A 461,373-nucleotide genomic window follows, 5' to 3' on the forward strand; every position below is an offset into this window, starting at 1 on the left:
GCTTGAAGAAATTCGAAGCACCATTGAGGGGTCGGATATGGTTTTTGTTACTTGTGGATTAGGAGGTGGAACCGGAACTGGTGCAGCTCCTGTTATTGCAGAGCTCGCCCGAGAGATGGGTATTCTTACAGTAGGAGTGGTAACAAGACCATTTGGGTTTGAGGGGGCACAGCGACGTCAAAAGTCGCTTGAAGGATTAAAGCAGTTGGAGGAAAAAGTGGATACGCTCATTACTATTCCAAACGATCGTATTCTCTCTGTTATTGATAAAAAAACACCACTCATGGATGCTTTTATTATTGTTGATGATATCTTACGTCAGGGTATTCAGGGGATTTCTGATCTCATTACGAATCACGGACTTATTAATGTGGACTTTGCCGACGTCAAATCTATTATGCAAAATGCCGGTTCAGCACTCATGGGAATTGGATACGGAAGCGGAGAAAATCGTGCGGCAGAGGCGGCACGAGCGGCTGTTGACTCTCCACTTCTCGAACTTTCTATTGATGGAGCAAAAGGAATTCTCTTCAATATTACCGGAGGACACGACCTCTCTATGTTTGAGGTAGATGAGGCGGCGCGTATTATTACCGAAGCCGCCGATCCGGAAGCAAATATTATTTTTGGTTCCGTGGTGAATGAGGCGTTTACCGGAGAAGTAAAGGTGACGGTTATTGCCACTGGTTTCGAACGAAGTTCGAGTAACGACCAGCAGAAAACCGAAGGAATGGGGGTTCGCCGTTTGGGACGAACAAATTTTCAAGGTATTGCTCCAGAAAAAGGGAGTTTTCCTGGAGTGAAACGTGAAGCGGAAGATTTGGAAGTTCCGGCATTTATGCGAAAATCACTCAATAAATAAATTTTCTCTCTATAAGAATTTTGTAAAAACAAGGAATCATGGATTCCTTGTTTTTTTGTAGGTGACTTTCATCCTTTCTTGCTGTTTCTTCGTATGAACTATTTCTCACTTGAAAAATTCACGGCATCACGAGATACTGGATTCACATGAAAAAAGGCGAAGAGCTCCTCGAGATACGGCGGAAAATCCTTCATCTTCTCATTGGTGTCTCGGTTGCCGCTTTGTTGTGGCTCAATATTGTTGATGGCGTTTTTTTGCTTGCCATTTCATTTTTAATACTCACCTTTTTTTTGTTGTTTCGAGAACACAAGTCTTCGCTCCCAATATTTCATCGCTTAGTATCTCTTTTTGAACGAAAGAAGCATCTCGATAATGTTCCTGGAACATCGGCAATTTGGTTCTTTTTTGGATGTGCCGTTACAGCACTTTTTTTTTCTCGTTCTATTGCGGTGGCGAGTATTATTATTCTTGCTTTTGGTGATACTTTTAGTAATTTGGTGGGGCATCATTGGGGGCGTATAGCAACAATTTTCCATCCGAAAAAGAAAATCGAAGGTCCCATTGCCGCTATTTTCCTTTCTACCATTGTGGCAGGTCTTTTTGTTGATTTTCGTGCAGCTTTTTTAGCGAGTACTGTTGCCATGATTCTTGAGTTTCCGAATTGGACTTTTTTTGGGCGACGCATTGATGACAATCTTATTATTCCTTTTTCTGCGGCGCTTACCCTTTTGTTCTGTGAGCGAGTACTCGGAATGACTCTGTAAAGAAATTATCGACGAAAAGAATGGTAGATTTTCTTTTAAAAATTTACTGATGAAAAACCATTCTGTTTTTTCTATGGATGGGTTACTGTTCCAGAATTTTTGTCGCTAAAAAACTGGTGCTAAAAGCAACAGCGGTTTCTCCTCGCCGAGAAAGGGCAATAACGCCACTTTGAGCATTATAGTCTTTGTATAATTCCTCAATTGCTTTTTGAGTTGATAATTGCAAATTTTGATTTTCCTTATAATAAAGCCACACTTTGAGTGCTAACATCATTTGTAATATTTTATCTCCTTCTCCAGTGCAGGTAACAGCAACATCTTTGTTACAAAAAATGCCAGCACCAAAAATGGCGGTATCTCCCACTCGACCAGGATAACCAAAGGCAAGCCCTCCCGTTGAGCTGACGGCAGTGAGCCTTCCATCTGCGAGGGCTACAGCCCCCACTGTTCCGAGTTTTTTTTCATTAAGAGCTTTTTGATTAGTCGCTAAATTTCGATAGAGGGGGTCAGGAATGAGTTTTCGTTTTTCTGTATACTGTTGCCAACGAGATTCTGTTATAACATTTGCAAGTTCCAGTCCTTCTTCAAGCGCAAATGCTTGAGCGCCTTTTCCAGAGAGAATACTATGATATCCGTACTGTAAAAGTCTTTTTGCCACGAGAGCAGGATTTTTTATGTTTTCAATTTGTAGTATGCCGGCATACCCTCTTTCGGAATCGGCTATTGCTGAGTCCATTCGACAACAGCCGTCAATTTGCAAAATACTCCCTGTTCCAGCATCGAGTTCGGGGGCATTTTCAAGAAAAGAAACGGCTTTGACCGTCATTTCTTCTGTGTTCTCTTCCTTCATTCCTTCTATCGCGGCATTTTCAGCAAGAATTTTTTCTGTATTTTGAACATCTCCCTCTTTTGTGTTCCATGCTCCAACGTGTGTAATAATAATTTTTTTCATTATTCTTAAAAAACAGAGTCATTATAGGAGTTGTTTCTAGGAAATTCTAATTCCTTTTTCTGAGAGATTTTCTAGCATTTTTTCATACTGCTCTCTTGTTCTTGCGACAATAGAAACCTTTACAACGGGGTCTAAAATCTCTCCTCTTGATCGAAAAGCAGTAGGAATAACTCCTTCATGTTTTGAGCCTTCTCCTTGGTAGAGAAGGTCTCCCAAAGTTCTTTTAAATTCCATAAAATCCACTGGATATGGAAAAGTGAGGTTTGTATTTAGTGCATATATTGGTTGATCGAGTTCTTTTTGAAGTTTGTGAACCTGTCGAAGAAATGGTGTGCTCGCATTTGGGCGTCCGTTAAAATCAAAAATGATTGCAGTAATGCTCCCATCTTCTTTTTCCAAAACCATAATATCTCCTCCGCAATATCCCCGATACCCCGATTCCTGCATCCCTTTACATGTTTTCAAAAATGTCTTTTCCGCCATAACTCTGTGCAGTTCTTCTTCTCTTGTGAGAGGAAGCTCATTTCCAAGATAATTTCCATTTTCTGATGTGCGTTGAGCAGAGGTGTCGATTATTTCAATATCATCATCAGATATAAAAGCCTGTACGTTGAAATTGGCAATAGTTCGTTCTGTATCAGGGAGCGTATTTAAATCTGCCTCCACAACAATAGGAAGAATAGAAAGTATTTTTTCCAGTTTCTTTTTTCTTCCTTTGTCGTTTTCAGAAAAGAATTTTAATTTTTCTCCTATAGAAATGAGTTGTTGGATGATTCCTAAGAACGATGAAGTGCTATTTTCTTCTTTTTGGATTTCAAGGGGAATAACACCGTCTCCTCCAGAAAGAGAATCATACTTTATCCAAAGTTTCATTTTCCGGCTCTCTTCTCGTGGGCTTTCTGGTACATGTTTCTTAAAATCTTCCAGAAGTTTTTGAACAAAATCTTTAATATTTTCTAGATCTTTTGGTTCAGTAAGAGAGAAGCCTGTTGGAACAGCGTATGAATATTGATCTGCCTGTTCTCTAAGAAATGTTTTGGAGTTCGCTTTCCGTGAAATTTCTCTCGCATCCGCTTGTTGCGTGCGAGCAATATTGTTGAGCGGAAGACCTGTGATATTTGCAATTTTTATAGATGTTTCCGTAACAAAGCTCATAAGAAGCCCATCTATGCCTTGCATTTGTTTTTTTATTTTTTCGTGAAGGGGATGGGCGCTATTCTCTAGTATTTTCAGAAGCATTTCTTCAGGAGATCCCCCAGGGAATTCCTCTTGAGTTGCCTTTCCAACATCAATTTCATCTCCATTCCAAAAGCCATTTTTTTTCAAATATTCGGTAAATTTTGGATCGGGGGAAAAGATAATAGCGCTTCCCCCAAGATGCCCTGCAAGAATATTAAGGTAATGGTCGCCATGAGGCTCTGGTGTTCCAAAAGGAGGCTCGCCATTCACAAAATTTACGCAGAAAGCATTTCTCAAGAGGTTATCAGGATTTTTAAGGTGTTTGTGAGACATAGTCTTTTGAAAATACTTTTACAAAGACGAATATGACATAGAGTTCATATGCACTCAACCAATTTTTCGTGCTTTCTGAAAGCTATTTTGATAGAATCCAGAGAATAAAATTCCTTTGAAGAAGCCTTTCTCAAAAAAGAAGCAGCGGCGCTGTTCATTTGCGTTTTGGCAACAAATTGTTTCCATTATCTGCTCTATTATACTTCTTGCTCCGCTTCTCATAAATCCTCTCGGAACGTATGCCGCACCAGGAGAGGAAGAGCGAAGACTTGTTGTGCTTTTCGTAGAATCTTCCCTTTTTCAGGGGAACCCTGATGATGAAACGAATCTCTCTGGAAAAATCTATCGTTATGCAAAGGATGTACAGAGCTCACTTCCACAAACGAGAGTACTTGTGCTTCCCATTTTAAAAACAGAATCTCAGGGGAATCTTTTTGCACTTCTCGAAAAATTCTATTTTACCGGTCATCGTCGAGAGAATATACTCTTTCGTCTTTCGGGAGTAGTGCTTATTGGACAGGTGCCACTTCCCACTATTCGAAGCCGTGTTTCCGATGTAGCTTCGGTATTTCCCTATACCGATTTTGAAGATCCGGCATTTCTCTGGAGCAACGCCACTCAGGTGTTTCAAGAAAATCCAGACAATCGAGAAATGAAAGCAGAGGTATTTCATGGGCTTATTCGTGCGCCGAAAAATGACAAAAAAACGGAAGAAGAGTGGCTCTCAGAATATTTCGACAAAAATCATGCGTATCATACAGGCGATATTCCTCCCTCTAAACAAGCCCTCTTTTTTGCTGATTTTCCAGAAGAAAGTCGTTCACGATCTCCGCTCTTTTCTGCTATGTACGAGGCGGCGGAAGGTATCTTTGCGTCGGATCTCGCATTTTACCGCTATAACAAAAGATTTCTCGATGATGTTGTTGCGCTTTTCAATAGTACTTCCGATGCAACGCTCAACACCAAGGATCTTCCAGAGGAATTTCAAAAAAAATATGAGGAAATGAGAAAGAGTCTTTCAGACTTTCCTTTTCCCGATTCTTTGGCGCGAGAACAAATTCTTCAGTATCTTCCGAAATATGCCGAGGTTACGTCTGGATACTTGAGTGAAGCGGAATCGGAAATTCGTGGAAGCGGTCGTTGGATGCTTGAGGAAGAAACAGCGGATGCTATTCCGCTTCTTATGAGCCGTATGGATGTACTTTCACGCGATTTTTTGCGTGATTTTTCTGTCCATTTTGAAGAAGAAATTACGCGGTATATTGAAGAAAAATGGCAAAAACCATTTTCCGTTGTTTCGAAAGAGGTTGTGGTGAAGTGGAAACGCACAGAAGATCTTCTTGGAAATACAAAAGCTGAGTCAGATTACGATTTTCTTCCAAATTATTTTCATGGACAAAAAGGAGAAGATATTACTCGTGCCGAAGAGTGTGCTTTGGTGCGAGGGACATTTCCAAAGTGTCTTTCTCCTGATGATCTCTCAGAAAAAGAGCGCGCCGAACAGTGTTCTCCACGAGAAGAAGGAGATGTAGAAGAACGGTATCGAACGTTTGGTGACACCTCTCAGCGAACAGAAATGAATCATCTCTGGAATCTTCTTCCAGATGATCCAGATGTTGTGTATGAAAAACAGTGTGCTATGTACGGAAAATGTTGCATTATGTATTCCTTTGATCCAAAACAATGTCACCCCGAGGCGGCGACATGGAATGTGTTTGACGAACAGGGCGGAAAAACACTTCCTGAAGGAAAGAGTGATTCTTTTGTCGATTGCAGTACGCTAAATTTTCTTCCTTCAGAGAAGCGTATTCTTCTTCAAAATCCAAAAACACCACTTTTCCTTTCAGGAACTCCTTTTCATGAATATGATGAAAAAGGAGTGGTGGGTATAGAAGATTGGGGAACAATTGAAAGAAATATCACGGATCTCCTCGCTGCCGGAAGTGGAAATGGTAATTCAACGTCACTAGAGTTTTCACCGTATAAAAAGGGGTTTCCTTTTTTTCCTCTTCAAAAAATATCGAGTGTTGTAGTGCACAATGAACCACGTCCAGAGACTATTTCTCGTGCCGTGAAAGATATTCTCTCGGGCGCTATTCCTGCAGATGATGATCGACGTGTAGATTTTCAGGGACCAGCAGGAAATCGTATTAATATCTTTTTTCCTGATGTTTTTGAAATTGATCTTGCAGACGTAAAGTACGATGATGTCGCCCTGAAAAAAAAGGTTGTTTCTGTCTTCCTTGAATTTGAAAAGGAGATGCGGGCGAGAATACTCTTCTCAAATTTCGAGAGTTATCTCGCGTATGTTCGCGCTGAAACGCATGGTCTTGAGAAAAAGGAAGGGCAACTAATTCCTTTTTGGGAAGATGTCAATCTTTCCGATTGGTTGCTCACTTTTCTTGAGCGTGCTGAACCACTCTTACAATCTGCATTTCCTACTGCGAACGGACGTTCGGAACTTTGGAACCATTTTTCCGATGAGGCAGACGAAGTGCTAAAAACAAAAATTTTTACACTTCTCGAAAGTATCCCTCCTTCTGAGGAAGGTGCTTCTTCTGGGAATACTCCGCTTTCATTCCCTGAATTTATTGCAAATGGTGGTGCTGTTTTTGTGTATCATCCGTATGACGATTACCTCATACAAAATCTTCTATGGGATCCGCAAGAGGGTCTTTCTCCGCGCTCTTCTTATCCATGGCGTGCAGTAGATCGAATTTCTGGATTTCTCGACAACATGGATCTTCGGGAAACACTTGTCTTTCCTGTTGTTGCGGTTCCCGAAAGTGGATTTCTCTTTGGAGAAGGGGGAGGCGAAATCAGTTGGCATGGTGATCCACTTCTTTCTGAATTCCTTCGCTGGCGGAATCTTTCTGCAGATGAGAAACACCAAGAGGTAATCCGTATTTTTTTCGGAGAAAATCCACCAGAAACTCTGAACGGAAAGATACCTGGATATGAAATGGGATATTTTCGTGCAGATGGAGACACAAATGCTTTGTGGTGGGGCGGAGAAGAAGAACTTTTATTGCCAGGGGATGATCCCGAATGGGAAGACGCAAATGAAGAAGCACAAGGGAATTCTCATAATAATGGCAATGAGAAAAACGATATTGATAAGTGTACAGGAAAGCCGTTTTCTGAGGGGGTTTCTGTTCTTGAATGGTTTCCGGCATTTCTCTGTTGGCTCAAAGAAACTCTCAAAACTCCCGTTAAAGTAAGAATGGTGAATGCTTGTTCGCTTTCTTCTACACTGAAGTTTAATGATCATAAAACCTTCGATGATCTCTTACGTATCGATCCAGTTATTTCTCAGGGGAGTCATATTCAAATTCTCGCTTCCTCTGGAAACCAAATTGTTACTCCTTGGGAGGGGGTTGTCACCATTCGTTTTCTTGATAATCAAGAATATCCGCTTTCGGGCAGAATTCCATTTTCCATTCTTCCTCAATCGGGAATCACACTTTTAAATACCTCTGGAAAAACCGATTCTTCTGGAGTTTTTTCTGACACCGCGGTTTCTGGTCAATATCTTCTTCGTCTTCGTGTCTCTTCCAATTCCGCCAGTTTTGTTGTGAGTTCTTCTGGATTTCCAGAAAAATCCTTTTCCTTTTCGGTTATTCAAAATGGAACAGTAAAAATAACTCCACTTGCGGCAAGTCCAGGAGACAGCAGTGCATTTCATCGATTTACGATTTCTGTAAATGATGCGAGTGAAACGCTTCTTTCTTCCTTTTCTGGAACTGCTGGTGTCTCAGTTTCAAATCCTCTGCTCGCAACAGTGCTTACATCTACTGTTCCTCTTCAAAATGGAAAAGGGGAGGGGCAACTTCTTTTAACTCATGGTGAAACAGATGTTATTGCAACAGTTCAGGGATTCTCTCCGGCTCATATCACTCTCTATGCTGATGCCGAAACGGAAGATATTGATATGCATCTTTCTCCATCGCTTCCCAATGCACTCAATCTTCATGAATCTGTGGAAGTACAGGTACTCGATTCTGCCGAAGCTCCTATTTCTGCCGCAACACTTATTGCTACAGAAAAAACAGCACATCTTGCGGATATTGCTTCACTTGGAAATGGGATATTTCGCATTACTGCGCTGAATACCGCCGGAACTATTCGTCTGATTATCCGTGCGGATGGAAAACGAACTCTTCCGGTTTCTCTCCGTATTGTGGCAAAAATAACAACGGAAGATATGCGAAATCTAAAGCCCAATGCACCGATTTCTGCACTATTCGGATCCAATTTTTCTGATTTTTCGGGGAATGGTGATCCTATTGCCAATGCGGTTCTTTTTTCTGGACGTTCGCAATCGGTGCTTTCTTCTCTTTTTTCTAATCACGTTCCAAATGTTCGGGCGAGCGTGTATGGAAACGGAAGTGTTTCTCTTGTTGATACTGCACTTTCAGTGGTTCCACTTGATCTTTCTACTCTTCGTTTTGGCATTGGCGAGAAATCGAAAAGTCTTCTTACGAGGTATCGCATTGTTCTTCCTAAATCGGGAAAAGTATTTGACACTCCTTTTCTTTCACAATCAACACTCCCCACACCGGGGATGTATCTCGATTTTTTGGCATCCTCTGATGCTATGACCCTCCATGAAGAGAAGGATCATTTTGTTCTCACTCGGAATGGACAAGATGCCATTTCGTTCAAAACAGATGGTGTGGACATACGCGATACTCAATTTTCCGCCATATTTGAGTCGAACGGAAGCCTTCCTGAGATTCTCATTCGTTTTAAGGGAGTTGATGTGTTTCGGGTAACAATCGTCGGAGCGAATCTCGCCCCTGAACAATTTCCAGAAACACACTTCTTTTTGGCACCTCTTCCTGAGAATACCAATGGAGAACTCGGCTTTTCTCTTACCGAAGAAAATTCCTCAACGGTTCTTTTTTCTGGTGGGCGTGCTCTCGAAAATGCAGATACACTTTTTGCCGCTGGTTTTCATGAAGATGATCACTTTGCGCTTCAGATTGCCTCTGGCGTTCCTGTAGGAGAAGCGGCGCGTGGATCATTTGGTCCATCGGGAGTCCTTCTTGGTGATCCTTCGTTGGCACTTGGAAACGATAAAGTCATGATTGACGGTTTTGATCGTGCAGTAGGGGATGAACTCTTTCGGAGCGATATTTCTCGAATTGTTTCTTCTTCTGTGGCAGATGGAGACGGAGATAATGATCTTGATATTTTTCTTGCCGATAATCGCGGACAAGTACGCATGCTTCGAAATGATGGTAATCTTGAATTTCACGATGTTGGATTTGTTGCAAAAAACCCAGAAGGAATTCGTGTGATCGCCACTCCCGATTTAGAGAAAGATGGATTTGCTGATGTTGTTGCCGTAGATGACAAAAAAACGCTCCAAACTTTTTCGAATCAGGGAGAGCGTTTTACGCGAGAAAAAACTTCCTCTCTGCCAGACGTTTCGTTGGCAGATGTTGATACTGGTGATTTTGATGTTGATGGATTTCCCGATATTTTGGCACGAGCAAGCTCTGGAGACCTACTTATTTTTTGGGGATCTGCGAACGGATTCTCGGCGGATCACTCTACGAAACTTGGAAACTTTGGGCTCTCTCTCGATGAAACGGATCTTGCACTCGACAATACGCTGATAAGTGCCCCAGATATTGCCGAAAGAACAGAAAAACTCTACCCGCTCTTTTTAGGGAAAGCTTCTGGAAAAAGTGAGGGGATCCTTACACTTGCCGATCTCTTTCCCGATGTAGAAGCAGGGACGAGTGATGCATTCACTGAGTCTCAGTGGGAGGGGCTATTTGGTGTTCAGAGATCGTATCCAGAATCATTTTCGGAAATGACGATTCCTGAAGAAGCTCCTTCAGATTCAAGAAGGATTGGTGTCTTTACAAAAATTGATGAATATCCTGATATTTCGGTTTCGCTTTTTGCTCATGATATAAATGGAGGAGATGTAGAAGAAGATGATGAAATTTCTTTTACACTTCAGATTCAAAATGGTTCTGCTGAGAGTCGACATTTTTCACTTGCACATGTTCTCAACCCTGCTTTTTCTGTTCATGAAGATTCTCTTCAGGTTCCAAAATCGTGGTCAAGTGACCGTCCTGTTCCGCACTTAGAATATTTGGGCGATCAAGGAATTCGCATACTGAATATATTGCTCTCTGCCGGAGAATCAGCAGAATTCTCCTTTACCGCAACAATGGTGGGAGATACTGATATCCGCTTCCTCATTCGTGATGATCTCGATTTCCCCCCGAAATTTCCTGCAGATGGTCTCCCAGATATTTCCGTTATTATTCCGGGACTGAATGGAATGATCCATTTTCTTTCTCAAGGGAATCGGCAATACGCAGAATATTTTGAGGAACATCCCGAAGAGCAAATTCCGGGTATTTTTCAAGATCCAGTTGATGCAGATGGCGATGGAAACCCCGATAGTCTCACCGGAGATGCAGATGGTGATGGACTGCCCGATTCTAGTAAACCTGTCGCCGATCCGTACCGAAATGACACCGATGGTGATGGTATTCCTGATGCATGGGATGAAACACTCGGAAACAAAGACGAAACCGGTTGGAATGGAGAAAGTCGTCTCCGAAAAGTGGGAAGCTTTGCTCAAGAACTCATGTCTTACAGTCGGTGTGATGGCGGATGTCTCAACATTCCCGTTAACTACGCATTTCTCGTTCCTGGTCCACTCAATCTCTTTGAAAAACTCGTGAGTTCTTTTCGGGGGAATACAAAAGTCAGTGCCGATGTTCCGCAGTTTTCTCCTGCTATCACTGATGCACTTTCGGGTATCACCAATACCATCTCAAGTGCAACGAGCGCACTAAATGATATGTTTAAAGATATTCAAACAGGACTTGGCATTCCGTCGGGAGGCGTTTCGGGCTGGCCTATTTTTGGGATTCTTCCCAATTTTCCGTTTGTGTGTCATGGACTCTCGTGTTATCCAGATTCTGTCTATCGATTTTACGTTTCACCAACACTTACTGCTGGAATAGGCATTGCCTTCTGTACTGGTGTGGCAGCAGCAACCGGTCTTGGTGGGGCATGCATGGCATTTGCTCCAGCAAAGCTCAATATAGGTACACTCTGTGATGAATATAAGGGAAAACAGCCTCGTGTTGATGACACCGACGATGGCAATTCTTGCCAAATCGTCACAACAACAAATACGGGACAATATGGTATCCGCCGCCGTTCTATGCCAGGGCTCCGCGGACTTCTTTTTTCCTCTGGATCACTCGGAACATTTTCATATTCTTTTGGAAACGCTTCCAACCGAAATGCACGAGTAACACAATTCCCTTGGGGATGGGTGACAGCGCAGGTTCAGGAATTTCATGCAATGTTCCAACTTCCAAGCATTACGGTCTACTATCCCGATTTCAGTGCGTTTTCTCCTGAGCGGTTTCAAGAGAAGTTTTCTGAGGCGAAAAATACTGCTTCTTCTGCCGGAAATCAGCTTATTGAAGGTGTCGAAGAAGGAGCAAGTGGCGCTCTTAGTGGAGTGAAGGAAACAATAAATGCGTTCGAAGAGACTCCAAAAGTAGTACACACCGATCGAAAAGAAATGGAACAAAAAGCGCGGCAAACCATTGCGGAAGAAAAGGGATTTCAGAATTCCGTTAACCAAAAAATTGAGAGTATGGAAGATCTTTATGATGCACTCAATAACTTTCCTCTCGTTAATATTCGTCCGATTGATGTTCCTATCAAGGTTCCTCACCTTTCTCGAGGTCAAATTTTTGCACTTCAGGCAGATCTTTTGCTCTGGAACGAAAATGCAAAAAAAGAAATTCAGCGTGCAAAAAAAGAGTGGGCGCATTGTCCAGAGGGAAAAACGCTATTAGAGTGTTCTGCATGGGAGGCGGTTCGAGATAAAATTCTCGTCAATGCTGATCATCTCGTTTCTACGGTTCAACAAAATCTCCGAACGCTCGAAAATTTCCTCAATCAGCCATTTGATATTGCCAATATCGATGCCATGGTAGCGCAGTGGATGAATCAAATTCTTTGCTTTTTAGATTTTACTATTCTTGATATCGCAACGTGGTTCAAGAAAAACCAGCGTCGGCTTGAAGATTGGATTCAACTCTATTATGTGCTCAAGGAAATTACGAAATCATGGGAGGCAATTAAAGATGTTTTCCTCGATTATGAGCGCTATTGCCACCTCTGCAAAACCGATCGTGGGGAAAATGTTGTGAGCATGTTCCAGCTCTTTTTCAATGTTATTGCGAGTCCTCCTATTATTACGTTTCCTCGTCTCCCAAATATTGTCCTTGATCTCTCAAAAATAAAAGGTGGCATTAATATTCCCTTGCCAAAGCCACGATTGCAGTTTGTTGCCATTACTTTTCCAAAACTTCCGCAACTCGATCTTTCTGGTCCTCCGCGAATTAATATCGTTCTCCCTGGTATTCCGCTTCTCCCCGATCTCACCATCAATATTGATGCTATGCTTCCGCCGTTTCCCGATATTCCGCGCATTACTCTGCCCGATTTGCCACCGGCGCCACGGTTGCCAGACTTTCCGGGGGTTATTTCGAGTCTTCTCTCTGTTATTCGTCCGTACCTTCAAATCCTCTGTCTCTTTAAGCGAAGTGCATTTCCTATACAGGAGGAAACGTTGAAATCTGTTATTGAAGGGCTTACAGCTCGTCCTCTTATTTCTATGCTTCGATTCGATTTTACAGCGGCACTTGCTCCAGATATTCGTGTTCCTTCCATTCGTGAGATTCGAATTGATGTCGAAACAAATCTTGATTTTTCTGTGGGGAACAGCCTCACAGATGTATTCCGAAGTATTTTTGATCCTTGGAATAAAGCAATCACCAATATGGCAGGAGCCGCACGAAAAGCACAAAATGAGATGATGCAAGATATAAAAAGATCAGTTCCAGTCCTTAGTAAACATTCTTCCAAGGAAGAGCTTTTTGCGGAATTGAGTGCGGAACTTTTGGCAGAATCCGTCCGAGCGAAAGACGCGCTCTTTACAAATACCTATTCTGTACAAGAACTTTCTGGACGTCTTGGACTTGCGCCTGTTTCTCTTCCTGAAACGCTTCCGGCAGTTGATCGTCTTTCGGAAATTCGAAGAGAAGTTGCTTCCCTCGAACAATCATCGCGCGATCGTCATACGGCGCTTCTTGCTGGAGCTGATCCTTTTGATCTTTCGGGAGATGTTTTCCCTGATTCACTTTTGAGTTCTGAAGTTACCCTATTCTCGAGTGATGATGAACTTCTTCCTGCGCCTTCGGCGGAACCAATACCCCTCTCTTCTCCTTCATCTGATTTCAATAGTCAAAATATTATTCCGAACGGAGATCCCGCAGGCGGAGAAAATTCATCGGATGGAGGGCGATTTCTTCCTCCAGAAGAAGAGCCAGTTGTTCGTGATGGTGTGTTTGCCGAGTGTGGAGAAAATGGAGAAAGAATCCTCTTAAATGACGATCTTGTGAGTATTCTCGAAAAAATTCGTCTTCTCGATTTTGATGGAGATGGTGATAAAGATATGCTCCTCATTACGAGTCGTGGTGTGTACCTGAAAGAAAATATGCTGAAACATACTCTTCCCGTTTTTGAGACATCACTTCCAGAAATTGGAGATACTATGAATCTTCCTTTTGTGACTGAGGCGGTAAAAAATATTTCTGTTACAGCAGGTGAAAAATCTGCACAGATTCGCTTTGCTTCTCGTTTTGATGATGATCTTCTTGGCATTCGTATTGTTATTGCGAACCGTCGGAATTTCTTCACATTTCCTCGAGAAGATGACGAAGTGTATGAAGCGCTTCTCCTCGCTTCCCGATTTGTTCCCAAGGAGAGCGACTCCAATCACTTTCTCCCTTCAGAAGTAACAGTAGAAGGGCATAAATTTTCTGGAAACCTTCTCGTGCGTGAGTTTACCAGTCAATCGGTTCATATTCCGCTTCCCCCAAACAAGGCGTTTTTTATTCGCGTTTTCGAAATTCGTCCGAGCGGATTTTCTACTGATTCTGAAACTCATTTTGTGATGCCACTTTCAAAAGACTCTTCCAGTAGAGAATGGAATCTTGGTCCAGATACGATTCGTACCGAAAAAATTCTTTTTGAAGATTTGTATCCAGAAGTTATTGAACCAAAAGAAGATTTGGAATCATCTTCTCCTCTCTCTTTCCTGCGAGAGCTTCTTATTCCTCATGCGTTTGCAGATGAATCTCTTTCATCAGAGGAGGGTAATCAATTTCTTCCTAGCTCGCTTGAATCCTACCTTGCTCCTAGAAATTCAGATCAGTCAGATACCGAAGAACACACCGAAATTGATGCGCTTTTGCATGCACCAGAAGTTCCGGGAATATATCGGGAAATTCTTCAAAATCAAGACGGAACAAAACAATCCGTAGAAATTTCGGTACGTGTTCCCGAAATATTTCTCTCTTCTTTCTCAAAAGACGGAGTGCTTTCTGGTTCTATTTTTCCCAAAGCTTCTCGTATTCCTCTTCACCTTTTTCGAAAACATGGAGGATGGGAAATTCCTGTCGAAACATCTTCTGCAAATGAAAATGGTGCCTATTTTACTAATGAAAATGGAGAATTTTCGGTGAGCGATTTTTCACTGGCTTCTGGTATGGAACTCATTCGAGAAAATACTCAGGAAATACAAGCAATTGTTCATGGCGAAACAGGGCGCGTTACGTCTTTTTCAGAAGCAGTGACCTTGCAACCAACAGAGTTTGGAGGAGTGGTGGCAGTGGAAACTGAGACAGGGGAAACACTTTTTTCTGTTCGTATCGCTTCGTCTGGAAATTCTGATGTTCGAATGTTGCCAGAGCCAGCGTTTCTCGAAGGATACCCTGAAGGTGTTTATCTCCTCGATAGGGATCGTACTGATAATGTGGAGGCAGAAGAGATTCCTGAAGATGCACCCACATTTTCTGGTGGCATGAAAATTCTCTCGCAAGGGAAGCCCATTCTTTTCGTTTCTCCTCGAGGAACAGCACGCGTGCTCGATGCTCACTTTTCTCTTAATATTTCTTCGGAAAAAAATGCCAATGCTTTTATTCTCACTGTTCAAGATGCTTCTCATACTCCTCTTTTTGATATTCTGCTCCATTCCGATTCACATCATTTTATGGTTGCCGATAAGTATCTTGTGCCAGAAATTCCTTTTTCGCAGTTGGATGATTCTCATTTTACCGTTGATGAAGGTTTGCCACTCGAACCTGGAGTAACACTTTTTTCTGGTCTTCGAGGAAATGTTGTGTATCGTCTAAAAGAATCTGCTGATATTTTTTCGGGAGATGAAGTATATGCCGCTATTATTTCTCCTGATCGTCGTGCGCTTTATGCGAAAAGCAACACGATCCCTGTTCCAAATACTCTTTTTGAAGCGCGATGAAAATTCGATATTTTCTTTTTGTTGGCATTTTCCTCTTTCCTTCTCCTCTTTTTGCAGAACTTTTATGCGAGGAAAACGATGCCATTTGTCAGTGTGAGGAGGCGTGGAGTGACGCATTTGATGCAGTCACAAAACATCTTTCTGAAAACGATCTCACGGAATTTCTTTCACAAAATAATGTTGCTTCTGCCGATCTCTGGAGTGGATATCGAGCACTCTCGCTTCGAAATCGTTGTTTTCTCGAATCGGTCTGTGATCTCGTGTTGAATCCTCAGGAGGAACAAGAGGAAGAATCCTCATCGCTTTCACCCGAAACTGCTCTTGGTGGTTCTTCGCCAGGAGAACGAACAGGATGCGCTTTGGGACTTTCTCCTTCAAAAACACTTTCGGAAATTTCTGGATTTTCTGAAATAGAAAAACGCATTCGATCTTCTTGCGGATTGCAAGCAGAAGGCAAAGATTCTCTCATTGAATCGCGAAAACGGGTTCTTGGTATGCACGAGCTCTGTCGTGAACACCAATCGGTTTCTATTGCTATTTTTGATACCACTGTACGAAATCTTATTCATATTGATGAAAACCGAAAAACGCTTGGGTATCTTGGGAAGAAAATTTCTGCCATTCTTCAAGAACTTCACGATCTTGTGGAAAAAGCGAATACCATGATTTCAAATATTAACTCTTCGTTTGATCAGCTCTGCACTATTTCTCATCCAGATCAGAAATGAAAAAAAAGTTCATTCTTTTGGCATTCTTCTTTGTCCCTATGAGCATTTTTGTTTCGGCAGTTTCTTTGCGTGCAGATTTTTTTGGCTTCTGGTCGGATTCACAGGAATCTTCTCCCTCTCCTTTGGCAACGTCAACATCAGAAAACATTCTCGATAATCCTGAAAAATGGGATTGCGAAAAAATAAATGGAGAGAATAACGATCAAAATACCTATCTCACCGAAGCACTTCAAGAAAACGGTGATGAAGAAAAAGGACGATATGTTCCAGAAAAATCAATTGCCCTCTTTCAAAAAAATATGGATACGGCTTTTTCTGAGCACATTAAGCGTTTTGAAGATGAAGATGTTGGATGTGATCTGTCCGATCCTGAAGGAGAATCCTCTTTGGAAGATCACCATATTCCGCTTCCAGAAGATTTTGCAACCACTCAGTATCTTGAATTTCGAAAGCTCGATTGTGCATTTGAGGCAATGAAAGCATCAAATCGTATTCTTTGTGATAAAGAGGAAACCATGAGTTCCGGAGAAATTTTTCAGTGTGATGCCGATGTTCGAGAAGGAACACTTCCTCGTGAACGAGACCTTCTTAAGCGTTCTCTCGATATTGCTCTTCGGCACACAAGTGAACTTTCTATCGCTTGGCCACTTCATAAACGCATGCAGTGTGTAAATGAGTCTCTTGCGCGCGAACGAGAGCTTCTTGTAGAAATCATTGAGATGCTCGCAAAAATTCAAAAAGCCATTCCTAATCTTGCCCAATCTCGATGAGAATTTTCCGTTTTATTTTCTTTGCCGTGCTGTTCTTTTTTCCTCTTTTTGCGCATGCAGATGATGGACTTTTTACGAAAATCTACAAAGATCTTAAAATTGGTGCAGATGAAGACGCAACAACGCGAGTTTCTGCCATGCTTAACACAGAGCCAAAAACTATTGATACCTTCCGAAAAACAGGGATTATTGCCGAGGGGGAAACGCGACTTCTTAATGCATGTCGGCTCCTTTCTGAAGAGACAATTTCTGAAGATTCTTCCCTGAGTTCTGCCGAAGACCAACATCGTTGCTTAGAACAGGTTCAATCGCTTTGGGATCAAGAACATTCATACGCGATTCGTGAACGAGAAGAATATGAGAAAGCGAATGCTTTTGAACGATATTGGGATGGAGAAGTTTCGGGAAAAGGGGATTTTGATATTCAGTCTGAAATGCACACCACTGATCGACAAATTCAAGGAAGCGAAGCGTCTCCTTCGGATGTTCCAAAATCGAACGCTTCTTTGCAAGACCTCTTTCGACTGAAGGTGACGCACTATCGTTTACCAAAAGAAGGAGGATTGCCATTTTCTGCAAGTGGTGGATGTGGAAGTGGTGAATCTTCCTTTTTTGGCGGTATTTTATGTCTCCCCTCATTTTGTTCCGATTTTGTTTGTGTAAAGGTTCGAACCATTTCTGGAAGTCAGTCGACCTCAAACTCTGGGAAAAAGAGAAGTGGTACACAAAGTCTTATCAGCCAATCAGCTTCAAGCTTTGGAAAAAAGGAGAGTAGTGCACAAAATCTCATTACTGCCGGAGAAGAGATTACAAATAAGATGCACGATACCGAACAGAAAACGCCAACTCGCAATACAAATCAGGCGAATTTTTTTACTCCTCTTTTTAATTGGGATCAAATAATTGGAGGGGAAAAAGTCCATCTTGTTGCAAAAACTCCTCCACTCTTTGAGGCTTTTTCTCAGCCCAATGGAAGTGAGAGAACGAAACAAACCACTCATTATGCTCTTTCTGATGATGGGCTTTTTGTGAAAAGCTCTTCTTCTGTTCCTCCAGAAGCTCCTCCCGAAGGAGTTGATGGTGTTCGAAAGGAAATGCGTGAAGTGGTTCAGAAAGAACTTCAACGTGTGCGTTCGCAAGATTTTCGTCTTTGCCAACAGGGAAGTGCAGAATGCAAGAGCGCAGATATTCTCCAATCACTTCTGGAAGAGTGTGATTCATATACGAGTCGTAGTGAAGAAGGGGATACTTCTGAGAGTGTTCTCAAGTGTATTCGCGATGGGGAAGAGAATGCCATTCGTAAGGGTGCTGAGTCGGAGCTCCTCAATATACAACAAGTTCGAAAGGATTTTTATAACGATGCTCCTCAGCAGTTCGATATGCTTTGGGGAGAAATGATTGCACTGAACACACAGCTTAAAAGTATTAATCTCTGTGCTTTACGCCAGTCAAAATTCCGTTGTGGTATGCCGAAACTCGATTGTAGTTTTGAAAATACTCTATGAAAAAAATACTCCCTGTTCTTTTGACACTTTTTTGTTTCCTTCCGTTATCTGCGTATGCGGCATATTCTGATGGAGTAAATACTCTTTTAAATTGGGCAGATACAGAAATCTCTGAAATTTCTGCGGAATTTTCTACTATTTCTCAGGAATCAGAAAATCCAGCAAAGGATGAAATATGTGTTCTGGAAACCGATTGGGAAATTTCTTTTACTGCTCGATTGCAACTTGGTGCTTCCGATTTTTTTCGTTCGGTGAATATGTTTCGCGCGAAAAATAATTGTCTTGTTGAAGATGTTCACGAAATTGAAAACCGTATTTGGCGGCTCTATAAAACATCTACCTATTTGAAACTCAAATGTCGTTCGCCAGAGCTTAGTGAACGTCTTTCAAAAGTTTCTGGTCGTGCGGAATTGCTCATGCAACAACTCTTCTTTTTTCGAGATGCGGTACAAGATTATGGTGGTTTAGAAAAAGAAGAAGAGCAACGCGCTCATCTTATGGAACAATTTCGCAAAAAGTTTCAAAAGATTCCAGAAGGACTTCCTGAAACACTTACTTTTTCTTCTGAAGAATATAAAAATCAGCAAACATGCCCAGAGCCAAAGAGTTATTTTAGCTTTCACCAAACAAAGGAAAAATTTGCGAAGATAATGGAGAAAATAAAAAATCTCATGAACGTGGCAAACGGAAGCGAAAAACTCAGTAGCCTCTTTTTCTCCGGAGCCCCTTCTACTTCATGGAACAACATGCGTGCTCGTGCAGAGCAGCGGGGAAAACAGGCGGCAAATCGTTGGTTTCAGCGAAATATTTCTAGCCCTGTTCATCAGGCAGAACGAGGACTCTTCAAAGAGGGGTCAATAACGCAAGAGGAGAATCGAATGAGTTTTGACGAGACAAAACAAACAAAGGCTATTTCTGATGCGCCACCAGCACCAAAAACCATTGAAGAGGAAGTAAGGGAGAATCCCATAACAGAAAAAGCCATTCTGGCAACCGAATCTTCTGAAAAAAATCGAAAAAATTCTCAAGCGTTTCTCGAAGAGGCGCATCGGCAAATGACAAGAATTGGAAGTTTTGATCACTCTGTTTCCGATACTCTTGATAAAAGCCCTGTTGCGGCGATTGTCAGTATTCGTGAAACGAATGAGCATCTCGAAAAAGTGGTACAAGCACTGAATGATTTTTGTGGATCACTTCCAACATGTCAGTAGAATTTACAGAAAAAGATGGGTCATTGTTTCTCGCATTCCTTTTTGGTACAATAGATACTGATTTCTTTCTCTCTTCTCTCGTGTCTCGATATTTCGTGCTCTTTTTTCTCTTTTTCTCTTTTTCCTCAATTGCTTTTGCAGATGATGGATGGAATGGAGATTGCACTGCTGATCTTCCGGCTTCTTTTCCTGATGATCGGGATTGGAGAGATGCATATATTCTGAAAGACCAAGAAGATAATTCCGCATGGCAACGTGCTATTTTGGCGCAACCAACCGATTCTATTTCTCTGAAAGAGTTCGAGAGCTATGAAATTACGGGAACAGCACGAGCAAATTCTCCTGTTCAACTCTATCTCTATGAATCAGTTCCCAATGAAAGTGGAACCGGAATTCATAAACCTTCCCAAGGAGTATGTCTTCGTGAGGAAGCGGACGAAAAGGGGTATTTTGTTTTCAAGGTTACCACCAGAACGTTGTGGGGAAACACGGGGAAAGATCTCGTTATTGATCCGTATTATCGAATGGAAGAGAGTTGGGATCAGGCAGTTCCTCAGGACACGAATCAGGATTTTTATATTGGAACAGGAGTCTCGCTCCGAACGATTCGTGTAGAACTTCCACCACAAACTACCACAGCTCCTAGCATGGGGTGTTCGTCATTTGGTCCACTGGAACTTGCTATCGATCTTGATCCGGCGGATATTAATACAAACAAAATTAGTAATGTTTTTGGTTCCGTTGATGATGAAGCGGTTCGTATTGCTCGTGTTTCGGGGTTTCATACGTTTTATGCAGGAACGAAAACCGATAAAGCTTATTCTGCTACCGATCTTGCAGAAATATCTATGCGCTCGGTGGTAATGGAAACAATAAAGCGTTACCTTCTTGGAAATACTAATGTTGCGAGTTCGATTACAGAATCGCTTCCTGAAGTGAGTGTTGTACAACTCGAAACATTTGCCGACAAAACGGGAGGTGTCGCCGATATGGTTAAATATATTCAAGAAGCAATGACGACCGATGGAGATGATCGTAATGTCGCGTTGGGGCGTATTCAGCAAAAGATTATTGCAGAGCGAAATGCTCGTTGTCTGAACTGCTCTGGGTATCCTATTGATGCTCTTATCGAAAATATTGATTTTTGGAAAAGCCTTTTTGTTAGTGAAAGTGATGATGATTCTTGGGCAAGTGATTTTATAGAACTTTTGAATTTTTGGACGGGTGGAACGAATCAAACCGATTCCCTGATACAAGATGATAGTGTGTTGGGTTGGAACTATCTTGCAAGATACAGTGGCTATGCCAGTGAGTTAGAGTGTGAATCTTGGAAAATGATCTATACTCAGGGGGTTTCTCCTCGCCTTCTCCTTCGTACGACAGAGCCCGTTGCTCTCTCTCCAAAGTTTACTGACATCATTCTTAACTCAAGCAGTCTCACGTTTGATGAGAACGAAACTTGGAACATGCCGGCAGGAGAGAAAAAAGAGCTCTCATACGAATACCAAACAACTCGTCCGTTTGAAGTGGAATCCGTTGCTAATGTGTGTATGAATGAAAATACACTTTCTTCTCTTCGGAGTGATCTCTCTCAATCTTTCGGGCTTTCTTCACAGGAACTTGATCTCGTAGAAACAGAGCTTTTCGGAAGAATTCCTAGTGAGGAAGACGTGTTTCTTCCTTTTGCTATCGCTAATCCCAGCGACATTGCAAAACGAATCTTGTGGGATGGAAATGGAGAGCAACTCAATATTTCTCAGCTCTTTTTCAGAAGAGAAGAGGGAACGTGCCCTGGATATGCGTTTGTGCCAGCTTTTTCTCTTGATTCATTTGATTCGAATCGAGATGGATTTGAGGTGGGAATGGTGGAATAAAGAATGTCTACAGAGAGACATTTCAAGAGGAATGTCTCTCTGTTTTTGGCTTCCAAATTTCAAGAACATCACTGTTTCCGAGTGGTGTTTTTTGAGTCATAGAAAATCCATACTGCTGAAGAGAAATAGCGAACGAAACTCCATTTGCTGAGAGAACTTTTTTTGATTTCATCAGATGAAATTCATCAAGCAGTTTTGCCTCAAAAAAAGTGCGGAGTGTTGCCGCTCCTCCTTCCACAAGAACACTCGATATTCCTCTCTGAAAAAGTGACTGCGCAATATCCTTTGGGGGGATGATTTTTGTCGGGAAAACAATAATATTTTCTGGTGATATATTTTTTTTGAGAAGCTTCTCCTTTCCGTATTCTGAAGAAAAAATAAGAAAATGCGAATCATGAAGTATCTGCGCATTTTCTGCGCATTTTCCGGAGGTGTCGAGAAGAATACGAAGCGGATTTTTTCCAAGAATACTGTGCCGAACGGTAAGCTTGGGATCATCCGACAGCGCAGTGTTGATTCCCACGAGTATGGCATCACATCGTGCGCGAAGCGTGTGACCGTATTTAAGCGCTTTTTCTTCAGAGATTATTGTTTTTTCTCCGAGGGGATTTGCGATCAGTCCATTATGAGAAATAGCGATTTTCCCGAGAAAAAAAGGACGATGATTTTCCCAGAAATGAAAAAAGAATTGATTTTGTTCTCGAGCTTTCTCTTCCAAAACTCCAGAAACAACTTCTATTCCTGCTTTTTGGAGAATTCCAGCACCCCCCCTTGCAAGAGGATTTGGATCGGATGCCGCAAACACAACGCGTGCGATCTTTTTTTCTCTTATCAAATTGGTGCAAGGAGGCGTTTTTCCAGAGTGAGAGCACGGTTCGAGCGTCACAAAAAGTGTTGCATCAGAAACAGGATGACCATTTTTTTCTGCATTTTGTATGGCGTTTACCTCTGCATGAGGTCCACCGTAGTATTCGTGAAACCCTTCTCCTATTTTTTCTCCATTTTTCGTAATTACTGCACCAACGAGCGGATTTGGTGAAACAGAGCCATTTCCTTTTTTTGCATGCACAAGTGCGTGGTTCATCCACTTTTTATCTTCCTGATGGGAAATAATGTTTTTCAAAATTATATTTTAACAGAAAAAAGCTTTGAGTTTTTCTGGAAAAAACTTTATAATGCTCAGATTATTCCTGAAAAACAATATTTGAAAAATACAAAATATCAGGAAATCAACACAAAATTTTTCTCTACACATGAAGAAAAAAGCTCTTCTTCTCCTTTCTTTAGGAGCGCTCACTGCCCTTTTCTCTCTTCCCTTTTTGCTTTCGGAAACGAGAGAAGATTTGGGTGCGTCCCTTTTTCTCCGAGAAGGGGTAACACATGAAGCCTTTCCAAATGGACTTCTGGAACCTTCTTTTAATAATTATACTGACGGCATTCCTGATCCGGAGAGCTCCGATGAGCGAAGCTTTTTTCGTATTCGAAATCTCTCTGCAGAGAAGCGAGCAAAAGAAGAGGCTCCTTCTCCCGAATCATCAGACGAACAAAAATCTGAAGAGAAACCCCAGTATCCTTATAAAAATGAAACCAAAGTTGAACAAGGAGATCTGCTTTTAGTTGCTTCTCTTGTTCACAACAACGGAAATCCAAGTCTTCCAAAGACTGATGCCCTTGGAACAAAACTCCGAATGGATGGATTTCAAAAAGAAGGGGATTTTTTCGAAACCGATTCCGCGAAAGAAATAATCCTTCAGGAGTTTCTGACTGCAGAAAATACAGCTCCTTCTGAAATTTCTGATACAGTTACTATTTCTTCCTCTACTAATGATGATTTTCGTCTTCGCTCTCTCGGAAAAATAACGCTTGCCCCTCTCTCGGGAAATACCGAGGACTATACTTCTCTCGATCCGGAACTCTTTTTTGGAGAGGGGGACTTTTTACAAAATCCAGGAGAAGAGAAGGGGGTAGTACAGGGAGGAGAAAAAAACTCTCTTTATGTTTTTGCATACTTTCAAGTAAAGAACGCAAATGGAGGCTCTGGCTATCAAACAAATGCCGCTGGAACATCAGTAATGACAGTGGTAAGCGATACAAGTAATATCATTACAGAAACAGGGGCGAGTGCGGTTTATCCTTGGGTTACGAGTACTTGGGCAAATATTCCAGGGGTGAAGTGGATTGCAAAAACATACTTGGTAGATGATCCCATTAATGAAACCTCTTTTGGCATGAGAAAGAATTTTGTTATTCCGGGAGATGTCGTTTCTGCCAATTTAGAAATTTCGTGTGATAACTCCTGTACTGTTCAAATTAACAGAGAATCATTCTTTTTTCCATACTCTACTTTTGATAAGGAGATAAATGGTACTACATATGGTGGAAGTGTGGCTATCACAAAGAGTATCAATACTGCTTTGCAGAAGGGGGAAAATACGTTTTCTGCAACAGTTGTAAATCTTGCGCAAGCAACGGGGACTGTGAATTCAAATCCAACGGGAATTATTTACAAACTTACCATTGAGTATGGTTCTCCTGGAGTTTGTGGCTCCGCCAATGGAGGAAATTTTCCTGTTACCCCTACAGAAAATCTCTGTTCAGCAGGAACACTCTCTTGGTTAGATCAGAGCGCTACTGATGGAACATATAATTGGAAATGTGCTGGATCAAGCACGGCTGTTTCTTGTGAAGCAAAAAAACCAACCATGCCACCGCCACCTCCTCCCAAAACCTGTTCTTCTGGAAACAGAGAACTGAAAACTATCGACTTTACTGGAACTGCACTCAGCCAATGGAAACATGAAATAAGCTATTGTGACTGTGATCTCAGTGATGTTCAAATTTCTACTGCTCGTCTTGCTGGAATTAATGGGCATATGCCGGTGGCGGTAGTTGTAAAGCACAACATTAATTTCAATTCCATTGCCGAAGGACAATGTGATCGAAAAGAAGCCTTCAGTGGAACATTTGCAACCGGAGGCGCATACACTACTTACCTCAATTATTGTAAAGTTGGAGGAAAACTCCAAATCAAACACGATGTTCCTCAATCTGCTGACCCAACCTCACAACAAATACACGGAACTTTGGACATGACGTGTAGCGCCAGCTCTAATTCTTGCACCATTACATCTACAAACATTGGCAATGGAAAGTATCGATTAGATTATTCTATTAGCTGGGGATCATGGTACAGCAGAAGCGACGCTCGTACTGCGGGAATCACTCCTGGAAATTTTTCTTTTGCAAAAACTTCTCCAATACAAACCGGTTCCGTAACTGTCACCCCAACATCTTCTACAACATATACTCTTAAAGCACCGAATGGGGCAGTCGCTAGTCCATCTCCTCCTAATATTACCTGCTCTGTTAGTATCCCCATATATTCAGCCCCTTCTTGTGGCTCCGCCAATGGAGGAAATTTTCCTGTTACCCCTACAGAAAATCTCTGTTCAGCAGGAACACTCTCTTGGTTAGATCAGAGCGCTACTGATGGAACATATAATTGGAAATGTGCTGGATCAAGCACGGCTGTTTCTTGTGAAGCAAAAAAACCAACCATGCCACCGCCACCTCCTCCCAAAACCTGTTCTTCTGGAAACAGAGAACTGAAAACTATCGACTTTACTGGAACTGCACTCAGCCAATGGAAACATGAAATAAGCTATTGTGACTGTGATCTCAGTGATGTTCAAATTTCTACTGCTCGTCTTGCTGGAATTAATGGGCATATGCCGGTGGCGGTAGTTGTAAAGCACAACATTAATTTCAATTCCATTGCCGAAGGACAATGTGATCGAAAAGAAGCCTTCAGTGGAACATTTGCAACCGGAGGCGCATACACTACTTACCTCAATTATTGTAAAGTTGGAGGAAAACTCCAAATCAAACACGATGTTCCTCAATCTGCTGACCCAACCTCACAACAAATACACGGAACTTTGGACATGACGTGTAGCGCCAGCTCTAATTCTTGCACCATTACATCTACAAACATTGGCAATGGAAAGTATCGATTAGATTATTCTATTAGCTGGGGATCATGGTACAGCAGAAGCGACGCTCGTACTGCGGGAATCACTCCTGGAAATTTTTCTTTTGCAAAAACTTCTCCAATACAAACCGGTTCCGTAACTGTCACCCCAACATCTTCTACAACATATACTCTTAAAGCACCGAATGGGGCAGTCGCTAGTCCATCTCCTCCTAATATTACCTGCTCTGTTAGTATCCCCATATATTCAGCCCCTTCTTGTGGCTCCGCCAATGGAGGAAATTTTCCTGTTACCCCTACAGAAAATCTCTGTTCAGCAGGAACACTCTCTTGGTTAGATCAGAGCGCTACTGATGGAACATATAATTGGAAATGTGCTGGATCAAGCACGGCTGTTTCTTGTGAAGCAAAAAAACCAACCATGCCACCGCCACCTCCTCCCAAAACCTGTTCTTCTGGAAACAGAGAACTGAAAACTATCGACTTTACTGGAACTGCACTCAGCCAATGGAAACATGAAATAAGCTATTGTGACTGTGATCTCAGTGATGTTCAAATTTCTACTGCTCGTCTTGCTGGAATTAATGGGCATATGCCGGTGGCGGTAGTTGTAAAGCACAACATTAATTTCAATTCCATTGCCGAAGGACAATGTGATCGAAAAGAAGCCTTCAGTGGAACATTTGCAACCGGAGGCGCATACACTACTTACCTCGATTATTGTAAAGTTGGAGGAAAACTCCAAATTAAACACGATGTTCCTGCAGCAGATAACGACATACAAACACACGGAACGGTGGAGATTGGATCAGGATTGACCTGTGGTGCCCTGCCTGATTTTACCGTGGATAAACGTGTTTGGAATGGGTCTTCTTGGGCAGAAAATGTTGTTCTTTCTGATAGTCGTACCGCCTACTATCGTGTTGCGGTTCAAAATATTGGAGGAGTAGCTGGAACGATTTCTTTGAAAGATGCTCTCGGATCGCCAAATAATGGTGGTTTCCTTGGATCTGTTTCTGCAGAAAGCGTAACATGTCCTGCTGGAGCAACATGCACGGGAACACTTGCCGGTGGAAACCTTACTATCGCCAATTTCTCTGCGAATGCATGGTTTGTGATTGACTATCAACGTGTTTCTGATAATGCGAGCGTTCCTGATGGAGAGACTTCCACCATTTCTGACACTGCCTCCCTTTCAAGTGGAAAAACGAATACAGCAAGTGTAACACTTCGTGGAAAGGGAAAAACCCCTCTTTTTGTAGTTCAGAAAACCGTTTCCTCCGAGCGAAACGGAACATACAGTGAGAGTATTTCTCGAAATGCTGGCGAAAAGGCTTATTTCCGCATCGCCATTCAAAATATGGGAAATGCTTCAGGAGATACAACGCTCACCGATATTCTCACGCCTGCTACTAATGGTGGTTCCTTTGGTGCTTTACAGGATTTTTCTGTCGATTGTTCAAGTTCTGCAACCTGCACTGGAACAAATGTTTCTTCTTTTACTATTTCTGGTCTTGCTCCTCAAGAAACGGTATATATTTGGTATTCTCGGGTTGCACTTGCTAATGGAATTCCGGCAGGAGAAAATTCTATTATTACGAATACTGCCACTCTTTCAACTGGTGGATCTGATACGGCGAGTGTTACGATTCGCGCCGAATCTGTGAGCTCTCTCTTTACCATTGATAAACAAGTGGCGAATAGTGATCGGGCTTATGGAGAAAATGTTATTCTTGAAAATGGTGATACCGCATATTATCGCATTACCCTAAAAAATCGTGGTTCTGGATCTGGTTCAGTTGTTCTTTCTGATGCTGCTTCCGAAGGGACAAATGGAGGATCTCTTGGCGCGATTACCAATGAATCCATTACCTGCGATCCTTCTGCTCAATGCAACGGATCTCTTGCGAGCGGATCACTTTCTGTTGCTAATCTTCAGTCAGGAGGAACGGTAACTATCACTTATGAGCGTACGGTTTCTAATAATGGCATTCCTCAAGGGCAAGGATCGACTATCGTCAATACTGCGCTTCTTTCTGATGAAAATGGGGCTTCTCTTGGTTCCAACGAAGCAAGTATTACCATTCTCAATGAATGTGCCGCTTGTCTTTCGGTAAACAAGGAGGTTTCCCTTGATGGAACTCATTTTCAAGAAACGGTTCGAGTAGGAGACAGTGAAACCGTTCTTTTCCGTGTTGTTGTGACCAACAGAGGGACACAAAAAGCTTCTGGAACACTTGCCGATGCCATCACTTCCGTGACAAATGGAGGATCTCTTGGCGCGATTACCAATGAATCCATTACCTGTGATCCTTCTGCTCAATGCAACGGATCTCTCACGAGTGGAAACGGAATTACTATAAAAGATCTTGCTCCCAACAAAAGCATTACTGTTACCTATGAGAGAGTTGCGAGTCGTTTTGATATTCCTCCTGGTGGTGAATCTCTTATCACCAATACTGCAAGTCTTTCTTCAGGAGTTTCTGATCGAGCAAGTGTTATTGTCACCGGTATTGCCGGAGAGCCGGTTTGTTCAAACTTCCTCTCTATTCCAACAACCGTTGACCCAAACACCCCCTTCTCTCTTACTTGGAACGCTATTAATCAACAATCCTTCAGTATTGAATCAAGTTCTGGAGAAATTTATGAAGAAGATGGACAACAAACTCTCATATCTCTTGATAAGGGTATCACGAGTCCAACGACGTATACTCTCACTGTTTTTAATGAGCCGAATCAGCTTGGACTTTCTGTTACCTGTCCTGATCTCGTTGTTCCTCTTAATACTCCAAGTTATGAGATTACGAAATTTGTTTCTGAAGATGGAATTGATTTCTCTGAAGATGGAATTACGATTGGCGATGAAGACACCGCTTATTATGCCATTGTTGTGCAGAATACTGGTTCCTACCGTGGTGCCATTGGTATTCTCGATACACAGAAAGATCCAACAAATGGAGGGCAGTTAACACTTGATGGATACCCTCTCGTCACTCCTCCTGGTGTATGTACCAAAGGAAGTATTTTTAATAAAGAGTCTCCACTCGTATGTACGCTTCTTCCAAATGCAACTGTGACGATTTCGTATTCCAAAACGGCTCATGCCGAATCTATCCCCGCTGGACAAACTTCTGATTTTGAAAATACTGCGAAAATCATATACGCAGATATTTCTGACAGCGCTACAGTTACTGTTCGTGGAGCTCGTGCAGAGGCGGATCTTGCTACTGAAATTTATGCAGAAGATTATAGTGCCGCGCCTTCTCTTCCTAATGATCCGACCACAATTACTCTCTATGCGAATTGGCAAAACCTTGGAAACATTGAGATGAATAACGCTTCCCTCTCTGTTTCGTGTGATGCTTCTGGAGTAACAAATCTTCAGAGTGATGAAACGAATGCGGAGATTAGTGGAAACACTATTACGTTTACCGATTTCGATACGAGTCCTGGAGACAACGGTGGATTTACCTTTACCGCTGATCTTAAAGAAGGATTTGGTGACCCGACAAAAGAAGTTCTTTCATGTATTTCTCATGTTGAGAGTGCTGATTTTCTCCCGATTACAGAAAAGGAAGTAGACAGCAAAAATAATAATGATTCTCTTGAAATCTGGGTTGATCCCCTCAGTCGTGCAAAGGAATCGAAACGCGTTACAAATCTTCGCACAGGTATTACCGGAACGTCTGTAGAGGCAAATCCTGGTGATAAGCTCCGCTATACTCTTCGGTATCGTGCGGGCAGCAGCGATGCAAACAATTATGTCTTTTCCGATGCTATCGGTGACATTCTTCAATACGCCGATGTTACCGATGACGGAGGCGCAAAACTGAGCGGGAACACCATCACATGGTCTCCTGTGAATATTCCTGCCTATGAAATTGAAGAGGTTTCCTTTATAGTGAAAATCAAAGATCCGCTTCCTGCAAACGGAGATTTCCGAATGACAAATATATTTGGTGATACAACAGAAGTTCTGCTTCCAAAAATTACCGAATCAAAAGCTGTTCAGGTGAATAACGGTCCAAAAACAACAAAAACAAATGCTCGTTCAGGAGACATTCTCACCTATACGCTTACCGCAAAAAATGCTGGAAAAACAACCGCGGTAGATTATGTTATTGAAGAAGATGCTTCTGACATTCTCGAAATCGCTAGTATCATTACTCTCGGAGGAGGAACACTCAATGAAGACACTGGATTTATCTCTTGGCCATCGGTCACTATTCCAGCAGGAGAATCTGCGGAAAAAGTTTTCCAGGTAGAAATCCTTCCAACCGATAGTAACAGCGACCTTCTCCTCACGAACATCTTTGGAAATACAACAGAAGTGAATGTTCCAGAAATTCTTCTCTCAAAAGAAGTAAAAAATGTGAGAACAAAAGAGTCTGGCATTGCCGTTAATGCTGAACCGGGAGATCGTCTTATTTACACTCTTACTGCTTCTGAAGAAGCCGGAAAAAGTGACGCGGATAACTTTGTCTTTCGTGATAATATTTCCGATCTTATAGAATATGCCACTTTTGTGAGTGCGAGTGATGGAGGAGAGTTTGATGAAGGCACGGCAACTATTTCTTGGGACGCAACTACCATTAACGCCGGAACTTCTGAAAGTCGAACCTTTACGATTGAAGTACTCCCCGAAAACGAATGGCCCGCTCAAAGCGACTTTGAAATGCGCAATGAATATGGAAACGTAACAACAGTGACACTCGGAAAAATTGTTGTGGACACTGTTATCACAAAAGAAATTGTTCATTCAGATTCGGGAACACCAATTTCTGAGGTCGCCCCTGGCATGAACGTTCGCTTTCTTTTGGATGTTCGAAACGACGGAGATCGTAGTGCCACCAATGTGATTATTGAAGATGATATTGATGAGACAAGAATGACAATTACTACGAGCACGCTTCCATTAAACTGTGAACTGATCGATCTTAATGACAGTACAAAACAAAATGGAGGACCACTCGGCATTCGTTGTCTGATTGGCGATCTCGCTCCTGAATCAGATTCTGTTACGATTGCGTATGATGCCACCGTTCTCAGCGATGCAGAAGGCATACTTCGAAACACAGCAGAAGTCACCCAAGACCAAATTGATGAAGATCTTGGAAACAACACCGATTCAACGAGTACTCCCATTAACACGGGTGGACTTGTTCTCACGAAATCGGCCTCTCCTTCAAGCATTTCAAATGGACAACGCTCTACCTATACTGTTCGTGTAGTCAACACAAGCCCAACCCCAAAAACCTTTCAACTCACAGATAGCCTCTCGAGTGGAAACAATAAGGGAGAACTCAAGTTTGACACGACGAGTTTCTCCTCTCTCTTCACTCCTCTTGGCTCTGGAACCTCCTCTGGAACCTTTAAGGATGGCGGACCCGTACAAGTGACTAATCTTGCTCCAGGAGCAACCCTTACTCTTACTTACCAGCGAGAAGGTACAGATGCCGATATTCCTTTCAACCAAAGCTCACGCTTTACCGATACTGTTACCATTACAGAAAGTGGGCTTTCTGCCACAGCAGATGTTTTCGTTCTCGGACCAACACGAGGCGGTGGTGGTGGAGGCGGTGGAGGTGGCGGAGGAAGTCGACGTGTTGTTGATTCTGTTAATCTTCATCTTCAAAAAGAGGTAAAAGATCGTGACGGAAAATGGAAGGATGCCGATACAGCAGATGTTTCCGCAATTATTGGAAACGAACCCATTCAAGATGTTGAGTATCGTATTGTAGTGACGAACGAGGGCAATACCGGAGCAGAAAATATCCAAATCGAGGATATCTTCACAAGCTCTACTCTCAAGCGAACAGCCATTAAAAATGTCGAGGGCGCAAAGTGGAGCACTAAAGATCAGGCATTTACTATTGCTTCTCTTGGTTCTGCAAAAACAACAACCATCCGATACACTGCAACACTCGAAAAATTCAAAACTCCAAAAGAAATGGCGCAAGGAGAAAATCTCGCAAAGATTTTGAGCGCAAATATCGCAAGTCCAAGTATTCTCGTTAAAACAACACGAGCGAGTATCCATGGAATTGGAGAGAGTGATACCGCAAATGTGAAAACAGAAATTAACGAAGGAAAAGATCATATTTCGCTCACAAAGACGGTTGATAAAAAAGAGGTCAAACCCGGAGAAGAAGCAACATTCCGTATTGTTGTTCACAATCGTGGACAGGTTACTTACAAAAATCTTGTAGTAACCGATAATTTTCCATTCGCCTTTGCCGATCTTCTTGGTGCAAATAGCCTCCGTACAATTGACAAAGACAAGCAAATTATCACCTTCACGAAAAATTCTCTTAAGCCTGGAGAGATTTGGATTATTACGCTCAAGACAAAGGCAAAAGAAGGAGTTCCTGCTAATACACGTGTTCGAAATGCCGTCACTATTACAGCGGAAAATGTTAATCTCAACGGACTCTATGCCTTTGCCGAGTATATTATCACCTCCACTCCGGCTCCTCCTGCTCTCATACAAACCGGAGCACTTTCTGCTTCACTTGCTCTCATGCTTCTCGGTGCATACGCACTTCTCGTTGCGCGAAGAAAGCAAAAGCAAGAGGTGTAAAGAAAAAACTCCATTGGTTTTTAAAGAAAGAAAAAGAACCTCCAAAATTATTTTTTGGGGGTTCTTTTGATGAGATAGATGTGCAAAATTTGATTTGAAAAAACTTCACTATTATAGAAAACGACTGAACGAGCAAAAAGGGGAGAAAAAGAAAAAAAACTTTTGACAAGAAAAATTTAAAAATACAAAATGCCGCACCTTTTTGAACTTCGTAAAAAATGACTTCAGAAGGAGTACGTTTTTCTTTTTCATTTTTCCATTATGTTAGAATATTTGCGACTTGAAGGAGAGGAAGATGATTTTCTGCGCGTTACAAAAAAAGAGTCAGCAGAATGTCCACCAGCAAAAGAACAGATCATAAAAATGATTACGGATATGGTGGGAGTTGGAAGATGTTCTGGCAAGAAAATCCAAGAAGCAATACAGCGTGCTAAAAACGACGGTGAAGATGTGGGTGATTCAGAAAAGATATTAAAAAAGTGCTGTCATATAATGCTTACTAGCGCGCGAGTTTATCTTAACGCTATGTTGAGAATACTGGAGACTGATATTAAAATCGGTTTTCCTTATGAGGATTTGGTCAATGGTGTTGGAGAGGTAAGAAGAGCTATGGTAGCTTTTTCTGAGAATCCATTTGTAACGGAAGAGGAGGTGTCTTTATACCAAGAAAGGTTTTCTGATTGCATAAAGTTAATCAGAAAAATGGGACAGGAAGAGGGATCTTCGCTCCAAGAATGAAGGATGAAACGGAAATAGGGTATCTTATTCTGTTTTGTGTGCTATGGAAGTTGACACTTGAACGGCTTTTCGAGATACTTTCCTTCGACCTTGGGGCGTTAGCTCAGCTGGCTAGAGCGCTTGCATGGCATGCAAGAGGTCACCGGTTCAAGTCCGGTACGCTCCACCATATTGCAAATTCGAGCTAGAAAGAGCTTTTTCCATTCTTGGGAAGGCTTTTTTGAGCGGTTCTTCAGCGTCTGGCTTGTGGTTCAACACGAGCTTTTCGCCTTGTAGCCGATAATTGGCTAATACCAGATTCTCAAACTCGGGAACGGCCTGTGTAAGCAGTTTTTTACCGTCTAGCTGGCAGTTCAAGAATAAGAAGTTCAATATGCGTCTTTTGATCACAGGGTTGAAGTTTTTGTAGAGGTACGGAACAATATTGAAACCATCGATGATCTTTACGGTTAAATTCCATAGGGCGTTTTCTTTGCCTTCCTCCGCTTCGGCCAATTCTTGTATCAGGATGTGCTTTTGCTCTATGATCGTGTTCTTCTCTGCAATGCCCTCCTGTGCGTCGAAAAACCCCTCAATTACGGCGTTATTTAACTTCTGGAGCCTTGCATCAAGTGCGACCAATTTCATGTTAAGCGCCTTTCTCTTTTCTTGATTATCCTCGCGAATATTCCCCGATAATTCTTTTATGGCAATTTTGGCATATTCAATGAATTCCTCCTGTAGTGAAAATCTGCTCAAATTCATTATGATCTGGTCTTCCAGTTGATCCTCTCTGATAGAAGTGAATTCGCACTCTTCATTGTGGCATTCGAGGTAGATACTTTCCTTATGCATGCCAGAAATCAAATAATGGCCGCACGTACACTTAATTAATTTTGAGTAGGTGTAGTTATGCTTGGTTTTGTTTTTTTGACTTCTTCCTTCAATAACCGCCTGAACTTCGTCAAACAGTTTTTTTGTTATGAGTGGCTCATGATTTCCTTCATAGTAAACGACTTCATTGGAAGCTTTTTTAGTCCATTCCATTAGCCCATGATAAAAGGGATTCTTGAGCATTCGTTCAAAAATCCCCTTGCGAAGAAGTCCTCCGTTTGAATTCGTCATACCCCTGCTTCGCATATACTCACATAAAGTGCGTAATGAGTAATTCCCTGAGGCAAATGCCGTGAAAGCTTCTTTTACAAAAGGCGCAAGCGTTGGATCAGGATATTTCTTTTTATGATCATCATCTTGCCCTTTGATGCCGATTCTATATCCGATTGGGGCATGTGTCGGATAGTACCCTTTTCTCAAGACCTCTCCCATTTTTGTGGTTACCTCCTCGGACAGGTTTTCAGAGTACCAAACCGCCATGTTGCAGAAATTGCGAAAACCGAGACGGCCTGCGGATCGACTGGTATCGAATTCACCTTCAATGACGGCTATTTTTTTGCCTTCCTTGGTAATAAGACGATCCAATAGGGAGAAATCACCAACGTTTCGGGAACTACGATCTAATTTATGAAAAATAACCCCTTCAATTGAGGGGTCTTTGAGATGTTCGAGCATTTTGTGAAACTGCGTTCGCTTACCTTTGAATCCTGACTTAGCCTCACTGTACCATTCCACGATCTCATACTGCTTCTTTTGCGCATAGTCTGTAATGATTCTCTTTTGTGCTGGGAGAGAGTTATCCATGTCGGCTTGCGCCTTCGTGGATACGCGACAATAAGCTAAATATTTTGCCATATCTGAGGGGTGTTACTTTTAGGAAGGAGTTTTTTCGATTCTAAGTCAACATTCACTTCCTGAAGAATCGGAATCAATCCCATAAAAAATTGGATAATTTCTTCCTCTTGTGGAGTCCATGCTGGTTTTGGGAAATTATCTTTGATCATCTGTTTTCTCATTAAATTATTTATTGTCTTTCTTTTTTACCACCTCATAGAGCTGGAAAAGTTTATCTTTCTCGTCTTTTTCAAGCTCAAGAATTTTTAAAATAAGCTGATGCTCCTCGTGGTCTTTTTTCATGATCTCCTCGATTATTTTCCCTGCATCGCCGTTTACATTTACGTTATTGCCATTGCCTCCAACCGTTACATTCTTTTCTCCTCCGTTGCTATTTACGCTACTGTTTGAAATTCCTCCTAAAATTCCGCTCTCCTTAATAAGATCCATCAACGCGTCGAATTTTTTTGCCTTTTCTGCAAATTGTGTTAATTCGGGATTATCTTCGCCATAGAAATAGGATAAGGGCTTTTTTGTGGTTTCTGCTATTTGAGGAAGATACTTTTCAGGGTTTTTAATGAACCCGCTTTCAATCTTCTGAATCGTGTTAGAGGCTTGATTCATCTGCCGAGAAAGCTCCGCCTGTGACCATCCCAAGTCCTCTCGGACAGCTTTAATTCGAGCGATAATTTTTTGATGAGAGGCCATGTTAGAAGGGTTAAAATTTAAAATCTATACTGTTTTCGGTTCAAAGCTTATTCCATGTAGGGTTTAATGTCAAGACAAATTACTCTTTTTCTTAATTATCTATACTAAATTTTCTTGACTTCCTATGCCAAACCAATATAATGGTCAGTGAAAATACGGGATAACCCGTCAATTAAGCCCTAGGGCGAAAAAATTTTACCTCTAATTATTCCAAAATGGTATCACTAACGAGTAATAAAACAGGCAGACCGTACAGCACGCCAGAAAAAACTCGACAGGAAATGCGGGAGCTTTGGCTCAAGGGATACACGTATATGGAGCTTGCAGATAGGTACCAAATGTATCGCCAGAAGACCCGCACGATCATTCTTGGATTCGCTCCTGCTTTAGAGGATTTCAAAAAACATGATGAGAATCGAAGGATTCGCGAAGCGGCGCAAAAACTTAACTCTTCACTCTAATAATGAAAAATGCCTCAAGAAACAACGGAAATATTAACGGCGGAAGAGCGAGAAGTGGTGGATTTTTTCAAGGGTCTGATCCCTATTTTAAAAGATGCGTTCGCAGACCTAAAAAGAAGGAACCTCCTTGACGAGGACTTCCTCGGTACTAAAAAAAACTCTTAATTTTAATCCTTTATATGCAAACTGCCCAAATTTTCACAGACGAATGGTGCTTCCAGCTGGTGGTAGTAATGATCTACACCAGTGGATTTTGCTTCGCGCTCTGTGCGATGGAGTTCGCGGTTTGCATGTACGCGGAGATCCGAGGAGAACCAACCGATCTTCCGACTCAAAAGGATATTCACCGAATGTTCCTTTGGTTCAGACGGAAAAGAATACGGAGACAGTACCTGCACAAAGGTGTTTCAAATATTTATCAATCATTTAATCCAAATTGCCATGAGCAAAAACATTACAGCCTTAAAGGCGACCAAGGCAATGTCGGTCGCATCTCCACAGATGATTTGGCAAGAGCAAAACGCCCTTGCTGAAATCAAGAACATCTATGGAAAAGACCTGACCGAGGGAGAGTTCACAACACTCTGCCAAATCGGACAGGCAACGGGACTAAATCCGTTTCTCCGCGAAATATGGGCGGTGAAATACGGAGGGAATCCCGCCAGCATTTTTATCGGACGCGACGGCTACCGCAAAGCCGCTCAAAGAGATCCTGAGTATGACTACCATTTACTGGATGCGGTGTACCAAAACGACGACTTCAAAATCGAGGACGGCCAAGTTAAGCATGCCTACTCGGTAAAAGATCGTGGCAACCTGATCGGAGCGTATTGCACGGTCAAACGACGAAGCGCCACGAAACCGATCTTCACCTTCATTGATTTCAATGAATATTATCAGGGAAACAAGGATGGTGACGGCAAAATCAAAAAGAGATTCGACCGCTTCAAAAAACAATACGTCGATATGGGGGAAACTTTATGGGATTCCAAGCCCGCCACTATGGTCAAAAAAGTGGCTGAGGCTCAAGGACTTCGTATGGCTTTCCAATCCATGTTTGCGGGTACATATGCCGAGGATGAACGCTGGGAAAACGAAGAGGTTCTTCATGGAGCGGAAATCAATGCAGAATCAGCGGAAACGGTAAAACTTCCTGATCCGAAAATGGAGCAGAAGATCCAGCAGAAATCAGGAGAAGAACTTCTCAAAGTTTGGAATGAACTTTGGAATCTTTACATGGAGAAATGCGCAGATGAAACAACTGAAAACGGCGAACTCAAATACACGCCTGAAAAATCAGAAGCAACTCGCAAATTGACCATGCAAAAACTTTGCGGAAAGAAAAGCTCCACTGACCTCACCGAAAAAGAGGGCAAGGAGTTTATTAAGCGATGCAAAGCCAAAATCAAGGAACTAAAAGAGCTTCCCCTCCCTGAAGAAGTCGAGGAAGCTCCAGAATCACAGGCAATGCCTGCAATGGCCAGATAATTTTTAACTTACCCAACCATGAACCATTCTATCGAAAATCATCGAGTTTTCAACCCCGAGGATTATGAAAAACTCAAAACCAAAGGCTACGGCAATGCTGAAATTGAGGAGATTTGGGATAAAGATCTAAGACAGAGAACCGTTTCCGATCTCCTTTGGCAGGCCGCTAAACATCCTCAAACTGCTGAGGATATCGTCGCAGAGTTTTACAGACTCAAAGACGACAACCCTTTTACTCCTAACTCCATCAACCATGCTTAAAACATCTGAATTTGTATCACCAATGCATCCCGATAAAATGTGCGATCGCATATCGGATGCCATTCTTGATGCCTATCTCAAGGAAGACGGGGGCTCAAGATGCGCGATTGAAGTGATGGGCGGACACGAGCTCATCCAAATTATGGGCGAGGTCACATCAACCGCAAAGCCTGATATTCGAGAGATTGTCCGCAGGATTGCTGGCAATCTTGAATGCAATATCCACATCGTCACGCAGTCTCCTGAGATCGCCAAAGGAGTCGATGAAGGTGGTGCTGGTGACCAAGGAATCATGATCGGATACGCCTGCAATGAAAACGAGGCGCTCATTCCGCATGAACTCTATCTCGCTAAAAGCCTCTGTAAATTTCTGTACGAAAAAAGCCCGCAGGATGGCAAAACGCAAATTACGCTTCGTGACGGTGAACTTTCTACTATCATCGCCAGCTGGGCAAATACTGACAAACAATCCCTCCGCGAATTGATTCACGAATGGCTTTCGATACAGATTGATGAAGGAAATCTGCCAAACGAAAAACACGGAATATTCCCCGATATTTATGCGAATCCTGCGGGAGACTGGAACACATCAGGATTTGCGGCCGACACGGGGCTGACTGGGCGGAAAATCATTATGGACGCTTACGGAACGCGTGTCCCTGTGGGTGGTGGAGCCTTTTCTGGCAAAGATGCCACGAAAGTCGACCGTTCGGGGGCTTATAAAGCCCGAAGTCTGGCGGTGCGATTGCTCAAAGAGCGAAATGCAAATGAAGTATTTGTGACGCTCGCTTATGCCATCGGACAGCCCTATCCCGTGCAAGCCACGGCGACAATTGATGGTGCGGAAATCATTCTGGATGAAAGCTGGAATGAATTCACGCCCCAAGGAATCATCAAGGAGTTTGAACTTGATCAGCCCATCTATGAGCAAACCGCCGAATGGGGACATTTCGGCAACGGCTTCCGATGGGATTCATAAATTTATTCATTTTTTAATTTATCACTATGAAAACATTACTTACAAAACCGCAAATAGCGGACTTCCCCGTAAAGCACCTCTCGATCTCGGCGATCAGAAACTACCTTACCGACCGACAATCCTTTTTCAAACGTTATGTCAGGCTGGAATTTGATAAAAAAGAAAGCCCCGCACTTGTTGAAGGAAAAGGAGTGCATGCTGTACTGGAAGCGTACTGGAACGCTCGCAAAAACGGAAAAGAGTTCAACTGGGATGAAACCATAGATGCTCAGGAACGTATTATCTCGGCTATGGATCGTGAGGGGCGTATCGACTGGGGAAAATCGGGAGATCTGGAAAAATCACAGAAAAATCTCCGTCAGGCGGTCGAGTTTTACCGTGACGCTCCCCCTGCCTACAAAGAAATAGTCTCCATTGAAGATGAGTTTATTTCCAACTTTGAAGATTTGGATGGCAATGCCATACCAATCCCACTAAAGGGATTCTGTGACCTGATTGTGAAAGACGGCGAGGATTATGTGATCGTGGATCATAAAACCGTCGCCTTGGTAAAACAACAGGACGAAGCCGCTCCCGCCTTTGAGTTGCAAGCGGCCGCCTACTGGTTCTTGGTCAGAAAAGAGTACGGACTCAACCCGAAACGCATGATTTTTGATCAGATTAAAAAGACTAAGAATCGCGACGGAAGCCCGCAAATCATTCCGTATGTGATTGAGTACACGCCTGAAATACTGCTCCGTTTCCTTGAGCTTTATACCCGCATAATCAAAGAACTGGCTGGTATCCCGCTTGTGGACTCTGAAACTGGTGTGATGCAATTCTTACCAAACCCGTTCGCAATGTTCGATTGGGAAGAATCTTGGCAGGACTTCTGCGAGGAGGTACAGAGCGGAAAGGAATGGAATCTGAGCGAAATCAAAGTCATTCAGGAAAATCGCTACTCTACCGAGGGTGCGGAAGCTTTAGACATCTAAAATTTAATTTAACCATGGCAAGACCCCAAAAGAACAATGCCGACTACTTCCCGCATGACAATGGAATGTGGAGTGACAGGAAGATTGTGGCATTGCGCAACAGATTCGGCCTTACAGGATATGCCGTTTGGAATCTCCTGCTCGAAACGCTCTGTGAGAGTGAGAGCTTTGAGATTGCTTTTGACGACTCCGAGGTTGAACTGCTGGCGAATTTTTGGGGGCTGGAGACTGTAAAACTTAAGGAAATTATCTCGTTTATGGAGCGGTTGAAGCTTGTCAGAATTGATAATGGAGTTCTCTGGTCGGACAAACTCAAAGAACGTTTAAAACCTGTTCTGGATGAACGCGAACGTAAAAGGAAGTGGTCGCGTAAACGATGGCAAAAAGACGGAGATTGTGAGGAATCAGACGGCGAGAATGAAGTTTTAGACGTCGATAATCCGTCGCATAGCGAGGAGCAGTCCGCGTCTTCCATCCTAAAGGAAAGTAAAGGAAATAAGAGTAAAGAAAAAGAAAGTAAATTAAATGAAAGTAAAGAAGATAAGGGAGAGAGAATTTCTGATGAAATTCTTACCCCTTCTCAAAAAGCCAGAAAATTTTTTAAAGAAATTGAGGAAACAAAACTTACAGACAGCGATGAACGGCAAAAGTTTTACAACTACTGGACGGAAAAAAATAAATCGGGAACCAAAGAACGCTGGGAGCTGGAAAAAACTTTTGATGTCGACCGCCGCTTTCAAACTTGGCAGACAAATGCCCAAAAATTTAATAACTCTAACTATGGAAAAAATCAGTCCAGCCGTATTCGCTCAGGACACGTCAGCACCGAAGGTCATGCCGACTTGGTCGTGTAGCGATTGCCGTGACGCTGGTTTTACTGGCGGATCGATCAGCTATCAAGCCTACGGCGTGAGCGAAAAATGCTTTTGCACCGAATGTGCGAAAGGCAAACGAATGTTTGAGGAATGGACTCGGGAATCCAGCCAGCAAGAGTATTTTCGCAAATGGAAAGAAGAGAAAATTACTCGAGCGATGAGGCTTTCAGGCGTGGGGAACCATTTCAAAGACAAAAAAATTGATGATCTCAAAGTCAACGAGAGACTTTACCAAGAGTGCGTGCGCTACGTTCAGGATTGGAAGGAAATGAAAAGCAAAGGTTTCGGATTCTTCTTTTGGGGAAACGTAGGTGCTGGAAAAACACATTCGGCCGCGGCTCTCGCCAATGAGCTGATGCAGGAAAAATTGGTCGAAGTTTTATTTCTCAGTATGCCTGCGACCGTAACGCGAGTAAAAAAAACTTTTGATTCCCCCGTGAAAAATGATGACACCAAGCTTTTTGATCGCATGAAGGAGGTGGAACTCCTGATTATCGACGATCTTGGCGTGGAAAAACTCTCTGACTGGCTTTCTGATCAGATTTACCAAATTATCGATCATCGTTGGCAGAACCAAAAACCAATGATAATCACTTCCAACCAGTCTCTTGAGGATCTTGGCGCATCCTACAAACCGCAGGTTATCTCCCGAATATGGGGATGTTGCAAATCCATCAAATTTACGGAAGAAGATCGCAGAAAACAAACTAAACTTTTCTAATTATCTATGGCATTCATACGACTACATGGCGGCAGTAAATTCGGGAATCGACCCGTGGAAATCGATGGTATCCGCTTTGACAGCGGGAAAGAAGCCCGAAGGTACAACGAACTTAAGCTCCTTGAGCGTGCGGGACAGATTAAAAACCTTGAATTACAGCCCCGATTCATCCTACAGGAGTCGTTCAAACGTAACGGGGAAACCCACCGAAAAATCGAGTATGTAGCCGACTTCCGCTACATAGAGGACGAAAAGCAAGTCGTAGAGGATGTGAAATCCGTTATTACCAAAAAACACCCCGTCTATGCCCTCAAAAAGAAACTTCTCTTTAAAAAATATCCCGACATCACTTTTTTAGAAACTTAACCAATCGCTTATGACCAATGAAGACAACCGCCTCCAAGAGGCCAAGGCAAAAACGCTCGAGATAAGCCAATTACTGGCGGAACTCAACTCCTTCGTGCAATCGGCTGAGGGAATCAGTCCTCTCATGCAACGACTGATGGAGGAAAAGGTCGATGAAATACTGATCAAAACCGTGCAACTTTTACGCATCACTAAATCAAAATAATGGAAAAACCAAAGACACTTCGCGGCAATTACATTCTCTTTCGATACGTTATCGAGGAAAGCATTCCTGTGATCGAACTTAAAGATCGGAACGGGAAGTTTTGGTATTGCCGACTGACAGATGGAGTGTTCAAGGTAACCAGCGTGACATCCAAGTCACTCTTTGATGAACTGCCGCCCGAGCTTGAAAACCCCTAGCTTTAGGCTACAATAAAAGCACATATCGAACCCACAGAGTCTTAAAGACCATATCACTTCGTCCCGAACGGACGAATCCTGAATGGTCTATTTTTTAATCTAACACCCCATGAAAATCGAATACGTACCCATCTCTGATCTGCAATTCGCAGAATACAATCCCAGATCCGCTACCAAAAAAGAAGCGGCCGAACTGAAAAAATCACTGGAGCGGTTTGGCTTCGTTGAGCCAGTCGTGGTCAACTCCGACCCGAAAAGAAAAAATGTCATTATCGGCGGACACTTTCGCGTGCGGACTGCCAAAGACCTCGGTCTCAAGGAAGTGCCAGTCCACTACATTAAAATTTCCGATGAAAAGAAGGAACGCGAACTGAATCTGCGTCTGAATAAAAACCTTGGGCATTGGAATGCGGAACTGCTCGTGGAGTTTGACGAGAACATGCTTCTGGATGTCGGTTTTGAATCCGACGAGCTGGATAAAATGTTTGCAGATTTAAAAATGGATGATCCCGATTCCGACAAGGATGATGAAGTTCCTGAGCTGGGAGAAGATTCCAAAACACAAATTGGAGATGTTTGGAAACTGGGACGGCATCGTATTATGTGCGGAGATGCGACCAATACCGAACATGTAAAAACACTCATGGAGGCTCAGCAGGCTGACGTCGTCTTTACCGACCCGCCTTACAACGTGAACTACAAAGGTCGCGGGCAAAAAACCAGCAACACGATCGCCAACGACAATATGGAAGGCTCGGCGTTCGGTCAGTTTCTCGAGAAGGTATTTAAAAACTATCGGGAGGTCGTTAAAGCAGGTGCGGGACTGTATGTGTTTCACAGTTCCTCCTCTCAAGCCCAGTTTGAATATGCCATTGAAAAAGCTGGCATGGAGGTAAAAAACCAGTTGATTTGGAATAAACCTGCGGCCGCTCTCGGCTGGGGTGATTACCGTTGGAAGCACGAACCGTTCTTTTACTGTGCGATCAAAGGCAAAAAAGTGCAATTTTATGGAGACCGCAAACACTCTACCATCTGGGATTTTCAAAAGACTGATGCCCAGCTGTTTGCATGGGCGCAGAAGATGAAGCGTGCCGAGGAACAGGGCAAAACTACCATCTGGAGTATGTCGCGCGATAAAGTCGGAGAATACGTCCATCCAACGCAAAAACCAGTGGAATTGATCGTTTATGCACTCAGAAACAGCAGTAAATCAGGTGACTTGGTGCTGGACTTTTTCTTGGGTTCAGGGTCAACACTCATCGCCGCCGAGAAGATAGAACGCTCCTGTTTCGGGCTTGAACTCGACCCGAAATACATTGATGTGGTCATTAAACGCTGGGAAGACTACACGGGAGAAAAGGCGGAAAAACTGACCTAAGTTCTCACACTTCTCACACGGGAAGCACCTCACTCCTGTTGCACTTGTTACACGGACGAGGCTCATAAATTAAACAATCTTATGCAAGGTAAAAAAGGCACAAAACGGGATAAAAAAAAATTTCTGGAGGCACTCAAACGTCGCCATGGGATTGTCACACTTGCCTGTAAAGATGTGGACATTTCCAGCATGACCTTTTACCGCTGGCAAAAGACTGATCCTGAGTTTCTCCAAGAGTCCGAAGAAGTGCGCGACATTGAAATTGGAATCATTGCCGAAGACCGACTCGCCGAAGCCATCATCGTAAACAAGGACATGGCGATGGTGCGTTTTTACTTGCAATCACGCTCCGCCAGATACACGCCAAAACTTCAAACCGAAGTGTCCGACCCGACCCATGAACTTGCCAAATTATTATCTCTCGATGCTGATGGAAATTAATCTTAATAAAACATTTCGGCTACTGGATGCCTTTGGGCAGAACTACTTCAAGCGACCGTTTGCGGATTATCAAAGAGAAATCGCTCACGAAATTATCCGCACGATTTTTACAAAAGGCGGAGTGGAAGTCTTTATCGAGGTGTCCCGACAAGCTGGTAAAACCACTGCCGTAGTTGATACGCTGGCGTTTGTGATGACATTCGCTCATTACTTTTTCTCGACTCCGCTTTCGGTTGGGATTTTCGCACCGCAGAAAGAGCAAGCCAAGACGGACTTTGACCGCCTCAAGGAAAACCTGCGGATATTGCAGGAGTTGTATCATCTGGGCTTTGAGGAGTCCAACGGCACAACGCTAAAGCTCTCAAACGGCAATACGATCTACTGTTTTTCGCTCTCTCCGACCTCGCATCTTGAAAGTAAAACGCTTCATCTTGCGATCATTGAAGAGGCACAGAAAATTGACGATGAAAAAGCAAAGAATGAAGTGTTCCCGATGCTCGCTTCGACCAACGGGAGCAAAATCTTCATCGGATCAGGCGGTTATCAGCTCTGCGACTTTTATCGTGGAATTGAAAACGGCAAAAACGTGTTCCGCTACGACTATCAGCAAGTCATTACCGATAAAGAAAAGCTGTACCAAATTACCAAAAACCCGCTCCTCAAAAAGTACAAGGAGTTCGTGGAGGGAGAAAAGGAACGCTACCGCGAGGACAGCGACTACTTTGAGACGCAGTACGCGCTCAACTGGAAAATCGGGCGTGGCATGCTGATTACCAAGGCGGAGCTTTATAAACTGCGTTGCGAGTATGAACTACCAACCGTGTACGAAAAGCCCGTGTACGCAGGCTGGGACGTCGCCAAGGAGCAGGATGAAAGCGTGCTGACGGTTGTGGGATGGGATGAGGAGCTGAAGAAATTCCGCATCCTTTCGTGGCTCTCGATGAGGGGTGATGACTACACTGATCAAGTAGAGATCGTACAAAAGGAACTTTCCAAATTCAAGCGTGTGATGAAGGTCTGCATTGATGCTACGGGCGTAGGTGACCCCGTTGTGGACAACTTTAAACGCTCAACAAGGCTTCGTACCGAAGGGGTCAAGTTCTCGATGCAAACCAAGGACAATCTCTACAAAAACCTCATCAAAATCCTGCGGGATGAGGAAGTGCAGTACCCATTAAGGCATGTGTTCACTCCTAAATTTGAGATGCAGATGATGGAGATGATCAAAGAGTACAAGGGCGAGTTCTTATCCTGCCATCATCCTGAAAAATCAGGAGCACATGATGACTTTCCTGATTCATTGGCACTGGCTCTTTTCCATGCCCGCAAAATCACCGATGTAAACCTGAGCCGAGAAGATCTTGGCCTTTAATATTTTTTTAATCTTTTTCCCATGCAAACTCAATTCCCAACCAATGAAGACTTCGCTCGTGTTGCCAAACTGAACAATTTTTACAACGTGTTCAAAGGACTGCACAGCAAAGTGTTCAAACTTAAAAGCTATTTTGAGGAAGACCAAAAGAAACGCACGCTCCTCTATCTTGCCTACAATGTCGGGCAAATTGTGTCACTGACAGCGGCGGATTTTCTTTTCGGTGAGCAACTCAAAATCCAAACCAACGAGAACGATGCCAATAAGCCACTTGAGGGCAAAATCAACAATATCGTTCAGGAGAACTATCTCGATGAAAAGCTTTATCAAAGCTCAGTGATCCAAGATGTTGCAGGCTTTACGATCTTTACCGTTCGGCAAAAAGATAATGTCGCAATTATCGAGGAGGTTCCATACGACAACTACTTCCCAGACTTTTCCAGTGTCAGGCTCGGCGAAGAGCCTCAAACAGTCGTGATTGCTTCGTATGTGGATATCGTGAACCCAAAGAATAACAAAAAGGAAACGTTCCTGTACAAGCAAATCCATACCATCGGGAAAATTGCCCATGAATTGTGGACGACCACAACCGATATGAAGCAGTCCGAGAAAACGGAACTGGCAATTTACAGCACTGAACTGCCTGAGGATGAATCCACCGAATTGGATTACATTCCTGTTTTTCAAATCGATAACTTCAAGACGGTTAAAGAACGCTTCGGCATCTCCGCCTACGAAAGCGTCATGAACCTCTTTGAAGAACTCAACGACCGCATCACGCAGATCTCCGTACAACTTATCAAACACCTCAACGCCAAAGTGGCTGTCGGTGAAGGGATTTTGACCAAGAAGGGAGAGATCGATAGTGATCAGGAACTGTTTCTCGTGGAGAAGGGTGACATCGTTCCCACATACATCACCAATTCCAACGGTCTCATTGAGGAGGGCTTCAAACAGATTGAGGGAATCCTTAGACAGATCTGCACTGTTACGCAAACACCGACTTCTTTTCTTGGGCTGGATGATCAGGGCGGAGCAGAAAAAGTTGAGACCGTCAAAATCCGCATGGCTGCGTTCTTAAAAAAGATCAAACGCAAACAAAGAAGCTATGAAGCCAAGCTCGTGGATATTCTCAAGACCGCTTTATTTTTTGAGGGAACTAAAAAGATTCCCGATGGCGTGGATATCAAGTTCGGCTGGGATTTGGGACTCCCTCGTGATCACTTTACCGAGGCACAGACGCATCAAATCCTTGTGGAAAGTGGCATTGAAAGCGTAGAGACCGCAATCCGAGAGATCAAAGATCTTGATGGCGATGCACTTGCGCAGGAGCTGGAACGAATCAAAACCCAGTTCGCTGAGAAACAAAATTCACTGCAGATCGGACTATAACCTTTTAACTTTTAAATTATGAACAGCTACAACACCCATCCCAACCCGTACAAAACACACCTCTCGTCTGAGGAAGTATTGGAAAAACGGCTCGCAAATCTCGATCAAAACCTATTTTACTACACCAAGTTTTTTCTGATTCTGCTGACCGCCCTGCTTATCTTTTTATTTACAGTCATCGTGACTTGTCGTTTTGCATTTTTAATCTTCTAAATTTATGCCTGTATTAACTCCACCACCATCAACAACAAGACTCCTGAGCTCTTATCGCAAAGCGGCTAAAGAACTGAATCAAACCATTCTCCAAGCCGATCCTAAAAAGCCTGTTGTTTTCTTGCGGCGCGTGGTGCTGGTGGATATCGAAGGCATCACCAAGGAACTCGAGAAAGAGACTCGCGTTTGGCTGGAAGCAGAAGTACCGAAACAGTACAAGGAAGGCAGTTTTCAAGCGATCAGCGACAGTAAAGCACAGGAACTCATTCTGAAACGAACGGAGTTCGGTCAGATTCACAAAGAGGCCGTGGAAGCATTGGTGGAAGATGCCTATCTTGATTTTGCAGGCGGTATTGAGGGCGTGAAGCGTGCGGGACGAGAGTTTATCAGCGATCTTATCAAGCTCAAGATCAACGAACGGATCGTGGTCGGCTCAATCAAGGGTGAAGGCGTGTACAAAATCAAACGAGAGGTCAAAAAGCTGGTGGAAGACCGTGGGTTTACCGCCCTGATCGATCGTGGAAGTAAGCGTTGGAAAATCGACACCTATGCCGAGATGCTCGTACGAACGCATATCATCAAGGCAAACAATTCGGGTTTTGTGAACCGTCTTCTTGAAAACGGGCTAGAGCTGGTAGAAATGTCGTCCCACGGCTCATCCTGTCCGATATGCCAGCAGTATGAGGGAAAGATTTTCAGTCTGACGGGTAACGATAAAAAGCATGGAAAAGCTCCAGATTTGCCGATCCATCCGAATTGTAGGCATAGTTACTTGCCGTACATCGAAAATTAAGGAGCGATTTTTGTACTGAATGATAACTTCTCTTTTTGAGGAGTTTTTTGTCTTGAAAAAGAAGTTCAAATCAGTAAACTAATGGTGATGTTCTTTTGTGAATATTTAATTGCAAGCATTCTATGGAAGAAAAACCCAAAAAGCCGATAACAATTGGCCAAAAAATAAGGATTTGGAGGAAAAAGAAGGGCTTAACTCAAGAAGGTTTGGCAAGAAAAGCTGATATTCCCTATACGACGCTCGCGAAAATCGAAAGCGATAGCAGTCAGAATCCAACCTTGGATACTATCACCAAGATCGCCAATGGTCTGGAGATAACTTTGAATGAATTAACTTCTTAAAAATATGAATAACGACCTAACCTTTATCACCAACGAAGATGGTAAAAACCTAAAAGACAGGTTTGCAACGCTTATTAAAGATACTCGTTTTTTCGATGTTCTCGTTGGGTATTTTTATACCAGTGGTTTTTACGCAATTTATCCATCCTTAGAAAAAACTGAAAAAATCAGAATTTTAATTGGTATCAGTACCAATCGCCAGACGTATGATCTCATCCAAAGAATACAGTCTCATAAAGAGATTGGTGAAAATTTTGGAGAAGCAGTCAAAGAAGAAATGGAGGCGAGCGAAAATAATTTTAGCGTTGAGGAAGGTGTGCAAAAATTTCTTGATTGGCTTAAAAGTGGAAAATTGGAAATCCGAGCCTACCCTGAAGAAAAAATACATTCGAAGCTCTATATCATGACCTTTAATGAAGGAGATAGAGATACTGGGAGAGTCATTACGGGATCAAGCAATCTCACACAGAATGGACTTGTCGACAATTTGGAGTTCAATGTGGAGCTTAAAAACCCATCTGATCATCTCTTTGCAAAAAATAAATTTGAGGAACTTTGGCTAAAAGGCATTGATGTTAGTGAACAGTATATTGAAACCATTCAGAAAGACACATGGCTACGCGAGGATATAACCCCGTATGAGCTCTATTTGAAATTTTTGTACGAATATTTTAAGGAGGAAATTAATGAAGATGAGGCGCTTGAACACAGCTTTAGACCAGATAACTTTAAAGAGCTCAAATATCAAGATCATGCCGTCATAAATGCGAGAAAAATCGTTGAAGAGTATGGTGGAGTTTTTCTCTCTGATGTAGTGGGTCTGGGAAAAACCTTTATGGGAACGATGCTTTGCCAAGAACTAAAAGGCAGAACCCTTGTACTTGCGCCACCACATCTTGTGGATGAACATAATCAAGGAAGCTGGGAAAATGCATTCCGTAACTTTGGATTTCGGGCTCGCGATTATAAGTGTCGATCTATAGGCATACTTGATCAAATTATTGAGCGAGATGAACACAAAGATTTTGACACTGTACTTATTGATGAAGCACATCGATTTAGAACTGAAGAAACTGAAACCTATACGAAACTTGCTCAAATTTGTCGTGGAAAAAAAGTTATTTTAGTAACTGCGACTCCCTATAACAATTCTCCGCGAGATTTACTTGCACAGATCAAACTCTTTCAACGTATTAGACAAAGCACCATTCCAAATCTCCCTGATCTTGAAGGCTTTTTTAAGAATCTTGAAAAGAAGCTTCAAGGACTAGATCGACAGAAAGATAAAACAGAATATCTAAACATTACTAAGGAAAATGCACAACTTATTCGTGAGAGAGTCTTGAAGTATCTGATGGTAAGACGTACTCGAAAAGAGATCGTTCAATATTACGGTGAAGACCTAAAAAAGCAGGGCATGAAGTTTCCTGAGGTAGCAAACCCAGTACCAATTTTTTATGAATTTAGCGAAGAGGAAAATGATGTGTTTTTCAGCACAATCAAAATGATTACTGGCAATTTCAAATATGCGCGATATACACCAATGTTGTATTTCAAGGGTGTATCTGCCATGGAAAAACAGAGCCAGCAAAACATGATGAAGTTTATGAAAATGCTTCTTATTAAGCGATTGGAAAGTAGTTTTTATGCATTCCGAAAATCTATCGATAGGTTTATCGCTTCGTATGAGCGTTTCATAGAGGAGCTGGAGAAAAATCAAACGGTGTATGTCAGCAAAAAACATGCACAGAAAATTTTTGATTACCTTGAGCGTGGCGATTTGGAGGGCGTAGATAGGCTTATTGATGATGGCAAAGCGGAAAAACTTTCGAGCGGTGATTTTGCAGAAAACTTCCAAGAAGATCTTTTGCACGACTTAGAGATTTTAAGAGAGATACGAGAGATGTGGAAGACTATCAAGCGTGACCCTAAAATCCTTGCGTTTAAAAATAAATTGGCAAAAGAAAGTGTTGTGCGTGACAGTAAGCTAATCATATTTACAGAATCTCAAGAAACGGCGAGTTACCTCAAAGAAGGTTTGCAGGATGTTTTCCCAAATCAAATCGTTTCATTTTCTGGTGGGAATTCAGCAGAAGATAGAGAGGAAGTTATGGCAAATTTTGATGCCAATGCGAGAATCCCAAAAGATAACTACAAAATACTCATAACGACAGATGTACTTGCGGAAGGTTCGAACTTGCATCGCGCGAATGTTGTAATCAACTACGATATCCCATGGAATCCAACCAGAATCATGCAAAGAGTCGGGCGTATCAACCGTGTTGATACCAAATTCGATAAAATTTATACCTATACTTTCTTCCCAACCGATCAATCCAACGAAGAAATCAAACTTCGAGAATGTGCAGAGGCTAAAATTCAGGCTTTTATCTCACTTCTTGGTGCGGATGCCAAACTTCTCACTGAAGATGAAATAGTCGAGGGACATAGCCTCTTTAGTCGATTGATTTCCAAGGAAACTATTGAGGGGGAAACCGAAGTCGAAAGTGATCTTGGATATCTTCAGGAAATAAGAAAGATCAGGGATGAAAATCCTTCGTTGTTTGAAAAAATTAAAAAACTACCTAAGAAAGCCCGATCAGCAAGAAAATCACAAACAGAAAACTCAAGATTGCTGACTTACTTCCGAAAAGGCAAATTACAAAAGTTTTTCCTTGTAGAAAATGATGGTGTTTTAATCCCACAGGAGATCGACTTCCTTCAATCAGCAAAGTTTCTTTCGGCAAAAGAGCAGGAAGTAAGAAGTAAATTAGATCGTGATTTTTACACACTACTTGAAAAGAATGCAGAGATGCTTGGAAAGGTTACCGATATTGAGGAAGAAGAATTTTCTTCAAAAAGAGGAAGCAGAGATAATGCCGCACGTCTCGCGAAGATGCTTAAATCCAAGGAAGTAAGAAATTTCAGTGGATTTACCGAGGATGATGAGGCCTACATTGAACGCGTTATTGAGGAGCTTGATGCAGGTGGAATCCCGAAAAGGTTATCGCAAAAGATCTACGCGAAGATTCAGGATACTCCTGAGATAATCGTAAATCCGATCAAACTGTTGGGGATATTAAAACTCACGCTTTCAAATGACTTTCTCGAGCCAACCCATGCGGAGATGAAAATTGGGATTTCTTCCCGAAAAGAGATCATTCTGTCCGAATATTTTAACTCACAACCGCAATGAAAAAGACTGATGCAATTGAAATAGTTCAAAAGGCGTTTGGCGGAGTGTTTAATGAACAATCCTTTCAAGTTTTTATTGCTAATCTGCTTAAGAACTATGAAACTTTAGATAAAGTTCGTGAAGGACAGTACATTCGCGAGGCATTTCGCCAGTTTATTTCGAAGTATCAGATCATCGGAGCATTTAAAGATAACGAAGGTAATTATGTAGATATTTTGCAGGTTTTTCTTTGCAAAGGTACTTCTCTTGAACGGGCTCGTACAGCTCAGAGAAACTTTGTAGCCGATTACCTCAAAAATAACTTAAAGGTAGCGGCACTGGTGGCATTTATTGCCCCAGATGAGCAGGATTGGCGGTTCTCACTTGTGAAAATGGAATACTCGCTTGATGTAAAGGAAGGAAAACTTAAAACAAGCGAAGAAATTACTCCTGCAAAAAGATGGTCGTTTTTGGTGGGACTTAATGAGGGAAGCCATACGGCTCAAAGTCGTTTTGTAACACTTCTTGAAAGTAACAAATCACCAAATCTAAAAGAGCTTGAGGAGGCCTTTAATATAGAAAAAGTAACGAATGAGTTTTTTGAAAAATACTGTGATCTATTCCTTCGAATGAAGGAATCACTTGATGGACTTCTCGAAAAAGATCCTCAACTCAAAATAGATTTTGAATCCAAAGAAATCACGACGGTGGATTTCGCCAAAAAGACACTGGGGCAAATGGCCTTCCTGTATTTTTTACAAAAAAAAGGTTGGTTTGGTGTTGCTCCAAGTAAGGAATGGGGGTCTGGTGCAAAGAACTTTTTACGAGCTCTTTTTAACGCTCGAGGAAAATATGGAGAAAATTTCTTTGATGATGTGCTGGAGCCTTTATTCTATGAAGCATTGGCGCAGGATCGTGGTCGAGATGCTATCTATCCAAGATTGAATAACTGTCGTATGCCATTCCTCAATGGTGGTCTTTTTGAGCCAATGAACGGATACTCATGGGAAACGACACACATTTCTCTTCCTGATGAGCTTTTTTCCAATTCGAATAAAACAAAGGAAGGAGACACGGGCGATGGAATCCTCGATGTCTTTGATCGTTACAACTTTACCGTCAATGAAAATGAACCGCTCGAAAAGGAAGTGGCGGTTGATCCTGAAATGCTTGGAAAGGTATTTGAAAACCTGCTTGAAATTCGCGACAGAAAAAGTAAGGGAGCCTTTTACACCCCTCGTGAGATCGTGCATTATATGTGCCAAGAAAGTTTGATCAATTATTTACAATCGGAAACTGGAGAGACTATCTCGCGTGAAGATCTTGAGCTCTTTATTCAAAAAGGAGTTCAGATTATCCAAAACGATAAGATTGTCTTGGAAAGAAATAAGAAAATTGATAGCACCTACAAATTCCTACTTCCTGAAAGTATTCGTGCGTCTGCTGGGAAACTAGATTTGCTTCTTGCCAATATCAAAGTCTGTGACCCCGCCGTTGGGTCAGGAGCGTTCCCTCTGGGAATGCTGAATGAAATCGTGCGGGCAAGGCAGGTTTTGGGGGTGCATTCTGGTAGTGCGCTTTCACCTTACGATCTCAAGCTTCACACCATTTCACACTCCATTTACGGTGTGGATATTGATTCGGGTGCGGTTGAGATTGCCAAGCTTCGTATGTGGCTTGCACTTGTGGTGGAAGAGAAAGACCCACATCCACTTCCTAACCTTGAGCACAAGATCATGCAGGGAAACAGCCTATTGTCGGAGTATGAAGGGATCAAGCTTTTTGATGACTCTTTTTTGACTGACACTGGTTCTGCTGAAAAGGAAAAAGCTGAGATTAATGAGAAACTGACTATCCTTCAACGAGAATATTTTGATCTTCATAGCAAGAACCAGCTAGATCCTGTGAAGAAGTTGCAAATTGAACGAGATACAAAACAACTACAGAAGAGACTCAATGAATTTTCAAAGAAGCCTGATAATGGCGATTATATAAACTCCATTGGCCTTTTTGATGCCCCAGCGAAACAGCAGATAGCACAGGAGAAAACCGAGAAGCTCCAAAGGAAAATTGAACAGTTTATTTCTGAATCACGTAAAACCCAGAAACAGGATTTGAAAGAAGAAATTGATAATCTCAAATGGGAACTTATCGAAGCTACTTTGGAAGAACAAGGCAGGATGGATAAGCTCGCTGATGTTCGGAGTCTTCGCAAAAAAAACATTCGTCCGTTCTTCATCTGGAAATTAGAGTTTAGCGATGTTTTTAGAGAGAATGGTGGCTTTGATATAGTAATCGGAAATCCTCCATATGGCGCAAATATAGATAGTTTAGTAGATACATATCGAACTATCTATCCAGAAGTCATCCAAAATTATGCCGATATTTATAAAATATTTTTTGATCTTGGATTTAGGATCTTAAAAAAACATGGTACCGAAACATATATAACTCCAAATACCTACCTTGCTCAGCCGAGATATAAAGATTTGAGAGCCTTTATTCTAAAAAAGCATATTTTCCACATAATTAATTTGGGAGAAAAGGTATTTGAAGGCGTTGTTGTTCCAGTATGCATCTCCATAATAAAAAATGAACCACTCTTAAATAATTACTTTTTTAGTGACTTAAGTGTTAATGGGCAATATCTAGGAAGTTTTAGCCATCTTACTTCAATAAATGTATCAACAGAGCAAGTCTTTTCTACGGTAGATTTGAGTCTTATGCAAAATTTCACTCTGAAAGATGATGAATTATTTGCAAATACCATTTTGGAAATAAGGGATGCAGGGATTCAGTATCATAGGTCGGGAATCGGATTAAAGAACAAAGGAGGAAATGACCTTTATGAAAGATTATTTACAGATTCGCCAGAGAGATTCCCCAATACAAATTCTATTTGGTATGGCAAAAAAATTGACAGATATTTTATTACCGAAAAAACGGATGAATATTTTAATCTAGATTATAAGCAAGTTTTAAATTCAAATGAATCTGTTAGTTTTACTAAAGACGCGTTTCAAAGAAAGACGAAATTACTCTGGAGACAGACAGCGTCAACCTTAATTGCAACAATAGATGCTCAAGGGAAATGGTTTAGAAATACCATTCAGTGCGGATGGGTTAAAGATGAATATTCTAGTTCATTTGATTTAAAATATATTTTAAGCCTCTTTAATTCATCGTATTTTAAATATTTATATCAAAAAATTGTTAATGAGACGGCAGGTAGAGCCTTCCCACAGGTAAAGATTACTTATATCAGAAAGTTACCAATTAAAAAAATATCTCTCGAAGATCAGAAACCATTTATTGATGCTGTAGATCAAATCCTCGCTATTACCTCCTCTCCCGATTACGACCCAAAGAAACCGCCTATCAGACAAAGGGAGCTAGAAGGAAAAATCGATGAGATGGTGTTTGATCTGTATGAACTCGCTTCTGAGGAACGAGAGATTATTCTGAAATCTTAAATTTAATTTTTATGAATATGCAGGATATAAAATGTCCACATTGCGGAAAAGTCTTCAAAGTCGATGAAGCTGGATTTGCAGACATACTCAAACAAGTCCGTGATCATCAGTTTGAAAAAGAATTGCACGAGCGACTAGAATTGGCAGAGAAAGAAAAAGCCAGTGCTGTTCAACTCGCCGAATCAAAATTCCAAAATACATTGCAAGGAGAGTTGGCGAAAAAAGATAAAGAATTAGCAGAATTAAAAGCTGAAAAAGATCGTAACTTGGGGGAACAGTTGGCGAAGAAAGAATCTGAACTGGCTGAGATGAAATCGAAACTTGATAAAGCAGAGGTGGAGCAAAAACTTTCTGTTACTGAAGCGGTTAAAACAATCGAAAAAGAACGTGACAACCTAGCAAATGAGCTAAAAAACAAAGAAACAGAAAAACAATTACTCGAAAAATCTTTACAAGAAAAGTTTACTTCTGACCTCAGAACAAAAGATGACATCATCAAAATGAAAGATGAAGCGATTGAACGTTATAAAGATATGAAGCTGAAACTTTCTACTAAAATGGTCGGCGAAACTCTGGAGCAGCACTGCGAAACAGAATTTAACAAACTGCGTGCAACCGCCTTTCAAAACTCCTATTTTGAAAAAGATAATGATGCAAAATCAGGAAGTAAGGGTGATTATATTTACCGCGAAACCGATGAAGCAGGAAATGAAATCATTTCCATCATGTTTGAAATGAAGAATGAGGGAGATGAAACCGCCACCAAAAAACGAAATGAAGATTTTTTACGAGAGCTTGATAAAGATCGCACTGAAAAAAAGTGCGAATATGCAGTACTTGTTTCTCTTCTGGAAGGAGAAAGCGAACTTTACAATACTGGGATTGTAGATGTCTCTCATAAACATCCCAAAATGTATGTGATTAGACCACAATTTTTTATACCGATCATCACGCTTCTCCGAAATGCCGCCATGAATTCTCTCAAATATAAAGCAGAGCTTGCATTAATGCGAACGCAGAATATTGATGTTACTAATTTTGAAGGCCAATTAAATGATTTTCGCGATTCATTTGGCAGAAACTTCAGATTGGCGTCCGAAAAGTTTAAAACTGCGATTGATAGTATTGATAAATCAATTGAGCAGCTTCAAAAGACAAAAGAGAATCTATTGCGATCTGAAGATAATCTTCGTCTTGCCAATAACAAAGCGGAAGATTTAACCATCAAAAAATTAACTAGAGGAAATCCTACTATGACAGCTAAATTTGATGAGCTTTCAGGTGGTGGAAATTCTAAACAGGATGAATCCTAATATTGATTTTAAATTTTTTATATTTATGAGTCATATAGATCAAAATAAGCGCGGCTCTCAGTGGAGAAAATGGGATTTGCATGTACATACCCCTTTTACGAAGATGTCTGATGAATTTAAACTTATAGATTCGGATGATTTAAAATCAACTACAGAAGATGATAAAAAGTGGGAGAAGTTTTTTAAAGTATTATCTGAAAAAGAAACTTCTGTAGTAGGCATTACCGATTATTTCTCGATTAATAATTATCGAACTGTTCTTGAAAAGAAAGGTTCTTTTGATTCTACTGTAAAATTTTTTCCTAATATTGAATTTAGAATTGCTCAAAAAAATAAAGATTCTGAATTTATTCAAATTCATGTCATATTTTCAGATTCTATTGATGTAAAACGCATAGGAAACTTTCTAACAAGGCTTCCATTAATTTCTACGGATGATCAAACTCTAAAAAATAAATTTTGCACTGACTCAGATCTTTCAGAAGTTACATATGAAAGAGCCATGGTAAATCATGAAAAATTAAAAGAATGTCTTGAAGAAAATTTTACTAAAATTGATGAATATTTGATAGTTGGAGTAGCTCGAGGATACGGCTGTATAAGACCAGCAAGTGACGATGATGGACGAGGTGGTGAATATGCAAAAGAAATTGACAAAATCTGCCACATTTTTTATGGGAATGCAGATGATGTCGATTTTTATCTTAATAAAATAGAAGGAAGATCTCAATATTCCCTATCTCAAAAATCAGTTTTTCTTTCCTCAGACGCACATTGCTATAACGATATTGGTGAAAAATTTACTTGGGTTAAAGCAAATCCTACTTTTGAGGGATTAAAACAGGTAGTTTATGAACCAGAAGATAGGGTTGAAATTCAAAAATCAGAGCCAGAGGAAAAAACAGGATATCAGGTTATTGATAGAGTCGAAATTAATCATAATCATGTTTTTAACAAGAAATTAGAACTAAACTTTAATCTAAATTCTATTATTGGAGGAAGGTCTACAGGAAAGTCTATTTTATTAGCAGCTATTGCGAAAAAACTAAAAATAGAAAACCTTCCAGAATTTCATGATAAAGAATATGAGAATTATATTAATGAAATTTCAGTAAATTTGAAGGTTTTTTGGAAAGATGGGAAAGAAGACAATGGAAGAGAGGTCGAATATTTCAAACAAGGTTATATGTATGATCTTGCGAGAAATGAGTCCAAATTAAGCAGTCTTATCCAAAATATTTTAAGAAAAAAAGGAAAGGATATAATATTGGATAATTATTTTTCAATAATTAATGAAAATAAGAAGAAAATATCTAGCTCGGTTGATGATTTTTTTCAAATTTTAGAAGAAATTAAATTAAAAGAGGATAGTATTTCAGATAAAGGAGACAAAAAAGGTGTTGAAGATGAAATATCTAAATTGGCTGGAGAACTCAAAATATTTAATACAGAAGAAATCACTGAAGAAGAAATAAAGGAGTATGAAAAAAATAAATTAATTATAGAAAAAGGAAATGAAACAATAATAATCTTACAAAGAGATGTCCTAAATATTGAGAAATTAAAAGGTATAAATTTAATACAAGATAGTCTTGAATATGAATTAACTTCGGTTTCAGACGCAAATAAAGATATTATTATTGATAAATTCAAAAACTTAAAAGAAGTATTTCAGAAAGGATGGCTTAAGGAGATAGAAGATTTAAAACAAAAAATAACAAAAGAAGAGAAAGACAATGAAAAAAAGATTAAAGAGGCTACAGAAAATACAACCTATGCAAAAGTAGTAAAAATATTTAGCCAATCTGAACACCTAAAAGAGATAGAAGGTAAAATTAAAAAAGAGAAAGACAAGCTACTTGTAATTACAACACTATTAGATGAAGTAAAGAAACTAAAAGATCAGAAAGAAAAACTGAAGAAATCAATTAAAGCTCTACACGAAAATTATTTACTTGAAATCAACAAATTAATACCACTTTTATCTAGTTCTGCTGAAGGGCTAGAAATTAAGGCAAAGAAAATTTTTAAAGAAAAAGAGTGTGGTGAGTTTTTAGAATCTGGTATGAATAAAACTTTTTCTACAAATCATAAATATCTTTATTTATCAGGTACATTAGAAGGAAAAATGATTGAGATATTTAATGATTTAACTGAAAGTAAATTAGAATTAAAAGCTGGATACACTAACAAAACATTAGCTAATAGACTGCTGAGTGAAAATTTTTATAAAATAGAATATGACTTAATTTATGAAAATGATGATTTTCACAAAATGTCAGATGGTAAAAAATCTTTTGTAGTTCTTAAACTATTATTGGATTTTAGTGATAAAGATTGTCCAATTTTAATCGATCAACCAGAAGATGATTTAGATAATAGGTCAATTTATTCAGATTTAGTTTCTTATTTAAAAAAGAAGAAAAAGTTAAGGCAAATAATTGTAGCTACACATAATCCTAACTTAGTTGTTGGTGCAGATGCAGAATGTGTCATTGTTGCAAATCAGCATGGAGAAAAAAGTAAAAATCATGATGATAAGAAATTTGAATATATACAAGGAGCATTAGAAAATACATTTTTAAGTGAAGATTCCGACTACGTTTTAGAAAAAAGAGGCATACAAGAGCATGTCTGTGATATTCTTGAGGGTGGAAGAATCGCTTTTGAACAAAGGAAGAAAAAATATAGTCTATAAAATCTATTTGCTTTCTTCTTATTCTTTGATACCATTTTAGTACAAGGCAACCAATAGCTGGTTGTCGTGCAGAGTCTTAAAGACCAACTCGTTCGCGAAAAATCGCGGACAAGGAGCGGGTCTTTTTTTGTGTTCCGCTCAAAATACCCATTAATTTTTAATCTTTATTCCTATGACCGCTCAAGCAAATCCCGCCAATCAGGACGGCGTAAAAACTCCTGCCGACAATACCGATGGGAAAGTCGATAAAACTCCCGCTCCGTCTGGTCAGGACGCAAACAAGACCCCGTCAGGTGCTGACGATAAAACACAGGAGCAAATGATCCCGATGAGTCGTTTCCGCGAGGTGATTGAGGAAAAGAACAAGTACAAGGAGGACTTGGATAAACGCCAAAAAGCCGAAGAGAAACAAAAGCAAAAAGAGCTTGAGGAGCAAGGAAAATACCAAGAACTGCTGGCTCAAAAAGACAAAGAGCTGGAAGTGGCTGGCAAATCCAAAGATCAACTCACACAGTATGAAGAAACTCTCGGAGAAATTTTGACCTCGGAATTGGAAAAGATTCCCGAGGAAAAGAAGTCTTTGATCCCCGATGAACTGCCCGTGGTGGCGAAACTCAAATACATCGCCAAAAACCGTGCGCTTCTGATGGGAGAAAAAAGCTCTACTGGTGCTCCTATTCCGCCCAATTCCAAAAATCTATCCGACTTTGAATCCAAAAAACAACGCTACGATGAGCTGATGACTCGCCAATCTAAGGGCGAATTCCTCACCGAAAGCGAGCGTCGGGAGATCATGAAGCTGGGTCAGGAAATCGTGGTTCTCAGAGCCCAACAGCAATAATTCTTAACATTTAATTTTTTATTACCATGCCAATCATAAATGGAAAATACTCGACCTATGACAGTCCTTTTCTCGATGAACTCGTAAAAGGTATTGCCATACAGATCGATCCCAAGCTCACGACTTCGCTGGATTTATTTCCCGAGTTTGAGCCAATTAATACCACTAAAATCAAATGGTACGATGCCAAAACCTACGCACTCGAAGGCCAAGTCGGGACTGGGGGCTGGACTGATGGTGCAATCACCACGTCTCTGCCAATCAGTGCCCTTTTCGCCTCACTCGTAAACGTAGGAGACGTGCTTCGTATCGAAAACGAGTATGTCGTTGTGAAATCTGTTAACCGTACAGGCTTCACCGTTGATGTGTATGCTCGTGGTCACGGCGGAACGACTGGTGCGGCTCATACCGCTACCACTACCGTTTACATTCTGGGAAATGCACAAGTGGAAGGCACTGTCGATGGCGACAACCTGCTAGAAGACACTATCGAGCAGATCAACTTCACTCAGATTGTGGAGGAACCCATTGAACTTTCGCTTACCGCTCAAAAACAGAAATACCTTGATGTGACCGACAAACTCAACGAGGAACGTACCAAAGCGATGACTCGTGCTTTGAAGAAACTCAATCAGGCGGTGCTTTTCGGGAAACCTTCTGCGGGAAGTAAAACCACTCCCCGATCTTTTGGAGGACTCAAACATTTTATCGAAAACACTTCGAGCTCGTTCAACTACAACGTGGGCGGAGCATTTACCGAAACACACCTTAAGAATGTGCTTTTGGAAATGGCTCGTCGCGGTGGAAGTCCGAACACGATTCTTTGCTCGCCTGACATAAAGAGCGCCATTAACACCTTTAACGCTTCAAATACCCGCTACGGCCGTGATGAACGCATCGCAGGGAACTTTGTGGATCGTTATGAAGGTGAAGGCGTTGGCGTGCTGGATATCGTGGCTGATCCGTTCCTCAGGAACTCATTTGGTGAAATGTATGTCATCAACACTCGCAAACTCGGAAAAACATGGTTCGTCGACGACAAACTTCGTTTTGCACCTGAACCTTCCAACTCTCGAACGCTGAAAGAGACTCTGCAAGGTCAATTGACTGTTCGTATCAAAGACGTGGTGACTGACTGCGCTCGTATGTACGGCATCAGCTAAACCCAAGGGGGGTGACATTTTGTCCCCCTCCTTTCTCTTACTTTTTAATATTTATTTCCCATGAAATTTAACATCAAAACTTCGGCGATCGGCTTATCCGACAAGAAGTTCGCCCCACACGGCGAATACGAAACCGAGGATAAACAAGAAATCGATCGCTTGCGGGAGATTGCCAAAAAATTCCCCGAGGATATCGAGGAAGTGAAAGGCAAAGCACAAACCCCTGCGAAAAAAGATGAGGACGAAACGCCTGACGATCCTCAAGGAACCGAGAATCAAGTGCCTAAAGAAGACCCAAAAAAGACTGAAGGCAAACCTGCCAATAATTCTAAAAGATAATTTTTCACCCCATGGAAATTTCAGAAATCATCAAGCTTTTACAGGACTATGGCGTGAGCCTCACTCTCCTTGCGATCGTGCTTTTCTTTGCTTTTGCTTTCGGTCAAACGGGGCTGAAATATCTGCAGGAAAAGCTTAAACCCAATGAGGTGACCAATCCTCGCAGTCATGCGTTCTTTTCCACTTCGGAACAGCTGATGAACTATCACATTCCCCGCATGAAGATATCCAATGATCCTGCCCGTAACACTCTGTTTCGGGACATGCTGATGAAAAAAATTACTGTTTGGCGAAAAAACATGCTGGATTTTGTGGCTCGGGATTTTTCGCAACTCAAAACCTATGAGATCAAAGAATTGTTTGCAAGAACACTCCAAGAGATCATTTCTGGATACGAGTCGAACTGGAAAGTGGCGGAAGTGCCAGCTCCCGTTATTGCGAAATTCGCCTTATGGCACTCACCTCGGGTTGAAGGATTAAGCAGTTCTGCAACCAGCGTGTTTGATGGAAAATCATTCACAACTCCCAATGAAATGCTTAATGCCATTTTGTGCCTGCAAAACGCTCTGCTCGTAGAAACCATCATCGATGCGGAGCGGACGCTTGGAGAACTCAATGGAGAGCTTTCTGGACTTACTTATCAAGGTTTAACGCTTCAATAACCATGTCGACTTACATCACACCAGCACAGGTAAAAGAAAGATCCCGCGTAGCGGATATTTCCGCTGAGTCTGATGAGAACCTTGAAAAACTGATTCTTGAAGCGGAACCCATGATCGACGCATACTGCGGATTTTGGGAAAAAGCCAACGCAGAACAGGTGCGGTTATTCCCACGACGGGGAGAGGAAGTAATCCCGCAGGAAATCACGAATGCGACGCTGGTGGTGGTTGAACAACTCTTTTTGCAAGGAGCACCAACGCTGGAAGGCGAAGTTACCGAGGAAAGTATTGGAGGTTACAGCTACAAAAAGACCTCTGTCGCAACTGAATTGATCCCTGAAAAAGTAAAACTCCTGCTTCGCGGGTTCCGTAAGCTGACAGGAAAAGTAAATCTTATCACCGAATAATTATGGCTTTCCAAGGCTTACTGACACAAACGGCAACGATCAAAGAATGCACCGAAAGCAATGTCGGAGGCGTGGTCAAAAAAGTATGGACGGATAAGTATTCCAATCTGCTTGCTCGACTCTCAGCCAATCGCGGGACGGTAAAAGTTGGAACGGAAAACATCGAAAAATATGTGCGCGGAGAATTTACGCTCTACCTCGAGCAAGGCTCAGAGATAACCGAAAAGATGAGGGCAGTTATTGACGGCAAGGAATATGAAATCGCTTTTGTCGCCGAAGTAAACGGTAAAGACAGCGTGCATCACCTCGAATTACAACTTAACCACACCGAATAATGTCGATCCAAGTCACAGGAATAAATCGGGTTCTCACGGCACTTGCCAGCGGTGTGGAAAAGTATGTGAAACGCACTGAACAAGCGACGATGAAAGCGGGACTCAAAGCGGAATACTTCGCCAAAAAGAATACGCCTGTGGATACGGGAAATCTCCGTTCCAGCATCAACACCCAACTGTATGCCAAAAAAACAGACCGTGTGGAAGCCGTTGTCGGGACGAACGTTGAATATGCACCCTTCGTGGAATTCGGCACTCGCAGGATGAAGCCCCGATCAATGTTCCGCAAAACGATTGATGAAAACGGCAAAGACATCTGGCAAACCTTTAACCAAGCACTCCAATGAACCTAAAAACTGCTATCTACGAACAACTGAAGAATGATCCTGCTATCGAGGAAATCCTTGCTGGACGGATTTACCGCTCATTTGCACCGCAGGGTGCGGAGTTTCCGTTTCTTACCTATCAGCGAATCACAGGTACAAACAAAAACGATATCGACTTTACCACTGAACGTTTTCAGCTTGATCTCGTCGGAAAGCTTGAAGAGGAAGACCAACTGGAAACACTCAAGGAAGCTGTTATCAACTGCCTGAATCGTTTCAAGGGAGACCTTGGAGATACGGGCTTTCAGGTGAAATCAGTGTGGCTCGAGATTGTGGCCGATGACTTCAATGAAGACAACTCGGCGCGTCGGATTGTCTTGGATTTCAAATTTGCCTACTTACGCACCTAATTTTATTAATTTTTAATTTTTGCACTATGTCACAAACGAATCTACAAAAAACAGGAGCACTGAGATATGGCTCCGTTACGCTCTACATCGGCGATGACTTCGGTTCGCTCATCAATATCGGGGCGATTCGCAATATGTCTTTTGAACACAAAGCGGAAAACATCGAAGTAAGTTTCGATAATGTTCCCTCCATCAAGAAATTCAAAAACGGACGGAAAGCTTCGTTTGTTTTTGATCTCGCGGAAATTGATATCACCACTTTCGCCACAACAGATGCGGGACTCGTGGTCAAAACCGATATTGCTGGCACCGCCGTCAATGTGGTGGATGAATCCGCGATTCTTTCAGGGGTTACAGGAAAAGCTCTCGCGAAAAAGAATGGGAATGGCTCGATTGCTACCAATATCGTGGTGACCAATACGGCAGGCACGACTACCTATGTCAAAAATACCCATTACACCGTGCAACTCGGCGCTGACGGATTTACCCGTATCGCTCGAACTGACACCAGTACCATTACGGATGGGCAGACTGTCCTCATTGATTACACCTACACGCCGAATGTCAGCAAGAAAATGACCTTCAACACGGGCGGAACGAAAACCTACAAAGTGGCTCGCATTATCAACGTGAGCAATGAGGGCAAAGAGTTCCGCATTGATCTTGAAAATGTCACCAATATCAAACCGCTCACTACGCCTTTTCAGGCTGATGACTCCGACAATATCATGGTCTGTTCCATGGAGTTGGAAGGATCAGTCAAAGAGATCGTCGATGAGCAAAGCATTTTATAATTTTTTAACTTTTTCCTATGAGCAGAATATTTGATGCGGATTCAGACGCGCTTCTCAATTCCAAAGATGTCTTCAAGATGGGAGGCAAAGAATACCGCGTTCCTGATATCAAAATGAAAACCATGCTGGAGTTTGAAAAGCTTGAGCGAAGTAACGAAAGCAAATTTGCCACCATCGTGGATCAGATTTTTCTCGTGCTCAAGGATGAGAACGATATCAGTAAAAAAGAGATTGAGGGCTGGGGTTTCAAGACCTGTCTTGCTTTTATCATGTGGCTTTTTGAGCCGTTGCAGGAGATGGGTTTAAAAAAAACGGCCGAGTCGCTCAAGGAAAAAGCCCAACCAAAGTCCGATTAGGAGAGATGTTCGCCCAGATGATCAGGTATTACAACGGCGGATTTGATCACTGGAAACTGCTTCGTCTGTCGTACCGCCAATTTCTCATGTACTACTCCTGCCTCATCAACATGCTGGAAGCCGAAAAAGGCAAAGCTCCGAAAGAAAAAAAGGAGCCGCAGAGTGTGATGCAGGATATTAAAAAAACTTTTAACCCGTAAAGACTCATGGCATTTGGAATGACCAACATCATCGGAGAACTGGGAATCAAGATCACGGGCTACACCAGTGAACTTTCTTCCTCTCTCAAAAGTGCGACGACTGAACTCAAAGGGTTCGGTCAGAATGCCGAACTGGTTTCCAAAGTTTCGCATGTGGCTTTTTTGGGTATTGCGGCCGCGGCTACCGCAATGGCGGCTGGACTGGCTATTTCCGTGAAGAACGCTGTTGAGTTTGAGAAAGGAATGACCAATATTGCAACCATCGTCGATACGAATACGGAAAGCATGCAAAACATGGGTAATGCGGTCTTGGATATTGCGAAACGCACGCCTGTGCAAATCTCCGATCTTACGGGCGCTCTTTATGAAGTTCGCAGTGCGGGTATTTCCGCTGGTGATGCTTTGACAGTTCTTGAGAAATCCGCTCAACTTGGCATGGCAGGACTGGGAACAACGGCTGAAACGGTCGATATCGTGACCTCCTCCATCAATGCTTTCAAGCTCAAAGGCGAGGAAGCACAAAACGTATACGGTTATCTTTTTGAAGCCACCAAGGTTGGTAAAACGACAATTTCGGATCTTGCACAGGGATTTGGTGCTGTTGCGGGGACTGTGGCGAACGCCAATATTGAACTTCCTGAGTATTTGAGTGCGGTTGCCGCGCTGACGACAACAGGTCTGCCCGCATCACAGGCTCACCATCAATTAAAGGCCGCTATTGCAGGCGTAACTCGTGAAAGTGCGGAATTGACCGCTGTACTGAATCAGCTCGGTGCAAAGTCCTTTAAAGACCTAATCGATAAGAAAGGAGGCATGGTGAATGCGTTCAAAGCAATCACTGAGGCTGTAAAAGGCAATGATGCGGCGATCCTGCAGATATTCGGCTCTACGGAAGCCTATAACGCTGTAATTCAACTTTCGGGGAACCTGAATGGTGCGTATTTGGAAACCTTGAACGGGATGAAAAACGGTACTGAAGATGTAACAACGGCTTTTGAAAAACAGAAAAATACTGTTTCCGCTCAATGGCAAACGATGAAAAACAATCTGGATGTTTTAAGCATTCAAGTCGGGAGTGCCTTGCTTCCAGCTTTGAATCAAGCTTTGCAGGCGGTTACGGCCTTTATCGATAAGATTCCTGAGATCGTTGCTCAACTCAAAGATTGGGTATCGAATAACGACTGGGTTCAAGGTGCGCTTATCGCTCTCGGAGCTATCCTTACGGGGCTGGCAATCGCGGTGATTCCTTCTTTGATCGCTTCATTGTGGGCTCTGATCGCTACGGTTGCGACTGCGGCCGCTCCTTTTGTGGCGGTGGGTCTGCTTATTACGGCAATTTATGTCGCTATCAAAAACTGGGATCAAATCACGGCTTTCGTTCAGGATGTCTGGAATAAGGTCGTGGATTACACTATGAAAGCGTGGGAATGGATGAAGCCTTATGTTGAAACCGCTCTTCGAGTTGTCATCGGCATCATGACGGGAGGTTTGAGTGAATTGGTCATCTACGTCATACAAAACTGGGATCAAATCAAAGCAACAGTCATCAGTTTTTGGGATTGGATAAAACCGTATTTGGAAATAGCGGTACGAGCCGCATTTGCAGTGATCACCTTTGGGATGAGCGAGCTGGTTATTTATACCGTTCAAAATTGGGATGAAATCAGAGCAAAAACGATCGCCACTTGGGAAGCGGTCAAAGCTTTTTCCGAAACTATCTGGAACGCAATAGTCGCATTTTTCGACGGCATATGGACGTCTATAAAAAAGACTTTCAATGCGGGGCTGGATGCGGTCGATAAAGCGTGGACGACAACATGGAATGCCGTTAAGGATTTCACGAATAACACATGGTCGTCCATTAAAGACCTTGTGACGGGAGGCATTGATGCGGTAGCCAATATCTTTTATGGTGGTATCAGCATTATCGGCAACGCATGGCGTTCGATTTGGGATAATGTGGTGAATATCGTGACGGGTGTTTTCAATACGATTCAAAACACGGTGAACAACATCATATCGTGGGTTCAGCGTGCTCTTGATAAAATCAATATTTTCAAAAGTGAGCAGGCTTCAGTCGGGGCTGGTGGAAGCTGGTCGGTTGGAGGATTCACTTTTGGAAATAAACAGCAGGTTGCTGGTGTGGTGCATGGAGGTGAATGGGTCGCTCCTGCGTGGATGGTCGACAAATACGCAGGTGTGATTTCCCAGCTTGAATCCGTCAGAACCCGAGGCTACAGCGAAGGAGGGATGGTCGGCGGGGCTACGACTCATAACAATCAACGAACTGTTCATCAAACCATCACTCAAAACATTCGGGATGGTGTGGACTTTTCTATTGCGGCTCGTGAGTTGGCTTGGCGTGCTCGTTTTTCTTAAATCTAAAAATTATGCTCGGAATTATTTATCACTATAACGGCATTTCTCTCAGCGATCACACTCGTGATGCGCTTTCGGGTGAGCTTTTTACGAGCGAAGCCGATAGGTCTTGCGGAGCTTTAGTAAGCCTTGTGGAAACTCCGAGCGGATTTCATTCACCTGAACTCAGGCACTCGGAAGAATCCCGCCAAGGCACGCACGGGATTCTCGACTACGACACTTTTGTGGGAAAACGAGCGATTGTATTCACGGGACAATTGATCGCTCCTGATCGAGCAAAAATGGTACAACTGGTGGATAAATTTCAAAAAGCATTTACTACGAGCGCGATTCCGAGCAAAGACGATGGATACCGCGAGCTTTTGTTTACCGAAGAAGACGGCATTGCTAAAAAAGTCTTTGCCAAAGTGGAGACTATGCCCGAATACGCCGAGGAGCTGGGTTTTCCTTATGTTCGGCATTTCATGGTGGCGCTCAAATGCAAAGAACCGCGCAAGCTCTCGCAGGAAGTAAACACAGCACCCGAAGTTAAAGCCGATGTACTTGGAGCGCAGATTAAGCTCCCGACGAAGCTACCGCTCAATACGGGCTGGGATTATGTGTACAAAAAGACGTTGGTGAATGCGGGTAACTTTGCGGCCTCACCGAAAATCACCGTTCATGCCCCCTGTATTAATCCAAAGATTTTCAATCGCACCTACGACGTTTTTATGCAGTTTATCTGCGTGCTCTCGGATACAGATATTTTGGAAATCGATGTTCTTTCTGGAACGGCTACGGTGACGCGAGAAAATGGATCAACCGAGGACGCTCTTCTCGTGCTTACGAACAACAGTGAGTTTTTCTATCTGCTTTCAGGCGAAAACGAAGTGGTTTTTCTGGAAGAAAGCGGGGTTCCTCCCGTCGATAATCCGTCGTATTGCCGTCTGGAATGGTCTGACACTTGGCTTTAATTTTACAAAACTATGTACTCAATCAACATTTTAAATCGCGAAAACACGGCGTTCAGTAAAATACTTGATCCTCAGGATTTGAATTTCAAGATCACGCTGGGCGGTCGAGATACGGCTAAGTTTCGTTTACCGCTCTCTCATCCCCGTGCTGAAAAAGAGAATTTCCAAAAACATAACCGTGTCGAAATATATCGTGTAAACCCACGAGATCGATCCGATATTCGCAAGGTTTGGGTCGGTTACATTGAAGCGGTGCGGGTGGTGGATGAAAACCATCTGGAAGTCGGATGCAATGGGTTGTTGCAACTCTTTGAAAAACGTTCCGTTTCTCGCAGTTTCACGAACTGGCAGGGAGGCTTAGCAGTTTTCGAGCTTTTGGAGAGCAAAGTAAATGCCGATTTTGACACGTTTATTTCCGCAGGGATTACCGATGTTACGAATATTTTTTCTCAGGATTTTGCGGATATGGATTCGCTTGGTGCTTGGGGAAAGATTGCGGAAGCCACTGGCGGAGAGTTGCAGGTGGATACGGATTTTCGGTTGAACTTTAAAACCCAAATCGGCGAAGACCGTACAGCAAATGTCATCTTTCGCTTCGTTCAGAATCTTCAAAATGCCAATTCAATCGACAATTTTACTCTCGTCGAAGAAGGCAAAGAGCTATTTAACCGTGTTATCTGTTACGGGAAAAACCGAATCATTTCGTCGGTTTTGGAAGATACCGTCTCCATCTCCAAGTTCGGACTACTGGAAAAAGTGCGGCATTTTACCCAAATAGAAGATCAAGCCACGCTGGATCGAATGGCACAGGAATTGCTGGATTTTCATAAACCCGAAAAAGTGATTCCGACGATTGAACCGAAAAAGGAAAAAATTGATCTTTTTGATTACGGTATTGGCGACCGCGTTCGGGTCATTATCAAACACGCCCTTCTCGACTTTGACCAAGTTCATCGCATTTTGGAGATCACCGTTTCGGTCGGTCGCAATAACGAGGAAAAAATACAAATCAAGATCGCCGAAGTAGGCACGAAAGCGGTCAAAAGCGATGAAGAACGGCTCGCGGAACTAGCGGGTCGTGTGGACGATTTAGAATCTTAACTTTTTTACTATGGCAAATAGAGTTTCCTATCTCAATTCAAAAAACACCTTTTGGCAGGACATCGATCTCAAGAATGTTGAACGTGATTTTTTCACGGATGGCATTGTTGATTCCAATAATGACGCTCCCTCTCCTTCGGCAGTGGGATCGGATTTGCGAGTGTCGGCTCAAGTTACTCCCGATAAAACAGTCAAAATCAAAACAGGCGTGGCGTATTTTCGTGCGGAAAGAGCTAACGACACAGACGGTGACACGATAAACGATGCCCTGATTTTGCGATTTCATAATTTATCGGACGCAAATCTCACCATTCCAAACAACACTTCGGGGTCGGATAAAACCTATGAGATCTGCTGTTCAATTCCTGCTGGAAACATGGACGCAGAAACCATTAACGCCACAGCATCAAATATCGGCGAACTGATCGTGCAGGAAGCTGGTGCAGGGCTTACCAATAAACTTCTGCTCGCAACCGTTACCGTCGAGAACGGTTTTACTTCCGTGACACCCGAGAAGATAACCGATCATCGCATGCGTGTGGCTTTCAAGGCTGTGCCAAAAGGACTGACCGCAACCATCTCCGAGATCAATCTCGCACTTGATGGCATTCTCGCCTCCAGTTTTGACCTCAATATTTTGGAAGACACAACCGTTACCAAGGAGGATTTTAATCGGGCTTTGACGGGTGTTGAAGTGACTGCCGCTGAACTTAATCTGCTTCATGATGTGGCAGGATTGACCAAAGCCGATCTGCAAAAGCTCGCGAACATTGACGCGACAGCCGATGAGATTGATCAGGCATTGGATGGAATTTCTCCCGAGGTTTCCGCGACCAATCTGAATATTCTCATGGGAGGCGGATTTACGAACCTACATAAACATGCGGCCGATCCGCTTTTGAGCGGTATTACTGAAAGCCCTGAGTATTTTTATCTGCCTTCGGGTGATGTTGAAGCGGTCGCAGAAAAAGGGATCATGACGCGATTTACCTATGAGGAGGATATTGTTCAGGAAGATTCGCAAAATATCGAGGTAGTAAACGACAACTTTCAAGGATACGAAGCCAATTATTCAGTCGTTACCAATTTTGATGGCGAAGTTGGTGAAACATACACGGGTGGCGTTTTTGATACTTCAGAATTCAAACAAGGCACGCAGGCCAGAAAACTTATACTTTCTACTGATAGTACAGCCACTTTACTGATTGATATTCCAGCTAAAAACCTTTCCGCATTTATCAGTTCGGACAAAGTGGAGTTTTGGGTGTATGTCAGTGTTTTGGCTAATGCTGATATGGCTACAATCCAGCTTGGGTCTACTACTCCATCAACTAATTATTTTCAAAACAATTTTCTTTCACAGCTTACTCAAAGTGGTTGGAATCGTATTTCGATACCTGTGAGCAGTTTTACTCAGAACGGTTCTGCAAACTGGAATAACATTGTCAGGGTCAGAATTGAATTTTCAACCAATACTAACGGAGCCTGCGACTTTGTGGCAGATAGTTTGCGATTAGTTAAAGCTGGAAACACTACAAACGGATTCTGGTCGAATACGATTGGCTATTGGGAAATCCATCAGGTTGGTGCCGTGAAACGTTATGTAAAAACGGATGAGGCTTCAGGAGACAAAGACAGCATACTTTCTCTCGGAAATCAGAGTCGAAATTATCTGAATGGTATTTTTACTGTGCGAATAAGACGCTTGCAGGGGTCTTTAAATACGGGTATTAAGTGGAGATATACATCACCGTCAAGCTGTTACCATGCCTACTTTACTGGTGCAGAGCTGAAATTTGCAAAAAATGCTGGCACTGTCCTGCAAAGCATTCCGTTTACGTTGAGCACAAATCTCGATTACTGGTTAAGGGTGGCTTTTAATGGCGATACTATCACAGTCTCTACATCTCTTGATGGTACTACATTCACAACACAGATCAGTACAACCGATTCAAGCATTCCAAGTGCAGGCCAAGTAGCAATTTTCGATAACGGGAACATTTCGGCATTTGACCAAGTGATCCTGCAACAAACCTCAATTACTTATGAAAGAGAGGCTTCCGACAGGCTTGTAAAAATTGAAGAAAACACTGGTGAAGGAGATAAATTTGATGGATTTGGTTCATTTTTTAATCGCATTGCTACATTCGAAGTCGATGAGAACGTGTTCATTGGTGGAATAGCTGATACTACAAACTTTAAAACTGGTACTCAGGGATGGAAGCTCCGTACAAACAGCGAAGTGGCTTGCGATAACACGTTGCATCTTGATTTGACGAGATTTGAAGACGGCATCAGTTCGACAAATACTGATGTAATTGCATTCTGGGTCTATTTTGGAATCGAAGTTCCAACAACAATTCATCTTGAACTTGCTGAAACTCAAAATGTTAAAGAAGCGGAAATCATTATTAGTTCAGGATTTTCACTTGGGTGGAATTACATCGAGGTGGCAAAATCTGCCTTTACAATTTTGGGAGGTTTTGACTGGAAGCTTGTGAAGCAAGTGCGTTTTTGGTATACGCACGGCAACAGTAATCCTCAGGTTTCCTTCGACTCAATTCAGCTCGTGAAAAGCACAGGGATTGTTACGGGTAAGTATGACACTGTAAACGGTAAGTGGCTTATAGAAAAAGATATTGAAAACAGCAATCAATACTTGGTGCAAACAGAGGAAGTGTCTGGTGAGAAAATTCTCGTACTTAAAACTGATGGATTGAAAAATCTGTATCAGAATTTCACATTCCGCAGTTCATTCAATGCTCGGCGTGGAAATGCATGTGGGTTGATTTTTAAATATCAGAACGGCTCTAACTATCTCAGATTACAATGCAAAAACGGTAGGATTTCCTTCGTAAAAAGAGTTGCTGGTGTCGATACTGTACTTGGTGAAGAGATGGCGTTCATACCGAATGTGGTTGATTTTTATCATCTCAAAGTTGAGTGCGACAGTAATAACTTCAAGTATTACTACTCTGAAGATGGAGCCATCTGGATTTTAATTGATGAAGTAACGACGTCGGATTTTACGGAAGGGCAAATTGGAGTGTTTTCAGAAGGAATGCTTCTGCGCATCAATGAGCTTTTTGTGTACGAACATAATCAAGGCGGAGATACCTTTTACGAACTTTTCTATGACGATGATGGCAACGTTTCTTCGATCATTAAAAAGCCGACTATTTCTTTATAATTTTTTAACTTAAAAACTATGGCAAATATTACGATTGGTGGTGGAAGCGGATCAGCGTTTAAAGACGCTATTCCATCAGCACTGCAATTCTCAAGCTGGGATAACTATAAATGGTTTCAGCAAGGTGGGCAGGGTCTGAATATCAATTATCAGAATTTTCAGTACAACCCTGTGTATTTTCACCATGTGCAGGATGTGGATAATAAAAAGTTCTTCATTCTGCCCCAAGGAAAAGGCAATAACGCGAGCTATAAATTATCCGATCAAAAGCCTATCGGTTGCTACAAGTACGATCATCAAACGAATCAAAGTACTTTTATCGAATTTAACAGGGATGATATGTACGCACTTCGTAATAAGATCACCCAAAATAGCTACACAAACCTTCTTTATGATGAGACTACCAATAGGCTCTTTTTCTTGAATTTTTCAACGAAAGAAATGTGGGAAATCAATCAAACGACTGGCGTATTTACGAAAAAGACCACTTGCACGATTGCAGGAGCAATTTGCAGTTCGGTATGCACCAACGGAGACATTTACGTTATTGATACCAGTAAAAACTTTGTGAAATTCAATATTACCAGCGGGGTGTGGAGCGCTTTAAATACAATGGGTGGTTCTGCGAGTATGTCTCAAAGTTACTGTCGTTTACTTACGGATGGAACTTGGATTGTTTTCGTTCCTTACCAAAGTATGGCGACTGCTGGTACAGAACTCCAAAAATTCACTATTTCAAGTGGCTTATGGGCAACGGCCGCCGTCGCCAATGCACCTGCAAACACTAACTATTATATTTCTGAAATATTTAATGGCTTTGTTTATGTCCAATATTTGGCTAATACAAACAATTACAGCACCATTTGGAAGTACAGCCTTTCAGGAAATACGTGGACTGCCTCAGCTTTAAATTTACAGTCAAAAGGAATGACTGGCGGGGGTGCTTGGGGGATGTTCAGAGCCAATAACAAGCTTTGCTGGTACGGGAGTAAACAATACCAAGACACCAATAGCGGTCGTATGATGCAAAAGGCGGCAATTTGGGAGATGGATACGGCTGAAAACTTTACCGAAACTACGAAACATGTGCCTGTCGAATTTGGGAACTGGTGCTATGAAATCAATAGTGGATACGAAAATGACATGATGCAGGTGCAGAAGTCTTGCGGCCGTTATCAAATCTGTAATTCATTTCATGCCAATTCTCTCGGGTTTCGCTATTTTCCATATGTTGATCCAACTCTCAAAACGGTGGAGTGGATTAAAGTTCCAACAGAAGCCAATAAGGAAAAAGATTGGCAAGGCTGGGGGGCTGTAGTGAAAAATGGAAAACTTTACATGATAGATGCAAAAACCTGTGATCTTTTTGTCTGCACGATTGGAGTCTGGACATGGACTAAACTTGATAACCTTTTTAGCCGCCTTGGCAACAAGATTCCTTTCAGTTACAACGGAAATGCATTTTATTATGGAAGTTCCCCAAATTCAACCAATGGAGCAACCCCATGGCAAGGACTCTCAGGTCTTTTTACTGTAAAAGAAGATGGTGAGGACATTTTCCTGATATGTCCGAGGTACTCTTCGGATACTTACTGTTATGTGTACAAATATGACGTTTCTGCAGATCAATGGTCGATTTTGAATGCAAACGGCGATATGCCGAATGCATATTGGGGGCAATCAGTGCATCCAACTTATCAAGCATACAAAGATCACCTTGTTGTTTCTAATCAAAACAGCTCTTGGTTTCTTTTCTTGTGCCATTGTTTTGACGCTGGGAATTCTCAGCGTTATACGCAGTATTATTACGCTTTCAACCCTTTGGATGGAACATTTGAAGCTATGGCTGGGCAAAATATCACTGCATGGTATGGAATCTATGGATTTACTCTTGAAGGAAAACCTCTCTGGCATACAAGTAACTCCTATTCAAAAATGAGTTACAACGACATGGAGACCATGGCGTATGACATCACTGGCAAGCTTCTTGAGCAAGTGCTGAACAATCAGGATCAATATATTTACATGAACTCCAAAACCACACAGCATTTTGTATTTAATGTTGATTCTGACAATTTTGAAAAATGCTTCGCTATTTCAGCAAACTCGAGTGATACCGATGGCGGAATTTATCAAGAATGGGGTTTTGATGAGCAGATCAACGCTCCGAAGGGTGGATATCTGCTTGGATGGACTAGAAATGTCTCTCTCGGCACACCAAGTCGTTATGGGCGAATAATAATTGATAATGATGGTGTTCGCTCCTCAATTGTTAATGATGCCTTGCCTGATTCGGTAGTGGACTCTGCGACAGTTTTTACGACCAAAGTCAAAAAGAATTTTAAGCTTTACTTGGAACAATGGTGCTCAAGTAATGGGCTTGTGACTTTTTTTGCACCTACAAATTAATTTTTAACTTTTCTACCATGAAATTCTATAAAACCAAAAACGCCGAAGTTGGCGAAGGAGTTGAGGCTACTGTGCTTTATCACAAAGATAATGGTGATGAGCTGATCTGTGTTCGTTCAGATTGGGATTCTTTTGAGAAGCTTAATCCAAAAGCCAAAGAATGCACTATTGAGGAATCTGACAAACTTATTCAGAAAGCCAAAATTACACTTACCATTCCTAGAAGAAAAGAACTTCGAAAGACCCAAAAGCTCACAGATGAAGATATTTTGAAGGAAATTGATAATGATAAGACCCCTACGGTTAACATTATCAAATCTGATAACGATGATGGGCAGTCTCTGATTTATGTGGAAGAGATCGAAATCAAATCGACCGAGGATTTTCTACAGGCTCAAATCGCTCAATCTGCTGAACTTGAGCCTGTTGTGGTCGAGGAAAAACCTCAAGAAACCGTTATTTAATCACTTTTTAAACTTTTACTATGCCAAAATTATACTTAATCGCTGGTCACACTCAGGGAAAAGACGAAGGAGCTCAAAACCTGAAAACCAAAGAAACCGAGAACTTGATTGCTCGAGATCTGCTTTTGCAGGTTTTCCCGCAAGTCCGAGACGCTGTATTTACAGACATTTGCCCTTTTGATCTCACACTTGAGGAGCAGACCAGCTGGGTAAATAAGCGGGCAGGATCTGATGATGTTGTCCTGTGTTGTCACTTGAATTCGTCCCCAAATAGGACAGAAACAGGAGCCATGTGTTTCTATTATGGTGGAAGTCAAAAGAGCAAAGAAATGGCAGAAAAGATACTCGATGCTTATTGTCGAGCTACGGGACTTAAAAATGCTGGCGTTCATCCTGACACCTCGAGCCGATTCGGCCGCTTGGGAATTGTGAGAGATACCCGAGGGTGGGCGTTTCTGATCGAACTTGGTTCAGTCAACAATGATCTTGAGGTCGTTAAAACCAAGAGTGTCGCAGGACTCCTTGCTGGAATACAGGCAATTTTAGGAAAAGCCGAGGATAAACCGTTTGCTGACGTGGATCGCACTCATCCATACTTCTCAGCAGTGGATTGGGCGAAAAAACGCGGTGTCGCAGAAGGATATGGAGATGGTCGCCTAGGAGTTGATGAAACGTTGACTGTTGGCAGATTTCTTGGCTTTTTGAGGAAGTATGACGATATTCAAAAAATGGGATAGATATATTCTTTTTCCTGACACATAATGTTGGTACATTATTTTTTAATTTTGTAAATATGACCAACAATGACCCAAAGGACGGTCAAGAGCCGATCGAGGAAGATATCAAGGAGATCATGGAAAATCAGGGGGTAGATGCTGATCAGGCAGAAAGAGTTCGGGATGTGATGGAAGAATACGGACTTGATGAGGACGAGGCGGTGGAAGTTGAGGAGCTGATTTAATTAAACAGAAACTGAAACATCCTTGTGAAAATCCTCCACTTTGGATACACTCATGGATGAGAGGTAGTCCTTTAATTCGCTTAGAACCTTGTCCAAGATTGGGTCGCACCGTCTGGCAATCGGTTCAAAGTTTGTCTTGGCACTCCCACCATTGGTTTGTATGGTTTGCCTTGGCAAGACTGCGAAAAAGCCTAAATAAGCCTCGGACTTACGCAGGTACAGCGACTCTTTCATAAACGCTTCTTCCGTTACCCTCGTAATTATCGTACAAGTGGCGATAGGCTTCATCACATTTTGCTTCATAAACTTTTACCTCGTAAGAACGAGGAAGCTCCTTATCAAGGGTGTCTCGAACAGTTATCATCACAGAAGCCCTGCGTTGTTGGGTTTTCTTCCAATCCATAACCAGTTTTTCCCACTTTAGACTTTGGAGTAATGCCTTTGCCGCTTTTTTCACCTGTTTCACTTCTTTGTCTGTTAAGTTCGGTTTCCTTAAAATGTCGAATAGAGCCAATTCTTCATCAGTCAGATTTTCTTCCATGTGACGCTGTTCTTCTTTGTTTAACTCCTTTGTAAATGCGACAAGTTTATCGAAAAACGCTTCGGTAGTCATTGCTCCTGAGTTGTATTCATCGAGTAATGCTTGGAATTTCTCCATAAACTTCATTCGGGCAGGATTGATTTTTATCATTTTTTTGAGTTTATCTCCTATCTTTGTTTTCAATGCCTCATTGATAATGTTCTTCTGGTCTTTTTCAAACTGCTCTCTGAGTTTTTCAAAATCAATCTGGCTTAAATCAACCGTTGCAAGCGAGCGGATATTGTAACCCTCGGTTTCAATAGACTCATCAAGCAATTTTTCAATGTCTCTGCCGATTTCATCTATGTCGGTTGGTGGCAAAAGAGCTATTATTCTCGCCTGAATCACTTTCAGGACTGAAACTTGAGGTAGGTATCTTGTGGCGTGTTTATCCGGCAAAATGGCTCGGAAAAGCCTCGAAACAGTACTTGTAAGGGTAAGATAGTGTTTCTTTTTATCTTCGGTCGCCAAAATACTGTTTACAGCGTCGGAAATGAGTTTTAGTTTTTCAAGCTCGGGAGCTTTGAGAATTGATTCAATATTGATGGAAAGGTCATCACAAAATTGTTTTGATTCTGCGAGTGCTTCCTCAAGCTGTTCAACCAATTCTTCTTTGGAGTGAATAGGTGAATTCTCATCGGTTAAATCTCCGCCTCTGTCAGCGGCGTAAATAGACAACGCTTTTTGCAAACTTCTGAATACTCCGACATAATCCACTATCAAGCCATTATTCTTGTTTTCAAAAACTCGATTTGCTCTGGCAATTGCCTGCATAAGCGAATGATTTTTCATTGGCTTATCAAGGTAGATTGTGGAAAGTGAAGGCACGTCAAAGCCTGTAAGCCACATGTTGCAGACAAAAACTAAACGGAACGGGTCATTTTCGTCCTTAAATTTCTTTTCCAAGTCCTCGTTTACCATTCGCCTTCGGTGATGTTCAATTTCCAAACCTTTTTCATGGAAGTTTTCAATTTCATTCTGCTCAGAACTTACAATCACCGCCATATCCAAGGCTTTGGCTTCTTTGAGTTTAGATACGATTTCGTCCCACTCCTCATCTTTTGCTCCCTTTAACTTGTCCTCGAGATTTTCAATGTACTTTGCCAGATACTTTTTCACTTTATCGTACATCTTCACCGTCGTTGCCTTGTCAATCGAGACAACCATTGCTTTGCCGTTATCCCCACGACCGAAGAAATGATTAACAATGTCCTCAGCAACCTTTTCAAGCCTGTCCTCACGGGTAATAAGGTGGTACTGCCTTGCGAATTCCCGTTCCAGTTTCTTTTCCTGAGCTTCGTCGAGTTCCGCTTCTTCAATAAGTTGTTCCAAATCATCTCCTAAATCTTCATTTTTGAGTTGAAGTTCGGGAATACGATTTTCGTAATACAAAGGTACGGTGGCTTTGTCGTCAATTGATTGTTTGAAGTTGTACACGCTGACATATCCACCGAAAACATCTTTTGTTTTTTCTGATTCACCGGCAATAAGCGGTGTGCCTGTAAACCCGATAAACTGTGCTTTTGGTAAAGCGTTTCTCATGTTTAAGGCAAAGACCTCATACTGGCTACGATGGGCTTCGTCTGTCATTACGATAATGTCATTGCGATTGGAAAGTTCAGGGTATTTCTTGCCTTTATCGGTTCTAAATTTTTGAATGAGAGTGAAAATAAGCCGATGGTCTTCCTGTAAAAGTTCTTGAAGGTGATTACCGCTTTCCGCCTGTACCTGTTTTTCGGTTACAGCTCCCACATCTTGAAATTGTTTGTAAATTTGGTCATCAAGTTCCCGACGGTCTGTAACGACAAGGAAAGTGTAGTTTCCCTCAAACTTACGGAGAATCTTTTGGGCAAAGAAAACCATCGAAAGACTCTTTCCGCTCCCTTGTGTGTGCCAAAAGACTCCGATTTTTCCGCCATTGTTCTTGGCTTTTTTGAATGATTCGATTGAGCCATTAACTCCCAAGTACTGATGATTACGAGCTACAATTTTTGCCATTTTCCCACGGGAATCGTCAAATAAAACAAAGTTTTCCAGCAGGTCGAGGAAAATACTCTTGTTACAAGTTCCTTTAATGATTGTTTCCATTGAGACAATCCCTTTTTCACCCTCTTTGTTGATTCGCTTCCATTCATTAAAATGCTCCCACTGCGATGTAATTGTTCCGATTTTACTGTCTATGCCGTTGCTGAGCATAATAAAAGCGTTGTACCAAAAAAGCTGAGGTATGGTGTTTTTGTAGTCCCTGAGATTATCGTCAAAAGCATTTTTTAGATTCTTATGTGAAGATTTCAACTCCACGAAAATCATTGGAAGACCGTTTACATAGCCCACAAGGTCAGCACGCCTCTTGTACATATCACCGGCAACCCAGAGCTGAGAAGCCAAATGAAAATGATTGTTTTCAGGATTATCAAAATCAATAACAATCACTCGTTCAATTTCTCGGTCTCCGTTTTCTCCCGTAATTTCCACTTTAACGCCGTTTTTTATGAAGTCATAAACTTCTTTGTTGGCTTGGACTAAGTCCAAATTAGCCCGAGACTTTGTAAGTTCTTCGATTGCCAGCTCGATTGCTTCGACGGAAACATTTGAATTGAGTTTTGTGAGAGCTTCTCTGAGCTGTTTTATCAGCACAACGTCATTGATTTCGTTTCGCTCTTCCTCGTTGCCGAACTTCTCCTGAAAGTGATTCTGATATTCAAAACCCAGCTCCTGAAAGAGTTTGATTGCTGGTTGTTCAACGAGGCTGTCTTCTGTGAATTGTTTCATAGGTTATTTGTTATTTAGACGTAAAGACTCTGGAAGAAACCTATCGATTTCTTCATCAGACCAAGTGTATTCTTCACCTTTTACTACACCTTTCTTATTTAGTTTCTCTTGAGCTTTATCATAATCTTTTTGGCATGTTTGTGGAGCTAGGTCGCTTATTTGCTGATACTCTGTTTGAAAAGCATCTCTTTTAGCTTTTAGCTCTGCTTTTGATATCTCCTCGTCCATAATATCTGCGATAAAATTTTTGTATCTATCTCTTAATCCAAGATACTTGATAGCTGCGTTCTTATGCGAAACTTCCTTTGCTTCATAACTAAAGGTTAGTTGAATTATCAAGAAAATTATCTCAGCTATCGTTAAGCCAATACCTATTGAGGAAAAAATTGGCTGTTCTAGATACGCAAGTTGTAAAGACAGGGAAAGAAGAACCAATGCTACCATTAGGATATTTACAAATTTTACCCAAAATACATATTCATGCGTACGTTCTGCTGCTGACTCCTGCACTTTGTGAGTAAAAACTGTATTGGCAAATGAATGCCTTACAACTTCTAAATTTGAATTTTTCATAGATAATTACATTATGTTAACTAAAAATTTGCCACTTCTGGCAATACAAGCTCCATTTTGTACAACGTAGCATTCAATCCAATGCTTGCCTGTGTATTGTGTTTGTTCCCAGCGAACTTGATAACCTTGAAAAATATCTCCCCTGAGACCATCTGAGCTTCTAGCATGTTCACCTGTGTTAACTACTTGCCAGTAATACTGAAAATCTCCTCTAGCATTGGTGTTAGCTACAAACTTAATCCACCAAAGTTGATTTGGTAATGTTCTTCCATCAGAATTAACCCCTCCTGACTTTGTTTTTTTATCAGGACGATACAAATAAGCATCAATACTTACTCGATGTGATCTTTGTTCATTCCACCTTAATGGCTCACAATGACTGTAATCACCAAGTGCCAATAAGCCAGCAAATGCACTTTTTGAAGTACTGTAACTTGGAAAGCTGTCACCAAAAACCTTTCTCCATTCCTCTGTGGCTTTTTCAAATTTTTCGTTTTCTTCATATTCTATGGCTTTTGTTGCTCTATCCTTCGCAGTTTGCACAAAACTCTTATTGTTGCCATCAACACAGTCGTGTAGATACTCAAAAAAATCTTTGACAACTTGTGAATAAGGCGAATCTACATCTTCATAACCTTCGAGAAAATCAATAACAAAGTCTTCAATCTCAAAGGACTTAATACTCAGAGAACTAACTTCCTGTTTCCATCTCTTAATCATTCTTGAAAGCTCAGCAGTTAATCTATTTGACTCGCTATTTGAGTCATTAAATCTTTTAAGTTCACTTCTTGGGTCAAAGGTTTCCCATTCTCCTCCATTTTCTGTATTTGGAATAAGAAAAGTCTTATCGTCCTGTTCAAAAGCTGGCAGTAGTTCAATGTTATGAGTACCATCAGATGTTTTTATTAAAATTACTTTACCCCAAGCCTTAGGCTTGTCCCCAAGTGCATATTTTGAGTCCATTAAAACTTTTCGCACCAATGAGAGTAGTGCAGACTGACCATTATCTTGATTATCAAATTTCGCAAAATCATCTTCTGGCATCTTGAAAAGCACATCAACATCTTGGTCGTCTGTAAATGGTCTTATTGCTGTATTTTTTTTGTATGAGCCAAACAAAAACTTAGTGTTTCCGTCATATTCGGTATCATAAAAGTAATCATGCAGCTTTTTGCATACGCCATTGTACTTTTTCTTGGCATCTTCTCTTTGAGAGCTTGTCAGCCGAATGTTTTCGCCGAATTTTATGAATTGCTCCTGCATAATTTAAGTAAGTTGAATGCTTAACCTAGAAACGTCTTCGTCACCGCTTACCAATTTTGGCAAAAGTAAATCACGAGTATTTCTTAGCTTCCTATTTAGTCTTTGGAGTAGCAAAATTTCATCAAAAATTGATTTAATCATATTGTCATATTGCATAAGAATCTTTTCATGTGGCTGTAAGATTGGAATTTTTTTAATTACTTGCTGGCTTATGTTTTGTTGAGCTGCCCCCATGCCGAGTGCAATTATGCTTTTTATGTTGAATTTCAAGAACTGGAATAAGTAGTAACTAGAAAAATAAGTGTTACCAGCCAAAAAAGCACAACATGCTTGATTCGTTGTTGCTTCCATAGATAAAATACCTAATTTTCCAATTGTCGCTCCATACATTGCCAACAAAACAGTTAATGGTGGAAATGCTTTTGCTGATGATTTTTCTATTGCTAGCTCAGTAATTTTTTCTTCTGTTTCTAGAATAAAACCATCATTAAGTTCTTTTGTCTTTACCCATTCAATTGTCCCATTCTGATAAAATTCCTCCTCTCTTTTTCTACTTGGTGTACCACCAGATGATGTAATACAAATATCTCCAATTTCCTTCACCTCCCACCCCTCAGGAATCTCACCAAACTCCGTACCACTATCAACCATCTTCACTTTTTCATGCCCGGGAAACTTAAAATCAACAAACCACTCCTTGTAAATAAGCTGGGCGGTGTTTTCCAGTATTTTGATTCGTTTCGTGTTGTTTTCTATGAGGTCATCGAAAGCAGAGAGGATTGAGGCGATTTTTTGCTGGGTAGGTAATGGAGGTAACAAGAATTGAATCTCTTTCAAATCTTTAATCGGTAATTGTGGTTGAGCTGAGCCAGAAGCGTAATTCTGAAATTTTTCTTGAGCGGTTGGTGAAGTGAATAAGTAATAAAAGAATCTACTACTAATCTCAGTTTCATTAGCTCGTAAAATCAACATTTGAGCGTTAATAAACCCCGTTTCGTATTGACAGTCAAAATAAGCAAAATTGCCAACACTTCCTCTTGTAGTCATCATTATGTCATGCTTTTGAAGTTTTCCTTTTCTTAGAGAATCAAACTTTTCTTTTGTAATAAACCTTAAATCATTAAGGATTAACTGATTATCTTGAATGTTGGGCGTACTAAAAAAAGGAATACCAAATGATTGAAACTCATCTCTTTTTGGATAGTTTGAAGACCTATCACCATCGATAATTTCGAAAGGCAAATCTTTTAATTTTTTAATCTGCCACCCTTGTTTTACTTGAGTACTTGTCATTTTAGTAATTCCGTTAAATTGTGGTTAATCTTGCCTTCCAGCTCGTGAGCTTCTTCCGTCAGGCTCTTTAATTCTTCGTGATACTCCGAAAGTCTTTGCTTAAAGTCATAATCTTCCTCTGCTTTATCCTCTACGCCCACATACCGACCGGCATTTAGAGAATAGCCCTGAGCCGCAACTTCTTCGATGGTTGCTAATTTGCATAGTCCTTTAATGTCTTTGTAAGGTTTTGAGCCTTCTTCGCCTCGATAACTCCTTACAATCTCAGCTAACTGCTGAATTTGTTCGTCGCTCCATTCTCTATGCGCACGGTCTATTTGAGTAAAGATATTTCTGGCGTCTATGAAGAGGATTTTATCTTTGCGGTCTGTTTGGACTTTTCCTTTATCGAAAAACCAAAGAGTTACCGGCAAGGTGACCGTGTAGAAGAAATTGCTGGAAACAGAGACCATTACATCAACTACGCCTTCCTCGATAATCTTTTGTCTTATGTCTTTTTCCTGATTTCCTGCGTCTGAGGCTGAATTTGCCATAACAAAACCGGCTCTGCCTTTGCTGTTTAAGCAGTTCAAAAAAATCTGAATCCAAAGGTAATTGGCATTATTAGCATTGGCTATGCCGTATTTGTAGCGGGGGTCATCTTTTATCTTCTCCTTGTTGACATCTTTCACATTAAATGGCGGATTAGCCATTGAAAAATCATATCTACCGACACAATCGTGCAAATCCTCATAAAAAGTATTACCAATCTTTATTTGTCCTTCTAATCCATGTACTGCTAGATTCATTTTGCATAATCGCATGGTTTCATCTACTTTTTCTTGACCGTAACAAGTGATTTCTTTGTTTGGATTAGCTTTGTGCGCTTTTATGAAATTAGCGCTTTGTACAAACATACCGCCACTTCCACAGGCGGGGTCTAAGATTCTACCGTGAAACGGCTCTATGATTTCTACTATGAGTTTTACAATTGAAGTGGGAGTAAAATACTCACCACCTTTTTGACCTTCGGTCATGGCAAAATGTCCAAGAAAATACTCGTAAATCTTCCCGAAATGGTCGCCCTCTTCTCCTAATGGGATTTGAGAGAACGATTTCAAGAGGGTAAAGAGAATGTTATTTTCCAGTCGGTTGTAGGTTTTAGGCAAAACTCCTTCAAGTTCCTTATTGAACTTTTCAATTAGCTTCATGGCTTCGTTGATAGCTTTGCCGATGTCCGCACTCTCCGGAAGATTGAGCAAATAGGAATATCTGGCTTCTTCGGGTAAGTACATGACTCCTTCTGCCTGAAAATGTTCTGGCATTAACGCACCACCGCTTCGAGAGCCTGCATATCTTTCTTTTAGCTCCTTTTCTACTTTGGTGAACTTGCTATCCACGAAACGTAAGAAAATCAGACCCAGGACCGGAACTGAGTATTCATGTGATTTGAGCTTAGAATTAGCTCTGAGATTATCTGCCGCTTGCCAGAGTTTTTTCTCTAGCTCTCCGTTATTTTTATTCATTGAATTGATAGTTAGACTTAGAAATGTTTTCGATTTACTGCTTTTTCTTTGGCTTAGCCTCTTTAGGCTTTGCTTCGAGAAAAGCAATGACGTCCTTTTTATGGTAACGCCTTGGCTGTGTTTGACTGGCTCGAAAAGCAGTCAAAATGCCTGTTCTGTCCCATCTTCGCAAGGTTTGGGTTGATACGTTTAGTATCTTAGCTACTTCTTGAATGGTCAAAACGTTGTTTTCATTCTCAAGCATCGCTTAAATGTTAAGATGGTTAAAGTTGTACAAGTCTGTACATTGGTATCTTATCAAATAGAATGAAAAAATCAATAAAAGGCTGAATTATTTTCCAGCCTGCTGTGTACGTAAAAGAAATGTTTGTTGGACTTCGTTTTACTTGTTTTCAGTTGTTCTGCGTCTATAAAATTATTTGTGATTTCCGATAGGTGTTAATTATTTGGTGTCTAAAAATAAGGTTTTATATTCTTGTAGACTGACTTAAAAATCATTCGCTAAAAAAGAAAATAAAAGAGCTGGAAATTGAAATTTTGAAAAAAAGTATTTGAAAATTTATTCTTCGCCAGAGCAGGTGTCTGCGGAATGTTTCTGGTGTGGAGCAGAACCTGTTCCGAAATGTTTCCTTTTTTTCGTCCTTGCCAGAGTCTCCTGAAAAGGGACTGCACCAAGCAGATTCCATTAAAAATACTCTTCTAGATATCATTTAGAAAAATCTCCATTTCCTCTTTTTCTTGAAGGAGTTCTTCAAGTTCTTTGTAGGAAACGTTTATTTTTTTTATAAGCTCTGAAATTTCTTCTCCATATTGTCGCATGCGAATATGATCATTTTCGAGGGAAACTTCTTGAAGAAGCTTTGTTGATTCTTCATTTTTTGCTTCGAGCTTTTCAATTCCTTTTTCCAGTTTGGCAATATCTTTTTCTGTCTTTTGAAGGCGTTTTCGAACTTCTTTTCGATCTTCTCTTGTTCCGTTTCCGGTATTTTTTTTGAGTATTTGTATTTCTTGTTCTTCTGTTTTCCACCTAATTTCTTCAAGAAACGTCGAGTATGGGAGTTCGTACGAGCGAACCCCACTGTCAAAAACAACGAGTTTATTCGCAAGACGATGGAGAATGTCTTCATCGTGTGAAACAAATACAAGCGCGCCACCAAATTCTTGAAGGGCGTTGCAGAGCGCATTGCACGATTCCATATCTAAATGGTTTGTTGGCTCATCTAAAAACAGAAGATGCACTGACGAAAGCAATATTTTTCCCAAACTCACTCTGCTTTTTTCTCCTCCCGAGAGGACAGAAATGGTCTTATGAACATCATTTCCACGAAAGAGAAGTGAAGCACAAAGATCTCGAATTTCCTGTTCTGTTGTTTTTTCTTTGCTCTCGATAAGTTCTTCAAGAATTGTTTTTTGTGGATTAAGTGAGAGAGTATTGCTTTGTGAGAAGTATCCATATTCAATATTCGACTTCATTTTTATCGTTCCAGAGTTTGCTGAGAGTTCGTTTGCCAGTAAACGGAGAAGCGTTGTTTTTCCGGCACCGTTTTTTCCAATGATACCAATTTTATCTCCGGGAGAAACTGTGAGATTTAGTTTTTCTATAAGAAGTGGTTTTTCTGCATCGTATCCAAAACAGAGGCTAGTAGCAGAAAGCATATTTCCCGAATGAAATGGCTTTGTATGGAAACGGAACGCAATTTCTGGTATTTTTTCTAGTTCTTGTTGGGTTTCGAGTTTCGAGAGCATTTTAATACGAGATTGCACGAGTCCTGCCGAGCGAGCACCAGAGCGGAATTCACGGATAAACGTTTCCGATTTTGCCTTCTTCTTTTCCGTGGCAATGCGAGTTTGTTCGTACACTTTTTCTTCGTGAAAAATCTGACGATATATTTGCTGTGTGCCACCCTTCATTTTTTTAATCTTTTGGCGGTGAATTGCCATAGTATGAGTAGTTACTTCATCCATAAACGATCTATTATGTGTGACGAGCAAAAATTCTCCATTCCATTTTTGCAAGAATCGCGAAAGCCAACGCAGAGAAACAATATCGAGATAATTTGTCGGCTCATCGAGCAAAAGCATATCTGGTTCAGAGAGGAGCATTTTTGCGAGATTGATCCGCATTTGGTATCCGCCAGAAAATTCTTGTGGATTTCGCGTAAAATCCGCTTCCGAAAATCCAAGTCCCGAGAGAATCATTTCTGCTTTCCATTTCTTATCATCCGTTGCTATTTGCAGTCCTGTTTGTGTTTCTTCTAAAACAGTGGATTTTGTAAAATGAATGTGTTGCTCAAGTTCCCCAATACGATACCCTTTTGGTAGAAGAACATCGCCTGTTTCACACACGTCTTTCCCTGAAATAATCCGCAAGAGTGTACTTTTTCCGTATCCATTACGTCCGATAATTCCAATTTTTTCGTGTTTATGAACAGTAAAATTTACATTTTCGAAGAGAGTTTTATTCCCAAAAGTTTTTGAGACATTCGCGAGTCGAATCATAAAAAAGGAGTCAGAATATATTTGCTCTAGTGTTTTATAGCATATTCTCGTTCCAAGAAGACACTTCTTCTTTTTCTGTCCGATTTCTTTTCGAAAGGCGTGCATAGAGATTTCTTTGGAAAAAAGTACAGAAATGTGATTCTATTATCTGCTCTCTTTTTCATTTGTGTTTTTCACTCTCTTTCGTACTCTTTGGCTTTCGAAAAATAAAAGAGCAATGTTTCTCCTTGTTTTGGGAAACCTTGTGTTTGTTCTCCTGAGTCTTGTGGAGCCTATTTTTTTTCGGGAAATCATCGACACGCTTTTGCAATTTGAAAGTGAAAATTCTTCAAAAATATTATTGCCTCTCTTTTTGATTCTTGGTGTTTGGGCAGGAGTGGCAGTGTGTATTTTGCTTGTTCGTGCATTGGTGGCATATTTTGCAGATAAAATGGCGCATATTTTGTCTTCAGTTGATCGTGCGCATTTTTTTACTCATGTTTTAGGGCTTTCTCCTAGTTTTTTTTCAGAAATGCATTCGGGAAAACTGATGAAAAATTTTACAAAGGGAACAGATAATATGTTTTGGGCGCGACTCGATTTTTACCGTAACATTCTTCCAGAAGTTTTTACCGTTTTTCTCCTTTTCCCCTTTCTCTTCATACTGAATTGGCGTTTTGCGCTTTTGTGTTGTACTCTTCTCTTTCCGTTTTTTTGTTTGGGAGTGTGGATGCTCATTCGGGTTGGAGGAAGGCAAGAAGCCATTGAAAAAATCTATTCCCAAGAAACAGAGTTTGTTTCCGATACTTTTGGAAACGCATTTCTCGTAAAAAGTTTTGGTCTCTTTGGAAATCGAAAGCATCAAATGAAGGGAAAACAGGAGGAAATTCTTCAAAAACAACTTCCACTCCTTCGTTGGTGGGCGTCACTTGTGGTGCTTTCGCGAATTGCGCGCACGGTTATTTTCTTTGCTATTTTTGCGTTTGGCGCATTCCTGTTTTTTCGGGAATTAGCAACCATAGGAGAAATTGTTATGTTTTCGGGATTTTCTGCTATGGCACTTGCCAGTATTGAGAGCGTAACATGGGCGATTGATTCTATGATTCGTCGAGTATTTGCGATTCAGGAGTTTTATCGCATTGTGGATACTCTGCCAGAAATCATCGACGCGCCAGAGGCGATTCCGCTCACTCCTGTCCTAGGAAAAGTAGAGTTTTGCAATGTTTCTTTTTCATATTTCGAAGAGACTTCAGCACTTAAAAACCTCTCATTTTCTGTAAATCCAGGGCAAGTTATTGCGCTTACTGGGCACACTGGTGCAGGAAAAACGACCGTGAGCAAATTGCTTCTCCGGTTTTATGATCCACAAAAAGGAGAAATCTTCATCGATGGAAGAAACATTCGCGCGGTGACTCAAAAATCACTCCACGAGAATATTGGTGTAGTATTTCAAGAAACTGCACTTTTTAATGCTTCCATTCGTGAAAATATCGCGGTTGGTCGTTTGAACGCTTCTGAGAAAGAAATTGTGGAGGCAGCAAAAAAAGCGCAAGCATGGGAGTTTATTTCCAAACTTCCCAAGAAGTTCGATACGATTGTGGGTGAGCGAGGAGTGCGTCTTTCTGGTGGAGAAAAACAGCGCGTGGCGTTAGCACGAGTATTCCTCAAAAATCCACCAATTCTCGTGCTCGATGAAGCCACCAGTGCGCTTGATGCTATTACTGAACAAAAACTGCAGGAGGCTTTGGAAGAACTTATGAAAAATCGCACCACGTTTGTTATTGCTCATCGCCTGAGTACTATTCGCAAAGCTGACTGTATTTTTGTGTTCGAAAATGGACAGCTGGTAGAAGAGGGGAGTTATTATACCCTTCTTCGAAAAAAAGGAATTTTTGCAGAGCTTGTTGCGGCACAAACAAACGGATTTGTGGAGTAGACGATGTGAGAAGGTTTTAAATCACACTTCTTTTTGGCATACTCAAGGCTGCTCTTTAGATTTGCGTGAAGAAAAATATCCTCCTCTTTGACACGACACTTCGCGATGGTGCGCAAATGACGGGTATCAGTTTTTCCGCGCGGGATAAAATTGCTATCGCCAAAAAGCTCGATGAACTCAGGTTCGATTATATTGAAGGGGGATTTCCCGGAAGCAACCCAAAAGACTCCGAATTTTTTGAACTTGCTGAAAAAGAGCACTGGAAGTACGCAAAAATTTGTGCGTTTGGCGCAACGCGACATAAAAAAAATGCGTGTCACGAAGACAAAAGCCTCATTGCACTTCGCGATTCTGGTGCGCCAGTATGTGTCCTTTTTGGAAAAAGTTCTCGTTTTCATGCAGAAAAAATTCTCGAAACATCCGCCGAAGAAAATCTTTGCATTCTCGAAGAATCTGTTCGGTTTTTGGTTGATGCCGGAAAAGAAGTTATTTTTGACGCAGAACACTTTTTTGATGGTTTTTTTGAAGATCGTGAGTATGCAATCGAATGCTTGCGTGCGGCGGCTCGTGGTGGTGCTATAAATCTCACCTTGGCAGATACCAATGGGGGAATGCTTCCCGAGAAGGTTACAGAAGCAGTTTCGTACGCTCAAAATTCCACGGATGTTTCGCTTGGCATTCACGCTCATAATGACAGCGATCTTGCGGTGGCAAATACGTTAGCGGCGGTAAATGCCGGTGTTACCCTTATTCAGGGCACTATCAACGGGCTTGGCGAGCGATGTGGAAATGCAAGTTTGACGAGCGTTATTCCTATTCTTCAGCTCAAAATGGGAATTCCTGTACTCTCAGAAAATGCGCTTTCGCATCTCACCAATCTCTCGCGGTTTGTGCAGGAGCTTTCAAATCTTAATCCTCGAAAAGATTTACCATTTGTGGGGCATTGGGCGTTTCGGCACAAAGGCGGCGTACACGTTTCTGCTATGCGAAAAAATCCAAACAGCTATCAACATATTCTTCCAGAATTGGTTGGGAACCAGTCTTCGAGTTCTGTTTCCGAGCTTTCTGGGCGAGCGAATATTCTTGAGTTTTTGCATTCCCGAAATATTTCGGCGAGTGATGATGAAGTGACTCGTTTTCTGCATGAAGTGAAGGAACGTGAACGCGAAGGACTCGCATTTGACGGAGGAGAAACAAGTCTTGAAGTGCTTGCTCGAAAGGTAATTGAAGAAAAACCACTTCCTTTTACTGTTATCGACTTTTTTGTACACACAGAAAAAATTGCCACTGCCACCGATCCAGTTAGTGCGATTGAGGCAACAACGCGAGTTGTTATCCGTGAAGAAGAATTTCACACCGCAGGTTTTGGAAACGGACCAGTCAATGCACTCGATGTGGCGCTTCGAAAAGCATTGGAGCCAATATATCCATGGATTACTCATGCGGAACTTGTTGATTTTAAAGTTCGTATTGTTGATATGAGTCTTGGAACTTCTGCAAAAACGCGCGTACAAATTGAAACCAAAGGAGAAGACGGGGAAATTTGGCGCACGGTTGGATGTTCGCAAAATATTATTGCCGCGAGCATGCAAGCACTAGAAGATGCGCTTATCTTTGCTATTTGGAAAGGGGAATATTGCTAAAAGGGAAAAACACTTTGATTTTTTCTTCCCCGTTTCGTTATTCTTTTTGAGAATTATTCTCATTTACTATGGATTCTCTTTCGCGAGATGCGTGTACTCTTTTTTTTACGAAATCACTCCACCGAATTTTTTTTGGAGTTCTCCTCTTCTTTTTTACGGCTACCTTCCTTTTTTTTCCAGAAACATTTTCAGTTATTGTTCAAACGTTTTCCGATGCTTACATTGGAGTAAGTGTTTTTGTGGGACTTGTCTTCCTCCTCTTTTTTGGAGTGGAATATCTTTTTAATATCGATACTGCGCGGTTCTTTAGAAAGAACCAAAAATGGCATGTTCCCATTTCGGCGTTTTTGGGAGTGCTTCCGGGGTGCGGCGGAGCCATTATGGTCATTACTCAGTTTGTTGCTGGGCGTATTGGATTTGGCTCTGTTGTGGCAGTACTTACTTCCACTATGGGTGATGCGGCGTTCCTCTTGCTAGCGCAACGACCTTTTGAGGCAACGATCCTCTTTGGAATTTCGTTTGTTGCCGGAACTATTTTTGGATTTCTCGTGGAAAAAATACACGGACCAGATTTTCTTCGACAAAAGAGCACAGAAAAAACGTGTTTTTGGGAAGGGAAATTTCGTTTTGGTATGGGAGAAAAACTCTGGATGACGATTTTTATCCCTGGTTTAGTCCTTGCTTTTTGTGATGCCTTTCATGTTCCCGTGAATGAGTTTTTTGGATTTGAAGTGTTTCAGTATTTTGGATTCTTCGCTGGGCTTCTTTCTTTGATACTCTGGGGAACATCCCCGTATGCGAGCCCTAAGATTGTCAGTTGTCGTGAAAATATATCCCAATTATTGGGGCAGGTTATCTTCGATACAAATTTTGTGTTTGTTTGGGTTCTTGTTGCTTTTCTCGCGTTTGAACTTCCAAATTTTTGGTTTTCCTTTTCCATAGAACAGCTTTTCTCGGGATCAGAACTATTTCTTCCTCTTGTTGGGGTTCTTATCGGATTTCTTCCGGGGTGTGGTCCACAAATTCTGGTGACAGCCGCCTATATTAGCGGTGCTATTCCGTTTTCTGCGCAAGTTGCCAATGCTATTTCTAACGATGGTGATGCGCTTTTTCCGGCGATTGCTCTTGCACCACGTGTTGCACTCTATGCGACGCTTTATACTTCTATTCCAGCACTTCTCATTGGGTATGGATGGATGTTCTTTTTTGAGTAGGTTTCCTTTGTAACTGGAACTTTTCCGCTTTTTTTAGTACTCTTTCCTTCGATTCTTTCGAAAAAATCAGAATATGTTTGAACAATACCTTCAGAATCTTCTGCAAAAAGCAGTGTTTGATGCCACCGGACAAGAGGAAAAAATAGTTCTTGAAACTCCAAAACATGATGGGCATGGAGATTTTTCCACGCCCATTGCGATGAAAATTGGAAAAGAAGAAGGAAAAAATCCGAGAGAAGTTGCGCAAAATATTATCAATAATATTCCAAAAAATACTGTTATCGAAAATGTTGAAATTGCTGGTCCTGGTTTTATAAATATCACTCTTGATTCCACTTTCATTGCGGAAGAATTAGAAAATTTTGATCCGACACAAGTACTCGAAAATCCAAATCCAAAAAGAATTATGGTTGAGTTTGGGAATCCCAATATTGCAAAACCTCTTCATTTTGGACATTTCCGCGGACTTATTATTGGTGAAAGTTTGGCACGTATTTTGCGATTTACTAGTCATAATGTGCTGACCGATAATTTTATTGGAAACTGGGGAACACAGTTTGGAAAACTTATTGTCGCCATTCGAAAATGGGGAAATAATGAGGATATCGACAAAAATCCAACGGAGGAACTTGTAAAACTCTACCGAAAATTTCACGAAGAACTCGAAAAAAATCCCGAACTCGAAAAAGAAGGTGCCGAGGAGTTCCGAAAAATGGAGCAAGATCGCGACGAAGAAAATCTTAAATTGTGGGAATGGATTGTAGGTGAGTCGATGAAAGATTTTGAAAAAATAGCGATTCGTTTGGGCGCGCATTTTGATGTGATTCGCGGAGAGGCATTCTACGAAAAAATGCTCCCCAATGTCCTTCATCGTTTAGAAGAGAGCGGAGTGGGGACAGTAGAATCAGGCGGAGCCTTGGTAGTGCATTTTCCCGAAGAAACAAAACTTCCGACGATGATCTTCCGCAAAACTGATGGTGCAACACTCTACCAAACGCGAGATCTTGCAAAAGTTATTTTTTACAATACCGAAGGATTTGATGAAATGGTGTATGTGGTGGCAAATGATCAGTCGCTTCATTTTCGACAGTTCCTCGAAACCGCTCGCATGCTTGGATACTCTGGGACATATATTCACGTTGCACACGGAATGGTCCGTCTGCCGGAGGGAAAAATGAGTACGCGTGCTGGGCGTAGTATTGGTTTGGAAGAGGTTTTAGACGAAGCAAAAAAGCGATCATTTGATATTCTTACCCATCACAACACCGAATTTTCTGGAGCGGAAAAAGAAGAACTCGCAGAGATAATTGCCATTGGTGCACTGAAGTTTAATGACCTCTCACAAAACCTAAAAACAGATATTACGTTCGACTGGGAAAAGATGCTCAGCTTTGAAGGTTATTCCGCACCATTTTTGCAGTATTCCGCGGTACGGTGCAAAAGTATTCTCCGCAAAGAAGGGCTCTCTACTGTTTCTCCTCCGCACGATTTTTCTCTGCCAGAACCGGAAGAACTCGTACTTGCAAAAAAAATTCTTGCATTTCCGCATGCTGTGTTCGAGGCAGAAAAAACATTAGAGCCACATCATCTCGCACAATATCTCTTTGAACTTGCGAGCGAGTTCAATCGCTTTTATTCCGCTTGTTCGGTGCTCAATGCCGAGAATGATTCCGTCAAAAATCGGCGTCTTTTTCTGACAAATCTTACGGGAAAAACATTAGAGCACGGATTATTTCTCTTGGGAATTCAAACCCCAGAGCGAATGTAATGATCATTTTTTCTTGCCTTTTCCGCAAAAAAACGGAAGAATCCATACGCTCCTTTTTCGGGAGTTTTGGTCGTGTAGCTCAGCTGGTTAGAGCGCAACACTGATAATGTTGAGGTCCCTGGTTCAAGTCCAGGCACGACCACCAGGAGTTTTTCAGAGGAAATGAAAATACAACTTGCAAAAAGTGATGAGGAAATACAGCAATGTTTTTCGGTGATGAGTGAACTTCGTCCACACCTTGAAAAAGAAATGTTTCTTTTTCAGATTCGAAGACAAGAACAACAAGGGTTTTCTTTGGTTTTTGCTGAAGAAAATGACGTGGTAGTAGCTGTTGCTGGGTTTCGTTTGATGGAGAATTTGGCATACGGAAAATTTGTTTTTGTTGACGATCTCATTACGAGTGAAAAAGAGCGGTCGAAAGGGTATGGCGATGCGCTTTTGGATTGGATTTTTCAATTTGCTCGAAAGAATAATTGCACATCCATTCAGCTTGATTCAGGAGTGCAACGTTTCGATGCTCATCGCTTTTATTTGCGAAAGCAAATGAACATTTCATGCCATCATTTTTCGCTGAATTTGAAATGACGAAACATTATGGATTAATAGGAACGCAGTGATTTTTTTTCTGAAGGCGAGTTTGGCCAAACTCGCCTTCATTTTGAGCAATTGGAATGGAGAGAAAAAATCTATTCCGCTATACTTTAAGTATTGCGATATTTTGTGAATTTGAAAAAATTTTTGCAGAAAATTGGGGTTTTTACACTTCTCGTCTACGCTTTTCTTTACATTTCTTTTTGCGTTTTTGTTTTCTTTACTCAAAAAAATCTTCTTTTTTTTCCTTCAAGAGAACTTTTTGATCCGCCAAATAATCTTTCTGTGGAAAATGTTTTCTTCCAAACAGAAGATAATGTTCGCCTGCATGGGTGGTATTTGAATAAAAATGCGGAAAAAACAGTACTGTTTTTTCATGGAAATGGGGGAAATATTTCGTATAACATCGAGCAAATAAAAATTTTTGATCATCTCGAGCTCAATGCGCTTGTTTTTGATTATCGAGAATATGGAAAAAGCGGTGGTGTCATTCAAAAAGAGGAAGATCTTTATTTCGATGCTCGTGCGGCACTGAACTATCTTTTAGAAGAAAAAAGTGTTGATATTTCAAATATCATTTTTTGGGGACATTCACTTGGAGGAGCGATTGCTCTTGATACGGCTCAGAATAAAAAAGCACATGCGGTTATTGTTGAATCCACCTTTTTTTCTGCTGACGAAATGGCTCGGAGAAATTTTCGGTTTCTTCCGGTGAGTCTCATTTCTCGTTTTCACTTTCGTTCTGATTTAAAAATACAAAACATACCAACAAAAATTCTTTTTGTTCATAGTACAGACGATGATGTTGTTCCGTTTCAACAGGGGGAAAAGCTCTATGAAAGAGCGAATACTCCAAAACATTTTTTGGAAGTTTCTGGTTCTCATCATGTAATCGCTCCAAAATCACAAGAGCTCTATTTGAGTACTGTGCGAGACTTTTTGGAGATGGAATAAATCTACATTTCACAGTGGTATTCTGTTCCATAGGGCATCCACGTTTATATGTGCGATGCTATAATTCCGATTGGAGATTTACGAAAACAGTCCCTCTAAAAATCCTTTTTCGTGTTTCAGTTTCTCGCCCGATTCTTTGGCGAGTTCCAAAAAGAGTTCTTTTTCTTTCTTGCTTAGTTTTTTTGGAATATTGACGCGAATGTGGATGAGGTGGTCACCAAATTGGTTTCGGTTCAAAATCGGCATTCCTTTGCTTCGAATACGAATAACGGCATCTGGTTGGGTTCCGGGAGAAATAACAGTAGTTACTTTCCCCTGAACGGTTTCAACCTCTCGCTCGTTTCCGAGCACTGCTTCAAAAAGACTAATAGAAACTTCTGAATGAATATCGTTTCCGTCTCGGCGAAATCGACGATCTGGTGTAACATTCACCTTGAGGAGTAAATCTCCGCTTGGTTGACCACGTTCTCCTGCTTCGCCTTTTTCGGGGACGCGCAAAAGCGCTCCGTCAAAGACTCCTGGTGGAATTTCTACGCCAATATTCCGTTTTGTAATCATGCGTCCAGTTCCGGAACACGATGGGCAGGGATGCTCTGGAATGCGTCCTTCTCCTCGGCAGTTTGGGCAAACACTTGCCGTGCGAATGTATCCGAGTGGGGTTTGTTGATCGCGTGCCACTTGTCCGGTTCCGGCGCATGTCTGACAGCTCTTCATTCCTGTTCCTTTCTTTTTTCCAGCACCTTCGCATGCGGAGCACGATTCATATGCTTCTATCGAAATGTTATGTTTTTTCCCAGAAACTGCTTCCGCAAGAGAAACGGTTGTTTCTGTGTGAATATTTCTTCCGCGTTCTGGTCCTCGTCTTCCGCTTCCTCCGGCGCCTCCAAAAAAGGTTTCAAAAATCTGTCCAATTCCTCCGTCAAATCCTCCCATGAAATCCGAAAAATCCTCCGGATTAAAACCTCCTCCAGAAAATCCTCCGTTTCCGCCAAATCCGCCTCCACCAGATCCTCCGGCACTGCCATATCGGTCGTACATGGCTTTTTTTTGCGGATCAGAAAGAACTTCCCATGCTTCTTGTACTTTTTTAAATGTTGCTTCTGCATCGGACGATTTATTCACATCTGGATGGTATTTTGCCGCAAGTTTTCGATAGGCGCGTTTAATTTCATCGGCATTTGCCGTTTTTTCTACACCAAGGGTTTTGTAATATTCTTCTGCCATGTTGATCAATATTGAGGAAAAAATTCGATCACAAAAATATTAGCACTCGACACGTGAGAGTGTCAAAAGAGGTTTATAGGTGAGAAGATTTCCCATTCAAAAAGATTTCTTTTTTTGCTATACTTTCTCAAGAGGATAAAAAAATTTAAGAATAATATGACTGAAACACCAAAAATTGTCGCTGTTGTTGGTGCGGGAAACATGGGAACAACCCTTGCCAATCTTCTGGCAAAAAATGGTCACACCGTTCGCATTTGGGACATTAATACCGATGTTTTACAAGAAATACAGGAGAAACAAACAAATACCCGCTATCTTCCGGGAGTTTCACTTTCTCCACGTATTACTCCATCACTCAATCTTTCTGAATGTGTTGCGGGCGCGGATTATATCCTCCTCGTTGTTCCATCTGTATTTCTTCGCGAAACGGTAAAGCGCTTTGCTCATGTTCTGAAGACGGGACAAATTCTTGTTAATTGTGCAAAAGGAATTGAAGAGAGCAGTTTAAAATTTATGATAGAAGTGATTGAAGAAGAAATTCCAGAAGAACTTCATCATTTTGTTGCCGATCTTTCTGGACCGTCACTCGCAAAAGAAGTGGCAGAGGAGAAAATGACGCGCGTTATTCTTGTGTCACGAAATCAGTGTATTTTGCCAAAAATCAAAAAACTTCTCGAAGATGGAAATGATTATTTTCGAGCTGGACTTCTTATGGATCATATTGGCGTTCAGCTTGGCGGAATGATGAAAAATATCTACGCCCTTGCGATTGGGATTTGTGATGCGGTGGATGCAAGTTACAATACAAAAGCGTTTGTGCTCGACGCCGGACTTTCGGAAATGACAAAACTTGGCGTTGCCATGGGCGCACATCGAGAAACATTTTATGGACTTTCGGGGGTAGGGGATCTTATCGCCACGTGTTTTAGTGAAAACAGCCGAAATCGCGCACTCGGAAAACTGCTTGGAAGTGGAAAATCTCTCGATCAGGCATTAAAAGAAATGGTGATGGTAGCAGAAGGGATTCCGGCAACACGTGTTACAAAAAAACTCTCTCAAAAATATAATGTGTTTCTTCCGGTTGCCGAAGAAATGCATCATGTTCTTTTCGATGGATATTCTGCCGAACAGTCTTCTCGGGCGCTTATCCGCATTGTTACTTAGCTTCTTTCGCCTTCCTCAATCCGAGGGAAGTCTTTTTTCCCCAAACATGAAAAATCAACTTTTGCTTGCTATCGACCTTGGAACAACCGGAAACCGCGCCATTCTCTTTGATAAAGATCAAAATATTGTTGCAAAGGCATATCAAGAATTTCCTCAATATTTTCCAAAACCGGGATGGGTAGAGCATGATCCTGAAGAAATTTGGGAGAGTACATGTGCCGTTATCGCGCAAGTTATTGCCGAATCAAAAGTTGATCCGAGTAGTATTATTTCTGCCGGAATTACGAATCAGCGAGAAACCATAGTGATATGGGACAAAACCACAGGAAAGCCAGTGTATAATGCCATTGTGTGGCAATGTCGCCGAACCGCTGATCGGTGCGCAAAAATGAAAGCAGAAGGTGCGGAACCTTCTATTCGTCAACGAACAGGACTTTCACTCGATCCGTACTTTTCTGGAACAAAACTTCAGTGGCTTTTGGAAAAATTCCCCTACAAACCAGAATACATTTGCGGAACTATTGATACGTGGATTTTGTGGAAACTTACTGGTGGAAAAGTACACGCTACCGAACCGGGAAATGCTTCTCGAACGCTTCTCATGAATTTGGCTCGATCGGAGTGGGACAAAGATCTTTTGAAATTTTTTGGCGTTCCGCGAGAAATGCTTCCGCTTATTCGTCCTTCTGATTCGCACTTTGGAGACATCGACCCAAAAATCTTTGGTGCTCCTATTCCTATTTGCGCTATTTTGGGCGATCAGCAAGCCTCTTTGTTTGCACAAGGATGCTTTGCTCCAGGAATGTATAAAAACACCTACGGAACAGGGGGATTTTTGCTCACGAATACTGGAAAAAATCCCATCTTCTCGAAAAATGGACTTTTAAGTACCGTGGCGTGGCATACAAATGGACAAACGGAATATGCGCTTGAGGGAAGTGTATTTATTGCTGGTGCCGCTATTCAGTGGCTCCGTGATGGGCTAGGAATTATTAAGCATGCCGCAGAAACAGAAGAGCTTATGAATGCTCTTGCCGATAATGAGGGAGTGTATTTTGTTCCCGCACTTGCTGGGCTTGGTGCTCCCCATTGGGATCCGAACGCTCGAGGAATGCTTATTGGGCTTACTCGCGGAACAAAACGCGAACATTTTGTTCGTGCGGCTCTGGAGGCGCTGTGCTACCAAACGCAAGATGTTTTACATGCTATGGAGCATGATAGTGGCAAAACTATAAAACGACTTACTGTTGATGGGGGAGCGTGCGCCAATAATGCGCTTATGCAGTTTCAGGCAGATCTTCTTGGTGTGTCGGTCTATCGTCCAGAAATTATCGAAACCACAGCACTTGGCGCTGCACTTCTTTCAGGAGTTTCTGTTGGAGTGTACAAAAATCGTGATGAAGCCGTTCGCATGCGCAAAGTGGAGCGAATTTTTGAACCACAGCGAAGCGCAGGAGAGATGGCACAATTTTCTGTTCGGTGGAAAGAGGCAGTAGAAAGAGCGAAGGGATGGGAAAAATAGACTTCTATCACGCCAAATTTCATTAAATCTTCCCTTAGTTTTGTGCGAAAAAAAATATGAAAAAAATCCATTGACAAAGAACTTTTAAGGAATCAGAGTACCGTGCCTTTTTGATTTTACGAAAAAAAAATCTTCAAAGGTGCCACTTTCTTTTTTCCTTTCTATGTCAGTTGAGACAAGATTAGAACTTGAAGATCTGAGTGTTCCTGACGGAGAATATCTCATACAGAAAGCGTGTGCCGACAGAATGCTCATTGTATTAGAGGGAAACATCGAGATTTTCCCTCATTCGTTCTTGCTCCAAGATCTTAAAAAAGTAGAAAAAGCTGTAGATGATTTATCTCATAATCCATTAATATCCAAGGAAGAGCTTTCTCTGTATAAAGAAAAACTTTCTAATCTTAGTGCATTGGTTGATGCTCTTGATGCTAATTGCAAAGAGAATGCGAAAAGAGTCGAGAAACTACAAAAAGCAGCTAGGACGATGATGGCCACTCTTTTTCCAGCACTGGCATTCTGAGAAATATTTATTGCGAAATGTTTCGAAATAACTTGGGTACAAGGTGTTCTTAATATTATTGAGAAATTGAAACCTCCTTGCTGTTTTGCTACGGTTCTTCCTGATTTTTTGTTTTGGTATGGATTCATTGGTGGCAGAGCGACTTCGAAAGTCTGAGAAAATTCGTGAACTTGGTATTGATCCGTTTTTAGCAACGCCATTTCCCAAGAACTTTTCTGCCACTTCGGCAAAGGAATTGCCAACAAAAAATCTTGAAGATATTCAAACTTCTCCTAAACAATCCGTAGCAGTAGCAGGGCGGCTCGTTCTTTTTCGCGCAATGGGAAAGCTTGCCTTTGGTCATCTCTCTGATGAGAGTGGAAGAATTCAAATTTGTTTTCAGAAAGGAGGTTTTGAGGTAGAAAATTTGCCAGAAGATGTGGAATTTTCTCCTATGAAATTTGTGGAGAAATGCGTTGATCTTGGAGACTTTCTTGGAGTTTTTGGCGAAATGTTTGAAACAAAACATGGAGAAAAAACTCTGTTTGTGAAAAAACTCTGTTTTCTCTCCAAAGCACTGCGTCCCATGCCCGAAAAGTTTCATGGACTTGAAAGCCGTGAGCGCTGTTATCGAGAGCGAAATGTAGATATGATGACAAATCACGAAACCATGAGTCGCTTTCAGAAGCGTTCGGCAATGCTTCGTGAAATTCGGGAATTTTTTTGGGAAAAAGGGTTTTTGGAAGTAGAAACGCCTATTTTACAAGAAAAAGCAGGAGGAGCGATGGCGCGAGTTTTTGAGACTCATCATAACGCACTCGATCACGACTTTGTGTTGCGGATAGCGCTTGAAATCGATCACAAGCGTCTCCTCGGAGGAGGGTTTGAACGTATTTTTGAGATTGGAAAGTGTTTTCGAAATGAGGGCTCTGATCCAAGCCATCTTCAGGAGTTTTCTCTGTGTGAGTGGTATGCGGCATACGAAAGTCTCGAAACAAATCAGCAGTGGATGGAGGAGATGCTTCGTCGCATTTGTACTAACATTTTTGGAAAGACGAAATTCAATATTGTAGATAAAGATGACAATGAAGTTGAGATCGATTTTGAGCAAAAATTCCATTCCGTTTCGTTCGCTAGTCTCCTAGAGAAGTATGCAGGTATTGATATGTTTTCTTTGTCTGATGATGATTTGCGAAAAAAGGCGCGAGAATTGGGAATCGAAAACGCAGAGACAGCTGGTCGCGGAAATTTGCTCGATGATATTTATAAAAAAACGGCTCGCCTGCACCTCATTCATCCTACTTTTGTTTTAGACTGGCCGAGTGAACTGAAGCCTCTTGCCAATCCCAATGGAGACGGAACGTCCAAAGTATATCAACTTCTCATTGCAGGATGGGAAACCATCAACGCCTATGGAGAACTTATAGACCCTACTATCCAACGAAAACTTTTAGAAGATCAGCAGAAGGCAAAAAATGCTGGAGATGATGAGGCAATGGAAATTGATGAGATATTTTTGAAAGCCATGGAACACGGGTTCCCACCCATGACGGGAAATGGGTTTGGTGTCGACCGTTTGTGTGCGCTTTTAACTGGCATGCCGAATTTGCGTGATGTGGTGCTTTTCCCCACTATGAAGCCCGAGAATGAGTAGAAGGAGTTCTCGAAAAAAGAGCTCAAAATTGCGGTAGCACTTATCAACGACTCAGCAAGTCTTGAGGCGTGGCAAAAAATGAACACCATGGCGCACCTCTCTGCCGCATTTGCCGCTCGCCGTGGAAGAGAGCTTCTTCGTTTTGACGAAATTGAAAGCGCAGATGGCGAGAAAATAAAACTCAATATCGGACATGCCATCATTATTAAAAGTGCAAAAGATTCTAAAGAGATAAAATCAGTTTTGGGAAAGGCACACACAAAAAATCTTGATATTTCAGAGTTCACTCGGGAAATGCTCGACACAACAAACGATAATCTTGTTGCGGAAAAGACGGCGAAGAAAAAATTTGAAGAAGTAGAGCATCTCGGTGTACTTTTCTTTGGAGAAAAATCTGAAGTCGAAAGTGTTACAAAAGAATTTCCTTTATTATCGAAGTAGGGCGTTTTGAGGACTTTTCTAAAACAGTATTTTTCTTGGACTGGTGAAATACTTTTTCGTCTTGGAAATTGAGTTGAGAGAGCTCTTTTTGGAACCGGATGTAAATATATAAATTTGTTAAGCTATAGATGGTATAGAGTGTATTGAGCCAAATCGATTGCTCTTCGGATGCAAAAATAACCTCAATAGCAGGAGCAATAATCGATATTTGTACGAGATATTGAATACTGAGATTGTGCGACTCAAGATAAAAGGTGAGTATTTTATATGCTTTTAAAAGAACAATAATATAAACGATGTTATGGATGATGTTGATTCTTGTATAATATCTTACATCCAAGAAAAGATTGAATACCGTTAGACTGCTGAATACAACGAGTGCAATAATACTACAAAGAATAAGGAAGGTGAAAATAATATCAGTAAAATGGGTGATATTTCTGTGAAATGTTTTTGACATTTTCATAGTAAAAGAGGAGTCATCCCTTTTTATTGTAAGACGCAAAAAAATAGAAGTAAATATTTCCACGAGACGCGAGATGCAAGTAGCAAATCTCACTCATTCCCTTTCTTAGTGATTTGGCGGAAGAAAGAACTGTCCGAAGACGTTTCGGAAAAAAGTATCAAATCCACCAGTCAAAACCATTACCGAAAAAAAGAAGACAAATATTCCCAGAAAAACGGCGGCACTGTACGATTGCCCTGATCCTAAAAAACGTTCTGCCCAACCCCACGGTCCGGTAAAATTGATAATTTGTCCGCGGTAACGAACAATAAGATAGGCGCACCCAATGCCAATAAGTCCAAAAAAAACATGCATAAAATACAAAAGTGTTTAGGACTCCTTATCCCTTTTCTCTTTTGGGGGGAGGGGGGAAAATTGAAGGCGAGGATCGGATCTTACAATTTTTTCAAGAAGTCCCGAAAAGTGTTCTTCCTGAAATTCCAGTTCTGTTTTTGGTGTGCTTAAAACTTCTTTTGACAATGATTCCTCTTTCGTATCATTTTCCTCTTCTTTTGGCTTCACAATACGAATGAGTCCTATTTCTGCTTCACCTCCACTTCCAGGGAAAAAGTCCTTCGTGTTTCCTTTTTTGTTTTCCATTCCCGTCCTTTCGGAGTGCTTTTGGTGATGCTCCGAGAGTTTGAGGCGCTTATCCTGAAAAATGCGTGCGGCAGAAATGACTTCTCCAACTGCAACATCAAACGGTCTGTCTCTTGGTATCTTGAATCCGGCGGCTTGTGTGTGTCCTCCACCTCCAAACTCTGCACTAAATTCCGCCGCATTACAGAGCGGGGTAATGCTTCGCACCGAACCATGAATAATTCCATCGGGACGTTCTTTTAAAAGAATAACCATTTCCATCCCAGGGGCAGTAGCGAGGAGCTCATCAATAATTCCTCCGGTATCTTCTGCATTTGCTTCGGTATCCAGAAGGTCATCTGCTGTGACTGTGCTCCATAACAGGCGATGTACGGGGTCAGTTTTTATTTTTGAGAGCACTCGTCCCCAAAGCTTGAGTGTTTGAATATTTTTCGTTTTGAAGATGTTTCGAATAATTTCCTGTTGGCGTGCACCAAGCTCCACCAAATCCGCCGCTACCTCAAGCGATTTTGGGGTTGTATTTGGATTTTGAAAGCTTCCGGTATCGGTAATAATTCCGGTGAGAAGGAGGGTAGCGATATCGGGATCGACCATCGACTCCCAATGTTCCCCTATAAGCGTTGGAAGAAAATGGAAGAGGACTTCTGTTGTACTTGCCGCTTTCGTATCGATAATATTTACTGTTCCAAACCCGGGGTTACTCGCATGATGATCAAATACAATGAGCGGAAGGCGAGCAAAAAGCTCTGTATTTTCCTCAAAAATTCTGCCAATTTGTTTTCGGTCCGCTGCATCAAGCGAAATAATAAGATCAAAATTCTCGTGTTCTAAAAAAGACACGTCTTTTTCGTGAAATTGCCCTTCTATTGGGGTGACAAAAATCTTGAGTATATTGCCGTCTATTTTCCAGCGGAGTCTTTGTGCTTGTGTTCGAGAGCAGTCTAGAGAAATCACAAAGTCTTTCGCACTACTCACTTCTTTTTGCATAACCTCTGTTTCTGGGAGAAATGCAAATTCTTCAGGAACAGGATCTGCACAAGCAACAACGGTAATTTTGTTGAGTTTCTTGAGAAGTAAATGCATAGCAATAGTGGCGGAAAGCGTATCACCATCCATTTTGGTATGCGCAACGAGCAGGATTTTTTCGCTTTTTTCAATGAGCTGTTTTGCTTGCTGGTAAAGGGTCAGTGACATTCCAGAGAAAAAGGGATGATTGCCTCACACAGTGTTTCACGAAAATACTTTTGGGAAAACCTTCTGCGTGATTCTTAACATTATGACATAATAATATTTAACGGTCAATTTTACATTGCGCAAATTCAAAACCCAAACGCATAATTCACATTTACTTGTTTTTCATAAAAGAAGTGCGGCATGAAGGATGAACCAAATCTTCATCTTTCCATGCCGTATGAAGTACCTTACACGATTTGATCATGAGAAGCTTGAAGCTCTTTTTCGAGTTGATCATTCACAAGAATATATAGCGAATATCATCGGTTACAATCAATCTATCGTAAATTGTGAAATTAAAAGAAATTGTTCTCCAAAACAAAAAAGGTACACTGCTCGTACTGCTCAGAACAAGACAGAAGAAAGAAAAAGGATAGCTTCACTTCTTCTTCCACGCTGTCATGATGATCAGGAACTTCTTCCACATGTTATTGGTGAACTTGTGGGAAGATTCCAGATCAAATATCAGGTTGAATAAGGCAACAACACTGAAAAAAACAGTGAGCCACCAGACGATCTACACCTTTATAGCAAAAGACAAGAAGCAAGGGGGAAAGCTTTTTACATTTCTTCGTTATCAAGGAAAAAGATACAAATGGAGGGGGCTTACAAAGAACAAAATATGGATTCCAAATAGAAGAGGTATTGAAGAGAGACCTCACATTGTAAATGAGAAGTTACGATATGGAGATTGGGAAAGCAATTTAGTGATCAGCAACAGAAAAGGTTCAGGAGCACTTGCTACTCCAAATTCTTCCTCGGGAGATGAGAAAAACAATGACCTATGATAATGGAAGAGAGATAGTAAGGCATGAAGGGCACTCTCAAATAGAAGTATACTGTGCTAGACCCTATAAATCATGTGACAGAGGACTTAACGAATGGATGAATTGAGAATTACGAAGATTTTTCCCCTAAATCGTAGAAAAGATCAATAAAAGACCATGAAAATGTATTTGTTACCAAACTCTTTCTGATGTGTTTACCGACTGTTCGGTTATATCGTTGTATCATGACCCCTTGTTGCAAAAAAAATCTACTGGCATTATTTCGGCATGTCATCTTCCTCTCTTCCATTGCGCGTTGCTATTGTTGCCGATTGGCTTACTGTGTTTGGTGGAGCGGAATCTGTTCTCATTAGTATGCGAAATCTTTTTCCAAATGCTCCTCTTTTTACCACGGTTTCTCTTCCAGAAATGGTGGAGCGTTTTGGGAATATTCACGCCACCTCACTCAATCGATTTCCTCAGTTTGTCAGAAAACGACATCCGTTTTTACTTCCGTTTCTTCCAAAAGCTATTGAATCCATCAATCTTCGAGAATTTGACTTGGTGATTTCGAGTAGCACGTTTGTAGCAAAGGGAGTTCTTACCAATCCAAATCAGCTTCACATTTGCTATTGTCATGCGCCCGCACGGTATTTTTGGGGAGATTGGCAAGAATATGTCAATCACTTTCCACTTCCAAAAATTTTGAAACCACTTCTTCCTCGTTTTTTTACGAAATATCGCCAGTGGGATTGTCTTGCCGCAAATCGCCCTGATGTCTATCTAGCAAATTCTCATTTCATCGCAGAGAGCATTCAAAAATACTATCGAAAATCCGCAGAAGTCCTTTCTCCTCCGGTAGATACTATGCGTTTTCGAGAAGGGCAATCGGAAGCGAAAGAAGATTTTTATCTTGGTTTTGGGCGAATAGTTCCGCAAAAGCGGTTCGATATTCTCATTTCTGCTTTTCAGGAAATGCCACATCGTCGACTTGTTTTAGCAGGGGATGGGAGAAGTCTTTTAGACCTTCAAAAAAAGGCGAAAGGAGCAAAGAATATTGAGTTTCTTGGGCGTGTTCCCGATGCTGATGTTCCAAAACTTCTCGGAAGAGCGCGTGCGCTTTTGTTTCCACAACTTGAAGATGCTGGTATAAGCTCACTCGAAGCACTCTCTGCCGGAACGCCGGTTATTGCGTATGGAAAAGGTGGGGTGTTGAGTACACTCAAAGACGGAGAAACCGGAGTGTTCTTTGAGAAACAAACGCCAGAATCACTCATAGATGCCATTAGCCATTTTGAAAAACAGGAGTCTCTTTTTTCCCGAAAAGCACTGCTCTCTCACACTGAACAGTTTTCGTGTGAAATATTTGAAGAAAAATTGAGGATGTTTTTGACGAAAGAATGGAAGAAGTTTTCATCTTCTCTGTAGGGCGTATTTCCACGAAAAATAAAGAATTTTCTCCATTCCTTCTTGTACAACGCGAATCTTGTTTTGTGCCTGTTGCTTTGGCAATTCATTCCAGAGGGCGCGGTTTGCTTCTGAGTTATTGTGGAGTAAAAAGAGTCCGAGGAAAAAGAGGGAGAGGAGCAGTAGGAAAAACACCGATATTTAGAATACTGAAGCGAGAAGGAAAAATATCGGTGGCTATCGTAAAGAAATGTAACAAGGAAGAGCTGCTACCGATCATACAAGAGAAAATACTCGAAGGTTCTACGATCCCATACCGATGGATGGAGAGTATATGATGGACTCATTCCTCAATGGCTATAATCATTACCGTGTTTGTCATTCCATGATATGAGTTTTGTCGAAGCAAATGTCATGTAAGTGGAATAGAATCCTTCTGGTCATTTGCCAAAAGGAACTATAAAGACCAAGGTCTTTATGATAAAATGCCAAAGACCTTAAGAAGATTCTAAAATCTACTTGGAAATAGGATTTTCTGAGTTTAAATGGTGGTGGGTGAGGTGGGTCTCGAACCCACGACCAAGAGCTTAAGAGGCTCCTGCTCTACCACTGAGCTACTCACCCATTGCAAAATATGCTGAGGAACTTTACCGAGAAAATGAATTTCGTGCAAATAAATGAAGACCTTCTTTTTTGTTTTTTGGAGGAGCAGGGCTTATGTCCGGCTCCTCCAATTTTCTCTTAGTAATTTGCTAAGTATGTATCAATTTCCCATTGAGAAACATGGAGCCGATGCTCATCAATTTCTATTTTTTTATTCTCGATGAACTTTTCAAATGAGTGTTCTCCAAAAACCTTTCGCACAAGACTTCCGCGTTCCATTTTAGAAATCGCTTCTTGAAGCGAACCGGGAACAGTTTTAATGCGCATTCGTTTTGCTTTTTTATCGGTAAATTCAAAAATATTCTCGTCAATAGGTTCTGGAATAGAAATATTTTTTTCAATTCCATCAAGTCCAGCAGCGAGCATAACTGCAAAAGCGAGATATGGATTACTCGAACTATCGGGGCAACGGAGTTCACATCGCGTTCCTTCGGTTCTTCCAGCAGTGAGTCGTGGAATGCGGATAAGCGCACTTCGATTTGTTTGTCCCCAAGCAATGTAGACCGGTGCTTCGTATCCGGGAACGAGACGTTTATACGAGTTTACTGTTGGGTTGGTCACGGCAATAATCTCGGACATGTGTTTAAGCTGACCAGAAATAAATTTTAAGGCAACATCTGCAAGTCCGTTATATTTGCTTTTTGCATCATAGAAGGCATTTTTTCCGTCTTTGCTGAGCGATTGATGCACGTGCATTCCGTTTCCATTGATGCCAGCAATTGGTTTTGGCATAAACGTAACATGGAGTCCAAAGTCGTGTGCGACAGCGCGAAGGGCGGTTTTAACGGTGAGTACCTGATCGGCTTGGGTAATGGCATTGTTGTATTTAAAATCGATTTCGTGCTGTCCCGGAGCAACTTCATGATGAATAGTTTCAACATCCACACCCATTTGGGTAACGACATCGCTCATCACCTGACGAATGGCACCAGCACGATCTGAAGAGTAATCGAAATATCCGGCAGTATCGTGCGGATTAATTGTTGGTTTTCCATTTTCATCGAGCGGAAAAAGGAAAAACTCGAGTTCTGGTCCAACAAAATATTCGTAGCCCAATTTTTTGGCGCGCTCCACCTGTTGGCGGAGAATTTGTCGCGGATCTCCCATGAACGGTTTTCCATCTGGAAGAAATACATCGCAAATAATGCGCGCAACTCCTGTTTCCTCGTCGCTTTCCCAAGGAACCATGGCAAAAGTGGAAAGGTCGAGTTTGAGGTACATATCTGACTCGAAAATTCGGGTAAAGCCTTCGATAGAGCTCCCATCAAACCAAACATTGTGATTGATGGCATCTTCTAGTTTTGAAATAGGTATGGTCACGCTCTTGACCATTCCGAGGAGATCACAAAACTGAAGATGAACAAAACGAACATTTTTTTGTTTGCATTGACTTAATATTTTTTCTTTTGTCATAGATTATTTGGAAAAAAAGAAAAATCTTATTTCAATTTTTGCACATCACGTATGAAATGCAAGAGTATTTTTGAAAAAATAATAGGGAAATTTTAAAAGAGATCTTGACCGTTCTTTTTTGGCACTCTAAACTAGAGAGTGCTAATTTCTTTGTTTTCTCCCTATGGATCCTCGAACTTTTACCGAAAAAACTTCGGAAGCCGTGCAGGCATCACAATCTCTCGCGGTACAGATGGGACACGGACAAATTACTGGACTTCATCTTCTCTTTTCGCTTCTCGCTCAGGAAGACACTCTCCTTCGTCCACTTCTCGACATGCTTGGATTTTCTGTTGAAGAGCTTCTCCAGAAAACGAAACAAGAACTAACGCGTCAACCGCGTGTGAGTGGTGGAGAGTTCTCATTTTCTGGGGAAATGCAACAGGTTTTTGATGCGGCAGAAAAAAGCCGAAAACAGTTTGGTGACCAATTTCTTTCGGTAGAACATCTTTTTTTAGGACTTCTAGAGGCAAAAAATTCTGCTTCTTTGCTTCTTTTAAAATTGGATAAAAAAAATGTTCAAGAAAAATTAGAATCACTTCGCGGAGGGGAAAAAATCACCGATCAAAATCCCGATTCCAAACGCGATGCCTTGAAGAAATTTACGCAAGATCTTACTGAACTCGCACGACTCGGAAAAATAGATCCCATTATTGGTCGCGATACTGAGGTGCGTCGTTCTATGCAAATTCTCTCCCGACGAACGAAAAATAATCCCGTGCTTGTGGGTGATCCTGGAGTAGGAAAAACTGCCATTGCCGAGGGTCTCGCTCAGCGTATTATTTCGGGAGACGTCCCCGAAACGCTTCGTAATAAAGAGCTTCTCGTGCTCGATATGGGAGCGTTGGTCGCCGGAACAAAGTTCCGCGGAGAATTTGAAGAGCGGCTCAAAGCAGTGCTCAAAGAAATCGAAAAATCTGATGGACGTATCATTCTCTTTATTGATGAGCTTCACACCATTGTGGGCGCTGGCTCTGCAGAAGGTTCTATGGATGCTGGAAATCTTCTTAAGCCGGCGTTAGCGCGCGGTCTTGTTCGCGTGATTGGTGCGACAACGCTTTCGGAATACCGAAAGTATATCGAAAAAGATGCGGCGCTTGAACGCCGATTTCAGCCAGTTCTTGTTGATGAGCCAAATATCGAAGACACCATTGCTATTCTTCGAGGAATTAAGGAGAAATACGAGGTGCACCACGGCGTGCGCATTACCGATGATGCGCTTATTGCCGCCGCCCAATTTTCTGCTCGCTATCTGCCCGATCGAAAAAACCCCGATAAAGCCATCGATCTTATGGATGAGGCAACAGCGGGACTCAAAATGGAAATCGAAAGTGAGCCAGTAGAACTCGACACACTTTCTCGACAAGTTCAGCGACTCAAAATTGAGCGAGAGGCGTTAAAAAAAGAACCGTCAAAAGATTCCAAGGATCGTCTGCAAAAACTCGAAAAAGAACTCTCAGAGCTTGAAGAAAGGCAGAAAACATTTCGGGCAAAGTGGGAGTCGGAGCGAAGTGAAATTCTCAAAATCCGTCAGGCAAAGGAGAAAATCGATTCTCTTAAAGGGGAAATGGAGCGCGAAGAGCGAAGCGGAAATCTGCAACGTGTTGCAGAAATTCGCTATGGAGAAATTCCTGCACTTGAAAAAGGTTTGCACGAGGCGGAAGAAAAATCCGCAAAGCGGAAAGAAGGGGATAAAATGGTTCGCGAAGAGGTGACTGAGCGAGAAATTGCTGAAGTGGTCTCGCGTTGGACAGGTATTCCCGTACAAAAAATGCTTTCTGAGGAGCTTCAAAAATTGCGCCTCCTCGAAGAGCATCTCCACTTGCGAGTGGTAGGACAAGAAAAGGCAATTTCTGCAGTGTCGAATGCAGTTCGTCGCGCTCGTGCCGGACTCTCTGAACCAGGCAGGCCGCTTGCGAGCTTTCTCTTTTTGGGTCCCACAGGAGTAGGAAAAACAGAGCTCAGCAAGGCACTCAGTGAATTTCTCTTTTCCGATGAAAACGCACTCATCCGCGTCGACATGAGTGAATACATGGAACAACACGCTGTTGCAAAACTCATTGGTGCTCCTCCGGGATATATTGGACACGATGATGGAGGGCAACTCACCGAATCCGTTCGTCGAAAACCCTATTCCGTAGTACTTTTTGATGAAGTGGAGAAAGCACATCCCGATGTGTTTCATATCCTTCTACAAGTGCTCGATGACGGGCGACTCACCGATTCAAAGGGGAGAACTGTCGATTTTAAAAATACGGTAATTATTCTCACAAGTAATCTTGGTGCGGATATTCTTCAAAATTTTTCTGAGAAATGGTCGGAAAAGACGCCCGATCAAACATCCCTCCTCGAACGTGACAATGAAGTGTTTTCCATTCTTCGTCACGCTTTTCGTCCAGAGTTTCTCAATCGTATTGATGAAACAATTATCTTCGATCCACTGAGTCGAAAAGAAGTGCGAAACATTCTCGATATTCAGCTTAATAAAATTTCTCAGCGTATTGCAGAGCGCAATATCACTCTTTCTGTGGAAGATGTTGCAAAAGATTTTTTGGCAGAAAAAGGCTACGATCCACTCTTTGGTGCTCGTCCACTCAAACGTGTGCTTCAGCGCGAAATTCTCGACCCGCTTTCGCTCCTCTTGCTTGATGAAAAAGTTAGTGATGGAGATACTGTGGTGATTTCGAAAAAAGGAGACCTGCTGGAATTTCGGAAAAAGTAGGCACCATATTCGTCGGTTTTATCACATAAATCGTTCTTGGAGAATAAGGGGTTGTAATCCTTTATTCTTGGTTGATTGCTAACAATCAGGACAAATAAGTCTGGAAATTCAAAATATGAAGTGTATAGTCTCTTTTGCATGTTCTTCCATACATTCCCCGCCGGAGAAAACATACCGCAATCGGTTTTTTTTCCGAAACAAATGCATTCCACTCGCATCCAAAAAGTAGAAACAGGAAAAGAGGATTTTGCTCATTGCGATGGGCTGTGGTCGGAAAATCCAAATTTTCTTCTCGGTATACAAACTGCAGATTGTGCGCCGGTAGCATTTTTAGGAAGAGAAAAAATCGGAATTGTGCATGCTGGTTGGCGCGGATTGGTTAGTGGTATTCTCGAAGAAATGCAACAGGTTTTTTCTGGAGAATCACACTCTGTTCGTATTGGTCCGCTTCTGCCGGAATTTGAAATTCAAAAAGATTTTTGTTTTGAAGCTATTTTTTCTCGATTTGGAGCTCACTTCTTTTTTGAACAAAATGGGAGAATCACTTTTCGTTTTCTCGAAGCTCTCACTTCTCTTTTGCCAGAGGCGGAGTTTTGCGGAATTTCTACGTTCCAAAATCCAAACTATGCGAGTTGGCGTCGAGACCAATCATTTCCAAAAGGAAAAAACGTAAGCATTGTTTCGTTTCGAAAAGTATTTCTTTCTGAAAAATAGTGTTTCCAGTTCGATCCATATCAGCACGAAAAGGAGATGCTGGAAGGGTGCTTATCATTGGTGGTTCTTCCGAAATTCATGGAGCCCCTATTCTTGCAGGACTTGGTGCGCTTGCTACTGGAGTAGACCTTATTCGTCTTTTTGTTCCACAAAAACATGCCACTATTACTCGTATGGCACACACAAATTTTTTGGTAGGAGAATTTTTGGGAAATATATTTTCCCCTGCAGATGCTGAGCGGATTGCGGATATCGCCAAAAAATGGGCATCTTCTGTGGTGCTTGGGTGCGGTTTTTTTCGAGAAGAATTGACGGCAGTTCAATGCTTTCTCCAAAACTATTCTGGGCGATTAATCCTCGATGCCGGCGCATTGCAATCTGAAGTTCTCTCTGAAATTCACGGAAGAAAAAACGTGCTTATTACTCCTCATGGTGGGGAATTTCAGAGACTTTTCGAAGAAACAGCAGAGAAAAATTTTGTTCAAAGCGCCGCCAAAAAATGGGATATTTCTATTCTTCGAAAAGGAGTTGTTGATGTGGTGGCGGACGCCGAAAAAGCGGAAGAAATTTCTGCAGGATGTCCAGAAATGGCAGTAGGAGGAACGGGCGATGTACTCGCAGGAATTTGTGGTGGATTCTTGGCACAAGGTTTTTCTCCATTTGAAGCGGCATGTCAGGCGACATTTTCTTGGGGGAAAGCCGGAGAGGAATACACAAAAGAGTGGCGCGCCTTTTCTGCAGAAGAGCTCGTTACATTTTTTCGAAGACGGTGGAAGTTTCTTTGAATTGTAATTAGCATTACTCCTTTTTTTCGTCCACTATCTCGGCTTTTTCTATAATGAGCAGAATGGCTTTCTGAAATCCATCTAATATTTTTGATGAATTTCCATAACCAGATATTTCTGGTAGTTGATCAATACGTTCTCTTGTGAAAATTTTGGAGATTTGCCCTGCAAATGTCTCTTGCTCCTCTTCATTTTCTTTATTTCCAGCAAGTGGAATAATTTCTAATTCTTCGATTAGTCCGCTTTGTAAACGTACTTTCACACCAATACTTTCTTCTCCTTTTTCTGTTTCGTATGTTCCAATGGCAGAGAAGAGACCATCTTTAAAGTGGAAAGATGTTGGGAGCGATTCTACTTCTTGTTCAACACTGCTTGGTTGCTCTTGTCCAATAATTATTGGAGAAATACTTGCTTTTGTGCTCTTTTTCACAACATCTTCTTCTTTTGGTTCTGTTGCAGAGTCATCTTCCGAAAAAAACATTCCCTGTTGATCTGTCTCCTTCTCTGGAGAAATTTTTGGAGCTTCACTTGGCGCTTCTTCAAAGAGTTTTCCTGTTTGTGGGGGGGGTGCCCAAGATCCCTCAAGAAAAGGAATGAGATCATCTTCTTTTTGAGAATTTGGAGAAGGGGATGAGGATGGAAGTGGTGCAGAGCGAAAATCCTGATTTTTTGAGATCATCTTTCCTTCTGTTTTTTTTGTTTCTTCCATGAGATTTGCTAGGTATTCTTCTGTATTTGGCTTTGGTCCAAATATGTTGATACCACTTGCAATCAGAGAAAGCCCGAAAACGAGGAAGAATGCATGTTTTGGTTGCACGAATTCCAGAGAAAAATCTCTTTATGCTACCATATTTTCTCTCTTTTGTCCAATGTGATTTATCCGACGAAAAAGAGTGATGAGCAAAAAATGGAACAAGGAATCATGAATTATGCTTCAAACCAACGATCGTGAGATTTTTGAAACATTCCCTGAATTCCTTCAGGGGAGTGGTCTCCGAGGTTGTATTCGTGAAGTGGAATCTCTTTCTCTTCAATAAATTTCAAAATAGCATCAGTAACCCGCCAGCTTTCAAGAATCTCTGGAAAGCTTAAAAAGTGGAGCTTATTCCGCTCCAAAACATCCAGAATGAGAAGAGAATGTTCAGGAAGGCAATCATCTCCTCGGCAGGCAATAGATTCGCTGGTTCCAATTTCATGATACTCTGATGATTTTCCAAACTGATTCAAGAGTTTAATATGAATCATTTCTCGTGGCTGAAGCTCAAAAATGAGAAGATTTGGTTCTGTGTCTTCCGGTTGAAAAGGAAGTTTTTTGAACTCCACCACGAGGGAAGTGAGTTTTGTTTTCATGCGTTTTCCAGTGCGGATAAAAATAGGAACGCCGTACCAACTTTCACGGTCAATTTTGAGTTTTGCGCCGAAATAGGTTTCTGTTTGAGAATCTTTTTTCGCTCCCGAAATATCTTTATATCCTTTGTATTGTGCACGAAAAATATTGTGTTTTTTTGGTGTAAAATCAAGTGCCGCAAGAATGGACTGTTTTTCTCGATGAAAACTCTTCTCATCCGCTTTAATGGGAATAGACATGGTAATCATGGCAAGAAGCTGGGTGATATGCGATTGGAACATATCTTTAATGAGTCCGACATTATCAAAATATCCGGCTCGGTCTTCCACGCCAACAGTTTCGTGGGCGGTAATCTGAATGCTTGCGATATTTTTTCCCTCAAGAAGAAGGTTAAGTACTGAATTGTGATGACGAAGAGTGAGAATGCTTTGTACAGCAGTTTTTCCGAGATAATGATCAAGTAGAAAAATTTGCTTCTCGTCGTAAAATCGAGAAATAAAGTGAAAAAGTTGTTCTGCTGACGCTTGATCTTCTCCAAACGGTTTTTCAAGTACTACGCGAATATCGTCTTCACGAGATTTTCGAGCAAAAGCGATATTCTGCAAAATGGGCTGAAAAGTAGATGGAGGGACAGAGAAATAAGTAATATGTGTTTCTGGAGGTCCTCCTCCTTCTTTTTTGGAGAGATTTTCGAGAAACTCAAAATAGCGTTCAAAATCTCCAAGTTCCGTATACTGTCCAGAAAAATAAAAAACATGAGAGAGGAGTTCTTCAATTATCTCATTACAAAATGCAATTTTCGACCCTTTTTGACAGTATTTTTTAATGCTCTCTCGAAATTCCTGTCGAAATTCCTCATTTGTTTTTTTGCTTCGCGCATATCCTACAATGAAATATTGCTTTGGTAGACGGTGTTGTGTGGCAAGCGCATAGAGAGAGGGGAATATCTTTATTTTTGCCAAATCCCCTGAAGCTCCAAATATCGTAAAGAGGAAAGAGTTTTGAATGACTTGAAACATGGTAATGAAGAAAGAAAGTAATCTATTCCCACTCCGCATGAAAAATACCATCCCTGTCAATTCTTTGGAACGTGTGGGCACCAAAGGCATCCCGAAGTCCTTGGAGGAAATTTGCCGATCCACGTCCACGTGTTACCTGTTCTAAGTGTTGAAGCGCGGCAGAAAAACACGCAACCGGAATGCCACATCGGACTGCTTCTGCAACAAGTGTACGAAGATGTGGCAGGGAAGAAGTGATTTCTTCTGTGATTTCGGGGAGCATAAGGAGCGGTGTTTTTTCGGTTTGTTTTCGAAAAGTGTCTTCCAAAAACTTCAAAATTTGTGCCCGAATAATACATCCTCCTTGCCAAATACGAGAGACTTCTGAAAAAGAAACTTCCCAGTTTTGTTCCTCGGCGGCTTTTTGAATGAGCCAAAATCCTTCCGAGTACGCACTAATAGTGGCGAGATAAAGGGCAGAGGTGAGCACCTCTTCTGAAAGAGAAGGGGATGAACGAAAGAGAGGGATCAGTTTTTCGAGTTTCTCTCGGAGTTTAACATTTTCCGAAAAAATGCGCGCTTGCACTGCGGCAGAAATAGAGGGAACTGCCACTCCTCTTTCGTCTGCGTCGAGAATTGTCCAGCGCCCCGTTCCTTTTTGACTCGCGCTATCGAGCACTTTATCGATGAGAAAATTATCTCCTTCGTCATCCTTTTTTTTGGTGATAATAGCGGAAAGTTCCACGAGAAAAGAGGAAAGTCTTCCTTCGTTCCAACTCGAAAAAATATCGGAGATTTGTGGTGATGTTTTTCCTGATGATCGTAAAATATCGTAGATCTCTGCCAAAAATTGCATCACAGCATATTCAATGCCATTGTGTACCATTTTAACATAGTGTCCCGCACCATCTGTTCCAATGTTGCTGACGCATGCTCCTCCCGAAAAATCTTTCGCGGCAATTTGCTTCAGTAAAGGAAGAAGCTCTTCTACTGCTTCTTTTTTTCCACTGGGCATAAGGCTTGGACCCTTGAGTGCACCTTCTTCTCCGCCAGAAACACCGCATCCTACAAAACGAATTTCTTTTTCTGCGAGTTTTTTTTCTCGGCGAATGGTGTCGGGAAAATGCGAATTTCCTCCGTCAATAATAATATCTCCCGATTCCAAAAAGGGAAGAAGGCTTTCAATAACCGTATCCACCGCTTTTCCTGCCTTGACCATGAGAAAAATTTTTCGTGGTGCCTCTAAGTTTTTTACAAATTCCCCTATGCTTTTTGAGAGTGTCAAATACTCATTTCCATGCTGTTTAATAAACTCTTCTCCCACCGAAGTGGTGCGATTAAAAACAGTGGTGCGAATGTTTCGGTTCGCAAAATTTCGCGCAAGGTTTTGCCCCATAACGGCGAGTCCTATAAGTCCTATGGTACTTTTCATCTGATCCAAATAAAAAATGAAGTTACGAATTTTTCTGAAGAAGAAGATTTTTTGTGATATTTTTGCTGAGTTCTACTCCTGGTTGATCGAATGCATTAATATCGAGGAATTCCCCAAGGAAAGCCGTTGCCCCTTCGAGAAGGAGAAAAAGCGCTCCGAGATTTTCTTCGGAAATTTCTGAGAGCGAAATAGTAACATGTGGACGATCCGCCTCTGTAAGAGCTCCTTTTGTTCCTTCCATTTCGAGTTTTAAGAGCTTACCAAAATCCGTATCTTTTAAATATTCCAGTCTTTTGTCACTTGGCGTGGGGATCTGCACTGTATTTTGAAACGATTGATTTTCGAGGAAGAGAAATAGTTTATCATTCGGACCCTCAAAATAGAGTTGATTTTGGCTGTGCTGATCTGTTGCTCCCAAGGCGGAAATGGGTGTAATTCCGGTGAAAATTTCTTTCCCAGCATTGGAATATTTTTTTCCTGTTGATTCCGCCAAAAGTTGCCGAAACCAATCAGCAACGCGATGCAACTTATGTGCATAGGGATACATTACATTTATGGTTTTTCCTTTTTGTAATAGCAGATGCTGAATACTGGCAAGTTGAAACGGGAGATTCTTGTTTACATTTTCACTTAAAAATAGGTCTCGCATTTTTTGCGCGCCATGAATAAGTGCCTGAATATCGATTCCTACCAGTGCTGCAGGAAGCAAGCCAACAGCGGTAAGAACAGAGAATCGCCCGCCTACATCTGGCGGAATAGAAAAGGTGATAATATCTTTTTTATCTGCCTCCTTTCGCAAAATTCCATTTGAACCCGTGATAAAAACAAAATGATCTTTTTCCAAGAGACCAGCATTTTGAACCACCTCAGAGAAAAAGAAATACTGCGAAACAATTTCTGGAGTGCCACCAGACTTACTGATAACTAAGAATAAAGTTTTTTCAAGCTCGAGTCCTTCGAGTGTTTCGGCGATAAGATCTGGATCGATATTATCCAAGACAATAAGCTCGGGATAGGTTCCACCTATGCTGTGACCAAAGGCATCTCGCAATGCTATGGTTCCAAGAGATGAACCACCAATTCCTAACAGAACAATTACTTCGTATGTCTCTTCTACTGAATCTGCAAATACCTGGATTTCTGAAATGAGTGCTTCGTTTGAAAGCACGTGATCGCCGTAAAATCCTTGTTTTCGGGCATGGATTTTTTGCAAATATTCTGGGAGACGATTGTTGAGTGAATTTTGCTCTTCTGGTGAAAGTCCGTGTTCGGGAGCAATAGTTTTGAGTGCAGAAAAATCGATATGGATCATGAGAATTCAGAAAAAAAAATTATGATTTTTTCATATTTTTCCAATCAGCGAGAAAGACAGAAAGTCCCTTATCGGTCAGAGGATGTTCCGCCATTTTGTCGAGCAAATTTGGAGGGATGGTTACAATATCTGCCCCCATTTTCATGGCGCTCAGAATATGTTGCGATGTTCGAATACTTGCGGCAAGAACTTCTGTTTGAATCCCGTAATTTCCAAAAATATCAACAATATCTCCAATAAGTTCCATGCCCTCTTGCCCAATATCATCAAGCCTTCCCACAAAAGGACTCACAAGCGTAGCACCCGCCTTTGCGGCAAGCATTGCCTGATTTGCAGAGAAAATAAGAGTGACGTTTGTTCGGATTCCTTCTCGAGAGAGAATAGAAACCGCTTGAATACCATCGGATGTCATAGGGATTTTTACGAAGACATTTGGTGCCCATGTGGCGATATTGCGTCCTTCTAAAATCATATTCTTTGCATCGGTGGCAATGACTTCTGCGCTCACTGGTCCAGGAATAATCTCGCAAATTTCTTGAACACGGGTTTTAAAATCGACCCCTTCTTTTGCAACGAGTGTCGGATTTGTTGTTACTCCATCCACAATTCCCCATGTAGCATATTTTTTAATATCGGCAATGTTCGCAGTATCGAGAAATATTTTCATAAGTTTTTGGAAAAAATCATTTTCATTTTAATCATTCTTTTTCTTTTGCCCAATGGTTTTTTTTATTCTTTTTCAAGGGTGTATTTTTTCATTTCTTCTTTTCTGCTATTTTTTTCTTATTCTTCATTGCCTTTTTATTATGTCTGTTGTGATTTATGGTCGAAATTTCTGCCCATATTGTCATGCCGCCGTTTCTCTCTGTCATCAAGAAGGAATTTCGTATGAATATCGTTGTGCTGATTCGGGAACGCAAGCGGAGAAGGAGCTTTTAGAGCTTTCGGAAAAATATAATCACTTTACGATTCCGCTTATTATGGAAGGAGATCGGTTTATTGGTGGCTATGATGATTTTCGAGAGAAATACAAAAACAAGGGGTTATAACCCCTTGTTTTTGTTACTCGTTATATTTTTTCTTACGCTTTTCCGAGGGTTTTCTCTCCTTTGTGCCAGCCTACTGGACAGAGCTCACCAGATTTTGCGGCGATAAAAGTTCGAAGCGTTTCTTCTACACTTCGTCCAATGGGAAGATTATTAATAGTCGCGTGATGAATAACTCCCTCAGGATCAATGATAAATGTTCCTCGAAGAGACATTCCATCAGGATGAAGCACACCATAACTTTCGGAAATTTCTTTTTTCAAATCTGATACGAGAGGAAATTCTAAATCTCCCAAATCACCCTTCGACCACGCTTGGTGACTGTATTCTGAATCGACGGAAACTCCGAGGATTTGGGCACCCTCACTCTCAAACTCTTTTGCCTTTTCGGAAAACTTTTTAATTTCCGTGGGGCAAACAAAAGTAAAGTCGAGTGGGTAGAAAAAAAGCACAACCCATTTTCCAGCATCAAGATATTCTGAAAGAGTAACAATTTTGAAATCTCCTTTAAAATAAGAATTTGCCGTAAAGTCCGGAGCATATCCGCCAACTTGAGCGATGAATGGCTCGTGGCATCCGCATGCATGTTCTTCCATAATTATGTAAAAAAGAAAAAAGTACGCTTGTAGCCTACTGCTTCATTTTTACAATTGTCAAAACTCGACAAAATTTTGGGAGACTGACACAATGGGGACAATCGTTTTTTTGAGTTTTTATGTCGAATTTTGTAACCCGAGAGGAAGCGGCAGATATGCTTGGTATCTCTACACGAACTCTTGATCGATACGTTCAGCGAAAGATTCTTCGTGCGCATCGTCGAGGACGAAAAGCACTATTTTTGCGACCAGATGTTGAATCAATCGCTAGTCCAGAGCCAGAAAAAACACACTTCGTTTCTGAGGAGAAAACACTTCCTGTCACTTCAGAAAATGATATGACGCCATTTGCAAATCTCATTAGAGAGATGCACCACGAAATCCAAAAGAAAGATGGTGAAATTGCAAAACTCAGTTTTGAACTCGGAAAATGGCAAGAAATTTCTAAAAATAGCGTTCCTTTGCTCGAAGCAAAAAAAAGAGATAATGATTTTTCTCTCCAGATAGATCATCTTCAGGAGTCTTTGCAGTCTGCGCGAAATGGTCGGTTAATATTTTTTGTTCTCTTTACTCTTTCTGTGGGAATCCTTGGTATTCTTTCTGCGTATATTGTGGGATTCTAATTATGTTGACATTTGTGTTTTTTTTTACTAAAAAGATAAACTTCGGCTATTTTTAATTTTTGATTTATAATATGTGTGGAATTGTTGGTGTATTCGGGAGGAAAAATGCTCCTCAGTATGTTTTGAAGGGTCTTCGAAACCTAGAATATCGTGGATATGATTCTTGGGGAGTTGGTGCTCCGTGTGGTGAGGAAGTATGCATTGAAAAGCAAATCGGGAAAATTTCTGAGGCAAAACTTCCGAAAGATTTTCCCAAGAGTACCATCGCCATTGGACATACTCGTTGGGCAACACATGGTGGTGTTACTTCCGAAAATGCTCATCCGCATTGTACGGAAGATAAAAAGATAGCAGTAGTGCATAACGGCATTATTGAAAATTTTGTGGAACTTCGTCAGGAGCTTACTCTCCGCGGACACTTTTTCGCTTCAGATACCGATACTGAGGTGCTTTGTCATCTCCTCGAAGAATTTCTTGAGAAGGGAAATGATCTTGTGAATGCTTGTAAAAAAACGGCAGATCGTTGTGAAGGACGTTTTGCATTTGTGGCTATTTCTTCAGAAGATTATCGTATGGTTGGTGTTCGAAATGGAAGTCCTCTTATTTTAGGAATAGGTGAGAACAATGAGGTATATTTTGCAAGTGATACCCCTGCTTTTCTTGAACACACGAAACACGTTTGGTATATCGATGATGGAGAAATTGTAGAAGCCGCTCCTGAGGGGCTTCGCGTTCTTTCTCTTGAATCGCTTCACAAAATTCAAAAACGGGATGTTATTCTCGAAACATCATACGAAGAGACCAGCAAAGGAGATCATGCACATTTCATGATTAAGGAGATTTATGAGCAGAAAAATACTATTACCCAAGCCATTAATCAGCCGGAAGAGGAAATCTTAAAAATTGCTGAAGAAATTCGTCGTGCACGTGGAACTTTTCTCATTGGTTGTGGAACAGCGCATAAAGTTGCTTTGGCAGGGGAGTACTTCTTTTCTCAAATTGCTCGTCGTCATATTAATACGGTAGTAGCAAGTGAGTTCCCGATCTTTCACGATTTTCTTCAGCCAGAATCTCTTGTGATTGCTATTTCTCAATCCGGAGAAACAGCAGATGTTATTGAGGCAATTGAGGCGGCACGAGAAGCGGGAAGTGAAGTGGTTTCTATTGTAAATTCTAAAGGATCAACGGTGGATCGCATGTCCGATTTTACTATCCACATCAAGGCCGGACCAGAAAAAGCAGTAGCAAGTACAAAGGCGGCGACAAGTCAGCTTGCTATCCTTCTTCTACTCGCATACGCAACTGGACGAAAGTTTTCTGCCGGAAAGAAAGCGCTTATTGAGGCGGCGGCGCAGGTAAATGATCTTTTGAATCCACGTTTTTCCGAGTTTGTGGAAAAAATTGCATATGACATTGCTCGTCAGGAGAATATTTTTATTATCGGAAAAGGTTCCAATTATCCAATGGCGATGGAGTCTGCTATCAAGATTCAAGAAGTTTCATATATTCATGCAGAAGGGTTTGCCGGAGGTGAATTGAAACACGGTCCCATTGCCATGATTGAGAAGGGAACGCCCTGTCTTGTTCTCGTTAGCGACGATGATCGTCAGCGACGTGAAATTTTAAGCAATGCCATGGAGATCAAGGCTCGTGGTGGAAATATTATTGGTATTGCACCAGATAACAGCGACGTATTTGATCACTGGATACGCGTGCCACGTGCTGGCATTGCAAGCCCTATTCTCAATCTTATTCCGGTACAGATTCTTTCGTATTACTTGGCTATTGCGCGTGGATTTGACCCTGATAAACCCCGAAATCTGGCAAAGTCGGTTACGGTGAAATAGATCCTTTTTTCAAAAAAAGAGGTTTCAGAGGCGTTGTTTTTCATAAGGGGATCGTCCTGTTATACACCGCTAGGAGCAAGAATACTGTTCCTGCTCCGAAGAAAAGTGTTCTGAATGACCACATCGTAGGCGCTTTTTGAGATCCTTTCATGATGCTCTAGTGATATATTATGATGTGGTCTTTCGGAGTTATAGAATATACGCTACCATTTTTCTTTTTGTTCAGAAATTTAAAAAACACAGTTTTTTCCTAAAAACTTCTCTTTCCTTTTTTTGTAATCCAATTTTTCAATTTTTTCATCACAATAATGTACTAATCATGTCAAATAAAAAACTTTGACATACATACTTTTTGAGAGAAAAATGACTCACCTTTATTTATTATAATTATGAAAGAAATCAACGAAGAAGTCATTCGTTCCAAAGTCTCCTTGCTCATGAAAGAAATGGGCATCTCCAAGAAGAAATTGGGGGAGATTCTCGGAAGTCGTGGCGACCATGTAAATGTTCGTATCAACCGAGCAAATCGTTTCTTGAGTGGGAAGAAGAAAAAGATAACTCTTCAGGAAATCAACAAGATTGCTACCTTTTTTCAAAAGACCGTTTCCTGGTTCCTCTCTCCAGATCAGGATTTTTCTGACAAAATTTCTTCCACTGAAGGAGTTCTTCGGGAAGATGTTTTCCTTACCATTGAACAGTCGCTTCGAAAATTTGGTTTTCGAGATGCTTACATTGGAGTTCAGATGGAACAGATTCGCGCCATGGATTTCTTCCTTCGTTCTTCTTCAAAAGAAGAAGACATTGTTAAGATGTAAGTACAAATCCTAAAATATTTGAATTTAGGGGGCTCTTAGAAGTCTATGAGACCCCTTTTTTCTGTGAGAATTTTGTATCTCACGGGGTATTAAAGAGGGTGATATGTTATTTTTTTTGATCAATTATTATGTTCAATAATTTTTTTAAGATACATGTTATATTTTCTTTCTTCCGCCAATTTTCTCATTGGTACAGAGCCATAATCATGTCCAGGACAAATAACAAGATTCTCTGGAAGATCAATTATTGTGTTCAATGTTCTTTGCATATCTTCTGAAGAAGAGTCGGGAAAATCTGTTCGACCAATACCCTCAATAAAGAGTGTATCGCCAGTGAATAGATAGAGATCTGTTCGAAAAAGAATATGGTCAGACTGGTGCCCTGGGGCAAAAAGAACCCTTCCTGATTCTTCTCCGAATGCAATTTCTTCTCCCTCGGTAAGGGGGGTAAATTTCTTGGGAATACTCCACATCCCTTCGTTTATTTTTTGTCCCCGTTTTTTTTCTGTTTTTTCGTGAGCATAAATAGGTGCCTTCGTTATTTCTGAAAGGGCATCTGCCGCTCCCGAGTGGTCGTAGTGAACGTGGGTAAGAACAATCCCCACAATAGTGTATCCATTCTGCTTGGCTATTTTCTGTATTTTTTCTGCCTCAAAACCACAGTCAACAACAAGTGCCTCTTTCGTTTTTTCACACCCAATAAGGTATGAATTATTTTGCATCGGTCCCACAGGAATACGTTTAAAAAACATCCTTAAAATCCCCCAAAAAGAAGATTGTTCACGCTTTCTCGGCTTGGTTTTTGTTGAATACTCGTCATTTCCCGTTTTACATCTTGTGAGGTGGCTTCTGTTTTTATTCTCTCTCTGTCATTTTCTACTATTTTTATATTTGGTCCCATCTGGCATTTTTTAAGACATCCACAGTACGAAAGGGAATTGGGTGCTCCTCTTCTTTTTTCTTCTTCGGCGGTCTGAAGAATAGCTTTGTTTTTTTGGGAACAGGCTCCTCCGGTACATATATGTACTATTTTTTTCATAACTTTTGGGAAACAAAAATTTTCATTTTCAGCATATCATTTTTTTTCTTTTTTGTATGAACATTTTTATTGTTCTTGTATTTCATTTATATAAATAATCAAAATGCACCGTTACCACCTTTTTTCTAAAAAAAGTTTTCTTTTTTTGTTTTCAATTTTTTCGGCTTTATATAAACAAATTATTTGTTTGTTGAAAAAATTTCTTGACCAATGAAACAAAACGAGTAAAAATTTTGAACGAAATTTTCTCTATTTCTCACCTGCATTGTGTTAAAGGCGCTTTTTTCATCAATGACGCGAGTAAAGTTATTGCGCCTCTACCTCTTATCTCCAGAGGGGCAAGAGTTTTTCGTACGTGAACTCACAAGGAGTTTGGACGAGCAGATAAATTCTATTCGTCGTGAACTCGAAAATCTCGAAAAAATTGGTATGCTTCGAGGAAAGGTTCGTGAGCGAAAAAAGTATTATTCCGTTAATTCTCAGTTCCCAATTTTAAACGAGCTTCGTACTATTTTTCAAAAGGCAGAGGGACCACATCAGCAGATTCTCAAAAAAATACAGCGTTTCGGAATGGTTGATTTATTGGTGCTTACTGGTGCTTTTGTCGATGCCTCTGGTGGAGTTGATATTGTAGTGGTAGGGAAGCTTGACAAAGAAAGGCTTTCCGATTATCTTTCTCGGGAACTGGCAGGGGAGTTAAAGCACGAAATCCGCTTTTCTGTCTTCTCTCGAGAAGATTTTTTGTATCGGCTTGAGTGTAAAGATAAATTTAGCCAGGATTTACTAAAGAACCCTAAGAACATTGTTCTTGCGAACAAAATCGCAAAAAAGACGGAAAATGTTCTCGGATAGTCTTATCGTAGCGAAAAAATTCCCCACGCTTTCTTCATTTTTTCATTTGAGACCATGTCCGTACGTATAGAAGACCTTCATCAGGAGGAAAGAAAAAAAGGAATGATTGCTTTTCGTGCTGGGCAAACAGTGCGAGTACACCGAAAAATTCGAGAGGGAGACAAGGAGCGTGTTCAGAAATTTGAGGGACTCGTTATTGGAGTACGAAATCAGGGGAATATCGCCGCTACGCTTACCGTTCGCAAGATTGTGAGTGGTATTGGTGTGGAGCAGGTGTTTCAGGTACATTCTCCACTTATTGAAAAAATTGAGCTCATCAAGGAGGCAAAAGTGCGACGTGCAAAAATGTATTTTATGCGCTCACTTCGTGGAAAAGCTGCACGTCTTCGAGAGCGTTTCTTTACCGATGAAGAGCTCAAGCAAATGCAGGCAGGCGCCGAAGCGGGGGACGCAGATATTGAGGAGGCGATTGAAAATGAAAAGAAGCAGCAACAAGCAGTTGCTGAGCGAGGGGATTTGGGTAATGAGTCTGAATCTGCAGAAGAAGTAAATGAGGAGGTTACTGTGGAGGACAAGGAGGAAGTTTCTTCTGAAGGAGTTTCAGAAGGAGAGGAAGAAGAAAAGAAATAAGAATAACCTACCTCATCAGCGGATCGCCAAAATGTGGAAAAACAATGCTGACAAAAAGCTTGATAAAGTCGAAAGTGGCTCTGTGGGTTTCAATGGATCTTCTTGGTTTGTATCATAAAATCATATTGGGATACTGAGAGTGTTCTTGAGTATTTCCCTGCGAGTAACCAGCGGTGTAATAGCAATGACGAAGATACTCTCGTTATCCAATAGAAGAAATTATCGAAGCGTATCGCAAACAAGCAGAAATCTTGCAGAAAGCTATCGAGGCTTTTGTTCTTTCGGAAATAGCAGATAGTAATGACTTTATCTTGGAAAGGTATCACGTTGAGTCATTGCTTGTTTCTAAACTTATACGAAAGTATCCGAGGAAAATAAAAGCTCTTTTTTTGATGAGAACTCATGAATCTCAGTGTCTTTTTGATATTCAGAAAAGTACAGCTCCAAATGATTGGATATTGGCTAGAAAAAATACAAGAGGAGCGTATTCCAAGATCGCCAAAATGATTTGTGAATATGGAAAATTTTTCCAAAAAGAATGCGAAAAATAGAGTCTTCCGTTTTATAATATAGATAGTGATTTGACATTTTAGATGAAAGAATCTGTTGATTATTTCTTAGAGGCATGAGTTGTATCCTGATTTGTGCATAATATCCAATTCGGTGTGGATAAGCTTCTTGCTCTCATATCTGAAGCAGGGTTGTTCCCCTAAGACAATATCGAGGTAACAACTGCGTAAAAACGAACAAAGCATAAGTTTTTGTCTTGTGTTACTCTTTTTCTGACTCTTTTTTTCTATGCCACCTCAAAAAACCATTCTTCTCTTTGGAAACTATGGGGGGCAAAACAGGGGAGATGAAGCGATTCTTTCGGGGTTTATTCATCTTTTTCCAAAAGATCATTTTCGAATAGTGGTGTTTTCTTCTCATCCCCAAAAAACAACGAAGGATCATGGCGTAGAATCTTTTCCTTTTCCACCATTTGGGCTTCGCTCACTCTTTCGTCCGTCTTCCTATTCTTTTTTTCGTCCGCTGAGGCAGGCAAGTATTGTGTTTTTTGGTGGTGGTGGGCTTTTTCAAGATCGTGAACCTTTTGCAGTTCTCTTGTGGTCATACTTTTTGTTTCTTGTTCGCTGTTTTGCAAAACGGAATACGAAAGTTCTTTTGGTTGGAAATTCCTTTGGTCCACTTCGATTTTTTTTCTCGCGTTTTCTCGTTCGTAAAGTGCTTCGAAATATTCGTTTTTTCTCTGTTCGAGATACCGAGTCTAAAGAACTTCTTCAGAAAATAGCGCATCCAAATGCTATTATTGAGCAGGCAACTGATTTTGCATTTGTACTTCCAAAACCGAGGTCTTTGAAAAGTCGAAAGGGAACCATTTTGGCTCTTCGGGGAGATGGGAATATCTCTCCAGAAAGAATACAAAAAGTGTTCAATATTCTTCCAAAACCAGTTAGTGTCATTGCTATGGACGAAATTGATCAGAAGTTTGCAGAGCGACTAGGCGTTCCAGTGGTGAATCCAAAAAATACTGCGGAGCTTCTTCATGTATTTTCTCAGGCGAAATGTGTTGTTACTTCTCGTCTTCATGGGGGAATTTTATCGCTTATTGCAGAAACATCGTTTCTTATCTTTTCCTCTGCTCCAAAAATTAACAGTTTTTTCTCTGATCGGAATCTTGCCGAACTTGTTCTTTCTGAAAAAGCTTCTCCGTTTATTATCCGAAAAAAAATAAAAACAGTTCTCTCTTCTTCAGAAAAATGGCAAAAAGAGTTTCGACGTGTTCGAAAAGAAGAGCATCAAAAAAAAAGCCTTCTTTTTCCCCTTTTTCTCCAAAAATGATCCACGGCACACCGATTGTTGGTCAGGAAAAAACGCTTGAAAAGTTGAAACGAATCCTTGCAAGAAAGCATCTTCCAAATGCCCTTCTTCTTTGGGGTCCGGCAGGAACCGGAAAGTTTCGTATGGTGCGAGAAATGGCAAAACTTCTCTTTGCAGATTATCCGAGTGAATTACGAGAAATCCAAAAAAATTGTTCCCGAAATGTTGTTTCTATAGGAGATCTTTGGCAAGCGGATCGTTTAACCGATTGGGATGTTATCTCGAAAACTTCTAATTTTAATCAACGCCATCGGCAGGGGACGGAAGGGGAGGTGGCAAAAAAAACTGATTCGATTGGTGTTCAGGATATTGCTTCCTTTTTGGAACCACTTTTTCTTCGTGACCAATACGATCGGAAAGTTGGTATTATTCGTGATGCCGAACGCATGACAAATGAAGCGGCAAATGCACTTTTAAAAACTCTTGAAGAACCTCCTCAGGGTCTTGTTTTCTTTCTTACGACATCGCATTTTCAAAAACTTCCTCAGACTATTGTTTCTCGATGTGAGATGATTCCGGTTCCTCTTGCTTCTCGGGACACGCTTCAGAATTACATGAAATCCGTTGCTCTTTCAGAAGATTCTGCGGAAGAAATGGTGACCATTGCACAAGGGCGAGGGGAATATTTGATAAAACTCCTCAATGATTCTCACTTTTTTGAGCAGGAGCAAGAGCAGTTTCAGGAGATTGCTCGCATTCTTTCTGAACGAAAAAGCGGAAAGCGTTTGAAGTGGGCGACACACTTTTCCTTTCCAGAGCACGCGCATAAAGCGACACTTTTCCTCGAAAATTTTCAACGTTTTCTTCGGAGTTTACTTCTTGAAAAAATTCGACAGAAAAAGGAATTTCCCCTTTCTGAAAACATTCTCTTTTCTGATATTTTGCGAATATACTCCCTTCTTCAGGAAACAGAAAAAGGACTCTCTGGAAACGCAAATAAAAAACTTCTCTTTGAGTCTTTTTTTCTTTCTCTTTTCCCATAATAAAATCTCGACTTTTTTTTGAGAAACCGGAAGAATGGGGAAAGGTTTTTCAGAACATTCATGGCAATTACCATTGGTTTTTGGCTTTTCTACCTTTCGGTGTTTGGCATGCTAATTCTCTCTGTTTCCAGAGTGGGAATGGTATTATTCTCAAAGATACTTCCACATTTTCAGCGAGTACGAGCGGTGACTCAGGTACGCAAAAAGATACAACTTTCAACACCTGCTCCTGATGAAATTTCTGAGGAAGAAAAAGAAGTTTCGGAAAAAACTCTTCAAGATGTACCTCTGTCAAATGAGGAGGCGGTAACGGAAGATGTGGAAGAAAAGACATCTCAAAAATCCTCCGAGAAAAAAGATGTTGTTCCACAAGAAATATATACCCTCCTTCATCGTGCAGAGGCTCTTATTTCTCGCAAGGAATATGAGGAGGCAAAACGAATGCTTATCAAAATACTCTCTTGGGATGATGATCATGCGGGGGCAAATGAGCATCTTGCGTTTGTGTATTTGCAAACAGGAGAGTACTCACGTGCCGAAAATATTTTTCGAAAAGTTATCGAGACTCGACCAAGGGATCCATCACTTCTTACGAATTTTGCCCTTTCTGTTTTTCATCAAAACAAGTCATCGGAAGAAATGGATGAGTCTCTTTTGGCGCTTCGACGTGCGGCAGAGATTGATTCTAAAAATCCAGTTCGGTTTGCCAACCTTGGACAATCACTTTTTTCGGCGGGAGACATTGTTTCTGCTGCAGAATCATTTGAGAAAGCGCTTCGCTTTTCTCCGCGAAATATTGAATACCTCTTTTTTTTGGCAGACAGCTATCTTATGCTTGAGCGTTTTGCGGAAGCAAAACAGGTATTTTCTAAAATTCTCGATATTTCTCCACTCAATGAAGATGCTCGTCGAGAGCATGAGGAGTTGCGTAAGAAAGGGTTTTAATGGGAAAAACGATAAGGGGCTTATAGTTCCAATACTGGGAAATCAATACCCTCCCATTCTTTTTGTGGAATGTCTGTGGCGGTAATAATGGTTTGCTGTTTTTTGATGAATTCAAAAAGATGTCCTCGTCGCTGTTCATCAAGCTCCGAAAAAACATCATCCAAAAGAAGAATGGGACGTATGCTAGAAATCTCTTCTGCATACTCTATTTCTGCCATTTTGAGTGAAATAAGTGCGCTACGTACCTCTCCGCGAGATCCAGCTTCTGAGAGAGGTTGTTCTCGAAGAAGAAACGAAAAATCATCTACATGTGCGCCTATGCTAGTGGCTCCCCGACAAATGTCTTTCTGTTGATGCTTTTTGAGTTTCTGGAGTGTTTCCGAACGAGAGCTTGGATGAAAGATAATCTGAAAATTATCTTGTTTTCCAGAAATGGTTTGATAGTTTTTTGAAAGAGATTTTTGGAGTGACGTAAAAAGCTTTTCCCTTGTTTTACTGATTTCTTCTGAACTTTTTGCAAATTCTTCATCGTAAAAACCCAATTCTTCCGCCGACGCTTTCCCTTCTCCAATTCTCTTTAAGAGCGCATTTCGAGAAAAGAGAATTTTTTCAAAGCGATGTAAAAGCGAAAGATGTTCAGGGAAAAGTGGAGAAAGAAAACGATTAAGGTATTTTCTTCTCATAAGTGGTGAGACAAAGGGGAGTAACAGATCGTCTGGAGAAAAGAGGGTGACCAAAAAGTTTTTCTTCCGAAGAATTTCAGATGTTCCCATAAGGACATCATTTCGTCGAAAGGCAGTTTTTCGGATTGGCGCAATTTGCCAGCGATAGAGGAGATTTTCCTTTTCTGTTGTTCCTTCTATCTCCATCCATTCTTGTTCTTGTTCTATAATGGGGGCAATGTTTGTTGATCGGAACGATTTTGTAAGAGAGAGGAGCGAGAGCGCCTCAAGAATACTTGTTTTTCCAGAGCCATTTCTTCCCACAATAAGCATCCCTTTTTTCGGAATATCGTATGAAAAAGAGGTGTGGTTTCGAAAGTGTTGAAGGTGAAGATGGGTGAGCATTTTTTCTATTGATTTCTCATAAAATGTTGTAAAAGCCATTCCCTTTTTCGGGGGGGAATTTCTTTAATCCTCGAGCATTGCCTTTGCCCATTCTCGCATGAGGTGCTTCAGGCGATATTCATAAAACTTTTGACAAACGAATCCAACGAGTCCCCCGAGGAGCGCAGAAGTCGCGACCAGAAAAATGAGGCGGATGGATGTATCTTTTTGAAAGAAAAAAAGCCCAAGTATACAAATAAGAAATCCGATAGAAAGGGGGATCATCCAATATTTTCTTTGTTCATCTGTCACAGGAAGGTCTTTTGTGCGAGCAAGTTTTAAAATGGTATTTGTTTCAAGGATAATTTCTTCACGCCCATTTTTCGAAAGGATTTCACTAATATCTTTTGTACGAACGGTTTCTGCAATTTCTTCGAGCGAAACAGCCGCATATTTACTGCTAATGGTCATCTTCCCAGAGAGGTCGTTTGGAAGAGAAATTGGTTCTAAATGAATCGGTTCTTTTCCCCCAAGATCAATGGGACGAATGCGAAAAGGAATCTGTTGCATGGGAAAAGCTCCAAAATATGCAGAAAAATCCTCGCATATTTTCGAAAAAAAGGCAAAATGGGAACTATGAAAAAAGTACTTCTCTTTGGGTCACAAGGGCTTCTTGGACAAAGTCTGTTTGAAAGATTGTCTCAAGAATCGAATATCCAGTTGGTGCCACTCTCGCGTTTTAATTACGACCTCTTTTTTCCTGAGGAAATTTTTCGCGCTCTCGATGATCATACGCCGGATATTCTCTTGAATGCTGTTGCTTTTGCGAATGTTGATGCGGCAGAAAAACCAGAAAACGAAAATGAAGTCTTTTATCTGAATGCTGATTTTCCCAAACTTCTCGCAGAGGAGTCGCACAAGAGAAAAATATCTCTCATCCATTTTTCTACCGATTTCGTCTTTTCTGGAGAAGGAGATTTTTACGATGAGCAATCTCTTCCCGATCCAATAAATATATATGGGGCTTCGAAAGTAGAAGGAGAAGAGGGGATTTGGGAAAACACTGAGAATGCTCTTGTTATTCGCACGAGTCGACTTTATGGAAAGGGAAAGGAAAATTTTGTTTCAAAAATCGTACATCTAGCAAAGCGAAATAAACCCATTTCTGCTCTTTTTGATGAACAAGGAAATTTTACGTTTACGGATGATTTGGCAAATCGCATTGCGGAATTTCTTAAACGAGAAGCCCTTCCAGTAGGAACTCTTCATGTGGCAGGAGAAGAAATGGCTTCACCAGCAAAAGTGGCACGAGAAATTGTTCGCCTTACGAATTCACAATCTGTGGTCACCGAAATTTCCTCCGATTCTCTCAGTCGTCCTGCACCAAGACCAAAGCATCCAAAATTGGTGAGTTGTCGAGAAAACATGCTCCTCGGTTTTCGTGATGCGTTGCCGAGATTTTTGGCTTAGTGGATTTCTTGGAAAGAGTCAGCCGGTATATCAAGAATTTTTCCATTTATAAGAAGAGGAATAGTGTTTTCTAACGGAAGTAGAAGTCCTCGTATTTCTCTTATTCGCTGTCCGTTTTTTTCTGAAGTTACAATGATGATATCGTGTACATTTTCGTCCTTTTCATCTTGGAACGAGAGTGCAAATTGTATCACTTTCTCTGGAAATGCCTTGGCATTCTTCATTATGTTTGATAAAAAAGGAGGCTACTTTATTGCTTTTCTTTTTTTTTATCAAGCGTATAATTCCAACCGTAAAAGGCGTTTGACTTTGGAAATCACCAGAGGAGCTGCGGGAAGAAAATCCATCTCGGATGAGTAGAACCCACCAAAATCGGTTTGTTATTACCGAAAAGAAAGTGTTTCGTATCTCTACGAAAAACCAGGGTGGTACCGCCCTTTCCCATAAAAAGGGTCCCTGGAAGGCAGAAATTCTGTTTTCCTATTTTTGTGTATATGTCCTCATTCCAGCCCGTTGATCCAAAAGCATCGTTTCCAAAGCTTGAAGAAGAAATCCTTGCCTTTTGGAAAGAGAACAATTCTTTTCGAAAATCTTTAGAAAATCGGGAAAATGCTCCACTCTACACCTTTAACGATGGTCCACCGTTTGCGACCGGTCTGCCACACTATGGGCATATTATTGCGGGAACGATAAAAGATGTTATTCCACGCTACCAAACGATGCGAGGGAAATATGTTCCACGTCGTTTCGGGTGGGATTGCCATGGGGTTCCTGTGGAACACGAAATGGAGAAACAGCTGGGCTTTAAAAACCGAGATGATATTGAGGAATATGGTGTTCAAAATTTTTGCGAGGCATGCCGAGGAATTGTACTCAAATACACTTCGGAATGGGAAAAATCGGTGGAACGAATGGGACGTTGGGTTGATTTTAAAAACGATTATAAAACCATGGACCCTGAGTACATGGAAAAAATTATTGGGGTGTTTGGAAAACTCTGGGATAAAGGAATGATTTATGAAGGAAAAAAAGTGGTGGCGTATTCGCCAAAACTTGCTTCGACATTGAGCAACTTTGAGGCGAATTTGAATTACAAAGACATTGATGATCCGGCGGTAACAGTAAAATTTGAGTTGGAAGAAGAGCCAAATACTTATTTTCTCGCATGGACAACCACTCCATGGACACTTCCAAGCAATTTGGGGCTTTGTGTTCATCCAGAATTGGAATATGTACGATTTGAAATTCAAAGTGATAACGAGGATTTGCAAAAGAGATTTGGACTAAAAAAAGGTGATCGTTACATAGTAGCAAAGGGAATTTTTGAAAGAGCACGTGATGAACAAATAGGGTTGCTACGTGATCTTTTTCTTTATCAAGAAACTGGAGAATTTGAAGCATCCTATCGGGATCCGCTTGTGATTCAAACGTTAAAGGGCTCCAATCTTATTGGAAAACACTATAAATCGCTTTTTCCATTTCTCAAAGATCTTCACGGAAAAGGCAATCTCGATTTCTCAAGCGCCTTTCAGGTGTTTGGTGACGATTTTGTCTCCGATGCCGAGGGAACAGGAATCGTTCACCTTGCGCCAACTGGAGAAGACGATGCACGTATTCTTACAGCGAACAAGGTTCCGCTTATTTATCCATTCACCGAAACGTGTTATTTTGACGAAACTATTCCACCGCTTGCCGGAAAGTATTTTCGGGTTGATCCGGTAGTAGAAGGCTCAAAAGAAGATAATGCAAACGATTGGGTTATTGATGCTCTCAAAGAATCTGGAAAATTAATGAAGCGCGAGCAGATTCGGCACAGCTATCCACACTGTTGGCGAACGGATTGTGCGCTTATGTATCGCGGTATTCACACGTTTTTTGTGGATGTGCAATCCATTAAATCGAAGATGCTCAAAAATAATGAAGACATTCATTGGGTTCCTGATCATATTCAGCATGGTCGATTTGGAAAAATTCTCGAAAATGCACCCGATTGGGCGATTTCTCGAAGTCGTTATTGGGGTGCACCAATTCCGGTATGGAAATGTGAATTGTGTCAAAAACGGGAGGTGGCAAATTCTGTTGAAGAAATTGCGAAAAAAGCAAAAAAGAACGGAACCCTTTTTGTCGCTCGACATGGTGAGGCAAGCCATAATGTTCGGAGAATTGTTTCTTGTGTTCAAGACGATTCTGTTTCGCTCACCGATGAGGGGAGAAAACAGGCAGAAAAGCTCGCTGAGAAGATTCAATCTGAAAATATAGAATATATTTTTTGTTCGCCATTACACCGAACACGGCAAACAGCGGAGATCATTAAAAAGTATGCCAACATTCCGGTGGAAATTGTGATAGATAACCGTTTGCGAGAAATAGATTTTGGCATAATGGAGGGAAAAACAGCAGAAGAATGGAAGTCACAGTTTTCCACCGTTTCTGAGAGATATTCCACAAATCCCCATGGCGGAGAGACCTCTGCAGAGGTTGTGGAACGAACTTTTGAGTTTCTTTCGGAAGTTCGAACAAAATATGTGAACAATAAAGTTCTTATCATTACTCATGGAGAGCTTGTACGGCATTTTCAACAATATTTTTGGAGTGCTTCTGGAGAGCCGCTCACCCTTAATCCCCCAGAAACAGGAAGTCTTTTTGAGTTTTCTTTTTCTGCTCGTCCAGAAAATTCCAATGGTGAGATTGATCTTCACCGTCCCTATATCGATAAAATCGTTTTTAACTGTGCATGTGGAGGAGAAATGCATCGCGTTCCAGATGTGCTCGATTGCTGGTTTGAAAGCGGATCAATGCCATACGCGAGTGTTAGTAGTGAGGAGTATCAGAAGGGGGGCTCATTAAAAATGAAACCTGCTGAGACTCCAGAGGAATTTCATCAGTATCACCAAATTCGGAAAAAAGAGATTTTTGATCGATATCATCCAGATATTGTATATGACTTTGATCATCCGGATGAAAAAGATCTCGAGAGTCATCCTTTTGTTCTTATTTTTCAAGAAGAAATTATTGGAACCCTTCGCCTCGATGAGCTTGATGGTGAAACAATTGCTCTCCGTGTATTTGCTATTTCCGAAAAATATCAAAATCAAAGATTTGGAAGACAAACATTAGATCTTGTGGAGCAATTTGCAAGGGAGAAAGGGTGTTATAGGATTGTTCTTAATGCAAATTGTAATGCCATCTCTTTTTATGAGAGATGTGGATATAAAAAAGGATTTTGGGAAGGCGATAGTACTTCTGGGGCAATCCCAATGGGAAAAAATATTTCTTTAAAAAAAGGATTTCCTGCCGATTTTATTGCCGAAGGTCTCGATCAAACTCGCGGATGGTTTTATACACTTCATGTTCTTGCGAATGCGCTTTACGATTCTCCTGCGTTTCGAAATGTGATTGTGAACGGTATTATTTTGGCGGAAGATGGGCAGAAGATGAGTAAATCGAAAAAGAATTATCCTGATCCTCAGATTATTTTTGATAAATTTGGAGCAGACGCCATGCGGTTTTATCTTCTCAGTTCTCCTGCGGTTCGTGCCGAAGATCTTCGCTTTTCTGAAAATGGGGTAGAAGAAGTAGTGCGAAAGGTTCTTTTGCCACTCTGGAACGCCTATTCCTTTTTTGTGACCTACGCAAATATCGATTCTTGGACACCAGATGAAACCTTCAAAAAAAGTGATCACCTGCTCGATAAATGGGTGCTCTCGGAGCTTTCTGCCTTTATTCGTGATGTGCAAAATGCTTTTGACGCGTATGAGCTCGATAGTGCCTGCCGAAAAATTCCAGAGTTTCTCGAAAAACTGACAAATTTTTACATTCGCCGAAGTCGTCGTCGATTCTGGAAATCAGAAACCGATGACGATAAAAATGCTGCATTTCAAACGCTGTTTACCGTTCTTACGGAAACAGTAAAAGTTATTGCGCCCGCTATGCCATTTATATCGGAAGCAATTTGGCAAAATCTTCGACAGAAAAATAACGTATCTTCGGTGCATCATTCGGATTTTCCAAATGCCGATGCATTTCCAGAAGATCGGGAGCTCGTGGAATCTCTCTCTGCAGTGCGTACTATTGTTTCACTGGCGTTGGCACTTCGTGCGCGCGAGAAGCAAAGAGTTCGTCAACCGCTTGCGCTTCTTAAAGTGGCGCTTCCGTCACGGTTCTCATCTGATATTCTTACGAAATACGAAGATATTCTTCTTGAAGAAGTGAATGTAAAAAAAGTGGAAGCAGTGCAAAACCCAGAGGAAATAGCGGAAAAATTTGCCAAACCCGATGCGCGAAAAATTGGTCCGAAATACGGAAAGGAGGTTCAGGAAATTATCCGTGAAGCAAAAAGCGGAAACTTTATCGAGCATGAAGATGGTTCGTGCACGGTTGCTGAAAAATGGGAACTTACTGCGGAAGAAATTGAGATTGGCTTTTTGGGAAAAGAGGGGCTTTCTGCTCTTTCCGAAGCAGGAATTGTGGTGGCACTCGATACTATTGTTACACCAGATCTTTTACTGGAGGGGCACGCACGCGAACTCATTCGTAATATTCAAGAGCTTCGTAAAGAAGCGGAGTATGATATTTCCGACCGTATTTTACTCGGCATCTCTGGCGCAGATGATATTCTTGCTCTTTTTGGCGAAATGATCGCTACGGAAACATTAGCGACGGAAATTTTGAAAGAAATTCCCTCTGCTGATATTGAAAAAACGATTTCGCTTGAAGGGAAAGATATCCATCTTTCATTATTATGGAAGTAGGGATATTTCGTGATCTGCCATATAGGATGAACATAAAAAACCCCTTCTAAATAGGAGGGGTTTTCGAAAACTTATTACAAATTAAGTTCTTAAATATTGGTGAAATAATCCATAACGAATCCAATAAGACCCGCAGCGAGTACTCCAACAAGCACTCCAATAATTGCTCCAAGCATGGCTTTTCGTGCTTTTCGAATTTTTTCATCATCTCCGGCAGCAGTGGCATACATAATACCACCCCAGATGAGAACGGCAGTAGAAACAGCTACAACAAGCCATCCGAGAAAGCTGATAATTTTTTCGACAAGCCCCATAACATCAAAGGAGTTCGCGCTATCATCAATACCATCACAGTTTTCGTCAATTCCATTGCTTGGAATTTCTGCTGCATTTGGATGGAACGCAGATCCTGAAAATGACCGACCACTATATTTGTTGGTATCAATAATTTCGCTAATTTCTGGGACTGTCAGCTGATGATCATCCCCAAGGGTGTCACATCCACGACCTTCACGAAGTGTTGGGCAGTCACAAATAGCGGGTTCGTACCCTTTTACACCAAAGAAATTATTTCCATCACAACGGTTTTCTACTTCGTGCCCTGCTCCTAACACTGTAAAAGTACTATCTGAAAAGTATCCGTCATGATCGCTATCGGTGAGTGAACACGTTGCCGCATGTGCAGGAATTATTCCAACTCCTACCACAAAAAAAGGGAGGAGAAGAGATATGATATATTTTTTCATGATTCTTTGGGAGAAGAAAACCAAGTTCTATTGTATCACAAGCCTCTTCCTCTGCGCAAATTTTCTCTTCTTCATGAGTGATGTTTTAAATGAATTTTAAAAAATTGATTGGAAAAGCCTGAGAAATATGAAAAGATGCTCTGGCATGGAAAAAACGATACGCGCCGCTGCCGTGGCGAAGCACATTGGCATTACTTCTCAGGATCTCCGAAAAATGCTTTCGGAAGTAAATTTTGGTGTAAAACCAAACGATCGCGAATTTCCCGAATCGCTTGCATCTGGTATTGTGCGTTTTGCGGCACGTCGTCTTAACAGAGAGATTCCGCCACTTCCTGTTCATTATGATGAGGAAGATGACGAAGAGGAGGAGGAAGAGAGAGAAGATGACGAAGAGGAGGAGCAAGAAGATTTGTTAGAGCCCAAAAAAGAGACAGCATTTGATCGACTGAATCGTCTTGCAAAAACTCCATCTCAACGAGAAGAGAAGAAGATTGATCAAGAAGTAAAACCTCCTTCAGAAGAGGTTGCTGTTCCTGCGAAAGAGCAATCAGCAAAAGTAACACCCGCTATTTTTCGAAAAATAGAGGTTTCCCCAGAAGAGGCGGCGGCGGCGAAAAAACGCCACGAGGAAGAAGTACAAAAGTCTAAAGAAGACCGAGAGCAAGAAGCACTCGAGAAAAAAGCCATGGAGCGCCGAAAAAAGCGTGGTCATGTGCTTGTCAAAAAAGAAGGAGAAGTAGAAATTCCTGCTACTATTTCTATAAAAGAGTTTTCCGAAAAAGTGGGAGTTCCCGCAGGAGAAATAATCTCTGTCCTCCTCAAAAATGGAGTTATGGTGACCATGACACAGACACTCGACTTTGATACCTATGCGATTATTGCGCCAGAAATTGATGTTCAGATTCGCAGGGCAGAAGAAACAGGAAGCGCTGAAGCGCTGAAGGGTCGAAATCTTTTGGAACTGTTGGCAGATGAAAAAGAAAATCTTGTTCCTCGTCCTCCAGTTATTGTTGTTATGGGGCATGTTGATCATGGAAAAACAAAGATTCTTGATGCCATTCGTCAAACAAAAGTAGCAGAAGGAGAAGCTGGTGGAATTACACAGCATATTGGTGCTTATCAAATTGAAAAAAAAGGTCATCTACTTACCTTTCTCGATACCCCCGGACATGAGGCATTTACTGCAATGCGTGCTCGTGGTGCAAAAACAGCGGATATCGCAATTCTCGTGGTTGCCGCAGATGAAGGTGTAAAACCACAAACTATTGAGGCAATTCACCATGCGCAGGAGGCGGGACTTCCCATTATTGTTGCCGTTAACAAAATTGACAAACCCGATGCAAATATTGAGAAGGTAAAAGGGGAGCTTGCGGTACACAGTCTTACTTCAGAAGATTGGGGTGGAGATACAGTGTTTGTTCCCGTTTCCGCTCTTCAAAATCAAGGAATTAGTGATCTTCTTGATATGGTTATTTTGCGATCTGAGTTTTTGGAGCTTACGGCAAACCCAAAACGCCTTGCTATAGGAACAATCATCGAATCAAATCTTGATCATTCTCTTGGTCCTGTGGCGACAATTTTAGTGAATACTGGAACACTCTCCGTGGGGAATGATTTTATTTTGGGTGAAGAGGGTGGACGCATAAAAACGATGCTCAATGATGAAGGAAAGAAAGTACAATTTGCTCTTCCTGGAATGCCGGTTCGTATTTCGGGTCTTTCGGAAGTTCCATCAACAGGGGAAATTTTGCAGGTGCTTCCCAATGCGAAGGCAGTTCGTGAGAAAAGAGAAGAACTCCGTTCCCTTCACGACGAAGAAAAGGCGGCAGGAGCGAGTTTGACTGAGATTATGGCAGGCTTACAGCAGGGATCTATAAAATTCCTGAAGCTCGTGCTCAAAACCGATACAGAAGGGTCGCTTGAGGCGGTACGACAAGCGATTGAAAAAATTGAAAGCAAAGAGGTTCGTCCAAAAATTATTCATGCGGCGGTCGGAGGGGTAACAGAGACAGATATTATGATGGCGGCGGCAAGTCAGGGAATTGTATTTGGCTTCCATGTTGCCGTTTCTCCAAGGGTGCGTCGTATTGCTGAGAAAGAAAAAGTGGAAGTACAAAACTATGAAATCATTTATCAGTTGGTAGATGACATTAGGCAAATTCTTTCAGGACTTTTGGAGCCAGAAGTGGTGGAAGAGGTGTTAGGACAAATTGACGTGAAGCAGATTTTCTACACAAAAAAGAAGATGATGATTGTAGGATGTCGCATTCGAAAAGGATATGCCGAAAATGGCGCTCTTGTTCGTATTTTTCGTGGCGAGAATCAAGAAGAGCCAGTGGGACAAGGAAAAATTGCTTCTTTGCAACATTTCGAAAAGAAAGTGCAAAAAATAGAAGAAAATCAAGATTGTGGTATTCAGTTTGAAGGAAAAATTTCCATAGAAGAAGGAGATCGCCTTGAGGTCTACAAGCTTGAAGAACGTATGCGAACACTCTAAAAAATCTTTAAGTGTAGAAAATGTATAGTGGATGATGTCTTTGTGGGCATATATCCTTTTCTCTTAATGGAGAGTCGAGCGATCCTCATCTTTGCTATTGTAAAATGTGTCAGAGTTGGTCGGAAGCGCCGGTTGTTGCATGGGTAATTTTTCCTCTTTCGTCTACTACCTATAAAGGTGAATAGTCAAAACTCTATCGCTCTTCACAAAATACACAGCGTTGATTTTGTCCTCACTGTGGGAGCGCTCTTTTTGCGCTAGGTGACGGAAGCGATATAATTTGTATGACGACTTCTGTTCTGAATGAGAAAGACACTATTTTTCCAAAACTTGAGAGTTTTCCTGAAAGCGCGCCGCATGTAAATGAGTACAATAAAGTCTTTTTTCAGAGTCGTTCCGAATTGAAAAAGAGTGTTTCATCTACCTGGAAAGGATAAAAATATATCTGAAAATCTAAAAACTCACTTTTGACAATTCTTTGTATCAAGAGGATGATGTGGATGATGAAACCTGTTCAGCTTCTTCATCTTCTCCGGCACGTAGAGCAAACGACAGTCTGTCCACAATGCAGTGCTTCTGTGTTACCGGAAAACGTCCATGTTCTCTCTTCTGTTGGAAATTCCGCCGTGCTTCAGCTTTCGTGTCCGCAGTGTCATCACGATTTTTTTGCAAATATTTTTCTTCATCATTCGGATGTGTATTCAGAACTTTCTTCTGAACAGGAAGGGGAAAGAGAAATCCTAGAGATGAATTATGCGCATGATGTTCTTTCTCGCGACGTTGTGAACGTATCAGAACTTTTTTCTTCTTAATCGTGAGATATACCCTCCTTCTCTTTTCACTTCTTCTTCTTTCTGCGTGTGCGTTGTTTCCTGATTCAGCGCAAGAAAAATTGACGATTGTGGGAGATCAAACAAAAGAAACACTCGGAAAGGGGAAGGAGGCCGCAAAAAAACTTGAAGTAAATGCTCTAAAAATTCGTGATGATGTTCAGCAAAAGGTAGGAGAATTTCAAAAAGCTGTTCGTGAAGTTCAAGAAGCGCAGGATGCAATTTCCACACTTCTTGGCTCAAATCAATCTTCCTCAGATGTTCCTTTTGATCTTTGTACTGTTGATGAAGATTGTATTCTTGTTTCCTATGAGGGGTGCTGTTCTTCAGTAATTTCGATAAATCGAAGTTTTGTTTCTAAATATAACGCCCATCCAGAATGGAGTGGAAAAAACAATACTCCTTCTTGTGTACAAGAGAGGTGTTTAGGAATGTTTGACGAAAATTCTCTTCCGGTGTGTCAGTCAGATGGAGATGGCAAGAAAAGGTGTGGTCTTATGCCCCCTCCATAACACTTGATTTTTGTTTTATCCCAAAAGAGCTTAGGAGTTTTACTGTCATGGAAAATCCAGTGAGAGCAAAAAGAATTTGCATTGCTCCAAAGAACATCAACACCAAGTAAAATGCCGGATGAAAAACGATCCCCAAAAAGATAAAAATAAAATTAGTCGCTCCACTTATTAAAAAAAGGAATCGTTCGATGTACCACTTATCGAGTGGCCAGTCGAATCCCTCTATGGGTTCAGTTGCTTTTTTTTCAACATCAGCAATAATTTCTGTTATTTTCTTCATTGTATTTTTGGAAAGACATTCTGTACTATATCATTTTTTTAGTGATTTTTAAATGCCAACAGTTGACATTTATTTTTTAAGGTATTAAAAGGGAATTCATATCAATTTTCTATGAAAAGAAATGGGAGTTCTCTCAGAAATCTTCTTCTATTTTCACTTCTTCTTTTTCTCTTGAGCTTCTTTTTGAGAGGAGTGTCATTGGGAGAGGAGGGTAATTTTCAAAAGAGTGCTAAAAATGGTGTTTTCGATTCCGTGCTCTTTTTTCATCAATTTCAACAGCAAATTCCTCTTTTTTCTGCTCTCTCTGGAGTTCGGGAGAGCTCAATTCTCGTTTCTGTTTTGAATAATGCAAATTTTTCTTCCGCTTTTTTGGGAGTTCAAGATTCAGTTAGTCTTTCTACTTTGCCACTTGAAAGCCCAGACATCTTTTCGGAAGAATTTGCTTTTCTACGGTCTGCGCAAAATCTTCTTCGACTTGATATTCGAAATGAAATTCTCTCTACTCCATATCGGACTAATCGTTTTCAGCGCTTAGAAACTGATTTTCAAACATCCTTATCTCGCGGAAACTATCTCTTCCAACGTTTACAACAACAAGAATCGCGCTTAAGATCTCTTTCTGAGTCTTCTCGACAAGAATCTGAGCAATTTCGAAAAGAATTTTCTCAACGTATGGAGGCACTTGATGCAAAAGGAGTTCAGCAGGCAATAACAAACTTTACGGATTCTGATAAAAATATTATCGAAAAGAACGCAGAGCTTGTTCGAATTATTCGTCTTGAAGAGCAAATTTCTCCGCTTCTTTCTGCTCTTCAGGTTCGTGAATCGGCGATGCTCAAAAATCGTGATGCCCTTCTTGCTGGAGTTCAAATGGATGCACAAACAGCTCGTTCCCTCGGACTCTTTTTTTCTGAATCAGAAAAATAATATATTTTTTACCATTAGTGATGAATTTTATCACATAAAATAGTTTTCCACTTTTTACTATTACTCAGCAGAATGCCGTTTCTGAGTGATAAAAAAAGAAAAGAAACAGAAGAAAAACCAAGACTTGTTTTTTTTAGAGAAAGCAGAGAAAATGTGAAACGATTCTTTTTTTGGTGCATGGGATTTAAGGTATTTTCAGCACTTCGTCAGGAGGAAAAGGGGGGAGCATTTGTTCGGGTGTTTGAGAAAAAAGTTGGAGATCAACAGCTTTGGGTTGTTGGTCATTTTCCTGAGTCTAGCCACATGGCGGATGAAGTTCTTCGAGTCATTCGTGATATTGCTGTTTCAAAGATTCTCGATGACCATATTGGTGATGAGCAGGACATGTTTGAGTCTGTTCTCAAGGTGGTAAATGAGAAGCTTTCAGAAATGCTTTCAGAAGAAGAGGCGGAGAGTATTTTACGAAATGGGAGTATGCTCATTTCCTTTCTCTCTGGAGACCTTCTCCTTCTCTCAAATTACGGTCAAGGGGAGGTATTCCTTCTTCGTGAGAGTGCGCTTCTTGAGGTTTCTGAGGGGATTTCTCCCGTGATGACTGGAACTGATTTTTTCCAAAATGTAAGTAGTGGTGATCTCCAAAATGGAGATCGTATTGTTATTTCTACTGTTCGTTTACAGAGATTTGTAACAGAGCGCCATCTTTCTCGAATTCTTTCGGACGGGGGAGTGACAGAGTCGCTTGAGAGTATATCCTCTTGTATTGATCCTCAGGAAGGATACGGGCTTTTGGTGATGAATATCAAAACGGCTGATCCGCTTCCTTTCCCAGAAGAGCGCTCTATGAATGATCGCACTTCCATTTCCCCAGGGAGAAGAACGAGCCCCGTTACCCAATTTTCAGAAATTGCCAATCGTTTTTCTGAAGATGTTTTGCAACGTGCAAAGGCACTTCCTTCTTCTCTGCTTTTGTTGGGAGGTGCTGTTATTTTGGCGCTCCTCCTTCTTTTTCTCTTTTTTTCTCTTCTTTCAAAAGAGCAGGATACACGTCAATCGAGTGAGTTTTCTGAGTTTGTAAAAAATGTGGAACAAGATTTTTCCAATGTAGACACACGAGTTATTGAAGGAAAAACTGATCAGGCGAATCTTCTTCTTGATGCCATTGAGCAAAATGCTCGAAAAATGTTGGAACAACGTGTTGACCTCGCAAATGCGGAAAAAATACTCACACATGTTCAGGAGCAACGAGAAAGTGTGAACCATATTATGCGGATTACAAATCCAGAGGTATTTTCTGATCTTCGTCCACTAAAATCTGATATTTCTACAAAGGGCATCTCCTTTTTAAAGAACGAATTTTTAGTATACGACAAAAATTCTCTTTATCGTATTCTTGCTTCTACTACCCATCCTGAAAATGTTGGTGTGCTAAGCGCTTCTGATAAGGTTCAGTTTTTGACCGCCCTTTCTTCAAAAGATGAACTTGTTTTTGTTACGGAAAACGGAAGCGTTTTTGAGTGGCAAAATGGTCAAGTGATTTCTGCTGATACGGCAGATAAAACGTGGAAAACGGCGAGTGATATTGGTGTTTTTAGTAAGTTTCTCTATTTTTTGAGCCCTTCTGACAATCAGATATGGAAATACGAACGTCGAGAGAGTGGATTTACTATCCCTGAGGGGTGGATAACCGATGAAACAGTGAATATTTCTGATGCCATTTCCTTTGCTATTGACGGAAGTGTTTTTGTTCTCCTGAAGGATGGAACAATTCAGAAATACCATCGAGGAGAGTCGCAACCATACGAAGTAAAGGGAACTCCCGGAGGAGCGCTTTTGGGAAGCAAAATCTTTACGAATGACACACTTGCGTCGCTGTTTGTTCTCGATCCTAAGGAGAAACGAATATTTATTTATGAGAAATACGAAAATGAGGCAGTATACAAGAAACAAATCGTCATTGAGAATACTGAACCGATTGTCGATTTTTATGTTGTCGGGAATACAATTTATCTTCTTGGACAACAACAAATATATAGTGTCACCATTCCTGAGTAGGTTTTGGAAAATCTCTGATATTTCTTGAGAAGAAAATAGCGATAGACTACGTTCTTTTCTCAAGAAGTGCTACGGTCTCTACGTGTGGAGTGTTTGGAAAGAGGTCGTGAGGACGAGCTTTTGTGAGTTTCCATCCAAATTCGTTTGCTTCTAAAATATCTCGGGCAAGTGTTGCGGGATTACATGAAACAAGGATTATTTTTTTTGCAGAAGTGGAGAAGAGGCTTTTCCGAACTTTTTTTGGGAGTCCGTTTCGTGGGGGGTCAGTCACTACGACATGCGGTGCAAAGTCGATAAGTGTTTCAGGGAGAATGCTTTCTACCGAACCAACGATAAATTCGGTATTATTGATGGCATTCCTTTTTGCATTTTCTCTGGCATTTTGAATTGCCTCCGGAATAACCTCTACTCCTAAGACGCGTTTTGCAGAAGATGCGAGTGCGAGTGCAATGCTTCCTGTTCCACAAAATGCATCAAGAACCCTTTCTCCTTCTTGTATATCTGCGCATTCCTTAATGCTTTCCATAAGTTTTTCAGCAGATTCTGTATTCACCTGAAAAAATGCGTTTCCTGAAATGCGAAAATGAGTGCCACACCATATTTCTTCTAATACGTCTTCTCCAAAAAGTGTTTCGGTTGGCGCATCAAAGCCAGCAACTGAAACCCCCGAATGAAGCACAACAGCTATTCCTGAAATGTTTGGAATTTCCTTTAATAAAGCAGAAACAATCGGATTCCAGAATGATCTTTCCTTTTTTTCTGATACGACAATACGCACCAAAATATTCCCTGTTCGTTCTGAATTTCGAAGAATAAGATTCCGCCAAAATCCTTTATGTATAATGGGGTTCCAGACAGGAAGCTCTGAAGAGAGCGCAAATTCCTCTATTTTTTGAACAATTTTTGAGAAAATTTCTGGTGAAAGACAGGTACCTAAGCATCGTACAATTTCCCTCCAGTTTCCGCGTTTATGGAGACCAAGACCAGGATTTTCATCGTGATGCTTAATAGATCCGTCTGAAAGAATCTCTTTTCGCATTCGGGAATATCCAAATGAGAATTCCATTTTATTTCGATAACGAAATATTTTGGGACTGGGAACAATGGGGTCGACAATACTGTTTTTCTGTTTTGCAATACGTTCTAGAGAATCTTTTACAAATTGTGCTTTCCAGTGCAATTGTTCGTCGTAGGCAATGTGTTGCCATGGAGCACCTCCTGAAAGGGGAAATTCTGCATCGCAAGGAGGAATATAATGTGGCGATTCTTCGAGCACCTCCTGAATTTCTCCAAAAAACGCTTGTTTTTTTCGATGAGTGATGCGAAAGCGGACAATCTGTCCTGGAATACCAAGAGGAAGAAAAATAACCTTTTCTTCATGTTTGACAATACCACTTCCATCTGAAGAAAGTCCTATAACTTGTGATTTCATGTTGTTTTCCATTCTTTTTGTGGAGAGATATATGACAAGTTTTGGGAGTGACTAAAAGTTCACTAAAAAGAGAACGACAAGACCTATGGTCACGAGTGATCCAAAAGAGTATCCCAATATTTTCCCATGTGAAAGCCGTACGTGAATAGTAAGTCCGGCAAAAATAAGGAACACAGATCCTGTGATCATAAAAGGAAATGAGCTTGTAACCGATCGCCATAAAAAATCATAGAACGAAGATTCATTTCCCCATTTCACAAGGGCAAAAACAGTTATATAAAAAAAAGAAACATAGAAAGCAAGAAGCCATCCAAAAAAGAGACGAAGTTCTCGAAAAAACCGATATGAAAGATTTATGTGGTAGTCGCGTTGTTCCTCTTTTTTTTTATTTTCCTCCTCTTTCATTGTTTCCTCCTGTTCCGCATTCATTTTTTCTCCTTTCGCAATGAGTTTTGCTCTTGAGGCACTAACAACATCTGAGAGCTCTTGAAATGTCTCGACGAGACTATGAAGATGTTCTTTTCGGGCGGCATTACTCTTTGTAAAAATAATGCGCCGTATCGTTCGAAAAATTTTTCGAGTTGAATGAATGATGAGTTTTGTCCGAATGGCGGCAGGGTTTGTTTGAAGAAACCCTTGTGGTTTTTCCTCTCTGTGCTTTTGTTTTTTCCCGAGTGCTTTTGCGAGGCGTTCGGAGAGTTTTCCGAGACGCGATGTTGTTCCCGCATTTTTTGATCTGAGGTAATAGTCTTCAACATTTACTTCTTGTTTTTCACGCTCCTCTTTTTCTCCTCTTATGCCACCCTCTTCACTCACCTCTGTGCCCCCATGCTCCTGCTGAGCCTTATCAATAAGATCGAGGAGTTCATCTGCAAGATCTTGAATATATTTTAGGTTATTACTGAGGCGAAGACGCATAAGATTATCTACGCGGATTTTGATTTCGTGGTACTCGTTTCCCGTCATCTGATCCTGATAGCCCTTCATTACCTCCTCTGCCCTTTTGGCGATTTTTTCTACACTTTTAATAAGTTCTTTTTTTGTTTGTAAAAAATATTCATTCTTCTTCTCGTCCGATCCTGCCAAATCATTTTCCGGTTCTTTTGGGGCAATACCATATTTCTCAAAAACCTCATCAGAAAGTTCTTTAAGCCCCTCCTTTCCTTTTTCTTCTCGAAGTTGTTCTGGAACACTTGTTTCACAAAGCGATATGACCCGAAAGCCATATTCTGAGATAAGGCGAATGTATGCGGTTTCACGAGATTTTGCATTAATGGTTCCTGCAGTTTCTTTCCCTTTAACATCGACAACATGAAAGTAGAACGACATTGATCCTGTTTCTTCTTCTGCAATTTCTTCGTTTGTTTTCTCAATAAAAACTACAGAAAGCCCCATAGCATGAAGTTTTGCTCGTGCTTCTTTTTCGTCTTTTGCCGCTAAAACTCCTGTAAGTTTTCGGTTTTCTTGGTTGAGGGTGATATACTTAAACTTTTCCATGTGACTCGGGAAATTTTCTTTTTCCTATTTTAACGATTTTGTTCGGAAAAGGAAAAGAGGGGATTTTGGTTTTTATTTTGAGGGGAGGAAAGACCAATATGATGAAATGCCTGATCTTGAAGAACCCTTCCTTGAGGAGTGCGTGCTAAGAAACCAATTTGCAAAAGATACGGTTCTCGAATATCTTCAATGGTTTCGCGTTCCTCCGAAATTGCCGCTGAAAGTGTTGAGAGCCCTACCGGTCCACCGGAAAACTGTTCGGCTACAATGCGAAGAAAACGTCGATCTCCTTCGTTTAGACCAAGTTTATCTATGCCAAGCTCAAAAAGTGCTTTTTCTGCAATCGGTAACGAAATTTCGTCCAAATGTTCTACATGTGCAAAATCGCGAAGACGATGGAGAAGTCTATTGGCAATGCGTGGCGTTCCTCGACTAGAGCGCGCAATAAGGCTTGCGGAATCTGGATGGATAGCAACATCAAGCTTTTTTGCGTTTGCGTGTACGATGGTTTCCAGATCTTTTGGATCATAGAATTCAAGTCGAAAACTTTCCCCAAAACGGTCTCGAAGCGGAGATGAAAGTCCTCCGAGTTTTGTGGTTGCTGCGATAAAGGTGAATTTTGGAAGCTGAATGCGAAGTGACCTTGCTCCTGGACCTTTTCCGACGATGATATCAAGTGCAAAATCTTCAAGTGCAGAGTAGAGCATTTCTTCTACAGGACGCCTGAGTCGATGAATTTCATCCAAGAAAAAGACATCTCCTTCTTCAAGATTGCTTAAGAGTGCGGCGAGATCACCGGATTTTTCAATAGTAGGTCCAGATGTGATCCGAAGTGATCCACCCATTTCTGTTGCTATAATACTGGCGAGTGTTGTTTTTCCAAGCCCTGGTGGACCGTAAAAAAGAAGATGCGGTGCGGTTTCTTGTCGTTTTTTTGCGGCAGTTAAAATAACATTAAGTGTGCGCTTGAGTTGGTTCTGCCCGACAAAATCGACGAGTGTTTTTGGTCGAAGTGCACTGTGAAGGAGATCCTCTGAGAGAGGAGTATTCTGCGTATTTCCTCCAGAAATTGATGATGACTCGGAACGAACAATGGCCACAGAAGAATCGGAAATAAAATCTCTTCCATTGTGGTTTTTTTTAGCGAGAAGAGCAAGGAGGCTATTTTTGGTATGAGAATGATGGAAGAATAATTTTTTTGTTCAAAAATGGAAAATATAAATATCCTAAAGTGAGAAGTTGGTTTTTATAATTTCTCCAATACGTGGAAGTCCCGAAAGATCGGGGTACATTTTCCCCTGAGAAGTGGGAAAAAATCGCGTTGCTATCTCTTCGAGTGCTTTTTGTTGTGGTGGATGGAATTCAAAGAGGAGTACATCGAATTCAATATTTTTCAGAAGAGGAAAAAGTCTTTTATAATGCAAAAGCCCATCTTTTCCTGAATACAATGCACTTTGTGGCTCTTGGCGTGTACTTGAATGCGCTTCTCCCTCTGGAACATACGGAAGGTTTGCGGCAATAATAAGAGGACGAGGAAGTTTAGAAAATAGTATTCCGGTTGGCAAAAGATCGCCCTGTAGAAATTGTATGGAGCGTTTGTGGAGTCTGGCATTTTTTCGTGCGATAAGAAGGGCTTTTGGAGAAATATCTACTCCAATAATTTTGTGAGGCTTTGCATTGTGTGCTACAGAAATGGCAATACACCCCGATCCGGTACCAATATCGAGGAGGGTTCCTCCTCCTTTTTGTAAAAAAGAAATAGCACGTTCCACAAGAAGCTCTGTTTCTGGGCGAGGAATAAGGACATCAGGTGTCACAAGAAAGGGGAGTCCATAAAATTCTTGCATTCCAGTAAGATATGCAAGAGGTGTTCCTGTTCGTCGTTTTTGAATAAGTATTCCTGCTTCTTGCTGTTGTTTGGTGGAGAGTTGATATTCGGGGTGAGCTATGAGAAATGAACAAGGTTTTGCAAGAACATGAGCAAGAATAAGCTCTGCTTCGAGTTTTGGGCACTCGGAAATTTCGGTAAAAAGACGCGAAGCATATTCTAAAAATGCGTAAATATTCATAGGAATTGAAAAAAAAGGAAAAAACTGGTAGTATTATGGGAAAAAATTTCTCCGTTCCGAAACAAAAAATATGCCAAAGATTTTTTCCTCATTCCTTCATCTCTTTTCCGGTGTTATTTGGCGTTCTTTTGTTTGGGGATTCTTTTTTATTCTCATCTCCTCTACTGTACGAGCGGATACGGAAATTACCGATCTTGGTGCGGTGCAAACATTTAATGAGTATATTTCTGTCGTGTGGGCATGGGCGGCAAATATCATCCTTCTTCTTGCAGTGGCAGGTGTAGTGGTAGGAGGAATACTCCTCACCCTTTCTGCCGGAAATGAAAATCGTGCGGATATGGGGCGCACTACAATTCGAGGAAGTATTATTGGTATGAGTATTGTGCTTCTTTCGGGAACCATTCGTATTTTTATTTTCAACATTGTTCCTGAAAACCAAGATTCACAAAACTTAGGAGGGGCATTTGAGGCACTCCACTCACTCATTAATGGGCTTCTTGGTTTAGTTGGCGGTGCAGCGGCAGTAGGTATCATTATTTCTGGCATAAAGTACATGACATCTTCTGGGGATTTCGAAAAGCTCGATTCCTCTAGGCGGTCACTTAAACTCTCACTCTGGGGACTTGGAATTGCCTTAGGAGCTTGGGGAATTTTGGCGTATGTCGTCAATATTTTTTAATCTTTTGTGTTTTTATGAGTATCCCATTAAAAGCTTTCGGAAAATTTTTCTGCTTTCTTCTTTCTTTTTTTCTTTTTACTCCGGCATTTGCTGTTGCTCCTTCATCTGTAAACGAAGGAAGTATTATCGTAAAAACTTTTTCTTCGGGAAGTGCTCGTATTTCGTGGACTTCTGTTCCGGGGGCAGACCGCTACCTGATCGATTATGGAATGGAGTCTGGGGTATACGGAGATCGAGAAGACACTCCAAATATTTCTGTGGATCTCGTTGGGCTTACGCTCAATACCGATTATTATTTTACCATCACCTCCGTGAGTGTTCTCTCGGAAGAATCCCCTCCAACTTCTGAGCAAACATTTCGTATTAACTCGCCTGTTTCACGTTCGTATATTCCAAATGGTGTTGAGGGGAGTGACTTTGGCAATTTAGTACAGGATCAAATTGAGGCAGATCCTATTGTATCACCATCATTTCTTGGGAATTATACTCCGCAAGAAGCCCTTTCGTCATTCGTGAATGCATTAATGGGAATTTCTATAAGCATCGCAACCATGGCACTTCTGTGGGGGGGAATTTTGCGCGCTACATCGGCAGGAGATGAGGAAAAAATTGAAAAATCAAAGAAATTTTTCTTTTGGTCGATTGTCGGATTTTGTATAAGTTTTTCTGCATGGGGAATTGTAGCACTCGTTCGGGACTTTTTCCCCGCTTCATAAACGGAAATTTTTTTTCTAGAGTGTTCTTTTCTGACATTTACTTGCGAAAACACTGTTCCTTTTGAAAGAATCGGAAACAGTTTTTTTGTTTTCGTGAAAAAAGAATTTGAGCAGTCTTGTGGATACCATATCCAATGTGTTTCGTGCGGTAAACGGTGGAAAGAAGAAGAGACCATTACGAACTGTCTTGATTGCGGAAACGCACTTGAAGTTGTGATGAATCTTGAAAAAATAGCACTCCAAGTCAATCGTTTTGCGCTGACGCATACACCGCTTTCTGCGGCAAAATATCTCGATTTTTATCCCATTTGTGATCGTTCAAAAGTGGTAACTCTTTCAGAAGGAAATACACCGCTTTACCGTGCGGAACGCTTAGGAAAATCTCTTGGGTTTTCCCAACTTTTTATTAAAGACGAAGGAGCAAATCCAACCGGAGTTTTTAAAGACCGTGGAAGTTTAGTAGAAATTACAAAAGCGCTTGAAATGGGGGCAACAGCAATATGTGTTGCGAGCACAGGGAATATGGCGGCATCGGTTTCTGCGTATGCAAGTCGTGCAGGATTACCTTGTTACGTCCTTGTTCCTGAGGGAACTCCTATTGGGAAACTCGCGCAAACGCTGAGTTATGGAGGGAAGCTTATTCAGATTCGGGGAACATACGCCGATTGTGTGCGACTTTCGGATGAGCTCTCTCGAAAAAATAATTTTTATCTTGCAGGAGACTATGCATTTCGTGCGGAGGGTGCCAAATCCACCGCATTTGAAATTCTCGAACAGCTCCACTGGAAAGTACCAGATGCTGTTTTGGTTCCCGTGGGATGTGGAACAAATCTCGCCGGCATTGCAAAAGGATTTCGAGAGTTTTTTGAATTGGGATACGTGAACACAATTCCGCGAATGATTGCCGTTCAGCCGGAGGGGTGTAATACGGTATGTGAAGCATTTCACTCTGGTGCCGATCGCTTTACTCCAGTGGATAAGCCAAAAACAGTAGCGAGTGCGGTTGGAATTGGATTTCCGCTTGATGATATAAAGTGTCTCTGTGCGCTCAAACAATCTGGTGGAACCGCAGAAACTGCTTCTGATGAAGATATTCTATTGGCACAATATCAACTTTCGAAACAGGAATCTGTTTTTACAGAACCTTCTGGGGCAATTCCGATAGCGGTTTTGCCAAAGCTCCTCGAAAAAGGATTGCTCAAAGCAGACGAAATAGTAGTTTGTATCGCTACTGGAACAGGACTCAAAGATCCAAAAGCCGCTATTCAGTCTTTTGCAGAGCCTTCTACTATAAGTGCTCAAATTGAAGATATTGAACGCTTTCTTCAAAGTGGAGCATCAGACATGCGCCCTTCCCGACAATCACAAAAGGAAGAAGAAGTGTTTCAGGCTCTTCCCTCTGGAATGGAGCTTCGAATATTTTTAGAAAAAGAATTTTCCCATTCCCCTGACGATATTGTTCTTGAAAATGTTCTCCAAGAAATTGATTCTTTTTTTCGTCGAGGGAAAACGATTACGAAAGCGGATCTTTTAAATATGTTAGAAGAAGCTATTGAAAATACAAATATTCCTGAATTTCCTTTGAGTATTACTGATTTTTCTGTCGAAGATTCTTTTCAAAAATCTCCATTTGCTCAGGTATTACTCGATTTTTCAGGAGATTCCTGTTCAGGGCAATCAATAGGAGTTGGACCAGTGGATGCTCTTATTAAAGCAATGAAAAACGCACTTTCTTCTGTAAGTGATTTTTGGCCGGAGCTTGCCGACTTTCATGTGGAAATAATAACGAGCAAAGAAAGCGCTATTGCAAAGGTTTTTATGGCAATGCAGGATGGAGAGGGGAATCAAGTACACGCAAAAGCAAGTAGCCCCGATGTTATTGTTGCGGCACTCCACGCATTTATAAAAGGATTTAACCTCCTTTTTGATCATCGGAAAAAATAGGAAAGTGAATTTCATTATTTCCCATATCCTCCCTACTTATTTACCCCCGGTACACGAGGAAGATCATATACACAACATATATTCCTATGAATATTCCTGCTTGCCAACGTTCGAGGAGGTGCTTTTTCCCAATGAAGAAGATGGCAAAAAGAAAAATAGTAGCGAGTCCAGTCATTCCGATATCTATGTTCAAATGAGGATTGAGTGGAAGCGGGCGAATAATGGAGCTGATGCCCAAAATCCAAAATATATTGAAAATATTTGAACCAACGACATTCCCGACAGCAATATCTGACTCTTTTCGCAGAGCCGCAATAATTGAGGTAACGAGCTCTGGAAGGGATGTTCCAATGGCGACAATTGTGAGCCCGATAAGTGCCTCTGAAAGTCCAAAAAGTTTTGCAATGGTAATTGATTGAGAAACAAAAAGTTGTCCTCCCACGAAGAGTCCAAAGAGGCCTGCAAGAACAAAGCCGATAGAAACTGAAGCAGAGTACATTTGTATTTCTTCTTCTCCTTCTTCTGCTGTGCTATTGTTTTGAAGACCCCAAACATAGTACATAAAAAGGAGAAAAAGGCTTAAAAGGGCAATTCCATCACTCCGAGAAATTTCATTAAATCCGCGCCCCTCAAGAAGCGTATCGTTTCCAAAAAGAAAAATGAGTGCTACTCCGAGAAAAGCAAACGGAATTTCTTTCCACACTGTATTGCTCTTCACGGCAAGCGGGTACACAAGTCCTGCACACCCAAGAATAAGAAGAATGTTTGCAATGTTGCTTCCCAGTATGTTTCCAATTGCGATGTCAGTATTCCCTTTTACGGCGGCAAAAATATTCACAATAAGCTCTGGCGCAGAAGTGCCAAACGCGACGACGGTAAGTCCGACAACAAAAGGTGAAATGCCAAAAACCCTCGCAAGAGATGAAGAACCACGAACAAGAAATTCTCCTCCGACAATGAGAATGACAAGCCCTATAAAAAGAAAGAGGAAGGGGAGAAAAATATCCATTATGTTGAAAAAATCCCACCCATTCTTCTCTGTTTTTGGAGTGGCGTAAAGCATATTCCTCTGAAAAATATCCTCTTCTTCTGTTGGAAATTGGATTGTCGCAAGAAGTGAGACAATCCAATTTGCTCCTAAAAACCGTTTGCTTTCTATTTTGCTTCTGGAGTTTCTTCTTGTATGTTTGTCTTTTCGAGGAGCAATGCTGGTGAAGTCTCTCCAAAAAAGAACCATTTCCACTGATCTCGTTTCGGACGTCGAAGAAGAATTTCTCGCTCGAGAATATTTTTATTTGGTGCTGTTTCAAGATTATCTTCTGCCAGAGGAGGTTCTATATACATTACTTTTTCTCTTGGTTGCATGAGCCCTTCGTGCTCCTTCGCCCATTTGTCACGATATTGCGGAGAGCGAAGATATACGAGTTGCTGTTCCAAGTTTTTATTTTCCTCTTCAAGCATCTCAATATTATGCTGAAAATCGCCTATCTCTCGTTCGAGTGTTGTGTGTTTAAGGAGGGAATTTCCCCAAGAAAATGCGAGGAGAAGTGAGATAAAAAGGCTTCCAATGATAGTCACACTTGTTCCGAGGGATGTTTCGTTAAGGTGATTTTTCCGCATATTGCTCTCAAAAAAACAGCTTTTGGAGATTATTTTTTCTTTCTTACATGTTTTTTTTCTGAGAAAAGGCGTAAAGAGCGAATTTTATGTCCATCCATTTTTTCAATAACAGCATATATTTGTGGAGTAAGATGAATCGTTTCTCCGCGTTTTGGAAATCGTCCGATATTCTCGAGAATTGCCTTTGCAATGCGATCTGCTTCTTCTCCGGGAACTTCTAATCCTGTTGCTTCTTGAATATCTTCTAAATAGGCATTTCCTGAAACAAGAAAACTTCCATCGGGAAGTTGTCGAATTTCTTCTTCTTTTTTGTCGGTTTCGTCTTCTATTTCTCCAAATACTTCTTCCAGAAGATCTTCGAGTGTCACGAGCCCCGCGGTTCCTCCGTGTTCGTCAATGACAATTGCCATGTGTGTTCTTCTCCACTTCATCTCTTTCATCACGTCTTCGAGGAGCATGCTGACAGGAACAGTGAGTGGCGGATTTTTAGGAAGGTCACAAATTTCTGTGTGTGTTGGAAAGCTCTGTTCGTATTTCAAAATGTTTTTCAGAGTTATAATACTTGTAATGCGATCGATTGTTTCCGAAAAAACCGGAATACGACTATGAGTTTTTTCAAGAAAAAACCGAATTGCTTCTTCAAGCGTTGTATCATCTGAAAGAGCATCCATGTTTGGACGAGGTGTCATTACCTCTTCGGCAGTGGTTTCTCCAAATTCTAATACATTTTCAATGCGCTCTCGTTCATCTGCCTCAAGCGCGCCTTCTCGTTCTCCAATTTCCGCAAGTGCAAGGAGCTCTTCATCGGAAAAAATTTTTTCAGGGCTTTTGTTTTTACTGAGAGAATGAATGAGTTTTTCGAGTGGCCATATAAGTGGCAAGAAAATTTGTGAAAGCCAGTAGATGATGGGAGCAGTGAGGAGCGCAATGGGATCGGCGTGTTTTTGGGCAAATGATTTTGGAAGAACTTCACCAAAAAGAAGGAGGATAAGTGTTAAAATTCCGGTCATAAGACCAATAACAGTATTTCCAAAGAGTTGTGTAAAAAGAACAGTAGAGAGAACGGGAATAAGAATATTGACGAGGTTGTTTCCAATAAGAATGGTAATAAGAAGCCTATCTGGATGATTTTTAAGAAATTCAAGTGCATGCGCTCCTCGTTTTTTTTGCACCACAAAAGAACGTGCTCTTGCTTTTGAAACAGAGACGAGCGAGACCTCTGATCCAGAAAAGAATCCAGAAAAGAGGAGAAGGACAAAGAGAACAAGGAAAGAGAATAACGAAGGGTCTTCCGGATCCATAGTGGAGTTTTATCTGAGAAAATCCGTCCTATTATTCTTTCTTTTTTTTCGTTCGGCAAGTAGATTTTTTTCGAAAATTCTTTATGATAGCGAAAGAGGTATATGAATGCTGTTTTTTCTCCACAGTCGGCAACTATTCTTCGCACAGAGGAGCTCAATAAGAGTACGCGACTCTTTGTGCTCGATATTTCTTTTGGCGCAAAGCCAGGACAGTTTGTAAATATTTGGATTCCAAACCTTGATGAAAAGCCGTTTTCTGTAGCAAGTGATGATGGCAAAACGATGAGTATTGTTGTTTCTGCGGTTGGACCTTTCTCAACTGCTTTTTTCGAAAAAAATTCAGGAGAAAAAGTGGGCATTCGTGGTCCTTTTGGAAATACATTTTCCGTTCAAAAGAACAAAAAAATTGTTCTTGTCGGAGGTGGCTTTGGAACTGCACCTCTCCATTTTTTAGGAACAAAATCACAAGCAGAAGAATGTAAAATTACTGCTATTATTGGTGCTCGTACAAAAGACCTTCTTCTTTTTACTGATTGGTGCGAGAAGTCTGGTTTTCGCACACTTTGCACGACAAATGATGGTTCTGCCGGAACAGAAGGATTGGTAACCAATGTTTTGGAAAAGCTTCTTGAGACGGAAAAAATTGATCTTGTTCAGTCGTGTGGACCAGAAAAGATGATGGAGGCAGTGGCAAAACTCTGCCAGTCAAAAGGTGTTCCTTCGGAGCTTTCCCTCGAACGCTACATGAAATGCGGATTTGGACTCTGCGGACAGTGTTCGTGCGATGGGACCCTTGTCTGCCGAGAGGGGACTGTTTTTTCTGGCGAAAAGGCACTCTCTTTACAAGATTTTGGAAAATTTCACCGCGATGCAGAAGGACGAAAGAGGTATTGGTAAGCGTGCTTAGATCATGGAATGAATTCCAATATGATTTCCTTCGGTATCCATAACAATGCTTATAAAGCCATGTTCATCAATATTTTTTCTTGGGAGAATCACTTGTCCACCATGTTTTACTACCAATTCTTCGTCGCTGTTTAAATTTCCGCTTGGTGAAGTGAAGTAGATGGGTACACCAAGAAGGTTTCGTATTCTCATGTTTTACAAGCGAACCTGTGGAGCCGTAATCCTTGTTTTCCATAGGGAACCATGCAATATCTCAATGACTCACTTTGTGCCGTTCGAGTGTTTTTCCGAAAACACCTTCATAAAAACTAACGGCGGGTTTCATACTGATTACCGGAATTTCGAACCATCCAACGACATTATTTTGCATAAAAATAGGGATAATATACTCCCAACGTATACTTGCGATTTGGAAAAAACAGTTGTTTTTTTTGGCATCTTTTTCTTCAAAAAATTGATGTGGAGTTTTTCTTATAAAAAAGACGAATTCTCAAAAAATGTTCTTGAAAAAATCTTTAATAAGTGATATTATTTCATGATATAAAAACAAATCAAATGCCACTCCTCATGCTTGGTTGGGAATTTCCACCGCTTCATTCTGGAGGACTCGGGGTTGCCACCCGGAATATCGCCCTCTCTCTTTCACGTCGCGGTGTTCCCGTATGCTTTGCTCTTCCTCATTTTGTTCATTCTCAATGGAGAAAAAAGGGAGGAATAGAGCACGAGTTTGAGGTCGCTTCTCAAAATATGAATATTGAGATTGCGCGTATTTCTTCTTCCATTGTTACTCCGTATGCCACAGTAGAAGGATATTCTGAATGGGTTCGAGAAATGGGACCCACAGAATCGATGCTCTACGGAAAAAATCTCTTTGCAGAAATTGATCGCTTTTCAGAAGAAGTCGCAAGGATGGCAGAGAAACGCTCGTTTAATCTTGTCCATGCGCATGACTGGATCACTTTTCCTAGTGCAATACGGGTGAAAGAAAAACAGGGAACTCCGTTTGTGGCGCATGTTCATGCTACAGAACTCGATCGAACAGGATGGAATCCAAATGAAGAAATTTATCGTCGAGAGCGTGCTGGCATGGAGCGAGCTGATCGCATTCTTGCAGTGAGTCGCCACACAAAAAATGTCATTCAAAAAGACTATGGCATTCCCGAGCATAAAATTGGTGTGGTTCATAACGGTGCCGAATCGGTACATCATCGTCTTGAGTATGTTTCTCCTCGGTTTCGTCACCAAAAAACCATTCTCTTTCTTGGGCGTCTAACAGTACAAAAGGGTCCCGATTGGCTCATAAAAATTGCAAAAAAAGTGCTCGAAAAAGATCAAAATGTACAATTTCTCATTGCCGGAACGGGGCACATGCTTCCACAGCTTCTTCACGAAATTACAACTTCTGGACTTTCTCAGCACGTTATTCCACTAGGGTTTCTCAATGATTCTGAACGAGAAAAAGCATTTAAAAATACCGATCTCTACATTATGCCGTCGGTTTCTGAGCCCTTTGGGCTTTCGGCAATTGAGGCGGCTCAACGCGGAATTCCTGTTATTATGAGTAAGCAATCTGGAGCAAAAGAAGTACTTTCGAACTCTCTTCTTGCAGATTTTTGGGATGTAGACAAAATGGCGCACCTTGTTCTTGCGGCGCTCCATTATCATCCGCTTCACCAAACTCTTTCAGAAAAAGCGCATGGAGAAATCAAACACTTGACGTGGGACAGGCAAGCAGAGAAAATTTGTCATGAATACAAAGCGCTGACTTCCGCGTTCTGATTTCTTCTTTCCCTTCTCCCTTTCTCCCATGTCAAAAGAGACTCCGCACAAGGCGGTCTGCCTCTATTTTCAGGTCCACCAACCCTTTCGTTTGCGAGAGGTTTCATTTTTCGAAGATCATCCGCAGGATATTTTCCGTGGACCAGATGAATATAAAAACGAGGATATTTTTAACAAGGTTGCCGATAAGTGCTATCTTCCGGCGACAAAACTTTTTCTCCATCTCGCAGAAACACGTCCTGAATTTCGTGTCTCTTTTTCACTCTCGGGGGTATTTCTTGAGCAGTGCGACCTTTTTCCCGCAAAAGGAAAAGAGATTTTACGCCTCTTTCAACAGCTCGCGAAAACGGGGAAATGTGAATTTCTTTCGGAAACTTACGCCCATTCTCTTTCTTTTCTCTACTCCAAAGAGGAGTACGCAGAACAAATTCTTCTCCACCGAAAGGCAGTGGAAGAGCGTTTTGGCGTAAAACCAACTGTTTTCCGAAATACAGAACTTATCTATCGCAATGATATTGGCGAATTTATCCGACAAATGGGATTTTCGGGAATGATTGTTGAAGGTTGGGATCACTACCTGCATGGCTCTAATCCACACGATGTTCGTGTAGCAACGCCTATGGAAATCCACAAGGAAGACGAAAGAATCGCTCAGAAGTACGCTATTTCCAAAAAATTACAGAAAACACTTCCACTTCTTTTGAAGAGCTATCAGTTTTCTGATGATGTTGCGTTCCGTTTTGGAAATAAGACATGGGAAGAGTGGCCACTCACCACCGGAAAATATGCCGGTTGGCTTGATGCGGTATATGGCGAAACCATTAATCTCTTTATGGATTACGAAACCATTGGGGAGCACCAGTGGGAAGACACGGGAATTTTCTCGTTTTTTGAGCATCTTCCGCATGAACTTGCGGCACGTGGTATCGGATTTCGAACACCATCCGAAACGATAGCGCAGTGTGATCATCGTGCGGAGTACAATGTTCCACACTTTCTTTCGTGGGCAGATACAGAACGAGATCTCTCTGCATGGGTTGAGAATGGCATTCAGCATTCTGCACTCGAGGAACTTGGACGACTTGAACAGCTTGTTCATGATCTGAAGACCTCAAAAAAACCAGAAGTTTTAGAACTTCTCGACGCTTTTCGAAAAATCCAAACCTCCGATCATCTCTACTATATGTGTACGAAATATTGGAGTGATGGTGATGTTCACAAGTACTTTTCTCCCTACGAATCACCGTATGAGGCATACATCACCTTTATGAATGCTATGCGTTCGCTTCATTCTCGTGCGAAACATCTTCGAGAGGCAGAAGGTTTTTCTCCGCTCTAATATCCACCTCTTATGCCACGATCTCTTGTTCTTGGAAACGGAAATGTTCTCGTTACCTTTGACAATCATCTTCAGCTTCGAGACATGTACTATCCTTTTGTTGGACAAGAAGATCATACTGGATACGACAATGTTCACAGAGTTGGATTTTGGGTAAATGGTCAATTTCTCTGGCTTGATGATCCTTCGTGGCGTATTACTATCGATTATGAAGAAGGAACTTTGGTTGGAAATGGATATGCAGAAAATTATCGTCTTGGAATTGCTGTTACCTTTCACGATTTTGTTTCGCTGACGGAAGACATTTTTTTTCGGTCGCTCGAAATTACGAATCTTTCGGGAGAAGAAAAAGAGGTGCGTGTTTTTTTTCATCACGATTTTCATATTTATGGAGAAAAGAGCAAAGACACAGCACTGTATGAGCCAGATTTAAACTCCATTTTGCATTATCGGGGTCGGCGATATTTTCTTGTTGGCGGACAATGGGGGAGTGGTGAACAATCAAATCAGTATACTATGGGAGAAAAGGCGCTCCTTTTTGGTCACGAAGGAGAGGGAATGGGAATGGATGAATATACGGTAGGGAAGAGTAAATATCACGAAAAAGAGGGAACATTTCGCGATGCGGAAGACGGCACACTTCAGAAGAATCCTATCGATCAGGGGTCGGTCGATTCTACAGTTCGATTTTCGATACACATTTCTCCTGGAAAAACGAAACAGCTTTTTCTGTGGATTGCTTTTGGAAAAACCTACCAATCGGTTCTTAAGAAAAATGAGCATATTCGTGAGGTTGGTGCTGAGCGCATTCGGAACCATGTTCGCGGGTATTGGCGCGAATGGCTTGCGACGTTTTCTGGAGATATCTCTTCTCTTCCGAGTTCTGTTCAGCATCTCTTTCAAAAAAGTCTCCTTATTCTTCGGACACAAATTGATAATCGAGGAGCCATTTTAGCGGCGAATGATTCTGATGTTATGGCGACAAATCGTGATAATTACAGCTATATGTGGCCACGCGATGCGTCACTTTGCGCTATGACACTTGCAAAAGTTGGCTTTGAAGAGCCGTGTCGGAATTTTTTTCAGTTTTGTGAAGAGATTATCACTCCCGAAGGATATTTTCTCCACAAGTACAATCCCGATGGTTCCCTTGGTTCTTCGTGGCATCCAAAAATAGTAAACGGTGAAAAAAGACTCCCAATTCAAGAAGACGAGTCTGCTCTTGTACTTGTGGCACTTGATCAGTATTTTTCCTCTTTTCATTCGCTTGAAGTAATTCAGCGATTTTTTCCAACGCTCATTCTCCCCCTTGGAAATTGGCTACAGAGTTATGTTGATCCCAGTTTTTCTCTTCCGCTTCCATCATACGATTTATGGGAACAGAGTTGGGCAACATCAAGTTATACCGCTTCGTGTGTGTACGCTGGGCTTCTCGCCGCCGCGCGTCTTTCGGAAGCGACAGGGCATCAGCAGAGTGCAGATTCTTTTCGGGAATCGGCGACGTGTTTACAAACATCTATAGCGAATCACCTTTTTTCTTCTGAACAGAATCGTTTTCTTCGAAGTATCGAAATTCGAGATGGCGTTATTACCAAAAAAGATGATGGCATCGATTCCTCACTTGTGTTTCTTTGGAAAATGGGGGTTTTTGCGCCGGATGATCCGCGGATTCAAAGCACAATGAAGGTGATACACGAAACGCTTACCATTCCGGGAAACATTGGTGGACTTGCACGATTCGCACGCGATCCGTATCAGTTCGATCACCAGCTTTCTTATGAACGATACACAGGAAATCCTTGGATTATTACTACTCTTTGGGAAGCGGAATATCGTATTAAAATGGCAAAAACAAAAGACGATCTTGCCGAAGCAGAAAAAACGCTTTTGTGGGCAACCGAGCGAGCGAGTAGCGCAGGAATGCTTCCCGAGCAAGTGCATCCCGAAACTGGAGAACACCTCTTTGTTTCTCCGCTCACATGGAGTCATGCTACTTTTATTGATACCGTGCTGGCATTTGCAGAGAAGGCAAAAAAACTGAAGAAATAGTATTTAAGAGTGATTTATATCTCGTAAAAGGAGGATGACATTCTTTTTTTGTGTTTCTTTATCACAATAGTTCTTTTTGTCTATAAATCAAAAATTTTTGTCAGAAAGAAGAAATCATGAGAAAATAGGGGTGCGGTTTTTTTACCTATTTTTCTCCGAACCTGAATTTTCTGTTGTGTCTCGACTAGATTAGGGGAGATAAGGTCTCTAAAGTCTAGTTATGAACTTTTTTAATAACTATAGCTCTTGCCCAGAATAGAAATTTCTCTATCTTGGAAGTATGTTCTACAAAGCTAAATTATCGGAATATAAGATCAAAAAAATATTGAAGTGTTTTTGCGAAGATATAAATGCCATAACTTCCACTCGTCTCTTGGGATTAAACAGAAAAACTATTGATCATTATTACAATCTTTTTCGAGAAAGAATGACTCAGAATTCACTGGAACAAAGTGGTGATTTTGGAGAGTTTGAACTCGATGAGAGTTATTGTGGAGCAAAAAGAGTTCGAGGCAAAAGAGGGAGAGGAGCAGTAGAAAAAACACCAGTATTTGGACTCCTCAAACGAAATGGAAAGGTCTATGTCACCATAGTAAAAAAATGTAGCAGAGAGGAATTACTGCCCATAACATAGGGAAAGATATTCGAAGGCTCCACTATCCATACCGACGGATGGAGAGTGTATGATGGACTTCTTTTGAATAGGCATAATCATTACTGTCCGTGTCCATCATTCACATGATGAATTTGCCAGAGGAAAATGTCATGTAAATGGAATAGAATCCTTCTGGTCATTTGCCAAGAGAAAGCTTTCTAAATTCAACGGTATTGCTTCTCATAAGTTTAATCTTCATCTGAAAGAATGTGAATTCCGTTGGAACCATAGAAATGAAAATATCTATGCTTATACTATTAAAAATCCTTAAATATCTATGCTATACTATTAAAAATCCTTAAGAATTCTTAAGTCTTCTGGGCAAGGGCCTTATTTTTAATACAAACATTATGAGTATTGAAGATCCAGCAACACAACAAGAACATGTTGAAAAAATTGTTCAAGAAGGATCAAGCGAATTAGCAAGTAATTTAGCAGAGCCTAAAGAAAAAATTGAAAAAGTGGAAGAAGTTATGGCTGACTTGCAAGTAATCATGAATATTGAAGACCCCGAAATACAAAAACAGGCAATGCAAGTATTTGTCGAAAAAAGATTGAAAGAATTAGAAAAAGAAGTTCAAGAAAAACAAAACACATTATCACTTGTTGGGAATAGGGCCGAAAGTCAATTTATTAACCCTGAAACGGAGATTAAAAGAAGTTGGATAGTTGATGGTTTTAAAGTCAATGATCCAGAAATTTATTCTATTTTATTGGATAATTTTAGGAAATTTTATAAACATTGGAATAAACCAAATCTAAGATCAATAATAGGATATTCCGTTATTTATGCTCTAGGTGAATACTTTGGAAATCATTTTGGGACACAAAACACAGACACAAGAAATCGTGAATTTTACTCAGACCACACTACTGCCGATTCTGAAACCATAAATCTATCAGAATTAAAAGGAAAAAATTTAGCAGTTTGTGCTGAAAAAGCTACGGTAGCACATAATTATTTGAAATTTTTAGGAATAGATTCACATGTTGTTTTTTCAAATAGTTGTAAATTAGGAGATTCTACAGATGGTCATGCCTATCTTATATTTCCAACAAAAAATGGTAGATTTATATTTGATCCAACCAATCCAATTTTAGTAGAAGACAATGAAGGTAAGATGAATTCTATTAATCCAGCTTTATATAAAATATCGGAAGAAGATTATAATCATTTATTAAACAGAGATAATCATCAAGTCGTAGTTCAACACATAGATCAGAAATTAGATAATGGAAAATACACTCCTCAAGAACCTCAAAATAGAACATATGGATAATAGATGTTTTGGGCTACGAGCATTCACTCCTTTGGTGCCCCTCTGTCCTTCGCCCAAAACGAAAATTTTTCACTCGAACAAATGATAAAAGAGACTTAGAAATACACTAAAGCTACATTGCATTATCGCTTCGTTCGGGTCGCCTAACACAGTATATCTGGCTCGCTCGTGCCCTCGCTCGACCCATATTTTCCAAAAACTGATAGACTTTTACAGGAGTTTCGTAGTCGAGAGATTGATGAGGCCGTTCATTATTGTAGAAATAAAAGTGTTCCTTGAGACACTGTTGTGTGTCCAGTGGAGATTCATATTGTTTGAGATAAATATCTTCATATTTTACTGATATCCAGAGTCTTCAGTAAAGATATTATCGAGACATCTTCCTTTTCCGTCTATAGAGATCTGGATATTTTTCTTCTCAAGTTTTTCCGTAAATTCTGGACTAGTGAATTGAAATCCTTGATCTGTATTAAAAATCTCTGGTGTGTTTATTCGAAGAGGTTCTTCAAGAACTTCTATTTCATAAGACGAATATCTTCTGTATTGATGATCGGGGTGTAGTACACTGATCCTTGCGTAATACCAAGGAATTCACACTATCTTTTGATGCTTAAATTCTTTTGATGATTTTCAAGGAGCAGTTTCTTTTTATGAGGAGGAAGGGAATCCAACTTTTTTTGAGCCAGTCCACTTCTGCTTTGGACTGACCTACTTGTTTATAGAGTTCTTCTATGACTTCATCCTTTTCTTTCTTTCTCAGAGAAGAGTTCGGAAGCTTTCTTTAGGAATTCTGCTTTCTATTTTGATATCTGTATGAGGTGGAATTCATATTTTGTTGCCAATTCTGACATGGTGCTTACTTTTGAGAGTGCTTCGATTATTATTTGAGCCTTAAATTTTGCGCTGAATTGCCCTCGTTTTTTTGGTTAGAGAAAAGTTTGGTTTCTAACCTTAACATGGTATTCAATTTCTGGGGACCATTATAATCTCTCGGCTACGATAATAGTACAGTCCTTCCGCTTTGCGAAGGATGCTGTATCACTGAGAAACAGTTTGCTTCTTTGTCATCCTCATTTGTCATCCTGAACTTGATTCAGAATTTCAAGAGATTCCGTGTCAAGCACGGAATGACATCTCACAAGGAGATTGCGAATTACGTCTGCAATGAAAAAGGAGAAAAGCTAAGAGTCCATAATGATAAGTTCCTCCCCCTTCCATCCCCCCAAAGGAGGCTGTGACGATATACATTTTCGGGAAAAATGATTGCATAAACAAGGAAATGTTGGGGATGGAAAGGTTATGAGAAAATTGTAGGAAAACACATTACAGAGAAAGTAATCTCATCCAATTCTAAAGTCCCGGATAGCCTTTCTCCCACCATTTCGATTCGAGTGCCTTGTTCTTGTAATAATCTACCACTTCGCGTTTGACTCCGAGTTTCTCTAAGGCATCTGCTTGTACCTGAATGCATTCTTGTTCCATTTGCGCCTCACTCATATCTGGTACTCTCCCCTCGTGAAACTGTTTTCCGTGGCACGCTTCGTGTGCTAAAAATCCAGCGTGCATGAGTACGTCTTGTTTAGATCCATCCTTGAGAATGGTAACTTTTACTTCTCCATTATCGCCAAACTCTGTATAGCCGGAATAAAACGTATCGAGCTGAATTTCTACAAATAAATATCGAACAGTGTCTATGTTGTTTGTGACGAGCTCAAAATATTCCGGTGCTTCTCGACGAAGGTACACAAGGGCTTCTCTTGTTTGTTTTATGGTGCTTGATCCTCCCTTGACATGAATGCCAAACGGAGTGGAGTACCATGACCACCCTCCAACAACAAGGAGGAAAATGCCGAGTATTTTTGCAATATTTGAGAGCCCCATTTCGTTTTTGTATCATATTTATTATAAAATATTATTAATTTATTTGCAATTTTCGAAAATTGTGATTCAATGGTTTTTATGAAGGATAAAAACTATTTTGTATCGGTTGTCGTTCCGCTTTTTGAAGAGGCGGAAAATGTGCAGGAACTTCATAAAAAAATTGTGGTTGCCCTTACGAAATGGGGAAAACCGTTCGAAATTATTTTTGTAGATGATGGCTCTTTCGATGCGACATCTAAAATTTGCCGAGAGCTTTCTCCACTCACACTTATCCGTTTTCGGAAAAATGCGGGGCAGACTGCCGCGTTTGATGCTGGTATTCACTCTGCGAAAGGAGAGTATATTGTCACTATGGATGGAGATCTCCAAAACGATCCAGAGGATATTCCGCGGCTTTTTCATCATCTCGAAAAAAATTCTCTCGATGTGGTTTCTGGTTGGCGTGTGTACCGGAAAGATCCATTTTTGAAACGATTTTTTTCTCGTGGGGCGCATTTTCTTCGTCACATTCTTCTGCGAGACGGTATTCATGATTCTGGATGTTCACTTAAAATCTACAAGCGAGAGTGCTTTGAAGGATTACGCCTCTATGGAGAAATACACCGGTTTATTCCGGCGCTTCTGAAAATGCGCGGATTTCGTATTGGAGAACTTCCTGTGTCGCATTATCCACGTAAGAATGGGCAAACGAAATATAATTGGAAACGAGCATTTAAAGGGCTTCTTGACATGTTTGTCGTGTGGTTTTGGCAGAAATATTTTCGACGTCCACTTCATTTTTTGGGAGGAGTTGGACTCCTCCTCTGGTTTTTTGGCTTTCTTTGTCTACTCTTTATTCTCTTCCTCAAGATTTCGCAAGGAAACGATCTTTCTGACAATGCCCTCACGACACTCGCCCTTTTTTGTTTCTTTTTTGGACTTCAATTTCTTTTTCTTGGAGTGCTCTTTGATGCGATCATAAAAATTTATTATTCCCGTTCAGAAGAAACTCCCTATTTTATTGCTGAGAGACGGGAAAATGAAAAAGAAGAAGACGTGAATCATTAGTAACCCCTTCTTCTCCCGAAAACGGTGAAATGCGCTCTGTATTTGCTTCTAAGAATCCTGCCGACTCCAGAGGAATTCGCTCTAAGGCAAAACTATCGAGAAGAACGTATCCCGACTGACTTCGAAGAATTTTTTCAAATTCTTTTTGAGAAGTGATGTGTGGACGATTCATATATTGGGCACGTTCAACATCTTCCCAGTTTTTTGCTTTGCGATTCCAATCGAAGAGCAAAACAATATCTGTCTCAAGTCCATAGAAATAGGAAATTTCTGGATAAGGAGTAATAAAAATCTCGTTCGGTTTTTTTCTTTCCGTGAGAAAATGAAACGCAGTTCGAAAATCAGGTTGTGGAGTATAAAAACGGTATCCGGCACGTGGCATGTCTGCCTCAAGCGCGTAGGGAGCATTTGGAGCAAGAATCCATTCTGAAGCAAGGAATCCGAATTGTGCAACGACACACATCATCGTTATAATAATGCCCTGCGATTTTTCTACAACAGGTATCCATAAAAATCCGAGGAGAAGAAGGATGGGAAAAAGCGGAAAAAGGTAACGATAATTCACAGCAGAAATAAAGAGTCCAATCACCAAAAAAGGGATGAGAAAAGCCACAACAAGAAAGAGGAGAAAATATCGATTGCGACGTTCGCCACTCCACAATAGAAAAATGCTGGAGATAGTGGCACTTATAAGTACGACACTGTGCTGTTCCCAAAGAAATCGAAGATGATAAAAAAGCGAAAGCGAAAGACCATCTCTCACGAGAAACATAATGAGATCAAATTTCCAGAAGAGAAAAAGAAGAATAAGAAAGAAAAAGAGAGTGAGCTGAACCCATCGTCTGTACACAGCAAAAAAAGGTGGAAGAAAAAAAGAATTTCCTCTTCGAATTCCCAAAACGAGAAAAAACAAGGGAAAGAGAATGCTTCCGAATGGATGTGTAAACGAGGCGCAAAGTGAAAAGAAAAAGAAGGGAAAGAGCATTCTCGTATCCGAAAAGGATCTCCAGAGAAAAAAGAGAGGAGACCAAAAAAAGGGTCTGAAGCATTTGGTACATTCTTCCCTGTATCGACCACACGATTTCCCACGAAGAAAACGCAATGGCAACTGCAAAAACAAAAGGAAGTATGCTTTTTGGAAAAAGCTTTCGCATTCCAAAGAACGACAAGAGAATAAGGAGAACTCCAAACAAAAAAGAGGGGAGTCGCAATGCCCATTCCGATATACCAAAAAGACTCATGCTTCCTGCCTGCAACGCATGAAAGAGCATGCTGTTTTTTCCATATTTAAAGCCGGTTTCTAGCGTTATACCAAGAGTTTTTCGAAAGGTGTCTGCGGCAAGGAATGAATATCCCTCATCCATCCAAAGCGAAGCCACAGAAATGGCGTTCCAACGCAAAAAAATGCCCCAAAAAATGAGCAACAAAAAAATACCAACCCCACAAAGAGAGAAAAAGAAGTTTCGATGGAAAGAACGGAGTATACGTTTCAATTTTATGGCAGATTGTTTTTTTCTTGAAAATTCTCTCAAAAAATTTGCTTTTTTCAAAAGACATTTTCTAATATTCAAAGGAAGGTATTTTTTCGGTAATATTTCATGATATACAAAAGAGTATTGTTTTTGGTGTTTCTTGTGTTTGGGATGTTTTTTGTCCAAGGACATGCCTCTGCCTCTTTTCTTTTTGAGAGCACTGCTGGGTACGGTGGTAGTGCATGTGACGATCCAATTTTCTCTAATGTGAGCCCTGCTCCCAATACAGAGATCTCTTCTTTGGCACAGGTTTCCTTTTTTGTTCCACTCAAAACACCAAACGAGACTATTCGTGTAGAGGTTAATGAAACCTTTGTTTCAAACCTTTCTTTTCAGGAGATTTCTGGAAAAAAGCTTGTCACTGCCATTCTTCCCTCTCGGATTGTTGCGACTGGAACTATTCGCATTTCTCTCTTCGCCTCTCTTTCTGAAGAGTGTCCAAAATCTTTTGTATATGATATTTCTATTGTTGTTCCACCTCCACCTTTACAGCCGACGTGCACGCTCAATGCTTTTCCAAAAGAAGTTTTTGCAGGAGAAAAGGCAACACTAGAATGGCATGCCGAAAATGCAGATTGGGCAGTGCTCGAAGGGGAATCTGTTTCTCCAGCAGGAGGGGAGCGATACATTTTTCCGCAACAAACAACTCTATATAAAATGAGTGTGGGAAAAGCGAAAGAAACTTCAACATGTGAAGTACGTGTGACTGTACATCCTCTTCCTTTGCCCTCCTGCACACTTACTGCCTCACCAAATAAGGTTCGATTTGGAAAAAGTACAACACTTTCGTGGGAAACGCATTATGCCGATTCTGCTTGGTTTTTGCGGAAGCCTGTTTCTGTGCCAACGGGATCGAAGGTGGTTTTTCCCTTTTGGACGAACTTCTACGTTCTCGCCGTCTTTAATTCGAGAGGAATGGGAATGTGTACAGAATTCGTTCGAGTAGGTTGGTAAGAAAAAATATAGAGAAAAGAGCTTTTTTATTTTAAAAAATATTTCTGTCAATACAAAAAAAATTGATTTTTCTGTATTTCTTGCCTGTTTTGCTGACAAGGTGATAGCTTTCTCTTATATAGGAAAATAAGAATGAATATGAGAGAGGCTGTTCCATTACGGCAGTTTTCGGTATTTCAAGTGGGGGGACCTGCTGATTATTTTGTTCAAATAAAAGAACGCAACGATCTTCTCAATGCTATAGAATTTTCCGAGAAGAAAAAACTCCCCATTTTTGTTATGGGAGATGCAACCAATATTCTCTTTTCTGAAAAAGGATTTCGAGGACTCGTTATAAAAATGGAAAATGATAAGGTTCATGAAGAAAAAAGAGAAGCATTTTTTGTGGAATCGGGAAAGAGAAACAGCATTCTTTGCCAAGAACTTCAGGAGAAAGGGCGTGATTTTTCAAGTTTTTTTACCGTCCCCGGAACCATTGGCGGTGCTATTGCTGGAAATGCGGGGCTTTGGGGAGCGAGTATCGAGCAATATCTTGAGGAGGTTGAAGTTTGTGATGTGCGAGAGAAAAAATTCCGAAAAATTCCGGCAGATTTCTTTCGTTTTGAGCATCGGAGAACCGTTTTTCACGATGAACCAGATTTACGAGGAAGGGTCGTTATTTGGTCCGCTGTATTACGCTTTCCAAAGGGGTCTCCCAAAGATATTTTCGAGCGAGCAGAGTCTATTCTTAATATGCGTCGAGAAGAAGACGCATGGGGAGAGAGAGGAGGAAGTATTTTTCGAAGCCTTCCCGATGGGGATATTCGCGTGTATCTTGATCTTTTTCGAGGAAAACAGTGGGAAAACATCTCTGTTTCTGAGAAAAATCCAAATTTTTTTCGAAATGAAGGAGGTGCTCTCCAGAAAGATTTTCTTTTGGTAGCTCGAGAGATTGCTGTGGAAGTTGATCGTGTCTATGGAATCCGTTTGCAAACAGAAGTACGAATTATTGATGAGTTTGGTCTTGAGATTCCTCTTTTTAAGGATGATATCCACAAGGGTCTTCAATGTACATACACGATTTCTTCATTGGAAGTCCCCTTACTATGAAGATGCGCCACGATGTTCCGCTCTCTCAGTTTTCTACCTTTCGTATTGGTGGTCCGGCGGACTTTTTGATATTTGCAGAGACGAAAGATCATGTAGAGGAAGCCCTTCAATTTGCTGAAGAGAAGCATCTTCCTGTGTTTTTTTTGGGTGGAGGAAGCAACGTGCTTTTTTCTGATTTTGGTTTTCGTGGACTCGTTATTTGTCTTAAAAATCGAAATGTAATCGAAGAATCGCCTGGGATTTTTTGTGTTGAAGCAGGAGTACCAAATGTTCTTTTTTACGCTTATGCAAAAGAGCGACACCGCGATTTTTCCCCATTTTTTACCATTCCCGGAACCATTGGTGGTGCCATTGCTGGAAATGCAGGAGTGCCTCAAGGGGAAATAAAAGACGTTCTTCTTTCTGCGGAGGTATTTCACATTTCCCAAAAGAAATGGGAAGAAGTGTCCACTTCCTTCTTTCGTTTTTCGTATCGTCATTCCTGTTTTCATGAAGATCCTGCTCTTTGTAAAGAAATCCTTATTTGGTCAGCTCGGGTTTCGCTTCCGGAAAAATTGCCAAATGAAATAGAACAGACAGCACATGCTTTTCTTCAGAAGCGAAAAGAAACTCAACCATGGGGAATGACTGGTGGTAGTTTTTTTCGAAATCCTTCAGAAGGAGCTGCCGGTTTTTTCTTGGAACAATCGGGAATGAAGGGGCAGCAAGTTGGAGATGCATTTTTTTCTGAAAAACACGCTAATTTTCTTATGAATGCGGGAAGAGCAACACAACGAGATATTATTGATCTCGCCAAAATGGGAATATCTGCGGTTTGGAAAAGCTTTTCTATATTGCTCTCTCCTGAGGTTCGTATTCTCGATGAATTTGGAAACGAAGTTCCTCTTTCGCTAGAACATTTATAGAAAGTAGGATCGGAATTTTGTTTGATTCAAATAAAGAGCCCATTTTTTGGTTGCCTGTTTTTTTCGAGAGAAGGAAAAAGAAACGCTATCTCCATTGCGAACCGAACTCGCGAGTTCTTCCAGCCGACCATTGAGCCGTACTTCCTTTATAAAAGCGGATCTTTTTTTGTAGAGAAGACATGCCACATCAAGAAGTGTGGCAGGAGCATCAATCGTATGCGGAGTATTTTCTTTGTCGAAAATAATAATATGCCTTTCTCGAATAGCAGATTTGAGTAATTGTTCAAAGTGTTCTGGTGATTTTACCTCTGCTCGAAGATGGAGAAGTCCTCGTTCAAGGTTTCCCAGCATCTTCCCTTTTGTGAGCGCGTATTTTGCATTTTTATAGCGAGCATGAGAAGCGAGACCAAATTCATCTTGAGAATGCATACGATGTGTTCGAATTTGCACTTCAATGCGTTGTGGGTTTTCTCCTGGAAATGGAGAAACGAGAGTGTGAAGCGATTGGTATCCATTTTCCTTTGGAGCGGCAATGTAGTCTCGAAACCCCTCAAATGAAGGCGGAAAAAGTCGGTGCACAATACCGAGAATGTGGTAACAGTCCTTTTCATTTTCTGTGATGATACGAATAGCAATTCGATCTGGAATTTCACGAAAGGATTGGTGGTGAAGGAGGAGTTTTTTATAGGTGGAATAGATTCCTTTCATTCTCTTGTGAATCTGGGCGGGAATGTTTTCTCTTTGCATCTTTTCTCGGAGAATTGTTTCTGTTTTTTCGAGAAGCGCATTGTCAAAACGAGAAGAAGCACTGAATGATTTCAGAACTTTTTGGAAATAACGAGGATGAAGCACAGAAAAAGAGATATCTTCCAATTCTCGCCGCCAAGCAGAAATACCAAGACTTCCTGCAATGACTCCATAAAGAAAGAGTGTTTCTCGAGAGATTGTTTTTTGAAGTCTCAAAAGAAAACGTGTTATGTGGCGAATATCGTTAACGCGGTGAGCGAGGCGGAGAAGGGCAATGTCGGCATTTTCAAGAAATGATTGAATGGCAAATTCAAGATCGTCCGTATTTTCATCAACATGAAGTCGGCGGAGTTGATGCATGCTTCTGATGATATTCCGCTCTGATTCAGAAAAAAAAGATTTTCGTAAAATCTCTTCTCCACGAGGATGAAGATGGATATCGTGGCATAAGGCACATGCGATGAGTGAAGGGTTTTTTGTTCGTTCAAAGGTGACACACGCAACTTCCTCTCCGTGTTTTGCGTAGCTTTCTCCAGTTCGTCGCATAATTGTTGAAAGGTGTGTATTTGCTAATTCATGGGCGGCACGTATGACATATTTCTGTCCTGAAGAATCAAAGAATGACAAGATCTCTGCGAAGGTCACTATTTCATTTCGTCAAGAGAAAGTGTTATCTCTTCCTCCTCTTCATTTCGTAAAAAACGAATATGAATGGTTTCTCCTGGAAGTTTTTTCTGAAGAAGAGATTGAAGATCATTTCTATCGGAAATGCTTTCACCATCAATTTCCGTGAGAATGTCTCCTGCTTGCAATCCTGCTTTTTCTGCTGGTGAATTTGGCACAATGGGGGAGTCTTCTCCCGATTGTGGCGGTACAATATATGCTCCAGAATTCACGGAGAGGTGAAGTTGGTTGGCAATATCTTCTGTGAGCGGAATATAGCGAATGCCGAGAAATGGTCGCACAATTTTCCCAGATTTTTTTACAGAGGCAACAAGAGATTGCAAATCGCTTGCAGGAATAGCAAATCCAATTCCATTCGCACCGGAGGCGATAGCAGTGTTCATTCCAATAACTTTTCCGTCGAGGGTGACAAGCGGACCGCCAGAATTCCCAGGATTAATGGCAGCATCCGTTTGAATAAGATTTCGTATCTCTTCTTGAGAGCCATGTCCACTTGCTGTAATTGTTCTTCCGAGTCCTGAAATGATTCCTGTGGTCACGGTATTTTGAAACTCTGCGAGTGCATTTCCAATGGCAATAACTCGTTGTCCCACTCGAAGTGCGTCTGAGTCCCCCAGTTCTAAGGGAAAGAGGCGTTTTGTAACTTCTGGATCATCTTTGTTGACACGAAGAACAGCAACATCCAAAAAAACATCCCGATCGACTACTTCTGCTTCAGTTTCATATCCATCAGGAAAAACAACGGAGTATTCTGAATCCATCTCAGAAACAACATGTCGATTCGTAAGAATAAGACCATCTTCTGAAATTATAAAGCCACTTCCGCCTCCAATTTCTACTTCTTTCGTCTGAGGAGTTGTTGATTTTGGGAGGAGAAAAGCATCCTGAAATGGGTCGTAGTAAAGCACTCCGCGTCTTCCAGAAACAGAAACATTACGCCGCTCAATAACGCTTACTACTGAAGGGCGTGTTTTTTCTACAGTGTTGATAAGATCAGATTCCTCAATATGCGTTTCGGTAACAATATGTTCAGACTCTTGTTTTTGAGAATTATTCAAGTCTGTTTCCTTACCATTTTCTGGAGAAAATTTAGAGCGCAATTCTGCTATCTGCGCACGGAGAACGTCAATTTCCGCAGAGCGAAGATGAATAAAAAATGCCCCTGTGCCAAGGGAGAGGAGGAGGGCGAATCCAAGAAAAAGAGAAAGAATACGTTGAAACATTTTCTTACACAAAAAGCACTTCCACTGAATCACACCTTTTTCTCTTTCGCAATATTTTTTTTTGTGTTTGTAATTTAATTATTATATGTTATAATAGCAACAAGAACACAAGAACAGAAAAGGATTTCAAAAACATAAAATGATAAACAGAAAACCTCTCTGCTCACAGATTCTCTTTCTTTTTCGGCTTTTATGAAACTCTCCCGAGTAAAAGCACTTGCGATACATCCTGTTTCGCTTTTTCTTTTTCTGCTGAGCCTTGGTGCTCTTCTTTTTCTTTTACAGGTTTCCTTACGAGGATTTTCTGCTTCTCTTACACACCTTCAATCGTTTTCTAACGGTGACAATGGTGCGCAGCTTCTTGGCGCAGAATCAGTATTTGTAGATGGAGATTACGCTTATGTTGTTTCTCGTTTTTCTGATTCACTTGAAATTATTGATGTCTCTGATCTCTTAACGCCTACTCGAGTAGGACACCTCATTGACGGAGAAGGAGGCGCAGAGCTAAATGGTCCTTCTTCTGTTGTTGTTCAGGATGGATATGCTTATATTACCGCCAATTACGGAGATGCTCTTGAGGTAGTAGATGTTTCTGATCCAACAACGCCAGTGCATGTTGGCTCACTTACACACGGAGAGGGTGGCGCAATACTTGATGGTGCGCTTTCCGTGAAAGTCTCTGGAAATTATGCCTATGTCGCTTCTTATGTTGGGGATGCATTGGAAATTATTGATATTTCTGATCCGAGTAATCCAAGACATGCTGGTGTTTTGAGAGATACTCTAGGTGGAGCACAACTCGATGGTGCTTCTGATGTTGCTGTCTCTGGAAATTATGCCTATGTTGCCTCACAATTCTCCGCGGCATTCCAAATTATTAATATTTCTGATCCGAGCAATCCAGTAGCAGTTGGTATTCTTCAGGATTCTCGAAAACTGCGACAAATCCGATCTGTTACTCTTGAGGGGAATTATGCGTATGTAACAGCACGAAGTGCGCTTGCTTTTCATATTATTGATATTTCTGATCCAACGAATCCCGATTATGTCGGCAATGTTCGAAATGGTGCTGGTGGAGCAAAACTTAATGATCCGCGATCAGTAGTGATTTATGGAGGAAAGGCGTATATTGCTTCTTTTCGATCTGATGCTGTTGAGGTTGTTGACCTCACCAATAAAGGTGTTCCAGCACATTCTGGATATTTGAACAAGAGCAAAGAAGAGGATGATTTGAAATTCCCTACTTCACTCTTTATGAAAAATGGAGTTCTTTTTGTGACATCTTTTCTTTCCCCCGGATCTCTTGAAATTATCGGAGTCGATCCACAGCCGGATGTTTCGGTAACTCCTGTGCCATACGATTTTCTTGATCTTCCCATAGGAGAGACGAATATTCAGACCTTTACCGTCAAAAATTCTGGCTACGATACACTTGCCATTGGAAACGTGACGCTAGAAGGAGAAGGAACCAATTTTGAAATTATAAATGACGGATGTTCACTCGGAACCCTTGAGCCTCGAGAAGAGTGTTATCTTGATGTCTCATTCTCTCCAGAATTTGGAGGAGAACAATTTGCCACTCTTTCTGTTGAAACGAATGTCCCCTCAAAAACAGAGTTCTCTTTGAGCATTCTCGGGACAGGAGGAATAACAGTGGGAGATGACGATGATGACGACAATGATGTTGGTTCTTCTGAATTTGTTGCCATTTGTCATATTCCTCCCGGAAATACTGAAAACAAACAGCGTATTACCGTTCCAGAATCTGCTCTTTCTGCTCATCTCGCGCATGGAGACAACATTGGTCCATGTGAAGAAAGATCCACAGAAGAGTTTCCTGCAGAAATTAACGGAAACGGTAGTTTCACTACAAACGCAGATTCAAATATGACTATTCGTGTACTTGGTACGGAAATTACTTATGGAGCTGGCGGTCCAGATGTTCCGGTGGAACTGGAAGCACGTGTCGGGAATGACACCTATACTATTTTCTCTGGAACTTCTGTCGATGTTGCGGGAGCCGAACCACTTGTTCTAGAAAATGTTCCCGTTGGAACTACAGCACACTTTAAGGGGACATCATATCATCCCTATCAAACAACTCGAAAACTCTACAGTCAAACTACCCAAAGCGGATCTGCACTCATTATTGTGCTTCGTAATGGAGATTCGCTTCCAAATGCAACGCCATACGGACAGCAACCTGCCATCTCAGATATTCTTTCGGACTACATCAACGAAGAGGGAATCGTCACTATTGGTAACAACGAGGTCATCTATCTCTTTGAGCTTGGCACAAATAGCCCATCGTCTAGCTCTGCCGATTTTCAGGATGCCGCTCTTCTTGTTACCTTTCCTGAATAAAAAAACATCTCTGTTTCTCAAAAAGCGACCGAATTCCCTTTTGGTCGCTTTTTTTGTATGATGCCACTTGTCTCTTTATCCCTCTAAATCGTGCTTTCTGATGCTTTGCAAAAGATGCTTTCTGAAATTTCTGATGAGCAGAAAATGCTTGAAAACGAGCTATTGCTTCCTGAAGTCATGAATAGTCCCGCGAAAATTCGGAGTCTTTCCGAGCGACTTTCAGAAATCCGCGAGCCAGTGGAAAAATTTCAGCAATGGAATATCGCTCAATCTGCTCTTGCTGAAGCAAAACTGCTTCTCACTGATCCAGAAATGAAAGAGCTTGCACGAGAAGAAGTGGACACAAACACTATTCTTCTTGAGGGAATTGAAAAAGAGCTTCACATTCTTCTTATTCCGCGAGATCCAAACGATAATCGCGAAGCAATTATTGAAATTCGCCCTGGAGCAGGAGGGGAAGAATCTGCTCTTTTTGCGGGAGAACTTATGCGCGCCTATTTTCGTTTTGCGGAAAAAGAAGGGATCCCCATAGAAATTATGGACAAAAATGAATCTGAAGGCGGTGGCATAAAAGAGGCGATATTTGAAGTGCACAGGAGTGGTGCATATGGAAAATTCAAATTTGAAGGAGGTGTACATCGAGTACAACGGATTCCTGCAACGGAATCACAAGGGCGTATTCATACCTCTGCAGTATCTGTTGTGGTGCTTCCCAAAGTGGAGGAGGCAGAATTTGTTATTGAAGAGAAGGATATAAAAGTAGATGTTTTTCGCTCGAGCGGTCCGGGTGGACAATCGGTCAATACAACTGATTCTGCGGTGCGTATTACACACATTCCCACTGGAACAGTGGTCACTTGCCAAGATGAAAAAAGTCAGTTAAAAAACAAGGTCAAAGCACTCTCAGTACTCCGAAGTCGTCTTTCTGCGGCAGAAACGGAACGAAAAGCAAAAGAAGCAGGGGAAAAACGTCTTGCACAAATTGGCTCCGGTGATCGTTCGGATAAAATTCGCACGTACAATTTTCCACAAGATCGTGTTACTGATCATCGTCTTTCGGGCGGACAGAAAAACTTTTCGAATATTTCTGGCATTATGGCAGGAAATTTACTTCCCATTATAGAGGCTCTGCGAGAAGAGGAATCGGCATTATTTTCGAATGAGAATTTATAACCATTGCATGTCTTTCCTATGGAAAATGGTTTTTTTCGTCGTTGTCTTGTAAAAAAGAACTTGGTTTGACCAGAACCCTCATTCTATGACAAAATGCCCGAGCTATGCCACCATAGCTCAGCTGGTAGAGCGGTCGCTTCGTAAGCGATAGGTCACCGGTTCAAGTCCGGTTGGTGGCTCCAGCTTTTTCTTCACTCTCGAAGTTGTTGCTGGTAAGCCATCCAACATGGTACAAACATCATTGTTTCGCCGCCTTAGCTCAGTGGTAGAGCACTGCCATGGTAAGGCAGGGGTCTCGGGTTCAAGTCCCGAAGGCGGCTCCAGTTTCATTATCTTTTCTTTCATAAGAAGAGGGCTTATTTTCGTATTCACTGGCATTCTTCATTATATTTCGGATGTTGTTTTTCATCATAAAAAATAATCTTCTCTTTTTCTTCAGTTTCTTCTGCCCCAGTGGGCATTTTGTTTGACAAATATCTTAATATTCTTTTATAATAACAAGAGAAAATAAAAAAAAATGACAGACACCCTCCCCCCTTCACCGACTTCATCAGACGATAGTCTTCGTGAGAAAGTTCGTAATGCCATTCTTGTAGAAATGGAAAAAGGACGAACACCAGAAGAAATTCTTGACCTTGCGGTTCGCGCAGGAGCACCAAAAGAGCTCATTGTGGAAGAGCTGGCGAATGTACCAGTAGAAGCACCAAAAAAGAAGGGTATTTCTTTGAATTGGAAATGGTTTGCATATGGAGGCATGGGGTTTGCATCTGTTGTTGGGGGAATTGCTTTCGCTCTCTGGCTTCCCGAAAAAGAAAGCACCTCTAATGACTTGCCTATAAGCACTCCGCCTGTTGTTCAAAAAGAACATGCCGTTGCGGAAGAAGAGAAAACAGAAGGGGATGAAAAAAAATCAGAGCAAGAGTCGGAAGGAATAAAGGAGGGTACAAAAGAGGCTCTTCCTCAAGAAGAGGAAAAAGAAACAGAAAATGCAGAAGATCTTGCTACCACCACCAAGGAGACAGAAAATACAGAAGAGCCTTCTCCAGAGCAAAAAGAAAGCAAAGATACTCAAGAGACAATTGCAGAAAAGAATGATCCCGAAATCTCAGAAACAGAGAAATCATCCGAATCCACAAAAGAAGAAGCTGTCAAGGCAGAGCAATCTTCAATAGTTGAGGAGGATGCTCTTCCTCTTTTTCTTCGTCTTCCTGAGCAGATTCTGCTTGCCTCTGGAGAATATTCTATTTTGAGTTCCGATCCGAGTCGTTTGAATATTACCCTAAATGGCTCTGCTCTTTCTCTAACTGGATATGAGCCCGGAATGGCAACGGTAACGCTTGTGGAAAAGGCTTCCTCCCAAAAATTCTCCTTTTCGGTCAACGTTCTTGCAGAAGAGGTGACGGAGCGAAAAATCCCTCTCACTCTGAATGTAGGGAAGAAAAAGTATATCCGAAGTTATGTCGATCAAAAAGTGGAGGCAATGAGTTCTGATGAATCGGTTGCTTCTGCAAAAGTATCGGGAAGTGGAATTCTTGTGATTACTGCGGAGAAGCAGGGGGAAATAGAAATTTCTGTGACGAACACCGAAAAAAAGCTCACAACGGTGTATGAGCTTTCTGTTGTAGGAGAAAAAACCAAATGAGCTACTAGGTTTCTATTCCTTCCGGAAGGGTGTTGAGGAAATTTCCTACCCTCTCTCTTATCTCATCAGGAACAGAACAGTGGGCTAAGAGTGCCTTCGCAAAACTTTTTAAGACAACAATATTTTTTTCAGGAGGAGTGTCGTTACAAGAAAGAGTTGGGTTGCCTTCTGAGAGAAACATGTTTACGTCTCCGGCACGAAGAACCACTCCGGTTTTTTTCACTTCTGCGCTTGAAGGAGTCTCTCTGTCTGTAAGATAAAAAGACATATTCACCTCGTTTGGTATATGTGCCAGAATATTCTTGATGTGTTTTAGAATGCTCGAAATTTGTTGTGAAAAAAGATTTTCTCTTTCTGCTATTCTTTCTTTTGGATAACATTGCTCTGTCATTATACGAAGAAAAATGAAGAGTGCATTTTTTCTCAAAAAGAATATTCTTGTCAATTATTTTTCGTTTTTGCTAAAGGAAGAGGGGAATCTGCTTGATGAATACTCCGAAGTCAAAACACCTTATTTCATTCCTTCGCCGGAGTGGGTGTGGAGGAGTCCCTTGCAGGAGACTCCAGCAGGAGAAAAAATAGGAAAAAAACAGAATATAGTTATTTCCCTTTACAGCAGTCCTCTCGCTCGTCTAAGTCTTCGTCTTTCGCCATAAACATTCGCAAATCTCACCTTGTTTTGCAAAACCTCAAAGAGAGACTTGGACGCAAAAAGTATAAATGAGCGTCCGAGTCTCTCTTCACTCGACTCTTTTTGACTCGACCCTTTTGACTTCTCTCAAAAAGTGGCGAAGTCCAAGAGACTTCGCCAAACAAGGTACTTGCTCACTGACATTCGGATAAAATGGAACGAAGTTTCTTAGCGTTTTGTTCGGAGCTTTCTATCAAACTGCGATAACGAGAGTTCAGAAAGACATCAAAACTATCTATGTAATGTAAGTTCTGATTTTTATCCAAAACAACATTTTCTTCTCCATTATCTGATAAATCAAGCACCTTTCCTTTTGCAAGCCATTCATCAAAGGCATCAAGAAGATCTTCTAACTGTTGGCGTGTTTGAGGATTAGATTTTAATACTTCCAAAATATACGGTTTATTTTCTTCGGAGAGCATATCAGTTGTAATTTTTATCGGTTCTGCCAGAACCAAAGCACCAAGAGTTTGTCCGACTTTTGCCCTTATATAAGTCGCATTTGGTACTATCTCACCAAGTCTTAATTTGATTTCATCGTACTCTTTTTTGTACCTATTCAAATCATCATCTGAAATAAGGCTAAAAGATTTTTTGACATAGGTATGAGCAGTTTTGTCTCCCTGTGTGTAAGCGTGATAATTTTCACAATGACTGCCATTACGTGTATTTTTACGAATAGAAGCTTTGGGGGAGATACAAGGTACTTCTTCTGACAAGTTGGGACTTTTAGCCATTGATAACGAAAGTGAAAGAAAATGTAGTTTTATTTTATTATAAAATATTTCAAGTCTAATGGCAAAATGATTCTGAAAGATATAAACTTCCTCCCGCTGGAGTCTCTCGTCAGAGGACTCCGGCGTTAATTGAGATATTCTGGAAATATCCTCATTCTACTGCCTTGAGTTATGGGCAATATGATGTTGATGTTTTACATGAATGAGAACGTACCATAGATCTGCCGGAGTCCCTTTCAGGAGACTCCAGCAGGAGAAAAATGGCTCCCGCTTGTCATTACTTTTTATTTTTGATACATTCATTTCCGATCCATTTTCTAAAATGGAATTGCATCGAGGGTTAGGCTAGAGATGTGAAAACATATCAAAGAGCCAACACCATCCGCGCTCCTCCTGTCTGGGGAGGAAAAGGAGGTACTCACTGGAAACAGAGAACTATCTCTACCAGAATAGGAAAGTTTTGGATAACTTTCTGAAAAAGGGAGTCAGGGGAGGAAACAAACCTGACTTCGTGCCCAGAAATAATACTTCAAAACATTCTGAAATCGAAATCAAGGCTTTTATGAGAATTTTCTTCAAAAAGTCTTGATTTCTCCATCCTCTTTTTATTTTACATTGTTATTAAACGAAGTAGCAGAAATAAATAGGCTTAAAAAGTGCTGGATGAGTATTTATGCCAGTAAATCTGAAGACATTAGAAAAATGTCAAAAGGAATTGACAATGTAACCCTTGAGGATTTTAAAAAGGATGATGATCAAAATTTAAAAGATATACATACTCAAATAGCAACAGGGAAATTTGAATTTGATGAAATTAAATCTATCCCCAAAAAGAAAAGTAATGGGAAAATTCGTCTTATATCTGCTCCAACTGTGCGGGATCGAGTCGTTCATAAATCTATCTTAAGTATTTTAAGTGATGCCTTGTACGATCATATCAATACTGGTGTGAGTTACTGTGGTGTAAAAAAGGATTTTTGGAAAAAGGAAAAAGACGGACTGAGCATAAAAAGGGCTATTGAACAGTTAGTTACTTATGTGAAGAGACGCAACTATTGGATATTTGAAACAGATATTAAAGGTTTTTTTGATCATGTTCCCAAAGAAAAAATATTAAAAAAAGTATGCGAAGTGTTACCAGACAGATCGTTGGAAAAGTATCTCAAACAAATAATTTTTTTTGACATTGGGAATGAGAGTGAACTACTAAAAAAAGAAATCGAAATACCAAATAAAATTAACGGCTTGGCTCAAGGTTCTTCACTTTCACCATTATTCGCCAATCTTTTTCTTGCTGAATTTGATAATTACATGAAGAGCAAATACGGATTTAGGTATATTCGTTACGTGGATGATTTTATTGTAGTTTGTGAATCTGAAGAGGAAGCAAAAGAAGCGGAATTGGATTCGACCACAGAATTAAAAAAAGAAAATCTTGAATTATCAAAAGATAAGACCCATATTTTAGATTTGAATCGAAGTAGTTTGAAATTTTTAGGGGTTCATGTCGATAAATTCTGTATAAAACCCAAGAAAACAACTGGAAAAATAAGGGATTGGCTTGTTAGTGAAGTTTTAAATACTAAATCGTACAAAGTAGTTTTGAGGGCCGGAAAAGAAGTTTCCGTTATAGAACAAATAAATGAGAAAATTCAGGGTTGGGGAAACTTTTACAGGTATTATCATGCACAAGAATTGTTTGAAAGTTTGGATGAATTTATCCTCAAAAGAAAAAAAGGGGATAAAAACCTCAAAGACATACTTCTACTCAAAGAAGTGAAGCTAGAAACAATTGTAAGTCAAGAAGAGTGGCAATCATATTTTAAGGAATAAAATTTCTCCATCCGGTTCGCATGCACGGTATTTATTAGTGGCTGAATTATAAGCCTATAAGGTTATTTTTTGCGCCGGACGGGGTGTTCGCGGAGGGTATTGGTGAGGAGCGACAACCCCCTTCATGACGTTTCTTCTTTTAAAAACTATACATTTAAGGCAGGTCATGAATTCCCTTTCCGCTGGAGTCCGCTACAAGAGGCAGTCTTCCTACCTCCCTATTCGGATTTTTTGGCTTACACAAAACGTTGGCTCTCCTTATGTATGGAAGTTCGAACTGTTTTAAGGGAAGAAGAGGGTTTTGTGATGCTAGAAATTCCATAAAGAAAGAAGGGTATTTTTTATGGGAAAATATAATTTGACATAAATAATAAAATCAATAAAATGCTCTCTTATTTTATAATAATGAGGATTTTAGAAGGGAATAATATTTTTAGTAACATACAGCAGCTTCCACCTTTCTTAGGCAAAGAGGATGAAAGCAATATAATGCGACAGCAAGAATTAGGTATGTGGATCAATTCTCAGTCGGTGCAATTTGGAGAGCTTGCAGAACAAATAAAGGAGGGTGTTCATTGTACAAATTCTACTCCAGTGGTACTAAAAAACACGGGTATTCAATCTGTTTCAAAAGAAAGCAGAACAGCAATAATGATAGGATTTTCTACTTTGTTGGGGCGACCCACCCCAACAGATAAGAGAAATAAAAAAGTTGCGTGGCCGATATCCGTTCCCAAAAATGCGGATAAAATAAATTTTCGTACTTTTTCAGAACATAATCAGGAAGCAAAACTGCATACAGATTCCCAATACCTTCAGTGTCCAGAGCAAGCGATATCTCTTTGGTCCATTCATCCTGATGGCTCAGGGGAAGGTTTATCCTATTGTGCAAGTGCACAGGACATTCTTCATGAAATGACGGCTCATTCAGCAGGACAAGAGTCGTTGCAAATTCTTCAAAGAGAGGATGTTCCATTTCGAGTGCCTTCATCATTTATGCAAGATCCTAATAGTAATCAAACAGAGGTGATTTTCGGGAAAATATTTGGTCAAAATCCAGTAATGAGATATCGAGAAGATACAATTCATGCAGGCTATGATGCTATCAATCAGATTATGCCTCCTGAAATTGAAAAAGCATTGCAAGATATATCTACGGCAATGAACAAGGTGCAAAGTGATTTTTTTCTACTGGAAGCAGGTGATGTACTCTGGATTAATAATCACGATCATCTTCACGCAAGAACTCCCTTTTCTGATTTAGAGAGATTGCTCTTTAGAATTCGTTATAACTTTTCCCAGCAATAATGAAATCAATACTCGTTACTGGCGCATCAAGAGGATTGGGGAAAGGGATTTCTCAATATCTGGACAAAGAAGGACACCGTGTTATCGCTACAGGAAGAGACACTGATTCCCTTCAGACATTGGCTGATCACGGAAATAGCATTGAGATATTTACAGCAGATATTTCTACTGCCGAAGGCATAGATACTGTTGTTCAACAAGGAATTCAGCATCAGGTAGATGTCGTGATAAACAATGCTGGATTTGGGGTTGTTGGAAAACTAAAAGAAATTTCTCGAGAATCCTTACTGAGAATCTTAGAAACAAATTTGGTTGCCCCCATAGAAATCACAAAGGGACTGCGAAACCAGATAGCAAAAAAACAAGGAAGTTTTGGTTACATTACTTCATTAGCTGGAAAAATGGGATTCCCTGATATGATATCGTACTCTGCTTCAAAATTTGGACTTGAAGGAGCAATCGAAAGCCTTCGATATGAATTAGAACCCTTGGGCATAGGATTGACAGTTGTTCGCCCTGGGATGGTTGATACCGATTTTTTTGATACTGCTGGTTTAACGGAACAAGTAGAGGGAGCAAAGTCAGATGGTTTACTAAAACAGCCCGAAGAAATCGCTCAAGAAATATGTGAAGGAATCCTGACCAAACAAAGAGAAGTTGTTATCGGGAGTGATAAAGACTTCTTGAGACGATTGCCAAATATCTCTTTTGATGAACGATTAAAAGTTCTCGGAGAAATGTCTTCATAATTTTTTTACTTTTGATATGAATAAAACCATAGATCGACGACTCAAGCCAGAAGAGTATATTGTTACTGGTCAAGAACCCACAGACGAAGAAGCATATGCAAAATTTTTACACGACCTTACTGATGTTCCGGAATCCCAACCACTCAATGCTATTCCTATTGACCGTGCAGGGATAGCAAACCAATCAAGCATCATTCAAATTCGAGATTTTTTTGGAAATACGTTCTCTCATGTTCCTGTAACAATGAAATTAGGAGCAAGCTTAGAAGATCATCGAGGGGTCCACATGTCTCGTTTTGAAGAAGCATTATTTGCCGCATCAAGAAAAAAATATGACAGTATTGATGAATTTACTCAGGCAATGGCTGAAGAGATTCGCTCTCGACAAAATTCAGATACCGCATATGTAAATGCACAGGGGGAATACTTGCACCCACGAAAAACGCGTAAAAGCGAAAAATTCTCTCACGATAAAGTACATCTCTCTAGTACTACCGAAAGTATTGGTGACGAATTGCATCAAATAACAGGAGTAAGGGCATACAATATGACCGCCTGCCCTTGTACAAAAACTCATACGAAATATGTTACCGTTCCGGCTTTGCGAGAAATGGGGCTTAGTGTTGAGCAAATAAATAAAGTTTTAAATGTGGCACTTACAGGGACTCACACCCAAAGAGGAGAAATCAGTTTGGTTTTGGATAAAACATCTGATGCCATAACACAAGAAGACATTTATGGTATTTTGGATGATAAAGCACACCTTGTGTATGAATTGCTCAAACGACCTGATGAGCACGACCTTGTTATTAGAGCATTGCAAAAACCTCAATTTACTGAGGATGTGGCAAGAGATGTGGCATTGGGAGCATTTGAGTTTTTTGATAAAAAAGCCCCTGATAATACGAGAGTATGGGTTGAATCAACCCTCAACGACAGCATCCATATTCACGATGTACAGACAGCGATAAATAGTAGCCTTGGACAAATCAGAAAAGCATTAGCCAACTCTCAACAATCACTATGATACCAAAGAATCAACCTGCACAAATTTATGACCTTAATATAGGGGCAAGTATAGTCGGGAGAAATGCCTCTCCATATCTTACAAATGAAGACAGAAGAGCATTACAACGCTTAATGTCAGAATTCTCAAATATGTTTCAGGATACAAGAGGAGAAAAACCAGCATTGGTAAATACTGATGAATCTTCCTTCAAGCAGGCTACGGCGTTTAGCGAAAGAATAAGAAGACAGTTAGAGGGCCTTCAAGACTATCCAAAAGAGGTAGTAGTGAGATTGAGAGAATGTCTTGATCAATTTGATGCTCAGGCCCGAAAAGAACATCTAGATAGAGATGGTTTAACGCTGGACAAAGAGCAAGTTGTTCATTTATTAGATATTCCAGAGATCCTAGATACATCTCTGTTAAATGAAATAGTTCATAACGAGAGTCAGTGGACCGAGCAACACCATCCTGATGTATTGTCACAACTCAGAAATAGGATTGATGCCACTCAGACCCGAGAACTTATACAGGCTTGTGTACAATCTCTGTTTAGAGAAAATATTGATGTTTCTGCGGATATTTATACTCAAGATACAGTAGATAGATATTATCTATATTGGTCTACTAATGGTAATGGACTTGATTATGCAACACCATCTCAATACGAACTTGCAACACAGCTTTCCTTTGATATTCCCCATAATGCAGCTCATTTATTACACTTATCATTTGCTGGTGAACATTCTGTCGAGCAATATATAGACCGGATGAAAGAGAGAACATATACAGAAGCTATTGCGGTATTGTCTGAACACCAGATGTACGAACAAGCAGCAGAACAAGGAGAGGTAATAAGAAGCTTTTCTGAGATTCTCAGTATTCCTATTGATCAACTGTCAGAATGGATAAAACAGGACAGGTCATATGAGTTTCGTCTCCGTCTCGCTCGTCTCTTGTCTGATATAAATACCTTCAATGGAAAATCATTTATAGAAAATGTCGCTGCAATTGAAGAAAAACTGTATATCTCACAAAAAGATGCTACCGCAGAAGCCCAGAAATATTATGCTTGGACAGGTTTAGGAGCAGCCTATACATTGGGATATAATCGGCTCTTATCGCATGGAATACAAAACGCACGAGATGCAATGGCACTCCAAAGTGGAGAATTATTATTTTCGTGGGAGGATTTTCTTGATTCGAAATAGACTCCATAAAAATAAAATGGCAGCAGCAATTTTTATTCCCAATATAAAATAAATAGCATATTCAATAGTTTCATCTAAAAGTATTCCAATAGGTATCTTCGTAAAAAGCAATAGCAATGCTCCCCCTAGGCTTACAATTGAAAAAGAACTCGTAAGCCATTTTTTGGGGACGGTATCAGCAATGATACTTTTATAGGCTACTCGATAGATATTTTCCACGAAAAAAAAGAGAAAGAGTGCGAGTGCGGAAAAAATCGGATGAAGAAAAAGTAAGAAAAAAAATATTGTTGCCTGCATGAGTGCGCCCCATATCAGAATTTTATCTTTTCCCAAAAGAAAAAGAAAAAATGTGCTGAAGTAACTCCCAAGTAGTGAGCCGATCTTTGCAACGGCATACACTACTCCAAAAAATCCAATAGCGATGCCGGATTGTTCTAATCCGATTTGGAATACACTTTCCCCGCGCTCTTGCATTAGCCCCCCTGCGAGTATAAATATCACTGCCAATGGCAATAGTATTTTTGCCTTCATTCCTGTACTATTTTTTCTTACCCATTGCCGTTCACTAGTCCCCTTGTCATTTGGTAGAAAAAATACGATTGTAATCGAGAAAAGCACTAATAGAAAACCAACAATAAAAGTATGTTGAATATTAATATGAAGAAGTGAGAGAAACATATAACTCAATATCATTCCTCCTATCGTCCCAACTTCATCAGCTATTTGAAACTCTCGAAGTAATAATTCAGTCTTTTTTGAATGGAATGTAGAGAGGAGGAAAGATTCTTCTGTGCCAGAAAGAGATGATAGTCCAAGAGCAAAAAATATTTCGCTGATTAAAAATGTAAAAAAATTATCAGCAAAAGAGAGAATGAAAAATGATATTCCTAGGGAAAGTAACCCCAATATCATAACCTTTTTTTTGTTCCAAATATCAGCCGCATATGAGCTTGGTATTTCAGAAAGAAGAAGGGTGATAAATCCTATTGACTGAATAAGGCTTATCTCTAAAAAGGAAAGACCTTGAGAATGTTGAAAAATTATCAATACAGGTATGAGCAATCCGATTGCTCCATGTTGCAAGCCTATCCCACAGTAAAATAAATTCCTAGAAAAATTCATCTTTAATCACTTATTAGTATGCATCACTATCGTAGCACTATATGTTATTGGAATGGAACATAATTCACCATATCGTCATAAAGTGACTCCTCAAGTCTACACTTTGAGAATATAAGATCCTATGAAAACTTATTTATGGCTTTATATAGGCATAAAACGAGCATGGCTCCCCTTGTGTATGGAAGTTCGAACTATTTTGTTGGAAGAATCAGATTTTGTGGTGCCAAAGATTGTATAGTTTTTGAAATCTTCTTTTGCTCTCTGCTGGATCATGCCTGGCAATAGATATTTTTTCTGCTTCATAATTTTTCAAGTTCTTTCATGATTGTAAATACCACAGATTCAGCGTTAAACTGATCTGTATCTACAGAAAAGACATTTGAATCGAGAAATTCTTTTTGATAATCACAATTCCATAATCGATAGTTTCTATTTATATATTCTTGCACATCATCTTTGGAAACATTTCGATACTTTCTTCTATCATCATTACAGGAGCGCTTGAGAAGAGACTCCTTTGAAGCATGGAGATCAAGAATAACTGAAGTATTTCCGGACTTCTTTATTTGTTGAAACAGATTTCGATATAAAACCATGTATTGTTTAGAATTTCGGTCTAACACTTGTGTGGTAATAAGTACCCCCTCACCCACATCGATAAATGATTGTAAGAGATGTTTTCGCAAAGCAAAAATTGAGTTTTTTGCTGCAGTCGTTTTAAAGTCAAAAAGTTCAGTGACGACATCTACAAGGGCATGATTATGTAAAAAATGAGCATTTGGAATTTGTTTTAAAAGCAGCCTGCCGATAGTGTTTTTTCCTGATGCAGGTGGACCAAAGATACAAATGAGTTTGACTTTCATATTTTTATTAATAAAATAATATTCTATATTTTATTGAGAAATGCAAACAAATCGTATCGTTACATTTCCAGAATGGGAAATCAATGTTTCTGATGAGGGTCGGCAAAAAATAAATGCAGTACGTTCAGAGTGTCAAAAAAATCAAAATGTAAATGCACTTTTTTTACAAGGTTCAGCCCTGAGGGGCGAGGGTGGGGTAAGAAGTGATATTGATTTTATCATCCTGTTTGATTCTGTGTCCGAAAAGGTACATGACTTTGTTCGTAAGTTGTTTGCTGAATTTTCAGATACAGATTATTTTTATTCTTCTATTAGAGAATATCAATCGTATCCTGTTGGTCTAAGGTTTCAGTTCTTTTTATCTCAACAAATTTATGGAGAGCCAGAAATACTTGGGCAACCGCCAACAAGCCAAGATCTTTCACAGGTTCTCGCTTATTACTCTTCTTCTTTAAAAGATCAATTGAGGCCTTTGATTTTCCGAAATGATTTGTCTGATATTGAGCTTTTCAATAGGGCATATTCTTTATTAAAAAGAGTTGATGACTGTATTATTCGTGTTCAAGATGCTATACAGACAGGAATTTACCCTAAACAAAGAGCTCTGATACAAACAGAACCAAATCAAGATGGTCAGCATCTCCTTGAGCTGTTAGATAAATGGCAATCCCAAGGGCATCAACCTGATTCTCAAGAAATTCGCCAATCAGTTTCTACTATTGATACATTTTTGAGGGAATTTATTGAAAAACATCTGAATACATAAAAGAAATACTGCTAATTATAAATATTTTATGGCTTTAATAAGCCATAAAATAAGATTGGCTCGGGAGGAAGGATTCGAACCTTCGAATGACGGATTCAGAGTCCGTTGCCTTACCACTTGGCGACTCCCGACCAGATTAAAAAACACTTCAACAGTATGTCAGGACATCTTTTGTTTTTCAAACCAATTTTTGATAATTTCCTCAATTTTTTGTGTGACAAAGCGTGGGTTTCCATCTTGCGTTTGTATCTGAAAATTGCATTCCGGGGCGATTTTCATTTCTTTTTCCATGCTTTCAAGACGGTGTTTCAGCTCTTCTTCCGAAATAGGTGCTCGTGCCTGTATTCGTTCTATAAGCTGTTTTTTTGTCGGTGGAAGGAGAAATACAGAGAGAAGGTGTTCTGGTGGAATAAACTTTTGAATCTCCAAAAAACCCTGAACATCCACTTCTCGAAGGACAACTTTTCCTTCTTTTAAAGAGGGGAGAACCTCCGATTTTAAAACTCCGTATTGATCCTTGCTGTGTACCAAAGCCCATTCCAAAAAGGCTCCTTCTTGCTTTTTTTCTTCAAATTCCTGGGGTGTCAGGAAGTAGTACGTTTTTCCAGCGGTTTCTCCCTTACGAATGGATCGGGTAGTTGCAGACACCGGATATTTCCATTCGGGGTGTTCTTCACGCAGAAAATTGATGGCAGTTCCTTTTCCTACTCCTGAAGGTCCAATGATGAGAATGAGGACGCCGCGGAAAAAGCTTGACATATTTTTAAAATATTTTTTAAAATTAATTTCGATAGTGAGGAATCGGAAGAAGTTTTCCATGTCAACGTACAGGGAAAGAGTTGAAGAATCAAGAATAGTCTGCTATACTTGCCAGAATAGTTCCTTAACACCAAAAGAAAAAGTCGAGAGAGGACAGAACGTAAAGAGATGATATCTTCTTGAGTTTGCTGCTTGTCCCCTCCCTACTTTTTGATGGCCGATTCGACTCCGGCCGACCACCAAAAAACACCCTCTCTCTCTTATATCTTTAAGAGTGGCAGGGCTAAAAAAAACAAACACAAACCACACACTTTTCTTCTCTTTCAGAAGAAAACAAAATTCCAACAAAAACAAATACAAATACCGACCGTTGGAATCGTGAAATGCTTTTAAAAAAGCGAAGGGATTCCAAAGAGGGTAGGGAGAACACGGTATCATGCCAGAGTCGACACGATACCACACGCCCGCTCGAAATGGTCATAAATGTTCTCGGATGATAGTTCGAATAGAATCCGAAGGAGACCAGCATCGAGTACAAAGACAGGAAAGGGGGGTTGTCACATCATTATAGAGACATACCCCTTTCCGGCTTTGCCATGCTCGGAAAAAACCGAACAGGATTTCCCTTTTTTCTCTCCCGTGAAAAAAGGAGTGTAAATTTAATACATAATAATAACTATGTCAATACTTTTTTTGAGAGAACCTACAAATTTATGAAATGGCTTTTTTAAAATATTTTTTCCCGTTCTTTTGAGAATAAATATCCAGAAGAAATAGAGAAAAAACTCTAAAAATATATTTCTCCACAATAATACTGATATGAGGGGTCGTCACAGATTCCGTTTTTTGTCATACTCCCCTCCGTGAAGGAAGTCTCGTCATTCCGTTGGCTTTTGTTTCTCATATGTGGATTGACGCTTTTTGGGCTCATTATGATTACGAGTGTAAGCGTTTTTGAGTCGCATCAGCTTATGGTTAAGCGTTTTGGTTCAGAATATTGCGAGGTGAACAACTGCAATGGATTTTATCTTTGGCGTCATGTAAAGCATCTTTTTCTTGGAGTTCCAATATTTTTGACAGGATTTCTTATTCCAGTTGGTTTTTGGCGAAGAGTGGCACTTCCTTTGTTTTTTGTTGCGCTGACTTTGCTCGCCGCTATTCTTCTTACAAGCGTTGGAGGAAGCTGGGGAACAGCGAAAAGCTGGATCAATATTCCGTTATTACCGAGTATTCAGCCGAGTGAAATTGCAAAAATTGCTCTCGTTTTGTATCTCGCGATCTGGATGGAAAAAAAAGAGCAAGATATTCGAACATGGGAAAGTGGTTTTCTCCCGTTTCTTATTCTCATGCTTCCCATAGTAGCTCTTATTGCACTTCAGCCGGATTTTGGAAGTTTATTAGTCATTGTTTCTATTGCGGCAGTGATGTTTTTTGTAGCAGGAGGAAATCTTTTTCATATTCTTGCTGGAGGGCTTACAGCCATTTGCATCTCGCTTCCGGTTATCCTTTCGCATGACTATATTCGAGAGCGGTTTCTTGTTTTTTTGCATCCCGAAACAGGAACAAACGATGCGAGTTATCAAGTAGTACAGTCACTTATTACTGTAGGGAGTGGTCGCTTTTTTGGGCTTGGAATAGGAGAATCTGGTCAGCGTCACGGTTGGCTTCCTGAAATTCAATCCGACACTATTTTTGCGGCAGCAGCAGAAGAGCTTGGTTTTTTTCGAATTATTTTTCTTGTGGGGGCGTTTGCCATGCTCGCGGTTGTGGGATATGAGGTAGCGAAAGGTGCGCGAAATCGATTTGAAATGCTCGTGGCGGCAGGAATTACCGCATGGATCACCTTTCAGGCACTTCTGAACATGTCTGTGACACTCGGCATTTTTCCTCTCACGGGAGTTACGCTCCCCTTTGTTTCTTATGGGGGAAGTTCACTTCTTTCCCTTTTCTTTGCTTCTGGAATTTTATTGCAAATTAGTAAATTTTCTTCCGGTCATGCGCATCATTCTGCTCGCCGGCGGATCGGGGGGACACATTTCTCCAGCATTCGCCATAGCTTCTGAATTTCGAAAAGAGCTTCCTTCTGCTCATATTCTCTTCTTCTGCTCTCGAAATCCTCTTGATATATCGTTCTTTCAGTCTTCGCAAGAACGATATATTCCCATTTTTTCTGGGAAGATCCGACGATATTTTTCGTTTCAAAATTTTATTGACCCCTTTCTTCTCCTTCTTGGAATTTTTCAATGTCTTTTCCTTTTTCTTCGAAAGCGACCAGATATTGTTTTTTCAAAAGGGGGATTCGTTGCTATTCCGGGGTGTATTGCCGCGTGGATACTCCGTATTCCCGTTTTTGCGCACGAATCTGATGCTGTTTCTGGAATTGCCACACGTCTTTGTCAAAAATTTGCGAAACAGATTTTTACCACCTTTCCCGAAAAAAAAGGAATTCACACCGGAACGCCTATTCGCTCAGAAATTCTTAAGGGAAATAGAGAGAGAGGGAGAAAATTTCTGGAGTTCAGTGGAAAAAAACAAATCCTTCTTGGAATTGGTGGTTCGCAGGGGTCGAAGTTTCTAAACACTCTTTTGGAGTCTTCGGCAGATGAGCTCTTAAAAATGCTCGATATTGTATGGATTACTGGAGCAGGAAGCGAAAAAATCATTACTCCTCGTTTTGGGCTTCGCATTTTTCCTTTTCTGGGTACAGAGCTTCCAGATGTTCTTGCGGTAGCGGACCTTGTTGTTTCTCGGTCGGGAAGCAATTTCCTTTTTGAGCTTGCTGTTCTGGGGAAGCCGATGCTCCTTATTCCGCTTGCAACGGCGGCAGGAGATCATCAAACACAGAATGCGCGTATTTTCTCTGAGAACAAGGCGGCTCAAGTACTTTTAGAAAAAGATGCTCCCCGACAATTTCTCAAGGAAGTTACCGATCTTTTTTCTGATCAGCATCTCAGAAAAACACTTGGGGAAAATGCAAAAAAAATGGCAACCACAAATGCCGCGGAACAAATTGTCACAAAGGTGCTTCAAAATTTTTCTAAGGAGTAGCGTATTTTTTTGTATGAAAACAAAGAACCTGACGCGATCCCTTTTTTTTCAAATATAATTTCTTGTCTGGCGTTTTTTCAGGAGATTCGGAAAAATACCCTCCGCAATTCTTCTCCCGAAAAACATGAAATTTTTTTGGCGACTTCTCCTCCTTTCTTTTATTATTTTTCCATTTTTTTCGGAAAATGCTTTTGCTGATTCTTTTTGGTCGAAAACTGTTCCCTTGAGTGGTGGATATGCTGTTTTTTCTTCAGAAAATGCGGATTTCTTTTCTTTTTCTATTCCTGCTTCTTCTCGTGTGGAGTTGCAGAGACATGGTGAATGGATCCCTGTAGAAGTTGATGACGAGCAAGATCCAGACTCTCAGGTGAGCGAACTCCTTGCGGTTTCACAGGGTGAAAATATTGTTCTTCGTTTTTTCGGAGAAATTCCAAGATTTGTTACCGCAGACTTTTCTCAGCTCGACCCAATTGCCTCTCACGAAAATATAGTTGCTTCAAATACCTTTTCTCTTGACGGGCTTTCTATTGTTTCCCGATCTGGATGGGGAGCCGATGAATCGTGGCGTTATGCGAAAGAAGATGAAAATAATGGGAATACAGTAGATTCGAGAGATTCTGGGAAAGAAGTGAGTACAAAGGAAAAACAGTGCCTCTCAAATCAAGAGGCATATCCCGAGGAATTTGAAATACGAAGTGTCGTTTCATCAGAAAACGGAAAGAAACTTATCTGGCCATATCAATATAGTAAGCGTATTCGAAAAATTGTCATTCATCACACTGCAGAATCTGGAGTAGAAAAGGGATACTCCGCCGATGAAGTTCTTCGTGCTATTTATCGCTATCACAGTGTTTCACGTGGATGGGGGGATATTGGCTATCACTATATTATTGCTCCCGATGGAACGGTATTTGAAGGACGCGCAGGAGGAGAGAATGTGGTGGGAGGACATGTCTATTGCAACAATATTGGAACGATTGGTATTGCGCTTATGGGAAATTTTAATGAAAAAGATCCGACAACAGCTCAAGTTAATGCTCTTTCGGCTCTTTTGCCACGGCTTGCTAAAAAATACGAACTCGATCTCACTCAAAGTGAGTGGTACCACGGAAGAAATACGCAAAATCTTCTTGGACATCGTGACCTTGGGGCAACGTCTTGCCCGGGAGATAATCTCTATGAACTTCTTCCAAGTTTTCGGGAAATGCTCGATTACACCTCAGAAATTCGTATTACTCGCTCGACAAAAATTGATGGAGAACCTGCCGATTCCCTATTACCTTTACGTCTTCAGCCGGGAAAAGGGGAATATGTAACCCTCTCGTTTCGAAATACAGGAAATGCCGATTGGACGAGTTCTACTTGGCTCTTTGCAAGCCCTGGAGATGGTATCCGTGTTCAGTCTATTTCAAAAACTCGTTCGTATGTGGCAGCGAAAATTAAGGAACAAGTGGTAAAATCTGGAGAAGTGGGTCATTTTCAGGTTCGTATTGATGCCGATTATAGTCATGGAATGAAAACCATTCTTTTTGTTCCCGTTGTCAAAGATCAACGCATCAAAAACGCAGAAGTCCTTCAGGTCGTTAATGTAGAGGCTCCTGAGTGGGGGGGTGAGCTTAAAGAAACTCGATTGCAACCAAGGATTCCCGTTACGGGAAAAACAACATCACTTTCGGTAGATATAAAAAATACAGGAGGAACCGAATGGCTTTCGAATGACATTTCATTGCTCGCAACATTTCCAGATGGACTTCCGCCTCTCTTTTTGAAACTCAAGTCAAACACACTCCCCGGAGCAGTGGGAACGTTTACAGGAAGGATTCCGGCATTTCAAAAAAGTGGTAATAAAGAAATTTCTTTTCAGCTTCGTCTCGGCACAAAAAAACTTCCTATCACTCTTTCTTCTACGTTTTCAGTGGATATCTCAAAAAATAAAGCAAAAGCAGTAAGCTTTCCGAGTCGTGCTACGGTTGCTTCTCTTGATGAGCCTTTTGAAACACTTCTCCGTTTTTTTAATGATGGAAATACAACATGGGAAAAAAGCAATCTCTCTCTCTCTATTCTTCAGCGTCGAGAAAAAAAGATCCTCAAACCCGAAGAGTTCGCAATAGAACCAGAGGGAATCGCAACATTTCCGCTTGAAATTCCTGTTAAAAAGGGGGTGCAGCCGTTTGTGGTGATTCTCAAAGATGGTCAGCAGGAGCTGTTTCGCAAGGTTTTTCTTGTTGTTGGTGTCAAAAATTTTCAAAAAAAAGAAAGTGAGATAACAAAAAATATAACTCCAGATGCAAAAGACAATAATGTAGAAGCCGATTCATTTGGCATAGAAAAGAAAACCATTCGTATTCGACTCTCTTTTCCCGAAGATTTACAAACAGCGGAAATTACTGGAGAAACTGCTTTTGAAATTCGAGATGGAAAAGGAAATCTTCTCCTTCCCGGAAAGAAAGGGCAGAAGGTCTCTTTTCAGCAGTTGGGCGAAAACGTTGCGTTTCGTTCCACAGAAAGCAATGTTATTCGTATTCTTCCAAAGACACCAGCTGGAGTTTTTGAAATTTCGAACTGGAGTCGGATTCCCGCATGGGATACGGCAGGAACACATAATGATAATCGTTTTCGGGGAGTGTTAGAGTTTCGAATTCTTGACGGAAAACTCACGGTTATTAACGAACTCTTCTTAAAAGATTATCTTTTGGGAATTGGAGAAACGCTCGAATCGGATCATCTTGAAAAGAAAAAAGCAATTGCTGTCGCTGCAAGAAGTTACGCCGCTTTTTATCTTGACCCAGAACATCGAAAATACCCCAATATGCCGTATGATGGCTCAGATAGCCCTGCAGAATTTCAGAAATATCTCGGAGAAAGCCTTACGGAACGTGCTTCTGGTTGGCAAACAGCTGTCCAAGAAACGGAAAATAAAGTACTCACCTTTGAGGGTAAAATTATTAAAGCGCCGTTTCACACTTCTTCTGGAGGACAAACTCTCTCTGCCGAAGAGAAATGGGGTTGGACGGATACACCCTATCTTCCCTCAGTAGATGATCCGGGATGCTCTGGAAAAACTCGTCAAGGACATGGTGTTGGTATGAGCGGATGTGGAGCCGAATATTTTGCAGAATCCGGAAAAACGTATCAAGAAATATTGAGCTATTTTTATCCGGGAACCGCAGTTGAAGGTCGCTAATCTCGATATAAGAGAAAACTGTTGCCATCCTCATTTTTTTTGTGTATTTTCGCACTGGGATTAGGTTTTTCCTTCCGATTCATTGAAAATTTTATCCTCTCTTTCTGAGGTTCAGAATTGGCGTTTTCAGCACAATGATATCGCCTTTGTCCCGACAATGGGAGCTCTTCATGAAGGACATCTTTCCCTTATTGAGTTTGCAAAAAAATTAGAAAAACCCATTCTCGTTTCCATTTTTGTAAATCCTACACAATTTGGTCCGAATGAAGATCTCGACCGCTATCCGCGAGATAACGAAGGAGATACGAAAAAATTACAAAACGCCGGAGTTGATGCTGTTTTTTTCCCAACAGAAGCAGAAATATATCCTGAGGGAAAAACTCCAAAAATCCCTCCCCTCCCTTCTGTTTTTTCTGAGCTCGAAGGAGAAATTCGCCCAGGGCATTTTTTGGGAGTTGCTCAGGTGCTCACTCGTTTTTTCGAGATAATTTCTCCTTCTGATATCTTTTTTGGACAAAAAGACTATCAACAAACCGTTCTCGTAAAATGGCTCATCAGTGTCCTTCATATTCCCTCAAAAATTCATGTATGCCCCATTGTGCGTGAAGAGACTGGTCTTGCTATGTCGAGTCGGAATGCGTATCTCCAAAATGAAAAACGACATGTCGCCTCTGTTCTTTTCCGAAGCCTAGCGGAAGGGAAAGCACTTTTTGGAGCAGGGGAACGAGATCCTCGTATTATTCGAAATCGCGTTCTTGAAATACTTATGCAAGAGGCAGAAATTACGAGTATTGATTATGTGAATATCCGCGATGCTGAAACACTTGAAAAGATAAAGACCATGAATCAACTCACTGTCCTTCTCCTTGCTGTTCGCATTGGGAAAGTGCGACTTATCGACAATATGCTCCTCAAAGAAGAGTATTTAATGGCATAGGAAAAAAGCTAACGCTTTTTTTTGAAGAACATCCCGAGTTTATCTGAAAGAAGAGAGAAGATGCGAATGGGTTGATAGAGAATAAGATTTACCGTTTGTGTAATATCAGAAAGAGTTTCCGCAATATCTTTGAGAATTCCAAGAAGTGAAAAGACACGTGCACCAACAAAAATGAGAATGAGAATGAGAAAAAGCGTCCCGATTTGGATGAGAAGGCTCAAGAGTTCGGGAAACGTGTCGGGAAGTTGGATAGTCATATCCTCTTTTGAAAATCAAACTCATTGTTTCAGGCATTTTTGTTTTGGTCAATTTTTTTGTTCACTTTTAATATGGAAAAAGAAAAATATATGATAAAATAAACAATATTCTGGAGTACAGAATCATTAGAAAATAAAAAAACATGTCAGAAATTCTCCTTCCTGTATCGGAAGTTCCTTCAGAGCCATATCATAAATTTGGCAGAGGAATGCAAAAAATACTCACGATCATTCTGATTTTTGCCGTCTTTATTTTTGCCATTGCCTTCTTCTCTAAGGGGAAACTTCCTGAATATTCTGAAATTCATCCTTCTCTTATGTTTGATCCGGAACAGATTGATCGAGAGCGAAGTGAATTTTCTTTTGAGTATCGCGAAAAAACCATTTATGTGAAACCGCGTGCAGATTATACTATAAATGCGCTTGTTATGTCGCGGAACAATATCTCCTCTTTGGCGGATTCATATCACAACAATGATTCGGTAGATGTTCGTGATATTTGTGTAATGTGGGGAGAAAACCTTTCTAACAGAAGCTACCAGCATATAAAAGTTTGGAATACCTCTTGGACGTGCTACTGGAAATATAATGAGGATTATGGATTTCAAAGTTCTCGTATTGCGAATAACCATCTCATTGCTTCTGATCCAGATGTTCGAGAGCAAATCCTCAGTATTCGTGAGGGTGATCAGGTGCATCTTCAAGGAATGCTCGTTGATTATGGAACCACTTCTGAGGAGTACACAAGGGAAACAAGTCTCTCTCGAACGGATGTGGATGAGAATTCTCGTGGTGGTGGAGCATGTGAAGTGTTCTATGTAAACGCCATCGAAATCCTTCATCGGTCAACACCAACGTGGTATTTTGTTTTTTGGCTGTTCCAACAGATTATTATTTCCTGTCTTGCGCTGAAGGCGATTCTCTTTCTCCTTCGTCTTTTTCTCGAAAAAAGAAAATCTGATCGTTTGCTGAAAATGCGAGAAATCCGAAATGAATTCGTATTGAAATAGACTTATTTTATGAGCGTCTTGTGGCATCCCATTCAAGGTAAGCTCTTAAAAATCCATCAATTTCTCCATCGAGAACCACATCTGGATTTCCCGATTCAAAATTGGTACGAAGATCTTTCACCATTTTGTAGGGATGGAGAACATAGCTTCGGATTTGTGTTCCCCATGCGGCTTCTGTAATTTCTCCACGAATTTCCGACGCCTTCTTTTCTTCTTCTTCACGTTTTTGAAGGATGAGTTTTGCCTTCAGAATTTGAAGTGCTTTTTCTCGATTTTGATGCTGGCTTCGTTGATTTTGACACTCCACCACAATGTTTGTGGGAATATGAACAATACGCACGGCAGAGTCTGTTTTATTGACATGCTGTCCTCCTGCCCCACTCGCACGAAATGTGTCAACACGAATATCTTTCTCTTCAATTTGAATTTCCCCATCCCCATTTTTGAGCACTGGAGTCACTACAATTCCCGCGAAGCTCGTCTGTCGGAGGTTTTTTGCATTAAACGGTGATTGACGCACGAGTCGATGCGTTCCCTTTTCCCCCCGAAGAAGTCCATACGCGTATAATCCTCGGATTTCAATGAGAGCGCTTTTCATTCCGGCCTCTTGCCCATCTGTCTTTTCATGAATTTCTGCAGGGAATCCTTTTTTTTCTGCAAATCGAAGATACATCCGAAGAAGCATTCCTGCCCAATCTTGTGCTTCGGTTCCGCCTGCACCGGCGTTAATTTCAATAATGGCATCAGAATCATCAAATTCTCCGGAAAAAAGGAGATCGAGTTCATATTCTCGATACTTTTCCTGAAGGAGTTCATATTCTTGGCTTATCTCTTCACATTCCGGACTTTTTTCTGTAAGCATTTCCGCAAGTTCTTGGAGTGTTTCAACATCTTTTTCAAGATTTTCCCAGCGTTCTGTCATTCTTATGAGATTTGCCACGGATTGCTGGAATACACGAGCCTCATCGGGTTTTTCCCAGAGAGCTGGATTTTGCATCTCTTCTTGTAGACGAGAGAGCTCTTCCTTTTTCTCTGAAAAATGAAGGCAATCCATGCCACGAAGTATATTTTTTTTGAGTTCTGAGAGACTGTTTTTTAATTCTTCAAGTGTCACACTTTATAGGAAATACAGCGCATATTCTCCCTATTTTTTGTGAAAATGGCAAAAGGAAAAACCCCTGCTTTTGGGATTATTATTGTTTTCTTGAGATAAAGGGTTTTTAGTATTTCCAGTTTTTTTTATGAATCTTCTGCGTCGGAGATGGTAAATCCATCTTTTTCAATCTCGTTTTGAAACGCTTTTGCTATTTCCACTTCTAAGCGATACCCAGCAGGGCAGTCGCAAGCCGAACAGAACACCATGCCCTCAAGGGGAACTTTTTTTACTTCTAAAAGAGGAATTCCTTGTTTTTCATAATAATCTTTGATGATTGATATTTGTTGATCGTCTTTTGCAGGATAATTCTCAGTATTATGATTCTGGAGATATTCTTGCTCCCATGGATTTCCGAGGCATTGTATTGGAAGTATGCTCATCCAAATGGTTTCCAAGGTTTCTTTTTTCTCCCCAGAGCAATTTGCTTGCATGTTTTCAGGGAATTTTTCGATGACAAGCGTTGCGCAAAGGGGGTAATTTTCTCCGTGAAAAATCATCCGCCACGATCCACTTCGAAGCTTCGCAAAAAAATGATATGTCTTTCCATCATTGTTTACTATTGAGCCACGAATATGAGTTCCTGTTTCCTCTTCTACAAAAATCCGACTCATCTTAGTAACAGAGGAAGACATTGTAGGGTCATTCTTCATTACTTCAATCGCTCCATGGGTGAGTTTTTCTCCAAGAGAGAGATTGGCGCATTGTATTTCTGTCTCTTCTCTTGTTTTTTGTAAAACGCATGCCTCTTTCTCTTTTTGAAACCCAAAAATATCCCCATCATTTTTTTCTAAATGATAACGTTCTGTGAATCCTTTTTCCTCAAAAAATCTTGTTTCGTTTGCCGAAAGAATAGGATTCCATGTTCCTGAGAGCATATATCCATCGGTAAATTTTTGTCCGACAAATCCTGTCACACTTTTCACCATAAGGAAGACCTTTTCCTTTTGATTCATGTTTTGTGTGCTCAGATTTTCTGTGAATTGAGAGAGAAGCTCGGTCAAATTATCCTGACTCATTCTTTCTACTGGAGGCATTTTTTCTGTCTTTTCCTCTTCTTTCGTACATCCCGAAAACAAAACAAGGAGCGCCAGAACGGACAAAAAATTCTTCATGCCCCTTATGGTAAAGACTTCTTCTGTGGGAAGCAAAACTCTTTTTCTTGACACTCCTCTTTCCCTTTTTTAATGTATTAATACATTAACACACTCTGTGAAAAACTGGAAAACTGAAGAAATGGAATCTTTTTTTTCTGCTATTCTTTTGCTCAAAACTTCAGAAGAAGTGGGGGCATTTTTTCGTGATGTTTGCACACTTTCCGAACTCTCTGAAATGTCGCGTCGGCTTTTGGCGGCGAAGATTATTCATTCAGGAGCTTCCATCCGTTCTGTTGCGGAGCAAACGAGTCTCTCAACAACAACTGTTTGCAGGGTTTCTCATTGGATGAAGCAGGGGGCGGGGGGATACGATTTTATTTTTTCTCGCACGAAATGAACACCGTTTTTCGTCTTGCTATTCAAAAATCTGGACGCATGGGAAGTGTATCACAAGAGCTTCTCCGAAAGGCAGGATTCGATTTTCATTGTGATGAAAGGGGACTTCTCGCTCGCGTTCATTCGTTTCCTCTTGAGATTCTTTTTTTGCGTGTCGGAGATATTCCCGAGATGATTGCCGATAAGGTGGTTGATTTTGGAATACTCGGTAAAAATACAATTGCAGAATCTCCCCGAAATTCAGAAATAAAAATTATTGACGATCTCAAATTCTCCTCCTGTCGCCTTTCGATTGCTGTTCCGAATGATTCTGCTATTGTTTCGCCAGCCGATCTTTCTGGAAAGACTATTGCAACGAGCTATGAACGTCTTTTGGGAGGGTATCTTATGAAAGAGAAGCTCTCTGCAACTATTGTCCCCATGAGTGGTTCTGTGGAGATTTCACCAAAAATGGGAATATCAGATGCCATTTGTGACCTTGTTAGTTCTGGAAGCACGCTTGTTGCAAATCATCTTCGAGAAGTGGAAAGCATATTCTTCTCTTCCGCTGTTTTAGCGACACAAAAAGACTTTTTAGAAAATGAAGTTTTTGAAGAATTTCTCCTTCGCATTCGGTCGGTGGCAAATGCAAAAAATCTTAAATCCGTGGTTATGAATGCTCCTAGAAGCAGTATAAAACGTATTTCAGAAATTCTTCCTGGACTTGGAAGCCCCACAGTAACTTCTTTGGCAGAAAAAGGATGGGTTGCCATTCATTCTGTTGTTCGAGAAGACGAAGATTTTTGGAAAAAAATCACCCGTCTCAAGGAGGCGGGTGCGAGTGGTATTCTTGTAAGCTCTATTGATCGTATTATCTTCTAACCATTATTTCTTTCGTCGAAGTCGCATGAGTCCTCCAGCGAGGGCGCTCATTCCAAGGAGAAAAACTCCTCCACCTGTTGCGGGAAGTGCGGGAAGATTTACAATTCTAATAATTCCAGCGCTCTCGTTTCCTGCAATATCCGTCGTAGTGATTTTATAGGCAACGGTGGTGTTTGGATTTTCTGGAATTTCCACTTGTCTGGCATCTTTTCCGAGTCGAGAAGAGCCAGCCCATGTTGTTCCCCGATTAAGACTGCGATAGAGAATTTGATCGCTTAAATCTCCTGCACTATTAATACTTGGTGTCCACGCAAGTGTCACAATCCACTTATCAATTTGTGCCCGGATAGAATCAACAAGGTTGGTAACGTCTTCTGGTGGAGTAACATCTTCTTCTCCAGAACTGCTGGTCACATTTAAAACGTTTTCGAGATCTTGCTGACTTCCTTCTTCTCCACTCGTGCTCCCATCATCAAGTTGATTTAAGAGATCATCAAGGCTTATTTCTTTATCTCCTCCCGTTGTTGTTGTCGTCGTTCCTGTTGTTTCCTGACTGTCGTCAGTACTCGTGGGCGTATAGGAGCTTTCGGGAGATTCTGTACCATTAAATCCTCCAAAAGTTGCAGAATCGGTACTTCCACTCTCTACGGGATTTCCATCGATATCGGTGATTTGAGCAGAAGCCGTGACACGATATGTTGTTCCGGAAACGAGTGATTCTGTTGTTCGAAGAACAACTTCCGATTTTTCTTCGGACCCTGAGGTAGTATTATATTGAGCACTTTCTACAGTGATAGAATTTTGTGAGCCCTCTTCTTCTGTTATAGAAAAAGCGAGTTCGGGCGTACTACTTGGAAGAATAATTTCTTCCGAAAAGAAAACGAGAAGTGTTTTGCTTCCTGTGGTTTCTGCAGAAATAACAACGGGAGATTCAGAAAATTGTTGTTGCATATCACCGACTGGTTTTACTGAGATTTCTTGACTCGGAAGACTTTCGCTCTTATCGGCAAAAATACCAATGACGCGAAAATAGTATGTTGTTCCATTTGCAAGATCATCTACCTTTGCGCTTGGAAGATTATCTTCCGTTTCTAAAAAGAATTCATATTCTTCTGAGGTTCCGGCTTCTACAGAAGTTGGACCATATTCAATACGATATTTCGTCGCTTCTTCTCCTTCTGTATCGTAGGTTGTATTCCAAATAAGAATCACTTTTCCGTTTCCGGGAGTCCCTAAAAGTCCTTCTACGACCCCAGAATCTGATTCCGCAAGAATTTGTTCAATTTTTTCGTCAAAAAATCCGTGTGTTGGAGTAGCGAGAAGAAAGATTGATGCCAGAAGAATTCCGCCAATTCTTATGCTTCCCCTCGCTGTGGAATATATTTCTTTTTTCATTTTTTGTTTTAAAATATATGATTCATTTAATTATATAACATAAAATATATTTTACGCAAATCTTTTATTTTTCTTAATTTATAAGCATTTTTCTGGATAATAAGTTTTACTATTTTATTTTTTAATATGAGAACACTCGAAACACATCATTCAATAATAGGAAAATATTGGGAATACATTTTGCGTTTTTTTTTGTCTTTCCCTACTATGCGTTCGTGCCAAAGTTTGTTTTTGTTACTGGCGGTGTTTGCAGTTCCTTGGGAAAAGGAATCGCTTCCGCTTCCATTGCTAAAATTCTTAAATCCGCAGGATTTCGTGTTTCGGTGCAAAAACTCGATCCATATCTCAATGTCGATCCAGGAACCATGTCGCCTTTTCAACATGGCGAGGTCTTTGTGACAGATGATGGCGCTGAGACAGATCTCGATCTTGGGCACTATGAGCGTTTTATCGATGAATATCTTACAGAATCTTCGAGTGTGACTACTGGGAAAATTTATCGACACGTTCTTGAGAAAGAACGTCAGGGAGAGTTTTTGGGCGGGACTATTCAGGTAGTTCCTCATATTGTGGACGAAATTAAGCAGCGTATTCAAAAAGCGGCAGAGGCAACGCAAGCCGATGTTCTTGTGGTGGAAATTGGTGGAACCGTGGGGGATATTGAAGGGGAGCCATTTTTAGAGGCAATTCGACAAATTCGTCAAGAGCGTGGATCGCACAATGCTGTTTCTGTCCATTTAACCTTATTGCCGTATCTTGCTGGTTCGAAAGAACTCAAAACAAAGCCAACACAGCTTTCAGTTCGCGAGATTCGTCGTGCTGGTATTCAGCCGGAAATTATTGTTGCTCGTGCAGATCAAGAGATTCCAAAAGAGCTTCTCCTAAAAATTGCGAAGTTTTGTAATACAAAAGAAGACGCTGTTTTTGCGGCACCAACTGTGAAGAGCATTTACGAAGTTCCGCTTATTTTTGAAGATCAAAAAATTGCTGCCGTGCTTGAGCGAGAGTTAAAGCTTCCAAAAATTCGTCCAAAAATGTCCGAGTGGAAAAAAATGTTAGAAAATATGAACGGGACTCACGAATCCATAAAAATAGGAATGGCAGGAAAATATACGGGGCTAGAAGATGCTTATCTTTCTGTTATTGAATCCATCAAATTTGCCGCATATTCCGTGAATCGTCAGGTGGAAATAGTGTGGATTGATACGGAAAAGATCGAGAAGGGCGTACAAAAGGAAATGCGAAAACTCGAAGAAATTTCTGGAGTTATTGTCCCAGGTGGCTTTGGAAATAGGGGGATAGAGGGGAAAATAGCGGTGGCAAAATATGCAAGAGAAAACAACCTTCCGTATCTCGGACTTTGTCTTGGGTCACAAATTATGGCAATTGAATTTGCTCGGAATGTTTTGGGAATTAAAAACGCTACGAGTGAAGAGTTTCAGCCACATGCAAAAAATAAAATTATCCATTTTCTTCCAGGGCAATCTGAGAGCGTTCGAAAGGGAGGAACTTTGCGCCTTGGCGCGTGGCCATGTGTTGTCCAAAAAGGAACAATGACGCATGAAGCCTATCAAAAGGAGGAGATTTCTGAGCGTCATCGACATCGTTATGAGTTTAATCTCGAATTCCGAAAGCCTTTTGAGGAAAAAGGATTCCTTTTCTCTGGCATGTCTCCCGATAATAATCTTGTGGAGATTGTTGAAATTGCTCGTCATCCGTTTATGATTGGTTCGCAGTTTCATCCAGAGTTTTTAAGTCGTCCCGGAAAGCCTCATCCGCTTTTTGCATGCTTTTTACAAGTCGCAACGAAATTGCAGAAGTGATCATTTTTGTCGTTTTTTTGAAAAAAGTTTCCCCCATCCTCCTTGTCATGAAAAATATTCTTCTTCTCACTTTTTCTATTCTTTTTTTTTCGGCATGTTCTTATCCTCAGTCTTCTGAAACTTCTAATTTTCCAGAACAAAAGGAAGACATGAAGATAAGCACGGACGATCACATTGGGTGTCAAGAGGGTGAGATTATTAATGGAAAATGTACCGTTGCGGAAGATGGCAAAAAAAATACAGATCTTTTTGAGAATATCGATTTTCTGAATGTTTTGGGGAAAGAGGTGGTGTATGCAGAAAATATCCACGGATACCTTGCAGAACCAGAAGAAGAGGGGGTGTATCCTGCTGTGGTGATGATTCATGAATGGTGGGGTCTTAATGATAACATTCGTGATATGGCGCGCCTTTTGGCAAGCGAAGGATATGTAGTGCTTGCAGTAGATTTGTATAATGGTGAGGTGGCAGAAACTTCCGAGCAAGCAGGGGAGCTTGCGAGTGGTGTTCGAGAAAATACAGAACAAGCGGTGGCAAATATGCGGAGTGCTATTTCGTATCTCCGCACACTTCCAAATGTAGAACAAGAAAAAATTGCTTCTCTGGGGTGGTGTTTTGGCGGACAGCAATCACTTAATCTCGCACTTGCATCAGACGATCTCTCTGCAACGGTGATCTACTACGGACAGTTGACGGATGATACAGAACAACTTCAAAAAATTCATTGGCCAGTGATGGGAGTGTTCGGAAGTGAAGATACAAATATCTCCGTAGAAAGCGTTAATGCATTTAGCGATGCGCTGAATGCGCTTTCAATTCCGAGTGAAATCTATATGTACAAAGGAGTGGGACATGCCTTTGCAAATCCTTCGGGAGGCAGCTATGCTCCCCAAGAAACGCTGGATGCTTGGCAGAAAACCATTGCTTTTCTTGGAAAAAATCTTAAGGGAGAATCAAAATAATCTTTAAACACACAACCAGAAGAAGGAGCGCAGGGAAATACAAAATCAGAATAAGAAGTATTGGAAAATCCTGTAAATACAGAATTGGAACAAAAAAACCTAAAAAAGTCTTCAAACATAGGACTGGAAGAAAGAGCAATAAAAGAAGTTTCCGTGGAAATGTTTGATTTTTGGTTTTTACCAAGTGTATTAGGGACACCCTAGGGAAACCATTTATATAAAACTATCAGAAAGAGGTAAAGACGATTTTGTGATTGATGAGCTCAGAGTTCTGAGCAGGGTTCTTGAGGAAGGAGGAGAAACAACGGTGGAAATTACTATTCCAGAGGATGCCGTAGGAAAGGGATGTGCATTCTATTGTAATATTGGATCACACAGGGCAAGGGGAATAGAGGGGGGTGTTAAAGATTTTGCAAAGAACCTATCTCTCAGCAATAACACTGGATAGGAGGTAAAAAGATTTTGGTCAGGATCGGAGGGGGTGATAAAATCCTAGAAAAGCTCAACAAAAGACCATGAAAGTGTATTTACTTTTAAAAACCTTCAGAGCGTCTCCGTTTTCTTGTTTGGTTGTATGCTTGAATAATTCATTGAAGAGGAATTTTAACACAACTTTGCAAGTACAAGAAGTCCAAAGGAAATAGCATCACATTTTTTTTCCAGAAAGCCAAAATATTCACGATAAACTTATATAGAATTTTCATGAAGAAAATGAATATTCAAAAACCCCCTTTTTATTTTGAATCCATTTTACTGCTTCTATTGATCCTTCTGCATATGAAAAATTATTTTTTTCCTTATCCGTTACTATAAAATCCAATTTTAAATAGTCTTTATCAGATTAAAAATGAACTACGAGGATATTTTGATTTAAAAGAGTTATTTTTGCCTTTGAATTTCGAGTTTACACACCTCTATAAAGCTGACGGCAAGGAGGCGGTGTATAGAAATAAAAAACCCCTTATCTATAATCCAAGGTGTTTCTCAGTACAATGATGGCGGGATGGACGGGACTCGAACCCGCGACCTCCGCCGTGACAGGGCGGCGTTCTAACCAACTGAACTACCACCCCGCGTGGTAGGCGAAAGAAATCCTCTCATAATCGAAACGAGAAGGCAAGTTTTTTTCTTTGCACTCTTTATATACTTGGAGGAAAGGAATTCCATGAGATTTTCTTTTCAAAAGAGAGGTATCTGTGCAAGAATACAAGATGATTTCTCTCAAGAAAAATGCGAACAAAATTGATATGTTTTACATTCCTCCTTTTTGGATTTCCCTTTTTGGCGAATGCAGATTTTTCTGATGTTCTCGATACCACTCGTTATGCAGAGGATATTCGCTTTATTGCCAAACAAGGTTTTATCCAAGGCTATGGTGATGGCACTTTTCGTCCAGAGCAATCCATTACTCGTGCAGAATTTACAAAAATACTTCTGTTATCAACATTTCCCTTGGAAAAGATTGCTGATTGTACAAACATCTCTTTTCCAGACGCCGCCCCCGGAGAGTGGTATATTTCTTATCTCTGTTTTGCAAAACAAGAGGGGATTGTAAAAGGATTTCTCAATGGAACATTTGGTCCAAATGAAGACATTATCTATTCTGCCGCCGCAAAGATTATCGTGAATACTCTTCTCGAAAAACAAGAGGAACAAGAAGGGGAAGATTGGTGGCATCCATTTTCTCAGGCACTTTCCGAAAAAAATGCTGTTCCTCCAACGGTAAAAGGAGGAAATCATCGTGTTACCCGTGGAGAAATGGCATACATGATTGCTGTACTCCTCAGAGAAAAGGAAAAAATAGCAGAAGACGAAAAGATTGCGGAGGAGGAGGGCGCCAGCAAAGAGGATGAGAGTGGTGCGGAAGAGAAAGTCACTCCTGAAGATGTAGAAACAGAAGGTGTTCCTGAAAATACAGATACTTCTCATGAGGAGGTTCCAGAAAAAACATACACGAGCGATCACCTTGGGCTTTCATTTTCTTATTTTTCTGAAAAAGAGGGGAAAGAAGTTTTTGTTTTTGAAATTGGAACAAAAATTATTTTGGCTGTCCCTAACTCTCAAAATGATGATGACTTTGCCGCTTGTGTGGCAGATGGACTCTGCTCTGAACGAGATGGAGAGCGATTTTCTCACGTGGATGCTTTTTATGTACTTACAAAATCAACCCAAGACGAAGATTTTTTAGATGCCATCTTGCGAAAAATTAGTGAACTTGGAAAAGATCCAGATGATTGTAACCTTCAAAGTCCTCCGTATACTGTGGAGAATTGGATGGCGACTCAGCTTTCGGTGGCACACCCAAAAGCACTTGATACAAATATGGGGGCGGCGGAGAAACGAAATGCAGAAGAACAGGAGACCATAGAGAAATGTAGTTTCTATGCTGGTGGATATGGACGGAGTTTTTTCCTCTATAATCCAGATGCGTCTTACTCTTATTTTCTCTATCTTCCTTCATTTGGAGAACAAGGACGTGTTGTGCGCTATGAAACTCTCCACTTTGAGTAGCATTACCAAATCTTTTTCTTTCGGAGATACCAAAATGAGAGGAGGACGAGACCAACGGATCCAACAAGAATTCCAAAGACAACAACAAGAAAAGCAAGTCCGCTGTTTTCGAAGGTATTTCTAAGATTCATGCCAAAAATACCAGTGACCACAGCAAATCCCGAAAGAATAGCAGTAAGAATAGAAATAATGAGATCAAACCGAATAATGAGATTTCGGCGATTCGCCATTTTGAGAGTAATAAAATCTTGTGTGTCATCAACGTGTTCGTCAATCTCATGAATACGATGGGAGAGGTCTTCAAACTGTTCCCATGCATGTTCAATAACAGATTCCATTTCTTTTCGCTGGGGTGATCCGAGGCAAAGAGATTCTATTTCCTCCTCATCTTTGAGAACATCTTCAGTAGCTTCTTCAGCTTCTCGAACACTTGTTTGTAGTTTATTGAGGTGCTTTTTTGTGTTAAGAAGCATCTCAAAATATTCATCAGATGTTGTTTTTTTGAGTCGAAGAAGTATTTTTTGTGCGGAACGTTCTATGTTTTTAAACTCTCGTTGTAGCATTTCAAGCGCGAAATTGAGAGTGCATTCTAGGATGCGGAGTTCAAAGCTCGCTTTTGGATTTCCGTCTTGCGTGCGCTGAAGCATTTGAGGAATCATTTCTTCCACTATTTCTGGTTGATTTCTGTGAAAAATGGTGGCGAGTTCTTTTCCAATAATTACTTTTACTTCCCCAATATTTATGAGAATACCAGTTCCCCGTTGTGAAATGGTGGAGAGCTGTTTCACAGAGAAAACTGGACGAAGATCTCGTGAATACATCTCAAACTCGTGTGCAATCTCAGCCCGCTGTGCTTCTCGGTGTCTTTGCTCTCCTTTTGCGGTTATTTCAATAACATCCATATTTTTTGAAATGATGAGAGAGGCTTCTGTGTTGAAAAGGAAGCCTCTTATTTTCTCGTATTTTTCTACTCTTCTTTTTTCCCCGAAAGCTTTTGACGAATAGCTTCTGCCGCATCATCCTCTTTTTCTTGTCGATCAACTTCAGTCATTTCCATTTCGAGCTCATCCCATTCTTGTTTCTGTTTCGCTTCGAGAGCCTCCATTTGTGCTTGATGTTCAACATCAAGTTCAGAAAACTTTTGCTTTTCTTCCTCTAAAATGCGAATAAGCTCATCGACCTGTTCTTGGGTAAGGCGAGGAACTGCCTCAATTATACGGCGCTTCTCGTCTTTCATGAGTGAAGCGGATCCGGCAAGAAGACGAAGGAATTTGCTCTCGTCAATCTTTAGAGAGTGCTTAGGGAGTATTATTGTTGTTGTGAAGGAATCTCCTCTGCCAAACTTTCCAATAGGAGTAATAGGTTTTGGTGGTGGAGGAGGTGCTCCATATCCTGGAGGAGGTGGAGGGTAGCCGTATCCTGGTGGGGGAGGAGGTGGGTAGCCGTATCCTGGTGGAGGAGTCTGCTGTGCCATTGCTGGGTCATAAGGAGGATAGCCATATCCTGGAGGAGGTGGAGGGTAGCCGTATCCTGGTGGGGGAGGAGGTGGGTAGCCATATCCTGGTGGAGGAGTCTGCTGTGCCATTGCTGGGTCATAAGGAGGATAGCCATATCCTGGAGGAGGTGGAGGGTAGCCGTATCCCAGAGAGAGATTTCCATTTTGTCCAGATTGACCACCGGAGGGTGGTGTTCCTGCTGTTGGTTGTTGATCGTCGCTCATAAAAAATGGGGGTGAAGAATCGTTTATATTATACCGAAAGAAAAGGATATTTTCAATTTTTCATTGTTGCATTCTAAATTATGGATCATGTGGGGCTTGACTTTTTTCTTGACTCCTGCCTGTTTGTTGTTTACCATGATTAGCGCAATTTTGGAACCCGTTCCCTTAAAACACTTTTCTGACCTTAAGGACCAAGAACGAAGAACGAGAAATTGTGTTTTATTTTTTTAACATTTTATGGCTACGGGAACGAAGCTATTTGTCGGAAACCTCTCATGGGGGGTAACTGACGACTCTCTCCGTGAAGCATTCGAAGAATGCGGAACGGTTCTTTCAGCGGCAGTAATTACTGATCGTATGACTGGTCGCTCTAAGGGGTTTGGTTTTGTAGAGATGGGAAGTGCAGCAGACGCTCAGGCGGCTATTGACGCTTGGAATGAGAAGGACCTTAATGGACGAAATATCGTAGTAAATGAGGCTCGTCCTCGTGAGCAGCGCTAAAAAGAGTTTTGATTCTTAGATAAGAAAAGGGTTGCGATGAATTTCGTGGCTCTTTTTGCGCATTCCATTGATATATTGCATTTTGTGTGCAAAGAATAAGGGGAATTTTGTTCCCCTTATTTCATCTGTACTTCTGTGAGAAGTGGGAAGATTTCTATTTCCCCATACGCTTTCTTTCGTTTTCGCTTCGATATTTTTTTCGTAGACGGATGTTAAGTGGTGTTACTTCAATGTACTCATCATCGTTGATGTATTCAATTGCTTTTTCAAGAGTCATTTCTATGGGGGGCACTAAATTGATAGCATCGTCTTTTCCACTTGCGCGAACGTTTGTTAGCTTCTTTTCCTTCAATGGATTTACCGTTAAATCCGACCCTTTGTTGTGTTCGCCAATAATCATGCCTTCATATACTTTTGTTTGTGGATGAATAAAAAGCGGACCGCGTTCTTGTAAATTCCAAAGGGAATAGGCAATGGCCTCTCCATCGGCTCCAGAGATGAGCGAGCCCACTTGGCGCTTTGCTATTTTTCCAAGGTAGGGTACGTATTTTTCAAAAGAGTGATAGAGAGTTCCTTCACCTTTGGTGAGAATAATAAATACTCCTCGAAATCCAAGAAGTCCGCGAGTGGGAACAAAAAATTCCAAGAAGGTGTTTCCACCCTCAGATCTCATATTTTTCATTTCTCCTTTTCTTTTTGAGATAACCTCAATGATTGAACCAGACATTTCCTCGGGAACGGTAATGATAACATTCTCGAGTGGTTCATGTATTACACCATCTTCCTCATGAAAGACGACTTTTGGCTGAGAAACTTGGAGTTCAAACCCTTCGCGTCGCATATCTTCAATAAGAACCGCAAGATGCATTTCTCCTCTTCCGTAGACCTTAAATGAGTCGGAGGCATTTGAAAACTCTATCTTGAGTCCAACATTCGTTTCAAGTTCTCGCTCAAGACGCTCCCGAATATTTCGAGAAGTTACCAGTTTCCCTTCTTTTCCTGCAAGTGGAGAATCGTTCACCATAAAATCCATGGCAAGCGCTGGAGGGTCAATAGATATTGCCTTGAGAGGATCAGTATTTTCATTATCTGTCACTGTCTCGCCGACATAAATATCAGAAATACCGGCAAGTGCAATGATATCCCCGCATTCCGCTTTTTCTGTTTCGCTTCTTGTGAGTCCAAGAAACGTGAAGAGTTGAGTTACTTTCCCTTTTCGCATTTTTCCATCTGGCGTTTTTATAAAGACATTTTGTCCTTTTTTGAGTGTTCCTTCTCGAACACGACCAACAGCAATACGCCCTAAAAAGCTATCATACGCAAGTGTTGCGGGCTGAAAACGAAAGGGGACTGATTCGTTTTTTGGAGCAGGCGAGACTTCTTCTAAAATCCAGTCGAGTAGTGGAGTGATATCCTTTCGGTCTTCGTCTAAATTCCTTATAGCAACCCCTTCGCGAGCAATGGCATAGAGGTGAGGGAAATCGAGCTGTTCGTTTGTTGCTCCAAGAGATGCAAAAAGATCAAAAACCTCATTGATTACTTCATCTGGACGTGCGGTAGATTTATCGATCTTATTCACTACAACGAGCACTTTCAGTCCGAGTTGCAAAGACTTTTGGAGGACGAACTTTGTTTGTGGCATTGGTCCTTCATAGGCATCTACCACCAAAAGTGCCGCATCCACCATACCGAGGACGCGTTCAACTTCGCTTCCAAAATCCGCATGTCCGGGTGTATCAACAATATTTATTTTTGAATCTCGATAGTGCACAGCAGTATTTTTTGCATAGATAGTAATTCCACGCTCTTTCTCTTGGTCATTGCTGTCCATTACTCGTTCTTCAACAATTTCATGTGCGGCGAATGTTCCGCTTCCCCTCAGGAGAGCATCAACAAGAGTGGTTTTTCCATGATCAACGTGAGCAATAATGGCGATGTTTCGAATATCCATTTATGAAAAAAAGGGATTGGAGTATGCCGGAAAAAAACCGGTCTGCAAACACAAAAATAGTCTTTAGAGTAGGAGAGGAATATTATTTTCCTTCTTGTGAAGAAGACGAGGAAGAGTAGAGCGTTTTTAGAAAATATTCATAAGGTTTTTTTCCTTTTTGAAGAAAAGCAATGAGCTCTGTTGTTCTCAAAAAAGCTTGCTCCATAAAAGCACGCTCTTTTTTGTGACATTTTTGGAGTACTTCATTAAGAAGATCGGTTTGGCAAATAATTCTTTGAATTTCTTCTATAGTATTTTCATCAATATTTTGTACTGCTTTTGTTTTTTTTGTGAGTTTTTTGAGGCGACCGGGATCGGAAACAATATAATCTGCTCGGCAGAGATTGGGAATTGCAAATAGGAGGTGATGACAAAATTCTCTTATACGAAAAGAAATACGTTCTTGAAGTGCATAAATATCTTTTTTCTCTCGAATATCACGAAAAATAACTCCAGAAATATGAACCTCTGGCGGTTGTAACAAATAAATATGTCTCGACTGAACATCTTCTTCTTGAGCAATATTTTTTGTGATGATCCCAGCATTTAGACCTTCGACGAGAAGAACGAATTTTCCAGAAGGAATATCATACCTTTGGCTTCCGGTAAAATCTCCGTTTTCATAACAGTCCTCTACTTCTTCTCTTTTTCCTTTGTTTTTTGGAGAAATAATTTTCTGAAGTACCCGTCTTTGTTTCTTGGTGTCGTAAATATATCGTAGAAACTCTCTGCCCGATTCCGTCATCTTTTGGCGTTCTGCCGATCCTCGTGCGGTTCTAAAATAATGATCAGATTCTACAAGAACGCAAGGAATATTAATCTCATTGCAGGTTTCTTGGACGAGTTTTGTAAATTTCCCTTTTCCGCCTGATGAAGGTGATGAAGTAGAAAGGAGAAGAATCCTCTTTTCTCCGCCAAGGAATTCCTGAATATCCATTACAATCTGCGAAAGACATTTTTCATTTCTGAGGAATTCACGCGCATTCTTTTTTCTCGGTGGCAAATCTGGATCTTTATAGCATGATGGTGTTGCCATCCTAATAATATTTTGAGGAGTATATTGTTCGTATTTCGAAACAGACATACTGTAAAAATAAGGAGAGCTATCCTTTCATGCCGAGAGTCGGGCTGTCAATGTCGGTAAAGTGATTTTAGATCTTATTTGTAATCCATATCCCAAGAGAGCCCCCAATAATTGAGAAAACCACAGAGGTCAGCGAAAATGTTTCGATTCCTAATATCATACCAAAATAACTCCCCAAAGAAGAGCCAATTGTCATACCAAAGAGAATGAGTGTTTTTTTTGACATCCATGACCAAGAAAGGTGTGCACAGACCATGAACAAGAAGGATTATAACATACTTCTCATTTGCCATCCACATAAAATGGTTTTCACTCTGGGGGTACAGTTTTTTGTCTGAATTACGGTTTTTTATGAAGTGTTGTTTTTGAAGAATTATGATTTCCGAAAAAACGGATCCTGATAAATTCTGCTTTCTTGTGGTAAAACTTGATCCTGATACTTTGATGTTTTTTTCTCAGAATAGGGGACAAGTGCTGGACTACTCATAGTTTCAAAAGCAAGCTGGCATACTCGCATTCCCGGATAAAGTGCCACGGGCATTCGATTGATATTTGTAATTTCGAGGGTGATAGTTCCCGTAAATCCTGCATCTACAAAACCCGCAGTAGAATGAATAATAATGCCAAGTCGTCCGAGTGAACTTCTTCCTTCAACGCGTGCCACCATATCATTTGGAATGTGAACCTTTTCAAGTGTTACACCAAGGGCAAATTCTCCAGGCTGTACAATAAATGGTTCACCACTTGCCACTTCAATGAGCCTTGTGATTTCTTCTTCCTCTTTCATTTTCAATGGATCGAGCACAGGGAATCGTCCGTGTTCGTAAATTTTAAAATACTTTCCCAACCGAAGATCGAGTGAACTTGCGCCAACCTGTTTTTTCCAGTTTTCGTGAGGAGATTCTATGCGGATTTCTCCGGCATTAATTTTGGCAAGAATGTCTCGATCGGAAAGAATCATAATTTTGAAAAACGAGGATTATTGTACGGAGAACTTTTTTCTTTGAAAAGAGTGTTTTTTAGAATCTTTGAGAGAATCTCTCTTGAGAATCACATTTTCTCGTGGCAGAGTAAACGAGTTATGGTCATCTCTTCCCCCCTTCGGCATCCACCCGCTCCTTTTTTTCGCTACTGCGTTGTGGGCGGATTGGGAACTACTATTGATGTGGGAACAGTTTTTCTTCTGGTTCATTTTTTTGATTTTCATCCGGTGTTTGCCGCTTTTTTTGGCTTTTTCCTTGCAGTCATCAACAATTTTTTACTCAATAAATTTTGGACATTTCAAGATACGTCAAAAAACTACAGGAAACAGGGGATTAAATTTTTCCTCGTTTCTCTTGGCGGTTTACTTCTCACTGTTGGCTTTATGACTGTTTTTTATAATGTTTTCCACATTCATTACCTTATTGCCAAAATTCTCACCTCTGGTGTGGTGCTCTCGTGGAATTTTTTTGCGAATAAATATTGGACATTTCGATTTGATCTCAGACACATTCCAGTTCCGAAAATGTTTTCGTATGAAGTGAGTGTTGTGATTCCGGCATACAATGAAGAGTATCGTATTCGAAATACGCTTATTCTCATGAATCATTTTTTTCAGTTGAAACATATTTCCGCGGAAATTATTGTGGTGAGCGATGGCAGTACAGATTCAACGGTTTCTGTAGTACAATCACTTTCTCATGATATTTCCCATCTTGTTCTTTTGGAAAATGAAAAAAACAGAGGAAAAGGACATGCGGTATCTTGTGGAGTAATGAAAAGCTCTGGAAAATATATTCTCCTAGCAGATGCAGATGGCTCCACGCCTATTGAAGAGTATGAGAATCTTCGAGGTACACTTTCTTCTCGTGATATTGCTATTGGCTCTCGATATGCAAAAGGAAGTAAGGTTCGTCGGGCACAATCTCGCTCACGCGTTCTCTTGGGGCGCATTGGGAATTCTATTATCCGTTTTGCGCTTATTGATGATATTTCCGATACGCAATGCGGATTTAAACTCTTTTCTCACAAGGCGGCGAAAGAAATTTTTTCTCGACAAAAAATATTTCGTTTTGCGTTCGATGCAGAAGCCTTGGTTATTGCCGAGTCATTGGGCTATTCCATTTCTGAGGTTCCCGTTAGCTGGTATAACTCTCCCGAAAGTCGAGTGCGTCCCTTGCGTGACGCAGTGCGAACATTTTTGGACATTCTTTTTATTAAAATAAATCTCTGGTCAGGGCGATATTTTTAGTGCATTTCCTCACTATGTCGAGGTTTCCTATTCTTTATGTGATGTTATCGTACTCGAATTGTTCGTAAAATACGTTCTCCTCCCGATTCTGCGCGAATTTCATGCGTTCCGGGCGTTGGTTCCCAAAATATAAAATCTCCATTCCCAATTTTTTCCCCATCCACAAAAAAATCTGCTGGAGCACTTGCATGTATTTTTATTTTCTGAAGTGTAATTGGTCGCTCAGGATCAATAGAAAATTCCGCAAAAGAGTGTGGAAAAAGAAGGCGAAAATTGGAAGGTGTGTTTTCCGCCCCTGTCTCTTTTTGTACAAGGTATTTTGGAAAATCTTTTGGCGTTTTTTTGTTTGCGAGCAGGTTCATGACATCTGCAAAAATATGTCCAGCGCCAAGCACACCGCTCACTTCTTTCATTGACTCTGCATTCGGGTTTCCGACCCAAACAAGTACAACATATTCTGAGGTGAATCCTACTGCAAGGCTGTCTCGAAAATCTCGAGAGGTTCCGGTTTTGACCGCAACAGGAAAGGGGAGTGCGAGTGGGGATTCTTCACCAAAGGTTCGAATCCGTGCTGTGTTATCCGCCAAAATTTGCGTAATTTCTTGACTTTTTTCTTCAGAAAAAATGCGTGTTTCTTTTGGGAAGACGCAGGGCTCTTCGGTACAAAGCGGAATACTCGTTCCTCCGCGAGCAAGAGCGAGATAGAGTCGAAGAAGGTCAATCGGATGAATTTCCCTGCTTCCAAGTGCAGCAGAAAGCCCTGCATTTTCTTCTTCAGCAATGGACTCGATTTTCATCTCATGGAAAAGAGAAGAGAGTGCAGATTCCCCAACGCTATTTAGAGTTTCAACTGCTGGAATATTTCGTGACTCGGCAAGAGCTTTTCGTACGGAAATTTCTCCTCGATAGGTGAGGTCAAAATTTTTGGGAATGTATGGCGCTCCATTTTCGGTGGCAAAGGCAATGGGATCATCAAAAAGAATGGTTTCGGCATTCCAGTTGAGTTCTTCAAAGGCGAGCAGATACAGAAAAGGCTTGAGTGCGCTTCCTGTAGAGCGAAAAGATTGAAGCATGTCTATTTCTCGAGATGGAGTATCAGTCCAAAAATCCGCATTTCCGAGGTACGCACGAATCGCACCGGTTTTCGTTTCCACCACTGCCACAGCTACGGAGTGTGCTTGATACTCTTCTAAAAATTGGAGATGTCGCTTGGCAAATTGTTGAATATCTTCTTGAAGCCCTTTGTCGAGTGTTGACAGATGCATTCCTTCTTTTTTTGAAAAAAATGTTCGTACAAAGTGTTCCGCATATTTTGGAATTTCTCTCCTCACTGGCAATGGGCTTTCTGTTGCAAAAAGTGTTTCGGTTTCTGATAAAACCCCATTTTCTAAAAGTTTTTCTAAAACTCTGTTCCTTTTTTTTGTAAGCCGTTCTGGTTGGTCGATTTCGGAAGGTTTTTTCGGAAGAACAGCAAGAAAAACAGATTCTGCCGGAAGAAGAAACTCTGGTTTTTTTTCAAAGTAGAGGTGAGAAGCCGCTTCAATACCAACGATATTTCCGCCAAAATGTGCAGATGATGCCCAGATCGAAAAGATCTCTTCTTTTGAAAACTGCTTTTCAAGACGAAGCGCAAAATATGCCTCCTGAATTTTATTCTTCCAAGTGCGTGAACGATTTCCTAAAAGCATTTTTGCTGTTTGTTGAGTGAGAGTGCTTGCTCCAGAAACAATGTATCCCGAAGAGATGTTTTGCCAAAGTGCTCTTCCAGTAGAAAAAAAATCAATTCCACCGTGTTGCCAAAAACGCTGATCTTCCTGAAGAAGAACAGCATAAACGAACGCTTTTGGTATCCGTGAAAATGGTGTGTTTTCTTGTCGATATTGTTCATCTTCTGCGAGCGTAAGGGCAAGTGTCTCCTCATGTCGATCTTCAACAAAAAGACTCAATGGGTCTTTCGGAAGCTCTACAGGAATAAAAATTGATCCCCAAAAAATAAAAAGGAGAATGGAAGCGAAAAAAGAGGCGCCAATAAAAAATCGGATTTTCACGAGAATAAGTATTGCGTTTTTTCTGGTTCTCGAAAAATTTTTCTTTTTGAGATACAATGTTTTTCGATGAATCTCCTGCAAACTATCCATCGGGTGTGTGAAGCCTTTTTTCTTGTTTGTGGCTTCTTGTACCTTCTCGCATTCATTTTTTGGAGAAATGATTTTCATCCTTATGAGTCGGAAATTTTTTTACAACTCGCAGATCTTCCGCTCGCTCTTTTTGGTATTTTTTTTGGATTTACAAGCGTGCGGCTTTCGATAAAAGAGCAATATGAAGATGGGGAGCTTCTCGACAAGAAATTCCACTTTTCTGATGCGGTCACGCTCTTCTTCGCTTTTCTCCTTTTTGCGTTGGTGGTCTATGTTGACTTGGCATTTCCAAATCAGTTTCCCTTTCCGAAATTTACCTCCTGATGCGTTCAATTGTTCTTGCATCTTCTTCTCCTCAGCGTGTTCGACTTCTTTTGAAGCACGGATTTTTCTTTGAGATTTTTCCCTCGGATATTGAGGAAAACATTGATCCTCAAAAAACTCCCCAAGAAAATGCAGAATGCCTTGCGGTACAAAAAGCGAAGGCGGTTTTTGAAAAATATCCAAATTCCCTTGTTCTCTCAGCGGATACGCTTGTTGTTTCTCCGAGTGGGGCAATTCTTGGAAAACCGGAATCTCGCGAGCATGCTCGGGAAATGATTCTCGAAAAGAAAGGAAAAAGAGAACAAGTAATAACCGGATTTTGCCTTCTCTCAAAAGAGAAACAGCGTTCTGGAGCTGAAATATCAGAAGTACATTATCGAGATTTTTCCGAAGATGATCTTATTAAAATTCTCAACTCTGAAGAATGGAAAGAAGTTTCGGGAGCGCTTCGCATTGAGGGAAAAGCAATGAAAAGAATTCTTAAAGGGTTTTCTGGGGATCGGGAAAATATTATTGGGCTTCCGATGAATCGGGTAAAAGAGGAGATACAAAAATGGGACGCCTAATCTTTGGTGTTATATGACAAGAGAAAAGCCTCTAAAATATGGGAGTATTTTTCTAAACTTGGAATATCAACCCATTCATTGTCTGTTCCAATTCCTTCTCCAATAGGTCCAAATTCAATTCCGTTGCACCCAGCATCAAAAAAATGTCGTGCATCAGATGTTCCGTGCGCTCCGTAGAGAATGATCTCTTTTTGCGTTATTTCTTGGGCGATTTTTTGAAGGTTTTGAAGATACAGATTTCGTTTTTCTGTAAGAAGAGCATTTTCATGAAAGAGGATTTCAGAGAAAAACCCTTCTGGTAAAAGTGATTGTATATTATAGATAATTGTTTGGGATTCTTCTGGAATACATCGAATATCGAGCCAAGCTTCACAGTTATCTGGTATTTTATTGAAACTTTTGTTTTGGGTTTCTATTCTGCTCAAATTTACGGTTGTTTGCCATGTTTCCTCATGAGGAATGGGATATTTTTTCTGAAGAATATTTAAGAAATTCTGCATTTTCCAGAGCGCATTTTCTCCTCGCCAAGGATACGCTCCATGCGCTGCTTTTCCTGTGCAGGATATTTTTATCCATAAAACTCCTTTCGCCTTATGAACAATATTGAGATTTGTTGGTTCAGTTGTTATAACAAAATCTGATCTCACACCATGCTCTTGTATTTGGTATTTTGTCCCGTTGTAGCCACCCACTTCTTCATCAGTCACCAGTTGAAGAGCAATGGGGTAATGGAGACTTTTTGCAATTTTCTTAAAAACAAGGAGCGCACAGGCGAGGTTTGCCTTCATATCCATGGCACCAACACCGTACAGGCGATTTTCTTTTATTTTTGGAATATACTGATGCGGTTTTCCCGGAATAACGTCGAGGTGACTATTGAGAAGAATCTGAAATCGTGAAGGTCTTTTTTCGGTATTAAAAATAAGAGCGCTTCGGACACCATTTTTTTCAAATTTCTCAATGGTAAATTCAGAAACCTGCGAAAGTGAAAAATCCAAGATTTCGCTAAGTGCTTTCTTGTTTTCTGGATCTGAAGGTATAGAGATAAACTTTTCAGAAAGTGAAAGAATATCTTTCAGCATATATCGGGATTACTTTTAATAGTGGAATAATACCGAAGAAAGCGGGGAAATACAAATAGGGCGGTTATTCTTCTGGAAATATTTCTGCCCAAACCGTATCGCCATTTCCGTGGATTCTCCCATTTTTTGCCTCTTGATGATCCACAGGAATGAGCGATCGGTATCCATTCATAAAAATAGGATCTTCATTATCGTTAATAGTCATAAAGTTTCTGTCGATAAAAATGTAAGTGGTGTTATTTGAAATATTGTGAATCTGTGCTTGTGGCATTTCTATCTGCAAGATATAGCGCCCTCTCTCTTCTAAATTCCTTCGGTATTTTTTTCGGAATTTCCCATCTCCAAGCTCACCGGAATTATGACCATAGCATCCGTATGATTCTTTCATCGGCTTGAGTCTGAGTCTCACTTTTCCCGAGATGATGTCTTCAGGATGTACTTTTTGTTGATTGAGGTATGCAATGAATTCTGGAGAAAGGATCGTGTCTTGCTGATATATTTCTTCTGCGTTCTTTTTCCCCAAGCTTTTTGCGTATCTTTGAAGGATTGATAATCGTATTTTTTGGATTGATGGAAGGAGGTCCTCATGATCTATCGCTCTTTGGGGATCTACCCCATGAGAAGAGAGGTATTTTATAAATTCGGAAAAAAATTCATTTTCTGGTAAGAAAAGTTCTTTCAGAAACTTTTTTTCTCCAATTTTATCGACTGTTTTGAGGAAAAAAATATCTTGAAAAGATCCTCCCGATTGCAGATATCTCACTGTTGTCTCAGAAAGAATATCTTCTTCCTTTTCTATGTGAAATCCCATTCCTACAGATTGCATGTATTCCTTGGTGTCATTGATTTTTTGGGAAGATGGCATGTTTGGATCATCAATATTTATGGTTATTGTATTTGCTTTTATCACTCTTCTCATTTCAGGATCTGACAATAAAGTTTCTTCTAAGGGTACTTTTGGGTTTTTGAGTCGATCAACAGGAATAGATGATCTTACAAATAAGAGGTATTTCGAATTTCCGCCATTTTCTTCAACATGCTTCTTGAATTCTTCGGGTCCCATAAATGCATCAAATCCCGAAATTTTTTTTACTTCTGTGTTTGTTAAAATTTCATCTCCTGTTTTTCCAAATTCTGCCTCTCTTAGGTCATTGTGTTTTGAATTGGTAACGGTGAGAAGGGCAATGTTTTTCCCGTGTTTGTTTCGTAAAACATCTAACGATTCTCGGAAGCATTTTCGAAATCTTCCTTCTTCGTCTTTCTCAAATATTGTTTGAAGGAGCTGATAGTAGGCAATGGAATTTTCTATTTCAAATATTCTCCCCCTCAGTGTTTCTTGAAGAGCTTCTTGGGTAAATTCGCCTTTGTAGGCTTTTTTAAGGAATTCTTCAGGAAGACCAGTCATATCTATTTGAACCCATCGATTTATCGGATTTCCGTTTCTATCCAAGCAATATTGATAGTCGGTTTCCCATTCTCTATTTTTTTTAATAAGGGGGGTAAAAGCGTTGTTGTATTCCTGAAAAATTTTTCCAAGCGCATCGGTAATACATTTCGGATATTCTGTTTGATATTCTGGAACACACAAGGGTTGCATGAGAACATCGGGTCTTCTTTCGGGGGTTCCAAGTTTTAAGGACTTATTTTTTTTTATTGCGTTATCAAGAGAAGCCATGGCGTATGCTACTCCTGTTTTTTGAGGTATTTCCCCAGTATTTAAGGCTTCTACTGTTTTAGCTACCACATCTCTATCTCCTCGCTGATCGGGTTTCTCGTTGATTTGAAAATTTTAAAAATTTTCAAATGCTTTTCTGTCTTTGGATAAGTTCATTTTAAAAGAAGTATAAAGAGAAAGAAGGATGGCAATTCTATGTAATATTTTTTGGCTCTTGAGTAGGAAAATCATTTCGATTATCCTCTCAACATGCTTAAACACGCCAAAATATCAGACTACAAAATAAAAAAAATATTGATGTGTTTTTGTGAAGATATCGATGCCTCAAAAACAGCAAGAATTCTAGAAATAAATCGAAGGACTATTGATCGGTATTTTAATATCTTCCGAGAAAAATAACTCTTCACGCCATCGCTCAAAGTAAGGAATCTGGAGAGTTTGAACTTGATGAAAGTTATTTTGGAGCTAAAAGAGTACGAGGTAAAAGAGGAAGAGGGGCAGCCGGAAAAACACCAGTCTTTGGTATACTTAAACGAGACGGAAAAGTATCAGTAACCATCGTAAAGAAATGCAGTAGAGAAGAGTTATTGCCTATCATACAGGGAAAAATACTCGAAGGTTCCACTATCCACACCGATGGCTGGAGGGCTTATGACGGACTCATTCTAAATGGGTATGATCACTATCGTGTCTACCATTCCCATGATGAATTTGCTCGAGGAAAATGCCATGTGAATGGCATAGAATCTTTCTGGTCATTTGCCAAGAGAAGACTCTCTAAATTCAACGGTATTGCTTCTCATAAGTTTAATCTTCATCTGAAAGAATGTGAGTTCCGATGGAACTATAAAGATCAGAATCTTTATGATAAAATGCTAAAGATTTTGAAGAAATTTTAAAATCTGCTACTCAAGAGCCTATTTTTTTTCTGTCAACAATTTTCTCCTCTTTTTTTGGGAAGCTATTTCTTAAATTTTTTCTCCAAAAATATCTTACAAGGCGAAGAATTCTATTTTTTAGTGTCCAAAAAAATTCCGTCCTCCGTCTGCCACAAGAATCTGACCAGTAATAGCAGTTGCTTTTTCAGAGGCAAGAAAAAGAATAGCTTCCGCAACTTCTTCTGGTGTTAGTATTTTTTGAAGTGGTGTTTTTTCTCGTTCTCTTTCGAGGCGATCTTCCATTCCTGCATGCATATTTGTATGAGTAAATCCGGGAGCAACGGCATTGACTCGGCAATGTGGTGCGTAGGTTCTCGCAAGAGAAACCGTTAGGTTGTGCACTGCAGCTTTTGAGGCGGAATAATCTGGTGTGGTGGCACAATGCGAAAGTCCGCGCATAGATCCAACAAAAACAATTGATGACACCCCTTTTTTTCGAGCGAGTTCTGCACAGAGAAAAGGTGCAACAACATTCACTTCTAATGTTTTTCGGAACATTTCATCCGAGATAGGTTTTGTACGACTCACGGTTCCGGCGGCGAGAACGAGACTATCAACTTGTGAAATGTGTTCGAACATTTTTTCAATTTCTGCGGAACTCTCCATTTCCGCGAATGCTTTTTCTGCTTTTCCTCCGTGCTGAAGAATTTCATCCACAACAGAAAAATCCGACTGTTCTGATCTTCCGTGGCAAATAACTTTGTAGCCTTCTCGAAAAAAGAGAAGAGCGCTTGCTCTGCCAATACCACTCGTAGTGCCAGTGATGAGAACGGTTTTTTGAGACATCGAGAAAGAGTGTACAAGAAAAAAAGACTGTTTTACAGATATTTACTAGGAAGGCTCTTTTTGATTTTATAGTGCTGAGAATGTTCCTACATTACTTTGTGCTGGAATACGCGAACCAATTTTTTGCTGAAGTTCTTTTGCAATTTTCTCGGGAAGACTTTTATATATTTCCACCTCATCTCCCACATCAAACGTGTCCCATAAAATCTGCATCGGAACGTCTGGCGTGTTCACGCAACCATGTGATCCATAGATTGCTCGTGTTTCGGGGCTCCAATACGGTTCTTTCCTCCATTCAGCGTCATGCAGGGCGTAGCCTTTCCAGAAATAGAACGCCTTTGTGACAAACCATGTCCCTTGCATAAAGTGTTCTCCACGACGCTCATAAATATGAAATTTTCCAGGAGGTGTTTGTGTAGAGTTTTTTCCGGTAATAACCTGAGAGTAGACAACGAGTTGACAGTTTTTCACTCCGTATAAGAGTTGATGTTCAATATCGACAATAATTTTTTTGCCATAGGTTTCCTGACGAATACATTCATATTGTTGATTTTGGAGGAGTGATTCACAGAGGCGATAATTCTCATATGTTCTTCTATGGAAACAATATTCTGGATGCAAGTTCCATTCCTTTCTCTTTTCCGCAATACGTTTTCTTTCGAGCGTTTCGAGCCATTGGTCTCTTAATTTTTTTTGGCAATACTCGCGATCGATATTTTCGGGATATGTTTTGCAATATAATGCGCTCAGTGATTCTCGTTTTTTCATTTCATCAATTGTATCTCGCACAAATGAATGTCCTTTTTCTGGAACGCTTATCTGAGTTTCCTTTCTATTGAGATCTTCTTTTTCTTCTGTTTTCTGAAAAATATCGAAAATGGTTTCTGCATCCGCAAATCCTATCCCAATAAGGAGCGTTCCGCAGAGGCTAATGCAAAAGAGGGTGTGACGGATGAGCATATTTTTTTCTGTTAAAGGCTATTTTATAGCATTTGAAACATTTTTAAAAGATCTTCTTGGGGAATTTGTCCGGGAGCTGTGCAATCTTCTGGAGTAAGCGGAGCGAACATTATTTCGTTTTGAAGCAGGGGAGAGGCAATGCGAGTGATTTTTCCGAGTGGTCCCATTGCAATAACAATATGTCGAATATTTTTTGAAGAGAGCTTTTCTGCAAGTCGAATCATGGTAACAACATCTCGAAAATTTTTTGGTGTTGCCACGAATTTTAAAATATCTGGGTGAAATTTTCTTATTTTTTCCACTTCTTGTGTGAGGTGCGGCAACCCTGGAGTTCCTTTCCAATAGTGCCGAGAAATAATAATTTCTGCTTGTTGCTTGTTCTTCTGTAGGCGTTCGTATTCTGCCAGATTTGTGTCTGCCGAAACATCCACAAAGCGAGCTCCTGTGGTAATGGCACTAAGAAGCACATCAATTTTTTCTGCATCAGTACCAGAGAATTTCCCTTTTTCATCTGCTCCTTTGCAGGTCACAAGTAATGGGAGTTTTGCATTTGCAATGAGTTGAAACACCTCTTCTTTTGGCTCATGTTGTAATTCTCCTAGCCAGAGTTCTGCAAGCTCTGCTTTTGTCAATTCTATTTTTTTAAGAGATGCGCGTGCTTCCGCAAGATTTTGTGCCGAAATAGGGACACAAATTTTGGTCATGTTGGAGAGGAATCTGTATAAAATTCCCATACGAAACGAGGGATTTCTATAAGCGGAATATAATGTGTTTCCCCTGTAGCGCGGTATTTTACTTCTGCAGAGTTTTCGGCGAGAGTTCTTTTTGAAATGACAATACGAATAGGAATGCCAATGAGGTCGGCATCGGCAAATTTCTTTCCAGGGCTTTCGTCTCGATCATCACAGAGAACTTCAAATCCATCTTCTTCAAGCTCTTGTCGAATTTCATCAGCTTTTTGATCTTCCCGAAGAGAGAGGATGTGTACTTGAAAGGGCGCTATGTTTTTTGGGAATTTTATGCCTGTCTCATCGTGATGTATCTCTGCAATAGTTCCAAGGAGCCGAGAGACTCCAATGCCATAGCACCCCATGTGCACGTGTTTTTGGATACCATCTGTATTGGAAAAATGGAATTTAAACGCATCAGAATATTTTGTGCCGAGATCAAAAATGTTTCCTACTTCTATGCAAGGGCTCTCCTGAAGTTCTTTTTGGCAATCGGGACATACTTTTTGCTTTGCGGATTCACTGATAATCTCTTTATTTTTGGCAAAGCCACATTCACAAAAAATCATGACATCCTCTCCTGCTGGACTGATAACTGAAAATTCGTGTGAAATGTTTTTTGAAAATTCCCCTCCACCAGACTCAATTTTATATGCTTTCAGGCCACATCGTTCGTAGATCCGAAAATATGCTTTTGCCATTTCTTCGTAGTATTTTTGAAAATCTTCTGGAGAAGTATGGAATGAATACGCATCTTTCATAAGAAACTCTCGTCCGCGGAGTAATCCCGATTTTGCCCGAGGTTCGTTTCGAAATTTTGTCTGCACCTGATAAAGACATTTTGGAAAATCCCGATAACTCCTAAAGAGTGCTTTTGCCATTGGAGTTACTATTTCCTCATGGCTCCAACCAAGAACTGTGTTTTCGGTAGGAGTGTAGGCAATATCTACATTTGATCTTCCAGTTTGTTCCCAGTTTTGCCGAGGAGTGAGTGCTGGCATGCGAACTTCTTGTGCTCCAACAGTATTCATTTCTTCGCGAATAATGCCTTCTATTTTTGAGAGTGATCGGAGTCCAAGAGGAAGAAATGAATACACCCCCGACATTTCTTTTTGAATAAAACCCCCCTGCGTTAAAAGTTTTGCATTAGCAGAATCGGCATCATGAGGAGTGTCTTTGTCAGTACGGAATGCTAAAAATGACTGTTTCATGAAGAAAAATTATGAAAAGAGTTTCTCGAAAAAAGAGGAGACATGTTGTTTTGTCCATTCCCAAAAAGGTTTGTCAATTTGGGTAGCAGATTGAATGATGTCGTGACACGGAACTTTTGAATCTTTTATCTTTTTTCGGAGTTCTGTTCCTGCTTGTTTTACAAAGAGCATTCCGTAGATTGTCCCAAGGAAAAACCCAAGAAAGAGAATTTTTCCGTTTCGATGATGTCTGTGGTTACACGAGGAGGTTTTACGACATTCCATAGCTTAAGAAAAGAGAAAAAGTTACCAAATTGTGGGAGAGAGAACGAGGTAAGCAAAGAGACTTCCGAGGGAAAAACCAACGAAAACCTCTAGTGGAGTATGTCCGAGTCGCTCCACAAATTTTTTTTCTCCGAGCATTCTGTTGAGTTCTTCTGCATGCCGACCAGCGGCTCTGCGAATTTTCATGGCATCATACATAACGACAATGGCGAACACAAAGGCGATAGCGAATTCCGTTGATCCTCCTCCATTTTTGAGGAAAACTGTAACGAGAAGTGAAGAAACAAAGACAGAATGACCGCTTGGCATTCCTCCAGATTGCAAAATATCGCGTGCTTCTATTTTCCACTTTTGAAAGAAAACCCAGAGGAGTTTCCACGATTCAGTAAGAAGAGCCGCTGTAAGCGGAATGAGCGCCGGAAAATCACGGAAAAATGTCATGTTTCTATTTTTGTGGAATCCGAAGAAAAAGAAAAGGGGTCTTTTGCTTTTTTTCCGATATTTGGTGTTCCCAAAAAGATTGGTTCCACAAAATATGTTGTGGGAGGGGGGTTTGAAATCAAGATATCCAAAAAAGATTGGGGGGTTGTTTCTTCGTCTGCCAAAAGAGGAAAAAGAGGAATATTGAGTTCTTCTGCAAATGTATTGGCAATAATACAAGCGGTGCGAGCCGGAGTAAATTTCCCCGGTCCTATATGAAGCGCAATACCGCTAATGTCTGCAGGAGTTTTTTGTGCTTTTGCGAGAATTTCTGTAATTCCTCGAAGCACATCATTTTGTCCTCGTGGGGTTTGTGGGAATGTTGTTTCAAGGAGTACCTCTTTTGTTTCTTTTGAGAGAAGTGCGACAAAACCAGGGGAATCGAGATTAGAATAGGCAAGAATCATGTCGAGAGAATTTTCATGCTATATAGTACTCGATTTTTCTTTCTCTCAAAACCAAAGAAGGAGAATTTTTATGAAAACTGTGTTTTTCGAGCTTTTTTTAAATGGTATTGCTCTGAAGTTTATGAAAATGGGGAAATAATTTTCAAATAGAGAAAAACATGAGAAAATGTTTGGAGAGATATTTTCTCTGTTTCTTAATCTTCTCTTAAGCTTTTATTCGCAATAATAGAAACAGTTTCATTTTGCTTTGTTTTTCTCCTATGAAATTTCTTTTTCAGAGATACCTTATTATCGGCTCATTACTTCTCTTTTTTACGGGTTCAGGAGTGTTTGCTTTTGAATTTTCTTCAGGAAATCTGGGGCGTGTTACAACCTTTTTTTCCGATGAATATGTGCATGATGAAAAAGGAAACCGTATTGCTATGGCAGTCGAAACTTCTTATAAAGAGGCGCAAGAAGAGATACACGAAAAAGAAGAAGGCATAAAAGCAGAAACGGAAGCACAAGAAGATGCAGACGCTCAGGCTAAACTTCAAGCAGAGCAAGAAGCACAAGCCAAACTTTTGGCACAGCAAGAGGCGAGGGCAAAAGCAGAAGAAGCTCAAGCTCTCTTGGACGCAAAGGTCCAGGCAGAAGAACAGGCAAACAAAACGCAAACTGCTCTTGAAGTAAAACTCCAAGCAGAGCAGGCAGCACAGGCGAAGGCAGATGCAGACGCTCAGGCTAAACTTCAAGCAGAGCAAGAGGCACAAGCCAAACTTTTGGCACAGCAAGAGGCGAGGGCAAAAGCGGAAGCAGCACAGCGAGCACGAGCAGAGCAACTTGCAAGACAAGCACAACAGCAAGCATCACAAAGTGCTCATACAAATACGAGAACTAGCTAATGATGAAAAAACTTCCATCATATCGTTGGCGTGCCATGGGAACAGAAATTCTTCTTCTTTCTCGATTTCCTCTTTCGCAAACACTTAAAGAGGGTGCTCAACATATATTTATTACCAAAGAACAGAAATTTTCTCGTTTTCTTCCTCAGAGTCTTTTGAGTCAGCTCAACCGAGAAAAAACACTTTGTTTTGATTCAGATTTTTTTGAAGTCATGCGTCTTTGTCAGAAAATGCACAAAAAAACGAAAGGAACGTTTAATCCTCTCCTTTCGGTAAGACGATTGGGCTATGCCAAAAGTTGGGATTTTACGGGAACCATGGAAATGGGCGATTACAACACGAACATTGACGAAATTTTCTTGAATGATTCGGAGATACGAATTGCAGATGATCAAGAGCTTGATCTTGGGGGAATTCTCAAGGGATGGACAGTCGACAAAGTAAAGGAATTTTTGATTCAGGAAGGAATAGAAGATTTTGTCATAGATGCTGGGGGAGATATTATTGCTTGTGGAATGGCGGAAGAGCACGAACCGTGGAGAATAGGTGTTGAAAACAGTGGTAAAATTATCGAACTTCATGATCAAGCACTTGCAACATCAGGAAGAAACAGGCGGCACTGGAAAGATCGGGATGGTCATGAGATTCATCATGTTGTAAATGCGTATTCCAAAACTTCTCTCGAAACCGATCTCGAAACAATAACGGTTTGGGCAGAAACTTGTGCAGAGGCAGACGCTTGGGCGACGGCTTCATTTTCTCTTGGAAAAATAGAGGGGCAAAATCTTCTGCTCCGAAATGATATTCCATACTTTTTAACCCTCTCACTATGATTCGATCACTTCAGGTTGCCGATCACTGCATTGGGTGCGGAACATGCGAAAAAATATGTCCTTCTAATTTTCGTGTACAAGGAAAAGCAAAGGTTATATCCACTGATTTTTCACACGAGAAAGAAATTTTGGAGGCGGAACGAAATTGTCCTGTTATGGCAATTGCTGCTGAAAGCACGGAAATAAAAGAAGAAAAAAAGTATCCTCTTTCTCTCGCTCAAAAAACCTTTCTCACTGCTGATGTGGTAGAGCTTGTGTTTGAAGCACCAGAACTTTCATTTGTTCCTGGTCAATTTGTGACAATATTTTTTTCCGATCATCAGGGGGCATTTTCCCGATCATATTCCATTGTTCGACTTCGAGAAAAAATGCTCGTGCTCTGTGTAAAATTTCAAAAAGACGGAAGGGGAGCAGAATATTTTCGAAACATGCAAAAAGGGGATCGCCTAGAGTGCAGTGATGCCAAGGGGACGTTTCAACTCCAACATACGCAGAGTGAGAAGGTGTTTGTTGCAACTGGAACGGGTATCGCTCCTCTTGTTGCCATGATGGAATCGTGTCCTGAAGAGATTCAAAAAACAGTAATTTTTGGCGTTCGTTCCGAAGAGGACATATTTTATTCCGATCTTCTTGTTCGTTTTCCCAATACGAAAGTGCTGCTTCCTCTGTCAAACCCTCCCGAGAATTGGAAAGGAAAAAAGGGGAGAGTGACAGAATATCTTTCGGAAATTGCTCCGACATCCGAAGTCTATATTTGTGGAAATTCAGCAATGATATCCTCTGTTCTTCAGGTGCTCCACAATGTGGGGCATCCCAAAAACCTCATCTTCCATGAGTCGTTTGTTGCCACAGGAGAAGCTATTCCAAAGCAAGGACAAAAATTGCCTCTTATTCTCACGATTCTTCCATGGATGCAAAAAACACTTCTCCTTGTAGCGCTGTGTGTTCCGCTTGTTTGGTTTTTTCCAGCAAAATGGAATCTCCTTTGGGACATAAGTTGGTGGAGTGTGGTTATTCTTATGCTTTTACGACCGCTTTCAGAGGTCTTCCCAAAATTGGTCTTTCTGAAACATCTTATTCCTTTACGAAAAGGACTCGGAATACTTTCGGCTTCCGTTGTGACAGTAACAGCCATATATACCTATGTACCGCATCTTGATTTGTTTTTTTCAACATATTTTTCCCTTTATTACTGGAGTATTAGCAATTATAACTTTTTTGCCCATCTTGGAGAGCTTACGGGCATCGTTCTCTTACTCACTTCTAATGTTTGGAGTCAGAAAGTATTGGGACGCTCTTGGAAAAAAATTCAGCGATTATCGTATGTGTATTTTATTACTGGGGGAATATATGAATATCACCTAGGAAAGCCTTTTGTCCTCTCTTCTATGATAATAGTAGGAATCATCTGGGGCATTGCTCAGTGTGCAAAATGGAAACCACTTTTTCAAAAAATATGAAACTCGTCTTTCTCCTCTTTTTTTCGGCATCGTGCCTCTATTTTCTCATCCACGTTCGAAAGTGGTCTGATATACCAAAAGAGGGCATCTTTTATTTATTAGTGGTAGGAACCATCATTCCTCTTTTTTTTGGAATGAGTGCGTTTCACGTTGTATTTTTGAACTATTTAGTAACGGAACTTTCCGGAGATACCAAACCTCCTTATGTTCATATTCTTTCTCCAGAAAAGTGGGGGGTATACACTACAAATATAGTGCAGGTGCAGGCAGAGGTTATTGACGACCAAGATACCAATCCTCAAATTCAAGGGGTGGGAACATTTCATTTGCAATCAGGATTTAACACTATTGTCGTTACTGCTACTGATAAATCTGGTAATGTTGGAAGCGATTACACCATTGTGGAACAAAAACCATGAGAATTCTTGTCGCCGAAGATCATCCTCGTGTGAACGAAAATATTTGTCTTTTTCTCAAAGGAAAAAATCTTGTTCCCATTCCCGTTTTTGACGGAAAAGCTGCTCTCAAAAAAATTCTGGATGAATCGTTTGATGTTCTTGTGCTTGATCGTATGATGCCTCAGCTCGATGGCATTTCTGTGTGCGAAGCAATTCGAAATCAAAACATCCATACGCCAGTACTTTTTTTGACCGCATTGGGACAACTGGAGAATAAAATTGAAGGGTTCAATGCCGGAGCCGATGACTATTTGGTCAAACCTTTTGCACTCGAAGAGCTCTATTCCAGAGTTCAGGCGCTTGGAAGAAGGAAAGAAAAAATTGTCGATCACCTTTTTCATTGGAACGCATGCACTCTTGATGCGAACCAGAGAAAGCTTTTTAGAGGAGAAGAGGAAATTTCGCTTGCCACGAAAGAATTTGATCTCATGCTCTACTTATTGCAAAACAGGGGAAGGGTGGTTTCTAAAGAAGAACTCTTGGAAAAAGTGTGGGGTGGAGGAGATGCTCTTCTTTTTTCCGACACTGTGGAAGTGCACGTTGCCTATTTGAGAAAAAAATAGGAAAAGAGTGTATTACTACTATTCGAGGTGCGGGATATACTGTTGATGCTCCATGAAAATTTCTCTTAAAAATCAGATTTGGCTTCTCTATTTTTTCACGAGTGTTGTTGTGTTGCTCTGTGTTTCCTACTCTGTGCTCGTTTTTTATCACTATAAATGGGGAGAATATGAAAAACAAAAAATGGAAATAGCGTATCGAGAATTTGCGCAACGAGATCAACGGAGTTTTTTTCTTGAGATTCAGAAATCAACTTTCTATATTGCCGTTCCCGAGCAGAATATTTTTTCTCCGCTTGCTGAGCATTTTAAGGGTCAGACCATTTCCTTTCCGTTTGCAGAAATAGGGGGGAGGCATTTTTTCTTTCAAAAATTTCAGAGTGATCATTTTGGGGAGATTATTTTAGGAGAAGATGTGAGTTTGTATCATGAGTCGGAAGAGCGAATTATCGCTGTATTCTTTCAAATTGGAGCCATTCTTTTACTCCTTATTGGTGCCATAGGGTTTTTCTTTAGCCGACTAGCGGTACGACCGCTCAGGCGTTTTCGTGATGAGATTATTGGACTCAATATTCATCATCTCTCTTCCTATTCGAGTGATCTTCAGTTCCTATCATCAGATGAGTTGGGGCAACTTCATGCAAGTTTTCAATCAATGATTCACAAAATTCACCAACACCAGAAACAAGAAAAAGAGTTTATTGCCCTTGCCTCGCATGAACTTAAAACACCGCTCACTTCCCTTATCACTTCACTCGAACTTTCAAAAACATATCCAGAAAAACTTTCTGAAGCACTTCAGGATGCTCATTTTCTTTCGGAGCTTCTTCAGCAACTTTTCTTTTTGAGCAAAATAGAAAATACGCACATCGAAATAAAATCCATTAATGTTTCTGTGCTTCTGGAGAAGGAAATCCAAAAATACAAAGAAGAGCTTCAGCTTTTGAAAAGGAGGCTTCAAGTCGATATTGTGAGCAATGTTGTTGCTGAGTCGCATCCCGAAATTATGACGCGAATTCTTCAGAATCTCTTGGAAAATGCTCTCAAATTTACCCCCGAATCAGGTTCTATTACTGTTAAACTCCATCCGAGCTCTCTCCTTATTTCAAATACCTGTTTCGAAAAAATAGACAGCGAAAAAGTAAGTGAAGCATTCTATCAGGGGGAAATTTCAAAATCAGGACAAGGTTCTGGTATCGGGCTCTATTTTGTGAAAAAATGCACAATCCTCTTTGGATTTTTGCTCAAAATCAAAAAGAAAAACGATATTTTTTCGGTAGAAATCTTTTTTGAGAAATAGCGATCTTTTTTGTATTTTTCGGAATCAGTTTCCAAATGTTTGCAATACACACAAATTAATGTATACTAATGGTAGTTCCAATACCACAAAAAAACAGTGATAACACACAAAAACAATTGGCATGTTGTTGTTTTGGCATTCATAAGCCCATTCTTTTTCTTTGGGTGTGGAGGAGGTTCGCAAACTGCAAAAGCTCCAAAAGGTCTTTATGCCGCTCCTGTTGCTATTTCGGAGGAATCGCTTTTGCCAATGGCGCCCGATACTCCTACTCTTGAGCCAAGCGGAAAGGCATATTACGACCCACAATATGCAGAGGTGCTTTCTTCTCGTGCAAAGCTTCTTTTAGCTGAAGGAAGAGGAGAGGAGGCAAAGATGATCCTCGAAAAGGCAAAAGAGCTTGATCCTACAAATACTACAATTGACGCTTCTCTTAAAGAGGCAAAACTTATTATTGGAAAACATAGGCAAACCAAAGAAAATGATCCCGAATATTCTCAAGTGCTTGTTCAGCAGGGAACTCTGTTTCTTGAAAAAGATAAATATGATGAGGCGATGAAGCTCTTTCAAAAGGCGATAGAGGTGGATCCAAAAAATCGGGTTGCCGCTCGTCAAATAGAGAATACTCGAGAGTATCTCGAAAAAAAAAACGAACAACAGCAAGTATTGGGGGAAGAGAGTATTCCATGGTTCTAGAAGACTCTCTTGATCCATACTCCAAAAAAATAACGTTTGTCCCTGTAGAAAGACCTTCCGAGGAAATTGATAATGTTTTTCATGCGTCTGCAGAAGACAAAAGTGAAGAAGAAAATTTTGTCTTGATGGTTTCTGAAACCGGAGAACCAGGAAAAAAAGAAGTGCTCTTGTTGCGCGTATCAAGTGCTCTTCCTGCTCCTGTTTCGCATTCTGGCGGAGAGGCTATTCCGGTAACGAAAAGTGGGGAAACTGTGTTCCTAAATTTTCTTGAAGAAGAGCCAAAAAATATTGAGCAGATACCATCAGGAGAACCCCATCAATCTCAAGAGGAACCTGTGATTTTTTCTGAAGTGCCCGAAAGTAAAAATGAAGAGTTGGAAACAAACGAGAACGAGGAAAATACAATTTCGTACACACCAGAAATTCCTTCATCGCTCAATGATTACAATGTTGCGTGTCTTCCGAGCAATCTTCGCGAAGGAACTTTTCCCACTGATGCTTTTGAGAATATTGAGCTTGATGACAACATCCCCTTGCAGTTTCGAAAGGACGAAGTGCGCACTTTTTCCGGAAGACTTGTGATGGATTCTCCACCAGAAACGCTTGTGATTTTCTATGACAAAAAGGTGATACCGAACACATCGATCAAAAAGCTCTTCTTGTAGAAGTAAAAGATGGGATCTTCTCTGCGCCCGTTTCTTTTTCCGAAACTGGACAATATCTCCTCTCTCTTATTCCTGGAAATTCTGGATACGCTGTTCCCCAAGAAATTTCTGTTAAAGCTCCAGAATGTGAGAACGGCATGGGAAAATTCTCTATTCCTCCGCTCGATTTTGAAACGAATATCGAGGAGGGAAAAGGAAAACTCTCGTGGAAAGATGAAGAAAACAACCTCTTCCATGTTCGTTTTTCTCAAGGAGAACTCGAAAAAAACTTTTACCTCATGGACACAAACGAGTTTTTTCCTCCTCTCTCGGAATTTGAATCATTTTCTTCAGGAGAAATTTTAGTTTCTATTCGTTCTGCAAAGGCATTGGATAATGCACTGAATCGTACTTCAGATTGGTCAGCAACGCTTTCTAAAAAAGCAGAACTTGTTCAGCACTACAATCGTGATGGGAATAAGCTTCAAAACGTCAAGGTTACCGATTCTATTGCTCCAAAGAAAACACTCAAAGTAAGTGGCACTGCAGATGTTCCCTTGAATTCCGATTTAATAGTTATTGATCCAGATGAAGTGTTTCATCGTATTCCTATGACGATTACTGGCAATACTTTTCTTGGAAAGTTTTCCGTCGAAAAACCCGGTATTCATATTGTAGAAGTAAATCAAAATGATAACATCAGTCTTTTTATGGGGGCATCTTCTCCAGAGGGTTCTCTTCCTCTTCTTCCTGATTTTTTTGACCTCGAAAAAGATCAGTTGCCTGAGTCACACGAACTTTCAGAACTCCCAAAAATTATGCTTGATCTTGTCAATGGAGAGCGACAAAAACGAGGAATGCACGAACTTTCTTATGATGAACACTTAGAAGGTCTTGCGGAATATCGTTCGAATGACATGTGCGAACGCCAGTATTTTGGACATGTTGATCCCGATGGAAAGGGAGCAGGGGATTATGCAGAGAATTTCTTCATTACGAATCAGAATATTGGAGAAAATATTGTCTCTGGCATGAATATTGAGGCGCTTCACGAGCTCCTTATGTATTCGGCGGATCATCGAGAACTTATTCTCAATCCAGATTTCGAAACCGTTGGGTTTGGATTTTGTAGATCTTCAAGCGATAACCAAAAAATTATTGGGACACAAATTTTTGGTGGATCACCATTATCAGAGTAACTTAAAGTTATATTTCTTCTTTTAATATCGCTCGAAAGAGATCATCTTTTGGCGCAATACAAAGATCTTTTGGGTTTTGCGGTTCTTCAGTAAAAATAACAGGAGCATTTTCCAAAAGAAGAAATGGACACGACTCTGCCGATTGTCCAAAAAAAAGCTGTGCAAATGCCGCCAAGTTATCCGCGACCGCCATTTGTGAAACGCGAAGCGGTTTTCCAAAAAGATCTGGCTTGCCACGTTCGTCCGACACTGCAGAAAATCCGAACATTCCCATAGCAACACCCGAGATTCCTTGTCGAAAAGGGAGAATACGAGAATCAACAATTAGCACACCAAATTCTCGCACACCATATTGCTCGGAAAGTCTTTTCCAGAGTTTTTCTGCTGATTTCTGAGAATCTTTTGGCAAGAGTACCGCATGCTCCTGAGGAACATTGCTCCGATCAATTCCGGCATTGGGAAGAAAAACACCTTCTTTTACGGTGAGCCAAAAATCCTGTCCTTTTTCTTTCTCAAAAACTTTGTCTGACTCCTTGTGAATGAGCTCAAGCATTTTTGCATCATTCTCGCAAGGAACAACTCGTTCTTCTGCAAAAGAGATAACTTTTGAGGTAACAATAATCAGATCTCTTTCCCGAAGTAATCGGGGGAGTGCAGAGGTAAGAAGAGGAAAAATATCTTCGTTCGGCTCAATACGTCGAGTGATAATGGGGTGTGCCTTCATTATTTCTGATGTTTTGCCTTGTGACGTTCAATTTGTGGGCGAATTTCTTTTTCGAGCTCATCCATGATCGAGAGAAGATTTTGTTTTTCCGTATCTTCTGCACGAAGCGTATCTCCGGGGAGGGTAATAGTTACGGTTCCGTGGAAGAGATTTTTTTCTTTTGAAATGAGTTCAAATTCAACACGAATACTACTCGATTCATCGAAAAAATCTCGAGAGAGATGCATTAATTTTTCGCATTTCTCTTCTACTTTTTCTTTAATATTTTCAGGAAGGGTGAAGTTTTTTGCATGAATGGCAATGGGCATGGGAGTGGCAAAAAAGAAATATCACCGAAGAGGATACTAAAAGAAAGAAAAACAGGAAAGAGATTGTGCGCACTTGTTTTTCATACGATGGAATGAATTTTTTTACTATTCCATCACAGATTTTATTTTTTAGCAGGAGTTCCCTGAAAAAAGATCATTTGCCATTTTCCTTCTCGCATCTGCCAAACTGAACTACACAAAGTGCATTTTTCCTCTCCTGATTCAAGCACTTTTCTGTCAGCAATATAATGTAAAAGAATATTATCTTTAGAAAGCACTTTCGCCTCCATTTCTCTAACTATAAATTGCTCCTCCGGAGCATTTGGCAAATAAGCAATTATTTCCTTTTTATTTGTACTTCCTCCACTTTGCATAAATTCAAAAAAATCATCTGCCAAAAGTTCGTTTAATCTTTTTACAGATCTTCTTGTGTTTGGTTGCAGCAACTCAATTTCTAATTCTTTAACTTTTTGAATCTCATCATTCACAATTGTTTGTCATAACATAAATGGTGGGGCCACATGGATAAACCTCGAACAGAGAGATATCGATGCCTTTATAGAATATATCACAAAACTTACAAAAAATCTGGCTCCCACAATTAGAGAAACTGTGAACTGAAGCATATCAAATTGAATAAAATACCAATGATCTTTTTTTGAAAATGTTATAATGAAGCCTTGATATTATTCCAAATTGACTATATTCTTGTTCTGATTTTTCAATTTACATAAGAGTGCCATCATCAAATTTGCAAAAGGCTTTGCAAGAATCTGCTATGGCATGATGTCAATCGCATTATATTCGAATATTTTCAAAAAACTGAAAAAGATGAGGAAATTTCTCAAGTTGAGAAAACTATTTTGTTTTCTGAGATACAGAAATACTTTCCAGATGATTTTGAAAAATTGAACAATTGGGAAAAAAACTCAAAAGAAGAAAGATTGTTATTGCTTAAATTTTTTAATGAAAGAGCATTTGCAAACGAACACTGCAATGCCCCTGCTCCTTCTTCACACGCTCCCTCACCAAGTAATAGGACACAAACAATAAGTATTAAAAATAATGTGAGCATTCAAATTTCAACAGAACATAAACTTATCTTAAAAAAGCTTGGTGAAGAATATGAACAACATAAGGATGATTCAAAAAAACTTACGGAAATTCTTACAGAATATGCTCCTGTTGTAATGAAAATAATTGCTGCTCTTCCTATATAGTTTCATGGCAGAACCAAATCCGGAAACCTCTCCTCAATCTCATCATCGCTCATCTCCACAAACTGCTTAATATTATCCACGTTCCCGCCAGAAATTTCCGCGTACTCTTTTATATCATCACCGCACAAAAAACAGATCGAGAAAATGCTCGAACTTTTACAAAACCGCTTCCATGAATACCAAAACAGCAATCAAGAAGAAAAAAAAATAATAAGCCTCATGCTGGGCTCGAACTTTTCCTTAGAACCAGAAAACCGCATACATATGCACATATATAGCTTTCTCGAACAGTATTTTTCCGAAAATTTACAAGGTGGTGGGCCCGACTGGACTTGAACCAGTGACCAATCGGTTATGAGCCGACTGCTCTAACCACTGAGCTACGGGCCCCTACTTTTGAAGAGATTCTAGCTCTCTTTCTTCTTTTTTTCAACGGGGATTCTAAACTTTTCTTTTTTTAGAGGAAAGAATGGGAAGGTCCAAAATTTTAAAATTGTTTTAGCTCTTGCCCAGAATAGAAATTTCTCTATCTTGGAAGTATGTTCTACAAAGCTAAATTATCGGAATATAAGATCAAAAAAATATTGAAGTGTTTTTGCGAAGATATAAATGCCATAACTTCCACTCGTCTCTTGGGATTAAACAGAAAAACTATTGATCATTATTACAATCTTTTTCGAGAAAGAATGACTCAGAATTCACTGGAACAAAGTGGTGATTTTGGAGAGTTTGAACTCGATGAGAGTTATTGTGGAGCAAAAAGAGTTCGAGGCAAAAGAGGGAGAGGAGCAGTAGAAAAAACACCAGTATTTGGACTCCTCAAACGAAATGGAAAGGTCTATGTCACCATAGTAAAAAAATGTAGCAGAGAGGAATTACTGCCCATAACATAGGGAAAGATACTCGAAGGCTCCACTATCCATACCGACGGATGGAGAGTGTATGATGGACTTCTTTTGAATAGGCATAATCATTGCTGTCCGTGTCCATCATTCACATGATGAATTTGCCAGAGGAAAATGTCATGTAAATGGAATAGAATCCTTCTGGTCATTTGCCAAGAGAAAGCTTTCTAAATTCAACGGTATTGCTTCAACAAAAAAGGTACACTGCTCGTACTGCTCAGAACAAGACAGAAGAAAGAAAAAGGATAGCTTCACTTCTTCTTCCACCCTGTCATGATGATCAGGAACTTCTTCCACATGTTATTGGTGAACTTATGGGAAGATTCCAGATCAAATATCAGGTTGAATAAGGCAACAACACTGAAAAAAACAGTGAGCCACCAGACGATCTACACCTTTATAGCAAAAGACAAGAAGCAAGGAGGAAAGCTTTTTACATTTCTTCGTTATCAAGGAAAAAGATACAAATGGAGGGGGCTTACAAAGAACAAAATATGGATTCCAAATAGAAGAGGTATTGAAGAGAGACCTCACATTGTAAATGAGAAGTTACGATATGGAGATGGGGAAAGTAATTTAGTGATCAGCAACAGAAAAGGTTCAGGAGCACTTGCTACTCCAAATTCTTCCTCGGGAGATGAGAAAAACAATGACCCATGATAATGGAAGAGAGATAGCAAGGCATGAAGGGCACTCTCAAATAGAAGTATACTGTGCTAGACCCTATAAATCATGTGACAGAGGACTTAATGAATGGATGAATTGAGAATTACGAAGATTTTTCCCCAAGGGAACTAATTTCTCTCGTGTTACACAAAAGCAAGTTGACTCTGCTGTTACATGGCTGAATAATTGTCCTCGGAAATCCTTGAAATACCGCACTCCAAAAGAAGTCTTTGATGAGAAACCAGCGACTATGCGTTTGGGACTTTAGTGCGCGCGAAAAAAATATTTGACAGGAAATAATAAAATGTTTATAAAAGTGAACTTTTTTATAATATTATGAGCGCAAGAATAGAAGCACCGAAATTAGATGATGATTGTCTGGCAGGGGTTTTTAATAATCTGGCACTGCCTCCGGATTATGATCCTTCGTCCAAATATTTTTTTGAGAATATCTTTAACGTACCAGAAGATGGAGTTTTGAAAGAGTTCATTAGCAAACTTCCACCAAAAGATGAGCTTGATTCTCTCAAAGAATTAATAGGTGGTAGTATTCCCAATTCATCAATCGTTTCAGCTCCACAAGAACAGACTACTTCTGCTTTGCCAGAAGAAAAGCCTGCCGTTTCACCCGCCATTCCTGTAAAACAAGAACAGACTACTTCTGCTTTGCCAGAAGAAAAGCCTGCCGTTTCACCCGCCATTCCTGTAAAACCGGAGGGCGTTCGCACATGGATGCGAAATACTGTTGCAAAAATTGGAGGTTTTTTTGGGAGAATGATAAGGCAAAAAGAAGAAGAGAAACAAACTCCTCAGCAACAGTTGCAACAGAAGGTTTCTGAGCTTTTAATTCCTGTTTTCTCAGTATTGCGTGATAAGAACTATGCACAGCAAAGAGTTTCTCGGCTAACACTTGGTGAGGCGATTTCTTACTTGAATGGATTTTATGGACGAAACGCAGGAGATATTCTTCGACTTCTTTCTGTAGTGGATCGATCTGTCGATGATGATATGCATTTGGGACAAATTCCTGACAAGGCTATTACTGGACATGTTTTAAGAATTCTTTCGGAACAAGAACCGCGAAAATTTTCTCAAGAAGAAGCGAAGAGGATTGTATTAGCAATAACCAGAGCAGATTTTCCTGTACGAGAGTCCGTTATACCGTCTAATTCTTTTGATTCTGACAAGATTCAGAAAATAATAAATGAAGATGCCAGAGAAATTCTTGAGAAAAAAGGAATTAAATATGGGATGAATGATGATGGTTCAATGTTTGTCACCAAAAGTGCGAATAGCGTTTCTACAACACGAGAGATTCCTGTTTGCACTCCTGATACTGTTTCGACAGAAATAGTGGTGTCGGAGACAGGAACAACACTCAGGGATATTGCCGCGACTCACTATCCTTTTGTGACACGTTGGGTTATTGAAAATCTTATGCGTGTCAACAATAATATCACAGATCCTGATGCGCCACTTGATCCTGATACAACAATAAGACTTCCTCAGATTTTTACCCCAGAAGCATTGACGATTGGTGATCACCCCGTAAAAAAATAATTCTTCGATAATTAATTTTCTGGAAAAACTCATCATGAAGCCCTATGCTTTTGGTGAGTTTTTTTTCTATGACACAACCTCTTTCATTTGGCGCACTTCTTGGTCGGGTAGTGATTGCTGGCGTTTCACTTCGCGTTTTTTCTAATGGAGATCGGCATTTCGTTTCTTCTCAGGAAACATACGATCACAATGGGGAGTATCTTGGACTTCGGTATCAGTGTGTAGAGCTCGTACGACGGTATTTGTATCGATTAACAGGAATGAACGGCGCTGAGCATTGGCGAGGAATTGCTGGAGAGATGTACGAGAATGCAAAGCTCATCGGGCTAGAGCAAATTCCTTTTCGGGAGGCAAAAAAAGGAGATGTTCTCTGTTTTTCTGGAGGAAAATGGGGACATGTGAGCATTATTCAAGAAACAAATGAGGATTCTCTTTTTCTCGTACAACAAAATTTTTTTAACAATGAACGAGATCTCTCTTTTGAAATTTCTCGTTCTGCTGAGGTGGTGAGTGATGGACATGGATATTTTGTCCCAGTCGGATGCCTTCGTGCTTCTTGCATTTCTGAAAATACGAGCAAAAAGCACGATTGTCTTTCGGATATTCGTCATGAAATAGATGTTATTGATGGAAATCTTTTGGAGCTTTTATCACGAAGATTTCTTTGTTCCTGCCAGATTGCAAACATGAAAAAAACATTGTGCCTCCCCGTGGCAGATGCAAGGAGAGAAGAAGATCTTTTTCACGGCATTCGAAAAACTGCAAAGCGATATGGATTTTCTCCTGATATTGCGGAATCGATTTTTCGAGAAATTGTTGCACAGTCTCGTGAAATTCAAGAGAAGAATTTAGAAGAAGAGGATCATTCGCGTTCCTGAAGATTCTGGACAGAAGGTGTAAAATCCGAAAGAATCCTTGAGTACTTTTTTATTTTTGTTATGGAACGCGTCTATGAATTTCGATGGAAAAAGGAGAATTCCCCTTATTTTCGTTTGCTTCAGAATGGTCTTCTCATTGAGCATCCTCTAATATTTGGAAGGAATGTTTCAATTGAAATTCTTGGGAATACTTCTTGTACGGGATATGAAAAAAATGGAGTGTGGACACCTTGCGTTGTTGGGGGTGTTCCGGGGGTAAAAAAGTGTGAAGAGTGTAAAAAACAAGAAGGAATGCCAATCGCGCAATATTGCGATGGATTTAATACGGAAATGTTTTCGGGAGAAGAACTCGATTCTCTCAATTGTCCGCACTATGTCTACTTTGCTTACTTTGGTCCAGGGCTTATGAAAGTTGGAGTTTCTGCTCAGAGTCGTGGTTTGCTTCGACAAATTGAGCAGGGGAGTCATTATTCGCTTATTATCGCAGAAGAGCTTTCTGGTGTTCCTGCTCGCCAACTTGAAACGCTTTTTCGAAAGAGTGGTATGCAAGACAAAGTTCAATCTTCTCAGAAAAAAGATCTCATGTTTCCAGGGGTTTCTCCCGAAGAAGGAAAACAGGAGCTCTTAGAAGCTTTTCAAAATTATCTTCCTCAAGTTCTTGCACTCCGTCCCGACTTTGAAGAACTTCTCAAGAGGGAGCCAGAATTTCACGATTTCTCTTCTGTTTACCATCTTCCAGAGGCAGAGAAAGTAGAAAAACCTTTTCACGATGCTGATCTCTCACTTGGGGAATCTGTCTCTGGAACGCTTATTGCGGCAAAAGGTCCATTCCTCTTGCTCGAAACCGATTCGGAAAAAACACTTGTTGATGCAAAATCTCTCAAAGGATATTCCATTGATTTTTCGGCAAAACCTCTTGGATTGAAAAAAGAACAAGCGTTTCAAGGATCTCTGTTCTAAAATCACGACCTGTTTCTACGATTGTAATACTCCTTTTACTTTTCGGATGGGAGATTGAAAGATGTACGAAAATCCGGAAATATCACTAAATCGTCTGAGGGAATACCAAGAGAAAAACATAAGAAGTATGCCAAAGAGAATGAAAAATCCGCGAAATCCAAGGAGTTGAATCATGCCACCACCGAGAACGGGCCCAATAATGTTTCCCAAATTATCCACAAGCATTGTGGGACCGGCGGAGGCATTGGAATCTATTTTTGTCTCATTTTTTTCTATTGCGAGGAATTCATTCATATTTTCTGCTGTTTGCGCTCTCGCGCTTCCCATGGCAAAGAGGTAGCCAAAAGAAATACCAAACCCTCCAACAAGAAGAAGCGAAAATACCGAATACGGTACCGCGCCCACAAGAAAAACGGAACCAGCAGTAAGAAGGAGTCCGAGAAGCATAAAGGGGTACCGTCCATATTTATCCGCTAGTTTTGCAATGAGAGGAAGAAATACGAGAACAGGAAGGATAAAAAAGAGCATGAGAAGACTTCCCGGAACATGAGAAACCCATCCTTCTTGCTCCTGAAGTGCTTCTGTAAAAAAAACAGGGAGAAATGTTCCAAGAAAAGTGTCCCAGTAAGAAAAAAGTCCAACAATCCCTATCGACCAGAGAAGCGGAGTATTTTTTGGTGTTTTTCGGAAAACAAAAATAAGCGTCATAATATTGTGAATCATCTCCAGAAAGATTTCCGAAAAATGAAGAGATTCTTTTTCTTCTGTTGTTTTGAGCTCGATATGATCAGAAGATGATTTCTCTTCTTTTGGAGAATTGCGAATAATGCGAAACATTCGTTTTTTAAGTTCTCGGACCGTTCCTGCCTCAAGCTCTTGAATGGAAGTAAAAATTTCTTTTTTCCCTGGGAGTTTTTGATCACGGTCGTAGAGAAAAAAAGCGAAGAAAAAAAGTCCGCCAAGGAGGAGAAGAAGAAAAATTTTGATAAAAAAGAGTGCCGAAAAAAAGAATTGTGACGATTTCTCTGGTTCTGAACTGACACTTTTGATAATGCTGCTTGTGGCGTCTCCCAAAAAATATGCGGCAGACAAGAGAATAGCAGAGATGAGAAATCCAAAAATCATCCCCACACCCTGGGAAGTCTGTTTGTAGGAAAGACTTTGCCCATATTCTGCAGGAAGGCTTCTCGCCAATATATACGATATTGCAGTGATGTCGGAGAGATCAAACGATACTCGAAAACAAATAGCAGCAAGAAACCCGAAGAATATGCTTTTGGTTCCGATTAAAAAGAGGAAAACAGAAAATACTGTACCCACAATGGCGGCGAGAAAAAGCGTCCTTGATTCGTATTTTTTTTGGAGAAGAGCAAAAGGTCCATCAAAAAAAAGAGCGGCAACAGATCCAATCGAAAGGGCGAGTCCTGCAAAAAAGAGGCTTCCTGTTGCTTCTTGAAGAAAGAGGATGACCGAGAGATTCATTACAGTAGAAAGACACGACCAGCTCGCAACAATGAGGGCAAAATGCCACATTTTCGTATCTTGTATATTTGTGTGCCGAAGGACAAAGCTCGGAATACGCAGAAAGGGAGAAGATAATTCTTATCATTGTACCATATTTTCGATATCCAAAAAAACAGTTCCTCGTAGAAGTTTTTTGGAGAGATGCTCGCCTTTCCTTTTGCATGCCTCTCACAAATAGGTTTTTTGAAGTCAAAAAAATTGGTATACTAAGGACACTTTTCAAAAACAAAATGCACGGAACACTCATTTTTATTCGTCATGGACGGTCAAAATGGAATCAAGAAAATCGTTTTACCGGCTGGGTTGATGTTCCTCTTGCACCAGAGGGTTGGCGAGAGGCAGAGCAGGCCGGAGAGCTTTTAAAAGATGTCGCTTTTGATGTTGCCTATACTTCTCATCTTCAACGAGCAATTCTCACACTTCATCTCGTACTTCGCCCAAATATCTCTGGAAAATCTCCTATTTTTCTTCCTGCAAACGGGAGTGTTCCTCGACAGAGTTATATCCCGCAGGAGAATGAATTCCCCGTTTTTGTCTATGAAACTGCTATTTCTGAACGGCACTATGGAGATTTACAGGGGAAAACAAAGATGAAATTCGCGAAGAGTTTGGAGAGGAACAGTTTAAAAAATGGCGTCGTGGGTACGACACGCCTCCTCCAAATGGAGAAAGTTTACAGGATACTTTATGGCGAAGTATTCCCTTTTTTCGTCGAGAAATTCTTCCGCATCTTGAAAAAGGAGAAACGGTTCTCGTTTCTGCTCATGGGAATTCGCTTCGTGCTATGACAAAATACCTCGAAAATATTTCCGATGCTGATATTCTCGGTCTCGAAATTCCTACTGGTGTTCCGATTGTGTATACACTTGATGTTTCAGGGGGAGAGGTAAAGGTTCTCGATAAAAAGATTCTCGTTCTTCCAGAAAAAGGTTCAGCGTGGAAATAATCCTTGTGCTAAAACTCCAGCTCCTATAGCACTTAAGTATTCCGCATGGTTTGGGATAAGGATTTTTTGTCCATAAATGTTGGCGGTTCTCTTTACCGTTTCGATAATTTCAGGAAGAAAAATAAGTTTTCCTCCAAGAATAATATCCTTGTGTTTTTCCGCTCGTGCGGCGAAAACTGCAATAGAAGCGATGGTTTGTCCCACAATATTTGCGATGCCACGTGCCAAGTCTTCTGGACGTGTTCCTTGTTTTGCTTTTGCAAAGTTTGATGCTGTCGCATTCCCCGGAACCACTCCAATGCCGCCACCGACAATTTCTTCCACTAAAAGATCAATTTTTTCTGGATCTCCTTGCGAAACCATTTCCTTGAGCACTTCAAAATCTCGTATTCCTAAAATAGCTTCACTAAGACCCAAAAATGTTCCCCCACCAATACCCGTTCCGCCAACATGTTGATAGGTATTTTTTGTTGCAGAGACACAGCAGGTTCCTGTTCCGAGAGAACAAATGAGTCCAAAGCTTTTTTTTGCTAAGAACATTCCTCCAGCGCCAATTGCATCTATTTCTGATATTTTTTGAAGAGGAATTCCTTTCCAATTCGTGTGGAATAGGCGGTTGTGTCCACCGGTAAGCACAATTTTTGTGGCACCTTCTGGGGTAGTATTCGCATCAAAAAAGATTTGAGAAAGATCAGACTTATCAGTTTTTTGTGAATCGATTGAAGCAATGGGATAAAACACACCAGACTCTTCAAACTGAAGAATATCGACCGTGCTTCCGCCGAGATCAATAGCATAGAACATTTCTGTGGAATCTTTTCATATTTCCCTGTGGTTGCACAATGCAAATCTGGATATTTTTCACTTCTTTTCGCAAAATTTCATCATTTCTGAGGAGAGTGGAGCTATTCTGCTGAAGCGGGAACATACGAATCCTCTTCTCGCTTTTGAGAAAAGGAGAGGAGCGAATTCATACCAAGCTCTGGAACATATCGCAAATACTGAACCAGCGGTGCATACGATGGTGGTTTATACTCTTCTGATGCCCACTCTCCTTGTATTTTTTGAATTCCTTCTGGTTTTTCAAAGGCAGTATATGATGCTGGGTATTTCTCATAAAACGCTTGTACTATATCTCTCCATAGCGGTCCTACAGAACTTACCGCAAAGCTCTTTGGTTTCAGTGGTGTGCCATCGGTATTTCCCGCCCAGAGGAGGAATGTATTTTTTGGAGTGTAGCCGACAATCATATTATCTATCGGGAAGATTGCATTTTCAGAGCGACCAGATGATGTTCCGGTTTTAACAGCAATATTGAAGTTGGAAACAGTGATGTTATTTCTCCAGTATCCAGCAGGTCGTGCTTCGATATTTGAAAGTATGTCTCCCAAGAAGAAAATGGTTTTTGGACTGAGCACTGTTTTTTCAGAAGGGTCACAAGGAGAGGGGAGTGGAACATTTTCTTCTGAAGAAATAGAGAGAATGGGGCAGAGTTCCTTTTGTTTTCCGGTTCCGAGAATAGCGTATGCATTGGCGAGTGTTTGTGGTGGAAGAGAAGGGGTTCCAAGCGCAAGTGTCCATCCAAATGGGTGATTGGGGAAATCGTGGTTGAGAGAGAATCCAAAAAGACCATCGAGCATTTTTCGAAGTGTATTTTCTCCTCCTGCGAGAAAAAAAGTTTTTACTGCTGGAATATTCCGTGACTTTGCAAGGGCATCTGTCATACGAATGCCTCCTAAAAATGTTCCGTCAGCATTGGTAATATATTTTTTTTCTCCCACAAGTTGCATGGCAGAGTCATAAAAAATAGTTGGTGGTTCGTATCCCATAAGAATTGCCGATGCATATATAAAAGGTTTTATGGTGGAGCCAGGTTGTCGTTTTGCTCGAAGGACATCAACTTGTCCGTCTATTTCTTCTTTCCAAAATGATTCCGATCCTATCCATACGAGTGGGGAGCGGGTTTTGTTTTCGAGGATGAGCACAGCAATATTGTGAATGTTATATTCTTCTTCAATTTTTGGGAGTTTCTCTCGTATCATCTCGTATACTTTTTCCTGGAAATCAGCATCAATGCTTGTGTGTATAAAGAGCGCATTTTTTGTGTTGTTTGGGCTGTATTTTTTCTTTTCTAAAAAGTCTTCTACAAAGAAACGGAAGTGTTGAAAATCAGAGTGCGCCCAATTTTTATCCCCCTGTAGGATAATATTTTTAAGCTCCTGATGAACTTTTTTTACTTTTTCTGTTGACCATTTTTTTCGTTTTGCAAGTTCGAGGAGAACATATTCAATACGAGTTTTTTGGTAGGTTTTGGAAAAAAGATCACAGTCTTCTTCAATATTTTTGCAGTATCCAAGCCAAAGAGGAATGCGTTTCTTTTTGCTCAGCAGTACTGGATTCTGTGGAAGCATGGCGAGTACAAGAGATTCTGCTTCCGAAAGATTGGCAGGAACCTTGTGAAAATACATTTGAGAGGCAACATCAACTCCATTAATTCGAGGGCCATAGGGAACAACATTAAGATACATCTCGAGTACTTCTTCTTTTGTAAATGAGATTTCTATGCCAACAGCAATGAGTGCCTCCCGAATTTTTCTTTGTAGCGTTTTTTCATCTTTTAGAAAAACTTTTCGTGCAATTTGTTGAGAAAGTGTTGAAGCCCCCTCCTCAAATCTTCTGGCAAGAGCGTTGTGCCACATAGCACGGATGATTCCAGGAATGTCGATGCCGATGTGATACCAAAAACGTCTGTCTTCTGCGAGAATGGTGGCTTCTTGCAAAAATTCTGGAATTTCATGAAGAGGAACCCATTCTCTGTTTTCTTGGCTGAATGATCGATAAATTTCTTTTCCGTTTCGGTCGAGAAAAACTTTGGGAAAATCCAGATTATCTCGCGAGAGGCTCATCCCTAATTGTATATCGGGCAAAGCGAATGCGCCCACAAGGGAAAAAACAACAATACACATACTTAGTAGTCCGTATTTCCAAAGTGAAGAGACCTTCCCTTTTTTTTGAGGAGAATCCTTTTTCAGAGAAAGATGTGAGAGAAACGAATATTTCTGCATATTTCGAGAGAGGAGGTGCTTTACATTTTTGGAAGAGGAAAAACCTTATCCACCAATTTTGACTGTTCGTATTGGAAGCGATTAGTGTCGAAACGCACGTGTTTTGGTGAATACCATGGCAATTCCCTGTTCTTTTGCGGTGTTAATGATTTCCTCATCGCGCTTGCTCCCACCTGGCTGGATAATGGCGTTTACTCCTGCCTGGGAGAGAAATTCTACACCATCGGAAAAAGGGAAAAATGCATCACTTGCCGCAACGGCTCCTTTTGCTTTTTCTTCTGCTTGTTTTGTGGCAATTTCTGAAGATTTCACACGAGAAGTTTGTCCTCCGCCAATGCCGAGTGTTTGTCCGTTCTTGGCAATGACAATAGCGTTTGATTTCACAAACTTGCAGACTTTCCATGCAAAGAGGAGGTCGCTTATTGTTTCTTGTGTTGGTTTTTCTGTCATAAACGTAAGATCACTTTCGGTTATTTCTTTTGTGTCTCTGTCTTGCCGGAGGAGGCCACCTAAAACAGAACGATATTCGGGGACGGTTTTTGGAGTGGAAAACTCTCCTGTTTCAAGGAGGCGAAGACTCTTTTTTTTTCAGAATTTCTTGACCCTCTTCAGAAAACTCTGGCGCAAGAATGACTTCTAGAAATATTTCTGAAAGTTTTTCTGCAAGCTCTTTTGAAACAGTTCTGTTCACCGCAACAATACCACCAAATGCCGAGACCGGATCGCACGAAAGTGCTTTTTCGTATGCTTCTTCTGTGGTGTTTCCCACAGCAACACCACAGGGAGTGGCATGTTTGATGATAACGGCAACGGGTTCTGAGAATTCGAGTGCAATCCGAAGTGCAGCATCAGCATCAAGAATATTGCAATACCCAAGTGATTTCCCCTGAAGCACTTTTGCTGTGGCGAGTGAAGGGAAATCTTCTGACATGCTCGCAAAGAATGTGGCACTTTGATGCGGATTTTCTCCGTATCGAAGATCGTATTTTTTTGAAGAAAGAGGGAGGAAAAATTTATATCAAAATATCCGGCAATGGCGGCATCATATTGTGCAGTGATAGAAAAAGCCTTTGCAGAAAGCATTCTCCGAGTGGCCCTTGTTGTTTCTCCGTATTCTTCTATCTCTTTTTCTATGAGCGAAAAATCCGTAGGGTCGACGAGAACGGTGACAGCATCAAAATTTTTTGCGGCGCTTCGAATCATACTTGGTCCACCAATATCGATATTTTCGATGGCTTCTTCTTCTGCTGCTCCTCGTGCGATTGTTTCGCGAAATGGGTAGAGATTGACAACCACAAGATCTATGGCACCTATTTTGTGTTCCGCAATAATCTTTTCGTGCTCATCATTTCCTCGAACAAAAAGAATACCACCGTGTATTGTTGGGTGTAGGGTTTTACCCGACCATCAAGCATTTCTGGAAAATGGGTCACATCGGAAACATCTTCTACTGCAAGTCCATTTTCCCTCAAGAGTCGTGCCGTTCCTCCAGTGGAAATGAGCGAAACGCCTTTCTTCTGCAAAAAAGAGGCAAACTCTATTATACCGGTTTTATCAGAAACAGAGAGGAGCGCACGAGAAATTTTCATAAAACTTCAAAAATGGAATTTTATCATGCCTCTTTTTCTCGCCTCTGAAAACTTTGTAATTATATTAAAAATATTTTATAATATAATTATGAAAACACAAAAAACAGAAGAGATAAAAATAGCAAAAGAGCTTCTCAAGAAACTCGATTTTTTCCTTACTGCTGTTCAGGAAAAACTTTGCGCTGTTTCCCCTGATATTTTTGAGAAAGCTTTTGAAGCATCATCTAGTCTTCGGAAGTCTATTTTGCTCTATCAAAAAGACGATCTTCACCAAAAAAACTTCCAAAAAGTGCTTGAGGAATCTGTGGAAGTGTTTGGATATATTTTTTCCGAAGAGTCGCAATGTTTTTTGCCTCTTCCTAGTGCGAATGTGTCCCAAGAAAAAATACAAAAATATAACAATCCTCTTCTTTTTATTACTTCTTGAGATGGTTTTCCTTCGAAAAAGTTTTCTTATTTTTTCGGCATTTTTGCTTATTTCGCCTCCTGTTGATGCATTAAATTTGGATGATTTTGGAGAAAAAGAAAATATTTCATCAACAGGAGTCGTCGTTGATATTTCGGAACCAGTTATCGAAAGTATAAGCATTGAGGAATACCAAGAAAACGAAGGAGTTGTGCTTTCGGTAAAAGGAAAGAATTTTATTCCACCCCATGGAAAAGCGGTGCTTCTCTTTCCCAATGATACTGGTGGAACAACATCGGTTACCAGTTTTCTCTATGAATCGCCGACGCACCTTGTTTTCCCAATCCCCAAAAATCCGAGTTCTGGAAATGTTTATGTAGAGGCTCAAGAAACAAAAGGAGAAAAGCAAAAGAAACAGAGTAATGCATTTTATTTTGAATTTCATCCTCCAGAAATTCTCTTTATCACTGGAGAAAATGGCATTGCTCCGGGGAAAGATATTCGAATCTGGGGAAAAAACCTAGATGGCGTATATTATCAAAAAGGTGGACGCAGTTATGTTGTGGAAGATGTGAGTACGGGTCAGCTTACTGGCGGTTTTTCAAAAAAAGCAGAAGAAGGTCTTTCATATATTGATGTTACGCTTCCGGAAGAGAATTTTAATAAGAAATTTTGGGTAGAAAGAGGATGTGATCGAGATGGAAAAAACTGTCTCAAGAGCAATAAAATACAACTTACAAACACCTTTCCTCCTGTTCTTACGGAATATCAGCTCAATTTTCAAACGCGAATAGTAACGGCGTACGGAAAATATCTTCCTGAAGAAGCAAAAGATCTTTCACTTTCTTATGAAGGAAAAACACTAAGTATTATTGATTATGATGGCACAGAGGGAAAATTCTCTTTTCAGCTTCCGTGTCCTATGTCGGGAAGGGGAACACTCAAAGTGCGAAGTGGAGGGATCTGGAGTAATCCACTCTTTATTTCTACTCCTGATGTTCCAGAGCTTTTCGGTCTTTCTGTTGAGTATTCATTTCATGATGGGTATCGTAAGGTTAATGTTTCGGCACGAGGTGATCTTCTCAATGTCCCTACTTCTACGGTATGTTCAGAGGATGCCATTCTCTATTTGGGTAACACGGGGTTTCCTCTCGAAAAATTTGGAGGAGCATACTTTAATGACATGCTGGATGATAGTTATATCCCAAGTTCTGGAGAGGCTTCAGTGGTATTTCGCGGAATTCGTTCAGAAAAAATTCCCTTTGAAAAGGAGTCCTTTAGTGTAAAACCCTATATTTACCAAGTCGAGAGTAAATATGGTTTTCGCCCAGGAGCACCATTTCAAATTTTTGGACGAAATCTTGGCAATAAATATAAATCATGTGATCAAGGATCAACCATATTTACCGGACCAAAGATTTATTCTGAAGAAAGAACGAAAGATGGTGATTGTGTACCAATACGTCCCATGGTAAGCGATTCAAGAATTGATGCCCAATTTGCTCCCCTTGAATACGGTGAGTACTCAAGTTCGAGCAAAAAAACAACAGTTTCTGTATCTGTGGGAGGGAAAAAGAGTAACGAGGTCGATATTCTTTTTGGAATGAATGAGCAAAAGGTTTCGTATGCAAAACCAATTATTACTTCTGTTGAGTATCCCGAGGGACATCTTCCTGGCTCGCAGGTTATTCTACGAGGAGGGGGTTTTGGAATAAAAACGATATACAACATCATTTCCTTCGCGGGGAAAGCGATTACTCCAGAGTCAACAAATAGCCGCGGAACCGAACTTTCGTTTCGTATCCCCGAAGGAGCTTTTTCTGGAAAACTTGTTGTGACTCGAAAAACACCAGATGAACAGCAATCTGAAGGAGTTGATATTCTTGTTTCTCCTCATGAGGAAAAGAAAGTACTTTTCTCATTTGCTGGAGAAGGGAAAGAGTCAGTAATAGAAGTTGATGGAGCAGAAGAAACGGTTCAATTTGCCAATATTTCGGTAATGAATTCAATATCAGACATTGCGGTTCGACGAATGCGATTTGATTTTTCGTTTACCGATGGTGATCCCGATCACAGCTTGTCGTACAAAAGTCTCAAAGTGCTTCCTTTTGGAACATTTACACTCAAGCATAACAAGAAAGCAGTTTCTTCTCCTATTGTTGCTACTTCTGCCGGGAATGGACACTTCTTTCTTGATTTTCCTGAATTCACTCTTCCTTTAACAGAAGGAGATTCTGATACGATTTCCATAGAAACAACAATTCTCCCTTTTGTAACAGACAAGAGCGCGTTTTCTCTTTCCTTTGATCCCGATAATCCCTCTCGTGTTTCTCTTTACAGCGAGGAATTAGGGCAAGGTATCGCTCTTTCTCCACAAGAAACAATAGCTCTCCCTTCTTTTTCTGTTAGCCAATCAGATACCAAGACTTGTATTGATACCCTGAGTGACAATTCACATTGTGAGCAATACGAATCACTCAAAAAACGAAATACGAGCTGGCAGGAGAAAGTTCAACAAGAGAAACAAGAACAAAAAAAATACGGAAAAGCAAATCACGAAAGAGCGTCAAGAAAAAGATATAAAAGAGGAAATTCAAAGAAAACAGCGTCTTGCCGCTGAGCAACGATCTGAAAAAATTCTTCAAAATCGGATAGAGACAAAAAAATTCGCTCAAAAAGGAAAATAGAAGCTCTTTTGGAAAAAGAGGAACAAAAAATGATACGTCTTCAGAAAAACTTGTCACCGGAGCATGCCAAAAAGGCAGTCGCCGCCCTAGAGAAAAAGATTCAGGCGCTTCGTATGGTGCTTGAGCAACAACAAATAAGGGGGAGTAGGGATATCGAAAAGGCGTTTGAAGAGAAGAAACAGCAAGAAAAACAGCAAAAACTTCAAGCAATTCTGCTTCAGAAAAATCTCACTATTGCAGAACGTCTTCAAAAAGGGGCGCGAATCGACACCGATCGTGATGGACTTTCTGATGCTGAAGAATTTCTCCTCCAGACAGATCCAGATCGTTCCGATACTGATCACGATGGATACAGTGATTTTTCTGAAGTAGAATTTGGCTTTCCTCCTCTTAAAAGAGAGACGGCAAAAATATACTCCGATATTTCGAGCGCTGGAAAATCACTTGCCGCTATCTCTCGTTTTGCGCTCATGGGTCTTTTTCCAGAGAAAGAAGACACATTTAACCCCTCTACAAAAGCAACAAAAGCAGAATTTGTTGGGCTTCTTATGGAAGTATTTGCCAATATGAAAGACTTTTCTTATCAAAAGCTTCCCTTTTCTGATGTTTCGTCAGATGACTGGTTTGCTCCTGCTGTTCGAGCAGCTTTCTCCTTGAATGTTATCTCTGGGGATGAAAAATATTTTCGTCCGTTGGAATATGTTTCTCGCCTTGAGGCGTGCTCTCTCGTTCTTTCGGCCTCTGGTACTCCGCCCATCTCCTTTTTAAAAAATGAAAAAATCCCATTTGAAGATATTTCTTTTTCCGATGTCGCTACAGCAATAACCTGTTCGGAGAAGAATATTCTTGATATTGAGGAACCAGAACAAGTAGCATCAACCGAAGATGTTCCTGAGTCAGAAAAAATCCTTCCTTCCTTTGAACCACAAAAAGAGGTTACACGAGCGGAAATGGCACTTATGATTTATCGGGCGATCTTTGTGGCAGAATAGTGTTCTGCCATATTTCTGTCATTCGTATTCTGCCATCTTGAAAGTACTTCCACAGCTCTTTTCCCTCCAAAAAAAAACGAGGACCAGCGGAAAAGTCTTCTTTTGCTTTTACGATAAGAGCAAAGACTTCTTCAATATTTCTTGGGTTTTCGATAAGGCGTACATACGGAAGAGAAGAAAAATAGGGTGCCGCTCCAGAAAATCTACTGGCGATAATAGGAATACCAATAAGTGCCGCTTCTGCAATAGTTCGTCCAAATGGTTCGTGCTCTGTGCTCGCATGGATGAGAAGATTGGTTTCAGAAAAGATTGTTTCCGGTTCACAATATCCATGAAACGAAACATTTGTGAGATTATTCTCTTTTGCAAAATTGTGAAGCGATTTTTCAAACATAACTGTTTTTGGGTCGTACGAAGAAGAGGTTCCAAAAAAAGAAAAATGAATATTTTGTATGCCATCTTCTTGGCATTTTTTAGCGATTTCTAGCAGGATATCTTGCCCTTTCCATGTATCGATTCGTCCAACAAGAGAAACGCGAAAATGAGGAAAGTACACTTTTTTTTGTCGTATTTTTTGGATTCGTTCGTATTCCGATTTTTCAAAAAAAAGAGGCGGAACCACACCTCTCCTTTTTGTGTGCAGAGATGCTTTTTTGTGCACAATATCTTCACAGACAATTTCTGAACAACAGAAGATATATTTTGCGCGACGAAAAAGTGAAGCCAGAAATCGTGGAGTAGTAAAGTCGTGCGCAAAGTGCGTCCACGGAATACCAAGAAAAGCGGCAAAAATTCCTGAACGAACGGAGTTGCTGTGGACGATTTGAAGAGAATTTTCTCGAACGATTTTCCGAAGATGCAGAATAGTTGTAAAAAAAAGGAGTGGTCGAAATGGACGAAGTCGCGGGAGGGAAATGTGTATGGCTCGAATATTTTTTGGAAGCGGGAATATATTTTTTCGGAAGTGATAAAAATCCCTTCTGTATTATGGGGAAGATCTTGCAACAATTCTCGTTGAAAAAGTTCTGCACCTCCTATGAAATCCGCTGGATCGAGAAAAAGAATCCGCATGAAAAATGAAGGAATAATTACATATCGCTGAGCCGATAGTTTGGTGCTTCCCGAGTTATGGTAATATCATGTGGATGGCTTTCTTGGAGGGAGGCTTGGGTGATACGAATGAATTTTGCTTTTTCTTGAAGTTCTGAAATAGTGGTGCATCCTTGGTATCCCATAGAACTTCGGAGTCCACCAACAAGTTGAAAGATTTCCGTTTGTACTGACCCTTTAAACAGTGTTCGCCCTTCAATGCCTTCTGGAACAAACTTTTCTGCATCCATAATATCTGCCTGTCCATAGCGCTCTTTTCCACCCTGCTTCATAGCTCCCATAGAACCCATACCGCGGTAGGTTTTCCATGTTTTTCCTCCGGCGAAAATAATTTCTCCGGGTGACTCTTCTGTTCCGGCCAGAAGTGAGCCGAGCATCACTGAATGGGCACCAGCGGCAATTGCCTTTGCAACATCTCCAGAATATTTAATGCCACCATCGGCGATGAGACAAATATTCTTCTTTTTTGCCATGGAGGCACATTCCAAAATGGCAGAGAGTTGTGGTGCGCCAATTCCTGTTACGACTCGTGTGGTGCAAATAGATCCCGGACCAATCCCCACCTTAACCGCATCAGCTCCTGCATTTGCTAGAAATTCTACTGCTTCTGGAGTAGCAATGTTTCCAGCAATAACCGAAATTTTTGAATATTTTTCTTTTACAAAGCGAACCGCATCTGCCACCCCCTTGCTGTGTCCATGAGCGGTGTCAATTACCAATGCATCTACCCCGGCTTTGGCGAGAAGCTCAATACGCTCTTTCATATTTGCCGCTGGACCAACAGCCGCGGCAACACAAAGACGCCCTCCCTTATCGAGCGTTGCATTGGGGTAATCTTGTCGTTTTTCAAGATCTCTTCTTGTTACCATAGCAAAGAGCCGTCCTTCTTCATCAACAACAAGAAGCTTACTATGATTTGACTCTTCCAAAACCTCGTGTGCTTGCTCTAAAGAAATCCCCTGTTTTGCGAGGAGAAGTTTTTCTACCGGTGTCATGCGTTCGGTGACAGGGGCATCTGCATGTCGATTGATAAAATAATCATTTGCGGTAATAAGCCCCAAAAGTTTTCCGTTGGGATCACCTCCTTCTGTGACAGGAATGGCTTTAAATCCTTCTTTTTTTCGAATATCAAAAACATCTTCCACTGTTTGTTCTGGTCCAATCACTCTTGGGCGTAAAATAAAACCGTTTTCAAAGCGTTTTACTTTTGCCACTTCTGCTGCCTGATCGTGCGGAGAAAGATTTTTGTGAATCACACCAATTCCTCCGAGAAGCGCAAGAGCAATAGACATATCTGCTTCTGTTACCGTGTCCATAGCGGCAGAAACAATGGGAATTCCTAGTGGAATTTGTGGTGTAAAAAAGTGTTTGTTTTCGCATCTCGTGGGAGAATCTCGGAAAACTGGGGAAGTAAAAGAACATCATCAAAGGTGAGCATATTTGGAATGGCTTCTGAATTCATGAAGAGAAGCAAAAAAGAAGTTTTGGCTATGGTACTTTTGTTTTGGTGTGTTTGGCAAGAAATTGTTTTCTCAGTTGTTTTTCCAAAGAGTTTCCCTAGAATGTCATTATGCTCTCCACCGAACTGAAACGAGAATTTGATCGGCTTGCTGACACATTAGAACTTCTCGGAGAAAATCCATTTCGAGTTCGCGCATATCGAAAAGTAGCGCTCCTTATTACTGAATTGGGTGAACATGATCTCCATACTATGACTTTAAAAGAACTTGAGAATGTCTCAGGCATTGGAGAAGCGATTGGGAAAAAGATTCTTGAATACCGTGAGACCGGTCATATTTCTGCGCTCGACCAAGAGGCAAAAAAAATCCCTTTGGGGCTTTTTGATCTTCTTAATATTCCGAATGTTGGTCCAAAAACGGTTCGCACACTTTGGCAAAAACTTGGTGTCATAAATCGGGAGATGCTTATAGAAAGGCTTCATTCTGGAGCAGTCGCAGGTCTTTTTGGTTTTGGGGAGAAAAAGACAGAACGAATCATTTCAGGACTTCATCTCCTCAAAAAAGCAGATTCACGCATTTCTCGAGAACGTGCGGAAACAATTGCCATGCCTCTTTTTACTTATCTTCAGCATATTCCTGAGGTAGAAAAAGTGGAAATTTGTGGGAGTTTTCGCCGAAAATCAGAAAGCATTGGCGATCTCGATTTTCTTGTTCAGAGCAGAGCGCCCCAGTCGGTTATTTCTGCCTTTCTCCAGTATCCAGACATCCAAGAAACTCTCGCTCATGGAACAACAAAAGCTTCTGTTCGACTGGAAGAAGAAGGAAGACAGGTTGATCTTCGTGTCGTTCCACCGGAGAGTTTTGGTGCAGCATTGCAATATTTTACCGGATCTAAAGAACACAATATTCTCGTACGTCAAAAAGCACAAAAAAGAGGACTGAAGCTTTCGGAATACGGACTTTTTGAGGAAAGCAATCGAATTGCTGGAGAAACAGAAGAGGGGATTTATCGCGCGCTTGGATTAAAAATGCCTCTTCCAGAACATCGAATTGGGAAGGACGAACTTATAGGGGTATCCTAGAGAAAAATAAGATCATCTCTTCCTGGTCCAACACCAATGGAATGAATGGGAACCTCGGTAAGACGTTCTATTTCTCGACAGTAGTATTGGGCATTTTTTGGAAGTTCTGCAAATGATCGGCAGGCACTAATATCTTCTTGCCAACCCGGAAGCTCTATTGTTTTGGTTTTCACCGCTTCCAGTACCGAGAGATCTGCAGGAAAAGAAGAGAGGATATTTCCTTCAGGAGAGTGATATTCTGTTACGACTTTCAGGGTTTCAAATCCACTGAGGACATCCAATTTTGTGATATTCCAAGCATCAATTCCTGAAATGCGAGCACTATGTTGTGCAACGGGAATGTCGAGCCATCCACATCGTCTTGGACGTCCGGTTGTTGCTCCATATTCATGTCCTTTTTCACGAAGTTTTTCTCCAAGTTCTCCAGGGATTTCACTTGGAAATGGACCACTTCCTACACGGGTAGTATAGGCTTTGAGAATGCCAAGTGTATAACCAATATCTCTTGGGGGAATGCCACTTCCGGCACAAGCTCCACAAGTAGTCGTGTTTGAGCTGGTGACATACGGATATGTGCCAAAATCAATATCGAGATGGCTTCCCTGAGCACCTTCAATGAGAATGCGTTTTTTGGCTTTAAGTGCTTTATGAAGAAGGTCAACGGTATCAGTGATTACTCCTTTAAATACATCAACAGAGTTTCGGTAAAAATCGATTTCCGTTTCAAAATTAATTTCAAATCCGTGTCGACGAATACGCCATTCAGCGTTCTTTCTGAGTTTTTCCGAAAACACAGAAAAATCTCCTAGCAGTTGTCCAGCACGAATGCCTCTGCGTGCTATTTTATCTTCATACGCTGGACCAATGCCGCGACAGGTAGTACCAATTTTTTTTCCGCGACCATCTTCTTGGTATCTATCCGTGAGAATATGATGTTCAAAAAGAAGGTGTGCGCGATCGGAAATAAACAACCTTCCCTTGGGATCGATACCCGCTTCACGAAGTACCGAAAGCTCCTCTAAAAGTGTTGGGAGATGAACAACACATCCGTTTCCGATAATGCAGATTTTTCCTTCCCAGAGTATTCCCGAAGGAATGAGATGAAAAACATACTCCTTTCCCTTCGCATGTATGGTGTGTCCTGCATTTGCCCCTCCACCTGCTCGCACAATAATATCCATATCTTCTGCGAGACAGTCGACAATCTTTCCCTTTCCCTCATCGCCCCATTGGGCACCCAAAACAACAGTCACGTTTTTCTTGGGAAGTAAAGGTGTCATTGAAAATAGAGAGAAAGCCTAAGCATCCTGCCGAGAAAACAGGGAAGTATCAAGAGGATGTTCTGGATAACAATATCATAGGCACTTTTGAGGTACGTTCATAATGCTCTAGAGGTATTTTATAATCGTTGTGGTCTTTCGGAGTTAGAGAATATAAGTCATTCAGTCAGTTTTGGGTTGAATTCACTTGGATCAAGTATCCGATTTCCGAGTTGGATAAATTCTTCTTAAAGTGTTCTATTGAATCGTTCGATCTCTGGATTGTCTTTCGAAGCTTCATTTTTTCCAACCGGATGTATTTTTTGCGAAGAGTGATAATCCTTGTCTCCTCGTAAAATACCAATGGACATAAGAGAAGTGTTTTCTGATGTTATGGAAATGTTCTTTACTCATCTTTTTGAGCCATTCCCATTTCTTCATAAGAGGTGGGTATGGTTTTATAGGTTTGAGAATTAAGGACATCGAAGACAGAGAAAAACTCTATCTTAGAAGTGTTACCGATGTATCTTAAATTTTTTCAGAGAAGAAAAAATGTCGCCTTGAAAAAACTACTCCTCAATTCCTTATTGCTCTCGTTTTTTCCTTTAAACCACTGAAATGCGGCGCGAAGTTGTGCTTCTGATCCATGGGTATCAGCACCCGTGCCATCGTAGGGGGGAAGGTTCTGGTGTCTTGTATCCGGCAGTTTCCATACCATGAACAATGGTGTTTGCTTCATCGAAGTGTCCTCCTGGACCTGCATTTCCGTATGGGTGAAAACCAATTTCTTCTGCTGTTTTTTGGGGAACGGCACTTGCATTAACATCGTTTGCCCAAAAGGCGGCAAAATACGATTCTCGAAGAGAAAATCCAAGGGAGAGTCCTGCTTGTGTTCCTGCGGACTCGCTGAAGAGATATGTTTTGTCATTATCAATATTATATCTGCTTCGAACATCATCAAGTGCGACTGCTCCTGCCTGTCCGTTGTTGTAATAGGTCATTCCATTGAGAATGACATACATGATGTCGGTCATATTATAGACTGAGGAAAGATATTTTATGTTTCGAGTCATAATATTGTCTCCTTCTGTTCCTGAAAAAACAATCATGAGCGGATGCGGACCATTACCACTTGGGGTGATAATACGATAGGTAACCCCATTTGTTGTGTGTGTTTCTCCATTGGCGGCAGTTCCACCAGATCCATGGGAGCTTTCTCCAAGAGGCGGAACAGCGGTTCTTCTATCATCAGAATCGGAAACATCTATTGTGGCACTCTCAGAAAAGCCTTTTTCATTTGTCACCGTAATATGGGCAGTTCCTGTTGAGCTTGGGGAGCTGAGATGACAGGTGGGACTACTCGAGAGCGTTTTGGAGCAGGTTGTGTCGAGCCTTATTCCAGTTGTTCCTGCATCGAGAGAGAAGGAAAAAGACGATCCTCCGCTTGCTGTAAATGCTCCAACTGTTTCTCCTGTTTTTATATTTTGTGATGAAGGAGAAAGGGAAACCTTTTCGTCTGGTGGCGGTGGAGGAGGAGGTGGAGGAGTTATAGACACAAAAGGAAATGATTGTCCCTGCCAGTACGAATTAGTACAATCTGTATCACGACAGCCACACTGAAAGCGTGTTCCATTTTTATAGCACGTGTATCCTGCAAAGTAATTCATCTTTTTGAGATCTTTTCCCAAAAGATTTGCCGTTCCCTCCCCAATACACCAATCATTCTCTGTTTTTCCACGGCAAGAGAGTGTTTCCTTATTCCACGATGATCCATTCCAGCGATAAAAATCCTTATAGGCGTAGGTTGTTTCTGCACCATCTCCAATAGTGATTTCTGCTGAGTCCATATCACACGCTGCCGAAAGGAGTATGGGGTTTCCTGAGGTAAAGAGATGATATGCAGCACCATAGCCATTTGGAATACCAGAGGATGATATTAGTGTGTGACAATTGTTTTTAGAAGAAAATACAGGAACATTATGCGAAAAAAGAAGAACCAAAGATATGACAGTGCTTCCAAAGAGAAAAAACATTTTTTTCCTTCTCATTTTTTGTGTTAATATTTCGTATTATTTTATAATTTTTTATAAAAAATAGCAATTTTATCGTATGTTACGATTTGTCAGCTTTACTTTTTTTAAGTTAAATATAAAATTCACATTAGTAGGGTTGTCTATTTTTTTATTTTATCATTATGAAACAAGGTGTTCTTTTGATTTTTTTAGTGATTTCGCTTTCTCAATTCGTTTCTGATGGAGTTGCTTTTGCCGAAACGCCAGTTGATCTTCATGGAGCCTTGCATGTTGAAGGAACGCACCTTCTCGATGTGAATGCTTCTTCAGTTCAGTTGCGCGGTATCAGTACTCATGGACTTCAGTGGTATGGATGGGGAGACTGCTTGAATTCAGATTCGCTTGATTGGATTGCTAACGATTGGAAGGCAGATGTTATTCGTCTCTCCATGTATGCCGATGAAGGGGGATATAATACGAATCCTGAATATTATCAGGCAATGCTCGACACGCTTATAACAGAAGTCACAGCACGTGGGATGTATATAGTTCTCGATTGGCACATGCTTGATCCAGGAGATCCGTATGAAAATTTGGAAGAAGCAAAGGCATTTTTTGAATACTTTTCCCATAAATATGCAGACGCAGATAATATTCTTTACGAAATTGCAAATGAACCTTCAGGGGTAAGCTGGGCATCTATAAAATCGTATGCAGAAGAAATTATTCCTATCATTCGTGAAAACGACGAAAACAGTGTTATCTTGGTGGGAACCCGTGCATGGTCATCACGGGGTGTCGGAAGGAGGATCTCCAAGCGAAATATGGAATGCTCCTGTTGCCGCCAAAAATATTCTCTACACATTTCATTTCTATGGAGCCTCACATGGCACTATATATTACGATGCCCTTGACGAAGCCTCGAATCATCTTCCGATTTTTGTGAGTGAATGGGGATCTCAAAAATATACAGGAGATGGTGTAAACAATATTTCCATGTCACAAAAGTATATTGATCTCATGAATGCAAAGACGATCAGTTGGATAAATTGGAACTTTTCTGATGACTTTCGTTCAGGAGCTGTGCTAAAAACAGGAACCTGTCCAAACGGTGCTTGGGATGATACTCATCTTAAGGAATCGGGGAGATTGGTAAAAGCTTGGATGAAAGAAGAGCGCCCTGTTGTTTACAATACGACAGATAATAACCCTGTTTTTTTCAATAAAGATCCTGATGCCACACCAGAATATGTAGAGTCTCTTTCTGATGTTATTTCTGATTCTACTGTTCCATCTCAAAAAATTCTCTTTGAGGATAGTTTCGAAAATGGATTGGAAAAATGGACACAAGACTCACAAAATGATTGGCTTCGTTCATCTTCGCGACGGATAGATGGTAGTGCTTCTGCGGGAGTTTACGGACAAGCAAAAAACTCACAACTCATTTCTCCTTTTATTTCTCTTAATGGAAAAACGCATATCACCATCACTTTTTCGTGGCTTCTTGGAGATCGCCTCAAAAAAGGAGAGTATCTCGCATTTGATATTTCTATAGACAAGGGGAAGACATGGAAGGAATATGCATCTCAAAAAGGAAGCGTACACCGAAAAAATGTATGGCGTGACGAACATATTTCTTTTATTGATACGCAGAACACCTCCGCTATTCTCATTCGTTTTCGAGGGAAAATGTCGGGTTCGCGTAAGGTTGCAAGTGTTGATAACGTAAAAGTGATTGCGGAAGACTAGATAAGTTTTGACATAAGGGTTTTCTTCATATCGTCTTATTTTTTCTTGTCGTATAAGCCGGATTGATAAAATGGAAAGTGAACCATCGACTGCTCAAATTTTACTAGATTTGAACGGTTTTATGAGATGGTTTCAGATCTTAAATTCCCTATATTCGCTTGGCCATGAGAGCCTTTTTGATATTTTTCATCATAGTTAAAAGTCGCCCCAATAAAAGTCCTGCTAAAAAAATCAAACTAAATGCACTTAATTCTTTCCCATGTAGCCAAGAGCCAAAAATCCATTTTCTCCCGATTTCAATTACTACATAAAACATAAGGAAAATGACACCAATTTTATCGAGTCGAGAAATAACTTTTTGTGCTTCCTGATCCCAAGTAATTTTAAACATTCTGCCAGTAATTAACCCAAGAATAGTTCCAAAAGTTAGCCCAATGATTGCTAATCTAATGCTTATTTCGTCGAACAATATTTTATAAACAACAATGCCAATAACTATTGCGATAATAATTGCGAATATTCTGAGTCGCTTCAAGAGCTTTTGTTCCACATGTTGTTTGGCAAAAGCTCTTCTCTGTTTTAACTTTTTAAACGCATTCATAATTTTAGTTCCAACATCTCTCAGCTTACCTTTACTGGTCGGGCTGATGAGCTGCAGGCCGAACAAATTTCTGCGCGCTGTAAGCCCTTTATCGAAGAAGCGTTGTATGAACTCAAGGCTCACTTCGACAAAATAGATTATAACGGATTTGTACAATTTTACAAAATTATTTCGAAGGTTTGGTAAGAAAAAAGTGATTTACATCATCTCTTCGGCTTCCACAGCTTCATCCTCGCTCAGTCCATATTCCTCCATAATGTCTCGAATTCTTTCCGCCTGATCGGCATCCATTTCTTGGTTTTTCATGATTTCCTTGATGTCATCTTCGATGACTTCTGCAACAGCAGTTTGAGGGTTGTTGGTCATATTTTTGAAGTTAAAAAATAATGCACCAACATTATGTGTCGAGAAAAAGAATATATCTATCCCATTTTTCGAAGATCGTCATATTTTCTCAAAAATGCCAAAAATCTGCCAACCGAAAGGGATTCATCGACTCCCAAGCGACCATCAGGAAACCCGCTCGCTAATCCTTGTTTTTTCGCCCAGTCAACGGCTGAAAAATATGGATGAGTACGATCAACATCTGTAAAAGGGAGATCTTCGGCTTTGCCGAGAATAACTCGGATTCCCGCCAATAATCCTTTCACTCCGTTGGTTTTTACGGTTTTGAGGTCGTTGTTGATTGATCCCAACTCGATGAGGAATGCCCAGCCTCTGGTATCCCGAACTATCCCTAATCTGCCGAAACGACTTGAAGTATCAGCATGAACGCCTGCATTTTGAATTCCTGTGGCTCGACAGTAGGCATCCAAAATCTTTTCCGCCATTTCTTTGCTCTTTTGACTGCCTCCGTAATAAAAACACATTGCTCCTTTTTCTGTCCTATTCGGGGAGGAGTTTAAGTGACAGCAAAGGACAAGATCATCCGATCCCGCTTTTTTGTTTACCCAGCTGATTTGCTCTTCCAAGGTTAGGTCAAACGGGCAGATATCGGTAAACACCTCTTTTTGAATTTCAGGCAAGACCTGCAAAAGCAGATCTCGAGCGATTACATTTTCCGTTTCTTTGGTTTGCAGGTTTTGTGCTCCTTCGTCTTTCCCTTGAGCATGACCTGCGATTAAATAAAGTTTTGGCATAGTGAATTATTAAAAAATGATTAAATGATGATTTCTTGAGGTTCTTTGTCGATGATTTCAGTCTCTGGTTCTGAAGCCTGAGTATTTTGAGCTTGCAAAAAATCTTCCACCGAAGCGATTTCCACTTCTTCAATGTAAGTCAGAACTTGGCCTTCTTCGGATTCTGTTTTGTTAACGCTTACCGTCAAAGTTTCGGGGTTCTCGATTTCTTTTAGGAGATCGTCGTCGGAGAGCTTTTGAGCTTTGCGAATCTCTTTTCTTTTGGGAACAGCCAGTTTTATCTTCGTTTTTTGCAGAAGTTTATCGGCATCTTCGATGGCACATTCTTTGGCTTTGGGATTTTGCTCTGCAAAGGCATCCCATCCCGAACGAACTAAAATCAGTTCATCGCCGTTGTCTTTATGAAAGAGTACCGTTGCCTCCACTCCTTCACCAATTTCGGCATGTTTGGTTTTGTAGAATTTCATAGTAAGAAAGGTTAAAAATTAATTGATAGGAGCAAAAAAGGTCACAAGCCCGTTACTTGAACACCATTGCTCCAAGTACAGCTTGAAATTCTTTTTAACTTTAGTGGTAAACACGGTTGCCGAGTCCACGACTGAATCAGGCAAGGCATCGTTTACAATTGAGGATCGGACACCATCGTTATCAATGATAATCCGACCATACCTGCTCGGAGTCCCGAGCGAAGTGTTGCGAGTCCATCCCAGTAGATATCCGCCCTTTGGAGCATTGATCTGCTGCTCAAACCCCCATTCCTGATAAACACCTCCTTCGGTTTCACTGGAAGCCACTGTAATAGCAAATCCTTTTTCAAAATTCTGAGGATCAATATTGAAAATAAAAGACTGATAGCTTTTTACATTCACATAAAGATACTGATCTTGATTATCCAAAACTTGCTCAAGGAGCTTATTGCTGATGTCGTAGGCCATGGTTGCCATATCGTTGTAATAAACCTTATTGTAGGAGCTATTGGTATGCCAAATCGGCTTCCCATCAAGCGTAAAACCGTAAGTTCCATACCAAGAAGTCGTGTTTTGACCATTGATCGCTTCAAATGTCCCGTCTACTGGATTAAAAGCGTAGTAATACTGATTAAACCTTTGGTTATTGCTCGTATCGTAGGAACGGCACAGAAATAAGAGCCATGAGCTGTTTTGATTGGAAACAACGACATGATTTTTATAAGTTCCGTAGGTGGAATGTGAAGATTGACCCCAATAAGCGTTGGGCATATCTCCATTGGCATTCAAAATCGACCACTGATTGGCGGAAACATCAAATTTGTAAACATAGCAGTAAGTTTCCGATGAATAGCGAGGACATACAAGAAATATATCCTCAGCATCTTCTTTGACCGTAAACAAACCTCCGAGTCCTTGCCACGGAGTCGCTCCTTGACTGACACTATTTGGAGCGCATCCATACATCCATGGATTTGCATTGTAACTGAACGGCATTTTATTGCCGAGACGAGTGAAAAGATTATCTAGTTTAGTCCATGTCCAGACTCCGATCGTACACACAAAAAGATCGAAGTTTTTGGCATCCATCATGTAGAGCTTCCCGTTTTTTACAACAGCCGCCCAACCTTGCCAGTCCTTTTCCTTATTCGCTTCTGTCGGAACTTTGATCCACTCCACTGTTTTGGCCGTCGGATCAATGTACGGAAAATAGCGATACCCTCGCGAATTGGCATGGAAAGAGTTGTAAATCTGATATCGCGCACAGGATTTTTGCACCTGCATCATGTCATTTTCGTAGCCATAATTCAGCTCATAACACCAGTTTCCAAATTCCACGGGAACATATTTGGCAGTCTCGGTGAAATTTTCCGCAGTATCCATTTCCCATAGAGCTGGTTTTTGCATAGAGCGAGCGCTGTTTGTATCTTGATAATACTTGCTTCCGTACCAGTAAAGTTTGTTATTAGCTCGAAACATTCCCCATGCTCCGCCATTTAACATGCCCTTTGACTGGAGATTGAACGGATTTGCAGTCCAAGAATTTCCCGATAGGCTATATTTCCAAAGCATGCTGTAGTTATTGGTGTTTGATAAATAATGAACATACACATAACCATTAAATATTTCCGAAATATAGTAATTGGAAGAGGTTGGGGCATTGCTAACACTTGCTACTGACCATGTGTTTCCAGCAATACTGTATTTCATAAGTTCGTAACCCGTGGTTTGCATATTTTGATATGGCACGAATACGACACATGTCCCATCCGTTAGCAAGCGGCAATAACTCTGGGACAGACTGGCTGATCCGCCCATAGTGGCGAGTGCCGACCATGCTCCCGTTGTAATGTTGTATCTTACAAAATTTTTACTCGAATCAATTGCGTAAATATAGCCGTTTGAACATACCGTTCCACAGATTGTTCCCGCGACAATACAAGTGGTTTTTTGAGTAAATCTTCCAGTGGTTTGGTCGATTTCCCACATCTCTTTCGTGGTCAGATTGATGAAAAAGAGCCTATTGGTGGTTTCATCATAAAACAGGTTTTCGTAACTGTTTTGAGTGATTTTATTGCGGAGAGTATAGATATCATTTTTATCAAATTCGATAAAGATGCACTGATCTGTTTGATGATCGTATTTGTAGCACCCGAGCGGTTTTTGATCGCCCAGTTTGTAGCTTGCATTACTGCCTTTTCCCTGAGGAAGCGCAAAGAATTTTTTATTCTCAGTATCTTGCACAAGATGAAAGCTGATAGGGCTGTAATTAAAGTTCTGGTTGCTGATATTCAGCCCCTGACCACCTTGCTGAAACCATTTGTAATTATCCCAGCTTGCGAATTGTAGAGCGGAAGGAATCGCATCCTTGAACATCGATCCTCCGCCTCCGATTGTAATATTTGCCATAGTAAAAAAGGTTAAAAATTAATTTGAAACAACAGGTTTTTTGATAATGGAGGAAACATTGCTGTCTCCGTCGTAGTAGATTTGGTAAAAAGTATCTCCTCCGACATTGTGTTCATATGCAAAAAGCTCATCTGCTCGAAGCACTTTATCTTCAGCAAAAATACCGATCTGACCGCTGGTAAAATCGGTTGCGGAAACTTCACTGATCAAAATCCATACCGCTCCGTCTTCGGAGTAATAGTATTTGAAGCTGTTATTATCGCACTCGATCTTCAGAGAGAAAAAGCTATCCGCTACAGGCGTAAACGCCATTTCTTCTCCCAAAATGGTATCAACACCAGCGACGCGTTTTACAAACGAAATCCTTCCGCCTTTGCACTGCAAACGAAGAAAATTATCTGAGTCTTGGCACTTGAAAATAAAGGCACAAACACCGTCGGCTGCCATTTGAAAGCCTCCCCGCAAGGTAAAGTTCACGAATTTATTGCTGAGTCCATCGGTTTTCAAAAGCAAAATTTTCTCTCCCGCACTGGTATCGCTTTGCAATAAACATTTTGTTACTTCATCAATATTTTCCTCAATCGCCCAGATACCGCCACTTGCTTCGTAGATTCTTTCAAAGATTTCCTGATCATCGAATTTGTCGCCGAAGCCAGTGTTTTCTTCGATCTTCACAACCTCTCCCGTGGTATCTCTTTCATAAGTAACCGAAGTCTGTTCAAAAACTACCTGATCAAAACTGGCGATATTTCCGTTATCAAAAAGGGCAATCTGTCCTTCTCCTGTAATAGAGCTGTCCGTTACGCTGATTTGCGTATTGAAATTAATGCCGTCGGTTGAAGTGGAAACAACGATTTGATTGCCGTTAAAGCTGACTTTCAGCCAAAAATCGACTCCGTTGGTAAACGGAAAAGTAACGGTTTGAATAGTGGAAAAAGCTCCGCTGTTTTTTGCCACCACTAGCTCATTGGTAGTGAAGTAAACGAGATAACAGTTATTTGGAGCGGTGTATCGCCATTTGATTCCAGTCGCTCCCGATCCTTGCAACCTGCGAATACGAGCGGTAAAAATACCGTTTTCATAACTACGGCTTTGATTGCCAAGCGAAAGCACGCTGTCTTTATCTCCCGAGGACTCGTTGGTTTTTGTGAATCTTTTAAGTCCAGCGATGTCCTGCATTTCCCATTCTCCCGCAGTATTTGACCAGAATCCGCCCGTAGTGTTGGCCGCTTTGATGATCCTCAGACTATCCACATTGAAATTACAACTGCCGTTGGTATTCGTGGAAAATTCGAAACGAACACGCACAATATTTCCCAAAGTAGGAGTTCCGACGCTTGCTAAGGAACTGACTGGGATTTTGATTTTATTCCATCCGCTTCCTGTAATCTGCGAGAGAAAATTAAAATGAAAATAATTTGAAGCAGGCGTTGTTGATCCAAGCTGAATCGTTGCCATGTCGGTGTTTGGCAGATCGGTAACAAAGAACCAAAATTCCACGGTATCCGAACCTGAAAAAGCGGATAGATTTTTCCCCGTAGCAAATTCAATAAGCAGTGTTCCTGTACTATCCAGAGATAATTCGCGTTTGCGGGACTGTGCGCCTTCATTGTATTCGACTGTATCAAACGATCCGCCGATATAAGTTTCTCCCGCTTCGTTTTCGAAACTGGTGATTTTTTTGTAATACGACTCATAGTTCTGAAAGGTATCGTTTACCACTTCGATGTTTTCCGAGCTGACTTCATCTGCGTCTTCCTGATAGAAAAATCTCGTCATGATTCCTTTTTCGGAAACCGCTTCGGTTTGACCTGAAGGCAGATAAAAGTATGCGGGGCTTTCTGTTATGCCGCTTTGATTGGGATCAGTCGCGTGTTTATGCAAATTGGTAAATCCGCCTCCCACCAAGATGTTCAGGTTAGAAGCGGAAACATCAGGAGAAATGCCATCCAATGCCTGATCAATCTCGTCGGCTGTCGCATCAATGTTGGCAAGTTTCTGCAGATCAGCTTTTGTTAAACCCGCCACTTCATGAAGAAGGTTCAGCTCTGCCGCTGTAACCAGAGTGCCAGTGAGGGTGCGATTGAATTCCTCTTTGGTAACCGTAGTATCTTCAAGAATATTGAGATCAAAACTGGAAGCCAAAATACCATCCAATGCGAGATTGATTTCGGAAATAGTGGCAGTGAGTCCTTTTGGTACGGCTTTGAAAGCTACCCGCAAACGGTGATCTGTGATTTTTTCCTGCGTCACCTCGGTAAATCCGCTTTCGACGGTTATGGTAGCCAGTAGAAGTTTGTTTTGCAGTCCTGCTCCCGCTTCTTGCACGACCAGTTCTCCGATATTGGAGGCGGTGGCATTGATAGTTTCCGCATTCATATTGGCAGAAGGAATAGAACAGCAGATTTCAAAAGTCTTGTCCGCTCCCGAAGTGTTATCGGGAATGAGTAAAGAAGTTTCAGCGAGATTTTGAAACCGCAAAACCAAGGAGTCCGCGACATCATCTCCGTCGGCATCATTGGCTCTTTCCGCTCGAAAATACGCCACACCTTTTCGAACGATCACGGTTTTATCGGGACTGCTTTGTGCGAGCACTTGTAAATCTGATCCCACCGCTGAAGGTGAAGGCGCGTCATTGTTGGCATCGACTACGCCATCGGTAAAAAAATCGCGTTCGACATTTTTGAGGTCGATATCCTGCCAAAAGGTGTTTTTTGAATTGAGATAGGAAACTCTGTTTGCCATAGTAATAAAAGTTAAGATTCTAAATCAGTTATGCGCCCCGCCAGTTCCGCGAGCTGTTCCTCGTCGTTTTTGACTGGCTGAACGCCTTCTTCCGCTATCTTGATCTGGATTTTTTCCTCGTTGTTTCGCCCTACGGAAACATTGATCTCCAAAATACGATGAACCTGATCAAAATCGAGAAGCGCATGTTTGATAATGACCCGCACGCGATCGCCAATGCCGTACTCAAAAAAATCAATTTTGGAGGTGGCAGGCTCAATCGTGGGAATCACTTTTTCGGGTTTATGAAAATCCAGCAGTTCTTGTGTGACGCGATCCAGCGTGGCTTGGTCTTCAATCTGCGTAAAATGTCGTACTTTTTCCAAAAGCCCGAATTTGGCAATTGACTCGGCATCCTCTTTGACAGAAGACACGATGCGGTTTTTTCCGTAACAGACCACGCGGTTAAAAAGCTCTTTGCCTTCCTCTAAAAGCGTGAAATTGTCGATGGAATTGGCGTTTTGCAGATTGCGGATAAAACGGAAAATGACTTTTGCCGTACGGTCTTCACCGATTTGTTTTTTGAAATTCAAACGAAAATTCACATCAACGGAAAGTTCTCCGCCCGTAGCTTCCGCTATTTTTTCCCATGCTTTCAAAGCCGCAATATCCTCAAAATCATGAGAAAAAAATTCGGTAATATCGGTCAAGCCAGCGGAAACAAAAGTGTCATCTTCGGCGTTGACTTTGGTATTCAACAATTCAAAAACCGCCGCTCCGCCTTGCCAATTGGTAAAACTGCGAGACACCGTGCGTTTATCAAAAAGCTGCAGGAGTCCATTGCATCCGACTTCCAAATGATTCTCATCAACAATCCGCACCGCTTCGATGTACCCGACCCATACTTTACGAATATCCGTGCGATCTTTGGGATTGACCCTGTAGATTTCAACGCGGTTATGTTTCTGAAAGTTTTCGTGTTCGGCGCGAGGATGAGAAAGCGGCAAACGAAACTTGGCGGTATCTCGACCGCCGATGGTCAGTTTGAAATTCAAGTCCTGCGGATCAAGAATCTTGCTGAATGCCATATTTTCCCGATTTAAAATGTTGATGGAATACATATTTTATAAAGTTAAAGCCAAGTATCCGACCATGAAAGTCGGCAGTACGAAGGATTATCGACAGGAGGAACACCGCTTTCCTCAAGAAAAACCACTTCGTTTTCTCCTGTCAGGAGATAGAAAAACTCGCTGTTATTGGACAGTACCAGTAAAGCGTCTTCGCTTGATCCATCGGTACGGTGAATAGTTGCCGTACCTTGAAGCACATCGATTTCCAAAGTATCCGTATCGGAAAGCGTGCAGATAAACTGCATAAAAACGCCGTAAGTGCGGTTCAGAATTTTAGGATTTAGGCAGGGCGCATGCACGGTAATATGCGGAGAAGCCGCAAAGTTTCCCGCATTGGAAAGCATTTTTTTGTACACATAATCCCAGCTTGTGCAAAGCGGGAGCTTAGTCGGAAGCGTAATTTGCGCGCCCAGTACATCGGCTTTGACCTCAGGAGCAGTTTTGAGTTCTTGGGAAAGCTTGCGCGGTTCTTTGCATTTGAGCGCTACCATAAAATTCCGCACATAAGGAAACCCGAATTCTTCCGCGTACTCAGGCATCTGTTCCACTTTGGCAAAGACCTTTTTGGCAATGCCGTCTTCCTCGGTAAAAAGCAATTCACGATAGCCGTCATCTTTGCTCGGTACGGCACTGGTCGTGAACGCTTTTTGAAATTTATCCACCAGTTGCACCATTTTGATGCGATCGGGAGCGATGAGTTGCCCTGTAAACACAATCGCTCGTTTTCCTACGAAAGTATCGTAGTCAAGCATTCCATGCATGCCTTGGCGGGATTCTTCGCTATGCCGAAGCTCGGGTGAATGGAATCCGCTTGGTGTTTCTGTCAGGCTGATAAAACATCCTTCCGCCCGCTCGGATTCATTGGCAAAAACAACGCCCGAAAGTGCATCGCGAGTGTGGTCGTTGAGAGTAATGCCGTTATATTGATAAGTTATTCCAAGCATAAATAAGAAAAATTAAACAAAACGCGCCCGCCAAGAAAGCTCGCGAGCGGCAATAGAAAAATCCACCCCTTCACGGATATTTTGAGTGATGGTTTGATGCACAGTTCTTTGATTATTGTGCGTGGTATTTGCACCGACCAGTCCGCCTTGGCTGTAGCCACGCATTCTGACTCCTTCCAATTGCGAAATCACGCCTGCGTATTTATCGACCATCCACGCGGGAGCAACCCATTCTCCGCCATGCACGACACCTGCCACTTGCTGTTTATTTCCAAAAGTAAATCCGCCAACCGACCAGCTACCGCTTGCGCCGACTGAGGCTTGCTCGCTTTTGAAAATATTGATTTTATCGAGTGCTTTTTGAATCCATGAAATAATTCCGCTCACCGTGTTTTGAATGGTGTTGAATACGCTCGTCACAATATTCACCACATTATCCCAAATGGAACGCCACGCGTTTCCAATAATACTGATGCCTCCATAAAAGAGGTTTGCCACTGCTTCAATGCCTCCTGTTACTAAATCTTTGATCGCAGTCCAAGTGTTGTTCGTGAAGTCTTTAATGGCATTCCATGTTGTGTTCCAAGCGGTATTAACTGCATCCAATCCTGCATTGAAAACCTTTTTGATCGTATTCCAAATCCCTTCAAAAAATGCGACGATCCCGTTCCATACTTTTTCTGAAAATCCTTTGACCGCTTCCCATGTTTCGATGGTTTTGGCTTTGATGGCATCCCAATTTTGAACGGTATAAATCAGAACTTCACTGAGTCCGAAAGTGATCACGGCAAATGCCGCCCGTACGGCAATTTCCAAATACGGTTTGATCCATTCCCAAAAAGAGGAGACTGCTTGTTTGATCTTATCCCAGTTTTGAACCGTTAAAATCACCAGCTCGGAAAGTCCGCCCGTCATCACTCCAATCACAATTCTCAGTGCGGTTTCAATATACGGCTTCAAAAATTCCCATGCTTTCATGGTAAATTCCACCACTTTATCCCATACGCCTTTGACGAATTCCACGATGGTATCCCAGTTTTTGAATGCCACATAAATGCCTGCGATAATGGCGGCAATGGCAATAAAAGGTGCGGCAGCTACCGCAACAGTGGCGATTAAACTTCCCAAAGAAACAACAAGGGAAGGAATTACGGAAATAGCCAATCCCGTCAAAACAGCACCCAAACCCACCAATGCGCCTTGCACCCAGTCATTATTGGCAACCCAGTCTTTGAACTGATTGATCAGCTCGGGAATCTTGTCGATGAAGGCGGTCACCGCCTGCAAGGCTTGATTCAAAGCTGGAAGTAAGGCGCTACCGACTTTGATGCTTAGCACTTCGAGATTGTTTTTCATGGTCTGCCACTGGGCAGAAACGGTATTTTTTTGTTTTTCAAAAGCTTCGGTCACATCTTCCGTGCCATTTTTCATCCCTTTCAAAGTTTCCAAATATGCTCCATTAAGTCCTCCCGAAAGCTGAATAACGGCATTGTAAGCTTCGGTAGAGCCGAAGATTTTCAAAATAGCCGAGTCGTTTCCTTTAACAGACTCGGTAATGGCTTTGAATGCATTGACCATACCGCCTTTTTTATCGATCAGATCTTTGAATGATTTCGCCCCCAGTTGATTGAGAACATCCGTCAGTTCTTCACTTTCTCTGGTTACTCCTGCAATAGCGGCTTTTAGCTGAGTGTGAGCTTGCGCGGCAGGCAGACCCGTTGTAGTAAGTGCAGCAACCGCACTCAAATATTCAGGAAGCTCAATGTTGGCATTGGCAACCGTTCCCGCGACCGCTCCGAATCCCTGAGCCAAATCGGAGATGGTTGTTTTACCTACTTTCGTGGTTTCAAAAATATAACCGTAAACATTCTGTAGTTCTTCACCTTTGAGTTTGAATGCATTGATGGAAGAGGTAACGATATCGACGGTTTCCGCAGTCGTACCAAGTCCCGCCATACCAAGCTGAGCGGATTTTTCAAGAACTCCCAAAGCATCATCCGCAGAAATACCCGCACTGCGAACTTCATAAAGAGCATTGGTCAGATCGGAAATTTGCACAGGAGTTCTTTTGGCAATATCCAAGACGGCATTGCCCATCGCTTCCATACTTTCGGTATTGGTATCCACGATCGTGGCAATATTGGTCATACCTTTTTCAAATTCCACCGCATTCTTTACGGAAATCGCGAGTCCTGCGGCAACTGCCGTAGCTGCGGCCGCAATTCCCATCAAAGCCGCGTGAGATACTTTGGAAGCCGCCTCGGCATTGCGCCCGAATCCTTGGACTTCTGCAGTGGCGCTTTTGAGCGAAGAAGAAAGCTCACTGGTGTATCCAGTGATTTTGATTCCAAGCTCTCCGATGATGTTGGTCATTCCAAATGCCATGGGCTTTTTTATGGGTTAAAGGTTTTCTTGATATCCTGCATCACGCTCTCAGGCTCTCTTTTTTCTTTCGGCGTTTTGCCTTTTTCGGCTTCGAGCATGGTCATGAGGCAGGCGTAGTACATGAGAAACTGGCGGTAAGTGAGACGAAGCAGTTTCCAGTGATCAAATCCGCCGTTGTAGTATCTGATCATCTGAGCGAATATCTCGCCGAGTTTTACTTTTTTGCTTCCGACTCCTTGAGGCTTTTTTTTAAACCCAGTTCCTGTAGTGGCTCAAAAAGCCACATGATAAAAGAAACGCAGGTTTTGAAGCCCCAGCTTTCAATCTCTTTTTTGCTGATGTCGTTCTCATCTTTCAGCACGAGAAAAATCTGCTCCACGATGGTTTGAAATTTACTCTCGTTCGATCGTTCCAGTTTTTCAAACTCGAGCATGGTCTTCATTTTGATATCGGGAACACGGTATTGTTTACCCCCGATTTTGAAGATGTCTTTTTCGGAGAGAAGCGCATCCGAATCCGCGTCAAATATTCTGCTCATAGGAAAAAAATTAAATTATGAAATACTTTGCTCGTCGATGATCTCCTTGACTGATCCTTCAAGTTCCATTGAACAGACCATGATGTCATCGGAATCATCCGCCTGAAAAGGCGTAGTGAGCGGTTTAATGTTGGTGACATTTTCAAGATCAATGCGAAGCTCTTTGCCTTCGTTATTGAGATTAATAATGCGAGCGACTTTGTAGGTTTTCGTTCCGCCCGTATTGAAAGTCATCTTTTTGCTGACATTCGGCGTATAGGTGTAATCAATAAGGACAGTCTGCCCATCTGTGATGGTACTGGTATCGGTTCGAGCAATACGGGTAAATCCGTCAGCGCCGAGTTGCACGGTGTAATGCGTGTTTTTAACATAGGTGGTTGTGCCTGCGGCGTTTGTCACCACGATATTGGTAGCAATCGATCCATTACCGTTCTTTTTCGTGAGTGCTTTTCCCGCAACTCCCGAAAGTACAGCGGATTCGTCCACCACATTGACAGCAGTCCCAGCAATATCTGTTTTAATTACCAATCCCGCATCGGTCTGAGCGAAAGTGGTAATATCAATTTCCGCCAGATCAAAAACAAATGAAGCTTTTCTTCCGTTTTTGAATTTCTTGATGGAAGGAACATTGTCGAAAGCTACTTCGATATTTTCCGCTTTATGCTCGAAAGACATGTTGCGGATCGCTCCGATATTCACGAGTGAACTGAAATCGTCGCCGATGTAGAGTGTGACTGAGCCGTAGCGCAGTGCTTCTCTTTTTTGTAAATTGGTTTGAGACATAGTGAAAAAATTAAAAGGTAATAAATTAAGCGCGTAAGTACGCAAAGCGGAAATCCAAGATGATGCGTCGAGCCGAATGATCTTCATTGAAGTCATCCGCAACGATGTCGAGCCAGACGGATTTCACACTGAATCCTGTCCCGCCAAGGTCGCCCTTGAAACGGTTCAAGCGGTTGATAACAGCTTCTTTGAGCGTTTCCATTTGATCTTCATCCTCAAGGTGTCCGACAAGATCAAGCTGAAAGCGTTCGGTAGTAAGATCAATATCGTTTTTATTTGCCGAGGTAATTCGCTGATAGGAGATAAAGGGAAACTCCGAACCTTGCGGTGCAAACGAACGATAAATCCGACCAGCAACAATTCCCGCGATAGCAGAATCGTTTTTGAGGTGTTCGTAGATGGCGGTTTTTAGGTTCATTTGAGTGCTTGGTTAAAGGTTTGCCAGATATCTTTGCCGTTTTCATCGATGGTTTTGCGGAACATTGCCCGAGGCTTCATTTTGCGAGTGCCGAATTCCACGAAGGGTGCGTATTCCACATTTGTACCAACAACGGCTTCGGTTCGATCAGATTTTTTGGCGAAAAGTTGCGTATTGATACTGGAACGGAGATTGCCCGTATCCACGGGGGTATTCTTTTTTACAAAGTATTCCGCTTTGAGACCTGCTTTCATGGTCGCGCTTTCATTGCGTTTCACATACTTTTCCACGCCCTTACTGAGCGCGGTGATAACCCGATTGATTCCTGTGACTTGAATGGCCATTTAACGAATATGATTAAGTTGTAATTCCATATGATGAGCCGTATCTTTGCCGTTGATTTCGGCAACGAAGGCAATCTCGTACTCATCTCCATTGATCTCCGCTTTCATTTTTTCCGTGATCTCTCGACCCGCTTCGATATAAAGAGTGAATTCTCCACGGACATATTTCTCAAGGTTTTCCAGTCCGACTTTTGTCGTACCGCGATTGGCTGTCAGCCGAGCGGGTAAGGCGGTGTATTTATCTGTCCAGACTTTTTTGACGATGCCGCCGATATTGCTTTCGGTGCATTCTTTGATCGTAGCCGTTTGTGTAAGTAAATTGAGAAAGCTCATAATTATTCGGTAAGAAGGTTTATTTTCCCTGTCAGTTTGCGCATTCCTTTGAGAAGGAGTTTGGCTCTTTCGGGAACGAGTTCGACGGCTACGGATGTTTTTTTGTAGCTGTAACCGCCAATGCTTTCCTCAGTGATTTCACCTTCAAGTGTCGGTGCGCCTTGCAAATACAACTGTTCGACGATAACAAGAGTGGCATCAGCGACTTCGCGAGGAATGGTTTCTTCGCCTGCAGTGGGAAAGAGTCGAGGTTGTGTTTCATCAGCTTTTTCCCAAAATCCGCAATACGCATCTATCGTTGCTTCCGCTTCCAGAATGAGTTTTTCAAGGAACGCATTGGGTTTGAGATTGATGCCGACCGCTCTCGACTTTAATTTGACCTCCGTTGGTGTGATGTAAGTCGACATAGTTATTGCAAAGTTAAACCTTGATAAGTAAGCCCTGAAAGCTCGCCATTGAGTTCTCCGAGCGTTCGTTCCGCATCAATGACCGTTTCCACGAGCAGAGCATTTTGCAGGCACAAAGTGGCGTTGAGCATTTCATTGGGAGTCGTGAAAGATTTTCCGTCGAATACGCTGGTCGCCGAACCGCTCAAACCTTCCACGCGAGGTGAATGCCACAGGGCAAATTTGGCAACGACGGGAGTTGGTACTTCCGCCGCCTTCCAGTCCATTTCATAGCCTGAAATGATCTCTTTGAGTGTGTTTGCAAACAGATCTTTGATCTCGTAGGTTTTGAGGCTGGAAAAATCCCGAGCGACAAAATCCAGCATCTTTTTTCTCCAGACAGTGATTTTTTTGACCAACATATCCCGAAACAAAGCGTTTCGTGCAGGGTCATTGGAAACCTTCATGCGCGGAATGTGGTAATTCATCAGCCGCTCGGAAGTGGAAAAGAAAGCATGGCTTCGAGGATCGGTCACTTCGTTGGGTTTGATTTTTTCCTGTAGATACTTGAGTCCTGTTTGGCCAAAAGCAAACGCGAAGAAAAGCACAATCGCCACCAAGGTGAGAGTCACTCCGTAATCCTGCAAAAGTTTGATAATTTCTGTGATCTCCATGGGATAAAAAATTATTTTTTAGAAGTTTGAGCGGGTTTGCCGTCGGATTTTTTCGGATCAGTTTTCGGCGTTTGGTCTTCGTCTTGATCCTCATCTTCATCCTTTTTGGAAGCGTCTTGTTTCAAGGCTTCCGCTTTGCTTTTAACTTCCTCAATGTCCTCGGGGAAGCTTTTGGCAATTTCCCGAAGCCTTGTGATTTCTTGCTGGTCTTCGGTTTCATACTCTCCGCGTGAGACGGATTTTTTGTCGGATACGCCGACCGCTGAAGTTTTGATAATAAATTTCATAGCAATGTAAGTTAAAAAGTAAGAGAAAGGAGGGGGACAATTTGCCACCCCCCTTTGAGTTTTAGCTGATGCCGTACAAACGAGCGCAGTCGGTCACCGTATCTTTGACTCTAACGGTCAATTGACCTTGTAAGGTCTCTTTGAGCGTTCGAGAGTTGGCAGGTTCTGGTGCGAAACGAAGTTTGTCGTCTACAAACCAAGTTTTTCCGAGTTTTCGGGTGTTGATGATGTACATTTCCCCGAATGAATTTCTGAGGAAAGGATCAGCCACGATATCCAAAACACCCACACCTTCACCTTCGTAACGATCCACGAAGTTGCCCGCGATTCGTTCCTCTCGGGTGTATCGGGTATTGGAAGCATTAAAAGTGTTGATGATGCTTTTGATATCAGGAGAACACAAAATGGTATTCGGACTACCTCCGCGACGAGCCATTTCGAGAAGCACATTTTTGAGGTGTATTTCGGTAAAAGCTCCACCGATGTTGTAATTGAAAGCACCCGCAGTGTTTTCGATGAAGTGTTTTAAGCCGCCGAAAGAACGAGGCGTTGTTTTTGAGCCAGCCGAAGGTTTTCCAAAAAGGATCGCCTGATTCAGTTTTTTCAAAGCCCGAGTCATCGCTTTGGTTCGTTCTTCGTTGAGCTTGTCGGTGATATCAAGGTATTTCTGCTTTTGAGCGGTAATCGAAAGCTCGATCGGCTCTTCCACGATTTGCGTGTAGTTGATCTGCTCGATGGTATCTTCCAAAAGATTATCTCCATCTACAGTGCCTTCCACTTGCGCATTACCGAGAATGTAAACGACAGTGCCTGCGGTATGTGCAGCTCCTGTCGTGCCTCCGTGGCCACGAGTGTAAACATCGATAGTAAATCCCGTACGATTAACGGATTTCACCACGACATACTCGTTGTTGATACGAAGCACATCTCCCACATTTACGAGCTGAGCAAAGTCGCTGGAGATAGGCAGTGCAGTGGTATCCACTCCATCAGCCCAGCCACCAGTGCCGACTTGTCCTTCAAGGGCGTAGGTTTTGGCATCGTACCATTTGATTTTAGTGGTATTGATTGGTTCAAATTCGGGAAATAAATCCAGCGAAGTTGTAAGTTTTGGATCGATCTGTATGGCAATTCCTTTTACGAGTTCATCGAGAAAAGGGCTGTCGTAGGTCGAATATTTTCCAGTTATGATTGGCATGGTAAGAAAAATTAAAAGTTAAATTAGGATTGTTGGCTTCTAAGAACCACGATTTCCTGACCCAGTTTCATGATCTCCCGACGCTCGCTTTCAGTGAGAAATTCACCTTTGGATTGGCGAGCCATCAGCTCATCATAGCGTTGTTTTTTGCTTTCAAAATCAGAGAGATTTTTGGAATTGGGTGGAATAGGAGCACCTGTTGAGCTTTTTGCATCACTGAGCAGACTGCGGTTTTTGGCGATGTATTTCAGCTTCGCGACCACAGAAAGTTCATCTGGGATCAAAGATTTCTTGTCCTCGGGAATCTTTTCGAGTTCCGAGGTTAAAATTTCGCCGAGAGTTTCTTCGTACTGAGTGAGTTGATCTTTGGATTTGCCAGCCGATTCCAGTTCCTTGTCTTTTTGCGCAAGGAGTTCTTGATATTTTCCTTGTTCCTCAAGCTCTTTTTGCTTTTGTTTCTCTTCGGCTTTTTGGCGTTTTTCCAAGTCTTCTTTGTACTTGTTTTTTTCCTCGATTACTTCGCGGAAACGACTCATCGGGATCATTTGCTCCTGTGTTTTATCGTCAGCACCTGACGAGGGCTGTTTACCGTCTTGACCAGACGCTGAGGGAGTTTTATCGACTTTCCCATCCTTGTTGTCGGCAGGAGTTTTTACGCCATCCTGATCGGCGGGATTAGCTTGAGTTGTCATAGGAATAAAAGATTAAAAATTAATGGTTATTTTGAGCGGAACACAAAAAAAAGACCCGCTCCTTGTTCGCAATTTTTCGCGAACGAGTTGGTCTTTAAGACTCTGCACGACTACCAGCTATTGGTAGCCCTGTACTAAAATGGTATCAGAAAAAAAGAAGAAAGCAAATAGATTTTATAAACAATTGAAAATTTTATCTTTTTCATATTGAAGTAATTCATTGCTTGCCAAAGATACTTCAACCACTTTTTTAAGAATTTCATCTTCTGATAAATCCTTATCAAGGCTACTAGCGATTTTATTTATTGCAGAAGTAGGTATTCCATATTCTGACAATATGGTTAGATTATCTCTCACAAAATCATTTTCAATTTTAGCTGCATATACAGAATAATTTCCAGAAGTAACCCCTTTTTTTTCGCATGCATATTTTTGCAATTCATTCATTACACTAAGCCATTTTGGTATTTTATATTGAAACCAATGCCTTAGAATATTAAAAATCTCTTCTATGGATTGATTTAAAAGTTCATCATCTGTTTTATTTTGATTATTATGATTTTTACTATAATTAAAATTTTTTTGAACCAAACTAAGAATGCTACCATTCCTACCATATTCTGAAACTAAAAAAACCAACTGATCCAGACTCTTTACTTTCGGAGATTCACCTTTTTTCATTAAATTTTTCCAGCACAATTCTAATAAAAATTTAATTTGAATATAGGATGGTGCATAAGTCCAATTCAATAAATCGTAAATTTTATAGTTTTCATTTCCTGCTTTTGTAGTAACAGAATAAACTTTATCCAAATCTATAATAATATCTAAAATTTGCTTTTGTCCTTTGATTAAAATTCCATTTTTTTGAAAGAGAATGCGCTGATCTTCTGGAATTTTCATCAAATCTTTGTATTGTTCGGTTTCTTTAGTAGTAGGTTTTATATCCTCATCCTTTAATCCATTTAGAACTTCATCTTTAATAGGAGATTGTTGATGAAAAGGTATATCGATAATCATTTCCTCCTTTTTTTTGGGAGGTGAATTAAAATTAAATACTCTTCCGACATAGTGAACCATCATTCTTCCCGATCTTCCTTTAATATTAGAATAATCAAAAAAATCAATTAGTGTCTTCTTCCCTTTAGTTTTATCAAAAAATATCACATTTTTTGCACTTGTATTTACTCCTTCAATAATAGTTGATGTGCAAAATATATATTTAAGTTTTTTGTCATTAAAATAATCTATCATTGAAGAGTTTATATGTTTCGGTAATGCTCCATCATTAATACCTATTTCGAACTCTAGGCATTTTATTAAATTCCATTGAGGGCTAACATTTTGTTTGATCCATTCTATCAACGGTAAAGAATCTTTTTTTTGAATATTTTTTGTCTCTAAAAAAGTACAAAAATTATTAGAAAGTTCTCGAACTCTTGATGGAGAAGAGCAATATATAATGGTTTGTTCATCTATTAATTCAAAAAGTTTTTCAAATAAAACATTTTCTTTGTATCCTTTATATTTCCTTGGTTTATCAAATTTTTCCTTTTGTCCAGAATAAACATCTATGGTTTTGTTATCAATTAACGAATAATTAGTCTTATAAAAAACAGCATTATATTTTTCTTCAAAGCCACAGGAAATATTATCAATATTTGGGCCCAAAAGATAAAATTTAGGAACTGGGTCTTGTTGCAATAATTTATAAAAAGAATTATTCAAAATATCCGATCTTTCATCGTCTCTTTCTGCACTTAATTTATAAAATTCATCAATAACAAAAAAATCTATTATAGGTAAATTTTTATATTCCATTACCCTTTCAGCAGTAAGCAAAAATAAATTTCCTTTCTCTTCTGAATATTCTTGTGAAGTTCTTACGATAATTTTGTATTTTTCCTTGTATTTTTTAAGCTTCTTTCTTGTTTCATCTAGCAAGGCAAGGGTTGGCTGAATAACTACAATATTTTTAAATTTTTTACTTGCTACAATTTCTTCAATTAAAAGACTTTTTCCGAAACTCGTTGGAGCACTAACAATAAGATTTTTCCCACTATCTAAAATACTTTTCAAATATTTTTGTTGTTCATGAAAATATTTATCTCCTAAATTTTCTGACAAATGACAACCTTTTCTAATTTCTCCAGCTAAGTTGTTAAACTGTAATTTTTCTTTTTCCTTTTCTAGATATGGGTAAAAACCTGCCGATTCTATCAAATCTGTCCAAATCTCATATGTTTCTTTCGGTAACTTTACCCAATTATCTAAAATATAAATAATTATTTTTCTTCCTTTTTCTTCATCAATTCTTAGTAAAACTGAAGTAATTTTTGCAAAAGAAAAACTTTCATCTATTGAAATAGAATCCTGTCTTTCTATTGCTGATATTACTTCTTCAATTTCCATAATTTATGAGTTTTGTTGATGAAAAAGTTTTGTATGTAGTCTTTTTACAAGTTCTTTTTTCGACGGAACGGGAAAAAGCATTAAAATAACATTTAAATTTGTTGAAATTGGTTCTCCAGAGTTTTCATAGGATTTTTTTAATTCTTCAATTTTTTTATCAAAAGATTCTTTCAAATTATTTATTTCTGTCTCATATTCTTTTTTAAATTCTTCGGTATTTTCATCTGTATTGTTTTCAAAAACTTTTGAAGTATATGTACATAAAAGTGGTATAGTTACTGATTTAAATAAGTCTTCCATTTTGCCTTTACCTGTTTGAATTTTGTCTAATTCAGAAAACCAAAAGTCTTTTTCTTTCAAAAATTGTTCGTATTCATTTTTTGTATTTTGATCTTCATAATTTTCTATTTTGTAAAAATTATCTGATTTTTTTCCAATCAAAATGAATTCACGCCTTAAAAAGTCATTTTTAAAATGTTCTTCAATATCTCCAATAAGTGCTTTTATCCCACTTTCACCATCTTTATAAAGTTTAGATTCCCCCAAATACAAAGATTTATTTGAAGAATCTTTAATACAATTACCTATATGTATTGCATCAAATCCATGAACAGTAATGCCATCACTATCTTTCAAATGAATTTTAGAAATAAGAGGAACTGTCTTTATAAAGTCTCTTAAAATAAGATGAAGAATTATTTCTCCAAACTCACCTCTTTTTAAATAGCTATCTGCAATTTCATCTTCATATTCAGAGTCTTCATCAACATATTTTTTCTTTGCTTCTTCAAAGATTTTTCTATCTGAATTGACGGTAATTTTATAGATGGATTTTGCAGCTTCGATTAACTTTCTCCTATCATAATTTTTTAATATTCCTGTATGATAGCCAAAAGAAAAATCGACCAAGACATCTAGTAAATAGTCTACTAAATGATCATATCTATATTTACCAATATCAAATCCAACACAATATGCCCTTAAATCAGCATTTGATATATGTTCTGATATTACATTTGTTGAATTGAATACTGATGATTGGTTCATAATTAAATGTATTTCTTAAAATTCTCCGCCTGTTCAAAAATTTCTTTAAAAATCTCGTCTTTTGGCACTGGCGGATAACCGTGTTTATCAAGAGTTAAAATTAAATCTACTTTTAATTCAGCTTTTATATCAGCTTTTTGAGACCAATCAGTATATCTTGCTTTATCATCTACGATTGCTTTGATAGCCTGAGAAAGTGCAATAAGTTTTTCCTCGGGGTAATCAAACTTATACTTTTCTGCAACTGCTTTTAAAATGTCATAGAAAGCTTTCTCTTCGAAATCTATTCCTAGTTTTTCAAAAGAATTTCTCTCTGTTTGTAGCTCTTTGAACAAGTTTGCAAATTGCTCGGCAACATCATCCAAAACATGACTTTGAAAAACATCGAAGTCTTTTCTCTCGTTGTAAACTTCGATCAATTTCTTGAGTTTTTTTGAGAAATCAACCCCCTTGATCCTGTTAGTCTTTTTAAATTCATCAATGGCTTTTGCTAGTAGTTTTTGTAAAAGCTTGATTTTAGTATTCGGTAATTTGATTTTTTCTATTTTTGCCAAATATTCATCACTAAAAATATCCGCATTATTTTCGGGCTGATTTTTATCCAATTTGAATATCTCTTCTATGCCTTCGCTGATTAAAGCCTCTTGAATCATTTGTTTTACCTTATCATTCATTTGTGCCGTATCAGGTGCATCACCTTTTGTGAGCTTGTGAATGATCGATCTGATTGCGAAATAAAAATGAATATAATCTCTTTCGGAACTGCTTATATTCTCGCTTGAGCAACATAAATCATAGGCTGATCGTAGCTTTTTCACCATTGCCATAAACCTCTTTTCAATCTCTTCTGTGAGCTGGGCAAATTCAGCCGCCTTATTTAAACAATTGAGCTTTTCTAGTGGTGTACCATTGAAATATTGCTTTGAATCAAATTTGTGAAATAGCTTTGAAAGCAGATCAAGCTGATCTTTTACGATTCCGACTGCTTTATCTGCATCAGCAAAATCATCACCGTGGACTTTGCTATATTTTGCAAGAGCAATATTCATATTGCTTTTGATCCCGATGTAATCAACAACAAGTCCAACCTCTTTGCCTTCATATACACGATTTACTCTTGAAATTGTTTGAATCAAGGAGTGCTGTTGAACTGGCTTATCAATATAAATTGCTTCCAAAAATGGGACATCAAAACCAGTAAGCCACATATCAACAACGATAGCGATTTTGAAGTTAGATTTAGCGTTTTTAAACTGTCTATCAAGTTCCTTTCGATCATCTTTTGTGCCAAGCATATCGTACAGAGCCTTCTCATCATCTTTATGTCTCGTCATCACCATTTTAATTTTTTCAATGGGTTTTATTTCTCGTTTTTCCTCTGCGGTTAGATTCGCACCTTCTTCACAAGCTTTTATTTCAGCCCATTCTGGTCGAAGAGCAATTACTTCTTTATAAAAGTTGTAGGCAATGCCTCTACTGGAAGAGACAAACATTACTTTTCCTTTTACGCTTGCACCTTCTTCAATTCTTTTTTCGTAATGTTCGACAAAATCTTCCGCTAATAATTTGAGTCTTTTTGGATCTCCCAAAATAACTTCCATTTGCGTAACGGCTTTTTTACTCTCTTCAATTTGGTAATCATTTGTACCTTCTTCGCCACATTTTTTGTAATACTCTTCAATCTCTTTTAATTTCTGATCATTGAGAAGAACTTTCGCCGCCCTGCCTTCATAAACGATTCTTACAGTAATTTCATCTTCAACCGACTCTTTCATCGTGTAAGCATCGGCCACTTCTCCAAAAACAGCCAAAGTTCCGTCAATAGGCGTGCCAGTAACCCCCACATAAGTGGCATTTGGCAACGAATCGTGCAGATATTTAGCAAAACCAAATTTTACATGAATGCCCTTATCTGTAATTTTTAGCTTTTGATCAAGATTAATTTGTGATCGGTGAGCCTCATCAGAAATACAGATCACATTTGTACGATCCGTTAAAAGTTCGGTGCTTTCAGTAAATTTATGAATAGTAGTCAAATACACGCCTCCGCTTTTGATTCCTTGCAATTTGTTTTTTAAATCCTCACGACTCTCCACGCTCACAACATTTTGATCGCCGATAAAACCTTTTGCATTGGTAAATTGACTAGAAAGCTGATCATCTAGATCAGTTCTGTCTGTGATTAAAACAATTGTTGGGCTTGATAAGTCTTTACTTTTCATGAGCAAACGAGACAGATAGAGCATTGTGAAGCTCTTTCCCGATCCAGTCGCTCCAAAATAAGTTCCTCCTTTTCCGCTTCCTTCTGGTCGCATATTGATTTTAATATTCTCAAAAAGCTTATTTGCCGCGTAATATTGCGGATAACGACAAACAATCTTTACATCATCTTTGGCGGTGTCAGGGAAATAAACGAAATTATGAATCACATCAACTAATCTTTTTTTATCAAAAAGCCCTTTCATCATCGTAAAAAGCGAGTCAATCCCATCCGCTGGTTCATCGGTATTATTGATTTTTCTCCAAGCGTAAAAGAAATCATAAGGTGCAAAGAGTGACCCCATTTTGTTATTGATTCCATCACTAATCACACAAAAAGCATTGTATTTGAAAAGCTCAGGAATATCTCTGCGGTATCGGACAGTTAACTGGGTATAAGCATCTTTTATCGTGGTGTTTTCTTTGATAGCACTTTTAAATTCAAGCACTGCCAAAGGAAGTCCGTTGATATACAAAATTCCATCGGGAATGCGTTTTTCGTATCCAAGTATTTCGAGTTGATTAACGATTTTAAAGATATTGTTTTCAGCTTCTCCATAATCAAGAAGCTCAATAAAAATATCTTTTTGTGTTCGATCTTCTCGCTTCAACACAAAACCATCAGCAATAAGTTTCATAATCGCTTTATTACTTCCGTAAAGGTCAGAACTGGGGAAAAATTCCAATTTACGAATAATCGAATCTATTTCACCACTCGTAATATTTTCTGCGGAATAGCGATTCAAAAGAAATTGCTTGAGATCATCGCGAAGCAAGACATCACTTATTTCTTTGTGAATAGTTTCTCCATGGCAATGTGGTATTTCAACTTCTTGAAATAGTTCAATTACCGCGCGCTCAAGTGTTTCTTCGGTAAATTTCATAGGTTAAATTTTAGATAAATTATCGGTAACCCCTTTTATTAAAATCGGACAGAGGGGTGTAATCATTTTTTTTAAATCTTCATTTATGCGCTTTCTGGATTCCAGCGCATGATGAATGGCAACAATTGATTTTTGCACCTCAATATCTGGAATCGGTAATTTTACAGAGCACATATCTGTCCAATCGAAAGTATCTCTGGTACTACTCCAAGCATTGAATGCTGCATATCGGTCAAATTCAGCCCTTTTTAAAAAAAGTAGTAAAAATTCAGGCAAAATTATTTTTGCATCTATCACTTTAAAGGCCACATAGGATGCAGATACTACAACGGGGTAATTAAAGTTAGATAATGCGACAGCAAGTGGCTTGAAAGGATTCATTCTGGGAATATAGGCAAATTCATTTTTCTTTACTATTAAATGATTTGATAAATTTTCCTTATTTACTTTCCCACTTGGCAAACGAAATTCTTTTCTTTCACTTACTCCTACAACTTCATTAATAGAATCATCACTATTTTTTTGAATGATTTTCTCAATATACTCTCCAAGAACTTTTGGCTTTTCAGTTTTGATTAAATTTTCAATGTAGGTATCGCAAATAAACTGCAAATCACTCAAGCTTTTTTCAAAACCGCTTTGGTTTTTCAAAAGTCCTTTATAAGCTGCGATAACGCTTTTTTGTACTTCAATATCATCAGGGATTGGTATTTCAATTTCGCAAAATCTTTCCCATTCAAGCCCACCTCTAACACTACTATCGCTAACATACCAAGTAAGACGATCGAATTCAGGTTTTTGGAAAATAGTCATTAAAAACTCAGGTAATAATTTTTTTGAATCTTTAACTTCAAATGTAATATATGCAGGAGATACAAGTGCAGGTTCGTTTTTTTCAAATAATGAAATAGGGAGTCTTTCATCTCGTCCAACATGCATAATATTACAAGCAAATCTACCTTTGCGAACAATTTTATACTTTGACAAGTCCAAACTTGTCATATTTGCAACCGTAGGCATAAAATTTTTGGTCATGTTAACACCCAGCAAAGTAGACACAGTTAAATCCGTATTTCGTTCATTTACAATCTGAATATAATCGCCGATTTTTTTATAATTCGATTTCATAACCAAGATTTTTAAATGCTTGTAGTAATTCTTTCTGCGAACTCACTTCATCCGCAAGAATAGTATTAAAGTTTTTTTGTATCCGCTTCATTTCCTTATCATAGTCAATATTACTGTCACGATCTACAAACTCAATATACTTACTCGGAATAAGTGAGAAGTTGTTTTTTTCTACTTCATCGATATGAGCGCTATAACAAAACTCAGGAATGTTTTTGTATGTTTCTCTGAATCCTTCTCGTTGCCAGTTGTGGTAGTTATTTACAACGCTAGAAATGTCTTCATTTGTGAGTTGAATATATTTCTTTTCATATTCCGAACCATGTCGTCTTAAATCCATAAACAAGATTTCATCTTTGCGGTCGCGATATTTTATCATTTTACCATTTTGCTCAACAGTTCGAGCCTTTTTATTTTTGTTTAAAATCCAAAGAGTAACACTGATGTCTGTGCTATAAAACATATCCCTCGGCAAAACAACAATCGCTTCAACCAAGTTATTTTTAATAAATTGTTTTCTGATTGATAAAGTGTCTGGATCGCCCAAAGCCCCATTTGCAAGTAAAAAGCCAGCCACACCATTATCGGAAAGTTTTGAAGCCATGTGTAAAATCCAACCATAATTTGCATTGCTAGCTGGCGGAGTAGCGTATCCTGCCCAGCGTGCGTCACTCTCCAGCTCATTAGTCGCTCTCCAGTCTTTTTGGTTAAAAGGTGGGTTTGCCATAATAAAATCCGCCTTGAGATCTTTATGTTGATCTTTGGAAAAAGTGTCAGCAGCCGTCTCTCCTAAATTTGCAGAAATCCCACGAATAGCGAGATTCATCTTTGCCAGTTTATAGGTAGCTGTTAGATTTTCTTGCCCGTAAACAGATATTTCTTTTTTATTACCATGATGACTCTCGATAAACTTCATTGATTGCACAAACATACCACCTGAGCCACAACAGGGATCATAAATTATTCCTTTGTATGGCTCTATCATCTCTGCAATAAGATTGACGATATTTTTTGGAGTATAAAATTCTCCCTTACCTTTACCTTCAGCAATCGCAAACTTACTTAAAAAGTATTCATAGATTCTTCCTATAATGTCATGCTCCTTATCCTTAAGAGTATCTATTTGATGAATAGTAGAAAGCAAAGAAGCAAGTTTTGGAACATCTAAATTAAGTCTTGAATAATAGTTGTCAGGGAGTGCTCCTTTGAGAGCAGGATTATTCTTCTCGACAGTAAACAAGGCTGTGTCGATTTTTAGTGCAATGTCATTTTGTCGTGCATTTTCTACCAAGTAACTCCATCGGGAAATTTCAGGAAGATAAAACACATTTTTCATGGTATAAAACTCTACCATTTCCAAGTATTTATCTTTTCCTTCCGCAATAAGCTCTTGTCTTCTTTCTTCAAATTTATCACTCGCGAATTTCAAAAATATAAGCCCCAGTACCACATGCTTGTACTCAGATGGTTCAACAGTGCCACGGAGTTTATTGGCACTGTCCCATAGGGTTTCTTCAATGCCTTTTTCCTTTTTCGGTTTAGTAGTATTTGCCATAGTATTATGAAGTTAATTCATTCAAAGTTATTTCCAGACCATTGGCGATCTTGGTGATAGTATCCAATGTTGGATTTTGGATGTTGTCGCTTTCAATTTTTGCAAGCGTTGTGTACGGAATATCAGCCTTGCGAGCTAAACCTTCTTGAGTAAGCTTTCTTTTCTTCCTCCAAATCCTTATTTTTTGGCCTATCGTTTTCGGGGTTTGGTTGTTTTCTTCCATAGAATGTTTGCAATTAAGTATTCGCAAAAGAACATCATCAATATTGTACTGGAATATAATTCTTTTTCAAGACAAAAAACTCCCTATGCGGGGATTGTCTCAATCAAAAGCGACTTTTTATTTTAATCTTCGATATACGGCAAAAAACTATGTCTGCAATTCGGATGAATCGGCAAAGTTGGAGCTTTCCCGAAGCGTTTATCATTTCCCGTCAAAGTGAACACTTTCCCCTCATACTCCTTGCAAATCGGGCAAGATGAACCGTGAGAAGACATCTCTACGAGTTCAAGACCGTTTTCCAAGAGCCGATTGGAAAAACCTGCATTATTGGCTTTAATCGTGTGCGTGCGTACCAGCATTTCGGCATAGGTATCAATCTTCCAGCGTTTACTCCCTCGATCAATCAAGGCGGTAAATCCGCGATCTTCCACGAGTTTTTTCACCTCCCGTTTGATTTTATACACGCTTTCGCCTTTGATCGCTCCCACGACAATCCGCTCATTGATCTTGAGCTTGATCATCTCACTGATAAACTCTCTGCCTGCTCTTTTCACGCCTTCCAGTCCATTGGCAAAATCCAAATAAGCATCTTCCACCAAGGCTTCCACCGCTTCTTTGTGAATCTGTCCGAACTCAGTCCGTTTCAGGACAAGTTCATGCGTTTTACATTCGCTGATCGCCTGAAAACTCCCTTCGTTGTACTGTTTCGGGACTTCTTCCTCTAACCAAACGCGTGTTTCTTTTTCCAGCTCCTTGGTGATCTCCTCAATATCCACGAGAATCACACGCCTGAGAAAAACCACAGGCTTTTTGGGATTGGCTTGTAGGATGGTCTGATTGAGTTCTTTGGCCGCTTTGCGATAGGCACTCAGCAAGCGTGGTGCTGGCGGTGGACTTAATACTGGCATAGATTTAGAAGATTAAAAAAGCAAAACGACAAGTGGCAATCACCGTAAAAAGGAACACCAACAGAGCAAAGTGCAGGATCAAAAAAAGCTTGGCATACCGCCACAGGTTTTGATCAAGATTTTCAAGGCGTTTTTCCAGCACTTCCTCTGAAGTAAGGTGCTGTTTGTAGGGATTGGGATGAGTGTTGTAGCTGTTCATAAATAATAAGATTAAAAAGTAATTTCGGGCGTTTGTTTGGCTTCCGCAAACTGAACTTTGATGCGTTCCAGTTCTTGAGCAAGAGCGTCGCCATCAAGGTCTTTGATCTCGCGGATGGCAGTCTCCACGCTTTCGATACCGCTCTCGACAAGAATTTGATGGGTTTGTGCTTCGGTGAAGTGATCACGAGGCAATCCCAAATCCCAGCCGAACTTGATGTCCGTGCCATCGGGAAACTTTTTTGTACCCTCAAAAAACAAAGCAGTTTTGAAGATATCCACGAGCTTGGCTTCGTAGCTTCTTTGTTTGCGTTTGATCTTTTTTAAGAAGGCCGCCATGCGGATTTTGACCGTCTCCACTCTTTCTGCTCCGCCCAGTTCATCCAGTCCGAGAAAAGAAGTCGGCGTTTGTGTGACGGTGCAGATCTGTCGCAGGATACTTTCAATCTGTTTGAAGCCTTCTTCGATGAGACCGTTGGAGTTGGTAATGTACTGCGGAACGATGTCGCCCTTTTCTACAAGGAAAAGTTCCTGATCGCTGTCGATCTCTCCCTTTTTCGTCAGGATTCCTTCACCAACCGCTACTTTGGCATTGAGATGCTTGATGAGTTGCACGGAGATCTGCGTGATACGATCGTTCAGCTCTTCAAACAGGTTCATCACGCTTTCGTAAGCGGAGATGCCGAAGCGTTCTTTGACGGTTTTAAAGTTATCAATCTGAAAAACGGGAATGTAAGGAAGCTCTGTTGTTTCTTCCTCGGATAGATCAGCGCTGTAAATTGCCAGCTCTACTTTCTCGGACTGCTTCATGTCGGTCGTGGTAGACCAGAGTTCGTGCGTGATTTTGCCTACCGAGTGGATCTGTTTGTAGAGAAAGGTTTCCTTTTTGTTATTCTTCGGATTCACAATGTCCACATACGAAGCGATCACGATGGTTTGCGGTTCTTCGCCCAGCCTCACGCCTGAGAAATCAGGAAAGTAATTGTCGTACGGCACTTCTTCAATGATGGCGACTTTATCTTTTTGCCTGACCAAGAAAACAGTAAATCCCGCGACATCTTGGATCACCGAACTTTGATACAGCTTCTCATCGAGATAGTTTTCCTGCACGATCTTATTGATTTTGCTTTCCAGTGGTTTGCTCGCATCCTCTTCGTTGGTTTGGATTTTGAGTTGCTCTCCGAAAAGAAAATCTGCCGCAGTGAGCGACACGATCTGTCCGACATTGTAGGCGAGATAGAGGAGCGTGCGTTTCTTCTGATCTTCTTCAAAATAGCTTTTGAGTTTGAATACTTTGCTGTGCAGTCCTTTGAACACATTGTAAAAGTTGTTCAGTTTGGCTACGCGAGCAAAATCTTCATTAGTGGGAAATTGAGTTTGCATAAGAAAAAAAATTAAAAAAATATTAAAGTCCGAGATCACCTCGGCTGATATTGAGATCAACAACCTTGCGAGCCTGAAAGAGGGCGAGAGCCAAGGAATCGGGAAAATCATCATGCGCGCCTGACCTGTCGGGATGATGGCAGGATAAGAACTCGCCCTTGTACTCTTTGATCATCTCCATCATCTGCATCTCAAATTTAGGAGCGAGCGGATGACTGCTTGGGTACAGCACCTCGCCATCACGCAGGATTTTGATCAGGTTTTTATAGAGGTTGTCCTTGGTTTGGAGCGAAAATTTGACTCCTTCAGTACGCAGTCTTGTTGAGCGCTTGAAGTTGTCCACGACGGGATCGCCCACGCCTGTAGCATCGATACAGACTTTCATCACTCGTTTGTATTTTGAAAGTTCCTTCTGCACGATCTCCACTTGGTCGGTGTAGTCATCGCCACGCATGGCAAGCCACAGCAGGATTTTGAATTTCTTGAGTTCTTCATCCCAGCCCACGACGGTCAGCACGCTCTCGTCTTCTTCCTTGGCAATGTCCCAGCCAGCATAAACAGGCTTTTCATAAACGGTCGGCAATTCATAATCCACTCGCAGTTTGTAAAGTTCATCTTTGGTAATCAGCATTCCACGCCCGATCTTCCAGTTGAGTGCGTACTGCGTTTGGAAGTAATCCGAATCCTCGCGGTAGCGTTCTTTTTCACCCTCCACGAACTCTTTGTACTTTTGATGAAGCGGGTTTTGCGTTTCTTGATATAACTTTTCTTTATCCTCAATCACTTGCTGGTAGTCATAGCGGAATACATTTTTGCCGTTTTCAATTCCGCGATAAAAGTCGCAGAGCTGATAACCGCCTGAGCCGATGAAGATTTTGCTGCCATTCGTGGAAGCCAGCATCGGGAACACTTCGTTCTTGGCTTTTTCATCGTCGATCTTTTGAGCTTCTTCAATGATCGCAAGATGGAGCGTTTTACTTTCCAAATGCGAAGTGGGAGAAAGCGAGAAACAATAAATCGTGTTGCCGTTTGAAAGCTTGAGCGTCGTTCCATTGGACTCTTCAAATCCCAAGCGATAAAGCTCCTGCAATACCCGCAGGTTTTCTTTGAGACGATCAAAGTCTGTTTTGGCCTGCTCCTTTTGCGGAGCGAAAATCCCTACCGAAAGAGGAGTGGGAAAGAAGTGGTGTGCAAAGGTCATCACAAAAGCGAGTGTATCCACGACTGCCGTTGTTTTACCCGCTTGGCGCGAGACTTCGATAAACACTTCCACTCCGCCTTTTTCAAAAATCGTGCGAATGATTTCGCGGGCAATCTCCCGTTGGTAATTGGCAAACGGTCGCTTGAAGTAGTTTTGACTGAATGCGTCAAGAAGCCGAAATGTTTTTTTAAGATTTAGTTTCATCGTCGAGTGATAGTAATTTAGCAAGTTCAAAAGTTGGATCATGCAGTTCCGCCTGAAGTTTCGGCGTGTACTTGGCGGAGCGTGATTGCAAGTAAAACCGCACCATCGCCATGTCTTTGTTTACAATGATGGCTTCGGCAAGACGGTCTTCGGCAATGATACCGATCTCAATGTCCCGCACTTCCTCTGATTCCTGCAGAAACTCTGGATCGATTTTTTGCCAACGATAAAAAGTCATGCTGGAAATGCCCACATCTTTGCAGGCGAGCGTCACAATTCCATGACGGCGTTTGAGTGCCTCTAAGAATTTCTTTTTATCCCGTTTTGTACCTTTTTTGCCTTGCATAGAATGGTTTAATTAAGAGGGGTCTTGCGTGTAACAGGTGCAACAAGTTCTGCCTTTTCTCCCGTGTAGTCTTCCCAGCGTTTGATAATGACATCTATGTATTTTGGATCGAGTTCAAGCCCATAACAGGTGCGTTCGGACTTTTCGGCGGCGATCAAAGTCGACCCCGAGCCGAGGAATAAATCCAAAACCAAATCATCCGATTTGCTGCTGTTTCTGAGCGCATAAACGATCAATTCGACGGGTTTCTGCGTCGGATGGACATATTCTCCAACCTTATCGCGGGACATAGTCCAGATAGTGGTCTTGCCTTGTTCTTCCGCTCGTTTCATCTTTTGCGCCCATGCAAAAAGCTGAGCATCGGTTTTTTGAAAATCCCAAACCGTAGAGTGTTTACGATCCCCATAAAACTGTACTTTTTGACTCTTTACCGCGCAGTAAAAGAACGGTTCATGTTTCCAACGGTAATCACCCCAGCCGAGTGCAGCGGCGGGCTTATTCCAAATAAGCTGGTTTTTTACTTCCAGTCCCGCTTTTTCAATGGCGTACTCAAATTGAGACTGAGAAGATGAGCTGTGAAAGACATAAAGACCCGCTCCCGTCTTGATCGCTTCCCGATAGTTTTTGAAAACCTTCTCGAGAAAATGGCCAAAAGCTGAACCTTCCATGTTATCGTTGGCGATGCCGTTACTAGTTTTCTGCCCGCGGCCTTTGTAGTTCACATTGTAGGGCGGGTCGGTAAAGACGACATCCGCTTGTTTGCCTTCCATCAGAGTGATGACATGCTCCATATTCGTGGCATCTCCGCACATGATTCGATGCCGACCAAGTTGCCAAACATCACCGATTTGTGTTTTGGAATCTTCGGCAAGTTCAGGCACTTCATCGTCTTTATCCGAGTCGGGATCATCCAGCTTGAGTCCTTCGAAAAGTTTATCCAGCTCATCGGATTCAAAACCGACATCAAGAAGCAGGTTCTCATCAAACTCAACAAGAAGCTCCGCGTCCCAGTGTCCGAGGTTTTTATTCAAACGGAGATTCAGTTCCCGTTCTTTTTTCTCATCGGAAATTTTGATGTAATGCACTGGCACTTCTTTAAGTCCGAGATCTTTGGCAGTCCGCACGCGGAAGTGTCCGCCGATGATGATGTTTTTGCGTTTCGGGTCGGAGTTCACCACCACAGGTTCGACAAAGCCAAACCGTTCCAGTGATTTTTTGAGTTCTTGAGCCTCTTTTTTGGTAGCGGCTCTCGGATTGTAGTCTGCGAATTGCAGATCTTTGATAGGGACATATTCGATTTTCATAAGGTGTGTAGATTAAAAAATAGACCATTCGGGATTCGTCCTCGCGGAACGAATTGAAATGGTCTTTAAGACTCTGAGTTTGCGATTTGTACTTTTATTGTAGCTTATTACTAAGGGTTTTCAAGCTCGGGCGGCAATTTATCAAAGAGTGAGCGAGAAGTAACGCTGATCACCTTGAACACTCCGCCTTCCAGCTTGCAATACCAAAATTTCCCATTACGATCTTTAAGTTCGATAACGGGAAGCTCATTCTCGATAATGTATCGAAAAAGAATGTAATTGCCGCGAAGTGTCTTTGGTTTTTCCATTATTGTGATTTAGTTATTCGTAAAAGTTGCACAGTTTTGATCAGAATTTCATCGATCTTTTTTTCTAGCAGGCTTTGCATCAAGGGCGTGATACCCTCGGCGGACTGCACAAAGGAATTCAGTTCGGAGAGCAGTTGGCTGATTTCCAGCGTTTTTGCTTTAGCTTCTTGCAAGCGGTTATTGTCTTGATTCATAAAAGGAAAGGTTAAGTTTCTAAAAAAGTAATGTCGGGATATTTTTTGAGCAGAAGTTTCTTTTTGAGAGCGTACACGGGATGTTTTTTGGTAATGGCGGATTTCACATCTTCCACGATTTCTTGACCGTTTTCGGTGTAGCGGAAGTCAGCGACATACTCGATTTTGCGATGGACTTTGCCATCTCGTTTAAAGTTTTCTTGCAAAGTAAATCGAGGTTGAAGCGTGAGGTTTTTGATTTCTCCCGCATGTTCGAGCAGTTTAAGTTCGTGATACCTGCGTGATTCTTTGATGCTGTCAAAGCGGATACCATCGACCGTGACCTGCCGATTGCCGAATTTATTGCCGTGATGTAGTCGTATGAATGCCATAAGAAATTAGAATAGTGTAGGTAATGTTTTCCTCCTGTCCGAGGAGTTAAAGTGAATCGTTTTGCAACAGCCTTTGATGCGGGAAGGGATTTGCTCGGGATACACTTTGGCGAGTTCCTCAAGCGATCGGTTGGAAGTGATGATCATGGGCTTTTTGTTTCTCCAGCGAAAATCGATAATTTGGTACATTTCATCGATCAACCATTCGGATATTTTTTCCACACCGAGATCATCGATCATAAGCAGTTCCACCTCCTTCATGCGGTCAAAAATCTTGGTATCTTCGCTTTTCGCGGGTGAATCAAAAGTCTTTTTTACTCGTTTGGCCGCCTCGGGCATGCGAATGAAAAGCACTTCGACCATTTTGATTTTCATCAGTTCATTGGCCAACGCGGAAGCGATATAAGTTTTTCCAGTTCCCACATTGCCCCAAAAGTAATACCCTCCGCCCGTCGGTTTGATTTTTTCCCAGTTTTCCACATATCTGAGGCAGGACTTGGCAAGCGTTGAATCGCTTTTGATATCCGCCAGACGAATGTTTTCAAACATTCCGTCGACTCCCGAAAGTTTGATCGCTCGATCAATTTTTTCTTGTTTCCATGCGCGAAAGTTTTCTTGTTGAGCGGGTTCTTTTTTCCATTGTTCGAACATGCTTCGCCCTTTTACACACTGGGTGCAGAAATACTTATCGCTCACGCCATACGCCTGATAACTGATTGATCCGCTGGTAAAACCAGCGTCTCGGCAGTCCTTACAAATCATCGTCTCCGATGACGAGGTCTGCGTAGCCTTCCTTGCTGACATAGCCTGAAAGCCGATCTCGCTGATTTTTTCCATGGTTAGAATCGTTAAAGTTATATGAATTGATGTCGTCTTCCCATCGTTTGCCGTTGAGCCAAGTGGTGGGATGCGGGATAAACTGCCCGCCGTCTTTTTGCCATTCGTGGCTTTCTTTTTGCTCACGCACGGCACGAAGGATTTTTGGCAGGAATTCTCGAGGGATTTTCAGAAATTTTTCCTGCGCTTTTTGTTTTGAGCGTTTTTTCGGATAGCTGTCCCAAAATTCTTTGAAATCTGCCTGTGTCATTTTTTGATTGTCCTCTCGCGCAAAATCTTTTTGCGCAAAAATATCTGCTTTACTTTCCTTTACTTCACTTCTCTTTACTTTACTTTGTGTATTTTCCGCGCCGCTTATCTCGCTTGAGTCGGGTTTCGGTGAACATTTAAGTTGTAATTGTTCGCAGATATCCGATTTCTGCATACATTTACGCTTGCGCCGCTCATACACATTTTTGAGGTTCTCGATAAAATTTGCGCTAAAAATGATCCTGCTTGACCAAAGTTCTTCATCGAAAGTTCCGAGCGTAGTGAGCAGTTTCATCATTTCCTCCGCAATAACCTCGCTCACATTGGTTATTGCCAACAGAAACTCCCAATCAGCGGGGTTTCTGCAATCAATAAAGTGGTTTTCGCTTTTCCCTAAGGCTTCCAGCACCTTGAACAAGAAGGCATAGCCATCGTTTCCGTACCGCTTTTCGAGCGTGTACAGAGTCTTTCCGCTGTTCACATAGTGCGGAAAATATTCGACGGTATTTTTCTCTGGTCTCGCCATAGGTTAAATTAATGATTTTATGATGTATTCGACCACGGAAACGGTGACGGCGTTCCCGAGGGTTTTGTAGCGCTGGCTATCAGACATTTCCACCTTCTGCCCGCATTCATCCAATCCGTATTGAGTCCAATGATCGGGAAATGATTGCAGTCGTTCGCATTCCAGTGGGGTCAAACGACGCACCGATTTACCTTTGAATCCCAGTTCCATTGCTCGGCCGGCACGAAGGCAGGAACGATTGTCTCTGCCATCTCTAAGAATAAACGGCTGACGCAGACCTCCTTGCATAGTATTGAGCGTAGGAGAGACTCCTTCGGCAGAGTACACGCGGTCGTTTGAATGCTTCGGGCTATTGATCTGCATGATCCCGTGACGGTCTTGCGAGGTCAGTGTGAATGCCGTTTCTCCATCGGATTTGAATCTTCTGCCTTTTTGTCTTTTCTGCGGTCGGTCGGGAGTCAGTACTGGCACTATGCCTGTTGGAGCAATTCGACCGTTTGCTCTTGGGAGAGGAAATATTTTTTGTCGGGGAATATCTCCAAAATATCCGACAATGAACACTCTTTCCCGATTTTGCGGGACTCCGAAATTCTTGCTGTTAAGCACTTGCCATTCGAGGCTATACCCCAGTTTTGTAAGCGTTTGGATGACAGTTGCGAAAGTTTTTCCGCCGTCGTGAGAAAGGAGTCCCTTAACATTTTCAAAGAGGAAGCATTGAGGCCGTTTAGCTTGCAAAATGCGCGCAAGGTCAAAAAACAATCCTCCTCGGGAATCGGAAAATCCTCCCCGTTTTCCAGCGATTGAAAAAGCCTGACAAGGGAATCCTCCGACAAGAAGGTCGAAGTCTGGCAGTTCGTTTGCGTTGATGGTAGTAATGTTTCCATAGTTGGTATTATTAAATTTAAATCGGTAGATTCGTTCAGCATATTTATCCACTTCGGAGTGTCCGACAACCGTGATGCCCGAACGCTCCAAAGCGAGATCAAATCCGCCAATACCCGAGAATGTTGAGAAAGCTTTCATCATGCGCCAAATGGTTAAATATCCAAAGCTTCCGCACCTTCGTCGGAGTAACGGTTTTCCTGAATAACCTTGATTTCACTCAAGTTCCATTCCTTGCCACTTTGCACTTCTTCGCAAAAATCCGCCCATGATTCTTCCCAGTCAAACATGGCAAACGGATTCGGCAAGAATTGCATCACGCCCGTTTCAGGATCAAAAAGTGGGATACCAGCCAGTTCTTTGATTACGCGGGTATAAAGCTCAATGAATCGGAGCAGAATTTCAGGCGTATATTCGATGATGTATGGAGTGATTTGCGGGCTTCCGTCTCGGTTTTTAGTCTTCTTGATTTGATCGAAGACCATGCGTTTGGGATTGATGCCGTACTCTTTTCTGACCAGAAACCAATAAGCGGCTGCTTGCAGTTCAAAAGCAGGAGCGGGTTCGTCTTGTTGTTTGACCAAGGCGACCGTTTTGTGATCGACGATGATATAATCCTCGCCTTCTTTGATTATGAGATCGCAGAATCCTTTGAGCGGGATTGGCATGGCATTGCCGTTCAAGTCCTCAAAATTCGAGATAAACTCGTCTTCAATGGAAACGATCTCTTTGTATTCAGGCGGAGTTTCTCGGTAAAATTCGATAGCCTGCCTGATATTTTTTTGGGATTTTTCCAAGTCTCCCGATTTACCCCAGTCAATTCGCCCTTCGCGGTCTTTGGCTGCGATAATGCGTTCTTGTTCATCGATCGCTTCTTCCCAGTTGAAATCTTTGCCGTCTTTTTTTGCTTTCCAGTAGCCTTCGAGTACCGCATGCACTCCTTTTCCTTCGATCAGAGCAGGGCTTTCTTTTTTATCAAATTCCAGCCTGACATAGCGTTTGAAAAATGACTGGCGGTCAGTGAGATAGGTTCGCATAGCAGATATGGAAAGGTGTCTTACGGGGAAGTCCGCTATTTGCGATTTGGTAAGAATGTTTTTCATAATGGTAAAAATTAAAAGATTAAAATGATTGATCCCATGCAAAACCGTTTCCGAAGTGTCCCCAGCAGGCGGTTTCTTCGAAGATCGGTTTATCAAGGGCAAGCTCCTGCTTGATGCGGGCAGGAGTAAAAAAGTCTTTGTATTTTTCGGTTAGGTCGTGTTCCAGTTCGCCGTTGAAAAGTACGCTGACTTGGATCGGATGAGCTTCGCCGATTGAGTAGGCAACCTGCACCAGCACATCACGCACATCATTGTGTTTCAGTTCATGGAGTGCGAGCTGTCTTGCTCGATACGCTCCTGAGCGATCAACCTTTGTGCAGTCTTTTCCCGAAAAAGCTCCGCCTCCAACGGGAATCCTTGAGCCATAGGCATCCATGACGATCTTGCGGCCGGTAAGTCCCGTGTCCGCATCAAATCCGCCTTTCTCCCAGTCGCCCGCAGCGTTCAAGATGACTCTTGTGCCTTTGGCAAATGTGAGATTGTTTTTCTCGTACCATTCGATCACTTCATCGTAGAGTGTTTTGTGAGTCACGCCTCGCCAAGAAGCCACCACGGCGACTATTTCTCCTATATCGTTGATCGTAATCTGCGTTTTACCGTCATCAGGATGCAGTTCGTAAAGATAGCGACACAGGCTTCGGGCAAGGTAGTGTTCTTGCGGAATCATGGCTTCGTTTTCACGGCAGGCGTAGCCGATCATAATGCCTTGATCTCCAGCTCCGCCTTCATTCACTCCTTTGGCAATCTCGGGAGATTGGCTGACCAGATGGATATTGCATTCCAAATTGCCAGCGATACGACGAACAATTTCGCGAATATCAGGTTTTGCAGTTGAGGTAACTTCACCCATCACTTGGATGAGTTCATGTCCACCCATGACCTCAATCGCACAGCGGGAGTTGGGATCGTTTTCCAGATATGCATCAACGATCGCATCGGAAATGCGGTCGCAGAGCTTATCGGGGTGCATGGGTGATACAAATTCAGATGTTTTAAGCATTGGTTATAGGGTTAAAGATAAATGGGTTTTCGCCTCTCATTTTTTTAAACTCAGTGAGAATGCTTTCCGCTTCTTCAGGCGCGTGCGCGTCGATCCAAAGCAGATCCGAAAGGACTCTTTGTCTAATGTCTCGATCCCAAATTTCGATTATTTCAGGATCGTCATATCCCTTCTTTTGTAGTTTTTCGTAGTCTTCGGCATTGAATATCCGATGATTTTTGATAGAATTATTCATGGTTAGGTAAGTTAAAAATTATCTGGCCATTGCAGGCAATGCCTGTGATAAGCTCGGAGCTTCCTGCTCGTCGTTGGGATTTGGAAGCTCTTTGAGTTCTTTGATTTTGGCTTTGCAGCGTTTTACAAACTCCTTCGCTTCTTTTTCCGTAAGATCAGTGGAGCTTTTCTTTCCGCAAAGCTTTTGCATGGTTAATTTGCGAGTGGCTTCGGATTTTTCGGGCGTATATTTGAGTTCGCCGTTTTCCGTCGCTTCATTCGGCATTTTTTCCATATAGAGAGTCCAGAGTTCATTCCAAACTTTGTGCAGATCTTCGCCCGTTTCAGGCTGGATTTTCTTTTCCATCTTTGGATCGGGCAATTTGACGGTTTCTGGTGCTCCTTGCGTTGCTTCCTTCTCTTGAACTTCTTCATGATCCCATTGCTCGTCTTCCGCATAAGTCCCCGCAAACATTGATTGAAACGCCATGCGAAGCCCTTGAGCCTCCGCCACTTTTTTGATCATCGTGGCTGGCTTGGAATCCCAAAGCGTCTCACCCATATCCACATACTGTTTTTTGAAACGGTCGAATTTCTTTTTGATCTTGCCATCATCATCTTTATTCCCTTGATAATATTCGTTGAAATCCACGAAGGTGAAGATGGGCTTCGTAGCTTTATGCCGCTTGACGATGCAGTATGCACCGATAAGCGTGCCGCGGTCTTTGACGGAGTAGGTGTGCTTTACTTCGCTGTTTTCCACTTTGAAGTCGTCGTTTTGATACACCGCATCAAGATGGTGGTAATCGTATTCGGGATTTCTTTGAGCGGCTTTGCGATAGCCATCTCTTCCGATAAAAATACTGGCGGGATTATTCCCGTATTTCACCGCCCAGATTTCGCGGAGAAAAGGATTGAGTCCTGTGGCCTGTCCGATTTGACAGAGCGTTGTAAACTCGCCGTCGGTCAGGTCTTTTCCGTAGATTTTTTGGATTTCAGCGAGAGCATTCTGCTCTTGCCAAACATCTCGTGGGAGTGCGACCGCTATTGCCTTGGTCGCCTTTAAGGCTGTGCTAGTTTTTGTCATGGCAATTTGGATTAAATGATGAAAAAATATTTGAAACTCCTTCTTTTTTAGGAAGAAGCTGTTTCCTGATTTTTCTGCGTCTGAACCAGAGGAATAGGCGGTGAATGTCCTTTTGGGTTGGGAGGTCGCATGGAATACCTCTGATTTCGGCGTATATGCAAACGACGAGTTCCATTGCGCAGAGGGCAAAACAAAATCCGCTGAAGCAGATCATGACTGCCGTCATCTGAAACCACCACTCTGGCGATAAAACTGCGATTGTTTGCATAATATAAGGTAAAAATTAAGAGTTTTTTTTAGTGGGACAGATATCCCAATCAAGGAGGTTCTTTTTTTCGAGGTCGATTTTGATCTCTTGCAAAACAGGAATGAGCTCGACCAGAAAATCGATCACTTCCACTTCTTCCTGCGATAGTTTTTCCGATGTATCTGGCTTCATAGTTCATAATTAAATTTAAGAGTTAAGTTTTTGCGCTGCCTCGCGAATCCTTCGATTCTCATCATGTTTTTTGAAATCCTCTAAAGCAGGAGAGAATCCAAGGATGATAGTGCGGGTCTTTTGGCGGTACATGCTGTACTTTTCGGCAAGTTCCATATAGGTGTAGCCTTTAAGCCAAAGCTCCCACATTTCCTGTCGAGTTTTTTCGGGGGTGCTATAGGGTCTGCCTGTTTTTTTACTCGTTAGTGATACCATTTTGGAATTATTAGAGGTAAAATTTTTTGCCCAAAGGGGCTTAATTAACGGAATAACCTGTTCTTTCACTAACCATTATATCGTTTTGGAATAGGAAGTCAAGAAAATTTAGTATAGAAAGTTAAGAAAAAACATAATTTGTCTTGACATTGAACCCAACTTGGAATAAACTTTGAAGCAGAAAAGGTATAATATTTAATTTTTTAACTCTTCCAACATGGCCTCACATCAAAAAATCATCGCCCGAATTAAAGCTGTCCGAGAGGAACTTGGGTGGTCGCAGGCAGAGCTTTCCCGTCAGATGAAACAAGCTTCTAACACGATTCAAAAAATCGAGAGCGGGTTCATTAAAAACCCTGAAAAGTACCTGCCTGACATTGCGATTGCTACCAAAAAAACCTTATCCTATTTCTACGGAGAAGATAATCCCGAATTAACACAATTTGCAGAAAAAGCAAGAAAGTATGACGCACTGATTGAGCTGATTAAGGAGAGCGGTATTTTAGTCGGAGGCGAGAATAGTAGTGTAAACAGCAACGGAGGAGAGAAAAATGTTACCGTCGGAGGCAACGGCAATAATGTGAATGTAAATAGTGATGCTACTAAAATAGTAGAGGAGATAATGAAAAAAGATCACGATGAACATCAGCTCATCTTGAGAATTTTAGAATTGGAAAAAGACGAGAAAGACAAACTCTTCCAGTTATACGAAATCGTTAAAACGAAACATAAATAATTTTTAACTTTAATTTTCTTACTATGGAAACTAAAATCGCCATCTTCAAAGGCAAGGAAGTCCGAAAAACCCTCCATAATAATGAGTGGTGGTTTTCCGTTTCGGATGTGGTTGAGGTGCTCACGGATTCAACCAATGTGAAAGAGTACATCAAAAAGATGAGAAAACGAGATAATGAACTGGATGTCAACTGGGGGACAATTTGTACCCCCCTTCGAATTGAAGCACCAGACGGGAAAATGAGAGAAACAAACTGTGCCAATACTGAAGGAATTTTCCGCATTATTCAGTCTATTTCATCTCCGAAAGCAGAACCATTCAAGCGCTGGCTCGCTAAAGTCGGCTACGAACGAGTACAGGAGATCGAAGATCCCGAACTTGCCAGTAAGAGAACCCGAGCGCTTTATAAAGCCAAAGGATATTCCGATGCATGGATTGAAAAGCGTATGCGTGGCATTGCCATTCGTGAAGAATTGACCGATGAATGGGATAAACGAGGAGTAAAAGAAGAAAGAGAGTATTCCATTTTGACCGCCGAGATTTCTAAGGCGACTTTTGGCATGACACCAAGCCAATACAAAGAATTAAAAGGACTAAAACGGGAAAACCTTCGTGATCACATGAACGATCTTGAGTTGATTTTCTCTATGCTTGGTGAGGCGGCTACAACGGAAATCGCTCGCAATACCGACGCGCAAGGCTTTGATAAAAACAAAACTGCCGCACAGAAAGGCGGAAAAATTGCGGGAGATGCCCGCAAGAAGCTCGAAATTGAAAGTGGTAAAAAGGTCGTTTCCAAAGAAAACTACCTACAAAGCCCGCAGGATAAAAAATTATTAGACTCTTAATTTTACATCTATGGATAAATCTTACTTTGATAATTCTTATTTCGATGGAAAGCTGACCGAAGAAGAGAAGGATCAGTTCGTATATTTGATGAATAAGGCACACAAGCCAAATAAAGAGCAAGAACGAGAATTCGTGGAATTTTTTAAAGAACTGATTCCAATCCTCGTTGATGCATATTCCGATCTTGAACGCAGAGGCCAATGCCCCGATGAATGCAAAGGAATGCTGAAATATCGCAATTTTTTTAAAACATAATTTATAACCCGCATATGAAAAAATACCTCGCTTACTGCCGTGTATCAACGAAGGCTCAGGCTGACAGGGACAACTCTCTCCCTACGCAAAAAAGAATTATTATGGAATACGCTGAAAGAAAAGAACTTGAAGTGGTGGAATGGTACAGCGAGGCAAAGTCGGGTTTCAAAGGAAAGCGAACGGAATTCAAAGGCATGCTCGAGCATCTCAAAGACCCCTCAATAGAAGGGGTTATTTTTCATAAACTCGACCGTAGCTCGCGGAATGTCGGCGACTTCTCTCTGCTGGATAAGTTGATGACGAATGAAAAGAAAAAAATCATTGTCATCGAAGGAGAATTTGATACCAGTCGTGCCGCAGGTCGCCTTGCTTTCCGAAATTTCTGCAATATGTGCGTCTGGTATTCGGAAAACCTCTCCGAAGAAGTGACCACGAAAATGGAAGAAGTGCTGATGCGGGGATATTATCCGACTAATGCGCCACTCGGCTACCGTGAGGGCATAAAAGGGCAAGACCCCGACTTTAAAAAGAAGTATCACGACCCCATGCTCGCTCCTTTTGTAAAAGAGTGTTTTGAGCTTTTTGCCACAGGAAACTACTCAATGCGTAGCTTATGCGAATACATGCGCCAAAAAGGCATGACAAACAAAAAAAACAGCCTTTTACGCAAAGGTGTGTTTGAACGGATGCTTCGGGAAACTTTCTACTATGGTTTGATGTCATGGGGAAAACGCCGAGGCAAGGTGCGGTTTTATGAAGGAAATCACGAGCCTTTGATTAGCAAAAAACTTTTTGACCAAGTGCAGGAAATCCTCGACGGGCGTACGCAACGAATCAAAACCACGCGGGATTTCACTTATTCTAAGATGATCAAGTGTGAATGCGGTCATTATTTGGTATCCAGCATGCATAAAGGGTTCGTGTATCTTGCATGCAGCAATAAGGACTGTAAAACAACCTCAATCAGGGAAGATCGCCTTGAGGATCAGATCATGTTTCATCTTGGAAAATACGAAACCGAAAAAGAGTTATTTTTTTACTATGAGACCGCCGTGGAGTTTTTGAGGCTCAAAGTAAGAGAAGACACCAAGGAAAAAAGACAGGCGCTAAATATGAAAGTCATCCAGCTGGATAAAAAACTGGATAACTTGCATGAGGCGGTTTTGAATGGATTATTTGATGCGGATGAAGCTGTAATCCAAAAAAACAGAATTGTCTCCGACCGTCATACTTTAAGAAGCGAGCTGGAAACGGTGGAAAATAAAATGGAAAACGCCCTGTGGGACACCACTTTACAAGTCATCCAACTGTTTAATTCCGTGCCGTATCGCTTCAAAGAACTCAACCCATTACTCAAAAGAAGGTTTCTTAATTTGATATTCGAGAACATCCAGCTACATGGTAATAAGGTGCTTTTACAAGCCATTCCTGCGCTTGAAAGGATAAAAAATACAAATAATTTCATCCAAGGCGAAAAATTGCGATTTAACCATCTGCAACATGCTGAAAAACCGCTTGAGAAAGCGATTATCAGTTTTCAAAAGGAAGAATTTTCCCCTGAATTGCTTAATGGTCGGGGCGACTGGACTCGAACCAGCGACCACACGGCCCCCAGCCGTGTATTCTAGCCAACTGAACTACGCCCCGATATCGGCGGCATTGTATCGGCATTTTGTTTTCTGTTCAAGATAAAGACGCTTTTTTGCGAAGGGAGCGGAGGAATGTTTCTGCTTCTGAAAGATTCTTCAAAAATGGGCGATCTTCTCGAAGGAAAATATTTTGCACAGCACTTCCAACAATTGCCATATCTGCCTTTTCTCCTATTTTTTCTACGTGTTCTGGTATACTTACTCCAAAAGCGAGAGCAACGGGAAGATCAGACACTTTTCGAATCTCTGCTATTTTTTCATCTGCCGCTTCAGAAAAATTGTCTTGCGCACCGGTGACTCCCGTGCGAGAAACCACATACCAAAATCCACCTGCATATTGTGCAAGAAGAGCAATGCGCTCTGGCGGAGTAACGGGCGAAATAACGGGAATCCAACACAGACCTTCTTTTGGCAAGCCTCTAAAAAGTGTTCTGTTTTTTCCTCTTCTGGTGGCATATCGGGAACAATAACTCCTTGAATACCCACTTCTCTTGCTTCTCGACAAAATTTTTCTACGCCTCTCTTAAAAACAATATTGTAGTACGTCATAAAGAGAAGAGGAGTACTTATTTCCGAAGAAAGTTCTTGTGCCATTTTAAACGCATTCTCCACGCGAAAGCCGCGATCTATTGCAATTTCATTGCACCGCATCATGGTAGGACCATCTGCCACTGGATCGGAGAATGGGATTTGAATTTCGATAATATCTGCTCCAACTTCGTCCATCATTCGCACAACCTCTTTCGATTCTGAAAAACTTGGAAATCCAGCAATGGTATGAGTCATGAGTGCAGGACGAACAGGGGATTCTTGGATAGCATTGCTGATAGCGTTCACAAGGCGTTGACAGAGAAAACAACAGCAAGTATGGCAAAAAAATATATCGGTAACAATGGGCGAAAAGCTATTGTTTCCCTCGGTATTGAAAAAGGAATCGCAAAATTTTTCGTGTTTTTGGTGAAAAGAGTTTTTCCGCAAAAAATTTCCCCGAGGCGGTTTTAACAATTTCTGAAAGCGTGGGGTAAATATGTACTGAACTCGCAATATGTCCGAGAGTGAGCCCTGCATTTCGCGCAAGAATGAGCTCGTGGATAACTTCTCCGGCGTGCGATCCCACAATTTCTCCACCAATAATCTTTGCCCTTTTTCCAGTGGTAAGAATTTTTATAAATCCGCGTGTTTCCGATTCTGTTAAAGCACGGTCTTGTTTTTCGAATGAATGTGTCCAAACTCGATACGAAATACCACGTTTTTTTGCTTCTGTTTCGCTCAGTCCACACACTGCTATTTCTGGATCGGTAAAAGTAGTGCGGGGAATGTTGTCATAGTCTGCTTTTCGCGAAATACCGATTATGGCGTTTGCCACCACAATACCTCCCTCATATCCGGCAGTATGGGTAAAGAGAGATTTTCCATTAATGTCCCCAGCGGCGTAAATATGCTTTTTACTCGTTCGGAGGCGCGCATCTGTTGTAATTCCTCTTTTGTCATACTCTATGCCAGCTCGTTCGAGCTTGAGAAAATCCATATTTGGAATTCTCCCTGTGGCAACCAGAATTTCATCTACTTCTATTTCTTTGGAATCTTCTCCTTGAAGAAAGGTGATTACTTTCTTTTCCTTCGTTTTGTGAATCTGCTGAACAGTGCTTTTTGTGTGAATAGCAATGCCTTCTTCACGGAAGACTTCCATAAGTATTTCAGAAGTTTTCTCCTCTTCTCGAGGCAAAATTCGCTCTCCTCGAATAAGAAGAAAAACCTTTGTTCCGATACGTACAAAGGCTTGTGCCATTTCACATCCAATAGCACCACCTCCAAGAATAGCGAGAGTTTTTGGTTGCTCTTTGAGAGAGAAAATTTCTTTATTGGTCACAAATCCGCTTTCTCGTAAACCCTGAATTGGAGGAATAAATGGTCGAGAGCCAGTAGCAATGGCAATTTTTCTTCCAGAAATTTGAAATTCACTTCCTCGTGTCAAAAATTCCTTTTGCTGAAATTTCTCCATTTCTGGGCTCAATTTCACATAAATGGTTTTTTCGTCCCAAAAATCGGCTTTTCCAAAAATAACATCAACACCCATATCTCGGAATCTCTTCGGATCATCGTGCTCGGCGGCAAGACCGATAACATTCTGGATTCTCTTTTGAATTTCTAAAAAATCAAACTTTGGGTTTTCCGCATAAAGACCATATTTGTTTGCATTCTGAATGGTGTGTGCGATGCGAGCGGATTTGATAAGCGCTTTGCTGGGAATACATCCAAACATTAAACAATCTCCGCCAAGCAGTGCGTTACTCACGAGTGCGACTTTTGCGCCAAGTTGTGCTGCTCCTGATGCGATGGTAAGTCCGGCGGCACCTCCACCAAGAACGAGAAGATCGTATTCGGGTTTCATAAAAGGGGCAGAAGAAAATCAGGAGGAAGTTTTTTGTGCAGTGAGTTTTTTGATAATTTGTGGAACAAGAAGTACAAACACAATTAGTATTCCGGGGAGAAGAAGCGCTTTTGGTCCTTTGGTAATGGCATCTCCAAAAAACACAAATGCGGGACTTAAAACGGCATTTGTGAGCAAAGTTGCCCAAAAGAAATCGCGTGCTTTTGCGGTTTTTACAAGTCCTGCGGCATAACTCACTGGCGCGTAGGGAAGAAGAAGACACCGAAGAATAATGAATGTTTGAAGTCCATTATGTAAAAGCCGTTCTTCTATTTTTTCGGTAAAGGTTGAGAGCATTTCTTTTTTTTCCACAAAATTCGGCAGATTCTTTCCGAAATATCGTGTGATTAAAAAAGCGGTTTGTGCCGCCGCGGTCGCCGCAATAATTACAAGAAATGCCCCAAATGCCTTCCCAAAAAGTACGCCTGCCAAAATGGTGAGTGCAAGAGTGGAGAGAAAGGATAGCGTGGCGATATAGTATCCAGCAACAAAGAGGAAAGGGGCGATCGGTCCGGCAGAGCGAAGAAATGTACGTATTTTTTCCTGATTTTCTTCTGAAAAAAAATGTTGCACACCATTAACTTTGATTAAAAAAATAACCAGAAAAAATATTCCAAGAAATGTAAGGATGAGGGCGGTTCGTTTTTTGCTCATAAAAAAGATGATCACTCTCCATTGTAGGTGTGTTGCAATACTTTTGCGAGAATTGCGTAAAAACAAGTTTCTTTCAGGTTCTTACATCTTTAAAATATTCGTTTACCTTACCTATTTTTTTCATAACTTTTTATTTGCGAAAAATATTATAAAATTTTATAATAGTACGAAATATAAAAATACATTTTGAAAAAAACTCATCAACAAAAGTGGTTCACTCCTCTTCTTGTCAGTCTTCTGTTCCTTTCCGGTTGTTTCGGTGGCGAGTCGACAACTTCGAAAGATCGCTGGGACTGGGAAGGGGAATTAGATGCTTCCGAACAGAAACAGGTCGATATGCCAATGGTGTCTTCGAAAAACACTTCTGAAATAAAAAAAGTACATCTCCAAACAGAAGAAAAAAAGGAGGCAGAAGACATTGCAAGCGAACTCAATAATATGTGGGGACCAGACCCTTTTGCCCAAAAAAATAATGAAGAAGAAACAACTGATGTTATGAAAAATGAGGAAAGTTCTCTTTCACCAGAAGAAGAGCAGGGATTTTTAGATCCTTCTTTAGAACAAAAAAATGAAGAACTTGTACCACAAGAAAGGAGAACAGCCTCTTTTTCTTCTGATGTTGAGATGCTCAATATTCTTCGGGAATTAGCAGAAGCAAAAACGGAAAGCGAAAAAAAGAGATCCTTTCACGTTCACTTAAAAAAATTCCAGAAACATCTGCATATCTCGATTTTTTACTCGAACTCAAACAGGTGGTGCCATCCTCTCTTCATGATATCGTGAACGAAAAAATTGTTTCCCTTTTGGGAAAGGGGCAATAAGAGAATCTTTTGTGAAACAAAAGGGGTTAGGTTATGTCTTCTGAAAATGCAACTCTGAGCTTTTTTGCAAGAGTGACGAGTTCTTGAACACGATTATCTCCTGTGTTAATAGCAACAGCTTTTTCGAGGAGCGTGATGGCTTTTTCAAAAAAATTTATCTGAAGATAGCACGCAGCAAGATCACACAAAATAGCAGGATCATCATTGCGCAAAAAAAGCGCCCTCTGAAGGATGGCTATTCCTTCGTTTCGTTTTCCGGAGTGAAAAAGTGACCAACCAAGACACCGAAGAATTTCCGGATTATTTGGTTGACCAGCATTGCTTATTTGGAAAAAAGAGATCGACTTCCCCCATTCTTCTTTTTGGGAAGCAACAAAGCCGAGCACAAAATTTGCGATATAGCTTTTAGGAGAGAGGAGGAGAACATATTCTGCCGCTCGCATGGCTTCTGGAATGCGTTCGAGTGATAAAAGGTTGTCCGATACCTCTTCAGCCGCTTCTACACATGCAGGGTCTTCTATGAGAATTTCTTCTGCAATAGTGAGCGCTTCCTTGTGTTTTCCGCTCATTTTGCACTCCTCCGATTTTGCAAGCGCTTGAATAGTGCGTTGACTCAGATTTTTTTGCCTTCCTCGTTGGATTCCCTTTTTTTGCTTCTGCGGCATTTTGATGAAAAAAAAGTATTCCTTTCATTGTTCCAAACTCCGACGAAAATTTCAACCCTTTTTCCTATTTTTGTAGAGATGAGTTCTTTTGGGAAAAATAAGAACTTGCCGCAAGTAATCCATCAGGATTTCCCACATCAAATCGTTCTCCAGTAAGAATGCGTCCAAAGATTGATTTGGTTTTTCGAAGTTCAATAAAGGCATCTACAAGGCGCAACTCTCCTCCAATTCCTACTTTGGCATGACGCAGGGCGGAGAAAATTTCGGGCGTACAGAGGTTTTTTCCAATAAGCGCATAGTTGCTTGGAGCAGTTCCTTGTGCTGGTTTTTCTACGAACGAGCTAATCTCAAAACTCCCGTTTTCTATTTTTGTCGCCGATTCAACAATTCCAAATTTATGAGTTTCTTCTGGATGAACTTCTAGAATACCGAGGACACATTTATTATGTCCTTCTCCTGCGGTAAGAAGTTGTTCTGGAGAAGATTTTTCCGCATCAAAAATTTCATCCCCAAAAAAGGCAAAAAAATCATTATCTCCCACAAGATCTTCCGCTTGCAAAATAGCGTGTCCATCTCCGAGTGGTTCTTGTTGAACAACAGTGGCAACTTTTACGAGCCGAGCGAGCGCTCGAATTTCATCGGCATAATGATCCTTTCCTTTTTTTCTGAGTTCTTTTTCAAGCCATTCATTGGCATAAAAATGATTAGGCGTCACGCTTCCTTCTGGCGGAACAACGAAAATTACTTCCTCCACTCCCGCTTTGGCAAGTTCGCGAACAATAAGTTCAATGACAGGTCGGTCATAGACGGGGAGAATTTCTTTGGGGATACACTTTGTTGCTGGAAGAAAACGACTTCCCAGACCAGCAATAGGAATAACAGCTTTTCGAACACGACGCGCACTCATTGTTGTGATGAGGAAAGAGAAATGATTTTCGATTTTGCTTTTCGTGCCTTTGGAATTTCGAGAATGATAATGCCCTGTTCAATGCGGGCAATCATATCTGCGGTATTGACTGCAGAGGGAAGAAGAATATGCCGAGAAAATGAACCCCAGTAGCACTCCGAAACAAGATCTCGACTTTCTTGTGGAAGAAATGTTGGACGAACTCGCATTCCAGAAATAACGAGAAGATCGTCATTCAGAGAAATAGAAAGATTACCTTCTTCTACTCCGGCGATGGGGGCGAGAATAAAAATAGTCTCTTCTGTTTCTAAAACATCAAGAGCGAGATAGCCAACGTCCTCTTCTGTTCTTAACTTGGTATGAGTATTTCGCTTTTCTCCAGTATCGACCGATATTTCTTTAGTGTAGAGCACGTTTTTGGTAAAGCAAAATTAAAAACTCATTCCATTTTTTGAGATTCTCGGAAAAACAGCAAGAGAAAAGACTTGATTTTTCTAGAAAAGACGTGAAAAAATAGACCTACGTTCTTTTTTCTTTGCATGTCCATCTACACCGTCCGTCGAAAAAATGAAAATAATGAAAAGCTCATGCGTCGCTTTAAGAAAACGGTGCAGAATGTTGGAATCATTAAGAAGGTTCGAAAAAAACGTTACTATCAATCTGCGAAGACGAAAATTCGTATTCGTCAGGAGGCTATTAAGAGAACAGAATATCGTGAGAAAAAGATAGAGCGAATTTTGTGGGCGTAATATTCCGCGTTTAAAAAAAAGACTCATTAAGAGTTTTTTTTAGATCTTCAAAGAATTGTCTAAAAAATAAGAGAAGCGACAGTTCACCGGGGAGATCTGAAAAAATAATTCCTTCGGTATCTTTTTCCCAGTCAAGAGTGCTTCCCATGAAGCCATGAAAAGCACTGCACTGTTTCAGTATTTCTACATTTTTCCAAGGGTTAAATTTTTTTATCGGATATTTTGCAAGGATCTCATCATCCTCACTTCCTAGGGGAATGCTGTAAAACGAGAGATATCCTAATTCTCTTGCGCGCCATACACTATTCCCAAATTTTTTCTTCAGAAGTTTAATAATCTTCTCTCGTAGCTCGCGTGCTTCTTCATACGCCTTTTGTAGTGCACGAGGCGCCAACTCTTCTATATTTTGAAGGGGAGTCATCATCTCAGAATTCTTTTTTTCGAGAAGAAGTGAGGGGATATTTGATGGTGCGTGACTCATTTGAGATTAAATTTCTGCGTATTTTATGCATATGCTTTTTTCTGTCAACTATTTTTTCGGATGACAACATGGCTCTACTTGTGGTCAGCCTAAGGTTTGGTGTGTTGGTCTCTCATTTTTCTACAATATATTGCAAAATTGGACTTATTTGAGTCTGCATACTGCCGTCCAATCGCCATGCTCTTTGAGCATTTTTTGAGTTTTTTCTGCCTTTGCTTTTTCGGAAAACACGCCAAATACCGTTCCGCCAGAACCACTGAGCGCTGTATGTTCTGCTCCAAATTCCTTGAGAAGAGTTGCCCGATGAGAGAGCTCTGGAAAGGCAGAAAAGATGATTGGCTCAAAATCATTCCCATTTGGTACGGTTGTCTTTCTTTTTTCCCATTCCTCATACGCCCAAGCAGTGGAAATGGAAATATTTTTTGGAAGACAGAGAGTAAGGAATCCCGAAGAAATTTGAGGGAGGGGGGTGAGGCGTTCTCCTGTTCCTTCTATAGTAGCGCGGGAAAAATTTCCAAAAAAAAAGGGGATATCTGAACCGAGATTACTTGCGATATGAAAGAGCTCCGATTCTGAAATGCATTCTGGAAACATTTGAGAAAGCCCCTTTAAAACTGCTGCTGCGTCTGAACTTCCTCCGCCAAGTCCAGATCCGGTGGGAATGTTTTTGGTGAGGCGAATACAAATGGCAGGGAAAAGCGTTTCCCCAAAAAATGATCGTGCGGCGCGTACAGCAAGGTTTGTCTCATCTTTTGGGACAGAAAATTCTTGTGGATTTTTTAACACAAAGTCAATTTCTCCTTGTTTTTCTTGTGGGAGAATTTCTATTTCCAATTCATCTGCAAGCGATATCTTCTCCATTTCTGTATAAATTTCGTGCAAGCCATTTTTTTGGATTTCTCCAATATGTAAATTCCAGTTGATTTTTGCTGGAGCAGAAAGGGAAATCTTTTTCATCTGTTACGGTAGTAAAGAAATCTGCACAATGGCTATTGCAGAAATTCCTTCTCCTTTTCCGCACTCTGTGAGCTCTTCTCCACTCGTGGCGGTAATACCAATATCTTCTGGAGAGATCTGGCAGAGTTCCGCAAGAAGATTTTTCATTTCTGCGAACCGGTGTTCTAGCTTCGGATTTTTTGCTTCCAGAGAAAGAGAAATATTTTCTATCGTGCCACCAGCACTCCACAATTTTTTGAGAATATGCCGAAAGTACTCCTTGGAATCCGTCGTTCCCTGTTGACACAACGTATCGGAAAATGTAGAGAGTGATCCGCCACCAAGCGCAGAAGAAACCGCATTGGTAATTGCATGGAGGGCGGCATCTCCATCAGAATTTCCGAGGAGTTTTGGCGATTTTGGAAACAAAATTCCTCCAAGAACAAGCTCTCCTTCTTTGGAAAAACGATGCGAATCTTGTCCAATTCCAATGCGTTTTTTTTGATTTCCCTTCACAAATGATTCGAGAAAGAAAAGATCTTCTGGAAATGTAATTTTTCGGTTTTGTGGAGAAGCAGGGATGATCTTTGGCAAAATGCCGGCGGCTTCTGCCACTGCAAGATCATCTGTTGGTATTTTTGAGAGGAGGGTGTATCCTTTTTCAAACACTTCTGCTCGAACTCCTTGTGGCGTTTCCATCTCCCAAAGCTCTTCGCGCGGAAGAATACCGCTATTTTGTTTTCGAATTGTGGAAGTCATTGATCTTCCTACTCCCCCGGCGCCCGTTTGTTTTATGGCAGAAATAACTTCTGTAATTTCCTTTTTTGTGACGAGTGGATTGGCAATATTATGAAAGAGAATAAGGTTTGCTCCTTTTTCTTTCGCTGCGAAAAATCCGATTTTTGCGCTCTCAAAACGATTTTTTCCTCCAACGATGATAGTTATTTTTGCACACTCCACAATATTTTTTTGAACTAAATCCTTGTGCTCTTGCGATGGAACGACCAAGAAGATATATTCGATTTCTGGAATCTGCAAAAATGCTTCTGTACCCCAAAGAAAAAGCGGTTTTCCCAAAAGAGAAACGAATATTTTTTCTTTTCCAAAACGTGTTCCAGAGCCGGCACCAAGGAGTACTGTGGCAATCATTGAATAAGAATGTGGAAAAATGCCAAAAGAGAATACGTTTTTTGATATAATTCTTCAATTTCTCCTCTTTTTCATTTCCTTTGTTTGTTTCTTAAAATGATGATCTATCCTCTTTCAGACAAGGGTGCACAACTCCTCTCTATTCGAATAGAGAATCCCCAAAAGACAAATAAAGGAGAAAGTCCTTGTCAAGAAGAATGTCCTGATGCTTTGAATTTTGTAGAAGGTATTCAGAAATTTTTTAGAGCTGAATTAAGCGGAATAAACAAAATAATGATTGAGATTCCTTGTCCGATAAATCCAAAACACACTTGTCGCATTTCTGCAGAACAGAAAATGATTGGATAAAAACTATTTGGAGCAGTCCTAAGAGACTGCTCCAAGAGCGTATGTTATTAAAATGGAGCTCGACAAGATGCACCTGGCTGATATGGACCAGGGATATATTGATTTCTTGAATCTTCCTCTATATTGGGAGGAACAGGGAACCCCAATAGTGCTCGAACGCCATTAGATATTTCGGTCATTTTTCCACTCTGAACCATGCCTTCAATTACACGGTCTTCTTTGTTGGAAAGCCAGTCTCGTTCCTGAGGATATCTCAACATTTTTATTAAAAAAGAAAAAACATACGATAAAGTAATACTTTTTTTAAAATAAACGTCAAGAGGATTTTTTCTTTTTCTTTCGTTTTGACCTTCTCTTCAGAATTTTCGTATGATTTTCTCTGTTTTTCTTCCTCAGAATGCAAGATCGAATTCGAATCTCTCTGACGCTTAAAAAAGAAATCGTAAGCCTTATCGACAGTAAAGTGGATGGAGTGAGAATTCGAAATCGTTCTCATGCCATTGAGCACTATCTTAAAATCTCTCTCGCTTCCTCTGTCGGACAAGCTGTTCTTTTTGTTCATCGAGAAGAAGATCTTTTAAAAGAGGTTGAAAAAGAATCACTCATCGTCTCTCTTTTACGACGTTTTCAAAAAATTGGAATTCTTTCTGTGCTTTTCTGCTCTTCTCAAGAATCGCTTTTGTTACAAAAAATTGTTGGTGGCAAAAAATTTCAAGATTTTACGTTTCATTTTGTGCACACAAATCCCGAGCATACCGCTTCTGCTCTTCTCGATTGTTCTTCACTTCTTCATCCGGGAACTTTTCTTGTGCTCCACGGCGATATTGCAACGGAGCTTGATCTCTTTGATTTTCAAGATTTTCATCGAGAAAAAAGCAGTATTGCCACGGTTACCGTAACGAGTATTTCCGATCCGCTCCCTTGGGGAGTAGTGCGCTTAAAGCGAAACTTAATTACAGAATTTCGTGAAAAACCTGTTCATTCCGAAACAGAAACACGGCTTACTAATCTTATTAATGCGGGAATATATGCGTTTGAACCAGAGATTTTTTCTTTTTTTCCAGAGGACGCAAAAAGCTTAGAGGAAGATGTTTTTCCTCTTCTTGCTCAAGAACGAAAGCTCTTTGGATATTTGCTTGATGGAGCATGGTTTAACATTTCAGTCCCCGGAATGCTTGAGAGCGCAAAAAAACATTTTTCTCCTACTCCATAGTACATGCGTCTTCATGGAAAATCCTTGTTATTTCTTGGGAATAACGAATAATATACTTGCCCTCTTGATAAAAAAGTCATACACTGTGTGATGATTTTTATCGTCCCTATGGGTTCCCTCATTGGAGTTGATGTAGGAGGAACGAAAATTCGTGCTATTCGGTTCTCGGAGTCCGATATGTCCCACGAGGACGAAAATAGAGTTCTTACTGAAGCAACAAAAGGTGCCGATGCTGTATTTCAAAATATTATTCAAGTAACCGAAAGCGTTTTCAATGAATCAGTTACTGCTATTGGTATTGCTTGGGCGGGGTTTGTTGATCACGAGAATGGTATTGTACGAACAGCACCAAACATTCCTGGATTTTCCGATTTTCCTCTCGTTAAGCGTCTTCAGCAACACTTTTCGCTTCCCATGGTTCTCGAAAACGATGCACGACTTTTTACTTATACTGAGGCATTAGAGGGTGCTGGAAAAGGGGAGTCAGTGGTAGTTGGTATTAGTCTTGGAACGGGAGTAGGAAGCGGAATTATTCTCGATGGCAAAATTTTTCGCGGTGCAGAAGGATTTTCTGGAGAGGTTGGGCAGGCATTTGCCAGTATTGATGCACTTGAGACATTTGAAACGAATGAATTTTTTATTTCGGGAACAGGACTCGGTCGAGATGCTGAACATTTCGGATGTAAGGGTGCTATTTTTGGAGAAGATTCCTTTCGGAAATGGCAAGAAAAAATCTTGCCAGAATATGACATTTTTGAGCTTTGGGTGACTCGACTTTCGCGGTTTTTGGTAAACGTCATTTTGTTCTACAATCCCTCTGTCATTGTTTTTGGTGGAGGCGTTGGGCGAACTGTCTTCCCTCCTTTTTTGCCAGAAATTTCCCAGCGAACGGAAACGCTTTTGCGAAAACGAAACCTTCCTTCTTCTGTTACCTTTCGTCTTGCAGAAATTCCCTTTTCCGCTACTTTTGGTGCAGGACTTCTTGCAAAATCCTTAGCTTAGGAACCAGAGACAACTGCTATAAAGGCAATAGTATTGTTGACGGCATGAAATGCAATTCCTGGATAGAGCGATTTCGTGCGAATAAATGCTGTTCCAAGGAGAACTCCCAATACAAAATAGACAGGAAAAAGCCCCAAATGAAGATGTGCCGCGGCAAAAAAGAGTGAAGAAAGCGCAATAGCGTGAAAAGCATTCATTTTTTTAAGAAAGCCACTCAGGAGAAAACCACGGAAAATTAGCTCTTCTAAAACAGGGGCAATAATTCCAGCAAAAACAAAAAGAAGAGGAGGTGATATCCAGCGTTCGGAAATGAGTTGTTCTACAGTTCCAGAATTGGCAACAGAACCAATACCAAGGAGGTTAAGCCCAAAGAAGTATCCGTTTTGCAACGCAATACTTGTGCAAAAGAGAAGCACAAAAACACCGAATGTGGTTTTGAAGGGGATCTTTCGAAAACCGAGATCTGAAAGCCCAGCACCATATTTTTTTCGAGAATACCAAAAGAGAAAGCCAACCTGAGAAAGCACCTGCAAGAGGATTCCTGCAATAATGATTTCTTGCTTATTATTAAGAAGAAATTCTGCCGCTGGTATTTGCCCCCAAATCTGCATTGCCAAAAAGAACCCCCCGTATGAAACGATAATGAGGAGAAGCGAAGAAAAAAGAACCATTTTTACGGCGTCACTTGGCTTCCAAGGAGCTGTTGGTAATGCCTTTTCTGGAAATGGATCGCAAAAAAATCCGTAGCTTTTCCGAAACATACTCTGAAATGTCGCCATGCGTTTTTGGGAGAAATAAAAGTGAAGTGTGTTGTTTTAACAAAATTATTTTTATTTTGTCAAGTATCCACTTTTTTTCCTGCAAAAGGAGTGCTTATACTTAGAGTCCTAATTCTGCAAAGAATATTTTAAGTCCTTCTTTTGTTGTTGGGAGACCCTCAATGGGGGGAACTTCTACATCAACAACCATCTGTTTTGGAAAATTTGGTACTCTCCTGAAGTGTCTTTGTGATTCTAGCTGTTGACCGTTCTTAGGGAGGTAGTCTTTTGACCTCCAGTAGCTCTCATCATGAGAATGTCCAAACATTTTTAAGTAGAAAAGCAAATATATCTTCTTTGAGAAATAGGAAACTTTCCAGAAAATGATACAAAATAAGTAAAAAAATTGCACAAAATATCCATTTTTCCACACAGTACAATCCATTTTTTCATAATGAAAAATACTGATAATCAATATTGGTTGGCAGATCTACATCTATTCATCTCTTTTTCCGGAAGTCACTAAAGTATTGTAACCTTGTGCCGCTTCGGAACCAGTATTTGAATAGGGGGCAATATCGTATGCTCTTTTGTATTCTTCAAGAGCCTTTCCCCAGTCCCCTTGTTGCTCTGCAATTTTTCCCAAGAAGAGATGAGGGATTGGATTTTCTGAATTTACTTCTTGAATCTCCTGAAAAACCTCTTTCGATTTTTCATATTCTCCGTTTTCAAAAAATGCCTCACCAAGAAGAGCTTTTGCCTCTTTTGAATCTGGATATGCCTCCACGGATTTTTGTGCTATTTCAAGCCCCTTTTTTGGGGTTTTGAGTTTGTCGATAGAAAGATGCATGGCGGATTCGTAGTGTTCAATCGGCGCACCATGAATTTCGAGAAGCTTGTCATATTCCTCTTGTGCGGCTTCGTAATATTTTCCTCCAATATAGGCTTCTGCGAGCAAAAGAGTTACTTCATTTTGTGGAATGTATCCATTTTGTCGAGCCATGGAGAGGTGTGTAATGGCTTCTTCGTACTGCTCAAGCGCATTTTCTGAAATGCCAAGAAAAAAAGCAGTTTCTGGTTTTGTGGGATCAAGGTCAAGTGCTTTTATAAAAACATCTCGAGCAAGGTTGTATTTTTCGAGTGAGAGATAGCTGTGTCCCAAAATAATCCATGCATCACGATAGTTTTCTTGTTCTTTTAGAATTTTCTTGCACATTTCAATACTGATTTGATAAAAACCAAGAGCATCGAACGATTTTGCAAGAAGGAGTTGTAAGTGTAATGGGTTTCCCTCGGGAAAGAGAGAAAACTCCTGAAAAGCTCCTAATACAATGCGCGATTGCTCTCCGTATTCTGTATTTTCTGCGAGAGAAGAGAGGAGTTTTTTTGCTGTTTCGTAATCTCCAAAATAAGCAGATATGATTCCAAAATAGTAGTTTTTTTCAGGAGAATCAGGAAGGTTTTCAAATATTTTCTTTGCTTCTCCAAAAGAACTTCGTTGAATTTCAATTTCTCCAAGGAGCACGGAAAAAGAAATATCATCAGGAAAAGCTTGGTGTGCCTTTGCTGTAGATTCTTTCGCTGCATCGTAATTTTGAAGAGCAATTTGCGCCGAAATGAGCTTGTGAAGAGCATCTTTTGAGGTGGGATCCATTTCTGTAGCGCGCTCAAAATCTTTAATAGCAAGACTCAAATATCCTTCAGAGAGGTATCCGCCGCCTCTTTTTATAAGAGTTTCAAAACTCTCCTCTTCCCCTGTTTTTTTTGGTGCATTTTCTTCTTGAAGAGGGTCTTTATTAAGATTTTCTTCTGGTGTTTTTGGCAAAAAATCTCCTTGGGAATTTTCCTTGCTTTCTTGAAGAGTAGGACGAATAGCGCTTGGAAGGAGTTCTATAATTTCTTCGGGGTAAACACGCCAAGCGAGAACAGCGATAAAAGCGGTGAGCGAAAGTCCAAAAAGGATTCCAAGAATTTTCGCCATAGTTGGGGAGAGTAACAGAAAAACAATACTTCGCTCTTCTCATTTTTTCATTTTTTCTTATGTCGGGCACGGGAAAAACATTGACAATAAAAAACAGTTGTTTAAAATCTAAAACTTTTAGCAAATTTATATGGGAAAACAAGTATTCTTCTTCTTTCTCGCTCTTACCAGTGGTGTTCTTCTTTTATTAGTCGTACCAACTTCTTTAGGCGATTACCAAAAAACGCACGCAAATGCCCCCCTATTTTCCAGAAGCTTCACCATTCCCACTCCCATTTCTATTTCTACTCCTCTTCCTGATTTTTCCTTGCAAGCTCCTTCACAAGTAGAAGAGGCAGGGGATTCCGAGTTATGTTCTGTAAAACCTTTTAATAATCTTCCGAAAGAACAGGAACAGGTTTTTCGGAGCGCCGCCGAATTTATTCCATGTTCATTTCTTTTGGGTCTTGAGTCTATCACTACATTTGACGATATGAGCCGTCCTCGAGCACTTTCGGGGGCTACTTCACTCTACATTCGCTCCGACCTTTTTTCTCTACCAGAACGAAAACAAGTTCTCATTCACGAGCTTGGTCATATTGTTGATTTAAGTGGTCTCAAGGGGGTTTCGGGAAGCGAAGCTTCTCTATTTCGAGATGGAACGCACCCTGTACTTTTGAGCGATCCGAGTATTCGATTTTATGAAATTTCATGGAAAAATGAAAAGAAGCAGAAAGAAGGGGGAGGCGCGGAAGATTTTGTTACTGGATACGCTGCTACTGATCCGTTTGAAGATTTTGCAGAATCTTTTTTGTTTTATTTAGAACAAGGGAATGCCTTTCGAGAGTATGCAAAGAAAAATGCGGCAATTCAAAAAAAATATGATTTTTTAAAGCGGACTGTTTTTGATGATGTGGAGTTTCTTACTGGTGGTATACCAACAGATCTTTCTTCCCGAGAATGGGATGCAACGCGAGTAAAATTTCCCATGAACCACTCGTAAAGATATCGGTTTTGGGATACTCTTCTGATATGACAACGGTTCTTGCCACCGGCGTTTTTGATCACTTTCATCCGGGGCATCGGTTTTTTTTAGAATCCGCAAAAAAGTTGGGAGATCGTCTTGTAGTGATAGTCGCACGAGATGAAAATGTTTTTCGTATTAAGGGTTTTTTTCCTGAGTATTCCGAAAAAGAGCGTTTACAAAGCATACGGAACTCTGGTGTTGCGGATGAGGTTTTGCTCGGAAAACGAGGAGAGGATTTTCTGAAGATTGTTTCTGAAATTGCCCCAGATCTTCTTGCCGTTGGATACGATCAACATATTCCTCCTCATTTTTCTGAGTACTTTCCACAAATACTCTTTTGTACTATCCCTGCAAAAAATCCCGAAAAATGGAAGTCGAGTTTCTATCGAAAGAGCACCTAAGCACTTCTGCTTCTGCTTTCATTGTATACTTCTTTTCGCTACAATATGGGAGATTTTTGGGTTCCTTATGACAAAAAAACCGATTCTTATTACTACTTCTATTGCCTATGTTAATGGTGCGCCGCATGTTGGCTTTGCCATGGAAGCTATTGAGGCAGATACATTTGCTCGCTGGAAACGTTTGCGTGGGTATGATGTCTTTTTTCTTACGGGGACAGATGAGCATGGTATCAAAATTTATCGAACGGCAGAGGAACAGGGGATAAGCGCAAAAGAGTTGGCAGATAAAAATTCTGCACACTTCCAAGAGCTCGCAAAAACACTCCATATTTCTCACGATGACTTTATTCGCACGACTGAAGAGCGGCACATTCGCGGAGCACAGGAGTTTTGGCGTCGGATTGAAAAACGGGAAGATTTGGAAGAGCGTCCCTTTACCGGAAAATACTGCGTTGGTTGCGAAACATTCTATACAGAAAAAGAGCTCGAAAATGGATACTGTCCCATTCACCTCTGTCTACCAGAAGAGTTGACGGAGAAGAACTACTTCTTTCGTCTTTCGCGCTATTCTAAGGAGGTTTCTTCTCTTCTTTCAGAGGAAACTATTGAAGTTCTTCCTCGTTTTCGCGCACAAGAAATTCTTCGTTTTACTGAAGACGGACTGAAAGATATCTCCTTTTCACGTCCGGCAAAATCCCTTCCATGGGGTATTCCTGTTCCAGAAAAGCCAGATCACACCATGTATGTTTGGTGTGATGCCCTCACCAATTACATAACTGCCCTTGGGTTTGGGAGCTCCGATGAGTGGAAACACTATTGGGAACAAGGGGAAGTGGTACATTTTATTGGAAAAGATATTCTCCGTTTTCATGCTGCTATTTGGCCAGCGATGCTTCTTTCTGCACGGCTTCCTGTTCCGAGCAAAATTTGTGTTCATGGATTTCTCACGAGTGAAGGACATAAAATGAGTAAATCGCTCGGGAATGTTGTTGATCCCTTTGCTGTTGTAGAGGACTTTGAAGGAAATCCCGATCCACTTCGTTTCTTTCTTCTTTCGGAGGTACCTTTTGGGCGCGATGCCGATTTTTCTCAAAAGCGATTTCTTGAAATGTATAATGCAAAGCTCGCAAATGGTCTTGGAAACTTGCTTTCTCGTATTATGACTCTCTCCGAAAAAGCCGGTGGTGTTGCTCCTGCTCAGTATATTGTTTCTCCAAAACTTTTGGAGTTTACTGAAGCACTTTCAGGAAAAATTGATACTTTTATGGAACAGTGTGAACTTCATAGTGCTTTACAAGAAATCTTTTCGTTGGTGGAAATACTCAATCTTGATATTGATGAAAAAAAGCCATGGATTGCCATAAAAGAAGATCCAAAATCGATGAATACCAATATTGCCGATTGGCTTTCTGCTCTTTTGCTTCTCTCACAAGAATTATCCCCATTTTTGCCAAGCACAGCGGAAAAAATGATTCTTGCACTCGAAAAAGGAGAAAAGATTCAACTCTTTCCACGAAAAGAAATAGGGAAATAATTTTCTTAGTCTTCTCGTTTTAATACCGCAAGAAATGCCTCCTGTGGCAAATCTACTTTTCCAATTGATTTCATTCGCTTTTTTCCTGCTTTTTGCTTTTTGAGAAGCTTATTTTTTCGTGTCACGTCTCCGCCATAAAGACCAGCGGTGACATCTTTTCGATAGGCGGGAATGGTTTCGCGCGCAATAATCTTTCCGCCAATAGCCGCCTGAAGGGCAATGGGAAAGTTGGCACGTGGAATTACTTCTTTGAGTTTCAGAACAATGGGCGAGCCAACATAGCGCGCTTCAGAGCGATGCACCATTTGAGAAAGACTTTCTACTCGTTCTTCAGCAATGAGAATATCGAGCTTGACGAGATCTCCAACGCGATATTCTAAAAAGTCAGATGAAAGTGATGCATAGCCAGAACTGAGACTTTTGAGACGATCGTGCATATCGGTAATGACTGCTGAAAGCGGCATTTCAAAGGTGAGCACTGTCCGTGTTTCATCGAGATATTGCATGTTTTTAAAAATGCCACGACGTTTTGAGCAGAGATCCATGCATCCTCCCACAAACTCTTTTGGGGTAATAATTTCTGCTTTTGTCCATGGTTCTTGAATTTCTTGAATATGCGTGGGGTCGGGTAAATCGGCGGCAGAAGAAATGCGGAGAATTTCTCCATTATTGAGAGTAACATCGTACGGAACGCTTGGAGCCGTAACGATAAGATCGAGATCAAATTCTCGTTCAAGTCGTTCTTGAATAATCTCCAAATGAAGCATTCCAAGGAATCCAATTCGAAAGCCATTTCCAAGAGCCGGAGAGTGTTCTGGTTCAAAAACAAGCGCTGAATCAGAAAGCGAGAGCTTTTCAAGTGCTTCACGAAGTTGAAAAAAACTATCCGCGTCAGTAGGAAAAATTCCGGCATAGAGCATGGGGCGGACAATACGAAATCCGGGGAGAGGAGTAGCGGACTCTATTTTTCCCCCCACAAAAAGAGTGTCCCCTACGCGGGCTTGTCTCGTTGATTTTAGTCCAGTGACGACATAGCCAATTTCTCCAGATTCAATGGCATTTTGTGGAGAAAATTGTGGACGGAAATAACCACACTCCAAAATTTCAATATCCGTTTTTGTTCCAAGAAAACGAGCTTTCGCACGTTTTTGCAATGTTCCCGAAAAGACACGAACATACGCGACAACACCACGATAGGGATCAAATACCGAATCAAAAACAAGAGCCTTTGAGCCCTCTTTTGTGTTTTGATGCCCTTCTAAATCACCCAAAATTGTTTTCTTTGGAGAAGGGAAGCGACTAACAATTTCATCAAGCAGAACGTCGACATTCATACCGCTTTTTGCGGAAATTTCAATCATCTCTTCTTTGGGAATGCCAATTGCATTTTCGATCTCCGTTTTGACGCGCTCAGGGTCGGCGGCAGGGAGATCAATTTTATTGAGTACAGCAATAATTTCTAAATTATGCTCAAGCGCAGAGTATAGATTGGCAAGTGTTTGCGCTTCAATTCCCTGGGTGGCATCTACTACGAGAATAGCACCCTCCACTGCAGCAAGGCTTCTGCTTACTTCAAAAGAAAAATCAACGTGTCCGGGAGTATCGATGAGATTAAGAATATGTCCTTTCCAATCCATGCGTACTGGCTGGAGTTTTATGGTGATGCCACGCTCGCGCTCTAAATCCATTCCATCAAGGAGTTGCTCCTTCATGTTCCGTTTTTCTACGGTTCCAGTTATTTCGAGCATTCGGTCGGCAAGAGTACTCTTGCCGTGATCAATATGCGCGATGATGCAAAAATTTCGAATATTTTTCATGAGCGAGCAATAAGATACTAGAGGCAAGGAGAAAGTAGCAAGAAACATATTCTAAAGTGCTGAGATTCAAAGAAAAAATCATATTTTGGAATGCCATTCCTTGTAAAAATCAACACGAAATACTCGATTTCCCTCTATCTTTTCGGAAGAATAATGCTGATTTTTTAAAGAGAGACACCATGCCGAGTGTTGCCATTGATGGACGAATGTGGGGATCGGGGTTTACTGGAATTGGGTATTATGTCCGAGAGGTTGCGACGCGCCTTTTTTATCTTCTTCCTGAGGTATCGTTTACTCTTTTTTTACCGCCGAATATCTCTGAAGATCTCTCTTTTTCCGAAAATGTTCGCATTCTTCTGGCACCAGAACCGATTTATTCGTGTGCGGAACAGTGGTCATTTTTCCGTCATATTCGTTCTGTTCATGCCGATATTACGTGGTTTCCACATTGCAACGTTCCGTTCCTGTTTCGCTCACCTTTTCTTGTGACTATCCACGATCTCACGCTTATGCGGTATCCTGGGAAAAAAATGGGAAATTGGTATCAGCGCTTTGCATTTCAAAAGGTCTTTTCTCACGCGTTACAACATTCTTCTGGTATTCTCTCGGTTTCGGAATACACCAAGAAAGATCTCCTCTCTTTTTTACCGCTTTCTTCAGAGAAAATTTCAGTGACGCCACTTGGTATCGATATGAAACGTTATCAGTCTCCAAATCCTGAGAAAATTGCAGAATTTAAGAATCGATTTACATCTCCTTTTTTTCTGGTCTCTGGAGTTTGGCGAGAACACAAAAATGTCCCAGGAGCTATTACTGCTTTTGAGATGTATCGGAAATATGGTGGAAAAGGTTCACTTGTCATTACCGGAAAACCTGACCCATTTTATAATGAAGTTCGTCTTATGGCAGAATCTTCCCCATTTTCAAAGAATATTTTTCTCACAGGGTTCCTTCCCGAAAACGATATGCCAGCACTCTTTTCTGCTGCGGATGCTCTCCTTTTTCCAAGTTTTTCTGAAGGGTTTGGACTTCCTGTTCTTGAGGCAATGTCTGCCGGAACGCCGGTGTGTGCCAGTAATGCGACAAGTCTTCCAGAAGTCTGTGGAGATGCTGCTCTTTTTTTTCGTCCTGGAAATTACGAGGAAATGGCACTCGCAATGGTAGATGTGCTTCAGGAAAAAACACGAAATCGTCTTGTTGCAGAAGGGAGAAAACGCGCCACTCTTTTTTCGTGGGACACAACCGCACAAAAAACAGGAGAAGCACTTCGCCCTTTTCTTTCTTCTGTATTATGAAACGAATAACACAAGCAGATCTCTTTGCCACTGCAGAACGAAAGCATATTTCCTCTTCAGCAAAAGCGGCGCTAGTGTTGCAACGGGCAAACGTATTTTTTCAAGATTTTTTTTCGGGAGATTCCTCGTACATTTGCGCGGAAGTTTGGAAAGAAGGAGTCTTATTTGTTTCTGTTGAGAGCCCTGCTGTTGCTATGAAGGTATATTCTGCCTCTGAGGATCTTCTCGAAATACTCCAAAAAGATTTCCCTTATTTTCGATTTCGAGAGGTTCGCACACGGATTTCTGGGAAAATTTGATGCTCCTCAATTTTCCCATATTCTTTTTGGCTCTTGAGTAGGAAAATCATTTCGATTATCCTCTCAACATGCTTAAACACGCCAAAATATCAGACTACAAAATAAAAAAAATATTGATGTGTTTTTGTGAAGATATCGATGCCTCAAAAACAGCAAGAATTCTAGAAATAAATCGAAGGACTATTGATCGGTATTTTAATATCTTCCGAGAAAAAATAACTCTTCACGCCATCGCTCAAAGTAAGGAATCTGGAGAGTTTGAACTTGATGAAAGTTATTTTGGAGCTAAAAGAGTACGAGGTAAAAGAGGAAGAGGGGCAGCCGGAAAAACACCAGTCTTTGGTATACTTAAACGAGACGGAAAAGTATCAGTAACCATCGTAAAGAAATGCAGTAGAGAAGAGTTATTGCCTATCATACAGGGAAAAATACTCGAAGGTTCCACTATCCACACCGATGGCTGGAGGGCTTATGACGGACTCATTCTAAATGGGTATGATCACTATCGTGTCTACCATTCCCATGATGAATTTGCTCGAGGAAAATGCCATGTGAATGGCATAGAATCTTTCTGGTCATTTGCCAAGAGAAGACTCTCTAAATTCAACGGTATTGCTTCTCATAAGTTTAATCTTCATCTGAAAGAATGTGAGTTCCGATGGAACTATAAAGATCAGAATCTTTATGATAAAATGCTAAAGATTTTGAAGAAATTTTAAAATCTGCTACTCAAGAGCCTTCTTTTTTAAAAACAGAACCAGATTTAGTGGCTCAATAAACTTCCGCATTTTCCGCGGCAAATTCTGCCGTTTTTCGGAGCATACGAATTGACTCGAGTGGATATTTTCCTACTGTTGTTTCATCCGAAAGCATAAGATAATCCGCTCCTTCCCACGTGGCGGTAGCAATATCTGTTACTTCTGCACGGCGTGGACGAGGTTCGGATTTCATAGAACGGAGGAGTCCTGTTGCTACAATGGAAAATGTATTAGGAAAACCGCGGAGTTCGCGGAGCATTTTTCGTTGTAATACTGGAACGTGTTCAATGGGCATTTCTACTCCCAAATCTCCTCGGGCAATCATAATGCCATCTGCTGCGTTAGCAATCGCAGAAAAATTGTCGAGCCCTTCTTGATTTTCTATTTTTGCAACCATCTGTGCTCTTTCTCCTGCAATTGCCCGAGCTTCAGCAATATCTTCTGCTTTTCGGCAAAAAGAAAGGGCATACATATCAACTCCTTTTTCTTTTCCAAAGAGAAGGGCTTCCTTGTCAAAATCGGTCAATGTTGGTAGATGCACGCGAACTCCAGGAAGATTAAGGTGTTTTCGGCTTCCAAGAATTCCATCCGAAAGAAGTCGCACCGAAACTCTATTTTTGGAAATATCAGTAATTTCTCCAGCAAATCCACCATTATCAAACTGGAGAATTCCTCCCACTTGAACAGAAGATGCCAACTCAACATATGAACAGAAGAAAATGCGCGCATCTTCCTGCTGATCTTCTTCATGAGCACTAAGTGTTATAACATCTCCTTTTTGCAGTGAAATTTCTTGAGTAAGAACACCGGTTCGAATTTCGGGACCTTTTGTATCGAACATAATTTTTGCCGGCTTTTTAAGCGCGCGAATGCGATCTATTTGATGAGAATGCCACGATAATTCTCCATGAGAAAGATTGAGGCGAAATATAGAAACACCTTCATCTTGCATTTCTTGAAGTAAATTTTCGCATGCCGGTCCAACGGTAATAATGATTCTGGGGAAAAGAGACATAGGAGGGAGAGAAAGAAAAAAAGGATCTATGGTTATTGTTCCGAAAGAATCTCGGGGTTTGTTTTCATAAGCTCAAGACGAAGGGTTTCTCGAAGATCATCAAAATGAATGTCGCGTAAAAATTCACGATTGTCACGAGAAATAAGAGAAAAAATTTGCTCTTCAGGATCGGCAGTTCCCGAAAGAACCCACGAATAGTATTTTCCCGATTGAAAGGTAATTCCTTTATCTGTAATACGGACATCTTCAGAACTAATAGTGACGCCAGCATCGAGGAGCACCCATTCTGTTTGTCCGCGAAGTTCTTCACGAGCGAGAAAATCGTTAAAAGCCTTTTCCGTTGTTTCTAAAAGATGTTCAATATCTGTTTGTGGAACCGAAACATGATAGGGTTCGATAAAAATATTTTTTAGCACAGCCTTTCCTTGTGTCGCTTTTTCAATGACAAGAGAAACCGTATTTGATCCCAAAAATGGCATACTAATATTCTTCACTGCAAGAGTTGTCTCACTCGTCATGACAATATCAAGGAGATTCACCTCATAATCATACTTTGCAAATTCCTTTTGTGCCTGACGTCTTGTAACATCAATAACAATGGGATCAACCTTCGCTAGCGGATCCTCCTCTTGTGATGGCAACGCATCTTTAAGATTGTCACGCGCAAGACGAATGGAAGTGGGATCGTATCTTGAGGTGTTCCGAATGGTTTCAATTGCAACAGGAAGCTCTGCAAGACTAATTTCACTTTCGAGATATATATCCTCTGTGGGAATATCGACATTTCGAACAACCTTTGAGTCTACAAAATATTCAGCACTAAACGAATCACCATTCGGAAGAACCGCCTCTGCAATAAGCACTGCTCCATCATCGGAACGAGCTGTTGTTACGGGAGAAATGATGACATAACCAATTCCTGAAAAATCTTCCCGAATCTGCTCTGCTTCAGTTTTTTTCACCTCTTCTTCAAGATAAACATCGTTACCGGTAGCGTTTTCTTCTGAAACACTCGCAATCCCAAAGCCTTCTGCATTTTGAATATTCGCAATAACTCCTTCTGCCTTTTTTCGTTCTTGAAGGATGACTTCTACATTTGCATCACTCATGACTCCGAACTCCCGAAAGACATCAAGTTTACTTTCGAGATCCTCTTGTCGTTTTGTGTAATCACGATATGTCAACACAAACTTTTGAGACGGAGTTTGCCCTTTAAGGAGCAATCGATTTTGGCGCAAAATACTATTTGCCACAGAGAGATCGCCTTTTTCCAAAAAAGTGTTTGCGGTAGCAAAATTCCTCTGTATGACTTCAAGTGCAGCAATAAATACATTTTCACTCTCTTTTTCTTCAGCGGAAAGCGCAATGTTATCAAGCTCTGTCGCCAGCGCAAAAAGTTCTGGGGTGACCATTTGAACTTTTTCTTGAAAAATCACTGCAATAATCTCACGGTATATCTCAAGAAGTCTTTTTGTTTCCTCGTCTTTTACATTTTCTTTTTTCCAATGCGCTACCTGTTCTTGGAGAATTTTTTGAACCATTTGATCGTCATTCTGAAGAAGTGCCTCTTCATAGAGAGAGAGAATTGTTTGGGCAATAATACGTTCTCGATGAGGAACATCTTTTCGCTTTCGAAATTCTTGAATAATATCCATTACTTTATTGAGCAATCTTCCATCTGGATTACTAATGAATGTTGCGTAATAAAGCGTTGTATCGAGATCATCATCACTTATATTTGCCAGCTTAATATCATGCGCACTTATTCCGAGAATATATTCTTCTATGAGAAATTGCTTTTTCGACTCTTCATCTTTTCTTTTGATTTCCTCTTTTTTACTCTCAAAAACGATAAGTTTTTCTCGAAGATCATGAAAAAAACCGGAGAAAAAAATCATTCGTCGATTTCGTAAAAAATCCGAAAGAATAATTTCTGCTTCTCGTCGATCTTCTAGAACATTTTCGCTTGTCCATTCATCTGGTTCAATGGCAGAGAGGTGGAGTTCTTTTTTGAGTTTTGAATAATGAATATCGGCAATGGATTCTGGAATATTCTCAAGAGAAAAGGAGATTTTATGTTTTGTGGGAAGAATAAAAGATGCGTGTTTTAAATTTTTTGGTGACCACACTTCTGCCAAAAGGGGATGACGAAGAGTGGCAACCGAAAGAACTGTGTCGAACTTCTCAAACAATGCTGATGTTCCTCTCGCAAAGAAAGCGGCATTTTGATAGCGAATTTCCGGATTTTTCTGACCAAAAACCCATATTTTTCCAGAAATATGCTGAATAATCGGATCGGGAGAAATCTGAACAACTTTTATCTTTGCCCCCTCCTCAAGACGAATGCGTGTTTCATCTGAAAAGTGTACTTCTGCTTTTCCGGTAATCAAACTAATCTCCTCGCCTCCAAAGAGAATATTATTTTCCTGTTTTCCAGAAAACTCTTCTCCAGTCGAAAGGGTAATAGTTGCCTTTCCTCTAAGGAAAAGAACATTTTCCGTAGATGTCGCGCTTCCCTCTTTGAGTGCGCTTCCTCCCAAAAAAAATGTAAAGCCAAGAAAGAGAACAGCAATGATATTGTATCCGATGAGGTGCGATATTCTTGAAAGAAGATCAATGGGATTTCGCTCATATTGTTTTCGTTTCATTTCCTCCTCTTGCTTTTCTTTTTCTGCCTGAAAAATTTTTTCCTTCTCTTGTGCCTCTTCCTTTTCACGATACAGAGACTGAGTAACCATATCGGAAAGGCTGTTTTTTTGCGTTTTTACAGGCGCTTCTTCATTTTGGCTTAACGGTGTGCCGCCTTGTGGATTTTTCTCTTGGTCCATGCGATGTGTTATATTTTTCTTTTCTTGTTATTTTACAATAAAATACATATCAAAACAAGAATTTTGCGCTAATTATGTTTAGTATTAAGAGAGAAAATATGCGACTTCCTCTGTGACTCGAAAAGGATTCTCTGAATGTTTCATGGATTAAAAGATGTGAGGTTTTTTGGAGAAGTAATCTTTTCTTTTCTTGCATGCGAGAAGTTGGCACAATGGTGTTCGCCATTTTTTCTTATTTTAATGCCAAAAAATATCATCCAAAAAATATGGGATGAACACGTCGTTGTTCATGAAGAGGGGATTCCTGCTGTGTTTTTTATCGATCTTCAGCTCCTTCATGAGGTGACCAGTCCGCAAGCTTTTTCGCTCCTTCGAGAACGTGGTAAAAAAGTTTTCGCTCCCGAACGAAATGTGGCAACGCTTGATCATTCTCTTCCAACAGACGAAACTCGATCGCATTTTGTGGATGAACTAAACCGGAAACAGCTCAATCAACTTCGAGAAAATTGTCGAGAGTTTGGTATTCCACTCTACGATATCGATTCCGGACACCAAGGAATCGTTCATGTAACGGGACCAGAACTTGGACTTACTCAGCCAGGAATGACGATTGTATGCGGAGATAGCCATACTTCTACACACGGTGCATTTGGTGCGCTTGCATTTGGTATTGGAACAACACAAATTTCCCATGTTCTCGAAACAGGATGTCTTCTCCTCGATCCGCCAAAAACCATGCGAGTGAGTTTTGTGGGGATACCCTCGAAATATTTTTCGGCAAAAGATGCTATTCTCGCACTTATTCAACAAATTGGGGTGCAAGGCGGAACGGGATTTGTGCTCGAATACACCGGAGAGTTCGTGCGAAATCTCTCGCTTGAAGAGCGGATGACCATGTGCAATATGAGTATTGAGTGTGGTGCACGCGCTGGACTTGTCTCTCCAGATGAAAAAACAGTTGTCTTTCTTGAACAAACTCCATTTGGAAAAGAGAAATTTTCTTCTCAAAAAGAGCGTTGGCTTTCGTTTGCAACAGATGCGAATGCAACGTTTGATGCGGAAATCACGGTTGATCTTTCAGATCGAAAGCCCCTTGTGACTTGGGGAACAACTCCTGCTCAATCGGTTTCCATTGATGAGTGCATTCCTGAGCTCGAAAGTCTTTCGAAAGATCAGCGTTTGCTTGCAGAAAAAAGCTTGGAATATGCCAAACTCTCACCAGGACAGGCAATAAAAGGTGTTTCCGTACAACACGTTTTTCTTGGAAGCTGTACGAATGGTCGGTTGAACGATTTGCGACTTGCAGCTTCTTTTTTACAGGGAAAAAAAGTGGCACAGGGGGTTCGATTTTTTGTGGTTCCGGGAAGTGAACAAACAGAAAAGCAGGCAAAAGCAGAAGGACTGGATCATATTTTTCTCGATGCTGGTGCAGAGTTTCGGCGTCCAGGATGCTCTGCATGCCTTGCAATGAATGGAGACATTGTTCCGCCTGGAGAACGCTGTGCGAGTACATCGAACCGAAATTTTGTTGGTCGTCAGGGACCGGGTGCTATTACACATCTTATGAGTCCTGTTCTGGCAGTGTGTGCCGCAATTACGGGAAAGATTTCTGATCCAGAAGAGGTATTTGCTTAGAAATCCCCCTATATTTTGAGGATTACAGATTAAAACTGTAGTAAGCGGTTTCTTATCTTTGTAAGGAGAGGACGAAGCAGTCTAGTAAAGGAAAGATGCTTCGCCCCCAATCATTGTGCTAAACCCTTGTAAAGAGCTCTTCTTCTAAAAAGCGCACTTTTGGTCGTGTTGGGTCTTCCGCTCGGTATCCAATAGGAAGCATAACCACACTTTTGAGCGGTGATGAAATTCCGAGAATTTTATCCACTTCCGCCGAAACAAATCCCTCCATAGGACAAGAATCAATCTGAAGCTCAGCGCATTCTGCCATGGCAAAACCAAGTGCAATATATGTTTGTCGATCTGCCCATGAGCGAATATCTTCTTCGGTTTTTCCCGTAAAAAATCCACGCATCATTGCTTCGTAATCTTTCATTTTTTCGCGGATTTCTGGCTTTCCACCACTCATAATTTCAAAAAATGCATCAATCCGATTGGGGGCAATATCCGTTCTTCCAGAAAAAACAAGTATATGCGAACACTCTGTTACTTGCGGTTGATTCCAAGCATGCGGAAGAATTTTTGCTTTTGTATCGTCATCTTTCACAACATGAACGTGGTAGGGCTGAAGTCCAAATGAACTTGGCGAGAGATGAATAGAGTGGAGTATTTTTTGGAGATTTTCTTCAGAGACTTTTTCTGATGAAAAATGCTTTGTAGCATTTCGCCATTCGAGATTTTGAAAAAAACTCATGCGGTTTTGGGAAAAGAAAAGGAAATGGGACACGCAGATATAAACTCTGCGTTTTTTCTCTGAGATGCACTAGGGAACATGTCTTTCAAGAAAGGGGGTTTTACCAAAAAGTTTTCAGAAAAGGGAATCCAGCGGATTTCTGCAAGTTCCACATCGGCAAGTTCTCCTTTGTGGTTGTCGTTAAAATCTTGTGGATTTTCGATTCGAAAAAAGAATTCAAGGGAAAGATCTCCTCCAGGGTAACGGAATTCATGAACATAGAGGAGTGGACCAATTTCTGCTTGAGTTCCAAGTTCTTCATAAATTTCTCGTACGAGTCCGGTACGAACATCTTCGTTGCTGTTTATTTTTCCTCCGGGAAGAGCGAAGAAATCGCGGTTTTTATGTCGTACCAAGAGAACGCTGTCGTCGTTAGTAATGATCGCGCGTGCGGCAAGTTTCATGAAAATAATGGGTTATGTAATTCTTTTGAAGTATATCACATTCCATTGAATATCATTCAAAATAAAAAATTTCAAAAATACATGTACAGATATCTCAAAAAGAAAAAGGAATTCGTCTTTGCAAAGAGGGAACAATACAACTGACAAAAGCAGTTTGGGAAAGTACCTAGCTCAGAAAGAAGCTCGATTATTACGTCCCAAAAAAGTGGGTTCACTATGCTAAGCCATCCGCCTCTCCAAAAAATTGCAAAATGATGAGCTCTTTGGTAAAATAACAAGAAAAATTTCTTTCAAAAACCAAAACAAGAGTTTCTATGGAAAAACATTTTTTTTGCTTTCGGCAAACACTTGTAATAAGGTTTTTTGAGGAGAGGAGGGTGGTGTATATGACTGAAATAGTATCAAGATCTGAACAAACGGCAGTGCGATCGCAAACTACGATAGAAAAACTTAAACAAGATATTACAGAATATGAATTGTTCAAGACTATTGTGAACAGAACTCAAAAGTTACCAGGGTTTGACGCACAGAGAGATGGGCAATATGTTTCTCTTTTTGTGAGTCTCATCGCACAAAAAAACAAAAGTTTTCAAAATTCTGCTGGATTAAATCAATTTACGAAGAGTCATCCTCCGAAATCTCTAACGAACATGCCAGTCGGTTATAATGCTACAATCGCAAGGACTGATCTCAACTATAGTCCTATCCGTGCACACACTTATATCAGTGGAGATAAAGATAACGTAGATTTACATCTCTTTGCTGATGATGATCTTCAAATTGCTCTTGCAAAAGAGTGGAATCTATTTCAGCAAGCAAGAAATCAGGTTCGTACTGCACTTGGAGGAGTGGGGAATTCGCTTTCTCCGTATCTCGTGGCACATGTTTACCTTGAAGGAAACCTCCAGAGAAATATTAAAGAACTCATTACAAACTTTCCATCTTCTCCTTCAGCACAATCGAACATATTACAAACATTGAGTATACAACCTTTTGCAAAAGAAGCGGTAGAAATGTCGCAAAAATATATGGCACTGGAAGAAGGAAATATATTACAGATGGAAACAGAGGTAACTGGTCTTGATATGCCTTTGTTTTTAAGTCGTTATCAACAAGTAAAGCAAAAGAATCCTCAGTTGAGTGTGGAGAATATTTCTACACAATCTCAAAGTATTCAACTGTTGGAAGCAGTACGAGATGTAGACGGAAATTCAAATACTTTTCGGAACAGTATTAACACCTTCATAGAAGGGATACAGAATGGAGATTCAGCAGTTTTGGCGAAATTTCTCATCCTTCAAAATGCTATGGCACGATATGATGAGAATCAAGGAATAAATGCCAATGCAAAAGAAAAAACAGATAAAGAACTTCTTGGAGAGGGAAAAAATCTTGCGAATTTTGCAGGGAATTCCCTCGAAAAAATGTTTGATCTTATTCAAAACGGAGACAATATGGCAAAAGCTTCTGCCATTGGAATTCTTTCGGTTTTAGTTCTTGGAGTTTTTGGAAAAGGACCATTAGGACAAAACGCAATGATAAAAAATGCGCTTGTTGGTCTTGGACTTGCTGCTGCGATAGAAAAAGTGGGAACAGAAATGAACGGAGGACTCAGTCCCTTTCAGGGGTTGTATGATATGTTCGAAAAAAATCCCACTGGTTTTCGCCAGCAATTTCTCAAGCGGAATGGTATTGAAAACAGAAATAATGAAATTCTTATTAGTAAACTCGAAGATGTTCCTATGAAACAACTTCTCGATTATCGAAAAAATATTAATGAACAAGTAGCGACAGGGAAGAAAAATATCTCTTACTACGATGCAAAGTCAGATTTTCCACCAGAAGCAATTCGAAAGGCAATTCGAGAAGCATCACGAGAAAATGGTATGCCATACGAAAAAGAACTCTTGGGGAAAATGATATATGAAATTTCGGGAAAACTTATGCTCGATATTGGTCAAAATCAATCAGAAACAACAGCATCAAAAACGCAAGGAACGCTGATACATGAAGGAGAGCAATATTCCAGAGAACACTATGAGCAAAATACAATGGGAAATGTTCTCGATATTTATGAGGGAACACAAATGATAAAAGAAAATCTCAGTATGTCTCAAAAAGTACGAGAAATGTTTGGAGACAGCGCCGAATGGGTTTGGAATAAAGTTCAACACTTTGATGGCGCAATGCGAGACGAAGCCATTGCTTTTTTGAAGAGAATACAAGAAACAAAAGGAGAAAATTTGTGGAAAGGCGTAAAACTTCTGTTCGCCAGAGGATGGAACCTCACAAAACAAGGAGCAAACAAAGGAGCAAACTTTGTGTTTACAACAAAAATCCCTGGAACAGATTTTTCTCTTCAAAATACCATTTGGGATAGACAGGGAACAGATTTAGATGCCTGGGGAGTTCTGAGTATTACCGGAAATGCCCTAAAAATTCCGCTTCAAGTGATGCAAGTAACCGCAGAAGGAGCAATTGCTATTGGAGAATTTCTTGCAAAACACGGAAACGACGAAACCGTAATAAAACTTTTCTCTGAAGGATGGGCAAATACAAAATGGTTTTTTGACTATATTATGGGAACAGGAGTGTATGAAAATCCTATTGATATATCAGCATCTGGAGCAGCTCCCGATGATTTTTATTTGAATGAAGTTTTTGGACAGTACGGAGATGAGGTTTTTCAAGCGAAGCAAAATCCGACGATGTATCATTACAATCAATCTGAAAATGCATATTATGGTGTCGGAATGACGGATATGGTTTTGAGTTCTGATGAACAGAATAATCCAGAATTGAAAGGAGAGGATGCAAGAATATTGTATTGGAGGGAAAAAGCATTGAAAGCTGTAGTAGAGAAAGGGAATTTACTTTCTTCACCTCCTCCTTCACCACCTTTTGTTTCAGGGTGGCAAGAAAATCTCTCTCAATACATTATTGGCACAACCATTGTTACAGAAGGTAGTAAAAAGAAAATGATGGTGGCGCTTCGGGTGCCGACACAACCTGAAAAAGAAAGTGCAGGAAGGCGAAAAACTGCAGAGTATGTTTTGAGTCAAAGACTTTCTGAATATATGAAAACCACATTTGTTGATAAGAGAGATGGAAGAATAATCACTCCTTCTTCTTCTTCTCCAAATTCGATGAGCATGGAAGCTTTTTTGGTAAATCATACTATTGGTCCAGATTCACAACTTATGGATCTTCTTTGGGATGAAAGAAGTGCTCTGTTTTCATCTGACTTTATGTTGTGGGATGAAGACGTGCCAACTCCAATGCCATACACAATGAATGGAGTGGAGTTTTTTCAAAGAATGTATGCCGTTCAATCTCGAAACGTCACGACAGATGTTGCTAAAATAACGAATAAAGATATTGCTTCTCTTTCACCTAGTGCTGAGAATGTTACACATATGAAGCAGAATTTTGGAATAGTATATAATAGACTTCTTGAATCTCTTTAAATATCTAAAAAAATATGAAAAATATTCCTGATAGCAAAAATAAAAAAGGGTTCACAGATACACTGTTAGAGCCCATGGATAATGGTGTTGAGATGCTCCACAAAAGATTTCCTTGGATGCAAGCTCTTAGTGAAACCATGGGGAAAAACTTTTTGGAAACAAGAGAAGAAATAAATAATGCAACAGAAGGATTACTAGAAGTACCCTCCGATTTTTTACAAGCGCTAAAAGAAAAAGTAGAAGAGAAAATACGCCTTCTCCCCGAACAAATGAGGGACTTAGTTCGAAATGCTATTTATATTACCCCAACCACCATACTCTTGGGGTGTGGCGAAAGTGGAAGTTTAAGTGATGATATGATGGGTTATGAAGGCACTTCTGGAGCTTTTACGAAAAACAGTTCACCAGGAATCATTGACGGAGTACGGAATGTTGCAGAAAAAGGTTTCGATGAAATTGGTACTGCAATTATTCTTATGGTAGTTGGATGGGTGTATAAGGGGATGATTGAGTGTAACAGAGATAAGGAAGGAGAAGGGTGGAGGTGGAATGATGATCTTGAAGGGGCATTGAAATTTTTGGGAGGAGGCGAAGCTGCTCGATTTGCACTTGAGTGGTTTACGAATATCGATCGTCCTGGCTCTGGGACAACAGCGATAATGGCTATTTCTGTTGGAGCACTTTTCACCTTTTTGAATGCTCGTAAAAATGGATGGTAGATTCTTTACTTTTTTAAATATTAAATGGAGATATTACCAGAGCCTTTCGGCAGTAAAGTAAATGAAAAGTTAAAAAGCATGGAAAGCGATCCTGATTTTACGAGATGCCTTCAGGATCTTGCTATTGTCTTGGGTCATAAAGACTTTGCAAATGTGAGACGTCACCTCTGTTCGGGAATGAGCGGAAAACGAACGCCTGCGTTTAATATTACCAAGGCTATTTCCGAAGGAAATTGGAGAAATATTTCTGAAGCAATTATTGCCATGTGTATAAATTGGAGAAGAGTGGATCCAAATGAACCTATAGAAAATATGGTTGACACAATACTGGCAAATGCAGTACTTATTTGTGAAGGTGGTTATCAATACGATGCTGTAGAGAATGGTCTCGTTACGAAAAAAGATGTTGGTGGCAATTGCGCCGATGAAACGGTAAGACTCGGTTATTTAAATGAAGTTATCGGAAAAAATGGCAGAAGAATTGTTGTAAAAGGAGAAAGCCAGGGTGCTGAAGAAGAAGCAGGAAAATCAATATTTGAGAAAATAAAGGAATGGACACGAGAGTCTCTGAAAAGTGGGTTTTTGAGAGACACAATTGTGGCAGATTTATTGCAAGGCGATGGACTCGATTTTTTTGGATTATTTTCGAAAGAGAACAGAGAGAGAAGAAAAATAGCAAGAATACAAAAAAAAATGAGAAAAAAATACGAGCGTTCTAGTTTCATAAGACCACGGCGAAGGTAAAATATTTTCCCTTTTTATTGCTAAAAAAATGCAACCACAAAATAAAGAACATCTTTTTTTAGAAAATCGACGAATTTGGAACAGTGCTCCGTCGGGGGCACCGTCTGGTGCTTCTTCTGGCAGTGATGAAAATTCTCGTGAGGATATGCCCCCTCTTCCCGCTTCAAACGAAGATAAGCACAAATCGCCGGGATATTTGGGACGACAGTTTCGAAATATCCCCGAAACAATTCAGCAAACCGCAGAAGGAGCACTCTATGCGGGATATGGAATTGCTCAACCTTTTTTAGGAATGGCGGGGTATTCGGTCAACAATGTAAAACAGGCATGGGAAGATGTAAAACTGGTGGGAGGAACGAGTTGGGAATGGGCAAAATATGTGGGACGAGAAACACGAGAACTCACTTTTGGAACTGTTGGGCGAGTGGTGGGAGAAACACGAGATCGTCTTCAAACACTCTTTACAGAGAAAACAGGGATTCTTTCGTTTCTTCCCAAAAAAGCATGGCAAGCAGCACTTGTGGCGGCTTCACCTGTTATTGGTTTAGCGAAACAAGCAAAAAATTATATGACAGGTGATAAGAAGGCGGCAAATGATGATTTTTATCATCAGAATATTGCAGAGCGTTTTTATACCTCTTTTTCCTTGGGGGTAAGTAATATTTATAACGGAACACGAGATTCCTTGAATCAACTCTTTGTGAAAGGACCATATAGGGATCTTCTCTTGCCAACAATAAGTGGTGCTCAAAATGTTGGAATTGGAGTGGCAAAAGTAGGGGGGGTTATTGCTGGTGATGTGAGAGGAGCAATTCCTTTTGTGGGAGAAGACTACGGACCCTATAACTTCAACATCTCTCCAAAAAGAGATCTTCCGGCAGGAGCGTTTGACTCACCACCTCTTAATGATCCAATTTTTGATTCTTCTCCTGATGCAGATTATATGCCACGTGCTGCCTAGCATATCATTCAAAAATCTGTTATAATACCCTGAAACAAAAAACACAATGCTACAAAAATATTGTTTTTCTTTTCCGGTTTTTCCGCTCAGTCATTCTTTGTGGCGAGAAAAAAGAATGGTGTTTGCGAATGAAAAAGGAGAATCACAAAACTCTGAGAATTCTTCTACAGAAAATCCAAATAATGCTGATAGCAATTCCGGGCAAGCTAATTCTGATTCTTCATCTCCAGAAAACAATAATGGAGAAGATAGTTCTTCTGAAACTCAAGAAAACTCTCCTGAAACACAAGAGTATGATCAAAGAGCGCCACTTCCCACGCCTCGTGGTGTTGCTGAACGTTTTTTAGAACAGGCAACAGAAATTCATTCTGGCTTTCATCCACTTGGAAAATTAGGAAATGCTCTTACTGGTCGTGTCTGGAAAGCTTCTTCCAAAGCACGAGAAACAGAAATTGCCCTTCTCAATGCTACTGGAGACAGAACCGGACTTGTTGAAAGTGCACTTGCCACTTTCGAGAGAAATATTGGTTATTTTGGAGGAACAGCAGAAAAACAGATTCGTCAAATTGATACGGCAATACGAATTTTACAGGACTCATTGGGTTCGTTAGACAGAAAAATAAACAGTGTTGATCAAAAAATAGCGAAAATACGAGCGCATCGATTTAATATATCGAAATGGCGAGTCGATAAAAGAGCATACAGAACAGTAAAAACCGGCATTGAAACCGTGACCAGTGCTGGGAGATATGCTTTTGGAAATATAGAAGATCATGATTTTGAGGGGAAGGCAAATCGAGATGCTAAAACAACCTTAGAATCATTGCTCACAAAATATCGGCAAAAAAAATCTGAAATAGATACCCAAAGAAGCGAAAGCGCACAAAGAGATCAAGAAAAAGTACAAGATCTTTCTGAACTTTTTGGGAAAAATCCTGAAGAGGTAAAAATGATGTTAGGCTCTTTTTTCCAGTATAGAGATGGTACACCACGAGAACAATCAAATGAAATGTTAGGAACAATTCTTGTTTCGCCCGCATTTCCGTCTCAATTCAGAAACGCACGTGATTTCCTTTCTTCATTTGTAAATATTTTTTCTTCTGAAGAAAAAATATATATTTCAGGACTTTTCTCGAAGCAATCTCCAGAAAAAGCTATAGAATCCATTCTCAGTAAGAGTGATATTACTCAAAAACTTGATTCTGGACAAAAAAATATGCTTCAGCTTTTCCTTCTTATCGAAAAATGTTCAAAAGGAAATAAAGTGTATAAAGACTGGATTTTTGAGCTTATGAATGGCATGGGAAGTGCTCTTCGCTCTGAAGCGATTGAACAAGCGAGAAAAGAGAAAAATGCTTTTTTGAAAGAAAAAGAAACGGAACAAAAAGCATTGCAGAAAAAAATTAATGATTATTTTCAAAAAGGAAATTTTGGGGAACCAATTCAAGAGGGGAATCTTTGTGATATTTCTCTTCGTAGCGTTGGTGATCTCAAAAGTTGTTCAATAGAGAAGCTTGAAACATATCCTGATCATTCGGCGAAAATGATTTCTCTTGTGAAGAAAAAAGAATCAGAGAATCTTGTACGAGTTGTTCTTGATCTTGAAAAATCGGAAATAGTTCTTTCTTATTGGACAGATGATCAGGGGAAACATCGAGTTCCAGAAGGAACTGAAGGAGCAGAAAAAAGAATGACGAAAAGACCTCTGACTGATTTTCAGTCCATTTCTCACATTTGGTAATAGTATGAGCGAACTTGAAGAACTTATCGGTATTCTCTCTGAAATAGAGTGGATTGATGAAAATAAAAGGAAAGAAATCATTTCTATTCTTCAGGGAGGTCATCCATTTGAGGATGATTTTTTAGAGGAACTTGATGATATTCTGGCAAAAGAAGAAGAAGTTCAAGAAGAGACTCTTCGAGTACTTCAGCAGGAAAAGAAGGAAAAGGGTACAGAAATTTTTGAGGCGAAAAGAGAAGGGAAACAACAGTATTTTCAAGTGGTTCAACAAATGGAAAAGCAATGTCAGACTGCTTTTGATGAGTATAAAGAAGAAGAAAAAAAGGAATCTGCCGTTGTAGATGCAGAAATTGAAGCAGAAGAAAAAGAACAGGATAGTTTAGAGGCAGATGCTATCCGTGCGAACCTTCTCTCTCAACAGAAGAAGAACTAGATCAAAAAGAAGATGCTTCCCCCAAAGGAAAGCACAAGAATCGTTATAAAAAATATGTGTCGGAAGAGAAATCGAGAACCAAAAAGGAAAACAATTCCCGTTTTGACGAGTGTGTTTACTGCAACAGCGAGAAGTAATGTTTGCGCGGCAATTTCTACCGGAACTTCTTTTGTTCCAGCAAGGTTCGACATAGCGAGGGTAATGGCATCCACATCCGTGAGCCCTGCAATGGCTCCTGTGGCGAGTAGTCCGGCATCGGCAAAGAGAATGGATATTTTTTCGGAAAGCAGGAGAACAAGAAGAAAAAAGAGCCCAAAAGAGAGCGCAGATTTCATTTGGAATGGTTGACGCACTTCTACTGGAGCGTTTTGAGAAACATCAACTCGCTTTCTTCGAAAAAAGAAAAAAACAACAACTCCCAAAAGAAAGAGTCCCATACTGGCAAGTGGAGGGGCGACATGGAGAAGAAGGGCACTTTTTTCTTGTGCGACAATGGAAATTTCAAAAATTACTCGAAAGAACATAAGCGAAGATGCGAGCAAAATCGGGAGCAGAAACATATTCACCTCCTTTTTTCCTTTCGATTCTTGTGCCACGCCTACCGTGACGGCAGTAGAAGAAATAAAACCACCAACAATTCCAGAAAGCAGAAGACTGCTATCATTCCGAAAAAATTTCGAAAGAAAATATCCAATAAAACGAATAGCAACGACCAGCACAACCATCAGCCATACGGTTTGTGGTCGCCAATCGAAAAATCCAAAGGGGTCTGTCCAATGTGCGGGAAGGAGTGGAAGTACAACTGCCGAAATAATGAGAAACTTTAGAATAAGAAGTATTTCTTCGGTTTTCATGTTTTTCGCAAGCCGATGCAAACCAGTTTTCATAGTGAGGAGTCCTGTGAAAAGAATGCTCACTGAAATAGCGAGAAGGGTTTGTTCCATTGCGACAAGAATGCCAACACAAAAACTGGCAAGAAGCGAAAACTCAGAAGTGAGTCCAAAGCGTTTTTGGAAAAATCCCACAAAAATATGAGTAGAAAGCGAAAAAGAAATTGCTGAAACAAAAAGAAGAATAAGCGGAATAAGCGATTCAGTTATTTCTGAAAGAAAAAATCCGAGAAACCCAAGCGCTCCCATCATAGAATAGGTTCGCAATCCTCCGAGCTGTTTGTCGAACGGATCATCTTTACTCTGAAGACGTATTTCTCGCTCTAGTCCGATAAGCCCCGAAAGTCCTGCGGCAGTAAGAAATGAAATAAGAATAGTGGCAAAGTTTTCTGTCACGATGAAAAAAATCCCTCTATTCTATCATTTCTTTCGGAAGATTTCCATGGAGAAGCAGAAACATTATTCTATGAATCCTATTTCAACGCCAATTCTTTCTCTTTTTGCGGGCAAAAAGGAGAATGAGAAATCTGTTTCAAAGCAAGATGGAATTTCTTCTGCACGAAAAAAGACGGTAAAAAGAGAAATTGGTTTTCCGTTGAGCATCCAACGAATGTGTGTACGAATATCTTCTGCTGAAGCGAGTTGCAACAGGAATGAATGTTCTCCCCATATTTTTTGTTGCAATTCTGCGCGCAGAGCTTTTTTTTCTTCAACATCTAAGCCTGCGTGTTCTGCAAAACCTTCTTCAAAACGAGAAAGCGTTTCTGGCGAGACACACCAAAGCTGTTCTGAAAAATGAATTTCTGATTTTTTGAAGAAGTCATAGCGATAAAAAATCTGATCCTTTTCTCCTTTTTTCATCATCCAACCTTCAGTTCCTTTTTCGAACGAGTGATCAGAAAAAGTTATGGTGGCTTCTTGAAAATTTGGTGTCAAAATTCCTTCCACTTCTGGTTGCAAAAGAAGGCGCGGAGAAGTACCTGTGACATAATCGAATCCACAAAAGTTATTTTCAATGTTTCCTTGGAAAGAAAAATTTTCCAAAAATGATCTGTCATCCATAACAATGCATTCATTTGTTTCGAGTTTCCCTGTCCAAAAAGCGAGGATATCGAGAAGATCATCTGTCCATTTTTCTTCATTAAGAAGAGTCACTTCTGCTCGGCACTCAAAGAGAGATTCTTCTTCTTTGAGTGTGTATTCAGTTGTTCCTATGGAAGGAGTAATAGTGATATTTCCCGTTTCAATATTTGCTTTTTTCGAAAAAGAGGTGCTATTTGGACTCAATGTGGCGGAAGTCGCAGTTCCCCAGTTAATTCTATACCGAAGAGAGTAATTAGTATCGGAAAGTGTTTCGACCTTGAGAAAACAACCGGTACTCGTTGGCTCCGATTCGGGAAAAGAGGCGGTTTCGAAAGAAAGAGCTTCTTCTGAAACAGGGGGGAATATCTCCCTTACTGTGGAGGTACTGACATCTGAGGGGAGAAACAAGAGGGAAAAAATTTCTGAAGCGGCGGAAGATTTTTCTGCTTCGGAAGTATTTTTGAGAAGAAGAGTGTGTATACTCTGAATCATTGTTTTTGTTTCTTCGGAATACACTCCTGTGGTATCTAAAAAAGCATCAATGAGATTTTCTCGAGAAATACTTTCGAGCCCTTTCTGTGAGCCACCTATGTTTGTATTTCCCAAAAGAAAACGTTTCAGTCCTTCCGCAAGAATTGTTTTTTGAACAATGGTTTTAAGATCTTTTTGTGATGCTCCTATAGTAGGTTCTGTTTTTGCATAGAATGTATGGATTCCAGGGGTTCTTCCAATAATAACTGCCGCACTCGGAACACTCTTAAAATTATCAGAAAGAATATTCGAGTTTGGAGCATTTGCTGGATCGAGAAATTTTACTCCTACCATCTTTTCTTCGGAACATACAACAGGGCAGGTATCATCCTCTTCATTTGACCCAGCTCCTTTTACCTGAACAAGAGTCATTTCATTATTGGTTCCCACAAAAAATTTTTGACCAGAAAAAGAACGCTGTGCTTCTTCCCACGAGAGTGGGGTTTTGTAATACGCATCAATTACGACATCTTTTCCAATGAGTGACCAGAGAAGAGTGCTATATATTTCCGTTTGAAAAAAACCATTTTCATCGGCGTATCCCGCAGGAATACAAATTCCAGAATTTGGTGGAGATAAGGTATTTGATTTAGATTTTTTTTCTTCAAAGAGGTAGACCTGCACTTCAGAATACTGTCCTGCTGTTCCGCTAATTTTTTGAAGCTCTCCTTCTATAAGCTCCATTATTCCTGTTGGTTTTGTAATAATTGCTCGTTGCCACGCATAGCCATCACTCCCAGGAACAATATATTCTTGTCGCCAATCAGTGACGGTATGAGAGGTAATATCTGTATAACAATCACTCGGAATGTGAACACTGATCGTGCTGGTTGCGGTTTGGGAAGTATCTGCAGTATCGGTCACGGTGAGTATTGCGGTTCCCTCAAAAAATCCAATTGTTGGTGAGCACGATTCCCCAGGACTGGTGCAGAATGGTCCAAGAGTAATACCCGTCCCTCCAGAAGAAAGGGAAAATGTATACGAACCAGAGCCACCCGAAATGGTAATAGTCTCAATTTTTTTTCCGGCAAATACATCTTGTGTTTCTGGAGAAAGCGTCATTCCAAAGGTAATTGGCGGAAGAGCAAAAATGCCAAGTATCGCGCAAAAAAAGGCAAAAAAAGAGGTCTTCATGGATGATGGGAGGAAAAGGAGGCGAGGGCAATACGTATTCGCACAATACTTCGGGATTTTCCAAGTGCATCGAGTATTTCAAATGCTCCCGGAGAAAAAGCTTCTCCAGTAATAGCAACCCGAATAGGCCAGAGAATTTCTCCGTTTTTGTGTCCTCGTTCCCGAATTTCTGTAAGGAGAATTTGCTCAATCGTATCTCGATTCCACGAGTCCTCTGGAATGCTTTCGAGTATGGGAAGAAAGGTTTCGAGCGCATTTTGAGCAGAAGATTCATCAACCTTCATTTTTTGATGCGGAAACTGTTCAGGCTTTACGGAAAAGCGCTCTTCTGGAAGAAAAAAGAATTGCAGAAGACTGGGAAGTTCTCCGAGTGTCTTGAGGCGTTCATGAACAAGCAAAAGAGTTTTTTGAAAAAATTCATCTCCAAACTGTTTCCGTCCCTCTACAAAAAGCGGATCAGAAATAAGGAATGGTTCTGCGAGTTTTTTGAGTTCCAGAATTGTTTTTTGTCGAAGATACACTCCATTCATCCACGTGAGCCGATCAATATCAAATATAGCTCCTCCTTTTTGCACCCGATCAAGAGAAAAAACTTCCGTCAGTTCTTCTAGGGAAAAAATTTCTTTTTCATCCGCCGTATTCCAGCCAAGAAGCGCAAGATAATTTAAAAGTGCTTCTGGCAAAAATCCCTCTGCCAAAAAATCATCTACCGAAACCTTGTTTTTTCGTTTGCTCAATTTTGAGCGATCAGTATTGAGAATAAGCGGAAGATGCGCAAATGCTGGTGTTTTCCACCCAAATGCTTCAAAAATCAGAATTTGCTTTGGAGTATTGCTAATATGATCTTCTCCACGAATGATATGGGTGATGTTCATATCGTGATCATCTACCACAACTGCAAAATTGTAGAGTGCTGTTTCAAGAGTTTTGGCAATAACAAAATCCGAAAGTTCCCGAACATGAATAGAAACTTCTCCGCGCACAAGATCGGAAAATGGTATTTCTCCTCTTTCTTGAGGAACGCGAAAACGGATGACCGATGATTCTCCCCGTGCAATACGTGCTTGTGTTTCTTCTGCAGAAAGCATTCCGCATTTCCCCGAATATCGTGGAGGAAGTTTCTTTTGTTCTTGCTCTTCGCGTTCTGTCGCCAATTCTTCGGGCGTACAAAAGCAGTGATATGCTTTTTTTTCTTCTAAAAGTTGTTCGAGATGCTTTTGATACAGCGCTGTACGCTCCGTTTGGTAATAAGGTCCTTCATTCCATACTATTCCCATTTTAGTAAGTCCCGAGAGAATATTCTCTTCGTATTCTTTCGTGCTTCGTTCGCGATCGGTGTCTTCGAACCGAAAAATTATTTTTCCACCATGTTTTTTTGCAAATAGGTAATTGTAAAGACATGTGCGGACAGTCCCAATATGTAAGAGTCCTGTAGGACTCGGAGGAAAGCGAACAATAACAGCATCACTCATTTTTTTCTGGAGAAAAAACAAAAGAAAAATACCAAAAAAGCGAAAAAGGTGATATGATTTCTTTTGGAAGTGCGCCGGGGTGGCGGAACTGGCAGACGCGCATGGCTTAGAACCATGTGGGGAATCCCGTGAGAGTTCGAGTCTCTCCCTCGGCACCATGAAGATATTCACTTTTGTTTTTTGGGAAAATAATCAGCGTAAGAATCTGGAAAAAGAGGGCTGGCGTTTTTTCAAAAAAAACGAAATACTAACGTACGGAGGGATGGCAGAGTGGTCGATCGCGACGGTCTTGAAAACCGTTAGGTCCGCAAGGATCTCCAGGGTTCGAATCCCTGTCCCTCCGCCAGAACGTAATTTTCAAAACAACCCATTCCTCCAAGGAGAATGGGTTGTTTGAGTGTGAGCGTCTTAGATAAAATACCTTCTTCATTCCTCATCCACAGGAAGGAATGTTTTATAGGGAAAACATTTTCCATTTTTTTGGAAGCTTCGTATGCGAAGAGCTATTACAGAACATATTGGTTTTGAGCACATACGCTCCGGTAAAAAAAGTACTGTTATCGTCAATGAAAACAGAACGGTCTTTGAAATAAAAATAGAAACCTAAAGATTCAAATAAGTAATCGTTAACTGTAAAACCGATGCGAAGATTACCCAAAAAAGGTATGGAATATTCGCATAGGTCACCCAACGAGAATAGGGATAAATGGCAAACAAAAACCAGAAAAGTGTTCCTAAAACCAAGAGAATATCAACTGCAGAAAGAAGGTTGTTTTTGAGCCCAAATTGAATTGGAGTAAACAAAAGGTTAAAAAGAAGATTCAGAACAAATGGAACAAGGACACAAAAAGAAATTTTCTTTTTCGAGAAAAGCAAAAAGACATATCCAAAAGTAATGCCAATAATAATGTAGAGAACCGTCCATACAGGACCAAAAAGGGAGGAAGGTGGAGCCCATTCGGGTTTTATGAGTTCGGCATACCAAGTGTTCATGTGGAAAGGTTTATATGTTGCGACTGTCGTATGCCCAATGCAATAATGCTTGCCTTTGTTTCGGACGGCAATCAAGAATTTTTAGGGGACAATTCTTTTTTATAGCTCCAACATGGCGACGCATTGCCTTCCAGCGAGATATCTGTCTACGATCTTCTTCTGGCATTCTTCTTCCATGGTAATATCGACAATACCACTGAAACCAACCTCTTGGATCTGCTGGATGTATCCAGCCTTTTTTCTGCCAAACATTAAGAGGAAGAGAGGCATCTACCTGAAAAAAATTGAGCTTCGGATTTTTTCCTTCTGGAGAGAGTTTTGCATTCTGAAACCATGATAGTGGAAATTCATGTATACAATCGGTCATATATTTCCCGCCAAAAATCCCAAGTTCAAGCATTTGTTTTGGGGTAAGTTCTGGCAGAAATTCTGGACTAAAATTTTCTCCGATCGGCTCCAAAAGGTAATAAAACCCTTTCTGCATTTTGTCATCGATTATGATTTTCTTATGCATTATCCCAAAAAAACACGCTGGGGTTTTATGAAAAATTTGGTGCCGACGAGAGGACTCGAACCTCCACGAGAGAACTCTCACATGCGTCTGAGGCATGCGCGTCTACCGGTTTCGCCACATCGGCACTTGTGCAGGCATTTTCTCCAATTTCTTGGAGAGAAGCAAGGAAAACCTTGTTTAAAAGAGCGTTGGAAGCGGTATGTTTTTTTCTTTTTGTTTTTCCAAAAGATCATTGGGGATGAGCTTTTTGAATTCTGCTTCCGATAACAGGGGAATAGCAAGTTCTTCCGCCTTTTCTTTTTTGCTTCCCGCTTTTTCTCCGCAAAGCACCGCATCAGTCTGTTTACTCACAGAGCCAGTTGGCTCGGCGCCCATTTGTTCTAATAGTTCTTTAAGTTCGTCTCTCGTAAATTCCTCAAACGATCCGGTAATGGCTACTTTTTTCCCACTGAGAGAAGTGTGTATTGTTGGTTCATTTTTTTCTCCAAAAACAGTGAGACCTGCTTTTTTAAGAGCATCGACAAATACTCTGTTCTCCTCTTGATCAAAAAAACGTCGAATCGACTCTGCCACTCCCGAACCAATATCGAATACATTTTCCAGCTCTTCTGCAGAGGCATATTCAATGCGCTCTAGGTTTTTAAATGCCTTGACGAGTGATTTTGCGGTGCGCGGTCCAACAAGAGGAATCCCCAGCGCGGTGACAAGTCGCCAAAGTGGTTGTTGTTTTGCTTTTTCCAGTGCGTGGATAATGTTTTCCGCCTGCTTTTCTTTAAAGAGTGGAAGAGAGATGAGGTCTTCTTTTGTGAGGAGAAAGAGATCTGCGGCGTTTTGGATTCGTCCTTCATCAAGAAAAACCTGAATGCGCTCTGGACCAAGATGGGCAATATCGAGTCCGGCTTTACTACAAAAATACGAAATTCGTCCAGAAATCTGTGCTGAACAGCTTCTGTTTTCGCATCGCAAGGCAACTTCCCCTTCTTTTTTCATGAGAAGAGAAGAGCATTTTGGACACAGCGTAGGAATATTGAGGGGGATTTCTTTTCCCGTACGTTTCTCAGTTATAGGATAAAGAAGATGAGGAATAACATCTCCAGCGCGCTCCAAGAGAGCGGTGTCGCCAATACGAAAGTCTTTGTTTTGCACCTCATCAAAGTTATGGAGTGTTGCGCGTGAAATGGTGACGCCCTCAAGTTGTACCGGCGCTAATTCTGCCACAGGAGTAACAACTCCAGATCGTCCCACCTGAAACGTGATGCCGGTAATTTTAGCGTGCACCTGAATGGCAGGAAACTTGTAAGCAATTGCCCAACGCGGATGATGTCCCGTAGCACCTAAAAGACGTTGTACAGAAAAATCTTGTACTTTTATGACAATACCATCTGTTTCAAATGGATGGCGGTGCCGATTTTCTTCCGCATTTTTTGTGGTTTCAATAACTTCTGTAATATTTTTGCAAGAAACGGCAAGCGGAGAGGTGAAAAATCCAAAATCTTGAAGTGTTTTTTCTGACTTTTCTTGAGAGAGAAGTGGTTCTTTACGACCATCCACAAAAATCTCAAATGCGTAAAATGAGAGTGGTCTTTTTGCGGTGACACTTGTATCCAGCTGTCGTACAGAGCCAGAAGCAGCATTCCGTGGGTTGGCAAATTCTGTTTCTCCGTTTTCCCGACGGTCTTCATTGAGTCGAGCAAAATCTGTCTTTGTCATAAGAACTTCTCCTCGAATTTCCACTCTTTTTTTTTCGGGAATACTGAGGGGAATACTCCGAAGTGTTTTAAGATTTTCTGTAATATCTTCCCCAATTTCTCCATTTCCGCGTGTGGCACCTTGAACAAAAATTCCGTTTTCGTAGCACAGAGCAACACCAAGTCCGTCGAATTTGAGTTCCGCAAAATATGAAAGAGGGGGGGTATCGCTCTCTTTTTCCAAAATATTGTGACAACGCGTTTCAAATTCTCGAAGATCATCCGCAGAAAACGCATTGGAGAGCGAGAGCATGGGGATGTGATGGGGAACTTTTTTGAGTTCCGATTGAATCACTGTGCCCGCACGGAGAGTAGGGGAATCGTTTTGTTGAAGATCTGGATAGCGCTCTTCCCATCTTTTGAGGAGTTCAAAAAGTCGATCAAATTCTGCATCTGAAATAATAGGATTTTCTTCTTCATAATATTTTTTTTGATGAAAAAGAAGAATCTTCACCAAATCGCCGATGTGTTTCTGTGCGGTTTTTTCCTCGGGATTTTCGGGAAGGGCGAGAAAAAAATTCCCAATGGCAATAGCTTCTTTGTGATTCATGATGCAAAAGGGCTTATAGATCTTGTTGCCAAATGCTACCAAAATCCCAAGACCAAGAAAAGATGTGACCCTTATGGTGTTTATCTTTTATTTGGTGTTGTTTCTGAATAATTCTAGTTGCCCTCATCCCTTGCTTGATCAAAAAAAAATCGGCAGAATGCGATGGAAATTTTTCCCGAAAACATGTTTGACATTGTTTCTTCTCGCCGTCGTTGGTATTTTCTTTCGAGTTTTTTTGTTCTTTCTGCGCTTATTTCTATAGTTGTTTTTGGGCTTCGTCCTGGTATTGATTTTACAGGAGGGACACAAATGGGCATTGGATTTATGGGAGACGTTCCTCGCACAGAAGAAATTAAAAGTCTTTTTGAGGAAAGCGTTGGAACAGAAAAAGGGGAGAATGTGCTGAGCATGTTTGATAAGACAGGTTTTGTTGTTCGTTCCCGAGGACTTACAGAAGAAGAGACAACTGCATTTGCATCTGCTCTTGCAAGTTCAAAATGGAATGGAAGCATTAATAGTATAAGTACCATTGGACCTTCTATGGGAGAAACCTTTCAAAAGCGCGCTTTTTGGGGTGTTGGTACTGCCATTATTGCTATTATTATCTTTGTCGCGCTTGCTTTTCGTCGCGTACCAGAAGGACTTTCTTCTTGGAAATTTGGCATGGCGGCCATTGCCGCACTTGTTCATGATATTACCATTATTATTGGTTTCTTTGCATTTCTTGGGTATGTTTACGGTGTTGAGGTGGATGCCCTCTTTATTACAGCACTCCTTACGGTGCTTGGCTTTTCGGTAAATGACACCATTGTTATTTTTGATCGTATTCGCGAAAATCTCAAAGGAAAGCAGGCAAAAGATCTCGAGAGTGTTTCGGAAATATCTGTATGGCAATCAATGCGGCGTTCGGTCAATACTTCACTCTCCACACTTATTGTTGTTGCTGTAATGCTCGTCTTTTTTACGGGATTCCCTTCACTCTTCTCTTTTTTCCTTGCCGTTTCTCTCGGACTCATTGTAGGAACGTATTCCTCTATTTTTCTTGCTACTCCACTTCTCATTACTTGGCATAAAGGCTCATAAATACCATTTTTTTTCTTGCGTTCGTCATGACGATTGAGATTTTTTTAGTTCTTCTCGTCATTGGTGGTGCACTTTTTTTCTTCGTAACAGAGCGTCTTCCGGTTGATATTACTGCATTCCTCATCCTCATTGTTCTCATGATTTTGGGACAGTTTCTTCCAGAATCTTTTCCAAGTGTTTCTGAAGGGCTTTCTGGACTCTCAAGTTCTGCAACGGTTACGGTACTTGCTATGTTTATTCTCTCTGCTGGTATTCAGCGAACAGGGATAATTTCAAAGTTAGGGAGAGCCGTTTTCTCCTTTGTAGGGAATTCGGAATTCCGACAAATTCTTGCCATTCTTTTTATTGTTGCTCCCATTTCTGGTTTTATCAATAACACCGCGGCTGTTGCTATTTTGCTTCCTATGGTGCTCGATCTCTCACGACGATCGGGGACACCAGCAACAAAACTCCTTATTCCCTTGTCATTTTTTGGGATGCTTGGAGGAACACTGACTCTGATTGGAACATCAACAAATATTCTCGCCGCATCCATTCTAAAAGAGAGTGGAAGTTTGGGGGACGACATAGGACTCTTTGAATTTACGAGTCTCGGACTTGTAGTGCTTTTTACCGGAGTGGTATATTTTCTGACTATTGGATACTTTTTGCTCCCAAACAGAAAAGAGAAAAATGGAGATGCGGAGGTAGAAGATCGTGGAGTTTTTCTTGCGGAAATCGTTATTGAAAAGGGACATCCTGCCATTGGGAAAACACTATTAGAGTCAAAATTTGAAGAAAAACACGATATTCGTGTTCTTAAACTTATTCGGGAAAAAAAGTCATATATTAAAACTCTTGCAGAAAAGACCATTGAGGAAGGAGACATTCTCGTTATTCGTGCTGGTGAGCAACTTATTTTGGAACTTATTCAGAAAGAAAAAGTAAAACTTTTGCCAAATTTTGATGAAGATGCACGTCGTCTTCCAGCAGGAACGGGAAAAATCGTAAAGGTTATGCTCCGCGGAGCAACGGTTTTTCATGACAGAAGTTTGGATGAAATTGGGTTTTGGAAAAAATATAATGCTTCAGTGGTGGGATTACAAAGTCTCGAGGTCACTTCTCAGCGCCTTGGAAGTGTAAAACTCCGTGTAGGCGAAACACTTTTAGTACAGGCATCTCTTACAAGTTTGGAAAAATTAAAGTACTCAAAAGACTTTTTGCTTCTCGAAACAGTAGAACAAGAGTATGCGCCAGAAAAAATGTGGATTACTCTTGGAATAGTAGTCGCAGTGGTGGCATGTTCCGTGGTACTTGGAATTCCCATTGTGATTACTGCATTAGGAGGAGTAGTTGCTATGTTTCTTTTTGATTGTCTCTCAAAGGAAGAAATCTACAATGCTATTAACTGGGAAATTATCTTTCTTCTTGCTGGCGTTATTCCACTTGGAGTTGCTATGCAAAAATCTGGAGCCGCGGAATTCCTCGCAAAAGGAATTATTCCTATTGCCGAGGGAAATCCTTCAATAGTTCTCATTCTCCTCTTATATGTTATTACGACACTTCTTACAGAAATTATCTCCAATAATGCCGCAGTAGTGCTTATTGTTCCCATAGCTATTTCTGTCGCTACTGAAGTTCATTTCAATCCATTACCACTTGTGCTTACGGTTATGTTTGCCGCTTCTACGAGTTTTTTAACTCCTGTTGGCTACCAAACAAATACCATGGTGTATGGCTCGGCAAATTATCGTTTTTCCGATTTTTTTCGGGTTGGCGCGCCACTCAATATTCTCCTCGCCATTGTTACCTCATTTTTTATTTGGCTGTGGTGGCTCTAACCGTAATCACACATTTACCCTTTTGTGAGCGGTGCAATCGAAAGGGCAACTCGTTTTTTTCCAACGGTTTCAAAGATAATTTCTGCGATATCTCCTTCCATTTTTGAAATACTTCCTCGTCCAAAAATGGGGTGTTTTACAGTCTCTCCAATTTCGAACTCGGGAACATAGCGCATTTCTTCTTCCTCCACTGTAAAACCAAATTCCTGAGCAGTAGAAAATCCCGAAGAGCAGTGAGATGGAATTTCTGAGAGGAAACGACTTTCAGGATTATACTGAGTATTTCCATACATCATTCGGGATTCGGCAAACAGGAGAAAAAGTTGCTTCATGGCGCGCGTCATTCCCACATAGAGGAGGCGACGCTCTTCTTCTAGCGCTTGCGGATCGAACAGGCTACGAGAATGCGGAAGAATTCCTTCTTCTAATCCTGGTAAAAAGACAATCGGAAATTCGAGTCCTTTACTCGAATGAATCGTCATAATAAGGACGCGTTGCTGTTCGTTTTCTGCAATATTGTCCGCGTCTGAAACAAGTGCCACTTCTTCAAGAAAAAGGGAGAGTGCCGATTCTAAATCGACATGATCAAACTTGTGCGCAACAGATTTGAGTTCGAGAATATTCTCGTAGCGTGTTTCTCCTTCCTGTGTTCCGTCACGATAAAATGGTTCAAGTCGAAAGGTTTCAAGAACTTCTCCAATAAGATCTGCAGGAGAAAGAGAACTCTTCTTTTTTCGAATGCTCTGAATATTCTCCCGAAAACGTCCCAAAGCTTCGCGAGCCGCCGGAGGAATACCATCAGCAAAATCGAGGTGATTCAAAATATTTCCGAGAGGAATATTCCGTTCTTGTGCAAAAGCAGAAAGACGGGCGAGCGTTGTTTTACCTATTTTTCTTGGAGGAAGATTAATGATACGCAAAAAACTTTCCGTATCTGATGGATTTTCTAAAAAGCGGAGATAAGCGAGAACATCTTTCACTTCTTTGCGTGCGTAAAATTTTAGTCCGCCAATAATCTGATAGGGGATTGCCGCACGGAGAAAAGCTTCCTCAATGGGTCGTGTTTGTGCATTTGTTCGGACGAGTATTGCAAAATCGGAATACTTTTTTCCTTCTTTATTTCGAAAATCTCGAATTATTTCTGCAATACGCCACGATTCTTCGCGTTCATCATGATAAGAGAGAACCTGAACCACTTCTCCAGCACCGTTATCGGTACGCATTTTTTTGGGAACACGATTTTCATTGTGCTCAATAACGCCATCTGCAGCATCGAGAATATTCTGTGTGCTTCGGTAGTTTTCTTCTAATTTTACCATTTTTGCTTCTGTAAAGTGTTTTTGAAAGTCGAGAATATTACTAATGTCTGCTCCGCGAAAGGCATAAATCGACTGATCAGAATCTCCAATGACGCATAAATTTCGGTGAACGCTGGCAAGGAGATGAAGAAAACGGAACTGAACGGGATTGGTATCTTGAAATTCATCTACAGAAATAAACTGCCATTTGCGACGGTATTTCTCTAAAATTTCTGGATATTTTTCAAAAATCCGTACAGGAAGCACGATAAGGTCGTCAAAATCAAGCGCATTCATCTCTTGTTTCTCTTTTTCGTATTTTTCAAAAACAGTTGCAACAGCGCGTTCAAGTGAACGAGAATCCATTGATTGTAAATTTTCTGGGGTGAGAAAAGCGTTTTTGGCGGCAGAAATCCGACTCAAAATAGCACGTGGTGCAAACTCTTTATCTGAAATGCCAAGGTCTTTTTGTATTCGCTTTACGAGTGAAAGTGTGTCGTCCGAGTCGAGAATAGAGAACGAACGATCCCTTCCAATATTTTCAAATTCTGTACGAAGAATACGCACCCCAATACTATGAAATGTGCCAATCAGTGGTTTTTCTGAAAATTCAGAAACAAGCGATTCCACACGGTCTCGCATTTCTTGTGCCGCTTTATTTGTGAACGTGACTGCTAAGATATTCCACGCAGGAATTCCTTGTGAGAGAAGGAATGCAATACGATGCGTGAGCGCACGAGTTTTTCCACTTCCAGCGCCGGCAACAACAACGATCGGTCCGTAAATATGTTCTGCGGCTTCACGTTGATGGGTATTAAGAGTACTAAGCATGCAAAAAGATAGGAGAGAAAAATCCCAAAAACTCTGCCGGATTTTTTGAAGAAGAAAAAGAGAAAGTCTCAAAAATGAAAAAGCACACCCTAGGCTTATGGGGATTTTCTCTCTTCTTTATATCGTTTTGGAGAAGATGGCTTTTATAAATTGAATCGGTGTGAAATAATACTGTTTGATTTTTCCTTCTTCCGTGCGCATTCTCGGAATTGAAACTTCGTGTGATGAAACCTCTATCGCAGTAGTGGATAATGGAACAGAGGTTCTCTCAAACGTAATCAATTCTTCTGTTCCGCTTCATCAGGCAACTGGTGGGGTGGTGCCAGAAGTTGCCGCACGTGATGCCGCTAAAAAAATTATTCCCGTTTTAAAACAAGCACTTGCAGAAGCAAAAATAGAGATGACATCTGTTGATGCTATTGCTGTCACAGCAGGACCTGGTCTTGCAGGCTCACTTCTTGTTGGTATTCAAGTGGCAAAAACATTGGCATTTCTCCATAAAAAACCGCTTATTCCCGTTAATCACATTACAGGGCATATTTGCTCTGGTCGTCTTCTCCGCTCAGAAGAACCAGATTTTCCAGCGATGGTGCTTACCGTTTCGGGTGGACACAATGACCTTGTTCTTTGGAAAGGGGAATATGAGTTTGAAATTCTTGGACGAACACTCGATGATGCCGCCGGAGAAGCATTTGACAAAGGTGCTCGTCTTTTAGGGCTTGGATTTCCGGGAGGACCAGAAATTGCTCGTGTCGCAGAAAGTGGTATTGCAAATGCCTATCATTTTCCTCGGCCAATGATTGGCTCTGGAAATGACAATTTTTCCTTTTCAGGACTCAAAACCGCCTTACTCTACACCATTCAAGATCTCGTAAAAAAAGGGGAAGATCCAAAAGGAGAGGGAATAGTGGCAGATTTATCGGCAAGCTATCAGGAAGCCATTTGCGATACATTAGCGCGGAAACTTTTTGATGTTTTTGATCGATTTGAAGACGTAGAAGAGGTGTATGTTACTGGAGGTGTTTCAGCAAATCGTCGTCTTCGGGAAATTCTTTTTCTTGGTTCTCATAAACGAAAAATTGGATTTCACTTTCCAGAAAAACTAGAGTTCTGTACCGATAACGGCGCAATGATCGCCGGAGCCGCTTATTGGAAATATCGCTCATTTCCCGAAAAAACTTGGGATTGGGAATTAGTCGAGCCAGTTCTTCATCGGGAGCTTTTTTAGTGGAATTCTTCATCCCCATGAATACAAAGGCAATTCTCTTTGATTTGGACGGCACGATTACCGACACTATCCCCATTGTTCTTTCTGCTTTTCAAAAAACATTTCATTTGTTTTCTCTTCATTATCCGGGGGACGATATATTGCGCCCACAAATTGGTCGACAAATTGAACATATTTTTGGAGATTTTTTTTCAGAAGAGCTGATCCCCAAAGTGGTGCAAATCTATCGAGAACAGTATCTCTCTTGTCAAAAGGAAACATCGCCTTCGTTGTTTTCTGGGGTTTTTGAAGGGCTTTTTTCGTTCTCTAAATGTTCGCTTCCTATGGGAATTGTAACGACAAAACTCAGAAGTTTTACTCTCCCTATTCTCGAAAGATTTGAAATAGACTCTTTTTTCTCTGTAGTGGTGGGAGCCGAAGACGTGGAGCATTGTAAGCCACATCCTGAACCACTTCTTTTTGCCGCTAAAAAACTCAACGTTCTCCCAGAGGAATGTCTTTATATTGGTGATTCTTTGTCGGATGCAAAAGCCGCCATTTCTGCCGGAATGCCATTTTTTGGAGTGTTGACCGGAGTGGGGGAGAAGGAGGAACTTTTAGAATATGGAGAGGTCTTTTTAGATTTGCAAGAGTGTTCCCAAAAGATATTGAGTCACAAGAAAGATTATTTTAGGGTCGAGAAGCAATAATAACTTCTTCACTCCCCTGATACATGGGAACACAATCCATTCGACCTGCTCCTTTTTGAGATGAGCGAAGAATAATGAGGAAAATTTTTTGAGAACACTCAAAAGAAATAATGCGAAGCTCTTCGTGAAATCCACTTTCAGAAATCTTTCCCTCAAGAATGAGAGGAAGGATGTCTTGCTTCTCTATTCTTTTTGGAACACTGAAACTACGTTGAAGGACTCTACCTAAAAGAGCGCGAGTCGGTCTTATTTCAAGAAGCTTTCGTACTTTTTCATATTTGAGTAACCACACCCATTTTTCCTGAGGATTGTCATGTCTTCTTCTCCTTCCCGCCTTTCCGTAATAAAAAGCCCCATAAAGCTCAAACGGACCACTTAAAAAACGGGTATTAATTATTTCCTCTATTCTTCCGATTTGCGGATTGCACGAAAGACGAGAAAGACTGTTGACATCAAGCAATATTTCTTTTTTTTTCGTATCTTTTTCCATATTTTTATGAAAATAGTGGCTTACTCTATCAAGAACTGTATTCAAAAAACAAGGAAGAAGCTGATGCAAATATGATCTCTTGTGAGAAGATTTGTTTTTCTTTTGAATCCGTAGCTTGTTATTTCATTTTGGATATTTCAGAATAACACCAAAAAGAGAGCCTCAATTTTTGAGGTGTATTCTTGTCCCCATCTTTATGGATTCCGTACAGGAAATTAAAAATCGGCTTTCTATTGTAGATGTTGTTGCGGAATACGGTACTCTTCATCCTGCGGGGCGACCAGGGAATTATAAAATGCTCTGCCCGTTCCACGATGATCACAGTCCATCCATGATTGTGAATGAAGAAAAGGGGATCGCATGGTGTTTTTCGTGTAGTTCTGGAGGAGATATGTTTTCATTTGTTCAAAAACAAGAAGGTTGTGGTTTTTCCGAGGCAGTTCGTCTTCTCGCCAAAAGAGCTGGCATTGAGACGCAGGAATTCTCTCCTGAAAAAAAGAAACATGATGATGAAACAAAAGGGCGACTTTTTGAAATCATGGAAATCGCGAGTCTCTTTTTTGAGGCACAACTTTGGGAGAATAGTCGCGCCCAAGAAATTCTTAAAAAAAGAGCTCTTCCAGAAGAAGTTCTTACCACATTTCATGTTGGATATGCGCCAGATTCTCCAGATGCTCTTACGAAGCATCTTCTTGAAAAAGGATTTACTCACAAAGAAATGATGTCGGCTGGTCTCATTGTAGCTGATGATGCCCATGCCTCGCACACTCGTGACAAGTTTCGAAATCGAATTATGTTCCCCATTTGCAATCAACACGGAGATGTATGTGCTTTTGGGGGGCGGTATATTGGCAATGGATCGTCTGCTCCGAAATATCTCAATTCTCCAGAAACACCTATTTATAAAAAATCAGAAATACTCTACGGCTTTCATCTTGCGAAAGAAAGCATGAGAAAAGAAGGACTTGTCTTTCTGGTGGAAGGATATTTTGATCTCCTTGCATTTTCTGCAATGGGATTTTCAAATGTTGTGGCTGTCTCTGGAGTTGCCTTTACTCCTGAACATGCAAAACTCCTCTCATGGAATACAAAATCTATTGCCTTTTCTCTCGACGTGGATGAGGCAGGACAAGCGGCAACAAGAAGAGCAGTTACACTCTCTCTCAAGCATCAGCTTGATTTACGCATTGTTTCGATTCCAGGAGGAAAAGATCCAGATGAGGCACGAAGAGAAGACGAGAGTGCATTTCGAGAGACATTGGCATCTCTAGAGCCAGCAATGGATGTGCTTATAGCACGTTCTTTTCTTCATCGTGATCCAAATAATTTGGAGGATAAAAAAAAGATTCTCGATGAGCTCCTGCCAGTATTTGGGGCATTGCCACGAGAAATAGAGCGTGACCATTATTTTGCCCATATTTCTCAAAAAATTGGGGTTTCTCAAGGAGTTATTGCAGAGGAATGGCGACACACCTCTCGTTTTTCTGCGCCACCTTCACTAAAGCGTCATGCTCCAAACATTACTTTTTCCCCTACAACACTTGAATATCTTCTCGGTCTTTTTCTTGCACTTCCACAATATATTTTAGATGAGTCCTCTCAATTCCTCTCTGAGCTTTTGCCTGAAGGAAGAGAAAAAACAATTTACAAGCATCTTCAGGAACAGTATACTCCCGAAGTATCCGATACTCTTTCTGCGTTTTGGGAAAAAATTGCTGAAGAGGATGCGCAATACTATCGGGTTCTTACACTCTTTGTCGAAGAGAAGATTCGTTTGCTTTCGGAGGGATTGCAAAGAGAAGAGCTTCGGAAAATGATCCGGAAAATGAATAATGAACTTATTACCCGAAAAATTCGGGAACTTAGCGGCTCCCTTCGGGATAAACCAGGAGAAAATCCTGCTGATATTCTTTCTCAGATAAGTGATTTTACAAAAATGCTCAATAAATTTCATCACTTTTAATCTTTTTCTATGGCAAAAAAGAACGCTACTTTCATCCGACAGCCCAACGAGGAAGAGCTTAGTAAGTTTCCTTCGGGAATAAAAGTTCTCATTAAAAAGGGAAGAGAACATGGGTTTGTTACCCAACAGGAACTCATGAAAGCGATTCCTGAGGTAGAGTATAACGTTATTCTTCTCGATGAGGTCTACACGCTTTTTATGGAGCTCGGTATTGAGGTTATTGATGTTCGAGATGATCTCATTTGGAAACGAAATGAGAAGGAGGAAAAACCAAAAAAAGAAGGAAAGGCGGTAAAAGGTAAAAAGCAAAAGGATGGTGAGCTCTCTACTATTTTACGAGAGGGGAGACATGGTCTTGATGATGCTGAGGAAGACATGTTGGATCCTGATCAATTTCTAGGACCTGAAGAAGATATTGAAGATCAGGAGATTGATGTTCCTTTAGATGTTTCAGATGAAGAAGATCCCGAAGAGGAAGACTCTTATCTTTCTGATGAGGAGCGTCGACGAATGCTCGATATTTCAGAGATTGCAAACGATTCTGTGCGTATGTATCTTTCTGAGATTGGGCGTGTTCCGCTTTTAACCGGAGAAGAAGAAAAAAAATTAGCACGGCGTATTTCAAAAGGAGATATGTCTGCAAAACAATACCTTGCCGAAGCAAATCTTCGACTTGTGGTTTCTATTGCAAAAAAATATATCGGACGAGGACTTTCTTTTCTCGATCTCATCCAAGAGGGGAATATTGGACTCTTTCGTGCAGTTGAAAAATTTGATCCCGAAAGAGGATTTAAATTCTCCACATATGCAACATGGTGGATTCGTCAGGCAATTACGCGTGCTATTGCCGATCAGGCACGAACAATTCGTATACCGGTGCACATGGTAGAAACCATTAATAAACTCACTCACACTCAACGCCGTCTTGCTCAGGAATTTGGACGTGAACCAACAGTAGAAGAACTCGCAGCAGAAATGGACATGGAAGTAAAGAAAGTACGGCATATTAAGAAAATATCACAGGATATCCTCTCTCTTGAAGCGCCTGTCGGTGCTGAAGAAGACAGTAAACTCGGGGATTTTATCCAAGATGATGAGACCATTTCTCCTACCGAATCAACAAGCCGTCAAATTCTCAAGGAAAATATTCAAGAAATTCTCCAGTACCTCACTCCACGTGAAGCGAAGATTATCGAAATGCGATTTGGACTTCGAGATGGTATTGGTCACACACTTGAAGAAGTAGGGCGTGAATTTGGAGTAACTCGCGAACGTATTCGCCAAATTGAAGCAAAAGTACTTCAAAAATTAAAAGATCATCCCACGAGCGAAAAAATTCGTGATTCTTTTGATACCTTTGATGATCGAAGAGGGAAACCAAAGGGGAAAAAGCCCGTTGCTCAGGGAGATATTGTTCGCTAATTTTCTTTTCTCGATTTTTTATGTCCTCAACTTCCGGAAAACTTGGAAAATCTCAGATAATTACTGAAGACGCTGTTCTTCTTACCGAAGAGGGGCTTCAGCAACTCAAGAAAGAACTGCAGTATCTAAAAACAGAAAAACGTCGAATGGTGGCAGAACGACTTCAAGAAGCGATTGCCTACGGAGATCTCTCTGAAAACTCTGAATACGAAGAGGCGAAGAATGAGCAGGCATTTGTAGAAGGACGAATTCTTGAGATTGAGAAAATGGTCAAAAATGCGCAACTCATCGATGAGAAAAAGGCGCATTCTGCTAAGACCGTTCAGATTGGAACAACTGTCACCATTCAGCTTTTGGAAAAAGGAGAAAAGTCAGAAGAATTTACAATTGTTGGTTCTACAGAAGCAGATCCAATGAAATCTCGAATTTCAAATGTTTCTCCTGTTGGACGAGCACTTCTTGGGGCGAAAAAGGGAGAAAAGGTAAAAGTTCAGGCTCCTGCTGGAGTTTTTGAATATGAGATTCTCGATCTCCATTAAGAGGTTTCTATTGTCTTTCATTTTCTTTGAAGCAGGTCTTTTGAAATTTTTGAGAACAAATTCTTGAATGCTACAAAAAAATGTCCTCTAAAAATTTGCATTATAAATATAAAATATGTTATAATAATAACAGAAATGTATTTAACCCATTTTTTACATAAAGAAATAAACATGTAATTACCTCTCGCTCTCCCCCTCTTATTCCTGTTTGAAGAAGAGGATGTTGAATTCGGAGGAGAGTTTAGTATGGTTTTCTTTTTCGAAGGCTGTTTTTTTCTTGTGTTTTTCTTTTTCTTTTTTTATGTCTTTTTTATTTTCTCGCTGTTTGCGATGCAGAAGTCTTTTTCTTTTTCTTCTCGGATGCATTTTCTGTTCTGGTATTTTTACCACTACTGTTTTTGCTGCTCCAAAATCACAATTTTCCCAAGTCATAAATCCGGGAATACTCGGTGTCGATATTGTGAATGGAAATCTGGAGTCAGTCGAAAATCCTTCTGTGCAAATGGATCCTCTTCCCTTTTCTTTCGCATGTCAAACCAGCACGGGAACAATCGGAACAAGCGAGGAGCAGATATATATCCAAAATCCTTTTGGTGCCAACAATGGCTGGACGCTTACACTTTCTTCAGAAAATCCGAAAAAACTCTGGGAGGGAATCGATTCCGAAGGAAATTCCGTTCGTTATGATTTTAATGATCCTGCTGGAAATGGTTGTGATGACGGTTCGGATGCAGATGCATTTGGTGGACAGCTTCTTGTTGATCCGAGTAGCGCTCATATCGAAACCGGAATTTGTAAAAATTGCACGACCGATCATGTTTCAGTAGGAACTCTTGCATCTTTTGAAGAGGGAGTAACGGATACCATTACTCTTCTTTCTGGTTCTGCCGCGTCTGATGATGTTGGTGATTGGGTTTTACAAGGCATTCATCTTGAACAAAATATTCCAGCCGAACAGAGAGCAAGCGAAAACTATGCCATTGACCTTACGCTTTCTCTTCAAGCAATCTAGATCTTTCTCTCTTTTTCCTTCTCTCTTATGAAAAAACAAAAACAAATAGCTGTAGCAATTCTTTCTTTTCTTTTTGTGAGTTTTCCGACTTCCGCCCTGGGAATTGGATACGGTGGAATTGGAGGAGAACCCGCATATCCTGATCCATCAATTCCGAAGAGCGATTCGATTTTTCTCTTCACACTTCACTCAGGAGAGAACGAAGATGGTGGTTTGCGTGTTATCAATAATACCGATGAGGAAAAGCGTATCCATATTTCTTCTGTCGATGCTGAAACAGCAACTGGTGGTGCCTTTTCCTGCCAATCAGAAAGCGCTTCAAAAGAAGAGGTGGGGAAGTGGATTGCCCTCGAAAGTGATGCAATATCTCTTCCTCCTTTTTCAAATGTGATTGTTCCTTTCCGCGTCCTCCTTCCTGAAAATGTTTCTCCGGGGAGTCACGAAGGATGTCTTGTGCTCGAAGACTCCGATCAAATTCCTGAAGAGCACGGTGGAATTCGTCTGCGTTTTCGGACTGGTATTCGTGTCTCTATAACTGTTCCGGGAAATATATATGAAAAAATAATTTCCGCCGGACTTTCCGTGGCATTTCGACAAAAGGAAGATGGGGAGACAAAAATCCTTCTTCAACCAAAGGTAAAAAACATGGGAAATATTTCCCTTGAGGCAGAAGCAAAAGTTTCTGCTCGACCGCTCTTTTCTTGGAAGGAGCCAAAAATTCAATCTGCCCTCTTTCCCATCTCAAAAGGAGAAACAGTGGATTGGAATTTTGAGATGCCATCTCCCTTTTGGGGTGGTGTCTATCGGGCAGAAAGTTCTTTTGAGTATACAAAAAATCAATATTCAGAGGCATCAATAGAAAAAGATGATAAGGCAGAGGCAAAGTACTCTACCTCTCTTCAAACAAATATGTTCTCAGAAAATACCACTAAATCTTCGCTATCAACTTCAGAAAATGTTCGTATTCCAGGAGAAACAGTATGGTTTTTTGTTACCCCTTCTCCGGTTGCTATGGCAATAGAAGTTTCACTTCTCTCATTTCTTTTTCTGTTGGGGTTCTTGCGGTGGATCTCCTATTGGAGAAAAAAGTGGATCCTTTTCTCTTGGATTCCACATATTGTTCAAAAAGGAGAGACACTCTACGCACTTGCAGAGCAGCATGACGTTGCATGGAAAATTGTTGCCAAAGCAAATAAGTTACATGCTCCCTATCATTTTCAGGGAGGTGAAAAAATTCTTCTCCCCCCTGAAGAACAGTGAAAAAGCTCATTTTCCTCTTTGCGTCTCCTGTTATTTTTTTTGGAGGGCTCTCGTTTTCGTCAGGAGAGCCCCCTGCTTTTTTATACGTCGATAAGAATCCCGTTATTAAAAATGATATTCTCTCTACAGAAATAGTCGATTTTCAGGGGGCGCTCATTCGTTTTCCAATAATTATTTTTTCTCCACTTACTACAAGTTTTCATGAGCAGATTTCCACTGCTGTACTTGGTACATCTTCCCAGCGGATTGTTGTGAAAAATAACACAAAAAATCAGCGATGGACACTGACGCTTTCTGCGTCGAAAGGGAGTTCTGCCCTCTGGAAAGATGAGGGAAAGATATATGATTGGAATGATGAATCGGGAAAAGATGGAAACGATCAGGACATAGTGGGCGGCAAACTCTCAGTCGATCCAACAGAAATGCACATTCTCGCAAAAGAAGGATGTTCTGCAAAAGGAATTTCCCCAGGAATTCCAGCATCATTTTCAGAAAAAAAAGGAGTGGAAAATATTACTATTGCCGTAGCGGGGAATACAGCAAATTCCAATTGTGAGTGGAGTTTTACGAATATTCGGCTCTCTCAAGTTATCCCAGCAGAACAATCAGCAGGAAACTATACACTCGATATGACCCTGACGATTACGGCATTTTAGAGATGGTGATTCGGTTCTTTTTTTGGCAAAATCAGAAATGTGAAACTCAAACTTTCTACTCCTATTACGCGCGCGCTCCTTCATACAACAGATGATCGTATTGATCTCCTTCGAGAAATTGGTATTTTTACTCTTCGTGATTTTCTGGAATTTTTTCCTCGAGCGCATGAAGATTATTCTGTTCCGAAAGATCTTTCTAGTGTTCGGGCAGATGAGAAAAATTTACTCCGCGGAGTATTTTTAAGCATTCAAAAAGAACAAACAAAATTCGGCAAAATAATTCTCCGTGGCATTTTTCAAGAAGAAAAAAGCGGTACAGAGATGGAATGCGTGTGGTTTAATAATCCAACACTCCTCAATCGTCTCCCCATTCGAGTGCCAGTAATGATTTTTGCGCGTGCAAAACTTTCATATGGAAAGGTGTCACTTCAAAATCCAGAGTTTGAACAGGCTTCTTCTAGTGTTCATTTTGGGCGTATTGCTCCAGTGTATCGAGAGCACAAAAAGCTGAGTGCAAGTTGGATTCGGCAAAAAATTCATAGTCTCCTTCCAGTGGCAGAAGTATTTCCAGATATTCTTCCAAAATCGGTAGAAAAGGCAGAAAGTCTTCTTTCACGTGATCAGGCAATTCGGAATCTCCATTTTCCAGAATCGGAAAAACTTCTTTCTGCCGCACGAAAAACTATGGCATTTGAGAAGATTTTTCTTTCTCAACTCTCCGCACTTCTTCGGAAAAAACGGTGGGAAGAAGAAGGGGAGGGGAAAGCACTTTCGGTTCCACTTGATGCGGATCTCATAAGGCGATTTTTCGATTCACTTCCCTTTACTCCAACAAATTCTCAAAAAATTGCCATTTTTGAAATCTTGAAAGATTTTGAAAAAAAAGTCCCCATGCTGAGACTTTTAGAAGGAGATGTAGGATCAGGAAAAACACTTGTGGCGATTTCTGCCGCTATCCCCATTCTTGAGGCGGGGGGTCAGGTTGCTTTTCTTGCCCCGACAGAAATTTTAGCAAAACAGCATCTTCGGAGTATTTCTCATTTTCTCCATGCCTTTCGTCCAAATGTTTCCATTGAACTCCTTACCGGAAGCATAACCGGAAAAAAACGAGAGCAGATTTTACACGATCTTCGCATGGGACATATCTCTGTTATTCTTGGGACACATGCGCTCCTTGAAGAGAATGTAGTATTTCAAAACCTCTCTTTTGTCGTGATTGATGAGCAACATCGTTTTGGAGTTTTTCAGCGAGATCGTCTTATTCAAAAAGGAGCTCCTCATACTCTCCAGATGACTGCGACTCCCATTCCACGAACACTCGCTATGATTGCCTATGGTGATCAAGCACTTTCGGTGCTCATGGAACTTCCCCCTGGACGAAAAGTCATTCACACAAAAGTGGTTCCTCCTATGAGTCGAGAGCAAGTAATGCGTTTTGTAGCGTTAGAAGTAGAAAAAGGAAGACAAGGATTTGTAGTTTGTCCACTTGTTCATGAGTCTGATGCCCTTGAAGTAAAAGCCGCCACTAAGGAATGTGAACGACTTCGGGAAGAATGCCCCAATCTTCGTATAGGACTTCTTCATGGACAAATGAGTTCGAGTGAAAAAGATGAAGTGATGCGAGCTTTTCAAGAAAAAGTGTTTGATATCCTCGTTTCTACCGCTGTAGTAGAAGTAGGAGTTGATGTTCCCAATGCAACAATGATGCTTATTGAGGGTGCTGAACGATTTGGCATTGCTCAACTCCATCAGTTTCGAGGACGAGTTGGACGTGGAGAGTATCAATCGTATTGTTTTCTTTTTCCCACAGAAGAGCCGACACGTCGTCTTCGTGCTCTTGAGCAAGAATCGTGCGGGTTTCGTCTCGCAGAAATTGATCTCCACTTACGTGGTCCGGGTGAACTTTTTGGAACTCGCCAATCTGGTATTCCCGATTTAACTATGGAAGATGTGGCAGATCCTCGTATTGTTGCCACTGCTCGTTCTCGGGCGGAAGAATTTTTAGAAAATCATTCGATTCCTGATTTTCCAGAAATAGAAAGAGTACTGCAAAAAATGGAACGAACATCTGAATCCTAAAATTCTATTTCAATCAAAAAAAGGAATTCTAAAACTTTGCACAATTTTTATTGTGCAAAGTTAAATTATATCTCATTCGCTCTTCTCTCTAAATTCGTCCTCGAAATTTCATTGCTCGTTCAATTCTTTTGAGTGCCGTCACAAAAGCAGATTGACGCAATGTTACGGGGTATCCTTCACCAGAAGCAATTTTTTTCTTCAATTTTTCAGAAGACTCCTCACAGAGTCTTTGATTTTCAAGAACCTCATCAAGCGCATTATTCATAATAATCTTAAGACGCCGGTGAACTTTGTTGAGTGACCAATACAAATTTGACTCATTCTGTACAAGTTCAAAATATGAAACCGTGACACCACCTGCATTAGCAAGAATATCGGGTATAACCGGAATTCTGCGTTTTGCAAGAATTTTGTCTGCCTCTGGCGTTATTGGACCGTTGGCAAGTTCCATAATCATTTGTGCGCAAACAGCATCAACATTGTCTGATCGAACTTGATTTTCAAGAGCCGCCAAAACAAGAAGATCGCAAGAGAGAGACAAAAGTTCCTCATTGGATATCTGTTTTCCTCCTGCCATTTTTGAAACTGTTCCATGTTCTTTTAGGGCACAATATGCCCCTGGAATGTCAATGCCTTTCTCTGAAAAAACTCCACCACCAACATCTGAAACCGCAAGAACACGAATACCTTTCTCATGAAGAAGACGTGCCATATGTCCGCCAACATTTCCAAACCCCTGAACTACCGCTGTTTGTACTTCTCTTCCTACTTTTTCGAGATAGCGTTCTAATATATAGATACCTCCTTGTGCTGTTGCCGCATCTCGACCAACACTTCCTCCAATTTCTAGTGGCTTCCCCGTCACAACACCAAAGGTTGTTTCCCCTTGAAGTCTGCTGAATTCATCGGCCATCCATCCCATAATTCTCTGATTGGTGTACATATCTGGAGCAGGAACATCTTTTCGAGGACCAATAATGGGGGCAATCGCCTGAACATAACCGCGAGTAAGTCGCTCAAGCTCTGCATCTGAAAGATGAGAGGTGTCTACCTTGACTCCCCCTTTTCCTCCGCCAAGCGGAATATTAACCACTGATGTTTTAATGCTCATCCATGCGGCAAGCGCCTTCACTTCTTCAAGATTTAAGTCTTTTGAGTAGCGCACTCCCCCTTTTGCCGGTCCACGAATAGTACTATGTTGAACTCGATACCCTTCAAATACCTGAATTTCTCCAGAATCCATGCGAACTGGAATAGAGACAAAAAGGATGCGCTCGGGGTTTTCGAGAATAACCTTCGCATCTGCTGTCAGCTCGAGGAGATTCCCTGCTTCTTCCATTTGTGCTAACATGTTCCGAAAAAGTGACATTTTTATTAATAAAAGAGAAAATCATAAACAATGGTATTTATCATTTTGTGCAAAATCAATTTATAAATCTTACAAAACAATTCTCAAAAAAAAGATAAAAGATTCAATACTGGGCAAGGAAAATATACCTCTCCGAAAAAAGAAGCAAAAACTTTGAAGAAAAATTATTTTCGAAGTAGTTTCGAAAAAATAGCTCCCGCTTTTTTCGTATTTTCGTACGAAAGATTTGGTAATGAAACACGAATAAGACGCTTTGTATTCTGTTTTTTCTGATCTTGCTTTGGGAAAAATTTATGTGCTGGCATTACGATGAGTCCACCCTCTACCGCCAACTCTGTAAGCACCTGTTCAATTGGCTTTTCTCGTGTCTCTGACCCCTCTATTTTTGAGATATCAATAATGCCATAATACATATTTTTCGGCTCTGGAAGTCCAGCAGAAGAATAGAAGCTCAACACTTTTTTTCGCAGATGATCCACATATTCTTTTCGTTCTTTCTTTCCGAGAAGAAGATGACAGAGTCCTAATATTTGAGATGGACCCGGAACACCAGAAATATGCTGAAAAACGCCAATAGTACGTCCTCCAAATGATTTCGCAAGAAAGAGGAACCAGCGCATATCCGAATATTTTTCTAAAAATCCTGGACACTCTGGTTCCAAAATTTTTTGAGCAATAAAGTAACGTGCCTCTGGAGCCAGATACAAGCTTCCGAGGCGAACGCCTGTAGAGCGCTCTATTTTAGAAATAGCATCAAGATGAATGGTACGTTTTTTTGCTCGCTCTATTTTGGAAATACTCTCTTTTTTAGGGAAAAAATGCGCATAAACTTCATCAGTCAAAATGATGGAATTATGTTTTTCTGCAATATCGGTAATGCTTTCTAAAACTTTTTTTTCAAGAGGAAATCCTGTGGGATTGTTGGGGTCAATAAGGATAATCGCTTTAATTCTCTTCGGTGAGTGAAGTGCATTTTGAATACTCTCTTCATCTACCTCTCCTGTTTCTGGATTGATAGAGATGGAAAGAAGATGAAGCTTTCGATCTTCCGCAAATTGCATATAGGGAGCATAGACGGGAGATATCATAAGAAGAGTATCTCCTTCTTGCAGAAAACCGACCCCCTCTTCTCCGAGACTTTTGAAAAACATTCCTACCCCCTGAGATGCACCAAGTAAAAGAACGATGTCTTCAAAACTCACGGGAAATCCAAAGGCATTACTATGCTCTTCGGCAATTGCCATTCGTGTTACCATCTCTCCCCATGGATTAGGGTACCGCCCACCAGAAAGAACAGAAAATTTAAAGAGATCAAAGAGAATTTCGAATCGTGTTTTTGGAATTCCCTGTTTTTGAAAAATATTTTCGAGTGCGAAGAGAAAATCTTCAAGATCTTCTTGAAGGACTTTTCCAAATTCTGGAGCATAATGTGTCTCAATAATGTCACAAAGTGTTTTTTCAATATTGGGAAAACTTTCTTCTGTTTCTGATCCAAATCGGGAATCAGTTCGGTTATTATTTAAAACCGTATCTGCGAGGAGAAGAAAAGAAAAAAACCGCCTTCCTCGTTCGCTTGGCGCAAAACCGTATCCGGGTTCTCCTTGAGAAATATCCAAAATATTCGCTTCTCCAAAACGTTCTACAGCTTTTCGACGTAGAGAGCGAAAGGCAAGAAAAGGTGGGGTCTCTTCTACATCCCAACCCCAATCGTTGTTAAGAAACTTCATTTCTACAATTTATATTCACGAATACGATCCTGCCGAAACTGCAAGAGAAATTCAATACAAAACGAGAATGAGGCAGAAAAGTTCTTCTGCTATTTTTTTATGAATCTCTTTTGGAGGTATTCTTCTACAAATGAAAAGAAAATTTCAGAAATATTTTCCTCTCCCGAAATATTGCATATTTTTTCTCCATCTCCATAAATCTCTGCCACTTTCCCCTCCCCTCTTCCGGGGAAAAAAATACCAATATCTGCTGAACGAGCCTCACCAGGACCATTGACAATACATCCCATTACTGCAATTTTGAGTTTTTCTGAACCAGGAAAATTTTGCTTCCATTTCGGCAATCTTGCCGTGACTTCTTGTCGAATTTTCTCTGAAAATTCTTGAAAATGATTTCCCGTGGTGCGTCCACACCCCGGACAACTTGTAATTTTTGGGAAAAATGTTCGAAGCTCTAATGATTGCAAAATTTCTCGTGCAATTCGTACTTCCTGTATTCTCGATTCTCCGGAACTCGGAGTGTAAGAAACTCGAATAGTATCACCAATTCCTTCTAAAAGAAGTACAGAAAGCCCAGAAGTACTTGAAATTATTCCCGAAAGTCCGCCACCGGCTTCAGTGAGACCAAGATGAATAGCGACTTGTGTCCGATCTGCCAAAAAGCGATGAATACGAATAAGTGATGTCACTTCTGATACTTTGGCAGAAATCACCATTTGGGAAAGTGGAATACCAAAAGACTCTGCAAATGCGAGAGAAGCAAGGGCAGATTCTTGAAGCGTTTCTTCAAAAATTTCTGTATCAGATCGTGGTGTCTTCTGCATACGATTTTTATCCATTTTCTCTGCCAAAAGCTCTGGATCGAGTGAACCGCCATTCACACCAATCCGAATTGGCTTTTTGTATTTTTGCGCCATTTCCAAAATTGTTTCAAAATGACTGTCTCTTTTTTCTCCTCGTCCTATGTTTCCAGGGTTGATGCGGTATTTATCAAGGCATTTTGCCATATCGGGATATTTTTTAAGAAGAATGTGTCCATTAAAGTGAAAGTCTCCAATAATAGGAACAGGTGAAAATTTTCGAACGCGCTCTACAATCTGTGGCACCGCTTCGGCAGACTCTGGACGATCGACGGTAATACGCACCATCTCACTTCCAGCATTGGAGAGCTCTAGAATTTGATGAACAGTAGAATCAATATCTGCGGTGTCAGTATTGGTCATCGATTGAATAATGATGGGGGCATTGCCGCCGAGCATTACATTTCCCACACGAACTGGAGTTGATATTCTTCGCATTATGCACAGAAATGGTTTGCTATAAGAATAGCGGATGACTTTTTTAAAAAAAAGGCGTAGAATTTTGATAATTCCTATCAACATCAAAAATGGAAAGTATTCTCTGTTCACTTTTTCTTTCACTCCTCTTTTCTTTTTGTGGTGGAGTTTTTGGTGCGGCATTTGGGGCACTCACAGCGTTTATCATCTTTGGTACACTCATTCTTCTCTCCACACTGACATCAAACGAAATCCTTGTGAGTTTGGCACTTGGGGAATTTTTTGGTCCACATACGGCATTCGCAGGTGGAGTTGCGGCGGCGGCATACGCGGCGCATAAAAAATTACGACCAGAAAATGGAAAAAATCTCATCACTCCACTTCTTTTTTCGGGAAATCTTACTCCGCTTGTAGTGGGAGGGATTTTTGGAGTGATAGGGTTTTTGATTCAGTATCTTCTCTTGGGACTCACAGGACTCAGTGTTCATCTTCTTCCAGAGAGAGCAGATGCCATTGCTGGCAGTATTTTTGTCTCTGCAATTTTAGTGAGAATTCTTTTTTCGAACACCCCTATTTTGAATAAAAAATCTTTTGTTCTTCGGGAGAAATCTCCGCATACAAAAAATGGAATTTGGCTTCCATGGGAAACAGATTGGAAACTTATTATTTTTCTGGGAATTTTTTTTGGAGTACTCTTCTCCTCCATCTCTCTAAAAATGAACAATCCTTTTTTTGGGTTTGGGCTTTCGGCTTTTCTTCTTCTTTTTTTACATTTCGGAACGCATATTCCAGTAACGCATCACATTGCACTTCCGGCAGGAACAGCCGCACTTTTAAGTGGAAATCTCTTTCTTGGCGTTATTTTTGGAGTTCTTGGAGGGATTTTGGGAGAAATAGCCGCGCGATTCTTTTATAACGGTGGTGATACGCATATCGATCCTCCTGCATTTGCTATTTTTGTATGTTCGCTTTTCTTTTGGATTCTTTAGAAAAAGATTTGTAAATATAATGTATTATAGAATTTTTTCATAATTTTTCATCTGTATTTTTCTACTTCTACACTATGAATAATAAAAAATACATTTCTTTATTGTAAATAAGAAGGAAAGAGAGCAAGTTGTTCTTGAGAACTTCTTTCTTTTTCCCTTTCTTCATGAGAATACCTCTCTTTTTTTTACAGAGGATATTTTTTGGTCTCTCTGTATTTTTGTTGTCTGCTCCGGCATTTGCGGCAACAGAAAAAGTCTACCCTTCTGATATGGCAACCAGCTTTGCTGAAGTTGCATCTGATTCGACAAAATGGTTTTTCTATAACGATGAAATTGATGCTATAGATAATACGCTTGGCAGTTTTGTTACCGGCCCTGGAACTCCACCACTTTCATCAGCTGGAAGTGTGAATATAGATGTTACAGGAACCCAACGTAGAAATCTCAGTACGTATCAGTTCTCTGGTGTTCCGCTCGCCGATATTACCGAACTAAAATACAGTACTTACAATCCTTCTGCTGGGAACGGTGGCTCTACAGATCGCGCTGGCTATCTTAATTTTAACGTCGATTTTGATGGCTCTGATACATGGCAAAAACGACTTGTTTTTGTTCCGAGAAATAACGGAACTGTTCTTCAAGACACATGGCAGGAATGGAATGCACTTGATAATGGTAGTGGATACGGAAGTGCACTATGGAGCTACTCTGGAGCAACATGGCCAGCACCAAATGCTGCTGACGCAGGAACAACACTTAAAACATGGACAGAGATCATAACTGACTATCCAAGTGTTCGTGTTCGTGTTACTGATTCGTGGTTTGGTGTTCGTGTTGGAGAACCCTACAATGATGGTTACACAGAAAATATTGATGCTTTTGTCTTTGGAACTGCTGCAGGAAGCACCACTTGGGATTTTGAGCCGTCACCATCTCATCTTACTCTTGAAAAAGAAGTTGTTAATGATAACGATGGCACCTCAGTAGATACCGATTGGACACTCACTGCAACCGGCCCTGTTCCAATCTCTGGAATAGAAGGCGATTCTGCTGTTACGAGTGCTCCTGTGGATCCCGGAACCTACACGCTTTCTGAGTCTGGTCCAAGTGGATACACTGCCAGTGATTGGGTGTGTAACGAAGTAAATGGTGCTCCGGTAGCTGTTGCGAACGGAAATAAAGTTGATATTACTTCTGGACAGGATATAGTTTGTACGATTACCAATAATGACAATAAACATCAATTTACGGTGACTGTTGTAAAATATATTGACGGAGTTGAAGCCACTGCTGTTTCTGCAAATAACAGTGCTTTCCCTATGACGTCAAGTTGGAATGCCACAAACATTGGAGCTGGAAGTGGAAGCTATGCTCTCGGAACGGTCGGGTTTAATAACCCAAATCCATATCGAGCAACCACATCACTCATGGAAGAGGGGGCTTCTTATACCACCACTGAAGATACTGATGGAGTAGCTGTTTCAGGAGATTCAAACCTTGTTGGAAATAATTGCGCAGATGGATATCCATTTGCACTCACTGGATACACTCAGGGGGATTCTGTTCTTACTGCGGAAGGAGAAACTCCAACGCTTACTCCACCAGCATTTAACAATCTCACAGAAGACAGCGTTGTTATTGTTTGGAATGAGACCTGCAAAACTGGGCTCACTGTTATAAAAGAAGTGGTAGATGGCGATGCTGTTTCAAGTGATTTCACCATTGAGGTGAGCGATGGAGGCGGAGTCATTGAAAGTGATACAGGAATAGCAAATCCAGGAAGGACATATAATGTATCTGCTGGAAATTATGTGGTGCATGAAACAAATCCCGGACAATATGAAACCACATACGGTGGAGATTGCGATGTTGATGGAAACGTCACCGTCACAAATGGCGAAACCTCGGTGTGTACTATTATCAACACACTCATTCCAGAGACTTCCTCGTACATGGTAACAGTTATCAAGTATCTTGATGGATCTCTTGCAGCAGAAGGATCGTTCCCCATAAAAGAAATTGGAGGCGGTTCTTATGTTTTGGACGACCAAAATGGATACACGTACACGACCTCCGTTGAACAAGGAGAAAAGTATCGAATACGAGAACTCTTGAAGAAAAAGGGAGACGTGGGTCGGAGTTGTGAAGAAGGAAAACCTTATGCTCTTGTTGGATACACAACAGGAAATACATTAGGGGAAGCAGAAAATAACACTCCATCTTCCAAGATTCCTCGACTCCGAAACATCTCAGAAGACAAGGTTATCATCGTTTGGAATGAGACGTGTGAGCAGTGTGACGAAGGAAGGATAAAAGAGCTCGAAAAAGAGATACGACAATTAAAGTGGCAGTATCTAAAAGATATTCGAGAATGTCGTCATGGAAATCGTTACCAACAATGGGAATGTGTCGATGAGGTAAAGAAGGAGTATAAAAAAGATGTAAAAGATCTCGAAAATGAGCTTCAAGAAGAAGAAAACAAATGTGATGAACATCATCATGATCATGATGATGGACACGATCATGATGATGGACACGATCACGATGATCACAAGGGACATTAATGAGCTAATGTATCCCTGAAAACACAAAAAACACCCCTAGAAATGGGGGTGTTTTTTGTGTCTCAAGTAACAAATCCTGTGTCTCTTTTGAGAAAAAACAGTAAGAATCTGTTGTTTATGCTATTGCCTCGGTTTCTTCTAATTTCATGTATTTCTCTATGAGTTCCTTTTTTGCACGCTTTAACTCTGTTTTTGGAATCATTTTAAGGAGATTCCATCCAATAGTAAGTGTTTCTTCAATAGAACGATCCTCATATTCTCCCTGATTAATAAAAACACGCTCATACTCTTCTGCAAATTTGAGATGTGCTTTATCCGCATCATCAAGTGCAGACTCTCCAAGCACAACCGCAAGTTCTCGTACATCTTTTCCACGAGCATAACTCGCAAAAAGCTGATCTTTAAGGCTTGAGTGATCCTCTCGTGTTTTCCCCTCCCCTACTCCAGCTGACCAAAGCCGAGAGAGAGATTTTAATACATCTACTGGTGGCAAAACCCCTTTTTGGTAGAGCGGACGATCAATTACAAACTGTCCTTCAGTAATATATCCGGTAAGATCTGGAATAGGATGAGTAATATCGTCTTCTGGCATAGTAAGAATTGGAATCTGGGTTACTGACCCCTTTTTCCCCTTAATTCGCCCTGCACGTTCGTAAATGGTTGAAAGGTCGGTGTAAAGATACCCTGGATACCCACGGCGTCCAGGAACATCTTTTCGTGCAGCGGAAACTTCTCGAAGTGCCTCACAATAGTTTGTCATGTCCGTCAGGATTACGAGAACATGCATATCACGCTCAAAGGCAAGATACTCAGCGGCAGTAAGCGCCAAACGAGGTGTTGCAATACGCTCAACCACTGGATCTGCCGCAGTGTTAAGGAAAATAACAGAATTCTCAAGGGCTCCTGTTTTTTCAAATTCTCGTTGGAAATACTGTGCCTCTTCAAATGTTACTCCCATAGCCCCAAAAACAACGGCAAAACTTCCTCCATCTTTTACCTTTGCCTGACGAGCAATCTGCGTTGCAAGTTTGTTGTGCGGCATTCCCGATCCAGAAAAAATGGGAAGTTTCTGTCCACGAACAAGCGTGTTCATAGCATCGATAGTGGAAACGCCTGTTTGAATAAAGTCATTCGGAAACTCACGACTCACGGGGTTGATAGGAGAACCGTTAATATCCACCCTTGCTTCTGGAATGATCTCTTGTAATCCGTCAATCGGTCTTCCTGCTCCGTCAAAAATTCGTCCAAGCATTTCGGGTGAAACACCGAGTTTCATCGTCTCTCCCAAGAACTGAACTTTTGTTTCGCTCACCGGAACACCATCATTTGCCTCAAACATCTGAAGCATTGCACGTCCTTTTGATACCTCTAGTACTTTTCCAATTCGTGGCTTTTTTTCTCCAGGAACAGAAACTTCCGCGAGTTCATCATACCCAACACGAATTCCATCTGGAATATTAACAAAAAGAAGCGGTCCAGCAATGTCAGAAACCGTTTTTAACTGTATTTGCATAATTGAAAATGGCAAAAAAGCGAGGCGTATTTTGACGGAAAACAGAAGAGAAGAAAAGCTATTTTTTCAAAAAAAAGAATAGGAACAGCAAAAAATATTGAATCTTTCTTTAAAAATGAGGTATTATAGAACGATATAGCAAAAAACCAACATCTTAAAAAAGAAAAAAATGCTATCGGCAAGTGTTGATATGCTTTCGAGAATTATCAGGAGTTCTGCGCTTCTTATGGTTTTCGGATTTTCTACTTCCAGTGCTTTTCTCTTTTTTTATCAACATCAAAATCTTGAAGAGAGCTATCGCAAAATAGATTTTTCGGCGAATATGCTTGCAATGGAATCGCGTCGCCAAAAAGAAAATAATGAAAAAATACTTGTCAAATATATTCAAAATCACTCTTTTTCAGAGATGGAAAGTTTTTTGAAAAATATATCTGGTACCGATGATTTTCTGAAAGACTTTGAGGCGTGGAAAACTGTTTTTTTCGTGGAAACAACAAAAACAGAAGAGGGATTTTTCCTGAATGTTTTTACCCCCATTGGAGAGGGGGATCTTATTCATCCTTTTAGTGGTTTTATCCGAGAGAAGAAGAATAAAATAGAAGAAATTATCTGGGGAAAGCCTGCCATGGGAACTCTTCTAAAATTTGAATCACCCAAGCAAGGAGATTTTTGGAAGGCAACACTCAAGAATAATGGTCCATATCCTTGGATTCCTTCTGATCACTGGAAAAACGGTGTTGACGGAAAAGATATGACACTCATCCCTTCTCATGGAAAAAAAGAAGTGCCTCCTGGAGAAACAGGAATATTCCTGTTTCAAGAAAACGAGTCCTTCTTTCCAGAGAACGAAACCCGCGCGTTTCTTTTTCTTTTGAAGGCAGACGAGAAGCTCCCTTCGCAAGAATTTCTTCCGTAAGCAAAAAAAGAAAACTTGCGATTTTTTCCCTTCCCTGAAAAAATAATCAGGATTTTTTCCTTGTTTATGAATATTTTAAGTGAGAAAGATGCACATCCAGAAATACTTTCCGGAAAAACGGTAGCGGTTCTTGGGTATGGAGCGCAGGGGCGTGCACAAGCCATTATGCTTCAAAAGAGTGGAGTGAGTGTTGTTGTCGGAGTTCGAGAAAATGGAAAAAGTTTTCAAAAAGCACAAGAAGATGGACTTACAGTCTGTTCTTTTTCAGAAGCCTCACAAAAAGGAGACATTATTCATATTCTCTTGCCAGATGAAGTGCAAAAAGAAATATACGAGCGAGACGTGCTTCCATATCTTTCTTCTGAAAAGATTTTAAGCTTTTCACATGGATTTAATATTGTATTCCAAAGAATTACTCCGCCAGAGGGAGTAGATGTTATTATGGTGGCGCCAAAGGCTCCCGGAACGGAAGAACTGAAAGAATATGAGAAGGGATTCGGAGTTCCAGCACTTATTGCTGTTCATACAGATGCGAGCGGAAACGCAAAAGAAATAGCACTTTCCATGGCGCATGCTATGCGTTTTACAAGAGCGGGCGTACTCGAGTGTACCTTTGAACAAGAGGCATACGAAGATCTTTTCGGAGAGCAGACGGTACTCTGCGGTGGTGCGGCAGAACTCGTAAAAACTGGTTTCGAAGTACTTACAGAAGCAGGATACCCACCAGAAATGGCATATTTCGAATGTCTCCATGAACTCAAGCTTATTGTAGATCTCATGTACGAAGGAGGTATTGAACACATGTATGATGTGGTCTCCAATACCGCGGAATTTGGAGGACGCACTGTTGGACCAAAAATCATTGATGCCGGAACGAAGGAGCGCATGAAAGAGGCTCTCAAAGCAGTAGAAACCGGAAAGTTTGCCAAAGATTGGATGGAAGATTATGAAACCGGCTTACCACTTCTTACAAAACTCCGAAAAGAGCAATCGGCACATCCAATTGAAGAGACCGGAAGAAAAGTGCGAGGATTATTTCGAAAAGGATAAGCTATTCCTCGGCAAAGAATTTATGATCACGTCCTGAAAAGTATCACCTCTTTTCCTCTTCTTTTCGCGCGAACCGAACAATATCAAACGCATATTCGTTTTGTGAGTCTTTTGAAAAGTGCTGTCGAGAAACTTCTTCCCATTTTGAAAAATCTACGACTGGAAAAAAAACGTCTGCATTTGGGAAATCTGCATCCACAAAAGTGATACAAATTTCTGTTGTGTAAGGAAGAGCTTTTTTATAAACCTCGGCTCCACCAATAACACACGCCGGATGCCGAAGATTTCGAGCAAAATAGAGTGCCGATTCAAAAGAAAGTGCAGTATCGACTCCTCGGAATGAAAAGTGAGAATTGGATGTGATGACAATATTTTTTCGCTCAGGAAGCGGTTTCCCAATAGAAAGAAAGGTGTTTTTGCCCATGATAAGTGTTTTTTCTTTGGTGTAATCTCGAAAATGCTTTAAATCATCTGGAAGATTCCAGAGAAGTGCATTCCCTCCTCCGAGCTCTCTGTTTTTCCCGATAGCGGCAATAAGAAAAAGAATATTCTATAAAAACAACTTCATTGTACTGTGTGCACTTTAAAAAAGAAAAGGGGAGGTTCTTTACACGGCGATATCCCCTTGTATTGCTGGATGTGGATCGTATCCTATAAGCTCAAAATCCTCAAAAACAAAATCGAAGATGTCCTTCTTTTTTAAATTTAGTTTTATGCGCGGAAGTGTCCTTGGCTCACGTGAAAGTTGGAGTTGTATTTGATCGAAATGATTTTGGTAAATGTGCACATCGCCAAATGTGTGAACAAAATCTCCTGGTTCAAGATTGGCACACTGTGCCATCATCAGTGTGAGAAGTGAATAAGAAGCAATATTAAATGGGACTCCAAGAAAAAAATCGGCACTTCGCTGATAGAGTTGACAGTGGAGTTTTCCGTTGGCGACATTAAACTGAAATAATGTATGGCAAAGCGGTGGCGCAGAACGCTTTCCATGAATAAGTTCTTGAATATCCGCCACATTCCAGCCACTCACGATCATCCGTCGAGAGTTGGGGTTTGTTTTTATCTCTTCAAGAACATTGGCAATCTGATTAATTTTTTCGCCATTTTTTCCTTCCCAACGTATCCACTGTTTACCATAGACCGGTCCCAACTCCCCCCATTTCTTTGCAAATTCCTCATCTTTTCGAATTTTTTCCACAAATTCCTCTAGTGTTTCTCCTTCATAGGCATCACTCGATTTATAGCCTTCATATGGCCATTCATTCCATATTTTTACATTTTGAAGCACAAGGGGGCGAATGTTTGTGCTTCCCGAGAGAAACCACAGGAGTTCGTGAATAATAGCGCGTAAGTACACTTTCTTTGTCGTGAGAAGTGGAAATCCATCGGCAAGAGAAAATCGCATTTGCGCTCCAAAAAGCGATCGAGTTCCGGTACCGGTTCGGTCTTCTTTGTCGATTCCCTCTTGAAGTATTTTTTGCACTAAAGCAAGGTACTCTTTCATGGATTAGGAGATAATTTGCAAAAATTCTTCTTCTCGACCAGAAAACGGACCAATGAGTGAGAGGTGACATTTCTCGGGAACAAGAAGCTCTTTAGCAATTTTTTGAATATCTCTTAGGGAAACCGATTCGATTTTTTGAAAGAGTTCCTCCAGAGGAAAAACATCTCCCCGTAAAATTGCCTGCACTCCGAAAAAACTTGCTCGTTCTTCACTATCTTCCATACGAAGCGTGAGTTTTCCTTTCAAAAAACTTTTCGCTTTTGCAAGTTCTGCCTCATCAATGCCCTCTTCAGCAATACGTCGATATTCTTCTGAAATAGCAGCAATCGCTTCAGGAACACGGCGTAAATCAACACCAGCATGAGTTGAAATAACGCCTGTGTCAGAATATTGATCGGCGGAGGTATGAATGGAATAGCAGAGTCCTTTTTCCTCGCGCACAGCAAGGAACATGCGCGAACTCATATTTCCTCCAAGAATAACTGCAAGAAGACGTGTGGCATATTCTTGCGGATTTCCAAGTGGAACACTTGGGTAACCAATTACAAGATGCGCCTGCTCTGTTTTTTTTTCGCGAACATGAACTCGTTCCACCTCTTGCTTTTTGGGAATGGCGTCAAATTGTCGGGATTTTTTTCGTTCATCAAATGTAAAAAATGATTTCGTCAATGCTTCGGCTTTTTCTGGCGTAATGTCTCCTGCCGCAATGACCACTGTGTTGTCGGCACTATAGAGATCGTGACGAAAAGCACGAAAATCGTCCGCAGAAAAGGACTGAATTGTTTCGGGGAGACCAATTTGGTCACGCCCCATGGGAGTATCACCAAATAGAATATGTTCAAAATCCCATCCCACCTGATACATGGGTGTATCCTGATACATGTTGAGCTCCTCAAGAATAACACCTCGTTCTCGCTCAATATCTTCTGCAGAAAGTTTTGTGGAAATAAGCATATCCGAAAGCACATCAAATGCGGTTTCGACCTGCTCTCCAGAGCACTTTACATAATAGCCAGCATATTCTTTTCCGGTAAAGGCGTTAAAATCGCCGCCAATACCATCAATGGTTTCGGAAACTTTTTTTGGGGTGTCATACTTTTTTCCGCCTTTAAAAAACATGTGCTCAAGAAAATGAGCAATTCCCCGCTCTTTATCCGATTCATACCGACTTCCCGCACCCACCAAAATAAGCACTGTAACAGATTTTGTTCCCTCTACTGGTGCAGTAACAAGTCGTAATCCATTTGAAAATTTTTTTTGTGAAAACATAAATTCGCAAAAGAAAAGAAGGTTCGACAACCATTTTGCAGGAGAAACGGCAATGGAGCAACGAAAAACTATGTTGATTGGTCTCTCCACCTCTTCGAATTCCGACAAAGGTGTTTTTCATCATTAGGATTTTTGAGGAGCATGCGAATAGCTTTTTCCAAAAACACCTTATTTTGTGATCCTTTCACGAGGAGAAAATCCCCTTCTTTGAGGCTACTCTGTAAAAAATTTCCTGCTTTGTTCGCATCTTCAAAACACCTAAGTGGAACTTTTTCGGCAACACCTTTTGCAAATGCCTCCGCATTTTTCCCTACAAAAACAAGTTCATCTACATATTTTGCGGCAGTTTCCCCAAGACGAACATGCTCACTAAAAGCGAGTTCTCCAAGCTCATTCATATTTCCGAGAAGTGCAATTTTTCTTCCGGTGATTCCTATTGTTCCAAAAGCCGAAAGAACAGCGGAAGTGGCGGCAGGAGAAGAGTTGTACGAAAAATCCCAAATGCGAGAATTGTGTATTCCTTCAAAAATTCGCCCTCTTCCAGAAGGAGGGGAAAATGTGGAAAGTGAGTCTCGGATAGTCTCTGACGGAAGACCAAACATTCGCGCTATGAGAATGGCAGGGGCCACAATTTGTGCCTGAAACGTACCAATAAGTGGAGCTTTGTACACTTCTCCATCTAATGTAAAGGAGATTCCGTCAGAATTGGAAATGATATTTTTTAAAAGTACCCCCTTTGTAAAGGGGGAATACTCAGTGTTTTCCCCAAAAAGTATGAGAGAATCTGATCGCAAACGTTGAAGTTCTTCTGTAGTTTCTGCATCGAACGCATTTCCGATAACCATTTTTTTGGCGGCATGTGCGAGCTTGAGTTTTTCTCGTCGAATATCATTCACGCTCGAAAATTGCCCTTCTGCCATGTGCACAGGAGTGATTGGTGTCATCACTGCGATATCTGGAGTTGTTATGACAAGAAGATCGTCCATGTCTCCTGGGGTATCGATACCATACTCAAGAACGAGTATTTCTGGGTGAGGAAGCGGTTGCGAAAATACATTCCAAAGAAGAGAAAGCCATTCTCCTCGTGATTCTGGCAACGTTTCTTTTTTGAGAATGGTAAGCAAAAGACCTATGGGAGTGTTGAAGTTTTGCGGACTTGTTTGAACACGAAAATATGAAGAAAGAATATGGGCAATCGCCATTCGTGTCGTTGTTTTTCCTATCGACCCTGTAATGCCAATAACGCTCGTAGCAGTGGTAAGTACTTTTCGTGCTCGAAGCGAAAGGAGGAAGAGAAAGAGTTTTTTCATAGGAGTGAAGCGGAAATTCTTTGGTACAGGACCCTGTTCAAGCATTCTTACAAATCCCCTACTCCTTCTTGACGTTTTACAAAAAAGTACCGCATGGCAATTCCCGAAATGGCAAATGCGCCAAGAACATCAAACTGAAGATCGCGCATCGTTTCGGGAAGAGAAATTTGCATATGTGTTCCCAAGAAAAAATCAGAATAATATTCAAAAATCTCCCAAAGACCCCCAATTCCCATAGCAGAAAGGAAGAGGAAAAAACCCATCATAGGAACACTCATCGTCACTTTTCCAAGAAAATTCAGGGTGAATACAAGGTGAAAAGCAATCATCCCCACAGCAAATGATCCGAGAGCATGAGTGAGTTCATCCCACCACCACCAACTTGGATCATGATAAAAGTTAAGTGCATTCCCCATTGTGTTGAGGAGGAGTGCAAAGGAAACAAGAAAATCAAGCGACCACGGAAGATGTGCTTTACTGTTTTTTCCTACAATTCCGGGCAAAAGTGACAGTATAATACTGATGAATGCCCCCACAGAAACAACATAGTTCTGCTGAAAAATAGTGACAAAAAAGAGAAGTACAATCCCGATCCGCGAAGCGGTGGAGAGCCGAAGGTGATCCCTTTGGAATGGCATAATTATTCTTCTAAAGGAGAAAGATGGAGTCGAGAAGCGACTTTTGAGAGCATTTCCCGAGAAATAATGGGAGCTTGTGAGGCAGTAAGAGTTTCAATTTCCGATTCTTGTTCAGAAAATCGGCGAGAAAGACGTTTAATATCAGAATCTTTTAACCGAAGTGCACGCATTTGATCTTTTTGAAGCGCTATAGATTCTTGAAGATGGGAAGAAAGTGATTCCTGAGAACGCATAAGCTCAATGGATTCTCGAATAAGAAGAATATTAGCGGCGTTCTGAAACCCAATATGTCGATCGTATCCTGCCACAAGACGAATAATAGCTTCTCGGTCTCGTGGATCAAAATCTGTTATCTTAAAAACATCTGCCATTTTCCGAATATTGACGAGAACTGGCTCTAACGCGGAAACAGGAAGAAGCGAGAACAAAAAATCTTGTTCTACAAAAGAAAGTTTTTTGAGTTCTGCGATGCGATTATCGGGAACAACAAAGAAAATGGTCGAGAAGATATGAGAATTCCCTTTGTATTTTACGGCGGTTTTTTTCGTCTGATCTGAAAAATAGGTTTGCGGATTTTTCTGATTGGAAAATTTTGCGTCGAACACAACATATTGTCCATCAAATTCCACAAGAAAATCTGGTTTTATATTTCCGTCAAACTCTTCTGGTAAATTGGTGTTTTCGTAAAATGAAAAATCAATCTCTGGTTTTCGGCACAGCTCTTTGAGACTCGTAATCACGTTCTGCTCATGAGCACTCCAAATCCGATTTCTTTCTTCTTGCTCTGCTTGTTGCCGATCCTCATCTTCTTTTCGAATGCGTTGCTTCTCGTCTTCTAATGTTTTTCGTGCTTCTTCTAGTTTTTGAATACGCTGTTCCTCATCTGCCTTTTGCTTCTCTTCACTCGCACGCCGTTCTGCAAGTTCTTTTCGAAGTCGATCATTCTCTTCTCGCATTTTTTGAGATTCATTTCGTAAATCGGTATTTTCTCGAGAAAGTTGCTGTTGTTTTCCTTCTATATTATCTTTTGTAGAAGTCACCTTTGCGAGTTCTGCAGAAATGCGTCCGAGTTCTTGCGCGCGATATTCCTGTTCTGTTTGCAGACGGGCATTTTCTTGAAAAAGATGCTGACTCGATGGTGTCAAAAACGCTATTTTTACAAGAAGCGCTACAATACCAAACGCCAAAAAAACAAGAAGAACGTCCAGGTTGAACAAGGGCAAAATCACCCTGCATTTTCCTCGTTTTTTTGGAGAAGGGCAAGAGCTTCAAAAATTACATAACGATTTGAATTCTTGAAAGTCTTCTCCAAAAAAACATCTGGAGCAACTCTTTTGAATTGCTCCATTGAAATAATTAGATGTTTCCCCGCAAATCTTCTCCAGCTTTGTTAAGGGCAGAACCTGCCTTGAGCCACTCAATTTGCTCTGCGCTCAGTGAGTGTCGAACTGGAACAACCTCTTGATTTCCGTCTTCGTGCTGAACACGAAGCGCAAGATCTTTTCCTGTAGAAATCTCTGCAATTCCTTCTACAGTAATACGATCGTTTTCTTGAAATTTTTCGTAATCCGCAGGATCTACAAAATGGAGTGAAAGTACTCCTTGTTTTTTGAGATTTGTCTCCGCAATGCGCGCAAAACTTTTTGTCACCACGACAGCACATCCCAAGTGTCGCGGTTCCATGGCGGCGTGTTCGCGACTACTCCCCTCTCCATAATTTTCGTCACCAATAGCAATCCAATGAAGTCCGCGTGCTTTATAATCTCGCGCAACAAGATGAAACTCTGCCATTTCTCCGTTTACTATATTTTTCCCTTCTCCTGTTTTTTCGGGATGGAATGCATTCACTGCTCCCGAAAACATATTTTTGCTGATGTTGTCGAGATGTCCCCGGAATTTGAGCCATGGACCAGCCGGAGAAATATGATCGGTGGTACATTTTCCCAAAGCTTTCACGAGAATGGGGAGTTCCGAAAAATCTTTTTCAAAATCCCATTTTGGAAAGGCTTCAAGTGCTTGCAATCGCTCACTTGTTGGACTAATAAGAATCTCAACATCTTCTCCATTTTTTGCCGGAGGAATGCATCCGGTTTCGCTTTGTGCAAATCCATTCTGTGGAAGATCATCTACGCTTGGAATTTCGAGTCGAACCTCTTCTCCGACATTGTTGCGCAAGGTTTCTGTTTGCGGATCAAATGTAATCCGTCCTGCAAAAGCGAGTGCGGTCACTATTTCTGGACTCGCAACAAATGCGTATGTTTCTTCGTTGCCGTCATTTCGTTTTTTAAAATTTCGGTTAAAGCTCGTGACAATCACATTTTTTTCTCCTTTTTGAATATCTTTTCGATCCCACTGACCAATACACGGTCCACAAGAATTACTGAGAATAGTTGCTCCTACCGATTCAAAAATATCCAAAAATCCATCGCGTTTCATGGTTTCGGCGATACGGTTTGATCCTGGGGAAATCATAAGTGGCGATTGCAATTGGAGCCCTTTTTCGCACGCCATTTTTACAATTGCCGCACATCGCCCAATGTCTTCGTAAGAAGAGTTGGTACAACTTCCAATGAGACAAGCAGAAATTTTTTCCGGCAAATCAAGTTCTGAAAGTTCGTTTTTCATGTTCAAAAGTTCATGTCGCGCGTCTGGCGTGTGTGGTCCATTTACTGCTGGTTTAAGTGTAGAGAGATCGATTTCGATAACTTCGTCATAATATTTCTCGGGATCTTCCGCTACTTCTGAATCTGCTACAAGAATATCTGCATATTGCTCTGCAAGCGTAGCAATTTCTGTGCGTTCCGTTGTACGGAGAAAATCTGCCATGCGTCCATCAAAGGGGAAAAGTGAGGTGGTTGCACCAAGCTCCGCCCCCATGTTCGTGATGGTTGATTTTCCGGTAGCGCTGATGCTTTCGCACCCCTCGCCAAAGTATTCGATAATTTTCCCCGTTCCTCCTTTTGTGGTGAGAAGCCCACAAAGCAGGAGAATGACCTCTTTTGGTGATGCCCATCCGTTGAGTTTTCCCCTGAGGTGAACACCAACTACTTTTGGCGCGCGGAGTGTCCATGGTTGTTTGGTCATCACATCTACTGCGTCTGCTCCCCCAACACCAATCGCAATCATACCGAGTCCTCCACCGGTTGGTGTGTGAGAATCGGTTCCAATAACCATCCCCCCCGGAAAGGCGTAGTTTTCGAGAAAAATCTGATGGATAATTCCAGAACCCGGCTCCCAAAAATCCATGCCATATTTTTTTGCCGCAGATGCGAGAAAGTCATATACCTCACGATTTGTTTCTTTTGCCCGTTCGAGATCGTCTTTTGCTCCACTTTGTGCGCGAATAAGATGATCACAATGAACAGAAGTGGGCGTTGCTACTTGCGGAACGCCGACACTCATAAACTGAAGCACTGCCATTTGCGCTGTGGCGTCTTGCATACACACTCTGTCAGGAGCGAAATCTATATCTGTCTCACCACGAACAACATCTTTTGAAGAAAATGTTTTCCTGTAAGCGTGGGAAAAGAGAATTTTTTCAGTAAGCGTAAGTGGTCTTCCGAGTTCCTTTCGAACCACGCTCACTTTTTGAGACATTTTTTTATAGAGGCTTTCAACACGTGTACAATCTACAAAATGAGACATGAGGACTCAAAAAAAGAAAGAAAGTGAAAAAATGGTAACGAGAAGAGAGTTTTGGAGCAAGCCTCTTATTTCGATCTCTATCATCCTAAAATTTGATTCAGGATCTTTGAGGTTCTGTGTCAAGCACGGAATGACAAAAGGATTTTACGGCAAAAGCCCTCGCTGGCGCGCATCAATAAGCGCCGTCACCGCATGCTGGTTATTGTCTACCCGTTGCTCATTTGAAGAAGCACTACTCCGAAAACCGCCTAGTGCCGCTTTTCCATACGGCTCTTCGCTCGTTACCTGAAGAGTGAGGAGAAAATTGGAACCTTCTTGAACAAAGTTTCGATAACACTCTTGATGCTTTGTATCACCCAGCTTCTCTGCTGTATCATAAGCCTGAATCACTCCTTCCATAAAGACCGAAACAACACCACCGCGTGAAAAGGTAAAATGAGAGCACTCTTCTTTTGGCTTATGTTCACTTAAAAGCCAATCATTCATCTCGAAAATAAAATCTGCGACCTCTTGTTTTTGCGTTGCATCGAAATATTTTCGATAGCCTCGTGTTTGCCAAGGAATAAAGCCAGTATTTTTATTCCCTCGCCAGTAATCCCGATAAAACGGAAATGCGTTTTTGGTAATCTCAAGAAGCCGTTTCTCTTGTGTTTTTTCATACAAACTCATCAGGGAAAATATTGCTTCTCCAGGATAATAATCAACTCCCGTTTTTTGAGGTTGAAAAAAGAAGGTTTGCAGTTCTCCTGAAGGAAGTTGTTGATATTCAATGCCGTTTGCAAAAAGGGAAAGGTATTCATCTTTCTGCGGACGATCGAGAGAAAGAAGGGTAAGAATAGCAAAAGCATTGTAGGCAAGTTTTGTGTTTTTGGGAGTGATATTAATCGTTATCATTTTTCGATTTTCATCAAGCACGAAATGTCGTTCGAAAAACGAAAACCCTTTTTGCGCCAAAACTTCGTACCGTGGATCGTTGAGATAATCTCGCAACAAAGTGATTGACCAAAGTGCGCCCATTTCACGAAGACGCTGATTTGTTTTTGGGTGGATCTTTTTCGCAAGATCGTATTCATAAAAAAGGAAATCATCATTTTGATTATTGAGGAACCACTCCCCGCCTAAACGAATTGCTTCGTCGTATATATTCTCTTCTGAATTTTTTTGAGATACCTCTTCTGCTGAAAAATTGGGTGAAGCTCCGCATCCAGAGAGAGCGAAAACAAGAAAAACTGTGAAAAATGCTCGAAATACCATGAAGAAGAAAAAAGTTGCAGAAACCAGAAGAACGTTTTTTTTCATTTTCTTCAAGCAGTGTTATTTGATTCTCTTCTTCAGAATGTGTCACAGTATTTATAATGAAAGATCGTATTTTTCTTTCACCGGTATTTCCCAAAAAGCCAACTGGAACGGGATTTTTCTCAATGCTGTTTGGAATTCTCTTTTGGATTTTTCTTCTTATTCTCTTCGTTATTTCCCTGTACGCCACGTTTTTTGGACAATCGCTTGCGAGTCTTTTGCACCGTATTTCGCATAGGGCATATCGTGTGCCGTTTTGGTTCTCACTTCTCATGACGATATTCCTCTTTCCCGTAACATTTTTTATTATTCTTATCTCCGCTTTTTTCAAGATTATTGCTCGTGAAACCATTTGAAATTCTTCATCGAAAAAAAGTTCTAAACTCTCCATGGATGCCGGTAGAAGTGCAAACTGTTCGATTTCCTAATGGAGAGGAAGGAGAATGGTATGTAAATCTGAGTCATGATGCAGTTATTGTTCTCCCTTTTTTTGCGGATGGAAGTCTACTCCTTCAAAAAGCGTATAAACACGGTGCTGGAGAAATTTTGTATGAATTCTGTGCGGGCATGATTGACGAAGGAGAAAAACCAAAACAAGCGGCAGAAAGAGAGCTTCTCGAAGAGACAGGTCATAAAGCAGAATCACTTATCTTTTTGGGAAAGGTATTTGCGAACCCAACAGGTTCCCCCATGCAGTATCATTATTTTTTGGGGAAAAATTGTGTGTTTCAGCAGGCGCCAGAACTTGAAGTATCGGAACAGATTGAAAACTTTTCCGTAAAAAATATTGCCGAAGCAAAATATTTTCTCGCAGGTACCTCTCGAATGAGCTCTGTTGCGGCACTTACGGGGATTGCGTTAGCAGAAGAATATTTCAAAAAATTGGAATAGCTACTTCCTTGTGAATCACAAAAAAAATTGTGGACTAAGTCCAATTATAAGAGTCTCTCAAGAATCTCCTCGGGAATATCTGAGTTGGAAAAAACTCGTGTGACATCATCATCATCTTCAAGGAGCTCAAGAAGATGAATAATTTTTCGAGCGCTTTCTTCGTTGCTCACATCAATTGTTGTTCCCGGAAGAAATGAAAGTTCGGCGGATTCTATGGGAAACCCTGCTTCTTCAAGAGTTTTTTTGACCGCGTAGAGATCGGTCGGATCGGTGATGACCTCAAGCATATCATCTTGTTCACGCACATCTTCTGCTCCTGCATCAATGGCGGCGAGCTCAGCTTCTTCTCCAGTTTTTCCGAGGAAAATAACTCCTTTTTTCTCAAAGAGAAATGCAACCGAACCTGATTCCCCAAGACTTCCTCCGTTTTTGGAAAAAATTGAGCGAATGCTAGAAACTGTTCGATTTTTGTTATCCGTTAATACTTCCACGAGAATAGCAACACCATTTGGTCCATAGCCCTCATAGAGAATCTCCATCATTTGCGCCCCGTCTTTGTCTTCCCCTGTTCCTTTTTTAATAGCACGATCAATGTTCGCATTCGGCATATTCTCTTTTTTAGAATTTTCAATGGCAAGTCGAAGAGCAGGATTCGTTTCAGGATCGCCACCACTTCGCGCCGCAATGGCAATAAGCTTAGCGTGGCGCGTAAAAATTTTCCCCCGAACGGCATCGTTTGCTCCTTTTTTGTGGCGGATGGAGTGCCACTTGCTGTGTCCAGACATGGAATACTCAAAAAAACAAAAAGAGTATAATGACCTGTTTTTAATTTTTCAATTCCTCGCTTTTCCTAAAGGATATGAGCGCACAAAACGCATAACAAAATCAGTAACTTTTAAAAAAAGGCAGGGACGTATTTTTTGGAAAATGAATAATGAAAGGCAGAGGGCGGAGTTCAAAACAAATGAACATCCGCCCCCCACATTTACTTAGGGCTTCGGAGGGTCGATAGGGCACCCCAAATCCGTTTCTTTACAGGTGCAATCTTCAGCGTATAGCTTTGGGGGCGATATCGCTCCCATTTCTGAGGTCAGAAAAATTCTGACTTCTCCCCTGACTTCTTCCATGGCTTCTTCCATGAGTTTTTCCATGGCCTCTTCACTGAGTTTTTCCGTGGCTTCTCCCATGATTTCTTCCGTGGCTTCTTCTGGGAAATCTGTGGAATATCTGAAGTCAAACGAAAGAAATCCATTTGCTTCAGTTTTTTTACAAATTCCATCCAAACAAACAACCACCTCCCCAAAATGGGGAATCCGGAAGGTGATCCCTAGTTCTTCCCCATAAGGGAAAGAAAAAAGACACCCGCCTGTTTCTTCCTCCCCTTTCTGCATTATAGGAGGCAGAAGGACCACCCCCCCATGGGAATTGGTGACTGCCGTGCACCCTCCCTCGAACCTCAGGGGGATTTCTTTGGCGGGGCAAGTTGTTGCCCCAGAAGAAATACTGGATAAACCAAAAAGCAGCGCCGCAAATATAGTTTTCATCTTTCATATCTCCAAAATACGTCCCGTGCTTTTAAGGATCTGTCTGCCCTTGAGGGCATCCAAATAGGATCCCTACACGGAACAAGACGATGTGCCCCCGAAGGAGCGGTTTTCTCTTTACAGAGCTCCTTTTCGCAAATGGCAATCTGAAAGAGTGGGAAACTATAGTGGATTATTTTTTTTTGTCAACTATTTGTTCTGGATGACCACACCATAGGCACTTTTGAGGTACATTCATAATGCTCTAGAGGTATTTTATAATCGTTGTGGTCTTTCGGAGTTAGAGAATATAAGTCATTCAGTCAGTTTTGGGTTGAATTCACTTGGATCAAGTATCCGATTTCCGAGAAGGACTTATGAAAGAAAGAGAGCGTTCAAACACATACGAAGCTCCAAGGTATCTTCCAAGAGAAAATATCCAAATTGATGTGAAATATATTAAATTCAAAGATGCTGTTGCCAAAGGACAAGGAAGGAAATACCGATGAGTCTACCAGTATATAAGCACTTGATGTTGCTACTGGTATCAAGTGCAAGCTCATCTATGAAGATATGATGTTCGATTAAGAAAAAGATTCACCCAAAATTTTTCTGCGCAGATCTCTCTCTTATTTTTTTTGCACTGTACTTTGATGATGAAGCTTAGGGATACATGTGAATATCGCATCCATATTCTTTTGGAAGCTTTCCAGCACGCTGTAGGTATTTCATGAGATAATGTGCCGCCATAACATACCCAAGATGTGAAAAAAACTGAGGATAGTTTCCAAGGTATTCTCCTGTTTTTGGGTCAACTTCTTCGGCAAGAAGTCCATGTGGAGCAATATATTTTTCAAATTTCTCAAAAAGTTCAGAGGCGTAATCCACCTCCTCTAGTCGTGCCCAAGCAGAAATGAGCCAAAAGGTGCAGAGGACAAATACTCCTTCCTCTCCCTGTAAACCGTCTTCTGCGAGATAACGATAAACAAAAATATCATCCTTCACGAGTTCCTTTGTTGTTGCTTCCAAAACCTCTCGAGTTCGTGGATCTTTTTTATCGAGAAAATGGAGAATAACAAAGAGAAAATTGGTTGCATCCTGATGTTTTGCGCCAGGATATTGTACTAATGTTTTGAGTTCTTTGTCGTAGCAATGTTCCCATATCCAATCGTGAATCTCTTTTTCCATTGCTTCCCATCGAGCTTTTTCTTCTTCTGAAATTTTGAGTTTTTCACAAAGTTTAAGCGCACGATGCATACCAACCCAACACATCACCTTACTGTAGGTATAATGTTTTGGTTCATTGCGTGCCTCCCAAATACCGCTATCTGGTTTTTTCCAATTCTCTTCTATCTTTTTGACGAGATATTTTATAACACGAGCACTATGATCGGGAATTTCTTCATAGTGTTTTGTTGTGAAAAAGTAGGCATCAATAAGAGTTCCATACATGTCGAGCTGAAGCTGTTCTGCCGCCTCATTTCCACGACGAACTGGTCCCGAACCTCGAAAACCTTCAAGGTGATCGAGAATCTCCTCCTTTGTAGAATCTGTCCCGTTTAATGCGTAGAGGACAGAGAAGTTCCAATCGTCTTTGTCAACAAAAAGGTGCTCCACAAATTGAAAAAGCATTTTTGCTTCTTCTACATATCCTAAAACAGTGAAGGCATAGAGCCCGAACATGGCATCACGAATCCAAACATAGCGATAATCCCAGTTTCGTTCGCCCCCCATTTCTTCGGGGAGTGAAGTTGTTGGTGCCGCGACCATGGCACCTGTGGGATAAAACTGCATGAGTTTTATGGTGATAGCAGATCGGAGAAGACCTGATCGACAGAAATCGTAAAATTTTCCTTTACTAATCCAATTGTGCCAAAAGTTCCGTGTTTCTTGTTCTAAGTTTGCATCGGAATACATCGACTGACCAAACAAGCAGTATTCAAGAACAATATTTTTTGTTTCTCCTTCTTCTAAAGAAAAGGAAAAAAACACATCATCTCCCTCTATTTTAAATTCCGTTCCTTCTGGCAAATGAAGAAGAAAACGTCCCCTTTGCTCAATATATGCCACAAGGCGCTTTCCATCCCATTCGTACACTGGACTTTTTCGTGCATAATCTGGTCGAGGAGAGAAGCAAAACGAAATGGTTTTATTCCCTTTTTTTCCGGCAACATTTCGCGCAAGAAGTTGAGAACCACACACACGTTCTGGACGAGGAAGCATAAAGTCTCGAACCCGAAATTCATGTTCAGGAGAAGAAAAGAGTGTCTCTGCAATCGCTGTATTTCCTTGATATCCTGAAGTAGTTTCGTATTCATCTGCCATCACGAAAAAAGATCCTCCTTTTTTATTATCGAGAATCTTTCCAAAAACACTCGGAGAATCAAACTGCGGATAGCAGAGCCAATCAATAGACGCACGTTTGCTCACAAGCGCGGCGCTATGAAGATCACCAATAAGGAGATAATCTTGGATTCGTGGAGGAAGCATTTTGTGAGGAAAAATATCAAGGGAAAGCCGACAGAGAAAATATTCTCCGCCTCGCGCCACAGGATAGTGCTTTTAAAGAAAAAAAGGAAGAGAAAAATTAGGTGACTTTTCGCCTTTTTCCCTACTCCGCTCTTTTGTAATTTGCTGATCTTTTTGAATCAGTCTTTATCAATTCTTCCCAAGAGATAATGTCTAAAATTTCTTTTTGAAATAGTTTTCGTAATATATTCACAAATTGATCCTTCAGCCCTCTTCAACCATAAAGCCAAAATTTTCTCCAATATACTGAAATATCGGACCAAAAATAGCACCACAAAGTGCTCTTTCTCGACGAGAACAATTTCCACTTTTAAGTACTCGATTTGCAATATGAAAATCGTGAGCAGAAAGATTCTCTGGGAGAAGATTGAGAAGATAACGCATTACAGCATTGTTTTTTATGATATCTTCCGCCTCTGTTCTAACATCTCCTAATGGCTCTTAGTTCTCAAAAATATCTTCTTCTGCGAAATCTCTCAATTCTATCATCCTTTTTTTCAGAAGAAAAATATCATACAATCTCCTTGCGTCTTTTTTCTCTTTATAAAATTGTATGCATTCTCCCATTAACGAAGGATTTGCTCGTATTGAAAAAGAAGGAAGCCGTGTGGTGGCAAATGGATCGCATATGCTTCCGGCGGCATCGCTTATGATGGCGGCAGGAGTCATTGGAAAGATATCCGACCGAAAAAAACCATTTATTACAGTGGTAAACTCATTTAGTACACATATTCCCGGACACGCGCATTTACATCCGCTCGGAATGCGACTTGCAGAAAAAATAAAAGAAAAAGGCTACAACGTGTGGTATTGCAACATTGGAGGTATTGTAGATGACGGCATTGCCATGGGGCATTTTGGCATGAAATATTCACTTGCGAGTCGAGAACTTATTACCGACCAAATCGAAACGATTATCGGAGCGCACCCGTGTGACGCGTGGATTGGTATTGGAAACTGCGATAAAATTGTTCCCGGAATGCTCAATGCCATGGCACGACTCAATGTTCCTTCACTCTATATCTCGGGGGGACCAATGCTCGCAGGAAAGAATAATCAAGATCTCGTAAGTGTATTTGAGGGGGTGGGACAGCAATCCGCTGGAAAAATTTCGGAAGAGCGTCTTGCACAAATTGCTTCGGAATCATGTCAAACCTGTGGAAGTTGCTCGGGAATGTTTACCGCAAATTCTATGAATTGCCTTGCGGAAGCTATAGGACTCGCTCTTCCGGGAAATGGCTCTATTCCGGCGGCGCGTTGGAAAAATACAGAAACACAAGAATGGGAGATAAATCCAGATCGTATCGCCCTTTTTGATCGGGCGGCGGAGGTTATTGAGACGATTCTCAAAAACAACATTCGTCCGTGTGATATTATTACCGAACAATCGATTGATAATGCCTTTCTCCTTGACCTCGCCATGGGTGGCTCCACAAACACTGTGCTTCACACGCTCGCACTCGCACGAGAAGCCGGCATTCCGTATAACATCAAACGGATTAATGAGCTCGCCAAAATAACCCCAAATATTTGTAAAGTCTCTCCATCTCGTCCAGATATTCATATGGAAGATGTTCACCGTGTCGGTGGCATTGCGGCGATTTTAAAAGGACTTCAAATTGATGGTAGAGCACCGCTCACAACTCATCTTTCAACCATCACTGGAGAAACAATCGAAAGCGCGATTGCATTAGCACCAGAACCAGACGGAGATATTATTCGTATTGGAAAAAATGCTTTTTCCGCGGAAGGTGGACTTGCCATTCTTTTTGGAAATATTGCTCCAAATGGATCAGTGGTAAAAACTGCTGGAGTTGATGAAGACATGATGGAATTTTCTGGAACCGCAAAAGTCTTCCGCTCACAAGAGGATGCACTTTCAGGAATTTTAGAGGGAAAAGTGAAAGATGGAGATGTAGTTGTTCTTCAGTACGAAGGTCCACAAGGCGGACCCGGAATGCAAGAAATGCTCGCGCCAACCTCTGCCATAAAAGGAAAAGGGATTCGCGCCGCACTTATTACCGACGGACGATTTTCTGGAGGAACACGTGGACTCTGTATTGGTCATATTGCACCAGAGGCGGCAGAAGGTGGACCATTTGCCGTTATCGAAACGGGAGATATTATTGATATTAATGCACACAAGCGAAGTATAAATGTACGCCTCAATGATACGGAAATTGCAGAACGTCTTAAAAAACTCCCCTCTTGGGAGCCAAGGGTAAAAAAAGGCTGGCTTGGTCGTTATTGCCAACTCGTCACCAGTGCAGACACCGGTGCGGTCATGAAAAATACGCTTTAGAAATCTGAACAACGCTCCAGATTTCTTTATACTTCTCTTTGCAAAAAAAGAAGGTTTTTATATTTCTGGATATTTTCCTATCTTGAGAACCTCATGACGAAAGAATTCAGTTTCATTTACTTGCTTCTCTTGGATACGCAATAAATGGTGAAGCTTTTCGGGAATTACTTCCTCAAAAAAAAGCCTCCCCATAAGAAGAGGGCTTTCAATAATAATCTGTACATGATTTGGTGCTGTTTCGGCTATTCTGCTTAGGACCTTGTTTTTTGGAGGAACAAAATTTGCAACATACACCAAATCTGCCCCCGAATAGTCATAATCTATCCCATCAGCATTTCGTATTTGCACCTGAGAAAGACCAAGATAGCGAATGAGCTCATTTCCAGAGAAAACTGCCTCGGCATTATTATCAATTCCAATAATTTCTGGGATATTGAAGTTTTCGGTAACAAACAAAATGGTATCAGGCAACGGACCAGTGCCAACCATGACAAATTTTTTCACTCGGGAAAAATCGACCATGCTTAGATCCTTCACCTTTGTGTAAAAACGAGTTTTCATAAAATCACCCTTTACTTTATCAGAAAGTGGCTCAATAGAATCCGAAAAAGAAACTCTCTGAATACAAGAAGATTCAAGGGCTTCAACGGCACGCATATAATACTGATGTGGAATTAGGAAGAGATCTGAAAAGGTTCGAAAATGTACTGAATGATAAAAAGACTGAAAAGCGTCTTCATCAATAATCCCTGTGATATAGCGATCGAGATCTCCCATAAGATTAAAAAATTCTTCTCGATCATGAGAAGTGTTTATACTTGTTATTTTTTTATGATACATGTCTAAGGTTTCTACAATATCCTTCACCACTTCTTTTGTTGCAAGATCTTTCATAGATTAGGTAGAATGAATATAAAAGGTAATATACTCAAATCCTAAATATTTTTCTCGTGAAAAACAATGCATTCCCCAAAAAAGATAGAGAGGTCTTAGAGAAAGCTGTTGCCCTAGCAACAGAATTGCATAAAGAGCAAAAAAGAGCATCAGGGAAGCCATATATTACCCATCCTATTGCGGTAATGGAGATACTTAAAAAACTCAACTTTCCTCCCATTGCCCTTGCCATAGCTGTACTCCATGATGTGTGTGAAGACACAAAGATCACCAATATTGATATGTATTCCTTGTTTCCAGAAAGAGTTGTATTTGTAGTCTATGCTCTCTCAAAAAATCAAAAACCAAAAGATAATCAAAAATGGCGTAAATTCTATCAAGAAGCAAAACAGAGAAAAGAAGAAGGCATTTCCTCTTTTGAGGCATATATTGACTATCGCTTTACCATTTATATGCGACGATTTTACTTGGGATGCTTGGCAGATCCATATGTAATGTATGTGAAAATGGCAGACCAAATTCACAATCTTTCTGATATGAAATTTCTGCCAGAATCAAAGAGAAAAAGAAAAATCTGGGAAGTTGAAAACCACTTCCTTCCACTCTACCGAAAGATGCAAAACGCAATAATGCCTGATTCTTTTGATCAATACAGCGCGCTTCTCTCTCTTTTGGAAAACACTCTTCAAAAATCCTCCTAAAAAGCTACCCTTCTGTCTTTGTCTCTCGCAGGCTTTTTCCGGCATCAACCATGGGATAAACATTTTCCTCAGGAGCGATGGAACACTCGATGAATGTTGGACCTTTTATGGAACGTGCCTTTTGAATAGCTTCTCGTGTCTCCTCTGGTGTTTTTGCAAAGAAGGCAGGAATTCCGTATGCCTCGGCAAGTTTCACAAAATTTGGATTCCAAAGCTCAGTACTTGCATAGTTCTTCTCGTGATACATATCTTGCCATTGGCGCACCATGCCAAGATAGCTGTTGTTGAGAACTAAAACTTTTACCGGAAGATTATCTTGCTGAAGCGTTGCAAGCTCTGGACAGTTCATTTGAAATCCCCCATCGCCAGAAACCGACCACACCTCTTCTTCTGGAAGTGCGACTTGAACCCCCATGGCAAGCGGAAGTCCTGCACCCATAGAACCAAGTCCTCCAGAAGAAACATGTCCGCGAAATTTTCGAAACGGATAATATTGTGCGAGAAACATTTGGTGTTGTCCCACATCTGCGGTAACAAAAGCATTGCCCTTCGTTTCTTCCCCAAGAATGCGAATAACGTCTGGCGCACGCATTTTTTCTCCGTGATCTTGTTTTTTCTGCCCAACATCCATGGGAAATTCTTCTTGCCAATCATGAATTTTCCCCCACCATGGCTCATGTGAAAGTCCTTTTGGAATTTGAGGAAGAAGCTTTTGAAGAATATTTTTTATGTCTCCTACTACAGGAACTGTCGGACGGACATTTTTTCCAAGTTCTGCCGGATCAATATCAAAGTGGATAATTTTCGCTTCGGGAGAAAAATCATCAAGTCTTCCAGTAATGCGGTCGTCAAAACGACTTCCAAGGGAAATAAGAAGGTCAGATTGATACGTGGCATAATTCGCCGCCACCGATCCGTGCATGCCAAGCATGGAAATAAAATGAGGATGATCTACAGAAAGCGTGGAAAGTCCATGAAGAGTGCACACCGCAGGAATATCAGCTTTTTCCAAGAATTCAATGACTTCATCTCGAGCGCCAGAAATCATAGCACCATGACCAATGATAGCGATTGGTCGCTCTGCTTTGACTATAAGTTCGAGTGCTTTTTTAATCTGAAAATCACTCCCCTCAGTTGTTGGTTTGTACCCAGGAAGATGTGGTGAGAGATTTCCAAAATACTTTGCCTTTCCCAAAAACGCATCTTTTGTGATGTCTATATGCACCGGACCAGGCCGTCCACTTTCAGCAAGATAAAATGCTTCCACCATGGCTTGCTCAATATCTTCTGCACGATCAACAAAAAAACTGTGTTTGACAATTGGCATCATAATGCCAATAGCATCGGTTTCCTGAAAAGCATCGGAGCCAATGAGATGCGAAAAAACCTGCCCCGTAATAGCAACAAGTGGCGCATTGTCCATAAGCGCATCTGCCACTCCAGTAACGAGGTTTGTCGCACCAGGACCGCTCGTGGCAATACAGACCCCTGCTCTCCCCGTTACCCGACCCATAGCATTTGCAGCGAATGCCGATGCCTGTTCGTGTCGCACAAGAATATGTCGAAGTTTTTTTGAATGAACATATTTTTTATACATGGTGTCGTATAGCGGAATCACGGATCCTCCGGGATATCCGAATATGGTGTGTACCTGCTGACGCAACAGCGATTCCATCACAATTTCTGAACCAGTTAGCACCATTCCACTCATGAGTTTTTTACAAAGCCACTATGTATTGTCTCAAGGAGAGCAAAGTTTTTCAATATTTGTGTTTCCAAATTTTTTGTACCACCCCTTTCCATTTTTGAAAAAAAAGGAATAATACCAAGGAGAAACTTCTCATTTTTTCTAAAATTTTCTTAGCAAATGGCAACACTTGCTCTTCAAACCGGTCTTAAAAATACGATACTTCGCAAGCGTTCAGAAGAAGTATCTCAAGTAAATAACGATATTCAAAAACTCATTTTAAACATGAAAACATCCATGAAAAAAGAGAAAGGAATTGGGCTTGCTGCTCCACAAGTAGGAGTCAACAAGAGAATAATTATTGCAACAGTTGGTGATGAAGTTTTGGGAATGGTGAATCCAAAAATTCTTTCCTTCTCCGCAGAATGTGCGGTAGAGGAAGAAGGATGTCTTTCGCTTCCTGGAGAATTTGGAAAAGTTTCGCGTGCGAAACGGGTTCTTCTGCAGTATTTAGATGAAAACGGAAGGCAACAACAACGAGAACTCAATAATTTAGATGCTCGTGTTGTTCAACATGAAATCGATCACTTGAATGGTATTCTTTTTGCCGATCGAGTCCTTCCCGGAAGTTTGACTCAAGAAGACATCCTTTCTCCAAAAATTTAATCACACAAGAAAATTCAAAAGGAATCTTTACTTTTTAGCGAAAAACTACGGTTCTCCCCTGCCATTCAATAATTTTTCGCTCGGAGAACTTTTGAATAGCTTCTGCAAAAACACTCTTTTCCACATTTGCTCCGGCATGTTTCATCGTTTCTATAGAGGATGTGTGCCTCACAGGCACTACACCTTGAGCAATAATTGGTCCTTCATCCAAATCTTTGGTAACAAAATGTGCTGTTGCTCCCACCATTTTTACTCCACGTTCATACGCCATTTCGTATGGTCTGCCACCAACAAATGAAGGTAAAAAAGAGTGGTGAATATTAATAATGGGTGATGGACACTCAGCGAGAAATTGAGGAGAAAGAATCTTCATATATCGTCCCAATGCTACCAAATCTGGCGAAGTATCTTTGAGAATCTGTATTTGCTCTGCTTCGTACCCCGCTTTTTCCACTGATGTTTTGGTGAAGAAAAAAGGAATATCAAACCTTCTTGCAATGGATTCAAATTCTCGAGAATTACTAATAATAGTGATAATCTCTATTAAAGACGCTCCCGAAAGCTGTTGTGAAAGAATTTCAAGTGGACAGTGGAGTGTCTGCGAACAGAAGAGTACGACTCGTGTTTTTTGTTTTGGATGACAAAAAGAAAACTCCATAGAAATTTCATCTGCTAAAGAGCAAAAATCGTTTTCAATTTTCTTGAGATTTTTTTTTGTATCCGATTCAATCCGAAGAAAAAACCGGTTTTGCTCTGTGTGTTCTTCGAGATCAGTAATATTTACGTCATGATCAGCAAAAAATGAACTCACTTTTGCCACAAGCCCCACAGAATCGGGGCAGTGCCCTAGAAAAATCATCGATACATATAAAAATTCGAACGTGATTATCTCATTTTTTTCTTTACTCAGAAAGGGATCGTTGTAATTCTTCTCTTGTTCGATGAACATATTCCCCATGAATTTCGCTAATTTTTGCAAACTTTTCTTCAGATCGTGGAACAAAATGCATACGAATAGGATTTTCGATATTTGTATCAATACGAAGTGTTCCGTAATGAAGAATATTCTGCAAGAACCCACTTTTTTCATGGTGGATATTGGTGATTTGTTCAAAAGGCATTTCCGACATTTCTTCCCGAAGAAAAACACTTTTATGAAGTTCTACAATGCGACGATTAGTAATCATCATAAAACCGAGCATGTATTCGAGAATAGCGAGAAAAAACCAATGCACCAAAAAAATAATTGCCACCATATTAAAAGCGAAAGCAATAAATGAAAGTGCGTTTTCTTCCCCAAAAAAATTAACAACCCAAAAGAGAAGAGGCAGAAGAAGGAGGTATCCTAAAAAATAAGGAAGCCAATGTCGACACACCCCAAAAAGGAGACACATGCCATGCCGTCGAAAAAAAGCATAACACCTTTCATTTTCATGAAGAAATTCAAAACGATTTACCGCGCGATCAGAGAGGTTTGGGAAAATTTTCACGGGGTAAGAGGAGAAAGAAGAAAAAACACCCCAAGAATGGCGATAAACAAAAGTGTAAAAAAATAGAGGAAAAAAATACGACGAATTGAAAGAAATCCCATCAGCTTTGAATGTTTGTTTTCGTAGAGTAGATATGGGCGAGCATACTCTCGAACTCGCTCCAAAACAATAAGATAAAAACAAAAAGACAAAAAATGAGAAACGCCGAAAATAATCCACAATACTGTCATAAGTATTCTTTCAATAATTTATTGTAGAGAATAATTCATTTTTCGCAAGGAAATTCTGAGTTTCCTCAAAAAAAACATTTACAACAAAAAGGCAGAAGGGGAAATACAATAAGAGAGGTTTTTGAGAATCTCACCAACCGCGCTCTGCCATTTTCGTTTCAAGCTCTTCAATAGTTTTACTCTCCATTGCCTCTCCCAAATCTTCTGAAACACGTGCAATAACATCTGGATTCTTATAATTTGCCACAGCTTCCACAATTGCTTTTGCACGTTTTGCAGGATCGGACGATTTAAAAATACCAGAGCCCACAAACACACCATCGCATCCAAGTTGCATCATGAGCGCGGCATCCGCAGGAGTGGCAATACCTCCTGCCGCAAAGTTCACCACAGGAAGCACTCCTGTTTTGGAAACCATTTCCACGAGATGAAATGGTGCCCCCATATTCTTGGAAATTGTCATGAGTTCTTCCGGAGGAACATTTTGAAGGTGGCGGATTTCTTGGCTTATTTTTCGAAAATGTCGAACTGCTTCCACCACATTTCCTGTTCCTGCCTCTCCTTTAGTACGGATCATGGAGGCACCTTCTCCAATACGTCGAAGTGCTTCTGCCAAGCAGGTCGCACCACAAACAAATGGAATTTCGAAAGCACGTTTATCAATATGAAACTCTTCATCTGCGGGAGTGAGAACTTCGGACTCATCAATAAAATCCACTTTCAACGCCTCTAAAACTTGAGCTTCTACAAAATGCCCAATACGTACTTTTGCCATAACGGGAATAGTGGTTACTGCTTGAATACCGCGAATCATTTTTGGGTCACTCGCACGCGCCACACCACCTTCTTTTCGAATATCTGACGGAACACGTTCGAGAGCCATCACTGCTACTGCTCCGGCTTCTTCTGCAATTTTTGCTTGATCAGGTGTTACAACATCCATAATCACCCCCCCCTTAAGCATCTCTGCAAGCCCTGTATTTACCCGCTGACGTGTTTTCATTTCCGACATAATTCCTCAAAAAAGCCGATGCATAATGCGGATTTCAACGCAAAAAAGCAAGAAGGACTGGTGTTCGTCTGTCCTTCTTGCTCCAAGATGAAGTGTTGAAATTACGATAATGCCTTCTCAAAATTTTCGGCAAGTGCATCAAAAAATGCTTCGGTTGTAAGCCACGATTCTCGCGGAGGATTATCAGTTGAGTACACTGCTCGAGCGAGATCTTTTGTCATTTTTCCACTCTCCACTGTTTCAATACACACTCGCTCCAATGTTTCGCAGAAAGCAATAAGCTCATTATTTCCATCTAGTTTTCCGCGATGCGCCAATCCACGCGTCCACGCAAAAATACTCGCAATAGGATTAGTGCTCGTCTCATTCCCCTTCTGGTGTTGATAATAGTGTTGCGTTACGGTTCCATGCGCTGCCTCTGCCTCAATTGTTTTTCCATCTGGACACATGAGCACAGAGGTCATAAGACCAAGTGAACCAAAGCCTTGAGCGATCATATCTGATTGTACGTCTCCATCGTAATTTTTGCACGCCCACACCACTCCTCCTTCAGCCTTGAGAATGCGTGCCACAGTGTCGTCGATAAGAGTGTAGTAGTAGGTCAGTTCTTTTGCTTCAAATTTCTCCTTATACTGAGTGTCATAGATTTCCTGAAAAATGTCTCGAAACATGCCATCGTAGGTTTTAAGAATGGTATCCTTTGCAGAAAACCACACGGGATAATTCATAAGGAGTCCATATTCAAAACACGCAGTTGCAAAATCGCGGATGGATTTTTCGGTGTTATACATTCCCATGGCAACTCCAGCACCAGAGAACTCAAAAACCGTGTGCTCTTCGGTTTTTCCATCTGCTCCCTCAAAAACGAGTTTTAATGTTCCTGGCTGAGAAATAGCAATATCTGTTGCTTTGTATTGATCGGCGTGCGCATGACGTCCAACCACAATTGGTTTTTTCCACGCCGGTATAAGACGCGGTACATTTTTGCAAAGAATTGGTGCGCGGAAGACAGTTCCTCCCAAGAAATTTCGAATTGTTCCATTTGGAGAACGATATTGCTTTTTGAGATCATACTCTTTTACACGAGCGGCATTTGGCGTAATAGTGGCACATTTAATACCCACGTTGTGTTCTTTTATGGCTTTCGCCGCTTCTAACGTTACCGCATCATCAGTTTCATCTCGTTGCTTAACGTGGAGATCAAAATACTTCAGCTCGACATCAATATACGGCAAAATGAGGCGATCTTTAATCATCTTCCAAATGACTCTGGTCATCTCGTCACCATCGAGTTCGACCACCGGATTTTTGACGGTAATTTTCGTCATAACTATCTCAAGAAAAAGAAATTGCCCATAGCAAAGAGGCGAAAAGAGGGTATCAACGGACACAAAAAAATCAAGACGAAAGCAATAATTTTCTTTTGTGAAGCTTTTAGTTTTGACATAATGCTTACCATCTTATCTTAAAATATGTCTTTTCAGCTTTGGCCAGCCATTGATCTTTTGGAGGGAAAACCTGTGCGTCTTCTTCAAGGAGATTATGAAAAAAAGACAGAATACAGCTGTTCGCTTTCAGAAATTGCAAAGATTTTCTCCTCATTTTCTCACGGGATTCACGTGGTTGATCTCGATGGTGCAAAGGCAGGAATTCCAATAAATAGAGATGCCGTACAAGAAATTATCCGTTCCACCACACGTCCTGTGGAAATAGGTGGTGGCATTCGATCATTTTCCGACATTGAGCTCTTGTTGTCACTTGGGGCTTCCCGAATTATTTTAGGAACCTCAGCACTTGAAAATCCAACATTTCTTCGGGAGGTGCTTTTTCAATTCTCTTCGGAAAAAATAGTTGTGGGAGTCGATTTAAAAAATGGTACTCCGGCAACACATGGCTGGCAACAGATGAGCAGAATCATTCTCAATGATTTCTTGCAAGTGCTTTCAGATTTGGGTGTACAAAATATTATTGTTACAGATATCGTGACCGATGGCATGCTTTCTGGTCCACCCATTCCGCTCTTTCAAAAAATTCAGCGAGATTTTCCAAAGTTCTCTGTTATTGCTTCTGGTGGAGTCTCTTGTATAAAAGATCTGGAAGATCTTCGCAGTGCGCATCTCTCTGGCGCTGTTTTTGGAAAAGCTTTTTACGAGCAAAAAATTTCACAAGAACAACTCGAAACATTTTCTCATCTTTTCAAAGAATGATCCGTCACCAATTCCTTCTTTTTGCCATTATCCCAGCACTGTTTTTTAATGGTATTGCTTCCATTTTCTACTTTGTTCTTTTTGCAGAAATCGGATTTGCAAATATGCTCTACGGATCCTCAAAACTCCTTCTCCTTCTCTGGCCAATGTTGTGGCTTTTGTTTTTGAGACAAAAAAATAGAGAGGAGTTTTTCCCCTCATTTTTCTCCCTTGGTAATGCAAAGAAAGCAATTCTCTATGGAGTAGTAAGTGGAGTTTCCATTTTCTCTGCCGGAATAGCTATTTTTTTCTTCTTTGAGAATTTTTTCCAAAGCTTTACCTCAGAAATAACAGCAAAAACAATGCAGATGGGACTCATTTCTCCCCTTTTTTATCTTCTTTTTTCGGGAATCATTTGTATACTTCACTCTCTTTTTGAAGAGTTTTATTGGCGATATTTCGTTTTTCACGGACTCCGTTTACGATTTGGAATATTTTCCTCAGCACTACTCTCGAGTATTGGATTTTCCCTTCATCACTTTGTAATTCTTAGTCAATATTTTCCCCTTCCGCTCACCGTTGCCTTAGGAACCGCAGTGGGCGTTGGGGGATTTTTCTGGTGCATTCTTACAGCACACACCAAAACTTTTCTCGGAAACTGGATCAGCCATATATTTGTGGATGTTGGCATTTTTGGAATTGGATACATTTTGATGTTTGAGTAATCCCAAAATGCCATACGAAAACCCCTTTCAAAAAAGAATCCTGAAAGGGGTTGTAAAATGAGAAGGGAAGAAACTTACTTGTTTTCTGCGTCTTTCATGGAAAGTCGGAGTCGTCCCACTTCGTCAATCTGAGTCAATTTCACACGTACCAATTGCCCCACCTTCAGATGATCTGCAACACGATCGACACGTTCATTACTAATAAGCGAAACGTGTACGAGTCCTTGTGTTCCCTTCATAATCTCCACAAAAGCACCGTAGTCTTCAACACGAACAACTTTTCCATCGTATGTCTTCCCTACTTCTGGTTCTGCAGTAATTTCATCCACCATGCGTTTTGCCTCAAGTGCTTTTTCTTCATTTGCGGAAGCGATGATAATTGTTCCGTCATCTTCAATATTCATTTCTACGCCGGTAGCATCAATAATTTTATTAATCATTTCTCCTCCTTTCCCGATCACTTCTCTGATTTTTATTGGGTTGATTTTGAAAACAAGAAGTCGCGGTGCGTACGGAGAAATATCTTTTCGGGGAGTAGAAATAGATTCGAGCATTTTTTCAAGAATCTGAAGTCTTCCCTTGTGCGCTTGTTTGAGTGCAGTTGCAAAGATTTCTTGGGAGATTCCGATAATTTTAATATCCATCTGAATCGCAGTAATTCCCTTCTCGGTTCCGGCAACTTTAAAGTCCATATCACCGCCAAAATCTTCTTCGTCCTGAATATCGGAAAGCACTTGAAAAGCTCCGGTTTCATGATCAGTCATGAGCCCCATCGCAATTCCCGCGACAGGCGCAGAAATAGGAACTCCTCCGTCCATAAGCGCGAGGGTCGATCCACAAGTCGCCGCCATAGAACTTGATCCATTGGACTGAAGAATTTCCGTTACCACTCGCATGACATACGGAAAGTCTTTTTGATCGGGAAGTACGGGAACGAGCGCTTTTTCTGCCAATGCTCCATGTCCGATTTCACGATTTCCCGTAGAAAGTCGGTTTGAACACTCGCCCACTGAGAATGGCGGAAAGTTGTAATGGTGGAGATAGCGAACCTTTTTCTCTCCTTCAATTCCATCGACAATAAGTTCATTACCGGGGGATGCCAAAGTAAGAAGAGAAAGCCCTTGTGTTTCTCCACGCTGGAAAAGACCAGAACCGTGCGTTCGTGGAAGGATGCCAACTTCTGTAAAAAGTGGGCGAACTTCATCGACCTTTCGGTTATTAATACGGCGTTTTTCCTTGAGAACAGCATCTCGAATAATATCGGAAAAGATGCCACTAAAAAGCGAACCAAGCTGAGAAAGATCACGCTCTTCACCAAAATGAGCAATAGCCGCTTCTTTTGCCTCTACTTGAATTTCTGCTTTTCGAGCAAATCGCTGAAGCTTTCCTGGTGTTTCAAAAATGCATGCCTGCATTTTTTCGGTAAACCCTGCTTCAAGAAATTTTTTGAGCTCTAGGTCTTTTTCTATGGCAGGAATTTCTTGTTTTGTTTTTCCAATTTTCTGGGCAATTTCCGCAATAAATGCGGCAATTTTCATTCCCCATACTCGCCCAAACTCAATAGCTTCGAGCATTTTTTCTTCGGAGATTTCTTTAGCTCCCGCCTCAATCATCACGACATTGGTATCGGATGTAGCAACAACAAGATCAAGATCGGACAATGCTCTTTGCTCTGGAGTGGGATTTAAGACGAACTCCCCGTTAATAAGACCAACACGAACATTTGCCGAAGGACCATTCCAAGGAATATCAGAAATGGCAAGTGCCGCACTTGCGGCAATTCCCGAAAGAATATCGTGCTCATTTTCTCGATCGTATGAAAGCGGTATGAGCATCACTTGAATATCGTGTCGAATGTGCTTTGGAAAAAGCGGACGAATTTGGCGGTCGACCACACGCCCCATAAGAATTTTATCATCTGAAGGACGTGCTTCACGCTTGTTGAAGCGACTTGATTTCATAACACCAGCGGCATAGTACCGTTCTTGGTAATTGACCATAACGGGAAGAAAATCAATTCCTTCTCGAGGAGAAGAGCTCATTGTGGCAGTGGCAAGAACGTGAGTTCCGTCAATACTCGCAACGGCAGAGCCGTTCGCCATTTGCGCGAGCTTTCCGGTAGAAACCGAAAGTGTTTTCCCCTGAATATCTAGGGTAAAGACCTGATCTGACATGCAGATAAAGAAAGAGAAAAGAAGGTTGCCCTTCCTCTCTCTTTTTGGAATCGAAAGCGAGATCCTTTGAAACTTTAAGAGCACTCCTTAAAACCTCAAAAATCTTGCTATTCGACACCCCTCATAAAGACAAAAGAAGAGACATACCTATTTTTGCACAAACAAGGAGGAGAGGGAAATGCTTTTTGGAAAAAAATGGCATCACAAAAGATCTGACCTAAAATGAACATTTTTGAAACATTTTAAGAACGAAAGAGAAAAAAGTTGAAAAATAGAAAAAACTCCAAAAGTGATATTTTAGGTAAGCAAATAGAGAACTTTTAAAAAACGTATTTTTTTGCGATACTTATATGTGATTTTTTCCTTTTAAATGTCTGCTATCACCTTTGTCGAAACCCCACTTGCTCCACGAGCTGTTGGACCATATTCTCAAGCAGCAGTATACCGAAATATGCTCTTTGTCTCTGGACAAATTGGTCTTTTGCCCCAAGGAGGAGCACTTCCAGAAAATTTTTTAGATGAAGCAAAAAATGCGCTCTACAATCTAAAATCTATTACCGAAGCATCTGGAAGTCGTCTCGATAGAATTTTTAAAGTCACTGTTTTTCTCACAGATATGTCACTTTTTGATGATATGAATGGAATCTATCGGCGGTTTTTTCCCGATAATTACCCTGCGCGTGAGTGTGTTGCAGTAGCAGAGCTCCCAAAAGGCGCTCGAATAGAGATTTCTGCGCAGGGTTTTGTTCGAGAAGATATGTAAAGACTTATCGAGAGAGATACAATTTTTGCATAATATTACGATTGGGGCTCCTCGGGATTAGGCAGTTCTTTTTTTTCATCGTTACAGCAAGACTGAATTCTCTCCCTCCAAGCATTTATAACGGGATTGGGGAGCATATTGTAAGATCCATCATTATGCCGAAGACTCTCTTTTGAAGGTCTGTTCTCAGGAGCACCCATTTCAAGTTCGTATCCCATTGAAAATATTTGAAAAAGAAATTTCCACCACATTTTGATGGTGTGGCATTTTTTCTCAAAACGCTTGTTATTGTCAATTTTTTTCTAAAGCTCGTCTTCGTCTTCTGTAGCATCTTTTCGTATTTTTTTCATGCGTCGCTGAAGCGATTCCTGAAGTGCCATATATACTTTTTGTGTCACAATATCTCGTTCAAAAAAATCCTGAATAAACTGTTGTTCTAGCGCCAAACAATTTCGCTTCGTAAGATAAAATTTGTGTCCTTTCAAAAAATCTGAACAACGCTTTTCGAGTGAAAATTGTTTTTCTTGCGCATTTTTATGCCATTTTTGATATTGCTCTCGCACAATTTGAAGAATGTCCCCTTCAAGAAAAAGCCCATTTTCCTCAAGCTCCTCTAGATGCTTGAGAACATTCCAAGCAGAAATGCGTCGTGCTCGGTATCGTTCGTATTTTTGGATAATGCGATTTCGTTTCCATCGTCCAATCATTTTTCGAAAGAATGTGGTTTCTATGAAAAAACGAAAGACAGAGATAATTCGATTCTCTTCATCTTTGAGTCGATCGAGAAATGGAATTACAGACCTTCTTTTCTCTTGCTCAGTATTGAGGGTAATGCGCTCTTTTTGGCGTTCTGTACTCCGTATAAGTTCACCAAGGGTTTGCTCTGATATTTCTTCTGAAGAAAAAAGTTGATAAAACACTTTTCGCTCTACCCCAAGACAGTGTTTTTTCAAAATAGAAAGAAGTTCGTGTTCTGAGAATGTTTTCTTTTCTTGGAAAAGTCTTTTTATTTTTTTATTCGCCTTTGTTTCTGATTTCCGATACGTACTCGAAAGCTTATGATAGACATCTTCACTTACATAGCGCTTTCTGTAGATTTTTTTGAGATGATCGCGCATCGAATGCGACACGAGAACATGGCTCTCTTCAATCTCGAGAATATCAATCGGAGTAAAATTCATAAGTCCAAATTTTCGAAGTACCCACGAAATGGTTGTAGAATTAAAAATAAAATAGGCAATAATAACAGAAACTGTCATCGCCTGAAGAAGCTGGAGATCTTGATAATCACGAGGAATAAGAAGAAGCATTACTACAGCAAGCGCCCCACGAAGACCACCATGAGCAATAATAACTTGCCATGAAAAAGGGATGCGGTCTCTTTTTGTAAAAAGATTGATAAGCGAAAGTGCCGGAATAACCGAGAGAAAACGAGCAATAGTAACAATAATAACCGCCATAAAGGATGGGAACCAAAATTCAGAGGAAGAAGAAGTTGCAACGGCAATACCAATAAGAATAAAAACAAAAGAATTCACAATAAATGCCATGTGGTCCCAAAGAGATTCCATGGTCGCCAAGATACTCGGAGTAATTTTGTTACGACCGTAATTTCCAAGAATAACACCAGCCATTACCGTGGCAATAATTCCAGAAACGCCAATGTGTTCAGCAAAAAGAAAGGTGGAGTGCGCAAGAATGAGTGCGAATGTCATTTCTACATTTTGATTTTCTCGAACTTTTTCAATGGTCTTTGAGAAGAAAAACCCCATGAATACTCCGAAGAGCACTCCACCAAATACTTTAAAGAAAAAATCACCGATGCCGGTGTAAAAGGATTGAATTTCCGACTCTTGACCAACGCGCAAAAGGATAACGCCGAGAACAATTTTAAACAGCACAAGAGTCGTTCCGTCATTAAAAAGGCTCTCGCCCTCAACAATGGTTCGTAATCGCCGAGGCGCGCCAACTTCTTTAAACGTCCCAAGTACTGCCACCGGATCGGTTGCAGAGATGATAATTCCAAAAGCAATTGCTGTGAGCCAAGAAATACCAAAAAAAGAATGAAGTACAAAAGAAATAATTCCCGCGGAGACGAGAACAGAAAAAATAGAGAGAACACTAATAGCGACGAGATTTTGCTTGAGATAAGAAAAGCGGAGATTAAAGGAGGATTCAAAAACAAGAATGGGGAGAAAAATAAAAAAGACAATATCAGGAGAGAGGCGAAAATTCCCAATATGCTCCAAAAACTGGAGTGTAAAATCTTCCTGAGAAATACCTTGCAGATTCATAAGAAAATCTACCCCCCAGTTCCCAAAAAAAGAAATGAGCATTCCAAAGAGAACGAGGAGCATTGTAAACGGAATTCGAATCTTTCCGCTCATGAGATGAAGAACACCTCCTACAAAAAGGAATATAAGGAGGGAAAGCGCAGTAAAAAAGAAATCCTGATGGTCCATGGTAATTGTTTTGTCGAACTATTAATATCTTCTTTATAATTTTTTAGCAATTGCATATTACCATATTATCGAAAGAAAAGCTTCATTTTTTTGTGATAAAGTAAAGCAAATATTATTGCTCTTTTTTTTGTATTTTCTCACTCTTTCGTGGCACCTTGAGAATAGCTAATTTCTCTTTGTTTTTTATATGTCGATTTCTCAAGAGTTTCTTTTAGAACATGCCAATAGCACACTTTCTTCTCTAAAAATTAGTGGATACGAAAAAATAGCATCAGGAAAAGTGCGTGAGATATACCGTCATCACAATAAGAATATCCTCATTACCACAGATCGCCAGTCAGCATTTGATCGAATTCTTGCATCTATTCCATTTAAAGGACAAGTCCTCAATCGTCTTTCCGCATATTGGTTTGAGCAGACAAAGGACATTATTTCAAATCATCTTCTTGCTGTTCCAGATGCGTCTGTGGCAGTAGTGCGCCCTGTTTCTATTTTTCCAGTAGAATTTGTGGTTCGTGGATACATGACAGGCTCTACCGATACTTCTGTGTGGAAAAATTATGAAAAAGGAGTTCGAGAATACTGCGGGAATCATCTTCCAGAGGGCATGCAGAAAAACGAGCCATTTTTAGAGCCTATTATTACTCCCACAACAAAGTCAGAAAAACACGATATTCTTATTTCTCGTGAAGAGATTATCGCGCAAAAACTTATAACCGCCGAAGAATGGGAAGAAGTCTCTCAAGCGGCGTTTGCGCTTTTTACGCGAGGACAAAAAATGGTAAAAGAGAAAGGACTTCTCCTTGTGGATACAAAATTTGAATTTGGAAGAGATAAAAAAACAGGAGAAATTCTTTTGGCAGATGAAGTGCTCACGCCAGATAGTTCTCGCTATTGGTTTGCAGAAACATACGAAAGTTGTTTTTTTGCCGGAAAAGAGCCAGAGAGTTTTGATAAAGAGTTTTTACGCCTTTGGTTTACTGAGCGGTGCGACCCATACCATGATGAAATTCTCCCAGAAGCACCACCAGAACTTGTGGTAAAACTTGCTAAACTTTATATTACCGCTTTTGAGATGATTACCGGAGAAAATTTTACTCCAGAAGTCGGTGGATCGGAACGAATTCAAAAAAATCTGGACGAATATTTTGCGAACGCGGTATAGTTTAATCCGTCTTACAAAATAGGGGTGTAGCTCAGTTGGTAGAGCACCGGTCTCCAAAACCGGGTGTCACGGGTTCAAGTCCTGTCACCCCTGCCAAAAAACTTTTGATTCCAGACGCATATAATCCAAAAAAAATCTGTCTTCCCCATCTCAAATATGTCTTCATTTTTTGGAGAGACTTATTTCTGCAAAATTCTCCAGTAAAATTTTCTTGAGCAAGGCTTCTCCAGCTTTTCCCGATTTTTCGGGATGAAACTGCACTCCTAAAATATTTCCCTTTTGAACTGATGAACAAAAAATGTGTCCATTATAATTCGTAGTGGCAAAAATATTCTCTTTTTCTTTTGGGTCGCAGTAGTAGGAATGGACGAAATAGAAATCTTCATCCTTCTCAGCCTCCGTTGTTGTATCGGACAAAAAAGAAACCGTGTTCCAGCCCGTGTGGGGGATAATTCCTACTTTTCGATCATCAAATTGTCGAACAGTTCCCTGTAATATTCCTAAACATTCCGTTACTCCTTCTTCTGAAAAATCGAAGAGGAGTTGCATACCTACACAAATGGCAACAATTGGCTGAGAAGTTTTCTGCAAAAACGTGTCGAGTTTTCTCTCACGAAGTGATGCCATGCAAGAAGTGGCATGTCCGACTCCGGGAAAAAGAATTTTGTCTGCTTCTGCAAGTTTTTGCGGATCTGTGGAAATAAAAAAAGGGATACCAAGACGTGTGAGTGCATTTTCCACAGATTTGAGATTGCCGGCGGAGTATTCGAGAACACCAATCATATTTGGAAAATTATAGAACTCCTTTTGTCGAAGGAATTGCTGTTGAAGAACAATTCACAGCATCTTTCAGACAACGCGCAAAACCTTTAAAACCAGCCTCCACCATGTGATGAGTGTTTTCCCCAGAAAGTATTATGTGAAGAGTTATTTTTGCCGCATCAGCAAAACTCCGAAAAAAGTGAGAAACCATTTCTGTCGGAAAATCACCCACAAATTCACGAGAAAAATCTGCAGAAAAAACGAGAAAAGGACGACCAGAGAGATCGACAGAAATCTCTGCTTTTGCCTCGTCCATAGGAAGAATGCGCTCCCAAGCATATCGCTCAATTCCTCTTGCGTCCCCCAGCGCTTTTCGAAACGCTTCTCCCAGAACAATAGCGACATCTTCTACAGTGTGGTGTTCGTCAATATCCAAATCTCCTTTTGCGGAGAGCGTCACATCCATTCCTCCGTGTCGAGCAAGTTGCTCAAGCATGTGATCGAAAAATCGAATCCCAGTAGAAATATCATATTTTCCAGAACCATCAATGTTCAGTAGTACTGATATTTCTGTTTCGTTTGTTTTTCGAGTTACATTTGCTGTTCGAGGGCTTTTGAGTACCTGTTCGGCAATTTCTTCCCAAGTTATCCCCTCCCCTTTTTCATATTGCACAACATTTTCCAAAAAGGCAGCGGAACGGAGCAAAAAGCCAGAAACGCCAATATTTTTTGCAAATTCTATATCTGTTTTTCGATCACCAATCAGAAGCGAGCGAGAAAGATTAATATCGGGATGCTTCCGAAAAAATGCATCAAAAAGTGCTGTATTCGGTTTTCGACAGAAACATTTTTCTTCTGGAAGATGCGAACAGCAGAGTTCATCACAGAAGAAAATTCCTTCACTCGCTAAAATATCAAATATTTTCTGATTTATTTTCTTGTAATTTTCAAGAGGATTTTGATGACTTCCTAGTCCATCTTGATTCGTAACCATAACGAGAAGGTATCCGGCAGAAGAAAACTTTTTGAGCGCAGAGAGAGTTCCTGGGAGAAAATAAAGCTCCTCTAGAGTATTTATCTGGTGCGTTTTTGGAGGTTCCCAGAGTAATGTCCCATCCCGATCAATAAAGAGAACCTTTTTCATGAAGTAAGGCGCAAAAGAACAGCATTTTTATGGGCATCGAGTCCTTCTACATCAGCAAGAGCTTCTACAATCGGAGCAAGCTCCAAAAGCCCATCATTTCTTACTTCTTGAAACTGAAGAGTTTTTACAAAAGTCTCCACACCTACCGGAGAAGAAAATCGAACGGCTCGACCTGTAGGAAGAGTGTGATTCGTACCAGTTGCATAGTCGCCTAGAGGAACGGAAGTGAGATGTCCCAAAAAAATAGATCCCGCGTTGGTTATTTTTTGAAATATTCGTTCTGGAAATTCGGTACAAATATGAAGATGTTCTGCTCCGTATTCATTGGCAAACAAAATCATTTCTTCTTCAGAAGAAACAAGAAGAATACCATTGTATCCATTTTGAAATGCTTTTTCGATAATTTTTTTTCTTCCGCATTTTGAAAGTTGTTGCGCCAACTCACACTGAACACTTTCTGCCAAGTGGTGAGAAGAAGTGACAAGTGGCATGCAAGAATCTACGCCGTGTTCACAGCGCGCAAGAATATCTGCCGCTAGCCATTTCGCATTTGCGGTTTCATCCGCAAGAAGAAGTCCCTCACTTGGACCAGCAATTATATCGATTCCCACCTCTCCAAACACACATTGTTTTGCCGCCTGCACCCACGGAGAACCAGGTCCGGCAATTTTATCTACTGAAGCGATGGATTCCGTTCCATACGCCATGGCAGCAATAGCGGCAATTCCTCCCACACGATAGATTTCATCAGCACCGGCAATATCTGCCGCTACAATAATTTCGGGATGAAGTCCTGTTGGTGGAAAAAAGACGGCAATCCGAGGAACTTCCGCACATTTTGCAGCGATAGTGAGAAGCTGTGCTGTTGAAGGGAGTGGAGCCGATCCTGCTGGAACGTAAAGCCCAATAGAAGCCATGGAAACTTTTTTGCACCCGACCCGAACTCCAGAAGTTGTTTCCATTTCCCACTGACGATCTGCAAAAACACGCCTTGCCTGCTCTCCATGAAACGCCCTCGAAAGAGCAATCTGTTTTTGAAGCACTTCAAGCGTTTCAGAAGGAAGTGCCTCGTATGCTCTTTTAATGTCTACAGGAGAAACACGAAGATTTTCTAGGGAAAACTGAGGATCATCAAACTGGCGTATATATTCAAGAAGAGCGGAATCCCTTTTTTTTTGAATACGATGAATCCACTCTTTTGTTTTTTCCATAACCGAATCAATATCTGCCTGTGATCTCCGAAAAAATCGGATTCTCGCCTCTCCCACAAGTTCGTTATTAGACAAAAGAGGAATCATATTTTCGTTAAAAAAACAGAAAGTGTTTTAAGAAGAAGAGTGTTTTCCTCTGGAGAACCAATTGAAATCCGAAGACACCCATTAAGACGCGGAACGTGAGAGAAATTGCGCACCACAATACCAACAGAAAGGAGATACTGAAAAACACCTTCTGAATCGGAAAATTGAATAAGGAGACTATTACTATCACTCGGAAATATCTTAAGCACATTTGAAAAACGAGCAAGCTCACGGAAAAGACGATTTCGCTCCAAAAGAATGGTCTCTTGCTCCTGCAAAAAACGAGAAGGATCTGCGAGTCGAGCCAACACATATTTCGCCGTAAGCACGTTGATATGGTATGGCATTTTTATCCGAAAAAGGAGACTTGTCATCTCTGAAGACGAAAAACACATTCCAAGACGAACTCCTGCCATTCCCCATGCTTTAGAAAAGGTTTGTGTAATAGCAAGCCGAGGGAATTCCGAAAGCCGAGGAAGAAAACTCTTTGCTGGACAAAAATCGATATATGCTTCATCGAGAACAGCAATCCCCTGAAATTCCCGAAGAATTTTTTCAATTCTTTTGGAACTCATAGCGTTTCCCGTGGGATTGTTGGGCGAGCAGAGGAAGAGAATTTTTGCCTTTTTTGCCTCTGCTAGTATTCGAGAAACATCAAGATCAAAAGCATCATCAAGAGGAAGAGAAATATGAGAGACATCATTCATATCCGCTACAACCCGATACATTCCAAAGGTAGGAGAACAAAAGACAATGGCATCTTTTTTGGGAATACAAAAAATACGTGTAAGCGCATCGAGTATTTCATCTGATCCGTTTCCCAAGGCAATGTTTTCTGGAAGCACCGTACAAGAAAACTGCTCCGATTTTTGACGAGCAATTTTTTCCACGAGTTCTTTTTGAGTGGGATCGGGATAGCGATTGGTGATATTGTCGCCGAAAGGATTTTCGTTGGTATCTAAATAGACACACGCTTTTCCAGAAAACTCTGATTTTCCCGAGGAATAAGAAGTAAGGCGCAAAATATTTGGTCGAACGAGAGAAGAGAGGTCCATGCTTAAAAAAAGAGTTCTGAAAAATCGGAAAAGACAAAATCGGCAGGAGAAAGATCTTGCGATTTATTTCTTCCATTATCGTATGCACCAACAATCATTCCTGCACGTTTTCCGGCAAGAATGCCGTTATGAGAGTCTTCCAAAACAAGACACTCTTCTGGTGCAATACCCAATTTTTCCGCTGCCTTGAGGAAAATATCCGGTGCTGGTTTTCCTTTTCCATTCACGTCTGTTGCGGACACAATCGCCCCAAAATGATGAGTGATATTGTTCTGCATAAGAGCGGTTTCTACCCACTCTCGTTCCGAAGCACTCGCCAGGGCAGAGGGAATTCGAGAAGTGACATGTTCCAAAAATGCTAACGCGCCAGGCATGAGCGAAACGGTTTTGTAGATTTCTTCATTCACAAACGAAACACGACGACTTCGAAATACTTCGTACGATTCTGGCATATTGCGGGTTTCGGAGAGTATTTCGTATACTCCCAAAATGCTCGATCCGTGAAATTGCGCATAAAGTGATCCGCTGGGATCAACAGCGTATTCGCGGAGAAACTCTTTGTCGGCAGAAATCCACGCATCATACGAATCGACGAGCACGCCATCCATATCAAAGAGAATTGCGGAAAATTCCGACAGAGAAGAATGTGTTTTTAAAGATGCAAACGGAAAAAGAGGCATCAGAATAACAGAGAAGAAAAATCGGAAAAAACAGCATCAGCGCGAGAAAGATCTTGATCTCTATTTGCTTCGGAAGAAAGAGCATATACCGTCATTTTTGCATTTTTTGCCGCCACAATTCCCACTTTGGTATCTTCTAAAACAAGACACTCTTCTGGTGCGATGCCCAATTTTTCCGCCGCTTTGAGGAAAATATCCGGTGCTGGTTTTCCACGATGTCCAACATCATCGGCGGTTACCACGGCAGAAAAAAAGTGTCCGATTTGGTGGTGTAAAAATACCGCATCAATCGCTTCTCGAACAGAAGAGGTTCCAATAGCAAGCGGAGTTTTTAGAGAAATTCGCTCCAAAAATTCTCGAACACCAATCATCAGTGGCGCTTTTGGAAAAATTTCTTCCAAACTATAGCGAATACGGAACGCGCGAAATTCCTCAAAAGACATGGAGAGTTGATATCGCTCTCGCAAAAGTTCGTATACTCCCAAATGCCCCTTCCCCTGATACTCAGGTGAAGCATCTTGATATTTAGGAAACATCTTTGAAAAATGGAGAATGTCTTGCGATTTCCAAAGCGGTTCGGAGTTAATGAGTACGCCATCCATATCAAAAATAATCGCGGAAAATTTCATTGTAAAAACAGAATATCAAAAATCCCATCCCCTTCTTCAACCGAAAACAAAAATCCACGCGCTTTTTCTTGGAGAAGAAATTGCTTTATTTCGAGAAAGAGAATGGAAAACCCAGCGAGAGATTTTCTTCCGTGTCCGGTAATAATGCGGACTTTAAGAAGTTTTTCTTGACGACACTGCCGTAAAAAAAATACCGATTCCGAAAGTGCCTCTCGCACGAAAAATCCATGAAGATCGAGTTCTCGCTGTGGGTTTTGAGGGTATGGGATAGGACAATCGCCAAGATACTTTTCCCCTGCCATTTCCGGAGTAAGTTCCGGAGAATACTTTTTAAAAATTTCCTCTAAATCCATCATCGTGGTGCGGTCACTTCAAAAAGCCCTCCTGCCGTTCGTCCGAAAATCTCGGGAGCATCCATTTCTTCTGCTCGAGCTGGCGGATGAGCAAATGTTCCTTCGTGTGTCGCTCGAAGAAAGTAAGAATATGTATACACCCCTGGAGAAAGGTATTCTGCGTAGAGCACTAATCGGTCATCACGAATTTCCGTATGTGTCCAAGGAGACCCCCATTGCCACGGATTCGCTGGTCTCATTTTTCCGGAAAACGCGGGTGTTTTCTCAGAAAAACCAATTCCCATAGTGCCTTCGGAAGAAAGTGGAATAATTGGCGGATTATTTTCGGAATTCAAACGCTGATCCGTTGTTTTGAGTGTGAAATTCACGATTTCCGTTCCTGCTGGAATAGGAACCTCTACTGCCACAAGGTGCCGATCGACTGGAGTAGAAATCGTAACTTCTCCCCGAAGCACTTCTCCACGCTCTGCGGTAGAAACCGATTCTGTTTGCGTATTATTTCCTTGGTGGAAGTATTCTCGGCGAATCCCAAGCCCTTCTTCTCGAGCAAGGATTTGTGCCGTTGGAAGAAAATATTTAAGAAGCATTTCGTAATAGAGCGTCCCCTCTCCTGTCTTCTTGAAGAATTCAATAGGAAGTCCTTCATGATGTGTCACAATATCTTGAGTTCGTATTTTGACGGTATGAACATCAAAAAGAGTTTCGGAACTCATAGCGTACTCTTGAATCACTCGCCCATCGGCAATGACCTTTGCTTCATAATCGGCGAGATATTCTTTTGTAGAGTGAAGATAGGCAACAAGCGCGTTGAGTACCATAGCAGTCGAAGAGGTATCTCCCCATGAGCCATCTTTTCGAGAACGGAGAAGCCAGCGAACAATTCTAGAGAGAACAGGATTTTCGGCAGTTTTTGCGCCATTTTCTTCTTGTGCAATAAGTGCATTGAGAAAAGAAGCAGTCAAAAATGGCGCAGAGTTTCCGGCGGGACTCCATCCGCCTTCTGAAGCGAGAAACGATCCACGCGGATCTATTTCGAGTTGAGCAAGAAGCCCATCGGTTAACTCTGAAATAGCAGAGTGATTGACATCTCTGAGGAGGAGTGCTTGGAGAAGCGCAAGTTTTCCAGAAGTTGAAAGAAGTTTTTGATGATCTTTCTCAAGCAAAAATTCTTGAAGTGGAAGAATGTCAGATAATTCGGGGTTAAATGCAGAAAGCGCAAAAAGTGCTACCGCACGCTGATCTGCCTGATATGAATTTTCGAGCTCTCCTTTTGTTTCTACAAGATCCTGTTTCTGTAAATAGTACGATGTGAGAAACGAGAATGCGCGTTCTGGCACCGAACTCTCAAAGGAGATATTATTCCGTTTCAGTATTGGGTATATCGCTAAAACACGGGCTGTTAGGTCTGGAGAAGTCTCTCGAGATCCCTCCCAATAGGCCCACCCACCATCAAAGCGCTGTAATTTTTCAAGCTTTGAAATAGATTCAGAAAGAGCGTTGGGCAATGAAATATGATTCCCTTGCGCGTCAAAAATTTTTGGCTCTGCAAGATGCCCGTTAAAACCAGGAAGAGAGGTTGCTTCTTGGTAGAGTACCATTCCCAAAACTCCGTCAGCAATGGAACCAGCAGAAGAGAAAGAAAAAGAGAGAATCGACTGTAATCCACTCTCAAGATAATTCGCAATAGTCGCCGAAGTAGAAATAGTGAGCGATCCTAAATTTGGAAGAACATCTGACGAAAGACGAACTCCTTCTGTGCGAATTCCTTCAGAAACTGCTCCAGAAGTAGCGACTGCTTCAGGATGAGAAGGAGCAAGAATAGGAATTTCCGTATGAACACTATCACGAAGAGACTGAGAATTTGCTGTTATGGTGACGGAAAGATTTTTATCTGGATTTCCCGAAACACGAATAGGAAAGAGTATTTCCTGCTCTGTTCCTTTTGGAAGAGAAATCGAAGTTGCGTTTTTCTCTGCTGTTGCGTTTTCTGTTTCGAGAACGACAAATACCTCTTGATTAGATTCTGATTCGTTTCGTACATTTGCACGGAGAAAGAGAGTATCTCCTGTGCGTACAAAACGAGGAACTTGCGGACGAATAAGAAGAGGCTTCGAAACAGTAATTTCTTTCACCTTTTCTCCTACTCGAAATTTTGGGTCAATACCAATAACGAGAATATTCCAAGTTGTTAGATTATCTGGAAGAGGAATTTTGAGTTCTGTTTTTCCATTTTTATCTGTCTCAACAATGGCAGAAAAATATGCCGTATCTTTAAAATCGCTTCGGGGAGTTCCTTCAGGCGTAGAAGGAGCATACTCATCAAAAGCCATAGAAGAAGCCCCTGCAGTAGAAGGTGCCATTGCTTTTTCTGTCCGCACAAACATGGCATCTCCATCTGTTTTTGAAATCATCTTTTCTTTTGAAGGAAATTGAGCAATTTTCAAACTACTTATAAGCGTTTGAACAAAAGACATTCGTTCCCCGTAGAAAAAGGAAACAATGTTTTCTCGAACGGAATCAAACAAGGCGAGATTCGCCTTATCGGTAACAATAACGGCAAACTCTGCGCCTTCTTCAGATACAACAGAGAGGTGCATTATTTCCCCCGGAAGATAGCTTTCTTTATCAGTTTCAAGACGAATAGGAAGGAGTTTTTCTTCTGGAGAAACCGCAAGAGATAGCTCTCCCGTTGCAATAGCTGGTGAATCTCCAAACTCATGCCCTGTAAGAGAGATAATAATATTAGGAATCATATCTTCAGTAATTTTTACATCAATAGCATTCCCCATTTCGTCTCCTGAAAATGTTTGAAGCGAATGGAGAATATCTCGTTCTTGAGAGAGGAAATAGGTACTTGTTTCAGTGCGAAGTGGAGTTACAACAGAAATATGCGCCGTATCCCCCACTTTGTATTCACTCTTATCCGCTCGAAGATCAATACTCTGCTCCTCTAGGCGACTCAAATCGACATAATCTTTTTGTGTCACAAAAAACGAAACACTAGATCTCTGTTTTTCTCCTCGTTCATCGGTAATTTCTGCAAAAATACGATAATTTCCGGGCATGTCTTCTGCTGGAGAAAAGTGAAATACTGACCGTCCGTGTTCATCGGTAGTAAGAGATTCATCACGAACGACCTCTTCCGCAATATGGTATCTTCGTCCCCACGAAGAAGAGGAATCTTCTTCTTGACGCTCATAGACGACAAATACTCGAAAAGATTTTTGAGAGAGAGGTTTTCCATTTGTATCAACAACAACCATATCAAACAGATTTTCTTCTCCCACTTTTCCCGACCAAGATTTTGGTTTTATCCCAACGAGCTCTCGAGTAGCGTGCGCAATAAAAGAAGCAGAAGAAAATATGGGATTTTTATTGCTGTCTTCTGCTGTTACTTCGTATGTATAGCGTTTACTTTCGTGTACCGGTTCGAGAGAAATATCATCTCCTTTTGATACTGGAAAAGAAGGTTTTTCCTCTTGAAACGGAAGATCTATTTTATGTTCCAAAATAATCTGCCCGTTTTTGTCTAGGGTCTTTTTTTCTTGTAATATTTGTTCTGGTTCGTTCCAAAAAGGAGGCGGAAACATTTTCGATTGAGAGTCATAAGAATCATACGGAAGAAAAATAGGTTCTTCTCCAAACACAAATCCCTCCTCTTCCGTAAAGCGATCAAAATGATATGATTCTCTCTTCAAAGAAACATTAAGATCGCCTCCCGAAAGGGGCGATCCAAAATAATATTCTCCAGAAACGTCTGTTTTTGCCGTCTCTTGCGAGAAAACATCATCTTTTTTGGGAGTGACTTCAAGAGAAAATTCCGGCTTGCGATATTCCTCTGTTTGAAATGGAGCAGAAAAACAGGCATCTGTATCTGTACATAGCTGAAGAGAACCCGTTCCAAGCGCAACATCACTTGCAAGATGAAATGCAAAAGAAGTTGAACCAAGAGTATCTGTCGTAAAGGATTCTCCTATCGGTATTTCATTCCCACGAGCATCATATACTTGCAGAGAAATAGATTTTTCAGAGAGTGGCTCATAATGGGCATCATCATCTTTCACAAAAATGGCCTTCCCCTGAACCGTGTCACCAGGACGATAAATAGGGCGATCAGTAAAAATATAGGCGCGATCTGGAACACCTGAAAGTGGATAGTGCTGTGGAGAAAGAGAGGAGTCACTTCGTACAAACACCGCATCTCCCGATGATGATGTCGCCACAAATGCGTCAAATTGTTTTCCATTTTCAGATACAGTAAGTGTTCCTTGTGAATCGGTTTTTCCAAAATCTTCAGAATGTATTTTTTGTGTCCCGTCCTTATTCCACTCGAAAGAAAATCCCGAGATTTCTGCAGAAGAAACTGGTTCTCCTGTGGAAAGAGAAAAAACAGAAGCAGAGACATTTTTCCTATCATTTTTTACGAAAAGTGCGAGATCAGTAACCTGGGCAAGCGTAACAACATGGCGGGGAACTTCTTTTGGTCCCAAAACAGCACCAAGTCCTCCTTGAAAAATGGTTTCTGTAAATCGCGGATTTGTAGCGGAAAGAAAATAGGGTCCGGGCCGAAAATCATTTCCCAAGACCTCTCGAAGGTTAATTTCGGGATACATTTCTTCCCACGGACGATTCGGTAGAGAAAGAGGAACTGTTCGAAGAACTAAGCAGTCTTTGCTATTTGGTTCCCAATCAGAGGAGGAGTAAAAGTGAGGTTCTTGTTGAAAAAACACTTCTGGCGATAGTGCACAGATATCAACAGAAAGTTCTTCTGGAACATTCATCGTGCGAAACACTACAACAGGACGTATCTCAGCAGGAAGTACGGAAATATCATATGAGAGCGGTTCAATGTGAATATCCTCATTTTTGAGTGCACCTGTTGTGTGAGAAAACAAGAAGGCATCAAAAATTTCTTGCCCATACACGTCAGGTACCCCTTTTTTTAAGAGGAACCGATATTCTGTTTCAAAGGCAAGCCTACCAGAAATGCGAAGAGCATATTTCCCCGCATACGATGGCACTTGGCAATACACTTGATCGAGTGTATTTTTCTCTTTTGGGAATTGCGATTGATCTTTTTCTACTGCAACCGTTTCAAGCTCAATTTCTCCCAGAGGTGTTGGGGTAATTTCAAGAAAATCTCGTGCTTTTTCTGCATCAATTGGTGTTTCAGAAAAGAGACATATTTCCCGATACGATTCTTTTTGCGCATGCGCCCCGATCATTTGAGGTTTTGGAGCAACAACAAAAGAAATTGTTTCTGGATTTTTTAGGGTAGAAACTCGCCCTTCCCATCCTTCTGGAATCGTCAATTCGGGGCGATCATCATCGGGAAGCACTGTATACGAGAGTCCTTCTGAAAAATGTATATCGTATGTTTTTCCATTATCGAGTGGATTTTTGAGGGAAATCGTCATGCGTCGCGGATCTGATTCTTTTTCACATTCCTCATCCCATCCTCGTTTTTCCACGTCCCTACAGCGTAAGGCGGTTTCAAGAAGAATATCTTCCTCAGAAACATTGGAAATCGAAAGATGAGATTTTACTTCTTCGATATTCTTTGGAGGCATGTCAAATACCAAGAGGATTTTTGGGCTTGGCCCGACTACGAGAGAAGAAGAATCTGTCGAAAACTTGGAATATTCGGGTTCTATATGAACAAAAGGAAGTGTAGAAAAATCCGTTACCAGTGACCCCTCGGTTTTAAAGGTCCCCTCAGTTCCCAAAACACCAGATTCAAGCCATATTCGATACCGTTCAGAATATCCCCAAAAATCTTCTGGCGGACGAGCATCTATCAGAGAGGTGTCTTCTTTTTTCTCTCCATCTTGCTCATAGATTCCGTATTTGACAGAGACAGCAGATGGATCCGAAAGAATGCCACCACCCATTCGAAATGCGCTTTGGAATTTTGAAAGAAAAACGGGCTGATCAAAAGCAATACGAAGTGGTGAAAACGGATGGAGCGTTTCAACACCCCTCGTGAGCAAATGAATTTGTGGCGTGCGAATGGTAACGGTTTTTCCTTCGGCAAGAATAAGACCGTTTGGAGTTACAAATCCATCGGGAACAGAGATGGCGATCTCAGAAGAACGTGGAAGACGATGCTCCACTAATTCCCCTTCTTGAAGCTCTATTCCATCGGGAAAAGTATCTGCCGGCATCTGCCCCTGAACCTGAAGAATACTGGTTCCAGCGAGTCGAAATCGGTGTGGAAAGTCGGGGGAAATCGCAATATCAAATGTCTGCTTCTCAAGATCATCAATAGTAGTGAGTTCTGCAATTGGCTGATTAAAGATAATACTCACATCCGTTCCCGTTTCAACCTCTTGTCCATCAGCAGGAAGAATGGTAAGGATTTTAAGTTCATCGTTTCGGGTGAAGGTTTTTTGAATCGCCTCTGGAAGATTATTGCCCTCTGCATCAAGTGCGTCAGAAGTAATCTCTGTTTCGTAGGTTGTTCCTACGGAATATTCTTCTTCGGGAGTAAAAGTAAATGACTTCCCTTCTTCATCCCATGAAAAACTTCCGGGAACACGAGGAGAGAGTGCAAAAGCATTTTCTACCGACTGTTTATCCATTGTCCGATTGAACGAAAAAGTAATGGGCAATTTTCCTCCGACTTCTTGTGAATCGTTCGGAAGAGTAGAAGAGAGAAGAACCGGAAAGGAGGAGATTTCCTCTGTTTTTGGAATATCATCGAGAATGGCAAATCCTTCTTCATCTACAAGCGGACGATGTTCTTCTTTGGGAAGAATTCGAGGAGCACTGCCTGAGTCATCAATCATTTTTGGATCGGAGTTTTGGAAAAAACATCCTCCAAAAAAAAGAAGGAGGAAAAGGGAGGGGAGAAAAATACGTTTCATAGCTATGAAAAAGCAATATGGAAAATAGCAAATTTTTCGGATATTGTCCTCTTTTTTACAAGAATTGTGATCTTTTTTAATCTTGCAAAATAAGAGCGGGATTTTTAGCCCAAATTTTTTATTTTTGCTGATCACCAAGAAATTTTCTTGATTTTAGAATGGAGTTCTGAAAGAATAAAGACAAGCTAGAAAAGTATTTTTTTATGAAGAAGTAAGCACGAGAAGAGCTTGCTCCTTTTCTTTTTTTATATTTCGATGGATAAAGGAAAGTTTATTGCGGCACTTACGCAAATTGCCGCAGAGAAAAATTTGGATGAAGACATTGTTCTTGAGGCAGTGAAAATGGCGATTACTGCCGCATATCGAAAAGATTATGGGAATAAGGATCAGGAGATAGAAGTCATATTGCGAGATGACGCGCAGTTCGCAAGTATTTTGCAAATCAAAGAAGTTGTAGAAGAAGTGGAGAATGAAAACTTTGAGATTTCTCTAAAAGAAGCGCAGAAAATAAAAAGTGGAGTGGAATTGGGAGATGAAATTCGGATTGATGTTACGCCAATTGAATATGGGAGAATCGCGGCACAATCTGCAAAACAGGTTATTCTTCAGCGTCTTCAGGAAGCCGAACGAACGGCGCTCTTTCAGCGTTTTAAAAGTCGACAAGATTCATTGCTCACTGCAAGTGTAAGCCGTGTAGAAGGATCACACATATTTCTTGACATCGAAAAAACAACAGTACTTCTTCTTCCACGAGATCAAATTTCTAATGAGAAACTTTTTCCAGGACGACGAATTCGAGTCTATCTCGAAAAAGTACAGCAAACAAGTAAGGGGCCTCAGCTCAAAGTTTCTCGAACGCATCCCCGACTTATCGAACTTCTTATGCATCAGGAAATCCCTGAAATTGAGCACAAAGAAGTAGAGATTCGTGCGGTAGCAAGAGATCCTGGAGTTCGCTCAAAAGTGGCGGTTTCTTCTGGAGATCAAAAAGTCGATCCTGTGGGAGCATGTATCGGACAACGAGGAACAAGAATTGCTCCTATCATGGATGAACTTTCAGGAGAGCGCGTTGATGTTATTGAATGGAGCAATGATCCCACCATGCTTATTGCTCGAGCATTGCAACCAGCAAAAATTAATAACGTCGTTATTGTTATTCCCGAAGAAGGAACCGATCCAAATACCGGTCGTCGCGTTAAAAAACGCGCCGCTGTTTTTGTGGAAGAAGTGGAGCGCGCCATGGCAGTAGGGAAGCGTGGACAAAATATCCGCCTCGCGAGTGAACTCACTGGCTTTGAACTCGACATGTATAACGCGGAAGAATACGAGCCATTTCTTTCAAAGCTCCAAGAGATTCAACAAGTCCCTTCTTCGAAAAAGAAAGAAGTTTCCTCGGAATCAAACGAATAGATATTCTGCTCTTAGCATTCTAATAATGGAAATAGAAAAGGAAATTTCTAAGCGGATCTATAGCTATGAAGATCCCAAAAGAGTTTCTTTTTCCAGAAAATATCCTTTTCTAAAAAGACAATTATTTTTTTGCGCCATAATGCAAGAAGCCTTCAAAATTTTCTCGATTTCAGAATAAAGCACACAAGAAGGAATACTTTTTTCGATTATGTGGTGGCAAGAGATCAATCTGTATTGAGACGCAGACTCGGAGATAGTAGCCCAAATACAAGAACAAAAAAATATGGCTCTTGAGTAGAAAAATCAAAAACAGCAAAACTTTTAGGGCTAAACCGAAGAAACTATTGATAGATATTTCAACATCTTTCGGGAGAAAATCACCCTGTATGCTATCGTATAAAGAAAGAGTCCGGAGAGTTTGAACTCGATGAGAGTTATTGTGGAGTAAAAAGAGTCCGAGGAAAAAGAGGGAGAGGAGCAGTAGGAAAAACACCGATATTTGGAATACTGAAGCGAGAAGAAAAAATATCGGTGGCTATCATAAAGAAATGTAACAAGGAAGAGCTGCTACCGATCATACAAGAGAAAATACTCGAAGGTTCTACGATCCATACCGATGGATGGAGAGTATATGATGGACTCATTCCTCAATGGCTATAATCATTACCGTGTTTGTCATTCCATGATATGAGTTTTGTCGAAGCAAATGTCATGTAAGTGGAATAGAATCCTTCTGGTCATTTGCCAAAAGGAACTATAAAGACCAAGGTCTTTATGATAAAATGCCAAAGACCTTAAGAAGATTCTAAAATCTGCTACTCAAGAGCCAAATAAATTTCTTTTTTTACAAGAAGAATGAATGTTGGAAATGAAAGAGAAATTTATTCCTCAAAAAACAAATGCAAAACCAAAGAGAAAATCTCAAAAACTAAAAGGAAGAAATATTTGCATCTTTTCAGGAAAGTGTGAAAAAATAAGGGGTGTGAGGGCGTTTTTTGAAAATAAAAAGACACTACTCAAAAAGATCCATTTTCCTTCCAATTTTTCTCTTCCTGTTTCCAGAATATCCCCTCTGGAACGAGTGATGAACACCGTTTCATCCTCCCCTATTTTTTCAGTATCCATTCTGTGTTTTCCCCATCGCTTTCCTCTCGTAACGATTTTTGCAAAATCGCCGCGTCGCTTCCTCCGAAGTCTTCCTTTTCGGGACTTGCGAATTCTTCTGCAAAACTTGCCCTTATCACCTTTCTGCTCGAAAACGCAGAGGTGTATCGTGACGTAAAAAATATTGTCTTTATTCCTCACGAATCGTCAGAAATACACGAAATAAAAGGATATGCGTCTCTTTTTCTTGATCCCGAAAAATATCGAATTTTCAGCCTTCCATTAAGAGATGCACGTGACGAAGCAAAGGTAGAATGGGTTATTGCGCTGGCACAATCGAAGGGATTTTCTGGGAAAAATATCTTCCTTCTTCCCGAAACAGACGCTCTTTCAGAGGGATTTCCACTTGCAGAAAAAATAGCGCGCCACCAACTCATCATTCAAAAAGAAGATGTTTTCGAACCACTTCATCTCTTTAACCGTCTCATCAGTATGGGATTTGAGGTGTCGCCAGATGTAACACTTCAAAAAGGACAATATCGTCGAAGTGGAGATGTTATTGATGTTTTTCCTGTGGGCGCGGAATACCCTTTTAAAATAGAATTTGAGTTTGATCGGATAAAAAATATTTGGTCTTTTTCTCTTCAAGACAAAAAGATTATTAAGAGTTTTTCGCGACTTACGGTGTATCCTGTAAAGGTAGAAGCCCAAGGAAGACCTTTTTATGAGGTTTTATCTCAAGATGACCTCGTTATAACAGATGATGTTGATTCACTTCCGGGAGACTTTTTTTCTCGGTCACCGTCAAAAATATTAGAGTTCACGCCTTTTCCCGAACGGAGCGAAGAAGAGCACTACCAAATGCGCTTTCTTTCTGTACTCAAGTTCTATAATTTATTCGATCTTCTTACAGATTTTCGTGCAAAACTGAGTAATGGGTATCTGATTTTTGTTTTTACAAAACGTATTGAAGAGCTCAGTGGCATTCTCCTCGAAGAAAAAATCCCCTTTACTTCTGAAACTCCCGAAAAACCTTCTGAAGGTCTTTTTCTGATTGACGCAGACAGTGCGGAACACATGCCATCAAGTTTTCAGAACCCAGATCAAAAAATCCTCTTCCTAACGGATCGAGAAATTTTTCAGCTCCGGAGAAGTCGAAAACAAAAATCACTTGACAAGCTCAACCTTGAGTTCTTAACAAGTCTTAAAGTAGGAGATTATGTTGTGCACATGGATCATGGAATCGGGCATTTTTTGGGCGTTACAGAGCAAGAAATAGATGAACATATCCGAGAATACTTAGAAATCGCTTATGCCGGAACCGACCGGCTTTTTGTCCCCGTTGATCAGGCAGACAAAGTCTCTCGCTTTCTCTGTGAAGAAGGTGATGAGCCAAAACTCAATCGCTTGGGATCTGCGGAATGGGAGAATGTTCAAAAAAAGGCAAAAAAAGAAACGGAAAAAGTTGCAAAAGAACTCCTCCGTCTCTATGCAGAACGCGAACAGGCACGAAAAACTTCATTTTTGTCAGATACAAAGATTCAGCAAGAATTCGAAAAAACATTTCCTTACGAAGAAACCCCAGGGCAAATGTCTGCTATTGCAGATGTAAAACGAGATATGGAATCGGAAAAACCAATGGATCGTCTTGTTTGTGGAGATGTTGGATTTGGAAAAACAGAAGTCGCTATTCGAGCGGCATTTAAATGTGTACAGAGCGGACGACAAGTCGCGCTTATTTCTCCCGTAACCATTTTAGCGCAACAGCACTATGAATCGTTCTCAAAGCGCATGGAACACTTTGGAGTTCGAGTAGCAGCGCTTTCGCGTTTTAAAACCGCCTCAGAACAAAAGAAAACCCTTCAAGATCTTGAATCTGGAAAAATTGACATTGTCATTGGAACACACAGACTCCTTCAGCCAGATGTCTCATTTCGCGATTTGGGAATCTTGATTATTGATGAAGAACAGCGCTTTGGTGTGAAGCAAAAAGAAAAATTTAAGGAACTCCGAAAAAATGTAGATATTCTTACGCTTACAGCAACCCCAATTCCACGCACCCTAAACTTAGCGCTCAACAAACTTCGTGATATCTCCACTATCACCACTCCACCACCAGGAAGATTGCCGGTCATTACTGAAGTGCGAAAATATTCTGACCGGCTTATTCAAGATGCTTTGCGACACGAACTCCAGCGAGATGGACAGGTATATTTTCTCCATAATCGTGTCAGCACCATTGAGAGTGTTGCCGATAAAATTCGGAATCTCGTTCCAGAGGCGCACGTTGTCGTGGGACATGGACAACTCGGCTCACAAGATTTGGAACAGCGGATCCTCGATTTTAAAGAGAAGAAATATAATGTTCTCGTTTCGAGCACCATCATCGAAAACGGCATCGATCTCCCCAACGCAAACACCATGATTGTGATGAATGCAGAACGTTTTGGGCTTTCGCAGTTGTACCAGCTCCGTGGAAGAATTGGTCGTGGAAAACGTCAAGCGTTCGCCTATTTTCTCTACCAAACCCAAAAACTTGGAGTAGAGGCAAAAAAACGACTTCGTGCCATTGTTGAGGCAAGCGAACTCGGAAGCGGTTTTCAAATTGCTATGCGAGACCTAGAGATTCGTGGCGCAGGAGATGTACTTGGGGTTAATCAGGCAGGAACGGTTAACGCAGTAGGAGTAGGGTATTTTGTGCGACTCCTCAATGAAACGATTCGAAACATGAAAGAAGGAAAAAAACTGGAACAACCCGAAGAAGCAGAAAGTGTTACTATTGAACTCCCAATAGATGCGTATATTCCTAGTAGCTATGTTGCCGATTCGAAAGAGAAAATTCTTGCGTATCAAAATTTGGCGGCAGTACAAACGGAAGAAGATCTTCGAGAAATTGCAGATGATTTTTCAGAGGAATACGGAAAAATTCCTCGTGAAGTGCGAATGCTCCTCAGGGTGATTGAACTCAAAATTCTTGCACGACAAGCAAATATTCTCGCTGTGCGCTCCGTACCTGTTGGAAGAAATGATCGAGAAATTCATCTGATTCTTGGAAAAAAAGTAAATGCTTCTCAAATTATGAATCTCCTCAAACATCAGGAGAAATGGTTTGTTTCGAGTGATAAGCTCAAAATTTCTCTCAAAGACCTCGGGATGGATTTTATAGGAGAACTCAAAAAGGCTCTGGAATATCTCTCCACCGATAAAAAAGAGAAAAAGGAAGCCGTTTCATAAGAGCCATAAAAAAAGATATTGTCATCAGGTTTTCTTTGACGGAAGGCGTATTTTTTCAGAGAATTTGGCTCCTTTTAATTCTTAAATAATGGAGAAATTACAAGTGGCTATTGCTTTCATTACTGCACTTTCCTTACCATCCTCAGCTACGGCTACTGACATTGGAGAAATCAATGCGACCATGCGCTCAGAAGCAGGAAAAATTATTCCTCTTTCTCCAGCGATTAACCCAAGCGCTCTTCCATCGCTCCCACATCATCAAGACTGCTTTGAGAGATTTATCAGTGAGCAGGCATATACACGAGAAGAGGGAATAGGAAAGGCAAGAAAATTAGTAAAGTGCGCTTCTCCAACAATAAAAAAAACTACAGAAAGTATACAAGGAGCAGTAAAAAAGGTTTCAGGAGAATTGATCCAGCTCGAAAGGGTTGATGCTACATCCGAAGGGTTAATAGCAAAATTTCGAGTCAAGATTCCAAGCAACTAATCACTCATATCCTTTCCTTCTTCTACTCGGAAATGTGAAGATCTTCCTCTTCTTGACGAATTTCATCTCGCACACGTCGAAATCCAAGGAGAAGAAATGCAGAAACCGCACCAAAAATAAGACAAAAGAGGTTAAATGAGAAAGCAAAAAGAAAATCTTGAATGCGATCAATGTTCCCAATTCCCAAAAGAACACCAAAAAAACTAACTCCGGGGATAAGGGATACCGCAATAGCAATACCAATAAGATTGAGTTGATTCACAGGACGGAGCCACGAGTATACAGCCGCAAAACCCGAAAGAAACGCAGAAAGAAGAAGAAAAACATCATATCGCTGAAAACGAAGGGAAAACTCTCGAACATCTAGTGTATTCCCAAAGAGAAGGAGAAGTTTTACAAAAAGCCCAGAGGCCGCCACTACAAAAAGAATACCGCCAAAAAAGCTTGTGGCGGCATAGAGAGTGAGACGAGTGTTTAAAAGAGAAAGCCCTGCGGCAAATGAAAGTACAGGGTTAAGAAGTGGCGCTAAAACCATAGCAGCAATAAGAAGAGGAATATCATCAAGCAAAATTCCGAGTGTGGCGATAAGTCCCGAAAGAAGGCACATCACAAAATATTCTGACTTTAATCGTGATCCCTGAATAAGCTGATCAGCTGCTTCTCGAGCCTTCCGACTTGTTTCCATGCGAATTTTCCAACGGTTCAAATTTGGAAGAGGAATGGGTGTATGCGCAAAGGACAACCATTTTTTTCTGGAGAACATTCTTGTTGTGAAAGACAGAGAATCTTCAAATTATAGCGAAAAGAAGAGTCTTTCTCAACTATTCTGCCATGATAAAAAAAGTTGGCTCTTGAGTAGGAAAATCATTTCGATTATCCTCTCAACATGCTTAAACACGCCAAAATATCAGACTACAAAATAAAAAAAATATTGATGTGTTTTTGTGAAGATATCGATGCCTCAAAAACAGCAAGAATTCTAGAAATAAATCGAAGGACTATTGATCGGTATTTTAATATCTTCCGAGAAAAATAACTCTTCACGCCATCGCTCAAAGTAAGGAATCTGGAGAGTTTGAACTTGATGAAAGTTATTTTGGAGCTAAAAGAGTACGAGGTAAAAGAGGAAGAGGGGCAGCCGGAAAAACACCAGTCTTTGGTATACTTAAACGAGACGGAAAAGTATCAGTAACCATCGTAAAGAAATGCAGTAGAGAAGAGTTATTGCCTATCATACAGGGAAAAATACTCGAAGGTTCCACTATCCACACCGATGGCTGGAGGGCTTATGACGGACTCATTCTAAATGGGTATGATCACTATCGTGTCTACCATTCCCATGATGAATTTGCTCGAGGAAAATGCCATGTGAATGGCATAGAATCTTTCTGGTCATTTGCCAAGAGAAGACTCTCTAAATTCAACGGTATTGCTTCTCATAAGTTTAATCTTCATCTGAAAGAATGTGAGTTCCGATGGAACTATAAAGATCAGAATCTTTATGATAAAATGCTAAAGATTTTGAAGAAATTTTAAAATCTGCTACTCAAGAGCCAAAAGTTTTCTCCAATCTAGGTATTCGCGTCAGACAAAAATCGATCAACTATTATTTCTGCAATTCCCGTATACAACTTTGGAGTGAGACTTAAAAGCCGAACCCTATCTTCTTCCGAAAGATCTTTTTGGGTTTGCACAAAGTCGTAAAATGATTCGAGTGTTATCTCTTTTCCGCGCGTAAGATCTTTGAGTCTCTCATAGGGGTTTTCTGCACCGCGCGCTCGCAAAATGGTTTGCATTGCCTCTGCCAAAACTTCTGGATGTGCAGCAAGATCGTTGTATATTGTTTTTTCATCAAGAGTAAGCTTCTCAAGACCACGTAAAAAACTCTGAATAGCTAGAAAATTATGTCCAAAGGCAACTCCCATATTTCGCAACACCGTAGAGTCTGAAAGATCACGTTGCCAACGAGAAACAGGAAGCTTTTCCGCGAAGTGAGTAAAAAGGGCATTGGCAATCCCAATATTTCCTTCTGCATTTTCAAAATCAATGGGATTTACTTTGTGTGGCATGGCGCTACTTCCTACCTCTCCTTCTTTGAGTTGTTGACGAAAAAAACCAAGAGAAATATATCCCCAAATATCCCGAGAAGCATCAAGAAAGATATTCCCCATGCGAAGAAAAAGATGAGAAATCTCTGCCAAGAAATCGTGTGGCTCAATTTGTGGCACAATAGGATTCCATGTAAGTCCTAATGAGGTTACAAACGATTCCGAAAGCTCAAGCCAATCTATCTCAGGAAAAGCAATAACATGCGCATTAAAATTTCCGCTTGCTCCTGACAGTTTTCCCAAAAACTCTTGTTTCTCGAGTTGTTGTAATTGACGCTGTAAACGAGCAGAAAAAATAAGAAACTCTTTTCCCATCGTTGTTGGACTTGCCGGTTGTCCGTGGGTTCGAGAAAGCAGAGAAACTGCTTTCCACTGGCGTGCCCTAGCTTGAATTTCTTTTTCTGCCTTTTGCAAAAGTGGAAGAAGTGTTTTTTGAATTGCATCTCGTAAGAGAAGAGCATACGCCAGATTATTCACGTCTTCACTCGTAAGGGAAAAGTGAATCCATTCCGAAATGTCGGCAAGAGAGGTATCTTTTACTTTTTCCTTGAGAAAATATTCAACAGCTTTGACATCATGATTTGTTGTTTTTTCAATCTCCTTTATGTGCAGTGCATCATCTTCAGAAAAACTGGAGACAATCTTCTGAAGAAATTCATGCTCCCCCTTAGTTAACTTTCTCAAAGCAGAAATATCATCCCGATCAGAAAGAAAACGAAGCCACTTTTCTTCGACTAAGACCCGAAAACGCATAAGTGCTTCTTCAGAAAAAAAGGAATGAAGTGGCTTGAGCTTCTCTTCATATCGTCCATCGAGTGGAGAAAGAGCGTTCTGCATTGAGGAAAAATACAAAAAATCACCTCTACTATGCCATATTTTTTCGGACGAGAAAAAGATTCCTCAAAAAGGAAAATTTATGATATGATTCTCTGAATCCATTCTAAGAAAAATGCAAAAAGAAAAACCGGATATTTTTGTACTCATGATTATTGCTGTGAGTATCCTCTTTTTTGGGGCGTTGTTTTTTGAATATCTTTCAGGAAATCTGCGAATTTCCGAAGATGGAATCGCTATCTCTTCGCCTGATCCCATGCTTCTTCATGCGCGATTATACGGAACATTTAAAGAAGTATCAGAAGCTACTCCCTAAAAATTAAGGAGAATTTTAGAGGCAAGGCGAATGCCGTGTCGATTTTCGAGAAGGGCAAAAAGAAATTGAAGAATTCGCCGTTCTGATTCCTTTGGAAGCGCAATTCGCTCTGAAACAGAAAGAGGGGCATCTTGCCAGTATCGAAGTGTTTTTATTTCCGAAAATGCGAGCGGAATTGCTCCCTCATTTTTTGGAAAAAAGGAGACAATAGCGCCATCTTCACGCCACCATCCATCTGTACAGTGTTTCTCTTTTGTGTGAGCGCAAAGCGCGAACGAAGGAAGGAGCCCAGAAAGAGTAAGAAGTTGAACCACAAAAATCCCAACAAGACGCTCTGGAAATCGTGCTAAAGAAACACCTCTCAGTATTTCGTAGAGATGTATGTTAGGAGTGTGTTCCACACTCCCCTTCTCTACCATTTCAGAAAGAAACAAAAGAACAGGATCAAAAGAGGATGGTGGTGGAGCAACATACTCAGCACGAATATAGCGCGCCAACCCGTTTCCAGAACGAGGAGGAATCCATTCAGAAATGACTTCAGTAAAGGGCTGTAGAATACCACAGAGACGCGATTTTGGACGACGAATCCCACGAACAACCGCACGGAAAAGTCCCGTCTCTTCTCCAAAAAGTGTAAGAATGCTATCATATTCCGAAAGCGAACGGAGAGAAAGGATAATGCTCTTTTCCTTTTGGGTTTTCATGAAGGGGTGTATCTCGTAAAGAGCTGTTCGCGAAGCATGCGTTGCACGGCAAGCCATGCAGAAAAAAAGCTCATCACGAGAAGAAGAAAAATATTCAAAAAAAGTGTGCCTGAGACGATGTGTTCTTTTTGAAAGAATTCAGAGATTGCTCCATCTCCTTCTATCCCCAATTCGTGTGAAAGTTGCAAAAGAAAAACATACACCCCATCAAGCGCCCACAAAAAAATAAGCGTTCCTAAAAGAGAAGAGAAGAGCGAAAGAAGAAAGGCTTGGAGCAGAAAAGGAGTCTGTAAAAAAGAGATTTTTGCTCCCACGAGACGCATAATCTGAATTTCTTGACGGCTTCCTCGAATATGCAAAAGAACAAAAAGGAAAAAGAGAGCAAACAAAAGGAGAGAGAAGAAAATACGCAAAAAGAGAAAGGTTTTATCGGAAAGAGAAGTGAATTGAAGAAAATTTTGTACCTGGTATCGCGCATGTTCACTCTTTTTGAGAGCATCATGATCAATGACATCTCGCCACTCATCAGAAGAAAGCCACGATTCTAGGAGAGGCGTTGTATCGGTTGGAGAAATAGGAACGATACTGAAAAGGGTAGAAAATGGATTTTCAATATTATATTGATCGAGAAAACGAGTCTCTTCGGGATATCGTTTTCGAAAATCTGCAAGTGCTTCTTCTTGGGAAAGCTCCCAATAGTCGGAAATTTTTCCAGAATTTTTCTTTTGAGAAAGGTATTCACGAAAAGCATCTACTCGATACTCCGGTGCGTCGCGTTGAATAAAAATGGCAATGTCTGCCTTTTGTTCAAAATGTTGAAGAAGAAACTGGGGAAAGAGGGAGATAAAAGAAATAGCATGGAGAAGAAACAACAAAAGAGAGGTTCCTCCTAAAAAGACGAGAAGTGAAAAACGATTTCGCCACATACCAGAAAGGGCGGAAGAAAAAACTCGTCGATAGAAAATAAAAAAACTCATTGTTCATCGCATTACTCCTCGGAATTTTGTCAAAAAAACATCTTCGTGTCGAATGGTTTTCAAAAAATGTTCAAAAGGATATGTCAATGGATTTCTTTTGAAAGAAAAGGGACTTCTGCGCAATAATGGTAGCACTTTTTTATCTTTTTTTCTTTACCTAATGAAAAAGAATACCTTGTGGCGCATAACCGTATCAACAGGAATGCTCCTTTTTGCTCTCTTTGTTGCCCCTATGTTCACAACTCCTGCCAGTGCAGAAGAAAACGGAGCGGGTCAAAAAGTAAAAAAAATAGTCCACGAAGCGCAAAAAGAAGCTCATCAAGAAATTCGACGCGACCGATTTTTGGAGCGTTGTGATGAGCAAGGATTCTCTGAAAAAAAATGTAAGGAAAAGGGTGTTACTCTCACAAAACATATTCGAGAACTTAATAAAACACGAAAAATGAGCCTTATTTCAAATATTGTGGATGCTAAAAAAACATGTGCAGAAGAGAGCGGAAAAACTCCAAAAGACGTTCAAATGTGTATGAGAGAGAAAATTAAAGGATATATAAAAGATCGCATCCTCAAAGAGCGAAAAGTAAAAAAAGATTGTCATGAAAATCTTGGAGAGGATCCAAGTGGAGCAGAAATACAAGAATGTGTTTATGGAAAAATATATAATGATTCCAATGACGATTCGGGAGATGATGATTCCGTAAGCGGAGATGATGATAGTAGTGATGCCGTGGACGAAGATACTAATGAAACGGATGAGGAAAACGCTTCTGATGACTCTGGCGAGGAGTCAGGGGATGATGGGAGCAGTGATGATTCCGTAAGCGGAGATGATGATAGTAGTGATGCCGTGGACGAAGATACTAACGAAACGGATGAGGAAAACGCTTCTGATGACGCAAATGAAGATTCGGGAGATGATTCCTCTGAAGATACAAGTGGAGAGAATTCCTGAGAACGGTTTTTTCTGATCGACAAAGCCCCTCTTCTCGCATTTTGGGAAGAGGGGCTTTATTTGTTATGATATGAGCAAAATGGAAAACCTCTGGCAATCATCTCCATGGGCATGTCTTCAAAAATCATTGGGAAATACTGTTTTTTTTGTAGAAGACATACTCCTGATCCAGCGGAAGCTTCCGCTCGGAAAAACACTACTCGAAATTCCTCGTGCCTGTCCCACAGAAAAACAATGGCACACCATTTTGCAAGAAGCAAAGCAGAGAAAAAGTATTGCCATCCGTATTGCCCCAAATCGAGAAAACACTGTTCTTCCAAAAGGATTTTTTGCCCTTCGGAGTGCATCACAACGTTTTCCAGAATACACTCGTATTATTCCTCTTTCTGGGTCGGAAGAGGAGATTTTTTCGGGATTTTCAAGTACTGGACGTCGGCACATTCGACAGGCGGAAAAAAATAGTGTGATGATTTCTGTATCAGGGGACACAGAGCAGTTTTCGAATCTCATCAAAAAAACAGCATCGCGAGATGGTTTTTCTGCACACGGAAAAGAATATTTTCAAAAATTTCTTAAGGCATTTGGGGAGCACGCTATACTTTTAGTAGCACAAGATGAAAAAGAATGGCTTGCCGCCGGTATTTTTGTCTTTTGGAAAAACACTGGAACATACTACTATGGGGCGAGTATTGATCCAAGCAGAAACAAAAATGCCCCCACACTTATCCAATGGCGAGCAATTCAAGAAGCAAAAAAACGGGGGTGCACCGAATACGATTTTCTTGGGGTTGCGCCAGAGAACGACCCAAATCACCGACTCGCACGAGTGAGCACTTTTAAGAAAAAATTTGGCGGAGAAGTGGAAAAATATGCCCCAGAAACGTATCTCCTGATTTCTCCATTCGTCTTTTTTCTTCTGAACTCTGGAAAAGTGCTTCGGAATCTCTTCCGAAAAAAAATGTGAAAAAGAGAAGCGTTTCCACCGATATTTTTTTGAATGCTTTTCTCGAGAGTAGTGTATCAGAAGTAACAATTCTTCGAGAAAAAGACCAATTCCTCCTCTTTCAGGAGAGCACAAAAACCCACACCACTCCAAAAGGCATGCCTGCCGTGCCAAGTGGATTTTTGGTGGGCTTCATCTCATACGATTGGGCGCGAAATGCGCTTGGCGTTCACGGAAAGATGGATGATTCTACCCCTTCATTTCTCTTTCGAGAATATGAATATGCCCTTTCCACAGACGCAAAAGAACTCTTCAAAACTCTTCCACATTTTCTGAAAGAGAGATCCTACTCTCTTGGAAAGTTTGTACACGATTTTCCAACGCAGGCTTGGGAAGAGGGATTCCAAAAAACTCACCACGATATTTTTCGGGGCGAATTTTACCAAATAAATCTCACTCAGCGCTTTACTGCAGATTTCTGGGGAGACACAAAACAGCTTTTTCTTGCAATGATTCTCAAAAATCCATCGTCACAAGCAGGGTTTTTTGGTCTTGACACTGGTGCCATTCTTTCTGCAAGTCCAGAGCTCTTTCTTCGTTTTTATCAAGATACTGTTACCACAGAGCCTATCAAAGGAACTCGTCCTCGAGGAAAATCCTTACAGGAAGATGAAATGCTTCAAAAAGAGCTCCTTCAATCAAAAAAAGAAAAGGCAGAACTCCTAATGATTGCCGATCTTCTTCGAAATGATCTTCGGAAAACATGCCGATCAATTCGAGTGTCCTCCCTTCGGAGTATTCAAAAAAACCCATCGGTTTGGCACACCTTCTCTCGTATCTCTGGAAAAAAATCTCCTGAATATTCTGCAATAGAAACCCTTCTTTCTTGTCTCCCCGGAGGATCTATCTCTGGTTGTCCCAAGAAACGAGCAGTAGAAATTATTGAAGAAGTTGAGCCACATGCTCGTGGTATTTTTTGTGGAACGCTTGGGTTTTTAGACTCCAAGGGGAACGGTGCTTTTTCCCTTCTCATCCGAACGATTCTTCTCTATAAAAATAGGGCTTTTTTTCAGGCAGGAGGAGGAATTACAAGTGCTTCAGAACAGGAGGCGGAACGAGAAGAAATTCTCCAAAAAAGCGTTTCGTTTTTTGCGCTTCATAAAGAACAGAAAACATAAGCGTATTCTTTATAAAAATAATTTTTTATGGCATAATGTAGTTCATGAGAAAATATCTCCTATTCCTCATTGTGCTCTTTTTTTTCTCGTCAGGAATTGTATTTGCAAACCCGAGTGATAATAACAAAAAAGAAATACGGGCGAGAATAGCCGAGATAGAAGAGGCAGTTAATACTTCTGAAACAGAAAAAATAAAAGATGTACTCTCGCCAAATGCACCAGAAATACTCAAAAAGGAAATTCAAAAAAATATTGAAGGGAAACACATTGCATTCCAACAAAACATCGAAAGTATTAATGAAATCTCTCAAGGAAAAATACGAGTAGAAGGAACATTCTTGGCAGAGGGGGGGCAATGGAATATTCCTGGTTTTTCTGATTATTTTGTTTTTGAGAAGAGAGGAAACAAGTGGTATTTGCTCGAAAGTGACTTTGCACAAAAACTCGACAGTAAAATCGCCCTAAAAATGGCATTTGGAAATATCGCCCATTTTCTCCCTGCACTCCTCTTGATATTTTTCTGTGCATTTTTATTCTGGATTTTCATGATTGTTGATATTCTCAAAAGACCCATCAAAAACAAAACCATTTGGCTCTTAATTGTTATTGTCTTTAATTTTTCTGGAGCGCTTACCTACTTCCTCACGGTACGGAGAAAGCACAAAAAATATAATATGGTGGGCGCCGAGGGATTCGAACCCCCGACCCTCTCGGTGTAAACGAGATGCTCTAACCAACTGAGCTAGGCGCCCAAAATTCTCATGAATTATTCCAGAATATATGGATAATTGGCAATAGAAAATTTTTTTCTTGCGTCAATAGAAAGAATAACCGAGAATTCGCAAAGACTTTTTCAAAAAAACCATGATCACCTGTATCATTAATGATTCCGATGGAAATGAACTTGGGACATTTCACCCTAAAGGAGAAAAAAATCTCCTTGATGAAGCCGCAGATGAAGGCATTGAAATTCCTTTCTCCTGCCATGCTGGAGCATGCATGAGTTGTGCCGCACAAGTGGTGCAAGGAATGGATCTTGTCGACGAAGAACGAGATGGGCCCAAATACATCGACACCACAGATGAAGATATTATCCTCACCTGCATTGCCTCGGTTGACCCTGAAAAGGCAACCGACAAGGATCGAAATTACATTCTCGAAATTGATTTAGCAAACTGATAGATTATTCTATCAGACACTCCTTTTTTGAGTATGTTGCTTAACCATCTCGAGAAATTCCTCGTTTTCCCAAAGAAAACGAGGAATTTCTCGTTGAAAACGAAAGCATTATGGCTTTTTATTTTTGAGCTGAGAAATGCTCGTTGCGGTACACGCCTCTAAAAAGTCCTTCTCTAGCTCCGAGAAGGAGGCATTTTTTGCAGAAGAACGAGCAACGAGTACGATACGAAATGGAAGTGGAAGGAATTCGGGAAAATTGCTCTTTCGAGCTACCTCAAAAAGACGTCGGCGAATTCGATTTCTTCCAACTGCCATTTTTTCCGTTTTTTTCGAAACAATTACGGATAAGCGAGAAACTCCATCAAATGCAGGAAGTGACCGAAAAATAAAGTGAGAAAATATTCTTTTCTCACCTTTCCGAAAAAGTACTTCAAAACCTCTCGTCAAGCGATGTTGTCGGGAAAGCATGAAAACATCAAACGACTATTCTGTGTCGCCCCTTACTTCGGCGACGCTGAATGACGCGCCTTCCTCCTGGGGTGCGCATTCGTCGAAGAAATCCATGAACTCGTTTTCTTTTTCGCGTTCTCGTTTTGCTAAGCATTTAGGAACAAAAATAAAGACCATGCCATTTTTTCATGAAGGAAAATTGATGTCAATATTCACTTATGCGATCGGGGGCATATTTCTTTTAAAGTTATGCCGGAATTGCTTCCCGAATGATTTTCTCGTCACTCCAAGAGATCTCTTTTCCCGCAATATTCCGAGATCGCAAATGCCCCATGCCAGCTACAACAACTACATCACCAGACCTTGCCTCGGAAATTGCTTGAAATATCGCTTTTTTTCGATCTGGAATTTCTCGTACTTTTCCAGAAGAAATTGCTTTTACACTCTCTTCATAAGCCCCCTCCAGAATATGTTTACGAATAACTTCGGGATTCTCAAAATATGGCTCATCATCTGTTACAAAAACAGCATCTGCGTATTTCGTTGCTATTTTTCCCAAAAGACGACGCTTCTCAATATCCTTGTGACTTCCACATGATCCAAACACAAGAGAGAGTCTTCCATCTTTTGAAATATCACGAGCAGAAGTAAGCATTTTTGCAAGAGACCCAGGCGTGAGTGCAAAATCAATGAATATTGAAAAATCCTTCCCCGATTCTATTTTTTCCATTCTCCCCGGAACAGAGAAAAAAGAAGTGAGCGATTCTATTCCATCTTTTTCAGAAATACCAAGCGCGCGCGAAACACAGAGAACAGAAAGTGCGTTCGAAACATTAAAACTTCCAAAAACCGGAATAAAAACCGAAGAAGAGCCTTCCGGAGAATATAATGTAAACGAAATTCCTTTTTCATCGGCAAGAAATAACTCCGAACGATAATCTGCGGATCTATCCCCCTGCTCCGAAAAGGTGAGTATAGAATATCCTTTTTGAGAAAATTCCTTTGCCCATATCTTTCCAAATGAATCATCGGCATTCAAAACAGATGTTCCGCCTTTTCGTAAATGTCGAGAAAAAAGAAGATGTTTTGCTGCAGCATATTTTTCTAGAGTTTTATGATAATCGAGGTGCTCTGGAGTAATATTTGTGAGTACAGCAACATCAAGTGGAATTCCAAAGACACGTCGTTGAAAAAGCGCATGAGAAGAAACCTCAAGCACCACATGCGTTATTCCATTTCGTTGCGCTTTTCGAAACATTCTCTGTAGTTGCCACGGTCCAGGAGTAGTTCGCTTATTATGAGGAAGAATATTGTCATCAAGAACAATCCGCGAAGTAGAGATGGAGAGTACTTTTTTTTTTGAAGAACGCAGAACATGAGAAATCATCTCGACTGTCGTTGTCTTTCCATCAGTTCCGGTAACACCAATATTACAAAATTTTCTTGCGGGAAAACCAAAGACAAAAGCCGCCAGTATACCACTTCCTGCAGAATACCAACGTCGAAAGATATGATTTTCTGAAATGAAATTTCTCAAAAAGGAGATCACGATGGATGGGCTATTTTTTAAGATCTTTCTTTACTTTCTTTACTACCTTCTTTACAGATTTTACTGCGGAAGTCGCTTTCTTTTGAGCAGTTTTCTGAAGGGCATTCCCCTTTTTCTCAAGAATTCCTTTTGTTCCAAGAATCATGTTACATGCTTTTTCGAGTAAATTTTCGAGCTCTTTTTGTCCATCAGCGCTTAGCTCTTTTCGTTTTCCTTCAAGTGTAAGGAAAAATTCTCCCACTGATTTTTTTCCAGAAGAAATCATTTTCTGGATATCGCTTGACTGAAGAAGATCTTGAACTTCTCCACTCGCGTCTTTTCCTGCTTCAAGAAGAAGGGTGGCAAAATCTGTGGCTTTTGTTTTTGAATTTACCAATTCCTTTCGAAGCTGTTTTCCAGACTTTGGAGCAAAGAGCATACCAGCAGAAACTCCCGCGAGAAGACCAACAAGAAATTTTTTCATGATGAAGAGAGAAGAGAAAGTGAAGATGCAACGTCTTTGGTAATTTCAGCGTATTCTATTTTTCCAGAAATAACGAAGTGAGTTTTGTCATCTCGAGGAAGAAGAAAAAGAATGGTATCAGTGTGAATTTCTTGACGAGCATCGGAAAGACTTTTTGGAAGAATCTCAATCGTAATTGCCCAATTGTCAGATGCAATTTCCTCGGGACCGATCTCTGTTCGTGCAAGTACTTCCCCATCTCCCGAAACACCACGCCACCACCAAGAGCGAGGAATAGCAAAGGAAAAGGCAAAGGAGTCGCGATTGTAGCGAAGCCAACCTGTGGGAGTTTCTTCTTTTGGTACAGAAAAAGGAGTAAGAGAAGGTTTATCGGAATCAGTTGTTTCTGGAGAACGCGAAAGGATTTTCGTCACAACGCTTGGAGCAAGGCTCGCATCAACACAAACTCCGGTCGAATCTGGAGTTATGCTTTCGAGCTCACAACGATACCCAGAAGGGCAAAGAAGTTTTGCCACCCCCCCACATCGAACCCCAACCATATAATCTGAAATCTCCTCAGAAAGAATTTCTGTTTCAGCTGATGTCCAAGAAATTTCAGAAAGCAGAGAATAAAAAATACTACGCTCTTCTGAAGGAGAACCTTGAGGAGTAAGAGAGAAGACAAGAATGTTTGACTTTTCAGGAAGCATAACAAAAATATCAACCTCTCCTCCGTTCTTTACAATGCGTCTTGCGTTCTTTCCAGAAACAAGTACCGATGTCCCCGTAACCATTATTTCTTGAGCAGAAACCCCTTCTTTTGTTCGCATAGGAATGCGTTCTACAGTAATAACCGGAGCAGAACCTTCTGGAAAATATTCCAGTTTTTCTTTTGAAACTTCCAGTCGTTGCCAGTTTCCTGGAAGTGTGAAAGAGATCCCAAAATCAGATTCAGTAAAAACAGATTGGCGAAGTTCTGGTCGACTCTGTTTTACGTCAACGGCGAACACTGTAATAACCTTCTCATTCTGCTCTTCTGTCATTTCTCCAGTTATCGTTACCAAAAAATCCTCAAAATCAGAGAGGTCGACAATTTGACTTCGGAGGATATATTTCTTCCCAGAACGAGTCACCAAAAGATGAGTTCCCAATTCATTTTCTATAACTTCCAATGGAGAAACCACTCCTTCTTCTTGAACCGCCTGAACTTCTTTTTTTTGTTGTACCGTTTCGTTTTCATTATTTTTCTCAGACACACACCCCGTAAAAACAAGGGCAAAAAGCGATATAAGAAAAACCCGAAGTGGCAGGGAAGGAAAATATTTCATCACCCACATCATTCCCCTCTTCCGAGAAAAAATCAAGACAGCTCCATCTACGGAATTTGAACGAAAAAGAAAATTTTCTCGCTCTTGTGTGATTTTTCAAGTTTTTTTCCTCTATACTCCTCATGATGATAATACGTTCTTCCTCAGAAAAATCGGCACGAATACAAGAATCGCTCAAACGACTCAAAAAGACTTTTCCTCAAGCAAAATGTGCTCTTCTTCATCGGAATGTGTACGAACTTTTTGTTGCTGTTCAGCTTTCAGCGCAATGCACCGACGAACGAGTAAATCAAATTTCTCCTGCACTTTTTCAGAAAGTTCCAGATTTTTCAGCACTCGCAAGTATTTCCCAAGAAGAACTTGAGCAACTTATTTATTCAACAGGATTCTATCGGAACAAGGCAAAAAATCTTCGAGGTGCCGCACAACACATCTTAAAACGATTTTCTGGAAAAATCCCCCACTCTCTTGCAGAAATGATTACGCTTCCCGGAATTGCCCGAAAATCGGCGAATGTTATTCTCGAAACCGCTTTTGGAATTGTAGAAGGAATTGTTGTCGATACCCATGTTAAACGAATCACTAAGCTTCTCCGTATTACAGAATCAGATAATGCAGAGCGAATTGAGCGAGAACTTATGGAATACATTCCCCGAAAAAAATGGGGTGATGTTGGACATCTTCTCGTTGCTTTGGGACGAGCCATTTGTATTGCCCACCGACCCCAATGTCACCTCTGCCCACTCGCCGATATTTGCCCTTCATCTCAGGCAGGAGTTATTTCTTCGCGGAAAGCGCAAAAAGCACCTCGGAAAAATCTGAGGGAATTGGAGAAATAAATGTCATCTCCTCCTGTTCGTTTGGCAAGACAAGAGAAAGCGACTCCGCATGAAGAAGACAACGTGGAATAGCACAGCCAATTGTGCGAGAGACTTCTTCATCTTGTTTTCGACTGCCATACACCGCATCCCCAAGAACAGGTGAACCAATAGCAGAGAGATGTACACGAATCTGGTGCGTGCGTCCAGTTTCAATCTGAACCAAAAGTTCCGAAACATGCTGAAAGCGTTGTACTACAGTAAAATGAGAAAGCGCATGTTTTGCCTCGCCTCCAGCAGAAACAGACATTTTTTTTCGATCACGCACGTCCCGAGCAATAGGAGAAGCGATTGTCCCCTTTTCTGCAATATGCGCCCCATGAATAAGCGTGCGGTATATTTTTTGTACTTTCCGCTTAGCAAAACTTTTTTGAAGAACAAGGAGAGCAGAATCCGTTTTAGCAAAGACAAGAACACCAGAAGTTTCTTTGTCGAGTCGATGAACAACTCCGGGGCGCAAAGGAAGTCCTTTTTCCGCGAGAGAAGTATGCGCGAGCACTCTCTGGAGAAGAGTGTCTTTCGTGTGGGTTGCATCTGGATGCGTAACAATACCAACAGGTTTTTCCACCACAATCACACTTTCATTTTCAAAAAGAATATTCACTGGCTCATGAGAAGGTAAAAGCCCAGAAGAAACATGAGGGGAAAAAAACGTAATGTCGTCTCCAGACGAAAGAACGATCCCCGCCTTTTTTGGAGGTACTTCATTCACCAACACACGAGACTCGAGAATCGCCTTTTTCGATTGCGAGCGCGTAATATGAAAAGCGCGCACCAGAAAATCATCAAGACGAGCACCATGTTCTTCTTGCGGAACCTTCTTTTTTTGAGAAGAAAGAGGTAGAATATTCATAAATGTATTTGAAATAATATGCCAATGCCAAAGGACAATATCGAACGACTCATTAAGCGAGGCACCGTAGATATTATCCAACGAGAAGACTTAGAAGAAAAGCTTCGTTCCGAAAAAAAACTTCGAATCAAGTTTGGCATCGATCCCACGGGGTCAGATCTTCACCTAGGGCACCTTGTTCCACTCCGAAAGCTCGCGGAATTTCAAAAGCTTGGACACCATATTGTTCTCCTTTTTGGAACCTTTACGGGAAAAATTGGCGACCCCACAGGGAAAGATAAAATGCGCCAGCCACTCACTAATGCAGAAATTGATGAGAATATGAAAACCTATCTCAATCAGGCATCTTGTGTGCTCGATATCAAAAATATAGAAATTGTAAAAAATGGCGATTGGCTCGGTAAGATGACATTTTCTGAAATTTTAGAGCTCGCCGGAAGTTTTACCGTATCGCAAATGATTCAACGAGATATGTTTCAAACTCGTCTCGAAAAAGGAATGGATATTAATCTCGTGGAGTTTTTCTATCCGCTCATGCAAGGATACGACTCTGTTGCCATTGAAGCAGATGTAGAAATTGGAGGAACGGATCAGCTCTTTAATCTTCTTGCTGGACGGCAAATTCAAGATCGATATGGCAAAAAACCGCAAAGTATTCTTACTGTTCCTATTTTAGAAGGAACGAGTGGAAAAGAAAAAATGAGCAAATCGCTGAACAATTTTATTGGCGTTACCGAATCTCCACGAGATATTTTTGGAAAACTCATGTCTATACCAGACCATTTGATGTCTAAGTATTTTGAACTCCTTACCGATTTTACCCATCAAGAAATCTGGGAATTCCTCAATATGCACCCAAGAGACGCCAAACTTCGACTCGCAAAAGAAATAACGACCACACTTCATAACGCAGAGGAAGCAGAACATGCAGAAGAAGAATTTTTGCGCATGTTTTCGGAGAAGGGACTTCCGACCGAAGTTTCTGAAAAAATACTCCCCTCAGGAACATTCACCATTTTGGAAATTGTAGTCGCCTCGGGACTTTGTAATTCAAATGGAGAAGCACGACGACTCATTTCTCAAGGAGGAGTAAAGTGGAATGAAGAAAAAATAGAGAATATTGAAGCAGAAATCGAAGTAACACCAGAATCCAAAATTCTTCAAGTAGGAAAACGCCAATTTCTAAAAATAAAAGGAAAGTGAGGTTATTTGATTCGCTAAAATTTTGCTTTAAAGATGAAATTTTATTCGTATATTTTTGGACTTTAGTTCTCCCTGTTCTAACAGTTTGGCAAGCATTTTTCTGGTAGAAAGGGTGAAGTGTTTTATAAGCAGGAGTTATGTAAAATTTGCGAAAAAATTAAAAGCAACTTTTTATAATCTAAAGGGTCTAGACTAGTTAAGAGATTTTTTTCGTAATGTCTCCAATATTTTATCATAGAGTTTTTTATTCCGATAATTGAATCGGAATTCTGTTTCTTTCAGATGAAGAAAGAAGTTTTCTTTTTGTATTCCATTGAATTTCCTGAGCCTTCTTTTGGCATAACTCCAGAACGATTCGATGCCATTGATGTGCTTCTTTCCTCTCGCAAATTCATTCTTTCCGTGGTGTACTCGATAGTGCTTCTCGAATCCAAAATCCACCAGTCCGTCATATGCCTTCCAACCATCAGAATGGACATGAGAATCTGGCGACACTTTTCCCCTGATTATAGGAACCAGACTCTTTGCTTTGGCATCGGGAACAATCTGCGAATAGACTTTCCTTCCTCGTTTGAGAAGCCCAAAGACGATTGTCTTTCCTCCTACTCCTGCTCCTCTTCATCTTTTTCCTCTGACCCGTGTTGGACCGAAATAGCTTTCGTCTATCTCTACTTCTCCAGAAAGAGGGCTTTCTTTTTCTGATTCCAAAGCAATACGAACACGAAGCTTCTGAAAGATATTGTTTATGGTGTTTCGATTCAAACCAGTAAATTCCGCTGTTTTTTCTGCCGTCAGATCAGTAGAAAAATACCGGATTATTTCCCTGAATTTTCCTTCAGAAATCCGCGAACGGTAGTAATACTTATTTTTTGGCTTCCTGTTCATAAGAACTAGATAAAGAAAGTTCCTTATCTAGTCAAGACCCTTACAAAAAACACTTGAAACAGGGATATTATTCCAATAAAAATCAACAAGTAGAGTAGAAGTGGTGTTGATCTTTTTAACAGGTAGATACTTGGGTGGATATAAAATCAGTATTGATATTTTCGATTTTTCGGCAATAGATTTTTTGCACTCGACTTTTCATCTATCGTTAGTATGGCAAATCCACTCTCAATCATAAAAATCATTTGGGATTATATCACACAAATACCCCCTCACCAATCCATTTTCACGTTTTTCTTTTTAGTCTCACTACATTCCCAACTTTTTTCGAAGATCATTACATTGTCGCCAATAATCGCTACTAAGTTTTCGATTCTTTTCCGTTCGCCGAACTGCTGAAAGCACCGATGTGTGATCGCGTCCACCAAAATAGTTTCCAATCTTCTGGAGAGGTTCTTTGAGTTTTTTATTCGCAAACCACATTGCCGTTTGTCGTGGCACAACATACTCACGAAGACGACTGCTTCCGATAAGTTTTTCGAGAGGAACATCAAAAAAGAGCGCTGTACGTTCTGCAATTTCTTCAATGCTCATTGCTTTTCCAGAGGCGACTTCTTCTTTAATATCCATTTCTTGTCGCTTTTCTCGGTTCATATTTTTAAAGATTTCCCCAACATTTGTTTTATTCGGCAAAACTCCTTGAAGCTCAAAATTTGCGAGCATTTGTCGAAAAACTCCCAAGAGTTCTCGCACCGACCCCGAGCACTCTTCCGCAACATATTCCAGAACATCACGAGAAAAACTAAGATCCGACTCCTGACAACGCTCCTGCAAAATGGCAAGACGAGTTTCAAAATCTGGAAATTGAATATCCGCCACCATACCCATAGAGAAGCGAGAGACAAGGCGCTCTTCTAAACCCTCAAGAAGGCTTGGGGCACAATCGGATGAGAGAACAATTTGTCGATTATGAAGATTGAGATCGTTAAAAATGTGAAAGAGAATTTCTTGTGTTCGCTCTTTTCCTCGAATGAATTGTACGTCATCAAGCATAAAAACGTCTGCGCGACGATATTTATCACGGATTTGATCGCCTTTTCCGCTTCGTACAGCATTCACCACTTCATCAACAAAGTTTTGTGTTTGAAGGAGGAGAATATTCGCATCTGGCGTTTCTTCAGCAATACGATTCCCAATGGCATGCATGAGGTGAGTTTTTCCAAGCCCAACTCCACCAAAGAGAAAGAGGGGGGAGTATTTTTGTCCTGGGGCATTCGCCACTGCTTCCGCCGCCGCGTGAGCAAGAGCGCTTCCAGAGCCAACAATAAAGTTTTCAAATGTCAAAGAAGGATTAAGGAATCGGCGTGCCAATCCCATTTGAATACGGGAAATGGTAAACGGTTCTTGTTTTTTTACGGGAGAAGATTTTCGGAAAGTTCCCGAGAAAATATTGCGTGGATCAAAGTCAGATTGTTGCTCTAAAGTGCCATCCACCTCAAAAAGCACATTTTCGGAATTTGGGAAAAACTGTTGAGAGGCAGAAAGAATAGCGTCTTTTGCGTTGCTCTCAAGCCATCCACGAAAAAACTCTCGAGGAATTCCCACTACGAGCGTATTTTTTTCTACTCGCAAAAGAGCAGTTTTTTGAAAGTAGGTAAGGATATGTGCCTTAGGAAGTATTTCTGCCGATTTTTCAACAATTTTATACCATTCGCTCATCATATATCGCTGTGTTGATAAAATTCGTGCGCCGCTTTTGCCGCCACCGCCCCCTCTCCAACCGCAGTCGCATTCTGTGCAAATTTTTCGCTTGCTGTTGTATTATCTCCTGCCGCAAAAACACCAGATATATTTGTTCGCTGTCCACTGTCGACCACAAGATACCCTTCGGAATCGAGATCGACCCCAAGTTGTTTTGCCAATGTATTTTCAGGATTTGCGCCAATCTCAATAAAAAGTCCACGAATATCTCTGGTTTCTCCATTTTTTAAGAGAACGCGCTCCATTTTGGCACCCCCCTGAACCTCTGCAATTTCCGTGAGAAATTCTACAATAATTTTTGGGTTATTATTGATTTTTTCCACCAATACCGCGTCTGCCCGAAAATGATCTTTGCGGACAAAAACCCGAACCGACTCGCAAATATCCGCAAGATACAACGCCGCTTCTGCGGCAGAATTTCCAGCACCAACCACGGCAACAGGAAGGTTTCGATAAAACATACCGTCGCAGGTGGCGCAATAGGTTAATCCTTTTCCGTAATATTCTTCTTCTCCAAGAACACCAAGTTTTCGTCGCTTTGTGCCAGTAGAAAGGAGAATGGATTTTGCACGATATTCTCCAGTAATAGTGCCCTTCACCAAAAAATCCCCTTCTGGCATTTTGGTGATCTCATCAACGGTATCAAACACCACGTCTGCACCATTTTCCTTTGTCTGATCCATCATTTTTTGCGCAAGTTCTTGTCCAGGGATAGAGAGAAATCCTGGGTAATTTTCTACCTCACCAGATGCCCCCATTTGCCCGCCAGGTTGTGCGCCAATAAGCGCAACATTCATTCTATACCGCGCACAGTAAATAGCACAGGTGTAAGCGGCAGGACCAAGTCCTATTATAAGGAGATCGCGTGAAGAAGACATAACAGATGAAGAAAAGAAAAATTCTATTAGGAACTCATTCTCTGTCAAAGCGCTCCTTTTTTCAAGAGGGGTTACTTTACTAATTTTTCTTCAAAATGCTCCGCAATTTTTTTCTCGATTTCCAAACCTCCGTCATACCCGATACGAACAAGCTTTGCTTCAACAATTTTATCAATACCAGTAAAAATGGCAATTCCCACAATGAGTATAAGAACGCCGAGACCTCTGCGAAAAATTCCTCTTGGATTTCTTGTCCATTGTATTTTTTGGAGAAATTTTTGCCCAAAAAAGGCGATAAGAAAAAGAACAAAGGAAAGTCCGCACGAATAGAAAAAAAGGTCGATTATGCCAGTAAAAAAACTTTCGGGGAGCACTTTCGCAAGAATAAGAAGATAGACAGGGGAGCAACTCGAAAAAACAAGACCAAGCGCCGCTCCCAAGAAAAAGAGTCCCCAAATCCCTCTTTTTTTCCGGCAGAATCAAGAACTGCTTGTGAAACATTACCAAATTTTAGAGAGAGGGAAATTTTTTCCCAAATCTCCGGAAAAATAGTAATCATTCCAAAAAAGAAGAGAATCCCTCCAGAAACATGTTCCCATGTACTCTGCGGAATGGCGATAAGGAGTGTTGACACCTTGAGGAGAAGCGTAAAAAGAACAATGAAAATTGCAAGCGAGAGTGTAATAATAAGGGGACGCACTGAGCGTTTTCCAGAAAATGTTCCTCCAAGAATCACAGGAAGCACAGGAAGCACACACGGAGCAAGCGCAGTAAGAACTCCTGCGCCAAAAGAAAAAAGGAGTGGTTCCACGGATTTTTAAAAAGATTTTTGAGTTATTATCATTCTTTGGGGATGCATTTTAGGAGGAGAAATTTTACTTTTTTTCGATTATGCTTTTTCAACTGGAAACACCTCTCTGTTTACAGTTTTGAATAAAAAATATACTCATAGTGTAATTTTGAAAGAACCAAGAGGTCAAGAAATTCTCAAAGCTTCCTTTTTTTTGTGCAACTCCGTAGGCTTTGCGAGATCTTTTATTTGTATTTATGAAAAAATTCCTTCTTCTTTTTCTGATTACCCCTCTTCTTTCTGCTTGCTCTCCTTCTCTCTCTTCGAAAAACGAAATTGTTCCAACATCACAAAAAAAAGAGGAAACAGAAATGCGATTAAGTCGTGACATACTCAATGAATCACTCACACTCGGGACGAAATTTTTACTGGAAAATCAAAAACCAGAAGGAAACTTTGAGTACGAATATAACTTTCTCACGCGGTCATATAGAGAAGATGATAACCAAGTACGGCAAGCCGGAGCACTTTGGGGAATCTCACTGATTCATGCGGAAAATCCTTCAGAAGAAACAGAAGCCGCACTTAAAAAAGGGCTCGCTTTTTTTCGAGAACATTCTCAAAAAACAAATTTTGGCGGACGTTTTGTTGTGTATCCCAGAGATTCCCAAGGAAGTACCGGAACCGTTGCTCTTGTTGCCCTTTCACTTATTGAGTGGCTCCGAAGTGATAATACTATTGAGAATCGCGCCCAATACGAAGCAGATTTAAACGAATATCTCTCATTTCTCCGATCACTCCGAAAAGAGAATGGGCAATTCTTTTCCCAATTTGAATATAAAAATGGTACTGGAAAAGGAAACCCATCACCCTACTTTGATGGAGAATCACTTTTAGCACTCACGAAAGCGGCAAAGTATTTGAATTATTCCGAATTTGTTCCAGAGATTATGGAATCTGCCGAAGCAATGTACAAACAAAATGTGACACTCGCTCTTCAAAAAAATCCAGACAGCACAACTACAAAAGGATTTTATCAATGGGGAAGCATGTCGTTTTATGAGATTTATACAGCTGAGTGGAAAGGTTATAAGCCATATGCAAAGCGAACAATAGAAATGGCATACTGGATGATTGACACGCACAAAATACTTACACGCACCAGAAACACAGCATATGCGTATGAGGGAATTGTTTCTGCATGGGAACTCGCACGTCTTACAAAAGAAACAAAAGCACAGAAATATTTTACAAGTGTTATTGATGAAGGACTCCAGAAACTCACGAGCTGGCAAGTGGGTCACTCTTGGCAAAATGACTATCTCAAACACTCTGCGGACAAGAATGACACAAACGCACTCGGAGGCATTATGAACAGCGCAAACGAGCCAAGACTTCGCATTGATGTTACTCAACACCAAATGCACGCAGTCCTTTTAACGCGACAATTCATGCTTGAGGGAAAATAGAAGATTTCTTATCGGAAATATTTTTTGGCTCTTGAGTAGCAGATTTTAAAATTTCTTCAAAATCTTTAGCATTTTATCATAAAGATTCTGATCTTTATAGTTCCATCGGAACTCACATTCTTTCAGATGAAGATTAAACTTATGAGAAGCAATACCGTTGAATTTAGAGAGTCTTCTCTTGGCAAATGACCAGAAAGATTCTATGCCATTCACATGGCATTTTCCTCGAGCAAATTCATCATGGGAATGGTAGACACGATAGTGATCATACCCATTTAGAATGAGTCCGTCATAAGCCCTCCAGCCATCGGTGTGGATAGTGGAACCTTCGAGTATTTTTCCCTGTATGATAGGCAATAACTCTTCTCTACTGCATTTCTTTACGATGGTTACTGATACTTTTCCGTCTCGTTTAAGTATACCAAAGACTGGTGTTTTTCCGGCTGCCCCTCTTCCTCTTTTACCTCGTACTCTTTTAGCTCCAAAATAACTTTCATCAAGTTCAAACTCTCCAGATTCCTTACTTTGAGCGATGGCGTGAAGAGTTATTTTTTCTCGGAAGATATTAAAATACCGATCAATAGTCCTTCGATTTATTTCTAGAATTCTTGCTGTTTTTGAGGCATCGATATCTTCACAAAAACACATCAATATTTTTTTTATTTTGTAGTCTGATATTTTGGCGTGTTTAAGCATGTTGAGAGGATAATCGAAATGATTTTCCTACTCAAGAGCCATAAACTATCTAATCCCCTCTTCTAACATTTTTCGCAACTCACTTTTATGAATCCGCTCTTGCTTCATGTTGTCTCTATGACGTACAGTAACGGTGTCGTCTTCTTTCGTATCGTAATCGATCGTAATAGAAAACGGCGTTCCGATTTCATCTTGTCGGCGATAACGTTTTCCAATAGAACCTCCATCATCGTACTCGCACGAAAACAAGCCAGAAAGATCATTAAAAATTTCCTGAGCAATTTCTGAGAGTCCGTCTTTTTTCATAAGCGGTAAAATAGCGACAGAAACCGGTGCAATGCGTGGAGGAATTTTTAGCACCGTTCGCGACTCTCCATCATCTAGCATTTCTTCAGTATACGATTCGCACAGTACTGCAAGCACCGAACGGTCGAGACCAAAGGTTGGCTCTAGTACATGAGGAATGAAAACTTCATTTGTTACCGGATCACGATATTTCAATTCTTTTCCAGAAAACTTCTCGTGCTGACTCAAGTCGAAATCTGTTCGATACGCAAGTCCGTAGAGCTCTTTTCGCCCAAAGGGGAAGTCGTACTCAATATCAACCGTTCGCTTACTGTAGTGCGAGAGCTTTTCTTTTGCGTGCTCCAAATCGTGACATCTTTCTAGACTCAGTCCGATGAGTTGACACCAAGCTTTCATGTCGTTTTGCCACTGCACAAAAAGTGTTTCCCAGTCTTCTTCACGGAGAAAATATTCGATTTCCATTTGTTCAAATTCGAGAAGGCGAAAGATAAAATTTCCGGGAGTAATTTCGTTTCGAAAAGCTTTTCCAATTTGTGCCACTCCAAAGGGAAGTCGAACTCGACAGGAATCGAGAATATTTTTAAATTCCAAAAATATAGCCTGTGCAGTCTCTGGTCGCAAAAATGCTGTAGAGTCTTCTCCTGTTTTTGCCATTTGCGTTTGAAACATAAGGTTAAACTTCCGTGCTTCTGTAAGATCTTTTGAGCCACAGTTCGGGCAGGAGAGAGCATTTTCTCGAATGATTTTTGTCACTTCTTCATCTGTTTTTCCCTCGCAATCAATGTTCAGGGCATCTTCTACAAGATGATCGGCACGAAGACGCGCACGGCAATTTTTACAATCGACAAGCTGATCGCTAAAACCGGCGACATGTCCGCTTGCTTCCCATGTTTTAGGATGAAGGAGAATCCCTCCATCAATTCCAAGGATATCCTGACGTTTCTGCACAAAAGTCTTCCACCACAAACGCTTAATGTTATTTTTGAGTTCCACTCCATAGGGACCATAGGTATACGAATTGGCAAATCCTCCGTAAATCGCAGAACCAGGATATAAAAATCCGCGACGCTTTGAGAGAGACACAATTTGATCAAGCGAAGTAGCAGGCATGAAGAACAAAAAAAGAGCAGAAGAATCATAAGGGGAAGGAGAGATAAATTCAATCTCCTTGTTCCAAATTCTTCTTTTTTTAAAAAACATATTACAATGTAATACTTTTTTCTTGACTCTCTTGAAAAAATAAGAAGAATAAGAACAGTTTTTTATTTTTCAAAACATGGAAGGAGGAAAAAAAGAGTACATTCCAGAGAGCACCTATCGTTTCCAACTCAATGAAGATTTTACGTTTAAAGAAGCAGAAAAACTTCTCCCTTACCTTCAAGAACTCGGAGTGGGGAGCCTCTATCTTTCGCCTATTACACAGGCACAAAAAGGAAGTCGACATGGATACGACATTACCGATCCCAACAAAATAAATCTGGAACTTGGTGGCGAAGAGGAATTTGAGAAACTCGCTTCTGCTACTCAAGCACACCAAATGAAGATGCTCATCGATTTTGTGCCAAATCATATGGCAATAGAAAAGGGGGGGAATCTGTTTTGGCAGGATGTCCTTGAAAATGGAAAAAAAAGTCAATATGCGTATCTCTTTGACATTCACTGGGAAGACGGGGAAGGAAAAATTCTTCTTCCCTTTCTCGGAGATCACTACAAAAATATCCTGAGGAATGGAGAATTAAAAACGGTATACAATCCAGAAAATGGTGATTTTACACTTGCTTACTACGATAACCCATTCCCCATTGATCCAAAAACATATCCTCATATTCTCGAACCGCTTCTTAAAAATTTGGAGTCTGAAGACGAGAAAAAAACATTTAGAAAGATCCTTTTTCGACTCAAAAATCTCTCCAATGGAAACGACGAATCTCCTGCTGCTATTGAAGTTCGGAGAGAAAACAGCATCGCTTTAAAAAAAGAGATTCAAGAATTTTTTTTCGACGAATCTCACAGAGAAGCCCTTTTGCAATATCTCGAAAAACTCAATGGAACACCCAGAGATATAGAGAGCTTTGCTGATCTTGATGCTCTTATTACGCAACAGCATTATGTTCTCAAGTACTGGAGAACAGCCGCTGACGAAATTAATTATCGCCGTTTTTTTGATATAAACGGTCTCGGTGGATTGCGACAAAAAGATAAACGTGTTTTTGATGCAACCCACAAAATGATTTTGCGACTTATTTCAGAAGGAAAAATAGATGCTCTCCGCATCGACCATCCCGATGGATTGTATGATCCGAAACAGTATTTTCAGTGGATTCAGGATTCAGTCAACAAAAAAATATATGTTGTTGCAGAAAAAATACTCGCCGGATACGGAGAAGATCATGAACAGATTCCAGAAAAATGGGCAGTAAGCGGAACTACTGGCTATGATGCGCTCAACGCAATAAATGGACTTCAGGCGGACGCTGAGGGAACAGAAAATATTTCGGGTATTTACACAAGATTTCGGAAGAGTGAAGAGATCGCAGATTTGCAAGAAGAAGTAGCAAAAGAATTTGGAGATGCTTGCAAAAATGTTGTCAGCAGACTCTATGAAAAAATGCATCCCGAAAAGAGTGTTGAAGACATGATTTACGAAACAAAAAAATGGGTACTTCGATATATTTTAGCTTCCGCTCGAAACTATCTCACCGAAAAGCTCAAAAAAGTTGCAAAACAGAGATTGGGTGCATGTGACTATTCTTATGAATCTCTTACAACCGCTCTCGAAATTTTCATGGCATCGTATCCCGTTTATCGCACATATCTCTCAGAGAACGACTCCAGAATAAATGAAAGTGACACAAGATATATCAGAGAGGCAATTGAGGGAGCAAAAAAACGATGTCATGGGGAGGAAAAGGATCCCGACAGTCGACCAGATACAGAACTCGTCATCGATTTTATACAAAAGACCCTGCTCTGTGTTTCTCAAAATAAAAATGAGTCGGGGCACAAGGAGGCGAGTGAGTTTTCGGGAGCACTACAGCAATACACCACCGCCCTTATTGCTATTGCAGAAGAGAATACGCAAGCCTACAGACACTTCCCTCTTTCTTCATTGAATGAAGTGGGCGCTTCTCTTGAACACCCCACCAGTACTACAAGGGATTTTCACCACTTTTCGCAAGAACTCCTCAAAAATTCTCCAAACGGAATGGTAACTCTTTCTACACACGACACAAAAAGGTCAGAAGATGTCCGTGCTCGAATAAACGCTCTTTCTGAATTTCCCGATGAGTGGAAAGACAACCTCGCTCGTTGGAGCGTAATGAACGCTGACAAAAAGACAAATGGAGATAGTTCTCATAAAACACCACAAAACCTTCCCTCGAAAAATGATGAGTATCTCTTCTATCAAATACTTTTGGGAGCATGGCCACACGAAGAACCAAAAACAGAAGAGGCTTGGAACACCTTCGTTTTCCGAATACGAAACTATATGCTCAAGGCAGCGAAAGAGGCAAAAACAGAAACCAGCTGGATTGATCAAAATCAATCATACGAAAACGCTCTCACAAGATTTGTAGAGTTGGTTATGGACAGAAAAAAATCGGAAATTTTTCTCGATGATTTTCAGATATTTCAGAAAAAAATTGACGCACTGGGAAAACGCAACAGCCTTCTGCAAGTAGTCCTCAAAAATACTATGCCGGGAATGCCGGACACCTACCAAGGAAATGAGATTTTTGATGATAGTTTGGTTGATCCAGATAACAGAAGATCTATCGATTTTTCATATCGCTCAAACCTTTTGCAAAGATTAGAGAAATATACAGAGAGTCTTTCCTCCGAAAAAATAGAACTTCTCTTTCAGGATTCTAATGAGAGCGGATTTTCTGGAAGAGAAAAAAAAGACGCTCTCAAGCTTTGGATAACACAACAAACACTTCGTGTACGAAAGAAATTAGGTGATGTTTTTACACAAGGAGATTACACACCAATTTTTGGAGAAGGAGAATCGGTAGCGGATCATCTTATTGCTTTTTCACGTTCTCATGGGGAAGAAGAAGTAATTACCGTTGCAACGCGACTTTCGGGGAAACTTCTTAAAAAAGAAGCAGGAACAGAAAAAGAAGCATGGGGAGAAGATAAAATCGTTCTCAAAAATACACCAGAAGGTGTGCAAAGGAGGTATCGAGATATTCTTACGGGAAACATTTTTGACGCAAAAGATAACACCCTTCCACTTGCAAAAGTGCTCTCGGTTCTTCCTGTTGCAGTTTTAGTGAGAGCATAAAGACACCTTTTCGCCCCTCTCTTTTTATGCAATAAAATTCAGAGCCCTCCAAAAGAAGAGGGCTTTTTGAGCATTGCAACTTTTTCTTTTTTCCATTTTCGTCGTACGATAAGAGCCTCTCTCTTGCACATCAATGACGAATGAGCTCCTCTTTTTTGGGCTAACCCTTTTTCTATTGGGAACCATACTCCTTGCTTTTCGTATCGGACTTTTCGCTCTGTTTTCCACCGTTGCTGTGTACTCGGTGCTTATGAATATTTTTGTCACGAAACAATTTTTTCTCTTTGGACTTGCCATCACTGGTGGGAATGCGCTCTACGGTTCTCTTTTTCTCGCTACAGATCTTATTGGGGAACACTACGGAAAACGGGAGGCATTGCAAGCCGTTGGCATTGGATTTTTCGCTTCGCTCATCTTTGTGATTTGTTCGCAAGTTCTCCTCCTTTTTACGCCAAACGAATATGACTTTACACAAGAATCGCTCAGCACTCTTTTTTCCGTAACTCCGCGCATCCTTTTGGGATCACTCCTCGCCTTTGCCATAGCACAAAGCCTAGATGTATTTTTGTTCCAAAAAATAAAAATACTCACAAATGGAAAACTTCCTTTTGTGCGAAACAATGTTTCCACCATTCTTTCACAAATGGTCGATACACTTATTTTTACTTTTGTAGGTCTCACTTCCATCTCTCTTTTTGGAATTACTGTTCTAGGAATTTTAGAAAAAAACCTTTTTTGGGAAGTCGCTCTTGCCACCTTTCTTGTAAAGATTCTTGTCGCTGTGCTCGATACCCCATTTTTCTATTTGGGATATGTGGTAAAGAAATAGAGAGCTCCACCGTATTTTGAAAAATGGAGAGTATTTATTCTCCCATTTTCCATGTATCTGGCTTTTGCTCGACCAAGAGCTCATTCATACGATGTAGAATACCATCAAACGGAATGCGCTCTTGCACCCCTTCTTTCATGTCTCGAAGAATAATAATGTTTTCTCGTACTTCCACGTCTCCTAAAATAAGCGTCCAGCGTGCGCCAAATTTATCTGCCATGCGAAGCTGATTTTTTAATGATGCTTTCCCAATCGCTCCACGAACATGAAGTCCCATGTCATGAAGATCGGAAATGAGGCGCATTGCCTTCCCCTTTGCGGGGTCACCGATACACGCCACATAAATATCGACATTATCTTTTTCTGGAGGAACTACTCCTGCATCTTTTAAGTGCAGAGCAAGGCGCTCCACTCCAGCGGCAAAACCAAATCCTGGTGTTGGCTCTCCTCCCAGCATTTCCATAAGACCGTCATATCGTCCTCCTCCACACACCGTAAGTCCATCGGAATCGATAAATTCAAAAACCGTATCGCAGTAATAGTCGAGTCCTCGAACAAGTTTTTGATTTATTTCGTACTGAATTCCAAGCTGATCGAGAAAATGACGAACTTTTTCAAAATATTCTTTTGCTTCATCATCAAGATACCCCTCAAACTTTGGAGCCAGTTCCGCAAGAATTTTATCATCTTCATCTTTGCTATCAAGAATTCTGAGTGGATTAGAATCAATTCTCTGCTGAGAATCTTCTGAGAGATTTCGTTTTTTCGGGAGAAAATAATCGCGCAAAGCATTTTCGTATGCCTTTCGATTTTCTGCAGTTCCAATGGTATTAATTTGGAGTGTGAATCGGTCGCGAACAAGGAGATCTTCAAGAATCTTGCTTGCCAAAAGAATAATTTGAGCATCGAGTGATGGGTCACGTCCACCAAGCACCTCAACACCATACTGAAAAAACTGACGATACCTCCCTTTTTGCGGACGATCGTGACGGAAATTTGGTTCAATATAGTAGAGTTGAACCGGCTGTGGCCAACTTGCCATTCCGTGCTCTAAATACGCACGACAAATACCAGCTGTTCCTTCTGGACGAAGCGCATAAGTATTATCCCCCATCGTGAGTCGGTACATTTCTTTTTGCAATACATCTGTTTCCGCTCCAAGGGAACGATCAAAAACACCCGCATCTTCCATAACAGGAGTAGAAATACGCCGAAAAGCCGCTTGACGACATCGGTGACGAACAGCTTTTTTTACCACCGTAAAATAATCGTGATCTTCAGGAAGAATATCGTGCATTCCTCTTGGCGATTGAAACTTTATAACCTTGTCATCGCCGAAGTTTTCCTGATGAAGCATGAGAATTTCAATAAAAAAATGCCGTGTGACCATAGCACATTCTTGAAAAGAAAAAGAATGTTTTTTTGTTCTCTGAGGAAAAAACTGACATAATCCCTCCTGATATTTTTCTCACTATCTTGAATTCTGTGGAACAGCCAGAAGTAATCTTCGAAACCATCCCCTTCCTCATTACCCTTTTTTCGTATGGTGTTGCCACCTTCTGTTTTTTTCTCCTCCTCCAACCCATCTATTACCGCATTGCCACCACGTTAAAAATACAACAGGAAATTCGCGAACACACCTCTGATGGACGTATTGCTCAGGTTTTTCGAGCACTTCATCTCAAAAAATCGGGTACACCAACCGGTGGAGGTGTCCTTATTTGGGGTTCTGTACTCATTGTCACTCTTTTTTCTCGCCTTCTTTCTTTTGTAGGAATAATCGACAAATCTCTTCTTCAACGAGGAGAAGTGTATCTTCCTCTCTTTTCGCTAATAATCATGGGAATTTTTGGCGCAATAGACGATTTTTGGAATGCGCGAAAAATCGGAAAAAAACGTGGAATTGAGGTGGCACCAAAAATGATCTTTCTTATCTTTTTTGCTCTCCTCGGAGCGTTGTGGTTCTTTTTTCGTCTTGGGTACAACGAAATTAGCATCCCTGGAATGGGAATGCTGCAGATAGGATGGCTCGCTATTCCGCTCTATATTTTTGTTATTGTCGCCACCGCAAACGCAGTGAACATTACCGATGGACTTGATGGGCTCGCAGGAGGTCTTCTTATTACCTCGTTTACCACGTTTGGTGCACTCGCTTTTTTTCGAGGGCATTTTTTTCTCGCCATTTTTTGTGGGATAATTGTTTCCGCCCTTTTTGCCTTTTTGTGGTTCAATGTTCCTCCTGCGAAATTTTTTATGGGAGATACGGGCAGTCTTGCTCTTGGCGCCTGCCTCGGAGTAATTGCCCTCATGATTGATGCCGTTGCCATTTTACCGATTGTTGGTATTATTTTTGTCCTCGAAACCCTTTCTGTCATTATTCAAATTACTTCAAAACGACTTCGGAATGGAAAAAAGATTTTTCTCTCTACTCCAGTTCATCATCATTTTGAGGCGATTGGATGGACAGAACCACAAATCGTTATGCGATTTTGGATTATTGGTGGCGCATTTGCTGGTATTGGGCTTATTATCGGACTTGTTGGACTTACCACATAAATGTTCTCACACCAGCAAAAAATAACGGCTTTCTTCGGAGTTCATGCGCTTTCATTCGTAGCGTTCCTTTTTTTTCTTATGCAACTCAAGCTCACCATTGAGCAAGATATCTCCTCTCTTTCTTGGCAAAGTGTTCTTCTTCCTGTCATTTTTTTTATTATTTCGGTTTCTGGAATTGTTTTCGCTGCTATTCTCCCTTCGTCTCTCCTTTTGATCTTCCTCCCTGCCTTTCTGGCATTTTTTGCCGGAATGGCTTCGTTTAATGCTCCTCTTGAGTTTTTTCTGAGCGTTGGGCTCCCTCTCTCTTTTCTCTTCTGGAGCATTCGGCGCAATATGAAAAACCGCATTCATCCAGATTTTACGAATGATGTTCGCCGACCGCTCACTACGCTCTTTCTCTTTCTCCTCTTCTTCGGTTCTTTCTCTATTTTTCCATGGACATTTCAACAAATCTCTCAGCACTCTCAAGAAATTTCAGGATGGATCACTACTTTTCAACAACCACTTCAAGAAAAACTTCAAGAAAAAATAACCGAAGAACTCAAAAATGCCATGAGCAATGAGACAAACACTATGGATACGATATTTGAGCAGAGACTTCAGGAATCTCTAAAAGTATGTCAAGGAAACACTCCCTGCGAAACGGAAATTCGAAAAAACGCAGAAACAGAAAAAAAACGCATCCTCCAAGAAATGCAGAATGCCGTTTCATCTTTTGATGAAGGAAATATTTCTCCCGAAAAAACCTCTAATATTATTTCCGAAATACTTCAGGGATTATCAAAAACATCACAAGAACGTTTTTCGGAAACCACGCTCTTATTTTTGGGAGGATCTCTTCTTTTTACTCTCTTCTCACCCCTTGCTTGGCCACTTTCATTTGTAACAATGCTCCTCTTTTCAGTTCTATTTTCCTTCTTCAAAATGATTGGTGTTTTGCATGTCACTTATGAAAAAGTTCAGAGAGAAATTATTGTATAATCGAGCAAAAGAGCACCTGCACCATCTTCTTCAGAAATATAACATTCAGAAAAAGAAAATTCTTCTTGCACTCTCTGGTGGTTCAGATTCTGTCTTTTTAGGAACACTCCTCGCAAAAGAACTTCCAAAAGAACTCCTTCTCGTCGCACATTTCGATCACCGATTACGAAAATCCTCCATGCATGATGCCGAATTTTGCAAAGAGTGGGCACAAAAAAACGCTCTCTGTTTTTTTTCTGAACAATGGGAAAATCCAGAAGATTCTGAGGAAAAAGCAAGAAACGCACGGCAAGCATTTCTCTTTTCACTCGCAAAGCATGAAGGAGTAGAGGCTATTGCCCTCGGAACACATGGAGATGATAATGCCGAGACTATTTTTCATCATTTTCTCCGCGGATCGGGAGCAAA

396 protein-coding genes, 14 tRNA genes and 10 pseudogenes (2 of these 420 cut by a window edge) are annotated in these 461,373 nt (G+C 40.9%); 213 read left to right on the forward strand and 207 right to left on the reverse strand.

What is annotated here, in order from left to right; translation table 11 throughout:
- Both ftsZ and IPN35_00820 read left to right on the forward strand, forming a co-directional pair.
- Positions 1 to 862, forward strand: the 3' portion of a protein-coding gene (ftsZ, locus tag IPN35_00815; protein QQS59417.1) for a cell division protein FtsZ. The gene continues 326 nt to the left of window position 1, outside the view; the window shows 862 of its 1,188 coding nt (coding positions 327–1,188); its start codon lies off the left edge, out of view; the stop codon is at positions 860 to 862.
- A gap of 146 nt (positions 863 to 1,008) precedes the next feature.
- The gene (locus tag IPN35_00820; GenBank protein ID QQS59418.1) at positions 1,009 to 1,626 is read left to right on the forward strand and encodes a hypothetical protein; all 618 of its coding nucleotides are present in this window, start codon (positions 1,009 to 1,011) and stop codon (positions 1,624 to 1,626) included.
- An 82-nt stretch (positions 1,627 to 1,708) separates the two neighbouring features.
- On the opposite strand, the gene IPN35_00825 is transcribed toward IPN35_00820, so the two are convergent.
- Both IPN35_00825 and IPN35_00830 read right to left on the reverse strand, forming a co-directional pair.
- Positions 1,709 to 2,578 (reverse strand): isoaspartyl peptidase/L-asparaginase, encoded by an 870-nt coding sequence (locus IPN35_00825; GenBank protein QQS59419.1) that lies wholly within the window; start codon positions 2,576 to 2,578, stop codon positions 1,709 to 1,711.
- Positions 2,579 to 2,614: 36 nt separating this feature from the next.
- Positions 2,615 to 4,090 (reverse strand): hypothetical protein, encoded by a 1,476-nt coding sequence (locus IPN35_00830; protein QQS59420.1) that lies wholly within the window; start codon positions 4,088 to 4,090, stop codon positions 2,615 to 2,617.
- A gap of 115 nt (positions 4,091 to 4,205) precedes the next feature.
- On the opposite strand from IPN35_00830, the gene IPN35_00835 reads away from it, so the two are divergent.
- The 6 genes from IPN35_00835 to IPN35_00860 are packed head-to-tail and all read left to right on the forward strand — an operon-like array spanning position 4,206 to position 21,558.
- On the forward strand, positions 4,206 to 15,470 hold the full coding sequence (locus tag IPN35_00835; GenBank protein QQS59421.1) for a hypothetical protein: 11,265 nt from the start codon (positions 4,206 to 4,208) through the stop codon (positions 15,468 to 15,470).
- Complete coding sequence (locus IPN35_00840; GenBank protein QQS59422.1) at positions 15,467 to 16,198, forward strand: hypothetical protein; 732 nt, start codon at positions 15,467 to 15,469, stop codon at positions 16,196 to 16,198. The genes IPN35_00835 and IPN35_00840 overlap by 4 nt, the downstream gene beginning before the upstream one ends.
- A gap of 38 nt (positions 16,199 to 16,236) precedes the next feature.
- Positions 16,237 to 16,968, forward strand: a complete 732-nt coding sequence (locus IPN35_00845) for a hypothetical protein (GenBank protein QQS59423.1) — start codon at positions 16,237 to 16,239, stop codon at positions 16,966 to 16,968.
- Between the two features lie 26 nt (positions 16,969 to 16,994).
- Positions 16,995 to 18,473: a hypothetical protein gene (locus IPN35_00850; GenBank protein QQS59424.1), complete on the forward strand. Its 1,479-nt coding sequence runs from the start codon at positions 16,995 to 16,997 to the stop codon at positions 18,471 to 18,473.
- Positions 18,470 to 19,684 (forward strand): hypothetical protein, encoded by a 1,215-nt coding sequence (locus tag IPN35_00855; GenBank protein QQS59425.1) that lies wholly within the window; start codon positions 18,470 to 18,472, stop codon positions 19,682 to 19,684. The genes IPN35_00850 and IPN35_00855 overlap by 4 nt, the downstream gene beginning before the upstream one ends.
- The gene (locus IPN35_00860) at positions 19,675 to 21,558 is read left to right on the forward strand and encodes a hypothetical protein (protein ID QQS59426.1); all 1,884 of its coding nucleotides are present in this window, start codon (positions 19,675 to 19,677) and stop codon (positions 21,556 to 21,558) included. The genes IPN35_00855 and IPN35_00860 overlap by 10 nt, the downstream gene beginning before the upstream one ends.
- A gap of 22 nt (positions 21,559 to 21,580) precedes the next feature.
- On the opposite strand, the gene ribD is transcribed toward IPN35_00860, so the two are convergent.
- Positions 21,581 to 22,681: a bifunctional diaminohydroxyphosphoribosylaminopyrimidine deaminase/5-amino-6-(5-phosphoribosylamino)uracil reductase RibD gene (gene ribD, locus IPN35_00865; protein ID QQS59427.1), complete on the reverse strand. Its 1,101-nt coding sequence runs from the start codon at positions 22,679 to 22,681 to the stop codon at positions 21,581 to 21,583.
- Positions 22,682 to 22,811: 130 nt separating this feature from the next.
- Here ribD and IPN35_00870 point away from each other — a divergent pair, with 130 nt between their 5' ends.
- The 3 genes from IPN35_00870 to IPN35_00880 all read left to right on the forward strand — a co-directional run bounded on the left by IPN35_00870 (position 22,812) and on the right by IPN35_00880 (position 33,036).
- Entirely contained in the window at positions 22,812 to 32,129 is a 9,318-nt protein-coding gene (locus IPN35_00870) for a DUF11 domain-containing protein (GenBank protein ID QQS59428.1), read from the forward strand.
- 261 nt (positions 32,130 to 32,390) lie between these two features.
- Positions 32,391 to 32,867 (forward strand): hypothetical protein, encoded by a 477-nt coding sequence (locus tag IPN35_00875; protein QQS59429.1) that lies wholly within the window; start codon positions 32,391 to 32,393, stop codon positions 32,865 to 32,867.
- Positions 32,868 to 32,959: 92 nt separating this feature from the next.
- Positions 32,960 to 33,036: transfer RNA gene (locus tag IPN35_00880), tRNA-Ala, on the forward strand.
- On the opposite strand, the gene IPN35_00885 is transcribed toward IPN35_00880, so the two are convergent.
- Both IPN35_00885 and IPN35_00890 read right to left on the reverse strand, forming a co-directional pair.
- Positions 33,015 to 34,595 (reverse strand): recombinase family protein, encoded by a 1,581-nt coding sequence (locus IPN35_00885; protein QQS59430.1) that lies wholly within the window; start codon positions 34,593 to 34,595, stop codon positions 33,015 to 33,017. The two genes, IPN35_00880 and IPN35_00885, sit on opposite strands and share 22 nt — an antisense overlap.
- 165 nt (positions 34,596 to 34,760) lie before the next feature.
- On the reverse strand, positions 34,761 to 35,282 hold the full coding sequence (locus tag IPN35_00890) for a helix-turn-helix transcriptional regulator (protein QQS59431.1): 522 nt from the start codon (positions 35,280 to 35,282) through the stop codon (positions 34,761 to 34,763).
- 215 nt (positions 35,283 to 35,497) lie between these two features.
- On the opposite strand from IPN35_00890, the gene IPN35_00895 reads away from it, so the two are divergent.
- The 37 genes from IPN35_00895 to IPN35_01075 all read left to right on the forward strand — a co-directional run bounded on the left by IPN35_00895 (position 35,498) and on the right by IPN35_01075 (position 75,688).
- On the forward strand, positions 35,498 to 35,743 hold the full coding sequence (locus tag IPN35_00895; protein QQS59432.1) for a hypothetical protein: 246 nt from the start codon (positions 35,498 to 35,500) through the stop codon (positions 35,741 to 35,743).
- A 441-nt stretch (positions 35,744 to 36,184) separates the two neighbouring features.
- Positions 36,185 to 37,231, forward strand: a complete 1,047-nt coding sequence (gene bet, locus IPN35_00900; protein QQS59433.1) for a phage recombination protein Bet — start codon at positions 36,185 to 36,187, stop codon at positions 37,229 to 37,231.
- A gap of 18 nt (positions 37,232 to 37,249) precedes the next feature.
- Positions 37,250 to 37,492, forward strand: coding sequence for a hypothetical protein (locus tag IPN35_00905; GenBank protein ID QQS59434.1), 243 nt, complete (start codon positions 37,250 to 37,252; stop codon positions 37,490 to 37,492).
- Positions 37,485 to 38,471 carry a methionine adenosyltransferase domain-containing protein gene (locus IPN35_00910; protein ID QQS59435.1) on the forward strand — a complete coding sequence of 329 codons (987 nt, stop codon included), beginning with the start codon at positions 37,485 to 37,487 and terminating at the stop codon, positions 38,469 to 38,471. Before IPN35_00905 ends, IPN35_00910 begins: the two co-directional genes overlap by 8 nt.
- A 26-nt stretch (positions 38,472 to 38,497) precedes the next feature.
- The gene (locus IPN35_00915) at positions 38,498 to 39,445 is read left to right on the forward strand and encodes a PD-(D/E)XK nuclease family protein (GenBank protein ID QQS59436.1); all 948 of its coding nucleotides are present in this window, start codon (positions 38,498 to 38,500) and stop codon (positions 39,443 to 39,445) included.
- A 720-nt stretch (positions 39,446 to 40,165) separates the two neighbouring features.
- Entirely contained in the window at positions 40,166 to 41,041 is an 876-nt protein-coding gene (locus IPN35_00920) for an ATP-binding protein (protein ID QQS59437.1), read from the forward strand.
- Between the two features lie 6 nt (positions 41,042 to 41,047).
- Positions 41,048 to 41,407, forward strand: coding sequence for a DUF1064 domain-containing protein (locus IPN35_00925; protein QQS59438.1), 360 nt, complete (start codon positions 41,048 to 41,050; stop codon positions 41,405 to 41,407).
- A gap of 10 nt (positions 41,408 to 41,417) precedes the next feature.
- Positions 41,418 to 41,612 carry a hypothetical protein gene (locus IPN35_00930; GenBank protein ID QQS59439.1) on the forward strand — a complete coding sequence of 65 codons (195 nt, stop codon included), beginning with the start codon at positions 41,418 to 41,420 and terminating at the stop codon, positions 41,610 to 41,612.
- A gap of 306 nt (positions 41,613 to 41,918) precedes the next feature.
- On the forward strand, positions 41,919 to 43,187 hold the full coding sequence (locus IPN35_00935; protein QQS59440.1) for a DNA modification methylase: 1,269 nt from the start codon (positions 41,919 to 41,921) through the stop codon (positions 43,185 to 43,187).
- A gap of 81 nt (positions 43,188 to 43,268) precedes the next feature.
- Positions 43,269 to 43,628: a hypothetical protein gene (locus IPN35_00940; protein QQS59441.1), complete on the forward strand. Its 360-nt coding sequence runs from the start codon at positions 43,269 to 43,271 to the stop codon at positions 43,626 to 43,628.
- Positions 43,618 to 45,000 (forward strand): hypothetical protein, encoded by a 1,383-nt coding sequence (locus tag IPN35_00945; GenBank protein ID QQS59442.1) that lies wholly within the window; start codon positions 43,618 to 43,620, stop codon positions 44,998 to 45,000. The genes IPN35_00940 and IPN35_00945 overlap by 11 nt, the downstream gene beginning before the upstream one ends.
- A gap of 21 nt (positions 45,001 to 45,021) precedes the next feature.
- The gene (locus IPN35_00950; GenBank protein QQS59443.1) at positions 45,022 to 46,392 is read left to right on the forward strand and encodes a phage portal protein; all 1,371 of its coding nucleotides are present in this window, start codon (positions 45,022 to 45,024) and stop codon (positions 46,390 to 46,392) included.
- Positions 46,393 to 46,609: 217 nt separating this feature from the next.
- Positions 46,610 to 47,398, forward strand: a complete 789-nt coding sequence (locus IPN35_00955; protein QQS59444.1) for a hypothetical protein — start codon at positions 46,610 to 46,612, stop codon at positions 47,396 to 47,398.
- Between the two features lie 122 nt (positions 47,399 to 47,520).
- Positions 47,521 to 47,739, forward strand: a complete 219-nt coding sequence (locus IPN35_00960) for a helix-turn-helix transcriptional regulator (GenBank protein ID QQS59445.1) — start codon at positions 47,521 to 47,523, stop codon at positions 47,737 to 47,739.
- A 4-nt stretch (positions 47,740 to 47,743) separates the two neighbouring features.
- Positions 47,744 to 50,935: a helicase gene (locus tag IPN35_00965; protein ID QQS59446.1), complete on the forward strand. Its 3,192-nt coding sequence runs from the start codon at positions 47,744 to 47,746 to the stop codon at positions 50,933 to 50,935.
- A complete protein-coding gene (locus IPN35_00970; GenBank protein QQS59447.1) occupies positions 50,932 to 54,387 on the forward strand; it encodes an N-6 DNA methylase in 3,456 nt (1,151 codons plus the stop codon). Before IPN35_00965 ends, IPN35_00970 begins: the two co-directional genes overlap by 4 nt.
- A 17-nt stretch (positions 54,388 to 54,404) precedes the next feature.
- Positions 54,405 to 55,700, forward strand: coding sequence for a DUF2130 domain-containing protein (locus IPN35_00975; protein ID QQS59448.1), 1,296 nt, complete (start codon positions 54,405 to 54,407; stop codon positions 55,698 to 55,700).
- A gap of 25 nt (positions 55,701 to 55,725) precedes the next feature.
- Positions 55,726 to 58,398, forward strand: a complete 2,673-nt coding sequence (locus IPN35_00980; GenBank protein ID QQS59449.1) for a hypothetical protein — start codon at positions 55,726 to 55,728, stop codon at positions 58,396 to 58,398.
- Between the two features lie 172 nt (positions 58,399 to 58,570).
- Positions 58,571 to 59,239, forward strand: a complete 669-nt coding sequence (locus tag IPN35_00985) for a hypothetical protein (protein ID QQS59450.1) — start codon at positions 58,571 to 58,573, stop codon at positions 59,237 to 59,239.
- A 26-nt stretch (positions 59,240 to 59,265) separates the two neighbouring features.
- Entirely contained in the window at positions 59,266 to 60,402 is a 1,137-nt protein-coding gene (locus IPN35_00990) for a DUF5309 family protein (protein QQS59451.1), read from the forward strand.
- A 60-nt stretch (positions 60,403 to 60,462) separates the two neighbouring features.
- Complete coding sequence (locus tag IPN35_00995; GenBank protein ID QQS59452.1) at positions 60,463 to 60,741, forward strand: hypothetical protein; 279 nt, start codon at positions 60,463 to 60,465, stop codon at positions 60,739 to 60,741.
- 11 nt (positions 60,742 to 60,752) lie between these two features.
- Positions 60,753 to 61,403, forward strand: coding sequence for a hypothetical protein (locus IPN35_01000; protein QQS59453.1), 651 nt, complete (start codon positions 60,753 to 60,755; stop codon positions 61,401 to 61,403).
- A 2-nt stretch (positions 61,404 to 61,405) separates the two neighbouring features.
- Positions 61,406 to 61,810 (forward strand): hypothetical protein, encoded by a 405-nt coding sequence (locus IPN35_01005; protein QQS59454.1) that lies wholly within the window; start codon positions 61,406 to 61,408, stop codon positions 61,808 to 61,810.
- A gap of 2 nt (positions 61,811 to 61,812) precedes the next feature.
- Positions 61,813 to 62,145 (forward strand): hypothetical protein, encoded by a 333-nt coding sequence (locus tag IPN35_01010; protein ID QQS59455.1) that lies wholly within the window; start codon positions 61,813 to 61,815, stop codon positions 62,143 to 62,145.
- Positions 62,145 to 62,492 (forward strand): HK97 gp10 family phage protein, encoded by a 348-nt coding sequence (locus IPN35_01015; protein QQS59456.1) that lies wholly within the window; start codon positions 62,145 to 62,147, stop codon positions 62,490 to 62,492. The genes IPN35_01010 and IPN35_01015 overlap by 1 nt, the downstream gene beginning before the upstream one ends.
- A complete protein-coding gene (locus IPN35_01020) occupies positions 62,489 to 62,881 on the forward strand; it encodes a DUF3168 domain-containing protein (GenBank protein QQS59457.1) in 393 nt (130 codons plus the stop codon). Before IPN35_01015 ends, IPN35_01020 begins: the two co-directional genes overlap by 4 nt.
- Before the next feature lie 26 nt (positions 62,882 to 62,907).
- Positions 62,908 to 63,675, forward strand: a complete 768-nt coding sequence (locus IPN35_01025; protein ID QQS59458.1) for a hypothetical protein — start codon at positions 62,908 to 62,910, stop codon at positions 63,673 to 63,675.
- Between the two features lie 17 nt (positions 63,676 to 63,692).
- Entirely contained in the window at positions 63,693 to 64,031 is a 339-nt protein-coding gene (locus IPN35_01030; GenBank protein ID QQS59459.1) for a hypothetical protein, read from the forward strand.
- A gap of 17 nt (positions 64,032 to 64,048) precedes the next feature.
- Positions 64,049 to 64,231 carry a hypothetical protein gene (locus tag IPN35_01035; protein ID QQS59460.1) on the forward strand — a complete coding sequence of 61 codons (183 nt, stop codon included), beginning with the start codon at positions 64,049 to 64,051 and terminating at the stop codon, positions 64,229 to 64,231.
- A gap of 6 nt (positions 64,232 to 64,237) precedes the next feature.
- Positions 64,238 to 66,610: a phage tail tape measure protein gene (locus IPN35_01040; GenBank protein QQS59461.1), complete on the forward strand. Its 2,373-nt coding sequence runs from the start codon at positions 64,238 to 64,240 to the stop codon at positions 66,608 to 66,610.
- The gene (locus tag IPN35_01045; protein ID QQS59462.1) at positions 66,589 to 67,563 is read left to right on the forward strand and encodes a phage tail family protein; all 975 of its coding nucleotides are present in this window, start codon (positions 66,589 to 66,591) and stop codon (positions 67,561 to 67,563) included. The genes IPN35_01040 and IPN35_01045 overlap by 22 nt, the downstream gene beginning before the upstream one ends.
- A 12-nt stretch (positions 67,564 to 67,575) precedes the next feature.
- The gene (locus IPN35_01050) at positions 67,576 to 68,664 is read left to right on the forward strand and encodes a phage tail protein (protein QQS59463.1); all 1,089 of its coding nucleotides are present in this window, start codon (positions 67,576 to 67,578) and stop codon (positions 68,662 to 68,664) included.
- A 10-nt stretch (positions 68,665 to 68,674) separates the two neighbouring features.
- Entirely contained in the window at positions 68,675 to 71,854 is a 3,180-nt protein-coding gene (locus tag IPN35_01055; GenBank protein ID QQS59464.1) for a hypothetical protein, read from the forward strand.
- 18 nt (positions 71,855 to 71,872) lie between these two features.
- Positions 71,873 to 74,263, forward strand: coding sequence for a hypothetical protein (locus tag IPN35_01060; protein QQS59465.1), 2,391 nt, complete (start codon positions 71,873 to 71,875; stop codon positions 74,261 to 74,263).
- A gap of 17 nt (positions 74,264 to 74,280) precedes the next feature.
- The gene (locus IPN35_01065; protein ID QQS59466.1) at positions 74,281 to 74,727 is read left to right on the forward strand and encodes a hypothetical protein; all 447 of its coding nucleotides are present in this window, start codon (positions 74,281 to 74,283) and stop codon (positions 74,725 to 74,727) included.
- A 20-nt stretch (positions 74,728 to 74,747) separates the two neighbouring features.
- Complete coding sequence (locus tag IPN35_01070) at positions 74,748 to 75,464, forward strand: N-acetylmuramoyl-L-alanine amidase (protein ID QQS59467.1); 717 nt, start codon at positions 74,748 to 74,750, stop codon at positions 75,462 to 75,464.
- Between the two features lie 56 nt (positions 75,465 to 75,520).
- Positions 75,521 to 75,688 carry a hypothetical protein gene (locus IPN35_01075; protein QQS59468.1) on the forward strand — a complete coding sequence of 56 codons (168 nt, stop codon included), beginning with the start codon at positions 75,521 to 75,523 and terminating at the stop codon, positions 75,686 to 75,688.
- A 208-nt stretch (positions 75,689 to 75,896) separates the two neighbouring features.
- Here the strand turns inward: IPN35_01075 and IPN35_01080 are convergent, their stop codons facing one another.
- The 7 genes from IPN35_01080 to IPN35_01110 all read right to left on the reverse strand — a co-directional run bounded on the left by IPN35_01080 (position 75,897) and on the right by IPN35_01110 (position 86,173).
- The gene (locus tag IPN35_01080) at positions 75,897 to 79,040 is read right to left on the reverse strand and encodes a type I restriction endonuclease subunit R (GenBank protein QQS59469.1); all 3,144 of its coding nucleotides are present in this window, start codon (positions 79,038 to 79,040) and stop codon (positions 75,897 to 75,899) included.
- A gap of 3 nt (positions 79,041 to 79,043) precedes the next feature.
- Complete coding sequence (locus IPN35_01085; GenBank protein ID QQS59470.1) at positions 79,044 to 79,613, reverse strand: SLATT domain-containing protein; 570 nt, start codon at positions 79,611 to 79,613, stop codon at positions 79,044 to 79,046.
- Positions 79,614 to 79,619: 6 nt separating this feature from the next.
- Entirely contained in the window at positions 79,620 to 80,876 is a 1,257-nt protein-coding gene (locus IPN35_01090) for a hypothetical protein (GenBank protein ID QQS59471.1), read from the reverse strand.
- Positions 80,877 to 80,879: 3 nt separating this feature from the next.
- Positions 80,880 to 82,169: a restriction endonuclease subunit S gene (locus IPN35_01095; protein ID QQS59472.1), complete on the reverse strand. Its 1,290-nt coding sequence runs from the start codon at positions 82,167 to 82,169 to the stop codon at positions 80,880 to 80,882.
- Positions 82,166 to 83,674, reverse strand: coding sequence for an N-6 DNA methylase (locus IPN35_01100; GenBank protein ID QQS59473.1), 1,509 nt, complete (start codon positions 83,672 to 83,674; stop codon positions 82,166 to 82,168). The genes IPN35_01095 and IPN35_01100 overlap by 4 nt, the downstream gene beginning before the upstream one ends.
- 34 nt (positions 83,675 to 83,708) lie before the next feature.
- Entirely contained in the window at positions 83,709 to 83,918 is a 210-nt protein-coding gene (locus tag IPN35_01105) for a helix-turn-helix domain-containing protein (GenBank protein ID QQS59474.1), read from the reverse strand.
- A 455-nt stretch (positions 83,919 to 84,373) separates the two neighbouring features.
- Positions 84,374 to 86,173: an ABC-F family ATP-binding cassette domain-containing protein gene (locus IPN35_01110; protein QQS59916.1), complete on the reverse strand. Its 1,800-nt coding sequence runs from the start codon at positions 86,171 to 86,173 to the stop codon at positions 84,374 to 84,376.
- A 166-nt stretch (positions 86,174 to 86,339) separates the two neighbouring features.
- Between IPN35_01110 and IPN35_01115 the strand changes: the two genes are divergently transcribed.
- From IPN35_01115 to IPN35_01145, 7 genes are all read left to right on the forward strand, one after another.
- Entirely contained in the window at positions 86,340 to 88,088 is a 1,749-nt protein-coding gene (locus IPN35_01115; GenBank protein QQS59475.1) for an ATP-binding cassette domain-containing protein, read from the forward strand.
- A 65-nt stretch (positions 88,089 to 88,153) separates the two neighbouring features.
- Complete coding sequence (locus IPN35_01120) at positions 88,154 to 89,731, forward strand: citramalate synthase (protein QQS59476.1); 1,578 nt, start codon at positions 88,154 to 88,156, stop codon at positions 89,729 to 89,731.
- A 68-nt stretch (positions 89,732 to 89,799) separates the two neighbouring features.
- A complete protein-coding gene (locus IPN35_01125; protein ID QQS59477.1) occupies positions 89,800 to 90,945 on the forward strand; it encodes an arsenic efflux protein in 1,146 nt (381 codons plus the stop codon).
- A 73-nt stretch (positions 90,946 to 91,018) separates the two neighbouring features.
- Positions 91,019 to 92,713, forward strand: a complete 1,695-nt coding sequence (argS, locus tag IPN35_01130; GenBank protein QQS59478.1) for an arginine--tRNA ligase — start codon at positions 91,019 to 91,021, stop codon at positions 92,711 to 92,713.
- Between the two features lie 68 nt (positions 92,714 to 92,781).
- Positions 92,782 to 92,858: transfer RNA gene (locus IPN35_01135), tRNA-Ile, on the forward strand.
- Positions 92,859 to 92,875: 17 nt separating this feature from the next.
- Positions 92,876 to 93,298 (forward strand): GNAT family N-acetyltransferase, encoded by a 423-nt coding sequence (locus IPN35_01140; protein QQS59479.1) that lies wholly within the window; start codon positions 92,876 to 92,878, stop codon positions 93,296 to 93,298.
- Positions 93,299 to 93,433: 135 nt separating this feature from the next.
- Positions 93,434 to 94,258 (forward strand): alpha/beta hydrolase, encoded by an 825-nt coding sequence (locus IPN35_01145; protein ID QQS59480.1) that lies wholly within the window; start codon positions 93,434 to 93,436, stop codon positions 94,256 to 94,258.
- Between the two features lie 78 nt (positions 94,259 to 94,336).
- Here IPN35_01145 and dnaJ read toward each other — a convergent pair whose 3' ends face one another.
- Positions 94,337 to 95,482 carry a molecular chaperone DnaJ gene (gene dnaJ, locus IPN35_01150; protein QQS59481.1) on the reverse strand — a complete coding sequence of 382 codons (1,146 nt, stop codon included), beginning with the start codon at positions 95,480 to 95,482 and terminating at the stop codon, positions 94,337 to 94,339.
- Between the two features lie 156 nt (positions 95,483 to 95,638).
- On the opposite strand from dnaJ, the gene IPN35_01155 reads away from it, so the two are divergent.
- The 5 genes from IPN35_01155 to IPN35_01175 all read left to right on the forward strand — a co-directional run bounded on the left by IPN35_01155 (position 95,639) and on the right by IPN35_01175 (position 100,762).
- Complete coding sequence (locus IPN35_01155) at positions 95,639 to 96,646, forward strand: NAD(P)-dependent glycerol-3-phosphate dehydrogenase (protein ID QQS59482.1); 1,008 nt, start codon at positions 95,639 to 95,641, stop codon at positions 96,644 to 96,646.
- Positions 96,647 to 96,692: 46 nt separating this feature from the next.
- Positions 96,693 to 98,168, forward strand: coding sequence for a glycerol kinase GlpK (gene glpK, locus IPN35_01160; GenBank protein ID QQS59483.1), 1,476 nt, complete (start codon positions 96,693 to 96,695; stop codon positions 98,166 to 98,168).
- Between the two features lie 163 nt (positions 98,169 to 98,331).
- Positions 98,332 to 98,688, forward strand: coding sequence for a hypothetical protein (locus IPN35_01165; GenBank protein ID QQS59484.1), 357 nt, complete (start codon positions 98,332 to 98,334; stop codon positions 98,686 to 98,688).
- 118 nt (positions 98,689 to 98,806) lie between these two features.
- Positions 98,807 to 100,321, forward strand: coding sequence for a lysine--tRNA ligase (gene lysS, locus IPN35_01170; GenBank protein QQS59485.1), 1,515 nt, complete (start codon positions 98,807 to 98,809; stop codon positions 100,319 to 100,321).
- Between the two features lie 78 nt (positions 100,322 to 100,399).
- A complete protein-coding gene (locus tag IPN35_01175; protein QQS59486.1) occupies positions 100,400 to 100,762 on the forward strand; it encodes a DUF2000 family protein in 363 nt (120 codons plus the stop codon).
- Here the strand turns inward: IPN35_01175 and IPN35_01180 are convergent.
- The 3 genes from IPN35_01180 to IPN35_01190 form a co-directional block, all read right to left on the reverse strand.
- Positions 100,731 to 101,222: a hypothetical protein gene (locus tag IPN35_01180; GenBank protein ID QQS59487.1), complete on the reverse strand. Its 492-nt coding sequence runs from the start codon at positions 101,220 to 101,222 to the stop codon at positions 100,731 to 100,733. The genes IPN35_01175 and IPN35_01180 overlap by 32 nt on opposite strands.
- A gap of 111 nt (positions 101,223 to 101,333) precedes the next feature.
- Positions 101,334 to 101,582 carry a hypothetical protein gene (locus IPN35_01185; GenBank protein ID QQS59488.1) on the reverse strand — a complete coding sequence of 83 codons (249 nt, stop codon included), beginning with the start codon at positions 101,580 to 101,582 and terminating at the stop codon, positions 101,334 to 101,336.
- Between the two features lie 15 nt (positions 101,583 to 101,597).
- Complete coding sequence (locus tag IPN35_01190) at positions 101,598 to 103,061, reverse strand: DHH family phosphoesterase (GenBank protein ID QQS59489.1); 1,464 nt, start codon at positions 103,059 to 103,061, stop codon at positions 101,598 to 101,600.
- Positions 103,062 to 103,278: 217 nt separating this feature from the next.
- Between IPN35_01190 and IPN35_01195 the strand changes: the two genes are divergently transcribed.
- The 4 genes from IPN35_01195 (at position 103,279) to IPN35_01210 (ending at position 105,612) form a co-directional block, all read left to right on the forward strand.
- Complete coding sequence (locus IPN35_01195) at positions 103,279 to 103,578, forward strand: hypothetical protein (protein QQS59490.1); 300 nt, start codon at positions 103,279 to 103,281, stop codon at positions 103,576 to 103,578.
- Positions 103,571 to 103,888: a hypothetical protein gene (locus tag IPN35_01200; GenBank protein ID QQS59491.1), complete on the forward strand. Its 318-nt coding sequence runs from the start codon at positions 103,571 to 103,573 to the stop codon at positions 103,886 to 103,888. The genes IPN35_01195 and IPN35_01200 overlap by 8 nt, the downstream gene beginning before the upstream one ends.
- A 267-nt stretch (positions 103,889 to 104,155) precedes the next feature.
- On the forward strand, positions 104,156 to 105,295 hold the full coding sequence (locus tag IPN35_01205) for a glycosyltransferase (protein QQS59492.1): 1,140 nt from the start codon (positions 104,156 to 104,158) through the stop codon (positions 105,293 to 105,295).
- Positions 105,268 to 105,612, forward strand: coding sequence for a transposase (locus IPN35_01210; GenBank protein ID QQS59493.1), 345 nt, complete (start codon positions 105,268 to 105,270; stop codon positions 105,610 to 105,612). The genes IPN35_01205 and IPN35_01210 overlap by 28 nt, the downstream gene beginning before the upstream one ends.
- A gap of 211 nt (positions 105,613 to 105,823) precedes the next feature.
- Here the strand turns inward: IPN35_01210 and IPN35_01215 are convergent.
- Together IPN35_01215 and glnA are read right to left on the reverse strand one after the other, a co-directional pair.
- Positions 105,824 to 105,898: transfer RNA gene (locus IPN35_01215), tRNA-Lys, on the reverse strand.
- A 117-nt stretch (positions 105,899 to 106,015) separates the two neighbouring features.
- Complete coding sequence (gene glnA / locus IPN35_01220; protein QQS59494.1) at positions 106,016 to 107,350, reverse strand: type I glutamate--ammonia ligase; 1,335 nt, start codon at positions 107,348 to 107,350, stop codon at positions 106,016 to 106,018.
- Positions 107,351 to 107,513: 163 nt separating this feature from the next.
- On the opposite strand from glnA, the gene clpB reads away from it, so the two are divergent.
- The 3 genes from clpB to IPN35_01235 all read left to right on the forward strand — a co-directional run bounded on the left by clpB (position 107,514) and on the right by IPN35_01235 (position 111,610).
- Positions 107,514 to 110,111, forward strand: coding sequence for an ATP-dependent chaperone ClpB (gene clpB, locus IPN35_01225; protein ID QQS59495.1), 2,598 nt, complete (start codon positions 107,514 to 107,516; stop codon positions 110,109 to 110,111).
- 201 nt (positions 110,112 to 110,312) lie between these two features.
- Positions 110,313 to 110,825 (forward strand): polyphenol oxidase family protein, encoded by a 513-nt coding sequence (locus IPN35_01230; protein QQS59496.1) that lies wholly within the window; start codon positions 110,313 to 110,315, stop codon positions 110,823 to 110,825.
- On the forward strand, positions 110,825 to 111,610 hold the full coding sequence (locus tag IPN35_01235) for an NAD(P)H-hydrate dehydratase (GenBank protein ID QQS59497.1): 786 nt from the start codon (positions 110,825 to 110,827) through the stop codon (positions 111,608 to 111,610). The genes IPN35_01230 and IPN35_01235 overlap by 1 nt, the downstream gene beginning before the upstream one ends.
- A 13-nt stretch (positions 111,611 to 111,623) precedes the next feature.
- Here IPN35_01235 and IPN35_01240 read toward each other — a convergent pair whose 3' ends face one another.
- The 5 genes from IPN35_01240 to fsa all read right to left on the reverse strand — a co-directional run bounded on the left by IPN35_01240 (position 111,624) and on the right by fsa (position 117,367).
- Positions 111,624 to 112,427: a hypothetical protein gene (locus IPN35_01240; GenBank protein ID QQS59498.1), complete on the reverse strand. Its 804-nt coding sequence runs from the start codon at positions 112,425 to 112,427 to the stop codon at positions 111,624 to 111,626.
- Positions 112,428 to 112,537: 110 nt separating this feature from the next.
- Positions 112,538 to 113,977, reverse strand: a complete 1,440-nt coding sequence (locus IPN35_01245; GenBank protein ID QQS59499.1) for a glucose-6-phosphate dehydrogenase (NADP(+)) — start codon at positions 113,975 to 113,977, stop codon at positions 112,538 to 112,540.
- A 22-nt stretch (positions 113,978 to 113,999) separates the two neighbouring features.
- A complete protein-coding gene (gene gndA, locus IPN35_01250; GenBank protein ID QQS59500.1) occupies positions 114,000 to 115,388 on the reverse strand; it encodes an NADP-dependent phosphogluconate dehydrogenase in 1,389 nt (462 codons plus the stop codon).
- Between the two features lie 22 nt (positions 115,389 to 115,410).
- On the reverse strand, positions 115,411 to 116,700 hold the full coding sequence (locus IPN35_01255) for a glucose-6-phosphate isomerase (GenBank protein ID QQS59501.1): 1,290 nt from the start codon (positions 116,698 to 116,700) through the stop codon (positions 115,411 to 115,413).
- A gap of 19 nt (positions 116,701 to 116,719) precedes the next feature.
- Complete coding sequence (gene fsa / locus IPN35_01260) at positions 116,720 to 117,367, reverse strand: fructose-6-phosphate aldolase (GenBank protein QQS59502.1); 648 nt, start codon at positions 117,365 to 117,367, stop codon at positions 116,720 to 116,722.
- Positions 117,368 to 117,506: 139 nt separating this feature from the next.
- On the opposite strand from fsa, the gene IPN35_01265 reads away from it, so the two are divergent.
- On the forward strand, positions 117,507 to 117,749 hold the full coding sequence (locus tag IPN35_01265; GenBank protein ID QQS59503.1) for a glutaredoxin: 243 nt from the start codon (positions 117,507 to 117,509) through the stop codon (positions 117,747 to 117,749).
- 32 nt (positions 117,750 to 117,781) lie between these two features.
- On the opposite strand, the gene IPN35_01270 is transcribed toward IPN35_01265, so the two are convergent.
- The gene (locus IPN35_01270; protein QQS59504.1) at positions 117,782 to 118,342 is read right to left on the reverse strand and encodes a peroxiredoxin; all 561 of its coding nucleotides are present in this window, start codon (positions 118,340 to 118,342) and stop codon (positions 117,782 to 117,784) included.
- A gap of 119 nt (positions 118,343 to 118,461) precedes the next feature.
- Between IPN35_01270 and IPN35_01275 the strand changes: the two genes are divergently transcribed.
- The 3 genes from IPN35_01275 to IPN35_01285 all read left to right on the forward strand — a co-directional run bounded on the left by IPN35_01275 (position 118,462) and on the right by IPN35_01285 (position 121,627).
- Positions 118,462 to 118,965, forward strand: a complete 504-nt coding sequence (locus IPN35_01275) for a helix-turn-helix domain-containing protein (GenBank protein QQS59505.1) — start codon at positions 118,462 to 118,464, stop codon at positions 118,963 to 118,965.
- A gap of 71 nt (positions 118,966 to 119,036) precedes the next feature.
- The gene (gene glmS / locus IPN35_01280; protein QQS59506.1) at positions 119,037 to 120,812 is read left to right on the forward strand and encodes a glutamine--fructose-6-phosphate transaminase (isomerizing); all 1,776 of its coding nucleotides are present in this window, start codon (positions 119,037 to 119,039) and stop codon (positions 120,810 to 120,812) included.
- A 389-nt stretch (positions 120,813 to 121,201) separates the two neighbouring features.
- On the forward strand, positions 121,202 to 121,627 hold the full coding sequence (locus IPN35_01285; protein QQS59507.1) for a hypothetical protein: 426 nt from the start codon (positions 121,202 to 121,204) through the stop codon (positions 121,625 to 121,627).
- A 119-nt stretch (positions 121,628 to 121,746) separates the two neighbouring features.
- On the opposite strand, the gene IPN35_01290 is transcribed toward IPN35_01285, so the two are convergent.
- The gene (locus IPN35_01290; protein QQS59508.1) at positions 121,747 to 122,379 is read right to left on the reverse strand and encodes an MBL fold metallo-hydrolase; all 633 of its coding nucleotides are present in this window, start codon (positions 122,377 to 122,379) and stop codon (positions 121,747 to 121,749) included.
- 2 nt (positions 122,380 to 122,381) lie between these two features.
- A complete protein-coding gene (locus IPN35_01295; protein ID QQS59509.1) occupies positions 122,382 to 122,666 on the reverse strand; it encodes a (2Fe-2S) ferredoxin domain-containing protein in 285 nt (94 codons plus the stop codon).
- Positions 122,667 to 122,957: 291 nt separating this feature from the next.
- Here IPN35_01295 and IPN35_01300 point away from each other — a divergent pair, with 291 nt between their 5' ends.
- The 5 genes from IPN35_01300 to IPN35_01320 all read left to right on the forward strand — a co-directional run bounded on the left by IPN35_01300 (position 122,958) and on the right by IPN35_01320 (position 127,957).
- Positions 122,958 to 123,518, forward strand: coding sequence for a hypothetical protein (locus IPN35_01300; GenBank protein QQS59510.1), 561 nt, complete (start codon positions 122,958 to 122,960; stop codon positions 123,516 to 123,518).
- Between the two features lie 54 nt (positions 123,519 to 123,572).
- On the forward strand, positions 123,573 to 124,148 hold the full coding sequence (rplS, locus tag IPN35_01305; GenBank protein QQS59511.1) for a 50S ribosomal protein L19: 576 nt from the start codon (positions 123,573 to 123,575) through the stop codon (positions 124,146 to 124,148).
- Positions 124,149 to 124,946: 798 nt separating this feature from the next.
- On the forward strand, positions 124,947 to 125,990 hold the full coding sequence (locus IPN35_01310) for a polysaccharide pyruvyl transferase family protein (protein QQS59512.1): 1,044 nt from the start codon (positions 124,947 to 124,949) through the stop codon (positions 125,988 to 125,990).
- Positions 125,987 to 127,012, forward strand: coding sequence for a hypothetical protein (locus IPN35_01315; GenBank protein ID QQS59513.1), 1,026 nt, complete (start codon positions 125,987 to 125,989; stop codon positions 127,010 to 127,012). Before IPN35_01310 ends, IPN35_01315 begins: the two co-directional genes overlap by 4 nt.
- Before the next feature lie 60 nt (positions 127,013 to 127,072).
- Complete coding sequence (locus tag IPN35_01320; protein ID QQS59514.1) at positions 127,073 to 127,957, forward strand: tetratricopeptide repeat protein; 885 nt, start codon at positions 127,073 to 127,075, stop codon at positions 127,955 to 127,957.
- A 20-nt stretch (positions 127,958 to 127,977) separates the two neighbouring features.
- Here the strand turns inward: IPN35_01320 and recF are convergent, their stop codons facing one another.
- Positions 127,978 to 129,063: a DNA replication and repair protein RecF gene (gene recF / locus IPN35_01325; GenBank protein QQS59515.1), complete on the reverse strand. Its 1,086-nt coding sequence runs from the start codon at positions 129,061 to 129,063 to the stop codon at positions 127,978 to 127,980.
- Between the two features lie 24 nt (positions 129,064 to 129,087).
- The gene (locus tag IPN35_01330) at positions 129,088 to 129,573 is read right to left on the reverse strand and encodes a hypothetical protein (protein ID QQS59516.1); all 486 of its coding nucleotides are present in this window, start codon (positions 129,571 to 129,573) and stop codon (positions 129,088 to 129,090) included.
- A gap of 57 nt (positions 129,574 to 129,630) precedes the next feature.
- Here IPN35_01330 and IPN35_01335 point away from each other — a divergent pair, with 57 nt between their 5' ends.
- Positions 129,631 to 130,473, forward strand: coding sequence for a sugar nucleotide-binding protein (locus IPN35_01335; GenBank protein ID QQS59517.1), 843 nt, complete (start codon positions 129,631 to 129,633; stop codon positions 130,471 to 130,473).
- Here IPN35_01335 and IPN35_01340 read toward each other — a convergent pair.
- A complete protein-coding gene (locus IPN35_01340) occupies positions 130,470 to 130,697 on the reverse strand; it encodes a hypothetical protein (protein ID QQS59518.1) in 228 nt (75 codons plus the stop codon). The genes IPN35_01335 and IPN35_01340 overlap by 4 nt on opposite strands.
- A gap of 270 nt (positions 130,698 to 130,967) precedes the next feature.
- Here IPN35_01340 and IPN35_01345 point away from each other — a divergent pair, with 270 nt between their 5' ends.
- Positions 130,968 to 135,224: a GNAT family N-acetyltransferase gene (locus tag IPN35_01345; GenBank protein ID QQS59519.1), complete on the forward strand. Its 4,257-nt coding sequence runs from the start codon at positions 130,968 to 130,970 to the stop codon at positions 135,222 to 135,224.
- 89 nt (positions 135,225 to 135,313) lie between these two features.
- Here IPN35_01345 and IPN35_01350 read toward each other — a convergent pair whose 3' ends face one another.
- Positions 135,314 to 135,970 (reverse strand): putative metal-binding motif-containing protein, encoded by a 657-nt coding sequence (locus IPN35_01350; GenBank protein ID QQS59520.1) that lies wholly within the window; start codon positions 135,968 to 135,970, stop codon positions 135,314 to 135,316.
- 145 nt (positions 135,971 to 136,115) lie between these two features.
- Here IPN35_01350 and infB point away from each other — a divergent pair, with 145 nt between their 5' ends.
- The 3 genes from infB to IPN35_01365 all read left to right on the forward strand — a co-directional run bounded on the left by infB (position 136,116) and on the right by IPN35_01365 (position 139,809).
- Entirely contained in the window at positions 136,116 to 138,467 is a 2,352-nt protein-coding gene (infB, locus tag IPN35_01355; protein QQS59521.1) for a translation initiation factor IF-2, read from the forward strand.
- A 491-nt stretch (positions 138,468 to 138,958) separates the two neighbouring features.
- Complete coding sequence (locus IPN35_01360; GenBank protein QQS59522.1) at positions 138,959 to 139,279, forward strand: hypothetical protein; 321 nt, start codon at positions 138,959 to 138,961, stop codon at positions 139,277 to 139,279.
- A gap of 2 nt (positions 139,280 to 139,281) precedes the next feature.
- Entirely contained in the window at positions 139,282 to 139,809 is a 528-nt protein-coding gene (locus tag IPN35_01365; protein QQS59523.1) for a hypothetical protein, read from the forward strand.
- Here the strand turns inward: IPN35_01365 and IPN35_01370 are convergent.
- Positions 139,793 to 140,089 carry a hypothetical protein gene (locus tag IPN35_01370; protein ID QQS59524.1) on the reverse strand — a complete coding sequence of 99 codons (297 nt, stop codon included), beginning with the start codon at positions 140,087 to 140,089 and terminating at the stop codon, positions 139,793 to 139,795. The genes IPN35_01365 and IPN35_01370 overlap by 17 nt on opposite strands.
- Positions 140,090 to 140,281: 192 nt before the next feature.
- On the opposite strand from IPN35_01370, the gene IPN35_01375 reads away from it, so the two are divergent.
- Positions 140,282 to 141,016, forward strand: a complete 735-nt coding sequence (locus IPN35_01375) for a hypothetical protein (GenBank protein ID QQS59525.1) — start codon at positions 140,282 to 140,284, stop codon at positions 141,014 to 141,016.
- Between the two features lie 177 nt (positions 141,017 to 141,193).
- Positions 141,194 to 143,068 carry a hypothetical protein gene (locus tag IPN35_01380; protein QQS59526.1) on the forward strand — a complete coding sequence of 625 codons (1,875 nt, stop codon included), beginning with the start codon at positions 141,194 to 141,196 and terminating at the stop codon, positions 143,066 to 143,068.
- 46 nt (positions 143,069 to 143,114) lie between these two features.
- Here IPN35_01380 and rlmD read toward each other — a convergent pair whose 3' ends face one another.
- The 4 genes from rlmD to prmC form a co-directional block, all read right to left on the reverse strand.
- Positions 143,115 to 144,512 (reverse strand): 23S rRNA (uracil(1939)-C(5))-methyltransferase RlmD, encoded by a 1,398-nt coding sequence (gene rlmD, locus IPN35_01385; GenBank protein ID QQS59527.1) that lies wholly within the window; start codon positions 144,510 to 144,512, stop codon positions 143,115 to 143,117.
- Positions 144,513 to 144,551: 39 nt separating this feature from the next.
- Positions 144,552 to 145,997: a hypothetical protein gene (locus IPN35_01390; GenBank protein QQS59528.1), complete on the reverse strand. Its 1,446-nt coding sequence runs from the start codon at positions 145,995 to 145,997 to the stop codon at positions 144,552 to 144,554.
- 29 nt (positions 145,998 to 146,026) lie between these two features.
- Complete coding sequence (gene ruvB, locus IPN35_01395; protein ID QQS59917.1) at positions 146,027 to 147,067, reverse strand: Holliday junction branch migration DNA helicase RuvB; 1,041 nt, start codon at positions 147,065 to 147,067, stop codon at positions 146,027 to 146,029.
- 156 nt (positions 147,068 to 147,223) lie between these two features.
- Positions 147,224 to 148,066, reverse strand: a complete 843-nt coding sequence (gene prmC / locus IPN35_01400) for a peptide chain release factor N(5)-glutamine methyltransferase (GenBank protein ID QQS59529.1) — start codon at positions 148,064 to 148,066, stop codon at positions 147,224 to 147,226.
- A gap of 70 nt (positions 148,067 to 148,136) precedes the next feature.
- Here prmC and IPN35_01405 point away from each other — a divergent pair, with 70 nt between their 5' ends.
- The 3 genes from IPN35_01405 to IPN35_01415 all read left to right on the forward strand — a co-directional run bounded on the left by IPN35_01405 (position 148,137) and on the right by IPN35_01415 (position 151,405).
- Positions 148,137 to 148,745 carry a hypothetical protein gene (locus IPN35_01405; protein QQS59530.1) on the forward strand — a complete coding sequence of 203 codons (609 nt, stop codon included), beginning with the start codon at positions 148,137 to 148,139 and terminating at the stop codon, positions 148,743 to 148,745.
- Between the two features lie 14 nt (positions 148,746 to 148,759).
- Positions 148,760 to 149,461, forward strand: coding sequence for a fibronectin type III domain-containing protein (locus IPN35_01410; protein QQS59531.1), 702 nt, complete (start codon positions 148,760 to 148,762; stop codon positions 149,459 to 149,461).
- A gap of 93 nt (positions 149,462 to 149,554) precedes the next feature.
- Positions 149,555 to 151,405, forward strand: a complete 1,851-nt coding sequence (locus tag IPN35_01415; protein ID QQS59532.1) for a threonine synthase — start codon at positions 149,555 to 149,557, stop codon at positions 151,403 to 151,405.
- Between the two features lie 40 nt (positions 151,406 to 151,445).
- Here the strand turns inward: IPN35_01415 and IPN35_01420 are convergent, their stop codons facing one another.
- The 3 genes from IPN35_01420 to IPN35_01430 form a co-directional block, all read right to left on the reverse strand.
- A complete protein-coding gene (locus IPN35_01420) occupies positions 151,446 to 152,414 on the reverse strand; it encodes a calcium/sodium antiporter (GenBank protein QQS59918.1) in 969 nt (322 codons plus the stop codon).
- A gap of 146 nt (positions 152,415 to 152,560) precedes the next feature.
- Entirely contained in the window at positions 152,561 to 153,025 is a 465-nt protein-coding gene (locus tag IPN35_01425; GenBank protein ID QQS59533.1) for a septum formation initiator family protein, read from the reverse strand.
- Between the two features lie 29 nt (positions 153,026 to 153,054).
- Positions 153,055 to 154,326 carry an HlyC/CorC family transporter gene (locus tag IPN35_01430; GenBank protein QQS59534.1) on the reverse strand — a complete coding sequence of 424 codons (1,272 nt, stop codon included), beginning with the start codon at positions 154,324 to 154,326 and terminating at the stop codon, positions 153,055 to 153,057.
- A 102-nt stretch (positions 154,327 to 154,428) separates the two neighbouring features.
- Here IPN35_01430 and IPN35_01435 point away from each other — a divergent pair, with 102 nt between their 5' ends.
- Complete coding sequence (locus tag IPN35_01435; protein QQS59535.1) at positions 154,429 to 155,223, forward strand: dihydroorotate dehydrogenase electron transfer subunit; 795 nt, start codon at positions 154,429 to 154,431, stop codon at positions 155,221 to 155,223.
- A gap of 6 nt (positions 155,224 to 155,229) precedes the next feature.
- On the opposite strand, the gene IPN35_01440 is transcribed toward IPN35_01435, so the two are convergent.
- Entirely contained in the window at positions 155,230 to 155,424 is a 195-nt protein-coding gene (locus IPN35_01440; protein QQS59536.1) for a hypothetical protein, read from the reverse strand.
- Between the two features lie 330 nt (positions 155,425 to 155,754).
- Here IPN35_01440 and IPN35_01445 point away from each other — a divergent pair, with 330 nt between their 5' ends.
- The 5 genes and pseudogenes from IPN35_01445 (at position 155,755) to IPN35_01465 (ending at position 162,334) form a co-directional block, all read left to right on the forward strand.
- On the forward strand, positions 155,755 to 157,011 hold the full coding sequence (locus IPN35_01445; GenBank protein ID QQS59537.1) for a glycosyltransferase family 4 protein: 1,257 nt from the start codon (positions 155,755 to 155,757) through the stop codon (positions 157,009 to 157,011).
- A gap of 28 nt (positions 157,012 to 157,039) precedes the next feature.
- Positions 157,040 to 158,350, forward strand: coding sequence for an alpha-amylase (locus IPN35_01450; protein QQS59538.1), 1,311 nt, complete (start codon positions 157,040 to 157,042; stop codon positions 158,348 to 158,350).
- 12 nt (positions 158,351 to 158,362) lie between these two features.
- A complete protein-coding gene (locus IPN35_01455; protein QQS59539.1) occupies positions 158,363 to 160,399 on the forward strand; it encodes a glycoside hydrolase family 15 protein in 2,037 nt (678 codons plus the stop codon).
- Positions 160,400 to 160,679: 280 nt separating this feature from the next.
- Positions 160,680 to 161,325, forward strand: a pseudogene (locus IPN35_01460) (IS1595 family transposase).
- Positions 161,326 to 161,404: 79 nt separating this feature from the next.
- Positions 161,405 to 162,334: a hypothetical protein gene (locus IPN35_01465; protein ID QQS59540.1), complete on the forward strand. Its 930-nt coding sequence runs from the start codon at positions 161,405 to 161,407 to the stop codon at positions 162,332 to 162,334.
- 112 nt (positions 162,335 to 162,446) lie between these two features.
- On the opposite strand, the gene IPN35_01470 is transcribed toward IPN35_01465, so the two are convergent.
- Positions 162,447 to 162,680 carry a transposase gene (locus IPN35_01470; protein QQS59919.1) on the reverse strand — a complete coding sequence of 78 codons (234 nt, stop codon included), beginning with the start codon at positions 162,678 to 162,680 and terminating at the stop codon, positions 162,447 to 162,449.
- Positions 162,681 to 163,684: 1,004 nt separating this feature from the next.
- A complete protein-coding gene (locus tag IPN35_01475) occupies positions 163,685 to 164,215 on the reverse strand; it encodes a hypothetical protein (protein ID QQS59541.1) in 531 nt (176 codons plus the stop codon).
- Positions 164,216 to 164,293: 78 nt separating this feature from the next.
- On the opposite strand from IPN35_01475, the gene IPN35_01480 reads away from it, so the two are divergent.
- Complete coding sequence (locus IPN35_01480; protein QQS59542.1) at positions 164,294 to 165,262, forward strand: glycosyltransferase family 2 protein; 969 nt, start codon at positions 164,294 to 164,296, stop codon at positions 165,260 to 165,262.
- Here the strand turns inward: IPN35_01480 and IPN35_01485 are convergent.
- Both IPN35_01485 and IPN35_01490 read right to left on the reverse strand, forming a co-directional pair.
- Positions 165,213 to 166,112 (reverse strand): hypothetical protein, encoded by a 900-nt coding sequence (locus IPN35_01485; protein ID QQS59543.1) that lies wholly within the window; start codon positions 166,110 to 166,112, stop codon positions 165,213 to 165,215. The two genes, IPN35_01480 and IPN35_01485, sit on opposite strands and share 50 nt — an antisense overlap.
- Positions 166,042 to 166,686, reverse strand: a complete 645-nt coding sequence (locus IPN35_01490) for a glycosyltransferase family 39 protein (GenBank protein ID QQS59544.1) — start codon at positions 166,684 to 166,686, stop codon at positions 166,042 to 166,044. The genes IPN35_01485 and IPN35_01490 overlap by 71 nt, the downstream gene beginning before the upstream one ends.
- 219 nt (positions 166,687 to 166,905) lie before the next feature.
- Between IPN35_01490 and IPN35_01495 the strand changes: the two genes are divergently transcribed.
- The 3 genes from IPN35_01495 to murB all read left to right on the forward strand — a co-directional run bounded on the left by IPN35_01495 (position 166,906) and on the right by murB (position 169,742).
- Positions 166,906 to 167,748: a hypothetical protein gene (locus tag IPN35_01495; GenBank protein ID QQS59545.1), complete on the forward strand. Its 843-nt coding sequence runs from the start codon at positions 166,906 to 166,908 to the stop codon at positions 167,746 to 167,748.
- A 132-nt stretch (positions 167,749 to 167,880) separates the two neighbouring features.
- Entirely contained in the window at positions 167,881 to 168,837 is a 957-nt protein-coding gene (locus IPN35_01500; protein ID QQS59546.1) for an FAD-binding protein, read from the forward strand.
- Positions 168,834 to 169,742: a UDP-N-acetylmuramate dehydrogenase gene (murB, locus tag IPN35_01505; GenBank protein QQS59547.1), complete on the forward strand. Its 909-nt coding sequence runs from the start codon at positions 168,834 to 168,836 to the stop codon at positions 169,740 to 169,742. The genes IPN35_01500 and murB overlap by 4 nt, the downstream gene beginning before the upstream one ends.
- Here the strand turns inward: murB and IPN35_01510 are convergent.
- Together IPN35_01510 and IPN35_01515 are read right to left on the reverse strand one after the other, a co-directional pair.
- Entirely contained in the window at positions 169,737 to 171,134 is a 1,398-nt protein-coding gene (locus IPN35_01510; protein ID QQS59548.1) for a bifunctional (p)ppGpp synthetase/guanosine-3',5'-bis(diphosphate) 3'-pyrophosphohydrolase, read from the reverse strand. The two genes, murB and IPN35_01510, sit on opposite strands and share 6 nt — an antisense overlap.
- Positions 171,134 to 172,396, reverse strand: a complete 1,263-nt coding sequence (locus tag IPN35_01515; protein ID QQS59549.1) for a trypsin-like peptidase domain-containing protein — start codon at positions 172,394 to 172,396, stop codon at positions 171,134 to 171,136. The genes IPN35_01510 and IPN35_01515 overlap by 1 nt, the downstream gene beginning before the upstream one ends.
- Before the next feature lie 192 nt (positions 172,397 to 172,588).
- Between IPN35_01515 and IPN35_01520 the strand changes: the two genes are divergently transcribed.
- The 5 genes from IPN35_01520 (at position 172,589) to IPN35_01540 (ending at position 177,575) form a co-directional block, all read left to right on the forward strand.
- Positions 172,589 to 174,760: a choice-of-anchor D domain-containing protein gene (locus IPN35_01520; GenBank protein QQS59550.1), complete on the forward strand. Its 2,172-nt coding sequence runs from the start codon at positions 172,589 to 172,591 to the stop codon at positions 174,758 to 174,760.
- A gap of 114 nt (positions 174,761 to 174,874) precedes the next feature.
- A complete protein-coding gene (prfA, locus tag IPN35_01525) occupies positions 174,875 to 175,933 on the forward strand; it encodes a peptide chain release factor 1 (protein ID QQS59920.1) in 1,059 nt (352 codons plus the stop codon).
- A gap of 106 nt (positions 175,934 to 176,039) precedes the next feature.
- Positions 176,040 to 176,115 (forward strand) — tRNA-Thr (locus IPN35_01530).
- Between the two features lie 66 nt (positions 176,116 to 176,181).
- Positions 176,182 to 176,256 (forward strand) — tRNA-Thr (locus IPN35_01535).
- A gap of 194 nt (positions 176,257 to 176,450) precedes the next feature.
- Positions 176,451 to 177,575, forward strand: a complete 1,125-nt coding sequence (locus IPN35_01540) for a hypothetical protein (protein QQS59551.1) — start codon at positions 176,451 to 176,453, stop codon at positions 177,573 to 177,575.
- A 4-nt stretch (positions 177,576 to 177,579) separates the two neighbouring features.
- On the opposite strand, the gene IPN35_01545 is transcribed toward IPN35_01540, so the two are convergent.
- Entirely contained in the window at positions 177,580 to 177,966 is a 387-nt protein-coding gene (locus IPN35_01545) for a hypothetical protein (protein ID QQS59552.1), read from the reverse strand.
- Positions 177,967 to 177,979: 13 nt separating this feature from the next.
- Between IPN35_01545 and IPN35_01550 the strand changes: the two genes are divergently transcribed.
- Positions 177,980 to 178,231, forward strand: a complete 252-nt coding sequence (locus IPN35_01550; protein ID QQS59553.1) for a hypothetical protein — start codon at positions 177,980 to 177,982, stop codon at positions 178,229 to 178,231.
- Between the two features lie 169 nt (positions 178,232 to 178,400).
- Here the strand turns inward: IPN35_01550 and IPN35_01555 are convergent, their stop codons facing one another.
- Positions 178,401 to 179,003: a hypothetical protein gene (locus IPN35_01555; protein QQS59554.1), complete on the reverse strand. Its 603-nt coding sequence runs from the start codon at positions 179,001 to 179,003 to the stop codon at positions 178,401 to 178,403.
- 585 nt (positions 179,004 to 179,588) lie between these two features.
- Here IPN35_01555 and IPN35_01560 point away from each other — a divergent pair.
- The 5 genes from IPN35_01560 to IPN35_01580 all read left to right on the forward strand — a co-directional run bounded on the left by IPN35_01560 (position 179,589) and on the right by IPN35_01580 (position 185,110).
- On the forward strand, positions 179,589 to 180,836 hold the full coding sequence (locus IPN35_01560; GenBank protein ID QQS59555.1) for a hypothetical protein: 1,248 nt from the start codon (positions 179,589 to 179,591) through the stop codon (positions 180,834 to 180,836).
- Between the two features lie 405 nt (positions 180,837 to 181,241).
- Positions 181,242 to 182,144 (forward strand): TauD/TfdA family dioxygenase, encoded by a 903-nt coding sequence (locus tag IPN35_01565; protein QQS59556.1) that lies wholly within the window; start codon positions 181,242 to 181,244, stop codon positions 182,142 to 182,144.
- The gene (locus IPN35_01570; protein QQS59557.1) at positions 182,144 to 182,893 is read left to right on the forward strand and encodes an SDR family NAD(P)-dependent oxidoreductase; all 750 of its coding nucleotides are present in this window, start codon (positions 182,144 to 182,146) and stop codon (positions 182,891 to 182,893) included. The genes IPN35_01565 and IPN35_01570 overlap by 1 nt, the downstream gene beginning before the upstream one ends.
- A gap of 16 nt (positions 182,894 to 182,909) precedes the next feature.
- Entirely contained in the window at positions 182,910 to 183,920 is a 1,011-nt protein-coding gene (locus tag IPN35_01575; GenBank protein QQS59558.1) for a GTP cyclohydrolase I FolE2, read from the forward strand.
- On the forward strand, positions 183,917 to 185,110 hold the full coding sequence (locus tag IPN35_01580; protein ID QQS59559.1) for a hypothetical protein: 1,194 nt from the start codon (positions 183,917 to 183,919) through the stop codon (positions 185,108 to 185,110). The genes IPN35_01575 and IPN35_01580 overlap by 4 nt, the downstream gene beginning before the upstream one ends.
- Here IPN35_01580 and IPN35_01585 read toward each other — a convergent pair.
- Together IPN35_01585 and IPN35_01590 are read right to left on the reverse strand one after the other, a co-directional pair.
- Entirely contained in the window at positions 185,075 to 186,193 is a 1,119-nt protein-coding gene (locus tag IPN35_01585; GenBank protein QQS59560.1) for an MFS transporter, read from the reverse strand. The genes IPN35_01580 and IPN35_01585 overlap by 36 nt on opposite strands.
- Before the next feature lie 338 nt (positions 186,194 to 186,531).
- A complete protein-coding gene (locus IPN35_01590; protein QQS59561.1) occupies positions 186,532 to 187,095 on the reverse strand; it encodes a hypothetical protein in 564 nt (187 codons plus the stop codon).
- A gap of 40 nt (positions 187,096 to 187,135) precedes the next feature.
- On the opposite strand from IPN35_01590, the gene IPN35_01595 reads away from it, so the two are divergent.
- A complete protein-coding gene (locus IPN35_01595; protein QQS59562.1) occupies positions 187,136 to 187,861 on the forward strand; it encodes a nucleotidyltransferase domain-containing protein in 726 nt (241 codons plus the stop codon).
- Positions 187,862 to 187,917: 56 nt separating this feature from the next.
- Here the strand turns inward: IPN35_01595 and IPN35_01600 are convergent.
- Positions 187,918 to 187,992 (reverse strand) — tRNA-Gln (locus IPN35_01600).
- A 28-nt stretch (positions 187,993 to 188,020) separates the two neighbouring features.
- A complete protein-coding gene (locus IPN35_01605; GenBank protein QQS59563.1) occupies positions 188,021 to 188,620 on the reverse strand; it encodes a guanylate kinase in 600 nt (199 codons plus the stop codon).
- Positions 188,621 to 189,483: 863 nt separating this feature from the next.
- Here IPN35_01605 and IPN35_01610 point away from each other — a divergent pair.
- From IPN35_01610 to IPN35_01625, 4 genes are all read left to right on the forward strand, one after another.
- On the forward strand, positions 189,484 to 190,683 hold the full coding sequence (locus IPN35_01610; protein QQS59564.1) for a cell division protein FtsW: 1,200 nt from the start codon (positions 189,484 to 189,486) through the stop codon (positions 190,681 to 190,683).
- Positions 190,616 to 191,668 (forward strand): UDP-N-acetylglucosamine--N-acetylmuramyl-(pentapeptide) pyrophosphoryl-undecaprenol N-acetylglucosamine transferase, encoded by a 1,053-nt coding sequence (locus IPN35_01615; GenBank protein QQS59565.1) that lies wholly within the window; start codon positions 190,616 to 190,618, stop codon positions 191,666 to 191,668. Before IPN35_01610 ends, IPN35_01615 begins: the two co-directional genes overlap by 68 nt.
- Positions 191,669 to 191,792: 124 nt before the next feature.
- Positions 191,793 to 194,852 (forward strand): N-acetylmuramoyl-L-alanine amidase, encoded by a 3,060-nt coding sequence (locus IPN35_01620; protein ID QQS59566.1) that lies wholly within the window; start codon positions 191,793 to 191,795, stop codon positions 194,850 to 194,852.
- A gap of 88 nt (positions 194,853 to 194,940) precedes the next feature.
- Positions 194,941 to 195,789, forward strand: coding sequence for a pantoate--beta-alanine ligase (locus tag IPN35_01625; protein ID QQS59921.1), 849 nt, complete (start codon positions 194,941 to 194,943; stop codon positions 195,787 to 195,789).
- Between the two features lie 8 nt (positions 195,790 to 195,797).
- Here the strand turns inward: IPN35_01625 and IPN35_01630 are convergent, their stop codons facing one another.
- Positions 195,798 to 196,046 (reverse strand): hypothetical protein, encoded by a 249-nt coding sequence (locus IPN35_01630; GenBank protein ID QQS59567.1) that lies wholly within the window; start codon positions 196,044 to 196,046, stop codon positions 195,798 to 195,800.
- Between the two features lie 143 nt (positions 196,047 to 196,189).
- Here IPN35_01630 and IPN35_01635 point away from each other — a divergent pair, with 143 nt between their 5' ends.
- Positions 196,190 to 197,056 (forward strand): hypothetical protein, encoded by an 867-nt coding sequence (locus IPN35_01635; GenBank protein ID QQS59568.1) that lies wholly within the window; start codon positions 196,190 to 196,192, stop codon positions 197,054 to 197,056.
- Positions 197,057 to 197,063: 7 nt separating this feature from the next.
- On the opposite strand, the gene prfB is transcribed toward IPN35_01635, so the two are convergent.
- Together prfB and IPN35_01645 are read right to left on the reverse strand one after the other, a co-directional pair.
- On the reverse strand, positions 197,064 to 198,170 hold the full coding sequence (prfB, locus tag IPN35_01640) for a peptide chain release factor 2 (GenBank protein ID QQS59569.1): 1,107 nt from the start codon (positions 198,168 to 198,170) through the stop codon (positions 197,064 to 197,066).
- A 125-nt stretch (positions 198,171 to 198,295) separates the two neighbouring features.
- A complete protein-coding gene (locus IPN35_01645; GenBank protein QQS59570.1) occupies positions 198,296 to 199,324 on the reverse strand; it encodes a hypothetical protein in 1,029 nt (342 codons plus the stop codon).
- A 97-nt stretch (positions 199,325 to 199,421) separates the two neighbouring features.
- Between IPN35_01645 and IPN35_01650 the strand changes: the two genes are divergently transcribed.
- Both IPN35_01650 and IPN35_01655 read left to right on the forward strand, forming a co-directional pair.
- Entirely contained in the window at positions 199,422 to 199,703 is a 282-nt protein-coding gene (locus IPN35_01650; GenBank protein QQS59571.1) for a hypothetical protein, read from the forward strand.
- Entirely contained in the window at positions 199,700 to 200,563 is an 864-nt protein-coding gene (locus IPN35_01655; protein ID QQS59572.1) for an ATP phosphoribosyltransferase, read from the forward strand. The genes IPN35_01650 and IPN35_01655 overlap by 4 nt, the downstream gene beginning before the upstream one ends.
- 3 nt (positions 200,564 to 200,566) lie before the next feature.
- Here the strand turns inward: IPN35_01655 and IPN35_01660 are convergent, their stop codons facing one another.
- Complete coding sequence (locus IPN35_01660; protein QQS59573.1) at positions 200,567 to 201,958, reverse strand: Ig-like domain-containing protein; 1,392 nt, start codon at positions 201,956 to 201,958, stop codon at positions 200,567 to 200,569.
- Between the two features lie 215 nt (positions 201,959 to 202,173).
- Here IPN35_01660 and IPN35_01665 point away from each other — a divergent pair, with 215 nt between their 5' ends.
- The 3 genes from IPN35_01665 (at position 202,174) to IPN35_01675 (ending at position 205,191) form a co-directional block, all read left to right on the forward strand.
- On the forward strand, positions 202,174 to 203,781 hold the full coding sequence (locus tag IPN35_01665; protein QQS59574.1) for a CTP synthase: 1,608 nt from the start codon (positions 202,174 to 202,176) through the stop codon (positions 203,779 to 203,781).
- 47 nt (positions 203,782 to 203,828) lie between these two features.
- Complete coding sequence (locus IPN35_01670; protein ID QQS59575.1) at positions 203,829 to 204,743, forward strand: dienelactone hydrolase family protein; 915 nt, start codon at positions 203,829 to 203,831, stop codon at positions 204,741 to 204,743.
- A 250-nt stretch (positions 204,744 to 204,993) separates the two neighbouring features.
- Positions 204,994 to 205,191, forward strand: a complete 198-nt coding sequence (locus tag IPN35_01675) for a hypothetical protein (GenBank protein QQS59576.1) — start codon at positions 204,994 to 204,996, stop codon at positions 205,189 to 205,191.
- A 548-nt stretch (positions 205,192 to 205,739) separates the two neighbouring features.
- Here IPN35_01675 and IPN35_01680 read toward each other — a convergent pair.
- A tRNA-Asp gene (locus tag IPN35_01680) sits at positions 205,740 to 205,816 on the reverse strand.
- A gap of 157 nt (positions 205,817 to 205,973) precedes the next feature.
- Here IPN35_01680 and IPN35_01685 point away from each other — a divergent pair.
- Positions 205,974 to 207,254 carry an S-layer homology domain-containing protein gene (locus IPN35_01685; protein QQS59577.1) on the forward strand — a complete coding sequence of 427 codons (1,281 nt, stop codon included), beginning with the start codon at positions 205,974 to 205,976 and terminating at the stop codon, positions 207,252 to 207,254.
- Positions 207,255 to 207,256: 2 nt separating this feature from the next.
- Here IPN35_01685 and IPN35_01690 read toward each other — a convergent pair whose 3' ends face one another.
- Positions 207,257 to 208,156, reverse strand: a complete 900-nt coding sequence (locus IPN35_01690; protein QQS59578.1) for a CorA family magnesium transporter — start codon at positions 208,154 to 208,156, stop codon at positions 207,257 to 207,259.
- Between the two features lie 65 nt (positions 208,157 to 208,221).
- Entirely contained in the window at positions 208,222 to 208,974 is a 753-nt protein-coding gene (locus IPN35_01695) for a hypothetical protein (protein ID QQS59579.1), read from the reverse strand.
- Between the two features lie 237 nt (positions 208,975 to 209,211).
- Between IPN35_01695 and IPN35_01700 the strand changes: the two genes are divergently transcribed.
- A complete protein-coding gene (locus IPN35_01700; protein QQS59580.1) occupies positions 209,212 to 209,475 on the forward strand; it encodes an RNA-binding protein in 264 nt (87 codons plus the stop codon).
- 154 nt (positions 209,476 to 209,629) lie between these two features.
- On the opposite strand, the gene typA is transcribed toward IPN35_01700, so the two are convergent.
- The 3 genes from typA to IPN35_01715 all read right to left on the reverse strand — a co-directional run bounded on the left by typA (position 209,630) and on the right by IPN35_01715 (position 213,510).
- Entirely contained in the window at positions 209,630 to 211,426 is a 1,797-nt protein-coding gene (gene typA, locus IPN35_01705; GenBank protein QQS59581.1) for a translational GTPase TypA, read from the reverse strand.
- Between the two features lie 82 nt (positions 211,427 to 211,508).
- Positions 211,509 to 212,549 carry a hypothetical protein gene (locus IPN35_01710; GenBank protein QQS59582.1) on the reverse strand — a complete coding sequence of 347 codons (1,041 nt, stop codon included), beginning with the start codon at positions 212,547 to 212,549 and terminating at the stop codon, positions 211,509 to 211,511.
- A gap of 373 nt (positions 212,550 to 212,922) precedes the next feature.
- On the reverse strand, positions 212,923 to 213,510 hold the full coding sequence (locus IPN35_01715) for a dCTP deaminase (GenBank protein QQS59583.1): 588 nt from the start codon (positions 213,508 to 213,510) through the stop codon (positions 212,923 to 212,925).
- 51 nt (positions 213,511 to 213,561) lie between these two features.
- Here IPN35_01715 and IPN35_01720 point away from each other — a divergent pair, with 51 nt between their 5' ends.
- The gene (locus IPN35_01720; GenBank protein QQS59584.1) at positions 213,562 to 214,782 is read left to right on the forward strand and encodes a GtrA family protein; all 1,221 of its coding nucleotides are present in this window, start codon (positions 213,562 to 213,564) and stop codon (positions 214,780 to 214,782) included.
- Between the two features lie 44 nt (positions 214,783 to 214,826).
- Here the strand turns inward: IPN35_01720 and pbpC are convergent, their stop codons facing one another.
- Complete coding sequence (gene pbpC / locus IPN35_01725) at positions 214,827 to 216,830, reverse strand: penicillin-binding protein 1C (GenBank protein QQS59585.1); 2,004 nt, start codon at positions 216,828 to 216,830, stop codon at positions 214,827 to 214,829.
- A gap of 66 nt (positions 216,831 to 216,896) precedes the next feature.
- Here pbpC and IPN35_01730 point away from each other — a divergent pair, with 66 nt between their 5' ends.
- Complete coding sequence (locus IPN35_01730) at positions 216,897 to 217,244, forward strand: hypothetical protein (GenBank protein QQS59586.1); 348 nt, start codon at positions 216,897 to 216,899, stop codon at positions 217,242 to 217,244.
- Positions 217,244 to 217,810: a septum formation protein Maf gene (gene maf / locus IPN35_01735; protein ID QQS59587.1), complete on the forward strand. Its 567-nt coding sequence runs from the start codon at positions 217,244 to 217,246 to the stop codon at positions 217,808 to 217,810. The genes IPN35_01730 and maf overlap by 1 nt, the downstream gene beginning before the upstream one ends.
- On the opposite strand, the gene IPN35_01740 is transcribed toward maf, so the two are convergent.
- Positions 217,807 to 218,892 (reverse strand): M20/M25/M40 family metallo-hydrolase, encoded by a 1,086-nt coding sequence (locus tag IPN35_01740; protein QQS59588.1) that lies wholly within the window; start codon positions 218,890 to 218,892, stop codon positions 217,807 to 217,809. The two genes, maf and IPN35_01740, sit on opposite strands and share 4 nt — an antisense overlap.
- 64 nt (positions 218,893 to 218,956) lie before the next feature.
- Positions 218,957 to 220,636, reverse strand: a complete 1,680-nt coding sequence (locus tag IPN35_01745) for a hypothetical protein (protein ID QQS59589.1) — start codon at positions 220,634 to 220,636, stop codon at positions 218,957 to 218,959.
- 180 nt (positions 220,637 to 220,816) lie between these two features.
- Here IPN35_01745 and IPN35_01750 point away from each other — a divergent pair.
- A pseudogene (locus IPN35_01750) lies at positions 220,817 to 221,466 on the forward strand (IS1595 family transposase).
- 117 nt (positions 221,467 to 221,583) lie between these two features.
- On the opposite strand, the gene IPN35_01755 reads toward IPN35_01750, so the two are convergent.
- The 7 genes from IPN35_01755 to IPN35_01785 form a co-directional block, all read right to left on the reverse strand.
- The gene (locus IPN35_01755; GenBank protein QQS59590.1) at positions 221,584 to 222,291 is read right to left on the reverse strand and encodes an SDR family oxidoreductase; all 708 of its coding nucleotides are present in this window, start codon (positions 222,289 to 222,291) and stop codon (positions 221,584 to 221,586) included.
- A gap of 66 nt (positions 222,292 to 222,357) precedes the next feature.
- Positions 222,358 to 223,251, reverse strand: a complete 894-nt coding sequence (locus IPN35_01760; protein QQS59591.1) for a L,D-transpeptidase — start codon at positions 223,249 to 223,251, stop codon at positions 222,358 to 222,360.
- Between the two features lie 23 nt (positions 223,252 to 223,274).
- Positions 223,275 to 223,955, reverse strand: a complete 681-nt coding sequence (locus IPN35_01765; protein QQS59592.1) for a type I 3-dehydroquinate dehydratase — start codon at positions 223,953 to 223,955, stop codon at positions 223,275 to 223,277.
- Entirely contained in the window at positions 223,952 to 225,190 is a 1,239-nt protein-coding gene (locus IPN35_01770) for a hypothetical protein (protein QQS59593.1), read from the reverse strand. The genes IPN35_01765 and IPN35_01770 overlap by 4 nt, the downstream gene beginning before the upstream one ends.
- Positions 225,191 to 225,199: 9 nt before the next feature.
- Positions 225,200 to 225,454 (reverse strand): YtxH domain-containing protein, encoded by a 255-nt coding sequence (locus IPN35_01775; protein QQS59594.1) that lies wholly within the window; start codon positions 225,452 to 225,454, stop codon positions 225,200 to 225,202.
- 21 nt (positions 225,455 to 225,475) lie between these two features.
- Positions 225,476 to 225,895: a divergent PAP2 family protein gene (locus IPN35_01780; GenBank protein ID QQS59595.1), complete on the reverse strand. Its 420-nt coding sequence runs from the start codon at positions 225,893 to 225,895 to the stop codon at positions 225,476 to 225,478.
- Entirely contained in the window at positions 225,892 to 226,341 is a 450-nt protein-coding gene (locus tag IPN35_01785; protein QQS59596.1) for a hypothetical protein, read from the reverse strand. Before IPN35_01785 ends, IPN35_01780 begins: the two co-directional genes overlap by 4 nt.
- Before the next feature lie 260 nt (positions 226,342 to 226,601).
- Here IPN35_01785 and IPN35_01790 point away from each other — a divergent pair, with 260 nt between their 5' ends.
- The 9 genes from IPN35_01790 to IPN35_01830 all read left to right on the forward strand — a co-directional run bounded on the left by IPN35_01790 (position 226,602) and on the right by IPN35_01830 (position 234,372).
- Complete coding sequence (locus IPN35_01790) at positions 226,602 to 227,225, forward strand: cell envelope integrity protein TolA (GenBank protein QQS59597.1); 624 nt, start codon at positions 226,602 to 226,604, stop codon at positions 227,223 to 227,225.
- Positions 227,225 to 228,058, forward strand: a complete 834-nt coding sequence (locus tag IPN35_01795; GenBank protein ID QQS59598.1) for an FAD:protein FMN transferase — start codon at positions 227,225 to 227,227, stop codon at positions 228,056 to 228,058. Before IPN35_01790 ends, IPN35_01795 begins: the two co-directional genes overlap by 1 nt.
- Positions 228,055 to 229,518 carry a ferredoxin gene (locus IPN35_01800; protein QQS59599.1) on the forward strand — a complete coding sequence of 488 codons (1,464 nt, stop codon included), beginning with the start codon at positions 228,055 to 228,057 and terminating at the stop codon, positions 229,516 to 229,518. The genes IPN35_01795 and IPN35_01800 overlap by 4 nt, the downstream gene beginning before the upstream one ends.
- Positions 229,515 to 229,937 (forward strand): hypothetical protein, encoded by a 423-nt coding sequence (locus IPN35_01805; GenBank protein QQS59600.1) that lies wholly within the window; start codon positions 229,515 to 229,517, stop codon positions 229,935 to 229,937. The genes IPN35_01800 and IPN35_01805 overlap by 4 nt, the downstream gene beginning before the upstream one ends.
- On the forward strand, positions 229,934 to 230,539 hold the full coding sequence (locus tag IPN35_01810; GenBank protein QQS59601.1) for a response regulator transcription factor: 606 nt from the start codon (positions 229,934 to 229,936) through the stop codon (positions 230,537 to 230,539). The genes IPN35_01805 and IPN35_01810 overlap by 4 nt, the downstream gene beginning before the upstream one ends.
- Before the next feature lie 52 nt (positions 230,540 to 230,591).
- Positions 230,592 to 231,836: a HAMP domain-containing histidine kinase gene (locus IPN35_01815; GenBank protein QQS59602.1), complete on the forward strand. Its 1,245-nt coding sequence runs from the start codon at positions 230,592 to 230,594 to the stop codon at positions 231,834 to 231,836.
- 96 nt (positions 231,837 to 231,932) lie between these two features.
- Positions 231,933 to 232,529 (forward strand): tetratricopeptide repeat protein, encoded by a 597-nt coding sequence (locus IPN35_01820; protein ID QQS59603.1) that lies wholly within the window; start codon positions 231,933 to 231,935, stop codon positions 232,527 to 232,529.
- Positions 232,520 to 233,194 carry a hypothetical protein gene (locus IPN35_01825; protein QQS59604.1) on the forward strand — a complete coding sequence of 225 codons (675 nt, stop codon included), beginning with the start codon at positions 232,520 to 232,522 and terminating at the stop codon, positions 233,192 to 233,194. Before IPN35_01820 ends, IPN35_01825 begins: the two co-directional genes overlap by 10 nt.
- 137 nt (positions 233,195 to 233,331) lie before the next feature.
- A complete protein-coding gene (locus IPN35_01830) occupies positions 233,332 to 234,372 on the forward strand; it encodes a CAP domain-containing protein (GenBank protein QQS59605.1) in 1,041 nt (346 codons plus the stop codon).
- Positions 234,373 to 234,379: 7 nt separating this feature from the next.
- Here IPN35_01830 and IPN35_01835 read toward each other — a convergent pair whose 3' ends face one another.
- From IPN35_01835 to IPN35_01845, 3 genes are all read right to left on the reverse strand, one after another.
- Positions 234,380 to 235,096 carry a coenzyme F420-0:L-glutamate ligase gene (locus IPN35_01835; protein QQS59606.1) on the reverse strand — a complete coding sequence of 239 codons (717 nt, stop codon included), beginning with the start codon at positions 235,094 to 235,096 and terminating at the stop codon, positions 234,380 to 234,382.
- Positions 235,096 to 235,404 carry an HPF/RaiA family ribosome-associated protein gene (locus IPN35_01840; protein ID QQS59607.1) on the reverse strand — a complete coding sequence of 103 codons (309 nt, stop codon included), beginning with the start codon at positions 235,402 to 235,404 and terminating at the stop codon, positions 235,096 to 235,098. Before IPN35_01840 ends, IPN35_01835 begins: the two co-directional genes overlap by 1 nt.
- Positions 235,405 to 235,526: 122 nt before the next feature.
- On the reverse strand, positions 235,527 to 235,892 hold the full coding sequence (locus IPN35_01845) for a nuclear transport factor 2 family protein (GenBank protein QQS59608.1): 366 nt from the start codon (positions 235,890 to 235,892) through the stop codon (positions 235,527 to 235,529).
- Positions 235,893 to 236,267: 375 nt separating this feature from the next.
- Between IPN35_01845 and IPN35_01850 the strand changes: the two genes are divergently transcribed.
- Entirely contained in the window at positions 236,268 to 236,624 is a 357-nt protein-coding gene (locus IPN35_01850) for a hypothetical protein (GenBank protein QQS59609.1), read from the forward strand.
- Between the two features lie 314 nt (positions 236,625 to 236,938).
- Here IPN35_01850 and IPN35_01855 read toward each other — a convergent pair.
- A tRNA-Ile gene (locus IPN35_01855) sits at positions 236,939 to 237,014 on the reverse strand.
- Between the two features lie 296 nt (positions 237,015 to 237,310).
- On the opposite strand from IPN35_01855, the gene IPN35_01860 reads away from it, so the two are divergent.
- The 5 genes from IPN35_01860 (at position 237,311) to IPN35_01880 (ending at position 241,593) form a co-directional block, all read left to right on the forward strand.
- Entirely contained in the window at positions 237,311 to 237,517 is a 207-nt protein-coding gene (locus IPN35_01860; protein QQS59610.1) for a transposase, read from the forward strand.
- A 309-nt stretch (positions 237,518 to 237,826) separates the two neighbouring features.
- On the forward strand, positions 237,827 to 238,189 hold the full coding sequence (locus IPN35_01865) for a hypothetical protein (GenBank protein QQS59611.1): 363 nt from the start codon (positions 237,827 to 237,829) through the stop codon (positions 238,187 to 238,189).
- 342 nt (positions 238,190 to 238,531) lie between these two features.
- Positions 238,532 to 239,755 (forward strand): hypothetical protein, encoded by a 1,224-nt coding sequence (locus IPN35_01870; GenBank protein ID QQS59612.1) that lies wholly within the window; start codon positions 238,532 to 238,534, stop codon positions 239,753 to 239,755.
- Between the two features lie 68 nt (positions 239,756 to 239,823).
- Entirely contained in the window at positions 239,824 to 240,633 is an 810-nt protein-coding gene (locus IPN35_01875; GenBank protein QQS59613.1) for a chorismate mutase, read from the forward strand.
- A gap of 60 nt (positions 240,634 to 240,693) precedes the next feature.
- Positions 240,694 to 241,593 carry a DUF2797 domain-containing protein gene (locus tag IPN35_01880; GenBank protein ID QQS59614.1) on the forward strand — a complete coding sequence of 300 codons (900 nt, stop codon included), beginning with the start codon at positions 240,694 to 240,696 and terminating at the stop codon, positions 241,591 to 241,593.
- Positions 241,594 to 241,608: 15 nt separating this feature from the next.
- On the opposite strand, the gene IPN35_01885 is transcribed toward IPN35_01880, so the two are convergent.
- Complete coding sequence (locus IPN35_01885; GenBank protein ID QQS59615.1) at positions 241,609 to 243,126, reverse strand: MFS transporter; 1,518 nt, start codon at positions 243,124 to 243,126, stop codon at positions 241,609 to 241,611.
- 221 nt (positions 243,127 to 243,347) lie between these two features.
- On the opposite strand from IPN35_01885, the pseudogene IPN35_01890 reads away from it, so the two are divergent.
- Positions 243,348 to 244,063 (forward strand): annotated as a pseudogene (locus IPN35_01890) (2,3-diphosphoglycerate-dependent phosphoglycerate mutase).
- Here IPN35_01890 and IPN35_01895 read toward each other — a convergent pair.
- From IPN35_01895 to purH, 3 genes and pseudogenes are all read right to left on the reverse strand, one after another.
- A complete protein-coding gene (locus IPN35_01895; GenBank protein ID QQS59616.1) occupies positions 244,049 to 244,867 on the reverse strand; it encodes a hypothetical protein in 819 nt (272 codons plus the stop codon). The pseudogene IPN35_01890 and the gene IPN35_01895 sit on opposite strands and share 15 nt — an antisense overlap.
- Positions 244,868 to 244,968: 101 nt before the next feature.
- Entirely contained in the window at positions 244,969 to 247,128 is a 2,160-nt protein-coding gene (locus tag IPN35_01900) for a transglycosylase domain-containing protein (GenBank protein ID QQS59617.1), read from the reverse strand.
- An 81-nt stretch (positions 247,129 to 247,209) separates the two neighbouring features.
- Positions 247,210 to 248,717: pseudogene (purH, locus tag IPN35_01905) on the reverse strand (bifunctional phosphoribosylaminoimidazolecarboxamide formyltransferase/IMP cyclohydrolase).
- A gap of 88 nt (positions 248,718 to 248,805) precedes the next feature.
- On the opposite strand from purH, the gene IPN35_01910 reads away from it, so the two are divergent.
- The 3 genes from IPN35_01910 (at position 248,806) to IPN35_01920 (ending at position 252,802) form a co-directional block, all read left to right on the forward strand.
- Positions 248,806 to 249,144, forward strand: coding sequence for a hypothetical protein (locus tag IPN35_01910; GenBank protein QQS59618.1), 339 nt, complete (start codon positions 248,806 to 248,808; stop codon positions 249,142 to 249,144).
- Position 249,145: 1 nt separating this feature from the next.
- Positions 249,146 to 251,743 carry a hypothetical protein gene (locus tag IPN35_01915; GenBank protein QQS59619.1) on the forward strand — a complete coding sequence of 866 codons (2,598 nt, stop codon included), beginning with the start codon at positions 249,146 to 249,148 and terminating at the stop codon, positions 251,741 to 251,743.
- Between the two features lie 117 nt (positions 251,744 to 251,860).
- Positions 251,861 to 252,802: an S-layer homology domain-containing protein gene (locus tag IPN35_01920; protein QQS59620.1), complete on the forward strand. Its 942-nt coding sequence runs from the start codon at positions 251,861 to 251,863 to the stop codon at positions 252,800 to 252,802.
- On the opposite strand, the gene IPN35_01925 is transcribed toward IPN35_01920, so the two are convergent.
- The 3 genes and pseudogenes from IPN35_01925 to guaB all read right to left on the reverse strand — a co-directional run bounded on the left by IPN35_01925 (position 252,768) and on the right by guaB (position 255,374).
- Complete coding sequence (locus IPN35_01925; GenBank protein QQS59621.1) at positions 252,768 to 253,463, reverse strand: glycosyltransferase; 696 nt, start codon at positions 253,461 to 253,463, stop codon at positions 252,768 to 252,770. The genes IPN35_01920 and IPN35_01925 overlap by 35 nt on opposite strands.
- A pseudogene (locus tag IPN35_01930) lies at positions 253,458 to 253,754 on the reverse strand (glycosyltransferase). Before IPN35_01930 ends, IPN35_01925 begins: the two are co-directional and overlap by 6 nt.
- Positions 253,755 to 253,890: 136 nt before the next feature.
- Positions 253,891 to 255,374: pseudogene (guaB, locus tag IPN35_01935) on the reverse strand (IMP dehydrogenase).
- Positions 255,375 to 255,482: 108 nt separating this feature from the next.
- On the opposite strand from guaB, the gene IPN35_01940 reads away from it, so the two are divergent.
- The gene (locus tag IPN35_01940; protein ID QQS59622.1) at positions 255,483 to 256,454 is read left to right on the forward strand and encodes a hypothetical protein; all 972 of its coding nucleotides are present in this window, start codon (positions 255,483 to 255,485) and stop codon (positions 256,452 to 256,454) included.
- Here IPN35_01940 and IPN35_01945 read toward each other — a convergent pair.
- Positions 256,451 to 257,734 (reverse strand): adenylosuccinate synthase, encoded by a 1,284-nt coding sequence (locus IPN35_01945; protein ID QQS59623.1) that lies wholly within the window; start codon positions 257,732 to 257,734, stop codon positions 256,451 to 256,453. The two genes, IPN35_01940 and IPN35_01945, sit on opposite strands and share 4 nt — an antisense overlap.
- Positions 257,735 to 258,366: 632 nt before the next feature.
- Positions 258,367 to 259,713 (reverse strand): hypothetical protein, encoded by a 1,347-nt coding sequence (locus IPN35_01950; protein QQS59624.1) that lies wholly within the window; start codon positions 259,711 to 259,713, stop codon positions 258,367 to 258,369.
- Positions 259,714 to 259,907: 194 nt separating this feature from the next.
- On the opposite strand from IPN35_01950, the pseudogene IPN35_01955 reads away from it, so the two are divergent.
- Positions 259,908 to 261,474, forward strand: a pseudogene (locus IPN35_01955) (glycoside hydrolase family 5 protein).
- A gap of 148 nt (positions 261,475 to 261,622) precedes the next feature.
- On the opposite strand, the gene IPN35_01960 reads toward IPN35_01955, so the two are convergent.
- The 44 genes from IPN35_01960 to IPN35_02175 all read right to left on the reverse strand — a co-directional run bounded on the left by IPN35_01960 (position 261,623) and on the right by IPN35_02175 (position 301,442).
- Positions 261,623 to 262,198 carry a hypothetical protein gene (locus IPN35_01960; GenBank protein QQS59625.1) on the reverse strand — a complete coding sequence of 192 codons (576 nt, stop codon included), beginning with the start codon at positions 262,196 to 262,198 and terminating at the stop codon, positions 261,623 to 261,625.
- A 75-nt stretch (positions 262,199 to 262,273) separates the two neighbouring features.
- Positions 262,274 to 262,441, reverse strand: a complete 168-nt coding sequence (locus tag IPN35_01965; protein QQS59626.1) for a hypothetical protein — start codon at positions 262,439 to 262,441, stop codon at positions 262,274 to 262,276.
- Positions 262,442 to 262,497: 56 nt separating this feature from the next.
- Positions 262,498 to 263,214: an N-acetylmuramoyl-L-alanine amidase gene (locus tag IPN35_01970; GenBank protein ID QQS59627.1), complete on the reverse strand. Its 717-nt coding sequence runs from the start codon at positions 263,212 to 263,214 to the stop codon at positions 262,498 to 262,500.
- A 20-nt stretch (positions 263,215 to 263,234) separates the two neighbouring features.
- Positions 263,235 to 263,681 carry a hypothetical protein gene (locus tag IPN35_01975; GenBank protein QQS59628.1) on the reverse strand — a complete coding sequence of 149 codons (447 nt, stop codon included), beginning with the start codon at positions 263,679 to 263,681 and terminating at the stop codon, positions 263,235 to 263,237.
- Positions 263,682 to 263,699: 18 nt separating this feature from the next.
- Positions 263,700 to 266,090 (reverse strand): hypothetical protein, encoded by a 2,391-nt coding sequence (locus IPN35_01980; protein QQS59629.1) that lies wholly within the window; start codon positions 266,088 to 266,090, stop codon positions 263,700 to 263,702.
- Between the two features lie 18 nt (positions 266,091 to 266,108).
- Positions 266,109 to 268,835 (reverse strand): hypothetical protein, encoded by a 2,727-nt coding sequence (locus IPN35_01985; protein QQS59630.1) that lies wholly within the window; start codon positions 268,833 to 268,835, stop codon positions 266,109 to 266,111.
- Positions 268,836 to 268,846: 11 nt separating this feature from the next.
- On the reverse strand, positions 268,847 to 269,935 hold the full coding sequence (locus IPN35_01990; GenBank protein QQS59631.1) for a phage tail protein: 1,089 nt from the start codon (positions 269,933 to 269,935) through the stop codon (positions 268,847 to 268,849).
- Between the two features lie 11 nt (positions 269,936 to 269,946).
- Positions 269,947 to 270,888, reverse strand: a complete 942-nt coding sequence (locus IPN35_01995) for a phage tail family protein (GenBank protein ID QQS59632.1) — start codon at positions 270,886 to 270,888, stop codon at positions 269,947 to 269,949.
- Positions 270,889 to 270,900: 12 nt separating this feature from the next.
- Positions 270,901 to 273,273, reverse strand: a complete 2,373-nt coding sequence (locus IPN35_02000) for a phage tail tape measure protein (protein QQS59633.1) — start codon at positions 273,271 to 273,273, stop codon at positions 270,901 to 270,903.
- 8 nt (positions 273,274 to 273,281) lie between these two features.
- Entirely contained in the window at positions 273,282 to 273,464 is a 183-nt protein-coding gene (locus IPN35_02005; GenBank protein QQS59634.1) for a hypothetical protein, read from the reverse strand.
- 23 nt (positions 273,465 to 273,487) lie between these two features.
- Positions 273,488 to 273,811, reverse strand: a complete 324-nt coding sequence (locus IPN35_02010) for a hypothetical protein (protein ID QQS59635.1) — start codon at positions 273,809 to 273,811, stop codon at positions 273,488 to 273,490.
- Between the two features lie 15 nt (positions 273,812 to 273,826).
- On the reverse strand, positions 273,827 to 274,486 hold the full coding sequence (locus IPN35_02015) for a hypothetical protein (protein QQS59636.1): 660 nt from the start codon (positions 274,484 to 274,486) through the stop codon (positions 273,827 to 273,829).
- Positions 274,487 to 274,619: 133 nt separating this feature from the next.
- Positions 274,620 to 275,012, reverse strand: coding sequence for a DUF3168 domain-containing protein (locus IPN35_02020; protein ID QQS59637.1), 393 nt, complete (start codon positions 275,010 to 275,012; stop codon positions 274,620 to 274,622).
- Positions 275,009 to 275,356, reverse strand: coding sequence for an HK97 gp10 family phage protein (locus IPN35_02025; protein ID QQS59638.1), 348 nt, complete (start codon positions 275,354 to 275,356; stop codon positions 275,009 to 275,011). Before IPN35_02025 ends, IPN35_02020 begins: the two co-directional genes overlap by 4 nt.
- On the reverse strand, positions 275,357 to 275,689 hold the full coding sequence (locus tag IPN35_02030; protein ID QQS59639.1) for a hypothetical protein: 333 nt from the start codon (positions 275,687 to 275,689) through the stop codon (positions 275,357 to 275,359).
- Positions 275,690 to 275,691: 2 nt separating this feature from the next.
- Entirely contained in the window at positions 275,692 to 276,096 is a 405-nt protein-coding gene (locus tag IPN35_02035) for a hypothetical protein (GenBank protein QQS59640.1), read from the reverse strand.
- Positions 276,097 to 276,098: 2 nt separating this feature from the next.
- Positions 276,099 to 276,749, reverse strand: a complete 651-nt coding sequence (locus IPN35_02040; GenBank protein QQS59641.1) for a hypothetical protein — start codon at positions 276,747 to 276,749, stop codon at positions 276,099 to 276,101.
- Positions 276,750 to 276,760: 11 nt separating this feature from the next.
- Positions 276,761 to 277,036 (reverse strand): hypothetical protein, encoded by a 276-nt coding sequence (locus IPN35_02045; GenBank protein ID QQS59642.1) that lies wholly within the window; start codon positions 277,034 to 277,036, stop codon positions 276,761 to 276,763.
- A gap of 61 nt (positions 277,037 to 277,097) precedes the next feature.
- Positions 277,098 to 278,234 carry a DUF5309 family protein gene (locus IPN35_02050; protein QQS59643.1) on the reverse strand — a complete coding sequence of 379 codons (1,137 nt, stop codon included), beginning with the start codon at positions 278,232 to 278,234 and terminating at the stop codon, positions 277,098 to 277,100.
- Positions 278,235 to 278,257: 23 nt separating this feature from the next.
- Positions 278,258 to 278,926, reverse strand: coding sequence for a hypothetical protein (locus IPN35_02055; GenBank protein ID QQS59644.1), 669 nt, complete (start codon positions 278,924 to 278,926; stop codon positions 278,258 to 278,260).
- Between the two features lie 174 nt (positions 278,927 to 279,100).
- The gene (locus IPN35_02060; protein QQS59645.1) at positions 279,101 to 281,338 is read right to left on the reverse strand and encodes a DEAD/DEAH box helicase; all 2,238 of its coding nucleotides are present in this window, start codon (positions 281,336 to 281,338) and stop codon (positions 279,101 to 279,103) included.
- A 3-nt stretch (positions 281,339 to 281,341) separates the two neighbouring features.
- Complete coding sequence (locus tag IPN35_02065; protein QQS59646.1) at positions 281,342 to 282,385, reverse strand: DUF1837 domain-containing protein; 1,044 nt, start codon at positions 282,383 to 282,385, stop codon at positions 281,342 to 281,344.
- A 2-nt stretch (positions 282,386 to 282,387) separates the two neighbouring features.
- Positions 282,388 to 285,528 carry a type I restriction endonuclease subunit R gene (locus tag IPN35_02070; protein QQS59647.1) on the reverse strand — a complete coding sequence of 1,047 codons (3,141 nt, stop codon included), beginning with the start codon at positions 285,526 to 285,528 and terminating at the stop codon, positions 282,388 to 282,390.
- Positions 285,529 to 285,531: 3 nt separating this feature from the next.
- Entirely contained in the window at positions 285,532 to 286,656 is a 1,125-nt protein-coding gene (locus IPN35_02075) for a restriction endonuclease subunit S (GenBank protein ID QQS59648.1), read from the reverse strand.
- On the reverse strand, positions 286,640 to 288,211 hold the full coding sequence (locus tag IPN35_02080) for an SAM-dependent DNA methyltransferase (GenBank protein QQS59649.1): 1,572 nt from the start codon (positions 288,209 to 288,211) through the stop codon (positions 286,640 to 286,642). The genes IPN35_02075 and IPN35_02080 overlap by 17 nt, the downstream gene beginning before the upstream one ends.
- A 4-nt stretch (positions 288,212 to 288,215) precedes the next feature.
- The gene (locus IPN35_02085) at positions 288,216 to 288,434 is read right to left on the reverse strand and encodes a helix-turn-helix transcriptional regulator (GenBank protein ID QQS59650.1); all 219 of its coding nucleotides are present in this window, start codon (positions 288,432 to 288,434) and stop codon (positions 288,216 to 288,218) included.
- 122 nt (positions 288,435 to 288,556) lie between these two features.
- Positions 288,557 to 289,342 carry a hypothetical protein gene (locus IPN35_02090; GenBank protein QQS59651.1) on the reverse strand — a complete coding sequence of 262 codons (786 nt, stop codon included), beginning with the start codon at positions 289,340 to 289,342 and terminating at the stop codon, positions 288,557 to 288,559.
- Positions 289,343 to 289,346: 4 nt separating this feature from the next.
- Positions 289,347 to 289,541, reverse strand: coding sequence for a hypothetical protein (locus tag IPN35_02095; GenBank protein ID QQS59652.1), 195 nt, complete (start codon positions 289,539 to 289,541; stop codon positions 289,347 to 289,349).
- An 11-nt stretch (positions 289,542 to 289,552) separates the two neighbouring features.
- On the reverse strand, positions 289,553 to 290,923 hold the full coding sequence (locus IPN35_02100) for a phage portal protein (GenBank protein ID QQS59653.1): 1,371 nt from the start codon (positions 290,921 to 290,923) through the stop codon (positions 289,553 to 289,555).
- Between the two features lie 22 nt (positions 290,924 to 290,945).
- Complete coding sequence (locus IPN35_02105; GenBank protein ID QQS59654.1) at positions 290,946 to 292,328, reverse strand: hypothetical protein; 1,383 nt, start codon at positions 292,326 to 292,328, stop codon at positions 290,946 to 290,948.
- Positions 292,312 to 292,674, reverse strand: coding sequence for a hypothetical protein (locus IPN35_02110; GenBank protein QQS59655.1), 363 nt, complete (start codon positions 292,672 to 292,674; stop codon positions 292,312 to 292,314). The genes IPN35_02105 and IPN35_02110 overlap by 17 nt, the downstream gene beginning before the upstream one ends.
- 8 nt (positions 292,675 to 292,682) lie before the next feature.
- Complete coding sequence (locus IPN35_02115; GenBank protein QQS59656.1) at positions 292,683 to 293,978, reverse strand: DNA modification methylase; 1,296 nt, start codon at positions 293,976 to 293,978, stop codon at positions 292,683 to 292,685.
- Between the two features lie 110 nt (positions 293,979 to 294,088).
- Complete coding sequence (locus tag IPN35_02120) at positions 294,089 to 294,286, reverse strand: hypothetical protein (GenBank protein ID QQS59657.1); 198 nt, start codon at positions 294,284 to 294,286, stop codon at positions 294,089 to 294,091.
- Positions 294,286 to 294,480 (reverse strand): hypothetical protein, encoded by a 195-nt coding sequence (locus IPN35_02125; GenBank protein QQS59658.1) that lies wholly within the window; start codon positions 294,478 to 294,480, stop codon positions 294,286 to 294,288. The genes IPN35_02120 and IPN35_02125 overlap by 1 nt, the downstream gene beginning before the upstream one ends.
- A gap of 11 nt (positions 294,481 to 294,491) precedes the next feature.
- Positions 294,492 to 294,851, reverse strand: coding sequence for a DUF1064 domain-containing protein (locus tag IPN35_02130; GenBank protein ID QQS59659.1), 360 nt, complete (start codon positions 294,849 to 294,851; stop codon positions 294,492 to 294,494).
- Positions 294,852 to 294,857: 6 nt separating this feature from the next.
- Positions 294,858 to 295,613 carry an ATP-binding protein gene (locus IPN35_02135; protein QQS59660.1) on the reverse strand — a complete coding sequence of 252 codons (756 nt, stop codon included), beginning with the start codon at positions 295,611 to 295,613 and terminating at the stop codon, positions 294,858 to 294,860.
- Positions 295,603 to 296,418 carry a DUF4373 domain-containing protein gene (locus IPN35_02140; GenBank protein QQS59661.1) on the reverse strand — a complete coding sequence of 272 codons (816 nt, stop codon included), beginning with the start codon at positions 296,416 to 296,418 and terminating at the stop codon, positions 295,603 to 295,605. Before IPN35_02140 ends, IPN35_02135 begins: the two co-directional genes overlap by 11 nt.
- Positions 296,419 to 296,466: 48 nt before the next feature.
- Positions 296,467 to 297,486, reverse strand: coding sequence for a DNA (cytosine-5-)-methyltransferase (gene dcm, locus IPN35_02145; GenBank protein QQS59922.1), 1,020 nt, complete (start codon positions 297,484 to 297,486; stop codon positions 296,467 to 296,469).
- Between the two features lie 14 nt (positions 297,487 to 297,500).
- The gene (locus tag IPN35_02150; protein QQS59662.1) at positions 297,501 to 298,448 is read right to left on the reverse strand and encodes a PD-(D/E)XK nuclease family protein; all 948 of its coding nucleotides are present in this window, start codon (positions 298,446 to 298,448) and stop codon (positions 297,501 to 297,503) included.
- A 19-nt stretch (positions 298,449 to 298,467) separates the two neighbouring features.
- Positions 298,468 to 299,448: a methionine adenosyltransferase domain-containing protein gene (locus tag IPN35_02155; GenBank protein ID QQS59663.1), complete on the reverse strand. Its 981-nt coding sequence runs from the start codon at positions 299,446 to 299,448 to the stop codon at positions 298,468 to 298,470.
- Positions 299,441 to 299,683 (reverse strand): hypothetical protein, encoded by a 243-nt coding sequence (locus IPN35_02160; GenBank protein ID QQS59664.1) that lies wholly within the window; start codon positions 299,681 to 299,683, stop codon positions 299,441 to 299,443. The genes IPN35_02155 and IPN35_02160 overlap by 8 nt, the downstream gene beginning before the upstream one ends.
- 18 nt (positions 299,684 to 299,701) lie before the next feature.
- On the reverse strand, positions 299,702 to 300,937 hold the full coding sequence (gene bet, locus IPN35_02165; protein QQS59665.1) for a phage recombination protein Bet: 1,236 nt from the start codon (positions 300,935 to 300,937) through the stop codon (positions 299,702 to 299,704).
- Between the two features lie 94 nt (positions 300,938 to 301,031).
- A complete protein-coding gene (locus tag IPN35_02170) occupies positions 301,032 to 301,187 on the reverse strand; it encodes a hypothetical protein (GenBank protein QQS59666.1) in 156 nt (51 codons plus the stop codon).
- Positions 301,188 to 301,202: 15 nt separating this feature from the next.
- Positions 301,203 to 301,442 (reverse strand): hypothetical protein, encoded by a 240-nt coding sequence (locus IPN35_02175; GenBank protein ID QQS59667.1) that lies wholly within the window; start codon positions 301,440 to 301,442, stop codon positions 301,203 to 301,205.
- 217 nt (positions 301,443 to 301,659) lie between these two features.
- Between IPN35_02175 and IPN35_02180 the strand changes: the two genes are divergently transcribed.
- From IPN35_02180 to IPN35_02195, 4 genes and pseudogenes are all read left to right on the forward strand, one after another.
- Positions 301,660 to 302,178 carry a helix-turn-helix transcriptional regulator gene (locus IPN35_02180; protein ID QQS59668.1) on the forward strand — a complete coding sequence of 173 codons (519 nt, stop codon included), beginning with the start codon at positions 301,660 to 301,662 and terminating at the stop codon, positions 302,176 to 302,178.
- Between the two features lie 23 nt (positions 302,179 to 302,201).
- Complete coding sequence (locus IPN35_02185; GenBank protein ID QQS59669.1) at positions 302,202 to 303,026, forward strand: Bro-N domain-containing protein; 825 nt, start codon at positions 302,202 to 302,204, stop codon at positions 303,024 to 303,026.
- A gap of 10 nt (positions 303,027 to 303,036) precedes the next feature.
- Positions 303,037 to 303,282 carry a hypothetical protein gene (locus IPN35_02190; protein ID QQS59670.1) on the forward strand — a complete coding sequence of 82 codons (246 nt, stop codon included), beginning with the start codon at positions 303,037 to 303,039 and terminating at the stop codon, positions 303,280 to 303,282.
- Between the two features lie 389 nt (positions 303,283 to 303,671).
- A pseudogene (locus IPN35_02195) lies at positions 303,672 to 304,106 on the forward strand (recombinase family protein).
- Between the two features lie 746 nt (positions 304,107 to 304,852).
- On the opposite strand, the gene IPN35_02200 reads toward IPN35_02195, so the two are convergent.
- The 5 genes from IPN35_02200 to IPN35_02220 all read right to left on the reverse strand — a co-directional run bounded on the left by IPN35_02200 (position 304,853) and on the right by IPN35_02220 (position 308,016).
- Positions 304,853 to 304,929: transfer RNA gene (locus tag IPN35_02200), tRNA-Pro, on the reverse strand.
- A 36-nt stretch (positions 304,930 to 304,965) separates the two neighbouring features.
- Positions 304,966 to 305,247, reverse strand: coding sequence for a tryptophan synthase subunit alpha (locus IPN35_02205; protein QQS59947.1), 282 nt, complete (start codon positions 305,245 to 305,247; stop codon positions 304,966 to 304,968).
- The gene (trpA, locus tag IPN35_02210; GenBank protein QQS59671.1) at positions 305,181 to 305,768 is read right to left on the reverse strand and encodes a tryptophan synthase subunit alpha; all 588 of its coding nucleotides are present in this window, start codon (positions 305,766 to 305,768) and stop codon (positions 305,181 to 305,183) included. Before trpA ends, IPN35_02205 begins: the two co-directional genes overlap by 67 nt.
- 67 nt (positions 305,769 to 305,835) lie before the next feature.
- Positions 305,836 to 307,323 carry a mercuric reductase gene (locus IPN35_02215; protein QQS59672.1) on the reverse strand — a complete coding sequence of 496 codons (1,488 nt, stop codon included), beginning with the start codon at positions 307,321 to 307,323 and terminating at the stop codon, positions 305,836 to 305,838.
- An 18-nt stretch (positions 307,324 to 307,341) separates the two neighbouring features.
- On the reverse strand, positions 307,342 to 308,016 hold the full coding sequence (locus tag IPN35_02220) for a TVP38/TMEM64 family protein (GenBank protein ID QQS59673.1): 675 nt from the start codon (positions 308,014 to 308,016) through the stop codon (positions 307,342 to 307,344).
- Positions 308,017 to 308,202: 186 nt separating this feature from the next.
- Here IPN35_02220 and IPN35_02225 point away from each other — a divergent pair, with 186 nt between their 5' ends.
- Positions 308,203 to 308,799 carry a hypothetical protein gene (locus IPN35_02225; GenBank protein QQS59674.1) on the forward strand — a complete coding sequence of 199 codons (597 nt, stop codon included), beginning with the start codon at positions 308,203 to 308,205 and terminating at the stop codon, positions 308,797 to 308,799.
- A gap of 64 nt (positions 308,800 to 308,863) precedes the next feature.
- Here IPN35_02225 and IPN35_02230 read toward each other — a convergent pair whose 3' ends face one another.
- The 3 genes from IPN35_02230 to IPN35_02240 form a co-directional block, all read right to left on the reverse strand.
- The gene (locus tag IPN35_02230) at positions 308,864 to 309,502 is read right to left on the reverse strand and encodes a tetratricopeptide repeat protein (GenBank protein ID QQS59675.1); all 639 of its coding nucleotides are present in this window, start codon (positions 309,500 to 309,502) and stop codon (positions 308,864 to 308,866) included.
- Between the two features lie 64 nt (positions 309,503 to 309,566).
- A complete protein-coding gene (locus IPN35_02235; GenBank protein ID QQS59676.1) occupies positions 309,567 to 310,409 on the reverse strand; it encodes a UTP--glucose-1-phosphate uridylyltransferase in 843 nt (280 codons plus the stop codon).
- Entirely contained in the window at positions 310,406 to 310,822 is a 417-nt protein-coding gene (locus IPN35_02240) for an Hsp20/alpha crystallin family protein (GenBank protein ID QQS59677.1), read from the reverse strand. The genes IPN35_02235 and IPN35_02240 overlap by 4 nt, the downstream gene beginning before the upstream one ends.
- Positions 310,823 to 310,948: 126 nt before the next feature.
- Between IPN35_02240 and IPN35_02245 the strand changes: the two genes are divergently transcribed.
- Positions 310,949 to 311,158, forward strand: a complete 210-nt coding sequence (locus tag IPN35_02245) for a 30S ribosomal protein S21 (protein ID QQS59678.1) — start codon at positions 310,949 to 310,951, stop codon at positions 311,156 to 311,158.
- A gap of 10 nt (positions 311,159 to 311,168) precedes the next feature.
- Here the strand turns inward: IPN35_02245 and IPN35_02250 are convergent, their stop codons facing one another.
- The 3 genes from IPN35_02250 to IPN35_02260 form a co-directional block, all read right to left on the reverse strand.
- Positions 311,169 to 311,639, reverse strand: a complete 471-nt coding sequence (locus IPN35_02250) for a hypothetical protein (protein ID QQS59679.1) — start codon at positions 311,637 to 311,639, stop codon at positions 311,169 to 311,171.
- Positions 311,640 to 311,783: 144 nt separating this feature from the next.
- Positions 311,784 to 312,596: a 4-(cytidine 5'-diphospho)-2-C-methyl-D-erythritol kinase gene (gene ispE / locus IPN35_02255; protein QQS59680.1), complete on the reverse strand. Its 813-nt coding sequence runs from the start codon at positions 312,594 to 312,596 to the stop codon at positions 311,784 to 311,786.
- A gap of 3 nt (positions 312,597 to 312,599) precedes the next feature.
- A complete protein-coding gene (locus IPN35_02260; GenBank protein ID QQS59681.1) occupies positions 312,600 to 313,724 on the reverse strand; it encodes a 2-C-methyl-D-erythritol 2,4-cyclodiphosphate synthase in 1,125 nt (374 codons plus the stop codon).
- A 96-nt stretch (positions 313,725 to 313,820) separates the two neighbouring features.
- On the opposite strand from IPN35_02260, the gene IPN35_02265 reads away from it, so the two are divergent.
- On the forward strand, positions 313,821 to 314,072 hold the full coding sequence (locus tag IPN35_02265; protein ID QQS59682.1) for a hypothetical protein: 252 nt from the start codon (positions 313,821 to 313,823) through the stop codon (positions 314,070 to 314,072).
- Between the two features lie 47 nt (positions 314,073 to 314,119).
- On the opposite strand, the gene IPN35_02270 is transcribed toward IPN35_02265, so the two are convergent.
- Positions 314,120 to 314,332 carry a hypothetical protein gene (locus IPN35_02270; protein ID QQS59683.1) on the reverse strand — a complete coding sequence of 71 codons (213 nt, stop codon included), beginning with the start codon at positions 314,330 to 314,332 and terminating at the stop codon, positions 314,120 to 314,122.
- 137 nt (positions 314,333 to 314,469) lie between these two features.
- On the opposite strand from IPN35_02270, the gene IPN35_02275 reads away from it, so the two are divergent.
- Together IPN35_02275 and IPN35_02280 are read left to right on the forward strand one after the other, a co-directional pair.
- Positions 314,470 to 315,285 (forward strand): nucleotidyltransferase family protein, encoded by an 816-nt coding sequence (locus IPN35_02275; protein ID QQS59684.1) that lies wholly within the window; start codon positions 314,470 to 314,472, stop codon positions 315,283 to 315,285.
- 108 nt (positions 315,286 to 315,393) lie between these two features.
- A complete protein-coding gene (locus tag IPN35_02280; protein QQS59685.1) occupies positions 315,394 to 316,287 on the forward strand; it encodes an ROK family protein in 894 nt (297 codons plus the stop codon).
- Here the strand turns inward: IPN35_02280 and IPN35_02285 are convergent.
- The 3 genes from IPN35_02285 to IPN35_02295 all read right to left on the reverse strand — a co-directional run bounded on the left by IPN35_02285 (position 316,284) and on the right by IPN35_02295 (position 319,026).
- Positions 316,284 to 317,066 (reverse strand): CPBP family intramembrane metalloprotease, encoded by a 783-nt coding sequence (locus IPN35_02285; GenBank protein QQS59686.1) that lies wholly within the window; start codon positions 317,064 to 317,066, stop codon positions 316,284 to 316,286. The two genes, IPN35_02280 and IPN35_02285, sit on opposite strands and share 4 nt — an antisense overlap.
- Before the next feature lie 100 nt (positions 317,067 to 317,166).
- Entirely contained in the window at positions 317,167 to 317,373 is a 207-nt protein-coding gene (locus tag IPN35_02290; protein QQS59687.1) for a hypothetical protein, read from the reverse strand.
- A gap of 168 nt (positions 317,374 to 317,541) precedes the next feature.
- Entirely contained in the window at positions 317,542 to 319,026 is a 1,485-nt protein-coding gene (locus IPN35_02295) for a tetratricopeptide repeat protein (protein QQS59688.1), read from the reverse strand.
- 130 nt (positions 319,027 to 319,156) lie between these two features.
- Between IPN35_02295 and IPN35_02300 the strand changes: the two genes are divergently transcribed.
- From IPN35_02300 to IPN35_02310, 3 genes are all read left to right on the forward strand, one after another.
- Complete coding sequence (locus tag IPN35_02300) at positions 319,157 to 320,008, forward strand: hypothetical protein (GenBank protein ID QQS59689.1); 852 nt, start codon at positions 319,157 to 319,159, stop codon at positions 320,006 to 320,008.
- Between the two features lie 29 nt (positions 320,009 to 320,037).
- Complete coding sequence (locus tag IPN35_02305; GenBank protein QQS59690.1) at positions 320,038 to 320,433, forward strand: adenylyltransferase/cytidyltransferase family protein; 396 nt, start codon at positions 320,038 to 320,040, stop codon at positions 320,431 to 320,433.
- 67 nt (positions 320,434 to 320,500) lie between these two features.
- A complete protein-coding gene (locus tag IPN35_02310; protein ID QQS59691.1) occupies positions 320,501 to 321,967 on the forward strand; it encodes a methionine--tRNA ligase in 1,467 nt (488 codons plus the stop codon).
- 5 nt (positions 321,968 to 321,972) lie between these two features.
- On the opposite strand, the gene lepA is transcribed toward IPN35_02310, so the two are convergent.
- A complete protein-coding gene (gene lepA, locus IPN35_02315; GenBank protein QQS59692.1) occupies positions 321,973 to 323,784 on the reverse strand; it encodes an elongation factor 4 in 1,812 nt (603 codons plus the stop codon).
- Between the two features lie 179 nt (positions 323,785 to 323,963).
- Here lepA and IPN35_02320 point away from each other — a divergent pair, with 179 nt between their 5' ends.
- The 3 genes from IPN35_02320 to IPN35_02330 all read left to right on the forward strand — a co-directional run bounded on the left by IPN35_02320 (position 323,964) and on the right by IPN35_02330 (position 326,097).
- Positions 323,964 to 325,079 carry a glycosyltransferase family 4 protein gene (locus IPN35_02320; GenBank protein QQS59693.1) on the forward strand — a complete coding sequence of 372 codons (1,116 nt, stop codon included), beginning with the start codon at positions 323,964 to 323,966 and terminating at the stop codon, positions 325,077 to 325,079.
- Complete coding sequence (locus tag IPN35_02325) at positions 325,076 to 325,378, forward strand: hypothetical protein (GenBank protein ID QQS59694.1); 303 nt, start codon at positions 325,076 to 325,078, stop codon at positions 325,376 to 325,378. The genes IPN35_02320 and IPN35_02325 overlap by 4 nt, the downstream gene beginning before the upstream one ends.
- Positions 325,379 to 325,446: 68 nt before the next feature.
- The gene (locus tag IPN35_02330; GenBank protein QQS59695.1) at positions 325,447 to 326,097 is read left to right on the forward strand and encodes an IS1595 family transposase; all 651 of its coding nucleotides are present in this window, start codon (positions 325,447 to 325,449) and stop codon (positions 326,095 to 326,097) included.
- A 52-nt stretch (positions 326,098 to 326,149) separates the two neighbouring features.
- On the opposite strand, the gene pyk is transcribed toward IPN35_02330, so the two are convergent.
- Together pyk and IPN35_02340 are read right to left on the reverse strand one after the other, a co-directional pair.
- Positions 326,150 to 327,151, reverse strand: coding sequence for a pyruvate kinase (gene pyk, locus IPN35_02335; GenBank protein ID QQS59696.1), 1,002 nt, complete (start codon positions 327,149 to 327,151; stop codon positions 326,150 to 326,152).
- Between the two features lie 32 nt (positions 327,152 to 327,183).
- Positions 327,184 to 329,979, reverse strand: a complete 2,796-nt coding sequence (locus tag IPN35_02340; GenBank protein QQS59697.1) for a hypothetical protein — start codon at positions 329,977 to 329,979, stop codon at positions 327,184 to 327,186.
- 240 nt (positions 329,980 to 330,219) lie between these two features.
- Here IPN35_02340 and leuC point away from each other — a divergent pair, with 240 nt between their 5' ends.
- Positions 330,220 to 331,614 carry a 3-isopropylmalate dehydratase large subunit gene (leuC, locus tag IPN35_02345; GenBank protein ID QQS59698.1) on the forward strand — a complete coding sequence of 465 codons (1,395 nt, stop codon included), beginning with the start codon at positions 330,220 to 330,222 and terminating at the stop codon, positions 331,612 to 331,614.
- A 118-nt stretch (positions 331,615 to 331,732) separates the two neighbouring features.
- Here the strand turns inward: leuC and IPN35_02350 are convergent, their stop codons facing one another.
- A complete protein-coding gene (locus IPN35_02350) occupies positions 331,733 to 332,347 on the reverse strand; it encodes an NAD(P)H-dependent oxidoreductase (protein QQS59699.1) in 615 nt (204 codons plus the stop codon).
- Positions 332,344 to 332,790 carry an NUDIX domain-containing protein gene (locus tag IPN35_02355; GenBank protein ID QQS59700.1) on the reverse strand — a complete coding sequence of 149 codons (447 nt, stop codon included), beginning with the start codon at positions 332,788 to 332,790 and terminating at the stop codon, positions 332,344 to 332,346. Before IPN35_02355 ends, IPN35_02350 begins: the two co-directional genes overlap by 4 nt.
- 491 nt (positions 332,791 to 333,281) lie before the next feature.
- On the opposite strand from IPN35_02355, the gene IPN35_02360 reads away from it, so the two are divergent.
- The 6 genes from IPN35_02360 (at position 333,282) to IPN35_02385 (ending at position 340,855) form a co-directional block, all read left to right on the forward strand.
- Positions 333,282 to 336,257 carry a hypothetical protein gene (locus IPN35_02360; GenBank protein QQS59701.1) on the forward strand — a complete coding sequence of 992 codons (2,976 nt, stop codon included), beginning with the start codon at positions 333,282 to 333,284 and terminating at the stop codon, positions 336,255 to 336,257.
- A 14-nt stretch (positions 336,258 to 336,271) separates the two neighbouring features.
- On the forward strand, positions 336,272 to 336,976 hold the full coding sequence (locus tag IPN35_02365; protein ID QQS59702.1) for a hypothetical protein: 705 nt from the start codon (positions 336,272 to 336,274) through the stop codon (positions 336,974 to 336,976).
- A 24-nt stretch (positions 336,977 to 337,000) separates the two neighbouring features.
- Positions 337,001 to 337,720, forward strand: a complete 720-nt coding sequence (locus IPN35_02370) for a hypothetical protein (protein ID QQS59703.1) — start codon at positions 337,001 to 337,003, stop codon at positions 337,718 to 337,720.
- A 28-nt stretch (positions 337,721 to 337,748) separates the two neighbouring features.
- Complete coding sequence (locus IPN35_02375) at positions 337,749 to 338,681, forward strand: hypothetical protein (protein QQS59704.1); 933 nt, start codon at positions 337,749 to 337,751, stop codon at positions 338,679 to 338,681.
- Between the two features lie 97 nt (positions 338,682 to 338,778).
- Positions 338,779 to 340,422, forward strand: coding sequence for a hypothetical protein (locus IPN35_02380; protein ID QQS59705.1), 1,644 nt, complete (start codon positions 338,779 to 338,781; stop codon positions 340,420 to 340,422).
- Between the two features lie 4 nt (positions 340,423 to 340,426).
- Positions 340,427 to 340,855 carry a hypothetical protein gene (locus IPN35_02385; protein QQS59706.1) on the forward strand — a complete coding sequence of 143 codons (429 nt, stop codon included), beginning with the start codon at positions 340,427 to 340,429 and terminating at the stop codon, positions 340,853 to 340,855.
- On the opposite strand, the gene IPN35_02390 is transcribed toward IPN35_02385, so the two are convergent.
- The 3 genes from IPN35_02390 to IPN35_02400 form a co-directional block, all read right to left on the reverse strand.
- Positions 340,852 to 342,141: an MgtC/SapB family protein gene (locus IPN35_02390; protein ID QQS59707.1), complete on the reverse strand. Its 1,290-nt coding sequence runs from the start codon at positions 342,139 to 342,141 to the stop codon at positions 340,852 to 340,854. The genes IPN35_02385 and IPN35_02390 overlap by 4 nt on opposite strands.
- Before the next feature lie 63 nt (positions 342,142 to 342,204).
- On the reverse strand, positions 342,205 to 344,493 hold the full coding sequence (locus tag IPN35_02395) for a SprB repeat-containing protein (GenBank protein QQS59708.1): 2,289 nt from the start codon (positions 344,491 to 344,493) through the stop codon (positions 342,205 to 342,207).
- Positions 344,490 to 345,965 carry a glutamate--tRNA ligase gene (locus tag IPN35_02400; GenBank protein QQS59709.1) on the reverse strand — a complete coding sequence of 492 codons (1,476 nt, stop codon included), beginning with the start codon at positions 345,963 to 345,965 and terminating at the stop codon, positions 344,490 to 344,492. Before IPN35_02400 ends, IPN35_02395 begins: the two co-directional genes overlap by 4 nt.
- 73 nt (positions 345,966 to 346,038) lie before the next feature.
- On the opposite strand from IPN35_02400, the gene IPN35_02405 reads away from it, so the two are divergent.
- Both IPN35_02405 and IPN35_02410 read left to right on the forward strand, forming a co-directional pair.
- Positions 346,039 to 346,123 (forward strand) — tRNA-Leu (locus IPN35_02405).
- 98 nt (positions 346,124 to 346,221) lie between these two features.
- Positions 346,222 to 346,311: transfer RNA gene (locus IPN35_02410), tRNA-Ser, on the forward strand.
- Between the two features lie 257 nt (positions 346,312 to 346,568).
- On the opposite strand, the gene IPN35_02415 is transcribed toward IPN35_02410, so the two are convergent.
- The 4 genes from IPN35_02415 to ligA form a co-directional block, all read right to left on the reverse strand.
- On the reverse strand, positions 346,569 to 346,958 hold the full coding sequence (locus IPN35_02415; protein ID QQS59710.1) for a tryptophan-rich sensory protein: 390 nt from the start codon (positions 346,956 to 346,958) through the stop codon (positions 346,569 to 346,571).
- A 10-nt stretch (positions 346,959 to 346,968) separates the two neighbouring features.
- Complete coding sequence (locus tag IPN35_02420; protein QQS59923.1) at positions 346,969 to 347,475, reverse strand: hypothetical protein; 507 nt, start codon at positions 347,473 to 347,475, stop codon at positions 346,969 to 346,971.
- A 34-nt stretch (positions 347,476 to 347,509) separates the two neighbouring features.
- Positions 347,510 to 347,596 (reverse strand) — tRNA-Leu (locus tag IPN35_02425).
- Between the two features lie 53 nt (positions 347,597 to 347,649).
- Positions 347,650 to 349,770: an NAD-dependent DNA ligase LigA gene (gene ligA, locus IPN35_02430; protein QQS59711.1), complete on the reverse strand. Its 2,121-nt coding sequence runs from the start codon at positions 349,768 to 349,770 to the stop codon at positions 347,650 to 347,652.
- A 183-nt stretch (positions 349,771 to 349,953) separates the two neighbouring features.
- On the opposite strand from ligA, the gene secF reads away from it, so the two are divergent.
- Both secF and IPN35_02440 read left to right on the forward strand, forming a co-directional pair.
- Positions 349,954 to 350,853, forward strand: a complete 900-nt coding sequence (gene secF, locus IPN35_02435; protein QQS59712.1) for a protein translocase subunit SecF — start codon at positions 349,954 to 349,956, stop codon at positions 350,851 to 350,853.
- A 26-nt stretch (positions 350,854 to 350,879) separates the two neighbouring features.
- A complete protein-coding gene (locus IPN35_02440) occupies positions 350,880 to 352,673 on the forward strand; it encodes an SLC13 family permease (protein QQS59713.1) in 1,794 nt (597 codons plus the stop codon).
- Positions 352,674 to 352,687: 14 nt separating this feature from the next.
- Here IPN35_02440 and IPN35_02445 read toward each other — a convergent pair whose 3' ends face one another.
- A complete protein-coding gene (locus IPN35_02445; protein ID QQS59714.1) occupies positions 352,688 to 354,802 on the reverse strand; it encodes a UvrD-helicase domain-containing protein in 2,115 nt (704 codons plus the stop codon).
- 178 nt (positions 354,803 to 354,980) lie between these two features.
- Here IPN35_02445 and tsaD point away from each other — a divergent pair, with 178 nt between their 5' ends.
- Positions 354,981 to 356,030 carry a tRNA (adenosine(37)-N6)-threonylcarbamoyltransferase complex transferase subunit TsaD gene (tsaD, locus tag IPN35_02450; protein ID QQS59924.1) on the forward strand — a complete coding sequence of 350 codons (1,050 nt, stop codon included), beginning with the start codon at positions 354,981 to 354,983 and terminating at the stop codon, positions 356,028 to 356,030.
- A 17-nt stretch (positions 356,031 to 356,047) separates the two neighbouring features.
- Complete coding sequence (locus tag IPN35_02455) at positions 356,048 to 356,719, forward strand: HAD family hydrolase (GenBank protein QQS59715.1); 672 nt, start codon at positions 356,048 to 356,050, stop codon at positions 356,717 to 356,719.
- Here IPN35_02455 and IPN35_02460 read toward each other — a convergent pair.
- A complete protein-coding gene (locus IPN35_02460; GenBank protein ID QQS59716.1) occupies positions 356,700 to 357,209 on the reverse strand; it encodes a hypothetical protein in 510 nt (169 codons plus the stop codon). The genes IPN35_02455 and IPN35_02460 overlap by 20 nt on opposite strands.
- A 196-nt stretch (positions 357,210 to 357,405) precedes the next feature.
- Here IPN35_02460 and dnaG point away from each other — a divergent pair, with 196 nt between their 5' ends.
- The 7 genes from dnaG to recG all read left to right on the forward strand — a co-directional run bounded on the left by dnaG (position 357,406) and on the right by recG (position 366,140).
- The gene (dnaG, locus tag IPN35_02465; GenBank protein ID QQS59717.1) at positions 357,406 to 359,172 is read left to right on the forward strand and encodes a DNA primase; all 1,767 of its coding nucleotides are present in this window, start codon (positions 357,406 to 357,408) and stop codon (positions 359,170 to 359,172) included.
- Between the two features lie 9 nt (positions 359,173 to 359,181).
- Entirely contained in the window at positions 359,182 to 360,594 is a 1,413-nt protein-coding gene (rpoD, locus tag IPN35_02470; protein QQS59718.1) for an RNA polymerase sigma factor RpoD, read from the forward strand.
- A gap of 20 nt (positions 360,595 to 360,614) precedes the next feature.
- Positions 360,615 to 361,133 (forward strand): transcription elongation factor GreA, encoded by a 519-nt coding sequence (gene greA / locus IPN35_02475; protein ID QQS59719.1) that lies wholly within the window; start codon positions 360,615 to 360,617, stop codon positions 361,131 to 361,133.
- A gap of 301 nt (positions 361,134 to 361,434) precedes the next feature.
- Positions 361,435 to 362,145 (forward strand): hypothetical protein, encoded by a 711-nt coding sequence (locus IPN35_02480; protein QQS59720.1) that lies wholly within the window; start codon positions 361,435 to 361,437, stop codon positions 362,143 to 362,145.
- Between the two features lie 27 nt (positions 362,146 to 362,172).
- Positions 362,173 to 363,405, forward strand: coding sequence for a DUF916 domain-containing protein (locus tag IPN35_02485; GenBank protein ID QQS59721.1), 1,233 nt, complete (start codon positions 362,173 to 362,175; stop codon positions 363,403 to 363,405).
- Positions 363,402 to 364,061, forward strand: a complete 660-nt coding sequence (locus IPN35_02490; GenBank protein QQS59722.1) for a hypothetical protein — start codon at positions 363,402 to 363,404, stop codon at positions 364,059 to 364,061. The genes IPN35_02485 and IPN35_02490 overlap by 4 nt, the downstream gene beginning before the upstream one ends.
- A 39-nt stretch (positions 364,062 to 364,100) precedes the next feature.
- Positions 364,101 to 366,140, forward strand: a complete 2,040-nt coding sequence (gene recG / locus IPN35_02495) for an ATP-dependent DNA helicase RecG (GenBank protein ID QQS59723.1) — start codon at positions 364,101 to 364,103, stop codon at positions 366,138 to 366,140.
- A gap of 88 nt (positions 366,141 to 366,228) precedes the next feature.
- On the opposite strand, the gene IPN35_02500 is transcribed toward recG, so the two are convergent.
- The 3 genes from IPN35_02500 to ispG form a co-directional block, all read right to left on the reverse strand.
- Positions 366,229 to 367,509 carry a Glu/Leu/Phe/Val dehydrogenase gene (locus IPN35_02500; GenBank protein QQS59724.1) on the reverse strand — a complete coding sequence of 427 codons (1,281 nt, stop codon included), beginning with the start codon at positions 367,507 to 367,509 and terminating at the stop codon, positions 366,229 to 366,231.
- Positions 367,510 to 367,673: 164 nt separating this feature from the next.
- Positions 367,674 to 369,236, reverse strand: coding sequence for a pyridoxal phosphate-dependent aminotransferase (locus tag IPN35_02505; GenBank protein ID QQS59725.1), 1,563 nt, complete (start codon positions 369,234 to 369,236; stop codon positions 367,674 to 367,676).
- Positions 369,237 to 369,325: 89 nt separating this feature from the next.
- Positions 369,326 to 370,534 (reverse strand): flavodoxin-dependent (E)-4-hydroxy-3-methylbut-2-enyl-diphosphate synthase, encoded by a 1,209-nt coding sequence (gene ispG / locus IPN35_02510; GenBank protein ID QQS59726.1) that lies wholly within the window; start codon positions 370,532 to 370,534, stop codon positions 369,326 to 369,328.
- 89 nt (positions 370,535 to 370,623) lie between these two features.
- Between ispG and IPN35_02515 the strand changes: the two genes are divergently transcribed.
- Both IPN35_02515 and IPN35_02520 read left to right on the forward strand, forming a co-directional pair.
- The gene (locus IPN35_02515) at positions 370,624 to 371,502 is read left to right on the forward strand and encodes a hypothetical protein (GenBank protein ID QQS59727.1); all 879 of its coding nucleotides are present in this window, start codon (positions 370,624 to 370,626) and stop codon (positions 371,500 to 371,502) included.
- A 164-nt stretch (positions 371,503 to 371,666) separates the two neighbouring features.
- Positions 371,667 to 374,066 carry a hypothetical protein gene (locus tag IPN35_02520; protein QQS59728.1) on the forward strand — a complete coding sequence of 800 codons (2,400 nt, stop codon included), beginning with the start codon at positions 371,667 to 371,669 and terminating at the stop codon, positions 374,064 to 374,066.
- Between the two features lie 115 nt (positions 374,067 to 374,181).
- Here IPN35_02520 and IPN35_02525 read toward each other — a convergent pair whose 3' ends face one another.
- Positions 374,182 to 375,579, reverse strand: coding sequence for a V-type ATP synthase subunit B (locus tag IPN35_02525; GenBank protein ID QQS59729.1), 1,398 nt, complete (start codon positions 375,577 to 375,579; stop codon positions 374,182 to 374,184).
- A gap of 169 nt (positions 375,580 to 375,748) precedes the next feature.
- Between IPN35_02525 and IPN35_02530 the strand changes: the two genes are divergently transcribed.
- Both IPN35_02530 and ilvC read left to right on the forward strand, forming a co-directional pair.
- A complete protein-coding gene (locus tag IPN35_02530; protein QQS59730.1) occupies positions 375,749 to 376,495 on the forward strand; it encodes a hypothetical protein in 747 nt (248 codons plus the stop codon).
- Positions 376,496 to 376,561: 66 nt separating this feature from the next.
- The gene (gene ilvC / locus IPN35_02535; protein QQS59731.1) at positions 376,562 to 377,545 is read left to right on the forward strand and encodes a ketol-acid reductoisomerase; all 984 of its coding nucleotides are present in this window, start codon (positions 376,562 to 376,564) and stop codon (positions 377,543 to 377,545) included.
- A gap of 43 nt (positions 377,546 to 377,588) precedes the next feature.
- On the opposite strand, the gene IPN35_02540 is transcribed toward ilvC, so the two are convergent.
- The 8 genes from IPN35_02540 to IPN35_02575 form a co-directional block, all read right to left on the reverse strand.
- Positions 377,589 to 378,092, reverse strand: a complete 504-nt coding sequence (locus IPN35_02540) for a dihydrofolate reductase (protein ID QQS59925.1) — start codon at positions 378,090 to 378,092, stop codon at positions 377,589 to 377,591.
- Between the two features lie 60 nt (positions 378,093 to 378,152).
- On the reverse strand, positions 378,153 to 379,052 hold the full coding sequence (gene thyA, locus IPN35_02545) for a thymidylate synthase (protein ID QQS59732.1): 900 nt from the start codon (positions 379,050 to 379,052) through the stop codon (positions 378,153 to 378,155).
- Between the two features lie 3 nt (positions 379,053 to 379,055).
- Positions 379,056 to 380,321, reverse strand: coding sequence for an insulinase family protein (locus IPN35_02550; GenBank protein ID QQS59733.1), 1,266 nt, complete (start codon positions 380,319 to 380,321; stop codon positions 379,056 to 379,058).
- Between the two features lie 68 nt (positions 380,322 to 380,389).
- Complete coding sequence (locus IPN35_02555; protein ID QQS59734.1) at positions 380,390 to 381,631, reverse strand: UDP-N-acetylmuramoyl-tripeptide--D-alanyl-D-alanine ligase; 1,242 nt, start codon at positions 381,629 to 381,631, stop codon at positions 380,390 to 380,392.
- A gap of 47 nt (positions 381,632 to 381,678) precedes the next feature.
- Complete coding sequence (locus tag IPN35_02560) at positions 381,679 to 382,269, reverse strand: hypothetical protein (protein QQS59735.1); 591 nt, start codon at positions 382,267 to 382,269, stop codon at positions 381,679 to 381,681.
- Positions 382,270 to 382,271: 2 nt separating this feature from the next.
- Entirely contained in the window at positions 382,272 to 383,456 is a 1,185-nt protein-coding gene (locus IPN35_02565) for a hypothetical protein (GenBank protein QQS59736.1), read from the reverse strand.
- A gap of 169 nt (positions 383,457 to 383,625) precedes the next feature.
- Positions 383,626 to 385,914, reverse strand: a complete 2,289-nt coding sequence (locus tag IPN35_02570) for an aconitate hydratase (protein ID QQS59737.1) — start codon at positions 385,912 to 385,914, stop codon at positions 383,626 to 383,628.
- A gap of 144 nt (positions 385,915 to 386,058) precedes the next feature.
- On the reverse strand, positions 386,059 to 387,168 hold the full coding sequence (locus tag IPN35_02575; GenBank protein QQS59738.1) for a hypothetical protein: 1,110 nt from the start codon (positions 387,166 to 387,168) through the stop codon (positions 386,059 to 386,061).
- A gap of 101 nt (positions 387,169 to 387,269) precedes the next feature.
- Here IPN35_02575 and IPN35_02580 point away from each other — a divergent pair, with 101 nt between their 5' ends.
- Together IPN35_02580 and IPN35_02585 are read left to right on the forward strand one after the other, a co-directional pair.
- Positions 387,270 to 387,566: a hypothetical protein gene (locus IPN35_02580; protein ID QQS59739.1), complete on the forward strand. Its 297-nt coding sequence runs from the start codon at positions 387,270 to 387,272 to the stop codon at positions 387,564 to 387,566.
- Positions 387,553 to 388,101, forward strand: coding sequence for an NUDIX hydrolase (locus IPN35_02585; GenBank protein QQS59740.1), 549 nt, complete (start codon positions 387,553 to 387,555; stop codon positions 388,099 to 388,101). The genes IPN35_02580 and IPN35_02585 overlap by 14 nt, the downstream gene beginning before the upstream one ends.
- 44 nt (positions 388,102 to 388,145) lie before the next feature.
- Here the strand turns inward: IPN35_02585 and IPN35_02590 are convergent, their stop codons facing one another.
- From IPN35_02590 to IPN35_02600, 3 genes are all read right to left on the reverse strand, one after another.
- Positions 388,146 to 388,886, reverse strand: coding sequence for a YebC/PmpR family DNA-binding transcriptional regulator (locus IPN35_02590; protein ID QQS59741.1), 741 nt, complete (start codon positions 388,884 to 388,886; stop codon positions 388,146 to 388,148).
- A gap of 204 nt (positions 388,887 to 389,090) precedes the next feature.
- Positions 389,091 to 389,492, reverse strand: coding sequence for a hypothetical protein (locus IPN35_02595; protein ID QQS59742.1), 402 nt, complete (start codon positions 389,490 to 389,492; stop codon positions 389,091 to 389,093).
- Positions 389,493 to 390,287: 795 nt separating this feature from the next.
- Positions 390,288 to 392,114, reverse strand: coding sequence for a glycoside hydrolase family 15 protein (locus IPN35_02600; protein QQS59743.1), 1,827 nt, complete (start codon positions 392,112 to 392,114; stop codon positions 390,288 to 390,290).
- 592 nt (positions 392,115 to 392,706) lie between these two features.
- Between IPN35_02600 and ilvD the strand changes: the two genes are divergently transcribed.
- The gene (gene ilvD, locus IPN35_02605; protein ID QQS59744.1) at positions 392,707 to 394,455 is read left to right on the forward strand and encodes a dihydroxy-acid dehydratase; all 1,749 of its coding nucleotides are present in this window, start codon (positions 392,707 to 392,709) and stop codon (positions 394,453 to 394,455) included.
- Between the two features lie 57 nt (positions 394,456 to 394,512).
- Here ilvD and IPN35_02610 read toward each other — a convergent pair whose 3' ends face one another.
- Complete coding sequence (locus tag IPN35_02610; GenBank protein ID QQS59745.1) at positions 394,513 to 395,349, reverse strand: hypothetical protein; 837 nt, start codon at positions 395,347 to 395,349, stop codon at positions 394,513 to 394,515.
- A 56-nt stretch (positions 395,350 to 395,405) separates the two neighbouring features.
- Here IPN35_02610 and IPN35_02615 point away from each other — a divergent pair, with 56 nt between their 5' ends.
- On the forward strand, positions 395,406 to 396,050 hold the full coding sequence (locus IPN35_02615; protein QQS59746.1) for a bifunctional (p)ppGpp synthetase/guanosine-3',5'-bis(diphosphate) 3'-pyrophosphohydrolase: 645 nt from the start codon (positions 395,406 to 395,408) through the stop codon (positions 396,048 to 396,050).
- Positions 396,051 to 396,054: 4 nt separating this feature from the next.
- Here the strand turns inward: IPN35_02615 and ilvB are convergent, their stop codons facing one another.
- A complete protein-coding gene (ilvB, locus tag IPN35_02620) occupies positions 396,055 to 397,752 on the reverse strand; it encodes a biosynthetic-type acetolactate synthase large subunit (GenBank protein QQS59926.1) in 1,698 nt (565 codons plus the stop codon).
- A gap of 165 nt (positions 397,753 to 397,917) precedes the next feature.
- Here ilvB and def point away from each other — a divergent pair, with 165 nt between their 5' ends.
- Positions 397,918 to 398,403 carry a peptide deformylase gene (def, locus tag IPN35_02625; protein ID QQS59747.1) on the forward strand — a complete coding sequence of 162 codons (486 nt, stop codon included), beginning with the start codon at positions 397,918 to 397,920 and terminating at the stop codon, positions 398,401 to 398,403.
- A 34-nt stretch (positions 398,404 to 398,437) separates the two neighbouring features.
- On the opposite strand, the gene purU is transcribed toward def, so the two are convergent.
- The 4 genes from purU to IPN35_02645 all read right to left on the reverse strand — a co-directional run bounded on the left by purU (position 398,438) and on the right by IPN35_02645 (position 402,463).
- Positions 398,438 to 399,262 carry a formyltetrahydrofolate deformylase gene (purU, locus tag IPN35_02630; protein QQS59748.1) on the reverse strand — a complete coding sequence of 275 codons (825 nt, stop codon included), beginning with the start codon at positions 399,260 to 399,262 and terminating at the stop codon, positions 398,438 to 398,440.
- A gap of 43 nt (positions 399,263 to 399,305) precedes the next feature.
- Positions 399,306 to 399,893: a PH domain-containing protein gene (locus tag IPN35_02635; GenBank protein ID QQS59749.1), complete on the reverse strand. Its 588-nt coding sequence runs from the start codon at positions 399,891 to 399,893 to the stop codon at positions 399,306 to 399,308.
- Positions 399,894 to 400,253: 360 nt separating this feature from the next.
- Positions 400,254 to 401,126 carry a pyridoxal 5'-phosphate synthase lyase subunit PdxS gene (gene pdxS, locus IPN35_02640; GenBank protein QQS59927.1) on the reverse strand — a complete coding sequence of 291 codons (873 nt, stop codon included), beginning with the start codon at positions 401,124 to 401,126 and terminating at the stop codon, positions 400,254 to 400,256.
- A gap of 110 nt (positions 401,127 to 401,236) precedes the next feature.
- Positions 401,237 to 402,463, reverse strand: a complete 1,227-nt coding sequence (locus IPN35_02645; protein QQS59928.1) for an NADP-dependent isocitrate dehydrogenase — start codon at positions 402,461 to 402,463, stop codon at positions 401,237 to 401,239.
- A 144-nt stretch (positions 402,464 to 402,607) separates the two neighbouring features.
- On the opposite strand from IPN35_02645, the gene hisA reads away from it, so the two are divergent.
- Both hisA and IPN35_02655 read left to right on the forward strand, forming a co-directional pair.
- The gene (gene hisA, locus IPN35_02650; GenBank protein QQS59750.1) at positions 402,608 to 403,342 is read left to right on the forward strand and encodes a 1-(5-phosphoribosyl)-5-[(5-phosphoribosylamino)methylideneamino]imidazole-4-carboxamide isomerase; all 735 of its coding nucleotides are present in this window, start codon (positions 402,608 to 402,610) and stop codon (positions 403,340 to 403,342) included.
- Positions 403,339 to 404,046 (forward strand): CPBP family intramembrane metalloprotease, encoded by a 708-nt coding sequence (locus IPN35_02655; protein QQS59751.1) that lies wholly within the window; start codon positions 403,339 to 403,341, stop codon positions 404,044 to 404,046. Before hisA ends, IPN35_02655 begins: the two co-directional genes overlap by 4 nt.
- Positions 404,047 to 404,120: 74 nt before the next feature.
- Here IPN35_02655 and pnp read toward each other — a convergent pair whose 3' ends face one another.
- Positions 404,121 to 406,220, reverse strand: coding sequence for a polyribonucleotide nucleotidyltransferase (pnp, locus tag IPN35_02660; protein QQS59752.1), 2,100 nt, complete (start codon positions 406,218 to 406,220; stop codon positions 404,121 to 404,123).
- Positions 406,221 to 406,590: 370 nt separating this feature from the next.
- On the opposite strand from pnp, the gene IPN35_02665 reads away from it, so the two are divergent.
- Positions 406,591 to 406,983 (forward strand): hypothetical protein, encoded by a 393-nt coding sequence (locus tag IPN35_02665; protein ID QQS59753.1) that lies wholly within the window; start codon positions 406,591 to 406,593, stop codon positions 406,981 to 406,983.
- Positions 406,984 to 407,285: 302 nt separating this feature from the next.
- Here IPN35_02665 and IPN35_02670 read toward each other — a convergent pair whose 3' ends face one another.
- A complete protein-coding gene (locus IPN35_02670) occupies positions 407,286 to 409,445 on the reverse strand; it encodes a sodium:proton antiporter (GenBank protein QQS59754.1) in 2,160 nt (719 codons plus the stop codon).
- Positions 409,446 to 409,632: 187 nt separating this feature from the next.
- On the opposite strand from IPN35_02670, the gene IPN35_02675 reads away from it, so the two are divergent.
- Both IPN35_02675 and IPN35_02680 read left to right on the forward strand, forming a co-directional pair.
- Positions 409,633 to 410,610 carry a phosphoribosylaminoimidazolesuccinocarboxamide synthase gene (locus tag IPN35_02675; protein ID QQS59755.1) on the forward strand — a complete coding sequence of 326 codons (978 nt, stop codon included), beginning with the start codon at positions 409,633 to 409,635 and terminating at the stop codon, positions 410,608 to 410,610.
- A gap of 20 nt (positions 410,611 to 410,630) precedes the next feature.
- A tRNA-Trp gene (locus tag IPN35_02680) sits at positions 410,631 to 410,706 on the forward strand.
- 66 nt (positions 410,707 to 410,772) lie between these two features.
- Here the strand turns inward: IPN35_02680 and hisH are convergent.
- From hisH to IPN35_02720, 8 genes are read right to left on the reverse strand one after another with little or no spacing between them, the layout of a single operon-like run.
- A complete protein-coding gene (gene hisH, locus IPN35_02685; GenBank protein ID QQS59756.1) occupies positions 410,773 to 411,393 on the reverse strand; it encodes an imidazole glycerol phosphate synthase subunit HisH in 621 nt (206 codons plus the stop codon).
- A gap of 10 nt (positions 411,394 to 411,403) precedes the next feature.
- A complete protein-coding gene (hisB, locus tag IPN35_02690) occupies positions 411,404 to 412,516 on the reverse strand; it encodes a bifunctional histidinol-phosphatase/imidazoleglycerol-phosphate dehydratase HisB (protein ID QQS59757.1) in 1,113 nt (370 codons plus the stop codon).
- Positions 412,513 to 413,814, reverse strand: a complete 1,302-nt coding sequence (gene hisD, locus IPN35_02695) for a histidinol dehydrogenase (GenBank protein ID QQS59758.1) — start codon at positions 413,812 to 413,814, stop codon at positions 412,513 to 412,515. Before hisD ends, hisB begins: the two co-directional genes overlap by 4 nt.
- Positions 413,811 to 414,869 carry a histidinol-phosphate transaminase gene (hisC, locus tag IPN35_02700; GenBank protein ID QQS59759.1) on the reverse strand — a complete coding sequence of 353 codons (1,059 nt, stop codon included), beginning with the start codon at positions 414,867 to 414,869 and terminating at the stop codon, positions 413,811 to 413,813. Before hisC ends, hisD begins: the two co-directional genes overlap by 4 nt.
- 2 nt (positions 414,870 to 414,871) lie before the next feature.
- Complete coding sequence (locus IPN35_02705; GenBank protein QQS59760.1) at positions 414,872 to 415,549, reverse strand: HAD family phosphatase; 678 nt, start codon at positions 415,547 to 415,549, stop codon at positions 414,872 to 414,874.
- Positions 415,549 to 416,178 carry an HAD family phosphatase gene (locus tag IPN35_02710; protein ID QQS59761.1) on the reverse strand — a complete coding sequence of 210 codons (630 nt, stop codon included), beginning with the start codon at positions 416,176 to 416,178 and terminating at the stop codon, positions 415,549 to 415,551. Before IPN35_02710 ends, IPN35_02705 begins: the two co-directional genes overlap by 1 nt.
- Positions 416,175 to 416,480, reverse strand: a complete 306-nt coding sequence (locus IPN35_02715) for a Smr/MutS family protein (protein ID QQS59762.1) — start codon at positions 416,478 to 416,480, stop codon at positions 416,175 to 416,177. The genes IPN35_02710 and IPN35_02715 overlap by 4 nt, the downstream gene beginning before the upstream one ends.
- A 50-nt stretch (positions 416,481 to 416,530) precedes the next feature.
- A complete protein-coding gene (locus IPN35_02720) occupies positions 416,531 to 423,397 on the reverse strand; it encodes an Ig-like domain-containing protein (protein ID QQS59763.1) in 6,867 nt (2,288 codons plus the stop codon).
- A 255-nt stretch (positions 423,398 to 423,652) separates the two neighbouring features.
- Between IPN35_02720 and nusA the strand changes: the two genes are divergently transcribed.
- The 4 genes from nusA to IPN35_02740 all read left to right on the forward strand — a co-directional run bounded on the left by nusA (position 423,653) and on the right by IPN35_02740 (position 429,632).
- The gene (gene nusA, locus IPN35_02725) at positions 423,653 to 424,807 is read left to right on the forward strand and encodes a transcription termination/antitermination protein NusA (protein ID QQS59764.1); all 1,155 of its coding nucleotides are present in this window, start codon (positions 423,653 to 423,655) and stop codon (positions 424,805 to 424,807) included.
- Positions 424,808 to 425,158: 351 nt separating this feature from the next.
- Complete coding sequence (locus tag IPN35_02730) at positions 425,159 to 425,467, forward strand: transposase (protein QQS59929.1); 309 nt, start codon at positions 425,159 to 425,161, stop codon at positions 425,465 to 425,467.
- A gap of 468 nt (positions 425,468 to 425,935) precedes the next feature.
- Complete coding sequence (gene mfd / locus IPN35_02735; protein ID QQS59765.1) at positions 425,936 to 429,145, forward strand: transcription-repair coupling factor; 3,210 nt, start codon at positions 425,936 to 425,938, stop codon at positions 429,143 to 429,145.
- Between the two features lie 88 nt (positions 429,146 to 429,233).
- Positions 429,234 to 429,632, forward strand: coding sequence for a hypothetical protein (locus tag IPN35_02740; protein ID QQS59766.1), 399 nt, complete (start codon positions 429,234 to 429,236; stop codon positions 429,630 to 429,632).
- Between the two features lie 22 nt (positions 429,633 to 429,654).
- Here IPN35_02740 and IPN35_02745 read toward each other — a convergent pair whose 3' ends face one another.
- Positions 429,655 to 430,374, reverse strand: a complete 720-nt coding sequence (locus tag IPN35_02745) for a DUF389 domain-containing protein (protein QQS59767.1) — start codon at positions 430,372 to 430,374, stop codon at positions 429,655 to 429,657.
- A gap of 144 nt (positions 430,375 to 430,518) precedes the next feature.
- Between IPN35_02745 and IPN35_02750 the strand changes: the two are divergent.
- Positions 430,519 to 431,168: pseudogene (locus tag IPN35_02750) on the forward strand (IS1595 family transposase).
- A gap of 35 nt (positions 431,169 to 431,203) precedes the next feature.
- Here IPN35_02750 and purB read toward each other — a convergent pair.
- On the reverse strand, positions 431,204 to 432,592 hold the full coding sequence (gene purB, locus IPN35_02755) for an adenylosuccinate lyase (GenBank protein ID QQS59768.1): 1,389 nt from the start codon (positions 432,590 to 432,592) through the stop codon (positions 431,204 to 431,206).
- Between the two features lie 97 nt (positions 432,593 to 432,689).
- Between purB and IPN35_02760 the strand changes: the two genes are divergently transcribed.
- Positions 432,690 to 432,890, forward strand: a complete 201-nt coding sequence (locus IPN35_02760; protein ID QQS59769.1) for a hypothetical protein — start codon at positions 432,690 to 432,692, stop codon at positions 432,888 to 432,890.
- Here the strand turns inward: IPN35_02760 and IPN35_02765 are convergent.
- Entirely contained in the window at positions 432,887 to 433,594 is a 708-nt protein-coding gene (locus IPN35_02765) for a recombination protein O N-terminal domain-containing protein (protein QQS59770.1), read from the reverse strand. The genes IPN35_02760 and IPN35_02765 overlap by 4 nt on opposite strands.
- A complete protein-coding gene (locus IPN35_02770; GenBank protein QQS59771.1) occupies positions 433,591 to 434,520 on the reverse strand; it encodes an FtsX-like permease family protein in 930 nt (309 codons plus the stop codon). The genes IPN35_02765 and IPN35_02770 overlap by 4 nt, the downstream gene beginning before the upstream one ends.
- 211 nt (positions 434,521 to 434,731) lie before the next feature.
- Between IPN35_02770 and IPN35_02775 the strand changes: the two genes are divergently transcribed.
- From IPN35_02775 to IPN35_02790, 4 genes are all read left to right on the forward strand, one after another.
- Entirely contained in the window at positions 434,732 to 435,523 is a 792-nt protein-coding gene (locus IPN35_02775) for a hypothetical protein (GenBank protein QQS59772.1), read from the forward strand.
- 70 nt (positions 435,524 to 435,593) lie between these two features.
- On the forward strand, positions 435,594 to 436,487 hold the full coding sequence (locus IPN35_02780; protein QQS59773.1) for a peptidoglycan bridge formation glycyltransferase FemA/FemB family protein: 894 nt from the start codon (positions 435,594 to 435,596) through the stop codon (positions 436,485 to 436,487).
- Entirely contained in the window at positions 436,484 to 437,644 is a 1,161-nt protein-coding gene (locus IPN35_02785; protein QQS59774.1) for an anthranilate synthase component I family protein, read from the forward strand. The genes IPN35_02780 and IPN35_02785 overlap by 4 nt, the downstream gene beginning before the upstream one ends.
- 44 nt (positions 437,645 to 437,688) lie before the next feature.
- Positions 437,689 to 438,363, forward strand: a complete 675-nt coding sequence (locus tag IPN35_02790) for a PLDc_N domain-containing protein (GenBank protein QQS59930.1) — start codon at positions 437,689 to 437,691, stop codon at positions 438,361 to 438,363.
- On the opposite strand, the gene IPN35_02795 is transcribed toward IPN35_02790, so the two are convergent.
- Positions 438,320 to 438,396: transfer RNA gene (locus IPN35_02795), tRNA-Val, on the reverse strand. The two genes, IPN35_02790 and IPN35_02795, sit on opposite strands and share 44 nt — an antisense overlap.
- Positions 438,397 to 438,508: 112 nt before the next feature.
- Between IPN35_02795 and IPN35_02800 the strand changes: the two genes are divergently transcribed.
- Positions 438,509 to 438,823 (forward strand): (2Fe-2S)-binding protein, encoded by a 315-nt coding sequence (locus IPN35_02800; protein QQS59775.1) that lies wholly within the window; start codon positions 438,509 to 438,511, stop codon positions 438,821 to 438,823.
- A gap of 108 nt (positions 438,824 to 438,931) precedes the next feature.
- Here the strand turns inward: IPN35_02800 and rnpA are convergent, their stop codons facing one another.
- The 5 genes from rnpA to IPN35_02825 form a co-directional block, all read right to left on the reverse strand.
- Complete coding sequence (rnpA, locus tag IPN35_02805; protein ID QQS59776.1) at positions 438,932 to 439,291, reverse strand: ribonuclease P protein component; 360 nt, start codon at positions 439,289 to 439,291, stop codon at positions 438,932 to 438,934.
- Positions 439,292 to 439,298: 7 nt separating this feature from the next.
- The gene (gene rpmH / locus IPN35_02810) at positions 439,299 to 439,427 is read right to left on the reverse strand and encodes a 50S ribosomal protein L34 (GenBank protein QQS59777.1); all 129 of its coding nucleotides are present in this window, start codon (positions 439,425 to 439,427) and stop codon (positions 439,299 to 439,301) included.
- 93 nt (positions 439,428 to 439,520) lie between these two features.
- Positions 439,521 to 440,810 (reverse strand): UDP-N-acetylmuramoyl-L-alanyl-D-glutamate--2,6-diaminopimelate ligase, encoded by a 1,290-nt coding sequence (locus tag IPN35_02815; protein QQS59778.1) that lies wholly within the window; start codon positions 440,808 to 440,810, stop codon positions 439,521 to 439,523.
- A gap of 22 nt (positions 440,811 to 440,832) precedes the next feature.
- Positions 440,833 to 441,285, reverse strand: a complete 453-nt coding sequence (locus tag IPN35_02820; protein ID QQS59779.1) for a YtxH domain-containing protein — start codon at positions 441,283 to 441,285, stop codon at positions 440,833 to 440,835.
- Positions 441,282 to 442,604 carry a hypothetical protein gene (locus tag IPN35_02825; GenBank protein QQS59780.1) on the reverse strand — a complete coding sequence of 441 codons (1,323 nt, stop codon included), beginning with the start codon at positions 442,602 to 442,604 and terminating at the stop codon, positions 441,282 to 441,284. The genes IPN35_02820 and IPN35_02825 overlap by 4 nt, the downstream gene beginning before the upstream one ends.
- Before the next feature lie 113 nt (positions 442,605 to 442,717).
- On the opposite strand from IPN35_02825, the gene nth reads away from it, so the two are divergent.
- Positions 442,718 to 443,431, forward strand: a complete 714-nt coding sequence (gene nth / locus IPN35_02830; GenBank protein QQS59931.1) for an endonuclease III — start codon at positions 442,718 to 442,720, stop codon at positions 443,429 to 443,431.
- Here the strand turns inward: nth and IPN35_02835 are convergent.
- The gene (locus tag IPN35_02835; GenBank protein QQS59781.1) at positions 443,370 to 444,323 is read right to left on the reverse strand and encodes an RluA family pseudouridine synthase; all 954 of its coding nucleotides are present in this window, start codon (positions 444,321 to 444,323) and stop codon (positions 443,370 to 443,372) included. The two genes, nth and IPN35_02835, sit on opposite strands and share 62 nt — an antisense overlap.
- 24 nt (positions 444,324 to 444,347) lie before the next feature.
- Between IPN35_02835 and IPN35_02840 the strand changes: the two genes are divergently transcribed.
- Positions 444,348 to 445,526: a tyrosine--tRNA ligase gene (locus IPN35_02840; protein ID QQS59932.1), complete on the forward strand. Its 1,179-nt coding sequence runs from the start codon at positions 444,348 to 444,350 to the stop codon at positions 445,524 to 445,526.
- 192 nt (positions 445,527 to 445,718) lie between these two features.
- Here the strand turns inward: IPN35_02840 and IPN35_02845 are convergent.
- The 5 genes and pseudogenes from IPN35_02845 to IPN35_02865 form a co-directional block, all read right to left on the reverse strand.
- A pseudogene (locus IPN35_02845) lies at positions 445,719 to 446,411 on the reverse strand (IS1595 family transposase).
- Positions 446,412 to 446,720: 309 nt separating this feature from the next.
- A complete protein-coding gene (dnaA, locus tag IPN35_02850; protein ID QQS59782.1) occupies positions 446,721 to 448,133 on the reverse strand; it encodes a chromosomal replication initiator protein DnaA in 1,413 nt (470 codons plus the stop codon).
- Positions 448,130 to 449,050, reverse strand: a complete 921-nt coding sequence (locus IPN35_02855) for an FAD-dependent oxidoreductase (GenBank protein QQS59783.1) — start codon at positions 449,048 to 449,050, stop codon at positions 448,130 to 448,132. Before IPN35_02855 ends, dnaA begins: the two co-directional genes overlap by 4 nt.
- Before the next feature lie 71 nt (positions 449,051 to 449,121).
- Positions 449,122 to 449,490 (reverse strand): hypothetical protein, encoded by a 369-nt coding sequence (locus tag IPN35_02860; protein ID QQS59784.1) that lies wholly within the window; start codon positions 449,488 to 449,490, stop codon positions 449,122 to 449,124.
- Positions 449,394 to 449,861 carry a hypothetical protein gene (locus IPN35_02865; GenBank protein QQS59785.1) on the reverse strand — a complete coding sequence of 156 codons (468 nt, stop codon included), beginning with the start codon at positions 449,859 to 449,861 and terminating at the stop codon, positions 449,394 to 449,396. Before IPN35_02865 ends, IPN35_02860 begins: the two co-directional genes overlap by 97 nt.
- Before the next feature lie 236 nt (positions 449,862 to 450,097).
- Between IPN35_02865 and IPN35_02870 the strand changes: the two genes are divergently transcribed.
- The gene (locus IPN35_02870) at positions 450,098 to 451,309 is read left to right on the forward strand and encodes a hypothetical protein (GenBank protein ID QQS59786.1); all 1,212 of its coding nucleotides are present in this window, start codon (positions 450,098 to 450,100) and stop codon (positions 451,307 to 451,309) included.
- Between the two features lie 45 nt (positions 451,310 to 451,354).
- On the opposite strand, the gene IPN35_02875 is transcribed toward IPN35_02870, so the two are convergent.
- Positions 451,355 to 452,005 (reverse strand): IS1595 family transposase, encoded by a 651-nt coding sequence (locus tag IPN35_02875; protein QQS59787.1) that lies wholly within the window; start codon positions 452,003 to 452,005, stop codon positions 451,355 to 451,357.
- Between the two features lie 45 nt (positions 452,006 to 452,050).
- Entirely contained in the window at positions 452,051 to 453,421 is a 1,371-nt protein-coding gene (locus IPN35_02880; protein ID QQS59788.1) for a glycine--tRNA ligase, read from the reverse strand.
- A 166-nt stretch (positions 453,422 to 453,587) separates the two neighbouring features.
- Between IPN35_02880 and IPN35_02885 the strand changes: the two genes are divergently transcribed.
- Both IPN35_02885 and IPN35_02890 read left to right on the forward strand, forming a co-directional pair.
- The gene (locus IPN35_02885; protein QQS59789.1) at positions 453,588 to 456,599 is read left to right on the forward strand and encodes a hypothetical protein; all 3,012 of its coding nucleotides are present in this window, start codon (positions 453,588 to 453,590) and stop codon (positions 456,597 to 456,599) included.
- A 133-nt stretch (positions 456,600 to 456,732) separates the two neighbouring features.
- Complete coding sequence (locus tag IPN35_02890) at positions 456,733 to 457,428, forward strand: queuosine precursor transporter (GenBank protein QQS59790.1); 696 nt, start codon at positions 456,733 to 456,735, stop codon at positions 457,426 to 457,428.
- Positions 457,429 to 457,462: 34 nt separating this feature from the next.
- Here the strand turns inward: IPN35_02890 and IPN35_02895 are convergent, their stop codons facing one another.
- Positions 457,463 to 458,818, reverse strand: coding sequence for a histidine--tRNA ligase (locus tag IPN35_02895; GenBank protein QQS59791.1), 1,356 nt, complete (start codon positions 458,816 to 458,818; stop codon positions 457,463 to 457,465).
- Between the two features lie 86 nt (positions 458,819 to 458,904).
- Here IPN35_02895 and mraY point away from each other — a divergent pair, with 86 nt between their 5' ends.
- The 3 genes from mraY to tilS form a co-directional block, all read left to right on the forward strand.
- A complete protein-coding gene (mraY, locus tag IPN35_02900) occupies positions 458,905 to 459,984 on the forward strand; it encodes a phospho-N-acetylmuramoyl-pentapeptide-transferase (GenBank protein QQS59792.1) in 1,080 nt (359 codons plus the stop codon).
- Positions 459,985 to 460,062: 78 nt separating this feature from the next.
- Positions 460,063 to 460,965, forward strand: coding sequence for a hypothetical protein (locus IPN35_02905; protein QQS59793.1), 903 nt, complete (start codon positions 460,063 to 460,065; stop codon positions 460,963 to 460,965).
- Positions 460,934 to 461,373: the beginning of a tRNA lysidine(34) synthetase TilS gene (gene tilS / locus IPN35_02910; protein QQS59794.1), read on the forward strand. 499 nt of this gene lie beyond the right edge of the window; the window shows 440 of its 939 coding nt (coding positions 1–440); it begins with the start codon at positions 460,934 to 460,936; the stop codon falls past the right edge of the window. Before IPN35_02905 ends, tilS begins: the two co-directional genes overlap by 32 nt.

The sequence above is a fragment of the Candidatus Peregrinibacteria bacterium genome (assembly GCA_016699755.1).
Lineage (GTDB): Bacteria > Patescibacteriota > Gracilibacteria > CAIRYL01.

Bases quoted from the DNA above. Each gene is read 5' to 3' on its own strand.
- IPN35_00820 (QQS59418.1), top strand. From the start codon at position 1,009: ATGAAAAAAGGCGAAGAGCTCCTCGAGATACGGCGGAAAATCCTTCAT.
- IPN35_00825 (QQS59419.1), bottom strand. From the start codon at position 2,578: ATGAAAAAAATTATTATTACACACGTTGGAGCATGGAACACAAAAGAG.
- IPN35_00830 (QQS59420.1), bottom strand. From the start codon at position 4,090: ATGTCTCACAAACACCTTAAAAATCCTGATAACCTCTTGAGAAATGCT.
- IPN35_00840 (QQS59422.1), top strand. From the start codon at position 15,467: ATGAAAATTCGATATTTTCTTTTTGTTGGCATTTTCCTCTTTCCTTCT.
- IPN35_00845 (QQS59423.1), top strand. From the start codon at position 16,237: ATGAGCATTTTTGTTTCGGCAGTTTCTTTGCGTGCAGATTTTTTTGGC.
- IPN35_00855 (QQS59425.1), top strand. From the start codon at position 18,470: ATGAAAAAAATACTCCCTGTTCTTTTGACACTTTTTTGTTTCCTTCCG.
- IPN35_00860 (QQS59426.1), top strand. From the start codon at position 19,675: ATGTCAGTAGAATTTACAGAAAAAGATGGGTCATTGTTTCTCGCATTC.
- IPN35_00870 (QQS59428.1), top strand. From the start codon at position 22,812: ATGAAGAAAAAAGCTCTTCTTCTCCTTTCTTTAGGAGCGCTCACTGCC.
- IPN35_00875 (QQS59429.1), top strand. From the start codon at position 32,391: ATGTTAGAATATTTGCGACTTGAAGGAGAGGAAGATGATTTTCTGCGC.
- IPN35_00885 (QQS59430.1), bottom strand. From the start codon at position 34,595: ATGGCAAAATATTTAGCTTATTGTCGCGTATCCACGAAGGCGCAAGCC.
- IPN35_00890 (QQS59431.1), bottom strand. From the start codon at position 35,282: ATGGCCTCTCATCAAAAAATTATCGCTCGAATTAAAGCTGTCCGAGAG.
- IPN35_00895 (QQS59432.1), top strand. From the start codon at position 35,498: ATGGTATCACTAACGAGTAATAAAACAGGCAGACCGTACAGCACGCCA.
- bet (QQS59433.1), top strand. From the start codon at position 36,185: ATGAGCAAAAACATTACAGCCTTAAAGGCGACCAAGGCAATGTCGGTC.
- IPN35_00905 (QQS59434.1), top strand. From the start codon at position 37,250: ATGAACCATTCTATCGAAAATCATCGAGTTTTCAACCCCGAGGATTAT.
- IPN35_00910 (QQS59435.1), top strand. From the start codon at position 37,485: ATGCTTAAAACATCTGAATTTGTATCACCAATGCATCCCGATAAAATG.
- IPN35_00915 (QQS59436.1), top strand. From the start codon at position 38,498: ATGAAAACATTACTTACAAAACCGCAAATAGCGGACTTCCCCGTAAAG.
- IPN35_00920 (QQS59437.1), top strand. From the start codon at position 40,166: ATGTCGACCGCCGCTTTCAAACTTGGCAGACAAATGCCCAAAAATTTA.
- IPN35_00925 (QQS59438.1), top strand. From the start codon at position 41,048: ATGGCATTCATACGACTACATGGCGGCAGTAAATTCGGGAATCGACCC.
- IPN35_00930 (QQS59439.1), top strand. From the start codon at position 41,418: ATGACCAATGAAGACAACCGCCTCCAAGAGGCCAAGGCAAAAACGCTC.
- IPN35_00935 (QQS59440.1), top strand. From the start codon at position 41,919: ATGAAAATCGAATACGTACCCATCTCTGATCTGCAATTCGCAGAATAC.
- IPN35_00940 (QQS59441.1), top strand. From the start codon at position 43,269: ATGCAAGGTAAAAAAGGCACAAAACGGGATAAAAAAAAATTTCTGGAG.
- IPN35_00945 (QQS59442.1), top strand. From the start codon at position 43,618: ATGGAAATTAATCTTAATAAAACATTTCGGCTACTGGATGCCTTTGGG.
- IPN35_00950 (QQS59443.1), top strand. From the start codon at position 45,022: ATGCAAACTCAATTCCCAACCAATGAAGACTTCGCTCGTGTTGCCAAA.
- IPN35_00955 (QQS59444.1), top strand. From the start codon at position 46,610: ATGCCTGTATTAACTCCACCACCATCAACAACAAGACTCCTGAGCTCT.
- IPN35_00960 (QQS59445.1), top strand. From the start codon at position 47,521: ATGGAAGAAAAACCCAAAAAGCCGATAACAATTGGCCAAAAAATAAGG.
- IPN35_00965 (QQS59446.1), top strand. From the start codon at position 47,744: ATGAATAACGACCTAACCTTTATCACCAACGAAGATGGTAAAAACCTA.
- IPN35_00970 (QQS59447.1), top strand. From the start codon at position 50,932: ATGAAAAAGACTGATGCAATTGAAATAGTTCAAAAGGCGTTTGGCGGA.
- IPN35_00975 (QQS59448.1), top strand. From the start codon at position 54,405: ATGCAGGATATAAAATGTCCACATTGCGGAAAAGTCTTCAAAGTCGAT.
- IPN35_00980 (QQS59449.1), top strand. From the start codon at position 55,726: ATGAGTCATATAGATCAAAATAAGCGCGGCTCTCAGTGGAGAAAATGG.
- IPN35_00985 (QQS59450.1), top strand. From the start codon at position 58,571: ATGACCGCTCAAGCAAATCCCGCCAATCAGGACGGCGTAAAAACTCCT.
- IPN35_00990 (QQS59451.1), top strand. From the start codon at position 59,266: ATGCCAATCATAAATGGAAAATACTCGACCTATGACAGTCCTTTTCTC.
- IPN35_00995 (QQS59452.1), top strand. From the start codon at position 60,463: ATGAAATTTAACATCAAAACTTCGGCGATCGGCTTATCCGACAAGAAG.
- IPN35_01000 (QQS59453.1), top strand. From the start codon at position 60,753: ATGGAAATTTCAGAAATCATCAAGCTTTTACAGGACTATGGCGTGAGC.
- IPN35_01005 (QQS59454.1), top strand. From the start codon at position 61,406: ATGTCGACTTACATCACACCAGCACAGGTAAAAGAAAGATCCCGCGTA.
- IPN35_01010 (QQS59455.1), top strand. From the start codon at position 61,813: ATGGCTTTCCAAGGCTTACTGACACAAACGGCAACGATCAAAGAATGC.
- IPN35_01015 (QQS59456.1), top strand. From the start codon at position 62,145: ATGTCGATCCAAGTCACAGGAATAAATCGGGTTCTCACGGCACTTGCC.
- IPN35_01020 (QQS59457.1), top strand. From the start codon at position 62,489: ATGAACCTAAAAACTGCTATCTACGAACAACTGAAGAATGATCCTGCT.
- IPN35_01025 (QQS59458.1), top strand. From the start codon at position 62,908: ATGTCACAAACGAATCTACAAAAAACAGGAGCACTGAGATATGGCTCC.
- IPN35_01030 (QQS59459.1), top strand. From the start codon at position 63,693: ATGAGCAGAATATTTGATGCGGATTCAGACGCGCTTCTCAATTCCAAA.
- IPN35_01035 (QQS59460.1), top strand. From the start codon at position 64,049: ATGATCAGGTATTACAACGGCGGATTTGATCACTGGAAACTGCTTCGT.
- IPN35_01040 (QQS59461.1), top strand. From the start codon at position 64,238: ATGGCATTTGGAATGACCAACATCATCGGAGAACTGGGAATCAAGATC.
- IPN35_01050 (QQS59463.1), top strand. From the start codon at position 67,576: ATGTACTCAATCAACATTTTAAATCGCGAAAACACGGCGTTCAGTAAA.
- IPN35_01055 (QQS59464.1), top strand. From the start codon at position 68,675: ATGGCAAATAGAGTTTCCTATCTCAATTCAAAAAACACCTTTTGGCAG.
- IPN35_01060 (QQS59465.1), top strand. From the start codon at position 71,873: ATGGCAAATATTACGATTGGTGGTGGAAGCGGATCAGCGTTTAAAGAC.
- IPN35_01065 (QQS59466.1), top strand. From the start codon at position 74,281: ATGAAATTCTATAAAACCAAAAACGCCGAAGTTGGCGAAGGAGTTGAG.
- IPN35_01070 (QQS59467.1), top strand. From the start codon at position 74,748: ATGCCAAAATTATACTTAATCGCTGGTCACACTCAGGGAAAAGACGAA.
- IPN35_01075 (QQS59468.1), top strand. From the start codon at position 75,521: ATGACCAACAATGACCCAAAGGACGGTCAAGAGCCGATCGAGGAAGAT.
- IPN35_01080 (QQS59469.1), bottom strand. From the start codon at position 79,040: ATGAAACAATTCACAGAAGACAGCCTCGTTGAACAACCAGCAATCAAA.
- IPN35_01085 (QQS59470.1), bottom strand. From the start codon at position 79,613: ATGAAAAATTCAAATTTAGAAGTTGTAAGGCATTCATTTGCCAATACA.
- IPN35_01090 (QQS59471.1), bottom strand. From the start codon at position 80,876: ATGCAGGAGCAATTCATAAAATTCGGCGAAAACATTCGGCTGACAAGC.
- IPN35_01095 (QQS59472.1), bottom strand. From the start codon at position 82,169: ATGACAAGTACTCAAGTAAAACAAGGGTGGCAGATTAAAAAATTAAAA.
- IPN35_01100 (QQS59473.1), bottom strand. From the start codon at position 83,674: ATGAATAAAAATAACGGAGAGCTAGAGAAAAAACTCTGGCAAGCGGCA.
- IPN35_01105 (QQS59474.1), bottom strand. From the start codon at position 83,918: ATGCTTGAGAATGAAAACAACGTTTTGACCATTCAAGAAGTAGCTAAG.
- IPN35_01110 (QQS59916.1), bottom strand. From the start codon at position 86,173: ATGATTCGACTCGCGAATGTCTCAAAAACTTTTGGGAATAAAACTCTC.
- IPN35_01125 (QQS59477.1), top strand. From the start codon at position 89,800: ATGGATTCTCTTTCGCGAGATGCGTGTACTCTTTTTTTTACGAAATCA.
- argS (QQS59478.1), top strand. From the start codon at position 91,019: ATGTTTGAACAATACCTTCAGAATCTTCTGCAAAAAGCAGTGTTTGAT.
- IPN35_01140 (QQS59479.1), top strand. From the start codon at position 92,876: ATGAAAATACAACTTGCAAAAAGTGATGAGGAAATACAGCAATGTTTT.
- dnaJ (QQS59481.1), bottom strand. From the start codon at position 95,482: ATGGCAGAAGAATATTACAAAACCCTTGGTGTAGAAAAAACGGCAAAT.
- IPN35_01155 (QQS59482.1), top strand. From the start codon at position 95,639: ATGACTGAAACACCAAAAATTGTCGCTGTTGTTGGTGCGGGAAACATG.
- glpK (QQS59483.1), top strand. From the start codon at position 96,693: ATGAAAAATCAACTTTTGCTTGCTATCGACCTTGGAACAACCGGAAAC.
- IPN35_01165 (QQS59484.1), top strand. From the start codon at position 98,332: ATGTCAGTTGAGACAAGATTAGAACTTGAAGATCTGAGTGTTCCTGAC.
- lysS (QQS59485.1), top strand. From the start codon at position 98,807: ATGGATTCATTGGTGGCAGAGCGACTTCGAAAGTCTGAGAAAATTCGT.
- IPN35_01175 (QQS59486.1), top strand. From the start codon at position 100,400: ATGAACACCATGGCGCACCTCTCTGCCGCATTTGCCGCTCGCCGTGGA.
- IPN35_01180 (QQS59487.1), bottom strand. From the start codon at position 101,222: ATGTCAAAAACATTTCACAGAAATATCACCCATTTTACTGATATTATT.
- IPN35_01185 (QQS59488.1), bottom strand. From the start codon at position 101,582: ATGCATGTTTTTTTTGGACTTATTGGCATTGGGTGCGCCTATCTTATT.
- IPN35_01190 (QQS59489.1), bottom strand. From the start codon at position 103,061: ATGTCACTGACCCTTTACCAGCAAGCAAAACAGCTCATTGAAAAAAGC.
- IPN35_01195 (QQS59490.1), top strand. From the start codon at position 103,279: ATGAAGTACCTTACACGATTTGATCATGAGAAGCTTGAAGCTCTTTTT.
- IPN35_01205 (QQS59492.1), top strand. From the start codon at position 104,156: ATGTCATCTTCCTCTCTTCCATTGCGCGTTGCTATTGTTGCCGATTGG.
- IPN35_01210 (QQS59493.1), top strand. From the start codon at position 105,268: ATGGAAGAAGTTTTCATCTTCTCTGTAGGGCGTATTTCCACGAAAAAT.
- glnA (QQS59494.1), bottom strand. From the start codon at position 107,350: ATGACAAAAGAAAAAATATTAAGTCAATGCAAACAAAAAAATGTTCGT.
- clpB (QQS59495.1), top strand. From the start codon at position 107,514: ATGGATCCTCGAACTTTTACCGAAAAAACTTCGGAAGCCGTGCAGGCA.
- IPN35_01230 (QQS59496.1), top strand. From the start codon at position 110,313: ATGCATTCCACTCGCATCCAAAAAGTAGAAACAGGAAAAGAGGATTTT.
- IPN35_01245 (QQS59499.1), bottom strand. From the start codon at position 113,977: ATGTTTCAAGTCATTCAAAACTCTTTCCTCTTTACGATATTTGGAGCT.
- gndA (QQS59500.1), bottom strand. From the start codon at position 115,388: ATGAAAAGTACCATAGGACTTATAGGACTCGCCGTTATGGGGCAAAAC.
- IPN35_01255 (QQS59501.1), bottom strand. From the start codon at position 116,700: ATGATCCATATCGATTTTTCTGCACTCAAAACTATTGCTCCCGAACAC.
- fsa (QQS59502.1), bottom strand. From the start codon at position 117,367: ATGAAAATATTTCTCGATACTGCGAACATTGCCGATATTAAAAAATAT.
- IPN35_01265 (QQS59503.1), top strand. From the start codon at position 117,507: ATGTCTGTTGTGATTTATGGTCGAAATTTCTGCCCATATTGTCATGCC.
- IPN35_01270 (QQS59504.1), bottom strand. From the start codon at position 118,342: ATGGAAGAACATGCATGCGGATGCCACGAGCCATTCATCGCTCAAGTT.
- IPN35_01275 (QQS59505.1), top strand. From the start codon at position 118,462: ATGTCGAATTTTGTAACCCGAGAGGAAGCGGCAGATATGCTTGGTATC.
- glmS (QQS59506.1), top strand. From the start codon at position 119,037: ATGTGTGGAATTGTTGGTGTATTCGGGAGGAAAAATGCTCCTCAGTAT.
- IPN35_01285 (QQS59507.1), top strand. From the start codon at position 121,202: ATGAAAGAAATCAACGAAGAAGTCATTCGTTCCAAAGTCTCCTTGCTC.
- IPN35_01290 (QQS59508.1), bottom strand. From the start codon at position 122,379: ATGTTTTTTAAACGTATTCCTGTGGGACCGATGCAAAATAATTCATAC.
- IPN35_01295 (QQS59509.1), bottom strand. From the start codon at position 122,666: ATGAAAAAAATAGTACATATATGTACCGGAGGAGCCTGTTCCCAAAAA.
- IPN35_01300 (QQS59510.1), top strand. From the start codon at position 122,958: ATGACGCGAGTAAAGTTATTGCGCCTCTACCTCTTATCTCCAGAGGGG.
- rplS (QQS59511.1), top strand. From the start codon at position 123,573: ATGTCCGTACGTATAGAAGACCTTCATCAGGAGGAAAGAAAAAAAGGA.
- IPN35_01310 (QQS59512.1), top strand. From the start codon at position 124,947: ATGCCACCTCAAAAAACCATTCTTCTCTTTGGAAACTATGGGGGGCAA.
- IPN35_01315 (QQS59513.1), top strand. From the start codon at position 125,987: ATGATCCACGGCACACCGATTGTTGGTCAGGAAAAAACGCTTGAAAAG.
- IPN35_01320 (QQS59514.1), top strand. From the start codon at position 127,073: ATGGCAATTACCATTGGTTTTTGGCTTTTCTACCTTTCGGTGTTTGGC.
- recF (QQS59515.1), bottom strand. From the start codon at position 129,063: ATGGCTTTTACAACATTTTATGAGAAATCAATAGAAAAAATGCTCACC.
- IPN35_01330 (QQS59516.1), bottom strand. From the start codon at position 129,573: ATGCAACAGATTCCTTTTCGCATTCGTCCCATTGATCTTGGGGGAAAA.
- IPN35_01335 (QQS59517.1), top strand. From the start codon at position 129,631: ATGGGAACTATGAAAAAAGTACTTCTCTTTGGGTCACAAGGGCTTCTT.
- IPN35_01340 (QQS59518.1), bottom strand. From the start codon at position 130,697: ATGAAGAATGCCAAGGCATTTCCAGAGAAAGTGATACAATTTGCACTC.
- IPN35_01345 (QQS59519.1), top strand. From the start codon at position 130,968: ATGTCCTCATTCCAGCCCGTTGATCCAAAAGCATCGTTTCCAAAGCTT.
- IPN35_01350 (QQS59520.1), bottom strand. From the start codon at position 135,970: ATGAAAAAATATATCATATCTCTTCTCCTCCCTTTTTTTGTGGTAGGA.
- infB (QQS59521.1), top strand. From the start codon at position 136,116: ATGGAAAAAACGATACGCGCCGCTGCCGTGGCGAAGCACATTGGCATT.
- IPN35_01360 (QQS59522.1), top strand. From the start codon at position 138,959: ATGATGTGGATGATGAAACCTGTTCAGCTTCTTCATCTTCTCCGGCAC.
- IPN35_01370 (QQS59524.1), bottom strand. From the start codon at position 140,089: ATGAAGAAAATAACAGAAATTATTGCTGATGTTGAAAAAAAAGCAACT.
- IPN35_01380 (QQS59526.1), top strand. From the start codon at position 141,194: ATGGGATTTAAGGTATTTTCAGCACTTCGTCAGGAGGAAAAGGGGGGA.
- rlmD (QQS59527.1), bottom strand. From the start codon at position 144,512: ATGGAAAACAACATGAAATCACAAGTTATAGGACTTTCTTCAGATGGA.
- IPN35_01390 (QQS59528.1), bottom strand. From the start codon at position 145,997: ATGGAAAAGTTTAAGTATATCACCCTCAACCAAGAAAACCGAAAACTT.
- prmC (QQS59529.1), bottom strand. From the start codon at position 148,066: ATGAATATTTACGCATTTTTAGAATATGCTTCGCGTCTTTTTACCGAA.
- IPN35_01405 (QQS59530.1), top strand. From the start codon at position 148,137: ATGCCAAAGATTTTTTCCTCATTCCTTCATCTCTTTTCCGGTGTTATT.
- IPN35_01410 (QQS59531.1), top strand. From the start codon at position 148,760: ATGAGTATCCCATTAAAAGCTTTCGGAAAATTTTTCTGCTTTCTTCTT.
- IPN35_01420 (QQS59918.1), bottom strand. From the start codon at position 152,414: ATGGATATTTTTCTCCCCTTCCTCTTTCTTTTTATAGGGCTTGTCATT.
- IPN35_01425 (QQS59533.1), bottom strand. From the start codon at position 153,025: ATGCGGAAAAATCACCTTAACGAAACATCCCTCGGAACAAGTGTGACT.
- IPN35_01430 (QQS59534.1), bottom strand. From the start codon at position 154,326: ATGGATCCGGAAGACCCTTCGTTATTCTCTTTCCTTGTTCTCTTTGTC.
- IPN35_01435 (QQS59535.1), top strand. From the start codon at position 154,429: ATGAATGCTGTTTTTTCTCCACAGTCGGCAACTATTCTTCGCACAGAG.
- IPN35_01440 (QQS59536.1), bottom strand. From the start codon at position 155,424: ATGAGAATACGAAACCTTCTTGGTGTACCCATCTACTTCACTTCACCA.
- IPN35_01450 (QQS59538.1), top strand. From the start codon at position 157,040: ATGTCAAAAGAGACTCCGCACAAGGCGGTCTGCCTCTATTTTCAGGTC.
- IPN35_01455 (QQS59539.1), top strand. From the start codon at position 158,363: ATGCCACGATCTCTTGTTCTTGGAAACGGAAATGTTCTCGTTACCTTT.
- IPN35_01465 (QQS59540.1), top strand. From the start codon at position 161,405: ATGAGTATTGAAGATCCAGCAACACAACAAGAACATGTTGAAAAAATT.
- IPN35_01475 (QQS59541.1), bottom strand. From the start codon at position 164,215: ATGGGGCTCTCAAATATTGCAAAAATACTCGGCATTTTCCTCCTTGTT.
- IPN35_01480 (QQS59542.1), top strand. From the start codon at position 164,294: ATGAAGGATAAAAACTATTTTGTATCGGTTGTCGTTCCGCTTTTTGAA.
- IPN35_01495 (QQS59545.1), top strand. From the start codon at position 166,906: ATGTTTTTTGTCCAAGGACATGCCTCTGCCTCTTTTCTTTTTGAGAGC.
- IPN35_01500 (QQS59546.1), top strand. From the start codon at position 167,881: ATGAATATGAGAGAGGCTGTTCCATTACGGCAGTTTTCGGTATTTCAA.
- murB (QQS59547.1), top strand. From the start codon at position 168,834: ATGAAGATGCGCCACGATGTTCCGCTCTCTCAGTTTTCTACCTTTCGT.
- IPN35_01515 (QQS59549.1), bottom strand. From the start codon at position 172,396: ATGTTTCAACGTATTCTTTCTCTTTTTCTTGGATTCGCCCTCCTCCTC.
- IPN35_01520 (QQS59550.1), top strand. From the start codon at position 172,589: ATGAAACTCTCCCGAGTAAAAGCACTTGCGATACATCCTGTTTCGCTT.
- prfA (QQS59920.1), top strand. From the start codon at position 174,875: ATGCTTTCTGAAATTTCTGATGAGCAGAAAATGCTTGAAAACGAGCTA.
- IPN35_01540 (QQS59551.1), top strand. From the start codon at position 176,451: ATGACAGACACCCTCCCCCCTTCACCGACTTCATCAGACGATAGTCTT.
- IPN35_01545 (QQS59552.1), bottom strand. From the start codon at position 177,966: ATGACAGAGCAATGTTATCCAAAAGAAAGAATAGCAGAAAGAGAAAAT.
- IPN35_01550 (QQS59553.1), top strand. From the start codon at position 177,980: ATGAAGAGTGCATTTTTTCTCAAAAAGAATATTCTTGTCAATTATTTT.
- IPN35_01555 (QQS59554.1), bottom strand. From the start codon at position 179,003: ATGGCTAAAAGTCCCAACTTGTCAGAAGAAGTACCTTGTATCTCCCCC.
- IPN35_01565 (QQS59556.1), top strand. From the start codon at position 181,242: ATGAGGATTTTAGAAGGGAATAATATTTTTAGTAACATACAGCAGCTT.
- IPN35_01570 (QQS59557.1), top strand. From the start codon at position 182,144: ATGAAATCAATACTCGTTACTGGCGCATCAAGAGGATTGGGGAAAGGG.
- IPN35_01575 (QQS59558.1), top strand. From the start codon at position 182,910: ATGAATAAAACCATAGATCGACGACTCAAGCCAGAAGAGTATATTGTT.
- IPN35_01580 (QQS59559.1), top strand. From the start codon at position 183,917: ATGATACCAAAGAATCAACCTGCACAAATTTATGACCTTAATATAGGG.
- IPN35_01590 (QQS59561.1), bottom strand. From the start codon at position 187,095: ATGAAAGTCAAACTCATTTGTATCTTTGGTCCACCTGCATCAGGAAAA.
- IPN35_01595 (QQS59562.1), top strand. From the start codon at position 187,136: ATGCAAACAAATCGTATCGTTACATTTCCAGAATGGGAAATCAATGTT.
- IPN35_01605 (QQS59563.1), bottom strand. From the start codon at position 188,620: ATGTCAAGCTTTTTCCGCGGCGTCCTCATTCTCATCATTGGACCTTCA.
- IPN35_01615 (QQS59565.1), top strand. From the start codon at position 190,616: ATGCGCATCATTCTGCTCGCCGGCGGATCGGGGGGACACATTTCTCCA.
- IPN35_01620 (QQS59566.1), top strand. From the start codon at position 191,793: ATGAAATTTTTTTGGCGACTTCTCCTCCTTTCTTTTATTATTTTTCCA.
- IPN35_01630 (QQS59567.1), bottom strand. From the start codon at position 196,046: ATGACTATCCAACTTCCCGACACGTTTCCCGAACTCTTGAGCCTTCTC.
- IPN35_01635 (QQS59568.1), top strand. From the start codon at position 196,190: ATGTCAGAAATTCTCCTTCCTGTATCGGAAGTTCCTTCAGAGCCATAT.
- IPN35_01645 (QQS59570.1), bottom strand. From the start codon at position 199,324: ATGAAGAATTTTTTGTCCGTTCTGGCGCTCCTTGTTTTGTTTTCGGGA.
- IPN35_01655 (QQS59572.1), top strand. From the start codon at position 199,700: ATGAACACCGTTTTTCGTCTTGCTATTCAAAAATCTGGACGCATGGGA.
- IPN35_01660 (QQS59573.1), bottom strand. From the start codon at position 201,958: ATGAAAAAAGAAATATATTCCACAGCGAGGGGAAGCATAAGAATTGGC.
- IPN35_01670 (QQS59575.1), top strand. From the start codon at position 203,829: ATGAAAAATATTCTTCTTCTCACTTTTTCTATTCTTTTTTTTTCGGCA.
- IPN35_01685 (QQS59577.1), top strand. From the start codon at position 205,974: ATGCGAACAAAATTGATATGTTTTACATTCCTCCTTTTTGGATTTCCC.
- IPN35_01690 (QQS59578.1), bottom strand. From the start codon at position 208,156: ATGGATGTTATTGAAATAACCGCAAAAGGAGAGCAAAGACACCGAGAA.
- IPN35_01695 (QQS59579.1), bottom strand. From the start codon at position 208,974: ATGAGCGACGATCAACAACCAACAGCAGGAACACCACCCTCCGGTGGT.
- IPN35_01700 (QQS59580.1), top strand. From the start codon at position 209,212: ATGGCTACGGGAACGAAGCTATTTGTCGGAAACCTCTCATGGGGGGTA.
- typA (QQS59581.1), bottom strand. From the start codon at position 211,426: ATGGATATTCGAAACATCGCCATTATTGCTCACGTTGATCATGGAAAA.
- IPN35_01710 (QQS59582.1), bottom strand. From the start codon at position 212,549: ATGTCTGTTTCGAAATACGAACAATATACTCCTCAAAATATTATTAGG.
- IPN35_01715 (QQS59583.1), bottom strand. From the start codon at position 213,510: ATGATTCTTTCCGATCGAGACATTCTTGCCAAAATTAATGCCGGAGAA.
- IPN35_01730 (QQS59586.1), top strand. From the start codon at position 216,897: ATGAATCTCCTGCAAACTATCCATCGGGTGTGTGAAGCCTTTTTTCTT.
- maf (QQS59587.1), top strand. From the start codon at position 217,244: ATGCGTTCAATTGTTCTTGCATCTTCTTCTCCTCAGCGTGTTCGACTT.
- IPN35_01740 (QQS59588.1), bottom strand. From the start codon at position 218,892: ATGCTGAAAGATATTCTTTCACTTTCTGAAAAGTTTATCTCTATACCT.
- IPN35_01755 (QQS59590.1), bottom strand. From the start codon at position 222,291: ATGTCTCAAAAAACCGTTCTCATCACTGGCACTACGAGTGGTATTGGC.
- IPN35_01760 (QQS59591.1), bottom strand. From the start codon at position 223,251: ATGCTCATCCGTCACACCCTCTTTTGCATTAGCCTCTGCGGAACGCTC.
- IPN35_01765 (QQS59592.1), bottom strand. From the start codon at position 223,955: ATGACCAAAATTTGTGTCCCTATTTCGGCACAAAATCTTGCGGAAGCA.
- IPN35_01770 (QQS59593.1), bottom strand. From the start codon at position 225,190: ATGAAACAGTCATTTTTAGCATTCCGTACTGACAAAGACACTCCTCAT.
- IPN35_01775 (QQS59594.1), bottom strand. From the start codon at position 225,454: ATGGAATGTCGTAAAACCTCCTCGTGTAACCACAGACATCATCGAAAC.
- IPN35_01780 (QQS59595.1), bottom strand. From the start codon at position 225,895: ATGACATTTTTCCGTGATTTTCCGGCGCTCATTCCGCTTACAGCGGCT.
- IPN35_01785 (QQS59596.1), bottom strand. From the start codon at position 226,341: ATGATTCTTGCCTATTCTAATCTCGATTCCCCTGGTTTTGTCGCACTT.
- IPN35_01790 (QQS59597.1), top strand. From the start codon at position 226,602: ATGAAATTTCTTTTTCAGAGATACCTTATTATCGGCTCATTACTTCTC.
- IPN35_01795 (QQS59598.1), top strand. From the start codon at position 227,225: ATGATGAAAAAACTTCCATCATATCGTTGGCGTGCCATGGGAACAGAA.
- IPN35_01800 (QQS59599.1), top strand. From the start codon at position 228,055: ATGATTCGATCACTTCAGGTTGCCGATCACTGCATTGGGTGCGGAACA.
- IPN35_01805 (QQS59600.1), top strand. From the start codon at position 229,515: ATGAAACTCGTCTTTCTCCTCTTTTTTTCGGCATCGTGCCTCTATTTT.
- IPN35_01810 (QQS59601.1), top strand. From the start codon at position 229,934: ATGAGAATTCTTGTCGCCGAAGATCATCCTCGTGTGAACGAAAATATT.
- IPN35_01815 (QQS59602.1), top strand. From the start codon at position 230,592: ATGAAAATTTCTCTTAAAAATCAGATTTGGCTTCTCTATTTTTTCACG.
- IPN35_01825 (QQS59604.1), top strand. From the start codon at position 232,520: ATGGTTCTAGAAGACTCTCTTGATCCATACTCCAAAAAAATAACGTTT.
- IPN35_01830 (QQS59605.1), top strand. From the start codon at position 233,332: ATGGGAAAATTCTCTATTCCTCCGCTCGATTTTGAAACGAATATCGAG.
- IPN35_01835 (QQS59606.1), bottom strand. From the start codon at position 235,096: ATGAAGGCACACCCCATTATCACTCGACGTATTGAGCCGAACGAAGAT.
- IPN35_01840 (QQS59607.1), bottom strand. From the start codon at position 235,404: ATGCCCATTGCCATTCATGCAAAAAACTTCACCCTTCCTGAAAATATT.
- IPN35_01860 (QQS59610.1), top strand. From the start codon at position 237,311: ATGACTCAGAATTCACTGGAACAAAGTGGTGATTTTGGAGAGTTTGAA.
- IPN35_01865 (QQS59611.1), top strand. From the start codon at position 237,827: ATGTTATTGGTGAACTTATGGGAAGATTCCAGATCAAATATCAGGTTG.
- IPN35_01870 (QQS59612.1), top strand. From the start codon at position 238,532: ATGAGCGCAAGAATAGAAGCACCGAAATTAGATGATGATTGTCTGGCA.
- IPN35_01875 (QQS59613.1), top strand. From the start codon at position 239,824: ATGACACAACCTCTTTCATTTGGCGCACTTCTTGGTCGGGTAGTGATT.
- IPN35_01880 (QQS59614.1), top strand. From the start codon at position 240,694: ATGGAACGCGTCTATGAATTTCGATGGAAAAAGGAGAATTCCCCTTAT.
- IPN35_01885 (QQS59615.1), bottom strand. From the start codon at position 243,126: ATGTGGCATTTTGCCCTCATTGTTGCGAGCTGGTCGTGTCTTTCTACT.
- IPN35_01895 (QQS59616.1), bottom strand. From the start codon at position 244,867: ATGTTCTATGCTATTGATCTCGGCGGAAGCACGGTCGATATTCTTCAG.
- IPN35_01900 (QQS59617.1), bottom strand. From the start codon at position 247,128: ATGCAGAAATATTCGTTTCTCTCACATCTTTCTCTGAAAAAGGATTCT.
- IPN35_01910 (QQS59618.1), top strand. From the start codon at position 248,806: ATGAAAACACAAAAAACAGAAGAGATAAAAATAGCAAAAGAGCTTCTC.
- IPN35_01915 (QQS59619.1), top strand. From the start codon at position 249,146: ATGGTTTTCCTTCGAAAAAGTTTTCTTATTTTTTCGGCATTTTTGCTT.
- IPN35_01940 (QQS59622.1), top strand. From the start codon at position 255,483: ATGCTCTCCACCGAACTGAAACGAGAATTTGATCGGCTTGCTGACACA.
- IPN35_01945 (QQS59623.1), bottom strand. From the start codon at position 257,734: ATGACACCTTTACTTCCCAAGAAAAACGTGACTGTTGTTTTGGGTGCC.
- IPN35_01965 (QQS59626.1), bottom strand. From the start codon at position 262,441: ATGACCAACAACCCTCAAACTGCTGTTGCAGAAGTCATCGAAGATGAC.
- IPN35_01970 (QQS59627.1), bottom strand. From the start codon at position 263,214: ATGCCAAAACTTTATTTAATCGCAGGTCATGCTCAAGGGAAAGACGAA.
- IPN35_01975 (QQS59628.1), bottom strand. From the start codon at position 263,681: ATGAAATTCTACAAAACCAAACATGCCGAAATTGGTGAAGGAGTGGAG.
- IPN35_01980 (QQS59629.1), bottom strand. From the start codon at position 266,090: ATGGCAAATATTACAATCGGAGGCGGAGGATCGATGTTCAAGGATGCG.
- IPN35_01985 (QQS59630.1), bottom strand. From the start codon at position 268,835: ATGGCAAACAGAGTTTCCTATCTCAATTCAAAAAACACCTTTTGGCAG.
- IPN35_01990 (QQS59631.1), bottom strand. From the start codon at position 269,935: ATGTATTCCATCAACATTTTAAATCGGGAAAATATGGCATTCAGCAAG.
- IPN35_01995 (QQS59632.1), bottom strand. From the start codon at position 270,888: ATGCTTGGAATAACTTATCAATATAACGGCATTACTCTCAACGACCAC.
- IPN35_02000 (QQS59633.1), bottom strand. From the start codon at position 273,273: ATGGCATTTGGAATGACCAACATCATCGGAGAGCTTGGAATCAAAATC.
- IPN35_02005 (QQS59634.1), bottom strand. From the start codon at position 273,464: ATGATCAGATACTACAACGGCGGATTTGATCACTGGAAACTGCTTCGT.
- IPN35_02010 (QQS59635.1), bottom strand. From the start codon at position 273,811: ATGAGCAGAATATTTGACGCGGATTCGGATGCGCTTCTCTCCGAAAAA.
- IPN35_02015 (QQS59636.1), bottom strand. From the start codon at position 274,486: ATGTCTTTCGAGCATAAAGCGGAAAATATCGAAGTAGCTTTCGACAAT.
- IPN35_02020 (QQS59637.1), bottom strand. From the start codon at position 275,012: ATGAACCTAAAAACCGCCATCTACGAACACCTCAAAAACGATTCTGCT.
- IPN35_02025 (QQS59638.1), bottom strand. From the start codon at position 275,356: ATGGCCATTCAAGTCACAGGAATCAATCGGGTTATCACCGCGCTCAGT.
- IPN35_02030 (QQS59639.1), bottom strand. From the start codon at position 275,689: ATGAGCTTTCTCAATTTACTTACACAAACGGCTACGATCAAAGAATGC.
- IPN35_02035 (QQS59640.1), bottom strand. From the start codon at position 276,096: ATGTCGACTTACATCACACCAACGGAGGTCAAATTAAAGTCGAGAGCG.
- IPN35_02040 (QQS59641.1), bottom strand. From the start codon at position 276,749: ATGGAGATCACAGAAATTATCAAACTTTTGCAGGATTACGGAGTGACT.
- IPN35_02045 (QQS59642.1), bottom strand. From the start codon at position 277,036: ATGAAATTTATTATCAAAACTTCAGCGGTCGGCGTATCCGACAAAAAA.
- IPN35_02050 (QQS59643.1), bottom strand. From the start codon at position 278,234: ATGCCAATCATAACTGGAAAATATTCGACCTACGACAGCCCTTTTCTC.
- IPN35_02055 (QQS59644.1), bottom strand. From the start codon at position 278,926: ATGACAACTCAAGCTAATCCCGCCGATCAGGATGGCGTAAAAACTCCT.
- IPN35_02060 (QQS59645.1), bottom strand. From the start codon at position 281,338: ATGGAAATTGAAGAAGTAATATCAGCAATAGAAAGACAGGATTCTATT.
- IPN35_02065 (QQS59646.1), bottom strand. From the start codon at position 282,385: ATGAACCAATCATCAGTATTCAATTCAACAAATGTAATATCAGAACAT.
- IPN35_02070 (QQS59647.1), bottom strand. From the start codon at position 285,528: ATGAAATTTACCGAAGAAACACTTGAGCGCGCGGTAATTGAACTATTT.
- IPN35_02075 (QQS59648.1), bottom strand. From the start codon at position 286,656: ATGAAATCGAATTATAAAAAAATCGGCGATTATATTCAGATTGTAAAT.
- IPN35_02080 (QQS59649.1), bottom strand. From the start codon at position 288,211: ATGGCAAATACTACTAAACCGAAAAAGGAAAAAGGCATTGAAGAAACC.
- IPN35_02085 (QQS59650.1), bottom strand. From the start codon at position 288,434: ATGGAAGAAAACAACCAAACCCCGAAAACGATAGGCCAAAAAATAAGG.
- IPN35_02090 (QQS59651.1), bottom strand. From the start codon at position 289,342: ATGCCAGTATTAAGTCCACCGCCAGCACCACGCTTGCTGAGTGCCTAT.
- IPN35_02095 (QQS59652.1), bottom strand. From the start codon at position 289,541: ATGAACAGCTACAACACTCATCCCAATCCCTACAAACAGCACCTTACT.
- IPN35_02100 (QQS59653.1), bottom strand. From the start codon at position 290,923: ATGCAAACTCAATTTCCCACTAATGAAGATTTTGCTCGCGTAGCCAAA.
- IPN35_02105 (QQS59654.1), bottom strand. From the start codon at position 292,328: ATGAAACTAAATCTTAAAAAAACATTTCGGCTTCTTGACGCATTCAGT.
- IPN35_02110 (QQS59655.1), bottom strand. From the start codon at position 292,674: ATGCAAGGCAAAAAAGGTACAAAACGGGATAAAAAGAAATTCTTAGAG.
- IPN35_02115 (QQS59656.1), bottom strand. From the start codon at position 293,978: ATGAAAATCGAATATGTCCCTATCAAAGATCTGCAATTCGCAGACTAC.
- IPN35_02120 (QQS59657.1), bottom strand. From the start codon at position 294,286: ATGGAAAAACCAAAGACACTTCGCGGCAATTACATTCTTTTTCGATAC.
- IPN35_02125 (QQS59658.1), bottom strand. From the start codon at position 294,480: ATGAATCAAGACAATAACCGCTTGCAAGAAGCTAAAGCAAAAACGCTG.
- IPN35_02130 (QQS59659.1), bottom strand. From the start codon at position 294,851: ATGGCATTCATACGACTACATCACGGCAATAAATTCGGCAATCGGCAG.
- IPN35_02135 (QQS59660.1), bottom strand. From the start codon at position 295,613: ATGATTTGTAAGGACTGCCGAGACGCTGGTTTTACCAGCGGATCAATC.
- dcm (QQS59922.1), bottom strand. From the start codon at position 297,486: ATGAAAGCTTTCTCAACATTCTCGGGTATTGGCGGATTTGATCTCGCT.
- IPN35_02150 (QQS59662.1), bottom strand. From the start codon at position 298,448: ATGAAAAACATTCTTACCAAATCGCAAATAGCGGACTTCCCCGTAAGA.
- IPN35_02155 (QQS59663.1), bottom strand. From the start codon at position 299,448: ATGCTTAAAACATCTGAATTTGTATCACCCATGCACCCCGATAAGCTC.
- IPN35_02160 (QQS59664.1), bottom strand. From the start codon at position 299,683: ATGAATAATTCTATCAAAAATCATCGGATATTCAATGCCGAAGACTAC.
- IPN35_02170 (QQS59666.1), bottom strand. From the start codon at position 301,187: ATGAAGCCAGATACATCGGAAAAACTATCGCAGGAAGAAGTGGAAGTG.
- IPN35_02175 (QQS59667.1), bottom strand. From the start codon at position 301,442: ATGGTATCACTAACGAGTAAAAAAACAGGCAGACCCTATAGCACCCCC.
- IPN35_02180 (QQS59668.1), top strand. From the start codon at position 301,660: ATGGCCTCACATCAAAAAATCATCGCCCGAATTAAAGCTGTCCGAGAG.
- IPN35_02185 (QQS59669.1), top strand. From the start codon at position 302,202: ATGGAAACTAAAATCGCCATCTTCAAAGGCAAGGAAGTCCGAAAAACC.
- IPN35_02190 (QQS59670.1), top strand. From the start codon at position 303,037: ATGGATAAATCTTACTTTGATAATTCTTATTTCGATGGAAAGCTGACC.
- IPN35_02215 (QQS59672.1), bottom strand. From the start codon at position 307,323: ATGAAACCCGAATACGATCTTCTCGTTCTTGGTGGAGGTGCCGCCGGA.
- IPN35_02220 (QQS59673.1), bottom strand. From the start codon at position 308,016: ATGAGCAAAAAACGAACCGCCCTCATCCTTACATTTCTTGGAATATTT.
- IPN35_02230 (QQS59675.1), bottom strand. From the start codon at position 309,502: ATGCCGCAGAAGCAAAAAAAGGGAATCCAACGAGGAAGGCAAAAAAAT.
- IPN35_02235 (QQS59676.1), bottom strand. From the start codon at position 310,409: ATGAGTGCGCGTCGTGTTCGAAAAGCTGTTATTCCTATTGCTGGTCTG.
- IPN35_02245 (QQS59678.1), top strand. From the start codon at position 310,949: ATGTCCATCTACACCGTCCGTCGAAAAAATGAAAATAATGAAAAGCTC.
- IPN35_02250 (QQS59679.1), bottom strand. From the start codon at position 311,639: ATGAGTCACGCACCATCAAATATCCCCTCACTTCTTCTCGAAAAAAAG.
- ispE (QQS59680.1), bottom strand. From the start codon at position 312,596: ATGAAAAAGATTTCCCTTTCTGCTCCAGCAAAAATCAACTGGAATTTA.
- IPN35_02260 (QQS59681.1), bottom strand. From the start codon at position 313,724: ATGATTGCCACAGTACTCCTTGGTGCCGGCTCTGGAACACGTTTTGGA.
- IPN35_02265 (QQS59682.1), top strand. From the start codon at position 313,821: ATGATGATCTATCCTCTTTCAGACAAGGGTGCACAACTCCTCTCTATT.
- IPN35_02270 (QQS59683.1), bottom strand. From the start codon at position 314,332: ATGTTGAGATATCCTCAGGAACGAGACTGGCTTTCCAACAAAGAAGAC.
- IPN35_02275 (QQS59684.1), top strand. From the start codon at position 314,470: ATGCAAGATCGAATTCGAATCTCTCTGACGCTTAAAAAAGAAATCGTA.
- IPN35_02280 (QQS59685.1), top strand. From the start codon at position 315,394: ATGGGTTCCCTCATTGGAGTTGATGTAGGAGGAACGAAAATTCGTGCT.
- IPN35_02285 (QQS59686.1), bottom strand. From the start codon at position 317,066: ATGGCGACATTTCAGAGTATGTTTCGGAAAAGCTACGGATTTTTTTGC.
- IPN35_02290 (QQS59687.1), bottom strand. From the start codon at position 317,373: ATGTTTGGACATTCTCATGATGAGAGCTACTGGAGGTCAAAAGACTAC.
- IPN35_02295 (QQS59688.1), bottom strand. From the start codon at position 319,026: ATGGCGAAAATTCTTGGAATCCTTTTTGGACTTTCGCTCACCGCTTTT.
- IPN35_02300 (QQS59689.1), top strand. From the start codon at position 319,157: ATGGGAAAACAAGTATTCTTCTTCTTTCTCGCTCTTACCAGTGGTGTT.
- IPN35_02305 (QQS59690.1), top strand. From the start codon at position 320,038: ATGACAACGGTTCTTGCCACCGGCGTTTTTGATCACTTTCATCCGGGG.
- IPN35_02310 (QQS59691.1), top strand. From the start codon at position 320,501: ATGACAAAAAAACCGATTCTTATTACTACTTCTATTGCCTATGTTAAT.
- lepA (QQS59692.1), bottom strand. From the start codon at position 323,784: ATGAAAAATATTCGAAATTTTTGCATCATCGCGCATATTGATCACGGC.
- IPN35_02320 (QQS59693.1), top strand. From the start codon at position 323,964: ATGCCGAGTGTTGCCATTGATGGACGAATGTGGGGATCGGGGTTTACT.
- IPN35_02325 (QQS59694.1), top strand. From the start codon at position 325,076: ATGAAACGAATAACACAAGCAGATCTCTTTGCCACTGCAGAACGAAAG.
- IPN35_02330 (QQS59695.1), top strand. From the start codon at position 325,447: ATGCTTAAACACGCCAAAATATCAGACTACAAAATAAAAAAAATATTG.
- pyk (QQS59696.1), bottom strand. From the start codon at position 327,151: ATGTCTCTTTTCCCCAGAATCATTATTACCGTTGGACCGGCATGCGAA.
- IPN35_02340 (QQS59697.1), bottom strand. From the start codon at position 329,979: ATGGACCAAGAGAAAAATCCACAAGGCGGCACACCGTTAAGCCAAAAT.
- leuC (QQS59698.1), top strand. From the start codon at position 330,220: ATGCCAAAAAATATCATCCAAAAAATATGGGATGAACACGTCGTTGTT.
- IPN35_02350 (QQS59699.1), bottom strand. From the start codon at position 332,347: ATGAGTTTTTTTCAAAATCTCGAATGGCGAAATGCTACAAAGCATTTT.
- IPN35_02355 (QQS59700.1), bottom strand. From the start codon at position 332,790: ATGAAACTTGCCGCACGCGCGATCATTACTAACGACGACAGCGTTCTC.
- IPN35_02365 (QQS59702.1), top strand. From the start codon at position 336,272: ATGAAAAATATTCCTGATAGCAAAAATAAAAAAGGGTTCACAGATACA.
- IPN35_02370 (QQS59703.1), top strand. From the start codon at position 337,001: ATGGAGATATTACCAGAGCCTTTCGGCAGTAAAGTAAATGAAAAGTTA.
- IPN35_02375 (QQS59704.1), top strand. From the start codon at position 337,749: ATGCAACCACAAAATAAAGAACATCTTTTTTTAGAAAATCGACGAATT.
- IPN35_02385 (QQS59706.1), top strand. From the start codon at position 340,427: ATGAGCGAACTTGAAGAACTTATCGGTATTCTCTCTGAAATAGAGTGG.
- IPN35_02395 (QQS59708.1), bottom strand. From the start codon at position 344,493: ATGAAGACCTCTTTTTTTGCCTTTTTTTGCGCGATACTTGGCATTTTT.
- IPN35_02400 (QQS59709.1), bottom strand. From the start codon at position 345,965: ATGAGTGATGCTGTTATTGTTCGCTTTCCTCCGAGTCCTACAGGACTC.
- IPN35_02415 (QQS59710.1), bottom strand. From the start codon at position 346,958: ATGAACACTTGGTATGCCGAACTCATAAAACCCGAATGGGCTCCACCT.
- ligA (QQS59711.1), bottom strand. From the start codon at position 349,770: ATGAATCACAAAGAAGCTATTGCCATTGGGAATTTTTTTCTCGCCCTT.
- secF (QQS59712.1), top strand. From the start codon at position 349,954: ATGTTTGACATTGTTTCTTCTCGCCGTCGTTGGTATTTTCTTTCGAGT.
- IPN35_02440 (QQS59713.1), top strand. From the start codon at position 350,880: ATGACGATTGAGATTTTTTTAGTTCTTCTCGTCATTGGTGGTGCACTT.
- IPN35_02445 (QQS59714.1), bottom strand. From the start codon at position 354,802: ATGCTTAGTACTCTTAATACCCATCAACGTGAAGCCGCAGAACATATT.
- IPN35_02455 (QQS59715.1), top strand. From the start codon at position 356,048: ATGAATACAAAGGCAATTCTCTTTGATTTGGACGGCACGATTACCGAC.
- IPN35_02460 (QQS59716.1), bottom strand. From the start codon at position 357,209: ATGGAAAAAGATACGAAAAAAAAAGAAATATTGCTTGATGTCAACAGT.
- dnaG (QQS59717.1), top strand. From the start codon at position 357,406: ATGGATTCCGTACAGGAAATTAAAAATCGGCTTTCTATTGTAGATGTT.
- rpoD (QQS59718.1), top strand. From the start codon at position 359,182: ATGGCAAAAAAGAACGCTACTTTCATCCGACAGCCCAACGAGGAAGAG.
- greA (QQS59719.1), top strand. From the start codon at position 360,615: ATGTCCTCAACTTCCGGAAAACTTGGAAAATCTCAGATAATTACTGAA.
- IPN35_02480 (QQS59720.1), top strand. From the start codon at position 361,435: ATGTCTTTTTTATTTTCTCGCTGTTTGCGATGCAGAAGTCTTTTTCTT.
- IPN35_02485 (QQS59721.1), top strand. From the start codon at position 362,173: ATGAAAAAACAAAAACAAATAGCTGTAGCAATTCTTTCTTTTCTTTTT.
- IPN35_02500 (QQS59724.1), bottom strand. From the start codon at position 367,509: ATGTCACTTTTTCGGAACATGTTAGCACAAATGGAAGAAGCAGGGAAT.
- IPN35_02505 (QQS59725.1), bottom strand. From the start codon at position 369,236: ATGAAGTTTCTTAACAACGATTGGGGTTGGGATGTAGAAGAGACCCCA.
- ispG (QQS59726.1), bottom strand. From the start codon at position 370,534: ATGCGAAGAATATCAACTCCAGTTCGTGTGGGAAATGTAATGCTCGGC.
- IPN35_02515 (QQS59727.1), top strand. From the start codon at position 370,624: ATGGAAAGTATTCTCTGTTCACTTTTTCTTTCACTCCTCTTTTCTTTT.
- IPN35_02520 (QQS59728.1), top strand. From the start codon at position 371,667: ATGAGAATACCTCTCTTTTTTTTACAGAGGATATTTTTTGGTCTCTCT.
- IPN35_02525 (QQS59729.1), bottom strand. From the start codon at position 375,579: ATGCAAATACAGTTAAAAACGGTTTCTGACATTGCTGGACCGCTTCTT.
- IPN35_02530 (QQS59730.1), top strand. From the start codon at position 375,749: ATGCTATCGGCAAGTGTTGATATGCTTTCGAGAATTATCAGGAGTTCT.
- ilvC (QQS59731.1), top strand. From the start codon at position 376,562: ATGAATATTTTAAGTGAGAAAGATGCACATCCAGAAATACTTTCCGGA.
- thyA (QQS59732.1), bottom strand. From the start codon at position 379,052: ATGAAAGAGTACCTTGCTTTAGTGCAAAAAATACTTCAAGAGGGAATC.
- IPN35_02550 (QQS59733.1), bottom strand. From the start codon at position 380,321: ATGTTTTCACAAAAAAAATTTTCAAATGGATTACGACTTGTTACTGCA.
- IPN35_02555 (QQS59734.1), bottom strand. From the start codon at position 381,631: ATGAAAAAACTCTTTCTCTTCCTCCTTTCGCTTCGAGCACGAAAAGTA.
- IPN35_02560 (QQS59735.1), bottom strand. From the start codon at position 382,269: ATGCCATTCCAAAGGGATCACCTTCGGCTCTCCACCGCTTCGCGGATC.
- IPN35_02570 (QQS59737.1), bottom strand. From the start codon at position 385,914: ATGTCTCATTTTGTAGATTGTACACGTGTTGAAAGCCTCTATAAAAAA.
- IPN35_02575 (QQS59738.1), bottom strand. From the start codon at position 387,168: ATGGTATTTCGAGCATTTTTCACAGTTTTTCTTGTTTTCGCTCTCTCT.
- IPN35_02580 (QQS59739.1), top strand. From the start codon at position 387,270: ATGAAAGATCGTATTTTTCTTTCACCGGTATTTCCCAAAAAGCCAACT.
- IPN35_02590 (QQS59741.1), bottom strand. From the start codon at position 388,886: ATGTCTGGACACAGCAAGTGGCACTCCATCCGCCACAAAAAAGGAGCA.
- IPN35_02595 (QQS59742.1), bottom strand. From the start codon at position 389,492: ATGCAGAAAGGGGAGGAAGAAACAGGCGGGTGTCTTTTTTCTTTCCCT.
- IPN35_02600 (QQS59743.1), bottom strand. From the start codon at position 392,114: ATGCTTCCTCCACGAATCCAAGATTATCTCCTTATTGGTGATCTTCAT.
- ilvD (QQS59744.1), top strand. From the start codon at position 392,707: ATGCATTCTCCCATTAACGAAGGATTTGCTCGTATTGAAAAAGAAGGA.
- IPN35_02610 (QQS59745.1), bottom strand. From the start codon at position 395,349: ATGAAAGATCTTGCAACAAAAGAAGTGGTGAAGGATATTGTAGAAACC.
- ilvB (QQS59926.1), bottom strand. From the start codon at position 397,752: ATGGTGCTAACTGGTTCAGAAATTGTGATGGAATCGCTGTTGCGTCAG.
- def (QQS59747.1), top strand. From the start codon at position 397,918: ATGGCAACACTTGCTCTTCAAACCGGTCTTAAAAATACGATACTTCGC.
- purU (QQS59748.1), bottom strand. From the start codon at position 399,262: ATGATTTTTCTAGGGCACTGCCCCGATTCTGTGGGGCTTGTGGCAAAA.
- pdxS (QQS59927.1), bottom strand. From the start codon at position 401,126: ATGAAAACACGTCAGCGGGTAAATACAGGGCTTGCAGAGATGCTTAAG.
- IPN35_02645 (QQS59928.1), bottom strand. From the start codon at position 402,463: ATGACGAAAATTACCGTCAAAAATCCGGTGGTCGAACTCGATGGTGAC.
- hisA (QQS59750.1), top strand. From the start codon at position 402,608: ATGTCTTTTCAGCTTTGGCCAGCCATTGATCTTTTGGAGGGAAAACCT.
- IPN35_02655 (QQS59751.1), top strand. From the start codon at position 403,339: ATGATCCGTCACCAATTCCTTCTTTTTGCCATTATCCCAGCACTGTTT.
- pnp (QQS59752.1), bottom strand. From the start codon at position 406,220: ATGTCAGATCAGGTCTTTACCCTAGATATTCAGGGGAAAACACTTTCG.
- IPN35_02665 (QQS59753.1), top strand. From the start codon at position 406,591: ATGTCTGCTATCACCTTTGTCGAAACCCCACTTGCTCCACGAGCTGTT.
- IPN35_02670 (QQS59754.1), bottom strand. From the start codon at position 409,445: ATGGACCATCAGGATTTCTTTTTTACTGCGCTTTCCCTCCTTATATTC.
- IPN35_02675 (QQS59755.1), top strand. From the start codon at position 409,633: ATGTCGATTTCTCAAGAGTTTCTTTTAGAACATGCCAATAGCACACTT.
- hisH (QQS59756.1), bottom strand. From the start codon at position 411,393: ATGATTGGTGTTCTCGAATACTCCGCCGGCAATCTCAAATCTGTGGAA.
- hisB (QQS59757.1), bottom strand. From the start codon at position 412,516: ATGAAAAAGGTTCTCTTTATTGATCGGGATGGGACATTACTCTGGGAA.
- hisD (QQS59758.1), bottom strand. From the start codon at position 413,814: ATGATTCCTCTTTTGTCTAATAACGAACTTGTGGGAGAGGCGAGAATC.
- hisC (QQS59759.1), bottom strand. From the start codon at position 414,869: ATGGACCTCTCTTCTCTCGTTCGACCAAATATTTTGCGCCTTACTTCT.
- IPN35_02705 (QQS59760.1), bottom strand. From the start codon at position 415,549: ATGCCTCTTTTTCCGTTTGCATCTTTAAAAACACATTCTTCTCTGTCG.
- IPN35_02710 (QQS59761.1), bottom strand. From the start codon at position 416,178: ATGAAATTTTCCGCGATTATTTTTGATATGGATGGCGTACTCATTAAC.
- IPN35_02715 (QQS59762.1), bottom strand. From the start codon at position 416,480: ATGGCAGGGGAAAAGTATCTTGGCGATTGTCCTATCCCATACCCTCAA.
- IPN35_02720 (QQS59763.1), bottom strand. From the start codon at position 423,397: ATGAAACGTATTTTTCTCCCCTCCCTTTTCCTCCTTCTTTTTTTTGGA.
- nusA (QQS59764.1), top strand. From the start codon at position 423,653: ATGGATAAAGGAAAGTTTATTGCGGCACTTACGCAAATTGCCGCAGAG.
- IPN35_02740 (QQS59766.1), top strand. From the start codon at position 429,234: ATGGAGAAATTACAAGTGGCTATTGCTTTCATTACTGCACTTTCCTTA.
- IPN35_02760 (QQS59769.1), top strand. From the start codon at position 432,690: ATGCAAAAAGAAAAACCGGATATTTTTGTACTCATGATTATTGCTGTG.
- IPN35_02765 (QQS59770.1), bottom strand. From the start codon at position 433,594: ATGAAAACCCAAAAGGAAAAGAGCATTATCCTTTCTCTCCGTTCGCTT.
- IPN35_02770 (QQS59771.1), bottom strand. From the start codon at position 434,520: ATGTGGCGAAATCGTTTTTCACTTCTCGTCTTTTTAGGAGGAACCTCT.
- IPN35_02775 (QQS59772.1), top strand. From the start codon at position 434,732: ATGAAAAAGAATACCTTGTGGCGCATAACCGTATCAACAGGAATGCTC.
- IPN35_02780 (QQS59773.1), top strand. From the start codon at position 435,594: ATGAGCAAAATGGAAAACCTCTGGCAATCATCTCCATGGGCATGTCTT.
- IPN35_02790 (QQS59930.1), top strand. From the start codon at position 437,689: ATGAGAAAATATCTCCTATTCCTCATTGTGCTCTTTTTTTTCTCGTCA.
- IPN35_02800 (QQS59775.1), top strand. From the start codon at position 438,509: ATGATCACCTGTATCATTAATGATTCCGATGGAAATGAACTTGGGACA.
- rnpA (QQS59776.1), bottom strand. From the start codon at position 439,291: ATGCTTTCCCGACAACATCGCTTGACGAGAGGTTTTGAAGTACTTTTT.
- rpmH (QQS59777.1), bottom strand. From the start codon at position 439,427: ATGCTTAGCAAAACGAGAACGCGAAAAAGAAAACGAGTTCATGGATTT.
- IPN35_02820 (QQS59779.1), bottom strand. From the start codon at position 441,285: ATGAAAAAATTTCTTGTTGGTCTTCTCGCGGGAGTTTCTGCTGGTATG.
- IPN35_02825 (QQS59780.1), bottom strand. From the start codon at position 442,604: ATGATGTGGGTGATGAAATATTTTCCTTCCCTGCCACTTCGGGTTTTT.
- nth (QQS59931.1), top strand. From the start codon at position 442,718: ATGATAATACGTTCTTCCTCAGAAAAATCGGCACGAATACAAGAATCG.
- IPN35_02835 (QQS59781.1), bottom strand. From the start codon at position 444,323: ATGAATATTCTACCTCTTTCTTCTCAAAAAAAGAAGGTTCCGCAAGAA.
- IPN35_02840 (QQS59932.1), top strand. From the start codon at position 444,348: ATGCCAAAGGACAATATCGAACGACTCATTAAGCGAGGCACCGTAGAT.
- dnaA (QQS59782.1), bottom strand. From the start codon at position 448,133: ATGATGAGCGAATGGTATAAAATTGTTGAAAAATCGGCAGAAATACTT.
- IPN35_02855 (QQS59783.1), bottom strand. From the start codon at position 449,050: ATGTCTTCTTCACGCGATCTCCTTATAATAGGACTTGGTCCTGCCGCT.
- IPN35_02870 (QQS59786.1), top strand. From the start codon at position 450,098: ATGAAAAAATTCCTTCTTCTTTTTCTGATTACCCCTCTTCTTTCTGCT.
- IPN35_02875 (QQS59787.1), bottom strand. From the start codon at position 452,005: ATGCTTAAACACGCCAAAATATCAGACTACAAAATAAAAAAAATATTG.
- IPN35_02880 (QQS59788.1), bottom strand. From the start codon at position 453,421: ATGCCTGCTACTTCGCTTGATCAAATTGTGTCTCTCTCAAAGCGTCGC.
- IPN35_02885 (QQS59789.1), top strand. From the start codon at position 453,588: ATGGAAGGAGGAAAAAAAGAGTACATTCCAGAGAGCACCTATCGTTTC.
- IPN35_02890 (QQS59790.1), top strand. From the start codon at position 456,733: ATGACGAATGAGCTCCTCTTTTTTGGGCTAACCCTTTTTCTATTGGGA.
- IPN35_02895 (QQS59791.1), bottom strand. From the start codon at position 458,818: ATGGTCACACGGCATTTTTTTATTGAAATTCTCATGCTTCATCAGGAA.
- IPN35_02905 (QQS59793.1), top strand. From the start codon at position 460,063: ATGCAACTCAAGCTCACCATTGAGCAAGATATCTCCTCTCTTTCTTGG.